Origin of the sequence: Halomonas sp. H10-9-1 (genome assembly GCF_040147005.1) — a bacterium.
GTDB lineage: Bacteria > Pseudomonadota > Gammaproteobacteria > Pseudomonadales > Halomonadaceae > Halomonas.
Window position 1 is genome coordinate 3169457 of the sequence record NZ_JAMSHO010000001.1, and the last position, 453052, is coordinate 3622508.

Consider the following 453052-nt stretch of genomic DNA (forward strand, 5'->3'; position numbering starts at 1 on the left):
GGAGGCCTGGGCGATAACGAAGTCGCCCTCCTCGATGGCCGAGAGATGGACCACATCGTCGGTCACCTTGCGATCCACCACCTTGCGGTACGGCGTCTCGAGGAAGCCATAGCTGTTGGTGTGGCTGTAGGTGGCCAGGGAGTTGATCAGGCCGATGTTCGGACCTTCCGGGGTCTCGATCGGGCACAGGCGACCGTAGTGGGTGACGTGGACGTCACGCACCTCGAAGCCGGCCCGCTCACGCGTCAGGCCGCCCGGGCCAAGCGCGGAGACGCGACGCTTGTGGGTAACCTCGGAGAGCGGGTTGTTCTGGTCCATGAACTGGGAGAGCTGGCTGGAGCCGAAGAACTCCTTGACCGCCGCGGCGACGGGCTTGGCGTTGATCAGGTCCTGGGGCATCAGGCCCTCGCTCTCGGCCATGGAGAGACGCTCCTTGACCGCGCGCTCGACGCGCACCAGGCCGACACGGAACTGGTTCTCGGCCATCTCGCCCACACAGCGGATACGGCGGTTGCCCAGGTGGTCGATGTCGTCCACCTCGCCGTAGCCGTTACGGATGTAGATCAGTTCCTTGAGCACGTCGAGGATATCGCGACGGTCCAGCACGCCGGCGCCGGTATCTTCCTCGCGACGCAGGCGACGGTTGAACTTCATGCGACCGACGCCGGAGAGGTCGTAGCGGTCCTCGCTGAAGAACAGGTTGTTGAACAGGGTCTCGGCGGCCTCCTTGGTGGGCGGCTCGCCGGGACGCATCATGCGGTAGATCTCGACCAGCGCCTCGAGCTGTGACCCGGTGGTATCCAGCTTGAGGGTGTCGGAGACGAAAGGTCCGCAGTCGAGATCGTTGGTGTAGAGGGTCTCGAGGCGGGTGATCCCGGCCTGGCCGAGGCGCTCGAGCAGCTCCGGGGTGATCTCGGTGTTGCAGGGGCAGATCAGTTCGCCGGTGTTGGCGTCGATCTGGTCCTTGGCCAGGGTCTTGCCGAACAGGTATTCCATCGGCACCTCGAGACGCTCGAGGCCGATCTTCTCCAGCTGGCGGATATGCTTCTGGGTGATGCGACGTCCCTCCTCGACGATCATGGCGCCATCGGCGTCCTTGATATCGAAGGTGGCGGTCTCGCCGCGCAGGCGCGACGGCACCAGCTCCACAGAGAAGCCGTTCTTCTCGATGTGGAAGGTGCTGGTCTCGAAGAACTCATCGAGAACTTCCTCGGCGCTCATGCCCAGGGCACGCAGCAGCACCGTGGCCGGCAGCTTGCGGCGCCGGTCGATACGCACGAAGACGTTGTCCTTCGGATCGAACTCGAAGTCGAGCCATGACCCACGGTAGGGGATCACCCGGGCGGAATAGAGCAGCTTGCCGGAGGAGTGGCTCTTGCCCTTGTCATGATCGAAGAACACACCGGGTGAACGATGCAGCTGGGAGACGATGACCCGCTCGGTACCGTTCACCACGAAGGTACCGTTCTCGGTCATCAGGGGGATCTCCCCCATGTAGACTTCCTGCTCCTTGATGTCCTTGATCGCCTTGTTGGATGACTCCTTGTCATAGATGATCAGGCGAACCTTGACGCGCAGGGGAGCCGAGTAGGTGACGCCGCGCAGCTGGCACTCCTTGACGTCGAAGGCCGGAGTACCGAAGCGGTAGCTGACATACTCCAGAGCGGCGCTCCCGGAGAAGCTCTCGATCGGGAACACCGACCGGAAGGCGGCATGCAGGCCGACCTCGAGACGCTCCTCGGGCGCACGGTCCTGCTGGAGGAAGTCGTAGTAGGAATCAAGCTGGATCGCCAGCAGGTAGGGCACATCCATCACTTGGGGCAGTTTGCCGAAATCCTTGCGGATGCGTTTTTTCTCAGTGTATGAGTAAGCCATCTGTATTCCCCAGCTTGTTCACCATGGGTGACCGATGCGTGGTCGGCGCCACCCGACGGGATGCGACTCCGTCAGGCGATGAAGGCAAGCGCCTCGAAAGTCGCTCGCCTTCTGGAATTCGGCTGGCCGGTCTGCCGTGGCAGCGGCCAGTGACAACAGAAAAAGGCCGGCAGCGGGTGTCCCGCCACCAGCCATGGAAGCTTACGCAGCGCGTGAAGCCATGTCGCTCAAGGTCTTACTTGAGCTCCACGCCCGCGCCGGCTTCTTCCAGCTTGGCCTTGGCCGCTTCTGCGTCTTCCTTGGACATGCCTTCCTTGATGGTTGCCGGTGCGCCATCGACGGCACCCTTGGCTTCCTTCAGGCCCAGGCCGGTGATCTCGCGGACAACCTTGATCACGTTGACCTTCTTGTCGCCGGCGCTGGTCAGCACCAGGTCGAACTCGGTCTGCTCTTCGGCAGCGGCTTCACCACCGGCAGCCGGGCCGGCCATGACGGCGGCGGCGGCAGACACGCCGAACTTCTCTTCCATGGCCTCGATCAGCTCGACCACTTCCATGACGGACATGTCGGAGACGGCGTTGATGATGTCTTCTTTGGTCAGTGCCATTGTCACGATTCCTAACTTTGCGGGAGCCACGCTCAAGCGTCGGCTCGGGATTCAATATACGATTCAGCCTACCTGCAGGAGTTCGCCGTTCAGGCGGCTTCTTCCTGCTTCTGGTCGCGCAGGGCGGCCAGGGTACGGACCAGCTTGCCGGCGGATGCCTCTTTCATGACGGACATCAGCTTGGCGATGGCCTCGTCGTAGGTCGGCAGCGTCGCCAGGCGGTCGAGATCGGTGGCCGGGATCAGCTCACCGTCGTAGGCCAGCGCCTTGACCTCGAAGTTCTTCTCCGCTTTGGCAAACTCCTTGAACAGGCGGGCGGCAGCGCCCGGATGCTCGTAGGAGAAGGCCAGCAGGGTCGGACCCGAGAAGCTCTCGTCCAGGATCTCCCACGGAGTTCCGGACAGGGCGCGGCGTGCCAGGGTGTTGCGGACAACACGGATCTGGACGCCATTCTCGCGGGCCTGCTTGCGCAGGTCGGTCATCTTGCTGACCGTAACGCCACGAGAATCGGCAACTACGACAGAGAGTGCATCCTTGGCCGCTTCACTGACCTCGGCAACAATCGCCTTCTTGCCTTCGAGTGCTAGTGGCACGGTGATCACTCCTTCGTGCCGGAACCTCGCGATGAGGGTTCCGGTGGTTACCATCTCTTCCAGCCGCCTGAGGGCGAGCCGGAAGTCCTGGGTGATGGTGCTCACCAGAAGCCTGGCGGCCACACCATCTGCGCAGGCCAGCCCCGAAGGGATGATTAAGCCGCCCTTCCGAAGAGAGGCGGCGCCTGCGGTCTTTGACGGTGCCCCGCCGGCGAGTTGTGACTCGACACGGGGACCGCAAAGTTATTGCTGAATACTCGACCCGCCGACCGGTCAGACCAGGCCAGAGTGATCGATGGTCACACCCGGCCCCATGGTGGTGGAGAGGGTGACCTTCTTGAAATAGACACCCTTGGAGGTGCTCGGCTTGAGCCTCTTCAGGTCGGCGACCAGCGCATCCAGGTTGCCCTGAATGGCAGAAGCGTCGAAGTCGACCTTGCCAAGAGTCGTATGAATGATGCCGTTCTTGTCGGTACGGAAGCGCACCTGGCCAGCCTTGGCGTTCTTGACCGCGGTGGCCACGTCCGGCGTCACGGTGCCGACCTTGGGGTTCGGCATCAGGCCGCGCGGACCGAGGATCTGACCCAGCTGGCCGACGACGCGCATGGCGTCCGGTGAGGCGATCACCACGTCGAAGTCGAGCTGACCCTTCTTGACCTGCTCGGCCAGGTCGTCCATGCCGACGATATCGGCACCGGCTTCCTTGGCGGCGTCCGCGTTGGCACCCTGGGTGAACACGGCGACGCGAACGTCCTTGCCGGTTCCGTTGGGCATCACGGTCGCGCCGCGAACCACCTGGTCGGACTTGCGCGGATCGACGCCCAGATTGATGGCGACGTCCAGGGACTCCTTGAACTTGACCGTGGAGAGCTCGGCGAGCAGGGCCACGGCCTCATCGAGAGAGTAGACCTTGGTGGAGTCGACCTTCTCGCTAATCATCTGTGCGCGCTTGGACAGCTTGGCCATGATCAGAGACCCTCCACGTTCAGGCCCATGCTGCGGGCACTACCGGCAATGGTACGCACCGCGGCATCGAGATCGGCAGCCGTCAGATCCGGCTCCTTGGTCTTGGCGATCTCTTCGAGTTGCTCACGAGTCACGCTACCGACCTTGTTCTTGTTCGGCTCACCGGAGCCGGACTTGATGCCAGCCGCCTTCTTCAGCAGGACCGCCGCGGGCGGGGTCTTGGTGACGAAGGTGAAGCTGCGATCGGAATAGACGGTGATCACCACGGGAGTGGGCAGACCCGCCTCGATCTCCTGGGTCGCGGCGTTGAACGCCTTGCAGAACTCCATGATGTTCACGCCGTGCTGACCCAGCGCGGGGCCCACGGGGGGACTCGGGTTGGCCTTACCGGCTGCAACCTGCAGCTTGATGTAAGCCTGTACTTTCTTGGCCATGATAGGACTCCAGTTGGGTAGTAACGCCTTGCGGCTCCCCGGTATTGCGGCCGCCGTGGCGGCCCTGCCTGCATCGGGTCGAGGCTTACTCTTTCTCGACCTGCGCGAATTCGAGTTCGACAGGTGTCGAGCGACCGAAGATCAGCACACTGACCTGGACGCGACTCTTGTCGTAGTTGACCTCCTCGACGACGCCGTTGAAGTCGGCGAAGGGGCCGTCGATGACCCGCACCGACTGCCCGGGCTCGAACAGGGTCTTGGGCTTCGGCTTGTCGGTCCCATCCTGGACACGCCGCAGGATGGCGTCGGCCTCTTTCTGGGTGATGGGCGCCGGCTTCTCCTTGGTGCCACCGATGAACCCCATCACGCGCGGGGTCTCGTTGACCAGGTGCCAGGTCTCGTCATCCATCTCCATCTCGACCAGCACGTAGCCGGGATAGAACTTGCGCTCGCTCTTGCGGCGCTTGCCGTCACGCATCTCGACGACTTCCTCGGTCGGCACCAGGATCTCGCCGAAGCGATCCTCCATGCCATACATCTTCACGCGCTCCTTGAGGGAGCGCATGACATGCTTCTCGAAGCCGGAGTAGGCGTGAACGACATACCAACGCTTGGACATGGGGGCTCCTAACCGATAACGCCGGACATCGCCCAGCCAAGAAGGGTGTCGATCAGCCACAGCATCAGACCAACCACCAGCACGGCGACCAGCACGATGACCGTGGTCTGGATGGTCTCGGGCCGGGTCGGCCATACCACGCGCTGAATCTCTTTCTTGGCGGCGCGAGCCAGCTCGGCGAGCTCGCGACCCTTGGTGGTGGTGAACGCCACCACGGCAGCCAACGCACTCAGCGCCACGACACCCAGCACGCGGTAGAGCAGGGCCTGATCGGCGAAGTAGGTATTGCCTACCACGGCCAGGACCAGCAGAGTGACGACAACCGCCCACCTGAGCCCGTCGTGGCGCGACTCCTGCACCTCGGCGTTATGTTTCATGAAAACGAGACTCCTCAGGGCACGGCAATCGAAACGTGAAATCTTCTGGGAACGCACCAGCCTGGGGAAGGCTGGCAGGCCAGGAGGGAATCGAACCCCCAACCTGCGGTTTTGGAGACCGCTGCTCTGCCAATTGAGCTACTGGCCTGTATCTGCCTTGCTCCGCCCTTTGCAGGCGGCCATCAACAGCGGGCGCCATCATAGCGAAAGCCGCTTCGCCTGGCAACCCCTCTCGCCACCATGATCGACCCAGTGGCGAGAAAGAGAAAAGGCGAGCCGAGGCTCGCCTTTTCAATGTGGAGCTCATGGACGGATTTGAACCGTCGACCTCACCCTTACCAAGCATTTTCAGGCATGATACAGCAACGTCACGCAGCGTCAAGAAAAGACAAAAAGCGTTTCTAAAACATCAAGCTAGGCCACGTTCCGCCGGCAGCTAATGGACGCGCTTAGGCAGCGTTTGCGCTACAATTTGTTGACCCATTGCTGACCCGGAGAGTCACCCATGGTCAACCGCCAGCCCCCAAACGACGCGGCTCATGCCACCAACAAGGTCAAAATAACCGCTCGCGTGGCTGCCGATTTCCATGCCCAGGCCTCGCCGGGCGACCGAGTGTGGGATGCCCTGCTCGGCGGCTTCCACCTGATCCGTAGGAAAGCCTCGACCAGCTGGCGGTTGATCTATCGCACAGTCGCCGGCAAGCAACGCACCATCACCCTCGGCCGGTACCCAGGCCTGACGGCCGATCAGGCGCGCAAGATGGCGCTCGAGACGCTTGGCACCACCTATCAGGGGGAGGATCCTCTCGCCGCCCGGCAGGCTGAGCGCGATCACGCCCGGGCATTGAGGGAGCAAACGCTCGATGCCTACCTCGACGGGCCGTACGAGCTCTATCAGAGCCGGCGCAAGCGCGGCAAGGCGACCCTGCAGGCAATCCGCCGCGAGTTCGCCGACTACCTCCACCGGCCACTGAGCGGTCTGACTCGCACCGATGTCGAGCGCTGGCAGGCGGCCATGGAGAAGCGCGGCCTGGCCTACTCTACATGCCACCGTGCCTACAGCGCCCTCCACACGCTGTTGAACCACGCAGCGGAGCGCGGGACCATCGACGCCAATCCGTTGAAGGGCATTCGCCTGGAGCGGCCGGCGCTCACCGAGAAGGAGCTGGCCGAGGCGGCCACCGCGCGCCGCTATCTCGAGGATGCGGAGGTGCTGGCGCTGTTCGCCGGCATCGAGGCGTACCAAGTCCAACGCAGAGAAGAGCGGCGCCGCAGCCGCTACCACGGCAAGCCGTGGCTGCCCGACCTTGATCACGTCACCTACGTCGATTACTCCCCGCCACTGATCCTCCTCCTCTACTACACCGGCCTGCGCCCAGGGGATCTCCACGGCCTGCGCTGGGAACACGTCAACCTGACCTTCGCCACCATCCGCAAGGTGGTCGAGAAGATCGCGCATAAGCGCCCTGAGCCGCAGACCTTCCCGCTGGCGCCGGAAGCGGTCGAGGTGCTGAAGGCCTGGCACAAGCAGCACGGCAAGCCAGCCACCGGCTACGTTTTCCCCAACCCCAAGACCGGTGAGCGCTACGACTACAGCGCGATCGGCCGGCACTGGGTGCGCATCAAGGCCCACACTGCAGACCTGGTCAAGCAAGGGCTTCTGGAGCGAGCGCTGCCTGCCGACCTCGAGCTCTACACCCTGCGGCACAACTTCGCCTCGCAGCTGATCATGAAGGGTGCGGACCTGTTGGCGGTAAGCCGGCTGATGGGGCACGCCGACATTCAGACCACCATCGAGCACTATGGTCACCTGGCACCAGACCACAAGCGCGACATCGTGATGCGATTCGCGGCCGACACTAAGGCGCTGCTGGCCAGGGAGGCGACAGCGGGCCCTGGTCAAAGAGAGGATTCGACAGCAGTCGCGTCGCCGCGCGCGGGGGGATGATCCTCTCGGGCGATACCAGAAAATCTGGTAACGGCGTCGCGTCGCCGCGCGCGGGGGGATGATGCCGCTGGCGCTGACGCGCTACACTGACAGCAACCCCATGGTCCGGAGCGAATACCATGACCACGCCACTGGATCCGATCGTCTCTGAGTTCGAGACCAAAGAGCAGGCCGACGCCTATGATCAATGGCTGCGTGCCAAAGTCGAGGCCAGCCTAGCCGAGCCCGGCCCGGGCGTGCCGCACGATGAGGCGATGTCGATGATGGACGCCATCATCGATGAAGCGGAGCGTCGTCAGCGCGGTCGCGCCTGATGCTGCCGATCGTCTGGCTCAACGGTGCTCTCGCAGACCTCACTGACATCGTCAGCTTCATCGCCGAGGAGAACCCTGCCGCGGCAAGGCGGCTGAAGGCCCGCCTGGCCTCGGCACCTCTTCCTCTCTCCGAACACCCCTATCTCTATCCGGCCGGGCGCGTGCCTGGCACCCGCGAGCTCGTCGCGCATCCGAACTACTTGATCGTTTACCGGGTCGCGGCGACCAGGGTGGAGATCATCAACGTGGTCCACACCCGAAGGGAATACCCGCCCCACGAGTAGTCCACGCCTCCCCCTAGGGAGCGTTAACAATTAGGCCAGCCATATGACGGCGGATACAAGGTTGAGTAGCGACTGGTAGTTTCTCGCCAGTCGCTCATAGCGTGTTGCCAGCCGCCTGAACTGCTTGATTTTCTGGAAGAACCTTTCTACCAGATTGCGATCCTTGTAACAGTGCCAATCTATCTCGGGGCATTCCAAGCGATTCTTTCTCGGCGGAATCACCGGCTCGGCGCCCACCGCTCGAATGATGTCCCTCAAAGCGGTGGAATCATACCCCTTGTCGCCAAGCACCGCCGCTGGAGAAAAGCCCGCCAGTAACGCTGGGGCGGCTCCGTACTCAGACGCTTGGCCCGGTGTGAGGATTAGCCGTACCGGGTTGCCGAGGGCATCGACCGCCGCGTGGATCTTGGTGCTCAATCCCCCACGCGATTTCCCCATGGCTTCGGTGCTCTGAGCCGTTTTTTTGCCGCCCCATGCTGATGAACTTTGACGATACTGCCATCTATCATCAGCTGCTCCATGTCGGGATCATCGGCTAATGTGTCGATAACCTGCTGCCAGACCCCCTTCTTAGACCACCGGTTATAGCGCATGTAGACAGTGTGCCAGCGACCGAAGGCGTCGGGCAGATCACGCCAGGGAGCGCCTGTCCGGGCGATCCACAGGACGGCTTCCACGAACAAGCGATTGTCCTTGGCCGTCACCCCGCGATCTGAAGCTTTGCCGGGGAGCATGTGCTCGATGCGCTCCCATTGGTCATCACGTAGCATTAGCCGAGGCATAGATCACCGAAAAATGCTGATATTCTAAATCAGCCCGATCTCCATCAGCAATTGTTAACGCAGCCTAGTCAGTAATTTCACACCCTCCTGCAGGTGATTGCCTACAGCGCCATACCGCTCCCTTTGCCAGAATGCCTACAGGGCCAAGTGCCCGCGACAACAACAAGGGAGCCATCCATGTCCACTGCATCACTCAACCCTCATGGTCAGCCTGTCGCCCGGCGCCTGGCGCTCGCCCGCAACGCCGACCGCGACGCCAACGAGCTGATCGGGCTGACCCGCGGCGTCCTCGCCGATGGCAGCCTCAACCAATCCGAAGCCGAGTATATTCTCCGCTGGCTGGAGGAACGGCCAGAGTCGCTTCATGTCTGGCCATTCAATGTACTTTTCGTGCGGCTACGTGATGCCCTGGAGGACGGCCACCTGGACGCCCAGGAGGAAGCCGACCTGATCGCCCTGCTACTCGACCACACAGGCGGCGGTAGCCTGGCGGACAGTGAAAACACTAGCGCCAGCCGCCAGCCCTCTACCCTGCCGCTCTGCAATCCAGCGCCAGTAGTTGAGTTCGGCGACTGCCACTTCGTGCTCACTGGCAAGTTCATCACCGGTACCCGCGCCGAGTGCGAGGCCGAGATCCTCGAGCGGGGCGGCCTCACGCAGAACAACCCCACTCGCAAGACACGCTTTGTTGTAATCGGCAACCTGGGCAGCACCGATTGGGCCCAGACCAGCTATGGGCGCAAGATCCAGAAAGCCGTGGAGCTGCGCGCCGAAGGGCGAGACATCGCCATTGTCAGCGAGAAGCATTGGGCCAGTCACCTCAGCGACTGACCACCCGCCCCTGCGTACTTGGCATCCGTGGCCGGCTGGGGCATGCTGACGGAACCAGCCGGCTAGCAGTCTGTCGGGTTTTCGATAATGCCGTGAGATACTCTCAGTATGCCGCCACTATTGGAACGTCGCCATGAGTCGCTTCATCCCCGTTGACCGCCAGACCGACTATCTCCTGCCGCCTTCGGTGGATGAGTGGCTGCCCGATGATCACTTGGCGCGGTTCGTGGTGGATGTCGTCGAGCAACTGGATCTCTCGGCATTGACGCGGCGCTACGCCGGCCGTGGGCACAAGGCGCATCACCCGGCGGTGCTGCTGAGCCTGCTGGTCTACGGCTACGCCACCGGGGTGGTCTCCAGCCGCAAGATCGAGCGCGCCACCTATGACTCGGTGGCATTCCGTTACCTGGCCGCCAATACCCATCCCGACCATGACACGCTGGCCACCTTTCGCCGCCGCTTTCTGCCGGAACTGGAGCAGTTGTTCGTGCAGGTGCTGTTGCTGGCACGCGAGATGAAGCTGCTCAAGCTCGGCACCATCGCCCTGGACGGCACCAAGCTCAAGGCCAACGCCAGCAAGCACAAGGCGCTATCGTATGGCCACGCCAAGAAGCTGGAGGCGCAGTTCAGGGCTGAGGTGAAAGCGCTGACGCAGCGGGCCGAGTCGGCGGACAAGGAGGACGCGGCCGATGGCATGGATATCCCCGCCGAGATTGCCCGCCGTGAAGCACGCCTGGCGGCCATCGCCGAGGCGAAGGCCAAGATCGAGGCGCGTGCCGAGGAGCGAGACGCCACCGAGCAAGCCGCCTACCAGGAAAAGGTGGCGCGGCGAGACGCGCAGCGCAAGGCCGGCAAGAAACCTCGTGGGCGTGATCCCGAACCGCCGACTGGCGGCCCGCGTGACAAGGACCAGATCAACTTCACCGACCCGCAGTCTCGCATCATGCCGGTCACCGGCCAGGGGTTTGATCAGTGCTACAACGCCCAGGCCGCCGTCGATACCGAGAGTCTGCTGGTGACCCATGTCCACGTCACTCAGGCGACCAACGACAAGCAGCAAGTCATGCCGTTACTGACGGCCTGGCAAGGTTACCCGGAGACGCTGGGCAAGCCTGACCACCTGCTGGGTGATACCGGCTACTTCAGTGCCGCCAATATCCAGGCCTGCCATGACCATGGTATCGAACCGCTATTGGCGATGAGGCGTGATGTCCATCACCTTCCGGTCTTCGAACGTTTCGCCGCGGACCCGCCCGCACCGGAGAGCGAGGACCCTGTCGAGCACATGGCGTACCGCTTGAAGACGCAGGCGGGCCGAGCGCTCTATGCGCTGCGCAAGCACACGGTGGAGCCGGTCTTCGGGATCATCAAACACGTGATGGGATTCCGGCAGTTCTCGCTACGCGGTCTGGATAAGGTCAGCGGTGAGTGGCGACTGGCCACCCTGGCATGGAATATCAAGCGGATGCATCGCTTGGCAGCAGGCTGAGGGCCGTCCCTTAGCCTGATAGGGCGGCGTCACAAGCGCTCAGGCCACTCCAGGATCGCCGAACGACGCCAGGTTGCTGACATGGCCGGCGCCAATACGAAAATGGAGAGAAGTGGGTGTCGTTACTGTGAGCGACACCCATAATCCGACAGACTGCTAGGGCCGTACACCCGAAATGCGCCTCCCCAGCGCCCCGCCGGCTGTCTCACCAGCATGGGGATCACTCTGGGGAGAGTGACATGGCCCACCACGATGATTTCGGTGACCGAGTCGCCGCACTCGAAAAGCTCGACGAAGCGCTGTCGACGGCAGTCGACCAACTGGCGATCTATCTCGACCTGAACCACGAGCCCGACGAGCGATCATCACCTGGTGACCTGCTGGCCGCGGTTCTTCATCGCTATGCCCAGCGGCATCACCCTCGGTTCGATCTTCCTATGGCAGCCCTCCCTGAAATCATCGACGAAGTGCTTGAGCGACGCGAAGATTTCGACCTGCGACGTGAAGAATACTGCGAGGAGTATGGCAATAGCGCAGGCAACTTGCTGGCCTCAATGCGGGACGCAGCCGAACCGATTTCACCCCGCCTCTATGATCGTGGCGACATTAATCAGGCCGTAGACCGGTATCGATCACGTCTCGATCGCCACTTGGGGGAAGGGGCTGGATTGCCAGCCAAACAAAACCTGAATCCGTGAGACCAGCCCCCAGAAATGCTTCTAACCTACTGAACTGCATGGCAATATAGCGAATATCGCCATTCACCCAGATAGTGCCATGCCCAACGTCAAGTTCCGTGCCAGTCGCCGCACCCTCACCAGCCACGCCGGGCTGTCCATCATCGGGCAGTGCTTCGAGATCGCTGGCGTCGATAGCATCGACGGGCGCTTCCCCACCACGCTGGGCATGCGCACCAGCGATGTGGTCAAAAGCTACCTGGGCCTGCTGTGTCTGGGCATGAGCGACTATGACGCCATCGAAAACTTCCGCCGCGACAAGCCCTTCCAACAGCTGCTGACCCTGCAAAAGGTGCCGAGCACGGCGACGCTGCGACAGCGGCTGGAGAAACTTGCCGCTAACGACCTGCAGGCGCGCACCGCCACCTGGTCCACGACCCTGCTGTCACTGGTCGAGGCACCGATCACCGCCGAGACGACGCACGTCTGCCTGGACATCGACACCTTCGTCATGGACAACAGCAACTCGAAGAAGGAAGGCGTCTCGCGGACTTACCAGAAGGTCGATGGCTACACCCCGATCGCCGCCTATCTGGGCAACGAAGGGTGGTGCCTGGGTCTGGAACTGCGTCCTGGCAAGCAGCACACCATGAAGGAGAGCAACGCCTTCCTGGAGCGGGTACTGCCTCGCGCCCAAGGCCTGACCGAGCAACCGATCCTGTTACGCGAGGACAGCGGCTTCGACAGCCAGGCGCACCTGGCGCTTCTCGAACAGCAGCGCCAGGTCTTTGCCGACGAGGGGCGCCGGCTCGACTATGTCGTCAAATGGAACCCGCGCGGCTCGGCCACGGCCGATCAGGATACCTGGTTGGCTGTGGCGGCGGACTACTGGGAAGAGCTGCGTCCTGGCAAGCGCCAGGCGCTGTGGACGCAGACCGTCTCGATCCACGACGACAACAAGACCGAATACGTCGTCCAACGCGTGATGCGCCTGGTCGAGCGCACCGCCGATCGCGATGGCCAGTTGCTGCTCGAACCGGACTATGAGTTGGAAGGCTGGTGGACCAGCCTGGACGAGGCGCCGGAGGCGGTGATCAAGCGCTATCAGGCGCATGCCACTCACGAGCAATTCCACAGCGAGATCAAGACGGATCTCGACCTGGAGCGGCTGCCGTCGGGCAAGTTCGCCACCAACGATCTGATCCTGCATCTCGCCCAGCTGGCCTACAACATCCTGCGGCTGATGGGGCAGCTGGGCATGACCGGCGAGCTGAGCCCGGTGCGCCATCCCGCCAAGCGGCGGCGGATCCGCACCGTGCTACAAGAGCTGGTGCATCGTGCGGCGCTCGTGATTCACAAGGCGCGGCAGATCATCCTCGACTTCGGGCAGGACATCGGACGCATGACGGTGTTGAACACCTTGCGAAGCCGCCTGCGCTATCCCCGAGGCACGCCATGCTGATCGTCTGTCGGACAAAGGCACCACGCAGAGGGCTGACGGTCACCGGCAGCCAGCATCACCGTACCCGGCGGGTAGCAATGCATGAGCAAACGGGTCATCGTCGCCGGCCGATGCCGCTATGGTTGGCCATGGCAGATATGCATTCGGCGGTTGAGACGGAATCGGAGGTCAAAAAATGCTCGCTGACGGCGATAGGGAAAGTGTCGACGCCGGCATCACGGATTCAGGAAAAGACACCGAAGAACACCTCCACGCTGCCGAAATACGCGGAGGCGATACAAGAGTGCATGATGCTCTACTGGAAGAACCCGGAGCGGTATGTGGTGAACCTGAGCACTGCCGATCCTTGCCGGGAGAGCGTATTCGATCATGTCGCCCCGAAGTATGGCCTTGCTCCGAAGACTCTCTTCAACCGCTACAACGATGAACTCGACAGTGAATTAAAAGCTCGTCTGGCCAAGCGGGGCCGCGAGAGAAGACGCAACCAGTAGCGCCTCTACAATGTTCCCAGCAACCGGCCCTTTCCCGGGAATGTTGTTTCGACTGCAACCGCCCATCCTCCTCCTGAACGTCAACGCCGACACCAGGAGGCAACATGCCCACCGCAGTCCACACCGAAACCGTTCATCCCACCCCTGAAGCGTTCCGCACCGAGCGCGGCCGCGTATTGAGCGAGATCCTTGAAGCCCAGCGCGCAGGCCTGGCGCCGCATCTGATCGAGCTCACCGAGAAGCAGGTGTTTCCCTACCTGATCGCCTGCAGCGTGCGCACCGGGCGAGACGCGCGCCGCTCTGGGATCCTGCTGGGGCACTCTGCGCCGCCGTTCGTTCTCCGCGGACGCAACGTGCGCTATCGGCTCAGCGACGTGCAGGCCTGGCTGGAGAGCGCCGAGGCACATACCTCCACCGCAGCCGCCCAGGCGGCCGCTGGCCAGTAGGAGGGCAGCCCCCATGTCACGACCTACTGTCCTGGAGCGTGCGCTCCACCACCTGCTCGAGGTCGAGGCGACCACTGGCCAATATGCCACGCGCGTGCTGGAGGTCAGCCACTGGAATACCGTGGTGTCCGATCTCAAGGCCCGCTGCGGCATCGAGGTTCGTCGCGAGTGGCGCCGCCTGACCAACCGGCACGGCCAGGAGTACAACTGCAAGACCTATTGGCTGGCGCCGGAGGATCGCGAACCGGCCGCCAGGGCCCTGGCCCAGCTCGAAGCTCGGCGACTGTCACGCGACAGCGGAGGGGCGATCTGATGCTAGCGCTGACCCTCCACAACTATCGCTTGCAACCGGCCTTGACTCACCGGCTCGCCCAGGGCTACGCTTCATGTGCCTCGGCAAAATCCGTGGCCCGGTTTGGCGACCGGAAAGACACGCGGCGCACAAGCGCCCACCGTGAAGCTGGCGCTTTTTTTGCGCCTGGACTTCACGTCTGTGGCGGTCGTGCGTGGGAGCCCTCCGGGGCTGCCGGTTTCCGTGTGTGCCGGTTCGCCAACCCGCGTACGGCCGCCCCCAATCTGTTTGGCGACAGTGGGGACGGCTCCGACAACACACACGGAGCAATAACCATGGCCAAGCTGCGCCTATTCCCCACCCGAGATGCGTCTGCACGCGCCGCCGCTCACCGAGCGATGGCTCGAGCTGCCCTGTTCAGCGACAGCAGCACGCGCACCCGCCTGAAGCGTTACAACCACCACACCGAGAAAGCCCGCGCCTTGGAGGAGCAGGCCGGCCACCCCTTGCACGTCGTCTACCTGGCCCGCTCAGCGACCCGCCTGGAGATCCACGCCCCTACCTGGCAAGACGCCCTTCGCCGGACTGGCCGCGCCGATGCGTGCCTGGTGGAGCAGACCGGCGAACGTGAGTTCGAGGTGACCTTCTCCGGCGAGTCCCCACGAGTCATCGACTACCGCCTTCACTACGGAACTGCCGCCGCTGCGCTCCGCGCTGTCCTGGATTATGTCGTTCATCACCTGGAAGTCGCCGCTGGCGCCCATGGGGTGGAGTCATGAACCGCCTAAACCGCCTATCACTGGCCGCCGCCCACGCCGCCGAGATCCGCGATATTGTCGTCAGCATCTACGCCCTGACCGTCATTCTCGAGAATGATGCCTGCCGAGACGCCAGCGATGATGAGCAGGCGGTGCTCGGCCCCTTCGAGCAGGGTGGTATTAACGGCGCCATCAAGCACCTTGCCACCGCTGCTGAGGGATACGCCGGGGCCATCGAGGATCTGAACCGCAGTGGCGATGGAGGTGAGTCATGACAGCCACCACCGACCTGATCGCCCTGCTGGATGACATCGGCCAGCGAGATGACGGCCTCGGCTGGGTCGCCAGAGGCCATGCCCGCCGATTCCAGCGCCCCGCCCGTTACACCCGCACCCGAGAGGATCAACTTCACAAGCTGGAGGGATTCGCCGAGCTGGTGGGGGCGCTGGCGCTGCTAGACCGGCGCACGACCGACCGCCTGGCCGACCTGATCAATGCCACCTGGCAAGAGGTGTGGCGCGTCGAACGGAAGGAGGCAGCCCGATGAGCAAGGTCGCCAACATCCACGACCACGAGCGGTTCGAGGCGGCTGAGGCGCCGCCTCGGCCCGAGGGGGCGCAGGTGGAAGACCGCTTCGTGCGCATCAGTCACGAGATCTTAACGGCTGCCATGCAGTCGCGCATGACCAGCCGCGAAATGAAGATCTTCCTTGCAGCGGTGCGCGCCACTTTCGGTTGGCACCGGTCAACGGCCCGACTCTCGCAGCAAGCCCTGGCCGAGATGACCGGTCTGCCGGCGAAGCGCTGTAGCGAGGCGCTCAACAGTCTGCTGCGCAAGCGTGTGTTGATCCGCGAGGGCGGAAGCCGTTCCCCGGTCGGCATCAATACCCGCGTCGAGGACTGGAATTTCGAGGCTCAACAAGCGCGAGTGACCCCAAAACGGCAGGCTGCGCCAAAGCAGGGTCACCGACCCCAAGATGGGGTCATTCAGCGTCCCCAAGATGGGGACACATATAAAGAAAGGAAAGATATTACTTCTCCTAACGGAGAAGAGTCGACGGCTGGCGCCGACGACGCGAACCCTGTCGACCAGGATCTCCTCGGCGGGATGCCGACACCCGAGCCGGCCAAGGCCAGGCGCACAGGACTACCACCCTGCCCCCACCAGGCGATCCTCGACCTGTGGGCCGAGGTCATGCCTGACAAGTGGCAACCGGTGCGCAGCCTGTGGCCCAACAGCTCGCGGGCCCGCAACCTCGCCGCCCGCTGGAAGACCGGGTTCGCGATCCTCAACGAGCAGGCCGGCGAACCGTTGTACACCGACGCCGCCACCGGGCTCGCATGGTGGGGTCGGTTCTTCCGATTCCTGCGTCGTTCCGAGTTCCTGATGCGCGACGACTCGAGCTGGTTCGGGCTGGACTGGATCTCGAAGGCCGAGAACTTCGAGAAGATCCTCTCGATGAAATACCACGGGGGTGACGCATGAGCCTGCACAGCCTCGAGACCGAGCAGAGCGTGATCGGCGCCTGCTTGCTGGATAACAACCTCATCGATCGCGCTGCCGAGGTGCTGACCCACCAGGACTTCCACACCCTGGAGCACGCGGTGATCTGGTCCGCCATGGTGCGGCTGCGCAGCGACGGCCAGGCCGTGGACGTGGTGAGTCTCTCCGAGTGCCTGGAGCACGAGCGCAGCAGCGACGACGTGGGCGGACTGGCCTACCTGGCCGAAGTCGCGCAGAGCACCCCAAGCGCTGCCAACGGCGAGACCTACGCCGAGATCGTTGCCGACCTGGCTGGCCGCCGCCGGATGCTCGAGGAGCTGGCCAACCTTGAGGCGCTGGCGCGGGACCGGCAGCAAGCTTTGCCGGCAGTGGTGGATTCCGCTCAGGACCGGCTGCTGCGTCTGCTGCGCCACGATGGCGAGCAGGGTGCCGCCATCGGCGCCGACCTCGGCGACATGCTCGATGAGATCGACCGCCGCTGGAACGGCGACGAAGACCCGATGGGCGTTTCCTTCGGCCTGGCCGACCTGGACGAGCGCACACTCGGCATGCACCCGGGACAGCTGATCCTGGTCGGGGGCCGGCCTGGAGCCGGCAAGACCGCCTTCGCGCTGAACGTGCTGCGCGCCAGCTGCGTCCGCGACCGCCGCCCCGCCGTGGTGTTCTCGATGGAGATGGATCGCCGCGCGCTGCGTAACCGCATAACCGCCGCGGTCTGCGATGTACCGCTTCGTGCAATCCGCGACCCCAAGCAGCACATGACCCCGGAATACTTCGATCGCCTGGCGGGGATCCATCTGCTCAAGGACGCCCCACTGATTATCGACGACCGGGCCGGTATGACGCCTGCACAGATCCGCCGGGCGGCCAAGCGGTGGCGCGACCACTACGGTGGCCTGGGGGTGGTGATGGTCGATTACCTTCAGCTGGCGCGCCCCGACCGTAAGCATGGCAGCCGTGAGCAAGAGGTCTCTGAGCTGTCGCGCGCGATGAAGCTGCTGGCCAAAGAGCTCCATTGCCCGGTGTTGGCGCTCTCCCAGCTCAACCGCGGGCTCGAGGGGCGGCAGGACAAGCGCCCGCACATGGCCGACCTGCGCGAGAGCGGCAGTCTGGAGCAAGACGCCGACCTGATCCTGTTCCTGTATCGCCACGAGGCCTATGAGCCCGACGACGAGCTGACCCAGGGGGTGGCCGAGATCATCCTCGGCAAGCAGCGGGAGGGCGAGACCGGCACGGTCTACGTCACCGCCCGCCTCGCCAACGCCCGCTTCGAAGACCTCGACCGCATCCGCATCGCCCAGCTCATGGATGCCGCCAAGACCAAGAACACGCCGATGCGCAAACCTAAGTCCGCCCTGGAGATGATCTGATGATCGAGCGCTCCGACCTCTACACACGCTGCGGCCTGCCTCCCTACACCGACCTGGACGATGGCGATGGCGTGCCGTGGGACCTCGACGAGCCGCCCGTGATGGACGAGGTGACCCGTTCGCAGCTGCTGGTGCTGATGAGCGAGCTGGTCGAGACACGAGATGTAACCGGTTGCCCTAAGGTGGCCGCCAACGTGAAGGCGCTGGGGCTGATCCTCACGCGCCACGAGCCCAACGGTATCGGCTGAAGCCGGTCCGCCACGACAACAACCTGGAGCCAAATTATGACCATCCGACTCGAAAGCCTGCACAACCTCGATCCGCAACAACTGATGCGGGACATCCACCAGCAGCTGGTCAGCACCTACGGCTTGCTATCCGCCCTGGCCCTCTCCGCGGATGAGCGCCGCGAGGAGGCTGATGCCGAGGGGGCTGTCTACATCACCCCGCTCAATGCCGGCCATGCCGAGGCGGCGGCCGGCTACCTGGCCGAGGAGGTGTTGCTGGCGCTGCGCATCTCGCAGCTGCTGCTGAACACCACACACGGCAACCACGAGCATCCGATCGATGCGAGCGGGCTCTCGGTGCTGGAGGCGCGTCGCCTGGCCTGCCTCACCGGCGAGCACACCGCGCTCGATGTCGGCGAGGCCCTGGGCACCCTGCTCAGTGGAGTGGTCGGCATCATCCGCCGACTCACCTACAACGCCGAGTTCATTGATGCGCTGGATCCGCTGGTGCCAACGCTGATCATCATCACCCATCGGCTCGAGACTATCGACGCCCTCTCCTCCGCTTGGACCTCCATCCTGATGGCAGGCCCAGGAAACCGACGCGCCGCCTGAGCGTGCTTCCCGGGGCGGCGGCTGTCCGCCCCGGCCTTCCTACTCGCACTTCCCGCCTTTGTCTGCCTGTGTCACGACAACCAGCGACACACCCTGTCGCTAAAAAAACACAATATGTGGAATATTTAGACGAATAAGCCACTCTATGTTGTATTAGCTGGATGGATGGACAGTGCTATGCCTTGCAGCAAACAACCAGGCCGCGGCCCGCAAGTTCGCCCCACGCAACGCCGGCGGATCGAGCTCTACCGCCAGCTGGACGAGTTGGCGCGGAAAGGTGATGCCAATGCCGCGGGTTGGCTGCTGCTGCTGAGCGGCGAGCCACCGCGGGCGGCAGCGAACTGATACACGTAGGGGCGCCCGGGGCGGCGCCTCTCTCGTGCTGAGACGATAGGAGAGCCGCATGGCGGACTTGGAAAAGACGGTTGCGATCATCTTCGAGGGCGTCGATCAGATGGGGGCGGGTGTGACCTCAGTCACCAAGCAGGTCGACACCCTGGCGGGATCCGTTCAGCAGGCGGCGCAGCCGATGGCCGACTTGACCCTCGGGGTGCTGAAGTTCGAGGGCGCGCTGCTCGCTGCTGGCGCTGCGGTCACCGCCCTGGCGGTCAAGATGGCCGGCGACTTCGACTCCTCCTTCCGTGAGATCACCACGCTGATCGACATGCCCGCCCAGGCGCTCGACCAGTTCCGTGGTGACGTGCTGGACTACGCCAGCGGCTCGACCCAGGCGATCGGGGACGTGACCGCGGCGCTCTACAGCCTGGTGTCGGCCGGCAACGATACCGAGGAGGCCTTGACCCTACTGGCCAACGCTGAGGAGCTGGCGGTGGGCGGCAAGACCGAGCTTTCCACCGCGGCCAACGGCCTGGCGGGGGTGATGAACGCCTACGGGGCCGAGGCCAGCAACGCGGAGCAGTATACCGACGCGATGTTCGTCGCCATGAAGAACGGCATGACGACCATCGACGAGCTGGCCAGCAGCCTGCCCCAGGTGACCGGCTTGGCGGCGCAGTTGGGGGTGGACTTCGACACCCTGGTATCAGCCGTCTCGGCGCTGACTACCACCGGGCTCTCGACCAGCCAGGCAGTGACCCAGGTGGGCGCCGCGCTCAACTCGATCCTGGGGCCATCCCAGCAAGCCAAGACCCTGGCCGACGAACTCGGGATCGAGTTCAGCGCCACGGCCCTCGAGGCGAAGGGGCTCGACGGCTTCCTGCTCGACCTGGCCGAGGCGACCGGCGGCAACGCGGAGCAGATGAACACCCTGTTCGGCTCCACCGAGGCAACCCGCGCGGTGCTGGCGCTGATCGGCCCGGTGGCGGAGCAGTTCGGCATCAACCTCGACGACATGAGCGAGAAGGCGGGGGCTACGGCCACGGCCTTCGGCAAGATGGCCGATGACATCGGCAACGGGACGACCCGCATCCAGAACGCGATGCTTGGGGTGCTGGTGGGGATCGGCCAGCCGGTGCTCGACGAGTTCTCGGGGATCCAGGAAGCCATCGCCGAGATCTTCAACGCCATCGGCGCATCGATCGACGATGGCCAGCTGAGCCAGTTCACCAGCTTGCTGGAGAGCGTGTTCCAGGACGTCGAGGCGACCCTGCAGGACGTGGCGCAGAACCTACCCGAGGCCCTGGAGCTGGCCGACTGGTCCGGCTTCCTCGACGGGATCGAGGCGATCCGCACTGCCGTCTCGGAGCTGTTCGACGGGGCGGACCTGTCCACGGCCGAGGGGCTGGCGCAGGTGATCACCAAGTTGGGCACCGGCTTCGAGCTGCTGAGCGAGTACACCGCGGGGGCCATCACCGCCATCGGTCCGTTCATCGAACAGCTGGCAAACCTGGCCGGCTGGATCATGGAGGTCGACCCGGCGTGGGTCGCGATGATGGGTACCATCGGTGGGAGTGCGGTCGTGCTGACCACGGTGCTCTCCGCCTTCAGTTCCTTCCTGAACATCCTCAACAGCCTGGCGGGGGCCAAGGGCGCGATCCCGGCGGTGACCGGCGCCTCGAGCAAGCTGGCCACTGCGCTGGGGACCAGCAGCACGGCCGGGCTATGGGGGGCGGCCCTGGGCGCAGCCTACGGGGTGAAGCAGCTGTATGACCGCCTCGCCGCGTTCAACAGCTTCAAGCTGACGTTTTCCGATGAGCTCGAGGAAGAGCTCAACCAGATGAGCGGCGCCCAGAAGGCGGCGACCGAGGTCTCGTTGTTCTCGGTGCAGAAGATCGCCGAGGCCTATGTGGGGCTCTCCGATAAGTTCGGCTGGGGCGACGACGCGGCCGCCGACCTCAAGGTGGTGTCCGAGGAGGCCATTGAAGCGGCTAAGGCGGTGGTCGGCCTGGGCGCCGATGCGAAGGACGCCAGCGGCGCCCTGGGCGACATGGCTGGCGCCGCCAACCCGGCAGCCCAGGAGGTGGCCAAGATCGAGCAGGCGGCCATCGAGGCGGCCAAGGCGGTGGCTGGCCTGGGCGAGGGTGAGGAGGAGATCAAGAAGCTGGACACGGCCGCGGTGGATGCGGCCCTGGCGGTGGCCAGGATCGGCGACAACGAGGCCATCAACGTGCTCTCCGCCGACATCGACGACACCAGCCGGTATGTCATGGGGCTCGACGGCAACTTGATCGACGTCAACAGGACCATCTCGGTGCTCGGCGACGTGACCAAGGGGGTGGGCGACGAAGCTGAGGAGGGCGCCAAGAAGTTCGGCGAGATGGAGCAGGCGGCGATGGAGCTCGCCAGTAACGAGCGCATCGCGGCGATGGAATTCTCGGCGAGCATCGCGGTGGCCGGCCTGGAGGCCGACGCCCAGAAGGCTGAGGCCATCATGGGCTCGCTCGGCACCACCATCGAGAGCACAAGCCAACTGCTAGACGGACTCTATGGCGAGCGCTACGGCAACGATGACCTATCGCGATGGGACCAGGTGGGGCTCGAAAGCTCCATCCGCAAGCAGAAGGAAGCCCAGCAGGCGGCCGCCAAACTCCAGAACGAATATGCCAAGGCCCAGATCGAGAACCTGAAGGCGCGGACCCAGGCCCTACAGAGCGGCGAGGGGCTGATCAAGATCGACTCCACCGGACTGGAGCCGGCGCTTGAAATGATCATGTGGGAGATCATCGAGAAAGTGCAGATGCGCGCCAACGCCGAGGGCGCGGAGTTCCTGCTCGGCCTCAACAGCGGAGGAGCCTGACATGGCGGATAACCTGCCCCTTGAACAGCAATACCAGAACCAGCTTATCGAGCTCGTCGGGGCTGAGCGCCTGCAGAAACTCGCCCACGACCATCGCGAGCAGGTCGCCGAGAGCATGGCGATGCTACTGCACAACCCGCCCGGGATCGCCTCGACAGAGGTGAAGGAGGCGGCGCTTGCTTTCGCGAACACCCAGGGGGAGGCCGCGGCCGATGCCTACGAGCGGCTCCTCCGGACAATGAACAGCTATCGCCTTGCGGCGGCAGCCACCGAGGAGATGGAGAAGCTCAAGGCTTTCGAGAACGGCCTGGCCGCCCTGGTCGGCGCGCGTGGCAAGTGGATCAAGGAGGAGCTCCACTACCAGGGCCGGGCACGGCAGCACCGCGCCGAAGCGTTGCGCATCAAGGCGCTGATCGAAAAAGGTCCCGGGGGGATCCACTGAGATGAACGCGACGATGCTCAAGGAGCTGCGCGAGCGCAAGACAGCCGCCCAGCAACGACGCGACTACCACCACCAGCAGTTCGATGAAGTGCTGGCCGACCTCAAGGCGCTCGGTGCCGAATGTGGCGGAGTGTACTGCCCCAAGGTGAAGGCAGCGGGCGCAACGCTATCGCGCACGACCCGGGGGGAGGTCTACCCGCCCTTCCAGGCCTTCGCCGACGCCCTGCTGGCCTACGCCCGCACCAAGCCCGGCGAAAACCAGGGGGAGGGGGTGACCCGCCTGGCCAATCTCGCCATGCACCTTATGCGCGAAATGGCACACCACATCAAACGCGAAGAGCAAGCGCAGCAGGAGGTCCATTGCTACCAGGCGCTGGCCAGCGGGCTCCGCAAGCCCACCTCGCGGCTAGCCTACCCGGGAGGCCTCCAGGCATGAGTATCGCGCCCGCGGCCCAACTGACGAGCACACTGCACGTGTGCCTTAACTGTCGCCAGGTGCCGGCGGCGAACACGCAGCGAGTCATGCACGCGGCGCCGTGTCTGGCGGAAAATCGCGGGTCCTTCCGGGAGGGGTACCCCCCGTCCACGGGGGCGCAGAGCCCCGGAGTTCGAGAAATTTTCGGCATTCCAGGATGCTCCACCGCAGGTGGCCGCCAGCCCAGTAATGGCACGGGTTGCGACCTGGGCGACTTGAGCAAGGCGGTCCGGGAACCGACCGCCCCGATGTACAGGTGAAGGAGGAGCACGGCGACCGCCGGCACAACCATGGGCGAGGTGATTGGACGTGAGCAGGCCTATCAGTGGTCGATCAGCCGCCTGGCGGAAGCACTGGGGCGAGATCGGCGCACCGTTGCCGCGCTGATCAAGGACGCGGGCGTGCTCCCGGCTGGTACCCGCCGGGGCAATCCGGTCTACCGCCTGGCCGATGTGGTGGACGCCATGACCACCGATCGCCGACCAAGCACCGGCGGCGGCCTCGACATCGACGACCTGATGCCGACCGACCGCAAGGCCTGGTACCAGAGCGAAAACGAGCGAGTGAAGCTCGAGCGCGAGCTCCGCCACCTGGTCCCGGTTGACGAGGTTCAGCGCGAGATGGCGAAGCTGGCCAAGGCGGTGGCATCGAGCCTCGACAGCCTGGCCGACATGCTCGAGCGCGACGCCGGCCTGCCGCCAGAGGCGATCGAGCTGGTGGAAGTCACCACCGACGCCCTGAGGGAGCAGATGTACCGGGCAATCATCGCCGACATAGACGACGACGAAGCCGACACCGCATGACTTCAAGCGCCACCGCACCGCGTGTGGCCAAACCGCCGAAGCCACCGGCACCACCGCGAGAGGCACCACCATGCAAGCAGTGAAGAGCAACACCAAGTCCGTCCCCTGGATCGACTGGAACGAGCAGATCAAGGCCAAGCGCGGCGAGATGGCCGCCATCACCGGCCTGGCTGATGCGCAGGAGCGCCGCGCCCGCGCCCGTCAGGGCCTGATTCATGCCATCGAACGTGCGAACCAGAGCCGATACACGCCGGGTGGGGGCATCACTTTCGCCGGCCAGCCGGCCCCCCAGAACCCCCTTGAGCTGACCAGCGCGCTCCGGGAGACCGATGACGGCATTCTGAAAGTGGCCGCCGCCCTGCTGATCTACCTTGATGGGCTCGCCGAGAAAATGGACGCCGGCGCCCGCCAAGCGGATCCGCAAAAGACACTGTTCGTCAGCGAGACCCGTGCCGCGCTGCGCGAGCACCGCGATGCCCTAGAGGATGCTCGCCACCAGGAAGAGACGCTTCAGGCCGAAAAGGAACGGGTGGCCGGCGAACTCGCCGCCCTCGAGGAGAAGGCACCCAAGGCCAGCTCCTCGACGCTCGGCGCCATGGCCAAGGAGCGTGACCAGGCCGCCGAGGAGCGCGACCGGATCGCCGCCCGGCTCAAGGAGCTGGAGGCCGACGACGGCACCCTAGCAGTCTGTCGGACTTGAGGTTAATGGATGAGCTGAGGCGTGGGTTCTTCACCCCCCCCTGTGTTGGTGTTGGTGTTGGTGCTGTTGTGTGGCTCTTAACCTGCCCCTCAGCTTCTGCAAGGCGGTTCTGACGCCTTGCCTGCTGGCCGGTTGGGCGCGGCGAGCCCTCAGCCCGCCGTCAACCGGTGCATCCGCTTGATATTCCACGCCATGGTGGCCAATCGCCACTCGCCGCTGACCTTATCCAGTCCGCGTAGCGAGAACTGCCGGAACCCCATCACGTGTTTGATGATCCCGAAGACCGGCTCCACGGTATGTTTGCGCAATGCGTAGAGCGCTCGGCCCGCCTGCGTCTTCAAGCGGTGTGCCATCTGTTCGACGGGGTCCTCGCTCTCCGGGGCAGGCGGATCCGCGGCGAAACGTTCAAAGACCGGAAGGTGATGGACGTCTCGCTTCATCGCCAACAGCGGTTCGATACCATGGTCATGGCAGGCCTGGATATTGCTGGCACTGAAGTAGCCGGTATCACCCAGCAGGTGGTCAGGTTTTCCCAGCGTTTCCGGGTAACCTTGCCAGGCCGTCAGTAGCGGCATGACTTGCTGCTTGTCATTGGTCGCCTGCGTGACGTGGACATGGGTCACCAGCAGACTCTCGGTATCAACCGCGGCTTGGGCGTTGTAGCACTGATCAAACCCCTTGCCGGTGACCGGCATGATGCGCGACTGCGGGTCGGTGAAATTGATCTGATCCTTGTCACGCGGGCCACCAGTGGGCGGTTCGGGGTCACGCCCACGGGGCTTCTTGCCGGCCTTGCGCTGCGCCTCCCGCCGCGCCACCTTTTCCTGATAGGCGGCTTGCTCGGTGGCGTCCCGCTCCTCGGCGCGCGCCTCGATCTTGGCCTTCGCCTCAGCGATGGCCGCCAGGCGGGCTTCACGGCGGGCAATCTCGGCGGGGATATCCATGCCGTCGGCCGCGTCCTCCTTGTCCGCCGACTCGGCCCGCTCGGTCAGCGCTTTCACCTCTGCCCTGAACTGTGCCTCCAGCTTCTTGGCATGGCCATACGACAACGCCTTGTGCTTGCTGGCGTTGGCCTTGAGCTTGGTGCCGTCCAGGGCGATGGTGCCAAGCTTGAGCAGCTTCATCTCGCGGGCCAGCAGCAGCACCTGTACGAACAACTGTTCCAGTTCCGGCAGAAAGCGGCGGCGAAAGGTGGCCAGCGTGTCATGGTCGGGATGGGTATTGGCGGCCAGGTAGCGGAACGCCACCGAGTCATAGGTGGCACGCTCGATCTTGCGGCTGGAGACCACCCCGGTGGCGTAGCCGTAGATCAGCAGGCTCAGTAGCACCGCCGGGTGATGTGCCTTGGAACCCCGCCCCATGTAACGCCGGGTCAACGTCGAGAGGTTCAGTTGTTCGACAACATCGACAACGAACCGCGCCAGGTGACCATCGGGCAACCACTCGTCTACCGAAGGCGGCAGCAGGTAATCGGTCTGGCGATCCACAGGGATGAAGCGGCTCATGGCGATCTTCTCAGCTCGGCGATGACGGTGGTCAGTATCTCACGGTGCAACGGAAAGTCCGACAGGCTGCTAGAGAAGGCCAAGCAACACGCCGACGCCGCCCGGGAACAGCTCGAGGAAGCCGAGGCCCTGGCCGTCCTGGGCGAGACCGACCCCGAAGCGGTGAAGGCCTCGAAGGTGGCCGCCGACAAGGGCCAGAAGATACTCGAGGAAGCAGATGCCGCCTACCGGCAACAGCAAGCGGCTCGCCGCGGCCTGGCCCGCAAGCTGGAGGAGGCCACCACCTACCACGACATTCTGGCAAACACCTACAACCAGGCGGTGATTCGTATCCGGAGCGTCGACCTCGCCACGCGGGAGGCCGCCTTGGTCAAGCATGCTGAGGCCTTCCAGGAGCACCTTGCCGACCTCGCCCGCATCTACGCCGACCTGGAGGGCGCCCAGCCCCATGCCAGCTATGGTCGAGCGATCCTCGAGATCCGCATGCCCACCCTTCACCACCACCACGATGCCGACGAGATCAACCGCGCCCGCTTCATCGTGACGCCCACCGGGCGCGAGGAGTGACGACCATGCCCAGTTCAAGCCCATATCGCAGTGCCGCCTATCGCAAGGCAGCGCTCGCCGCGGCCCTCAGACGCATCGAGGCGAAGGAAGAGCGCACGCCTGAGCTGATCGAGGAGGATCTGGCTGCCGCCCGCAAGCGTGTCGAGCAGCTCGAGGAAGAACTCTCCGAGGCCCTGGAAGAGCCAGAGGAAGAAAGCACCGCAGCCCGACTCAACTACGGCAGCATCTACGCTCGCCATAACCAGCGGGGCTAACACCGTGCTTCAGCGCAGACGAGAACCGAGCAACCTTCGCCACCCCCAGGCGCTTGACCGGCAACCACATGTCGACCTCTACACCCACAGTGGGCGCCGCCTGGCCCGACTGTATGGCGAGGATACTGCCGCCCTTCAGGCGCGTGTCGAGAGATGGCGAGCGCACATTTCCCGCCGGCTCGACGCCCGCTGGCCCTAACCCATGATGCCCATGGGCGCCGGGTACTGGTGAACCGCCCGGCTATGGCGCTCCTTCGGGGGCGCCACTTCAGGGGATTAGTCGGTGAGTGCCCCCGCATCGCAAAACCCCGACAGCCGGCAGGCCGTCTCCTCTTCATGCGCGGCCGTGGCCGGCATCTTCATGTCTGAGGAGATGACCATGGCCCGCAAGATGATCGACGCGCCGTTACATGACGGCGACCACTATCGCCGGCAGCGGCTCGAGGAGGAGCGTGAACGCCTGCACCGCCGCCTGGTGTGGGCGACAGCGCGAAAGGACCGCCAGGCGATACGCTGGCTCGAGAAACGGCTGGAGGAGGTAGAGGAAGCGCTCGACGCTGACCTCGAGCCTGGCCGGGAACCGGGGCGCTTCGACAGGCATCGCCGGCGTTGAGCGGCGGTAGACGAGACGCTGCACATATCTGAGCATCGCGGGGGGTGAGGTGATCCAACTTCCCCCAATGGGGGCGCTCGACTTTGACCGATGCAACAAATCTTGCATCGGTGGGTGACCCCGCGCTTGGCTCGGCTCGAGATTTGACCACCAAATGACGGAGAGCCATACCGTGAGGAAGTCCCAGTTCGGCTGGATGAAGCAGCGTAGGCTCGAGCAGCTTATCCGGTTAGCTACGGACCACGCCGACAGCGAGGCCGGTCAGGCAGCCCTGGACTATGCCATCGACGAGCTTCTAGTCGTGGAAGTCGAACACCGCATGGTCACTGCCCAGGTGAGCCCAGGCCACGCACCCACAAGTGCAGTGGCACAGGTTGGGCAAGGCAGCGCCGCTACCACGCCGCGAGCCAGTCAGGTAGAAGTCGCCGCCTCGCGGCTTGGACGCACCAACCCTTGGCGCCCATTGGCCTTGGAGTTGCTGGCGCAGGCGAATGAACGTCAGCAGCGGGCCGCGCTGATCCGCGCCTTCCTGATCCCGTCCGCCGGCAAAGGGCCGCGCGCGCTCCAGATGCTGCCAGCCCAGACGGCGATGGAGCCAGAAAATCAGCGACGTATCTACCAGGTTCTGGGGTGGCCGCCCGAGGGGAAGCTGCTGTTCAGTGACGGCCGCGCGCTAAGAAATGCCGCCAGTGTCGCCAAGAAGAAGATGCGCGCCGCGCTGCTCGATAAGCTGCTGACCGCGGCGATGGCTTGATAGTGGAATTCCGCTATCGACCTGTTCCCGTTTGCTGACCCATTGCTGACCCGACGACCGACCACGAAAAACCGCCACTCGGCATAATCCGTAAGTGGCGGTTTTTCTTCTGCTATTTGGAGCTCATGGACGGATTTGAACCGTCGACCTCACCCTTACCAAGGGTGTGCTCTACCCCTGAGCTACATGAGCCTAACCTTTGCACCCGAAGATGCTGGAGCGGGCAGCGGGGATCGAACCCGCATCATCAGCTTGGAAGGCTGAGGTTCTACCATTGAACTATGCCCGCCTACCCACTCTTTACGGCCGCAATGCCATCCTCACCAATGTCATCGCGCCTGATTCTGGTGGAGGGGGAAGGATTCGAACCTTCGAAGCTTTCGCGGCAGATTTACAGTCTGCTCCCTTTGGCCACTCGGGAACCCCTCCAACTGGCGGCATATCTTATCACCGCTGTCCCGTTTGTCAAGTCGCTGTTTTATCAGCTTCTTCAAGTTGGAAGAAACACCACTTTCGGCGTCGCCCTTCACCTCGGAACGCGGCGCATTGTGTCAAAGCAGCATGGAGAATGCAAGCCCGGCACGAATCTTTTCCAGTGCTACGGGCGTCGGCACACGGGGAGCCCCCGCCATCCGCCCTGCCCGCTCAGCGGCGGTCAGGGGAAAGCTGGCCTCCAGCCCCCCATAGACCATGTCGGGCCAGACAGCATGGGGGACCTGGAGCCCCTGGGAGACAACCCTGGCATCGCCACCGGTCAGCATCAGCGGCAGCGCGACCCCCTCGCTGTCGCAAACCTCGGCATAGACACGATTGATGGCGCTGACCGCCGCCATATAGATGCCATGATTCACCGCCTCCACCGTACGCCGGCCGGGGACTAGCAGCTCCTCCGGCTCGCTGTCGGGATCGATGGCCACATTGCGCGTGCCGAGCTTCAGGCTCTCCTTCATCAAGCGCAGCCCCGGCAGGATATAGCCCCCCAGGTGGCAGCCACCGGGCAGCACGAAATCGATGGTAATGGCACTGCCGCAATCTACCGCACAGCAGCCACCCACCAACTGGTAGCCTGCCAGCACGCCCAGCCAACGATCGACACCTAGCCGCTCGGGCTCCTCGTAGCCATTGGTTACGCCTAGCGCCTCGGGGCTCGAGCGGGCCACATGCACGGCTCCCACACGCTGGCGCAGCAACTGGACCGTCTCCTCGAGCACGGCACGCCGCGCGACGCTGGAGATACGCACCGCCTCGACCACATCGAGGTTGGGAATATCGGCACCCGGCCGCCACTCCTCACGCGTCCACACCGCACCGCGTGAGCGGATCTCGCTGCTGTCGACGTCCTTGAGACGCCACTTGGAGAGGGTATTGCCGATATCGAGATCGAGAATCATGGCCGCACACGCAGGCTGATTTCACCACCCGCCAGACGGCGCCGCCGCCCCTCCTGGACCACCACCAGGTTACCGGAGGCATCGACTCCCTCGGCCACCGCCACCTCCCGCGCAGCACCCCTCAGCACATCCACCTCGCGGCCGGCAAAGGCATGGCGTGCATTCCAGGCATCGCACCAGGGGGCAAAGCCATCACGCTCGAACTCCGCCACCAGCGGCAACAGCGCCTCCAGCAGATCGGTGGCCAGGGCGTTGCGGGACACACCGACCACCTGATCCTCGATGGCAGCGGCCGGCTGCTCCAGGGTGCTGCGGAACTCCTGGGGCAGGGAGACATTGACCCCCATGCCGATCACCACCTCGCAGGGGCCCGAGGCGTCACCACTGACCTCCACCAGAATACCCGCCAGCTTGGCGTATCCTCCGTCGGGCAGCGCCAGGAGGACGTCATTGGGCCACTTGAGCAGCGGGGACACCCCATGGCTCTCCAGCACCCGAGCCAGCACCACCCCTACGGCGAGACTCAGCCCTTCCAGAGCAGCGATGCCGGACTCCACCCGCCACCCCTGGGACAGCATCAGGCTGCGACCCCAGGGCGTGCTCCAGACGCGTCCACGACGGCCACGCCCGGCGCTCTGCTGCTCTACCAGGCAGACCTCGCCGTGCCCCGCCCCCTGGGCGAAGCGCTCGCGCAGGAAAGCATTAGAGGAAGGTAGCGTCTCCTCGACGAAGAGCCGAGCCAGGTGAGTGCGCGCCTGGTGCGAGAGGCCGGCGATGATGCCTGGGCCATCGAGGAGCTCAAGGGGCTCCGCGAGGCGATAGCCCTGCCCCTTGACCGCTTCCATGGCGATCCCCAGGGACTCGAGCTTGCGTAGCTGCTTCCATACTGCAGCACGGGACACGCCCAGCTGCTCACCGAGCTGCTCGCCCGAGTGGAACTCTCCGTCGCCGAGCAGGCGGATGAGGTCACCGATGGTCATTCTTGGAATCCCGGGCCGGAAAAACCTTTATTCTATCGGATGCGGCACGTCCCCGGAAACGTAACGTCCCAGAAACACCGGCCACCGCATGACGGCCCCAGATACACAAATCCCCAAAAGCAAAAAGCCCCGAACTCACAAGGAGCTCGGGGCTTTTTTCAATAAGTGCCTGACGATGACCTACTCTCACATGGGGAGACCCCACACTACCATCGGCGCTGAGCGGTTTCACTGCTGAGTTCGGCATGGGATCAGGTGGTTCACACTCGCTATGGTCGTCAGGCGAAAAACGCGGAATCATGCTGACACGCTACGTCTCGTGCGTATCCGGTGTCGTGGGTCATCACAGACCCCTTGGGTGTTATATGGTCAAGCCTCACGGACAATTAGTATCGGTTAGCTCAACGCCTTGCAGCGCTTCCACATCCGACCTATCAACCAGCTGGTCTCGCTGGGTCCTTCAGGAGGCTCGAGGCCTCGGGGAGATCTCATCTTGAAGGGGGCTTCCCGCTTAGATGCTTTCAGCGGTTATCCTGTCCGCACATAGCTACCCGGCAATGCCACTGGCGTGACAACCGGAACACCAGAGGTGCGTCCACTCCGGTCCTCTCGTACTAGGAGCAGCTCTTCTCAAATCTCCAACGCCCACGGCAGATAGGGACCGAACTGTCTCACGACGTTCTAAACCCAGCTCGCGTACCACTTTAAATGGCGAACAGCCATACCCTTGGGACCGACTTCAGCCCCAGGATGTGATGAGCCGACATCGAGGTGCCAAACACCGCCGTCGATGTGAACTCTTGGGCGGTATCAGCCTGTTATCCCCGGAGTACCTTTTATCCGTTGAGCGATGGCCCTTCCATACAGAACCACCGGATCACTAGAACCTACTTTCGTACCTGCTCGACGTGTCTGTCTCGCAGTCAAGCACCCTTATGCTCTTGCACTCACTGCACGATTTCCAACCGTACTGAGGGTACCTTCGTGCTCCTCCGTTACGCTTTGGGAGGAGACCGCCCCAGTCAAACTACCCACCACACACGGTCCTCGATCCGGATAACGGACCTGAGTTAGAACGCCAATGATGCCAGGCTGGTATTTCAAGGTTGGCTCCACCCGAACTGGCGTCCGGGTTTCCAAGCCTCCCAGCTATCCTACACAAGCAACATCAGCGTCCAGTGTGAAGCTATAGTAAAGGTTCACGGGGTCTTTCCGTCTAGCCGCGGGTACACAGCATCTTCACTGCGATTTCAATTTCACTGAGTCTCGGGTGGAGACAGCGTGGCCATCATTACGCCATTCGTGCAGGTCGGAACTTACCCGACAAGGAATTTCGCTACCTTAGGACCGTTATAGTTACGGCCGCCGTTTACCGGGGCTTCGATCAAGAGCTTCGCTTGCGCTAACACCATCACTTAACCTTCCGGCACCGGGCAGGCGTCATACCCTATACGTCCGCTTACGCGTTTGCAGAGTACTGTGTTTTTAATAAACAGTTGCAGCCACCTGGTATCTTCGACCGCCTCGTGCTCCGGCCGCAGGGCCTTCACACTAACGCGGCGTGCCTTCTCCCGAAGTTACGGCACCATTTTGCCTAGTTCCTTCACCCGAGTTCTCTCAAGCGCCTTGGGATTCTCACCCTGACCACCTGTGTCGGTTTGGGGTACGGTCCCACTGTATCTGAAGCTTAGAGGCTTTTCCTGGAAGCGTGGCATCAATGACTTCCTGACCGTGGTCAGTTCGTCTCGTCTCTCGGCCTTGAGGATCCGGATTTGCCTGAATCCTCAGCCTACTGACTTTCACCAGGACAACCAACGCCTGGCTCACCTAGCCTTCTCCGTCCCCCCATCGCAATACAGTGAGGTACGGGAATATTAACCCGTTTCCCATCGACTACGCCTTTCGGCCTCGCCTTAGGGGCCGACTCACTCTGCTCCGATTAACGTCGAACAGAAACCCTTGGTCTTCCGGCGGGGGAGTTTTTCACTCCCCTTGTCGTTACTCATGTCAGCATTCGCACTCGTGATACCTCCAGCAGACCTCTCGATCTCCCTTCATCGGCTTACACGACGCTCCTCTACCGCTCGTCATTCGACGAACCCGTAGCTTCGGTACCTGGTTTGAGCCCCGTTACATCTTCCGCGCAGGCCGACTCGACTAGTGAGCTATTACGCTTTCTTTAAAGGATGGCTGCTTCTAAGCCAACCTCCTAGCTGTCTGAGCCTTCCCACCTCGTTTCCCACTTAACCAGGATTTCGGGACCTTAGCTGACGGTCTGGGTTGTTTCCCTTTTCACAACGGACGTTAGCACCCGCTGTGTGTCTCCCACGCGTCACTCACCGGTATTCGGAGTTTGCCTCGGGTTGGTAAGTCGGGATGACCCCCTAGCCGAAACAGTGCTCTACCCCCGGCGGTGCTACGTGAGGCGCTACCTAAATAGCTTTCGAGGAGAACCAGCTATCTCCGGGCTTGATTAGCCTTTCACTCCGATCCACAAGTCATCCAAATCTTTTTCAACAGATCCTGGTTCGGTCCTCCAGTTGATGTTACTCAACCTTCAACCTGCTCATGGATAGATCGCCCGGTTTCGGGTCTATTCCCAGCGACTGGTCGCCCAGTTAAGACTCGGTTTCCCTACGCCTCCCCTATTCGGTTAAGCTCGCCACTGAAAATAAGTCGCTGACCCATTATACAAAAGGTACGCGGTCACAGAACGTGTCTGCTCCCACTGCTTGTACGCATACGGTTTCAGGATCTATTTCACTCCCCTCTCCGGGGTTCTTTTCGCCTTTCCCTCACGGTACTGGTTCACTATCGGTCAGCCAGGAGTATTTAGCCTTGGAGGATGGTCCCCCCGTCTTCAGTCAAGGTTTCTCGTGCCCCGACCTACTCGATTTCACATGATCAGATTTTCGACTACGGGGCTATCACCCACTATGGCCGCGCTTCCCAACGCGTTCGTCTAATCCGTCACATGCTTAAGGGCTGGTCCCCGGTCGCTCGCCGCTACTGGGGGAATCTCGGTTGATTTCTTTTCCTCAGGGTACTTAGATGTTTCAGTTCCCCTGGTTCGCCTCCCACCACCTATGGATTCAGTGTGGGATACCCAGCTTATGCTGGGTGGGTTTCCCCATTCAGAGATGCCCGGGTCACAGGTTGTTTGCCACCTCGCCGAGCCTTATCGCAGGCTTCCACGTCTTTCATCGCCTCTGGCTGCCTAGGCATCCACCGTATGCGCTTCATCGCTTGACCATATAACCCCAAAGGGTCTGGTCCGCGATGACACACGACATTGCCGGATACGCTTGAGACGTATCTCGTGCTCTTTCCTTGCGGAAAGAACGTTTGTCAGCATGATTCACATTGTTAAAGAGCAGACTGTCAATCGACAGTCATAAACCTGACATCCGGTGATGCGATGCTGGCTTATGACTGCGGATCCGATCAGCGAAGACTGTGGGGAAGATGGTGGAGCCAAGCGGGATCGAACCGCTGACCTCCTGCGTGCAAGGCAGGCGCTCTCCCAGCTGAGCTATGGCCCCTCTGATTCCCATACGCGACATGGGGAAATTTTATTCAGGACAAGGCGTTTTGCGGCGACGCATAACCTGCCATGCGAGTCACAAAACAACGCGGTACTGGATAAAATCTGGTGGGTCTGGGCAGATTTGAACTGCCGACCTCACCCTTATCAGGGGTGCGCTCTAACCAACTGAGCTACAGACCCAACACCATTTCTCTCGCTGGCTGAGCGAGGCCGGCTTGCCGACCTCACCCTCCTGTCCATAAAGGTCAGGGGGCGCACTCCAACCAACTGAGCGAAAACCCTAGGGTCACGCTGGGCCTATACCCAAACAGTCTTTTGCTCTGGTCGATCAGGTAATTCATTGTGGGCACTTGCCGACAGTCGGCGACATATCGGTAAGGAGGTGATCCAGCCGCAGGTTCCCCTACGGCTACCTTGTTACGACTTCACCCCAGTCATGAACCACACCGTGGTGATCGCCCTCCGAAGTTAGGCTAACCACTTCTGGTGCAGTCCACTCCCATGGTGTGACGGGCGGTGTGTACAAGGCCCGGGAACGTATTCACCGTGACATTCTGATTCACGATTACTAGCGATTCCGACTTCACGGAGTCGAGTTGCAGACTCCGATCCGGACTGAGACCGGCTTTTCGGGATTGGCTCCACCTCGCGGCTTCGCAACCCTTTGTACCGGCCATTGTAGCACGTGTGTAGCCCTACTCGTAAGGGCCATGATGACCTGACGTCGTCCCCACCTTCCTCCGGTTTGTCACCGGCAGTCTCCCTAGAGTTCCCGACCGAATCGCTGGCAAATAGGGACAAGGGTTGCGCTCGTTACGGGACTTAACCCAACATTTCACAACACGAGCTGACGACGGCCATGCAGCACCTGTCTGTGCGTTCCCGAAGGCACCAAGGTATCTCTACCAAGTTCGCACGATGTCAAGAGTAGGTAAGGTTCTTCGCGTTGCATCGAATTAAACCACATGCTCCACCGCTTGTGCGGGCCCCCGTCAATTCATTTGAGTTTTAACCTTGCGGCCGTACTCCCCAGGCGGTCGACTTATCGCGTTAACTGCGCCACAAAGGTCACAAGGACCCCAACGGCTAGTCGACATCGTTTACGGCGTGGACTACCAGGGTATCTAATCCTGTTTGCTACCCACGCTTTCGCACCTCAGCGTCAGTGTCAGTCCAGAAGGCCGCCTTCGCCACTGGTATTCCTCCCGATCTCTACGCATTTCACCGCTACACCGGGAATTCTACCTTCCTCTCCTGCACTCTAGCCTGACAGTTCCGGATGCCGTTCCCAGGTTGAGCCCGGGGCTTTCACAACCGGCTTATCACGCCGCCTACGCGCGCTTTACGCCCAGTAATTCCGATTAACGCTCGCACCCTCCGTATTACCGCGGCTGCTGGCACGGAGTTAGCCGGTGCTTCTTCTGTGGGTGATGTCCTCCCTCGAAGGTATTAACCTCGAGGCTTTCTTCCCCACTGAAAGTGCTTTACAACCCGAAGGCCTTCTTCACACACGCGGCATGGCTGGATCAGGCTTTCGCCCATTGTCCAATATTCCCCACTGCTGCCTCCCGTAGGAGTTCGGGCCGTGTCTCAGTCCCGATGTGGCTGATCATCCTCTCAGACCAGCTACGGATCGCGGCCTTGGTGAGCCACTACCTCACCAACTAGCTAATCCGACATAGGCTCATCCGATAGCGCAAGGTCCGAAGATCCCCTGCTTTCTCCCGTAGGACGTATGCGGTATTAGCCTGAGTTTCCCCAGGTTATCCCCCACTACCGGGCAGATTCCTATGCATTACTCACCCGTCCGCCGCTCGACGCCTGGAAGCAAGCTTCCATCGTTTCCGCTCGACTTGCATGTGTTAGGCCTGCCGCCAGCGTTCAATCTGAGCCATGATCAAACTCTTCAGTTTAAGATCATAAGTGCTTGAAGCAGCACCAAACTTGGCTCAAGGTTCAAACGTTCTCAAATAGACCCGAAGATCTATGACGAGTCGCTTGCCTTGATGGTTCAATGATATGAATCACCGAGCCATCGACAAGCGCCCACATGAATTACCTGATCGATTGTTAAAGAGCGGCTTCGACTCTTTTGAGTGAAGCGTCTCGCTTGCTGCCAACCGAAGCGAACTCCGTGTCGTCAGCGCCCTGCGAGGAAGGCGTATTCTACCGTTTCGCCTGGCGGTGTCAAGCGGTGCTTGGCGAAGCGTGCTTGCCGTAACTGCTGACTGCCCCGCCCCTCGAGGCGGCTGCGAAACCGTGGCGGGCATTCTACCGAATGCGCGGTGATTGTCAATCGGAATGTTTCGAAGCGATGCGACCTGTTTCGAAAAAAAATCCATGCAGAACAATCACTTCTGCCACTTCCACCGCCTGCAACGTTTGCTCGTCGCCGGCAGCGGATGCGTACTTTACGGCTTTCCCGGGGGGTGCGCAAGCCCCGCGGAAAGAAAAATGTCAGAAGCGTGTCACGAGCGTGACCAGGCGATGACCGCCAGAGCACGATCGCCCGCGCAAGGCGGGCGTCGTGGCGGGCGAAGGGTATCGCCCAGGCGGCCTTCATGGCGAGGCCGTCATTGGTAGAGAGCGCCTTCAGCCGTCGATGGCCAAGCGCACACTCCCACCGTTGCTGCCATAGGCGCTGACCTCGACCTCATAGATGCCGGGCTCGAGATAGCGGTGGATCCGTGAGCCGTAACCGAGATCTCCGGCATCGTCGTTCTGCTCGTCGACCCCGTTTCCGGTCAGGCCAAGGACGGTGTCCACACCGCCCGAGGTACTTTCAATGACCACATCCTGGGCCGCCTCGACGACCAGCTGGTAGGTCAGACTACGACCGGGGCTCAGTTGACCGTAAACCACCTCGCCGACCGCCACCTCGCCGCCATTGCTGATGCGCCCCTCGAAGGCACGCTGCTCGGTGCGCAGTCGGTAGACGCCGGTGCCACTGTAGCTCTCGATATCCAGGTGGTACTCGCCGGGCTGGAGCATAGTGGTGACCAGGGAGTTACGACCGCCGCCACCGTCGTCGTCACGAATGTCGATGCCATTGCCGTAGAGTCGCAGCACGGGATCGAAGGCACCGGACTCCAGGGCCAGCTCCACCTCGCTGACCTCGTCGATCGCGAAGCGGTAGGTGTTATTCATGCCGACTCCGACCAGGTTGCCATCGAAGCTCTCGCCGAGCGTCACCTCTCCGCCGCTGCGCAGTTCGCCGTCGAAGGCGCCGAGGGTGACGTCCAGCGCGTACTCGCCGCTCGCCTCGCCGTAGCCACCCACCTCGACACGATACTCACCGGGCATCAGCACGGTCTGCAGCCGCGAATCGGTGCCGGTACCGCCATCGTCGTCGACCAGCTCACTGCCCTCTCCCGTGATGCTCAATACGGTATCGAAGGCCGCTGAGCGCAGCGCCAACGAGGCGTTGCTGGGCTCATCGATTCTCAGGGTGTAGGTGTTGCCGGCCCCCGACTCGAGGGTGCCGGTGATGCGATCGCCGTCACGCAGCGGCCCCGCGTTGCGGCGACCATCGGACAGGTCCTTGCGTTCGACCACGAGACGATGCACGCCGTCGGCGCCCAACAGGCGGGACTCGCACGCCTCGCCCGACACCTCGACACCCCTGCCGCCCTCCTCGACCTCGACGCGATACTCTCCGGCATCGAGGTAAGTATCCAGCTGCAGCTCGCCGGGGGCACAGGCGCTGGCCTGCCGGTTGATGCCGTCGCCAACCAGGCGCATCCCCAGGGCGGCGCCGCCGGAGAGGGAGAGATCGACCCAGGCGGGCGCATCCAGCGTCAGGGAGTAGGCGGCTCGACCCTCCTCGAGCTGCCCCACCAGCGGCCGACCGGTCTCGAGTTCGTTGGCGAAGGACACCGGCTCGGCCTTCAGACGATAGGGCCCGAAGGCGCCGTCGTCCCGCCCGCTGACCGCCACCAGGGTGCACGCCTCCGCAGAGGCCATCAGCACCGGTTGTTCACCGCCGGGCGCGCCGACGATGTTACCCAGCCACTGTCCCTGCTCGTCGAAGGCCGAGAGGCGGGCGGCGAAGGGCGCATCGAGCTGATAGCGCACCAGCGATGCATCATCCGCCTCACCGCAGAGCCAGTGGGCGGCCACCCGCGTGCCGTCGCTGAGATTAATCTCGCTGGATGAGGTGAGTTCGCCGGCGATATCACTGCCCAGAGCGGCCTCGGGGGCCGAGGCGAAGCGCGTCTCCTCCTCGGCGCAGCCGGCCAGCAGGACCAGGCCGGCGGCGCCGACGAGCAGGCGGTGGGGGCGCAGAACCGCATGACCGGACGCCTTCCGGATTACTTGAATTAGCACCCAGTGTCTCCCTACGTTTAAGTATCGCTCCCTGCCGCACCCGTGCGACGAGAGGCATTACCTTAACCGAAAATGCTAAAGAAATGGATGCACCTGAGAGGCGGCGACGTCCTCCGGCGAGTCCTCGCCGGAGGGCGTTGCCGGGGAGGCTTCTAGACGGCGGCGCTGGCCCGGTCGAGCAGCGCCAGGATCGAGCGGTAGGGGATACCGCCGTGCTCGCTCAGGCCGATCTCGCAGGTGCGCGAGTTGGAGTAACCGGCGCTGCAGCCGGCCACCTGCTCGGCCAGCCCCGCCAGCGCGGAGGCGTTCAGCTCCGGCGTAGTGAAGCCCTTGTCGCCGGCGAAGCCGCAGCAGGTGATCTCGGTCGGCACCACCACCTCGCGGGCGCAGGCCCGTGCCAGGGCGACGAACTTGTCGGCCAGCCCCATGTGTGTGCTCGAGCAGGTCACGTGCACGGCGATTCGCTCATCCACCGGCGTCAAGGCGAGCCTCGGCAGAAGATGGTCATGGGCGAAGGCAACGGGTTCGTGCAGCGTCAGGCAAGCGTCCAGGTGCTCCTGCATCTGCAGGGTGCAGGGGCTGGTGTCGCAGAGGATCGGGTGACGACCGTTCTCACTGGCGACGAGCAGCTCGCGGTTGAGCTCGCGCCCCTTGTGGTCCGCCTCGTCGAACTGCCCCTTGGAGCGGAAGGCCATCCCGCAGCAGAGGCCATCGACTCGCTCGGGAATCACCACGGCGAAACCGGCTCGCTCGAGCAGCGCCAGGGTGATCTCCATCACCGAGCGCGATTCGCCGTCATCGCGGCGATCGGGGCCGAACATGCGCGTCGCACAGCTGGGTAGGTAGACCACCCGGGGGCGATCACCCTCCGACTCCGGCGACCGCCTCAGCACACGTACCGGCGCGGCCATGGGCAGTGCCGGGGTCCACAGAGGCAGACGCTCACCGCTCAGGCGGCGCGCGCCCTGGGCCGCACGCGCCATCAGCGTATCGCCCATCAGCCGGTTCACCGCTCCGGCGACCCTCAGGGAACCACGCGCCAGCCGCGTGACGCCATCGAAGTGCTGCCCGATGCGTCGCGCCATCCCGGCATGCCGGCTCAGCCGTCGATGTCGCATATCGCGCACTAGATCACCGGTATTGATGCCGACCGGGCATTGGGTCGCGCAGAGGCCATCCACTGCACAGGTGGCATCCACCGCATGGCCGAGATCGGCCCGCAACGCCGCCAGGCGCGCCGCGTCCACTTCATCTGCGGTATTCCCCAGCGCCTCGAGGCGTGCCACCTCGCGGGTGATCACGATGCGCTGACGCGGGGTCAGGGTCAGGTCCTTCGACGGGCAGACGTGTTCGCAGAAGCCGCACTCGATGCACTTGTCGACGATCTCATGGGCCGCCGGCAGGGGCTTGAGGTTCTCCAGGTGGAGCGTCGGGTTGCGGCTGAGGATCACCTCGGGATTGAGCAGGTTCTCGGGATCGAAGAGCGCCTTGATCTCCCACATCAGGGCGTAGGCATCGGCCCCCCACTCGAGCTCCACATAGGGTGCCATGTTGCGCCCGGTGCCGTGCTCGGCCTTGAGCGAGCCGCCGTACTCGACGCCCACCAGTTGCGCCACCTCGTCCATCAGCGCCTGGTAACGCTCTACCTCCCCGGGCTTCTCGAACCCCTGGGGAAAGACGAAGTGCAGGTTGCCCTCCAGGGCGTGGCCGAAGAGGATCGCCTGCGCATAGCCATGGCGATGGAAGATATCGGTCAGCGCCAGCACACCCTCGTCGAGGCGCTCGATGGGGAAGGCGACGTCCTCGATGATCACCGTGGTGCCGGTCTCGCGCACCGCCCCCACTGCCGGGAAGAGTCCCTTGCGGATCTTCCAGTAGAGGGCATAGGTGTCGGCGGCGTGGGTGAAGGTGACCGGCTCCAGGGTCTGGATCCCCTCCAGCGTCGCCTGCACCCCATCGAGACGCGCCTGGAGCTCCGCCGCATCGTTGCCGCGCACGTCGATGAGCAGCGCCGCCGCTCCTTCCGGCAGCGTTCGCAGCACCTCGGGCATCCCCGCCTCGCGCTCCACTGAGCGCAGCGCGGCACGATCCATCAGTTCCACCGCCGAGACCGGGGAGCGCTTCAGGGCGATGGTGGCGCGACAGGTGGTGGCCATGTCCGGGAAGAAGGCCAGGGCCGCGGCCTTGTGCGACTCATCCACCACGGTCTCATAGGTGATGGCGCTGATGAAGCCAAGGGTGCCCTCGGAGCCGATCATCAGGTGCTTGAGGATCTCGATGCCATCGCTGAAGTCCACCATGCTGTTGAGGGCATAGCCGGTGGTATTCTTGAGCCGGTACTTGTGACGGATCCTCTCCGCCAGCTCGGCGTTCCCGCGGGTCTCGGCGGATAGCCTCTCGAGCCCGGCCAGCAGTGCCCCGTGGGAGCGACGAAAGGCAGCCACGCTGTCGGGGTCGGCGGTATCCAGCAGGGCGCCATCGGCGAGGATCACGCGCAGGTCGCGCAGCGTGCGATAGCTGTTCTGGGCGGTGCCGCAGCACATGCCGGAGGCATTGTTGGCGGCGATGCCGCCGATCATGCAGCTGTTGATGGAGGCCGGGTCGGGGCCAATCTTGCGCCCGAAGGGGGCCAGCAGCTGGTTGGCCCGGGCACCGATCACGCCGGGCTGCAGGCGGATCGTCCGCCCCTCATCGCTAATCTGGTGCCCCCGCCAGCCGCGGCCCAGTTGGATCAGCACCGAGTCGGTGACCGCCTGACCGGAGAGCGAGGTGCCGGCGGCGCGGAAGGTCACCGGCAACCGCCGGGCCCGGCACTCGGCCAGGGTCACGCGCAGTTCCGCCTCGTTCTCAGGGCGCACCACCAGCTGCGGCACCAGGCGATAGAAGCTGGCATCGGTGCCATAGGCCAGGGTGCGCAGCGGATCGTCGATCAGCCGCTCCTCCGGCAGGGACGCGCGCAGGGCGGACTTGAGCTCTCGGTAGACCTCGACATCAACGAGGCTCATCGCGCGACCTCGGGCGGCTCGCCGGCATGACGCACGATGACCACCAGCTCGCGTGGCCCATGCACGCCATAGGCCAGGGTCTGCTCGATATCGGCGGTCTTGCTGGGTCCGGAGATCAGCAGCGCATTGGTGGGCATCCCGCTCGCCCAGCCGTGACGCCCCACCACATCGAAGAAGGTGTCCTCGATGGCGTCGGCGTCGAGCACCGCGATATGCAGCGGTGGTACCAGGCTGAGCAACCGTGGCTCGTCCGGTGTCGGCCACAGCCACAGGCTGCCGGTCTCGGCGATGGCGCCGCGGGTGGAGGTCAGGCCGGCATCGACACTCTCGAACTGCTCGCGCTGCCACTGCTCGATATCGCGATCCGCATCGACCAGCTCCACGCCGGCATCGCCCAGGGCACGACGGGCCTCGGCGGCTACCGGGTGTTGCCTGCCCAGCGCCAGGCGGCGCACATTCTTGTCGGCGAGCACCTTTGCCAGGGCTTCGGTCCAGCGGGCCTCGCCGGTATGGACCACCTCGCCATGCACCGAACCGATCCAGCGCTCGAAGCGTGCCAGGCGCTCCTCCTGACTCCAGCCGCGATTCGTGGCCACGTCGAAGTCGCTCTCAGGGGCGCTCAGTGGCCCATCCAGGCGCTCGCGAAGGCGCTTGAGAATGGCGTTGCGGGCACTCATCGGCGCTCCTCCTCGTGGCTCTTGCCGGCCGGGTCACTCTCACCGGCCGGGTCGCGCTTGCTGGCCTGATGACGCTTGACCAGCGCATGCAGGGTGGTGCCCGCCGGCTTGGGAGCCGTGCGGTAGTCGGTCCAGGCGCCCAGCCTGGCAGGCGTCAGCGCCCTCAGCTTGCCGGCCACAGAGGTACCGGCGCGCCAGGCGGCGGGGTGAGTCGCCAGCCACTGGAAGCCCTTCCAGGCGGCGACCTCCTTGCGGGTGCGCTTGACACCTGCACCGGCCACGTTGCCTCGCCCCTCGCCCACCGACTCGCGACGCAGCCGCACCAGCAGGTCGGGGATCGGGATCTTCACCGGACACACCTCGCCACAGGCCCCGCACAGGCTCGACGCCGTGGGCAGGTCCTTCGTCTCCTCCAGGCCCATCAGGTGGGGAGAGAGGATACTGCCGATGGGCCCGGGATAGGTGGTGCCATAGGTATGGCCACCCACCCGGGTGTAGACGGGGCAGTGGTTCATGCAGGCACCGCAGCGGATGCAGCGCAGGGTGTCGAGCAGCTCGTCGTCCTGATAGATACGGGAGCGGCCGCTGTCGACCAGCACCAGATGGACCTCCTGCGGCCCGTCGCGCTCCCCTTCCTTGCGTGGCGAGCTGATCATGTTGAAGTAGGTGGTGACATGCTGGCCGGTGGCCGAACGGGTCAGCAGCGAATAGAGGGGCGGCACGTCACGCAGATGCTCGACCACCTTCTCGATGCCGGTCACCGCCACGTGCACCGGCGGCACCGTGGTGGTCATGCGGCCGTTGCCCTCGTTCTCCACCAGGCAGAGGGTGCCGGTCTCGGCCACCGCGAAGTTGACCCCCGAGACCCCCACATCGGCGGCCATGAAGCGCTCGCGCAGCTGCTGGCGGGCCGCCGCGGTCATATAGTCGACGTCGCGGGTACGCTCGGTGCCGGTCTTGTCGTGCAGGATCTCGGAGATCTCGTCGGTGTTGAGATGGATCGCCGGCATGATGATATGGGAAGGCGTCTGCTGGTTGAGCTGCACCAGGTATTCGCCGAGATCGGACTCCAGCGCCTCGATACCCGCCGCCTCCAGGTGAGCATTGAGATGCATCTCCTCGGAGACCATCGACTTGCCCTTGATCACCGACTTGGCGTCGTGGGACTCGCAGATCTCGCGAATGATCCGGCAGGCCTGCTCACCATCCTCGGCCCAGTGTACGCGGATGCCGTTGGCCTCGCAGTTGGCCTCCAGCTGCTCGAGCAGGTCGGGCAGCTTCGCCAGTGCCCGCAGGCGGATATTGGCACCCAGCTCGCGCAGGGCCTCGAGGTCCCAGTCGCCGAAGCTTTCGCGCCGCTTGGCCATCAGGCCGTCCATTGCCTTGCGGAAGTTGGCACGGATCTGCGGATTGCCCAGGGCGTCATGGGCCTGGCGATGGAATTCGCGGGGGCTGTACGTTTCTACTCCAGGAGTCTGCGCGCTCATGAGGTCCTCCGCCACAGGTAGCTGGCGATATGCTCGCCTTCGACCGCCTTGTCCTGCTTCTTGAAGCGCCCGCCGATGTTCATCATGCAGCCACAGTCGGAGGTCACGAAGCGCCGTGCCCCGGTGGCCTCGATGGCCTGGGTCTTGTCCTCCACCATGGCCGCGGAGACCTCGGGATGACGCACGGCGAAGGTGCCACCGAAGCCGCAGCACTCGGCGGCACGCGCCTGCTCGACCAGCTCGACCTGGCCCAGCTTCGCCAGCAACGCCGGCCCGGTCTCGGCCAGCCCCATCTCGCGGCGCGCACTACAGGAAGTATGCATGGCGACCTTCTCGGGCTCACCGCGATCCTCGAGCTCTAGATGGCAGACGTGGACCAGGAACTCGGTCAGCTCAAAGATGCGCCCGGCCACCTCACCGGCCTGCGCCTCGCGGTCGGTACCGGCGAAGAGCTGGGGATAGTGGGTGCGCATCATGCCTCCGCAGGAGCCGGAGGGCACCACGATCGGCCAGGGGTCGGGAAAGAGATCCAACTGGGCCGCCGCCACGGCACGCGCCTCCAGCTGATAGCCCGACGTGTAGGCCGGCTGGCCGCAACAGGTCTGGTCCTCGGGGAACAGCACCTCGATGCCCTCGCGCTCGAGCAGCCGGATGGCATCCATTCCGGCCTCGGGATAGAGGAGGTCGATCAGGCAGGTGCCGAAGAAGTAGACCTTGTCTGGTCTCGGCGGATAGAGCTTGACTGCGGTCATCGGCGATTCCTTCAACATCTGGCATATGTTGGCATCCTGGTAAAATGGTAAAACCAATTTACCCATTGGAGTTGGCGAACCTTAAGGAGGCCACGGCTACAGTGTCAAACGAGAGGCGGGTTTTTTCTCGCCATATTGCGCTAGACTTTGGTCTATCGACCGGCAAGGTCATTGCAAGCGCCTGAATTACTGGGGGTAATCGCATTCTCTCCGGAGTGGATTCGGAACAGGATATTGGTAATACCAATATCCTGGCGTAAGATAGCGCCACATAGACCCTCGATTCCCCAAGCACCGCCGGAGCCTCGCCATGGCCTACCCGCCCCTGCGCCAGCCTCGCCTGGCCGACGTGATCACTGAGCGTCTCGAAGCGATGATCCTCGAAGGCAGCCTCCAGCCCGGCCAGAAACTGCCCCCCGAGCGCGAGCTTGCCGAGCGCTTCAACGTCTCGCGCCCCTCGCTGCGCGAAGCCATCCAGAAACTCTCTGCCCGGGGCCTGCTGACCAGCCGCCAGGGGGGTGGCACCTATATCAGCGAAGAGCTCAACAGCGGCTACAGCGACCCGCTGCTGGAGATGCTCTCGCGCCACGGCGAATTCCACCTGGACCTGCTGGAGTTTCGCGATGCCATGGAGGGCATCTCGGCCTACTACGCCGCATTGCGCTCGACCCCTACCGACAAGGCTCTGCTGATCCGCCGCTTCGAGGAGCTGGAGGCGTGCTTCAAGGGGCGTGACCCGGCCGAGGAGGCCAGGGCCGATGCCGCCTTCCACCTGGCCATCGCCGAGTCCGCACACAACGTGCTGCTGCTGCATACCATTCGCGGCATCTTCCACCTGCTGGAGCGTAGCATCGTCGACAACCTCGCTTACCTCTTCGAGAAGCCGGATGCCCGCCCCCAATTGATGGTCCAGCACCGTGCGCTGCTCGATGCCATCCTCGAGGGGCGCGCCGAGGATGCCAGGGCTCGCGCCCATGAACACCTGGTGTTCGTCGAGGAGGGGCTACTCGAGGTGGAACGTGCCGAGACCCGTGCCCAACGCGCCCTGCGACGCGCCCAGGCGATGCCTGCGCCACGCCGTGAAGGAAGCACATGACGGCGCTGGAACACGCGCCGCGGCCACCCAGGCGCTGGCGGCGCTGGCTGTGGTTGCTCGCCCCGCTGGGTCTCGCCCTGGTGACCTGGCAGGCCGCCGAGGTAGCCCGCCAGCAGGCGCTGCAGGAGCTTCGCCAGGATGCCGATAACGAACTGCGCCTCTCGGCCGCCGGGCTGACCGGCCACCTCTCCCGCCACGACTACCTGCCCCGCCTGCTGGCCTCCCGGGAGGCGGTACGCCGCTTCCTCTCCTCCCCGGCAAGCCAGGACCCCATGCCGCTGAACCACCTGCTCGACCGCTTCCGGGCGGCCACCGGGGTGTCCGACATCTATCTGCTCGATCGCCACGCCGATACCCTGGCGGCAAGCAACTGGCACCGCCCCAACACCTTCATCGGCCAGAACTACGCCTTCCGCAGCTACTACAGTGACGCCATCGCCGGCCGCCCGGGGCGCTTCTATGGCCTCGGCGTGCAGTCACTGGAACGTGGCTACTACTTCTCTGCTCCGGTCTGGCTGGACAATACCTCCCCCGACGCCTCCCCGGACGGCGTCATGGTGGTCAAGGTGCTGCTCGACGCCATCGAGGAGAGCTGGGCCGACCAGGAGGCCGAGCTGCTGGTCACCGACGCCGACGACATCATCTTCATGGCCAGCCGCCCGGAGCTGCGCATGGCATCCCTGGCACCGCGCTCCGCCGACGAGAGAAAGGCGCTGCTGGACACCCGCCGCTACGCCGACGAACCCCTCGACCACTCCGGCCTGGATATCCTCGAGCCAATGGATGAGCGCACTCGCCTGATCGGCTTCAGTGCGGGGCCGCTGGCCGGCGAGCGCTTCCTGGGCCTGGAGCGGGCGCTGCCCGAGTTCGGCTGGAAGATGCTGATCCTCAAGCCACTGGACTCGGTGGTCCAGGCACAGTGGGTCTCCGCCCTGCTCGCCGGCGGGCTCTACGGCATCGTGTTGCTGGGCGGCGGCTTCGGCTGGCAGCGCCTGCGACTGCGCCGTGAGCGCGAACTGTTCGCCGAGCGCGAACGCCTCACCCTGGCCAGTGCCCGGGACGAGCTGGAGCGCAACGTGGCCAGCCGCACCCGCGACCTGGTCGAGACCAACCGCCGCCTCTCCGACGAGATAGAGGAGCGCAAGCGCGCCGAGGCGGACCTGCGCCGCACCCGCGACGAGCTGATCCAGGCCGCCAAGCTGGCGGTGCTCGGCCAGTTGGCGGCCGGCATCAACCACGAGCTCAACCAGCCGCTGGCCGCCATCCGCGCCTACGCCGAGAACGCCCGCGCCTTCCTCGCTCGCGAGCGCCTGGAGAGCGTCGACCGCAACCTGGCCGAGATCGTCGAGCTGACCAGTCGCATGGCCGAGATCAGCGCCCAGTTGCGCCAGTTCTCGCGCAAGGGCGACGAGCGGCGCAGTGCGGTGTCGGTCACCGACTGCTTCGAGTATGCCCTGCGCCTCTTCCAGACACGGCTGCAGGAGACCGGCGTGCATGTGGAGCGACGCTTCCCCGCGTCGCCGGCATGGGTCAACGCCGACCCGGTGCGCCTGGAGCAGGTACTGGTCAACCTGATCGGCAACGCCCTGCAGGCCATGGCCGGGCGTGACACCCAGCGGCTGACGCTGCGGGTAGAGGCGGACAGCGCCCAGGTGCAGCTGGCAGTCGAGGACAGCGGACCCGGCATCCCCCCGGAGCAGCTGACGCGGATCTTCGAGCCCTTTTTCACCACCAAGTCCCCGGGCAGCGGCCTGGGGCTTGGGCTCTCCATCTCATCGCGTATCATCGACGACCTGGGCGGCCGCCTCGGTGCCGAGACCCTCCCCGCAGGCGGCGCCCGCTTCACCATTCGGCTGCCCCAGGAGCACCTCGCCTCCGCCCCGCCTTGCCCCGATCAGGAGAGCCTGCCCCATGCATGACGCGATCGATATTCCGGTGATGGTCGTCGACGACGAGCCCCACCTGCGCATCAGCGCCGGCCAGACCCTGGAGCTGGCCGGCTACGCGCCGGCGCCCTACGCCGGTGCCGATGCCGCCCTGGACGCCCTCGAGAGCGACTTCCCCGGCGTCATCGTCAGCGATATCCGCATGCCCGGCATGGACGGCATGGCGCTGCTGCGCGAGGTCCGCCGCCGCGACCCCGACCTGCCGGTGATCCTGATCACCGGGCATGGCGACATCTCCACCGCCGTGGAGGCCATGCGCGAGGGGGCCTGGGACTTCCTGGAGAAGCCCTTCGCCGCCGAGCGGCTGGTGGAGGTGGTGCGCCGCGGCGTGGAGAAGCGTCGACTCAGCCTCGAGAACCGCCGGCTACGCGCCGAACTCGAGGCTCAACAGGCGGCCCCCGGCCCTCGGCTGGTGGGGCGCACCCCGGCCATCCAGCGCCTGGCGAGCATGGTCCAGCGCATCAGCCAGGTGGAGGCGGACGTGCTGCTGTTCGGCGAGACCGGTGCCGGCAAGGACCTGGTCGCGCGCGCCATCCATGAACGCAGTGCACGCTCCGGCCACCCCTTCATGGCCATCAACTGCGGCGCGGTGCCCGAGAGCACCATTGAGTCGGAGTTGTTCGGCCACGAGAAGGGCGCCTTCACTGGCGCCGTGGAGCGACGCATCGGCAAGTTCGAGCACGCCAGCGGCGGCACGGTGTTCCTCGACGAGATCGAGTCGATGCCGCTCTCGCTGCAGGTCAAGCTGCTGCGGGTACTGCAGGAGCGCAGCGTGGAACGCCTCGGCGCCAACGTGCCGATTCCCCTGAACATCCGCGTGATCGCCGCCACCAAGGTGGATCTCAAGGCCGCCGCCGAGGCCGGTGCATTCCGCGAGGACCTCTACTACCGCCTCGACGTGGTCACCCTGCCGATCCCGCCACTGCGCGAGCGGCGCGAGGATATCCCGCTGCTGTTCCAGCACTTCGCGGTGGTGGCCGCCAATCGCAGCGGCCTGGAGGCGCCATCCCTGGACGCCGCCGGCATCTCCGCGCTGCTCGCCCATGACTGGCCTGGCAACGTACGCGAACTGCGCAACCTCGCCGAGCGCTATGTACTGCTGGGGGCCGCCTTCGACTACCGCCTGGAGGCGCTACTGGCCGGCGCCGAGAGCGAGGCGGGCGAACTCCCGCTGCCCCAGCAGGTGGAGCTGTTCGAGAAGAGCCTGCTCGACCAGGCGCTGACCCGCCATCATGGCCGGGTCAGCCAGATCAGCGAGCGGCTCGGCCTGCCGCGCAAGACCCTCTACGACAAGCTCAGGAAGTATGGCCTGCGCGCCGAGGACTATCGCCACAGCGAAGCGCCCTGATCGAGCAGGCTACCCAGCGCGGCCCAGGCCGGTAACCAGGGCAGCAGGTTGGCGCCGGCGGCGAGCATGACGAGGGAATTGCCCGGCGAACGCCAGTCCAGCGGCTTGAGCGCGGTACCGAAGGAGCGCTTGATGCGCGCTCCGGTGAGATCGACGCTGTAGAGCTCATCGAGCAGCAGATGGAGCACGAAGCCCAGCGACAGCGCCAGGCCGTGGCCCCAGGCCAGCACATCGGGCTGTGTCATCAACCGGTGGCTGAGCGCCGTGGTCGCCAGGCCACAGAGGGCCGCCGCCAGCAGCGAATGCCAGACGCCACGATGCACGGTGAGGCGGGCGAACAGCGCCCCGGCGAGGTGGCGCACCCCTAGGTAAAGGGCACCACAGGCCAGCAGCAGGCCGCCGATGGAGAGCCGCCCCTGCAACAGCAAGGCGCCGGCCACCACGGCGGTGACCGCCAACAGGTTGAAGACCAGGCGAATCGCCTTGGAACTGTCGGCATCGATGTCGGGCAGAATCCCGCCGAAGGTCACCAGCGCCAGCATCGGCAAGGCCTGCCAGGCATCCCACAGCCCCGCCTGCCAACCGCCGTGGGCGAGCACGACACCGCCGGCGGCGGCCACGCCAAGGTGGGTGCGGAAATCGGCCATGCGGGGGCGACCCTCGAAAAACTGGATAAATTACCAGATTATCGCTCGCTCCGACATGCACAAACAATGGCTTAGGAAATTATTCCCATCACCGCCAGATACTCACCCTTGGGCCTGAGCCAGGTAGTCATCCTTGAGCCTGACCCAGGTAGTCGTCCTTGAGCTTGACATAGTTGCCGGCGGTATAGGGGAAGAACTCGCGCTCCTTCTCCTTGAGCGGGCGCAGCGCCCTGGCCGGATTGCCGGCATAGACATGGCCGCCCTCCAGGTGCTTGCCCGGAGGCACCACGGCGCCGGCGGCAATGATCACTTCGTCCTCCACCACCGCGCCATCCATGACGATGGCGCCCATGCCCACCAGGATCCGGCTGCCCAGGGTGGCGCCATGCAGGATCGCCTTGTGGCCGATGGTCACGTCGTCGCCCACGGTCAGCGGGTAGCCGCCGGGGTTGAAGTCGCTGGCGTGGGTGATATGCAGTACGCAGCCATCCTGCACGCTGACCCGCGCACCGATGCGGATGCGCTGCATGTCGCCACGGATCACCGCCATGGGCCATACCGAGCAGTCATCGCCCAACGTCACATCGCCGAGCACGAGGCTCGCCGGGTCGATATAGACCCGCTCCCCCAACTGTGGCCGCTTGCCCTTCCAGGCCCGGATGGCTTTCGCTTCGCTCATCATGCTCTCCTCTGGTTCAGCGCCCCGATGGTGCGCCGGAAGTCAGGTCAGTCCGGCCACCAATACTATCAGCGTCAGCGGAATGGCGACCCAGCGGGTCACCGCGCGCCATAGCGCGAAGCCACTCTCGCCTGCGCCCAAGGCGCGACGCGCCGTGGCCTCAGGCACCACCCAGGCGGCGAAGATGGCGATCAGCAGGCCGCCCAGGGGCAGGAAGACCTCCGGCGGGATGGTGCTGACCAGCTCGAAGCCGTTCATGCCCAGCAGCGGCCGCCACTCGGCCAGGCTCGAGAAGGAGAACACCGTCAGCAACCCCAGCAGCCATACCGCCAGGCCCACCAGGGCCGCGGCGACGCCACGCGATAGGCCCAGGCCCTGCAACGTGGAGACCATGGGCTCGGCCAGGTTGATCGACGAGGTCCAGGTCGCCAGCAGCAACAGCAGGAAGAAGAGGCTCAGCCACAGCGCTCCCCAGGGCAGTTCGGCGAAGGCGATGGGCAGGGTGACGAACATCAGCCCGGGGCCCTCACCGGGGTCCATGCCCTGGGAGAACACCACCGAGAAGATCGCGATGCCGGCGAGCAGCGCCACGCTGACATCGAGCACCGCCACGGCCCCCACCGCCCGCGGCAGGCTCTGTTGGTCCGGCATATAGGCGCCGTAGGCCATCAACGCGCAGGCGCCCACCGCCAGGGTGAAGAAGGCATGACCCATGGCATGCATCACCACCAGCGGGGTCACCGCCGAGAGGTCGGGTTGGAAGAGCCAGATCAGGGCGGTGCCGAAGCCATCGGTGGTAGCCGCGTAGCCCGCCAGCAGCAGTAGCAGCAGATAGAGCAGCGGCATCAGCAGGTTGTTGAGGCGCTCCAGCCCCTTGGCCACGCCGGCGGCCACCACCAGCATGGTCATCACCAGGAACAGGGTGTGGTTGAGGGTCATGCGCGCGGGGTCGGCGAGGAAGGCGTCGAAGCCGGCGCCGATCTCGGCGGGAGCGGCGCCGTGGAAGTCGCCGTTGATGGAGGCCACCAGGAACTCGATGGACCAGCCGGAGACCACCGAGTAGAAGGAGAGGATGCAGAACACCGTGACGGCGCCGAACAGCCCCAACCAGCGCCAGTGGCGGCTGGCCCCTGCGGCGGCGGCCAGGTGCCCGAGTGAGCCCACCGGGCTGCGGCGGCCCGCGCGACCCACCATGATCTCGGCCATCATCACCGGCAGCCCCAGCAGCAGCACGAAGGCCACATAGAGCACCAGGAAGGCGGCGCCGCCGTTCTCTCCGGTGATATAAGGGAAGCGCCAGATGTTGCCCAGCCCCACCGCCGCCCCGGTGACCGCCAGGATGAAGGCACGCCGCGTGCTCCAGCGCTCCAGTGTCTCGCTCATCGTCGATTCTCCCACCATGCGGCGTGCGGGGAACCGCACGCATGAAAGCCAGCAAGCCTAGCAGCCCGCCCCCACACGGCAAACCCTGCCACCGATTGAAACTCGTCCCGTGCGCCCTCATCTTGTGGGCATCCACTCCATGATTCGAGGTACGCATGCCCCGCAACCCCCTGCTCGAGACCCACGAGCTCCCCCCCTTCGAGGCCATCCGTCCCGAGCACGTGGTGCCGGCCATCGACGAGATCCTCGTCGACAACCGCCGGGGCATCGAGGCGCTGGTCGAGCGCGCCAAGCAGGCGCCGCCCAGTTGGGAGAGCCTGGCCGCGCCGCTGGAGTCACTGAACGACCGTCTGTCACGCGCCTGGTCGCCGGTCTCCCACCTCAACGGCACCATGAACAATCCCGAGCTTCGCGAGGCCTACCAGGCCTGCCTGGGCAAGCTCTCCGAGTACAGCACCTGGCTGGGTCAGCACGAGGGGCTGTTCCGCGCCTGGCAGGCACTGAAGGAAGGCCCCGCCTGGGAGTCACTGGACGACGCCCAGCGCCGCACCGTGGACAACACCCTGCGCGACTTCCGCCTCGCCGGTGTCGACCTGCCCGCCGACAAGAAGCGCCGCTACGGCGAGATCAAGGCGCGCCTCTCCGAGCTCTCCAACACCTTCTCCAACCAGCTGCTCGATGCCACCCAGGCCTGGCACCTCGACCTGGCCGATGCAACGCGCCTGGCCGGCCTGCCCGAGAGTGGCTTGGCCAGCCTGCGTGCCAACGCCGAGGCCAAGGGGCTGGAGGGCTATCGCATCACCCTCGACTTCCCCAGCTTTTTCCCGGTGGTCACCTACGCCGACGATCGCGAGCTGCGCCGCGAGGTCTACACCGCCTTCGTCACCCGCGCATCGAACCAGGGCCCTGACGCCGGTCGCTTCGACAACGCCCCGCTGATGGAGGAGATCCTCGCCCTGCGTCGCGAGCTGGCCGAACTGCTGGGCTTCACCACCTACGCCGACTACTCGCTTGCGACCAAGATGGCCGACTCCCCGGCCGAAGTGCAGGCCTTCCTGGAGGATCTGGCCCGGCGCGCCGTGCCCCAGGCCCGGGAGGAGTTCGCCGAACTCGAGGCCTTCGCCCACGACACCCTGGGCATGGGCGAGCTGACCCCCTGGGACATCGGCTACGCCAGCGAGAAGCTGCGCGAGGAGCGTCACGCCATCAACGAGGAGCAGCTGCGCCCCTACTTCCCGGCCCCGCGGGTGGTGGAGGGGCTGTTCCAGGTGGTCGAACGACTGTTCGGCATCACCTTCCGCGAGGATGACCAGGCACCGCGCTATCATCCGGACGTGCGCTTCTTCCGCATCCTGGAGCAGGGCGAGCCCATCGCCGGCTTCTATCTCGACCTCTACGCCCGGGAAGGCAAGCGCGGCGGCGCCTGGATGGACGAGTGTCGGGTACGCCGCCACGAGGGCGACGCCCTGCAGTTGCCGGTGGCCTACCTGACCTGCAACTTCACCCGCCCGGTGGGCAACCGGCCGGCCCTGCTCACCCACGACGAGGTGACCACCCTGTTCCACGAGTTCGGCCACGGCCTGCACCATATGCTGACCCTGCAGACCATCGCCGACATCTCTGGCATCAACGGGGTGGCCTGGGACGCCGTGGAGTTGCCCAGCCAGTTCATGGAGAACTACTGCTGGGAGCGCGAGGGGCTCGACCTGATCGCCGGCCACGTCGACAGCGGCGAGCCGCTGCCTGCCGAGCTGCTCGCCAAGCTGCAGGCGGCCCGCAACTTCCAGTCCGCCATGGGCATGGTGCGCCAGCTGGAGTTCTCGCTGTTCGACCTGCGCCTGCACCACGAACTCGAGGCCCCCTCCGCCGACGACATCCAGGCGCTGCTCGACGCGGTGCGCGACGGCGTCTCGGTGGTGCCAAGGGCCGCCTTCAACCGCTTCCAGAACGGCTTCGGGCATATTTTTGCCGGCGGCTACGCGGCGGGCTACTACAGCTACAAGTGGGCCGAGGTGCTCTCCGCCGACGCCTGGAGCGCCTTCGAGGAAGCGGGTATCTTCGACCCCGAGACCGGACGGCGCTTCCGCAGCGAGATCCTCGAGCAGGGCGGCGCCCGCGACGCCGCCGAACTCTTCGAGGCGTTCCGCGGCCGCGCACCCAGCGTCGAGCCGCTGCTGCGCCACAGCGGCATTCGCGCCAGCTGATCCTTCGTCATCCCCCGGCCCGGCCCCGAGCCGGGCCTTACAGGAGTCCCCATGGCCGTCCAGAAACGCTTTATCGCCGGTGCCATCTGCCCCCGCTGCGCCGAGATGGACCGTATCCGCAGCTGGGAGCAGAACGGCATCCGCTACCGCGAGTGCGTCAACTGCGACTTCTTCGAGCAGTTGCCCATCGAGGAGCAGGCCGCCCCGGAGCTTGCCACCCGCGTCAACCGTCCCCACGAGGAGGAGAGCGCCGCAGACTTCCAGACCGTCAGGATCCTCGACCCCAAGGGACGCTGAGGTGGCCCGCCAAGGAGTGGCTCGGGCCCTGCTGATGCTGCCGCGGACTCCACGCCTGGCGTCCTCCCCTGCCGCCGCTGACACTGTGCGGTTTTCCGCACAGTGTCAGCGGAGCTGCGTGCGGAAAACCGCCACCTAGACGCCTGCCGAGATTCGACCAAGGTCTCAATTGACCATTTCAGTTTATTGAAATAATTGACCTTTCTTGCGAATGGTTCGACTCTTGCCATGTAATAGGATGAACATCCTACGTTGAAAACCGTATCCCGCCGTCGACGGCACTCCCGGCCAGAGCTACCAGACTGACAGGGCTCCCGCCGGGCACCAGAGACCCGGGACATCACCAACGCCAACATGCAATGGAGTCACGCCATGCGCCTTCTCTCCACCAAGCTGCTCGCCGGTACCGTCGCCGGCACCCTGCTGGTCGCCGCCTCGGCCTCGGCCCAGGACCGCAGCGACTGGCCCGACAACTTTACCGTGGGCACCGCCAGCCAGGGCGGCACCTACTTCGTCTACGGCTCCGGCTGGGCCAACCTGCTCGCCGACGAACTGGGACTCTCCGGCGGCGGCGAGGTCACCGGCGGCCCCAACCAGAACCTCGCCCTGGTGCACACCGGTGAGCTGGCGCTCGGTCTGACCACCATGGGTCCCGCCGCCGAGGCCCTGGCCGGCGAGAGCCCGCTGGCCCCCGGCATCCCGATGGACAACGTCTGTGCGCTGTTCCCGATGTACGAGACCCCCTTCTCGATCACCGCCCTGTCCGACAGCGGCATCACGTCGATCGCCGACATCCCCGACGGTGCCAGCATCGGCTTCGGCCCGGCGGCCTCCACCTCCGACACTTACTTCCCGGCCATCCTCGAAGAGCTGGGTGTCAATTTCGATCGCCGCAACGGCGGCTGGAACGACCTGGGCGGCCAGCTTCAGGACGGCCTGATCGATGTCATCGCCTTCGCCGCTGGCATCCCGATTCCCGCGGTCAGCCAGCTCGAGGTGCAGACCGACATCAACATCGTCGAGTTCACCGAAGAGGAACAGGCCAAGGTCCTCGAGGCGTTCCCGGTCTCGCCGTTCATGATCCCGGCCAGCACCTACCAGACCCTCGAGGAGGATGCCCGCGCCGTCTCCATGTGGAACTTCACCATCGCCGGCTGTGACCTGCCCGAGGACTTCGTCTACGAGATCACCAAGCTGAGCATGGAGAACAACGACAAGATGCTGGACGTCCACCGCAGCGCCGCGACCAGCATCCCGGAGAACATCCAGTACAACACCGTGCTGCCGTTCCACCCGGGCGCCACGCGCTGGTACGAGGAGAACGGCTATGAGGTCCCCGACGCCCTGAAGCTGTAAGCCGTCCCACCCCGGACGCCGCCTCGGCTCGCCCAGCGATCCGGGGCGGCGTGCTCGTCGTTTCGCCCCACACCCAAGGGTGTTTCCATGTCGCACTCCCCCGATTCCCGAGACGACGTCGCCGCCGACGACGTCATCCAGCCCATCAACGCCGAGGGCGTCGATGAGGTCGCCGCCGAATCCAACCGGCGGCTCTATGGCGGCTGGCAGTGGCTGCTGTTCGGCGCCCTGGCCATTGCCTACTCGCTGTTCCACCTGGTCTCGCTGAACGTCTACCCGCTGGAGACCTGGTCGTTTCGCATCCTGCATATCGCCGGCGCCCTGGTCCTCGGCTTCGGCTTCTATGCCGGCACCCGTTTCGCCGACCAGGAACGCGAACGCTCCGCCACCTGGATGCGTTGGCTGAGCTATGCCCTGCTGATCCCGGCGCTCTATACCCTGGTGCGGGTGGTGATGATGTACCAGGCGATCAACGCAGGCGCCCTGCGCATCGCCCCGGAGATCGAGGCCTGGCACTTCGGCTATCCGCTGATGCTGACCACCGCCGCCGCCATCCTGCTCTCCTGGCGCTACCGCCAGGTGCGCGAGGCTCTCTCCCCCGCCGATCTGGTGCTGATGGTCTGCTCCCTGTCGGTGGCCGGCTACCTGCTGGTGATGTTCAACAGCCCGTTGCGCGCCTCCACCGGCACCCCCTTCGCGCCCGTCGGCATCTCCTATGCGGCCATCGCCGGCTCGCTGCTGATCCTCGAGCTGACCCGCCGGGTCGCGGGCCTGGCACTGGTGGTCATCTCGGCCATCTTCCTGATCTACGTGTTCGCCGGCCCCTACCTACCGGGCTTCCTGGGCTACCCTGGGCTGTCTCTCAACCGCTTCTTCAGCCAGGTCTACACCGACGCCGGCATCCTCGGGCCGACCACCGCGGTCTCCTCCACCTATATCATCCTGTTCATCATCTTCGCGGCCTTCCTGCAGGCCTCCAAGGTCGGCGACTACTTCGTCAACTTCGCCTTCGCCGCCGCCGGCCGCGCCCGTGGTGGCCCCGCCAAGGTGTCGATCTTCGCCTCCGGCCTGATGGGCATGATCAACGGCACCTCGGCCGGCAACGTGGTCTCCACCGGCTCGCTGACCATCCCGCTGATGAAGAAGGTGGGCTACTCGGCACGCAGCGCCGGCGCCATCGAGGCCGCCGCCTCCACCGGTGGGCAGATCATGCCGCCGATCATGGGCGCCGGCGCCTTCATCATGGCCGAAGTCACCGGCATCCCCTACACCGAGATCGCCGTGGCGGCGTTGATTCCCGCCATCCTCTACTTCCTCTCGATCTACTGCATGGTGGACTTCGAGGCGGCCCGCAAGGGCATGCGCGGCATGCGCAAGGAGGAGATTCCGCAGTTCCGCCGCCTGGTCAAGCAGGCCTACCTGTTCACCCCGATCATCATCCTGATCGTCGCCCTGTTCATGGGCTACTCGGTGATCCGCGCCGGCACCCTGGCCACTGCCTCGGCGGCCGTGGTGAGCTGGCTCACTCCCCACCGGATGGGGCTGCGCGCCATCCTCACGGCGCTGCAACTGGCCGGCAGCATGTCGATCCAGATCATCGCCGTGTGCGCCTGCGCCGGTCTGATCGTCGGCGTCATCGCCCTGACCGGGGTCGGCGCACGCTTCTCCTCGCTGCTGCTCGGCCTGGCCGGGGTCAGCCAGTTGCTGGCGCTGTTCTTCGCCATGTGCATCTCGATTCTGCTGGGCATGGGCATGCCGACGACCGCCGCCTATGCGGTGGCGGCCTCGGTGGTCGCCCCGGGCCTGATCGGCATCGGCATCCAGCCGCTGGTGGCGCACTTCTTCGTGTTCTACTTCGCGGTGGTCTCGGCGATCACGCCGCCGGTGGCGCTGGCCTCCTACGCCGCGGCGGGCATCTCCGGCGACAATGCCATGGGCACCTCGGTGGCCTCCTTCAAGATCGGCCTGGCCGCCTTCATCGTGCCCTTCATGTTCTTCTACAGCCCGGCCATGCTGATGGAAGGCTCCTGGCTGCAGATCCTGCGGGTCGGCGTCACCGCCACCCTGGGCATCGTGCTGCTGGCCGCCGTCGTGCAGGCCTGGTTCTTCGGCCCGGTGAAACTCTGGCAGCGGCTGGCGATGCTGGTGGGCGCGCTGTTCATGATCTATGGCGGCATCGTCACCGATATCGCCGGCCTGGCCATCGGCGCGGTGTTGCTGCTGATGCAGCGCCGCCTGCATGGCGGCAACGGCGCCTCCCCCACGGCGACCTCCGGCTAGGTGCCCGCTTCCGGCGCCTGACCGCACCGCCCCAACCGACCCACCTGACGCAGCGAGCCCCGCCAACTGGCGGGGCTCGCTGCATTACGCCGGGTCATCGCGACCGCGTCAGCCGACGATATTATCGATGATCCGCAGGCTGGGCGCGGCCTGGTTGAGGGTGTAGAAGTGCAGGCCCGGCGCGCCGCCATCGAGCAGGCGCTGGCAGAGGCGTGAGATCACCTCCTCGCCGAAGGCAGCGATGGACTCGCTGTCGTCGCCGTAGGCCTCGAGCTGCTTGCGTATCCAGCGCGGGATCTCGGCGCCGCAGGCATCGGAGAAACGCGCCAGCTTGGTGTAGTTGGTGATGGGCATGATGCCCGGCACGATGGGCGCCTCGACGCCCAGGGCACGGGCCCGCTCGACGAAGTGGAAATAGGCGTCGGCATTGAAGAAGTACTGGGTGATGGCGAGGTTGGCACCGGCCTTCACCTTGCGCGCGAAGTTCTCGACATCGTGCCCGAAGCTGGGCGCCTGGGGATGCGACTCGGGATAGGCGGCCACGGCGATCTCGAAGTGGTCGCCGGTCTCCTCACGAATGAACTCCACCAGCTCGTTGGCATAACGAAGCTCGCCGATGCCGCCCATGCCCGAGGGCAGGTCACCGCGCAGGGCCACCAGGCTGTCGATGCCCTCCTCGCGGTAGCGGGCCAGCAGGTCGCGCAGCTGCGCCTTCTCGCTACCGATGCAGGAGAGGTGCGGCGCGGTGGCGATGCCCGCCTCGCGCACCCGACGCACGGTGCTCAGGGTCCGGTCCTGGGTGGAACCACCGGCGCCGTAGGTCACCGAGAAGAAGCGCGGCCCGCGTTCGGCCAGAGCGTCGCGCACCCCGGTCAGCTTCTCGCGGCCGGCCTCGGTGTTGGGCGGGAAGAATTCGAAGCTGATACCCAGCGGGTGCTGTTGCGTGCTCATCGGGCCTCCTCATGAGTCGTTTGCATGATGAAGCCATTGTGGCCGCTCAAAGCCCTCGCCTCCAATGAAAGATTCGCGGAGCAATATCGATTACATTCATGTTGGCGCCCGCCGGCGCCACAGGCATCATGAGCCATCGAGTCATGCAACACGGAGCAGACATGCACACCATCGACCCCGGCGCCCTGATGGGCCCGCTGTGGACCCTCCTGAGCTATGTCGCCCTCGGCTGGCTGGCCGCCCGACGCCTGGCGGTGGATCCCCGCCCCATCGCCACCCTGCTGATCTACCTGGTGGCACCGCTGACCTTCTTCCGCGGCCTGGTGCAGGGTGGCCCCACCCCGGCCTACCTGCTGCTGACCCTGGCGGCCTTCATGGTGGCCAGCCTGCTCGCCCTGCTGGTACATCGCGTGACCCGCCACGACTTCGCCCCCCAGGAGAGCGCCTTGCTGGCCTTCTCGGCAGGCACCGGCAACACCGGCTACTTCGGCCTGCCGGTGGCCCTGGTGCTGCTGCCACCGGACGGGGTCACCCTCTACCTGTTCTGCGTGCTGGGCATCACCCTCTACGAGTTCACAGTGGGCTTCTACCTCAGCGCCCGGGGACAGTTTTCGGTGGCCGAGAGCCTGGCCAAGATCGTGCGCCTGCCGTTGATCTACGCTTTCCTGGCGGCGCTCGTGGTGAGCGGCCTGGGCCTCGTGGTGCCGGCGCCGGCCATGGAGGGGCTGGCGGTATTCCCGGCGACCTATACCCTGCTCGGCATGATGATCATCGGCATGACCCTGGGACGGGTATCGCTGCGGGAGGTCGACGGGCGCTTCATCGGCGCCTGCGTGGCGATCCGCTGCGTGCTCTGGCCGCTGCTGGCGCTGGGCGCGGTGGTGGGGCTGCAGGCCATCGCCCCGCTCTCACGGGAGCTGGCCATGGCGATGCTGCTGCTGGGGGTCGTACCCATGGCCGCCAACGTGGTGGTGGTGGCCATGGAGCTGGGCATCGCCCCGGCCAAGGGGGCGCTGGCGGTACTGATCACCACCCTGGCCGCGCCGCTGCTGATACCGCTCTACCTGACACTGATGATGCGCCTGACCGGGCTCTGACGGGGCGGTGCGTCGAGTCTAAGAGACAAAGCGTAGTGCGGACGCCAGCCCCAGCCCGGCCTCCGCACCCAGGCTCGCCGCGATGAGCAATACGCCGCTGGCCAGTAGCGTCAGCCAGGACCCGGTGCCCAGCATGTGCACCTCGCCTTCCAAGGGCTTGAACATGGTGACCGCGATCACCCTCAGGTAGTAGAACAGCGACAACACGGTATTGACCACGGCTACCACTTCAGCTCGCTCAAGTTCGGCGATGGGCACCGGCTTCTGCAAGGCGCGAAAGAAGACGTCTTCCAGAACAACGGGATAAGGCGCGGCCCGTGCCGCCAGACGAGAGAGCCGGCTCACTGCTACCTGAACACCCCCTCGCGCCAGCCGTAGACGATGCCCACGGAGAGGATGGCCAGGAACATGCCCATCTCCATCACCGCCTTCATGCCCTGCTCGACGAACACCACCGCCCACGGATACATGAACATCATCTCCATCTCGAAGGCGATCAGCAGCAGCGTCATGGGGTAGTAGCGAACGTGGTAGCGGCTCCAGGCGTGGGTCTCGGGCAGCCCCCCGCCCAGAAAGGGCGCGCGCTGGGAGTAGGGCGGCATCGGTTGATGACGCCGCGGCAGCCACTGGACCAATAGCCCCAGGCCGGCAGCGATCAGCACGATGAAAAAGAGTGTGAGCAGCTCCATGCGTATCCCTCGCCTTGCCCGCCCGGTCTTGGTGACCGGCGCACCCCCTTCTTCTGGGGCGATAGCAAGTCATCTTATGGCAGACACCTACAAACTAGATCAAGAAATATCTTACGTAAACGCTAGCCTCCCTCCTCTTTCAGCCTGGATTCAGGAAAGCTTTATAGACTAGGCCTATCCAACCCTAGGGGCTTTTCATGCAACCCAATGTGAGTGGCTTGCCAACCTCTAGCCTGTTGCTACTCGTCGCGACCGGCGCACAAGCCACGATCGAGAAGCGCCCCTCTTCTGACACTCTGACTCGAGGCCGCCTTGGATACCCTGTCTTCCATCGGCCTGCTGGGAGCACTCGCCGGCGGGCTGCTTTCCTTCTTCTCACCCTGCACCCTGCCGCTGCTGCCGGCCTACCTTTCGGTGGTCACTGGAGGCAGCGCCGGCAAGCAGGACAAGCGTCTCGAGGCGCTGATCCTGAGCATGTTCTTCGTGCTTGGCTTCAGCGTAGTGTTTATCCTGCTGGGCCTTGGCGCCAGCAGCATGGGACAGCTACTTCGCGGCTATCGTCAGGAACTTAACTGGATCACCGGCTCGGTGGTCATCGTGCTGGGGTTATTCATGACCGGGGTGCTGCGCATGCCCTTTTTCCAGCGCAGCTTCTTGCAGTTCACGCCCAATTTCCAAGGCGGCTCGCCCCTTGCGGCGACAACCTTCGGCGTTTCCTTCGCCGTCGGCTGGACTCCCTGTATCGGCCCTATTCTCGGGGCCATCCTGATGGCGACCTCTAACGCGGCGAATGCCCAGGCGGGCATGGTCTATCTCAGTGCCTATTCCCTGGGTATGGCGATCCCCTTCCTGGCCAGCACTCTTCTAGTGAATCGTCTGTCACACCATAGTAGGCGACTTGGCAAGTGGAGCGCCCACGTGCGGCCGATTGCTGGCGGTATTTTGATCCTGATGGGCCTGGCCATCGTCAGCGGTACCCTGACGCGACTGGCCAGTGTGCTGGTGGACTGGTTTCCACTCCTTGCCACAATCGGGTGAATTCATTCACTCATTCACTTTTTCGCCTACCAATCTTATTCCCATGCCTCGCAACATACCGATTACCGACCCAATCGATTACTGACCCAGCAAATGAATAATAGGTGATATATGATCCAGTACCCGATGATCGATCCCGTAGCCATCTCCCTGGGCCCCCTACAGATCCATTGGTATGGCCTCATGTATGTCGTTGGCCTTGTCGCCGCCTGGTGGCTGGGTCGGCAGCGTGCCCATCGGGTGGGGGTGACGCACGATGATATCGGCGATCTGCTCTTCTATGGTGCCTTGGGCGTGGTGATCGGGGGGCGCCTCGGCTATGCGCTCTTCTACGGACTCGAGCAATTGCTGGCCGACCCCTTGTGGCTATTCAAGATTTGGGAAGGAGGCATGAGCTTCCATGGGGGGCTGGCAGGGGTATTGCTGGCGGTGGTGGTCTTCGCCCGCAAGCACCGGCTGGCTTTCCTCCAAGTAAGCGACTTTATCGCGCCACTGGTGCCGATCGGTCTCGGTGCCGGCCGTCTCGGCAACTTCATCAATCACGAGTTGCCGGGTCGCGTCAGCGAGCTGCCCTGGGCCATGGCCTTCCCCCACTTGGGGCCGCAGCCACGGCATCCTTCGGCACTCTACGAGTTTGCCCTGGAAGGGGTGGTGCTATTCGCCGTGCTGTGGTGGCTCTCGCAACAGCAGCGCCAGCGTGGCCTGATCTCTGGGCTGTTCCTGCTGCTGTATGGGGTCTTTCGTTTTGCGGTGGAATTCGTGCGCCAGCCCGACCCGCAACTGGGTTTCATCGCCTTCGACTGGTTGACCATGGGGCAGCTGCTGACGCTCCCGATGCTTATCGCCGGTATGGCACTGGTCGTCTGGTCGCGCTATCAGCCTATGGAGGCAACCAAACGAGGCGGCGGGTCAGGCCAGGCGGTTTGACGGCGTCAAGAGGGCACGAGGCACAGACTCGTTCGCGCTCAGTTGGCTAACCTTAAAGTGGACCCCATCGTCAAGACAGAAAACGAACGGGTTTAAGTTATCGTCTCAGCCATGGTTGCAGCTGCACAGCGCTGCCCTGTGTTTTGGTTCTGTGCGGCATCCTTCTGACGACCGAAGTGGTCAGGAATGGAAGCGCCGCCCCCGAGGCCCGACTGATAAACGTCGTCCGGGGTCTGGTTCTCCAGCGACTGGTGAGGGCGCTGGACGTTGTAGAACGCGAAGTAGTCGGATAGACCGAGGGTCAGCTCGCCGAGGCTCGCATAGCCCTTCAGGTACACGTCTTCATACTTGACCGTCCGCCATAGCCGCTCGACGAAGATGTTGTCGAACGCCCGGCCACGGCCGTCCATGCTGATGGTGACGCCCGCGTCCTTGAGCACTCCCGTGAAGGCCTGGCTCGTGAATTGAGAGCCCTGGTCGCTGTTGAAGATCTCCGGCGCGCCATGCAGCCGCAGAGCGCTTTCCAGAGCATCGACGCAGAAGCCGGCGTCCATGGTATTGCTCAGCCGCCAGCTCAACACCTTGCGGCTGTACCAGTCGATGATCGCCACCAGATACACGAAGCCATGTGCCAGCCGAATGTATGTGACATCGGTGCTCCACACCTGATTCGGGCGTGTGACCGATACGCCGCGTAGCAGGTACGGATAGACCTTGTGGTCTGGGTGCGATTGGCTGGTCATAGGGCCTGGCGCCATGCCTGCCAGCCCCATGTGGCGCATTAGACGCTGAACACGCTTGCGGTTGACCCGAAAGCCACGCCGCCCCAGCTCCACCACCATCCGACGGCTGCCATAGAACGGCCAGCGCGTGTAGATCTCATCGAGCGCGTGGCATAGCTCGATATTCAGATCCGCTGGCACCTTCGGCTGTCGCTGAGCATAAACCGTTGATCTGGCGACGTCTGCCAACGCGCACTGTCGAGCCAGGGGCACCTGGTCGGTCGCATCGATCCAGCTGCGGCGGATCATGGCAGGTTGATCCCGGACTTTTTTTTCAGCCAGTCGAGCTCCATCTTCAGGCGGCCGATCTCCCCGTAGAGCTTCTCGTCGGTCTGATATTCAGGCTTGGGCTTGGGACCCCGCTTCTTGTCGAACAAGGTGGCCGAGTCAGCCAGCAGCGCCTTCTTCCACTGGCCGACCTGGACAGGGTGGACCCCGAATTCCTGCGCGATTTCGTTGGCCGTCTTCAAGCCACGGACCGCCTCCAAGGCGACCTTGGCCTTCAGCTCCGGCGAGTGGGTGTTACGTTTCTGCTTCGACATCTCTGGTCCCTTCGAAATCGGCCTCGGCATATCTTAAACCAGTGTCTTGTTTTCAGGGTCCACTATACCTCTCGCCGTTGTTGGTCTCCGGGTCGTCGATACAGCGCTGTGTCTCGACGGTCACGTGCACCAATGACGGGCATCGAGCCTGGATGTGCTGTTTGTAGACGCCAGGCGATTCCGGGTCATGTGACACGATCGAGACGATGGCGGCGTGAATGTTTGGACCAATCGCCCAGAGGTGAAGATCGCTGATTCGCGCATCGTCATGTTCAATGGAGCGTCTGACGTCTTGCGCCAAGTCGTTGCGCTGATGATCGAGCAGCACGCGAGAGGTGTCCTTCAGCAGGTGCCATGACCAGCGGGTGATGAGTACTGCGCCGACGATACCCATGGCTGGGTCCATCCAGTTCCAGCCCGCGTACTTCCCGGCCAGCAAGGCGGCAATCGCCAACAGTGAGGTCAAGGCATCGGCGAGTACGTGGAAGTAGGCGGCTCGCCGGTTGTGATCATGATGCCCGTGATGATGATGGTCATGGGCATCATGACCATGGTCGTGATCCTCTCCGCCCAGTATCCAGGCCGATATGCCGTTGACGACCAGACCGATGACGGCGACGAGAATAGCCCCATTGAACGAGATCGCGACCGGATGGATAAAGCGATCGATGCTTTCGATCACCATGTACAGTGCGAAACCGGCCAGCAGGATGGCGCCGGTAAACCCGCCTAGCGCGTTGACCTTGCCGGTACCAAATGAGAAGCGTGCGTTGCCGGCGTTTTTGCGTGCGTACGCATAGGCGAAAACCGCGATGCCCAGGGCGACCGCATGAGAGCCCATGTGCAGGCCATCGGCCAGTAGGGCCATGGAGCCGTAGAGGATGCCGGCCAGAATCTCCCAAACCATCATGACGAGCGTCAGGCCGACGACGATGAGGGTGCGTGTTTCACCGGAGCGTTTTTGGTCTTGGCCGAAGGTGTGAGCATGCTGCCACTCTTCGAGTCGATGATGGTGCATTACGCAGTGCTCCAGGTTGATAAACTTACCAAGCGGGCCGATGGTCACCTGCGCCGAGGGAGAAGCTGTTTTGCTAGACGAGTTCAAACAGATCGCACGGTACTTGTAGGCGGGAGCCATGAGCGTAAAGAATGCCAGCCTGCATCTTGCTTTTGCGAAGTTTGCGGCTGCTCACGAATTGCTGTCTGGCGATATTCGCATAAGCGATCAACCGCGCTAGCAGTCTGTCGGGTTTTCGATAATGCCGTGAGATACTCTCAGTATGCCGCCACTATTGGAACGTCGCCATGAGTCGCTTCATCCCCGTTGACCGCCAGACCGACTATCTCCTGCCGCCTTCGGTGGATGAGTGGCTGCCCGATGATCACTTGGCGCGGTTCGTGGTGGATGTCGTCGAGCAACTGGATCTCTCGGCATTGACGCGGCGCTACGCCGGCCGTGGGCACAAGGCGCATCACCCGGCGGTGCTGCTGAGCCTGCTGGTCTACGGCTACGCCACCGGGGTGGTCTCCAGCCGCAAGATCGAGCGCGCCACCTATGACTCGGTGGCATTCCGTTACCTGGCCGCCAATACCCATCCCGACCATGACACGCTGGCCACCTTTCGCCGCCGCTTTCTGCCGGAACTGGAGCAGTTGTTCGTGCAGGTGCTGTTGCTGGCACGCGAGATGAAGCTGCTCAAGCTCGGCACCATCGCCCTGGACGGCACCAAGCTCAAGGCCAACGCCAGCAAGCACAAGGCGCTATCGTATGGCCACGCCAAGAAGCTGGAGGCGCAGTTCAGGGCTGAGGTGAAAGCGCTGACGCAGCGGGCCGAGTCGGCGGACAAGGAGGACGCGGCCGATGGCATGGATATCCCCGCCGAGATTGCCCGCCGTGAAGCACGCCTGGCGGCCATCGCCGAGGCGAAGGCCAAGATCGAGGCGCGTGCCGAGGAGCGAGACGCCACCGAGCAAGCCGCCTACCAGGAAAAGGTGGCGCGGCGAGACGCGCAGCGCAAGGCCGGCAAGAAACCTCGTGGGCGTGATCCCGAACCGCCGACTGGCGGCCCGCGTGACAAGGACCAGATCAACTTCACCGACCCGCAGTCTCGCATCATGCCGGTCACCGGCCAGGGGTTTGATCAGTGCTACAACGCCCAGGCCGCCGTCGATACCGAGAGTCTGCTGGTGACCCATGTCCACGTCACTCAGGCGACCAACGACAAGCAGCAAGTCATGCCGTTACTGACGGCCTGGCAGGGTTACCCGGAGACGCTGGGCAAGCCTGACCACCTGCTGGGTGATACCGGCTACTTCAGTACCGCCAATATCCAGGCCTGCCATGACCATGGTATCGAACCGCTATTGGCGATGAAGCGTGACATCCATCACCTGCCGGTCTTCGAACGTTTCGCCGCGGACCCGCCCGCACCGGAGAGCGAGGATCCCGTCGAGCACATGGCGTACCGCTTGAAGACGCAGGCGGGCCGAGCGCTCTATGCGCTGCGCAAGCACACGGTGGAGCCGGTCTTCGGGATCATCAAACACGTGATGGGGTTCCGGCAGTTCTCGCTACGCGGTCTGGATAAGGTCAGCGGTGAGTGGCGACTGGCCACCCTGGCATGGAATATCAAGCGGATGCATCGCTTGGCAGCAGGCTGAGGGCCGTCCCTTAGCCTGATAGGGCGGTGTCACAAGCGCTCAGGCTACTCCAGGATTGCCGAACGACGCCAGGTTGCTGACATGGCCGGCGCCAACACGAAAATGGAGAGAAGTGGGTGTCGTTACTGTGAGCGACACCCATAACCCGACAGACTGCTAGACTCGGCGGGTGTTACTCTATAATGCCAAGAAGTATCCAAAGGAAAAGGATTGCCCATGCACAAGCCCCTGATGACCGCGCTGGCCGTGCTGTTTACGGCGCTGGTGATAACCGGCTGCAGCTATACCCCCGCGCGTATCAAATCCGAGCCGTTGATCGAGATCGATGACGGCCGCCATCACGATGCTGGACACCGGCATGGGGGGAGTTTCTGTCCGCCGGGCCAAGCCAAGAAGGGACGCTGCTAAGCCTGCATAAGCCGTGGCGGCATACCTTGCTTCGGTCAGTCTCCCGCTTTACTCCGCCGCTGCTTCTATCGCGATCTGGTGCCCGATCCCCGCAAGCGGAAGCGTTTCGAGAATATCCAGCGTGAGCTGATCCACCACCCAGAGTTGGGACTGCTCGCTGCTCGATACCAGCAGCTTTCCATCTGCCGGATTGATGGCGAGATGGTAGGGTGCGGGGGCAAGCTCCATCTCTCGAGTCGCTCCATCGGCAAGGTTCACGGCCACCAGACGGTCGTCCCCCTGGCTGGTGGCATACAGGGTGCCGCGATCCGCCGACAGATCGATGCCATGAGGCTTCGTCCCGATAAGGTATCGCGCCACCACGTCGCCGGATTCGAGATCGAGGGCGATCGCTTGGCCTCCGGTCGCGTCGTTGGCGTATAGCAGCCCACGATCGCTGTCCAGCACCATGTGCTCGGGGCTGCCGTCCAGGCGCATGTTCTTGCGCACAAACCAGTTCTCGGGATCGACCTCGCTGATCGTGCCGTTGCCGGAATTGCTGACGTAGAGGGTCCGGTCCTGGGGATTCTGGACCATATAGTTCGGCGCCGGTCCCGTCGCCAGGTTGGCGACCAGCTCGCCACTCTCCAGGGAAACGACGCTGATACCGCCGCCCATGGGGTGGGTCGATACGGCGTAGCGCCCGTCGACGGTCACCAGCACGTGATGCACCGGGCCAGGCACGTCGAATTGACGGACGACCTCCTGGCTTGCGGTGTCAATCAGGTACAGCGTGCCCTGGGCCTGGGGGCTCGACGAGGCGGCCGTATCACCGCCGCCGCCATGGTGCGCTGCGTGATCGTCCGCCGAGACACCCGCCGGCTTCGACGGTGCTTTCCCGCTCTCACGAGGAGACAGGCTACCGGCCACCAGGAACCGGCCATCCGGCGTCAGATCGGACCCGTGGGAGTTGACGACCCCCTGCGCCTGGCCGCTTACCTGATAGCTATCGGTATCGATGACGGCAATGCTGTTCGCGCTGCCCAGGGGAACATAGGCGCGCGATTCATCGGCCATGGCCGGCATCGCCAAGCCTGCAAGGGCAAGGCCGGCAATGGCACGCAGCAGTCGGGTACGTTCGAATCGTTTCATTCCAATATCACTCCCAAGGATCATTACCGAAAACTCGCATTTTGCCTTCCAGGCGCGCTGCATCGATGTTGTTGGATTTGCCGCAGCCGCTGGGAGCGAGGTCAGCCGAATGGATTATTCGACGACCCGATCGATCACCAGCGCCAGCGGCTCATCACGACCCACCGTCACGTCTTCCAGCCGCCCCATCAGGTCGCCGGGTTGCGGCGTGGCCTGGCCACTTTTGGAGACGCGCACCACCAGATGTGCCCGCTCCACCTGAGACAGCCGGGCGCTGGGCGCCATGGCATGGCTGTCGTTGAGCGTCAGCGTCAGCGGCAGCTCGCCCAGGGTGGTGCGCTGGACCGCCAGCGGCGGCAGCTCGCCGGCGGTGTCTCGCGCCACGACAAACACGCTGGCGCCGTCAGGCAGGCGCTCGCTCAGCGACGGGTCGAGGCTGAGCCGCAGCGTCACGCCCGGGCCCATGGCCGCAATCTCCTCGGCGGCATCAGGCGCGATGCCCAGCCGCTGCTGGGCGACGCGAATGCCCTGGCGCAGCGCCTCGGCGGCATCAGGGTTGTCCATGCCGGCGATGGCGCGCCGCCAGTGTTCGATGGCCTGCTCATGGTCGCCGTTCTCGAACGCCTCGATGCCCAGCATGCTCAGCACCTTGGGCTGAGCCGGCTCGCTGGCCAGCACCTCGTCGACCAGCGACTGGACTGCGCCGCTGATGGTGCGCCCTTCGGTGAAGTAGCGCAGTTCGGCGAGCTCGGCCAGCAGCCAGATCTGGCGCCCCTCCAGCTCGATCAGCCGCTCCAGCGCGGCGCGGGCCTCACTGATGCGACCGCTGTCGCGATAGAGTGGATACAGCGAGCGCCACACCTTGAAGTTGCCAGGCTGGCGGCTGGCTTCCTCTTCCAGACGCCCGATCAGCGTATCGACATTGCCGTCGGGGGAATCCAGCACTTCCCGCTGAGCCTGATACAGGGCCAGATCGCCGGAGGCGCCGACGACCTGGTACCAGCCGATGGCAGCCACCACCAGGCCGATCATTGCCACCGGCACCAGCAGCTTGCCGGAGCTCGCCGCCTTGAGCGGCTGGCGCTTGAGCGCGGCGGTGTCATCCAGCAGGTTGCGCTCGAGCTCCAGGCGGTCCTCCTCGAAGCGCGCCGCGTCGATCTCGCCGCGCTCGAGCGCCGCCTCCAACGAGGCCAGCCGGCGCTGGTAGATGGCAACGTTCTGCTCGGCGGTGCGGTCGGTGGCCTCGAACTCGCGCTGGGCGTCGTACAGCGCCGCGGCGCGGCGCAGCGGCGCCACCAGCAGCCAGAGTGCCGGCAGCAGAAGAACGGCAAAGGCTAGCCACATCAGGGTCATGACTCTCTCCCGCGGTTGATCAGGGCATCGAGGCGGGCGCGCTCCTCGGCGGAGAGCGCCCGGGCCGAGGCGTTGCGCCGCGCGCGCACCATCAGCGCCACCAGCACGCCGCCGAGCACCACCAGGCCGGCAGGCAGGCCCCACAGCAGGTAGGTCCGCCCTTCCAGGCGCGGGTTGTAGAGTACGTAGTCACCGAAGCGCTGCACCATGTGGTCACGGATCTCCATGTCGGAGCGACCGTCCTGCAGCATCGCATAGACGCGATCACGCATGTCCCCGGCGATGGGCGAATTGGAATCGTCGATGGCCTGGTTCTCGCACTTGGGGCAGCGCAGGCTGGCGGTCAGTGACCGATAGCGCTGCTCGGTCACGGGGTTGTCGAAATGACGGATCTCGATGCTTTCGGCCTGGGCCGTTACCGCTGTCATGACCGTCACCAGCGGCAGAAGAACAAAAGCGAACAGCAGGTGGCGAATCACTGACGCCATTTCTCGACCTCCGGCAGGATGGTGTCCCGCACGTCTTCCGGCTTGATGTAGCCGGTATGGTGATAGCGGATGATGCCCTCGGCATCGACCAGAAAGCTCTCCGGGGCACCGTAGACGCCGAGATCAAAGCCCAGGCTGCCGTCGGCGTCGAAGGCATTGACCTCAAAAGGGTTGCCGAACTCGCTCAGAAACTGCATCCCCTTGTTCCGAGTGTCCTTGTAATTGATCCCGACCAGACGTACGCCGTTGTCGGCCAGCGTCAGCAACTGGGGCATCTCCAGTTTGCAGGCGGGGCACCACTCGCCCCACACGTTGACCAGGGTCACCTGGCCTTTCAACAGGCTGTTATCCACCCGACGCTCGGGGTCTTCCAGGGTGGGCAGCTCGAATTCGGGAAACTCCCGCGCTATCAGCGCCGAGTCGCGATAGAAGGGGTTCATGCCCAGCCCCAGATAGAGAAACACACCGAACACGACAAAGCCGAGCAGCGGCAGGGCCAGTAGCAGGCGACGCGTCATGCCGTGGCCTCCTTGGTGGCCAGCGCCTCGGCTACCGCTTCCGGATCGCGGGCGGTGACCAGGCGGCGATAGCGCCGGTCGGCCACGGCCAGGATGCCGCCGGCGGCCATCAGCAGGCCGCCCAGCCACAGCCAGCGCACGAAGGGCTTGTACTGGATGCGCATCGCCCAGCTGCCGTCGCCGAGGTCCTCGCCCATGGCCAGATAGAGGTCGCGGAAGAGCCCCGGGCGCAGCGCCACGTTAGTCATCGGTATGCCCCGAGCGATATACAGGCGCTTCTCCGGCGTCATCACGAAGCTGCGCCGGCTGTCGCCGCGGCGCACCTCGATTCGCGCGGCATCGGCGACGAAGTTGGGGCCTCGACGGCTGCCAAGCTCGGTCAGGGTGAAATGGTAGCCGGCCACCGCGGCACTATCGCCGACGGCCATGCGCACATTGCGCTCGATAGCGTAGTTGGACACCACGGCGACGCCGATGATGGTGACTGCCATGCCCAGATGCCCCACTACCATGCCCCAGTAGGCCAGCGACAGGCGACCAAGCCCCGCAAAACGCCCTTTGGAATGGCGGCTCTTGTCCAGCAGGTCGCGCACCAGGGGCAGTACCACCCACAGGGAGATGGCGATACCCAGGCTGACCTGCAGATTCCACTCGCCGTTATACACAAGTGGCGCAAGGCCGGCGATGATCAGCGCCGCCAGGCCGGCAAGCCAGGTGCGCTTGAGCATCTCGCGCGGGTCGCTGCGCTTCCAGCGCGCCAGCGGCCCCAACCCCATGAACAGGCACAGGATCACCGTCAGCGGCACGAACAGCGCATTGAAGTAGGGAGGGCCGACGCTGATCTTGCCCAGGTTCAGGGCGTCGAGCAGTAGCGGATAGACGGTGCCCAGCAGCACCGTGACGGTCATGATCACCAGCACGATGTTGTTGATCAGCAGCAGCGCATCGCGCGACAGCCAGCTGAAGCCGACCCGGTGGCTGACCCGCGGCGCGCGCAGGGCAAAGGCCAGCAGCGACAGCCCCACGGTAAGCCCCAGCAACGCCAGGATGAACAGCCCGCGGGAGGGGTCGTTGGCAAAGGCGTGCACCGAGGTCAGCACCCCCGAGCGCACCAGGAAGGTGCCCAGCAGCGACAGCGAAAAGGTCGAGATCGCCAGCAGCACCGTCCAGCTCTTGAAGGAACCGCGCTTCTCGGTCACCGCCAGGGAGTGAATCAGCGCCGTGCCGGCAAGCCACGGCAGCAGCGAGGCGTTCTCCACCGGATCCCAGAACCACCAGCCGCCCCAGCCCAGCTCGTAGTAGGCCCACCAGCTGCCCAGCGCGATGCCGACGGTGAGAAAGGCCCAGGCCACGTTGGTCCAGGGCCGTGCCCAGCGGGTCCAGGCGGAATCCAGGCGCCCGCCCAGCAGGGCGGCGATGGCAAAGGCGAAGACCACCGAGAAGCCCACATAGCCCATGTAGAGCATCGTCGGATGCATGATCAGGCCGAAATCCTGCAGCAGCGGATTGAGGTCGGCACCGTCGGCCGGCACGTTGGGCAGCACGCGCTCGAAGGGGTTGGACGTCACCAGCACAAACGCCAGGAAGCCCAGGCTCACCAGCCCCATCACGCCCAGCACGCGGGCCAGCATCTCGCGCGGAAGGTCGCGGGAAAACACGCTGACGGCGAAGGTCCAGGCACCCAAAATCAGGCTCCACAGCAGCACCGAGCCTTCATGGTTGCCCCACACGGCGCTGAACTTGTAGTACCAGGGCAGCATGGAGTTGGAGTTGTTGGCCACGTTGGCCACGCTGAAGTCATCCACCAGGTAGCTGAAGGTCAGGCTGGCATAGGCGATGGCCAGAAACACAAACTGGCCGACGGCCATGGGGCGGGCATAGGCCATCCACAGCGGGCGCCGCGTGGCCGCCCCGGCCAGCGGCACCAGCGCCTGGACCGCCGCCATCAGCAGCGCGATGATCAGCGCGAAGTGCCCGAGCTCGGGAATCATCTTGATCAGCATCTCGACTCCGGATCAATTAACGTCTCGCGAGCCTCGAGGCTCATGATCTCGTAAGGCACCCAGGGCACCCCCCGACATACCCTGGATCGCGAATGCTCCTAATCTAACAATCAACCCTGAATCGAAGCTGAATGGCGCAAGTCCTCGGTCAGTCGACCCGCACGCAAGAGCCTAGCCCGGATGTTGCACCGGGTCAGTCAGAAGTCCCCAGATGCCAGGCTCGGTGGGGATAAAAGGGATCTGGGGTGGAGTTTGGCTGCTTTTTGATCAAGTTCCTGTGCTCAGGGCGCACCTCCCCCAACCCCCTTGTGTTTTCTGTGCCGGGGACAGCACGCCGCGGCGCTATCCCGGCACCAGCTTGCTGGCCAGCTTCAGGAAGAGGTCCTGCTCCGGGTACTGGCTGCTCAACATCAGCCGAATCGTGCGCGTGTTGCGGGTGATGACAGCGCCGATCTTCAGCAGCTTCAGGCGGAGGGTGTTGACCTGGGCCTGGGCGAAGGCGGTGCGCTTGAGGTAGATCCGGCGTAGCCGCTCCAGCAGCAGGTAGGCCAACCCCGACAGCAGCAGTCGGTACTGGTTGGGCCACCATTCGTGGCAGCTGGTGCGGTCGGAGAACAGGAACTGCTGCTCCTTGATACGGTTCTCCATCTCGCCTCGGGCACAGTAGCGGTGGTCATAGAGCCACTCGGCGCTGCAGCCGCGCAGGCTGGTGACCACATAGCGGGTGTTGAAGCCACGCCAACTGGTCTCGGATTTGACGACCACCTTTCGTCGGCGCTTCTTCCAGCTCTTGGCGGCGTACTCGATGAAGCCGAAGACTCGCTGCTTCTCACGGGTCTTCTCGAAGCGGATAGCTGACTCGTAGTCGATATCCAGGGCTAGCTTGGCCAGCCGCGGGTTGCCGGCGAGGCCGACGATGTAGTCGACACCGTGGCGCTCGCACCAACTGAGGATCAGCGGGCGGCAGAAGCCGCTGTCGCCGCGGAATACGACCTTTACCTCAGGCCACGCCTGGCGCAGCCGCCGAACCAGCAGGGCAAGAATGGCGCCGGCGTGGTGGGCGGCATCTCGGTAGGCCGGGCGAAGGTAGCTGACCAGCAGCTGATCGCCACAGAACACGAACAGCGGCAGAAAGATGTAGTGGTTGTAGTAGCCGTTGAAGTGCCGCCCGAGCTGCTGGCCGTGCACCCGGTCGTCGGTGGCATCGAAGTCGAGGTAGAGCGGCTTCTTGGGTGGCCGCCGGAACGAGCGGATGAACTGCTCGATCATTTCCTCGTGGATGGTGACCGCCCAGTCCCGATCGGCTTGCTGCTCGAAGCGACACAGCGTGGACTGGCTGGCCAGCACGCCGTCGGTATCGACGGCGGTCTGCAGGGCGATGTCGTGACGCAGCGCCTGGTGGTCGTTGAGATCCTCGTAGCCCAGCGCCAGGCCAAACACGCGCTGCCGAACCAGGGTTTCGGTGCGATGCAGGCAGCGTTGAGGATCGCGGTCATCACTCAGCCGGCGAGCGATAGCGCGGGTCAGGCCCATCTCGCGGTCGAGCTGCCGCAGCAGCAGGATGCCACCGTCAGAGGTGACCTCGCCGCCATCGAAGCTGGCGGTGATCTGACGGCCTTTGCAGCGTGGAAAGGTGGCGGTGGGCGTGGTACATTTTGTCATGGCGGCTGTGTCGGCTAATTCTTGGTTAGGCTCTTGAATTATAACCGATTTTCAGCCGCTTTTTTCATGCCTGGTGCAATATTCGGGCTAGCCTTGCCGACGAAGGGTCAATGACAGCTCCAGGGCTCCTTGGCGGCATTGTCCTTGATGTTCTGGTCGACGAACCGGTAGTGGTCCCTCTTGTAGCGGTTCCACCAGCCCTGGCTGATCCTGATCGAATGCCGGGTCAGGATCTTTTCGATACCCTCGATACAGAGTCGTGAGGCGTCATAGGCCAGATGAAGCATTCGCTTGCGGTCATCGTAAGACACCTTGTCGAGGCCGAAGAGTTGATCGATTTCGGCAATCGCACTTTGTAGATCCTGCTGGTTGCTGGGCTCGAGCTTCAGCTTTCGTATGACCAGGTTGACCTCGCTGACACCGAGACGGTGTTCGCTATTCATGACGAATCTCTTGTCTTTTGCTGATCGATAAACCTTTCTTCAAGTGGCGCCGTTAGCGTTTCCCGACCGGGCCATGCCCAGCCATAGAGGCCGGTGAAGAGCAGCTCGCTGATGCCATCGCGCACCGTGCCGGCCAGTTCCAGAGTCGAGGCGATCGAATCGCTCATCAGCGTCTCCCATTGCCGATAGGGGCTGCTGCTATCGACCGGCGTTGGCATGCTTTCTGCCATCTCGGCCAGCCACTTCACGCCGCTCATCCAGGGCGCGAAGCGCTCCGAGAACATCAGTCGGCTGGTTCGTGCCGGATGCAGTTGACGCAGCATCTCGGCCGACCAGGGAGTGGTGGCCAGTCGCACCCAGGGGCCGACGAAGGTTTCGTAGAGAGCCACGTTGTGCGCGGAAAGGGCTTTTACCTGCTCGAACGCCGGCGTCTGGTCGGGATAATCCAGCTCCTCCACCCGACGCTCCTCGAAACGCACCTGGAACTGGGGCTTGTGGCAATCGGGATCGCCGGTGGGATTATCGATCTTCATCTCGTAGAGCCCGGGGTCAAGATCGTTGAGATCGCCGACGCTCTCGAGGATCGCCCGGTGCTCGAGGCGCGCGACCTTGGCGGAAACAAAGATGCCCAGATGGCCCACGTGTGGGTTGAGCAGATAGACAATGCGCTGGTCGGCGGCCTTGAGCGCCTCGGTGGTCGGGTACACCGCCGGGATCCAGTTGAGCGCCTGGTGGGGTGGGGTGATGTTGTCGCCGCCGGAGGCGAAGATCACCAGGGGATTGCGGATGCGCGTGAGATCGACGGTACAGCCCGGGCAGACCTCGAACTCGCCACGCTCGATCTGGTTGCCGATGAAGAGATTCCCGACGATGGCAACGATCTCTTCCTTGCTCAGGCTATAGAAGCCCGTCCACCAGCGCTCGAATTCCAGGAACCGCTCGCGCTGGCCGTCGATATCCGCGAACAGCTGGTAGTCCTTCTGCCAGAGAGAGTTCGCCGGCTTGAGGCTCTCGAAGTTGGTGGCCAGGTTCGCGCCGTCGAAACGCCCGTCGCCCAGGTCCGCCGATAGATGAGTGAGCCAGGCGCCGCCCAGCAGCCCACCGGCGAGGCGCATGGGGTTGACCCCGGATTCGCCCGACCAGTAGGAGAGCGGCGAGCCGTTGAGCACCGCCGGTCCGACCAACCCTTCGCAGTCGGCGGAGAGCAGGGCGATGGCCCAGCCCGCCTGGCAGTTGCCGTAGAGCACCGGCGGCTTGCCGGGATGGCGCTCGGCCAGCGTCTCGACGAAGCGCCGCAGGACGTGCAGTACGTCTTCCAGCGTCTGCCCGGGCATGGGCTCGGGGAAGAAGATCACGAAGTAGACCGGGTGCCCCTCGTGCAGCGCCATGCCCACTTCGGAGTCCTGTTTGAAGCCGCCGATGCCCGGGCCATGACCGGCGCGCGGGTCGACGATCATCACCGGCGGCCTGGTCTCGTCGAGGCAATCCTCCAGGCACTCCTCGCCGACCCGGGTGATGCGCAGCAGGGCATAGTTGGCGGGGCGTTCCAGACGGCGGCCATCCAGGAGCATCTCGTAGTCGAAGTCGAGCAGGGGTGGCATGCCGGCCTGCTCATGCTCGAGCATGTTATCGGCACGCTGGCGCAGGGTGTCCAGGTAGCGCAGGCCACGCCGCCACAGGTCGGTCTGGTAGGTGAACAATTCCGCCGGCGGAAAAAGCGTCGCATCATTCATGATCAGATCCTTACCCGACGCAGCCGCAGCGCATTCAAGACCACCGACAGGGAGGAGGCGGTCATCGCGAAGGCGGCGAAGATCGGCCCGATCAGGATGCCGAGGAACGGATAGAGAATCCCGGCGGCGATCGGCACGCCGGCTCCGTTATAGATCAGCGCGAAGAACAGGTTCTGCTTGATGTTGCGCATGGTGGCCAGCGACAGCTTGCGGGCGCGCACGATGCCGTCGAGATTGCCTTGGACCAGCGTGAAGCTCGCGCTTTCGATCGCCACGTCGGCGCCGGTGCCCATGGCGATGCCGACATCGGCCTGGGCAAGCGCGGGAGCGTCGTTGACCCCGTCGCCGGCCATCGCCACCCTGTGGCCTTTGGCCTGCAGTTCCTTGATGATGCGGGCCTTGTCCTCGGGCAGCACGTCGGCGCGGATTTCATCGATGCCCAGGCGTGCGGCCACCGCCGTTGCGGTGCGCTCGTTGTCGCCGGTGGCCATGATGATGCGGAAGCCGAGCTTATGCAGTGCCTTCAGGGCCTCGGGGGTGGTCTCCTTCACCGGGTCGGCGACGCTGACCAGCCCGACGATGGCGCCGTCGACCACCACGAACATCACCGTCTCGCCTTCGTCCCGACGGGTGTTGGCGGTGTCCGCCAGCTTGACATCGCGCTCCTCGGCGCCGGCGACGATCGCCTCGGCCAGCGGGTGTTCGGAACCGCGCTCCAGACTGGCCGCGAGGCGCAGCACCTCGGCCTCGTCATGGCCCTCTTCGGGGAGCACGGCGACGAGCTTGGGCTTGCCTTCGGTCAGGGTGCCGGTCTTGTCGACCATCAGCGTATCGACCTTGGCGAAACGCTCCAGCGCCTCGGCGTTCTTGATCAGCACGCCAGCCTGCGCGCCACGCCCGGTGGCCGTCATGATCGACATCGGCGTGGCCAGCCCCAGGGCGCAAGGACAGGCGATGATCAGTACCGCCACCGCCGAGACCAGCCCGTAGGCCAACGCGGGGGTCGGCCCCCAGATCGCCCAGACAACGAAGGAAATGATCGCGATGAGGATCACCGCGGGGACGAACTGGCCCGCCACCTTGTCGGCGAATTTCTGAATCGGCGCCCGCGAGCGTTGTGCCGCGGCTACCATCTCGACGATCTGGCTGAGCATGGTATCGGCACCGACCCGGGTGGCTTCCATGATCAGGCTACCGGTGCCGTTGATGGTGGCCCCGGTCACCTTGTCGTCCTTGACCTTTTCCACCGGGATTGGCTCACCGGAGATCATCGACTCGTCGATGGAGGAGCGGCCCTCGATCACCACGCCGTCCACCGGCACCTTGTCGCCGGGGCGTACCCGCAGATGGTCGCCCACCTGCACGTCCTCCAGCGGAATCTCTTCTTCGGTGCCGTCAGGGCGGATCACCCGGGCGGTCTTGGCGGCCATGTCCAGCAGCGCGCGGATCGCCTTGCCGGTGCCTTCCCGGGCGCGCAGCTCCATGACCTGACCCAGCAGCACCAGGGCGACGATCACCGCCGCGGCCTCGAAATAGACCCCGACGGTGCCATCCTCCCGGCGAAAGCCCTCGGGGAAGACGCCCGGCGCCAGTACCGCAACGATCGAGAAGAGATAGGCCGCCCCGACCCCCATGCTGATCAGGCTGAACATGTTGAGGTTCATGCTGCGAAACGAATTCCAGCCGCGCACAAAGAACGGCCAGCCAGCCCACAGGATCACCGGGGTGCTGAACGCCAGCTCGAGCCACATCGCGTTTCGTTCGCCGAAGAAGTCGCGGATCGCCGTAAGGCCCAGATAGGGCGACATCGCCAGCACCAGCACCGGAATGGTGAGAACGGCCGCGACCCAGAAGCGGCGGGTGAAATCCACCAGTTCGGGATTCGGCCCCTCGTCGTCGACCGCCGCTGATTCCAGCTCCAGTCCCATGCCACACAGCGGGCAGGCACCGTGCTCGACCTGCCGCACCTCGGGGTGCATCGGGCAGGTGTAAACGGCGCCGGCATGCCCGGCGGGCACCTTGTCGTACTTGCCGCCGCGAATCGGCGTGGAGGCCTCATGCCCCTGCCCGCCATGGCAGGAATGCGCCTGTGCGTCGTCGCTGCCCACGGGCACGAGGTGCATGCCGCACTTGGGGCAATCACCGGGTTGATCGGCGACCACTTCCGGGTGCATCGGGCAGGTGTATTGAGCGCCCTCCTGGTTGCCGTGCTGCGACTGTTCCTTTCGCTTTATGGACTGCTGCTGAGTCATGGAATCGTCTCCGTCACTACACAAAACCGTCAATGCATAAGATCGCGCTTGCGTTGCTCGTAGTCCTGCTGGTCGATCTCGCCTCGGGCGTAGCGCTCCTGCAGAAGTTCAAGCGCGGTTGGCCGCCGTTGAGAAATGCCATCGCCTACCTCACCTCGGCCTCGGGTCAGGCCGCGCACCAGAAAAACCGCCAGGCCAATGACGGCGCCCCAGAACAGCACCATCATCAGTCCGCCAAACAGCATGTGGCCCCAGCCGTAATCCCCCATATGCGTCATCATGTTTCCCCACATGACTGGATCTCCTTCTATTTCGTGGTAACCCTATCGACACATCCTGACTCCAGGCTAAGACCTATGGGTTACCCAAGGATCAAGCCAAGACACCCTGGATGCATGCCGCGTTTGATCCCGGTCAACTTTCAGCCTATGCGGTGAAACTGAATCAGCGCTGAACGCCTGCGTTGAGGTGAGCGCTTGAGGGGCATCACAGGTCTTCCATTCGTGCCGTGTCCCGGGCGATACGCATGGCTTCGTGCTCCTCGAGCGCCATAAGCTGCTCGAGCAGCTCGCGGGACGAGGTCACTTCGGCACGCGAATGCAAGTAGCGATATAGGCCAATGATCTTTTCATGCGTGGCGAGCAGGGTGGCGACAACCTGGCGCGTCTCCATATCGCGAAACTCGGCATGACACTCTTCGTGGGGCTTGACCGGGTACTTCTCGAAATAGTCATAACACCAGGTATTGAGTGCCGCCGGGGTGGCATGCTGCTTGGTCAGCGTGAGGACGCGACTGAGTTCCCGTTCATGATGGGCGAGATAATCCAGCAGCATCTTGAGCCGTTCACGCTCGCTGCCCTCGCCGCAATGGGTCAGGCAATCCGCCAGGTTGGTGTGGATCGCTTTCGTCCAATCCAGGACATCGCTCAATGTTTCGACTTGCATCGTTTGTCTCCCTCTTGAATTTCAACGCTCAATTTTTAAAGCCAGATTTCAAACACCTGCCCTACGGAAGCGCCCGTGCCGCTGGCAGAATGTTCCTGGTAACCTGTATAGACGGTTCAGCGGGCTGAGCGTTACAGTGCGTTCGGGTTTTTCTGGGTATTAATTGTGCAAGCGTCAGTGAAACCTCGGTTTATCGCGAGCTATTCGCCAGTTCCCGCCACTGACCCCAGCGAGGAATAAACATCGGCACACGGTGCCGATAGGCGCGGTAGGCGTCGCCGAACCGGGCCAGCATCTGCTTTTCCTCGCGGTGGGCCAGCCAGACATAGGCCAGTACGATCACCGGAAACAGGCCGGCCGAGAAGAGCGTTGGCCAATGCAACACGCCTTCGCCGAACAGGGCGATGAACAAACCGGTGTACTGGGGATGACGTACGAGGGCATACAGGCCGCCGGTCACCAAAAGGCCCTCGCGTCGCGCCTTGTACACCTGCCGCCAGCCCTGGATAAAGATGCCGATGCCGGTAAACGCCAGGCCGTAACCGAGCAGCATGGAGATCAGCATGCCGGTCTCGCCCAGCCCCACCAGCGACGACCAGAGATTGGCGCTGACATACTCGCTATCTAGTCCGATGAAACGCACCAATAGGTAGATGGTCAGTGGAAAGCCGTACATCTCGGCGTAGAGCGCGATGATGAAGGCCTGCACCGCGCCGGCACCGGCCCATTCGCGCCAGCTCTTCGGAGCGAAATAGCGGTAGAAGAACCAGGAGACCAAGACGATGACGATCAGCGCAAGGCCCCAGGCCCCGGTATGATTGATGGATTCGTTCAAGGCTTAGGCTCCGCTATGCCGATTGAGGCGTTTGGCAAAGAGGCGTGTGGCAAAAAAGTTGTAGAGTGGGCCGAAGACCAGGGCCACGTACCAGCCATAGCTAAAGCTTTCCGCCAGGCCCAGAAGGAAGCTGGACCAGCTCAACCAAGTGAAGCCCGGCAGCAGGCGCAGCCAGCTCTTATACATCGCTCGGTCGGGAAACAGCAGGTCGAAGCCGACGCACAAGGAGAAGGTCACGGCTAGAAATAGTCCCAGGCTCATCCCCAGGGCGATCACCGGGATTTGCGGTACGGCTTGGCTCGGCAAGGGCGTGCCATAATGCGGCTTGGGCTTGGGCTTGGGCTTGGGCTTGGGCTTGGGCTTGGGCTTGGTGCTTGAAGCGCTCTCAACGTCAGGCATGTTCGTTCTCCGGCTGGGCGGACAGGCGCCTGGCTTCATCACCGGTGAGATATTGCGCGGGTGCAGCCTCGAAGCGCTCCCGGCAGTCGCGCGAACAGAAGTAATAGACATGGCCGTCGTGGACGCTTGGCTTGGCCGTTTCGGTGCTGACGCTCTTGCCGCACACGGGGTCCACGTCGTCGGTGGGTGGCGTCCAACGCAGGTTTTCGATGGTCTGCTCCTCAGGCGCTCCCTCGCCATGCTTGGCCTTGCTCCGTCCATGGCCCATCACGTGAGCACCGCAGCCAAACCGCATCATCAGGAAGATGATTCCTGCCCAGAGCATGAAGTACACCAGTTCATTCATCATCTCTCTCCTTTTTTGTCATCAACCTCGTGGGGCTTCGGACAGGCGATCGTGGTTCCAGGCTAAAATCTACTGGCAACCCGAGGATCAAGCGAAAAACAAGCGGAGTTCACTTAACTCTCGTCTAGCTTCAGACTAGGCAACCAAGCTGAATTAACGCTGAATGTGGTAGGCGTGCGTATTCCGGGCCATCGTGACCGCCCGTTCCGATCTATCGTGACCGACCATTCCGGGCCAACGTGACCGGCCATTCCATTTCATCGTGACCGATTTCGGCCTCTTTCCCGGAATCCGCGGTCACGATGTCGGAATCCTCGGTCACGTTCCCGGAATCTCACCTAACTCGCTGGAATGATTCGGACTTTTACGGCATACCCCTCCTTTTGTCTTTGCCCTGGAGGTGGACATGCCAGCACCGAGGATTCCCATGCGAACCATCACCGAGGTGTTGCGCCTCAAGTACGACGCCGGCCTCAGCCACGAGAAGATTGCGCGGGCCTGCGGCCTCTCCAAGGGCGTGGTCAGCAAGTACGTCAGCCTGGCCCAGGTGGCCGGCATCCGCTGGCCGTTGCCCGACGGCACCGACGAGGCGGCGCTGGAGGCGCGGCTGTTCCCGGCCAAATCGCCGCCGATGCGCTTCTCGGCGCCGGACTACTTCCAGGTCCACCAGGCGCTCAAGCGCAAGGGCGTCACCCTGCAGCTGCTGTGGGCCGAGTACGTCGAGGTCCACGGCGACAAGGCCTACCGCTACAGTCGGTTCTGCGATCATTACCGCGCCTGGCGGGACCGCCAGCGGCGCAGCATGCGTCAGGTCCACCGCGCCGGCGAGAAGCTGTTCATCGACTACTGCGGCCCGACCGTGCCGATCATCAACCAGGCCACCGGCGAGGAGCGACGGGCCCAGGTGTTCGTTGCCGTGCTGGGCGCCTCCAGCTACACCTACGCCGAGGCCACCTGGAGCCAGGCGCTGCCCGACTGGATCGCCTCTCACCAGCGCGCCTTCCAGTTCCTGGGCGGTGTCCCCGAGCTACTGGTGCCCGACAACCTGAAGAGCGCCGTGACGCGGGCATGTCGCTACGAGAGCCAGCTCAACGCGACCTACGCCGAGATGGCCCAGCACTACCAGGTCGCGGTGCTGCCGGCGCGGCCTTACAAACCCAAGGACAAGGCCAAGGCGGAGGCCGCGGTGCTGTTGGTGGAGCGCTGGATCCTGGCCCGACTGCGCCACCACACCTTCTTCACGCTGGCCTCGCTGAACCAGGCCATCCGCGAGCTGCTGGAGGATCTCAACCGCCGACCCTTCCAGGGCCGCGAGGAGAGCCGGCGCGATTTGTTCGCGGCCATCGACCGGCCGGTGCTGCGCCCGCTGCCGGAGACGCCCTACGAGTACGCCGAGTGGCGCAAGGCCAGGCCCGGCATCGACTACCACCTCGACCTCGACAAACACTTCTACAGCGTCCCTCACAGCCTGGTCGGCCAGGTGCTGGAGGTGCGCCTGACCCACGCCATGGTGGAGGTGTTCCACAAAGGGCAGCGGGTGGCGGCGCACCCGCGCCACGCCCCGGGACGTTTCTCGACCCTGGCCGAGCACATGCCCAAGCGTCACCAGGCCCACCGCGACTGGTCGCCAAGCCGCTTCCTGGACTGGGCGAAGGACATCGGCGTCGCCACCCTGGAAATGACCCAGCGACAGCTGCAGGACCGCCCCCATCCCGAGCATGGCTACCGTGCCTGCCTGGGCCTGTTGCAGCTCAGCCGGCGCTACGGCAAGGCCCGGCTGGAGCAGGCCTGCGCGCATGCCCTGGCGATCCCCACCACCCGCTACAGCAGCATCGCCTCGATCCTCAAGCAGGGGCTAGATCAGCAGCCGATGCTGACGCTCCCCGAGGCGCTCGATGACTTGCCGCCCCACACCAACGTGCGCGGTGCCGAGTACTACCACTGATCCGAGGAGACGACCGATGATGACCCAGCCCCTGCTCGACACCCTGCGCCGCCTCAAGCTGACCGGCATGTATGACGCACTGGCCCACCAGCTCACCCAGCCGGACACCTACGACCTGCCGTTCGAGGATCGCCTGGGCATGCTGCTCGACCGAGAGGTCCTGCATCGCGATAACCGCCGCCTCGACCGGTTGCTGAAGACCGCCAAGCTGCGCGTGACGGCCTGCGTCGAGGACATCGACTACCGCCACCCTCGCGGCCTGGAGCGGGGCCGCATGGCGCCGCTGGCCACCGGCGAGTGGATCGGCCAGTCCCTCAACCTGTGCATCACCGGCCCCACCGGGTGCGGCAAGACCTGGCTGGCCTGCGCGCTGGGCAACCAGGCCTGCCGGCAGGGTTACTCGGTGCGTTACCTGCGGGTGCCGCGCCTGTTCGAGCAGCTGCGCATCGCCCAGGGCGACGGCTCCTACGCCCGGCTGATGGGCCAGCTGCAGAAGACCGACCTGCTGATCCTCGACGACTGGGGCATGCAGAAGATGACCGCCCCGCAGCGCCAGGACCTGATGGAGGTGATCGAGGACCGGCACGGCCGGGGTTCGACGCTGATCGCCAGCCAGCTGCCCATCGAGCACTGGCACGACTACATCGGCGCGGCGACGGTGGCCGACGCCATCCTGGACCGGCTGCTGCACAGCGCCCACCGCCTGACACTCAGAGGAGAATCGATGCGCAAGAGCGCCGCCCCGCAAGCGGCAGAAGTTGACCCATCGTGACCGGTCAGCTTACAAAACCAGAGCCAGCGAGAGAGGAGTGAGCAGATCGGTCACGATCCCCGGAATGACCGGTCACGTTCGTCGGAATACGCAGCTGGTGGATGCGCGAGATCGCCGACCAGCGGGTGCATGGCACCACCGGCGAGCTGCCGGCGGTGCGCTTCATCGCCGAACAGGCCAGCCTGCAACCGCTCAACGATCGGGCGCCCTTCGAGCAGGCCCGGGAGCTGAACCGGCGGGTCCAGCGCGACGCCACCGTGGAGGTCGACACCAACCGCTACAGCGTGCCCTGGCGCCTGGTCGGTGAGCCTGTCCAGGTCAGCGTGACCGACGGCGAACTGCGGGTGCATCACGCCGGCCGTGAGGTGGCCCGCCACCCGGAGCTGGGCGGGCGCCGCCAGGTGCGCTGCCTGCCGGAGCATCTGCAGGGCATCGTCGGCTACCGATCACCCAAGGCGGACACCGAGGAGGTCGTGGCGTCCAGCGAGATCGTGACCACCTTGCCGCCGGCCGCGCTGCAGCGCGACCTGACCGAGTACGAAGCCGTGGTGGGAGGTGGCTGGTGATGACGACGCCGGAGACTGAGCGCCTGGACGCCATGCTGACGCGTCTCAAGCTGACCGCCATCCGCGAGCGGCTCGACACGCTGCTCGACGAAGCCGCACGCCGGGAGCTGACCCTGCGCGAGACGCTGGCCTACCTGTGCGAGCAGGAGGTGGCCCATAAGGAGCAGCGGCGCATCCAGATGGGGCTGAGCATCGCCCGCTTCCCGTTCCTGCGCACTCTGGAAGGGTTCGACTTCAGCGCCCAGCCTGCCGTCGACCCCGGTCAGATCCGTGAGCTGGCCTGCGGGCGCTGGATCGCCAACGGCGACGCCCTGCTGCTGCTCGGCCCGCCGGGCGTGGGCAAAAGCCATCTCGCCGTGGCACTGGGTCGGGAGGCGGTCAAGGCTGGCTACTCGGTGCTGTTCACCACCGCCACGGCACTGATCACCCAGCTGGTCCAGGCCCATGCCAACGGCGCCCTGGAGGAACGGCTGAGGCACTTCGCCAAGCCCAAGCTCTTGATCATCGACGAACTGGGCTACCTGCCGCTGGAGCCGGGGGCGGCCAACCTGTTCTTCCAGTTGGTCACCCGGCGTTACGAACGTGGCAGCCTGCTGGTCACCAGCAACCGGGCGGTCAGCGAGTGGGGTGAGGTGTTCGGTGACGCCGTGGTGGCCACGGCCATTCTCGACCGACTGCTGCACCACAGTCACGTCATCACCATCCGCGGTGACAGTTACCGACTGCGTGCCAAGCGCAAGGCCGGGCTGATCAAGCCCGATACCAACCACCATCACGAGCAGGTCGTCAGGTAAGGGGGTCAGATTTCACTGTCGCCAGGGGGTCAGTTTCTGATGTCGCTTGACAACTACGGCGTCCTTGGCGATAGGAGTGCCTCAACTTCCGAGTGGTTCGCGGCCTCAGCCTGTCTCCTCGGGGTGGTACGGCGGGCGAGTCGCCATCCGCTCTCTGCACTGGCCCACACCCTACGGTCACTGGAAATCCCAATCACTGAGAACCTCTTGCCAGTAGCGGGCTTACCCTTCGAGCTGCTGCCCGTCTCTGAGCGCAGTGCCTTACTCACAGTGGTCCAGCGTATGCTGGATGTTGGTCTTGATGAGGTGTTTGAGGCGTTTCGCAGAAACGAGGTGATGGCGACGGCTCTTCACGATCCACGAAAGCCACCGCCGGCGGTAATCCAGTCGATGATGACTAGCGGACCCACCCACCAAAAAACCTCGCGAAGCGGCCCTCAACTGAGTCAAAAACCGAAATCAGAGCGAGCCGTCAGGGCAGCTTGGGCACGCTTGCAGCGCAGAATGAAGGTGGAGACACCATGACTCAGGGCCATAAAATCTTCTGTGATGAGTGTGGGCGTAAGGTTCACAGACTGACACGCCGGCGCCAGGGGCATGGTTACTGTGCCACCTGTTACGCACGTGTTTTCAAGCGGCTCATGTGCCCAAAGTGCGGTGAGCTGGCTCGCCTGCCACGCAATGACCCAAGCGCGATCTGTCGTCACTGCGAAACTGATAAACCATGTGCCCGATGCGGTAAGTCCGAATATAAAACAGGAAAGATCACATCCTACGGGCCGGTCTGTAAGGCCTGTGCTGTTCACTTTCGAGAACCAGAACCTTGTGAAAACTGCGGAGAACCATCCAAACGCCTGTCCAGGGTGAAACGTCTGGGCCATGGCCGCCGGCTGTGCCCAACCTGTGCGACGGCAGATCACGGCACCTGCTCCGCGTGCCGCCGCCATCGGTTATTGGTCATTACCGAAGAAGAGAAGAAGCTTTGTCACATCTGCAATGAGCACGGCGAAATTATTTGCTCTTCTTGTGGCAACACAATGCCAGCCGGACGGGGCGATGCCTGCGAAGCCTGCTATTGGGAAAAAACATATCGCAAGCGGCTGAAAATCAACCAAGCCGCATTCACTTTACCTGGCATGGGCCAGGTGTTTAGAGAGTTTGGGGAATGGCTAATGTGTGCTTTAGGACCGAAAAAGGCGGCACTCAAGATTAACCACCACCTCGCATTTTTTCTCGATATGGAGGCCACTTGGCGGCAAGTGCCGAGCTACGCGCAACTGCTCAATCACTTCGGGGCCGAGGGGCTGCGTCGAGTTAGACTCCCCATGCGTTGGCTCCATGAGATAAAAGGGGTCGTACCTGACGTGCAAGCCAAGCGCCTACATTCTGACAAGCGGCGCGTCCATGAATGCCTGATTGCATTGCCGCCCACTTCTCGGGTGGGAAAGGCGCTCCACGGCTACTGGGAGCAGCTGGAGTCTCGCATCAGGAATGGCAAGACTTCCTACAGCTCTGCAAGACTTGCGTTACGGGCTGCCGCCTCGTTACTCCGCAACACCGATCCAGAGGGAAATAGGCTACCCACTCAACGCGATGTTGATGGTTATCTTAACGCTACACCTGGACAAGCCGCCACTCTGACCGGCTTCATGAATTTCCTCAACCGGCAGCACGGCACAACTTTGAAGCCTGTTATCGACACCAGTCGGGCCAACAAGCAGCGAAAGGAAAAGCTGGCCCAGTCCATCATGAGAATGGCCAAGCATCCCGAAAAGGATGAGGCCTGGCGGTGGGGATGGGTCACACTGAGCCTTGAATACTTCCATAGTAGGAAGTTCTCGAAAAAAGACATCCAGCAGCAAAAGATAGAGGTCCACAACGACGGCCTCTCAGTCACACTGGAGGGCATGCGGTACTGGCTACCCATGGCAGAACCAGACGGCCAGCTCACGTCGGGCGGCCTTGTCGAACAGGGTGTTGAGCCGCCCACGGATGGCCGTTAATTTGAGGCGTGTGAGCCAAGGGTAGGAGCTCCGCAGTCACCGTCACCACCACACGAGCCGCCGCCGGAAGAGCTGCTGCAGCTGTCTGTGAGCGTGATGGTTGTCGGAATGGGGCCCGAATCGCTGCTGGACGTGGAGGCCCGTGAGCTGGCAGGGCGGCAAAGTTAATCCTCCGCCCCCCTCATCTGCCTACCGTTAGCATGGGTGATGGCCGCTAGAATCGCTGCCATCAGGACGAGGGTTATACCAGCGATCACTGAAACAAGCACCATGTCACCTCCTCCCTGACTGCCGGTCAGTTTAGATCGACACCAGCGTTTCAGAGCATCCAAGGCACCGGCTTCGACCAAAAGTCTAGCTTCGTCTGAGAGGATGCCAGCTCGCCACACTGGATCGGACATAGGTAGCCTTGCCTGAAGTCGGGCCCATGCCCCCTGCTGAGCATCAGCCACAGCTGCGTCTTTGCCTCCATGCAGGCCCTCCATCGTATCGAGTGTATCCTCAACCCAACCTGCGGCATATTCGTATACGGCCTGACGCACAACGAGAACCTTCTGGTATTCGCCGCGCCCCCTCCAGAACGCACATCAGGCTGGTATTGACCAGCAGCAGCTGGCCCCTTGAATAGCGCCTCATACTGAAGTTTTGCGTCTCTCACCCACCTCTGTCGCTCACGCTCGGCTTGTTCAGCGGCAATGGGCTTTTCATCCGCCTGTACTTTGGCTTGCCTGGCGGCTTCCTCTCGTCGCTGCTCGATTTCCTCCAGCGATGTGGCGAGTTTCTCTTCGGCCAGGCGACTGAAGACACTGGCCTTCGCTCTTGTCGCGGTGACTGGCAAGAGCATCAAGTATCTGCTGGGAAGTAGTGTCCAGGGGAGCCTGTAGCTCGAGGTCATAGCGTAAGGCAGGGATGCCGGCATGCCGGAGGGTGTCAACTTCCTGCTGAGTCATCTGATCATGCAGCACTAGCGCAAGACGAGAGCCATTGACTCCCTCAACCACCAGCACGTTCTGGCCCAAATCACCGAGCCCGACCTCTTCCTTCGTCAGAAGGCGCTCCGGAGTGAATTCCTGAGCAGGCTTGGCCACTTCCACCGTGTCTGGCTGTCGAGGGTCGATATTTGGCACTTAGTACGTCTGAGGAAGAAGGTGAAGAGTTCGATAGCTGAGCAGCATCCTGCAAGGTTTGTCGTGCCAGAAGATTGATCACTATCTGGGCAAGGGAAGGTGCCTGGTTACACTCGCCCACAATCCCATGCGAGAAATGTGGGCTACGGTGGCCATGGCCGGGCTTGGCAATAAGGGGCTGGTCACAAGTCGGGCAGGTGCAATTGCATGCCTTGCTGCGGGGCACGTCCGTCACATGCACCAAACGCCCTTCGGCGCTCTTGGCCCAGACCCGCTTGACGTCGGTGCCGATGATCCTCCATAGCCTCCCTAGAAAGGCTTCTGTGGACACTCTGACCCAGTTGGGAGATCGCGGCAAGGGTGACAGGGTGATACCGTGTGAGGCGCTCACTAGGTTGCTACAACGGCAGAGGACATACAGCGTGGGGGGCAGGTAAGATACACAATCAGATGAGTCCATGTAACGCAGGGAAACAGGATCCGATGAGCAAGAAGCATACGGGGCGGCTCGAACTCACCTGGACGGACAAGGACAAGACGCTCCTTTCGACCGGTGACGGGCAGTATGACTACACGTTCGTCCAGCCATCCGACTATAGAGTCTCCGAGGTCAGGCTGCTCCATGAAGTCAATCAGTTCGAGGCCCCCCCCGATGACCGCCCGAAAGGGCTACCGGTGCCCACGACTGATAACCTGCTCATCACTGGCGACGCCATGCACGTCCTCGATGCGCTTGCCAAAGTACCCGAATACGCAGAGAAGTACCTCGGCAAGATCCGACTCGTCTACATTGACCCTCCTTTCAACACCGAGCAAACATTCCTTCACTATGAGGACAACATCGAGCATTCGATCTGGCTTACGATGCTCAGAGACCGGCTTCGACAGATCAAGCCACTTCTCAGTAATGATGGCGTCATTTGGGTCCACCTAGACGATACCGAAGTGCATAGATGTCGTGCGGTAATGGACGAAGAACTGGGAGCCGAGTGCTTCCTCGGGACCGCTATCTGGCAGAAGGCCGATGGACCACGCAACGACCTTCCAAACTTCTCAGTCGATCACGACACTTTGCTTGTCTATGGGAAGTCAACCAACGCCAAGTTAATACGGGGCCAGCGCGATGAATCACTCAATACCATCTACAACTCACCAGACGGTGACCTGGCCCCTTGGTACGATGGGGATCCTACCGCACCCAGCGCACATCGTAATCAAACATGGGTCTATGCCATCCAATCACCAGTGACAGGCGAGCTGTTATACCCAGCCAAGGGGCGTTGTTGGGGATCAAAACAAGAGTCCATTCTTGAAGCGCTATCCTAGTATGCGACTTATGAATGTCGGCTCATTGATGATGACTCCATCCGAGCCGAGATCTGTGGTGTGAATGTGGAAGAAGTACGCAAAGGTATTCCTGCCCTGATGCTGTCATCTAGCCTCGAAGAGGCACAGGCCGGCGTCGAGGCACGAAAAGCTGCAGGGCCATGGCCGGAGTACATCATTCGTCCTAAGGGCACCCTCGGTCGAAAGAGACTACAGCCAAACACCGGATCGAATACCCGAACACTGTGGCTCAATAGTGAAGTGGGCCATAACCGCGAAGCAAAAGCGGAAATCAAGTCGCTTTTTCCAGGGGTTACCCCCTTCTCAACACCAAAGCCGGAGAGGCTTCTTCGTAAAGTTATCGAGGCTTCAACACGACCCGGGGACATAGTTCTGGACTGTTACGGCGGCTCTGGCACAACAGCTGCAGTCGCACACAAGATGGGACGTCGGTGGATAACATCAGAGTTGCTGCCAGAAACCGTCTCGAAATTTACGAAACCGCGCCTGATAAAAGTCATCAAAGGAGATGACTTTGGTGGAATCACCACCACAACAGAGAGAGTTGCCGTTGGTAACCTGCCTTCCGACATGACCGCACTGGAGGCCCAGGACTTTAACCGGATGTTGAATAAGGCTATTTCCTCGGACGATCCCATCGAGATTCCATTGGCGAGCGAGCTCGCTAAAATGGTTCGTGCTACTCAAAAGCAAGGTGAATCGCCTCTGGACGCAGACCAGGCAAAGACTTTACTCAAGCTGCTCAAGGTGTTTGCACCCGATGGAGCTCCGTTCGATGTGCAAAAGCCTGTGAAGACGCAACTGGCACGAAGAACACGGACAAGAGACGAAACCACGACTCAATGGTTCGGTGGTGGCGGCTTCACCCACCTAGAAGTCGGGCCATCCATGTTTGAAGAGGTGGAAGGGTTTATCCTTCTCGCCGACTGGGCGACTCATGGTGCACTGGCCAAGGCGATGTGCGCCCAATTGGAAGTGCGCTATCGTCCAGACGGTATCTTTGCTGCCTTTAGAGGGAAGACCCGCTATGTCGTGATCGATGGCCATGTGGGAGAAACGACTATCCTCTCGATCCTCGAGCAATTGCAAGAGGGACATATCGTTGAAGTCTGGGCCACTCAGTACGACGTGGTGGCCGCTGATCGTCTGCGCAAAGAACGTCCCGGCTCACGACTTGAAGCGATCCCCGACTCTGTATTGGATCGTTATCGCCGAAAGGCCTCCAAGGGAAGCCCATTCAAGAAGGAGATGATCGATGAGTAACCTGATCGTCGATACACATCTGCTCGAAGAAGTCCGGCACCGCCTCGATCTTCGCACACCGAACGCTCAGGCGGTCGAGTCAGTCGCCTACATGATGAGTCAGCACTACGATGTTGAGGGCAAAACAGAGCCGTATGAGTGCATTGTCGATGCTGCCACCGGCGTAGGAAAGACCTATATCATGGCGGCCCTGATCGAGTACTTGGCCGGCATAGACACCCCAGCTCGCAACTTCCTCATCCTCACACCTGGTCGCACCATCCGGGACAAGACCATTCGAAATTTCACCCCTGGTGACAGAAAATCCGTCACCTCGGCCATGCGCTCGTCCCCTATCGTGATTACCGCCGACAATTTCAATTCGCCGGCGATTTCCGCAGCCATGGATGATGCATCACAGACTAAGGTGTATATCTTCACGGTACAGGCCCTTACGTCGAAAACAGGCGACGGCCGGGCCACCCATGAGTATCAAGAATTCCTGGGGGCATCTCTCTACGAATGGCTTGGCCAGCTCGATGATCTGGTCATTCTGGCCGACGAGCACCATTGCTACAGAGGTCCTGCCTTCTCACGGACCATCAAGAAGCTCCATCCCGAGGTCGTTGTTGGGGTAACGGCCACGCCCGCTGCCGCTGATGAGCCTCTCGTGGTGTTCCGCTACCCTCTCGCCCAGGCGATCGAGGATGAGTACGTCAAGATGCCCGTCCTAGTTGCACGAAAAGATGACCGGACCGATGCTCGAACCAAGCTACTCGATGGCGTCACCCTACTGCATCATAAAGAGCGCATGAGTGAGGCCTGGGCAGCCGAGAATGACAGAACCCCCGTCAGACCGGTCATGCTGGTGATCGCGCAAACAATCGACGATGCGAAAGCTTACCGCGACATCCTTGACTCCGAGGCATTTGATGGCGGTGCCTGGATCGGCAAGACACTTCTTGTTCACTCGCAACTATCGGGAGACGAGAAGGAAAAGGCGCTAGCCGACTTGAATGCCGTCGAAGACCCCGAATCCCCTATCCGAATCATCCTGTCCATCGGCATGCTTAAAGAAGGATGGGATGTCAAGAACGTCTATGTGATTGCCTCCATGAGAGCTTCCGTCTCCGAGGTTCTGACCGAACAGACCCTTGGTCGAGGCATGAGGTTGCCCTACGGCACCTATACCGGGGAGCAGATGCTCGATACGGTGGAAGTTCTAGCTCATGAGCGATACGAGGCGCTTCTCGCGAAGCGCAACACGCTGACCGCGCAACTGATCGACCACAGGATCCTGACCGAGGTTCGCATGACAGGCGATGGAAAACAGGTCGCGCGAACGAAGTCCGTCGGAACAGCGAGTCCTTTTCAACTCGCCCCGTCTCCATCAGCGGAAACCCACCCGGGAAATCCCGACAGCCCTCAGGCACTGCAAAAAGAGCTGGAGCCACTAAGGTCCTTGGAAGATCGCCTCAAGGAGACCGGAGAGCGTTCCAGCAGCGTTCCTGACGAGCTGCAGACACATGATCCCCTACCAGACCGTGAAACGATCCAGATCCCCTATATAGAGCGTGTTCACCAGTCTCAGTCCATCTCACTCAGCCAAGTGCACGAGATGCAGCCGTTCGAGAGCTGGGCAAGGCCTTGATGCTAGAGGCAGAGGACACGCTCACCCGTACTGTTCTCAAAGCCAAGGACGGTGTAATTAAGGTGCAGAAAGCCGAAGGATCCGTTCAAGCGCTCTTTCTAGACACACCGCTTGAATCTTCTCGGTCGGCACTGATTGCACATGTCATGAAAACACCAGGGGTCAAACAACAAAGAAATGAGCTGAACGCAGCCGGGGCCATCGTCGATGTTGTTATTAATGCGATGGGAGACGCGGCCGCCGAGAACCTATCGGCCTACCTTGAGCGTGCTGCGAAACGCCTATCAGCAGAGGTATCGGCTCAACTCAAAGAATACGTCTCGAGAAGCGTTACCTTTGGGGAGGAAGTGCGCTTCACCTCTTTGAGCAGATCGCGAAGCGTCAAACGCAAGCACGAGCCAGAGCATGAAGATACATTCCAGCGCGCTTTCGCCTATAACGGGTGGCAGAAAAACGTCTATGAGTATGCATGGTTCGACTCATCCCCTGAGTATAAAGCCGCAGGAGCGATTGATACCGATGCGAATGTCATCGTCTGGGCGCGACTACATCACAACGATATCCCGATCACCTGGACACAAGAGGGGCGCAAGTACAACCCAGACTTTGTCGTGATCGAGGAGATCGGTGGTGAGCGTACCTGCTGGCTCGTAGAGACGAAGATGAACAAAGAAGTGACCTCTGCTGAGGTGCAAGCCAAGAAGAAAGCTGCGCGGACATGGGCGAATACGATTAACCATAGCGGTAAAGCTAACGGTCGGTGGCAGTATCTATTGCTGAGCGAGGATGATGTTAACGACGCGGCCGGCTCCTGGGCGCAGATGAAGGGGTTTGGGCAGTAGCAGTACCCCGGAGATTGTATGCTGCTGATACTGCGGTAGCAGTAGCGAGAACACAGCAAGAGATGGAGAGGTTAGAATCCCTTTGGCCTTTCAGCCCTTTGGGGTTCCCCTCTCACTCCTCCCTGCTTTTCCGAGTAAACCCCTTCCCCTTGTCTTACCCATTCCCTTAACCCATCTGGGCCTTTTTCCACCCCTCACGCCATCATAATTACAATCAATCGTATGCGTCCAGTTAACCTTTCAATTACCCACAAGTCATCGCTCATATCAGCACTCTCTTGAGTATGCGGCCGGTCAACACACATTCAGCTGAGCCCTGACTTCGATAACGGTAGGTGTCCATGAAGTGACCCCCTCCAGAGCTGCACAGGTTATAGTGCAGCGATCAGGAGTGAGTTAAGCGTACTGGAGGCGCCTCGTAAGCGCCGCCGCTTTACAGCTGAGTTCAAGGCCAGGATCGTCGAGGCGTGCCAACAACCCGGCGCCTCGGTGGCCAGCATCGCATTGGAGCATGCCCTGAACGCGAATCTGGTGCACAAGTGGATCCGTGAGGCTCGGCGGTCGGCATCGGTAAGTGATACCCCGGCGTTTGTCCCGGTGACGATGGCAAGCACCGCCACACCTGCAGCGGGCCAGCGTCAGGAAGCCGAGCGTATTCGCCTTTCACTGCCGAGTCCCAAAGGCATGGTGACCATCGAATGGCCGGTGTCCGATGCGCAGGGCTGTCGGGCGCTGCTGCGGGATCTGCTGTCGTGATCCGTATCAACGAGATCTGGCTGGCCACCGAGCCGCTGGACATGCGCGCCAGTCCCGACACGCCGCTGGCACGGGTAGTGAAGGTGTTCGGCTCCACCCGGCCGCACTGCGCCTATCTGTTCGCCAACCGGCGCGGTAACCGCATGAAGGTGTTAGTCCACGATGGCCTGGGGGTCTGGCTCTGCGCGCGCCGCCAACATCATGAGCCTGATCCAGTCTGCCAAGGTGAATGGCCATGAACCGCATGCCTACCTGAGAAATGTGCTGGCTCGCCTGCCGACACAGAAGGCCAGCCAGATCCACGAACTTCTGCCACAGCACTGGCAGCCGAGCGATTAATTACCCGCAACGGGTGATCGCCGCTCGCTTACTTCCTAGCCAACATTGATGTATCCGTAGCCGGACTGTGACTCCACGAGTGCACCGAGCTGGTGGAGACGCACCCACCTTTCTCTGGATCGCTGGCAGGGAGAGGCATCGTGGCTGCCCAGCCCCCAGCCCCTGACTCCTGGCGATTCAGAAGCGGCACTTGTGGTCAATGACCGGCAATGCCATAATAAACTATACCATTATTTACTTTTTGAGTATCAATAAGTTAGGAAGACAATGGACGAAAACGAATACGTTGTCGAGAAATTGATCCAGCTTGCAGCCCTAGGAGCCAAAGGGGACGGGGAGAAAGTCAGAATCCAAGCCCTGAGGTTAATACGATCATTGCAAGCAGAGAATAATCCTCTTGCCAATCGAGTCAAAGGGGCTGTGTTTAGTGAGGACGAACCATCCTCCGGAAAAAGCTACATTAGAAGAGTAAGGGATAATGGCATCAACAGCCCTATTCCCACAGATAAAGAATCTGGGAACGAGCTGCTAAACGTAGAAGACCCAGTAACACTGCCAACTGGATTTATAGGATCCAGCGAGGTTAAAGGACCAATAAATTTAATTATCAATGAGCGCAAGAAATTAAGAGGTATCATCGCTGCCGGCATAACTCCTACCAGCAAGATTTTGTTCACAGGCCCGCCCGGCGTGGGAAAAACGGTGTGCGCAAAGTACATAGCACAAAAGCTAAATAAACCACTCTTTACAATTGATCTTGCAACAATCGTAAGCAGCCTTTTAGGAAAAACAGGAAACAATCTTAAAACGGCATTTTCTTATTCAAGTGAAAGACCATGCGTTTTGTTAATTGATGAAATAGATGCTTTAGCAAAAATGCGAGATGACAACTCTGACATAGGTGAAACAAAAAGACTTGTAACTGTATTTTTGCAAGAAATGGACAAGTGGAATGACAGTAACCTGCTAATAGCAGCAACGAACCACTACCATCTGCTAGACCCAGCAATAAACAGAAGATTTGACCAAATCATAGATTTCAACAGGCCGAACAGCGAGGATCTAAAGAAAGTTGGACTAGCCCTAATAAAAGACAAAGAAGATACACCAAAAGAGTGGATTTTATTTTTATCCCAAGTAATGGAAAACACATCTTACAGCGACTTCCAACGGGAGGTAAACAATCTCAGGAAAAGCTTTTTTTTACATGGGGAAGAAGGGGCGCAAGAATATATAACCTCACTTCTCAAAAGAAGCTCATTGAAAATAGACAAAGAAAAAAGAAAGCAAATTGCCGTTAAATTAGTAAAAGAAAACAAGGTGTCGCAGCGATCAGCAAGTCGAATAGCCTCGATTGCCAGAGGCACACTAAAAAATGCATTGGAGGCAGTATAAATGGCAAATAAACAACGGTTTCTTTTTGGTCGCGGGGAGAAACTTACAGAGCCTGTTCGTTTTAGAGGTGGATATGATGAATCTGACCCTGTTTATGATTTAGGGTTTCAGATCAACCGTTTCAAGAAATACTTCAAAGAGATATCAGAAAAACTTGATGCCATCTCCGATGAAAGCCTAGCTGATGGCAACGCCGTGATCGGAGTGACCTTGCATCCAAAATATATATCTCGTTCTGCATTCCCCGAAGGATTAATAAATCAGCTAAACTTGCGATTTCTCGGAAGCAGATCAACAAAAATAAGACCTGAAAAAGGAAAAGGAAGCGATGAACACGATGGTGCGTTATCAACTTTTCTATTTCGGGTATCCGGATTAAGTGGTTGACGATCCCTTCTGATCCACCAAAACCTTAATCTTCCCAGAAGGTTGATAGATCGACGCCGAAGTTCTTCTCGGGCTCGGGGAGACCCCTGCCGTAGGTCATGGTAGCCTTGCCTAGGAACGGGGACTCCTTGGTCTGCGGCGCCTTCTTCTTGTGCTTGGTGGTATAGAGCATCCGGGCCCGCATCACCTCGAATGAGTAGCCCCGGCCATCGCGGTTCTTGTCCTTGGCCAGCCGGTTGATCGACTCCGTGAAGGCGTTGGTGACCGGGATGTCAGTCTCGAAGTAGGTCAGCATCTCCTCACGCCATTCGCTGACGGCGCTGACAAGATCCTTCCAGACTTCCTTCTGCCCCTGCGGGATGTCGTCAATCCAGGCAGCTAGTGCCTTCTCAGCATCTCGCCGGGTGGCACAGTCCCAGATGTGGTAGAACCGCTCCTTATGCTCGTAGGCTGCCAGGAGCTGAGGGAAGGCCCCCGTCCAAGTCTCCATGATGAGCCGTTCGCGGTCTGAGACATCGTGAGCCCGCTTCAGCAGGATCTTCCGATCACCCTTGAGCGTCCGTCGCTGGTTGGCCGTCAGCTCCTTTCTGAGCCCCTTGCGGACCTTCTCCAAGGCTTCGTTGGCCATACGCACAACATGGAACTTATCGACCACGATGCGGGCCTGTGGCAGCACCGCCTGGACGGCACGGCGGTAGGGCTTCCACATGTCCATGCTGACGATCTCGACCTTGTTGCGGTCGGTCATGTTCATGAGGCGTCTGGTCACGGAGTCCTGCTGACGACCGGGCAACAGGTCCAGCAGGGTACGCTCCTCAAGGTTGGTCAGGATGCAACGGTAGCGGCGGTTCAGGTACAGCTCGTCGATGCCCAGGCAACGGGGTGTCTCGAAACGGTGCCAGGTCGCCAGGAACTCAGCCTTCTTCTTGAAGATCTCTCGAATAGTCTTCTCGTCCAGGCCCGTGGTATCGGCCACATAAGCGTAGGGATGGTTGAAGGCTTCCTTCTCGACATGGCTGTAAAGCCTCCGCGTCATGCGATGAGTGTCAACCATCTCGGGGAGTGGTGGGCGGAATGTCTTTCCGCAGGCTCGGCAAGTGTAGCGGCGTCGTACCACCCATAGGGTGACTCGCTTGCCGTGGATGGGCAGATCTCGGTAAGCCACATCGCGCTTGCCAAACCTGACGAACTCTCCCTCTACGCCGCACTCCTTGCAGGCCACAGGGACCGGAGCTTCGACCTGAAAGTGGAGATCATGCTCTTCCATCTTTGTACCCAGGATGCGGTATTCCGGTAAATGGAGGATGTTGTCAGGCAGAATGGTCATGCAAACGTTCCTTGTGCCTCTTTGTCATGTCACGACGGCGATCTCGTGTGATGGCCATCGATCATAAAGATGTGCCGATGCCTGCCCCTTGGGTGATGGTGGGGATGGCGATGCGGTTCCGGCCCCTCCCAGCCCTCATGCTCATGCTGATGGTGGTCGTCATGATAGTGCAGATGGGTGTGCTCCATAGGAGCATGATCATGCTCGAGCGCCATAGGGTTCCCTGACGGCCAGACACGGATCGCGAGCGCCGTCGACACCAGCGCAATCGCCCCCAGCAGGGCGAAGGTCTCGATCAGGCCCACCTCGGCCCCGACTCAGCCGGCCAACGGATAGGCCACCAGCCATGCGAAAGCGAGAACTGCGCGGCGAACAGCGCCGGACGGTCCTCTGGCTGGCACGACTGTTTGAGCAGGCGTCCGGTGAGGGACATGACCAGCGAGGCGCCGGCGGCCCAGGTTAACCCCAGGGTCGACAGACCCAATTTCCAAGAGTGAAATGTGATCGAACGTGGTTTTCGGCTGCCTCAAGGCGCTACGACGAACCCTGCGCCGTACTCCTAGGCAAGCCTCCTCGACAGCCTTTCTCCCCCTGAACCGTACTGGTTCTCGACGGAAGATAGGGCACTGGACGGTGACAACTCAGGCACCGCTGGCAAGCCTTTCGAGGTCGGCAACCACGGCATCCATGGGGTCGCTGTCCCGGATCAGCAGGCGTACTTCTCCCTGGGCATTGAAGGCGAAGACAGCGCTGGAGTGCGACACATCATAGCTGCCTTCGCTGTCTTCTTCACCATACCCGTAGGTCACCCGATAGCGGCGTGTCAGCTTATCGAGTGCCGCTTTATCCCCAGTGAGGCCGATGAACTGGGGGCCGAAGGCGGCGGTGTAGCTATCCAGCGTCTCGGCGTTATCGCGGCGGGGGTCCACCGAGACGAAAAGCACCTGGATGTCATCGCGAGCCGCTTCATCCATGCGCTGGGTGGCAGCGTCGAGGCGCGCCAGGGTAGTGGGGCAGACATCGGGGCAATGGGTGAAGCCGAAGAACAGCAGCGTCGTCTTGCCGAGGAACTGATCGGCGCTCACCGTATTCCCGTTCTCGTCGATGAGTTCGAACGCCAGGGATGGCATCAGCCCCGAGATATCCTTGGTCTGCCAGTCTGGATCGCTGCAGCCCGCAATCCATAGCGTCACGAATAGTGCCATGATACATCGGCGCATCCTGCTCCCCCTACTGTGCTGTCGGCGCCACGGCGCGGAACGTGACACGCTGTCGCTGATTGCCGGCGAAATGAAGATTCACCTCGACGTCGTCACCTACGACGAGGGGGCGAGCCCGCTTCATGAGCATGAGATGATAGCCACCCGGAGCAAATTCGACCTGTTCCCCCGCCGCCAGCTCCAGCTGGGCAACGGGCTCCATGCGGGTGACGCCATCCTGATTGACACTGCGGTGCATCATGACATTACCGAAAGCGGGGCTATCTGCTCCTGTCAGGGTGACGCCCTTCTCGCTGGTATTGGTGAGGGTGAAGTAGCCTGCCGCGGGCAGGTCCCCGGGCAGGAGCCGCAGACGCGCCTCGCTGACCTCCAGTTCGGCAGCCGCCATCGTGCCGGTCGTCGCGATCAGCAGCAGGAAGGTCGAGCACCAGCGTTTCGCCAGGCGCGGCAGACTAGGGTGTGGCGTGAGAGACATCAGCGGCATCAGCGGCATCCTCCTTGCGGGCATCACGGAACAGAAAGCTGAGAATGATCAGAACCCCGATGGCACTCATCATCGTGGCCGGTACCCAAGTCAACAGGCCACCTAGGAGCTGGTCAGTCAGAGGGTCAAGCGGCCAGGCACGTCCGCACACCTCATAGACATCGAAGATGACACTCCGGCTGAAGACGATATAGGCCCCCAGAACGATCTGCGGCGGAATCACCACCAGCAGGATGGCGATGCGCTTGCCGTAGCCGAGACCGCCCTGCTGCGGCGTGCGGCGATCCAAGATCAACCACCAGAACAGCAACCCATCCAGCGCCATGCTCCAGTTCATCACTTGATACAGGTCGGTACTCAGCATCGCATCGAAGTGGACCTCGGGAACCAACCAGAAGTAGATCAGCCCGACGAACAGTACGGGAGCGATCAGGGGATGCTGCAGCGTCCGGTATGCGGGACGCAGCAGGCGCGCGACCGGACTCCACCCTGAAAAGTGCCTGATTCGGGTCGGCAAGCCGTCTGCCAGTACCGGCAGGGGGGCGGCCAGGGCAATCAGGAAGGGACCGGCATGATGCAGTATCAGGTGCTGTGCCCGATGGGTAAAGAACATGTACTGGGCGAGGTAGTCGTAATGGGTCTGAGTGACGCCATAGATGGTGGCGACACCCAGCAGGTAGGCAAGGACTCGACCTGCGCCGGTGGCCTCGCCTCGCCGTCGGCGCTGCCGGAGGCCACGCAGGTAGAGCATGATGGCCAGCAGGCAGCCCCCCGACCAGGCCAGCGAGAACTCCCACGGCAGCAGGTAGCCCAGAGCGGCTTCGAGGTCGATAGCCCTTCCCTCCCCAGAATCGGCATGCCAACGGTGAGACTAGGAGCCCACCGCGCCATGCGGCAAGGTGGGGCTATAAACGCAGACGAAGCCAGAGCCCGCACCTCGGTGCCTGGGAGGCGAGGAAGGCCGCACCCCAACGCACGGCACTTGTTCAGTGGTTGGGTACACCGCCAACGCACCGCCAGTGGCCATGCAGAGGGCGATAGACCCTGGATAAGCCACGACCGAATGTCAGCGTCACGAGACTGACAAGACTCGCCATGTCGTCGTCGTCATGGCCTATGCAGCGCGAGTTCTGCGTAGATACCCTGGTAGCCAGTGTCGTGCTTTCTATCCGGCTCCGGCTCCGGCTCCGGCTTGGGGTTCAGGGATACCATGCGACCGCTGGGGTCATCCAACAGGCCGCGAAGCTGTTCATAATCGAAGGATATGCCCTCGGCCTTGCGTTGGTTGAGGCGTGTGACGGTGTCTACCAACTCGGACATGCTATGCCCTTCTGCCTCCAGAGGCGGGAATGCCTGAACCAGCGGCTGCCCTTCATCCCAGCCGATCTTGATGGGCTGGTTGACGATTTGGACCCGGGTGCCGGCGGGCACGCGATCGAAAATCGACTCGATGTCCCCAGGGAACATGCGAATACAGCCACGGCTGGCACGCATGCCGATACCATCCGGCTGGTTGGTGCCATGAATCAAGTAGCCGTCGAAACCCAGAATAATGGCATGGTCTCCCAGCGGATTGTCCGGGCCCGGAGGCACCACGCTGGGCGCCTCCTCTCCACGCGCCCTGGCTTCACGCTGGACCGACTCGGGTGGGTACCAGGCAGGGTTCTTGATATTCATGGTGGTTTCGGTCACGCCGAGGGGCGTATCGAACCCCTCGCGACCGATGCCGATGGGATAGGTCTCGACACGTGGCGTTTCACCATCGTCAACCTTCGGATAGTAGTAGAGGCGCAGCTCGGCGATGTTGATGACGATCCCGGTGCGCTCCACATCGGGCAGGATGAAGCGCCCGGGTATGGTCACCTCGGTACCCTCGCCGGGAATCCAGATGCTCACATCCGGATTGGCGCGCACGATCTCCCTGTACCCCAGGTTGTGTCGCCTGGCGATGTCGATCAGGGTATCTTCTCGATCCTCCACCGTTACGCGGTAGGTGTCGCCAATCACATTGCCTTCCTCAGGCAGCGGATAGTGGCCGCGGGGCCATTCGCCCTCCTCTTCGGCCTGAGCAACGCCGATGAGTGCCAGCCAAACGACCAGCACCCCCACCAGTGTGCGTGTTCGGAGCTCCCACAATGGAGCTTTCCTCGCTGTACCAGAGTGAGGTTCCGATAAAGCCATCATTCTCTCCCTTTTCGACTGGACCATTATCATCCAGACCGACGTGTGTTGAGTTGCCATCCAAGCAGCACCAGTAATGCGGCCAACAGCCAGGTCGGCCAGCTACCGGTACGGGTGAACGGCGTGTACCCCGCCATGGGCAGCGCCTCGCCACGAAGGCTCGTAGTCTGGAACTGCGGTGCGAGGGCCGTGACGCGGCCCTGAGGATCGACGATGGCGGTCACGCCATTGCTGGTGGCGCGGATAAGATAGCGGCCGTTCTCCAGGGCGCGCAGGCGGGCCATCTGCAGGTGCTGTTGGGGGCCGATGGAACGGCCGAACCAGGTGTCGTTGGAGACCGTCAGCAGCAGCTCGGCACCGCGCGCCTGCTCGGCGACCCGGTCGGCATAGATGATCTCGTAGCAGATGGCGTTGCCGATGGTGGTGCCGGCGGCGTGGATCGGCCCCTGACCCTCGGGCCCGGGCGTCATGGTCGGCATGGGCAGGTCGAAGAAGGCAATAGTGCCGGCGAGCAGACGTTCAAGCGGCAGGTATTCGCCGAAGGGCACCAGGCGCGCCTTGCGATACTCGCCCTCGGCGGCGCCCAGGCCGATCACGCTGTTGTAGTAGTCGCCGCCGTCGCGCTGCAGGATCCCGGTGAGCAGGGCGGTGTCGGGCGCGAGGTTGGAATGCACCCGCTCCAGGATCGGCCGCGCCTCGCGCTCGAACATCGGCAGGGCCGCCTCGGGCCAGACAACCAGGTCGAGGTCGTTGGACTGTGCAAGGGTCAATACCGTGTAGATGTTGGCCGCCTCACTCTGGCCATCGGGCGTCCACTTGATCGCCTGGTCCAGGTTGCCCTGCAGCAGGGCCACTCGCAGCGGCTCGCCGGACGGAGAGGTCCACTGGGTGGGCAACGCCAGCGGGGCCAGCCAAATGGCAGCAACCAGTGCGGCGGCCCACCAGCGATGGCGCAGCAACTCGATGCTCAGGGTACCGGTCAGTGCGGTGATCAGCGACAGCAGATAGACCCCGCCGATTGGTGCCCAGGCCGCCAGCGGCGACTCCACCTGAGAAGTCCCCAGCAGCAGCCAGGGAAAACCGGTGAATAGCCAGGTACGTAGCCACTCGCTCAGTACCCAGACCCCGGCGAAGCTGAAGAAGGCCAGACGCGGGCCCGTGACGCGCCGATAAACCCAGAAGGGGGCGGCGAAGAACAGCGCCAGGCTGGCTACGAACAGACCGGTGAGGAAGAGCGCCAGGGGCGTCCCCGTATAGCCATAGTCGTGGATCGCAACGAACACCCATGAGACCCCAGAGCCAAACAGCCCTACGCCATAACACCAACCGCGGAGGGCGGCCTGGGCGGGTGTCAGGGCATGGATGCCGAAATAGACCAGGGCCACCGCCACCGGGCCCAGCCACCACAGCGCGAAGGGCGCGGCGCTGAGGGTGGTCAACACGCCGGCGGTGACAGCGAGCCAGTAACCGAGGGCCGGGGAGATCCGGTCCAGAAGCGTCAGATAGCGCATCGACTGGCTGTCTGCGTCCATGACGCTACTCTGATCCGCTGGGAGAGGGGCGTTCACGCAAGGCCGCAATCGCAAAGGCGATGACACCCAGGAACAGGGCGATATCCGCCAGGTTGAAGGCGGGCCAGTGCCACTCACGCCAGTAGACGTCCAGGTAGTCTACGACATACCCTCGTGCCAGGCGGTCGATGCCATTGCCCAGCGCGCCACCCAGCATCAAGCTGTAACCCAGCGCTTCCAGGCGAGGTCTCGGCCTGCTCAGCAGGATCGTCAGTACGATGGTCACCAACCCCGTCAGGCCCAGGAACAGATAGCGCTGCCATCCGCCGGCCTCGGCGAGGAAGCTGAATGCCGCCCCCGTGTTCCACCAGTGGCCCCAGTTGAAGAAAGGGGCTAGCGGGATGGCCTGGCCATACGGCATCAGCGCCTGCACCAGCCCCTTGATGGCCTGGTCGGCCAAGGCGACCACGCTGGCCAGTGCCAACCAGTACCGGCCTTGCGGCGCTATCGCTATCCGCTCTGTCCTCATGACGTGGCTTCCCTGTAGCGCGGGCTTGCCGATCTGCTCGTCGCGGTGCCTGGCGAGAAGCGATAGCCCAGCAGCCGCATGGCGTTCAGGGTCACCAGCACGGTGGCGCCGGTATCCGCCATCACCGCGATCCACATGCCGGTGATGCCAAATGCCGTGGTCACCAGGAAGATGGCCTTCAGGCCCAGCGCCAGGGCGACGTTGGTCTTGACGTTGCGCAGGGTGGCCCGGGACAGGTCGATCAGCTCGGCGATGCCGGTGACGCGGTTCTTGAGCAGGGCCGCATCCGCGGTTTCCAGCGCCACGTCGGTGCCGCCACCCATGGCGATGCCGACATCGGCTGCCGCCAGTGCCGGGGCATCATTGATCCCGTCCCCCACCTTGCCGACAGGCCCGCGTCCGGTGGCCTGCCACTCCTGCACGCGCCGGGCCTTGTCCTCGGGCATCAGCTCGCCATGCGCCTCGATACCCAGAGAGCCACCGATGGCCGCCGCCGTGCGCGCATTGTCGCCACTGAGCATGACCGCCTCGACACCCAGGCGTGACAGGGCGGTGAGCCCCTCGATCGCATCCTCTCGCGGCTCGTCACGAACGGCGATCAGGCCCAGCGGCCGCTCGCCTTCGACCAGCACGGCGAGACTCTTGCCGGCGTATTCCAGCTCGGCGATTCGGGCGCTCAGGCCGTCATCGAGAGCGGCCTGCTCTGTCAGTTGCCGGGGGGAGACCAAGCTCAGCTCACGCCCCTCGACCCGACCGGCGACGCCACGACCCGAAAGGGCGTGGTTGCCGTTCGCCTGGGGGATGGAAAGGCCCAGCTGCTGCGCATGGGCAAGGATCGCCATCGCGATGGGGTGACTGGAGTCACGCTCCATCGCGGCCGCCAGCCTCAGGACCTCGTGCTCGCCTTGGTCGGTGGCCCAGTCCTCCACGTCGGTGACCCGGGGACTGCCGGCGGTGAGGGTGCCGGTCTTGTCCAGTGCCACCGTCCGCAGCTTGCCCAGCTGTTCAAGCACCGCGCCCCCCTTGATCAGCAACCCACGGCGGGCACCCGCCGAGAGGCCGGCGGCAATCGCCGCGGGGGTCGAGATCACCAGGGCACAGGGACAGGCGATCAACAGCAGGGCCAGGGCGCGATAGACCGATTCCGACCAGGCCATGGTCGAGACCAGCGGCGGCACCACCGCCATCAGCAAGGCGAGCCCCACCACCGCCGGCATATAGTAACGAGCGAAGCGGTCGATGAAGCGCGCCACCGGCGCCTTGGCGGCCTGGGCCTCCTCGACCAGCCGGATGACCCGAGCGATGGTATTGTCCTCGGCGCCGCGCGTCACCTCGACTTCCAGGGCGGCATCGAGGTTGACCGTGCCGGCGAAGATGTCATCACCCGGTGCACGCGAGCGGGGCATCGACTCCCCGTTGATCGGTGACTCATCCAGGTCGGATTCGCCGGCCAGAATGCGCCCATCGCAGGGCACGCGGTCGCCCGGTCGCACCAGCACCCGCTGACCGGGCTTGAGCGTGGCGGCCGAAACCTCCCGGGTATCCCCATCCTCCATCAGCCTCGCGGTAGACGGCGTCAGGTCCGCCAGGGCCGAGATGCTGCGTCGTGCCCGTGAGGCGGCCACGCCTTCCAGCAGTTCGCCCACGGCGAATAGGAAGACCACCACCGCCGCCTCGGCAGCGGCATCGATGGCCAGGGCACCCAGGGCGGCGATGCTCATCAGCATCTCAATGGTGAAGGGGTTGCGCATCTTCAGCGCGCCCCAAGCAGATTGCACGATGGGCACCAGGCCCACCAGGGTGGCCGCGACGAAGGGCCAGTTGCCCAGCGCTGGCCAGGTCAAGCGCAAGGCGAAGGCCAGTACCAGCAGCCCTCCGGTGACGAGCACCAGGCGCCCCTTGGCGGTCTGCCACCAGGAGTCCGGCGTGATAGTGGATTCACTTTCCTCATCCTGGCCGACGAGGCGGTAGCCGAGCTCAATGAGCGTCTTCTCGATCGACTCAGGCGAGGGCGTCGAGTGCTCGTGGGGCTGGATCGTGACCGAGCCGGTGACCGAGCTGGCCGACACCTCCTCGATGCCTTCCAGGCGACCCAGGGCGGCCTCGACCTTACGCTCGCAGCCGCCGCAGTCCATGCCCTCGACGCGCAGCTTCAAGGCAGACGAGTCCTCAGAGCGTGTCGATTTCTCCATGGTGTGACTCCGTGGGATGATGTAGTATGCGAAAGCATAAACCCTGTAGCAACTACAGCTTCAAGCCCCATCGGTTACAGCCCGAAGGGCGGTTCTCTGGGAGGGAGGGCACGTTGGAATCCTTGTCGTCCATTGGCTTGCTGGGCGCCTTCGCGGGTGGCCTTGTCTCATTCTTTTCTCCCTGTACTCTGCCCTTGCTCCCGGCATACCTGTCGGTCGTCACGGGAGGAAGCGCCGGGAAAACGGATAAGCGCCTCGAAGCCCTGATACTCAGTTCTTTCTTCATCCTGGGTTTCACCATGGTCTTCATCATGCTGGGCTTGGGGGCCAGCAGCATTGGTCAGCTGCTTCGAGGCTATCGGAACGAGTTCAACTGGATTACCGGAAGCGTGGTCATCCTCCTGGGCGTCTTCATGACCGGTATACTTCGCTTGCCGCTGTTGCAACGAACGCTGCAGTTCTCACCCAATGTCCAGGGTGGCTCACCGCTATCGGCAACCATCTTTGGCGTGTCCTTCGCCATTGGCTGGACACCCTGTATCGGCCCCATCCTGGGAGCCATCCTGATGGCGACTGCCAGTGCCCCCAGCGCCCAGGCCGGCATGGTCTATCTGACGACCTATTCACTTGGTCTGGCACTGCCCTTCCTGGCCAGCACGCTCTTTCTGAACGTCTTGACGCAGCACAGCCGGAAGCTCGGGAGGTGGAGTGCCTATACAAGGCCTGTGGCGGGCACGATTGTGATCGTCATGGGGATTGCGATTGCGACAGGCACCATGACCCAACTTTCAAGTGTCATGGTGGATCTCTTTCCCTCCCTTGCAACTCTGGGGTAGTTCAGACGCTGATGGTTTTTACGGAGATGCCACCATGACCAACTCTGTCGACACGTCCCACGTCCCGGATAGGACTATCGGTATCGGCGAGCTGGCACGGCGTGCCGGCTGCAAGCCTGAAACGGTGAGATATTACGAGCGCATCGGGTTGGTGGGCGATGCATCCCGTACCGAGGGCGGTCAACGCCGCTACGGAGAGGAGGCCGTCAGGCGACTGACCTTCATCCGCCATGCCCGGGACTTCGGCTTCTCGGTGGAAGCGGTGCGTGAACTGCTGGCCATGTCAGACCAGCCCGACATGCCCTGCCAGGAGGTCGATGCTATTGCCAAGCATCACCTGGAGGAGGTCGAGTCGCGGCTCCAAAGGCTCTCCGCACTGCGTGACGAGCTCAAACGGATGGTCAGCCAGTGTGCCGGGGGGAAGGTCGAAAGCTGCCGGATCATCGAAGTGTTGAGCGATCATCAGCTTTGTATCAGCGACCAGGCCCACGGAGGCGCTCACGACCTGGGGTAGGCGCCTGGAAGGGTCGGCAAGCTAGCCCAGCGAGACATCCAGGAACAGCATGAGTACCAACCCCACCGAGAGCCCCAACGTCGCCTTGTTCTGGTGGCCACTTCGGTGGGTCTCGGGAATGATCTCATGGCTGATGACATAGAGCATGGCGCCGGCGGCGAAGGCCAGCCCCCAGGGGAGCAGCACTTGTGACATGCTGACGACTCCCGCACCTAGCAGGCCACCCAGCGGCTCTACCAGCCCGGTGAGGGAGGCAATGGTCCAGGATCGCCAGCGTGAATAGCCTTCACCCAGCAGTGCCACTGCCACCGCCAGGCCTTCCGGCGCATTCTGCAGGCCGATACCGATGGCAAGGGGAAGTCCCCCTTCGCTTCCCCCTGCTCCAAAAGCCACACCAACCGCCAGACCCTCTGGCAGGTTGTGGATCGTGATGGCAATGATGAACAGCCAGATTCGGCGAAGCGATGCTGCCTGTGGCCCTTCACGCCCCTGCTCGAAATGCTCGTGGGGGAGTCGCTCATTCAGCAGGGCGACCAGCCCCATCCCCATCAGTATCGACGCGCAGGCAATGACGGCAGGCAAGACGCTACCGCCATAGCGCAGTCCAGAGGCTTCCAGGGAGGGAATGATCAGTGAAAAGAAGGACGCCGCCAGCATGACACCGGCGGCGAATCCGAGTGCCAGGTCGCGAACGGCACGATCGGGCGCCTTGCTGATCAGGATAGGTAGCGCTCCGATCGCGGTCATCGAACCGGCGGCAAGACTACCCAAAAACCCCAGCGTGACTGGAGAGACACCTTCCATAGACCCTTCCCCTTTGGAGGGTTGGTACTGCAGGGAATGTTGAGTCACACGACGATAGCCATTACATGGCCACCGCTGCGTCTCATACAACAAGCCAGCCTGGCGGCCTATCGATTATCCAAGGCGACCAGACCAGACGTACCGATGGCTTTTTTCAGACGACCACGAGCCTCGAAGAGCGCGCTTCGATAATCCTGGGGTGTCGGTGACTCCCCCAGAATGATGCGCTGCCCCTCCTCCAGGGGATCGACAGGTCGGTCACCCACTCTCACTTCGTAGTGCAGGTTGGGCCCCGTGGTGAGTCCGGAGGCCCCGACTTCACCCAGCGTGTCGCCGGCATTGATGGCGTCCCCGACCGACAGGCCGGAGGCGAAGCGACTGAGATGCGTATAGCGACTGAGAGTGCCCCTCTCGTGCTCTACCTCCACGACACGACCATAACCTCCCCGGCGACCGACGAAGGAGACCCGCCCCGGCGCCGTCGCCATGACTGGGGTGCCGCGAGGGGCGGCAAGGTCGACGCCGTCATGACGACGTACCCCACCGTAAACGGGATGGCGTCGATTGCCGAAGGCGGACGTCAGGCGTGCGCCGAGCACCGGGAACCGCTTCGTCTCCACAAGGCTACCGTCCTTGAAGAGCATCACGGTGGCTCTCTGGTCCGTCGGCCATACCATCTCCAGTCGTGCCGACGGGTCAGCCAATCCCATATAGGTCAGACGGGGAGGCCCGACTCGCGTGCCATCCTCTCGGCGATCCTCTTCCCACAGTAACTGCAGGCGCTCCGCGCCAGAGATATCTCGGGCTGTGTCCATGAGTCCGCCTAGCAGCACCTCGAGGTCCATGGCGAAACGCGTGGGTATCCCCTCTGCCGCCAAGGCGGCATAAAGTGACGTTTCGATGTCCACTTCACGGCCCAGAGTCAGGGTGTCGAGACGAGGCGGGACAATCCGCGTCGACGGCCGCTCCCCCAGTGTAACGACGTATTGAATACCCGAGTCACGCTCGATGGCCACCGACACCGGCTGTCCGGTCGTCAGAGAGGTGACAGTGAGACGGTCTCCAGGCCGCAAGCCTCTTGGGTCGAACCTCCCCGCCAGCGATGTCAACGCTTGGGTGCGCGTCTCGGCATTCACGCCAAGCTGCAACAGCAGTGCGTTCAGGGTATCCCCTGGTGCCACGGTGAGCTCTTGGGCGACGATCTCGGGCGGCTGAACGGCCAAGGGCGCTGAGCCCCTCTGCGCGAGAGCTTGTGCCCTGGCCGATGCCGGTTCGCTCGGTGATAGCAAGGTGTTCTCTTGCCAATGGGCCTCGGCCAGCAGAGGGCCCAGACCCACCAACCCTAGCAGCAACCAGCGCCGTGTCATGACGCATCGTCCTCGCCAGCGACCTCGGTCACCTCACGATTGACGGCGTCGACCAGTTCCTGCATGCCGAAGGGGTCCAACAGCTCACCATTGACGAAAAAGGTCGGCGTCTGGCGGATCTGGTTGGCCTTGACGTCTTCCTTGTCCTGGTCAATGACCGCTTGTACCTCGGGGGAATCAAGTTGTTCCTCTGCTGCAGCCCTGTCCAGACCGGCCTCGCTGGCGATATCCAGAATAGCGGCCTCATCGAAGCTGCCATGAGCCGCCCACTGGCTCTGCCGGGCCAGCAACGCTTCCAGCACCGGCTGGAAGACGTCCTGGCGCCTGGCGACTTCCAGCACGCGAATGGCGGTATCGGACACGTCTCCGTGGAAGGGCGTGTAGCGCACCACCAACCGCACCTGGTCGGGATACTCTTCCTGGATGCGCTTGGTCAGCGGATAGAAGGCACGGCAGGCCTCACAGGCCGGGTCGAAGAACTCCACGATGGTCACCGGCGCTTCTTCCGGCCCCAGAATAGGCGAGTGTGAGCGCACCAGAGAGTTTTCGGCCTGAGCGCCATCCTGGCTGGCCGCCTCGGCGCCCATGCCCAACAACGAGGGTCTCGCTACGATCACGATGAGGGCGGTCAGCATCAACGCGCCAACCAGGATAAACGTCGCTTTTTTGTACATTGACTTCTCCAATTCAAGTGGTTAAGCGGAAAGCAAGACCAGAGAGCTGCTGAGTAGATCTCAACCGCTGTTGGGTGCCTAAGTCGGCGAATAGTGACGTGTCATCCATGCCCATAAAGATTGGCTCTCTGATGCGCATGATCAATATGCTCGAATTCCAAGCTGGAGTGGCCAATGTCAAAGCGCGCTTTTAGCTGAGCCTTGATATCCGCCTTGATCGCCTCAAGCTGCTGCCAGCCGGCTTCCGTGAGCACCACGTGACAGTCAAGCGCGGCAGTGCTTTCCTGCATTTGCCATAGGTGGACATGATGTACATCCTGGACACCCTCGACGTCACGCAGCGCATCAATGACTGATTGGCCGTCGATATCGGGTGGCGATCCCAACATCAGTGTCCGGATAGGGCCACCAATCTCCGTAAAGGCGAGATAAAGAATATAGAGCGCAATGCCGATCGTAATCGCGGGGTCTACCCAGCGCATGTCGTATAGCAGAATCAGCGAGCCCCCAATGATCACGGCGAGGGACGCAAGCGCATCAGATAGGTTGTGCAGAAACAGGGCCCGAATATTGACGCTATGCTTTTGCATCGACCAGGTAAGCAAGGCCGTGAGCGCGTCGACTGCTAAGGCGACGGCACCGATGACAACGATGATCCAGCCCTGAACCGCTGGCGGGTCGATCATGCGCATGGCGCCTTCGTAAATCAGGTAGACGCCGACGAGAATGAGCGTGGTGTAGTTGATCAGCGCCGCCACAATCTCGATTCGTCCATAGCCAAACGTCATCTGTGAGTCTGGCGGTCGTCTTGCTATCTTGCGGGCCGCAAAGGCAATGACGAGCGCCGCCATGTCGGAAAAATTATGCAGCGCATCCGCGATCAGCGAGAGGCTTCCCGCCAGGATACCCCCAACAATCTGAGCAACGGTCAATATCCCGTTGGCCCAGATGGCGATGCTCACCCGACGGTCACCAGAGGTGGGGTCAAGATGGGGATGATCGTGATGATGTTCCATGCGTCGTCCTTGTGGTGTCACCTGATGACGCGACAGTATAAAACCTATACCAACTCGAGCTTCAAGCCCGAATTATAATGAATACCGAGCCAAGGCTAGGCGTGGTGGAACTTTGCATAGTGGGCGCTGTAACAGACATGGTTACCATCTCCCATGCCCCGGAAGGAGCCCATTGTGATACCCAAGCCTCACTCGCACACCTGGCTGATGAGCCTAGCTTTACTCTTGATGCTGGCGACGCCAGTCCTCGCCGAGCCACGGCTGCCAGACTTCACGGCGCTGGTCGACAAGGCCGCGCCGGCCGTCGTCAACATCTCCACCTCACGGGAGGTTGAGAGGTCCATGACGTCCTCTCGGCAGTTTGGGGGGCAGGAGGTGCCGGAGATCTTTCGAGAGTTCTTCGGCGACCGCATCCCGATGCCACCCGGCGGGGCGCCCAATCGCAATGAGGAGCCACGTCAGTCACTGGGATCGGGCTTCATCTTCGATGAAGACGGCTACATCATGACCAACGCCCATGTGGTCAAGGATGCCGACGAGATCCTGGTGCGCCTCAACGACCGCCGTGAACTCGAGGCCGAGCTGGTTGGTGCCGACGAGAAGACCGACGTGGCGGTGCTCAAGGTCGAGGCGGACAACCTGCCCACCCTGGAGCTGGGCGAGTCCTCCGACCTCAAGGTCGGACAGTGGGTCGCCGCCATCGGCTCGCCCTTCGGCTTCGACCATTCCGTGACCGCGGGCATCATCAGCGCCATCAACCGTACCCTGCCCCAGGATGTTTATGTGCCCTTCATCCAGACCGACGTGGCCATAAACCCGGGTAACTCAGGCGGTCCGCTGTTCAACCTGGACGGTGAGGTCGTGGGTATCAACTCCCAGATCCTGACCCGTAGCGGCGGTTATATGGGCCTTTCGTTTGCCATCCCGATCGATGTGGCCATGGATGTGGCCGACCAACTGCGTGATGACGGCTTCGTGAACCGTGGCTGGCTAGGTGTCAGGATCCAGCCGGTCTCCAAGGACCTGGCGGAATCCTTCGGCATGGAACAGGCGGAAGGAGCCTTGATCGCAGATCTGGACCCTCGCGGACCGGCAGCCAAGGGTGGTCTCCAAGCAGGAGACGTTATCCTGAAGGTGAATGGCGAGGAGGTGGATCATTCCACCACGCTTCCCCGACTTGTGGGCGAAGTGACGCCCGGTGAGGAAGTCGAACTCTCGGTGCTGCGCGATGGTGAAAAGCAGCCCATCACCCTGACAGTCGGGGAGTGGCCGGATGTGGTTGCTAACCAGGGTGATAGCGACGGCGGTCCGGTGCGACTGGGTATTACAGTGCAGTCTCTGAGCGAGCTTGAGCGTCGCCAGCTGGGTATCAAGCAGGGCGTGCGTATCGTCAGCGTCGATCCCGCCGGCAGCGCGGCAGCGGCCGGGATCCGGCCAGGGGATGTGCTGATGAGCATCGGCCAGCAGTCGGTGGAGAGTGCGGAGCAACTGGCCGATATGGCCGCCAACTTACCCCAAGAGCAAGTCGTCCCAGTGCTCATCAACCGCGAGGGCCGTTCCTACTTCGTTGCCTTACGCCCGGTGAGTAACTGACCTGTCCGGGACGTCGGCATTCGACTCCCTCAATGGCAAGGGCGTGGTGGGTCAGGGGGCAGACGGCCCGCTCCGCTCAGCAACCGCTTGTTGATGGAACGCGAGCATGTGGAGGGGCAGCCGAACAAAGCGAGGCCGTGCGCCTGCGCGGCGACGGCGCCATGGTAATCTTCGCTGCCGTGGGCGGTCGTTCGGTGGAGCTGCTGGCCATGCCGACCCCATCAAGGAGAAGAATACCACCGGTGGCGTGATCCGGGCGCGGCAGGATGCCGATGTACGGGTGGTGATGTTACCCCGCCTACGCCGAGAACGTCTCGCCGGCGTTCCTGTTCAACGGCATTGGTATTCCGCTGGCCACAACCGGCTTGAGCTACCCGCAGGGGGCAAGCTCTGAGCTCAGAGCTTGGTCAAGGATTTGAAGCCGACACCATGTTGCGTGACGCCTATATTTCATTATTGCATGAAATATAGAGTTCATTTATTATTGAAATATTGACCCAGGACGATGGCGACATCGTCGCCAGACAGCCGATCGAGCTCATCCACTTAGCGCCCGAACCCGAGAGGAACCCATCATGAGCAAGACATCCTCCAGCCCCTCCGGCAAGGCCGTCGCGACGGGCGGCGTGCTGCTCACGGCCTGCGCGGTCTGCTGCGCCCCGCTGGTCGTCCCTTTCCTGGCCGCGTTCTTCGCCGCCGGTGGAGTCGGCCTAGCGCTGGCGGGACAGATCGGGCTCGGCATCGCCGCGCTTGGCGCGGTCGGCGGTTATCTCTACCTGCGCCGTCGCGTCGCATCGAAAAGGGCCGGAAGCTGCGGTTGCGGCCCAATCGGCGGTTGTGCCGATGCGGGCCAAGCGCAGCGCGACCCGAGGGCATGAGTCCATGGCACACGGTTGCGGACGCCAGAACAGCGACGACATCGTCGCCAGAAAACTGACCGCCCTCGCCCATCCCGTTCGCCTGGCGGCGATTCGCCAGTTGGCGGCGGCGGGCCCCACCGGCCTGGCGGCAGGCAGGCTCGCCGAGCGCCTCGACGTGGCGCCGAATGCGCTGACCTTCCACTTGCAGAAGCTGGCCGCCGCCGGCCTGGTCGAATCGCACCGCGAGGGCCAGTTCGTCTATTACCGCGCGGTGTTCGATGCCCTGCTGGCGTTGACGGACCACCTGGTCGGTGCCTGCTGCAGCGAGGCCGAGGAAAGCTGCGGGCCCCGCTGCCCCACGTCTCGCGACCGGTGACCCTCCGCCTCGCCTGAGGGTCCATCCACACCGTTCATCAAAAGGGAGCGCAAGATGATCCAGACAGTCCCCACCAAACCCTCCTGGCCAAGGGCGATCGGCATCGGGATCGCGGTGTCGGTGCTCACCGCCATCGTGATGGTCGCCTTGTTGAAGGCTGGCGTATCCCCCTTCCCGAAGCCCCCTTCTCTGGCCTTCGCCGAGACCTTGCTGGGACGGCCCCTGCCGATGCCGATCGGCCTGCTCTTCCATACGGTCTACGTGACCTTCTGATCGGTGGTGTTCGTGCGCTATTTCCCGCGCAAGACCCTGCCGACCGCGCTGGGCCTGGCCGCCGTGCTGTGGGTCGTGATCCTGGTGGTGTTCTTCCCCGTGGTGGGCTGGGGACTCGCCGGCCTGGCTATCGGTCCCCAACTGATTCCGGCGTCCGCCCTGCCGCACCTGCTGTTCGGCCTGCTGCTGTGGGGGCTGGACCGTTATCTGGGCAGGCACGGCGGGTCATGACACATCCTGAACGAACGTCGGCGGTCGCTACCGCCCAAGTGATAGCAAGAGGAAAAAGACTCGTGATTCGCAAACCACTCTCGGCCCTGACGGGATATGTCGTGTTGCTGTTTTCCCTGATATTGGCACCGGCGGCGATGGCGTTGGACGCCGAGCCGTTCAGCATGGAGCGGTTCGAGACGTTGCAGGAGCAGGGGGAAAGTGTGCTGGTGCACATCAGCGCGCCATGGTGTCCGAACTGCCAGAGGCAAAAGCAGGTTCTCACCGAATACCAGCAGCAGTACCCGGACGCCGGGCTGCATATCCTGAACGTGGACTACGATACCCAGAAGCAATGGGTGACCCATTTCAAGGCCCCACATCAGTCGACGCTGGTGCTGTTCTCGGGCACCGAGCAGGTCTGGTTCGCCGTCGGGGAAACTCGCAAGGAGAAGATTTTCAGCCAACTCAATGCCGTGACCGATGGCTCTTGAACTGACGGCGCTCCCCCTCGCCTTCCTGGCGGGGGTGGTGGGCATCCTCTCGCCCTGCGTCTGGCCCCTGGTACCGGTGGTCATCGCCTCGTCCACCACCACCGGTCGCTTCGGCCCCCTGGCCCTGGCCGGTGGGTTGAGCCTGTCCTTCGCCGTGGCCGGCAGTGTGCTGATGTTTTTCCTGGTCAACCTGGGGCTGGACCCGGAATCGTTCCGTTACCTCGCCGCCGTCATCCTGCTGGCCGCCGGGGCCATGCTGGTGATCAAGCCCCTGGCCAACCGCCTGACATCGGGGCTGTCGTTTGTAACGTCCCGGTGGAATCTCGACGCCAGCGCCGAGCGCTGGTATGGCCAATTCGGCGTGGGCCTGCTGCTGGGCCTCGTCTGGCTTCCCTGTGTGGGCCCCACCCTGGGCGCAGCGATCGGGCTGGCGTCCATGGGCCAGCAGATGGGCCTCGCCTTTCTGGTGATGCTGATGTTCGGCGCGGGCACGGCGGCGGTCCTGCTGGCGGCCGGCCTGTTGTCGAGCCGGGCGATCGCCCGCTGGAATGCCACGGCCATGAAGAGCGCGGACCTCGGTAAACGCCTGCTGGGCTGGACACTACTGCTGTTGGGAGGACTCGTGCTCACCGGCGTCGACAAGGTCCTGCAGACCTGGGCGGTGCAGATGCTTCCCGCTTGGGTGACGGGCCTGTAGGGGATTCCTGCGGGACAGTCCTTGCGCCGGCGTTCAACCGGGAAACCAGGAAGAGAGGCCGGAAAGCCTCGGCGAGGATGGAAGAGGAACATCACGCCAAGCCAGGAGGTACCATGACAACGATCGATACCGCCACCCTACGTGACTGGCAGCGGCGACACCGGGAGTTCACCCTGGTGGATACCCTGCCGGCCGAGACCTTCACCAAGGGACACCTGCCGGGGGCCATCAACATCGTCTCCGACGACATCCTGGACGAGGCGCCCCGCCGGCTACCCGACAGGCAAGCGACCATCGTCGTGTATTGTACCAGTGAAGACTGCAAACGGGCCGGCCGTGCCGCCGAACGACTGGCCCGCCTCGGCTACACCGCGGTCTACCACTATGTGGGTGGAAAGAAGGCCTGGTTGGCCGAAGGCTTGACACTGGAACACTGAGAAGGATCCTCTCCCGTGCGCGACTGGCTGGAACGCCAGCAATCCTGGATCTATCTAATTGGTATCCTGGCAGGCCTGGCCATCGGGCTGGGCCTGCCGGACGTGACCTCACGCCTTGAAGCCGTTCTCTGGCCGCTGCTCGGCGGGCTGCTCTATGCCACCTTTACCCAGGTGCCGCTGACGCGAATCGGCCAGGGCCTCAAGGATTGGCGCTTCCTGGCGGCCCTGCTGCTCGGCAACTTCGTGGTGATCCCCCTAGTCCTAGGCGGGCTGATGACCCTCCTGCCCGTATCAGTCGCCGTGCAAGCCGGCGTGCTGCTGGTGCTGCTCGTCCCCTGTACCGACTGGTTCATCAGCTTCACCCACCTCGGCAAAGGCGATGCCGGCCGAGCCATTGCCGCCACACCGGTGCTCCTGCTCGCGCAGCTGCTGGCCCTGCCCGTCTATCTCTGGCTCTTCCTGGGCGCGGAGTGGCTTCAGACCGCCATCAGCACCCATCTGCTCGGCGCCTTTGCGGGGCTGATCCTCACGCCTCTGGCCCTGGCCTGGATGACCGAGCGCCTGGCCGAGCGCAGCCTCAATACCAGGCGGTGGGTGCATGGCCTGGGCATGCTGCCCGTGCCGCTACTGGCACTGGTAGTCTTCGTCATCGCGGCATCGCAGGTGACGACCGTGGCCGGCCTCACCGGGGTGTTGCTGCAGGTGCTGTTGATCTTCGTCGCCTACTTGATCTTCGCCGCGTTCCTGGGCAAGACCCTCGGCAGACTGTTCCAGCTCCCCACGCGTTCGGCCAGAACCTTGACCTTCAGCTTCGGCACCCGCAACTCCTTTGTGGTGCTGCCCATCGCCTTGGCGCTGCCCGAGGCCTGGCAAGCCGCCGTGGTGGTCATCGTCTTCCAGTCGCTGGTCGAACTGTTCGGCATGGTGGCCTACCTGAGCTGGGTGCCGGGCAAGTTGATCCCAGACCCCTCTCCCTCCTAGCCGCACGGCTCCGTGACGCCACCTCTCGGCGGCGCCTGGCGATCTGCACCATGGCCCCGACCGGAGGGTAGTTCACCGGACGCAACCCTTGAGTAAACCAAGCACCCATCAACCGAGAAATCCGGTGAGGCAGAGAGTAGGGACCTTTTTGCGATAACCAGAAATCAACCAGATATTCCGGATACCCTCTATTTCTTTCAGGGAAAAGAGAAACTATTCAGGCCCTGGGAGATAAAATTTCCGAGATAGAGAACAACACTGCCTTAGCGGAGGATTTTTTAAAGCTTGAAAAAGCTGTACTTCCCGGTCGCAGTCAAAAAATTGCAGGAGAGTTTAGCGAGGCTAGCGAACCTGTTGAAGTGATTCTTCATTTTGATAGTGCCAAGGACATGAAATGGGAACCTTCTTTCATTGAGTTCGCTGAAAAGCACAACATTGATCTTGGAATATCTCGCTCATATCAAAGTAGGGGGCTATTATTTATCCCTGCGCGAGGTGGCCGCTCAGAAGTAGAAGAACTAGCGGATTTTTCTTTTATCCGCATGATTAGACCTATGCCAAAACTACGGACCATCGATGCGCCTACGATGTTAAAGGCTCAACGATTCGAGTCTGTGGCTTCAATTCCTAACAGCAACTCGCTAGACGAAAGTTTTAGGGTTGCTATTTTTGATGGGGGCTTGCCACCCGAACACCCATATGGACGCTGGGTAAACCATATCGATCCGCCTAAGAGCACAAAAATAGGAGCCCCAGTTAAGAATTTTGTTAACCATGGTGCGCTAGTAACTTCAGCTTTTTTATTCGGCCACGTTAGACCAGGAAATCTAGAAAGGCCCTATGCCTCAGTAGATCATTACCGTGTGCTGGGGAATGGGTTAACTTCCTCAAGCTTATACGATGTATTAATCTACGTAGACGAGATTCTCTCACAGACAAATTATCCAATAATCTCTTTTAGCATCGGCCCGCATGAAGTGGCTGGTGATGATGTAACCGCCTGGACTGCTATGTTGGATGATCATCTGGGTAGCGGTAATTGTCTTGGTGGTGTAGCTGTGGGCAATGATGGAGAAAAACCATGGCCGGAATCCAGAATTCAAGTTCCAAGTGATTGTGTTAATGCTTTGTCAGTAGGAGCTACTGATAGCATGATGGAGAGCTGGAAAAGAGCTCCATATAGTTCTATAGGGCCAGGTAGGAACCCTGGCTTAATAAAGCCCGACGTAGTAGCCTTCGGAGGGGTTGAGGGGAATTCTTTTCATTTTATTTCCCCCCAGCTAACCGTTGTAGAAAATCGAGGAACCAGCTTCGCAACACCATATGCAATGCGTATAGCTGCAGGACTGAAAGCCTACCTAGGATCTGATTTAACCCCAACTGCTATCCGTGCACTGATGGTTCATTCTGCATCCTCGAACAGCCAACCTATTGATGAAGTTGGTTGGGGCATGGTATGCGATGTCATTGAAACAATCACCTGCCAAGATGGGGAAATTAAGGTTCTTTACAAGGGTAGGCTTGAGCCAGGGAAAGTTATGCGAGCACCAATTCCATTGCCTGATGATCAATTAAAAGGAAACGTAGAAATTCGCGCCACGTTCTGCTATACCTGTAACACTGACCCACACACCCCTGGAGAATACACTCGTGCAGGTCTAGACATTAGATTTAGGCCACATAAAGATAAGTTCAACAAGACGGAGGCCAGAATTAGAAAAACGGGAAAGGGAAAGATAGACCCCCTCTTTCCTGACACAGAGTCCTTCTTTACAAAACAAGACTTTGCCTCTGAAGCGGATTTACGCTCCGACGCCCACAAATGGGATACTATTAGAAAAAACTCAGTAACCAAAAGAGGGACATCGCTTAATCGTCCTGTATTCGACATACACTATGTTGCGAGAGAACCAGGGAGCAATACTTCCCCTCAAAAGGCAGAAAAAATTCATTTTTCTTTAGTAGTAAGCATTTATAACAAAAACACTCCAGACCTTTATGAGCAGGTGCAAGAGAAATATATAAACACGCTATTACCCATTGAGCCAAAAATCGACATACCTGTAAAAGTCACTACTTAACGAATCGAAGGGTGACGGAAAGCTCTATCACTCTTCGCATTTTCCTACGCATCTATTTATCCAATTCAACCATGAGCAAGTATGATGGTTGCCAACTTACAGCAAGGAGTACGTCTCGCATCTGATATTCTATGTGGAGCCCATGCCCTAACTGTCAACGTAGTTGTCGCTCTTTACTCGTCGACAAAATAATAGAGTTTCATGAGAACTCACCGCACTCGATCTTGCCCAACGCCTCGCAGACCAGCTGCCTCCCTCTGAAGGTGCCGAGCAGTTCCACGGGCCGCGAGCCAGATAGCGCCGGTGCCTCGCAGTGTATCCACTCGCGAGCGATTTCGGCATCCTCGAACACCTTAGCGGCGTAGTCCAGCACAGTCAGGGTATCGAGCTCATCGTCGTCGAATTTGTTAGAAGTTGGTTTTTCCATGCCCGGCCTCCGTAGCGGGAAGGTAATACCTATGGCAACTATAGGTCGTGTCGGCTGGTATTTCGTTGGTCACGCCATAAGAAATAGCTGCGAGCCGATGGAAGCCGGCTGGCTTGGATGAGACGGCAACTACTGAGGAATCCTCAGTAGTTCGCACGCTATCAGAAGAGAGCGCTCGTTTATTTCCAGAGCTCTGTAAGCTGCCAGTTTATTCTAAGGCCAGTGCATGGCGTCCAGCTGAGGGCTGATGAAAGTCCTAGGCTACCAGCATGTGTGGACGTCTCTCCCAATTCGACGCTTACCCGCGGTTCGCCAAGCGCTTTCGAGTCGCCATGAATAAGGGTGTGCCACTGCCACGATATAACATCACGCCCGGCACCTAGATATCTGGCTTCCGACAAACTGCGCATGATCAATCACCTCAGCAGCTTAACTTTTGGTGGGTACCGCCCGAAGTGGGCCAAGGCGCCCCATTGAGCAATGTCGAGCGAAGCGGTACGGGCCATGGAAAATCGAGATTCAATTGAACTGCAGGAAAGTGCGCATGAAAGCGAACCTTCCCACAGCAGTTTCGTAAACGGCTTATTGTAATGACCCGGCAATTGTCTACTGCTAATCAACAATGAACCGGCCAATACGTTGTGATCAAGTTACGTTGCTGTCGAGTTTTAGGTAGACCTACGCAGCCGAAGTGCATTGAACACCACCGAGGCTGAACTCAAGCTCATCGCCAGCGCTGCAAACATCGGTGAGAGAAGAAGCCCGACAAATGGGTACAGGACACCGGCGGCCAACGGTACGCCCAGGGCGTTGTAGATAAACGCAAAGCCAAGGTTTTGCTTCATATTGATGACGGTTTTGTCTGACAGGTGGCGAGCCGTAGAAATACCGCGCAAGTCCCCCTTAACCAGCGTGACTTGGGCGCTGTTCATCGCCACATCGGTCCCCGTGCCCATGGCAATCCCTACATTGGCCTTAGCTAGTGCCGGCGCATCGTTGATGCCATCCCCCGCCATCGCCACAGTCCGTCCTTCGGATTGCAGCTGATTAACCAGATCGAGCTTGTCGCCAGGCGTGACTTCACCATGAACTTCGTCGATACCCAGGCGTTCGGCCACTGCCTTCGCGGTCGATACCCCATCGCCGGTCGCCATGATGACGCGAATCCCTGCAGCTTTAAGGACTTGCACAGCTTCAGGTGTGGTCTGCTTGATGGGATCGGACACCGCCAGCAATCCTGCCAATTTGCCATCCATCGCGAGATACATAACGCTCGCACCCTTGATCCGGAAAGATTCAGCGACGTCACTCAATTCAGCCACATCGACACTTTCCTGCTGCATGAGTGCGGTATTGCCCAAGACCAGTACCTTGCCATCTACTCGACCCCGTACACCAATGCCGCTACCTGATTCGAAGTCGTCCACCGGGCTGAGGCTCAACCCGCGCTCGCGGGCAGCACTGACAATCGCATCGGCAAGAGGGTGTTCGCTACCTTGATCCAGGCTGGCGGCTATACGGAGAACCTCATCAGGGTCCATATCACCAGCGGCGACGGCTTCATCGAAAGCCGGGCGACCCTCAGTGAGAGTGCCTGTCTTATCGACGATGAGCGTATCCACTTTGCGCAGGTTTTCTATCGCTGCCGCATCCCGGAACAGGACACCCTGCGTCGCACCACGACCGGTGGCCACCATCACGGACATTGGCGTAGCAAGGCCCAGGGCGCAAGGGCAGGCGATGATCAACACGGCGACCGCGTTGATCAAGCCGTAGACCCAACTGGGCTGCGGACCATAAATACCCCACACGAACAGAGAGACAACAGCGATCACGACCACTGCCATAACGAAGTAGCCGGCCACCAGATCGGCCATCCGCTGCATCGGGGCCCGCGAGCGCTGGGCTTGCGCCACAAGGGTAACAATTTGCGACAGAACCGTGGCGGAACCGACTTTCTCTGCGCGAATTACCAGTGCACCTGATGTATTCATGGTTGCGCCAATCACCTTATCGCCCGGCCGCTTGCTCACCGGAAGGGATTCCCCCGTCAACATGGATTCATCAAGAGAACTGGCGCCTTCTTCCACGACGCCATCAACAGGCACTTTCTCGCCAGGGCGCACGCGCAGGCGGTCACCTTCATGCACGTGCGTCAACGGCACGTCCTCTTCTGTGCCGTCATCCCTGATGCGGCGGGCCGTTTTGGGTGCCAGACCGAGCAATGATCTGATGGCGGCGGAAGTCTGCGACCGGGCGCGGAGTTCGAGCACCTGACCGAGCAGGGTGAGGGAGATAATCACCACGGCAGCCTCAAAATACACGCCGACACGACCCATGGTTTGGAAGGTCTCAGGGAAAATACCCGGCGCGACCGTGGCGACAGTACTGTAGACAAACGCTGCCCCTGTCCCCAGACCAATCAGCGTCCACATGTTGGGGCTACGGTTGATAACCGAATGCCAACCGCGGACAAAGAATGGCTGTCCCGCCCATAACACCACCGGCAACGACAGCACGAGTTCAATCCATGTTTGTGTAGAAATGTCGAGCCAACCAAGCTGTGGGCCGAACATGGCGAGCACGGTGACGACGATAGTGAACGGTAGCGTCCACCAAAATCGCTGCGAAAAATCTTTCAATTCTGGATTGTCATCATCAAGACTGGGCATCATCGGCTCGAGTGCCATGCCACACTTGGGACAGATCCCCGGGTGATCCTGTTCAATTTCAGGATGCATTGGGCAGGTATAGAGGGTTCCTGGCTCCCCCTGATCGAGATCGGATTCTCTTGTGTATTGGGGGTCCATGAATTTTTCAGGGTCGCTTTCAAAAGCTCGCATGCACTTTGGGCTGCAAAAATAGAAATCACTGCCTTTATGTGTCACGTGATGAGGGGACTCTTCTGTTACCTTCATACCGCACACGATATCTGTGAGTTGCGGGCCAGAGTCCGGCTGCTCTATGTTTTGATTAGGTGAGTGCTCACATTTCTGCTGCGCCATGGCTATAAAGCCCTTTCGAAAGTGATTGATGACTCGCGACTATGCATGTCAAGACGTCGAAATAGCGCCAAATCCATCAACTAACGGTTTCAATCAACCACACGCGGCACATGATGGCAAACCACGTAACGGCATCTTCAAACCCGGCATAACTGGATCAGGCTACCTCCACATGAAACGTCGAAGAACCCCCTTTTAAGTCCTGGCTAGCCACACGATACAGCAGGTAGTCAGCCAAGCGATGCCGCTTCTCAGTAAGTGGAAGCGGCATCGCTAGTGAGGTTCCAGCTTGGATCAGAGTGTCGTAAAGGGCGTGGCTTCTCCGTTGCGGAACTGATAAACGTCCCAGTCACCCTGTTTGGGTCCCGGCATGCCGGGGGTGCCGATGGGCATACCGGCCAATCCGATGCCGCCGGTGTCCGGGCGCTCCTCGAAGAGCTTCTCCACCGCCTCGAAAGGCACATGCCCCTCAATAGCGTAGCCGCCCATCTGGAGGGTGTGACAGGAGCCGAGACCATAGGGCAAGCCAACGCGCTGCTTGATTTTTCCCACCTCGATATCGTCGACGATCTTCACCGTAACCCCGCGGACCTCGAGCTGGCGAGCATACTCGTCACAGCAGCCACACTCGGGGTTCTTGAACATGGTCGCCTCGTCGGGCAGAGCGGCCTGGGCGGTGCCAGCGCCGAGCAGCAAGGCAGCGGAGAGTATAAGAGTGGAGCCGATGCGGTTCATGAGCGTGCCTCCGGAAGGTCACGGGACGTGCGTGGGGAAGTAAACAGGTACTTGGCCAGGGCGGCGATGCCGAGGCCGAGCAGGCTGAGCATGGCAATGGGCATGATCCAGCCGAGCCAGGGCAAGCTGCCCATCAGGGCGGTGCAGTGTGCGATCATTGTCGTAGCTCCTCAGTGGCCAACCCAGGTCACGCCGTTGGGACCTTGGCCGGTGTCATGGCGACTGATGACGGTGCCGATTTCCAAGTCGATGACCGAGAGGCTGTCGTCAAACAGACTGGTGATGAAGGCGAAGCGGCCGGTGTCGTCGACGCTGATGCCATGAGCACCGGCGCCGACCTCGTAGGTGGCCACCACCGTCAGGCTGTCGAGGGCGATCAGCGAGACCCGATTGTCGGGATCGGCTTCGCTGCCCTCGTTGGCGACCAGCATGAAGCGACCATCTGCGGTGGCGTGTACCTGGATCGGCAGTCGACCCACTTCGATGCGCTCAATGACCTCGCGGCTGGCAGTATCGATGACGGCCACGCGGTTCTCGTCGCGCAGCGAGACAAAGACCCGGTCGCCATCCGGGGTGAAGCCCACCTGGACGGGGGCCTGGCCGACTGACAGGCGAGCGACTTCCTCGCGAGCCGCCACGTCGATTACCGAGACGCTGCCGTCCAAAACATTGGCCACATAGAGCTCCCGGCCGTCTGGGCTAAGGCGCAGACCATGGGGATACTCGCCGGTAGCGATGGTGGCTACGCTTTCTCTAGCTTGCAGATCGACGACCGAGACGCTGTCTCCGCCGGCATTGGTGACGAAGGCGAAGCGGCCTTCGAGGTCACTCACCACATGGGCCGGGTGGCTGCCCACCTCGATGCTGGCCACGAGAGCACCGGCTGGATCATTGGCCTGATAGAGCTTGAGTAGACCGGGGGCACTGCCGTGGGCATGCCCGCCGCCGTGGCCATGGCCGTCGGATGCTGCATCGCCCACAGCCATCAGGTAGCGGCCCGAGGCGCTGACCTGGACGTTGTGGGGTGCGATGCCGATGGACTGGGTGGTGGCCTCACCGCTGGCCAGGTTGAGGCGCGTGAGGGAAGCGCCACGCTCGTTGGCAGTAACGACGTCTCCCGCGGGAAGGGTGGCGGCAACAACAGGCGTGATGGAAAGGGCCAGTCCGGCAGCCATCAGCCAGCCGAGGAGCCACAGCTTCCTACTGCTGGGAGTGAAAGGCAGGGGTGCCTGGCGTGCTATGGCGGTCGATGAGAAACGGGTAGTCATGATGAACTCCTGATGAACGTAACGTTTGACGCGAGCAGTGTCGCGATACGACGGGCAATACCGTCTGCGTTCGATCAGGCTTTGGGAGGGCGCCTTGGGGTAAGCGGGATCTGCGGGGAGACGACCATGGCCAGCGAGAAGGCCTGGTGTTGCGGGCCGACCACGAGCAGTTGTGCCTGACCCGTGGTGGCGGAGCAGGTGGCGCAGGATGAGGCGTCATGATCGGCGCTATGGTTGTCACCTGAATGACCGTCAGCCGAAAGGCCGTCATTCGTCATCCATTCCGTAGCGATACCGCAATCGCCGGGGTGGCTTTCCATGACACCGTGGCTCGACAGCGTGACCATCAACAACAGCAACGCCAGCAGGAGGGCCAACAGGCGAGCTCCTGTGCGTTGTGAGGGTGATGTCCGAGTGAGCTGGTGCATGAGATGCTCTCTTGTGTCAGGTCTTCAGCTTGCCTGTTGGTGGCCAGAGGTGCATTGATCCAGGGCAACGTTCCCGGCGAGTTCATGGTGCAAGGATCGGGGCGCCCTGCTCACTCATCACGGTGTTGGCCGTGGCGGTGCAGGAATAGGTGCATGCCGAGACACAATCCCATCGGCAGGAGCAGTAGCCAGCTGCCACCGCCGAAGGGGTTGCCAAGCCACAGTACGATGAACATGGCAGCCCCCATCAACACCAGGCAGGCGGTTATCATCCAGTGGTGGAGTTGGTTCATGTTGACCTCCTTAGACGATGGAGCCCGTTCGGGGCGTTAACTCCAAGTATCGAGGCTATGTGTTGCACATAGGTCTAGGGCTAAATAGGCCCGGTAGGTGGCGGTGAGCATGCGTGCAGGGCACAGGTTGTCGGGGTTCTCGAGGCCATGCGATACTCGTGCTCTCATTGGCTCCCAAGACTGCTTTACCCCATGCCCCGAGTCTCCTACCACTGGCTGTTCTGTCTGACGATGGCCCTTGTGCTGGCCATCGCAACGCCCGTGGCCGCAGGCGGGCATCACGGCGATGCTGCCTGTGTCGGGAACCTCGCCGGGCAGGATTCGGCGGTCGCATGGGAGTCGGCAATGGTCGATTCGGGTGAGCTCGATACCGCAGCGGCCTCGCTCTGCAGCATGCCCTGCGCCCAGTGCCCCGCCTCCATGGCTCGGCTGGCCAATGACGCGGTGGCATCTTCCGATCCCTTGTCCAGGCCTGGCCTGGGCACTCCCTCTGGTCATCCCGCTCCCTTCGAGCGGCCTCCTCGCGCCTGAACCTCTTTCCCAAATGGCACCGCGGGTAATCGATCCGTGGTGAGAGTGTTCATGTTACGAGGACTACCTGATGAATCGTCGCCAATTCCTGAGTTACTCGGCCCTGGGTGGCCTGGTGTTGTCATCGGCCGGCTATATGGCGCTTGCCGCCACCCGCGAGCCTTTCCACGGCCTGACCGCTGCCATGCTTCCTGAAGGTGGCCAGCCGCTTCAACCGCTGCCACGTATCACCAACTTGAGCAGTTCACCCGGCCGCTTTCGCAGCGCACTGACTCCGGCTGCCCATGCGGTGCCTTTGAGTGATGAGCTTAAGGCCAAGCTGTGGCTCTACAACGGCAAGGTGGCACCTCTTATCGAGGTGCGCGAGGGCGATGAGCTGGACATTACCCTCGTCAATGAACTGGAGCAGGAGACCACTGTGCACTGGCATGGTGTGCCCGTTCCCCAGACGCATGATGGTGCCCCCTGGGATGCCGTGGCTCCGGGCGAATCGCGCCGCTATCACTACACTTTCCCCGAGGGCAGCGCCGGCCTGCATTGGTTCCACCCTCACCCTCATCAGGGCACCGCCCGGCAGGTGGCACATGGCCTGGCCGGCGCGTTGCTGGTGCGCCCGCCTCAGGATGTGCTGCCGTCAGACGTGGAGGAGCACCTGTTGGTGGTCAGCGACCTGCGCCTGACCGAACAGGGCAACGTGGCGCCGCAAACTGCCGTGGATTGGATGAATGGCCGTGAGGGCGAGCTGCTACTGGTCAACGGACAGCGCGAGCCGCGCCTCGATGTGGCACCGGGTACCACTCTGCGTCTGCGGCTGATCAACGCCTGTGCCGGTCGCTACCTACGCCTACGGCTGGACGAGCACGAACTGATGCTGATTGGCACCGACGGCGGGCTGATCGAGCGACCGCAACCGATAGAGGAGCTGCTACTTACCCCGGGCGAGCGCGCCGACCTGCTAGTGCGAATAAGCGACAGGCCAGAGGGGCGCTTCTGGCTTGCCAGCCATCCCTACGAGCGTGGCTGGATGGGACCCAAGCCGCCTCATCTGGACGAGGTCGCGCCGTTGCTGGCGATCCACACCCGCAACTCGAGCGTTCATCCCGCTGTTGCGTTGCCCGAACGGTTAGGCCGTGTCGAACCGCTGGGCGAGCCCGCGGTGCAGCGTCGGGTGGAGCTGACTGAGGTGATGCCGGGCCATGGTGCTCACGGCGCTGAGATGGCTCACGGTGAGGGTGGCCACGGCGACCATGGCGGCATGTCTGAGGCAGGGGTGGGTCATGCCGCTCACGGCGGTGCTGGGATGGCCCACGGTGAGGGTGGGCACGGCGACGCTCATGGAATGGAGCATGGCGCACCTCAGGCGGACCAGACAGGGCATGGAGAGGGTCACGGCATGCCCGGGATGCCCGGTCGGCCCGAGGTGGACTTCCTGATTAACGGCCGCGCTTTCGCCATGGACGAGATCCTGTTCGAGGGCCGGGTCGGCGAGGTGGAGGAGTGGGAGGTGTTCAATAATTCCCATATGGACCACCCCTTCCACGTGCACGGCACCCAGTTCCAGGTGATCGCGACTCGCGATGCCGACGGTGAGTGGCGCGAAACCCCCTGGCTGGCCTGGAAGGACACAGTCAACCTGGCGCCCTATCAGCGCATGACGTTACGCATGGTGTTCCGCAAGCCAGGTGACTGGCTATTCCACTGCCACATCATCGAGCACGAGGAACTGGGGATGATGGCGACCATCCGCATGAGCTGACCTTGCCGTCTTGTTGCTCAGCGCCACGCCGCGGATTCGCGTGGCGCTGGTCACACTTGGCATCAGTCGCTGACCCGCGCAGACGGAGGACGCGACGGGTCGCGCTTCGAATAAACCAGGAGGTTCCGCATGCTGCAATATCCTCAGATCGATCCGGTGGCCATTAGCCTCGGCCCGCTCGCAATCCACTGGTATGGCTTGATGTATGTAGTGGGCTTCATCGCCGCCTGGTGGCTGGGACGCCGCCGAGCCCACCACTTGGGCCTGACTCACGATGATATCGGTGACCTGATCTTCTATGGCGCGGTGGGGGTGGTGCTCGGCGGGCGGCTGGGCTATGCGCTCTTCTACGGCAGCGAGCAGTGGCTGGCCGATCCGCTCTGGCTGGTGCGCATCTGGGAAGGGGGCATGAGCTTTCACGGTGGCCTGATCGGGGTGCTGGTGGCGGCACTCTTGTTCGCACGCAAGCACCGCCTGGGCTTCTTCCGGCTGACTGACTTTATCGCCCCGCTGGTGCCAATCGGCCTGGGTGCCGGAAGGATCGGCAACTTCATCAACCACGAGCTGCCGGGCCGGGTCAGCGAGCTCCCCTGGGCCATGCCCTTCCCGCACATGGGCCCGGAGCCGCGGCATCCCACCGCGCTCTATGAATTCGCCCTGGAAGGGGTGGTGCTGTTCGCGGTCCTCTGGTGGCTGTCGCGTTCACCACGGCGCACCGGGCTGATCTCGGGGTTCTTCCTGCTGCTATATGGCGTCTTTCGCTTCACCGTAGAGTTCGTCCGCCTACCCGATCCCCACATCGGCTTCATCGCCTTCGGCTGGGTGACCATGGGTATGCTGCTGACGCTGCCGATGATTTTGGCCGGGGTAGTTCTAATAGGTTGGTCGCGTCGTCAGTCAGTGGCCAAAAATACTTGACCACTACACTTGGGCTCTCAGGATTAAACGCAACGGACGCGGGCCGAAGAATTTAAGGCCATCGCCCGCTTCTTGTAAACGTATATAGGCACCCCTCACTTGAGGAAAGCGCCATGTTCAATGTACTTGCCCATCGCGTCTACCGCCATCTCTTTCTAGCGCAGGTCATTGCGCTGATAGGCACCGGTCTGACCACCGTTGCTCTGGCATTATTGGCTCATGACCTTGCTGAAGGTCAGGCAGGTGTTGTGCTCGGCACAGCGCTGGCAATCAAGATGGTCGCTTACGTGGGCATTGCTCCACTGGTTGGGGCCTACGCATCACGCCTACCTCGGCGCACCTTGTTGGTTAGCCTGGACTTACTGCGTGCAGCCGTGGTCCTTGCGTTGCCTTTCGTTACTGAGGTGTGGCAAATCTATGTGCTGATCTTTCTACTCAATGCCTGTTCAGCAGGTTTTACACCTGTCTTCCAAGCGACAATACCGGACATTCTTGAAGACGAAGCGCAGTACACGCGAGCATTATCCCTGTCACGCCTTGCCTATGATTTAGAGAACCTTCTTAGCCCGATGGCGGCGGCAGCATTGTTGATGGTGATGGGGTTTGATGTCCTGTTTGTACTCAACGGGCTAGCCTTCGTTATCTCTGCCGCTCTGGTTATATCGGTTATCCTGCCCGCGTCTCTTCCCCTAGAGGAAGCCCCCAGCGTGTGGCGTCGCGTTACCCATGGCATGCGGATTTACCTGAAGACGCCACGACTGCGCGGGCTGCTGGCGTTGAACTTAGCGGTTTCTGCCGCCGGAGCCATGCAGATCGTCAATACGGTGGTGCTCGTTCGCTCTGAATTGGGTTTGGGCGAGAAAGAGGTAGCCCTGGCCTTTGCCGCTGCTGGCGGGGGCTCTATGCTGGTGGCCTTACTACTGCCCAAGATACTGGAGCGGGTGTCCGAGCGGCCAATCATGCTGATGGGTGGCGTAATGATGGCACTCAGCCTCTACCTGGGCTGGCTGGGCCCATCGTTTATGGGACTTGTCGGGCTATGGTTACTGCTGGGCGCGGGAGCCTCATTGGTCATGACTCCCACTGGGCGCCTGCTCAAACGCTCATGCCAATCAGAGGATCGTCCAGCGCTGTTTGCTGCCCAGTTTTCGTTGTCACATAGCTGCTGGCTGGTTACCTATCCGTTGGCTGGCTGGTTGGGGGTGAGTCTGGGACTGATGGGAACATTCGCTTTGCTGGGAACGGTTGCCCTGATAGCTACGGGTCTCGCAGCCCTTATCTGGCCTCCCTGAATTCAACCAATAAGCGCATCACCTGCGGTGTCCAGTGCTCTTACTCACCTTGTCCTTGCCCAGTATCCGTGGCAGCTCGGCTTTGAAGAAACTTGACCAATAGGCAACCCCAGGCACTACGCTGATAGCCTTATCAAGGCAGGAATAGGGAGGTTGCCATGGCATCATCAATACAGCAAAGTGCGCGAGTTTACCGGATGAAAACTGCCGAGCATATGTGCCCGTTCGGTTTGAAGACCGTTGATTTACTTAAGCGAAAAGGGTTTACGGTCGACGATCACACGTTAACATCCCGCGATGAGGTCGACACATTCAAGGAAAAGGAAAGGGTCGACTCTACACCTCAAGTGTACATTGGTGATAGCCGCATCGGTGGCTACGAAGAGTTACGCAAACATTTGGGAATGAGTGTTCCCAATGCAAATGAAACCACTTATCGTCCCGTGCTGGCAATTTTTGCCGTCGCATTGCTAATTGGCCTATCGATTAACTGGGCCGTCCAGGGTTCACTACTCACAGCGCGTACCCCTGAATTCGTGTTTTCCACCGCCATGGTACTGCTCGGCCTACAAAAAATTCAAGATGTGGAAAGCTTCAGCAATATGTTTTTGAACTACGACCTGCTGGCCCAGCGCTATGTGCCCTACAGCTACTTTTACCCCTATGCGGAAACGCTGGCTGGCCTGCTCATGCTAGCCGGGGCATTGATCTGGTTGGCCGCGCCCCTTGCCTTATTCGTTGGCACGGTGGGTGCCGCCTCGGTATTTAAAGCGGTGTATATCGACAAGCGCGAACTTAAGTGCGCCTGTGTCGGTGGTAACAGCAATGTACCGCTGGGCTTTGTGTCGCTAACCGAAAACTTGGTCATGATCGCCATGGGGCTGTGGATGCTACTGCGTATATTGCCGGGGTAAGACCCTTTCTCCCATACACTCAAGCAGGGACTGGGTCAGTTAATTGATTGGCCCCTATCAGCTTGCGTTCAACTAGCTCAAACCCATTTGGCGTTGAGCGTATCAAGTGATCACCCAAGGCTCCGACACGGCACGAGTGATAATTTGTCCGGTCGCGTATGAAAGCGTTACGTTAAGCGTCTAACGGATGTCTAGAATACTCGGGGTGATTCAATCGCCATGATCAGGTCCAATGGCGCGGCAAGTACCAACGTGACAAATGGCTGGACGCTATCGTCATGATGACAGAATGCATTGAGCGCCACGCCTAGACTGACCCCGTCGTCAAGCGCCTGATGACCCTACGCAGCGTCGGCATATTGATCGCCAGTCGATCACAAGACGATGGTTTCTTTACGCTCAGGTGTGACGATGAAACGAGAAGACAGAGAGCATATCCCCAGTACCGAGGGGACTACCCAAAGCCCGATGAAGCGTTTGAAGGGCTCGGTACGTGAGTACCATGAGCCATTCGAGCCGGTAAGCCCCAAAGAACGGAAGGCTCACAATCATACTGCCGTCAGCGCAGCGGTCATGCGGACGATGCCGAATATAGCGCGTGAATGGGAGTGTTCCGATGCCGAGATGGCTGCTCTGCTGGGGATGGAGGTGGCAACGTACCGAGCATGGGCAAACAATCCCTCCCGGGTGTCATTGGATGGTGAGCAACGCGAGCGAGCGTCTCTTCTGCTGGGGATCTACACGGCGCTAATGACCCTGTTGCGTATTCCGGGCCATCGTGACCGCCCGTTCCGATCTATCGTGACCGACCATTCCGGGCCAACGTGACCGGCCATTCCATTTCATCGTGACCGATTTCGGCCTCTTTCCCGGAATCCGCGGTCACGATGTCGGAATCCTCGGTCACGTTCCCGGAATCTCACCTAACTCGCTGGAATGATTCGGACTTTTACGGCATACCCCTCCTTTTGTCTTTGCCCTGGAGGTGGACATGCCAGCACCGAGGATTCCCATGCGAACCATCACCGAGGTGTTGCGCCTCAAGTACGACGCCGGCCTCAGCCACGAGAAGATTGCGCGGGCCTGCGGCCTCTCCAAGGGCGTGGTCAGCAAGTACGTCAGCCTGGCCCAGGTGGCCGGCATCCGCTGGCCGTTGCCCGACGGCACCGACGAGGCGGCGCTGGAGGCGCGGCTGTTCCCGGCCAAATCGCCGCCGATGCGCTTCTCGGCGCCGGACTACTTCCAGGTCCACCAGGCGCTCAAGCGCAAGGGCGTCACCCTGCAGCTGCTGTGGGCCGAGTACGTCGAGGTCCACGGCGACAAGGCCTACCGCTACAGTCGGTTCTGCGATCATTACCGCGCCTGGCGGGACCGCCAGCGGCGCAGCATGCGTCAGGTCCACCGCGCCGGCGAGAAGCTGTTCATCGACTACTGCGGCCCGACCGTGCCGATCATCAACCAGGCCACCGGCGAGGAGCGACGGGCCCAGGTGTTCGTTGCCGTGCTGGGCGCCTCCAGCTACACCTACGCCGAGGCCACCTGGAGCCAGGCGCTGCCCGACTGGATCGCCTCTCACCAGCGCGCCTTCCAGTTCCTGGGCGGTGTCCCCGAGCTACTGGTGCCCGACAACCTGAAGAGCGCCGTGACGCGGGCATGTCGCTACGAGAGCCAGCTCAACGCGACCTACGCCGAGATGGCCCAGCACTACCAGGTCGCGGTGCTGCCGGCGCGGCCTTACAAACCCAAGGACAAGGCCAAGGCGGAGGCCGCGGTGCTGTTGGTGGAGCGCTGGATCCTGGCCCGACTGCGCCACCACACCTTCTTCACGCTGGCCTCGCTGAACCAGGCCATCCGCGAGCTGCTGGAGGATCTCAACCGCCGACCCTTCCAGGGCCGCGAGGAGAGCCGGCGCGATTTGTTCGCGGCCATCGACCGGCCGGTGCTGCGCCCGCTGCCGGAGACGCCCTACGAGTACGCCGAGTGGCGCAAGGCCAGGCCCGGCATCGACTACCACCTCGACCTCGACAAACACTTCTACAGCGTCCCTCACAGCCTGGTCGGCCAGGTGCTGGAGGTGCGCCTGACCCACGCCATGGTGGAGGTGTTCCACAAAGGGCAGCGGGTGGCGGCGCACCCGCGCCACGCCCCGGGACGTTTCTCGACCCTGGCCGAGCACATGCCCAAGCGTCACCAGGCCCACCGCGACTGGTCGCCAAGCCGCTTCCTGGACTGGGCGAAGGACATCGGCGTCGCCACCCTGGAAATGACCCAGCGACAGCTGCAGGACCGCCCCCATCCCGAGCATGGCTACCGTGCCTGCCTGGGCCTGTTGCAGCTCAGCCGGCGCTACGGCAAGGCCCGGCTGGAGCAGGCCTGCGCGCATGCCCTGGCGATCCCCACCACCCGCTACAGCAGCATCGCCTCGATCCTCAAGCAGGGGCTAGATCAGCAGCCGATGCTGACGCTCCCCGAGGCGCTCGATGACTTGCCGCCCCACACCAACGTGCGCGGTGCCGAGTACTACCACTGATCCGAGGAGACGACCGATGATGACCCAGCCCCTGCTCGACACCCTGCGCCGCCTCAAGCTGACCGGCATGTATGACGCACTGGCCCACCAGCTCACCCAGCCGGACACCTACGACCTGCCGTTCGAGGATCGCCTGGGCATGCTGCTCGACCGAGAGGTCCTGCATCGCGATAACCGCCGCCTCGACCGGTTGCTGAAGACCGCCAAGCTGCGGGTGACGGCCTGCGTCGAGGACATCGACTACCGCCACCCTCGCGGCCTGGAGCGGGGCCGCATGGCGCCGCTGGCCACCGGCGAGTGGATCGGCCAGTCCCTCAACCTGTGCCTCACCGGCCCCACCGGGTGCGGCAAGACCTGGCTGGCCTGCGCGCTGGGCAACCAGGCCTGCCGGCAGGGTTACTCGGTGCGCTACCTGCGGGTGCCGCGCCTGTTCGAGCAACTGCGCATCGCCCAGGGCGACGGCTCCTACGCCCGGCTGATGGGCCAGCTGCAGAAGACCGACCTGCTGATCCTCGACGACTGGGGGATGCAGAAGATGACCGCCCCGCAGCGCCAGGACCTGATGGAGGTGATCGAGGACCGGCACGGCCGGGGTTCGACGCTGATCGCCAGCCAGCTGCCCATCGAGCACTGGCACGACTACATCGGCGCGGCGACGGTGGCCGACGCCATCCTGGACCGGCTGCTGCACAGCGCCCACCGCCTGACACTCAGAGGAGAATCGATGCGCAAGAGCGCCGCCCCGCAAGCGGCAGAAGTTGACCCATCGTGACCGGTCAGCTTACAAAACCAGAGCCAGCGAGAGAGGAGTGAGCAGATCGGTCACGATCCCCGGAATGACCGGTCACGTTCGTCGGAATACGCACCTCGAGCGCCTCCAGTGCTTCGGCCACCTCGGCCAGGCTGATCTCGGCGGGCGTTCCCTCCATCAGCAGATGAGCGGCGTCGCGCAGGATGCCCCAACTCGCCCAGAGCAGCACCACGCCGAAAGCGATGCCCAGGATCGGGTCGATGAGCAAGAAACCGGTATAGCGGATCACCAGGGCGGTCACGATGATCAGAATGCTACCCACGAAGGTCTGGATGATATGCCACAGCGCACCCCGCACATTCAGATCACTTCGACTCTGCTTCCAGATCAGGCCCAGCGAAATGAATTCGGTCAGCAGGCCGCCGGCGGCGGCCCATAGCATCGGCCCCGTGGGCAAATCGATCGGATCCGTGAGCCGCATGGCACCCATCGCGATCACGACGAGCGCCATGCCGAGCAGGAAACCGCCATTGACCAGCGCACCGATGATCTCGGCGCGATACCAGCCGAAGCTGCGCGCTTCGTCCGCCGGGCGGCGAGCGAGCCGGGCGGCAGTGATGGCCACCAGCACGCCGCCCACAGCCGAGAAGGTATGAAAGGCATCCGAGATCACCGCGACCGACCCGGTCCAGAGACCGATGCCCATCTCGATGAAGAAGTAGACCCCTGTCAGCCAGGCCGATATGGCCATGCCGGGCCCGCTGGTGGGCATGTGTCCCGCGTGGCCATGGCTGCGGCTTTCAGGATCCATAGGACTTTTCCTTATCTTGAAACAGAATTGATAGCGCCGGCACACGCCCACGGAACATTCTTGGCGCTATTCAAGGCATGCAGATAGGTGGTCTCGAGAGGTGGTTCATGCTCCTCTACGCCGGTCGTTACGAGTGGCAAAGAAGTTGTAGAGCGGGCCGAAGACCAGGGCCACGTACCAGCCATAGCCGAAGCTTTCTGCCAGGCCCAGGAAGAAGCTTGGCCAGCTCAACCAGGTGAAGCCCGGAAGCAGGCGCAGCCAGCTCTTATACATCGCCCGGTCGGGAAACAGCAGATCGAAGCCGACACACAAGGAGAAGGTCACGGCCAGAAACAGCCCCAGGCTCATTCCCAGGGCGACCACCGGGATCTTCGGTACGACTTGGCCCGGCAAGGGCGTGCCAGAGTGCGCCTTGGGCTTGGTGCCCGAAGCGCTATCGACGTCAGGCATGCTCGTTCTCCGGCAGAGTGGGCAGGCGCTTGGCATCATCAGCGGCGAGGTATTGCGTGGGGGCGGCCTCGAAGCGCTCCCGGCAGTCGCGGGAGCAGAAGTAATAGACATGGCCATCGTGGACGCTCGGCTTGGCCGTTTCGGTGCTGACGGTCTTGCCGCACACGGGGTCCACGTCGTCGGCGGGTGGCGTCCAACGCAGGCTTTCGGTGCTCTGCTCCTCAGACACTCCCTCACCATGCTTGGCCTTGCCCCGTCCATGGCCCATCATGTGAGCACCGCAGCCAAACCGCATCATCAGAAAGATGATTCCTGCCCAGAGCAGGAAGTACACCAGTTCATTCATCATCTCTCTCCTTTGTCATCAACCTCATGGAGCTTCGTACAGGCGAGCTTGGTTCCAGGCTAAAAATCTGTTGGCAACCCGAGGGTAAAGCGAAAAAAAAGCGAGGATCACTCAGCTCTCGTCAATCTTCAGTCTAGGCAACCAAGCTGAACTTAAGCTGAATGGTGATGTGGGGAGTGGCGTGAACAAGGTGAGCCAAGGAAAGGGTGTCTGAACGGCAGAAAATCGATCGGGAGCTTGGTAACCCAAGCTTGAACAGTGAAGACGCGATGGCATATGCAGAAAGTACATCAATCTGCCGGTAGTTGGTGCAGTATCCAGCCCGGATGAAAGCGGCCCAGTCGCAATGGTGCGACTATGTCAATGTATTCGGCTTCTGCTGGATCCCGGCTCGTACCTGCTTGCTGTAATCACACTGGCAATCCAGATAGCCATGCACGGGGCAGGTTCGACAGGTTTCCTCCAGGCGCTTCCGAAGCGCCTGGCGAGCTCGATGCAGGCGTACCCGTAGATGGCCTACGGTGATATCGAGCGCGGCGGCAATGCTTTCGCGAGACTCACCCACCAGATCCGCGCGCCAGATGATATTTGCGTACTCCGCTTTCAGGGTCGGCAGCAGTTTATAGAGACAGATGCAAATAATGGCATCCAGGTCATCTTCATCAGTGAATATGCTGGATTCACGGTAGGAATAGAATCCTTCGAGGCGGCGTCTTCTGCTTTGCGCTCGATAGTAGTCGATCAGGGTCGTCTCCAACACGCGCTGCATCCAGGCGCGCACCTTTTGCGTATCGCGAATATCGTCGACTCGTGTCAGCACCTTGACATAGAAGTCGTGCAGGACGTCGGCGGCTTCCTCCTGGTTGCCGAGTCGGCGTATCAGAAAATGCAACAGGTGTTGATGAACCTCTACAATCACCGTGTGTACGGCATCATCGGCCGCATTGCTGCCGCTATCCTGGGACATCCTGGATTCCGGTATAAGCACAATGAAACGAGACGAAATACCTGACGTTCAGCGCGAGAGATCCTGCCTACGCTCTTCGTATTCCTGTTTATCTATCTCGCCCCTGGCGTAGCGCTCCTGCAGAAACTCCAGCGGCGTTGGACGCTGCTGAACAGCGGGCACGCCCTCACTCCGAGTCAGTCCACGCACGAAAAAAACGATCAGGGCAATGATGCCGCCCCAGAACACCACCATCATGAGCCCGCCAAAGAGCATATGCCCCCAGCCGTAACCCTCCATATGCGCCATCATATTTCCCCACATGTCTTGGTTCTCCTGGCTATCAGTACAATGTTTCGTTTCAGTAGCAGGTTAAGACCTATGTGCCACCCAAAGGTCAAGGAAAGGTTGAAAGGGATGCCCTGTGTGTCCGCTTGGATCCACACACTGGTTCAGTAGAGTTACACTCAATTTCAGAGCCCAAGCATTCCTCCCTGTATTCGTCATCCGACGACTCGAACGATGGTGACATGGCTGACCCTGGCGTTTCCCCGTCTGCCAACTCTAGGACCTGCATTGATGACATGGCCGGCATGTCGTCACATCACTGATGGCCACGCTGAGTCGTCCCATCTTGTTGCGGCGACAGCTCTGCCATCAGTTGGTTGAGGCTGGTCGCCTCGTCAGTGCCACCAAGCTCGGGGTGCGGACATCGCCTGGATCGCTCCACCCAACTCGCCAGGGTCTGCAGCTCTCGAACGCGCGAGTGGATGAGTGGTAAGCTCTCAGCCAGCCGATCATACCTATCCAGATGCGGAGCGTTATCCTGGTCTGCTCGTATAAGTATTTCTTTGATTTCCTTGAGGCTGAGACCCAGGCAACGTAGACAGTCGATAAGACGAAGCCGCCCCAGCGCCCTTTCGTCATATAGCTGGTATCCGTTATGCGGATCCCGCCACGACGGTAACAAGCCTTCTCGCGTGTAGTGGCGCACCGTTTCGGCGGTGACGCCGCCAGCTCGGGCCAATTCGCTGACGCGCATCGAGTCTACCTCTACTACGTGACTGAGAACAGTCTACAACCTTGGGGTTGCCCAAGAGTCAAGGCCGCTGACAGGACTTCATCGATGAATAGCCCAAGCCGACGCGAAGGCTTGAAAATTCAAGACAATATACGAGTGATCAGGAAATAATATACCACCACCTTTATTTGAGAAAAAACCAACCTACACTATACGACAAAGCTGAATTTATCCTGAACATAATTGAAAATATAAAAATCCAAAAAAGCAAACAAAAAGGCTTTTTAAAACCGCAAGCAAAAGGCGATAATCGTGCTCCTATCAGGCTTGGTACCTGGCAACCAACCATGATATATCACACCCAGCGGGACCGGCTCATGGTGGCTCAAGAAATCGAGGAGCAAAACACGATGCGTATGGCAAGAGCCTCATTAGGCATTCTTTTGGTCGCATTGCTCAGCGGCTGCGGCGAACAGACAGTAGATGGGCGCTGGTACACGCAAGCCCAGGTTGAACGCGGGAAAGCCGTCTTTTCCGAGAACTGCGCAAGCTGTCATGGCGGCAACGCCCAAGGCACCTTCAATTGGAGAAGACCCTTGGAGGATGGCTCCTATCCTCCGCCGCCCCTCAACGGATCCGCTCATGCCTGGCACCATTCATTCGACATGTTGATGCGCACCATCAATCAGGGTGGCGCTCCCATAGGGGGACAAATGCCGGCCTTCCAGGATGAGCTCTCCAAGGACGACAAGAAAGCCACCATCGCCTACTTCCAGAGTAAATGGGACCAGCGGATCTACGATGCATGGCTCGACAGGGGTGGACTCTAAGCCTCTCCGTACAGTCGGACTACGAAACGGAGGGGGGCGGCTGGTAGGCTTGATCCAATCATGACGGCCGTCAAGTTATCATCCGGAATTTTCAGTTTATATTCAGGCATATTGTATAAACTAAGCATGTCTGGTTATAAAGCCAACCAATGCAAAGGAGAGTGTTATGAAAAAGTACGTCTTCACCGCTGTCATGGCGGCCTTTTTGACCTTGCCCCTGGCCTATGCTCAGCAGGAAGCTTCTTCCAACCAGCAAGACGCTGGCAGAAGGATGAACCAAGACATGAGTCGAGGTATGGGCCAAGGCATGGGAATGATGAACCGGGGCGATATACAGCAGCGCATGCAGGCGATGCAAGGCACGATGCAGCAGTTCCACAATACCTAGGATCCGCAGCAGCGTCGGCAATTGATGCAACAGCACATGCAGGAGATGCAACAAGTGCATCAGTCCATGGGTGGCATGATGAATGGCGGCATGGGCCAGAACATGCAGAACATGGACCCCAAACAGCGCCTGGAAATGCTGCAGCAGCGCATGGATATGATGCAGGGCATGCAGCAGCAGATGATGGAGCATATGCAGGCCCAGCAGGCCATGCAAAACGATAGCGAATAACTGTCAATCCACCCACATGGCGCCCCGGTGATCGTTATTCCAGGGCGTTTCTTCGGTCTCTAGTTCCATGAAGACGCCATGCCGACAGCCCATCTACAAGGGCAGCTCGACGCGTACTCCCAGTCCCCCCTCGGTTGATGCAAAAAACGCCACCTCGCCGCGATAGTGCGCAACGATCTGCTTCAGGATCGCCAGCCCGAGGCCATGCCCAGGCGTGCTCTCATCCAGGCGCTTGCCACGTTCGCCGAGCTGCGACAGGGCGGGGGCTGGCACGCCCGGTCCATCGTCCTCGACCTCGAGCACCAGGGCCTGTTCCGGCCCCAGGCCCAGGCGACAGATGACCTGTTCACGCGCCCACTTGCCGGCGTTATCGAGCACAACCCCAAGCATCTCGTTCAGGTCCTGGCGCTCCACCGCAACGCTGTGCTCCGGCGGTAGCAGCACATCGAGTGCGAAACGCTTGTCGGGATAGAGCGTGCGCATCATGTCGATCAATGTGGCGGCTTCCTGGGCCACCACGGCGTGCTGGGCGCTGCCCGGGCCGGCGAAGCGTGCCCGGCGTAGTTCGGAAGTCAGCTGTGTCTGTATTCCTTCCAGACGCTCAAGCATGCGCTGACGACGTCGATCGTCGATCGGTCGTCGACCGCGGAGCACCTGAATCACTGCCGCCAGCGGGGTCTGCAGCGTGTGGGAGAGATTGGCGACCGCCTCCCGGGAGCGCTGCAGGCGACGCTGCAGCTCATCCATGAAATGATTCAACTGGATGAGCAGGCCATCCAGTTCGGAAGGGCAGTCAAGGTCGAGCCGCTCACGCTGACCAGTCTGAAATTCGGCAAGTTGTTTCTGCAAGCGAGCCAAGGGGAGAAGACTGCGATTGACAGCTAACAAGTTCATTAGAATCAGAGAGATAAGAACCAGGCCGGCGATACCTCCCACCCACCAGTGCAGTCTTCTCAGGCCCGCCTCTACCGGAGCGAAGTCGTCGCCAACCAGCAAAACGCTGGGCTCGCCATCGAGTTCGAAGGTATCCCGATAGACGAGCAGGTAATGCCCCTGCCACTCGACGTCGAACAGCTGCTCATCGGCACCGTCAAGATGTGGCTCCAGAGGGGGAAGCCAATTCGGATGCGACGAGGAAACCCGGTCGCCAACCCGCAATACGTAGAGATGATGGAAGATCTCGGTGTCCGGCGAGTCCGCTTCGAACCATTGAACAGATGTCCCTTCCAGCCGCTCCAGCCTGCCGAGGGTATAGCGGGCCTCCTGACGCAGCCTTTCGCCGAGAAACTCCCGGGCCAGGTCATGCAGCAGGATGCCGTGCAGCAGCCAGATCACGCTGACCACCAGCAGCGCCACCACCCCCAAGCGAACCAGCAGGTTGAAACGCAGGCTTCGACTGTCAAAGGGAAGGAAAGACATAGCCCTGCCCGCGGCGTGTCTGGATGACATCCTTGCCCAGCAAGCGTCGCAAGCGTCCCACGTACACCTCGACCAGGTTGGGCGCCGCGGCGTCCTGTTCCAGGGTGTAGAGCTGGTCGAGCAGGCGAGCCTTCGAATGCACCCGGCCGGGATGGCGCATAAGGTAGCGCAGCAGACAGAACTCGGTGGCGGTCAGCGTATGCCAGGTACCATCGATGCCGCAGACTCGCTGGGTGGCTTCATCCAGGGCGATGCCATTCAGCCTCAGGATGTTGTCCACGGCGTTGCTGCCTCGTCGCAGCAGGGCATGCAGCCTGGCCAGCAGTTCGGCCTCGTGGTAGGGCTTGGTCAGATAGTCATCCGCACCGCGATGCAGCCCTGCCACCTTGTCTTCCCAGCTGTCTCGGGCAGTCAAGGCGAGAATAGGCAGAGCATGTCCCGCGCGACGCCAGCGTCCCAGCAGATCGAGCCCCGAGCCATCCGGCAAGCCGAGATCGAGTATCACCAGGCTATACTCCTCGCTGGCCATCAAGGCTTCCGCCTCGCGCACCAGAGCGGCCAAGTCCACCCGATAGCCTTCGTCCTCCAGCACTTCCGATAGGCTGTCGGCTAATAGATCATCGTCCTCGACGAGCAGCAGCCTCATCTTAGTCCTTTATATCCAACTCACCATGCATACTCACCGTTTCCCCTAATCTGACGAGCGATATGCGTCTCAGTGTGCCCGACAAAGCTGAATGCAAGCTGAATCTCCCCAAGCGCGGAGATGGTTGCGATGCCTAGCGGCTTGGACGCTGGACGATAACCCGGCTCGGAGCCGGGTCGGATCACGATGTCATATCCGCGACTAATCCTGGTCTTGCAGGCTCGTGCCTGGGGCGACGAGAGCCTATCGGTCTTCATCAGCGCCTTCTGAGAGCCGCTTGGCACACCCCCGGTGAGCTGCTGCGCCGCCCGGGGGCGTCCCGATCGACGCCGTGATCAGTAACGGTAGTCGTCAGGCTTGTAGGGCCCATCCGCCGGCACGCCGGTGTAGTCGACCTGGGCCTCGGTCATGCGGGTGATCACCCCGCCGAAGCCCTCCACCATATAGCGGGCCACCTCCTCGTCGAGGTGGCGCGGCAGCACGCTCACCGCCAGCGCCTCGGGCCTCTCCTCGGCGGGCAGCTCGGCGAAGCGCCCCTGGTAGAGGTGCATCTGCGCCAGCACCTGGTTGGCGAAGGAGCCGTCCATCACCCGGGAGGGGTGGCCGGTGGCGTTGCCCAGGTTCACCAGGCGCCCCTCGGAGAGCAGGATCAGGTAGTCGCGGCTGGCGGGGTCGAACTCGCCTGGCTTGCTGTCGCGGTAGACCTTGTGCACCTGGGGCTTGACCTCCTCCCAGTGCCAGTGGCGGCGCAGGTAGCCGGTATCGATCTCGCTGTCGAAGTGGCCGATGTTGCACACCACCGCCCCGGGCTTGAGGGTCTGCAGCATGGCGGCGTCGCAGGCGGCGATGTTGCCGGTGGCGGTCACCACCAGGTCGAGGCGCTCGAGCAGGGCGCGGTCGATGCTGTCGAGGCCACGGTTCTCGCCGCCGACATAGGGCGAGACCACCTCGAAGCCGTCCATGCACGCCTGCATGGCACACAGCGGGTCGATCTCGGCGACCTTGACGATCATCCCTTCCTGGCGCAGCGAGGCCGCCGAGCCCTTGCCCACGTCACCGTAACCCACCACCAGCGCCTGCTTGCCGGCCAGCAGGTGGTCGGTGGCGCGCTTGATGGCGTCGTTGAGGGAGTGGCGGCAGCCGTACTTGTTGTCGTTCTTCGACTTGGTCACGGCGTCGTTGACGTTGATAGCGGGCACCCTGAGGGTGCCGGCGCGCAGCATCTCCTGCAGCCGGTGCACCCCGGTGGTGGTCTCTTCGGAGATGCCGTGGATGGCGTCGAGCAGCTCCGGGCGCTTCTCGTGGAGCAGCAGGGTCAAGTCGCCGCCGTCGTCCAGCACCAGGTTGGGGGTCCAGCCGTCCGGACCGGCCACCGTCTGCTCGATGCACCACCAGAACGCCTCCTCGGTCTCGCCCTTCCAGGCGAATACCGGGATGCCGGCGGCAGCAATGGCGGCGGCGGCGTGATCCTGGGTGGAGAAGATATTGCAGGAGGACCAGCGCACGCTGGCGCCCAGGTCGACCAGGGTCTCGATCAGCACCGCGGTCTGGATGGTCATGTGGATGCAGCCGGCGATCCGCGCACCCGCCAGCGGTCGAGCGGCACGGTACTGCTCGCGGATCGTCATCAGCGCCGGCATCTCGGTCTCGGCGATGCGGATCTCGCGGCGCCCCCAGTCGGCGAGCGACAGGTCGGCGACCTTGCAGTCTTGCGTCGCAGTCGGGGTCACGGCGGGCTGGTTCATGGGCTCACCTCGTCGGTTGCGTAGGCATGCCCTTCACTATAGGCAGGGAGCCAAGCCGGCGACAGTCAACGCCCGAAGCCGGCCACCCCGAGGGCCGCCAGTTGCTCGGCCAGGCGCCGGATCTCGGGATCGGCGAAGAAGGCAGCCAGCGCCTCGGCCCGTCCCGGCCCCACGCCCGGCAGGGCCGCCCAGTCGCGACGGGCATGGCCGCTCAGGGTCGCCCAGTCGGCGGGCAAGCCGGCCTGCACCCCGGGCGGCGCGCCCAGCGCCTGCAGCCAGTCGGCAAAGGGGGCCGCCCTCGCCGCCGCGAAGGTGGCCGCCAGCGTCCGCGCGCGGCGCTCGCCGATACCGTGGGCGCGGCGCAAGGCACGCTCGTCCAGTGCCAGCCACTCCAGCAGGCCGGTGACCAGCCCCGCTTCGACCAGGGAGCGCCAGGTGCCAGGCCCCACGCCGGCCAGGTCCAGCGCCTCGCTACCCGAGAGCCAGGCCAGCCGCTCGAAGAACTGCGCCTCGCACCCGGCCATCAGGCGCAGGCAGCTCAGCGCATGATAGGCCTCGGGTTCCGGCATGCGCAGCGGCCGGCGCGGGGTTTCCCGCCAGGCCACCGCCTCCAGGCGCGGGATGGTCAGCCCGGCCAGGGCGACGATCACATGGTCGCCGGGGCGAATATCCAGCTCCCGCCAGCGGGAGAGCGACCCGGCGGTCACCCGCCGCAGCGTTCGCCCCTCCAGCGCGACCGGCACCAGATGCAGCAACGGCGTGACGCGGCCGGTGCGGCCGATGCGAAACTCGACGCCACGCACCTCGGCCAGCGCCTCCCGGGGCGGATGCTTCCAGGCCACCGCCCAGGCCGGGGGGGCGGCCTGCCAGGCCTCGCCGGACGGTCTCGAGGCCTGGCGCAGCACCACGCCATCGGTGGCGAAGGGCAGCGGGGAGCGGAGCCATGCCCGGCGCCGACGCACCGCCTCGGCGGACTCCGCCACCGGATGGGTGTAAGTGGCGGTATCGGCGAACCCCAACGCCGCTAGCCGTCGCAGCCGTGTCGCCATGTCCGCCGGACCATCGGGCCAGTCCCAGACGAAGAGCCCGATCCGCGCCGCCTCGGCGTCGCTCAGGCGCCCGCGGGCCAGCAGGCCGACTACCTCGGCACGCGCACCGCCATCACCGGCCTCGGCCTGGACATGGCCCTCGAGGCGCCGGTAAAGCTCCCCCTGCAGCACCGCATCCAGCGCTTCGGGCAGGCGCTCCGGCACGCTCGGCAGGCGGCGCGCCTGGGCGGTCCAGTCCTGGCCGCGCTCGCCGTCGCCACGGCTGATCGCCGCCACCAGCTCGCCACGACGATAGACCAGGGTCACCGCCACGCCGTCCACCTTGGGCTGGATCCAGGCGTCGTGGCGACGCGAGAGCCAGCGCGCCACCGCCTCCACATCCGTAAGCTTGGCCAACCCCGTCTGGGGAACCGGGTGGTCCACCTCGCCCGCCGGATGGCTCATCACCGTCGCCTCGGGCACCCGTTCGGGGAAGCAGCGATGCCAGCTGGCGAGGCGGGCCCGGGCCTGGTCGTAGATGGCATCGCTGACCCGCGATTCACCGCGCCGATAGTAGGCCTCATCCCACTCGGCCAGGCGCGCCACCAGGGCTTCGACCGCGCTCGATGAAGGCGGCGGCGGGCATGGAGCGGCGGCGGCCGGCGCGGCCGGCGCGGCCAGCGCGGCCAGCGGGAACAGGAACAGAAGCAGGAGCGACAGCCCGCGGCATTGGCGCGTGACCAGAAGGCGATGCAGGCGCATGGGGGCACCGAGGCGGAGGGAATACCCCTCACCCTAGCAACGAGCCCCGCTCGGCGCTGCCGGCGGGGCTCGTCATCATGCGTAAGCCTCGGCCTACAAGATCACCTTGCTCTAGAGCCCGGCGGCCTGGCGCAGGGCGTGGGCGCGGTCGACCTTCTCCCAGGGGAAGGCCGTGAAGGTTTCGGTATGCTCCTGGCCCTGGGTGTCGGTCCAGGTGTAGGAGGTCTCGAAGGGCTCGCGGCCGAAGTGGCCGTAGGCCGCGGTCAGCCGGTACATGGGGTGCAGCAGGTCGAGCATGCGGGTGATGGCATTGGGCCGCAGGTCGAAGTGCTCGCGCACCAGCTCGATGATCCGTGCATCATCTACCTTGCCGGTGCCGAAGGTGTTGACTGAGACCGAGGTGGGTTCGGCCACGCCAATGGCATAGGAGACCTGGATCTCGCACTTGTCGGCAAGCCCCGCGGCGACGATGTTCTTGGCCACATAGCGCCCGGCATAGGCGGCGCTGCGGTCGACCTTGGAGGGATCCTTGCCGGAGAAGGCGCCGCCGCCGTGACGGGCCGTGCCGCCATAGGTGTCGACGATGATCTTGCGCCCGGTCAGGCCGCAGTCTCCCACCGGACCACCGATCACGAACTTGCCGGTCGGGTTGATATGGTACTTGGTCTGCTCGGAGAGCCACTCGGCGGGAATCACCTGCTCGATGATCTCGCGCTTGACCATCTTGCGCAGCTCCTGCTGGTCGATGCCCGGATCATGCTGGGTCGAGAGCACGATGGCATCCACCGCACAGGGCCTGCCCTCGGCGTCGTAGCGGAAGGTGAGCTGGCTCTTGGCATCCGGACGCAGCCAGGGCAGCAGGCCTTGCTTGCGCAGCTGGGCCTGGCGCTCCACCAGGCGGTGGGCGTAATGAATCGGCGCCGGCATGAAGGAGTCGGTCTCGTTGGTGGCGTAGCCGAACATCAGCCCCTGGTCGCCGGCGCCCTGGTCCTCTGGCTTGCTGCGGTCGACACCCTGGGCGATATCCACGCTCTGCTTGCCGATCAGGTTGAGCACGCCACAGGTCTGGCCGTCGAAGCCCACGTCCGAGGAGGTATAGCCGATACCGGTGATCACCTCGCGCACGATGGCCTCGAGATCGACCCAGGCGGAGGTGGTGATCTCACCGGCGACGATGGCCACGCCGGTCTTGACCAGGGTCTCGCAGGCCACTCGTGCCTGCTTGTCGCGGGCGATGATGGCGTCGAGCACCGCATCGGAGATCTGGTCGGCGATCTTGTCCGGGTGCCCCTCGGAGACGGATTCGGAGGTAAACAGGGAGTATTCGCTCATGGCGTCCTCGACCGTGATGTCACGGATGTCACAACAAGTCACAAAAAACAGGCCGCGGCGGGCCTCATATTGGGGCCAAGAGTCTACACGTTGGGCCTGCACCCGGCATCCACGATTTGAAGCGCGACGTCAAGTCGGCGACAATACGCCACCGACTTCGACCGTGCCGCGCCCGTCCCGCGCGGCACCCGATCCAGCCAGACAGCCCGTCCCCGCCGCCCCATGGCGTGGGTCGCACGCATATGATGCCGCAGGCGAGGAGCTACCCCATGCCGTCCCGTTTCGAACTGGCCAATGCCATTCGCGCCCTCACCATGGATGCCGTCCAGAAGGCCAACTCCGGCCACCCCGGCGCGCCCATGGGCATGGCCGATATTGCCGAGGTGCTGTGGAACGACTACCTCAAGCACAACCCGGCCGACCCGAAGTGGGCCGACCGTGACCGCTTCGTGCTCTCCAACGGTCACGGCTCCATGCTGCTCTACTCCCTGCTGCACCTCACCGGCTACGAGCTCGGCCTCGAGGAGTTGCAGAACTTCCGCCAGCTCCACTCCAAGACCGCCGGCCACCCCGAGTACGGCTACGCGCCGGGGATCGAGACCACCACCGGCCCACTGGGCCAGGGCCTGGCCAACGCCGTGGGCATGGCGCTCGCCGAGAAGACCCTAGCGGCCCAGTTCAACCGCCCCGGTCACGATATCGTCGACCATCACACCTACTGCTTCCTGGGTGACGGCTGCCTGATGGAGGGCATCTCCCACGAGGTGAGCTCCCTGGCCGGCACCCAGAAGCTCGGCAAGCTGATCGCCTTCTATGACGACAACGGCATCTCCATCGATGGCGAGGTCGAGGGCTGGTTCACCGACGATACCGCCAAGCGCTTCGAGGCCTACGGCTGGCACGTGGTGCCCAACGTCGACGGCCACAAGCCCGAGGAGATCCGTGCCGCCATCGAGATGGCCCGCAGCCAGGACGAGCGGCCCAGCCTGATCATCTGCAAGACGGTGATCGGCTTCGGCGCCCCCAACAAGCAGGGCAAGGAGGAGTGCCACGGCGCACCCCTGGGCGATGACGAAGTCGCCGCCGCCCGCCAGCAACTCGGCTGGCCCCACGCGCCCTTCCACGTGCCCGAGGAGATCTATCGCGGCTGGGACGCCAGCGAAGCCGGCCAGGCTCGCCAGAGCGACTGGCTGGCACGCTTCGACCGCTACGCCGAGGCCTATCCCGAGCTGGCCGCGGAGTTCGAGCGGCGCATGGCCAGCAAGCTGCCTCAGGAGCTGCCCACCGAGGCGCTGCTGCAGAAGGCGCAGGACGACGGCGAGAGCATCGCCTCGCGCAAGGCCTCGCTGAACTGCCTCAACACCCTGGGGCCGGCGCTACCCGAGCTACTCGGTGGCAGCGCCGACCTGGCCCCCTCCAACCTGACCTTCTGGAACGGTGCCCAGGCCATCACTCCCGAGACCCCGGGAGGCAACTATCTGCATTACGGGGTACGCGAGTTCGGCATGGGCGCGATCATGAATGGCATCGCCCTGCATGGCGGCTTCATCCCCTACGGCGCCACCTTCCTGATCTTCATGGAGTACATGCGCAACGCCGTGCGCATGGCCGCCCTGATGGGCAAGCAGGCCATCTATGTGTTCACCCACGACTCCATCGGCCTGGGTGAGGACGGTCCCACTCACCAGCCGATCGAGCAGCTCACCGCCCTACGCTCGACCCCCAATCTGCTGATCTGGCGCCCCTGCGATGCCGCCGAGACCGCGGCCTCCTGGGGCGCGGCGCTGAAGCGTCAGTCGGGCCCCACCGCCCTGATCCTCTCGCGCCAAGGCCTGCCGCACCAGACCCGCACCAAGCAGCAGTTGGCCAACATCCAGCGTGGCGGCTATGTGCTGAAGGACTGCGAAGGCACCCCCGAGCTGATCCTGATCGCCACCGGCTCCGAGGTCGCCCTGGCCATGGATGCCGCCGCCCAGCTCGCTGAGCAGGGTCGGGCCGTGCGCGTGGTCTCCATGCCCTCCACCTACCGCTTCAACGGCCAGGACGCCGAGTACCGCGAGAGCGTGCTGCCCAGGGCCGTGACCAAGCGCCTGGCCATCGAGGCCAGCCACGCCGACTACTGGCACAAGTTCGTGGGCCTCGACGGCCGGGTGATCGGCCTGAAGAGCTACGGCGAATCCGCCCCGGCCAGCGACCTGTTCAAGCACTTCGGCTTCACCGTGGAGAACGTGGTCAAGCAGGCCAGCGAGCTGCTGGAAGAATAAGTCCCCGTACGACGCCGGTCACCGAGACTGAACCGGTGTAATGCAGAGGGGGCGCGACCGTGGTCGCGCCCCCTTTTGACTTCACTCTTACCCCCTTTTACAAAAGGAACAGCATGTCGACACTGCGCGGTTTCCTCTGGCTGATCGGCTTCCTGCTGCTCGGCGAGATGCTGATCAACCTCACCGGCCTGCCCGTCTCCGCCGGGGTCGTCGGCATGCTCGCGCTTACCGCCTGGCTGGTCCTCCACGGCGGCGGCTTCGACGACATCGCCGCCGCGGCCCGACCGCTGATCGCCGTGCTGGTGCTACTGATCATGCCCGGGGTGGTGGGGATCTTCTTCATGCTCGACGAGCTGGCCGGCCAGCTGGCCGCGATCCTCGCCGCCCTGCTGCTGAGCACCCTGCTCAGCGTCTTCACCACCCTGTGGCTGCTGCGCCGCCTGATGCACGACGAGGACCGGCCCGATGCCTGAGCTGATCGACCACCTGATGGCCAGCCCCCTCGCCGCCGTGGCACTCACGCTGGCCGCCTACTTCACCGGCGACCGGCTATTTCGTGCCCTGCGTGCCCCCGCCTGGTGCCCTCCGCTGCTGGTGGCCGCCCTGCTGCTGGCCACCGCGCTCTGGCTGCTCGGCATCGACTATGCCGACTATCGTACGGGAGCCGGCTGGATGACACTGCTGCTGGGCCCAGCCACGGTGGCGCTGGGCCTGCCGCTCTATCAGCAGATGGGGCATATCCGCGCACTGTGGCGACCGCTGCTGCTGTGCTTACCTATCGCCGCCGGCATGGCCGCCCTCTATGCGGTAGGCATCGCCTGGCTGCTGGGCGCGCCCCCGGAGATCCTCGCCTCGCTGGCTCCCAAGTCGGTCACAGCGCCTATCGCCATCGGCATCACCGAACGCCTCGGCGGCTCGGTGGCGCTGATGATGGGAGGCCTGCTGGTCACCGGCGTGGCGGCAATCGGCGCGGTCGGCCTGGTGGCACGCTGGCTCGGCATTCACGACCAACGCCTGCTGGGCCTGGCACTGGGCATCAACGGCCACGCCCTGGGCACGGTACGCGCCTTCGAGATCGGTCCTACCGCCGGCGCCTTCGCCTCCCTGGGCATGAGTCTCACCGGCATCCTCACCGCCCTGCTGCTGCCGCTGGCCTGGCGCCTGCCGGGACTCATCGGCTGAAATACGCTAGAATCGCCGGTCCTCGATGCCCGCAGAAGAGACTCCCAGCGCCATGGCCCATCGCATCGCCATCAACGGTTACGGCCGCATCGGCCAGTGCGTGCTGCGCGCCCTGATTGAACAGCAAAAAGCCGAACAGCAGAAAGCCGAGCAACAGGGCGCCGCGCAACGGCGGGCAGGGACACCCGGGCACGCACCAGAGCTCGAGATCGTGGCGATCAACGAGCTCTCCGACCTGGCCACCATCGCCTACCTGACCCGCTACGACACCACCCACGGCCGCTTCCCCGGCGAGGTGAGTGCCCGCGACGGCCACCTGGTGATCGACGGCCAGCCGATCCGGGTGCTCAACGAGGCCGACCCCGACCGCCTGCCCTGGGCGGAGCTCGGCATCGACCTGGTGCTGGAGTGTTCCGGCAGTTTCCGGGACCGCGCCACCGCCGCGCGCCACCTGGCCGCCGGCGCCGGCCGCCTGCTGTTCTCCCAACCGGCGGAGGTCGATGTCGACGCCACCATCGTCAGCGGCATCAATGACCACGAACTGGCGCCTGACCGGCGCATCGTCTCGGCGGCCTCCTGCACCACCAACTGCCTGGTACCGGTGCTCACCGTGCTCGACGAGGCACTGGGCATCGAGCATGGCGTCACCACCACGATCCATTCGGCGATGAACGACCAGCCGGTGATCGACGCCTACCACCAGACCGACCTGCGCCTGACCCGCTCGGCGATGCACTCCATCGTGCCGGTGGACACCGGCCTGGCGCGGGGCATCAACCGCCTGATGCCCCATCTGGCCGGGCGCTTCGAGTGCCTGCACGTGAGGGTGCCTACCATCAACGTCTCGGCCATGGACCTGGCCATCACGGTGCGCCGCGACACCACCGCCGCCGAGGTCAACGCCCTGCTCGCCGAGGCCAGCCGCGGGCGCCTGGCCGGGCTCCTCGGCTACACCGAGGAGCCCATGGCCTCGGTCGACTTCAACCACGATCCGCGCTCCGGTATCGTGGACGCCACCCAGACCCGGGTGGCCGGCGGCCGCCTGATCAAGCTGCTGTGCTGGTTCGACAACGAGTGGGGCTTCGCCAATCGTATGCTCGATGTCGCCCGGCATCTGGCCGCCATGCCCCTCGACACTCCCTGCCCCCCTTCCGGCTTCCCCAAGATGAGGAACACGCCCCGATGAACGTGCGCAAGATGACCGACCTCGACCTCAACGGAAAGCGCGTACTGATCCGCGAGGACCTCAACGTACCCGTCAAGCACGGCAAGGTGACCAGCGACGCCCGACTGCGCGCGGCCCTGCCCTCCATCCAGGCCGCCCTGGACGGCGGCGCCCGAGTGCTGCTGATGAGCCACCTGGGACGCCCCACCGAGGGCGAGCCCGCCGCGGCGTTTTCCCTGGCGCCGGTGGCCGAGCGCCTGGGCGAGCTGCTGGGCCGCCCGGTGCGCCTGGTCGAGGAGTATCTCGACGGCACCTTCGCGGTGGACGACGGCGAGGTGGCGCTGCTCGAGAACGTGCGCTTCAACCAGGGCGAAAAGAAGGACGACGAGACGCTCTCGAAGCAGTATGCCGCGCTCTGCGACATCTACGTGATGGACGCCTTCGGCACCGCCCACCGCGCCCAGGCCTCCACCCACGGCGTGGCACGCTTCGCCCCCGTGGCCTGTGCCGGCCCGCTACTGGCTACCGAACTCGACGCCCTGGAGAAGGCGCTGGCCACCCCGGCACGCCCCATGATGGCCATCGTCGGTGGCTCCAAGGTCTCCACCAAGCTGGAGGTCCTCAACGCTCTCTCCGCGAAGTGCGACCAGCTGATCGTCGGCGGCGGCATCGCCAACACCTTCATCGCCGCGGCGGGCCACAATGTCGGCAAGTCGCTGCATGAGGCCGACCTGATCGACCAGGCGAAGGCACTGATGGCAAAGGTCGAGATCCCGCTGCCCTCCGACGTGGTGGTGGCCACCGAGTTCTCCGACGCCGCCGAGGCCATCGTCAAACCGGTGGACCAGGTGGGCGACGACGAGATGATCCTCGATATCGGCCCCGACAGCGCGGCACGCCTGGCGGCCATGCTCAAGGACGCCGGCACCATCCTGTGGAACGGCCCGGTGGGCGTGTTCGAGATCGACCAGTTCGGCCACGGCACCGAGGTGATCGCCCGCGCCATCGCCGAGAGCCCGGCCTTCTCCATCGCCGGTGGCGGCGACACCCTGGCGGCCATCGACAAGTACGCCATCGCAGAAAAGGTCTCCTACATCTCCACCGGCGGCGGCGCCTTCCTCGAGTACGTCGAAGGCAAGACCCTGCCGGCGGTGGCCGCCCTGGAAGCCGCCGCGGCCCAGGCCTGATAGACTAGACACCCCCGATCACGACTCTCCACGCGGCGGCGCCACTCGGTGCCGCCGCCACCACGAACGACAGGTGAGAACATGGCACTGATCAGCATGCGCCAGCTGCTGGACCACGCCGCCGAGCATGGCTACGGCGTGCCGGCCTTCAACGTCAACAACCTCGAGCAGATGCGGGCCATCATGGAAGCCGCGGATCGCACCGACTCTCCGGTGATCGTCCAGGCCTCCGCCGGCGCCCGCAAGTACGCCGGCGCCCCCTTCCTGCGCCACCTGATCCTGGCCGCGGTGGAGGAGTTCCCGCACATCCCGGTGGTCATGCACCAGGACCACGGCACCAGCCCGGCGGTCTGCCAACGCTCCATCCAACTGGGCTTCTCCTCGGTGATGATGGACGGCTCCCTGGGCGAGGACGGCAAGACCCCGACCAGCTACGACTACAACGTCGACGTCACCCGTCGCACCGTGGAGATGGCCCACGCCTGCGGCGTCTCCGTGGAGGGCGAGCTGGGCTGCCTGGGTAGCCTGGAGACCGGCATGGCCGGTGAGGAAGACGGCATCGGCGCCGAGGGCAAGCTCGACATGGAGCAGCTGCTCACCGACCCGGAGGAGGCCGCCGACTTCGTCAAGGCCACCGGCGTGGACGCCCTGGCCATCGCCATCGGCACCAGCCACGGCGCCTACAAGTTCACCCAGCCGCCCACCGGCGACACCCTCTCCATCCAGCGCATCAAGGAGATCCACGCCCGCATCCCCGACACCCACCTGGTGATGCACGGCTCCTCCTCGGTGCCCCAGGAGTGGCTCGAGGTGATCAACGCCCACGGCGGCGAGATCCCCGAAACCTACGGCGTGCCCGTCGCAGAGATCATCGAGGGCATCAAGCACGGCGTACGCAAGGTCAACATCGACACCGACCTGCGCCTGGCCTCCACCGGTGCGGTGCGCCGTTTCCTCGCCGAGAACCCCAGCGAGTTCGACCCGCGCAAGTTCCTCAAGGAGACCGTCACCGCCATGCGCGATCTGTGCATCGATCGCTACGAGGCCTTCGGCACCGCCGGCAACGCCTCCAAGATCAAGCCGATCAACCTGGAGGCGATGTTCGAGCGCTATGCCAGTGGCGAGCTGGATCCCAAGGTGCGCTAAGCATACCTCGCACCTCGCATGATCAACGGGCGGCCTCAGGGCCGCCCGTTTTGGTTTACGTTTGCCGCAGGAGCCGAGTACGGCTAGGATGGGAACGTTCCCATTATCACATCCACTCCCATGCACTCAGCCCCACGTTCCAACTCCACAATCCTCGATGTGGCTCGCGAGGCGCGCGCCTCCAAGACCAGTGTCTCTCGCTACTTCGGCCACGAGCGCGAGCGCCTTTCGCCTGAGCTGCAGGCGCGCATCGCCATGGCGGCTCAACGTCTGGGTTACCGGCCCAACCGGATGGCACGTGGATTAAAGGGGGGAAGCTCGGGGCTTGTCGGCATGCTGGTCGCCGACATTCGCAACCCCTTCTCGGTGGCCGTCATGCATGGCATAGAGCAGGCCTGCCGAGAGCGGGGCCTATCGTTGATGGTGTGCAATACCGACAACGACCCGAGCCAGGAACGCGCTCACCTTGAGCTGCTCGCCTCTTACCGTGTCGAGGGGCTGGTCATCAACGCCGCCGGCAGCCCCGACCAGGAGTTGCAAGCGCTAACCGAACGGGGCATTCCACTCGTGCTTCTCGACCGTGACGTGGGTAGCATCGATGCTGATGTGGTCGGCCTCGACAACCAGATGGCGATTGATATAGCCCTGGACCACCTCCAGGCCCAGGGCTACCGAACGTTGCTCTATATCAGCGAGCCCCCCGCCGAGGCCAGTTCAAGGCAGATACGCCTGAAGCATTTCCAGCGTGGCTGCCAGGTTCGCGGCTTGAACGGCTGGATACATGACCAGAGGCTGGATGAGGGGGCCTGTCTCCATCGTGCGATTAGCAACTTCTTGTCCCACCAGACCGCCTCACCCAGAAGCCTGCTCTGTGCCAACGGCAGGGTGACGCTTGCGGTGACCCGGGTCCTACAGGAGCTCGGCGTGACCCTGGGAGACATCGGTCTTCTCGGCATTGATGAGCTGGATTGGTGTGCCCTGATACCGCCCGGTATCACCACCCTGGCTCAGCCCACCGAAGCGATCGGTCGTGCCGCACTGCAGTGTCTGCTGGCGGAGCCGACATCCGGCAGGACGTCTCTGGCACCACCCTATCTACACCCCCCTACGCTGATGGCCCGCGGCTCCACAAGACGCTGACTCCACGCCACTGCAGCTAACGCCCCCAACAGCCAGCGATACAGCGATCAATGGAAACCTTCCCGAATCAAAAGAGACCCCTCATGAGCCACTCTTCGACACCCAACCCCGAGATCCTCACCTTTGGCGAGGCGATGACCATGTTTATCGCCGAGACCAGCGGTGGACTGGCCGAGGCCGAGCGCTTTCAACGCCGCATTGCCGGTGCCGACACCAACGTCGCCATCGGCCTGGCTCGCCTTGGCTTCCATGTCGGCTGGCTAAGCCGAGTCGGCAATGATGACTTTGGCACCTTCATCCGGCGCACCCTGGAGGCCGAGGGGCTCGACTGTCGTCATCTGAGCGTCGACGCCGACCACCCCACCGGACTGCTGTTCAAGGAGCGGGCCGAGGGCGGTGCCGACCCGAAGGTTGCCTACTTCCGTCGCGGCAGTGCCGCCAGCCAGCTAGCGCCTTCCGATGCAGACGCCATCGATTTCTCGGCGCTGCGCCACCTGCATGCCACCGGCATTCCGCCGGCGCTCTCTTCCAGCGTAAGGGAGCTCTCCCACCACATGCTGGGGCAGGCGCGAGCCGCCGGGGCCACCATCTCCTTCGACCCCAACCTGCGTCCCAGCCTGTGGACGAGCGAGAGCGAGATGCGCGAGACCCTCAATTCACTGGCCGCGCAGAGCGACTGGGTGCTGCCGGGACTTGCGGAGGGACGCCTGCTGACGGGCCTCGACACTCCCGAGGCCATCGCCGACTACTATCTCGAGCGGGGCGCCAAGGCCGTGATCATCAAGCTGGGCCCTCAAGGCAGTTACTATCGCGGCAGCCTCGGCGGAGAGGAGGCCAGCGCCACCATCCCCGGATTCAAGGTGGCAGAGGTGATCGACACCGTGGGTGCCGGCGACGGCTTCGCCGTCGGCGTGGTCAGTGCCCTGCTCGACGGTCGCTCGCCTCAAGAGGCCGCAAGGCGTGGCAACCTGATCGGATCACTGGCGGTACAGGTAGTGGGCGATATGGAGGGCCTGCCGAGCCGCGAACAGCTCACGGCCATGGAGGCCGGCCTTCCCGCGCTATCGTCTCCATAAGCCTCTACCTCAAGGAGAGTGAAGCATGAAGAAACATATCCTGGTCCATGGCCGCCTGACACACGCCCAGCTGGCACAGCTCGCCGAACGCTTCGAGGTTCACGTCTGCCAGGGCGATAGCCCAGCCGAGGATCCCGCCTTCCTTGCCGCCCTGCCCAGGGTCCATGGTCTGATCGGCAGCGGTCTCGCGATCACCCCCGAATGGCTCGATGCCGCACCGAACCTCGAGGCGGTCGCCACCATCTCGGTGGGCTACGACGGCATCCCGGTAGAGGAGCTGACACGGCGCGGCATCCTGCTCTGCAACACGCCCGATGTGCTCACCGAGACCACGGCGGATACCGGCTTCGCGCTGATCCTGGCGGCATCTCGCCGCGTCGTCGAGCTGGCCGACTTCGTCAGACGCGGCGACTGGCAGGCCAGTATCGGCGAGGCACAGTTCGGCAGCGACGTGCACGGCAAGACGCTGGGCATGATCGGTTTCGGCCGCATCGGCGCCGCTGTCGCGCGCCGCGGAGCCCTGGGATTTGGCATGCGCGTGCTCTACTCCAACGCCTCCCCAAAGCCAGCCCTGGAGCAGGAGCTGGGGGCCGAGCGTCGTGAGATGGACGCGCTACTCGAAGAGGCGGATATCATCTGTGTGACCGTCCCCTTGACCGCCGAGACCGAACACCTGATCGGCGCTCGAGAATTCAACCTGATGAAGCCCTCGGCGATCTTCGTCAATATTGCCCGCGGCCGAGTGGTACGAGAGGCGGACCTGATCGCGGCACTGGAGAAGGGCCAGGTGCGTGCCGCCGGGCTCGATGTCTTCGAGCAGGAGCCGCTCTCCCCCGAGTCCCCCCTGCCCCATATGCCCAACGTGGTCGCCCTGCCGCATATCGGCTCCGCGACTCGCGAGACCCGGGATGCCATGGCACAGCGTGCCGTGGACAACATCAGCCGGGCCCTACAGGGGCAGCGTCCCATCAGCCTGGTCAACGAGGATGCCTGGAGGCCCGCATGACCCCACCGCTCTGCCTGCTTTTCGACTCCGACGACACCCTGGTCGACAGTGAGATCCTGCTTGCCCAGGTGATGGGGGAAATCCTGCCGACCTTCGGCCTGCCCTTCTCTGCCCGACAGTATCTGGACGCGTTCCGCGGAGTGCGTTTCCAGACCATCATCGAGGCCCTGGAAGAGCGCCACGGTGCCCTGGACGAAGGCGCCTTTCCGATACTGGAAGGCGAGATGCGCGCTCTGATGGAGCGACGCATGCGTGCCGAGTTGCGGCCTATCGAGGGGATGCCGCGGGCCCTGGAGGCGCTGGTCGATCACCCCAAGGCGGTAGTTTCCAATGGCCCAGAGCGAAAGATCCGCTGTGCCATGGAGAGTAGCGGCCTGGCTCCCCACTTCGGCGACAACCTCTTCAGCGCCTACACCCTGAACGTCTGGAAGCCCGACCCTGGGCTATATCTCAAGGCTGCCGAGTCCATGGGTCATCCCTCCGAGCGCTGCGTGGTGATCGATGACGCCGCGGTGGGGGTAGCGGCGGGCCTCGCGGCCGGCATGCGGGTCATCCACCTCAACCGCTTCCCGACGGAGGAGAGGACGCCGGATGGCGCGCTGGCCATCCAACGCGCCGAGGAGCTGCCGGATATCCTTGAGGTCCTGTCCGGCACTGCTCACCGGCCCCAGGTGGCAGACAGCTGAAGAGCGGATGGCGGGGCCCTGAGCCGCCTAGAAGCAGGTCGCCACGGACTCCGTGACCGTCAACGCCTCGTCCACCAGCAGCAAGTGACGCCACTTGTCGAAGGTCAGGCAGGGGTGGGAGGTACCGAAGGCGATCACATCACCGACCGCGAGCTCGGCATCCTCGGGAATCGTCAGGAAGAGGTGCTGATCCATGATATGCGTGGCGCGCCAGCTCCCGGGCGCAGTCACCGCCCCGCTCCCCGTGGCGAGCGTGTCGCGCGGATAGTGCCGCAACGGCAGCGGCATGTCGGGCTCGTGACCGATATCACGCTTGCCCAGGCCCACGATGGCCAGCCCCGGCTCGGGCAGTGACTGCACATGGGCGAACACCTCCAGCGCCGGCTGCAGCTCGCCCTGGAGGTGCGGGTCGCGCGCCTTCACCTCGGCCATGGCGTCGGCATAGAGCCTGTGGTCATGCACCACATAGCACCCCGGCCGCAGCACCGGTGTGTAGTGTTCCCTCAACTCCGCCTCGTCGAAGGCCTGGGCAATCAGATCGAACCACCGGGAGCCCGCCGCGGTGACGATGGGCGCCTCGCTTGCCAGCACCCCGCTGCCGTGCAGTACCTTGACGGTCTCGACCAGCCGCTCCCCATAGGCACGCACCGCCGCGACCTCGTCGCCGCCGGCGATCAGACCCTCATAGCCCTCTATGCCGACCAGGCGCAGGGCGGGCTGCTCGGCGATCGCCGCCACCAGCGCCTCGACCTGGGCGGTAGTGCGGCAGCCACAGCGCCCGCCGGGCACACCGAGCTCGATCAGCACATTGAGGTGCAGGCCCCGATCGGCGAAGAAGCGCCCCAGCTGGCCCACGTTGTCGCTGCTGTCCACCACGCAGTAGAACTCCGCCCCGGCCTGGATCAGCCCCGCCACCATGGCCATATTGGCCTCTCCCACCAGCTGGTTGGCCATCAGCAGTCGCGTCACCCCATGGGCGAAGGCGGCTCGACACTGGGGTGCGGTGGCCAGGGTAATGCCCCAGGCGCCGGTCTCGAGCTGGCGCCGGAACAGCGTCGGGCTCATGGTGGTCTTGCCGTGGGGTGCCAGTCGGGCACCATGGGCCTCGGCGAAGCGCTGCATCCAGATCAGGTTATGGGCCAGGGGCGCCTCATGAATCACCGCCGCCGGGAGGCTGACGCCCGTCAGCAGCGCCGAGCCGGTCTCGACGAGCCCCTTGTCGCAGCGCAGTTCCATTTCTCTCATTACTGACTCTCTCCTCGTGCCGGTAGGGCACCACCTCGACATGAACACAACGGCCCCGCCGTGGGCTCGGAGGGGCCGTATCTTCCTGATGGGTAACGGTGAAAAATCAAGCCAGGCGACGCACCGCCGCCTCGACACCGCGCAACTCCGCCAGGCCACGCAGTCGACCATAGAGCGGGTAGCCAGGCGCCGTATCACGGTGCTGGTCATCGAGAATATGGTGGCCATGGTCGGGACGCAGCGGCAGGCGCGGCCCACCCTCTCGCTCACGGCGACGCTCCTCCTCGACCAGCGCCTGAATCACCGCCACCATATCCACATCCCCATCGAGGTGCGGCGCCTCATGGAAGGAGCGCGGGTCCTGCTCTCGCTGGGTCGAGCGCAGATGGGTGAAGTAGATCTTCGGCCCGAAACGCCTCGCCATGTCCGCCAGGTCATTGTCTTCACGCACGCCATAGGAGCCGGTACACAGTGTCAGGCCGTTGGCCGGGCTGGGGACGGCGTCGAGGATCCACTGGGCATCGTCGGCGGTGGAGACGACCCGCGGCAATCCCAGCAGAGGCCGAGGCGGATCGTCGGGATGGATGGCCATGCGGATACCCACCTCTTCCGCCACCGGAATCACGGCACGCAGGAAGTATCCCAGGTGCTCACGCAGCCGTTCGGCATCGATCTCGGCATACTCGGCCAGCACGTCACGGAACCGCTCCAGGGTGTAGTGCTCCTCGGCCCCGGGCAGGCCGGCGATCAGGGTATTGACCAGCTTGTCCCGGCCGGGCGCATCCAGTCCATCGAGATAGGCTCGGGCCTCTTTCTTCTCGGCACCGGTGTACTCCGCCTCCGCGCCAGGGCGCTGCAGCAGATAGAGATCGAAGGCGGCAAAGGCCACCTGATCGAAGCGCAGCGCCAGGGCGCCGTCCGGCAGCGCCCAGGTCAGATCCGTACGGGTCCAGTCGAGTACCGGCATGAAGTTGTAGCAGACGGTATCGATGCCGCAGGCGGCCAGGTTGCGCAGGGTCTCACAGTAGGTGGCAATCAGCTCGTCACGCGCCGGCAGGCCCTTCTTGACTGCCTCATGTACGGGCACGCTCTCCACCACCGACCAGCTGAGCCCGGCGGCCTCGATCACCGCCTTACGCTCACGAATCGCCTCGACCGACCACACCTGGTCATTGGGCACCTCATGCAGTGCCGTCACGATGCCGGTGGCCCCGGTCTGGCGAACTTCCTCCAGGCGAATGGGATCCTTCGGCCCGAACCAGCGCCAGGTATGTTCCATGGAATCTCTCCTCGTATTAGCCGCGACTCAGGGCATCGAGCGCCCCGGCCAGGCCATCGTGTGTCAGGGTGTGATAGGCAGCGACGACCGCCTCGGTGAAGTCGGTCCGCATGGCCAGCGCCGGGGGAACCACATCGTCCATGGACAGGAACGCCACCACCAGTGCCTCGGGGTCCGTACCATGCCGCTCATGCAGGGGGGCGAAACGTGGGGCCAGAGGGTCGTCAACGGAGTAATGCTGGCCCTGCAGGTCATGCCCGGCGGTGTAGCGGATCCAGGCGGCCATGCCCAGGGCTGTGCCGGGCACGGCGTGCCCCGCCTCGAGTCGACTCAAGGCGCCCTGGAGCCAGCGCTGAGGCAGCTTCTGGCTGCCGTCCATGGCGATCTGCTGGAGCCGGTGACGCAGGCTGTCGTTGGCGAAGCGCACCAGCAGCTGGTCGGCGTAGGCGGTCAGGTCGATTCCATCGGGCATTGCCAGGGTCGGCGCGGCCTCCTCCAGCATATAGCGGCGCAGCAGCTCCCGCAGATCATCGCGACTCACCGCCTCGAACACCGTCTCGATGCCGGCCAGCGCCCCCAGATAGGCCAGCAACGAGTGGCTGCCGTTGAGCATGCGCAATTTCATGGTCTCGAAGGGCGCCACATCGGCGACCATCTCCACGCCGTCCAGCTCCCAGGCCGGGCGACCCTGGGGAAAGCTGTCCTCGACCACCCACTGGGTGAAGGCCTCGCACACCACCGCATTGGGATCGTCGACACCCAGCGCCTTGAGTCGCGCGAAGTCGGCCTCGGTCATCGCCGGCACGATACGGTCGACCATGCTGCAGGGGAAGGCCACTTCGGCGGCGATCCACTCGGCCAGGGCGGCATCACGCCGTTCGGCCAGCTGAATGACTGCACGCCGGGTGCGCTTGCCGTTGTCGGGCATGTTGTCACAGGAGAGCACCGTGAACGCCGGTACTCCTGCCTCACGCCGTCGGCGCAGCGCCTCCACCAGGATCCCGAGCGCGGTGCGCGGAGCCTCGGGAGCTTCGATATCCGCGGCGATCATCGGGTCGTCGGCGAGCAGCTCACCGCTGGCCGGGCTCAGGAAGTAGCCCTTCTCGGTGACGGTCAGGGTGACGATGCGCGTCTCGGGCGCGGCCAGGCGCGCCAGCAGGGCCTCCAGGTCGCGCCCCCAGCGGCCATCCTCACTCCGGCCACTGAATAGCGTCTCCTCCACCACCCCCACCTCACGCAGGGTGACGGTCTCGCTGTCGGCATACTCGGCCACGTGGTAGCGGTAATCTGCTTCACGCAGGGCGTCGACCAGCCCGACACTCGAGCGCAGGTTGGCGCTGCTAACGCCCCATCCGGCGTCACCGCTGCGCTGGCGGTAGCGCTCCAGGTAGACCGCCTGATGGGCACGATGGAAGGCCCCCAGACCCAGGTGGACGATGGCGACCTTGCCCGCTGCAGCGGCGGACACGCGTGTCGGTTCAGTCATGCCGGTCTCCTTCTGCGGTTATACCGAGATATCGAAGTAGCAGCGCGCATTGTCGAAGCAGATATTGCGCACCATCTCGCCGAGCAGCGCCTCGTCGTTGGGGACTTCCCCCTCGGAAGCCCAACGGCCGATCATCCGGCACAACAGTCGACGGAAGTACTCATGGCGCGTGAAGGAGAGGAAGCTGCGCGAGTCGGTGAGCATACCGACGAAGCGCGACAGCAGGCCGAGCTGGGCCAGCTGGGTCATCTGGCGCTGCATGCCATCGAGCTGGTCATTGAACCACCAGCCAGAGCCGAACTGCACCTTGCCGGGAATGCCGCCACCCTGGAAGTTGCCGGCCATGGTCGCCAGCACCTCGTTGTGGGTAGGGTTGAGGCAGTAGAGCACGGTGCGCGGCAGCCGGCCGTCGCGGTCCTGGGCGTCGAGCAGGCGCGACAGCGGCTCGGCGATGGCGCGATCACCGACCGAGTCGAAGCCGGTATCCGGGCCGAGGCCGCTAAAGCCCCGCGTGCTGTTATTGCGCAGCGCGCCCATGTGGTACTGCTGTGCCCAGTCGCGGCGGTGATACTCGCGCCCCAGATAGACCAGCACGGCGGTGGTGAACTGGGCCTGCTCCATATCGCTGGGTAGCTGGCCCGCCAGGCGCCTCTGCAGGATGGCGTTCAACTCCTGCTCGCTGGCCTCGCCGTAGACCACCTGGTCGAGGCCATGGTCGGCGATCCTGCAGCCGTGAGCGGCGAAGTGGTCCAACCGCTTCTCCAGCGCCCGATAGAGCGAAGCCATATCGGTGATCTCGACGTCGGCGGCACGGCCCAGCTTGTCCAGGTACTCGACATAGCCCTCGGCCTGCAGCTTGAAGGCACGGTCGGGACGGAAGCTAGGCAGCACCTTGACGTCGAAGCTTTCATCGGCGGCGATCGCCGCATGATGGCGCAGGTCGTCGGCGGGATCGTCGGTGGTACCCACCATGCGAACGTTCATCTGCTCGAGAATGCCACGGGCCGAGAACCCGGGCTCGGCCAGCAGGGCGTTGCCCCGCGCCCAGATGTCATCGGCGGTCTCGCTCGACAGCAGGGTATCGGTGATACCGAACGGCCGACGCAACTCAAGGTGCGTCCAGTGGTAAAGCGGGTTGCCCAACGTCTGAGGCACGGTGGCCGCCCAGGCTCTGAATTTGTCAAGGTCGCTGGCATCACCGGTGATCAGACGCTCTGCCACACCATTCCAGCGTAGTGCCCGCCACTTGTAGTGATCACCCTTCAGCCAGACCTCGGTGAGGTTTGCGAAGCGGTGATCATTGGCGATATCGGCCGGTGGCAGATGGCAGTGGTAGTCGAAGATGGGCTGCTCGGCGGCATGGCCATGATAGAGGCGGCGCGCCATCTCGGTATCGAGCAGGAAGTCGTCCGTCAGGAACTGGCTCATGACTTAGCACCTTGGTGTTTCGTGATGGATCACTCACCCGTGACTAACCACTTTCGTCAGGATGGTGGATTATGCTGGCATACTCATTTTGGTCAAACCAGTTGTCAACATCGGTTCACCAAATATAGGCTAAAGTCGTATTTTCACCGATAACTGGTTAGCCCACTTTATGCATCGCTGTCCCTTTCCATGATTTGGGCAGTCCGATTACTCACAGGGGTAGGCCTCCACCTCACGCAGCGGCGGAGCTCTTGCCCAGCCACGACAAGAAACGAGAGAGGAACACATGGCCCAATCATCACGCTTCAAGCAGGCGCTGCTCGCCCTGCCGCTTACGATCGCTGCCGGCCAGGCCCTGGCCGTGGAGTCAGCGAACCTGCGTCTTGCCCATAACCTGGACACCTCTCATGTGGTGCATCGCGCCTTTGCACATATGGCGGAGGAGCTCGAGAAGCTGTCTGACGGCGCCATGACCGTGCGTATCTTCCCCAACAGCCAGATGGGTAGTCAGCGCGAGACCACCGAACTGATGCAGAACGGCGCCCTGGACATGACAAAGGGGTCCGGCAGTGCATTGGAACCCTTCGCTGACGTCTACTCGGTGTTCAACCTACCCTACCTGTTCAACGATCAGGCGCATTTCAACGAGGTGGTCTACGGCGAAATCGGTGATGAGATCATGGCGTCTACCGAGGACAAAGGGTTCGTTGCCATCGGCGCCTATGTAGCGGGCAACCGCAGCTTCTATGCAGACAAGCCGATCGAAAGCCCTGCCGACCTCCAGGGCATGAAAATCCGCGTTCAGGATAGCCCGACCACCATCCGCATGATGGAGCTGCTCGGTGCCTCGGCGACGCCGATTCCTTTCGGCGAGGTCTATACCGCTCTGCAGCAGGGCGTGGTCGACGGGGCCGAGAACAACGTGCCTTCCTATGTGCAGACCCGCCACCTGGAGCAGGCCGGCTACTTCTCGGAAGATGAGCATACCTCGGTGCCCGACTTCCTTTTGATCTCTACCAGCACGCTGGCCAGCCTCGACGAGGAACAGACCGAGCTTCTGATGCAGGCGGTGGCTAGCTCCGAGGCCTACCAACAGAAACTGTGGGACGAGGTGGATGCCGAGGCGCGCTCCCAGGCCGTTGAGATGGGCGCGACATTCGTGGAGGTCGACAAGACCCCCTTCCAGGAGGCCGTCGCGCCGATGCTCGACGACTTCCGTGCGAATACTCAGCACGGAGGCCTGCTCGACCGTATCCTCACCGCCGGTGAATAACCCGAGGATCGCTAGTGACAGGGGCGAGTCTAGACTCGCCCCTGTGTCATTTCTGCCGTCATGAACCCCGAGAGACTCCCAATGAATATCGCATCCTGGAAGCGCCCCCCGGATCTTGCCATCGGTACCTTCTGCATCCTGGTGATGTCCGCTCTGGTGGTCTGTGTCGTCTGGCAAGTCTTTAGCCGGTATGTTCTCAACGCTCCCAGTACCTTTACCAGCGAGGCAGCCCGCTTCCTGATGATGTGGGTCGGACTGCTCGGCGGCGCCTATACGGTAGGCCTGCAGCGCCACCTCTCCATCGACCTGTTCTCAGGAAGTCTCAAGGGTCGCCCACGACATGTGATCGAGATCCTGGTAAATCTTGCCATCCTGATATTCGCCTATGTCGTGGTTCTGCAGGGCGGCATCGAGCTCGTCGACAAGGTATTGATGCGTGGACAGGTATCGGCGGTTATGCGGATACCCATGGGCTATGTCTATCTCGCTTTGCCTATCAGTGGAATCTTCATGATCTACTATAGCGCTCTCTTTATTATCGACAATGCCATAAAGTGCTTCCATTCATCCAATCCAGATGATTCCCGGAAGGAGAGCCTCTGATGGACGCCAATGTCGCTATCGCCCTGTTCGGGAGTTTTCTGCTTCTGGTCTTTCTGGGCATTCCCGTATCCTTTTCTATCGGCATCGCCACGGTCATTTCGATCGCTATGATGATGCCCACCGACATCGCCATCGGCGTTGTCGCCCAGCGGCTCGCTGCCGGTTTGGACAGTTTCTCGCTTCTGGCGATCCCCTTCTTCATTCTGGCAGGCACCCTTATGAGCAATGGCGGAATCGCCATGCGCCTGATCAACCTGGCACTGGTGCTCGGCGGCCGGCTCCCAGGCTCCCTCGGGCATGTGAATGTGCTCTCCAACATGCTGTTCGGGTCGATTTCAGGCTCTGCCGTAGCGTCTGCCGCCGCCGTCGGCGGCACCCTGGCCCCCATACAGAAGAAGGCCGGCTATGACCCAGCCTACTCCACCGCCATCAACGTCTCATCCTGCATATCGGGACTGCTCATCCCTCCTTCCAATGTGTTAATCGTCTACTCACTGAGCGCCGGCGGCGTCTCAGTAGCGGCACTCTTCGTGGCCGGCTATATCCCCGGCATCCTGATGGGGCTGGCGGTCATGGTGACCGCCGGCATCATTGCCAAACGTCGTAATTATCCCGTAGAAACCAAGCCAACGCGGGCTCATGTCCTCAAGGCGGTGCTGGACGCTATTCCGAGCCTAATGATGATCGTCATCGTCATAGGCGGCATTCTAGGGGGCATCTTCACGGCTACCGAAGCCTCGGCCATCGCCGTTGTCTATACTTTCATTTTATCGGTGCTGGTCTATCGTCAAGTCAGCATACGTCAGCTGCCTTCCCTGATTCTGGAATCCGTGGTCACCAGCTCCATTGTGCTGCTGCTTGTCGGCTTCTCCACTGGTATGTCCTGGGCAATGACCAATGCGGGCATCCCATTCGCAATCAGTAATTTTCTACTAGGCATTTCGGAAAACCCGATTATCATTCTGCTGATGATCACCCTGACACTCCTCATTGTGGGGGTGTTTATGGACATGACCCCTGCGGTATTGATTTTTACACCCATTCTGCTGCCAGTCGCCACCGACCTGGGCATAGACCCGGTTCATTTCGGGATCATGATGGTCTTCAATCTGTGCATTGGCCTATGTACTCCGCCGGTAGGCAGTGCTCTGTTCGTAGGCTGCTCCGTATCGGGCGTAAAGATTCAACACCTTATCAAGCCCCTGATGCCCTTCTACCTGGCGCTGATCGCCATGCTTCTGGCTGTCACCTTCCTGCCCTCGCTGAGCCTGCTGCTGCCGAGGATTCTGGGGCTAGCGTGACATCCGAAACGATCGTAATCGACTTGCTATGGACACAGCCATATGGACACAGCCATGATGCCCCCCGAACCCAAACGCCTTTACCAGAAGGTCGGGATCAAGCTCAGGGAGCGTATCCTCGACGGCCAGTACCGTGTCGGAGAACGACTGCCAGCTGAGCGCGACATCGCCGAGGAGCTCGATATCAGCCGCACGGTGGTGCGCGAGGCCCTGATCATGCTGGAACTGGAGGGCCTGGTGGAGGTGCGCAAGGGGTCGGGTATCTATGTCCTCTCTTCTCTGGCCGGAGCGCCTACTTCTCCGGCATCGTCGATTCAGGAAGAAGAGGAAGAGGCGCTGAGTGCCGGCCCCTTCGAGATGCTTCAGGCGCGCCAGGTCATCGAGAGCCAGATCGCCGGCTTCGCCGCCGCCCAGATCACCAAGAACGACATCCTCGAGCTGATGGAGATCAGCCGCCAGGGACGCGCCGAAGGGCGCTACCAAGACTCCGAGTGGGACAGGCAGTTTCACATCCAAATTGCCCGGGCCACCCAGAACGCGGTGCTGGTCTATCTCGTTGAAAAGCTTTGGTACCAGCGCGACAAGAATCCTCTTTGGCAGAAGCTTCATGATCGTATCGACAACCGAGAATCCCTCGATAGCTGGTGTGACGATCACGACGCCATCCTCAAGGCCCTGATCCGTCGCGACTCGATGGGCGCCATGCAGGCGATGTGGCAACACCTGGAGAACATCAAGGAGATGCTCTTTCAGGCCACGACCCTCGAAGACGACGATGCTCTTGACTACTTTCTCTTTCGCGATAGCCAGGCGGTGAAGCCCTGAACTGATCGCTAGCAACCGTTGCTCAAGGCGGGGCGCCTGGGCGGACCTGTGCATGCTCCGCTCCCCCTAGCACCTCGACCCGTGCTACCGCTTCAGCCGGGGCAACACTCCCCCCTTCTTGCCGGCACGAGGCGCCCTGTGCATGACCTCGCGCCCGGCGCGTCTGCCCACCACCCGGGCGACTCCCACCAGCACGCCGGTGGCGGCGCCTCACAGCAGGGCCTGGCGCCACTCCACATCAGGCTCATCGGGGTTTTCGGGTGGGGTTTCGCCAACCTCTTTCTGGTAGGCCTTGTCCGCCGCCTTGCGGGCCATCATGCTGGCCGCCACCGCCGCGGCGGAACCGGCCAGCGACCAGAGGGTGTCCTGCTTCATGCTGTACCTCGCCTGCTGGGTGTGAATCTCACCGGAGGGATCATCGATCAGGAAACGACCGCTCCGGGCCTTGCTTCATGCTAGTCGACACTGACCTGGAAAACGCGCGCCAGGCCAACGCCACCACCTGTGTGAACCATACCGCCCCTGTGCAAGCCTCGGGCGTCATGTTCGAGGGTGCCGGCTGTTCGACGTGTTATCACGGCAACGCTCCCCAAACCTATCGGCAAACCATGTGAACACATAGCCACGCGGTGGATCGACCCCCGTCAGCACATAATGAAGCGTATAGGGATTATGGAGCGTCGCCTGCAGCATGGGCTCCGCCGCCTGGACTCCGCAGAAGAGCAGCTCATCCCCCGCCGCGAGGGGAAAGTCGGCGTCCGGTAGCATGATCGACTGCCCCTCACGGCGAATGGCCAGCATTTCGCACGGTAGCGCTTGTGAGAAGGCGCGCGCATCGCGACACAGGGCCCCGGGCGTGACCACGCCCTCCTCGCTCAGGAGTCGAGTCACGGCCGGCGCCTCGTCCGGGTTCAGTCTGACCGACCACAGGTGTGGGGGTTCGTCACCGACGGCCACCTGCAGTCGAGCCACCAGTGCCTCCGTCTGGTTCGGCTCCCGCTGCGCCAGCCAGTCGATCAACTCCTGGATCAGCGGCGAGATCAGCAGCTTCAGGATACGGCGCGCCGTCGTCAGGCTGTGCTGAAGGACCAGATCGGTCCTGGCGGCATCGAAGACTACCTGATTCTCATGGCTGTTCTGACGCACGATGCGGAATACATCGGGATTGAGCTCATTGACCGACAGCAGCGTACTGAGATTGTCGGCATCGCGATTCATCGCGGCAACGATACCGGCAGCGTCTCCGATCCCGGCCGCCTCCAGCGCCGAGTGGTCGGCCTGGGCCAACACCGGGTCCCCCTCTGTCTCGGTTGCCTCACCCTCCTCGCCTGGGTCGATAACGCGGACGCCGATGCCATGGTCGTGAAGACAACGATGGATTCGGTGGCCCATTCGGCCGAACCCGCACAGGATCCACTCCCCCTGGGGCACCCGCAACGGGCTGCCGAGCGTCACGCCGGGGGCGCCGACGAACCATGCATTGAGGTTATGCAGTTCGGAGCGTGCGATCACCCAGTAGAGAAGCTGCGCGAAGATCGCGAAGGGATCGACCACCGTGACATTGTCCAGCGCTTGTAGCGTGCCGCCATGACGCGTCGATGTGGAACGGCAGATGACCTGAAGCCTCGGGTTCAGGTGCCGTGCCATCACCGCAATCTTGAGATTGGTGTCGTCATCATTGGTCAATGTCACCAGGGCTCGACAGGCGGGGTGCTCGACACCCGCCGCCAGAAGATGCTTGGGTGCACCGGCATCCGCGCAGAGCCCCGGCATCGCCACCGTGTAGTCGCGTACCCCCAGCGCCTTGATGCGCTCCGGGTCGACATCGAGAATCACCGCTCGCATGCGATGGTCGCTCAGCCCCCGGGCAAGCAGGCTGCCGGCATCACCGAAACCGCACAGGATGACGAAAGGCTCCGCGTTACGCCTGACCTTGCGCGCGAACCGGAAGCCATCCATTGACTGGATGAAGTGAGGGTTCTGAACCAGGTTGATCAGCGACCCAATCGCATAGAACCAGGCGATGGCACCGGTATAGAGGCAGAAGATCGTCCACAGGCGCTGTTCATCGCTGAAACCGTTGGGTAGTTCGCCAAAGCCGGTCGTGGTCGCCGTATAGGTAAAGAAGTAGAAGGCGTGGAAGAGGTCCATATGGGTCGTTTCACCATCGACGACCCGCCCCGGCATCAGGACCATGCCGATGATCCCCAACGAATAGACGAAGAGCAGCACGAACAGCGGCCGGCGCATGTAGCGCAGCAGGATCATTCCTACACGGTCGAGATCGGAAGTGGTCGTCATCGGCTCGTTCGCTCAACTAGCGCCGCGATAACAGCGTATCGCCGACCAGGATCGCCGTTGCGATGATATTCGCCACCAGCGCCCCCCTGGCGATCGAGATGATATCGGCCATCGCACCCGCTTCCGGCACGCCCCAGCCACTGGGCACCGTGACGATCCAGATGATACGCGCCGTGATCAGCAAGGCCCCCGCTACCAGCCCGGATGCCAACAGCAAGGCGCCGGTCTCGGAGCGATCCCCCAGCTTCAGGCCGATCGCCACCAGGTTGGCGATGATGGCAAGGGTGAGAATCCACACATTATGATGCGCTGCCGCCTCGAGGCCATGCGCAACGAAGGCGGCATTGAGGCTCAGGGTGAGGATGATGAACAAACCGAAGACGACACGTTCGAAATTCATTGGCTGCTTCCTACCGAGACGCGTCGTCAGTATAGGTGGGTGGCCTCTAAGACCGCGAATACCAGCGCCGTGACCCCGTGGCATCCCGTTTTTCGGAATATTTATGAACAGTGTTCAAAAATCAGCGTAACTGGGCTTTAATAATGGGCAGGTGACCCCGACATCTGTAACAATGGATTTATAACGCCCTGTTTCCTCGTGAGGCCCGGTGATGGCACATCCACTCTGCCTGCTCTTCGACTGCGACGGCACCCTGGTCGATAGCGAGCCGCTGCTCGCCGACGAGATGGCCACGGCGCTGAATGCCGTGGGCCTGCCGTTCCAGGCCACCGACTATATCGGCGAGTTCCGCGGGGCGCGCTTCCGACGCATCGTCGCCGAGCTGGAGAGTCGTCATGGCCGCGTCGATCCCGACGTGCTCGGGCCACTGGAAACCAGCATGCGAGCCAACCTCGACCGGCGTCTGGCGACAGAGCTCATTCCCATCGAAGGGGCCACCGAGGCGCTGGCGGCCCTGTCGACGTTTCCCATGGGCGTGGTCTCCAACGGGCCCGAGAACAAGATCCGCACCTCGCTGGTGGCTACTGGCCTGGATACCCTGTTCGGCGATCACCTGTTCAGTGCCTACACCGCCAACTGCTGGAAACCGGACCCCTGCCTCTATCTGCATGCGGCACAGGGGATGGGCTACTCTCCGCACCACTGCCTGGCCATCGAGGATTCGGTGGTCGGCGTCAAGGCGGCCCTCGATGCCGGCATGTTGGTGGTCCACCTCAACCGTTTCCCCGATGCGGAAATCACCCCCGAGGGTGCCATCATGATCACCAGCATGTTCCAGCTGCCCACGGTGGTGGCGCGCCTTTCACGCGATCTGGAATCACGCACCGCCATGCGCTGAGGGTCATGCAGATCGCAGCCACAGCCTCTATCATCCCCGCCTGAAGCCACCCACCCCGGAAGTCACACCATGTCATCCCTCCAGGACCAGCTGCGCGGCCTCGTCTACTCCACCGAGCATGGCGAGACCTGCCCGGACTGCCGCCAACCCGTCGCCGACTGTCGCTGTGCCGAGCAGGCGGAACAGGCACGCCTCGCCGAGCTCGACGGCATCGTGCGGATTCGCCGCGAGACCAGCGGCCGCAAGGGAAAGGGCGTCACCACGATCAGCGGCGTACCACTGCCCGAGGCCGAGCTCAAGCGTCTAGCCAAGCTGCTGAAGAAACGCTGCGGCACCGGCGGCGCCGTCAAGGAGGGGGTGATCGAGATTCAGGGCGATCACCGCGAGACACTCAAGGCAGAGCTCGAGAGCCGCGGCTACACGGTCAAGCTGGCCGGCGGTTGAGCCTCCCCTCGACAAGCCGGCCTTCCAGCCGCCCGACCAACGCCCCGAGCGAGGCATCTACCGGGGCCGCCACCTTCAGAGTATAGAGGTCGTCGGCGCGGGTACGCCCCAGGTTGAGGCAGGCGATGGGCTTACTCTGCTGTGCCGCGGCCCGCGCGAAGCGAAAGCCCGAATAGACCATCAGCGAGGAGCCCACCACCAGCAGGGCATCGCACTCCTCGATCAGGGCAAAGGCGCGCTCGACCACACCACGCGGCACGCTGTCACCGAAGAACACCACATCGGGCTTCCAGATACCGTCGCCGCAGCGCGAACAGTCGGGCACCCGGAAGGTGGAGAAGTCCGCTTCCAGATCGGCATCCCCGTCCGGCGCTGCGGCCGCGCCGAGGGTCGCCCAGTGCGGATTGAGACTCTCGAGTTCCGCGTGCAGGGCATGACGCATGCGGCTGGAGCCGCATCCCATGCAGCGCACCCGGTCGGCGCGTCCGTGCAGATCGATCACCCGTCGCGAGCCGGCGCGCTGATGCAGGCCATCCACGTTCTGGGTGATCATCCCGCGAACATGTCCCAGGCTCTCGAGTCGCGCCAGGGCCTGGTGAGCCGCATTGGGCCGTGCCTCGTCCAGGGTGCGAAAGCCCACCAGGGCGCGGGCCCAGTAACGCTGTCGGGCGGCATGACTGCCCATGAACTGGCGGTGTTCCATGGGGGGCGAACGCTTCCACTCGCCGGCGGCATCGCGATAATCGGGAATACCGCTGGCGGTGCTGATGCCGGCCCCACCGAGCACCGCCAGCCGTGGATGGCGCTCGACAAACTCGACGAGTGCCGCCAGCTCTGCCTCGCTGGTCTCGGGTTTCACCTGTGCTGCCGTCATCCTGATGCCTCACTGTCTGCGCCAAACAGAGCATGGCCCCGCGCGGGGCAGGTTGTCTAGAATGGGCCTCTCGCCGTTTCCCCTTAGCAAGGAATCCCGATGGCCTGGCTGGAATACCTGCTCCCACTGATCTTCCTGTTCCCCCTCGCCGCCATGGGGGTGATCGTGGTGGCGCTGCGCAACCTGCACGATGCTCGGGTGCGCTCCCCCTTCGACGCCCAGCCGCTGCGCGAGCCCGGCCAGCACCTGCGCGACCGTCTCGACAACGCCTTCGCCGGGCTCTACCTGAACGCTGCCCTGGGCCCCATCATCACCCTGGCTCCGCTGGTCTACGGCATGGGCCGCATGCTCTTCGCCACCGAGCAGCGCTGGGTCGAGTGGTCGCTCTATGGCGCCCTGAGCACCCTGCTGGTGCTGACCTACAGCTTTCGCTTGATGCGTGACTTCCAGCGCATCCGGCGACTCAAGCTAGGCCTGGCCTGCGAGCTGGCGGTGGGTCAGGAGCTCGAGCGGCTGGTGCGCCCCGAGGCCCACCCCTTCTACGTCTTCCACGACGTGCCGGCGGCCGACACGCGCATCGACCACGTGGTGGTCACGCCCTGCGGGGTCTTCGTGGTGGAAACCCGCGCCCGCACCCGCCCCTTCGCGCCTTCCGGGGAAGAGCTTGACCGGCTGGTGGTGGAGGAGGCGCGGTTGCGCTTCCCGGGCTGGAGCGAGCGCAAGCCCCTGGCCAGGACCCGCGAGCTGGCGCGCTGGATGGCCGAGTGGCTGAGCTCACGCACCGGCCGCACGGTGCCGGTGATGGGCGTGCTGACCCTCCCCGGCTGGAAGGTGGAGGCCGACCAGGGGCCGGATGACTTGCTGGTGGACAGCGGCGACGGCCTGGCCAGCCGCCTGGCCGACCTGTGCCCCGGCGAGTTCGATGCCGCCACCCACGACGCCGTCATCGCCACCCTGCTGGAGCATGCCGGCACCGGCCAGGCGCCGGGAGCCTAGCCGCCCGTCACCATCGGCCGTCAGTCGCCGCGCAGGCGGCCGCCCATCTCCTGGGCCAGGTCCACGGCGTAGTGGTCGGTCATGCCGCCGATGAAGTCGAGCATGCGCCGGTAGCTGGCGTAGAGGCTCCAGGAGGGGCGCGGGGTGTTCTCGCCGATCAGCGCCAGCACTCGCTGGTGCTTGAAGGTGGAGTGACCGGTGTGATGCAGCTCGTGGGCCGCGCCGATGAAGGCCTCGAGCAGGATGCCCAGGGTGGTGTAGGCGCCGATCTCCAGCTTGGCCTTGCGCTCGTTCTGGAAGATCCGCTCCCGGGCCAGTTGCTTGGCCGCCTTCACCCCCCAGTCCAGGTCGGGATGACACAGCTCCAGCAGATCCGAGCGCAGGCGGCCACCGAGCAGCTCGGCCTCGTGCTGCACGAAGACGGCCCCCACGTCGTTCACCGCGCGCTCCATGGCTGCCCCCCGCAGGGCGGCGATACGCCGCCGCTGGGAGACCCCCTGGCGCTGCATGGCGACGTAGTCGCCGGGAGCGCCGCCGGCGATCTGGATCAGGATCTCGGCGACCTCGTCATAGCGCAGGATGCCCATCTCCAGGCCATCCTCCAGGTCGAGCAGCGCATAGCAGATGTCGTCGGCAGCCTCCACCAGCCAGGCCAGGGGATGACGACACCAGCGCCCCTCTCCCCTGGGCAGCAGCCCCAGCCGCTCGACCACCTCGACCAGCAGCTCGCGCTCGCTCTGGTAGCAGCCGAACTTGCCCGCCGCGCCGCCGTGCTCCACGGTCCAGGGGTACTTGAGCAGGGTCCCCAGGGTCGCCGTAGTCAAGCGCATGCCGCCGCGGAACTGGTTGTACTCGATCTGGGTGACCACCCGAAAACCCTGGGCGTTGCCCTCATAGGTGAGCAGATCCTCACGCTCCAACGGCGAAAGCCCATCGAGCAGGCCCTTGCCATCGGCCTCGGCACGCGTGAACCAGTCGCGGATGGCGTACTCCCCGGCATGTCCGAAGGGCGGGTTGCCGATGTCGTGGCCCAGGCAGGCGGCCTGCACGATCACTCCCAGGTCGGCCGGGGTAATCCAGTCGGGCAGGCGGCCGCTCAGCCGCTCGCCGACGATCATGCCCAACGAACGCCCTACGCATCCCACCTCCAGGGAGTGGGTCAGGCGGGTATGGATATGATCGTTGTCGGTCAGCGGGTGGACCTGGGTCTTGCGCCCCAGGCGCCGGAAGGAACCGGCGAAGACGATGCGGTCGTGGTCCTTGTGGAAGGGGCTGCGGCCGATCTCACCGCGGCCGCGGGGCTCGCCGCGGCGGTCGTGCAGGCGGCTTGGGTCCAGCAGCCGCTCCCAGCTCATCTGCGTCATGGGCATCTCTCCTTGAGGATCTCATTCTGGCACTGCCTCCCGCTATCTTGCCATCATCGACTTGGGCCACGGCACATGCCAGGTTATCCTGTGCCGATGATGCGCTACCTGGATTTCGACTACCTTCAGCAGCTGCGCCGCGGCCATCCGGCCTGGACGCTGCTGCGTGCCGAAAATGCACCGATGATCATCGGCTTCCTGCACCGTGCCTTCATCGCACCCAATGTGCGCAGCATCGCCGAGCCGCCGCTGGCCGCCCAGCTCGACGACTGGCTCCATCATCTGCGTCAGGAACTCGGCGAGGAGGCCTTCCCTCGCGAGGCCATGGCCTACCTCAACGAGTGGGCCGACGACCGGCACCGCTGGCTGCGCAAGTACTACCCTTCCGCGGGCGACGAACCGCACTTCGACCTTACCCCGGCCGCCGAGCAGGCCATGCACTGGCTTGCTGGTCTCGAGCAACGCCGGTTCATCGGCGCAGAATCGCGCCTCAAGCAGGTCTTCGATCTGCTGCGCGAGATCGACCGCGGTAGCGAAACCGACCCCGAAGCCCGCATCCGGGACCTGGAGCGGCGCCGCGATGCCATCGACGGCGAGATCGCCGAGATCCGCGCCGGGCGCCTCGACCTGATGGCGACGACGGCCCTGCGCGAGCGCTTCCTGCAGATGACCGACACCGCACGGGCACTGCTCGCCGACTTTCGCCAGGTCGAACAGAACTTCCGCAGCCTCGACCGCGAGGTGCGTGAGCGCATCGCCACCTGGGAAGGCAGCAAGGGCGAGCTGCTCGAAGAGGTCTTCGGCGATCACGATGCCATCCGCGACTCCGACCAGGGACGCAGCTTCCACGCCTTCTGGGAGTTCCTGATGTCGCCGGCTCGCCAGGAAGAGCTCACCGAGCTGCTGGAGCGTACCCTGAGCCTGGAGCCGGTCGCCGAACTGGCCCCCGACCCACGCCTGGTGCGCATCCACTATGACTGGCTGTCGGCCGGCGAAGTGGCTCAGCGCACCGTCGCCCGGCTCTCCGAGCAGCTACGACGCTACCTGGACGATCAGGGCTGGCTGGAGAACCGCCGCATCATGGACATCCTGCACAACATCGAACGCCACGCCCTGGCCCTGCGCGAGAACGCCCCCCAGGAGGAGGTGATGGCCCTCGACGAGCCGGTGCCCCGCCTCGAGCTGCCCATGGAGCGTCCGCTGTTCCGTCCGCCCGTCAAGCCGCGCATCACCGCCGCGCGCCTGGCCAGCGGCGACGACCGGGAGATCGCCGCCGAGGCGCTGTTCGACCAGCACCATGTGGACAAGGAGCGCCTGCGCGCCCGGGTGCGGCGCGCGCTGCAGACCCGCGACCAGGTCACCCTCGATGAGCTGCTGGCCAACGAGCCGCTCCAGAAGGGGCTCGCCGAACTGGTGGCCTGGCTGGCCATCGCCACCGAGGGCCGGCACGGGCTGCTCGACGAGGCCCATCCCCAAGAACTCGTCTGGCAGGACGACCAGGGGGGCTGGCGGCGCGCCCGCCTGCCGCGCGTCATCTTCACCCGTCAACCGGTGCCCACCCCATGAGCGACATGCCATCCGACTCGCCGACGCTCTCCAGCGAGCGGCACTTCTCGCTGACCCTGATCGCCCTGATGAAGGGCGTGCTCTATCAGGACCGCGATCCCGGCCAGTGGCAGGACCTACTCGACCACCAGGCGCGACTGCGCGATCACCTGGCCCCGATGGGGCTGTCGCTGATGCTCGACGAGGCCGAAGGTTACGCCTACCTGAGCCAGCGACCGGACGACGACGAAAACCCGCTGCCCCGCCTGGTGCGTCGCCAGCCGCTGAGCTACCCGGTCAGCCTGCTGCTGGCACTGCTGCGCAAGAAGCTTGCCGAGCAGGATGCCGGGGGAGACGAGCTGCGCCTGATCCTGTCCCGCGAGCAGATCCAGGAGATGCTCGCGCTGTTCCTCGCCGACACCAGCAACGAGGCACGCCTGCGCGACCGCCTCGACGGCCATATCAACAAGGTGGTGGAGCTGGGTTTCCTGCGTCGCCTGAAGGGCGATACGCAGCACTACGAGGTGCGCCGCCTGCTCAAGTCCTTCGTCGATGCCCAGTGGCTCGCCGAGTTCGAGCAGCGCCTGGCCGAATACCGTGAACATGCCGAGGAGGAGCGCTGACATGCAGCTCGGTGAACTCGACTTCGGCACGGCACCGGGGCGCGCCGGCTTTCGCCTGCAGCACCTGGAAGTCTACAACTGGGGGACCTTCCACCGGCGCGTGTGGCGACTGGACGCCGGCGGCGACAACGCCCTGCTAACCGGTGACATCGGCTCCGGCAAGTCCACCCTGGTCGACGCCATCACCACCCTGCTGGTGCCCGCCCAGCGCATCACCTACAACAAGGCAGCCGGCGCCGAGGCCAAGGAACGCAGCCTGCGCTCCTACGTGCTCGGCCACTACAAGAGCGAACGCGGCGAAGCGGGGCTCAGCGCCCGGTCTATCGGCCTGCGCGACCACAACAGTTACTCGGTGATCCTCGGCCACTTCTACAACGAGGGGTTCGACACCCACGTGACCCTGGCCCAGGTGTTCTGGATCACCGACACCCAGGGCCAGCCGGAGCGCTTCTACGTGGTGGCCGACCGTGAACTGGCCATTGCCGGCGACTTCGACGACTTCGGCAGCGACCTCAAGCAGCTGCGCAAGCGCCTGCGCGACACGCCCCATGTCGAGCTCCACGACAGCTTCCCGCCCTATGGGGCCGCCTTTCGCCGCCGCTTCGGCCTGGGTGCCACCAACAACCAGGCCATGGAGCTGTTCAACCAGACGGTGTCGATGAAATCGGTGGGCAATCTGACCGACTTCGTGCGCACCCATATGCTCGAGGCGCTGCCCATGGAGGAGCGCATCACCGGCCTGATCCGCCATTTCGACGACCTCGACCGCGCCCACGTCGCCGTGCTCGAGGCGCGGCGCAAGATCGAGGCGCTGGGCCCTCTGGTGGAGAACCTCGACCGGCATGAGGCCCTGGCGACACGGCAGGCCGAGCAGGTCGAAGACCGCGAGGCGCTGAAGAGCTACTTCTCCCACCACAAGGCCGCCCTGCTGGAACGCCGCCTGGAGCGCCTGGACGCGGACCTGGCGCGCCTGGCGACCCGGCTCGACGAGCTGACCGAACAGCGTCGCCGAGAGGCCAGCCAGCGTGACGACCTGCGCCAGGCGATTGCCGACAGCGGCGGCGACCGCCTGGCCCAGCTGGCCCGCGAGATCGAGGCGCTCGGCGAGACACGCGACCGTTGCCGCCGGCGCGCCGACCGCTACCGGGAGCTGGCCGAGGCGGTGGGCCTCGAGGTCGCCGCGGATGCCGAGGCCTTCCAGGCCAACGCCGCGGCCGTCGACCGGGCACTGGCGAGCCTGGACGACGACGAGAACGCCCTGACCGAGCAGCGTACCGAACATGAGCTGACGTTGCGCGGCCTGAAGGACCAGCATGATGCGCTCGACGCCGAGCTGGCCTCGCTGCGCGAACGCCGCTCCAACCTGCCAGCGCGCATGCTCGCCTTGCGCGAGCGGCTCTGTGTGGCCACCGGCCTGGAGGAAGGCACCCTGCCCTTCGCCGGCGAGCTGCTGCAGGTGCGCGAGGAGGCCCGCGACTGGGAAGGCGCCGCCGAACGGGTGTTGCACAACTTCGCCCTCTCGTTGCTGGTGCCCGACGCCCACTATGCCGAGGTCGCCGACTGGGTCGAGCGCACCCAGCTACGCGGCCGCCTGGTCTACTACCGGGTGCGCCGCACCCAGGCCGCCGCGCCCTCGCTGCATCCCGAGTCGCTGGTGCGCAAGCTGGCCATTCGCCCCGACAGCGACCACTACCCCTGGCTGGAGCAGGAGCTCGGCAAGCGCTTCGACTATGCGTGCTGCTGCGACCTCACCCAGTTCCGCCGCGAGCAGCGCGCCCTGACCCGCAACGGCCAGCTCAAGACCGGCGGTGAACGCCACGAGAAGGACGACCGCCACCGCCTCGACGACCGCACCCGCTATGTACTGGGCTGGAGCAACGAGGCCAAGATCGCCGCCCTGGAGGCCGAAGCCGGAACCCTGCAGCGGCGGATCCAGGCAAGCGCCGCCCGGGTGGCCGAGGTCCAGCGCGAGCAGCGCCGGCTCGGCCAGCGACGCGGCGACCTCAGCCACCTGCAGGGCTTCGAGGAGTTCCAGGAACTCGACTGGCGCACCCCGGCGGCACGGCTGGCCAGCCGCGAGGCAGAGCGCCGCAACCTGGAAGAGAGTTCCGACCGGCTCAGGACGCTGCAGGCCCAGCTGCAGGAGCTGGAGGCCGCCAGCGCAGCCACCGAGGCGGCCTGGGGCAAGGCCCAGAGCGAGCAGGGCAGCCTGAAGGCGCGGCGCGAGGCGGCCGACACCCAGCTCGCGGAAGCCCGTTCACTGGTCGAGAGCCTCGCTGCCGAGCGGCGCCAGGTCAGCTTCCCGCGCCTCGATGCCCAGCGCCCCCAGGCCCTGGGCGAGCACCAGCTCAGCATCGAATCCTGCGACAACCGCGAACGGGAAATGCGCGACTGGTTGCAGGCGGCCATCGACGCCTGCCAGAAGCAGCTCGACCGGCTGAGCGAGGCGATCGTCAAGGCCATGCAGCACATCCGTACCGAATGGCCCCAGGACACCGAGGAAGTGGACGCCAGCCTGGCCGCCGGCGACGACTATCGTGCGCTGCTGGCGGCCCTCCAGGCCGATGACCTGCCACGCTTCGAGGCGCGCTTCAAGCAGCTGCTCAACGAGAACACCATCAACGAGATCGCCGGCTTCCAGGCCTTCCTCAACCGCCAACGCGAGGACATCAGAGATCGCGTCGCCACCATCAACGCCTCGCTGCACGACATCGACTACAACCCGGGGCGCTATATCCGCCTGGTCGCCGAACCCAGCCCCGATGCCGAGGTCCGCGACTTCCGCCAGCAGCTGCGCGCCTGCACCGAGAGCACCCTGAGCGGCAGCGACGACGAGCAGTATTCCGAGGCAAAGTTCCTGCAGGTCAAGGCGATCATCGAACGCTTCCGCGGCCGCGAGGGCAGCAGCGAACTCGACAGGCGCTGGACCCGCAAGGTCACCGACGTGCGCCATCACTTCCTGTTCTCGGCCTCGGAGCGCTGGCGCGAGGACGACAGCGAGCACGAGCACTACTCGGATGCCGGCGGCAAGTCGGGCGGCCAGAAGGAGAAGCTCGCCTATACCGTGCTGGCCGCCAGCCTGGCCTACCAGTTCGGCCTGGAGTGGGGCGAGAGCCACTCGCGCTCGTTCCGCTTCGTGGTCATCGACGAGGCCTTCGGCCGCGGCTCCGACGAATCCGCCCGCTATGGGCTCGAGCTGTTCGCCCGGCTCAACCTGCAGCTGCTGATCGTCACCCCGCTGCAGAAGATCCACATCATCGAGCCCTATGTGGCCAGTGTGGGCTTCGTGCACAACGAGGAAGGCCGCCAGTCGATGCTGCGTAACCTGACCATCGAGGAGTACCGCGCGGAGAAGGCCGCCCGGGAACGGGTCGAGGTTCTGTGAGGTGAAGACGCAACCCCGCGCCTGGACCACGCCGGAGGAGATCCGCCGCCAGTTGCAGCGCCACTGGGACAGCGGCGCCATCCTCGCCGCTCGCCTGCCGGCCGACGGCGGCGAGCCGCTGTTTCCGCTGGCACTGCGCCTGCGCCGCCCCACGGCCCGGGACATCACCGAACGCTTCGCCGAGGTGGCCGCCTGGGTCCGGCGGCTGCGTAACGGCAGCCGCGATGCCCTGGGTCATGGCTACGTCATCGAGTTCCGCCGCCAGGGCAACCGGGTGCAGGGCAGCAACGAGCTACCCGCCGCACTGAGCGTTCCCGACGCCGAGGACGCCCTACGGCTGCTAGGCCGGCGGCGTGATGCCGAGCGCTTCGATGCACTGGCCGCGGAGATCCTCGCCCGCCAGCCGCGGCTGGCCCACTGGCTGCGCCGACGGCCCCTCAAGGTACTGGAGCACGAGGCAAGCTGGCCACGGCTGCTCGCCGTGCTCGAGCACTTCCAGCGCCACCCGCGGCCCGGCTGCTATCCGCGCCAGCTGGCGATTCCCGGCGTCGACACCAAGTTCATCGAGGCCCGGCGCGGCCTGCTCGCGACGCTGCTCGACGAGGTCCTGCCGGCCTCGGCCATCGACGCCGAGGCCAGCGGGGTGAGCGGCTTCAACCAGCGCTTCGGGCTGCGCAGCCCCTCGCCGCTGGTTCGTCTGCGCCTGCTCGACCCGGCCCTCCAGGTGCAGGGGCTGAGCGACTTGAGCCTCCCTGCCGAGCAGTTCGCCCGCTTTCGGCCGGCGGTGGAGCGCGTCTTTATCACCGAGAACCAGACCAACGGCCTGGCCTTTCCCGAGGTGCCCCGCTCGTTGGTGGTCTTCGGGCTGGGCTACGGTCTGGAGCACCTGGTTCGCATCCCCTGGCTCCGGGAGGTCGAGGTGCATTACTGGGGCGATATCGACACCCACGGCTTCGGTATCCTCGACCGGGTACGCGCCACGCTGCCCGAGGCCCGCTCGCTGTTGATGGACGAAGCCACGCTGATGGCCCACCGCCCGCTGTGGGGCGAGGAGCCCGCCGACAAGCGCCTTGGCCATACCCCCGGCCGGCTGACCGACGACGAACTCGCCCTGTTCACCGCCCTGCGCGACGATCGCCTGGGCGAGCGGGTGCGACTCGAACAGGAGCGCATCGATTTCGACTGGCTCCGGCAAAGGCTCCCCGGTGCTTGCCGAACGACCGACTAATGACTCAATTTGGAGCAGCCCAGTCGGATCAATGGGGACTCCATGAAATACTCCGATAACCTCAAGCCGATCAGCTACCTCAAGGCTCATGCCGCCGAGATCTCCCGCTCGCGCAACAAGTTGCGCGAGCCGATGGTGATCACACAGAACGGCGAGGCACGGCGGGTCGTGCAAGACCTCAAGAGGCCTCGGTCTTCGGGGGGCTCCGCGAGCTTTACGATTTCATCGCCGAGGAGTCGCCCGAGGCGGCGGCTCGGCTGCTGGGGTAAGCCGGCCCCGCAGCCACTATGGCCGCTGGCGCCGCATCAGCCAGTGGAACAGCAAGCCCCCTACCAACAGGGCGATGGCGAACAGGTAGATCCCCACCGAGATACCACTGTTCCAGATGATGCTCCAGTCGCCCCCGGAGATCGACATGGCGCGGCGCAGGTTGTACTCCATCTGGCCGCCCAGCAGCAGCCCCAGCACCACCGGCACCGTGGGAATCTCCAGCTTGCGCAGCACATAGCCCAGCACGCCGAAGGCCAGCATCAGGTAGAGGTCGAAGGCGCTGTTGCCGAGTGAGTAGACGCCGACGAAGGCGATCATGACCACCATCGGCATCAAGAACCAGCCAGGCGCCCGCAGCACACGGGCGAACAGCCCCACCAGCGGAATATTGAGCGCCAGCAGCATCAGGTTGCCGATGAATAGCGCTGCCACCAGCCCCCACACCAGCTCTGGCTGATTCGTGAACAGCAGCGGGCCCGGGGTGATGTTCATCGACAGCAGCAGCGCCAACAGGATCGCCGTGGTGCCGCTGCCGGGAATGCCCAGCGATAGCATGGGGATCAGCGCCCCCCCGGCGGCGGCGTTGTTGCCCGCCTCGGGGGCGGCCACCCCGCGCGGGTCGCCGTTGCCGAAATCGCCGCGCGCGCCCGCCCAGCGCCGCTCCAGGGTGTAGGCAAGGAAGCTGCCCAGCGCCGCGCCCGCCCCCGGCAGCACGCCGGCGATAAACCCCAGCACCGAGCCGCGACCGATGCTGCCGCGGCAGTGCCAGGCGGTGCGCACCCCGGGCATGGCCGAGCCCAGCTGCATGGTGGGCTTGCGCCCCTGGTGGGAGTCCTCGAGGAACACCAGGCACTCGGAGATGGCGAACAGCCCGACCAGCGCCACGATGAAGTCGATGCCATCGTAGAGCTCGTACCAGCCGAAGGTATAACGGGGCACGCTGCTGACCGCGTCGATGCCCACGGTCCCCAGCAGCAGTCCCAGGCAGGCGGCCAGGAAGCTCTTGGCCAGGTGCCCGCCGGTCACTCCGCCGATGGTGGCGAAGGCCAGCACGAACAGCGCGAAGTACTCGGCCGGGCCGAAGCGAATGGCGAAGCTCACCAGCACCGGGGCAAACAGCACCAGTCCGATCGTGGCCACCAGGGCGCCAATGAAGGACGCCACACCGGTCAGCCCCAGCGCCTCACCGCCGCGCCCCTGCCGGGCCATGGGGAAGCCGTCCAGGGTGGTCATCATCGCCGGCTCGTCGCCGGGGATATTGAGCAGGATGGAGCTGATGCGGCCGCCGTACATGCAGCCGTAGTAGACGCTGACCAGCAGGATCAGCGCAGCCGTGGCCGAGAGGCTGAAGTTGAAGGTCAGCGGAATCATCAGCGCCACCCCGTTGACCGGCCCCAGCCCCGGCAACGCGCCGATCAGCGTGCCCAGGGCACAGCCCACCAGGGCCAGCACCAGGTGCTGCGGCTCGAGCGCCACGGCAAAGCCCTGGGCGAGAAAGGCGAGGAGTTCCATGGCAGCGTTACCAGTCCAGGCCGGGCATGTCAGGCAGCGGCATGCCCAGGGCGAATTCGAAGAGCAGGTAGAGACCCAGGGTCAGCAGCAGTCCGAACGGCAGCGCCTGTCGCCAGCCAGCGCCGAACAGCCGAATCATCAGGGTCACCGTCAGCAGCGCGGTGGGCAGGAAGCCCAGCGGCTGGATCAGCCCCGCATAGGCCATCAGCAGCGCCAGCAGGCAGAGCTGACGGACCAGCGCCGCCCGCTCGGGCCAGCGCTGATTTATTCCCGGTCGCACGATCAGATAGAGCGACAGCAGCCCCAGGGGCACGCTGACCAGGCGCGGGAAGGCGCCCGGCCCTATCGTCTGGCCGAAGCCGCTGGTGAAGCCGTGAGACAGCCACCAGGCGACGACCGCCACCACCAGCAGTACCGCACCGGCGAGGCGATCGCCTATCGTGCCTGCTCGTTCACTCACTCGATGACCCCGATCTCACGGGAGATGCTCTCCACCTGATCGATGGACTCCCGCACGAAGTCGCCGAACGCCTCGCCGCCGCGCCACAGCGGCACCAGGCCGTTCTGCTCGGCCACCCCCTTCCACTCGTCGCTATCGAACAGCACCTTGAGATCGGCCACCATGGCGGCGTAGTCCTCATCCGAGACCTCGCCACCGGTGTAGAAGCCACGCCAGTTGTAGCCGGTCACGTCGTAGCCCTGGCCGGTGGCGGTGGGCAGGTCGTCGAAGGGCGCGGGCAGCGGCTCCTCGGAGAGCACCGCCAGCACCCGCACGTCGCCGGACTCGATGAAGCCGGCGATCTCGCCCAGGTCGGTGGAGACCACGTCGACGTGACCGCCCATCATCTGGGTCACGGCCGGGCCGCCGCCGTCGAACTGCACCCAGCGCAGGCGGCCGATCTGGTCGTCCGGCATGCCCGCCTCCCGGGCCAGCATCAGCGCGCGGATATGGTCCCAGCCGCCGGCGCCGCTGGAGCCGGCGACGGCCAGCGCGCCCGGGTCCTCGACCATGGTGGTCATCAGTTGCTCGAGGTTCTCGTACTCGCTCTCGTCATCGACCAGGATCACGCCCACGTCGGTGCCCAGCATGGCCAGCCAGCGCATGGTGTCGGCGCCGCCGGGGTACTTGCCCTGGGCGATCTGGGTCACGCCCACCGTGCTGGTCGCAACGACCAGGTCGCTGTCGTCGGCGCGATTGCTCTCGACGTTGGCGAAGGCCACCGCCCCCACCCCGCCCGGCATGTTGGTGACCTGCACCGGGCTATCCACCAATTCGAGCTCCAGCAGCAACTTGCCCACCGAGCGACAGGTGAAGTCCCAGCCGCCGCCAGGATCGGCCGGCGCGATGCATTCGTTGATCGGCAGCGCCTGGGCGGGCGCGCTCACCACCACGCTGGCCCCCATCAGGGTCGCGGCGGCAAGGCTGAAGACTCCCTTGGTGACTGATTGCATTGGCATGTTCCTCCGGATTGTTATTGTGGCGAACCTGGTGGGCTCGCCTGGGGTGCACTGCCTGCCGGGATGGCGGCGAGTAAAGCGTAGGCTCAGATCACTCGGCGCGCTCGCAGCGCCGCTCGCTCATCGCCCTCGATGCCAAGCTCCGCCAGCAGCTCATCGCTGTGCTCGCCGAGCCGCGGCACCGGGTAGTAGAGCATGGGCGGCGCCTCGCGCATCTTCACCGGAAAGCCGGTGACCGGCACCCGCCCCGAGACCTGGGTCAGCTCCAGGCACATCTCCTGCGCCTGCACCTGGGGGTCGGCGAAGGTCTCGCGCAGGTCGTGGACGCGACCGCAGGGCACCCCGGCGCGATTGAAGTGCTCGATCCACTCGTCGACCCGGCGCGTCACGGTGATGGCGTTGAGGATCTCGCGCAGCGCTTCGCGGTTGGCCATGCGCCGGGGGTTATCGGCGAAGCGCTCGTCGTCGAGCAGGGGCAGCATGTCCAGTGCGCCGAGGAAGCGCTCGACCATGGTGTCGTTGCTGGGGGCGATGGCCACCTCGCCGTCGCTGGCGGTAAACAGGCCGTAGGGGTAGAGCATCGGGTGGTCGTTGCCGGTGCGGGCGGGCACCCGGTCGGTGGCGAAGTACTCCGCCGCCAGGTACCCCATCATGGCGATCAGGCCGTTGGTCAGCGCCGTCTCGACGATATCGCCCTGCCCGGTGGCGGCGCGCCGCACCAGGGCCGCGCAGATACCGAAGGCCAGGTTCTGGCTGGCCACCATGTCGCTGATCGGCGGCGCGGCGCGCATCGGCTCGCCGTCGGCGCTGCCGTTGACGCCCATGAAACCGCTCATGGCCTGGGCGATGAAGTCGTAGGCGGGACGGTCGCGATAGGGCCCGGTGGAGCCGAAGCCGTTGATACGGCCCACCACCAGGTGCGGGTAGCGCTCACGCAGGGTGTCGTCGTCGAGCCCCATCTTGGCCAACACCCCGGGCCGGAAGTTCTCCACCAGCACGTCGGCGCCCTCGAGCAGGCGATGGAGGATGCGCTTGCCCTCATCACTGCGCAGGTCGAGGGTCAGCGAGCGCTTGTTGCGGTTGAACTGGGCGAAGTACCAGCTCTCGCCGTTGACCATATTGCCCTGATGGCGCACCACGTCGCCCTTGCCGGGCGGCTCGACCTTGATCACATCGGCGCCATGGTCGCCAAGGATCTGGGTGCAGAAGGGGCCCGAGATCACCCGGGTCAGGTCGATCACCCGCACCCCGGAGAGCGAGCCCGCGGCGTTCACGGAAGCAGAAGACGTCGTCATTGGCATCACCCCTGGGCGGTCGGTACGGCGTCGCAGGCGCTCAGCGCCAGGCGCGGGCCGGCCTGGGAAACCTGGGCCGGCAGGCGCCGCCCCATCAGCTCGCTGGCCCGGCGGGCGGCGACGATCAGGCCCTCCAGGTCGAGGCCGGTCTCCAGGCCCATCTCCTCGAGCAGGTAGGCCAGGTCCTCGGTGGCGATATTGCCCGAGGCCCCCGGCGCGAAGGGGCAGCCGCCGAGCCCGCCGATGGAGCTCTCGTAGCGGTCCACGCCCAGCGCCAGCCCCTGCATCACGTTGGCCAGGCCGATGCCGCGGGTGTTGTGGAAGTGCAGCGTCAGCGGCAGCTCGGGCACCGCCTCGCGCAGGCGCGTCACGCGCTCGGTGACCAGCGGCGGCGTCGCCATGCCGGTGGTATCGCCCAGCGACAGGTGCGTCGCTCCCAGGTCGGCGAAGCGGCGAGCGATCTCGACCACCGATTCGACCGGCACGTCGCCCGAGAAGGGACAACCGAAGGCGGTGGCAATGGCCCCCCTGAGCGCCACGCCACTCCCTTCGAGACGACGCGCGATCTGCTCGAACCCTTCCAGGGACTCGGCCACGCTGCGGTTAACGTTCTTGGCGTTGTGGCGCTCCGAGGCGGACACGAACAGCACCATCGAGTCGACGCCCGCCTCCAGGGCACGCTCGGCGCCGCGCAGGTTGGGCACCAGGGCCGACAGGTGCAGCCCCGGCACCTCGCGCAGCGCGGCAACCATCTCGGCGGCATCGGCCAGCGCCGGCACCGCCCGCGGACTGACGAAGGAGCTGACCTCGAACTCGCGCACGCCGGCCACGACCAGCGCGCGGGCCAGGGACAGCTTGTGCTCGGTGCTCAGCACCAGTGGCTCGTTCTGGAGGCCATCGCGCAGCCCCACCTCGGTGATATGGACGCGCTGGGGCAGCGAAGCGGGTGCGGTCATGGGTGCCCTGCTTGAATGAAAGGTTGCTTATGGACGCTAAGCCACCGCCATGCCGGCCAACAATCCGCCTTTCGTCCTATGCCACACCTCCCTGGAGAGCGCCCGCCGGTGTGGCGCAGGGCGGTCTCGATCAGGATGCGCTCGTGAGTTCTGGAGAGCGGCACCGCCTCCTCACTCCCCCTCGGCCAACGCCGGCAGTAGGATCTTGAGCTTTCGCGTCAATGTATTGCGCCCCCAGCCCAGCAGCTCGGCGGCCTCGCCCTTGCGCCCGCCGGTGTGGCGCAGGGCGGTCTCGATCAGGATGCGCTCGAGGTCCGGCACGGCCTCCTCCAGCAGGTGGATATGCCCCGCCGCCAGGGCGCGGTCGGCCCAGTCGCGGAAGGCCACCCGCCAGTCGCCGCCGGTGAGCAGCCCCTCGTCGCTCTCCTGACGCAGCTCCAGCGGCAGGTCCTCGACGAGAACCTCGCGCCCCGAGGCCATCACCGTCAGCCAGCGGCAGGCATTCTCCAGCTGGCGCACGTTGCCAGGCCAGGGCAGCCGGGTCAGGTGTCGCTCCGCCTCCGGGGTGAGCACCTTGACCTCGGTGGCGAGCTCCTTGGCCGCCTCGGCCAGGAAGTGGCGCGTCAGCCGCGGGATATCCTCGCGCCGCTCGGCGAGCCTGGGCAGGTGTACGCGAATCACGTTGAGGCGGTGGAAGAGGTCCTCGCGGAAGCGACCATCCTTGACCAGCCGCTCCAGGTCCTGATGGGTGGCGGCGATGATCCGCACGTCCACCTTCACCGGCGTGTGGCCGCCCACCCGGTAGAACTCGCCATCGGCCAGCACCCGCAGCAAGCGGGTCTGGGTCTCCGCCGGCATGTCGCCGATCTCATCGAGGAACAGGGTACCGCCGTTGGCCTGCTCGAAGCGCCCCTGACGGCTTGTCGTAGCGCCGGTGAAGGCGCCCTTCTCGTGGCCGAACAGCTCCGACTCGATCAGGTCCCTGGGAATCGCCGCCATGTTCAGCGCGATGAAAGGCTTGTTGGCCCGCGGGCTGTGCTGGTGCAGGGCCCGGGCGACTCGCTCCTTGCCGGTGCCCGACTCACCGTTGATCAACACCGTGATATGCGAGTGGGAGAGGCGGCCGATGGCGCGGAACACCTCCTGCATGGCCGGCGCCTCACCGATGATCTCGGCACCCAGCCCCTCGGGCACGCTGATCGGCCTGCGACGCTCCCGGGCGTGGGCCACCGCGCGGCGCACCAGGGTCAGCGCCTCGTCGACGTCGAAGGGCTTGGGCAGGTACTCGAAGGCGCCCCCCTGGTAGGACGCCACGGCGCTATCCAGGTCGGAGTGGGCGGTCATCACGATCACCGGCAGCTCCGGATGGGCCTCGCGCACCCTAGCCATCAGGTCGAGGCCGTCGATGCCCGGCATGCGGATATCGGTGACCAGCACGTCGGGCGGGTCGGCCAGCAGCCGTTCGAGGGCGGTGTCGGCGCGCTCGATGCACTCCACCTCGAGGTCGGGCTGGGCCAGGGCGCGCTCCAGCACCCAGCGAATGGCACGATCGTCGTCGACGACCGCCACGCGTGCAACGTCAGTCATGGCGCGTCTCCAGAGGAATCAGCAGTCGGAATTCGGTATGGCCCGGCACAGAGTCGCACTCGATCAACCCCTGGTGCTGGTGCAGGATGCCCTGGGCGATGGAGAGCCCCAGGCCGCTGCCGTTGGCGCGTCCCGAGACCATGGGGTAGAAAAGCGTCTCCTGCAGCGCCTCGGGGATGCCCGGGCCGTTGTCGAGGAGCGCCACCTCGCACACCAGGCGGTGGCGCTCGGCGCCCAGGGTGAACTGGCGCCGCGCCCGGGTACGCAGCACCAGGCGCGGCTCGGGCGTGGCCGCCTCGTGCATCGCCTCCACGGCGTTACGCGCCACATTGAGCACCGCCTGGATCAGCTGCGCCTCGTCGCCGGCGAGGTCCGGCAGGCTGGGGTCGTAGTCACGCTCGATGCGCACCCCGGGGTGCTCGGCGAGCACCAGGGTGCGCACCCGCTCCAGCACCTTGTGGACATTGAGCGGCTGTTGGCGCGTCACCCGGTTGGGGCCCAGCATGGAATCCACCAGGTCGCGCAGGCGATCCACCTCCTCGATGATGATGCGGGTGAATTCGCGATGCTCCGGGTTCTCCAGGTCGCGCTCCAGCAGCTGGGCCGCGCCGCGGATGCCGCCCAGCGGGTTCTTGACCTCGTGGGCCAGGCCCCGGGTCAGCACCTTGACGGTCTCCTGCCGAGTCATCAGCGCCTCTTCTCGGGAGATGCGAATCAGCCGGTCGCGGGGCTCCACCTCCAGCAGCAATTCATCATGGGAGAGCGGAGTGGCGGTATAGTCCACGGTCAGCGGCTCACCGCCCAGCATCATCAGGCGCGCCTCGCGGCGGGTGAAGGGATGGCAGGCCTCCAGCGCCTTGGTAAGTACCGCGGCCATTCCGTCTTCCTGTTCCATCAGCGTGCGCAGTGCCACCCCCTGCACGCGGCCCAGGCTCACCGAGAGCAACGCCTCGGCGGCGGGATTCATCCACGCCACCCTGAGCTCGCCATCCAGCAGCAGCACGGCGGTGGAGAGGTGTTCCATCAGGCGTTGGTACATCGAAGCAGCCATATCGGGTCCGGGTATACTTGCTCTGGAGAGGGAAGCTGCAAGAAACGGGCCAGGACGCCGAAGCCCATGACAGCACGCCCTGCAACGTATGACGGTGCAATACATGCACCAAAATAGTGCATAAGGGAGACACCTGCACCATCTCCGGACTCGAACCGGATCAAGGCGCCGGACGCGTTTGCCGTTCGGCCCGGCGGCGCTGCACCGGCTCATCCTCGGGCAGGCGTCGAGAGGGAGCGTCAGACGGAGGCGGCTGGTAGGGCGGATACTCGGAATGAGGAGGCCAGTGCCCGCCATGTGGTGGGCGACAGGGCCTGGGGCTGCCGTCCGGGCACCACGGCCAGGGTGCCCAGCGAGGGGGAAGCTAACCGGCTGGCTGGCGATTCACGTTGGCACGCAGCACATAGATGGTCACCGGCGAGGTGCGATGGCGCACCTCGCCGCCGGCATCCAGCAGCTCGGCCTGCAGCACATGCTCCCCGGGGTTCATGTTGGGCACCATGAAGGCCGTGGTATGCATCGCCGACTGGCTGACCCGGCCATCCACCAGCAGCCTGACGCGATGGTCCTCGCGCAGGCCGGGTTCGACCCCCAGGTCCACGGCGATGTTGCCGGCCGCCCCCACCGGGAAGGCCTGTTCGTGGGTCGGCGAGACGATGCGAAAGCTGTCGTAGGGCATGAACGGCTGGCCCGGCGAGGCCGCCGCCGGGGCACTCTCGAGGCGCGGCGCGGCCTGACCGGTGCGCACCTCGCCACTGGACGGCACTACCGTGACCGGCGCCAGCTCCACCTGCTCGCCACCACGGTCGGGGTTGTCGGTGAACACCACGTTGCCCTGGGCATCCGTGGTGCGGTAGATATTCTGCGCCTCGGCGGCCACGCCGAAGGTCATGACCAGCACCAACGTCAGCACTGCCTTGTTCATGGAGAGCCCCCTGCTTGTCGGCTGCGCGAGCCTGGATGGTTCCGCAGCACCACTCTGCGTTGGATATAGTGTAGAGAAGAAAGGGGTTCCGCCGGTAGCGGAACCCCTTTTCTGGTTCAACGAGTGCTGGTTCAACGTGACGCGCCGCCCCGCCGGGGCGACGACGATCATCAGCAGCTGTAGTACATGTCGAACTCGACCGGATGCGTGGCCATGCGCAGGCGGTCCACGTCTTCCATCTTCAGCTCGATGTAGGCGTCGATCATGTCATCGGTGAACACGCCACCCTCGGTCAGGAAGGCACGATCCTTGTCCAGTGCCTCCAGGGCCTGGTCGAGGCTATGCGCCACGGTCGGCACCTTCTTGCCCTCTTCCGGCGGCAGGTCATAGAGGTTCTTGTCCATGGCATCGCCGGGGTGGATCTTGTTCTTGATGCCGTCGATGCCGGCCATCAGCATCGCCGCGAAGCACAGGTAGGGGTTGGCGGTCGGGTCGGGGAAACGCAGCTCGACGCGCTTGCCCTTGGGGCTCGCGGTGTAGGGGATACGGATGGAGGCCGAACGGTTGCGAGCCGAGTAGGCCAGCATCACCGGCGCCTCGAAGCCCGGCACCAGACGCTTGTAGGAGTTGGTGGAGGCGTTGGCGAAGGCGTTCAGGGCACGCGCGTGCTTGATGATGCCGCCAATATAGTAGATGGCCATCTCGGAGAGGCCCGCGTACTCATCGCCCGCAAACTGGTTGGCGCCCTCTTTCCAGAAGGACTGGTGCACGTGCATGCCGCTGCCGTTGTCGCCCACCACCGGCTTGGGCATGAAGGTAGCGGTCTTGCCGTAGGCGTGAGCCACGTTGTGGATCACGTACTTCATCTCCTGGACCTCGTCGGCCTTCTTGACCAGGGTGTTGAACTTGACCCCGATCTCATTCTGGCCGGCGTTGGCCACCTCATGGTGGTGTACTTCGACGCTCTGGCCGATCGCCTCCAGGGTGTTGCACATGGCGCCGCGCATATCATGGAAGCTGTCCACCGGAGGCACCGGGAAGTAGCCCCCCTTGACCCGCGGCCGGTGGGCCAGGTTGCCGCCCTCGACCTGGCGATCGGTGGCCCAGGCCCCCTCCTCGGAGGTGATCCGGTACATCGCGCCTTCGGGATCCGCCTTCCAGTGCACTTCGTCGAAGATGAAGAACTCCGGCTCCGGACCGAAGAAGGCGGTGTCGCCCAGGCCGGTGGACTGCAGGTAGGCCTCGGCACGCTTGGCGATCGAGCGCGGATCACGCTCATAGCCCTGCATGGTGGCCGGCTCGATAACGTCGCAACGCAGCACCAGGGTCGAGTCTTCGGTGAAGGGGTCGAGGAAGGCGGTGCCATCTTCGGGGCGCAGGATCATGTCGGACTCGTTGATCCCCTTCCAGCCAGACATCGAAGAACCGTCGAACATCTGCCCATTCTCGAAAAACTCCTCATCCACTTCCCGGGCGGGAATGGTGACATGCTGCTCCTTGCCGATGGTATCGGTGAAGCGCAGGTCGACCCACTTGACGTCATGTTCTTCGATCAGGGCGAGCGTCTTGGCAGACATGGTGTCCTCCGGTTGAGCATGGCTCGATGGTTGAGGTGATTCAGGCATCACGATGCTGGAACCCCAGCAAGCTGTTGTAGCACGCGGCAGGCACGCTGCCCACGACGGCCCGGCATTCCAGGCGCTGGCCATAACAATGCAGGCAGCGTGCCAATCTTGCACCCATTGCCCGCACAACTTCTTTAACTCATTGAATAACTAGTATTTTACCAAAAATATCGGCTGCACCCCAATGAAGCAGTGACTCGGCGCAGGAGTTGGCTCGAGGAAAGCCGCACCATAGTGGTGCAAAGGCCGAATGCCACGCACCATCGGGCACCACCCGGTCACCCTAAATAAGCCTTTGATACATTCAATAACCTCGTACTACACTTTATTACAAACCTGCTCGCCGGTCGCGACTCTGGCCGCCATCAGGAACCTTCTCTGCTTGGCCCCCGGAGTTCACATGGCCTTTACATCCGGCACTCTATTGATCGATGCCCGCAGTGCCGGTGCCAGGCTGCCCCGTGAGCTGGCGCTGGCGGCATCGCTCGTCGCCGACCAGGCCTTCGAACTGATCGTGGTCGACGATACCCGCGACCCACGCGTCGCCGCCATCGCCCGCCGCCATGGGGCCCGCCACCTGCGCCTGCCCGGTACCCTCCTGGGCGAGAGGCTCGCCACTGCCATCCCGAAAACCACCGGGGCGGTGCTGATGTTTCCCGTGCTTGGCTGTCTCACCGCCACCCGTACCCTGATCCAGCTGGCACGACGTGTCGGCGCCGGCGAGGTCGACGCCGTCGTCCTGCCCAGCAGCACCCCGGGCCTGTTCACCCGCCTGCTCGGGCGCAGAAAGCCCGATACCGCGGCCGGCATCTGCCTGGCCCGCCACTGGTACGAACGCATCGGCGGCTGCGACCCTGGCCTCGACCACGATGCGCTCGCCGACCTGCTGGAGCGCCTGCGCCACTGCGGGGCTCACCTGGAGCATGCCAGCCCGCCTCGATGAGCGAGCGAAGGCGCACCACGCCGAAGCCGTGACGGCGAAGCACCGACGACTCCCCTGTTGGGTCGGCGAACTTGCTACTCCTGGGCGCCGGTAGTCTGTACAATGCGCGTCCCACACCCCTGCCCCGCGCCTAGGGTACTTACCAGAACGTGTACATAGGTGCGTCCATATCAGCGAGTCACACCTTATGAGCGCGACCGTAAGTCCTTCAAATATCGAAAGTCTTAGAAACATTGCGATTATCGCCCACGTTGACCACGGCAAGACCACCCTGGTCGACAAGCTTCTCCAGCAATCCGGCACCCTCGATCGCAAGGCCGAGGGACAAGAGCGCGTCATGGACTCCAACGACCAGGAGAGGGAACGCGGCATCACCATCCTGGCCAAGAACACCGCGATCCGCTGGCAGTCACCGGACGGCCAGGCCTATCACATCAACATCGTCGACACCCCCGGACACGCCGACTTCGGTGGCGAGGTCGAGCGCGTCATGTCCATGGTCGACTCGGTACTGCTGTTGGTCGATGCGGTCGACGGCCCCATGCCGCAGACCCGCTTCGTGACCCAGAAGGCCTTCGACCAGGGCCTCAAGCCGATCGTGGTGGTCAACAAGATCGACCGTCCCGGCGCCCGCCCCGACTGGGTGATCGACCAGATCTTCGACCTGTTCGACAACCTTGGCGCCTCCGACGAGCAGCTCGACTTCCCGATCATCTACTGCTCGGCGCTCAACGGCATCGCCGGCCCCGACCCCGACGAGCTGGCCGAGGACATGACCCCCATGTTCCAGTCCATCGTCGACATCGTGGAACCGCCCAAGGTCGAGATCGACGGCCCCCTCCAGATGCAGATCTCGGCACTGGACTACTCCAGCTACGTCGGCGTCATCGGCCTGGGTCGCATCACCCGCGGCTCGGTCAAGCCCAACCAGCAGGTCGTGGTGGTCAGCAAGGAAGGCAAGGAGCGCCGCGGCAAGGTCGGCCAGGTGATGACCCACCTGGGCCTGGAGCGCGTGCAGACCGATGAAGCCACCGCTGGCGACATCGTCTGCATCACCGGCATCGACGCCCTGGCGATCTCCGACACCCTGTGCGACCCGGCCGCCGTCGAGGCACTGCCGCCGCTCTCCGTGGACGAGCCCACCGTCTCCATGACCTTCCAGGTCAACGACTCGCCCTTCGCCGGCAAGGACGGCAAGTTCGTCACCAGCCGCAATATCAAGGATCGCCTCGACCAGGAGCTGATCCACAACGTGGCGCTGCGCGTCGAGCAGGGCGACAGCCCCGAGAAGTTCATCGTCTCCGGCCGCGGCGAGCTGCATCTCTCGGTGCTGATCGAGACCATGCGCCGCGAGGGCTTCGAGCTCGCCGTGGGCCGCCCCGAGGTGATCATCCGCGAGATCGACGGCGAGAAGCAGGAGCCGTACGAAGAGGTGATCATCGACTGCGAGGAGCAGCACCAGGGCGCCATCATGGAGGAGCTCGGCTACCGCAAGGGCGAGCTCAAGAACATGAACCCCGACGGCAAGGGCCGGGTGCGCCTGGACTTCATCATCCCCGCGCGCGGGCTGATCGGCTTCCGCGGCCAGTTCATGACCCTGACCTCCGGCACCGGCATCCTCACCAGCCGCTTCGACCACTACGGCCCGCTCAAGCCCGACGCCGCCATCGAGCGTCGCAACGGCGTGCTGGTCTCCATGGTGCCCGGCAAGGCGCTGGCCTATGCCCTCTACGCCCTGCAGGAGCGCGGCAAGCTGATCATCGACCACGGCACCGAGGTCTACGAGGGCATGCTGGTAGGCATCAACAACCGCGCCAACGACATGGTGGTCAACCCCACCAAGGGCAAGAAGCTCGACAACATGCGCGCCTCGGGCAACGACGAGAACATCGTGCTGACTCCCCCGGTCCGGTTCAGTCTCGAGCAGGCCATCGAGTTCCTCGATGGCGACGAGCTGGTGGAGATTACCCCCAACCATATCCGCCTGCGCAAGAAGCACCTCACCGAGAACGAGCGCAAGCGCGCCAGCAAGCAGTAAGTGCAGCCGTATCGCCCTGCCAAGCCCGCCATCCGGCGGGCTTTTTCATGGCCGCTCGCCGACTGTTCAGCGCATTACGCAGATGGCACCACCCCTCAAGGCTGTTCCGGCACCTGTCACCCCGGTAACTGTGTTAACCCTGCTCGGCCATGCCTTTCCCTGGGCTGCCGCAACCTTCTATGCTGGAGTGACCCACGACGGGCGCGGCCTGCCGCCCCGACAGCCACTCGAGCAGGAGAATCAGCATGCACAAGCATGTGGAGTGGGACGACCCCGGCGCCGACAGCGTGATGCGCCACTTCCAGCAGGAGCCCAGCGGCTATGCGAATCCCGGCCCCGGCGACATCCTGTCGGCCCGCCATGAAGGCGCCGTGGTGCGGGTGAAGGTGGAGGCCTACGTGGAAGGCACCAGCATCGGTGAGGTGGCGGCGATCATCTCCGTGGACAACGGTCGTCGGCTCAAGTCCCACGGCAAGCTCGCCCTGGGCGACACCGTGCGCCTGCCCGACGAGTTCCGGGCCCTGGAGCCGACCCTCGGCGACCCCGACGACAGAGGAGACGTTAACCTGGCGTAGACGCCGCCCGCTGGCTCCCGCCTCTCTTTTGCCGCACAGTGTTTGTCGCACAGTAGCAGCCGGGCTCACAGGGCCAATAAACGCGAGCGCGGGAGCATCGATGAGCACGCATAACATCTGGATCCACAAGGGCACCTTCCTGCTGGCGGCCGTCGGCTCGGCGGTGGGGCTGGGGAACCTGTGGCGCTTCCCTTACCTGGCCGGCGAGAACGGCGGCGGCGCCTTCTTCCTGGTCTACGCCCTGACCATCTTCGCTGTGGGCATCCCGATCCTGATCGCCGAGACCATGCTGGGCCGTGCCAGCCGGCGCAGCCCGATCATGGGCATGCGCTTCCTCGCCCATACCCACCATACCGCGCGGGCCTGGACCTCCATCGGCTGGCTGGGGGGCCTCTCAGCCTTCCTGATACTGAGCTTCTATTCGGTGATCGCCGGCTGGGCCATCCACTACACTTGGCAGATGCTCACCGGCACCCTGGCCGGGGCCGACGCCGAGACCACCGCCGCCGGCTTCGACGCCCTGCTCGCCTCGCCCACGCTGCTCACCCTCTATCACACCCTGTTCATCATCGCCTCGGGACTGGTCGTCGGGCTCGGCGTCCACCAGGGCATCGAGCGCGGGCTGCGGGTGATCATGCCGGCACTCTTCGTGATCCTGCTGGTGGTGCTCGCCTATGGCGTGACCCACGGTGACTTCACCGCCGCCACCGACTTCCTGTTCACCTTCAATATCGCCGACCTCAGCCTGGCCGGCTGGCTCGAGGCCATGGGCCAGTCATTCTTCACCCTGAGCCTCGGTATGGGCGCCATCATGGCCTACGGCGCCTATATGTCCGGTGAGGTCTCGCTAACCCGCACCGCCATCGCCATCGCCGTGATCGACACCGCCGTGGCCATGGTGGCCGGCCTGGCGATCTTCTCGCTGGTGTTCGGCGCCGGCCTCGATGCCGGCCAGGGCCCCGGGCTGATGTTCGTCACCCTGCCGCTGGCCTTCGCCGAGATGCCCGGCGGCTCACTGATCGGCGGCGTGTTCTTCGTACTGGTGCTGGGCGCCGCCCTCAGCTCCTCCATCTCACTGATCGAGCCGGTGGCGGCCTACCTGGTCGAGCGCTTCGACCTGACCCGGCCCCAGGCCGTCTTCATCATGGTGGTGGCGACCTGGGCGCTGGGCCTGCTGACAGTGGTGAGCTTCAACCTGTGGGCCGAGAACAGCCTGTTCCACGAGCTGTTCGGGCGCAGCGCCTTCGCCCTGTTCGAGCTGCTCACCAACATCCTCATGCCGCTAGGGGGCCTGTTGATCGCGCTGTTCGCCGGCTGGGTGCTGACCCACTCCGAGGTAATGAAGGAGATGCGCACCAACACCACCTGGTTCGCCCTGTGGCGTTTCCTGGTGCGCTTCGTGGCCCCGGCGGCGGTGGCCTTCGTGTTCCTGCGCGCGATCCCGCAGATCGACGGCTACCTGATTCCGGCCATCGGCGCGGTGGTGATCGTCGGCGCCTTCGCCGCCGGTCGTACCTTCCTGACGGATGATAACCAGGCACCGTGATCGCTGCCGCCGGCTTGCCGCGGCGGCACGCCAAGACACCAGGACGGGAGACGCCACGACGTCGCAACACGCCAGAACGACAACGAGTCAACACAACAACGAGTCAACACAACAACGAGTCAACACAACAACGACGAGACATTGCGCATGGCATCCATGATCGAGGTGCAACACGTCAACAAGGCCTTCGGCGGCCTCAAGGTGATCAACGACTGCTCGCTCGCGGTGGAGTCGGGCTCGATCACCGGCCTGATCGGCCCCAACGGCGCCGGCAAGTCGACCCTGTTCAACATCATCGCCGGCGCCCTGCCCCTGGACAGCGGCCGGGTGCTGCTCGATGGCGAGGACATCACCAACCGACCGGCCAACGAGCTGTTCCACAAGGGGCTGCTGCGCACCTTCCAGATCGCCCACGAGTTCTCCCTCATGACCGCGCTGGAGAACCTGATGATGGTGCCGCCGGCCCAGGCCGGCGAGAGCTTGTTCAATGCCTGGCTGAAGCCTGGCCGAGTGCGCCACGAGGAGGCCGACGTGCGCCGCCGCGCCCTGGAGGTGATCGACTTCATTGGCCTGCATCACGTGCGCAACGAGCTGGCCGGCAACCTCTCCGGCGGCCAGAAGAAGCTCCTCGAGCTCGGCCGCACCATGATGACCGACGCCCGGGTGGTACTGCTCGACGAGATCGCCGCCGGGGTCAACCGCACCCTGCTCGGCGACCTGGTGGGTAACATCGAGCGGCTCAACCGCGAGATGGGCTACACCTTCCTGGTCATCGAGCACGACATGGACATGATCGCCCGGCTCTGCGATCCGGTGATCGTGCTCGCCCAGGGCAGCGTGATGGTCGAAGGCTCCATCGAGGAGATCCAGAACAACCCCGAGGTCATCGAGGCCTACTTCGGAGCGACTCACGATGCCACTGCTTGAAGCACGCGACGTCTATGGCGGCTACGGCGGCATGAACATCCTCAACGGGGTGAACATGACCCTCGAGGCCGACCAGATCGGCGTCATCGTCGGCCCCAACGGCGCCGGCAAGTCCACCATGCTCAAGGCCATCTTCGGCCTGCTTGCCGTCACCCAGGGCGAGATCCTGCTACGCGGCAAGCCCATCCACAACCTGCCACCTAACAAGCTGGTGCAGCAGGGCATGGGCTTCGTGCCCCAGGAGCACAACGTCTTCCCGAGCCTGACGGTGAAGGAGAACCTGCAGATGGGCGCCTTCCTCAAGCCGGGCAACGTCAAGCGCATGCTCAAGCAGATCTATGACTTCTTCCCGCCGCTCTACGACAAGCGCCACCAGCCCGCCGGCGAGCTCTCCGGCGGCCAGCGCCAGATGGTCGCCATGGGTCGTGCGCTGATGGCCGAGCCCAGCGTGCTGCTGCTGGACGAGCCCACCGCCGGCCTCTCGCCACTCTACATGAACGAGATCTTCGAACAGGTGAAGCAGGTCAACAGCGCCGGCGTCGGCATCCTGATGGTGGAGCAGAACGCCAAGCAGGCGCTGGCCATCGCCGACAAGGGCTTCGTGCTGGCCGCCGGCCAGAACCGTTTCACCGATTCCGGCGCCGCCCTGCTGGCGGACCCGGAAGTGGCCAGGAGCTTCCTGGGCGGCTGAGCCTCGGAGCAGGGAGAACCAACCTCGTGAACGAACTCGTCTTCTTCATCAACTATGTGGTCGTCGCCGGCAGCGTCACCGGCTCGATCTACGCCATCGGCGCAGTGGGCGTCACCCTGGTGTTCAGCATCATGCGCTTTGCCCACTTCGCCCACGCCGACATGATGACCTTCGGCGCCTTCACGGTACTGCTGCTGACCACCGCCTTCCCGGGGGCCGGCGCCGCCCTGGGGCTGCCCACGGCGGTGGTGATGCTGCCGCTGGCCATGCTGCTGACCGCGGCCCTGGCGGTCGGCATCGACAAGGTCTTCTACAAGCCGCTGCGCGCCCACGGCGTCAAGCCCATCGTCATGGTGATCGCCTCGCTGGGCGTCACCCTGATGCTGCAGGGACTGATCCGGCTATTCGCCGGCACCAGCGGCCAGAGCCTCTACGTCGACGACCGCAAGGAGATCTTCCGCCTCGCCCTGCCCTTCGAGGGCGCCCGGGCGCCCATCGTGGTCACCGAACCCCAGGTGATTCTCTTCGTGCTGACCATCGTCTGCGTGGTGGGGCTGCACCTGTTCCTGTCGCGCTCGCGGCTGGGCAAGGCGATGCGGGCGATGTCCGACAACCCCGACCTGGCCCGCGCCTCTGGCATCAACACCAACCTGATCGTGGCGGTGACCTGGGTGATCGTCGGCGCCCTGGCGGCCATCGCCGGTACCCTGCTGTCGCTGGACGTCACCTTCAAGCCTGACCTCAGCTTCTTCCTGCTGCTGCCGATCTTCGCCGCGGCCATCGTGGGAGGGGTTGGCCACCCCTACGGTGCCATCGCCGGCGGCTTCGTGGTGGGCTTCGCCGAGACCCTGGCGGTGTTCAACTGGGGCGTACTGCTGCGGCCCTTCCGCGACAGCCTGCCGGAGTGGCTGGCCAGCGCCGACAGCCTCGCCTTCGTCAGCACGGAGTACAAGATCGTGGTGCCCTTCGTCCTCCTGGTCGCCATCCTGGTGTGGCGACCCACCGGCATCTTCAAGGGGAAGGTGATCTGATGAGCACACAACAACATCGAGAAGACCTGGTCGCCGCCCCGTCGCGTTTCCCGCTGCGCGAGGTGGCGCTGTTCGCCCTCCTGATGGCCGCCATTCTCGGCGTCTATGCCACCATGGGAGCCGCCTACAGCACGCGCATGCTGGTGGAGGCGGCCTGCTACGCCATCCTGGCCCTGGGCCTGACCATCCAATGGGGCTATGCCGGCCAGTTCAACGCCGGGGTGATGGGCTTCGTGGCGCTGGGGGGCTACAGCGCCATGGCCTTCAGCATGCCGGTCAACGGTGAGTTCTGGGCAAGTCCCCTCTCGGGCGAGCTCGGCATGGTGATGCTGATGGCCCTGGGCGGCGTGATGGTGGTGGTAGGCGCCAGCCGCCTGCACCACCTGGGCGTGCCCCGGCGCCTACGTACCGGCCTGGCGGTGGCCCTGGCGCTGCTCTTCTACCTGCTGGTCTCGGCCCGCATGGGCGTCGTCACCGAGCAGATCGAGTCGCAGTTCGGCTATATCGGCGGCCTCGGCCTGCCCCCCTGGCTGGGCTGGATCATCGGCGGCGCGCTGGCCGGGGTGGTCGGCTACTTCATCGGCAAGGTATGCCTGGGCCTGCGCAGCGATTACCTGGCCATCGCCACCCTGGGTATCGCCGAGATCATCAAGGCGGTGCTCAAGAACGCCGACTGGCTGACCCGCGGCACCGCCACCGTCTCGCCGCTGCCCTGGCCGGTGCCTGGCCCCGCCGAGGTCGGCTTCACCCTGGCCAGGGCGCTCTACTTCTCGGTCACTGCCTTGATGATCGTGGCGATCTTCTTCCTGCTGACCCGTGCCTACCACGCCCCCTGGGGACGCATGATCCGTGCCATCCGCGACAACGAAACCTCCGCCGCCGCCATGGGCAAGGACATCAACCACCGGCGCCTGGAGATCTTCGTGCTGGGCTGCATCCTGATGGGCATCGGCGGCGCCGCCCTCGGCAGCTTCAACGGCCTCTTCGACCCCCAGGGCTACCTGCCCCTCAACCACACCTTCCTGGTGCTGGTGATGGTGATCCTCGGTGGCCCGGGCAACAACCTCGGCACCCTCTTCGGTGCCTTCGCGGTGTATCTCATCTGGGTGATGTCCGAGCCCCTGGCGTTGGCGGTACTCGAGTTGGCGATCACCTTCGGCGAAGGCAGCTTCGGCTGGGACGCTCCCACCAACCTGGACAGCCGCGCGCTGCAAGCCCGGGTGTTCGTGATCGGCCTGCTGATCACCCTGGTGCTGCGCTTCGCGCCCAAGGGGCTGCTGCCCGAGAAGGTGAAGCACCACGGATAGAGTGCGCCGATTTATTGCTGCGCTCTCTACGTCATAGATTGAAACACAGAGGCTCCGGCGGGAAACCGCCGCCGGCCTCTGTGTTTCAGGGGGTGGAAGTCAACGCGTGGAGAGCGGGCTTACTGGTCCAGGAAGCCCTTGCTGACGAACGCACCGCCCTCGACCGCCATCTCCTCGACGATGCCCGGCACGTCGCCGTTGGCGTCGAATTCATGGCTGCCGGAGGCGCCCTCGTAGTTGATCTCCTCGCCGGCGGCGATCAGCCCCAGGGCCTTCTCCCACTCGCCGGGCAGGATCACTTCGCCCGGGGCAGAGGAGACGCTGCGTAGCGCCGCGGAGAGACCCTCGCGCTCGGCACTGCCGTTCTGCTCGATGGCCAACGCCAGCAGGAAGGCGGCGTCGTAGCCCTGGCCGGCAAATACCGCCTCGTGGGAGATGCCGCCCGCCTCGGCCAGCTCGACGAAGCGTTCGGTGCCGGGGCTGTCCGGGTTGCCCGGTCGCGTGGCGATGAAGTTGTCGTTCAGCACCTCTTCGCCCACCCCATCGAGCAGCCCCGAGATCACCATGCCGTCGGCACCGATATAGCGCGTGAACATGCCGCTCTCGTAGGCCTGGCGCACCACCGTCTGCCCGGAGGTATCGCCATAGGCCAGCACCACCAGGTCGGGAACGCCGGTCGCCGAGAGGGTGCCCAGCTCGGAACGATAGTCGGCGCGGTTGTCCTCGTGGGCCAGATTCTCGGCCACGCTGCCGCCCTCGGCCTCGTAGGTGGCCACAAAGGCGTCGGCCAGGCCACGGCCGTAGTCGTTGTTCACGTAGGTGACCGCTACCTCGTCGATGCCCTTCTCCAGCAGCATCTTGGCCAGCGCCTCGCCCTGGAAGGCGTCGGAGGGCACGGTGCGGAACACCAGGTCGTTGTCCTCGAGCTCGGAGACCGCCGGCGCCGTGGAGGCCGGCGAGACCATCACCACGCCCCCCGGAATGGCGGCGTTGTTGGCCGCGGCGATGGTCGCCCCGGTGCACAGCGCACCGACGATCGCCGTGACCTGCTCGCTGTTGACCAGGCGGTCGGCGGCGTTGGAAGCCGCCGAGGCGTCGGAACAGGTGGTATCGCCGCTGGGCATGGCAAGCTGCTCGCCCCCCAGCACTCCGCCCTGCTCGTTGACGTGCCGCATGGCCAGCTGCGCCGCATCGTAGACCGGCGGTGTCAAGGTCTCGATGGGTCCGGTGAAGCCACCCAGGAAGCCGATCTTGACCTCGGCCTGAGCCGCTCCTACGGCCAGGGTGGACGCCGCTACTGCCATCGCTACTAGACTCTTCTTCATATTGTTCGTCTCGCTCGGGTTGCAGGTGTGACACACCCCCTAAATCTGGAAGGGCAAAGGAAAAAACTCAAGTCGACGCTGCCAACGCAGCGCTGAGGCCGAACGCTCCCTGAGCGCCTTCTTCGGGCTGCTGGCAGAGGTGCTAGAGTAGGCGTCATACCCTGCCTGCGGAGATCACCATGCGACTCACCCACCTCAGCGGCAGCCGGCGCCAGATCGGCCTCGAGCACGGTCGCACCCATGCACCGCTGATCCACGCCAGCATCAGCGTCTACGACCGCCTCTTTCGGGACTTCGTCGGCCTCGACTGGGGTCAGGCAAGGACAAAGGCCGCACGCTTCGGCGCCATGATCGAGCAACGCTTCCCCGCCATCCTCGAGGAGATGGCCGGCATCGCCGAGGGCGCCGGGCTCGAGCTCGCCGATATCCTCACCCTCAACTGCCGCAGCGAGATCTCGCTGACCCAGGCCAGCGGTGGCTGCTCCGCTTTCGCCCTGCAGTGCAACGAGAACCAGTGGTTGGCCCAGAACTGGGACTGGCGCGCCGACCAGCTCGACAACGTGGTGGCCCTGCATATCGAGGGCGACGATGCCGCGCCGCTGGTCAGCATCGGCGAGGCCGGCATGGTGGCCAAGATCGGCATGAATGCCCACGGCGTCGGGGTCTGCCTCAACGCCATCCGCTCGCAGACCTGCGGCGAGGGCCTGCCGATCCACGTGGCGCTGCGCAAGATCCTCGAGAGCCCCGACCCGGCCAGCGCCCACGCGGTGGCCACCCTCGATCGCGTATGCTCCCCGGCGCACTTCCTGGTGGCCAATGCCGCCGGCCAGGCCACGGGCCTGGAGGTACATCCCGGCGAGCCCGGCATGCTCTCGCCGCGGGGTGGCGTGGTGACCCACACCAACCACCTCTATGCCGCTGCCGTGACCTGCCAATTGGAGGACTTCCCGCGCCCCGACTCCCGCCCACGCCTGGCCAGGCTCGACGCCCTGCTGAGCGAGCTGCCGGAGGGCGCCCCGGTGGACGAGGAGCGGCTGTTCGGGATCCTCAGCGATCACCACGGCCACCCGCTGTCGATCTGTCGCCACTTCAACCCGGACCAGCCCGCCGAGGAGCGCATGGAGACCCTGTTCGGCGTGGTGATGAACCTCACCGAACGGCGCCTGACCCTGCGACATGGCAAGCCCTGCGAGAGCGAGACGACCCTCGAAGTGACACTACCGGCGGCCTGACAGCAGCGCATATGACGAAGATCAAAAGAGACTCAAACGCAAACAATAACATTTGTCATTGAGCGCAAATGCGACTAAGGTTCTCGCTGTAAACGATTCTCATCAACAGCGAGGACACCCCATGAAGAAACTGCTGCTCACCGCCATGTGCTTCGGCCTGCTGGGCACCACCGCCAACGCCGACGACCACGAGCGCGCCGACCACTTCGAGGGCGAGGCCGCCGAGAGCCTGGAGCAGGCGGTGACCCACTTCACCGAGACCAACCGCGAGCTGGCCAAACTGCTGGCCCAGGACGAGCTCAGCAACGCCGACCTCGGCACCATCCATGAGCTCTCCTATACCCTCGAGAATGCCCTGGCGAAGATCGACGAAGAGCTCGACACCATGGCCGTGGACCTCGAGGAGCTGCACCTGGGCTCCGAGACCCTCGAGCACGAGCGCGTGCGCACCCACGGCGTCGCCTATCTCGAGGCCGCCCGCACCCTGACCGAGTAGCGCCACGGCCCCCGAGCGCACGATGGGCGTGCCATCCGCACTGGCTCGCCCGTCGCCGCGCCTGGCCTCAGGCTGTGGGGCTACCCCGCCAGCGCCTCCTCCACCAGGGCGCGCGCTTCGGCCGTCATCGGCAGCCCCAGTGCCAGCTCATGGGCCCGCGGCGACATCTTCTTCCAGGTCATCTGCACGATGCGAATCAGGTGGTCATGGTCGACCTGCTTGGAGAAATCGCCGAAATAGTTCTCCAGGAACACCAGGCAGGCGCAATCCTCCACCGCCTGGGTACCCGCCTCTCGCCCCAGCCCCTGCTTGCGGATCATCCGTGAGACCGCCTCGGCCTCCTCATCACCGTAGCCCGCCTCGCGCATCAGCCGCGCGGTGGTCTCACCGGCACGCTGGCCCTGATCACGGCGCCAGGTCAGGTAGCCCACCCGGCCCTCGGGATAGTCACTGCGCGGCACCGTCCAGCGCTGTAGATGCTGGCCGCGCACCGCCAGCTGGATCAGTGCATCAGGGTGCTCATGCAAGCGCTCCAGCCAGGCGCTCATGCGTCCGGCATGCCACAGCTCCTTGGGCACGCTCTCGCCCTGCAGGCTGATGCAGCGGGGATCCTCCGCATGCAGCGCATCCAGGGCGGCCAGGGTCTGGTCGAAGGGGGAAGAGGGCATCGCTCGAGGCTCCTTGCTGATCAAGCAGAACGGCCCGGCGGCCATCACGCCACCGGGCCCAGATATCAGCCTGTTCTGAAGCAAAACCCGATGTGGGTCAACCCTGCTCGCCCCTATCGGCAACCGTTCGGGGAAGCGCGAGACGCACGGCGTCATACCACAGGTTGTCGTAGATGCAGGTAGAGGAGCAGCGTCAGGCCGGAAACGCCGGGCGGCGCAAAGCCACTGCCGACATCGCCCCGGGGACATGGCGTATGCTCAGGAAGACCCCATCCCCCACTACCGGGAGGTGCCGCATGAAGTACATCTTCGAAGTGCATATTCGCGACGGCTACACCGCCGAGGATTACGCCGACGCCTGGGTGCGCGCCAGCGAGCTGATCCAGCAGGCCCCGGGCGCGCGAGGCACCGAGTTGCACCGCAAGATCGATGATCCCACCACCCTCATCGCCATCGCCCACTGGGACAGCAAGGCCAGCCGCGACGCCATGGAGGCCCAGCCAGCGCCCCGAGTGAAGGCGATCATCAGGAGCGCCGCGCCCTTCTGCGAGATCCGCGTGATCGGCGAGTTCGAGGAGCCCGAGTGGGTGGTGATGCCTTCCCCGGCTCGGCACCCCAGCCAACCGGATTCAAGGCAGATATGAAGAGCTTAGGTAAACGTGATCCGCCCCGCGAGGGATGCCTCGCGGTAAAGGAAAGTATGACTAACCACCATTCTGCGGTGCAGCCGATAACATGAGCTCGATGGCATCGTGCCGCCAGAGCTCATCATCGCAATCGATGGCCCGCCCGTTCTGGTCGTAGTTGATGCGCGTCACGCGTTGTGCGGGGCCGCTTGATGCGGCGCGTAGAGCATCGGCGGCTCGCTCATCCAGCACCGTGGAGCAGAGCTCGAAGCTCACGCGACTGACGCGGATGCTGTACTGGCTGCGATACAGCTCGGTCAGCGAACGGGTCCCGAGGTCGTGGTCGAGAATCCCCGGGAAGCAGTCCGTACGCAGATGATGCTCCACATACAGCACGGGGCGACCATCGACGTGACGGACTCTGACGATATGGAAGATCGGTGTGCCCTCCATGATCCCCAGGCGGGCAGCGATTCTGGTAGACGCTGGGCGCTGGGTTGCCTCCAGTACGTAGGTGTCGGCCCGGCGCTGCTGAGACTCCACCATTTCCCGGAAGGGCAGGCAGGCGAGCAGGTCGTAGCGCAGGCGGGGCGGCGAGACGAACCAGCCACGACGACTCTCCCGGTAGATGCGCCCTTCGGCTTCCAGCTGTGTCAGCGCCTCGCGCAGGGTAATGCGTGTTGTGGCAAGGCTCGCCATCATCTGCCGTTCCGAGGGGAGTCGTTTCCCGTGACCGACGGCCTTGTCGACCAGCATATCGAGCAGCGCATGGCGCAGTCGATTCGCCGGTGGCGTCAGGCTGGATCGGGGGTGGCTGGGTGCTGACGTCGGAGAAGGCGGTGGCATCGCGGTCAAGGGTGTCTCGTATCTGGTCTAGTTCAGTTGTCGTTCCGTTATAAACGGCATGCTGCGTGTCAGCCTAGCGAAATTTCCATGTCGTCACGATGACAGCAGTTCCATGGAATACCAGTGATGCCAATGTTTGTCGAGAACGGCGGCAAGCAATCCATTTGCCATGTTACCGACACGCCACTGTCACCTTGTCGGCCTAGTGTGCCTCCTGTCAGCCGCTTCTGAACTAGACCAGATGGCGGTTTCATCCTGACCACCTGCATGGAGCCACACCGTGAATCCGACACGTTCGACGCTGCTTCGCCTCACTCTGACCGCTGCCCTGGGCACCACGCTGTTCGCCGGCCAGGCGCAAGCATCCTCCGATCTGTCAGATCTGATCGCTGCCGCCCAGGAGGAGGGCCGTGTCGACAGCGTCGGCATGCCGGATACCTGGGCCAACTGGAAGGACACCTGGGCGGACCTCAAGGAGCATTACGGCTTGGAGCACATGGATACGGACATGAGCTCCGCTGAGGAGATCGCCAAGTTCAAGGCGGAAGGCGAGAACGCGACCGCCGACATCGGTGACGTGGGCATCAGCTTCGGCCCGATCGCGGTGGCGGAGGGCGTCACCCAACCCTACAAGTCGAGCACCTGGGACGAGATTCCGGACTGGGCCAAGGACGACGACGGCCACTGGGTGCTCGGCTATACCGGCACCATCGCCTTCATGACCAACAAGCAGCTGGTGCCGGAAGAGGAGCGTCCGCGCAGCTTCGCCGACCTGGCCGAGGGGGAGTACAGCGTGTCATTAGGCGCCGTGGGCCAGGCGGCTCAGGCCAACAGTGCCGTGCTGGCGGCGGCCTTTGCCAACGGTGGGAATGAAAGCGACCTGGCCCCGGGGCTGGAGCTGTTTGCCGAACTGGCTCGCCAGGGGCGTCTTTCGCTGGCGGACCCCAGCATCGCCAACCTCGAGAAGGGTGAGGTCGAGGTGGCGCTGCTGTGGGACTTCAATGCCCTGAACTACCGTGACCAGATCGATCGTGACGCCTTCGAGGTGGTGATTCCCTCCGATGCCTCGGTCACCTCGGGTTATGCCACCATCATCAACAAGCACGCCCCGCACCCCAACGCCGCCAAGCTGGCACGCGAGTTCATCCTCTCCGATGAGGGCCAGTTCAACCTGGCCGAGGGCTATGCGCGGCCGATTCGCGCCCAGCACCTGACTCTCCCCGAGGAGATCGCCGCCAAGCTGCTGCCCAACGAGCAATATGCCCACGCCCGGCCGGTGGAAGACTTCGAGGCCTGGGAGCAGAGTGCCCGCCAGCTGCCGCGCCAGTGGCAATCCCAAGTGCTGATTCACCAGCAGTAACCCTTCCATTCGCACAACCATTGCCGCCTCCCCCGTGAGGCGGCAAGGAGGTTTGCATGTCTCATCGCGTCATCCTCGTGGTGCTTGATGGCCTCAACCATGCCGTGGGTCAGCACGCCATGGGCCACCTGCATGCGCTGTGTGAGGCGGGCCGTGGCAGTTACCACACGCTGGATTGTGAACTGCCCGCCATGTCGCGCCCGCTCTACGAGTGCCTGCTGACGGGTGACCGTCCGGTGGACTCCGGTGTGGTGCATAACCAGGTGGTGCGCCGTTCGACCGGTACCAGCCTGTTCGACCTGGCGGTTCGCCAGGGGCGACGTACCGCCGCGGCGGCCTATCACTGGGTCAGCGAGCTCTATCTGGAAGCGCCCTTCGTGCCGGCACGCCACCGCTTCCATCAGGATCCCGAGAGTGCCATCCAGGCCGGGCTGTTCTACTGGCAGGATCACTACCCCGACGATCATCTCTTCAGTGATGCCGAGGCGCTACGCCGCCTCAGCGACCCTGACTTCCTGCTGGTGCACAGCATGAATATCGATGATGCCGGCCACCGCCATGGCGGGGAGTCTTCCCAGTACCGCAATGCCGCGCGGCGAGCCGATATCGCCCTGGCCGACTACCTGCCGACCTGGCTGGCCGAGGGCTACCAGGTCATGGTCACCGCCGACCATGGGATGAATGCCGACGGCTCCCACTCGGGCCTGCTGGAAGAGGAACGCCGGGTGCCACTGTGGCTGTTCGGCAAGGCGTTTGCCCACGACGCAGCGCTCACTCTCCAGCAGCCGCGGCTGTGCGGCACGCTTGCCAGCCTGCTGGGCCTGCAGCACGACAAGCCCTCTCATCCCGAGCTGTTGGTTGAGGGGAGGGACGTGTCGTGAAGCGCCTGCTGCCTGCCTGGCTGTGGCTGATGCCATTCGCGCTGGTCTTCGCCGCCTTCCAGATGGCGCCTCTGGGCTGGATCGCCGTCAGCGCCTTCCAGGTCGAGGGCAGCTGGGGGCTGGGGCACTTTCAGGAGATCGCCACATCGCCCTTCTTCCGCCAGGCGATCTGGCGCAGCCTCGAGATCTCACTGGTCTCGAGCCTGCTGGGACTGATCATCGCCACTCTGGCGTGCCATAGCCTGACCCGTACCAGTGGCCCGCTGCGTCGCTGGATGATCGCCTTCACCAACATGACCAGCAACTTTGCCGGGGTGCCGCTGGCCTTCGCGTTCATCATCCTGATGGGGGCCAACGGGGTGCTTACCCTGGCTCTGCAGCGTGTGGGGCTGATCGATGACTTCTCGCTCTACTCACGCACCGGCCTGATCGTCATCTACACCTGGTTCCAGATTCCGCTGGGCATGCTGCTGCTGTTCCCTGCCTTCGCGGGGCTGCGCGCCGACTGGCGAGACGCCGCCAGCCTGCTGGGCGCCGGACGAGTCGCCTACTGGCGCCACATCTGCCTGCCGGTGCTCCGGCCAGCGCTGGCGGGAACCCTCACGATCCTGATCGCCAATGCCATGGGCGCCTATGCCACCGTCTATGCCCTGGTCAACACCAGCTACAACCTCATGACCATTCGTATCGCCAACCTGGTGTCGGGCGACCTGTTCCTGCAGCCCAACCTGGCCAGCGCCCTGGCCCTGATCCTGGTGGGCCTGCTGGCCATGGTCACCCTGATTCAGCAGTGGCTGTTACGCAGGAGCCATCATGTCGCAGAACGCTGATCTCACCCTGTCGCGGCCCAAGGCACCGGCCCTGCCGACGCTCCGCTTACCGCGTCCATCTATTCATGCCCTGGTGGTGGGGGGCGTCTTTACCCTGCTGGCACTGCCTCTGGTGGCGACCCTGGGGTATGCGCTGGCCACCAGCTGGGGCGCCACGCTGCTGCCAGACGGGCTGACCCTCAAGTGGTTTCTTGAGCTGTGGAGCACGCCGCGCTTCCAGCTGGCGTTCGCTCGCTCCATGCTAGTGACCCTCGGAGCTCTCGTGCTGAGCCTGGTACTGGTAGTACCGGTGGCCTTCCTGGCCCATACCCGCTACCCGCGGCTGGATGCCTGGATGAACGGGCTGGTGCTGGTGCCCTTCGCCGTGCCGCCGGTGGTCTCGTCGGTGGGGCTGCTGCAGCTTTATGCCGGTGGCCCGCTGCCGCTGGTGGGCTCCCCCTGGATCCTTATCTTCACCTACGTGACGATCGCGCTTCCCTTCGTCTACCGGTCCGTTGCCAACAGCTTGCGTACCATCGATGTGAAATCGCTGATGGACGCCGCTCAGCTGCTTGGCGCGACGCCGTTCAGGGCTTTCTTCCTGGTGATCCTGCCCAATATTCGCATCGGCGTTCAGGTCGCCGTCTTCCTCTCCTTCTCCTTCCTGGTGGGCGAGTTCGTCTTCGCCAACATGCTGGTGGGGACCCGCTTCGAGACCCTGCAGGTCTATCTCAACAACATGCGTGGGGCCAGCGGCCACTTCACCAGCGCGCTGGTGATCACACTCTTCCTGTTCACCCTGCTGCTGACCTGGCTGGGGAACCGCCAGGCTGGCCACGCCATCGCCAAGGATGCCAACGCATGACAACCTTGACCGCTGCTCCCTATCGCCTCGACACCGTGGCCGATGCGCCGGCAAGGCCGCATGGCACCATAGCCGCTGCGTCGCCCGACTACCTGCGCCTCGAGAGCCTGGCCAAGCGCTTCGGCGAGACCCAGGTGTTTTCCCAGATCGATGCCGAGATCGCCAAGGGCGAGTTCGTCACGCTGCTGGGGCCCTCCGGCTGCGGGAAATCGACCCTGCTGCGGGCCATCGCCGGGCTGAACTCGCTCGATGAAGGCCGCATCGTGGTGGATGGCGAGGAGATCACATCACTCCCTCCCCAGCGGCGCGGCGTCGGCATGGTGTTCCAGCACTATGCGCTGTTTCCCAATATGCGGGTCACCGATAACGTCGCCTTCGGGCTTCGCATGCAGAAGGTGCCCCAGGAGGAGCGCCGTCGCCGTGTGGACGAGGTGCTGCGCCTGGTCGAGCTGCGTGAGCATGCCGACAAGTTTCCGCATCAACTCTCCGGCGGGCAGTGCCAGCGGGTGGCGCTGGCACGCGCGCTGGTCGTGGAGCCCCGTATCCTGCTGATGGATGAGCCGCTGTCGGCGCTGGATGCGCGCATCCGCCGTCACCTGCGTCAGCAGCTGCGCGACATTCAGAAGACGCTGGGCCTGACGACGCTGTTCGTGACCCACGACCAGGAGGAGGCGCTGATGATGTCCGACCGCATCTTCCTGATGCATGACGGGCGCATATTGCAGCAAGGGGATGCCGAAGCACTGTACACACGGCCCCGCAGCCATCAGGCCGCTGGCTTCATGGGCCACTACAACGTGCTGTCGGGGGAGCAGGCGCATGCGCTGCTCGGCGAGGCAAGCAGGGCGGCACGCGTGGCGTTGAGGCCCGAGGCCATCTACCTGCAGCCGGTGTCTGAGGCCTCGCCAGGCGGTGAATCACCAACCCACGCAGGCCCTGGTTGCCGAGGCGTGATCCGCCGTCGCCAGTTGCTGGGCAACATCGTACGCTATGCGGTGGAGTGTGCCGGGATTGAGCTCTCTGTCGATGCCCTCAACCGAGGCAGCCGCCATCTGCTGGCGGAAGAGAGCGAGGTGCTGGTGCTTGTCGACCTCGATGAGGTTCAGGAGCTCGAGGAGTGAGAATGTCTCGCAAGATAATGCGCCTGGCGCTGTTCGATCTGGATGACACCCTGCTGGATGGGGATATCACCGGGTACTGGAATGAGTGGCTGATCGAACAAGGATGGATTCCGGATGCGACCGGGTATCGCCGCACCTGGGCTCGCCATATGGCCGACTACGCCGCAGGCACCCTGGATATGGAAGCGCATCTGGCCTTTCTCCTCGCTCCCTTGGCAGGGCGCCGGGTCCAGGAAGTGGCGGAGCAGGTCGAGGTGTTCCTCGATAGCCGCATCATGCCGCGACTCTTCCCGGGAGGCCTGGCACAGGTGGCATGGCATCGTGAACAGGGGCACACCACCGTCGTCATCTCCGCCTCGACCGCCCAGCTGGTGGTGCCGCTCGCCAGGCGGCTAGGCTGCGATGCGGCACTGGCAACGCAGCTCGAGCAGCAAGCCGGTCATTATACCGGCCAGGCGCAAGGTACCCGCACCTTCAAGGAAGGCAAGCTTCACGCACTCCGGGAATGGCTGGGAGATGCGCAGCCGGCGGAAACCTGGGGCTACTCCGACTCACGCAACGACCTTCCCCTTCTCGAGGCGGTGGAGAGGCCGCACGCCATCCATCCGGACCCGGTGCTCGCCGGTATTGCGCGTGAGCGGGGCTGGGCGATGCCTTCGTGGCGGTGAGGGCGCGCAATGATGTAGCACCCTGCGCCGCGACATGACCAAGACCGGCATCTTCCGCGATATCGAGCCGTTCAAGCTGGTGTAGCCATCACCCTAAGCCGCCTTGATCATTGTGCCGGCGCGGGGGACAGTAAGTAGCTGGTCCTATCGCAACCAGGCAGGGGAACAGGGATGACCACTGAGCGCATCACGGACTACCACGCCAAGTACTTCGCCTATGAGTTGACCCGCCAGCGCAGGGGCGGTGACGTGGATCGGCTGGCCACTTCGCTGTTCGATGCTTCGGTCGATCTCAACCCGCATCAGATCGATGCGGCCCTGTTCGCCCTGCAGAACCCGTTGACCAAGGGGGTACTGCTCGCTGATGAGGTGGGGCTGGGTAAGACCATCGAAGCGGCGCTGGTGATTTGCCAGTACTGGGCAGAGCGTCGGCGTCGCTTGCTGGTGATTGCACCTGCCGCCCTGCGCAAGCAATGGGCGACCGAGCTGGCCGAGAAGTTCCACTTGCCTACCCAGGTGCTGGATGCCCGCACCTACAAGCAGCAGCGTGATCAGGGGATTTACGATCCGCTGGATCAAGACGCCATTAGCGTGATGTCCTACCACTTCGCGGCCAAGCTGGAACCTCAGCTGCGCACCATCCCGTGGGATCTAGTGGTGATCGACGAGGCGCACAAGCTGCGTAATGCCCATCGTGAAAGCCACCGCACCGGTCAGGCGATCAAGCGCACCTTCGCCGGCAGCCGCAAGCTGCTGCTGACGGCGACGCCGTTGCAGAACTCATTGCTGGAGCTCTACGGCCTCTCCACAGTGATCGATGATCAGCTGTTTGGGAACGCGATCAGCTTCCGCCGCCAGTTTATGCGCGGTGGCAATGACATCGAGGGGCTGCGACGCCGGCTGGAGGAGTTTGCCAAACGCACCCTGCGCCGCCAGGTGCTGGAGTATGTGCAGTATACCGAGCGCAAGGCGCTGACGATCCCCTTCACCCCTTCCCAGGATGAACAGCGGCTCTACCATCTGGTCTCCGGCTATCTGGAGCGCGAAGACAGCTATGGCGTGCCCACTCGTCAACGCCACCTGGTGTCTCTGGTCATCCGCAAGCTGCTGGCGTCGTCCACCACCGCCATCATCCAGACGCTGGAGACGCTCAAGCAGCGGCTGGAGTCGCTGCATGACCGGCATCAAGTCGAGCAGGACTGGCTGGAGCGGCTATTGGCCGATGAATCGCTTGATGAAGAGCTGCTGGAAGCCGCGGAAGCTGATCAGATGGAGGAGGCCGACGCCCAGTACCAGGTCGAGCAGGAGATCAACCCAACTCGGCTGCAGGGCGAAATCGCCGAAATCGAGCAGTATCTGGGTCTTGCTCGTGGCATCCATGAAGATGCCAAGTCCCATGCACTGGTCACCGCGCTGGAAACCGGCTTCGCCCGCATGGATGAGATGGGCGCACCGCGCAAGGCGGTGGTGTTCACCGAGTCGCGGCGCACCCTGGAGTATCTCAGCCGCTTCCTGGAGCGTCACGGCTTTGCCGATCAGGTCGTGACCTTCAGTGGCACCAACAACAGCCCGGGAGTCACGGGCATCTACCAGCGCTGGCTGTCAGAGCATGCCGGAAGCGACCGAGTGACAGGCAGCCCCGCCATCGACCGCCGTACTGCCATCATTGACCATTTCCGAGACAAGGCGCAGATCCTGGTAGCCACCGAGGCGGCTGCCGAAGGGGTCAACCTGCAGTTCTGCAACCTGGTGGTGAACTATGACCTACCCTGGAACCCTCAGCGTGTGGAGCAGCGCATCGGCCGCTGTCACCGCTATGGCCAGCAGTTCGACGTGGTGGTGGTCAACTTCCTCAATCAGCGCAATGAGGCCGACAAGCGCGTCTTGGAGCTATTGAGCGAGAAGTTCCAGCTGTTCGATGGGCTTTTCGGGGCCTCCGATGAAATTCTCGGACGCCTGGAATCGGGCGTGGATGTCGAGAAGCGCATCGCCGATATTTATGCCACCTGCCGCACGCCGAACGCCATCGAGGCGGCCTTCGCCGAGCTGCGTGAGCAGCTGGAGGCCGATATCGATGCCCGCATGAAGGAGACGGAGAGCAAGCTGCTCGAACATTTCGACGAACAGATCCACGACCTGCTGCGCGTTCAGCGTGACAAGGCCGAGGCCCAGCTCGACCGCACCGGTAAGCTGTTCTGGAAGTTGACCCGGCACTGCCTGGCGGAGCAGGCCAAGTTCAACGACAGCAGCCTGACCTTTCACTTGGAAGCCTCTCCGGTAGAGAGTGTGCCTGCCGGAGACTACTGGCTCATTCGTAAGGGGAAGGGTATCCAGCCGCCCGAGCATGCCCACGTCTATCGGCTGACCCATCCTCTGGGCGAGCATGTTCTCGATAGCGGCCGCCGCCGGGAAACGCCGGTCGCCACCCTGCGCTTCCAGCTGTCCGATCACCCGCTGCGAATCTCGGTACTCGAACAGCTCACCACCCGCAGTGGATGGCTGGAGCTGAATCTGCTAGAGCTGGACAGCTTTCAGCACGAGGAGCACCTGGTCTTCACTGCCCTGGCTGACGATGGTACGCACCTCGATCAGGAGGCCTGTGAGCGCCTCTTCAATGTGACAGCGGAGATAGTATCGGATAGTGCCCCTGAGCCTTCCCAGGAGCTCCCAGCGTTGGCCAAGCGGCAGCTGGATGCCACCCTCAGCCGTGTGCTTGAGGAGAATCACAGCTACTTCCAGCGTGAGCGCGACAAGCTGGAGGCCTGGGCCGATGATCAGGTGGCTTCCAGTGAAGCGAAACTGGAGGATACGCGGGCCAAGATCAAGGATGCCAAGCGTCGCTCACGCACCGCCGAGACCCTTGAGGAGCAGAAGGCCGCGCTGGAATCGCTCAAGACGCTTGAGCGTCAGCAGCGCCGCGACCGTCAGGCGATCTTCGACGTGCAAGACGAGATCGAGGAGAAGCGCGACGCACTCATCGATGCCCTGGAGCGGCAGATGCATCGCAAGAGCCAGTCCCATCGGCTGTTTCGGATCCGCTGGGAGCTGGCGTGAAGTCCATGCTAGCCCATGGTCGTTACTGTGCAGGTCGACGTGGCAGGTTGACCCGCCCGGTTCTGCTGCTTACGCTCACCTCCAACAACACCCCCCACGCTTTCCGTCAGATCAGCGCACCATGGGGGGTTACTCGTTTGTAGACAAACGAATGCGTGGGCTTTCGTTCTGGCCGCCCGGCATACCCTCCCGGTATCATCAGCACCATATAAATTTCCACCGGCCAGGCCTCGTTGCCTGGTCGCTCTGTCTTTTAATTGCCTGAATTGGCGGGGCTTTCCCGCCAGTTACACGAGCTGATGAGAACCGATCAATGGCTGTAGCAACCGCGGACGACCGCAAGCAACGTTTCATCGACCTCCTGCGCGAGCTGTTCCAGCTCGACAAGCCGGAGCTGGATTTCGGGCTGTACCGCATCATGCACGCCAAGAGCGACCAGCTCTCCCGATTCATCCGTGAAGACCTGGCCCAGGCCATTGAGGAAGCGTTTGCCGAGCAGGGTGAGCAGCAGCTGGCAGCAATGCGTGAGGAGATCGAGGAGAAGCGTCGGCAGGCCGAAGAGCTGGGTGCCCCGGATCCGGATGGTGCCCCAGCGGTGAAGCAGGCGCGCGCCGCCTACGATGTCGCCAAGCGGGAGCAGAACGCCTCGGCGGATATCTACGACCACCTCTACCGCTTCTTCTCCCGCTACTACGACAAAGGCGACTTCATGAGTCGCCGCCACCACGTCGCCGAGAATGACAGCCGGGCCGCCCCCTATGCGGTGCCCTACGATGGGCGAGAGGTCTACCTCCACTGGGCCAACAAGGACCAGTACTACGTCAAATCCTCCGAGACGCTGGCCAACTTCACCTTCAACCTCAACGAGGCCCTGAAGAAGCTACAGGGTTCCGCCGCACAGGTTGGCCTGGGCTTCGATTCAGTGGACGCCGCGCTCAAGGTGCACTGCCGTGTGGTCGATGCTACCGAGGGTGAGCACAACGATGTGAAGGAGAGCACCGAGCGCTTCTTCATCATCCACCATGACGAGCCGGTGCGCCTGGAGGGCGCCGACCTCGTGCTGCAGTTCGAGTACCGGCCCGACCCGGAAAAGACGGGCCAGAGCGGCACCTGGCAGAAAAAGCGCCTTGAGGAGGCTGAAGAGATCATAATGGCGGCGCTGCGTCTCACCGATGGCGTAGCCGCCTATCGGGATGGGCTGGCAACCCGGGCTCCAACGGACAAGCAAAAAGAGCGCACCCTGCTGGGCAAGTATCTGCAGCAGTGTACCGCCCGCAACACCATGGATTATTTTATCCACAAGGACCTGGACGGGTTTCTCTCTCGTGAGCTGGATTTCTATATCAAGAACGAGATCCTGCGCCTGGATGATATCGATAATGCTGAAGTGCTGATCGTCGAGCAGCAACTTAAGAAAATCCAGGTCCTGCGAAAAATCGCCAAGCAGATCATTGCCTTTCTGGCGCAGCTGGAGAATTTTCAGAAAAAGCTGTGGAATAAAAAAAAGTTTGTTGTAGACGCTGAATATTGCATGACCTTGGATATTCTGGAGGGAAATGAAGAACTCTTAGATGCTGTTTTTAGAAATAGCTTGCAGAGAAACCAGTGGAGTGATGTCTATTCGCTAGATGCTGGACTCATTGAGAATGAGTTGTCAAAATTTTCCGCTTCTGAGTTGGTGAAGAGGTCTGAGTATAGATATTTAATGATAGATACTTCTCTTTATCGTAAAGAGGTAAGAGATGAGATCATTTCGGTGTTGGATGGCGAGGTTCAGGGGGAGGTTTTTTTCTCAGATAACTTCCATGCTCTCAAGCTTTCTGAGAAGAAGTATAAGTCTTCAGTAGGGTTTTTATTTATAGATCCGCCGTACAACACTGGTGGCGGGGATTTTATTTATAAAGATAGCTACAAAGATTCTTCTTGGTTATCAATGATAAAGGAGAGGCTGTCACTTGCCATGGCTCATGCAGATAGATTGGGCCATATTTGGGTAACTTTAGATGAGTCTGAGGCTTTTAGTTTTCATCGCGTATTGTCGGATCTGGTTGGGGAAGGTAATGTTAAAACCCCTGTTGCATGGCAGCATAGTATTCAAGGAAAAGGTTATAGTGGTGGTATAACACCACACCACAATTATCTTTTTTGTGGTTCATTTTCCGAAGAGGCTAAGCTGGGGGTGCTAGAGAGGCAGGAGGAGCATAATAAAGCATATTCTAATACGGATAATGACCCTCGTGGTGCTTGGAGAACTGGTGATGTCAGAAACGCCCTTTATCGTCCAAATTTACGTTATAAAATAACAACCCCCTCTGGTCGAGTTATTGAGCCGCCAGAGAAAGGATGGAGGTGGAGTAAAGATACATTAGATAAGAAGATTGAGTCTGGAGAGATTTTTTTCTCTGATGATGAATCTAGAATAATTAGAAAAATTTATCTCTGCGATCAAGAGGGAAGGGTCCCGGAGAGCATTTGGTTTGGAAAAGAAGTAGGCACTTCAAGGTCTGCGAACTCTGAACTAAAGTCTATGTTTGGCTATGGCTTCGATTGGGGAACCCCTAAGCCTACTGGCTTGGTGAAAAGAGCTATGGAGGTTTCAAAGTTCGAAGTGGCAATGGATTTTTTTGCTGGTTCAGGAACTACTGGGCACTCTGCTATTGACTTAATAAGGAGGGGTGAGCGGGTTAAGTACCTTCTTGCTGAGGTCGGAGAAGTTTTTTGGACAACATTGGTTCCAAGGCTGAAAAAAGCTGTTTACGCTTCCTCTTGGAAAGGTGGGGTTCCTGATCCTAATGCTTTGGGTGGGGTTTCTCATTGCTTTAAATATCTCTGCCTTGAGAGCTACGATGATACTCTGAACAACCTCGAGCTGGACGATAACCCCCAGCGCGACGCGCTGATGGAGCAGAACCCTGAGCTGCGGCGCGACTACACCCTCAAATACCTGCTCGACGTGGAAACCCGCGGCTCGGCCAGCCTGCTCAATACCGAGTGGTTCCATGACCCCGAAGGCTACACCCTGAAGGTCAAGCAGCCCGGCAGCGACGAGACCCGCGAAACGAACGTCGACCTGGTCGAGACCTTCAATTGGCTGATCGGTCTGCATGTCACCCACCTCGACAAGCCGCGTACCTATATCGCCCGCTTCAAGCGCGAGGAAGACCCCGAGCTGCCGGAGGACCAGAACACGCGTCTCAAAGCAGAAGGCCTGCGAGAGAACGAAGACGGTGCCTACTGGATTCGTCAGGTGGAAGGGCACGTGCGCCGTATCCCGGGCAGCGACGAGGACCTGGCCAAGGTGCTGGTGGTGTGGCGCAAGCTGACCGACGATCCCGAGAAGGATGCCGCGGTGCTGGAGGCGCTGCTGGAAAAGTACAAGATCGGCACCACCGACAGTGAGTTCGATGCCATCTACATCAACGGCCCGCACGGCTTGAACCTTACCGGCAGTGCGCGTAGCCGAGTGCACAGCCTGGAAGAGACTTTCCATGCCCGCATGTGGGAGGGATGTGACGATGAGTAAAATAGGTTACTTAACTCACCTGGAGGTTCGTGGCTTTCGCTCTATTGCAGACATGTCTCTGGAGCTAGAACCTCTTAATATTCTTATCGGGCCTAATGGTGCGGGAAAATCAAACTTCATTAATTTTTTCCGCTTCATGAACAAGCTGTTGCAGAAGGACTTGCAGCTCTATGTTGCCGAACAGGGGGGCGCTGATGCACTGCTGCACTTTGGTCGTAAAAAAACGCCAGAGCTGTGCACTTATTTTCGCTTTGATCCAAACAGTTACGGCGCCACCCTAGTTCCTACTCATGATGGGCGTTTGGTCTTCAAAGAAGAGTTTTGTGAGTTTTTTGCCGACAAGATTGGCTATGATGGAGGGAAGAAGCGTAAGTCTCTTGCTAAGCCGGGTGCGGATGAGTCAGGCCTTCCTAACCCGGGGCGAGTTTCCATTGAAAGCAATGTTTCGAGGTACATTGCAGATTGGAAGGTCTATCATTTTCATGATACCAGTAGCACTGCGCCGATGAAGCAGGCGGGTGAGCTATTAGATAGTGACCGTCTCCGGGAGCAAGGTGAGAATCTTGCCGCTTTTCTTTATGACATCCAGCAGCATTGGCCTGATGCTTATACACGAATCGTCACTACCGTGCAGCGGGTGGCACCATTTTTTCATGACTTTATTTTGGAGCCGGATCGGAATAATAGCAGCAAGATTCGCTTAAGGTGGAAGCACAAGGGTAATGATGCATTTTTTGATGCGCATGCACTTTCTGACGGTACCTTGCGATTTGTCTGCATGGCAACGCTGTTATTACAGCCTCATCTCCCATCTGTTATTTTGCTGGATGAGCCGGAATTAGGTCTGCATCCCTATGCTATTCAACTGCTAGGCTCGATGCTGCGCTCAGCAAGCCAGTCCACACAGATAATAGCATCAACTCAGTCGGTAACGCTGGCCAATGAGTTTAAGTCTGAAAACATGGTCATCGTGGAGCATCACGATAACAGATCCACCTTCAAGCGGCTGAATGCCAAGGCTTTGGAGTCATGGCTTGAAGATTATCGTCTTGGGGATCTGTGGGAGAAGAATTTGCTGGGAGGCACGCCTTGATGGTTCGGCTAGGCATTAGCGTAGAAGGTGCTACTGAGCGTGAGTTTGTGAGCCGGGTTCTTGCGCCTGAATTAGCGAGGTACCAGGTTTATGCTAGCCCCATTGATATGCGAGGGCGTGTATCGCTGCAGCGAATAAGTCGTGAGATCAATAGCCTTTTGGCAATGTTTGATTTCGTGACGACTTTTTATGACTTCTATGGATTTCAAAAGAGGCCTCAAGGTGATGTGGAATACTTGGAGGCTGCTATTTCTGAGCTTGTATCGCCGGAGCAGAAGCATCGATTCATGCCTTATGTTCAGCAATATGAGTTTGAGGCCCTGGTCTTGGCAGCGCATGAGCAAGCGGAAGTCGTCATGGCTATCGAGTCTCTTGGCAGCCGTTTGCATAAAATAGTTGCGGCCAGTGGTGGCGCCGAGAACGTGAATGATGGTTACGAAACCTGTCCTTCGCGGCGTATCAAAGCGCTTGCCCCACAATATGAAAAAAAGTTTCACGGCCCTGTGATTCTTGAAGAGGGCTTGGCGGCTGCCCGCGCGGGGTGCCCACGCTTTGATGCATGGCTAACGCAGCTATCACAACTCGCTGTACAGGGTGAGGTATGATGATTTTAGACATCAGCTTCACTTTCTGCTGGAGACGTTCTGGCATCCCAAATGTCGATAAATCGGTATTTGAATTGAATGCTCTCGACGATCGCCACTACAACCTACTTGTCAAGGAGGCACGGCCATGACTCAGTTGGCACCGGACACTCAGGAGATGCTCGATAGCCTCCGCACCGCAGTCGCTGACACCCTGGAGCGTAAGCGTCGCCTCGGCCAGTACGCCGTAATCTGGCAGGATGGCAAGCCCGTGCTGGTGGGTGAGGATGCGCCGACAAAGCCGATAGAGGAGCAGGACGAGCAGGGCCGGGAGTCGCACTGATGGCACGGAGGCCACGTCAAACCAAGATCAAGCAGCTCAGTGCCAAGAGCGATTTTCTCAAGAAGCTGGTGCTCAATCAGTGGGTGCTGACGCGCTTCGGTATCGACCCGTTGGAGCAATACCGGGACGGCGGCAGCCGGGTGCGTCCGATTTCCCTGCTCAGCAAGACGCTCAAGGAAAGCAGCCCGGGGCTGAATGGTGACCGACACCATGATTACCTGCATGCCTTGCTAAGGGGTTATCAGCCCACCTGGCAGTACAGTGAGGAGGATCTGAAGCGCTTCGACGCCAACATCGTGGAACACACCGATGCCCTCAACCAGCAGCGTGAGACCGAGGTCGATTGGAAATACTTCCAGTGGCTGACCCTGCTGTTCGTCGAGATCTACCTCCACGAGTACTTCCGCGACCGCGAAGCGCTCAAGGCCAGCCTCAACCGCCAAGTCGAGCGGTTCAATAGCTACTGGCAGGGACAGGGCTACCAGACCGGCATCGGGCCCTATGAGGACGATGACCTCAATAAGCTGTGCCTGCAGAACGCCACGGGCTCCGGCAAGACGCTGCTGATGCACACCAACGTGCGTCAGTTCCGCCATTATGCCCGTAAGCACCATCGGATTGCCGACTACGGCCAGATCATCCTGATCACGCCCAACGAGCGCCTCAGTGAGCAGCACCTGCTGGAGTGCCGTGACTCCAGCCTGGAGGCGGAGCGCCTGAGCCAGGACGGTGGTGACCTGTTCAGCGGCGAGCGGAAATCGCTGAGCCGCGTGGCGGTGACCGAAATAACCAAGCTCGGCATCGAGCAGGGTAAGAAGACCATGGCGGTGGACAGCTTCGGCGATGGCAACCTGCTGCTGGTCGATGAAGGGCACCGCGGGCTGGGCTCGGCGAGCGCAGAGAAGGGGTGGCTGTCGCATCGCAACAAGTTGGCCGGGCGTGGCTTTACCTTCGAGTACTCGGCCACCTTCAAGGAAGCCGTGGTGGCCGCCAAGGATGCTGCGGTGGAGGAGACCTACGCCAAGAGCATCCTGTTCGATTACGGCTACCGCTACTTCTACGAAGATGGGTATGGCAAGGATTACCGAATCTTCAACCTGCCGGAGAAGGAGACACAGCAGCGCTACACCTACCTCACGGCGGCACTGCTGGCCTTCTACCAGCAGCAGCGCTATTACCAGGAAGAACACGGCCAGCTGACCCAGTGGAACCTGGCCGCACCGCTGTGGGTGTTCGTCGGGGCCAGCGTGGTCAAGGATGACGGCAGCAAGGAGACCGCCAAGAACTACAAGGAACGCGCTTCCGATATCGCCCAGGTCTTGGGCTTTCTGGCCTGGTTCCTCGGGGAGAAGGATGAAGCCCGCCGGGCGCTAAGCGCAGTCTACGAAGGTGACGCGGCAACTACCGGGCTGATCGACAAGCAAGGCAACGAGATCTTCTCGGGCAGCTTCCCCTGGCTCAAGGCGCAGGGTCCTTCCATCGATGAGCTCTACCGCGACATTCTCACTCATACCTTCCATGCCCCGGGCGGCGGTACGCTGAATGTCGACCGAATCACCGGTGACTCTGGCGAGCTTCTGCTGAAGGTGGGGGAGGCAGAGAAGCCCTTTGGCCTGATCAATGTGGGCGATGCGCTGGGGTTGGCCGAGCACCTCGAGGGTCGGAAGATCCAACACCTTCAAGTACGCAAGTCTGAGCTGGCCAATCCTATCTTCGCCGAGGTCACCCGCGAGAGCTCTCCGGTCAACCTGCTGATCGGCTCCAAGAAGTTCATCGAGGGCTGGAACTGCTGGCGTGTCTCCAGTATGGGACTGATGAACACCGGCAAGAAGGAAGGATCGCAGATCATCCAGCTGTTCGGTCGCGGCGTACGCTTGAAAGGCCGCGACATGAGCCTGATGCGCTCCAGCCGGCTCGATCCAGTGTTGGCGCCCAAGCACCTCTATCTGCTGGAAACCCTCAACGTGTTCGGCGTTGGCGCCGACTTCATGGCGACCTTCCGGGATTTCCTGGAGGACGAAGGCCTGCCGGGCAACGACCAGCCCGAGATCCATACGCTCAAGCTGAACGTGATGGAGGACGTGGGTAAGTCGCTGAAGATGCTGCGTCCCAAGGTCCGCCAGGATACCAAGCAGGCCTATAGCTTTCACCGCGATGGCCCACTGGTGCGGTTCGGGCATCCTGTGACTGCCGTCAGCAGCGGTTTCCATCATGAGCTGGGTCTGACGCCAGATATCGTGCTCAAGGAGCGCAAGGTCGAGCTCGACCGCTACCCGAGGGTGGAAAGCCTGCAGGCTTCTGGCGTGAAGGACGTGATGGCCACGCCCGGCCAGGCCACGCAGCATGAGCGCCACTTCGATGACGAACGCCTGCTGTTCCTGGACATGGCGGCGCTGGAACGCGACCTGGAGCGCTACCGCCGGTCCCGCGGCTATGCCAACCTGCTAATCGATTCTAGCCGATTCCCGGCGCTGCTAAAGAGCCAGGTGTGGTACAGGCTGCTGGTCCCCGAGGACCAGTGGGAGCTCCATGCTGATAACTTCCAGCGCTACCAGAGCATGGCGCTGGAACTCTTGTCGCTGCTGATGGACCGGGTTTTCAACTACCACCGCCGAGCCTACCTGGAGCCACGCATGGAGCTGGTCGCGCTCGAGGATGCCCGGGGCAACCTGCCGGATACCAAGGAGTATCAGCTGATCGTCGACGGCAGCGAGTCAGCGTTGATCGACGACATCAAGCAGATGAAGGAAGCCATCGAGAAGCAGCGTCAGGGTATGTATCGGTCGTCCAAGGCCAACGGCGTCAGTGCCGTGCAGATCGGGGCGCACCTATACAACCCGCTGCTGCACCTGGGCAAGGACAGCCGCATCCGCGTTGAACCGGTCGCCCTCAACGACAGCGAGTTCAGCTTTGTGGAAGGTCTGAAAGGGTGGCTTGAACGGAACCAGCAGGCCATGGCCGAGCGAGGTGAGCAACTCTACTTACTGAGGAACCTGGTAAAGCAGGGGATCGGGTTCTTCGAAGCGGGTGGATTTTACCCCGACTTTATCCTTTGGCATGTGCAGGACGACCGGCAGCGCATCGTCTTTGTCGACCCCCATGGGCTACGCCATACCGGGCCCAAGGATGAGAAGATCGAGTTCGGAGAGCGCATCAAGGATGTGGAGCGGCGCCTGAAGACTGACCACGTAGAGCTGGAAAGCGTCATCCTCGCACCTTCCAGCACCACGCGGGAGTGGATCACCAGCCACTGGGGCATGACCGCTGAGGAGCTGCGTGCCAAGCACGTGCTGTTCATGTCGGACTCGGACTACCTGGATAACCTGATGCGGGTGGTGGTAGGCCAGCCGGCCGAACAAGCGGCTTTGCAGCCATGACTTCCTCTACCTATCGGAGCCACTCCTGCTTCACCCACCGCTAAGCTCGCTTGACGGTGAAGATGATGGGCCTGTCCAAGAAACCTGACAGTCATCGTCCGGCGGCCAGTCGAACTTGCCCAGGTTGGTGGCCAGGAAGAAGGCATACAGCAGCAGATCATCGGGGCGCTCCTGCACCACCAGCACCACGACTGATGTCGCGATTAATGTCGCGACTGATGCCGCGAACAGGTCGCTTGGGTTCTGTTGCTGCGCCAAGGCGCTACAGTGGAGAGTATGGCTTCCTTTCCCCCCTGGCGACCCCGCCGGCGCGCCCTGGCAGCGCTAAGCGGCGATATTTCCGGCGCCTTCGGCGACCTGGGCACCCTGCTGCCCTATGTGATCGGCGCGACGGCCCTGGGCGTGCTGTCACCGCGACCGATGTTTCTTGGCTTCGCTGCCGGCTATCTGCTGGTGGCCCTGGTCTACCGCGCGCCCATCGCCGTGCAGCCGATGAAGGCACTGGGGGCGATGATCCTCGTCGGCGGCCTGACCACGGCCGAGACCGCCCTGGCCGGCGCCACACTTGGCCTGGTGCTGCTGGCGCTGGCCGCCACCCCCTATCTTGGCCGTGCGGCCCGGGCGCTGCCCCAGTCCGTGACGGTCGGCCTGCAGGCCGGCCTGGGGCTGATGCTCGCTTCGCTGGCGCTGGAGATGATGGCCGCAGGCTGGTGGCTGGCATTGCCGGCCATGGCACTGCTCGCCCTCTCCTGGGTCTGGCCCCGGGGGCCCTGGGCGTTGGTCGTGGTCATCGCCGCCATCTGGCTGGTGCCGGTGGATATGCTGCCCAAGGCCGTGCATTCGACGCCAGTGGGCGAAGGCATCTCGCTCTCATCAGTGGCGGGTGGGACCCTGGCCCAGCTCCCGCTGACCCTGCTCAATGCCGTGGTGGTAGCCACGGCCGTGTCGCGGTCGCTGTTTCCGGCCGCCTCGTCACGCGTCAGCGAGCGCCGCCTGGCGGCCTCCAGCGGCGTGCTCAACCTGGCGCTGGCGCCGCTGGGTGCCATGCCGATGTGCCATGGTGCCGGCGGCATGGCTGCCCATTACCGCTTCGGCGCGCGCAGCCTGGTGGCGCCCCTGACCATGGCCGCGGCCTGCGCCCTGGGAGCACTTCAGGGCGAGGCGGTGATCGTCTGGCTGGCGGCGATTCCAACGCCAGTGGTCGGCGCCCTGCTGGCCTTCGCCGGGTTAGAGCTGACGCTAAGCCGAAGGCTGTTCGATGCGCGCCCCGACTGCCGTCCGGTGATCGCCGCTACCGCCGTGACCACGCTGCTTAGCGGAGCACTCGTTGGACTGGCGGCGGGGCTTGCCAGCGAGCGCCTGCGCCGGCATCTTGTGCGCAGGCGCGCCAGCAGCGCGCCGCCCCCTCAGGGCTAGCGCCCTTAGCCTTTTCTACCTGCCATCCTCAGGAGACCATGATGAAGATAAGCGCACGCAACGTGATCAAGGGTAACGTACTGGAAGTCAAGGAAGGGCCGGTGAACAGCCAGGTCCGCGTCGATATTGGCGGCGGCAACGTGATCAAGTCGATGATCACCAGCGATGCCGTCGAAGAGCTCGGCATCGCCGTGGGCAGCGAGGTCCAGGTGGTCATCAAGGCCTCGGACGTGATGCTCGGCATCGATTGAGTACTTCCCCGCCGGCAGCTGCCTGGGCAGCGAGCCGGCCCATTTCATTAGCCGCCTTTGTTTTCTCGCTTCCTGCACCCTCGCTGCATCTTTTCCATCGATAGTCCCCACACAACAGAACAGGCCTCCCCCCTCCCCGACGTCACCGTGACCGTCATCCAAGGAGGCAAGACATGAAGGTACTGAAACCCTGGCACGCCGTGGGCCTCACGGTCGCCGCCAGTTTCCTGCTCGTGCTGTGGGAATTGCCCGTCTCGACCTGGGCCACCTCGGCCACCCTGAGCCTGGCGTCGGGGGTGGCGGCCTTGGCGCTGATGGCCACCTCGGCCATCCTGGCCAGCCGCTGGGCATGGGTCGAACGACTGCTTGGCGGGCTGGATCGCGTCTATCTCGCCCACAAGTGGATGGGCGTATGGGCGCTGGGCCTGGCCTCGTACCATCTGGTGTTCAAGGCCGGCCTCGACGCCTGGGAGGTGGCACCGATCCTCGAGATCAGCTCGTACTGGACCCGCCTGCTGCGCCAGCTCAGCTTCGTGGCGCTGATGTTCATCATCCTGCTGGCGCTCAACCGCAAGATCCCCTATCACCTGTGGCGGAGCTGGCACAAGCTCTCCGGCCCGCTGTTCGTGGTGGTCATCCTGCACTGGTTGACCTTCAAGTCACCCATCGCCCTGGGCGAGCCCGCCGGTCTCTGGCTGGGCACCCTGTCGCTACTCGGCGTCGCGGCGGCAGCCTGGAAACTGCTGCTCTATCCGCGCCTCGCCCACCATGGCGAGTACCAGGTGGTGGAAGTCGCGCCCGGTGCCGGGGCGGTTCGCCTGCGGCTCGCTCCGGTGGGCGGTGGCGTGACCTTCCAGCCTGGCCAATTCGGCTTCCTGCGCCTGAAGGAGGAAGGGCTGCGTGAGCCACACCCCTTCACCATCGCCTCGGCCAACCGAGAGAGCGGCGCGGTGGAGTTCTTCATCCGTGGACTGGGGGACTTCACCCACAAGCTGATCAGCGAGAGCCGGGTGGGCATGCGCGCCGATATCTATGCACCCCACGGGCACTTCACGCGCCCCGAGCGGGCTGGTCATGAGGTATGGGTTGCCGGCGGGGTGGGGATCTCCCCGTTCATCGCCTGGTTACAGGATCCCAAGGCCAAGGCGCTGGAGCGGGTCACGCTCTTCTACTGCTATACCCCGGGTCGTGAGTTCCCCAGCGTCGAGACCCTACAGGCCCAGGCCGAGGCGCGCGGCGTGGAGCTGGTGCCGGTGCCCGCCGGCCCCGACAGCGCCGCCTTCCGCGAACGCCTGGCCGAGATCGCCCGCGAGGTGCCGGCCGATAGCGTGGAGATCCGCTTCTGCGGTCCCCGGGGGCTGAGGGAGGCGGTAAGCCAGCAGATGGTGCCCCTGGGCATTCCGCACCGCAACCTGGCCTACGAGCACTTCGATTTTCGATAGCCTGGCCAGCATCGGGCGCATCATCGAGGGGCCCCGCACGCTATCCCGTCGGGGCCGCCTTGGCCTCGGCGTCCAGCCGCTGGGCGGTGTGATCCACGCCGCGCAGCCAGGCCAGCAGCACCGCGCCCAGGGCGACGAAGCCGCCGGCCAGCCACAGGCCGATGTCGTAGTGGCCGCTGGCCTCGGCGAGCATGCCGGTAAGCGCCGGGGCGATGATCTGGGCGGCGCCGTAGGCCAGGGTCATGCGCCCCATCATTCGCGCTGGGCTCTGCGGATAGAGCCGGCCGGCCATGGTCAATACCAGGCTGACGCAGCCCAGGAAGGTGCCGCCATAAAGCACGGCGCTTACCAGCACGCCGGCCAGGCTGTCGGTGAGCGCCGGCAGCACGATCCCCACCACCTGCAGCGCCATGGCGGCAATCAGTGCACCGAGATAGCCGACCCAGCGCGCCACCAGGTCCCACAACATCACCGCGGGGGCGGCGGCCAGCCCCACCAGGGCGAAGGTCCAGTTGCCGGCGCCGGCCAGCAGCGGCTCGCGCTCGACGATGGCGACGATGAAGGTGGCGCTGATCACGTAGCCGTAGCCGGCGCAGAAGTAGGCCGCCAGCATCAGCCGCATAAAGGTGCGGCTAGGCGGCTGGGCCTGGCGTTGCCCGCCTCCGGCACCCATGATCGGCTTGGCGGGGCGCGGCAGCCAGGCCCAGGCGGGAATCAACAGCACCACGGCCAGGACGGTGAAGCCCCACCACTGGGTCTGCCAGTCCAGCGCGAGGCGCAGCATCAGTTCTACCGCCAGGGCGGCCAGCAGGATGCCCAGCCCCAGGCCCGCGAAGTGGATACCCAGCTCGCCACGCTGGCGATGCTGGATCAGCCAGTGCAGGATCAGCCCCGAGGCCAGCAGCATGGCGCCACTGCTGGAGAAGCCCGCCACGAAGCGCATGGCCGCCCACAGCCAGAAGCTGTCGGCCAGCGCCATGCCGGCGGTGGAAGCGAGCGCCAGCACCAGGGTGAGGCGGTAGAGGGTGTCCTTGAAGCGGATGCTATGGATCGAGGCAGCGGTGAGTGCGCCCAGCATGTAGCCAGCATAGTTGAGGGCGGCCAGCCAGCCGCCCTGGGCATCATTCAGCCAGGTCTGCTGCTGCATCACCGGCAGCAGCGGCGTGTAGGCAAAACGTGCCACGCCCACGCACAGCAGCTGGCTGAAGAGCCCCGCCAGCAGCACGCGGTAACGCGGGGAGAGAGGAAGGGGCTTGGCCATGCCTGGCGCTCCATGATCCTTGGAAGGTGGCGCCACCGGACGCCTGTCACGGACTACCCTACCGCATGCTCGGGCAGGAGATTGCGGCGTTCGACCAAATGGGCAGGCGTGACGCAAAAGGGGCCCGCCCCCACCGTAGTGGGGAGCGGACCCAACGGACAGGCCGGCAGTTGAAGGACGTGCGCCGAACCGACCCCTCAGCGCCCGGCGCCGTGCCGCGGCAACATGCGCACCAGCACATCCTCGCCCGCCATGCGGCGGTGCAGGATCGCCATGCCAACGTGGCCGACGATCAGTGCCAGCAGCACCCAGCCCAGCAGGCCATGAAAGATGCTGCCGATAGCCGTCATCCACTCGATCTCACCCTCGAAGCCCGGCATCAGCGGGATGCCGAAGGGGGCGAAGGCGCGCCCCGAACCGTACTGGCGCAGCAGGGCGACCAGCGGCACCACCGCCATCAGGACATACAGTGCCAGATGGCCGAGTCTGGCGGCCAGGTTGACCGAGGCCGGTCGCCGGGCCCGATCCACCACCGCCCAGACCAGGCGTAGCACGATCAATGCCATCAACAGCGCCCCCAGCGGCTTGTGGGCGCCCCATACGGCTTCCTCCAGGGCGGTATCCGGAAAGGCGAAGCGGGTGATGGCGGTGATGAACTGGACGGCGAAGAGCGCCGCCATGCCCCAGTGGAGCAGGCGGCTGAAGCGACCGTAGTATGTGATGCGAGACGACATGGTGAGATTCCTGGGCGATGAGAATACCTCGCATGCTACCGTCCCTTCGCGCAGGAATTGTGAAGCTCGCATGCAGCTACTCGTCACATGCGGGATGCAGGATAGGCCAACAGCACCCCGGAACTTGGTACTCTCGGGGTTGGTTTCATGACAATGCGAGGAGGCCACATGTGGGATGAGCGCTACAGCACGGACGACTACGTCTATGGCACCGAACCCAACGACTTCCTGCGCGAGCAGGCGGCGCTGATCGGCGAGGCGCCCAAGCGGGTGCTCTGCCTGGCGGATGGCGAGGGGCGCAACGGGGTCTACCTGGCCAGCCTCGGCCACTGGGTGACCTCGGTGGATGCCTCCTCGGTGGGCCTGCGCAAGGCCACCCGACTCGCCGAACACAAGGGTGTCGCGTTGACCACCCTGAACGCCGACCTCACCGAACACGAGTTCATGCCCGCCTCCTGGTATGGATTGACCCGTCAAGGGGTCGGTTGACTCTGTTACATGTGATTGTCCTCAATGCCTACGGCTCAGGAAGCGAGGGGCTATCAGCGACGGTGGATCTCTCTGGTATTCGTGGGTTGGGTACCGACCTGTCATCACTTCGTCGCGGAGCTACCCTGGTCTACGAGCGAGGGTCACCCCACCCCGGAGGGCGGAGGCCTCATAGGAGGGTCAGGGGTTCTCCCACCGGCCCGACGCTCCCTGAGCCGTAGGCACTGGGTTGCACTGTTCATGCGGTAGCTCGGCTGCCATGCGGCTTGCCCATGACCTCACAGGCAATCGCCCACAGGAAGCCAGCCAACTCACGCGCCACCGCCGTGGTGACCTGCTGCTTGGCCTTGCCCATGGCGGCGAGACGACGGTAACGCCCACACAGGCGCTTCTGCGCTTCCCAAGCGATCGCCTGCACCGTCGGCGAGGTCTTCTCGGCGCGCTGCTCAATGATCCGAGTCTTGCGAGCCGGGAAGCGGTAGCTCCAGGCGGCTTCCACCAACACCCGTCGCACGTGGCCATTGCCGGTCTTGGTGATACCGCCCTGCCGTCGGCTACCACCGCTCGAGTGCTCGCTGGGCACCAGCCCCAGGTAAGCCATCAACTGGCGTGGTGAGTCGAAGCGCGTGATGTCACCAAGCTCTGCCAGCACCGTCATGGCGGTGATCAGGCTGACGCCGCGCATCGCCTGAACCGACTCGACCACCGGGGCCAGTGACCAGGCGGGCAAGGCGGCTCTCATCTGCTTCTCCAGACCGGCAACACGACGCTGGGCCTCCCTCACCGACTCGATATATTCCTGCAGCACGATCTGCTGAACCGGGGTGTCGAAGCGAACCGTCTCCAGCCAGCGGAAGTGTGCCGGTATCCACTTGCTCTTGCCGGGGTAGATCTTGCTGTGTCGCAACAAGAAGGCGTTGAGTCGCTGCCGAGCGCGGAGTTCAGCGGCTTTCATGTCCTCCCGAGCGCGGGTCAGGTCACGAATCGCCTCTTGTTCCGGCGTGGGCACCCACACCGGCGTCAACTCCCCAGAGCGTGACAGGCGCGCCAGCATCTTGGCATCGCGACGGTCGGTCTTGATGCGGTCCCCGGCACGCTGGGGAATCAGGGTCGGAGCGACAACCTCGCAGTCATGGCCGCTGGCCTGGACCTGGTGATAAACCCCATAACCACAGGGGCCGGCCTCGTAACTGAACAGCAGGGGCTGCCCAGCGAAGCGCTCGCTCAGCTGGCGAACCAGCGTGTCGATGGCCTTGGGTTCATTGGGAATCTCACCGCGGAACTCGGGCGCTTGGCGCCCGGTCTCGGCGATGGCCACCGAGATGCTGACCTTGTGTACGTCCAGGCCAATATAAGCGGCATGGACGTTGCCGGCGGCGCTGACACGCTGCGCAGTGGCCCGCTCGACAACAGCTTGCTGAGTTGCGTTAGACTGTTTCATGACCTGCCTCCCTCAATAGTGGCTCTGCATTTTGGTCCCTACCTCAACGTAACCCACGACGTTGAGGAGGGGCAGGTCAATCCATGATGTCTACGATGCCGTGGTATCGATCTTCTGCCACGTGTCGGCGGCGGGCCGCCCCCACCTCCACCGCCAGGTGATCCGCGTCCTCAAGCCCGGCGGCGTGCTGATACTGGAGGCCTACACGCCGGCCCAGGTGCATCGCAATACCGGCGGCCCGGACACCCCGGACCGCACCCCCACCGCCGCGGAGCTCGAGGCGGCCTTCGCCGAGATGGATATCGCGCTCAGTCGGGAGTGCGAGCGCGAGGTGATCGAGGGCCGCGGCCACACCGGCCCGGGGTGCGTGGTGCAGTTCATCGCCCATAAATCCTGACGCATGAAAGGAACCGCCATGAATTCCGTGACCGCTCGCCTGAAGGCCGTCGCCTCTCCCGGCATCGGCCTGGGCTGCATGAACCTCTCCCACGGCTACGGCCAGCCGGTTCCCGAGGCCGCGGGGCTGCGCGCGCTGGAAGAGGCCTTCGAGATGGGCTATCGCCATTTCGATACCGCCACCCTGTATGGCGCCACCGCCAACGAACGGCTGGTGGGCAAGGCGCTCGCCGCCAAGCGCCACGAGATCCTGCTGGCCAGCAAGTGTGGCATGGCCGTGGACCCGGAACAGGGCCGGAAGGTGATCGACGGCCGCCCGGCCACCCTGCGCCGCCAGTGCGAGGAGAGCCTCGCGCGCCTGCAGACCGACCACCTGGACCTCTACTACCTGCATCGCTGGGACAAGGGCGTACCCATCGAGGAGAGCGTGGGCGAATTGGCCCGACTTGTAGAGGAAGGCAAGATCGGCGCCATCGGCCTCTCCGAGGTCTCGGCGGCCACCCTGCGCCAGGCGCGGGCCGAGCATCCCATCGCTGCGGTGCAGACGGAGTACTCGCTGTGGACCCGCAACCCCGAGATCGCGGTGCTCGAGGCATGCCGCGAGGCGGACACCCTGTTCGTCGCCTTCAGCCCGCTGGGACGCGGCTTCCTGGCCGGCGCGGTACGCACGAGCGAAGGCCTGGTCGAGGGCGACGTACGCGTCGGCATGCCGCGCTTTGGCCCCGCCAACCTGGCGCAGAACCTGGCCTTGCTGGCCGAGCTCGAGGCGATGGCCGGCGAGCTCGAGATCACCAGCGGGCAGTTGGCGCTGGCCTGGCTGCGCGCCAGGGGCGACGACATCATCCCGATCCCCGGCACCCGTTCCATCGCCCATATGTGCGAGAACCTGGCCGCCGATGCCGTGAAGGTGGACGCCGCCAGCGTGGAGCGCCTCGACGCTCTCTTCACTCCCGAACGCATCGCCGGTGCTCGCTACGGCGAGGCACTCCAGGCTGAGGTCGACACCGAGGAGTTCGCCTGACGGTGACCCCGTGTTCGCCTCTCGGGTCGTCGAGTTTCGGTATCCTAGGCGGTAGCGACCGCGACCCGGCAGGGGTGCGCGCGGCGCCTGATAACCGCCCGTTGGAGATGGTCACTTAAAGATGGCCACTTGGAGAGGGGCCTGGTGGAGAGGGGCATGGTGGAGAGAGGCATGGTGCAAAGAGGCATGGACGAGACCCTGGATGCGGTCATCGTCGGCGGCGGCATGGTCGGTGCGGCGGTGGCGGCGGCACTGGGCCAGGCCGGCATGAGCGTGGCGCTGGTGGAGGGCGGCGGCCCGCCGGCGGCGATCCCCATTGAGGCCCCCTTCGACCTGCGGGTGTCATCGCTCAACCTGGCCTCCCAGCGGCTGCTGGAGGCGGTGGGCGCCTGGACATTCATTCCCGCGGCACGGCGCTGCCCCTTCCGCCGTATCGAGGCCAGCGACACGGCCGAGAAGCGCCATATCCGCTTCAACGCCGCCGAGCTCGAGCTGCCGGACTTCGGCCACTTCGTCGAGAACCGGGTGATCCGCCGCGCCCTGTGGCAGCGCCTGGCCGAGCTGCCGGGGGTGACCACGCTCTGCCATGCCGGGCCGGTGGCCTGGGTCCCCGGCGGCCACCGCAGCCTGCTGGAGCTCGACGACGGCCGGATGCTGGCGGCGCGGCTGGTGGTGGGCGCCGACGGCGCCGGCTCGCACACCCGTGCACTTGCCAGCATCGCCACTCGCGACGAGGACTACGGCCAGCGCGCGCTGATCACCAACGTGCGTACCCAGCTACCCCAGCAGGACGTCAGTTGGCAGCGCTTCACCCCCCGCGGCCCCCAGGCGATGCTGCCGCTGCCCGGCCACTACGCCTCGTTGATCTGGTACGACAGCGCCGAGGCCACCCTGGCCCGGGAAGCACTGGATGACGAGTCTCTGCGCCAGGCCATCGAGCGCGAGTTTCCCGCTCGGCTGGGTGGCATCGAGACGGTGCTCGGCCGTGCCAGCTTCCCCATCCGGCGTCGCCACGCCGAACGCTATGTGCGCCCGCGCCTGGCGCTGGTGGGCGATGCCGCCCATGTGATCCATCCGCTGGCCGGCCAGGGGCTCAACCTGGGGCTGCAGGACGCCGAGGCGCTGAGCCGGCGGGCGATCGCCGCCTTCCATGCCGGCCGCGACCCGGGTGGCCGCCCGGTTCTGGCCGGCTACGCCCGCGAAAGGCGCCCCCAGACCCTGGCGATGATCGCCGCCATGGAGACCTTCCATCACGTCTTCACCGGGGCCGCGCCGCTGCGCCACGCCGGCGCCGCCGGTCTGGCGCTGGCCGAGCGGCTGGAGGGCGCCAAGCGCCAAGTGATGCGTCACGCCCTGGGGCTCTAGCGCGAATCCGCCGATTCGCGCGTCGTCTCGTCCGGCGCACCCGCGGCGGGGCATACAGCGAGGTGGCCGACACAGGCGCTGGTCAGCCGGCATTTTGTTATGTTATAACTTTCGCTGATTTCCGCAGGATACCGCTCAGAGGCCCCCATGGCACACCGCAGACACCGGCACCGCCCTGAAGGGCCCTGCCACTTCTCGCTGATGTCGCTCTCCGCGACCCGCCGCCTATTGCTGGCGGCGCTGCCGCTGGCGGCACTCTGGCTGGCGGTGGCCTGGGCCACCGGCTGGGGGGCGTGATGTCGCGTCTGCAGCTGGAGGACCTGTCCCTGGCTCGCGGCGGCCGCACCGTGCTGGAGCACCTCGAGGGGCGCTTCCAGGACGGCGCCATCACCGCCCTGATGGGCACCAACGGTGCCGGCAAGAGCACCCTGATCAGCGCCATGATGGGCATGCTGCGGCCGCTTTCCGGGCGTGTGGTCTGCCAGGTACCCAAGGAGCGCCGCGCCTGGCTGCCCCAGCAGCTGGCCCTGGATCTCACCTTCCCGATGAGCGTGGAAGAGCTGATCATGACCGGCACCTGGCCCAGCCACGGCGCCACGCGGGGCTACTGCGCGGCCCACTACCGCCGCGGCCGCGAGATCATGGCCCGCCTGGGCATCTCCCACCTCGCCCATCGCCAGTTGGGCGAGCTCTCCGGCGGCCAGCGCCAGCGCGCGCTGATCGGCCGCACCCTGATGCAGGAGGCCGAACTGCTGCTGCTCGACGAGCCCTTCGCCAACGTCGACATCGAGACGGTGGATGTGCTCATGGACGTGCTGCGCGACATGGCCCGAGACGGCGCCACCATCGTGGTGGTGCTCCACGACCTGGAGCAGCTCTCGCGCCTGGCCGACGACGTGCTGATTCTGGCCGGCGGCCACGGCCGCTGGGCGAGCCCCGAATCGCTACTCGAGCGCTATGCCGGGCAGCCGCCCCGCGCACCGCGCCTGCCTCTCACCTTCCCGGATACCCTCGATGCTGGAACTGCTTGACGCCTGGCTGCTCGCCCCCCTCGACTACGGCTTCATGAAGCGCGCCCTGGTGGCCAGCCTGGCGCTATCGCTGGCCGCACCGCCGCTGGGGGTCTTCCTGATGCTGCGCGGCATGAGCCTGATCGGCGACGCCATGGCCCATGCCATCCTCCCCGGGGTGGCGCTAGGCTTCCTCGCCGCCGGCTTCTCGCTGCCGATCATGAGCCTTGGCGGCATCCTCTCGGGGCTGCTGGTGGCGGTACTGGCCGGCAGCGTGTCGCAGATGACCGGCCATCGCGAGGACTCCGCCATGGCCAGCTTCTTCCTGATCTCGCTGGCCGCCGGCGTCATGCTGGTATCGCTGGGCGGCAGCAGCGTCGACCTCACCCATGTGCTGTTCGGCTCTATCCTCGCCGTCGACACCACCGCCCTGCTGCTGATCGCCGCCATCAGCAGCCTGATCGTGGTGATCCTGGCGGTGATCTTCCGCGCCCTGGTGGTGGAGTGCCTGGATCCGCTGTTCCTGCGCGGCCAGGGCAGCCCGGTGGGGCTGGTCCACGGCCTCTTCCTGGGCCTGGTGGTACTCAACCTCACCGCCGGCTTCCAGACCCTGGGCACCCTGATGGCGGTGGGCCTGATGATGCTGCCGGCCACCACCGCGCGCTTCTGGAGCCAGCGCCTAGAGGGGCTGATCGGCATCGCCATCCTGGTGGCCCTGGTAGCCAGCAGCGGTGGGCTGTTGCTCTCCTACCACCTCAACCTGCCCTCGGGCCCCTCGATCATCCTGCTGGCCGGGGGCGGTTACCTGCTCTCGGCCCTGGTGGGTCGCCACCACAGCCTGCTCGCCCGGCTACGCCGCCGCGCCACGCCGCTGGGCGCCCCGGAACACGACTGACCCCACGGAGACCCCATTCCATGCGTCCGCCGCTCCCCGCCTCCATCGCCCTGGGCCTGGCCGCCCTGCTCACCCTGCCCAGCACCCATGCCGATGAGCGTATGCAGGTGCTGGCCAGCTTCAGCATCCTCGCCGACATGGTCGAGAACATCGGTGGCGAGCATGTCGCGGTCACCGCCCTGGTGGGCCCCGACAGCGACGCCCACGTGTACTCGCCGCGCCCCACCGACGCCCGCGCCCTGGCCGAGGCCGACCTGGTGGTCTTCAACGGCCTGCAGTTCGAGGGCTGGATGGAGCGCCTGATCGACGCCAGCGACTACGCCGGCCCCCTGGTGACCACCACCGACGGCATCCGCCAACTGGACTATCACGGCCAGGACGATCACGACGCCCACGGCCATGACGATCATGACGACCACGGCCATGACGATCACGGCCATGACGATCACGGCCACGACGATCACGACCACGACGATCACGACCACGGCGACCTGGACCCCCACGGCTGGCAGGACCTGAATGCCGGCAAGGTCTACGTGGCCAATATCCGCGACGGCCTGATCCAGGCCGACCCGGGCAACGCCGACGCCTACAGCGCCAACGCCGAGCGCTTCCTCGACGAGATCGCCGCCACCGACGCCGAAATCCGCGCGCTGATCGACGAGATCCCTTCCTCCACCAGCGTGATCACCGGCCACGACTCCTTCGGCCACTTCGCCCATGCCTACGGACTACGCTTCCTGGCCCCCCAGGGGCTCTCCACCGAGGCCGACCCCAGCGCCGCCGACATGGCCGCGCTGATCGAGGTGATCCGCGAGCAGGAGGTGCGCGCCCTGTTCCACGAGAACATGACCAGCCCCGCCCTGCTCGAGCAACTCGCCGAGGAGACCGGCCTGCCCATCGCCGGCACCCTCTACGCCGATGCCCTGGCCAGCGAAGGCGAGGCCAGCACCTGGCTGGGCATGCTGCGCCACAACGCCAATACCCTCCACGACGCCCTGGCCGAGCCGGACAACCACGACGCGGCCGACATGGGCGACTCCGGGGATCATGGTCACGAGCATTGAGCTCACGGGGGGACTCGCCAAGGGGCCTTTCGCTACTCGACAGGTGCTAGACTGGCTAAGCGGGCATTGCCAACCAGCGAGGCGGGAGACAGCCACCATGCGACTCACCCGATCCCAGCGAGACATCATCCTTGCCGATGTGCAGGCGCACCTCGGCAAGGAGGTCGAGGTACGCCTCTTCGGCTCACGCCTTGACGACACCCGCCGAGGTGGTGACCTCGACCTGCTGCTGGTCTCGAATCACCCCATCTCCCGCCTTCAGCGAGCCGAGCTGAAGCAGGCCCTCGAAGCTCGGCTGCAACTGCCTGTGGATATCGTGACTTATGCACAGGGAGATGAGCCAACACCCTTCCAGGCCATCGCCTTGAAACAGGCCAGCCCGATCGATGCCGAGGATGCGGCATGAGCCAGGATCTCCTCCACGAGCAGCAGCACTACCTGGCGCAGTTGCTGGAGGCCATCCAGCGCTGTGCCTGGTTCCTTCATCGGTCCGATGCCAAGATCAACTGGCCCATCGATCCCGAGTGGCTGTCAGAACACAAGAAGGATGTCGATCTCTTCGAGACGCTGGCAGCCATCAACGAACGATTTGCCAAGCTGCAGGATTCACTGGCCTCGGCCATGCGCCACAGTGCCCTGTTGGCAGGAGAGTCATCCGACAGCTTTCTCAAGGTGCTGGCCTTCTTCGAGAAGCAAGGCGTCATCGATGCCACCAGCGACTGGCAACGCTGCCGTGCGGTACGCAACATGGCGGCCCATGACTACGCCACCCACTACGCGGAGATCGCGGAGCACTTCAACCTGCTGCACGAACTCGCCGATGTACTCTTCCATGCTGCCCGCCGACTGATCGCCTGGAGTGACGAACAGCTCGGCATCTCGCCTGCCAGTCAGGACTTCTCGCCGGAGTTCGACCGCATCTTCGTCTGATACATGCCTCACACGACCACCACGGGAGGCGCCTTCGGGCGCCTCTTTACGTTGAGGGAAGCTTCTCTACTACCTTGGCCGTATATGTCGCCCAGTCGCTTTATTCGTTCGCACGCTTGGCAAATCTGCCGCCAAGGTTGGCACGAAATGCAAAGATCCTGGCCCGATAGGTCAACCCTGCCCTCGCCTTTGCTCCTACCATGAAGCCCGGCGCTCCCGTGGCGCTACCCAATGGACAACAACAACGCAAGGGCACACTCATGACCCAACCCCGTCAGTTCGCTCTGGGCACGCTCGCTGCCTCCCTGCTGCTCGCCTCCCAGGCCGCCACCGCCGAGATCACCGACAACGAGATCCGCATCGGCTACCTCGCCGACATGACCGGCGCCTACCGCGACCCCATCGGCCCGCTGGGCGAGGATGCCATCCGGATGGCCATCGAGGAGATGGGCGGCAGCGTGGCCGGCGCCGAGGTAGTGCTGTTCAGTGCCGATGACCGCAACAGTCCCGACGTCGGCTCCAGCGTGGTACGCGAGTGGATCGATGAGCGCAATGTCGACATGGTCACCGGCCTGGTGGCCTCCTCGGTGACCCTCGCCTCGGTCAAGCTGCTGGAGGAGGAAAACCGTCTCGGGCTGGTCAACGGTGCCGTTTCCTCCGGCGTGACCAACGAGAGCTGCTCGCCGAACCATATTCATTGGGTCTATGACACCTGGGCCATGTCCAACGGCACCGCCAGCGCCATCACCCAGGAAGGCAACACCGACTGGTACCTGCTCAGCGCCGACTACTCCTTCGGTCATGCCCTGGAGCACGACGTGACCCGCGTGGTGGAAGAGAACGGCGGCAACATCGTCGGCAGCACCCGCCACCCCTTCCCCAGCAGCGACTTCTCGTCGTTCATGCTCCAGGCCCAGGCCTCCAACGCCGATGTGATCGCGCTGAACAACGCCGGCTCCGACACCATCAATGCGATTCGCACCGCCGGACAGTTCGGCATCACCCAGGCCGGGCAGATCCTCGCCGGCATGGTGCTGTTCAGCACCGACATTCGCAGCCTGGGACAGGAGATCGCCCAGGGTCTGCAGTTCACTACTGCCTGGTTCTATGACCTGGACGAGGAGGCGCGCGCCTGGGCCGAACGCTTCCGCGAACGCACCGGCAGCATGCCCACCCAGGTCCACGCCGGCCTCTACTCCAGCACCCTGCATTACCTGCAAGCCATCGATGCCATCGGCAACGACGAGGCGCAGGCGGTTCGCCAGCAGATGGCGGCAACCCCGATCGACGACATGTTCGCCAGCGGCGGCTATATCCGCGAGGACGGCCGCATGGTCCACGACATGTACCTGGTGGAGGTGAAATCCCCCGAGGAAGCCGTCGACGAGGACGACCTCTTCCGCCTGGTGCGCACTATCCCCGCCGCTGAGGCCTTTCGCCCACTGGCCGAGAGCCAATGCCGCCTGGTCAATCAGAGCAGTTGAGCCGTATCGGGAGCCAAGCCCATGACGATGGCGACACCCCCTATTCCCTCCGACACCAATACCTCACTGCTCTGGGTGCTCTGCCCCGAAGAGTTCGAGACAGACCCACACCCACTGCGGGGGGAAGAAAACAGGTCGGAGCCCGTTGCCAAGCCTTCGCCACAGCGTCGCAAAGGGCAGCACGCTCCTTCGATCCACGCCCGTATGGCCCCATGAGGTAGCAAAATAATGACAAGCACAACGACACGCATCCAGCAGCACACCATCGGCGCGGCCCTGGCGCGCAGCGCCCGCAAGAACGCCAGCCGCCCGGCCCTGACCTTCGCTGATCGCCGGTGGACCTATGCCGAGCTCGACCGCGCGGTGAACCGGGTCGCCCACGCCCTGATCGACGCCGGCCTCACCCCCGGCGATCGCCTCGCGGTCTACGGCAAGAACTCCGATGCCTACGTGATCGCCTGGCTGGCCGCCACCCGGGCCGGCCTGGTCCATGTGCCGATCAACTTCGCCCTGAGCAGCGAGGAGCTCAGCTACATCCTCGAGCAATCCGGCGCCAGCGGCCTGCTCAGCGACCTCAGCCTGGCCGACAAGGTGGAGGCTGCCAGCGGTGCGGCCGGCCTGGCGCTCTCGGGCACCCTGCATGCCCCCCAGAACGGCGGCTTCGACGTGCTGAAGGCGGCCCTCGCCGAGGGCGACGACACCGAGCCGGCGGTGGAGCTCGATGGCCAGAGCCTGGCCCAGCTGCTCTATACCTCGGGCACCACCGCCGCGCCCAAGGCGGCGATGATGACCCACCAGGCCCTGCTCGCCGAGTACATGGCCTGCATGGTGGAGCTCGACATCAAGGCCGACGAGCCGATGCTGGCCGCGCTGCCCCTCTACCATTCGGCCCAGATGCACGTCTTCCTGATGCCGGCCCTGCTGCTGGGGGCACCGGTGCACCTGCGCGAGGCGCCCGCCGCCGACGACTGCCTGGAACAGATCGAACGCCACGGCATCGCCTCCTTCTTTGCCCCGCCCACGGTGTGGATCGGCCTGCTGCGCCACCCCGAGTTCGACCGCCGCGACCTGAGCCGGCTGAAGAAGGCCTACTACGGCGCCTCCATCATGCCGGTGCCGGTGCTCGAGGAGCTGCGCCGGCGCATCCCCGGCGTGGGGCCCTACAACTGCTACGGCCAGAGCGAGATCGCCCCGCTGGCCACGGTGCTGCGACCCGAGGAGCACGATGCCCGGCCGGCCTCGGCGGGCCGCCCCATCCTCACCGTGGAGACGCGCATCGTCGACGCCGAGATGAACGACGTCCCGCCGGGCGAGCATGGCGAGATCATCCACCGCTCGCCTCAGCTGCTCACCGGCTACTGGGACAAGCCGGAGATGACCGAGGAGGCCTTCCTGGGCGGCTGGTTCCACTCCGGCGATGTGGGCTACATCGATGAGGAGGGCTACCTCTTCATCGTCGACCGCATCAAGGATGTCATCAACACCGGCGGCGTGCTGGTGGCCAGTCGCGAGGTGGAGGAGGTGCTGTTCCAGCACGCCGCCGTCTCCGAAGTGGCCGTGATCGGCCTGCCCGACGAGAAGTGGATCGAGGCGATTACCGCCGTGGTGGTGCTCAAGGAGGGCGAAGAGGTCAGCGAGGCGGCACTGATCGAGCACGTTCGCGAGCACATGGCCCCCTACAAGGTGCCCAAGCAGATCCATTTCAGCGATGCCCTGCCCAAGAGCACCGCCGGCAAGATTCTCAAGCGACACCTACGCAAGGAGCTGCAAGCGTGACTTCGACGCCGCCACAGGACGAGCTGACCCCGCTGTTTCACGACATGATCTGCCGCTTCCTCGACCAGGAGGTGGCGCCCCACTACGACGCCTGGGAGGAGGCCGGCGAGGTGCCCCGCGAGCTGTGGCGGCGCATGGGCGAGGCGGGGCTGCTGGGCATCGACATGCCGGAGCCGCTGGGCGGTGCCGGCGCCGACTTCGCCATCACCCAGCGGGTCATCGAGGAGATCTCGCGGCGTGGCTTCGGCGGCCTGGCCAGCGCCTACAACATCCACGCCAATATCGTCATGCCCTACCTGCTGCATATCGCCACCCCGGCGCAGCAGCAACGCTGGCTGCCGGCCATGGCCAGCGGCGAGGCGATCGGCGCCATCGCCATGACCGAGCCCGGTGCCGGCAGCGACCTGGCCGGCATGCAGAGCCGCGCCCGACGCACCGAGAGCGGCTGGCGACTGGACGGCGGCAAGATTTTCATCACCAACGGCCAGGTGGCCGACATGGTGATCGTCTGCGCCAAGACCGACCCCGAGGCCGGCGCCAGGGGGGTCTCGCTGTTCCTGGTCGACACCGCCCTGCCCGGCTTCTCGCGCGGCCAGCCGATCAAGAAGATCGGCCAGCATGCCAGCGACACCGCCGAGCTGTTCTTCGACGGCATCGAGCTGCCACGGGAGGCCCTGCTCGGCGAGGAGGGCCGCGGCTTCGCCTATCTGATGCAGGAACTGCCCCGGGAGCGCCTCGGCGTCGGCACCCAGGCCCTGGGTGCCATGGAGGGGGCCCTGGCGCTGACCCTGGAATACGTCAGGGAGCGCCGCGCCTTCGGCCAGCGGGTGGGCGACTTCCAGAACACCCGCTTCACCCTGGCCGGCGTGCAGGCCGACATCGCGATGGCGCGCGCCTACCTGGAGAAGTGCATGGCGCAGTACCGCCAGGGCAGCATGGGCCCCACCGAGGCCGCCATCCTCAAGCTGCGCCTCACCGAAATGCAGTGCGCCACCGCCGATACCTGCCTGCAGCTGTTCGGCGGCTACGGCTACACCCGCGAATATCCCATCTCGCGCTTCTATCTGGATGCCCGGGTGCAGACCATCTATGCCGGCACTTCCGAGATCATGAAGGAGGTCGTTGCCCGCTCGATGCTGGGCAAGGCCTGACACTGGAGAATTCCCATGCACCTTGATTCCGTCGTCATCCTGGGGGGAGCCCGCACCGCCATCGGCGGCTTCGGCGGCAGCCTCTCGGGCCTCGCCCCCCATGAGCTCGGCACCGTCACCGCCCGGGAGGCGCTTGCGCGTGCCGGCGTCGAGGCCGCGGCCATCGACCACGCCGTCTACGGCCATATCATCACCACCGGCCCCCAGGACGCCTACCTGGCCCGGCATATCGCCCGGGCGGCCGGCGTGCACGACGAGGCCGGCGCCTTCAACGTCAACCGCTTGTGCGGCTCCGGGGTGCAGGCCCTGCTCTCCGCCGCCCAGCAGATCGCCCTGGGCGACAGCCGCCTGGCCCTGGCCGGTGGCGCCGAGTCCATGAGCCGCGGCGCCTACCTGCTGCCTCCCCAGGCGCGTAGCGGCCTGCGCATGGGCCACGCCAGCGTCACCGACCTGACCCTGGGCATCCTCAGCGACCCCTTCGACAGCGGCCATATGGGCTGCACCGCCGAGAACATCGCCAGCCGCTACGGCCTGAGTCGCGAGGCGGTGGACCGCTTCGCCATGCAGAGCCACCACAAGGCGGCCCGAGCCATCGCCGAGGGGCGCTTCGCGGCGCAGATCGTGCCGGTAACCGTGCGCGAGGGGAAGCAGGAGCGCGTCTTCGACCGCGACGAGCACGTGCGCGACGGCGTCACCCTGGAGGACCTGGCCCGGCTCAGGCCCGCCTTCCAGAAGGAGGGGCTGGTCACCGCCGGCAACGCCTCGGGCCTCAACGACGGGGCGGCCAGCCTGGTGCTGGCCAGCGCCGAGGAGGCCGAGCGCCGTGGTCTGACGCCCCGGGCGCGGCTGATCACCGGCACCGTCGCCGGGGTCGAGCCGCACCTGATGGGGCTGGGGCCGATTCCCGCCGTGCGCCGCTGCCTGGAGCAGGCCGGCCTGACCATCGGCGATATCGATGTCATCGAGTCCAACGAGGCCTTCGCCGCCCAGGCCATGGCGGTGGCCGAGGAGCTGGCGTTTCCGGCAGAGAAGCTCAACCCCAACGGCGGCGCCGTGGGCCTTGGCCACCCGGTGGGCGCCACCGGCGCCATCCTGGTGATCAAGGCGCTGGCCGAGCTCGAGCGCACCGGCGGCCGCTACGGCCTGATCACCCTGTGCATCGGCGGCGGCCAGGGCATCGCCCTGCTCATCGAGCGCTGTTGATCGGCGACCTGTTGGAGAGCGGCGTGCGCCTGGTCGACGAGATCCCCAAGACCAGCGTCAGACCAGCGTCGACAAGCTCGACAAGCAGCGCATCCGTCAGGAGATATAGGCCAGGCTCCCCCGCCGATAGGCGGCGGGGGTATCCCCGGTCCAGCCACGGAAGGCGCGGCTGAAGCAGGCCTGGTCCTCGAAGCCGAGCCGTTCGGCGATGCCGGTCAGCGGCTGGTCACTGCGGGTCAGTGCCTGGATGGCGACATCCCGCCGACACTCATCCTTGACCGCCTGGAAGCGAGTGCCCTCCGCGGCCAGGCGCCGCGACAGGGTGCGCACCGACATATGCAGCGCCGCGGCCACCTCCGCCACGCTGGCCGCATAGGCGCCGTGGCGGGTCAGGTGCTCGCGCACCCGGTGGGAGAGCAGGCGCTCCTCGAAGGAAACATAGAACCAGTCCGCCGGGGCGCGCTGCAGGAAGGCGCCCAGGTGTCGCTTGGTCTGGCGGATTGGCTCGTCGAGGATCGCCCGATCGAAGTAGATGGCGGTCTGGGGGCGGTCGAAGCGCAGTCGACCGGGATAGAAGTAACGGTAGTCGGCGCTGTGCTCGGGCTCGGCATAGGCGCACTCCAGGGTGATCGGCGGAATCTTGCGGGCGATCATCCAGGAGGCGATGCCGTGCAGCAGCTTGAGCATCAGCTCATGCACCAGGATGCGGCTGCCCGCCGGTGGCCGGTGCTCTACCAGGCCGATACGCACCAGATCATCGCCATGACTGACCTCGTAGCCGAAGTCGTCGAGCAGAATGCGAAAGAACAGCCGATAACGGTGCAGCGCTACCTTGAGGGTAGGAGCCTCCAGCAGGCTCAGGCACAACAGCTTGAGGGTGCCGCCGCGCAGCGGGCGAGCGAAGAAGCCTGGCGTCTCATCGTCACAGGCGTTGACCAGCAGCCGATAGAGGGTGGCAAACTGCCCCACGGTGACCCGTCCGTGGGGCGATTCCAGCAGCCGCGGCGAGATGCCGGCGCGACGCAACAGGCTAGCCCGCTCGGCGGTCAGTCCCGGCACGCCCTGGAACAGCTCGCCGACGAAGTGCCGCGACACCGTCACCGTCATGCGCTCCCTCGCCCCCCGTCGTTCACCGAATACAGCTATCGGTTATACCCGAACACGACGCCGCCGACACTCCTCCCTCCGTCGCCTGTGGCTGGCCCGCGTTCTGTGTCACCATCCCGAGTTGATCCATGTCAGCTCATTCCAGCGCCTGGGAGGCCGCCATGCTCGAGTTCCGCCAGGTCCACAAGGCCTATGCCACGCCCCAGGGTCCCCTCGAGGTGCTCGCCGGGGTCGACCTGAGCCTGGCGGCGGGCCAGAGCGTGGCGCTGATGGGGGAGTCGGGCAGCGGCAAGTCGACCCTGCTGCACCTGGCCGCGGGGCTCGACCTGCCGGACGCCGGCGAGGTGCGCGTAGGCGGCTGGGCGATCTCCCGCCTCGCCGAACCCGAGCGGGCGCGGCTGCGGCGGGAGGCGCTGGGCCTGGTGTTCCAGCAGTTCCACCTGGTGCCGAGTCTCTCGGTGCGCGACAACCTGCGCCTGCAGGCGCGGCTCGCCGGACGCGAGGATCGCGCCTGGTCGGCCGAGCTGATCAGCCGCCTGGGCCTGGCCGGGCTGGAGGGTCGCTACCCGGAGCAGCTCTCCGGCGGCCAGCAGCAGCGCCTGGCCATCGGCCGCGCCCTGGCACCGCGTCCGGCGCTGCTGCTGGCCGACGAGCCCACCGGCAACCTGGACGAGGCCACCGCCGGCGAGGTGCTGGCGCTGCTGCTGGCGCTGGTGGAGGAGACCGGCTGCGCGCTGCTGATGGTGACCCACAGTCCACGCATCGCGGCCCCGCTGGACCGCCGCCTGCGGCTCTCCCGCGGCACCCTGGCACCGCTGGCCGCCGTGGAGGCGAGCTGATGGCGACACTGCTGGCCACCCTGCTCTCCCACTACCGCCGCCATCCCGCCCAACTGGCCATGCTGCTGCTGGGGCTATGGGTGGCCAGCGCCCTGTGGAGCGGCGTCCAGGCGATCAACGCCTCGGCGAAGGAGAGCTACGCCCGTGCCGAGGCGCTGTTCACCACCGGGCTCGATCGCCTGGAGCGCCTCGATGGCGAAGTGCTGACCCGCGTCGACTTCCTCGCCCTGCGTCGCCAGGGGCTGCCGGTCTCGCCGCTGCTGGAGGGCGAGCTCACCGCCCCCGACGGCACCCGGCTGACGCTGATCGGCATCGATCCGCTCACCCTGCCCGGCGACAGCGCCTTCGCCACCGCCGGAGGCCTATCTTCAGGCCCAGGCGATCTCACTGGTTTCCTGACGCCGCCCTGGCAGACCCGCCTCGCCCCGGACACCCTGCCCAGCCTGGACCTCGACGCCGACTCCGCCCCGGGGGCGACCCCACGCCTGGCGGCGGGCCGGCTACCGCCGCTGAGCCTCGCGCCATCGCTGCCGCCGCACACCCTGGTGATGGATATCGCCGCGGCCGCGGCGCTGCTCGACAGCGGGGAACACATCACCCGGCTGGTGACCGCTCCGGGAACCCTGGCGGCCGCACCACCGGGCCTGGCCCTGACCCGCGCCACCTCCCTGGTCTCGCCGGGCCAACTGACCCAGAGCTTCCACCTCAACCTGACGGCACTCGCGCTGCTGGCGCTGATCGTCGGCCTGTTCATCGTCCAGGCGGCGCTGGGCCTGGCCCTGGAGCAGCGCCTCGAGATGCTGCGCACCCTGCGCGCCCTGGGGGTCTCGGGCCGCGCCCTGGTGGCCGGCCTGGCCCTGGAGCTGGTGCTGCTCGGCAGCATTGGCGCCCTGGCCGGAATCGCCGGCGGAGTGTGGCTGGCCCGGGCGCTGCTGCCCGACGTGGCCGCCACCCTGGGCAGCCTCTACGGCGCCGGAGTGGGCGTGGAGCTGCGCCTGCCCTGGCACTACTGGTTCGGCGGACTGGCGGTGACCCTGGGTGGGCTACTGCTGGCAGGCGCCGGGGTGCTGTGGCGAGCCGCGCGCCTGTCGGTGCTCGACCTGGGCCGCGCCCAGGCGTGGCGCGGCGGCTACCAGCGCCAGCTCATGCGCATGACCCTGGCCGGCGCGGTGGTCGCGGCGGCCGGCCTGGCACTCTGGGCGTGGCTTGCGCGCCAGCCCGCCGGCGAGGGGCTGGCGGCGGGCTTCGCGCTGATGGCGGCGCTGCTGCTGGTGGGGGCACTATGGCTGCCGCCGCTGCTGGCCGGCGCCCTGGCGGGCCTTGGGCGGCTGGCTCGGCGGCGCCCGCTGGCCCAGTGGGCCCTGGCCGACCTCGAGCTGCAGCTGCCGCGTCTATCGCTGGCACTGATGGCGCTGCTCATCGCGCTCTCGGCGAGCCTCGGGGTCAACAGCATGGTGGGGGGCTTTCGCCTGACCTTCCTGGAGTGGCTCGACCAGCGGCTGGTGGCCGACCTCTACCTGGACCCACCGGTGGAGCGCTTCGCGGCGGTGCACGCCTGGCTGGGCGAGCGCCCCGAGGTGGCCGAGCGCCTGGTCACGCGACACGGCGAGAGCACCCTGCTGGCGGTCGAGGCCGAAGGGGCCTCGCGTCTGCTCTCCCGACCGCTAGCGCTGTTCGGCCTCACCCCGGGCCAGCGGCTGACACCGAGCTGGCCGCTGCTGGAGACCCGCAACGGACGGCAAGACGCCTGGCGCGCCCTCGGGGAGGGCGAGGCCTTTATCAACGAGCAACTGGCCGTCGCCGAGGACATCGCCCCGGGGGATCGCCTGACCCTGGCCGCCCCGGGCGGCCGGGTGACCCTCGCCGTGGCGGCGATCTACCCCGACTACGGCAACCCGCGCGGCGAGGTGCTGATGGCCGCTCCGGCGCTGGGCGCTCGCTTCGCGGCCCCACCGGACTCGCTCGGCATCGTGCTGGCCCCGGGGGCCGACGGCGAGGCCCTGGGCGCAGCGCTGGCCAGCGAGTTCGCCTTGGGCCGAGATGCCCTGCGTGACCAGGGCGCGGTCAAGCGCATCGCCACCGGCATCTTCGAGCGCACCTTCGCCATCACCCGGGCGCTCAACGCCCTGACCCTGGCGGTGGCGGCGCTGGCACTGCTGGCCAGCCTGCTGGCCCAGGCCCGTGAGCGCCGCCGACGGCTGGCACCGCTGTGGGCTCTGGGGGTACCGAGAGGCCAGCTGCTGGGCGTCCAGCTCGCGCAGCTGGGGGGCGCCGCCCTGGCGGTGGGCCTGGTCGCCGTGCCGCTAGGCATCGCCATCACCTGGGGGCTGGTGGCGGTGATCAACGTGGCGGCCTTCGGCTGGCGCCTGCCGCTGCATCTGTTCCCGGGGGAGGTCGCCCTGACCCTGGCCACCGCCGTGGCGGTGGCTCTCACCGCCGCGGCGCTACCGGCGCTGCGCCTGTGGCGCACCCCGCCCCGGGCGCTGCTCGCCGAGGAGCCAGGATGATGCCACAACCGACCCACCCTGCCGCTCGCTTCCCGTGGCGGGTCCTGCTGCTCGGCTGGACGCTCGCAACCCTCCTGGTCCTCGCCGGCTGCGACGAGGCGTCCACCGAGCCCTCCGGCACCGGCTTCGCCGGGCTCGGCGAGAGCGGCGCCGGCTTCATGCAGGCCAGCGCGGAGACCCGGCTGCGCTTCCCCGCGGATCACGGCGCCCACCCCGACTACCGCATCGAGTGGTGGTATCTCACCGCCAACCTGGAGGACGCGGCCGGCGAGCCGCTGGGACTGCAGTGGACCCTGTTCCGCCAGGCGCTGGCACCGCCGAGTGCACGCCCGGCCCCCACCCCCTGGGCCACCGACCAGCTATGGATGGCACATATGGCGGTGTCCCGCGGCGAGCAGCACGCCGTGGCGGAGCGCTTCGCCCGCAGCCACTCGACGGCCCCTTCCCGGCCGATGAACCACCAGGCCGGCGCGCTGGCGTTCCCCTTCCGCGCCTGGCTCGATGACTGGGAACTGGCCAGCGCCGTGACGGAGCCCGGAGGCGACACCTTCGAGCGGCTCACCCTCACCGCCTTCGACGGCGGGGGCGATAAGCGTTTCGGCTATCGCCTGATGCTGACCGCCGAGGGCCCACTGGTGCGCCACGGCCGCCAAGGGTTCAGCCAGAAGTCGGCCGACGGTCAAGGCTCGCACTACTACAGCCAGCCGTTCTGGCGCATCGAGGGCGAGGTGACCCTGGCCGGCGAGAATCATGCGGTGAGCGGCCGGGGCTGGCTCGACCGCGAGTGGAGCAGCCAACTGCTCAGTCCCGACCAGGCGGGCTGGGACTGGTTCTCGCTGCACCTGGACGACGGCCACCGGCTGATGGCCTTCCGGCTGCGCGGCGGCGGGGCCGACGGCGGCGACTACCGCTCCGGCAGCTGGATCGCCCCGGACGGCACCACCCGCCCGCTGGACTCGCGGGAACTGGCGCTAACAGCGCTGGCCACCTCCCCCGTGGCGGGGCGCGAAATGCCTACCCGTTGGCGACTGGAAGTGCCCGAGCAGGGCCTCGACCTGCTCGTCGAGGCGCCCCACACCGAGCGCTGGATGGACACCACGGTGCCCTACTGGGAGGGCGAGGTGGTGGCCCGCGACCATGATGGCGGCGAAAGGCTGGGGGTGGGCTATCTGGAGATGACCGGCTATTGATGGACGATAATCCTATAAGCCTGCTATCGAGATGGCCGGCCCGACGCGCTACCCTGAAGGCATTCCCACGCCCTGGAGCTCGCCATGCTGCCTAGCCTGTTCATCTCCCACGGCTCGCCGATGCTGGCCCTGACCGAGACCCCGGCCCACGCCTTCCTGCGTGACCTGGGCCGCGACTACCGCCCCCGCGCCGTGGTGGTGGTGTCGGCCCACTGGGCCAGCCGCCAGCTGCTGGTCAGTACCAGTGAGCGCCCCGAGACCATCCACGACTTCGGCGGCTTCCCCCGCGAGCTCTTCGAGGTGCAGTACCCGGCCCCCGGCGAGCCCGAACTGGCCAGGCGTCTGGCCCGGGAGCTCAACGCCGTGCCCACCGAACGCGGCCTGGATCACGGCGCCTGGGTGCCACTGTCGCTGATGTTCCCCACCGCCGAGGTGCCGGTGGTCTCGCTGTCGCTGCCGATGCAGTGGTCCAACGCCGAGCTGCTGGCCCTGGGCGAGAGACTCCAGGCACTATGCGAGGAGGATATCCTGGTGATCGGCTCCGGCAGCCTGACCCACAACCTCTACGAGATGCTGCCGCTGGACGCCGAGATGCCGCCCTGGGTCGGCGAGTTCGCCGACTGGGTCGAGGCCTGCCTGGTGGCGGACGACCGTGAGGCGCTGCTGGCCTGGGAGCAGGGCCCCAAGGCCCGCGAGAACCACCCCACACCGGAGCACTTCCAGCCGCTGCTGGTGGCACTGGGTGCCGGCGGGCCGGGCCGACGCCTGCACCACAGCGTGGAGCACGGCGTGCTGGCCATGGACGTCTACGCCTTCGACTGACGCCGCCGACACTCCCCTGAAAGCACGAGGCCGCCCCGTTGTCGGGGCGGCCTCGTCTCGTTGCGTACCAATGTCGCGGAATCAGGCGTCGGGGATTTCCAGCGCCTGCTGCACCACCGGCCAGGCCGGCTCGCCGTCGCGGGTAGTCACACCCTCGAGGAAGGCCTCGACCCGCTCGGGGTTGTCGCGCAGCCACTGCAGGGCGACCTCCTCGGGCTCGCGCTCCTCGTAGCTGAAGCCACGGATCATGGCGCTCTGGTCGTCGGCGCTGAACACCAGCTGGTCCAGCAGCCGGGTGGCGTTGGGGTTGGACTCGGAGAAGTCCGTGGTCACCAGCGTCTTGACGTCGCTTCGCCCGCCGTCGGGGCCCCACATGTCCTGGGTGTCATCGAGGTAGCGGATATCGTATTCGATGTTCATCCAGTGCGGCGTCCAGCCGGCGAAGACGATCCACTCCTCGCGAGCGATGGCGGCATCCGCGGCGCTGAGCATGCCCGGGGTGGAGGTCTCGGAGAGATCCCAGTCACCGAGGCCGTAGGTATCGTTCTCGACCGCCTCGTTGAGGGTGTCGCTCATGCCGGAGCCCACCTCGATGGAGTAGACGGTGCGCCCCAGCTTCTCGGCGACTTCCTCGTCGGCCAGGTCCTCGGCGGAGGTCACGCCTGCCTCGTACACGTAGGTCGGCACCGCGAAGCCCAGGCGGGCGCCGTCGACGTTGTTGCCCAGGTCGACGATCAACCCCTTATCCAGGGTGGTCTCGTACATGCCCTGCTGGGCGGGCAGCCAGGCGGCGAGGAAGGCGTCCAGCTCGCCCTGGGTGAGGGCCTCGTAGGTGATAGTGGAGCCGAGCTCCTGCTGGCGCACCTCGTAGCCCAGGGTCTCGAGCAGCCGGGACGCCAGGGCGGTCTTGACGGTGACGCCCGGCCAGGCGGGCACGGAGAAGCGCACCTGGGCCGGCTCCTCGGCGAGGGCCGCGCTGCTCCAAGTCAGCGGGGCGGCCAGCAGGGCGCCAGCCAGCGCCAGGGTAAGGGGACGACGGGACAGGTTCATCGGGTCTCCTTGGCAGGTCATGCCATGAATGGATACGGGCATGACCTTAGCGCCCCCCTGCGTGAATAACAAAATGCGGTATCGACACTCAGTCAGGCCAACCTGGAGACCACCTCTCCTGACCGGCCACAAACATTGCATCAGGCGGTTTGTGGCCGACATTCGGCCTGGGCCTCGAGGACACCATGGCCGATGTGGATCAGCTTCCGCATCGCCGCCCCAGGGATGGTATCTAGGACAGCGCCGGATCCGGGGAAGGCAACAGCAGCGTGCAGCGAGAGTGCCGAGCGTCAGACCTCTGCTGGTCATGCAGCAGGTCGAGCGCCAGGGTGCTGGCTTCCACGCAGACGATGCTGGCCCGATAGCAGAGATCGGAGGTCAAGGCCTCCCAGTGCATCACCGCATTCACACCCCCCCTCAGCACCAGTGCCAACCACAGCAGCAGCCCCCTCATGCTGAAGAGCGGGCACACCAGGGAGAAGGTCGGCATCACCGGCGCTCGGTAGCCCTCTAGGTGGTCCTTGAGCGGTATCGTGGCGCCGCTCGAGCGACCAGGGTTAATGTAGGGGGGTATCCACCGCAAGGAGCGATTCGCATGGCGGTACGTGACCTGAGCCGGGGGTGGCTGCTGATGGTCGCCCTTACCCTGCTCGCCGGCTGTGCCGGCAAGGAGCTGGCGGTGGAGGACCCGCCGCCCCACGAGAGCCTCTCCATCGACCGCGTGCTGATCCTGGCCGCGGCCGAGCGCGCCCTGGGAACGCCCTATCGCTTCGGCGGCAACACCCCTGCCGGCCTCGACTGCTCGGGGCTGGTGCAACTGGCCTACCAGGCCGCCGGTATCCCCGTGCCGCGCACCGCCGATGACCAGTTCCGGGCCCTGCCGGAAGTGGATCGCGCCCGCCCCGGCGACCTGCTGTTCTTCGATACCAGCGGGGGTGGCAAGGCCAGCCACGTAGGCATCTACCGCGGCGACGGCCAGATGATCCACGCCCCCGGCCGTGGCCGTCGGGTGGAGACCTCGCCGGTGGAGATCGCCTACTGGCAGGAACGCTTCCTGGGCGCCGCCGCCCCGGCGCCCTGACCCCGGAAAACGCTTAAGTCTGCGTTAAGCTCGCGGCGCCAGAGTCTCGGTGACACGTCACGGAGACGCCCTGATGCCCGATTCGAGCCACCTTCCCTGCCCGCTTCCCGCGCCCGACGGCGCCCCGCTCGAGTGGCAGGAAGCCCTTCACTGGTGCCGCCGCCGGCGCCTGGAGCATCTGATACGTCGGCGTTTCGCCGAGGAGCACGGCGCCGCGATCCGCCACCTGCTGCCGCGCCTCTTTGGCCTGTGGCAGGGCGCTACGCCACTGGCCGCGGTCGGCGTGCACCAAGCCCACGCCGGCCCGCTGTTCCAGGAGCAGTACCTGGATGTCAGCGCCGAACGCTGCCTGGCCGAATGCTTCGCTCGCCCCGTGGCCCGCCACCAGGTCGCCGAGATCGGCAACCTGGCCAGCCTCCGACCTGGACTGCAGCGCCGGTTGTTCCTGCACCTGGTGGCGCAGCTCGGCCGCGAGGGCATCGCCTGGCTGCTGTTCACCGCGACACCCGAGGTAGCCAACGGCATTCGCCGCCTGGGCCTGACCCTGGCGCCGCTGACCGCCGCCGATCCGGCGCGTCTCGGCGACGAGCGGGCCGACTGGGGACGCTACTACCAGCGCCGCCCCTGGGTGATGGCCGGCGATCTTTCCCGAGCCTACCGCGAGCTCGAGGCGCGGGGCCTGCTGCCCTCGCCCCTGCCCCATGCGGCGGAGCTGTCCCATGCACACCTCGCCTGAAGCCTTCCGCGCGCGGCTGGCCCGCCATGCCGAAGCGCTAGCGACCCACGTCGCGCTGGTGGAGGGCGCGCGGCGGGTCACCTTCGCGCACGGCCATCCGGTCGGCTTCTTCGGCATGGTGCAGGTGCTGGAGGGCACCAGCACGGCGCTGGCCACCCAGGCTGCCGAACGGCTGCAGGCGAGCCTCGAGCTGCCCGACGAGGCGCTGCGCTACCTGACCTCCCACGGCAGCCTGGACATCGGCCACCTGGCCTTCTTCGAGGGGCTGGTGAACCGCCTGGAGGCCGACGACCTGGCGGCGGTGATCGACACCGCGAGGCTGGTCTATCGCCTCTACGGCGCCATGTTCCGCGGCGTCGAGGCGCGCTGCAGCGGCGGTAGTGCCGCCCGGGAGCTCGCCGATGCGCTGGCCTGACCCCCTCGCCCGTCGCCCACGCCTGCCGGAAGGCGGCTGGCCCGCCCAGCGGGTGCTGATCACCGGGGCCAGCGGTGGCATCGGCCAGGCGCTGGTGGACGAGCTGGCCGCCGCCGGGGCGCAGTTGCTGATCAGCGGCCGCCGCGCCGAGGCGCTCGAGGCCGCGGTGGCTCGCCACCCCGGCCGGGTCACCGCGTTGCCCGCCGACCTGACCCGCGCCGAGCAGCGCGCCCGACTGGTGGCCGCGGCGGAACAAGCGGGCATCAGCATGCTGATCAACGCCGCCGGGGTGAACCGGGTGGCGCTGTTCAGCGAGGGCTCGGATGCCGAAATCGAGCGCCTCATTGCCCTCAACCTCACCGCCACCCTGCAGCTCACGCGCGCCCTGCTGCCCCAGCTGATGGCGGCCCGCCAGGGCTGGGTGATCACCCTGGGTTCCACCTTCGGCACCCTGGGCTACCCCGGCCAGGTCAGCTACTGCGCCACCAAGTTCGCCCTGCGCGGCTTCAGCCAGGCCCTGCGCCGCGAGCTCGCCGACACCCGGGTGCGGGTGCTGCATGTCTCGCCCCGGGCCACCCGCACCGCCATGAACGCCCCCGAGGTGGAGGCCATGAACGCGGCCCTGGGCAACGCCATGGACAGCCCCGCCCGGGTCGCCCAGGCGCTGCGCCACGCCGTGGAGCGCGGCCGCCGGGAGGCACAGTTGGGCAGGCCCGAACGCCTCTTCGTGCGCCTCAATGCCCTGCTGCCGGGGGTGGTCGACCACGCCCTGGCACGCCAGCTCCCCGTCATCCGCCGCTTTCTCGATACCCAGGAGACCACGCCATGAACGCTCGACGACTCTCGCACCGCCCCCTCCTGCGCCTCGCCGCCGCGCTGCTGGTCGCCGGCCTCGGCGGCTTGTTCGCCATTGTGGCCCTGGCCGCGAGCGATGGCAGTGGTGTCGATCCGAGCGTGGCTCGACTGCAGGCACGCTGGGCCGAGATCCGCTATGCGCTGCCCGAGGCGCAGCAGGCGAAGGCCCTGGCCGAGCTGGGAGATGAAGCGGAACGGCTGCTGGCCGAGCGGCCCGACGCCGCCGAGCGGCTGATCTGGGCCGGTATCGTGCGCGCAAGCCAGGCCGGCGCCGAGGGCGGGCTGGGGGCGCTGGGCCTGGTCAAGCAGGCACGCGGCTACCTGGAGGCCGCCCTCGAGCAGGACCCACTGGCACTGAGCGGCTCCGCCTATACCAGCCTGGGGGCGCTCTACTACCAGGTGCCGGGCTGGCCGCTCGGCTTCGGCGACGACGACAAGGCCGCATGGCACCTCGAGCGAGCGCTGGCCATCGACCCGGACGGACTCGACACCCTCTACTTCTGGGGCGACTATCTGCATGAACAGGGGCGTGACACCGAGGCCCGCCAGGCCCTGGAGAAGGCCCTGCAGGCAGCGCCACGCCCCGGCCGCGAGCTCGCCGATGCCGGCCGCCGCGAGGAGATCCACCATCTGCTGTCGCAACTGGAGAAGTGAGCCCGATGCGCATCCTGCTGGTCGAGGACGACCCGAGCCTGGCCTCGGGCATCCGCCTGGCCCTCAAGCCCGAGCACTACACCGTGGACCACCTCGCCGATGGCGCCACGGCGCTCATCGCCCTGCAGGGCGATGAGCCCTTCGACGCGGTGATCCTCGACCTCGGCCTGCCGGGACTCGACGGCATGCGGGTGCTGGAGGCCGTGCGGCGCGGCGGCAACCGGATTCCGGTGCTGGTGCTGACCGCCCGGGATGCCGTGGACGATCGCATCGCCGGGCTGGATGCCGGCGCCGACGACTACCTGGTCAAGCCCTTCGAGGTGGCCGAGCTCAAGGCGCGGCTGCGCGCCCTGCTGCGCCGCAGCCAGGGCCATGCCAGCCCACTGCTGGAGTGCCGCGGCATCCGCCTCGACCCAGCCAGCCGCCGGATCAGCTACCACGACGAGGAGGTCACCCTGTCGCGCCGCGAGTTCACCTTGTTGCAGGAGTTCATGGGTCACCCTGGGCGGGTCTTCACCCGTGACACCCTGACCCGGCTGGTCTACGGCTGGGAGGAGGACGTGGAGAGCAATGCCATCGAGGTTCACGTGCACCACCTGCGCCGCAAGCTCTTCCCCGAGTTGATCCGCACGGTGCGCGGCATCGGCTACGTGATGGACCGCGCCCCCCAGGAGGCCGAGGCGTGACCTCGATCCGCCGTCGCACCCTGGGGCTGGTACTGCTGGTGTTCGGCCTCAGCATGCTGGCGATCGGCCTGGTCAGCTACCGCTATGCCGCCCACGAGATCGAGGAGCTCTACGACGCCAGCCTGGCCCAGAACGCCCGCCTGCTGGAGGGGCTGATCCAGGCGCCGCTGCCGGACGACCAGCGCGAGGCGCTGCTGACCAGCCTGGAGAGCGCCCTCGAGCGCGCCGAGCAGTCGGACAAGCGCCTGGCCGGCCACCGTTACGAGAGCAAGCTGGCCTTCCAGCTGTGGGAGCAGGACCGGCTGCTGCTGCGCTCCGCCAGCGCCCCTACCCAGCCCTTCACCGCGGCGCCACCCGGCTACGCCAGCAGCCAGGTGGCGGGCCACGCCTGGCGGGTCTATGTCCTCGACCTGCCCACGTCGGCACGGCGGGTGATGGTCACCGAGCGCGACGACGTGCGCGGCGAGCTGACCCGCGCCGTGGCTCTGCGTACCCTGCTGCCGGACCTGATCGGCCTGCCGCTGCTGGCACTGCTGCTGTGGTGGGCCACCGGCCATGGACTGCGCCCCCTGTCGCGGCTGGCGGCGGCGATCCGCCAGCGTGACTCCCACAACCTGCAGCCGCTGGCGATGCACCCACTGCCCCGGGAGCTGGACACCATCGTCGGCGCCTTGAATCGGCTGCTGGAGCGCATCCGCCGGCTGCGAGTGCGCGAGAAGCGCTTCATCGCCGACGCCGCCCATGAGCTGCGCACCCCCCTGGCGGTGCTCGACCTGCACGCCCAGAACGCCCTGGCCACCGAGGACCCCGCCGACCGTCGCGAGGCGCTGGAGGAGCTGCGCAACGGCGTGGCCCGGGCCACCCGGCTGGTCACCCAGCTGCTGACCCTGGCGCGCCTGGAGCCCGAGGACGAGAAACAGGAGGCGAGCGCGCGGGTCGCCAGCGACCTGCTGGCCGAGGTACGCGAGGCGCTGGCCGAGCTCTTGCCGCTGGCGGTGGAGCGCGCTCAGGAACTGGACCTTGTCGCCGACGAAGGCAGCGACTGGCGGCTGGCAGCCGAGCCAGGCGCCATCGCGACCCTGGTACAGAACCTGGCCGGCAACGCCCTGCGTTACACCCCGGACGGCGGCCGGGTGACGGTGGCCCTGGCCGCCGATGACGCTTGGCTGACGCTGCGGGTGGACGACCAGGGCCCGGGGATCTCCGTCGCGGAACGCGAGCATGTTATCGAGCGCTTTCATCGCGTCGGCCCCGGGGCCGGCGCCGGCCTCGGGCTCTCCATCGTCGAGCGCCTGCTGGCCCGCCATGGCGGCACGCTCCACCTGGAGGAGGCACCCGGTGGCGGCCTGCGCGCCGTGGCAACGCTGCCGCGGGCCATCCTGGCCTTGCAGAGCTGACGCATGTCGCCGGCCTGGGCATAAGGGTTCGTTAAGACATAGCCCTCAGCATGGCGGCGTTGCCATTCAGGACGCTGCCCATGCCACCCACCACCCACGCCCTCTCAAGCTCCCGTGATGCCGTCCCGTCGACCGCATCACGGCCACTGCGCCGCCTGGCGCTGGCCTGGGCCGGCTTCCTGCTGCTGATGCTGGCGATCGACCGACTGGGGCTCGACTTCCGCCTCGCCGATGCTCTCTATCGCCTTCAGGGCGACGGCTGGACGCTGAAGCAGCATGTGCTACTCGAGACCTGGCTGCATCGCGGCGGGCGCAACTTCAGCCAATGGATGGGCGGCGGCGTGGTACTGCTGCTGCTGGTCAGCTTGGTCGCCCAGCCGCTGCACCACTGGCGCCGTCCCCTGCTGTATCTGTTCCTGGCGGTGGCCGGCTCGACGCTTGCGGTCTCGAGCGTGAAGCACCTGGTCCCCATGGAGTGTCCCTGGGACCTGGCCCGCTATGGCGGCGACTGGTCCTTCGTCGGCCTGCTCACGCGGCGCCCCGCCGGGATGCCGGATACCGCCTGCTTCCCCGCCGGCCACGCCAGCGCCGGCTATGCCTGGATCGCCCTCTACTTCTGCCTGCGCCAGGTGCGGCCTCGGCTGCGCTGGCTGGGCCTGGCCGTCGGCCTGGGGTTGGGCGTGCTCTTCGGCGCCACCCAGCAACTGCGCGGCGCCCACTTCCTCTCCCACGATCTATGGACGCTGATGCTCTGCTGGACCATCAGCGCCGTGCTGGCGAGCCGTCTGCTGCAGACATCGACGCCCGACATCACGGTCACCCCCCATGTCACCGAGAACGTTCCCAATGCCTGACACCACCACCTCACGTGTCGATGCTCGGCGTCGATTCCACTGGCGGCTGCCGGCCCTCTCCCCCCAGGCCCTGACCCTGCTGGCCTGCCTGAGCTTCACGCTCTTCTACAACCAGCGCTTCTGGGCGTCGGTGATCGAGGCCATGCCGACTACCGGGCTGGCCGGCTGGGGCCAGTTGCTCGGCTACGGCGTGCTGGTGACCGGCCTGCACTTGGTGGTCTTCCTGCCTTTCGTCAACCGGACCACCGCCAAACCATTGCTGACAGGTCTGGTGCTGATCGCCGCCTCGGTCAGCTACTTCACCGGCCACTACGGCACCTACTTCGATACCCACATGATAGATAACGTGCTGCAGACCGATACCCGCGAGGCCGGCGAGCTGCTTACCCCGGGACTGGCGCTCTATCTGCTGCTGTTTGCCGGGTTACCGAGCGCGCTGCTGTGGCGCTGGCCGCTGCGCCGCCGCAGCTGGCGGCGCGGCCTAGGAGCCGGCGCCCTCTGGTGGCTGGGCAGCGTGGCGACACTCGCCATGGCGCTACTGTTCTCCTTCCAGAGCCTCTCCTCGCTGATGCGCAACCATCACGAGCTGCGCTACCTGGTGACGCCGGGCAATGCCATCGTCTCCACCGGGCAGGTGATGGCGGCGCCGCCACCGCTGCCCGAGGAACGCCTGCCCATTGGCGAGGATGCACGACGTCTGGCGAGCACCGACGGCACCCCACGGTTGCTGGTGCTGGTGGTCGGCGAGACGGTACGCGCCGCCGACTGGGGACTGTCCGGCTACGCACGGCAGACGACTCCTCGGCTGGCCGAGCGTGACGTCATCAACTTCCGTGACGTGGCCAGCTGCGGCACCAGCACTGCCGTCTCGCTACCCTGCATGTTTTCCCCGCAAGGGCACAGCGACTACGACGAACGCTTCACCCGCAGCCACGAGACACTACTCGACGTAGTGCAGCGTGCCGGCTACCGCGTGGTATGGATCGACAACCAGTCGGGCTGCAAGGGAGTCTGCGATGGCGTGGAGCGGGTCTCACTATCGCCGCACGCCTACCCCGAACTATGCGGAGAGGAGGGTTGTCTCGATGGCGTGCTGATCGAGGCGTTGAAAGGTCAGGTTGCGTCGATCAGCGGCGATACGGTGGTCGTGCTGCATATGCTGGGCAATCATGGTCCCAGCTACTTCCAGCGCTACCCGGAAGACTTCCGGGTCTTCACCCCCACGTGCGACACGGCCGACCTGGCCCAGTGTGACCGGGAGGCGATCGTGAACAGCTACGACAACGCCATCCTCTATACCGACAGCGTGCTGGACGGGATCATCGGCGTGCTGGAGGAGGGCCAGTCCCTGGCCACGGCGATGCTGTATGTCTCCGACCACGGCGAGTCGCTGGGCGAGAAGGGCATCTACCTGCACGGCCTGCCCTACGCCATCGCTCCCCGGGAGCAGACTCGCGTGCCGATGGTGTGGTGGGCCGACGAGGACTTCGCCAGGCGCAGCGGCCTCGCCGCTGGCTGCCTGTCCGCCCAGCGCGACCGCGCCTTGCGCCATGACCACCTGTTCCATTCCCTGCTGGGATTGCTCGGGGTGGAGAGCCGGGTCCGCCAGGATGCCCTGGACCTGACCGCCGGCTGCCGGGCCCCGGCGGTGGCCACGACCGGGGCGCGGTCATAGCCTGGCGGTCAAGCCGCCCGGCTCACAGCTCGTGGCCGGTCACCACCCGGCAGATGTCGGCGAAGCTTTGCGCCAGGGGTGTCGCCTTGTCGCCGGCGCCTACCGCGCGACGGATGTCGGTGGCCGAGACCAGCCCGCGTATCCACTCCTGACCCTGGTCGTCGCACTGGGTGACCAGCAGGTGCTGATCGGTCATCGACTCCAGCGACAGCAGCAGGTCCTCGACGGTCAGCGAGGCGAGCTGCTCCAGCGGCATGGCCGCGAGCCTGCGCCAGGGAGTCATGATCATGCCCACCGTCACCTCGTCACTCGGCAGGCCATGCTGTTGCATGGCGAGGGTAGTGCGCCGGCCGCCGATCACCTCGCGGGCCGCCAGCACGCCGATGCAGCGCTGCTGCTCGTCGAGGACCAGCAGCAGGCGAACGCCTCCATAACGCATCATCAGGTGTGCCTCCTCGACGCCCACATTGGCATGGATAGTGCGCGGTGGGATCCTCGAGAAGTCGGTCAGTACCTCCAGGGCGGGACTCGAGGCGCTCAGCCGGGGGCGGGGTGGTGTGACCAGCCGTGGCGGCGCCAGCAACTGGGGAAGTGGCTTGTAGGAAAGGTGCAGGGTGTTCATGGGGGAACTCCTTGTCAGGGTCATGGGGTGCCAGCGGCACCTCTCTCCTTCACGGTTTCAGAGCTCTCTTAAGACAACCTTAAGGCGACGCGGCCTACCCTGTCGCTCCCCCTTCTCCGACGACCCACCAACACCATGACAGCTCCCATGCTTTTTCCACTCCGACCGCTCTTCCGCCTCGGCACTCTCCTGCTGGGCGCGAGTTGCCTGATGCTCCCCTCGCTCGCCCTTGCCAGTGTCGGCCCCCTCGATCTCACCGGCTCCGGTATCGGCACGCTGTCGGTGGCACTGTTCGTGCTTGCCTATGCCCTGGTGATGTCCGAAGAGCTGCTGCACATGCGCAAGTCGAAGCCGGTGCTGGTCGCCGCCGGCCTGATCTGGGCGCTGGCGGCCTGGGCCTATACCGGCGCCGGCATGCCCGAGCAGGCCGAGACGGCCTTCCGCGAGACGCTACTGGAGTACAGCGAACTGCTGCTCTTCCTGCTGGTCGCGATGACCTACATCAACGCGCTGGAGGAGCGCCGTGTCTTCGACGCCCTGCGCGCCTAGCTGGTGCGCAAGGGCTTCAGCTACCGCAGCCTGTTCTGGATTACCGGTTTCCTGGCTTTCGGGATCTCGGCGATTGCCAACAACATGACCACCGCCATGCTGATGTGCGCGGTGGTGCTCAAGGTCGCCGAGGGCGACGACCGCTTCATCCGGTTGTGCTGCATCAACACGGTGGTGGCCGCCAATGCGGGAGGCGCCTTCAGCCCCTTCGGTGATATCACCACGCTGATGGTATGGCAGGCCGGCCAGCTACCCTTCGGCGCCTTCTTCCAGCTGCTGGCGCCCTCGCTGGTGAACTTCCTGGTGCCGGCCCTGTTGATGAACCTGTTCATCCGCAATCGAAAGCCGCCGAATCTCACCGAGGAGGTCTGGCTCAAGCGTGGCGCCCGACGCATCATCCTGTTATTCCTGCTCACCGTGGCCCTCTCGGTGCTATGCCACTCGGTGCTTGGCCTGCCCCCGGCCATGGGCATGATGTTCGGCCTGGGTCTGCTGCAGTTCTTCGGCTATTTCCTGCGCCGTAGCCTGCCGCGCTCGCTGGCCCGCAAGCACACCCGCTACGCCCAGCGGGGCGACTGGAAGAAGCTCGAACAGCTGGGCGGTGTGGTGCCCTTCGATATCTTCAGCCGCATCGCCCGCGCCGAGTGGGACACCCTGCTGTTCTTCTATGGCGTGGTGATGTGCGTGGGAGGCCTCGGCTTCATGGGCTATCTGGCCCTGCTCTCGGAGAGCCTCTACGGCAGCTGGGACCCTGTCTGGGCCAACGTCATGCTGGGGCTCGTCTCGGCGGTGGTCGATAACATCCCGGTGATGTTCGCGGTGCTCTCCATGGCGCCGGACATGTCCAGCGGCAACTGGCTGCTGATCACGCTGACCGCCGGGGTCGGCGGCAGCCTGCTGGCCATGGGCTCCGCCGCCGGCGTGGCGCTGATGGGGCAGGCCCGCGGGATCTACACCTTCGCCGGGCACCTGCGCTGGGCCCCGGCCATTGCCCTGGGCTACGCAGCGAGCGTGGCTACCCACCTGCTGATCAATCGCGCCCTGTTCTGACGCCGACGCCGCGGCGCCATCCGGCCGAGAGGCTCGCCGGGTGGCGCCACGGCCTGGCTCACGCCATGCGCTTGAGGGTATGGTCACGCAGCCAGAACTGGTGGGCCAGGCTGGCCGCCACGTGGCCGCCGATCAGCAGCCAGAGTAGATTGGCCAGCACCTCGTGGGTCTCCTCGGCGGCCTCCTCCAGCCACTCGATCTCGGCACCGGGAGCGATCAGTGGCAGGCCGAAGACCTCCACGCCGTGGCCGCTGCCCAGGGCGACGAGCAGGCCGCTCACCGGGATCACCAGCATCGCCCCATAGAGCGCCAGATGGCCCAGCCGGGCCGCCCACTGCCAGTGGGCATGCGCCTCGAGCCTGCCGTGGTTCATACCGCGCCACAGCAGCCGGGCCACCAGCAGCCCCAGCAGCAGCACCCCGACGCTCTTGTGCAGCGCCATGGCCTCGCGCTCGCTCATGCCGATGAGCTCCGCCAGCCACTCGGTGCCGAGCATCAGGATCAATAGCGTGGCCATGCTCCAGTGAAGCGCCCGTGAGACGGCGCCGTAACGGTGTTGGGAATCCAGCCAGTTCATGTCGTCATCCTCCTCGGACGATGGACGACGACCGTTTTACGCCAGGGCGGCTTACAGGAGCCTTAACGCCGCGTTCATGGGGCGTTCATCATCGGTAGAAACGCGACAGCGCCTGCAGTACCTCGCCGGCCACCTCGGGCGAGGGTCGCACCGTCTCGAGCTCGTTCATGCGGTAGTCGTAGGCCTCGAAGGCGCCGGTCGGATGCACGGCGATCTGGTATTCCGGCAACAGGATGCCGTAGCCCATGTAGCTACCGGAGAGCAGCCAGTCGCGTGGGGCGCCGGGGGCGAGCAGGCTGCGCCCCAGGGTATAGCGCTCGGGGGCGGCCTCGCAGCCGAGCAGTTCCTCGAGCAGTGTCGGGGCGATATCGGCATGCTGGGTGCGCCCCTCGAGCACACCGCCGGGGCGCCCCGGCAGGTGCATCACCAGCGGTACCTGGACCTGCTCCGGGGTGTAGTTGCTGCCGTGTCCCCAGTAGTTCCGCCCATGCTCGTTGAACGACTCGCCGTGGTCCGAGGTGATCACCACGGCGGTATCGTCGAGCCTGCCGCGTCGCTCGAGGTCGTCAAGCACTCGCCCGAGCTGCGCATCCACGTAGCGCGCCGCGGTACGGTAGCGATTCCAGTAGGGCTCGGGGTCGAAGTCGGGACCCAGCGCCATATGGTTGATCTGCTCCCAGTAGGGAGTGAAGCGGGGGAAGTCGGGGGGATGGCTGTAGCCATGCACAGCGTCGTAGAAGAGGAAGCCGAAGAAGGGCGCGGCGTCGGGTGCCTCTGCCGAGGCCTCCCTCCAGGCCAGCCAGTCATCGGTGATCTGCCGATCGCGCTCCCAGGGCTCGCCCTCAGCCGGCGTCAGCGAGACGTCCTCCAGGCCGGCGAAGACGTTGCGGTCGAAGGCGGGGCTCACCAGGGTCGCCGAGGAGAGCACCTGGAAACGATAGTCGGCGGCCTCGAGCTTCTCCATCAGCACCGGCGGCGTCTGGCCACCGGTAAAGGCATCCCAGTAGGTGACCGGCAGGCCGTAGAAGAGGCTGAATACCCCCGCCTTGGTGGAGTTGCCCCCACTGAAGTGCTCGGCGGCCCGGTACCAGCCGGGGCAGTTGGCGTAGCGACTCAGGTTGGGCATCACCTCGGGATTCAGCAGGTCATGCCGCGCGCTGTCCAGCACCACCAGCAGCAGGTTGTGGGACGCGGCCGCCGGCGAGCAGCTCAGCGGCGCCGAGGGATAGGCCAGGTCATGGGCCTTTCCCTGTGCCGCCTCCAGCTCCACCCGATCGCGCACCGCCTGGGGGTCGACCCAGCCCCGCTTGACGAACAGGCGCTTGGCGGTGGCGGGATAGAACAGCGGCACATGACGGGTCATGCCGGTGATGTCGCGGTCGTAGTGGGCGTCGGCCCAGGCGTGCCAGCCGTGCACCCCGAGCAGGGCCAACAGGCCGAGGGAGAGTGCCGGCAGCACCGGCCGCGACAGTGGACGCCGCTTGAGCCATAACCCCAGGGCCCCCTGCAGCGCCAGCATCGCCAGCACACCGCCGATGGCCAGGGCCCAGGCCAGCCAGGAGAAACTGAAGACGTCGCCGCCAGCGTTGACCAGCAGATCGAGGATGAAACCGCTCAGGTGGAAGCGGTACTGGGCGTAGACGAAGGTGTCGAGCAGCAGCACCAGCTGCAACAGGCCGGCCCACAGGGTGGTGACCAGCCACAGCCAGGGCGCCCGAAGCAGCGGGGCCAGCAGCAGCAGCGGCAAGGCCCCCAGCCACACCAGCAGCCCGATATGGCCGAGGAACACCAGCAGCAGGTAGCCCCACTGCTCGGCGCCCTCGGGAGCCATGTAGGGGAGATAACGCAGACTGATCAGCCAGGCGAGCAGCAGGTTGGCCAGGGTCCAGGCGCCCAACCAGCGCCAGCGATGGAGAAGGGATGCAAGCATGTGATGGCCACGATCATGAAAGGGCCCGACACGAAGCCGCGATACTCGGCCTGCCGGGTGGTGGAAAGATACCGGGATCGGCGCCGTCACACTCTGGTCATGCCACCTTAAGCAATCCTTAAGGAAGGCGCGCCACAGTCATGGTGCATGCTGATACCGCCGCAACCCGAGGCAACACCATGACCCGGAGTCCGATAATAACACTCGCAGACACCCTCGTCGCCGAGAATCGCGCCATCGTGCCGCTGCTGCTCATCGGCCTGGCGTTGCTGGCCCTGGGCGTGCTGGCCGCCGGCTGGGAACCCATCGAGCTGCCGCTGGGGCTTGCTGCTCTGGGCACCCTGGCGCTCGTCCTGCTCACCCCCGAGCGCTGGCAAGACGAGGAAGCACGGGACACCGTCAACAGCCTGGTACTGGCCAGCCTGATCACCCTGGCGGGCTTCCATGTGATGGCGTGACCCCCGCGCCTCGAGCGTCTCGCCAGAGGCGTTGCCCGGCCTTTACAGCCCTCCCCGGGACGTGGATAGTGTGGCTCGATGACAGGGGCGCCGCGGCACTCGCCGTGGCTGAGACGCACCCTTGGAACCTGACCCGGATCATGCCGGCGCCGGAAGTCGTGCAGCCCGCCCCGCCGCCTGCACCTCCCGCGCCCGGGAGGAATAATGACCACCACCACCCGCGGCCCGATCGACCCCGCCGCCCACCTGACTCGCCTGCGCCAGCGCGCGCCGCTGATTCACAACATCACCAATCTGGTGGCCATGAACCCCATGGCCAACGTGCTGCTGGCCCTGGGCGCCTCGCCGGCCATGGTGCACGCCCGCGAGGAGGCCGCCGAGTTCGCCGCCCTCGCCGATGCCCTGACGGTGAATATCGGCACCCTCTCCCCCCTCTGGGTCGAGGCCATGGAGGAGGCCGCCGCGGCCGCACGGCATGCGGGCAAGCCCTGGGTACTGGACCCGGTGGCGGTGGGCGCCACTGGCTACCGCCGCGCGACAGGCAGGCGCTTGCTGGAGCAACGACCCACGGTGATCCGCGGCAACGCCTCGGAGATCCTCGCCCTGGAGCACCGGGGCAGCGGCGGGCGCGGCGTGGACAGCAGCGACCCCATCGAGGCCGCCACACAGGCTGCCGTGGCCCTGGCTCGCCGCCTCGATGCCGTGGTGGCGGTGACCGGCGAGATCGACCTCGTCACCGACGGGCGGCGCCTGGCGCGGGTTCCCGGCGGCCATGCGCTGATGCCGAAGGTGACGACCCTGGGCTGCGCGCTCACCGGCGTGGTGGCGGCCTTCCTGGTCGGTGCCGAGGATCCCTTCATCGCCACTGTGGCGGCCCTGGCCTGCTACGGCGAGGCCGGCCGTCGGGCCGGCGTCGGCGTAGCAGGCCCCGGCAGCTTCGCCGTGGCCTTTATCGATGCCCTCTATGCCCTCGATGACGAGCAACTCTTCGCCCTGCCCACCCTGGAGGTGACCGATGCGCCTTGACCTCTCCCTGTACCTGATTACCGATCCGGCCCTGTGCGCCGGCCACGGCCTGGTGGAGACCGCACTCGCCGCCGTGCGCGGTGGCGCCACGCTGATACAGCTGCGCGACAAGCACGCCGGCGACGGCGAGCTGATCGACCAGGCGCGCAGGCTCAAGGCGGCTCTTGCCGGCAGCGGGGTACCGCTGATCATCAACGACCGCCTGGCCGTGGCGGTGGAGAGTGGTGCCGACGGCCTGCATATCGGCCAGGACGACGGCGAGGTGGCCGCGGCTCGGGCGGCGCTGGGGGAACAGGCGATACTGGGCCTCTCGGTGCAGACCCTGGACCAGTTGGCACGCATCGATGCCGAGCGCCTCGACTACCTGGGGCTTGGCCCGGTGTTCGCCACCCCCAGCAAGCACGACCACGCCGAGCCGCTGGGCTTCGCGGGGCTCGCCAGCCTGGTGGCGGCGAGCCCCCTGCCCAGCGTGGCCATCGGCGGACTCAAGGCGGAACACGTGGCGGCGACCCACCAGGCCGGCGCCCAGGGCCTGGCGGTCATCTCGGCGATCTGCGGCATGCCGGACCCCGAAGCCGCGGCACGGGCATTCTGGCGCTGATCCTCCTCACGCCGCGGGGCGCCGCGCCAGCGAGGTTCGCCGTTCGTGATAGGCGATGGCCAGGCCGCTGACGATGATCAGGCTGCCGCCGACGAAGACCCAGATGTCCGGCACCTCGCCCCAGAACCACCAGCCCAACAGCACCGCCCACAGCAGCGCGGTGTAATCGAAGGGCGCCACCAGTGCGGCCGGTGCGTAGCGAAAGGCCAGGGTCAGGCCGGTCATGGCGCCCACGCCAAGAAAGCCCGCCACCAGGAAGGCCGGCCAGTGCAGCGGCGCCGGCGCCTGCCACACCCACGGCAGCGTCATGGCGGAGATCAGCAGCGGCACCAGGGTGGTGTAGAAGACCAGTGCCCAGAGGTGCTCGCGGCTGCCGTAGCGCCGCGCGGTGATCATGGTCAGCGCATAGAACACCGCCGCGCCGACCACCACCAGGGCCCCCATCTGGAAGCTCTCACCACCAGGGCGCACCACCACCAGCACGCCGACAAAGCCCAGCGTGGTAGCCAGCAGTGTCGGTCGGTCGACCCGCTCACCCAGCAGCGGCACCGAGAGCAGGGTGACGAACAGCGGTGCGGCGAAGGCGATGGCGGTGGTCTCGGCCAGGGGCAGCAGGGTCAGCCCCCACATGAAGCAGATCATGGTGCCGGTGAAGATCAGGCCGCGCAGCAAATGCACACCGGGACGCCGGGTAGCCAGGGTCCGCAGGCCACCATTGAAGCGCGCGATCAGCGCGATCAGCGGCAGCGACACCAGGGTGCGAAAGAAGATGATCTGCAACGGCGAGTGCACTTCACCCAACCACTTGGTGATGGCATCCCCCAGCGCCAGGCAGAGCACGCCCAGGCACATGAAGCCGATTCCCTTGAACGACTCAGACATCGCGACTCCTCTTCCCGATCATCCCGCGTGACAAAAGCACCACCCCGCCGATCAGGGATCAACGGGGTGGTATCGTGGTCAGGCTAGAAGGTTCGCAGACGAACGGCAAGAACTAGAGGGTGGCGTTGACCACCATGCAGTCGATGCCATCGCGGGCCAGGCTACGACAGGCGCGGTAGGCCTGGTTCTCGTCGAGGTTGACCAGGCGAGCGCGGAACAGTGATTGCGGCCCTGGCACCTCATGGACATCCACGCGGGCATTGGCCAGGTCGCTGGCCAAGCGGTCGGCGGCACGGCCGGCGAGGCTGCGGGCGTTGTCGGGATTGCTGAAGGCGCCCACCTGGACCCCCCAGCCGCCGCTGCGTCCCAGCGGCTCGAGGCGCTGGCTGGTGCGGCTGGCCGGCTCGTGGGCCTGGGAGATCAGCTCGCGGATCGGGTCGTTGGCCGAGCCCTGGGCGGTCTCCGGCAGGGCTGATGCCGTGCGGGGCAGCGGCTCGGGGACTTCCAGGCTAGCCAGCCGAGCCGTCGGCGCGGGCGCAGGCGCGACAGGGCGGCTAGCCAGTTGAACCGGCTCCGGCGCGGGTGCAGGAACCACAGGGCGGCGCGCCGGCTGCACGGCAGGGCCGGGCCGCGCGACGCCAGCCGCGGCGGGTATCAGGCGTTCTCCGGAGAAGTCGGCTGAGGCGACCCAGTCACCGCGGCCGAACAGCGAGGCGCGCACGAAGCCTCGGTCCAGCAGGTCGGCCATATGGGCGTCCCGAGAGGCCGCGGTGAAACCGCCCATCACCACCGATACCAGCCTGCGGCCATTGCGCACCGCCGAGGTCGCCACGTTGAAGCCCGAGGCGCGGATAAAGCCGGTCTTCAGGCCATCTGCCCCGGGGTAGTTGTCGAGCAGCCGGTTATGCCCGGTGATGGTCTTGCCCCTCCAGTTGAAGCTGGTGCGCGAGAAGTAGTGATAATACTGCGGGAAGTCCTGCATCAGCCGCAGCGACAGGGTGGCCATGTCACGGGCGGTGGTGGTCTGGCCGGCGTCGGGCAGGCCGTTGGCATTGCGGAAGGTGGTGCTCGTCATGCCCAGGTCGTGCGCCTTGTCGGTCATCATGCGCGCGAAGTGGGTCTCGCTACCGCCCAGGGCCTCGGCCACCACCACGGCTACGTCGTTGGCCGACTTGATGATCAGCGCCTGGAGGGCGGTCTCCACCGGAATCGTCGAGCCGGCCTTCACATAGAGCTTGGAGGCCGGCTTTCCTGCCGCATAGGCAGAGACCGGCAGCGCCTGATGGAGGCTCAGGCTACGACCCTCGAGGGCCTCGAACAGCAGGTAGAGCGTCATCATCTTGGTCAACGACGCCGGATAGCGGGTCTCCTCGGCATTGGCGGCGTGGAGGATTTCGCCGCTCTCCACATCGACGACGATGGCGGCATAGCGCGGGTTGGCCTGTGCCACTCCGGCCAACAGCATCGCCAGGCTCACCAGCAGCCCGAACGCCAACAGCCGTGGGCGGCCCATGGCCCTGATCGCGGTCACCATACTCTTGCTCCCTCGAATGTCCGATAACGCGCCTTTTGCGGCTTCTGAACCCATTATGGCCGGCATGCCACCACTGTACAGCGCGATTCGGCAAAAAAGTGCGACCTCCACAATCCTTAGCCCAGCAGCCGGCCTCCCCCCAGCCAGATAAGCCGCAGCGCCAGCAAGGTCAGGGCCCACTTGAACAGCGTATCGAAGCGGTGCTCGGAGAGCCGGCTGAGCAGGCGCAGGCCCAGCCAGGTACCGAGGAACCCCGAGGCGATCATGGCCAGCATCAGCCCCAGCCAGTCGCGAAAGACGAAGCCGGCGATGCCGAACACGAAGGCCTTGGTCAGGTGCTGGGCGCTCATGCACGCCGAGAAGGTCGCGACCTTGGCCAGCCGGTCGCCTTGCCCCTGCTTGATGAAGGCCGCCACCATGGGCCCACTGGCACCCACCAGACTGGAAAGCAGGGTGGTCAGGGCGCCGGCCAGCAGCACCCCGACGCGCCCCAGGGCGCGCCTGGGCAGTCCCGGCCCCCAGCAGCTATAGAGCACGAAAGCGGCAATCGAGAGTTCCAGCAACCCGGCGGGCAGGCGCACCAGCAGCCAGGCCGCCGCCAGGGCACCCAGCACCACCCCGGGCAGGAAGGCGGCGATCACCTTGCGGTCGACATGGCGCCAGGTCAGCGCTACCCGTCCGACATTGGAGCCCGTCTGCACCATGCCGTGCACTGGGATCAGCGCCGCCGCCGGCATCACCTGGGCCAGCGCCATGATCATCAGCAGTCCGCCGCCGACACCTACCGCCGCGGTGAAGGCGGAGGTAAACACGGAGATCACGATCAGCAACAGGTTGATGCCGGCGGAGAGCGGCGAAAGCAGATCAAGCAGCAGCATTGGGGCTCCCGGGGAGGATTTATTACGGCGCCCAAGGGTAGCGAGAAAGCGCTCCGTAAGCCCCTATTGATTGAGTGTACTCCGTGTCGGGCCCCAAAGATGCCGCATTTAGTCAATCAAATGTTGCTTAACGCCAACAATGTGTATCTATGGCTGGCCACACTATGCGGGTCAAATCCTCCAACACAGGGAGCGGAGCATGAACCGCAACGTTATTCTGACCTGCGCCGTCACCGGTGCCGGCGCCAGCATTGCGCATATCCACGTGCGCGACCCGGAGACCGGCGGCATCAGCCACTCCCTGGACCACTTCCGTGAAGTAATGGAGCGCGTTCGCGAGGCGGACGTCGACATCGTCATGAACATCACCGCCGGCGGCGGTGGCGATTGGATCCCCGATGTCGAGGACCCGACCCGCGGCGGCCCGGGCACCGATATCCAGACGCCCGCCCAGCGCCACGAGCCGGTGGGCGAACTGCTGCCCGAGCTGTGCACCCTGGACTGCGGCAGCCTCAACTTCGGCGACATGGTCTATATCAACACCGCCGACTGGCTGCGCGAGCACGCCCGCCTGGTGCAGGCCGCCGGCCGGCCGGTCGCCGAACTCGATCGCCGTCGCGATGACTTCCTGGTCGAGCTGCTCGACCTGGTGCAGAAGTACTGGCCCGAGGCCGAAGGCCTCGAGGGACGCATCTGATGGTGATCCTGGAGAGCCGTGTCGCATCGGAGTGGGTCGACTACAACGGCCACATGAACGACGCCGAGTATGCCCGGGTGTTCTCCCTGGCGCTGGAGGCGCTGATGGATCATATCGGCCTGGACGCCGCAGGACGCGAGCGCCACGGCTATACGATCTACACCCTGGAGACCCACCTCTGCTATCGCCGCGAGGCCCACGAGGGGCAGCCACTGAGCGTCGCCGTGACCCTGCTGGATCGTGACGCCAAGCGTCTGCATGCCTTCCTGGAGATGCACGACATGGAGGGCAACCTGCTGGCCACCAGCGAGCAGATGCTGATGGGCATGAACCAGGCGAGCGGCCGACCGTCGCCCTTCCCGCCGGAGGTCGTGGAGGCCATCGCCACCCTGCCCCAGGCAGAGGCTTCGGCCTGGCCGGCCCTTGCAGGCCGCACCATCGGCATTCGGCGCTAACACTCGCTGCTGTTCGACGACGGTGCCGCCCCTGGGCGGCACCGCGGGATCGCCGGCCCGTGGCCCGGTTAAAGAGGATAAGATCATCGCTAATCACACTCCCCCATTCGTCCCTCATCCCCGTCCGAGGATGCGTCCCCCTATGTAGAGCTCGACACCGACTACATGGTCACCGAGCTGGCCCAGGGTGGCTTCTTCCAGGGCATGCATCGCGGCATGACCATTACCTCCGCCTTGCTGGTGCTGGCCTTTGTGCTGTTCACCGGCTTCGGCTCGGAGACCGCCGGCATGCTGTTCGGCGCCACCCGCGCCTGGATCGAAAGCACCTTCAGCGGCTACTACCTGATCACGGTGATGCTGCTGTTGACGGTATGCGCGTTTATTGTTCTGAGTCGCTATGGCAGCGTACGGCTGGGCCCCGATGACAGCCGCCCGGAATTCAGCAACTTCGCCTGGTTCTCGATGCTGCTTTCCGCCGGTATCGGCATCGGCATCCTGTTCTTCGGCGTCGCCGAACCGATCTTCTATCTCGACGATACCGGCGGCTTCGGCTACCCCAACAACCCCCACGCCGACATGGCCGGGGCCACCGCCATCGGCCATGAGCGTGCCATCGACGCCCTGCGCGTCACGGTCTTTCACTGGGGGCTGCACGGCTGGGCCATCTACGTGATCGTCGGCATGTCGCTGGCCTACTTCGCCTATCGCAAGGGGTTACCCCTGGCGCTACGCTCGGCACTCTACCCCTTTATCGGTGAGCGGATCTTCGGCCCACTGGGGCATCTGTTCGATATCCTCGGCGTGCTGGGCTGCGTATTCGGCGTCGCGACCTCCCTGGGCCTGGGCGTCAGCCAGATGGCCGTGGGCCTGGAGCGCCTGGTGGGTATCGGCTCGGGCCTGCCGACGCAGCTGATCCTGATCGCCCTTATCTCGGTGATCTCGATCCTCTCCGCCGTTACCGGGGTACGCCGCGGCATCCGCATCATCTCGGAGATGAACATCTGGACCTCGCTGTTCGTGGTCGGCGTCTTCCTGATCGGCGGCCCTACGCTGTGGCTGATCACCGCCTTCGGCGAGACCCTGCTCGACTATGCGATCAACTTCATTCCCATGGGACTGTGGTTCGCGGACGAGCCGGCGACGGAGACGTGGCAGCAGGGCTGGACCATCTTCTACTGGGGCTGGTGGCTGGCCTGGGCGCCCTTCGTCGGGCTGTTCATCGCACGTATCTCCAAGGGCCGTACCCTGCGCGAGTTCGTGCTGGGAGTCCTGCTGGTCCCCACCCTGATCATCTTCGTCTGGCTGATCATCTTCGGCGGCAACGCCATGTATCAGGAGCTCAATGCCAGCGGTGGCCCCGGTAGCGCCGGCATCATCGAGCTGGTCAACGCGCCGAGCCAGGCAGGCGATCACGCAGAGCTGACCCCTCGGGGCACAAGGCATCCAGCCCCAAAGACAAGGCCCGCCCCGGAACGCCCGGGGCGGGCCTTGTCATTTATAGATTATTTATAGAAGAGTGCCCGCTGTTTAGCGGGCACTCTTATTTATCTCTCACAACTTACTCCAACACAACTCTCAATCTAACTCTTAAACCTGCTCTCGGCCTAGCTCTTCAGCTACCCCTTCAACTAAAATCAAAAAACTATTTAACTGAAACCAAAAAACTCTTGGCCTTACCTCCACTTTCCGCCAGCACCTTATAAATCTTTCTCATTAAACAATACAAGCAAGAAAGACGCCCCCTTGCATAATTAAAACAAAAGTCAGCAGAGCTTCACAAGAATTGATTTTTACTGAATTTCAATGATACGCACCTCTTTTTCAAACCCCATCATCACCACTTTCACGACCTCTCCCACCTTCGAGGAGAGCAGCGCCGCGCCGAGAGGCGAGAATATCGACACCAGTCCCCGTCTCGGATTCGACTTGCCGGGCTCTGTCAAGGTATAGGTGCGCCGCTCGCCTGTCGACAGGTCGACGATACGTATCATCCTGTCAATCGATGCCACGCTCGGATCCCCTCCCGCACCAGCCGCCAGTTTTTCGATCTTCTCCTCGACAGAGGCGTAATCGACTGGCCGTCCTCGAAAGAAGAAGGGGTGACACATACCCTTGGAGAAAACCTTGCCGACCGAACGATTTGCATAAATCACTCTAGACCTCAAAGCCACTGTCACGCCTCAAGATAGATAGCTTGCCATACCAGCCGTATGGTATATGGGATCACTACTTCCAAACCGCACAACCATACTCGGTATAAAACAAAAGGCAAGCCAAGAGGTTTATATATTAAATATAGCCAAAAACGCTATTTAAAAATGATAGCCAGGAAGAATCGCCAAAAATATCGAGAAAGTAGTATCATTTACTCTGCGCGCACCCTTGCAGCAAGGTACTGAAGAAAAACGTCCGGCAACAGGCCACCACCTCGGCGCCCCTGATCATGAGAATCCAGCCCCCCGATACCCGCCCAGAACGCATCGGCTTCCTGCTACTACCGCGATTCGCCATGGTGGCCTTCTTCTCGGCGATCGAGCCGCTGCGCATCGCCAACCGCATCAACGGGGAGAGGCTATTCGAGTGGGACCTGATCAGCCGCGATGGTGAGCCGGTAATCGCCTCCAACGGCATGACCCTGAACGTCGGCTACTCGCTTTACGAGGCACCGCTGCTGCCCAGCCTGACGGTATGCGCCAGCTTCGAGCCTCAGAGCACCATCGATGACGAGCTGATTGCCTGGCTTCGCGAGCGCGCGGCGACAGGCTGTGTGCTGGGGGGCATGGATACCGGTTGCTACATCCTGGCCGCCGCCGGCCTGCTCGACGACCAGACGGTGACTCTGCACTGGGAGTGCTTGCCCGACTTCCGCTCCCGCTATCCCCGGGTCGATGCGGTCGAGTCGATCTATGAGGTGACCCCCGAGGGCTTCTCATGCGCCGGTGGCAGTGCCGCGATCGACATGAGCCTCGACCTGATCCGACGCCGGCACGGCGAGGAGCTGGCTACCCGGGTGCGTGACCAGTTGGTTCACGACCAGGGCCGTCGCCCTGCCAGCCGCCAGCGCGATCCCGTGATTCCCCAGGAGCCGCTGCTGCAGCGCGCCATCGCGCTGATGGAGGCCAATCTGGAAACGCCACTCGGCATCGGCGAGCTGGCCGATGAACTCGATATCTCCTGGCGCCCCCGAGTTCGACACTTTCAGCCCGGTTTTGGCCTGAAACCGGCCCCTGTGGTCTGAGAATTCAGTGACTTATCGAATCGGGGCCAACATTCTTGTAGTGACACGTTTTTCTCGTGGCACCTTGCCAATAGCTGAGTAGGCTGTCTATGGTGGTGACATGTTCGTCAAAGTCACCAAATCCGGGCCGCGCCGCTACGTGAAGCTCGTCGAGTCTTACCGCGACGAAGCCGGCAAATCGCGCCAACGCGTGATCGCGACGCTGGGACGCCTGGAAGCCGTCACGGCGGGGGAATCCAGCGCGCTGATCAATGGCCTGCTGCGCGTCTCCGGCCAGCCGACGCTTGAAGAAGGCACCGGCGAGACCGACTTTGCGCCGGCGCGATCCGTTGGCGATACCTGGCTGCTGACGTCGCTCTGGAAAGAGCTCGGATTGGATGACGCCTTCCGGCGGGTGCTACGCACCAAGCGGCAGTTCGATGCCGAGCGGCTACTGCGGGTCATGGTGTTCAATCGGCTATGCGATCCCGAATCGAAGCTCGGTGTGCTGCGCTGGCTAGAAGATGTGCTGGTGCCCGACGTCGACACAGCCTCGATCAGCCATCAGCACCTGCTGCGCACCATGGACACGCTGTCGAACTGCAGCGAAGCCCTCAATGACGTGCTGGCACAGCAACTCAAGCCGCTGATCGATCAAGAGCTGTCGATCGTCTTCTATGACCTCACCACGATCCGGGCAGAAGGCAGTACCTCACTCGATGGTGATGTCCGCCATTATGGTCCCTCGAAGGAGGGCGGGATCGCCCGACAGTTCATGCTGGGCGTCGTGCAGACGGCGGAAGGCCTGCCCATCCACCATGAGGTATTCGATGGCAACGTCGCGGAAACCAAGACGCTGCTGCCGACCATCGAGACCGTGGTCATGCGCTTCAACGTCCGCCGTGTCGTGCTGGTGGCCGACCGTGGGCTGCTCTCCCTCGATAACCTGGAGGCCTTGTCAGCCGTGCGTGTCGAGGGACGCCCCCTCGAGTTCATCCTGGCGGTTCCTGGTCGCCGCTACAGCGAGTTTGATGATCTGCTGAAGGTGTTTCATCAGACCCACTGCCAGGACGCCGACACCGAAGCCTATGGCGAGATGGCATGGCAGGATCACCGGTTGATCGTGGCGCACCGGCCGGAGGTCGCCAAGGTGCAGACGGCGGCGCGCGATCAAAAGCTCGAGGCACTGCAAGCTGATGCTCGCCAGTGGTTCGAGAAGCTGGATAACCAGGATGCCGGGCGTCGCTATCGCGGCAGAAAGCTCTCTGATGCCGGCGTGACGGCCAGGTTCTACAAGGCCGTCACTGATGCTCACCTCGGGCATATCCTGAAGGTCGACCTGACGGCCGAGACGTTTAACTACGTGCTGGATCAGCGAGCGCTCGATCGCGCCAGGATGCTGGATGGCAAGCTGCTGCTGGTCACCAATATGGCTGATCATGAGCCACAACAGATCGTGGAGCGCTACCGGGCGCTGGCTGACATCGAGCGCGGCTTCCGAGTGCTGAAGAGCGACATTGAGATCGCGCCGGTCTACCACCGGCTACCGGATCGCATCCGCGCTCATGCGCTGATCTGCTTCCTCGCCTTGGTGCTCTACCGGGTGCTCAGGATGCGACTGAAGGCGAGCAGTCATCCGCTGTCGCCGACACGGGCACTGGAGATTGCCCGCAAGATCCAGTTCCACCAGGTCCTGCTCCACCGTCGCGAGACGGCGAGCGGCCTGACCAAATTGAAGCCTGAACAGCGCGACCTTTTCGAGGCGATTGGCCTGCCGGCACCTGCTGCATCACGCTTGTAGTGCCAATTTTGAAAACGCGTTTCCAGGCTAATCAGTAGTTTACGCTCCTAACTGTCGAACTCGGGGGGCCCAGCTCTCGCTGCTCGACACGCCGGAAAGCCAGGCACGGCGGGAGCGCAGCGACCACCTGATGGCGACGCTGGATGCACTCAACCACAGGATGGGGCGAGGTACCGTCACGTTCGGGCGCGCCTCGCCCAAGGCCGCCTGGCAGCTGCGTTGCGCCAACCGCACGCCGCGCTGGACCACACGCTGGGACGAGCTGCCGCGACTGCGCTGACATCCTGTCAGCCAAACACCATCGTGTTTTTCCGACATCGCTCACACCACGTCGCCGTCGCCTGGCCCACAGTCTCTTTAATGGACACCAGCAGGGTGGGACATAGCATGGAGACCATCATACTGACCTGGTTGGATGACGGCGGCTGTGCGCTGATATGTGGCTGCGGCCAGAGTCAGCGGCTGACCCACAAACCCAGGACTTGGAACCGCTTCGAATTCCTATGGCTCTCGAGCAGGCGCTTCAGGATTCGCTGTCGCGCCTGTCACGCTCACATAGAGCGCTTCGTCAGCCACCCCCGCACCTGGCGCCGCGGCCGGCCTCACAGTGGGGGTAGCGGCGCTATCAGGCTGTCATCATCGTGAGTGGACGCGTTGACGCGGGTACTCACCGGCCAATGGGTGATCTGGCGAGGATCGAGGTGATGGACGGTCTGCCGCATGGTTTCCCGGTCGGTCAGATGCGGATCAAGCCACGGCGCAAGGCTTTCGGCATCCAGAGCCAATGGCATGCGGTCATGGATCTGCTTGGCCACACCTCGCGCCGGTTCAGTTAGGATGGCGCACCCTGGCTTGCCGTCAGGCCGCTCCGACCAGATACCCGCCAACCAGAGCGGCTGACCATCATCTCGTGTCAGGAAGTGGGGCTGCTTCTTACCATCGACTGGCGTCCACTCGAACCAGCCATTGGCAGGCACCAGGCAGCGGTGGTGGGCAAAGGCACCGCGGAAGTACCTTGAGGTCGCGACCTTCTCAACCCGTGCGTTGATGGGTTCAGGGGCTCCCTTGCCTGCCCAATGAGGGTGATAGCCCCACCACACCGCATCCAGTACCAGAGGCCCCTCATCGTCCAACCGGCGCACGGCGCTGATCCAGGTGCCCGGCGCCACGTTGTAACGCGGCACCAGGTCAGCCTCTGTGGCCTCCAGCGGCAGGCGCAGCGACGCTGCCAGGCTCGGATAGGGACTGTAGAGGGCAAAACGGCCGCACATGATCAGCGTTTAGCAAGAATCACGCAGTGATGCCGCTGCCCGGCCAAGCGAGTCCCGCAGCAGGCACAAGGACTCGCTGAGAACTCATCGTCCATGTCGCTATCTCCAACCGCAATCTGACCCTCGGTGCGTTGGATCTCAGCGATGGCCTCGCGAATTTCCCGCTCGCGCTCGGCTGCCCCCTCCTCGCTCAGTGAGTAGTCCAGCCCAGTGGCATCGTCATTGGCGATGATCATCAGGCAGTCAGTGCAGACCATGAACTGGTCATCTATGACCTCGATCGACATGCTCGCTTCCTCTGCAGCGGATATGGGTGGCGCTGCTATGAAGACAAGCAGGCCAGAAATTGTCACATGCTACCCCAGCCCCCACGCCCTTCACGAATGTTCGGCCGGAGCCACCCCCACCGTCTTCGCTGCCCCCACCTCGTAACCGCTGACCAGCACGTAGCGGCTGCCGCGGCGGTGGTCGGCCCACTTGCCGCGGTAGAAGCGCTCGTCGCGCAGCTGCCGCCAGTAGGGCGATACCGAGCGCGGGGCGGTCATCGCCAGGGTCAGCTCACGATCCTCGCGGTCAATGCCGACCTGGGAGAACGGAACGCCCTTCTTCCCCTCGGGGTGCTTATTCTTCATCCAGGCCGGCACCCCGTTCGACTGTGCCTCCGGGTAGGCGGAGAGGTACATGCCCAGGGAGAGCACGTAGCGCACCACCTCGCGCAGGATCATGCCCTCCTCGTCCGCCAGCGGCTGGGCGCGACCGCCGGCATGGTCGATCGCCTCGCGGTTAATGAAATCGGTAATCTGACTCGGCTTGAAGGCACCTCGCAGCATGGTGGGGTTGAGGCTCGGCTGGGTGTCCAGCGGGTTGTGGATCGCCACGATCAGCCACGGATCCCCGAGCCCCACCATGTCCACGCCGTGCGGGTTGTGGTGAGCTCGCAGGAAAGCCTCGTAGCGGCTGGGCAGCGTGGTGGAATCCACCCAAGCGACCAGGGCACCGTCCACCGAATGGCCATGGAAGGTCTGGCTGGTCGGAAACGACAGGGTGCTGAACGCCCAGGGCCACGACCAGGCGTCACCCTGCACCTTGCTCAGCTGCACCGTCTGCAGCCAGCTCGACAATGACGGCTCCGGTACCACCACCCTGCCCTCGCGGCCATGGTGCCACTCGAGCATCAGCACCTCGCCGTTGATGGAGTGCACCACCTGCTCATCGAGCACCATCTGGCCGAAGACCTCGGCCTCAAGCCTGGGCTTCTTGGGCAGTCCCATCATCTTCATCACCGAGCGGACGTAGCGGCGGGTGAAGCTGGGGTAGTGTCGATAGGAAGTTTGTAGCATTAACACCTCATTGAGCCGTGAGACCCAACCACTCAGGACATACTGGCAGCCGACTCTCTCAACCTCTTCGCGACCTCATGCCCAGTGCGACTGTCCTTCTTCATATCGCCCAGTTGCCGCAAGATCAGATCTCGCGTGGCAGTGAGCAGCAGAGGGTCGGAATCGACCTGTAGACCGGCAGCCTTCTCACGAACGGGCCAGAGCAACGTGTCCTTCAAGGCAAGCATGCCATTACGATCAGGAGCATCAAACTTGAGGTGCACTCGTTGGCCATGGCGCTGGCTAACGTCGGCTCGGAAGCGGTCGAGCTCCGCAATCTGATTGTTGGGCGTATCCGGGGTGGGTTTGAGCTTCTGCTCGGCCAGGCTGGCGGCCGCGGCATCGAGCATCACCTTCTGCTGTCGGCCAACACGATCATCCTGACGCCCCGGCAGCCGCTGCCCCCGAGGCACCAGCTCGATCTCCCCACCCTCAGACAGCTCACTTTCCAGAAGGTCATCCGTGGTCGCCCAGCGTTGGCCACCGAGCTGCAGTGCCGAGAGTGGCTTGCGCGCATGCCATGCCGCCAGCACGGCCTCGTAGGGCTGCAACATGTAGTCGAGCAACTTCTCGAAAACGGGGTCACCGTAGGTGGCGAAATGCAGGCGTCGCCGGTCCTCGGCACCCAGCCCATGCTCGAATAGTTCACGAGAAGTAGTCAGCAGCGTGTCGCGCGGTACGCCTGGAACGTCCACGAGGCGGAAGGCATCACCGTGGGCGAAGCTCTCGATGCCGCCTCCCAGTGCCTTCAGGTAGGCACTCTCGCTGATGATTCGCCAGATACTTTCCAGTGAAGCCGGCAGCGGCTCACGGCGCTGCTGTGCCTCCAGATGCTCGTAGGCGGCCTTCTGCTCCTCGGCCTTGAACTCGGTGAGCTGTTGTCGCTCCTGGATCCGATTCGCGTGCTCCTGCGCCCGGCGAATCAGCTCCTCCTCGTCGATCTTGCCCTCTTCCCCCTCGGCCTTGGCGTAGTCCTCGAAGTCCTCGGGCTGGATGGGCAGAAGCGAGAATTGCAGCTCCCCGGAAACGGTCAACGCCTCGCGGAAGCGTTTTACCAAGCGTGAGTAGACCACCTCCTCAACGCTGCCCTGATAGAGATAGTTCAGCACGTGGATCTGAGTGTGGTGCTGGCCGATGCGGTCAATACGACCGATACGCTGCTCCAGCATCATGGGGTTCCAGGGAAGGTCGAAGTTGATCAGCAGGTCGGCGCTCTGCAGGTTGAGGCCCTCGGCAGCAGCGTCGGTGCACAGCAGGATATCAATGTTGCCCGCCACGAAGCGCTGCTTGATGGTGGTACGGTCCATCCGTTCCGGCTGGAATTCCCCGGCTCGCCGGAGTGTGCCACCGGCGCCGGAGAAGGTACCGATCGGACAACCCGGCAGCCGCCGGCGCAGCTCCCCATGCAGGTACTCCATGGTGTCGGTGTAGCGCGTGAACAGCACCAGCTGACGGACCCGGTCGCTGCTATTGATGCGCCGCTGGTCGATATGCTCCAGCAGCTGACGCATCTTGCGTGGCGTGGAGGGTAGCTTGTCCATGGTGGCAATCAGCCTCGACACGGCGCCCTGCTCCCAGGTGAGGTCACTCTCTGTGCGGTGCTTGAGCACCAACCCTTCCACCTCATCGTCTCTCAGCTCTTCGAGTTCTTCACGTGAGCCATCCGAGGTCGCGACCTGCTGCGCCTTGTGGTCGAGCGTCTGCTGGATCTTGTCCAGGCGTCGCTTCAGTGAGCAGTGCAGCGCATGGAAGGACGAGGCGAAGCGTAGCCGCAAGAAGCTCAGGTAGAAGCCGATGGCGGCGCGCTGCCGGCCCTCCTCCATGTTGGCAGCCATATGACTTGCCAGGTCGGCGCAGTACTCCTGCAGCTGGTCATAGACCTCCCGCTCGACGCCGCCAAGCGGAATGATGCTGGGGGCAACCTCACGCCAGGCAAGGTTGGCGTTAAGCAGCCCCTCACGCTGATAGGCACGCAGCAGCGAGCGCGTGTGCCGCAGCATACTGCGCCCCAGCGGTGCCAACAGACTCAGCGCCGGCTGCACCTCGTCCCAGATCATCGGCTCCAATGAACGATCAGTGAAGTCCTCCAGTCCAGTTTTACCGAACGGGCTCAGCACATGCTCATTGACGAAGTGCCACTGTTCCGGAGAAGAGCTCCGCACATTGTTCAGGTAGCGACACAGCCATTCGCCTTCATAATGAGCCATCGGCTCCTGGTGGAGCAGCTTGTCGCGCACCCGGTAGAAGATTTCACACAGATCCTCGGAGAACTGGACAGCCCCGGCGGAAGGCATCAGCTTCAGCAGGTCGAAGGCCTCTACACGGTTGAGCTGCATCGGCGTGGCGGTGGCCAGCAGCAGAGTTCGCGACTTTCCATATAGCGCACCCTGCAGCTCTTGGTAGAGCTTGTTGAAGCGCGGCATGGTGGTCTGATTATCAGGCGTCTGGCGCCGGGCCTTGTGGGCCTCGTCCACCAGCACCAGGTCAGTCTCGGGAAGGTTCGCCAGCAGCCTGCCGCCGTGGCGGTTGATCACCAGTCCCGTCGAGATGATCTCCAGCGGTGCATCGAACATCTGGCCCTGCCCCTGCATCGGCTCGCCATCCAGCAGGTCGATACGCTCCCAGCGCCCCTTGCGGCTGGTACGCCTGACGAAGGGCAGATAGAACTTCTCGGCCATCTCCACCAGCCACTGCGAGGTCAGCGAGGCCGGCGCAAATACCCGAATCGTGCTGGCACGGCCACTCAGCCACAGAGCCCGGAAGGCCAGCCCAGCTTCGATGGTCTTGCCAAGGCCTACCTCGTCACACAGCAGATGGTTGCGGGGGTAGGTCTCCAGCAGGCGATTGGCCACAAAGCGCTGATGCGGCCAGGGCTCGATGGGCGTGGTTTCGATGGCGACACGCTCCCCGCCCGGCAGCAGGGGCGCGAGTCGCAGCATGGCAAAGCGTAGCCGCTCGGCGAAGCTCGGTGTGAGCTCATCCTTCTCTCTCACCTGCTTCGTGTGTGTGGCCATCGGCGTACCGTCGATCTCGCGCAGGCTACCGGCGTTGCGGGCAATCTTGACCAGTTCGGCCTCGACAGCCTCAGGCAGCGAGAATGTTCTGATCGCCGGGTGGTTGCCCTGCCACAGCGCCTTGAAGTTACGGTGCTTCTGAGGGATCGCCTTTCTCCCCCAGTCTTCCCATGACGGATGCACATTAATGTTCTCGGCATTGATAGCCAGCGCCGTCTGCGACTCGTTGAGCGAGCCGGAAATGTAAAGCTCATCCTGGCCATCGCCGAGGATCGCCCACTTCTCATGGAGGTAGCCATCCTGGGCGTAGTCCAGTGGCTGTGGTGACCCATCCTTGGCATGCACCCGCAGGCCAACGCGAAGGCTGAGGTAGCCATTGGCCACCATCCACGCCAGCAGCTCGACACCATGCCGCATGGCAGAAGGCCACTGTTGAGTCGATGCCAGCTCCGCCAGCATGGCCTGGCTGGCACGCTGCTCATCGCCCTGCAGGATCGCGGCGGCATCGTCGGGATCGAGCTGCATCCCGACAACGAAGCGCGCCTCTCCGCCATTCTCGATGAAACGCGAAAACCCCTGAGATGCTGCCGCCAGCGACGAAGAGCTGAAGTAGCCGGCGACACGGTCGTAGCGCGTCGCCCGGCTCAGCGCCGGAATGTAGAAGTCGTGCAGCACATCCACCAGCTTGCCATCTTCCCGGATATCGGAGGTGGCGTAGCTCGGTTCCCAGGGATAGTCGCGTAATGGCATGGTGGCCTCCTTGCGTAATGAGCCTGATCCTATGAGTTGGTTAGCGATGCCAGGGCATTCCACTCCAGCGCCCGGGACCGCCAGTGCTCCTCGATCTGCTGTACGAAGTCAGGATGGACCAGCTTCGCGCGACGCTCGCACCACTCGGGGCCATCCTGTCGGATCACGATGCCTTCCAGCTTGCCATCCCGGTAACCGCTACGGCCGGTGCGCACCAGCGCTTCCAGCTCCCTGGCAGTAAAGCGCCCGCTCTTCAACAGGGGCACGGTGGCCAGGCCGAGCCGCGCGACCAGATCATTGCGCCGCTCCCGGTTCCAGAAGCGCTGGGCCTGGCGATCGTAGACATCGAAGACCAGGAACCAGTCCGGCAGGCTGGCGTAGTCGAGGGAGTGGCGTGCGGCACACCACTCGCCGAAGAGGATGACATGCTCTGGAAGGTGGGCCTGGAAACTGGCCAGGTGCTGCATCAGCCACTGGTTGAGTCGCGAGAACTGCCCGCGAAACGGCGGCTCCAGGTAGGCACCCCGGTTCTGGGCACGTAGTTGGCCGTTCTCGCCCCAGGAGATGCCCAGGTTCGCGCCATCCAGCTTCTCCTCCACCAGCACCTCACCCGCTAGCAGCGCCTCCACCTCGGGAGGGTCCAACAGCTTGTCGTCACGGGGCTCACCCTCGCCCAGCCAGGCAAGGTGCGGGGTGTGGGGAAAACGGAAGAAGTCACTCATCAGGCGGGAACTCGGGCATGGTCTGGTTGGGAAACTTCTGCGCGTAGAAGCGCCCCACGTCATCGGGGCAGACGAAGCGAAAGTGCACGCCTGCCTGAGACAGCGGCTGCCACCAGTTGAGCCATTTGCAGTCAGCGGCCTGGAGGATAGGCGGGTTCTCGGCGTCGGCAGCCGCCACGGCGATAAACTTGCGATCCGGCGGGTCGAATTCGCGCTGGAGCGCGTGGTCGGGAAATTCCTCGAACCAGTCATCGGCGCTCGCGGTAACCGACACCTCGGCGACGTGTTTGGGATTAGCCTGCTGCCGGAGCAGATGTTTGAGAAAGACATCGCCTGGCCCCGGCTGGCCACGGTTCGGGTTCAGCTTGTGATGGTACTCGCTCAGGATGTGCCACTCGTCATCGATCACCGTGACCCCACCCTGTCGCAGGCTGTCGAGCGCCTCGATGCAGGTGATCACGCACTCCTCGGAGATATCCGCATGGTCACGGTTTGCTACCAACAGCACGTTGGTATCGACCACGGCTCGCCTCATGTATTAGCCTCCTGCGCCTTCCTTGCCTTGCGCTTGCGTGCCGCAGCCAGCGCCCGCTGGGTGATGTCCTCCATGTCATCGCCGAAGAAGCCATCCGGCCAGTTCTCGATATCGCCATACTCGTTGAGCCGCAGCGGCTCCAGGTGCGCACCGTTGCGACGGCGCGTCACGAAGTAGACCGCCACCTCATCGGGTGTCACCTCGCCTTCGGCGATGCGCCGCTGCAGGCGGTTGAGGAAGTGCTCGGAGTGGCTTTCGATGATCAGCTGGGTGTTACGGTTCTCGCCGTTCTCTCGCGCATGGATTGCGCTGATGAAAGCATCCGCCAGATTGGCCTGAACGCGCGGATGGAGGTGGATTTCCGGCTGCTCCATCCACAGCACCGAGTGTGGGGGGGCATAGAAGGCCTGCACCAGGGCCGGCAAGATCTGCGAGACGCCGAAACCGACATCGGTCAGCTTCACCCAGGGCGCACCGGCATGGGCCTGGATCAGCACCTCATACTCCTTGCGCCCTTTCGCAATGGGCTCGACCTTGAACTCATGGATGATGCCCAGGTTCTTCAGCCAGCCGGCGATAAAGGCATCGAAGGGTTGATACTTCTGCTTGGGCCCGCGGTTGAGCTGCCGCCCCTGTTGGGTAGCGGCCAGTATCGCCGGAATGGTCAGCTCACCTTCAGCCCCAACATCGGGCGGGGTATCACCCGACCAAGGATAGACGCGTTTGGGCGGGCTGCGCAGCGGGCCGAGGTGGTAGAAGTTCTCCAGCAGCTGCTCGGCTTCCAGCACGAACTCGGTAAGGAAGTGGGCATTCTGGTAGCGCGACAGCGTCTTGTCCGAGAAGCGGTAGAACTTCTCCGGCGCCTCGACACCCCAGTTCCGTCCCTGGGCATGCACCAGCCGCAGCGGCTCGCACTTGAGTAATGCCTTGCCGTCACGGCGCCCATGCCGGACCTTGAGCACCTCGTCATCACCTTGATGCAGGGTATAGGAGAACTGTCGCGTCTCGGGCTGCTGCGCCTTGCTGGCAGCGATCTCTGCCTCCAGGGTGAGCTCATCGCCACAAAAGGTCTGGTCAGGATTGAGGATGTCGCTCAGCTCAAGTGGAGTGCGGCTCTTCCAGCTAAGCGAGAAACCCAGCGCCTGGTTCAGATCGTGGTCATGCAGGCAGTCCTCGAAGGTGCCCAGATCGATTAGCGAGTTGTCGTCGCCCAGGTGCAGGGAGCGCTTGCGATCAGTCAGCAGCGCTGTCTGCTTGAGTGCCAACAGGAGATGGCCCAGGCTCGATTTCCCTGAGCTGTTGGTGCCGAAGATCACCGTCAACGGCGCCAGGCGCATCGGCCCGGTGTCCCGCCAGGCCTTGAAATTCTGCAGTCGCAGCTCAGTGAGCATGGGCCTCTCTCCTTACAGCTCGTAGTCGATCAGTTGAGCTTCGCGCTTGAGCTCGTCGTCGCGGCACTCCTTGGCCCACACCTTGAGCAGGCCGCGCAGGGCGTCGCTGTCGCGTTTGCCATGCTCGCTGAGGTAGTTACGCGCGGCGACGATGCCACCTTCACGATGCGTCATGATCAGCCCACCAAGAACGTCCCACAGCGTCTGGGGGTTCTCCAGGCGGGCGGATGCGCGTTCCTCTGGCTTGAGCAGGCGCAGCTTGTTGCCCTTGATGGCCAGCGGGGCGGCGCGCTCGTCTTCGCCGACGTTGGCATAGGCCACCATGTCATCGCTGACGCGGTAGTTGCCGTTGCGGTTCTGCAGCCGGAAGTTGAGCGAACGGCTCATCTGCAGGGCGTCGTCGAAGGCGAAGTCGCCGAGGCCGTTGATGCCGAGCGCAATGACCGCCAGGCGAGACTCGGCATCCAGGTCATCGACGGTGACCAGGCCACCGGAGAGGCGGCTGACCTCTTCTTCTGCCACCACGCGGGCCGCTTCCTGCATCGCGCGGGTAGGCGGCACCTCGTCATCGCCATCCTGCACCGGCCAGTGGGCGGAGTAGACGCGCAGTGCACGGCCCCAGGAGGCGATCATCCGGTCTACGGGGTTGAGCTTGAGGCGCTCGAACTCGCCCAGACCTTCACGCACCGCAGCTTCCAGCTTGCCCTTGACCTCGTAGGCCCAGCTGGAGGGTTCGCGATTCCCACGATCCGCCGGGCGGCAGGCGATAAAGATAGTCGAGGCAGCAGCAGCGAGGTTCAGCTGGTGGGTAGACGCGCCGAACTCGGAATCGACAGGGTAAGTCGCCGTGATGTCCCAGCCAGACTGAATCAGGGAGTTGGTCAGAGTTTCCCAGGCATCTGAGCTCTTATGAGTAAACATCAGCGTCATGATGCCGTCCGGCTTGAGCACCCGTTTGCTCTCGGCAAATATGCCCTGCATCAGCTCTTCATAGCGAGCCTTGGCACCTTTGGCTGAGCCATCGCGGGCCGGGTTGGCAACAGCCTCCAGTGCTTTATCGGTCACTTCGTGATCGAACCAACCAGGGTAAAGGTCACCCAGCGTCTTTTTCTGCCAGACGTAGTAGAAGTCGGAAAGCTCACTGTATTGGACGTTGTCGTAGTAAGGAGGATCCATCACCACGGCATCGACGCTATTATCGGCCACATCGGGCATCTCAGTCGCCGAGCCTTGTGTTTGGGTAATATCATTCTCTTTCAAGTCCAGCTTTCCGCGCTCTTCTACAAGCTCCTCTATGCCTTTGTAGGCCGCCATTGCCTGAGAAAGTCCCCAACGGAAACCTGAAGAAGGACCAGCATAGACCATTTCACCAAAGGTCCATTTCAGAGAGAAGTCATGCCGACTAAATGTGCCGGAAATAGTTCCGCGCTGGGAAATCCAACGAGTCTGTCGGCTGTTATAGTCCACAATCTTATCGATCGCGAACTGAAGGTAGGTAATCAGTGCACGCCCCTTGTCTTCTCCAAACTCAGAGAGAATTTCAGGTTTCGCCTCCTGAAGTGCCTCCATCACGCTAAGATGGCCCAGCAGTTGACGTGGCGTAAACAGGTCTTCCCAACAGTTCATACCATAGCGAAGGGGCTCACTGGTTTTACTTCCAGGTGGAATTAACCCATTTGGCATCAGCCCTTTCATCTCAAACTCAAGGCGACGCTCCTCCAGCTCCTGCTCTGCCGCATGCAGCGCTTCCAAATCTTTCTGATTCGCCGCACGGAAGTAGCGCACCTTGCCTGTCTTGATCTCTCCCTTCCGCTCACCTGAGGCAAAGCGCTGCACCTTGCCATGCTTGTCCAGCTTGGGCTCGATGCGAATGCCGACCACGCAGTAGAGCACGTCCTTCCATTTGCCCAGCTCGGACTCGCCACGAGCCTGGCTTTTGATCTCATCGCCCGAAATCGCCTGATGACAGTGCACACATTGACCAACAGCGTTGGTGACAGTACCAGCATCCAGATCTTCACCGTTGGGACCGCGGTTACCAGCAGTGATCTCGAAAGGCTCGAAGTGCACGGTCTTATCCGGCTGTGGCTTGATCGCTACACCCCATTTATTCCCCTCTTTGGAAAGCCACAGGGAGTTGAGTAGTGGCGCATCGCCGGCGCAGTGAGGGCAAGTCACCTGGCGACAGTAGAGAAAATCGACAATGTCTTCACTATTGCACTTAGCCATCTCTTCTTGAGAAAGCTGGCCTGGCAGGTTTATCTCATGTTGACCGATGTCATTAACAAGTTGACCCAAAGCAAAATATGGAGCCAGCCTATACTCTACTTTGCAAAGAATCTTTTCCGCATAAAATTCTAAATCCCCCAGGAGACTTTTCCCAAATTTACAAGGGTAGTCAATCGTTGCTTTCAAGATCACACTAGCAACAGGGTTAAGCTCATTAGCAATAACTTTATGACCTAGCCTGAGAGCCTCAAATGGTATAGACCCGCCTCCAGATGTTGGATCAAGGATAACCTTCTGATCATTTTTATCAACAGGTACAACTGGCTGAGAAAATGCACGGGGATAGTTGTAAGCATCACCAGAAAAACGAATTCCGTGCTGCTTAGTAAAGGCCATCTTTTCTTTTGCCCATGCAGGATCCCCCATAGCCTCTGAGACATCTAAAATCTCACCTTCTCTCACACTAGGCAGCTCGATAGATTCATTTTTCCAAGCCACTATTACAGGATCATCATTTAATGTGGCATCTTTATCAATCAACGTGCCAATTTGTTTTCTATTTTCTTCGCGAATATTCTGCTCGCGCTCGTAGGCACGGAGTACAACGGCATCTACCTCGAGCTTGAGGCTTCCACCGATATTTACTATTCGTTTGCGAATCTTATCTTCGCCTAGTACCCAGTAGCCGTCATGAACATTGGCAACTAGAATACGAACCCCTAGCCCTTTTACAAACTGTTCAGGATCGGCATCGGCTGGCAGAAGCGAGGCCAAAATCGCTGCACGACTGGGTGTCAACGGCCGACGTGCCCACCATACGTGCAGGTAGTAGAGCGGCGGCAGCGCCGAGCTGGCTCCACGTTCACGCTGTGTTTCTGCCCCCACCTGATGACAGGGAAAGCCGGCTTCGATCAAGCGCTGGTCGTTGCTGAAATCCATGGTGCTGCGTCCTTGTAAAGCGACAGCCAGGCGGCGGGCCTGGCTGATGATGTCTGCGGCGCTTGGCGGCCGGTTACCTTGCGTGCCTGGCGGTACCCGCCTGGCAGCTTATGTATCTTTGCTCAGCCGCGAGCACGCACCTTCTCCAGGATGCGCGGCACGCGCTTGTCGCCGGCCTCACCGCACAGCAACATGCGCAGCCCGCTGGTGGCCCAACTGCGCAGCGCGGGGTCGGCGGTGGTGACGTTGGCCAGCCAGTAGACGGCCTCCTCCCGGGAGAACATCGCTACCCGGCGGCCGATCAACTCGATGCGGTCGACGTCCTTCACCTTGCTCTGCAGGCGGAAGAACAGCGCCAGGCGGGCGCCGGCGGCCTCATCCAGGGGGAAGTTGAGATCACTCCGCTTGAGCCCTTGGGTGGACATATAGCTCTCCAGGCCAAGGGGAATGCCCTGCTCGTCCTTCACCTCTTCCAGTATGCGCTTGAGCACCGGCAGGCAGGCTCGCACGCTGTCGCCATGCAGGGTGCCACGCTCCACATGCTTGGCGCGCGGGTTGGTGAGCCCCTCGATGTCGTCACGGTCCTCAGGGGCGATGCGCTCCTTGATGATCAGCACCGGCGGCGGCAGGTCCTTGTGGCGCGTCAGGCGCAGCGCATAGGGCGAGCGTTTGGCCAATTTGGCCAGCTGAGCCTCATCGGCCTGGTGACTCTTGCGGCGCGCGCGGGGGGCCGCCTTCTTTGCGGTAGTGGCCATCGACGGTGATTATCCTTCCAGTTGCTCTAGCATCTTGGTGAACTTGCAGTTCGGGTCCAGCTCACCCAGAGTCAGGCGTACCTGATGTTGCTCGGTGGTGAACTTCAGGCGGCTGTTCAACGCCGAAAACAGTGCCCGACTCTCGACCAGGGCGCCGACCGTGCTCGGACCCAGCATCAGCTGGAAACGGCCCTTGTCAGGAGTTTCCGCGCCGATCTGCAGCGCCTGCACCTCGGTCTGCGATTGGGCCAGCCCGGTACCGGAGAGCAGGTTGAAGAGCTGCTTGATCTTTTCGGGCGTACGCAGCACGAAGGAGCGGTTCTCCACCTTGGGCTTGGTGATCCATCCTCGGGCCTGGGCCGTCTGATAGGGCACCACGATGCCACTGGTGATGCCACCTACCGGCACGCTGTCGCCGGTCATCGCCTGCTCGGGGTCAGCATCCCCGCCGTCACCGAAGGCGTCCTGCGGGTAGGCCACCAGCTGCCGCTGGGCGAAGAGGTTCTCCAGCTGCTGCTGGTAAACGTGGGCATCGACCTTGTCGTGCTCCTGCTCGATGATCTTCGGCAGCTGGCCAAGGTCGACCTGGTCGCGGCTCTCGATGGTCTGGCGAATCCAGGCACCCACGGTGTTGGGATCGCGCACGATGCTTTCCAACCAGCCCAGCTGCTTGGCGTGCTCCTTGGTGCAGAGAATCCAGCCTTCGCCGCCGTTCTCCAGGGGCTCCACCGTGAGCGGAGGCGGGTTGTCCTTGTGGTAGAGGGCATCGGGCTTGTGGCTGGACTTGTCGGGCATATGGCCCAGGCACCAGCTGCTGCGCTTGGCGCCCTCCACCAGCACCGTGGCCAGCAGCGCCGGGCGTTGAAGGATCGGCCAGTTCCGGCGGGTGGCGAAACGCTCGACCAGGTCGCTGACGTTGACCTGCTTGAGGCTATCGAAGAACAGCTTGCCGAGCAGGGTGATAGCCTCCGCGGTGGAGGCACGCTCGTCGGTGATCAGCTCGCCCTCCTCGGCCAACTGCTTGAGGATGGCATCCTCCAGGTGCAGGCCACCGGAGCCGCCCGCGGTGGGGCCGGCGCCACGTTTGCCCAGGTCCCGGACCACCACGCGGCCGCCTTCACGCCCCGGGTAGATCAGGAAGCGATAGGCCTCGTCGATGGCGGTTCGCAACTCGGCCGGGCTCTTGGCTGCGCGCTCCTTGAACTCGCCCTTCTGCAGCTGGTCGTGGCTGACGCCCCAGTTCTCGGGGTTTTCCTTGAGTCGCTCCAGGGAGATCGCCTTGCGCGCCAGGGTGAGGATGTTCTGCCGGGCGCGGTGCTCCTGGTGGGTGCGCGACTCGGTCCAGGTGGTGCTGGCGATGTGGGTGGTGCTGGGAGCCAGCAGGAACACCTGGTTCTGATACTGACGCACCGCGTCACCGCGCCGCTCGATAAAGCGCGCCGGGTCCATCTCTTCCACCTCGAAGGCGAGGATACCCAGCTGCGGCTTGGGGGTCTTGTCAGGGATGCCTTCGCTGTCATCGATGTTGGGGTGAACATCGAACACAGAGGAGCCCTTGATCAGGCTGCGCACCACCTGCTCGACCCGCGTCATCGCTTCGGCATGAGCGACGTTGCCCTCGATGCGGCGCAGAATGTTGTTGAGAGTCGGCACGGTATCGGCGTAGAGGCGCCCATTGCGCTCACGCAGGTAGTTGGCCTCTCGCTCAATGGTTTCCAGCGCCGAGCGCACGGTAGCGGGCTTGATGGCCGGCGAGGCCATCTCGTAGACCGCCGAGGTGATGTCGATACCGAACTTCTCGTCCTGCAGGCCTCCTCCACGGCCGATCAAGCTGTGCAGGAAAACTGCACGCCACGCCCACTCATGCACCGGGTAGCCATCCGGATGAGGGTTGGCGGCATCCAGCTCGCCAGCCACGGTGCGGCTGGTGGCCTGGGTGCCAGAAGCCTTGCTGATATCGGAATCCAGCACCGGAACGAGGTCGCTGTTCTCGGTCTTACCCAGCAGCTCATTGCGGATGGTGGTGTCCGAGAGATCGATATGACCAGTCTGGATCAGCGGAATCGCCAGCTTCGCCTCCCAGATACGGCGCACGGCGCGCGCCAGGGTACGCAGCAGGCCGCGGGTGCCCTGGAAGCTCTCCACCTGGGCCAGCTCCTCTGAGAGAAACTCGATCAGGGTGGGGTGGAACGGATAGTGCGCCACCAGACGATCGTGCAGCTGCGGGTCATTGGCACCGGCAGGAAGATCGGTACCAGCCTGGCGGTAGGTCTCGATAAATGCCGAGGCCACTACACTGGCTGCCGCATGATCCACGGAGACGAACAAGCGCTTGGCCATGATGCGAGAGAGATCCCCCTCCTGCACCGGGGTGGTGGCCTCCGAGGTTCGGTTGACCACATCCAGCACGCCACGCTGTGCCTCGCGCACCACAGCCTCGGCCTCGGCCGAGCTCATGCTGTGGGTGGACTGCAGCTTGCGGATCAGCTTGTTGAAGTCGCCGAAGGCATTGGTGGCCGAGGCCAGACTCAGCACCACCGAGACATTGGCCCTGCCTGCCGCATAGGTGGAAAGCGACATCAGGAAGGCCGCCGACTGCTCGGCGCCTACACCGGGGAAGGCCGCCTCCATGCGCGAAAGGTACTGGGCAATCTCGTCGATTATGATCAGCGTCGGTCGGTCCCCGAACAGCGTATCGAAGAACTCATCCGAAGCCGGCGCGGAGGCGTCATCAAGACGCGACTGGATGGAGGCCTGCTGCTCGGTGGAAAGCGTCTGCTGGGCGATCATCCACCACAGGGTATTTGGCTTTGGCGCGGCGCCACCGGCGGTTTCACGCAGCGTATCCACGGTGTCACCAATGATGCCAACCACCTGCACCTGGCCCGGCGCCGGCAAGCGCTCGGGCGCGAGGATGCCGGTCATATGCTCGGCCAGCGGCTGCCCCTGCATGGCAGCATGGGCCAGGGCGATCAGGGTGTGAGTCTTGCCGCCCCCGAAGGCAGTATCGAGACGCTGCATGGCCGGACGCGACAGGTCACCGTTGGTCAGCCGCGCCAGGGCGTTGTCCAGGATGGTACACAGCCCCTGGGTCGGGTGCGTGGCATCGCGGAAAAAGGCCACCGGATCAGAGTAGAGCGAAGCGGCTCCCTCGCGAGCTTCACCCTTGCGATAGTCACCCAGCACCTTGCTCAGGCTGGCGGTGAAGATCTCGGGGTTGAAGGTGCCCGCCAGGATCTCTGGGCGTGGCTGACAGGTGGATAAAACGTCGCGCATCGGTTGCTCCCTGCAGTGGCGCCAGAGCTGCCTCCACGAGGCCTGGAGCCCTGGCCAGCTCGTTTATGGCTCTTTGCACGTCATGTTACGCCAGCCGCGTCGGATGGGTAAGGGGATCTGAGGGTCGGGGTGCTACACCAGCTTGAACGGCTCGATATCGCGGAAGATGCCGGTCTTGGTCATGTCGCGGCGCAGGGTGAAAGCCTCCATAGCCGCTACCGGGTCCACCTGGTCCAGCCTGTCGAAGTGGATCCTGCTCCACTGCTCGCGAGTGACCTTGACGCTGAACAGGTACTGGTCGCGCTCGCCGCCGGTAGCCTGGTCGGTGATCTGGCGATAGCCGGAAATCTTCGCCTCCTGCACGGCGGGCAGGCGGGCGAACACCGCACCCAGCACGCGAAAAGCGATGCCGTGGGCGTGGTCCCGATAGAGCTCGCGCTGCCGGGTGTCGCTGAGCCGGCGAGGCGTCAGCCTGATCTGCTTGGCGGGCATGGTCCAGTAGCGGTCGGGCATCTCGTCTTCACAGGGGAGGTCGATATCCACGGCAATGGTGCTGACGTCGCTGCCGAGGTCGAAGTCGATGGCGGTTTCACGGGGCCAGTCGATCTCCTCCAGGCGTTCGCGCAGCGTCTGCTCCATGGCGTCCGGGTCGTGCAGCACACCCTCCCCCTCGCGAAGATGGCGCGAGAACTCGGCCTGGTCGTGCGTCGCCTTGCGCCACTCCCAGTCGCGATAGGCCTGATCAAAGGCTGCCTGCCGGCGCCGGTTCTCCTCCTCGACGCGCCGCCTGGCGGGCGGCCATAGCCGATGCCACCAGGCGGGCTGACGCAGCGCCGGTGGCGCCGGCGGCGCCTCGGCGAAGTCTCGGCGAAGTCTCGGGTGACGTAGCCGGTGATATCCGGGTGGGGCGTCTCCTCGTGTAGCCGCCCAGGCGATCCAAGTCGGCGTTGAGGCGCTCGCAGTGCTGAGCCAGCTGCTCGCGCAGAGAGTCTCCGGCATGACGCCGCAGCACCCGGGCCTCGTCGTCGCTCATCGGCGTGCCGTCACCGTGGGCATAGTGGATGCCGCCATCACCGTCGATATCCAGCCGGATGGGCAGCGACTCGCCCTGAGCCAGCAGCGCCTCCAGGCTCCCCGCGGGGCTTGCGCGGCCGGCGCCGCTGCTTCCCCGCCCAGCCGAACGGCTCCGGGCGTTGAGCTTCTGGCGATAGGCGAGCCCGGTGCCGGGAATGCCCGCGTGGCCGTGCACGCCCCTTGGCCCCACGCTGAGGCTCGCGCCCCGCGGGCCCACCGAAAGCCCGAGGCCCCGCTTGCTCAGATTGAGGCGGATACCCGGCGCGAGGGTGATACGGCGCTGGAAGCGAAATCCCACGGCGACCTCCTTGTCGGTAGATGCAGACAGCGCTGCATTCTGCACAAGTGCGCCGACGCCTGGGAAGCGCATACTGCAAAAACCGCATAATCAGTGATTTAGGTAGGAGGCTTTCTGCAAAAGCTGCGGTTTCTTTCTGCAGCGCCGCTTCAAGCAGGCGGCGCCGCGACCGGTTGAGAAACAACCAGCGCCGGCAGCAACCCTTTGCCCTTTCCCTTTGCTGTACTCGCTCTACTCAGCCTTTCAGGGCAAGCCCCTTCCCCTTGAGCCCCCTTCCCTTCCAGTCTTTGGGCTTTTCAACCTTTGTCCTCGCCCCTTTGTGGGCTCCACCCGGTGGAGGCTCGCCCAGCAAGCGTCTATGCTAAAAGGCTGATGTACCCAGGGAGGGACGCCCATGGCGCTGAAATCACTACTGATGCGAGCCGCCAGCGCTGGCCGCCTGGCAGCTCGGAAGACTCTCGACGGTGGGCGGCAGGAAGGCTGGTCCGACGGCTGGCACACCCAGGCGAGCACGACAGACTCGCTTCGCCTGCTGCGCGATTCCGCCGTGGGCGTGGCCAAGTCCACTGCCCAAACGGCCACCACCCAGGAGGGGTGGCAGCGCATCGCCCGGGGAGCCGGCAAGGTAGCCGGGGGAGCGGCTGTAGTGGCTGGTGGTGTGGCTCAGGGCATCGTGAGCTCTGCTTCAGAGGCAGAGGGCTCCAATATAAACGATCCATGGAATGCAGATATTAGCGATCCCCGCACTAACCGCAGTGTAGGGGTCTACTTCGACCATACTGGGGCCCCAATCGATAGTCTCGGCAACCCTCTGCAAGAAGGGTAGCCATCTATTCTCACCTTGCGGGTACTCGCCCTGGTATAACGGACCCAGCCACACAGCTAGCTGTGATCTCTCGGTAGGTTGTTCATTCGGAACCCTACATCTGCCCTAGTTGTATGATTAGAAGATAGACAGCCCCATGCGGCCCGCCAGCTCGGTGATCATCGAGAGCCCTCGGGTGGAGTTGCCATGACTGTTGAGGGGCGGGCTCCAGGCGGTGATAACGCCGTGGCCTGGCACAATTGCCACGATGCCGCCGCCGACGCCGCTCTTGGCAGGCAGGCCCACAGAAAAGGCGAACTGGCCGGACTGGTCGTACATACCGCTAGTGGAAAGGATGGCATTGACGCGATGGGCGTCGCGCGGCGAGGTTACCTTTTCGCCGGTGATCGGATGCATACCTTGGTTGGCGAGGAACAGTAGGCTAGTGGCCAGCTCCTTGCAGCTCATCTCCACCGAGCACTGGAAGAAGTAGTGGGCCAGCACCTCGTCCACCTCGGCCTCGAGGTTGCCGAAGCTCTTCATCAGGTAAGCCAGGGCGGCGTTGCGGCTGCCGTGGCGGGTTTCCGAGGCCAGCACCTCGTCATTCACGTCGCAGTACTCGCTGCCTGCCAGGCGTCTCACGAAGCTGAGAAAGGCCTGGCGAGAGGACGAAAAATGCGAGACCAGGGTATCGGCCACCAGAATGGCGCCGGCGTTGATGAAGGGATTACGGGGAATACCGTGCTCCCACTCCAGTTGGACGATGGAGTTGAACGGCTGACCGGATGGCTCCATGCCGACCCGGCGCCACAGACCGTCGCCCATCCGCTGCATCGCCAACACCAATCCGAACACCTTGGAGATGCTCTGGATCGAGAAGGGAAGGTCGGCATCGCCGGCGGCATGGACCTCCCCATCCAGGGTGGCGAAGGCGATTCCGCAACGAGTAGCGTCAACCGTGGCCAGGGCCGGGATGTAGTCGGCTACCCGGCCCTCGATGGGCTGCTCCACGGCCAGCCGGTGAATATCCCGAAGGGCCTGGGGAAGCGAGAGGTCGGCGTCGGCGAGAAATTGCATGGCCTCAGTAACCGATGTAGTGAGCCACGACCAGAGCAATCCAGCACATAGCGTAGAGTGGCACCATGATCGGCAGGATCACGGGCAGCCACTGGGCATAGGAAACACGGCCCAGGGCCAGCATGGCCAGGATGCCACCGGCGGTAGGAGTGAACAGGTTAGTCAGCCCGTCGCCCACCTGGAATGCAGTAATCATCAGCTGCCGGCTCATGCCGACGAGGTCGGCCAGCGGGATCAGGATCGGCATGGTCACCAGCGCCTGGGCCGAGCCACTGGGGATGAACAGGTTGATCACACCCTGGATGACGCTGGCCACCACCGCGGCCAGTGCCACCGGCATGTCCCCCACGATGGCGCTCAGCGAGTGAACAATAGTGTCGATGATGTGGGCATCGCTGAGGATGACCTGGATCGAAGCGGCAAGGCCAATCACCAGCGCCCCGGCGGTCACGGAGGAGGCGCCCTCCATCATCCGCTGTACCAATTGATTGGCGCTGAGACCGCTGGCCAGCCCGATCAGGATGGCCATGAGCAGGAAGTTGCCGGCGATCTCCTTGATGTACCAGCCGCGGGTGAAGACGCCGAAGAGCATGATCACCAGGCCGGCCAGGAAGATGCCGAGGACGGCAAGGTTGTTGCGCGACAGGGCGTAGTCCTTGAGCTTCCGGCTCATCTCCACCGGTTCGTCGTCCTTGAACTCGATGTTGACCACGCGCAGGCAGATATAGGCGGCAAGCGTCGCCAGGCAGGTCACCATCATCAGGGTGCGCAGCCACCAGCCGGAAAACAGCGGCAGTTCGCCAATGCTCTGTGCCACCCCCACGGTGTAGGGGTTGATGGGCGAGAGCGCAAAGCCGATGGCGATACCGCCCACGGCCATGGTCACACCCACCAGGCGCGAGCAGCCGATGGCCGCGGCGATCAGCACACCGACGGGCACCAGGGCAATGTTGTTCTCGGCGCCTACGGCCATGCCAAAGAAGCCATAGATGAAGGTGCCCGCGGTGATAATCAGGTTGCGGCTTTTGATGCTGTTGCCCGCGCCCATCCTGTAGGCAGCAATGCCTATGGCGTTTTCCAGCGCCCCCGTGCCCTTGAGGATGTGGAAGAGTCCGCCGGCGATGAACACGATGAACAGGAACTGGGCGGCGTTGATCATGCCCTCGGGAATGGCCACGAAGACACGGAAGAAGTGCAAATTGGCAATATCGGATAGGTACTCGAAGGAGCCTGGAATTACCCTGCTCCGGCCATTCACCACTTCCCGCGCGAATTCGCCGGCGGGCACGAAGAAGGTCATCGCATAGACGACCACCAGCACCATGAAGATCAGGACCATGGGGTCTGGAAACTCTCGGAACCACTGACGTTTCCGGGAAGCGGCAGGCTTGCGGTCATCGGACTGTTGTTGGCTCATGGTCACCCTTTGGGTCGCTGTGCGACCTCGTTGGAGTTGTCGTGGGTTGTGGATCACTCGGAGCGGGAAGTTCCCTGCGAGAAGTAGCGGGACACCAGGCCCATCAGGAAGGTGGCGGCGGGTCCCATGCAGTCATCGTTGAAGTCGTAGTGCGGGTTGTGCACGCTGCATGGTCCCAGGGGCAACCCTTCGTCGTGGCCGTTATCGCCGTTGCCGACGATGAAGTAGCAGCCAGGCACCTGCTCGAGAAAGTAGGCGCAGTCCTCGCTGCCGGTAAGAGGCGCGGTGGGTGCTTCGACTCGCTCGTCGCCGAACATTTCTCGGGCGGTGTCGATGGCAAGCTGGGTCTCGGCCGGGGCGTTAATCAACACCGGATAACCGCGCACGTAGTCGATCTCGCAGCGGCAGTCGAAGGACTCTGCCTGGGACTCGGCCAGGGTGCGAATGCGGCGCTCGAGGGTATCGCGCACCTCGGGGTCCAGGGTACGCACGCTGAGCTCTAGCTCAGCGCTGTTGGGAATGATGTTGGCGCTGGTGCCGGCCTGCATCCGACCTACGCTGATCACAGAGACGAGGTTGGGATCGACGTTGCGCCCGACGATGCTCTGCAGTGCCAGCACGGTGGCAGCCGCTGGCAGAGTGGGGTCGGCGGCCAGCTGCGGCAGGGCCCCGTGGCCGCCCTTGCCAATGAAGGTCAGCGTGACCGTGTCCGAGGAAGCCATGAAGGCACCCTCCCGGAAACACAGGTGGCCCACGGGCTTGCCGGGGAAGTTGTGTAGCGCAAAGAGGGCGTCGCAGGGGAAGCGCTCGAAGAGGCCGTCTTCGATCATGCACTTGGCGCCGCCGCCGCCACCCAGCTCCTCAGCGGGCTGGAAGATCAGGTTCAGGGTGCCGCTGCCGGGCAGCCCCTGCTCGCGATGCTGGCGGGCCAGGGCCTCGGCAGCACCCAGTAGGATGGCGGTGTGGCCGTCATGGCCGCAGGCGTGCATCTTGCCGGGTACCTGGCTGGCCCAGGGCAAGCCCGTCTCCTCCTGGATGGGCAGGGCATCCATGTCGGCGCGCAGGCCGAGTCGCGGGCCCGAATTGTCGCCCCAGCGCAGCACTCCGACCACGCCGGTAGTGGCGATGCCGGTGTGAACCTCATAGCCCCACTCCTCCAGCCGCTCTGCCACTAGCTGGCTGGTGGCAAACTCCTCGAAACCGAGCTCAGGGTGCTGATGGATATGGCGGCGGCAGGCCTGCATCTGGTCGATATCTGGCGTGATCGTCGAATGGGCTGTCATTGGCTTCGCCTCTTAGCATTGGAATTTGCGTCAAGAAAACCGATGTTGTCAGTGGTGACTGATATCGAAAAGACGATAAAATCTACTTGATGACACGCATAGGTGTTCACTTGAGATGAAAAACCACCATTTGAGGGCCCTGCTGAAGGTGGCCGAAGAAGGGTCGATTCGAGGGGCCGCCAGGGCGCTGCATCTGAGTCAGAGCGCCCTGACCCGCGCGCTGCGCGAACTGGAGGCCGACCTTGGATCGGAGCTGCTGATACGCAGCTACCGCGGCGTCGAGTTCACACCGTCGGGCAAGGTGCTACTGAAACGGGCGCGCCTGGCGTTCTCCACCCTGGACAAGGCCAGGGATGAAATACGTTGGCTGCGCGGCGACTCGGGCGTGCAGGTCACGGTGGCGGTGACCACCGCAATCGCGACCACGTCTCTGCCCGCCGTGCTTCGAGAGTTCGAGCGCGAGCAGCCTGATGCCAGCCTCAGCCTGGAGGAAGGCATGATGAGCACGGTGCTACCGGGCCTGATGGAGGGACGCATCGACTTCGCCATCGCCGTGGCCGAGGCGGATCAGCTACCCCACGAGATCACCTTCGAACCGCTGACCGAGCTGCTCTCGGAACCCATGGCGCGTGAAGGTCACGCATTGCTGGGTGCCACCGACTGGTCGCAGATGGCTGAGGCGCGCTGGGTGCTGAACCTGGAGGTCGGCAGCTCGGCACAGCGGCTGATCGACTGGCTCGAGGCTCAAGACATCTCGATCTCGCAGCGAGTGGTGAAGTGCGATTCTCCAATCATGATGGTCGAGCTGATGCGACGCACTGATCTGATCGGCTTCGGCCCGCGGTTCTTTGTCGACGATCCGCTTTCCGGCCGTGGGTTGGCCTGCTTCGACACCCTGGCCACCTTTCCTGCCTATACTATCGGCCTGCTCAAGCTGCGCGGCGTGCCCCTCCACCCCGGTGCCGAGCGGCTCGCGACCCTGTTCAGATGCCATATCTCCTCGCTGAATCTATCGCGCCGGCCATCGAGTCAATGAGTGAGTTCAGTACCGGACTCTCCATGTTCTATGAACCCTCTTGAGGCGTATCCGACAAACTCAGTGACCGCAAGCTGCCAAAGCCGTAGTCCCCCCTCAACTATTCCTACCTCAGTTTTCCACCAGAGCCGCTCGATTGGGTTTGGCTCCCCCCCTTCTGCCCGGCACTTTGAGAGGGTGCTGTGGATTGAGTAACGCTACGCCCCAAGGAGTCACCCACCCTCATCCCTGCCCACCCCAGTACCGCCACCCAGAGCCCGGGCAGCACCAGGAACATCATCCCCTCCACGAACTGCAGCACCATGCGGTCGTAGAGGTTGTTGGCGGCGGAGAGCCAGCTGAGCTTGGCGGCGTCGCTGCGGTAGAGCAGATCCACCAGGTTGGCGTTGATCCAGCGGGCGAGCTCCCACCAGAAGGTCAGGAACCACATGGCGAAGAGCCCGAAGGTGGCCATGCCGGCGACCTTGAAGCTGTAGCCGGAGATGACCATGACAAACGGCAGGCAGATGATGATGGCCATCACCAAGATGCCCTGCACCATCGGCAGCGCCTGCTTGAGCATGTCCATGCCGGCCTGGAACGGCAGGATCGACAGGGTGCCGCCTATGGCCGAACCGGCGGTGACGGTGGCATCCCAGAAGCTGCTACCACCATCCAGCCCCCGAAAGCCCACCACCGCCTGATCCAGGTTGCCGCTGGCGGCACCCGAGCGGGGGCTGACCAGGCGCCGAATCACATAGTCCTCGGCGTCGCTGCCGGTGAAGACGCTGCGGAAGTCATCCCAGAACCCCGTGCTCACCTCATCATGCAGCCGGGCCCTCAGGCCAACACTCTCGGCTGACCACCACTCCTGGCAGGAGGGGTAGCCGGGCATGCCGGGGCCGGTGTTGGGGCGGGAGACATCCCGGCTGGCCTCGTAGGGGAAGCCGGCGATGGGCCGCCCGGCGTAGAAGCTGTCGTAGTAGCCGGCCGTGGTCTGAAAGTAGTTCGAGCCGATCCAGTCCACGTCCATGGCGCGGGTCGCCTCGATGGTGCCGCCCTCCTGCAGCAGCCGATTACGCGCCGGGCCGAAGCACTGGCGCTGAAACTCGCCGACCTCCTGTTGCAGCCCCGGGTCTTCGACGCTGTGCAGGTCCAGCTCCATGCGGATGGACTCGAAGTCCGTGGAGCAGGGAATGGCGTGGATCGCCGCGGCGGTCAGCCCGTGGGATACCGCATGCACCCCCGCCCACCACAGCGGAATCCTCGCTTGCTGGCCACCGATCGAACTCTCGGTCGCACCGAACGCCCCCTCGGACCAGCCGCCCGCGGCGAACTGTCGAGTGCCGCACTCCAGCGAGCGGCTCTCGTCGATATCGGCGGTGGCCAACTGAACCTGCAGCAGCGGCAGGCAGGTGAAGGCGTAGGCCAGGATCATGGCGTAGAGCCGGGTCTCGATGCGGTTGACCGTGAGGATGCCCTTGGTCCCCGCCTCGTCGCCCTCCTGCCGGGCCTTGAACCACTCGGAGAGAACCAGGGTGATGAACGGCACCGCGGCGATGCCGGTGCCCACCATGACGTTCCAGATGGCGTTGTTGATGATCCAGCCCAGCAGCGTCATGGCGTTGGCGAAGTAGTCGAACACCACCAGCGGCGCAGTAAGCAGGCCCCCCATCAGGCACCTCCCAACTGGTTGATCAGGTTAGTGACCTCCAGCAGGACGAGGATGCCCAGAGCCATCAGCTCGAGCCGCCGCAGCTTGGCGAGCGCCTGCTGCCCATCGTCGCGATCCCGGCGCAGCCGCGCCACCGCCAGGGGGCGCATCTTACGCCACCAGACCAGGTACAGCGCGGCGTAGAGGCTCAGCCGCCAGGCCAGCAGCCACGGCCAGGCGGCCTGCCAGGCGCTATGGTGGGCCTCGATCCCACCCAGCAGCCGCACGCTGATGGCCAGAATGGCACCGCTCAGCAGGAACATGACAACCAGCACCGCCATGGCGACCAGCAGCGACGGCCAGCGGGCCGGATTCATCCAGGAGAAAACACGTGGGGCCATCAGTCACCGCCCTCCTCGCCGACTGGGCGTCCGCGGCCGTCCAGGGCCGCATCCGGCCGGAAGGTCTCGCCCTGCGAGGCGCCCTGGCTGCGCCGGGCGGCCCGCTCCAGGGCGATGCCGGCCGCGCTGTTGCCCAGCGCCTGGCGGATCTCCATCTCAGAGCGCAGCGACTCGATATCCCGATCCAGGGCCACCAGCTTGCGATCCAGCGCCGACATGCCCTGCTCGTTGTCGGCGATGCCCGGGTCACTGCTGCCGGCCAGCAACAGCCGGCGCGCCCACAGCGCCTTGGTCAGGGTTCTGGCCAGGGCCATCTCACCGCTCAGACGATGGATCAGCAGCGAGGCCTCGGGATCGCTGCGCAGCGACTCGATCACCCCGCGGGAGACGGTCAGGCCGTCGCCGGCGGAGACCTGGCGCAGGTTCTCCGGGGTCAGCGGCTCGCTGCCGTCGACCAGCCCCTGCAGCAGCCCGTAGACCTCCTGCTGCTCACGCTCCAGCTCGCGGACCAGGCCACTGCCGGCCTGGGTCTCGCTGCGCTCGCAGCCGTCGCAGGTGCGAATCGACTGCTCACCGATCACCGTCTGGGTCCACTCGGCGGCCTCCTCGGGACTCTGCCAGACCGTGCACATGCCGCCCAGGCAGCTCCCTGCTCCGCTGCCTGACCCCGAGCCACCACCGCTCCCATCAGAAGCACCGCCCAGCCCACCGCCGCCGATCCAGGTGCCCTCGTTGGTGGCCACCGATCCCCAGCCGCCACCGCCACCCGCGATAGGGGCCGTGCTGGTGGTGTCGTCACGGCCGTGCAGCAGGTTGTAGCCGGCGCGGGCGGTGTCCTCTACCACACGAATTGGCGCTTGACCCTGGCCACCGCGGTGCTGACCACCTACCCAGGTCACGCCCTGATTGCCGCCGGACTGGTCGACCTGCTCCTGAGCTGAGACCACATCGGCGTTGGATTGCGCGGCACTCTGCCAACTCTCGGCCATGGCCATCTGTTGCCACCCTTGGCCGGAGACCATATCCGCCATCTGCTCCGACATCTTGCGGCACGACAGGGAGGCACGATCGAAGTCGATCCGCCCCTGGAGTACCCCGTTGCTCAGCAGGTCGTAGAGCCCGGGGTTGGCTCGCTGAATGATCATGGCGGGCAGCGAGGCCACAGCACTTTGAGCGTTCTGGACCACCGTCCCCATCAGGTTCTGGAAGCCATTGGTGATGCCGTTGAGCTGGTTGGAGACCGTCGCGCCGATGTCGAAGTTGCCGCAGGAGGCGTTCATGTTCCAGCTGATGCCGATGCCGCGGCTGTTGGGGTTGTAGCCCCGGCCGGCGGAGACGCTGAAGGGGGAAGCACCACCAATCTGGTAATAGAGCGCATCGGCGGACTGCGCCTGGGCTTGGGTAGACAGCAGCCCCACCACCAAGGCGCCTGCCAGTGGCGTAAGGGCGACGCGTTGCATGCGAGATCCTTTCATCGTGCCTCTCTCCTTCAGGGGACTGCGTAGAGCAGGGTCTGGCCGCGACGCTTGCAGCAGCGATAGGGGCGCCACAGCGACCAGGCGTAGTCACCGCCCGCGTCCAGGCGGTCGGCGTAGGTGTCGGTGACGCCGCGGTCCGGCCACACCCGGCAGGCGTTGCTTATGTTGGGCGTGAGGCGCTGCCAGCGATGGGTCGAGGCATCACCCTCCTTGACCGGCCCGGGCGGCCAGTAGCCGTCGCGGCTGGCGGCCACCAGCGGCGTGTAGACGTGGGGCTGCCCGCTGCGGGTGACGACATCGGCAGAGCGCTGGGCGGTGGTCGCCGCGGTCTTGTAGTCGTGCACCTGGGTCAGGAAGCCGCTGCGCGGGTAGATGTTGCCCCACAGGTCGCCGGGCTGGCCTAGCTCACGCATGCCGGGCGTGAGTGCCTCGGGGTAGAGCGATTCGGGAATGCCGCTGCGCCACGCGAGGGCATCCAGGGTCGAGAGGTGGTAGGGCTGGAAGGGCGTCGCTGCCCCAGCGCACGACATGCCGAAGGCGCTGGCGAAGCTGCTGAAGGCACCGCCGGCGGGGTGGCCGATGGCATCCACGTTCTTGAAGCGCAGGTGCTCATGTCGCGCCCGGTTGGCATCCGAGGTGCTCTGCCCGCCTGCCAAGGCCTCACCCAAGGGTGGCGAGAGGGTGGCCACCTCCCACCAGGGGTTGTCACCGGTGTTCTCGTAGCTGGAGACCACCAGCTCGGGGATATAGTGGCGTACCTGCACCGAGGTGCGGATCGAGCAGCCCGACCAGGAGCAGTTGAGCCAGACACAGACACCGATGACCTGGTAGTCCAGACACTGAGTGGAGAGTGCCGAGGCGACGATCTGCGGCGTCGTCAGGGCCTGGGCAGGCCGCTCCACCACCCCCAGGTTCAACAGCGCACCGCCCAGCACAACCCCCGCCGTCTTGAAGAGCCTCATCGGCGGCCCTCCTTCCCCACTATCTGCTCGGCTTCTCTCAGCGCCTTGGCCACGTCCGGCTGGCCGTAGATCACATGGCGGCCATCGATCACCACGGCGGGGACCTTCTCAACGCCCAACTGCCAGGCCCTGACCAGCCCGAGATAGCTATCGGCATAGCGGTCGGCCATCTCCTGCCACTCAGGCGTCGCCATGCGCTCACGCATCATGGCCTCCGCGAGTTCGGGATCAGCAGGAAGATCTTGCGACAGCTCGGCATCCAGGCGACCGGAGGCATCGAGTTCGATCACCGCCACGCCCGAGGGCACATTGACGGCCGGCTCCCCGGCGATGGTAAAGACTTCGATAGCTGGCCCAGCGAGTGCAGGGCCTGCCAGGCAGGCAGATAGCCCGAAAACGACCAGCCAGCGGCGTGGGTGGTGTCTCTCCATGCTTGCCACTCCAGTAGAACAAGGAACTGGCACAGCATTACGGAGTCAACTTTGAGCTGCAGCAGAGAATGTTAACTCTGCCGCAGGGTGTTTTCTGGATCAGCAGCCATCCACATCCCAGCGCACCCATCATCATGCTGGCAACTGTCACAGCCCCGGTTAATTGAAGAGAGACATTGATTCAAATAACAGCAGCCACCATACTTGTCTCCAACACTCACCCAACGCAAGGAAACGCATGTCCATTCTCAACACCTACATGCAGAAGGAACAGCAGCTCAAGCAGCTCCAGGAAGAGCTCGACAAGCTGAAGAACGACGACCGCCTCAAGGCCGAGCTGGAATTAAAGGACAAGCTCGAAGCTCTGATGCGCGAGTTCGACAAGTCAGCCGCTGACGTCATCAAGCTGCTGGACCCGAAGCCGGCCACCGCCAAGGCCGCCAGCACCACGTGCACTGGCCGCGCCAAGCGCAAGCTGAAGATCTATAAGAACCCGAACACCGGTGAAGTCGTCGAAACCCGCGGCGGCAACCAGAAGACGCTGAAGGCATGGAAAGAGGAGTACGGCCCCGAGACCGTTGAGGGGTGGCTGGTGAAAAATGAGGATTAAATCAAGGTCTACCTTGATGACTCTTAACCCACGAAGCAGGCTGCCTTCTACATGTAACCCATCGACCCATCACTCATTATTTCAGGTTAAATAACTGCACAAGGTTGTGCCGTCGCCGGCCGTGAGGCCGGCGAGAATCTATGCCACTGCAGCAGATAAAAATATCTGAGATAGTTTGGCACAGTACCGGCGATAATCACTTTGACCAAAATGGTCTAAACAGTTGCCGGATTAACATGCTCATAGAAGGCAAAAATATCGCCATCCTAGAGTTCTCAAGACGGCTTCCCAAATTGTATGCCAAGCAGCTTGCTTTCCGCATCGTCACCTTTCAGCTTAAGAACCACCGAGTTAGACAAGCCATCTATCCCTTCACCATCTAAATATGGAATCATTGAGCTATAATTCTCTGTATTCAATGTGGCAATATACTGTTTACCATTATCTCTCAGGGCCTGATTCACAAATTTAAACCAACTCGCTCTTGCCCCCGGATCAATGTCAGCGAACAACCTATTGTCATGCCATAGCATATCTACTGCATGGTTTGCCCCGTGCGCATAAATCAACCAATCAAAGCATAGAATTCGAGCTGCATTTATTCCATCAGAATCATCTCCCTCAATTTGCACAGCTAGGTCATAGCGAACTTGATTGTCGCCCATATTTGCTTCTGCCACTATTCCTGAAGGAGCTCTTGGGTACATTTTTTCCGCCAAGCGCGAAAACTCAACATCATACTCATGCAAGGGGTCTGAGGCAATATAGGAGGCAGCAAGCCGATCTTCCTCGACACGCTTTTCTCGAATCTTTTGAGCTTTTTCCTGCAGCTCATCTGTGAAATTCAAAAACTTATGAAGACGCTCTCTCTCCTCCTCATAAATTGCTACTTGCTTTGCAATAGCAGCATATTCATCCAAGGCTCTCTTGCCTTGTAAGTATTTGAGCTTCTCATCTCTCTCATCTGACAAAACCTCTCTTTTACGCTCCAACTCTCTCTTCTGGCTTATTATTTTTAACTTATCATTCTCAAGACGCCTACGCCGATTTATTGACAGCGTGTTATGAAAATTTTCGACTGCATCGAAATGCGCAAGCGCCTCTGGCTTGAATATTTCCTTAAGTCCATCATAAAGATCCATCAAATCTTTCTTAGAAATATCAGGATGTTGAGCTATCGACTTCTCAATGTTATTAACCTGAAAATCAAACAAATCTATTTTTTTCCCCAGGCCTCTAATTTCCTTGGTAAGCTCACCAGCTTCCAACTCTAAAGCTCTATAATCTTCAGCCACCTGAAATCTATCAAGATCAGCCTTCAGCCTAGGTATTTCTCTATCGAGCCATTCGGAACGTACTTTTGGTTGAGCTCCAGCCCTGAACATGTCTTTCAGGACAGAATCTTGCTGCCAACTCTTCACGGCTTTATTTATATCATCAAGCTCAAGTTTATGCTTTCTCTTGTTTACGATCAATGAGCAATCCAGGCCAAGCAAATAGAAAGTCCGAAGCCTAGCATCGAAATCTGACTCTCTATTTGTTTTTATAGGGTCTAGACAGTCTTCTCTCGAGTAACGCGCAAACCTCTTAAACAACGACCTAAATGATATAAAAGGAACATCGCCATCTATTTTAAAAACCCCGACCGAATCCAGCCACTCTCTATATTTTCTTAACTTTATAGGGGAGTCATTAATAGTTATTTTCTTTCCATCACCAGTCCTGGAGACCCTGTACTCCTTCCCCTTAAATGAAAACAAAAGGCTAAACCACCAGTCAGGAACTGCTGACACAAGCCTCGGATCAGCGTTGGCTCCTAAACAGTGGTGGACAAGTCCCAAAGCGAGTGTCTTACCTACCCCGTTGCTGCTGCCTTCTTGCTCGTGCGAACTATCCCCAATAATTAGAGTAATACCAGATCTGTTAAAATACACTGGCTTAAAAGTAGGGCGGTCACAAGTCAAACTAATTAAGCGCATTAGCCACTACCTTTGTCTTCAGATTTCATTGAGACTCGACTATGATCAGCAACATAAACTCTACCGTCTGGGGTTGCCTCAGCCACCTGAATTGCAAACAAAACATCAACAGCCAGAACAAGCTGAGTAAAACTAGGCTTTATCATGCTTCCATTTCGATCACTTGACATTACTGCCCACAACTCGTCAACACTCTTCGGCTCAACCAAATAACCACGGATATAACCAGCAATAGCCACTAGGGAGCTGGAAAAACGCACATGCTTATGAGGCAATAACATTGTCTGGATTTTCATATGCATCACAAGTCTCAAAGTATTTCGCCAACACAATCTCAGCGGCCATTCTAAACCCAGACATTTGCTGAGGGTGGCTTTTAACTTCTGGAGGAATAAGGCTATCCACCATCCAAAAATAGCGCATATCTGAAAAACTTTCAATACTATCAGGAATTACCAGCTTGCTTTCTTCGTAGATATCCCTTACTTCTTTCGATATAGACTGCTTGTAATCTTCACCGATCGACTCCAAAAAATCATCTATTAAAAACACTTGATATGAATTTGATTCAAGCCTTACTCCAACGCGCTTACTCAACCCATTAAAGTCAATTTTAACATCAAAATCCGGCGCATCTTCATTCAGAAAATCAAGATTCGAAACTGACTTTTCAGCCAAAAAACTTAGCAACTCCCCTACAGCTCGAGAGTCAATAAAATCTGGGGCTTCAGGTGGGATATATCCAACAATATCTTGGCGCTGATCATCGACCAGCCCCATAAAAAGCCTCATCAACTCATCCCCTCCCATAGCAGCCGAATGGAGAAGAGACTTATCCTGTTTTAATTTTAACAGCGCAGCACCAACAGGTGCTGGGATTCCCTGAAACCGGTCATTCATCACAAATGAGTACTTTTGAACACTTCCCCATTTCTCTATCAACTTATCGAAGTCCTCTACGGCCTTCCTCACCACTTCAAATTCTTTTATATTACTATTAGGCTTCGGACCAAAAACTTGATAATAATGGAGCTCACTTTCCACCCAGCCGTCATTCCCACCGTCCCCCCAATTACCCCATGGAGACACTGCTTGAAAGCCAGGCTTTGCATAAGCCATCAATCTAGAAAAAAGTGCCTGAAATCCATCACCACTGGACTCATGAAGCTTGAGCTTAAAAAACACTCTATACAAGTAATCTTGCTGCGATGTGCTCAACCTTTTTTCTCCTAACACAGTTTAAATATTACAATGATTTTCCATCTAAAAAAATAAAAGACCTCATTACTTTACTGGCATGGCCAGAAATTAGCGTTGCTGAAAATTTGAACATTTTGACAAAACAATGGGGGAGGTGTCACCTGCTCGGCTCATTTTTATTGAAAAAAACCTCGCTTCTCATCCAGCCGCTGGGTGATATGCAGCACCGCCTCGAGCTCCGAGCAGCCCTGCTCGCGCATCACCCGCATGCGCTCGGCCTTCTCCTCGCCCTCGGTGCCGGCGAGGGCCAGGTAGAGGCTGGGGGGCACCACCCGGAACAGCGCCTCCAAGCGCCCTGACAACACCACCCCCTCGGTGTACTTCTTCGAGACCTTGGTGGCAGAGGCCATCAGTTTGCGCTGGGTGGCGGTGAGCTCCTTGAAGCGGCTGACCTGCTCGATCTCGTCCGGCGGCATGTAGAGGCACAGCCAGAACTCGATCATGTTGAGTAGCTTGCGGGCGGCGTCCGGGAAGTCCTCGAGGTTCTGGGTGGCCATCCAGATCCAGTGGGAGAGCTTGCGACCCATCTTGCCCACCTTGACCAGGTAGGGGCTGAGTAGCGGGTTGACGGTGAGCAGGTGGCACTCGTCGATGACCTGGACGATGGGCCGCCCGCTGTACTGGTCGCGCTCGGCCAGGTTAGTGATCATGTTGGTGACACTGATTACCGCCAGGGCGAGCTGTGCCTCGTAGCCCTCCCGGGCGAAGTGGGCCAGGTCAATGATGGTCACGTCGCACTCGGGCCAGGCGGTACCGGGGCGGTTGAACACCTCGCCGTCGAAGCCGTCGCAGAAAAGCCCCATGGCCTCGCCCATGTCATAGGCGCGGCGTTGCCGCTCCTCAGGGATCGCCGTGTCGCGTGAGATTGCATAGAGTGCCTCGCGCACGTCCTGGGTCATGCAGTCGCGGCCCTCTTCCCGACAGCGCTCCGCCGCCCGGTAGATGGCGTCGCGCACCATGCGCCGGTCGGCGCGGCGAAACTCCCGTTCCTCCTTGGGATCCCCGCCGGTGATCATCAGCCGGGCGGTGATCTCCATCTCGCCCAGCAGGTCGCGCTCCTCATCGGGCTGCTCCTCGTCCTCCTCCAGGGGCGCCTCTTCGAAGGGGTTGGCGTCCTCGGCGTCTCGGGCGAGGCGCCTCTCCTCCACCTCGTTCTCCAGCAGCCGCGTGGCCGCCGCGAACGGCGGCAGCCTGGCCCCGCAGCCCGGCGAGAGCTTGACCTGGTTGACGCTCATCCCCTTGCGCTCGAAATACTGGCCCAGCAACCCGAAGCTGTTGCCCATCTCGATGATGAAGAGCCGCGGGCGGTGCATGGCCATGACCTGGCTCAACACGCCGTTCAGGGTGGCCGACTTGCCGGCCCCGGTGGGGCCGAACACCAGCATGTGGGCGTTGGCCGAGCGGTCCTCGAGGTTCAGCGGGTCGAAGCTGAAGGTCTCGCCGCCACGGTTGAAGAAGGTCATCCCCGGCCGGCCGGTACCGCGGCCGCGCCCGAATACCGGCGCCAGATTTGCCAAGTGGTGGACGTAGTTAAACTGGGTGTACCAGCGGTTCTTGCGATCCTGCTCCGGGTCGAAGTTCATTGGCAGCCAGCGCAGGTAGGTGTTCAGGCCGGCGACTTCATCTTCAGGATCCACCGGCGAGAGGTTCACCTGCAGCAGCTGAGTGGCCAGCTCCATGCTGCGCTGCTGGAGATCCTGCTCATCCTCACCCATCAGGAAGAAAGCCAGGGTACTCTGGTAGAGCTTGTGGTTCTGGCCCAGGTAGCGGCGGGCGGTGTCGCAGTCCTCGCGCACCTGGCGGGCCAGCACGCTGTCGCCCACCGCCTTGCTGTGCAGGCGATTGATATGGTCCTCCAGGGGCTCCTGGGGCGTCGCCACGATGGTCAGCACCGCCTCGGTGCCCTCGGGCAGCTTGTCCATCAGGGCGTTGCTGGCCTGGCCGTCGGAGCGGCGCACCTCGCCGGTGAGGTGGCCCACCACCGGCGCCCGGCGCATCTCCTCCACCACCACGCAGCACTGGGGCAGCCCATCGAACCACCAGAGCCCGGTCTCTACATCGCCCCGGGGCGAGTTGAAGAGCATTCCCTCGGCCAGGTCGTAGTTCCAGGCCACGTCACCGGCGTCCTCGGGGTAGTCGCACAGGGCGTAGAAGCGCGCCGGGTCATCGGGGGCCAGCCGCGGCCGCGGGTTGAAGCGCGGCAGCAGCCAGCGGTGAAAGGCGCGCCCGTCATAGCGCTTCAGGCGCAGGCCCGCGCCGTGCAGCGCGGCGGCCAGCCGCTCGTAGACCTGATTGGCGGCCTGCTCGGGGGAGAGTCCCCGCTGGCGTTCCCCCGCCTGGCGCTTCTTGCCGAGCCAGCGGTAGAGCACCAGGCGCGTGCGGCGGGTCTGGCCCCGCCAGCGGGTCTGGGTCACGCCGTCATCCTGGAACAGCCCGCCCGGTTTGGAAATGGCCTTGAGGTGAGCGCCCATGCTCGCCAGCCAGTCCTGGGTGAACTCGGTCTCCCGGGCCCGCGGCCGCACATAGTCGCGCATGCGCTCCAGGTCGGGGCGAGCGTCGACCTCATCCTTGACGAAGAGCTGCACCACCCAGGGGTGCTGCTCATACTCCGGCAGGCTGTCCTGGAAGGCAGCCTCGATCTGGTCACGAATCGCCTCCAGGGACTCCGGGGCGCGGCCCTCGGTGGCAATGGGAAAGATCTCGGCCACCACGCCCACCGAGGCCCCGTCCTCGAGGAGGAAGCAGCCCGATCCGGGCAGGTACTCCACCCAGGGCAGGTAGTTGCTGAACGAGGGCGCCCGGCGGAAGTGCGAGCGCAGCTCGGCAACGGAAGGTGCCTTGCCCCGAGGCAGAGCCAGCGGCCGGCCCTGCACGTCGCTGCTGAGCGCGACCAACCCCTCTGGCTCGGCCGCCTGAGTCTTGTGCTCTTCGGACTCATCCCGGTCTGATAGCACGGCATCCAGCACCTGGCCTTGATCGCCCTCACCCGCCTTGGCGCTGCCAAACAGCCGGTTCATCAGGTCGTCGAACTGCGACATCAGAGAGCCCTCCCGTCGACCCAGTCCGCAGTGGCTCGCGCACTCTCACCGGGCATGGCGTACTGAACGCGTTGATAGAGGGGAAACACCGTCGAGTAGCCGGGTACCGGCACCTGCTCAGTTCCTGCCAGGTGGGGAAAGACGTACATCACCAGGTCCGGGTTGGGTAGGCGGCGGAACTGGCTGTAGATCTCGTTGCCTACATCGCGGCTGTAGCGCAGGTGCTCCGTTACCATGTCATCACTCTTCAGCGGACGGCGAAGCTCGCTGCGCACATCCAGCGGGCGGCGCTCACCAGTACTTTGGCCGGCCTGGTTCTGCCAAATCTCCATCATGGTGGTATCGCCCACCGGCATCAGCTCTTCCTGGGAGGTGGCGCAGCCCGCCACCAGTAGGGTGGCCATCAGAGCCGCCAACGGCCTGACGGCGCTTCTGGCGGCATGATTTGTAGAACTACGGCAGATCGAGGACATCCGCGCCCGTGCGGTCATATCGCACCCTCCTTCCTTGTGTCTCGTAGTCGATGGGCAGTTCCCGCTCGATATGGATGGCCACCGGCTGGCCGGGCGGCACGTACACGGCATCGAAGGTCTGGCCGAAGCGCTCCTGCACCCACTGGCGCACGTCGGACACGCCGCCAGCCAGGGCCTGGCTGGCGGCATAGCGACCCGAGTCACCAGTCAGGCCGCTGACCACTCCACCGCTGTCCACACTGGTGGTGACTTCGTTCATCGCCATGGCATCGGCGCCGGCCTCGGCGGCGCCCAGGATGAAGCTGGTGAGCAGGAACTGCTGAGCATTGGTCTTGCGATCCCCGGGGATGCAGGGCAAGCCCCGCGGGTCTGAGAGCCAGCCGAGGGTGGTGCGGCCCGAGCCGTCTCCCGAGTTGACGTCATCGGGAGCCGGCAGGGTGCGCACGGTTCCATCCTCGAAGACGAAGGTCATCGAGTTGACCTGGCCACGCACGCAGGAGAGCGTCCAATCGCCGGTGGCGGTGCCGCTGACGATGGCACTCTCCACCTCAGGCAGGGTGACGCCGTTGGCGGTAAGGTTCTCGCGGCCGATCACCACCTTGAACGGATAGGGGTCGTTGACGGTGCCATCGATGGGCACCCTGCCCAGTAGCGCCGTCATGGCCACCGAGCCCATCAGTGTGGAGTTCTCTGGCAGCGTATAGACGGGCTCCACGCTGGATTCATCGGGACGTCCGGTCACCCGGCTCTCTACCGCACTCGAAGTGCTCCGGGCCGCCTCGCCCAGTTCATCGGCGGCCTCACGGAAGCCGGTCGGGAAGGTAGTCTCGCCGCGCCCACGCTCATCCTCTTGGGCGTCCAGGGGCTCGACCCAGGTCAGCGCATGCTCCGAGCCAGGGCCCGAGTAGGATGTCCCATCAGGGCCACCACCTCCCTCAAGGCCCAGGCCAATGGGCAGGTCATCATCACGTTGCCCATCCACCTGGCGGCGCAGCTGATCCAGCTGACGCTGCAAGGTCCCCAGCATGGAGCTGTCCGGCTTGGACCGCGCGATCTCCTGACGTAGCCGTTCGCGCTCACGGCGCAGCGCCTCGTCGATGGCACCGTCCACATCCTGGTGGCGGCTCATCAGCTGCTCGTTCTGGTCACGCAGCGCCTGGGTTTCCGCCTGGGCCTGCTCCAGATCGCGACGCATGGCCTGCACGTGGCCCACCAGGGTGGCTACGGTGTCCCGCGGGGTATCGCCCTCGATGCCCAGCGCCTGCAGCTCGTCATCGGTCAGGCTTAGCGTCGGGTCAGTCTCGGCTGTCCCAGAATCCGTGCCGGCATTATCGCTGCTCAGGCCACGCACCAGAATCAGCAGCACGATCACCAACAGCCCAGGCACCAGAATCTTCAGCAGGGTGTTGCTACGCAGCGTCATGAGGCCCCCTCCTCGGCATCATCCGCCTCTTCCAGGGGAATCAGCGCCCTGTCCAGACCACCGCGGCGGGTAACCAGGAATACCGTGGTGGTGTCCTCCACGGAGCCCCGCGGGGCCAGGTAGGGGTGCATGAAGGTCGCAGAGTAAAAGTCTCCCTGCAGCCAGCGCGGGTCGAGCTCGAAGGCACGCCGCCGATCGTTGTTCTCGAGCTTCACCGCGGTGACCATCCAGCCATCGAGCCGCCAGGCGCCCAGGGGCGTGGCGGTCACCGGCAGTGACGGCAGCAGGGTACTCAGCGACTCGGGCAGCCGCATGGGGACGCGAGAGACGCCGCGCAGGGGCTCGATGGTGCGCTGCGGCGCATAGAGGGACTGGGCGGCATGCCGGGTCAGCAGCACGGGCACCGGCGTGGCGGTGGCTTGCTGCGCCTCACCGCTTGACGCTTGAGCCGCCGGCCGGGACGCCTCTGACGCCTGCGCCCCGCGGCTTCCCGTGGACGAACCCGTCGAAGCACTTGCCCTGGCCGGCGACACCTCGCGGCTGTCCACCACCAGGATCTCCTCGCTGCTGGCTCCCTCCCGGGCCAAGAGGTCCAGCAGCAGCACGTCCCCGCTCTCCACGTCTTGCACGCGAACACGCTGGGTGTCGAAGGAGTCGAAGGCCTTGAGATAGAGCACGCCTCCGGCGCTCTGGACGCGCAGTACCTCGGGATTGGCCAATGCCGGTGGCAGGCCCACGCGAACGTTGCGGTCCAGGGTGACAATCCGCTCCTCATCCACCGGCAGCGGTATCGCCAGCGGTCGACGTTCCCAGTGCATGACCTCCACCGCCAGCGCCTCACCGGCGAACACGGCGGTGACCAACCAGGCCAGCATCACACGCTTCATGAGGAGCCTCCTTGCTTCTCTGCATCTGGTACCGACAGCCGCTGTGGAATGCCATCGAAGCAGTCCACCTGCAGGCCCCAGGGGTTGCGCTGAGGGTCTACGTCGGCCCTCACCACCCGCAGCGGGTAGCGAATGAACAGATCGCGAACCGGCGTGCCGGCGTACTGTTCGTCGATGGCCATATCCAGGGTAACCACCCAAGCATCACGACTAAGGATCTCCACGGAATCGGTGCGATAACCTCGCCCGGGAATTTCGTAGATGCCGCGTACCCGGCCGGAAAGCTCCTGGCGGCGATCGCGGTCCTCGTAGTCCTTGGCCAAGTAGCGCTGACAGGAGGGGGTAAGAAAGGGTGAATAGGCCCTCAGGTTGCGGCGGTAATCGGCTTGACCATCCGCGGGCCAGCGATTGATCTGCTGCCAGACGTAAAACCCGAAGGCGTAGACGCTCGACGGGTCGACCTCCCACCAGGCGCGGGTGCTGCCGGAGCGCAGGTCGGGCGGGTTGTGGATGGTCAGGTTCTCCGGGGCCGACTTCCAGCCCCACCACAGGCCGGCGCTCAGCAGGGCCAGCACCGCGATGACCAGGCGCAGGGTGGTGATATGGGCATCCCGTGCGCTAAGGGCGTGACGAAAGCGGCTCATGGGCGTCCTCCCGGTTGGTAGCGCATCCGCCGCCGTGAGAAGGGACCGGAACGGGTGATCAAGGCGTCGGCTCCCCTGAGACGGATGCCCTGCCGAGCGAGACGAAACTGCAGGCTGCGGTAGAGCCAGGAGGCGGGACGGCCGCGACGTAGCCGCCGCATCACGGCGCCACCGACGTAGAGCGCCATGCCGGCACAGGCAAACGCCACGGTCGGCACCATGGCGATGGCTCCCAGCAGCCAGGCGCCGATCGCGCCCGGAAGCAAGCCCGCGGCTACTCCGCCCAGAGCCATCATCCCAACCTCGTGCCCGGTCATGCCCCGAAACACCACCGGTGCGGCATTCAGACGGGTCGGCAGAAAGTCGAGACGATTGACCATCAGAGGATCTCCGCGGCCTTGGTCGCCAGCCAGATGATGGCCACGATCAGCACTACCCCCACGACGACCACTACGCCGAACTTCGACCACTCCCCGCGAACCCGTGCCTCGTTGAAGGTGGCGATGGATGCGATGGCGACGATGATGAATGCCACCGTGGCCAGGATGAGACCGCCCAGGGCGCCGAAGTCGAACAGGTAATTCTGCAGGGTGGTGAGCAGGCCCTCCCCCTCCCCTCGCGACGGCGCCTCCATGGTGGGCAGCCCCTGCCCCATGGCCTGCGGCACTAGCCCCACCGCTGCCAAGGCGGCGAGTCCCCGTGTACGAGTACGAGAGAAGAGTGAACGCACGGTAGTCATAACGAGCTCCTTCTTGAGTAACGAATTGCTGAATGACGCAGGGTTCGAGGCCGGTGACCTCAGAGGAAAATCCAGAACATCACCACGACCAGAAAGACGGCGCGCAGCGCGGCAAAGCCGAAGTCATCGCCGCTGACGCGCCCCTTGGCGTAGCCTCGATAGGAGGAGATGGCGCTCCAACACGCCCAGAGCAGCACCACGGTGCAGCCCGCCCCGGCAATAAGGACTCCCAGGGGTGGCGCCTCGAAGCCGGCACCGGCGGCGAAGGCCTCCATTAGCGCAACTCCCGCAGGTAGTCCCCGGCGAGGGGCACCGGCTGGCGGGGCGGCAATCGAGGCGGTTCGAGTACGTCATCGATGCCCTTGTCCACGGCTTGGATATCCCGGCGCAGGCGCGGCACATCCAGGAAGACACGAGTGGTCTCAGGGTCGAACTCCCCAACGCGGCTCTCGAGCCGATCCACAATGCGCTGGATCTGGGCCAGCTGATCCTGGATCAGGGCCAGGTCCTGGCGGGCGATCTCATCGCGCACGCCGTCGTGGTCGTTGGCATAGACGGAGTAGGTAGCGCCGAACTGAGCGGTCAGCAGCATCAGAAGCAGGGGCGACAGGGCCCGTGGCAAGCGGCGAAACGTCATGGCAAGACAGTCCATCCGTTGGCTGGCATTGTCCTCATCCTGTCGCCCGCCAGGGTGCAGCGCAGCAGGAAACCATAAGCGCCGCACACGACGTTTATCTTCGCCTGCTCAATACCCTAGGCACGCAAGCACCGGAGCCCGCACCGGCTCCGGACGATAGCGGCGAGGCCGCGGAAGGCCTGCGATGTGGAGTTTCAGAGGTACTTCTTGAAGCTTCCCGTGGCGATGCTGACCAGCAAGCCAAATAGGGCCGCGCAGGGCAGCAGGAAGGCGTTGGGATGAATAGCGAAGGGCACGCTCAGGTAGAACAGCCAGCCCACCACGAAGACCGGCGTGATGGCCCGCTTGGCATGGTGGTAGATGAAAGCGGACTCGCGCCCCGCACCGAAGCGGCGCAGATCACGGCGCACCAAGCCGTCGACGAAACCAACCAGGGCCGCCAGAGCAAAGAGCGGCGAGGTCAGCAGCAGAATGACCACACGGGTCAGGGTCATCAGCGTGACGTAGAGCGCCGCCTGCACGTAGACATGCAGGGTGCCGAGCCAACCCCCGTGATGGGCGCTGTTCTCAAGCCAGTCCGCTATCCCGCTCCTCACGAACAGCCACTCGTGGGCGCTGGTGACGGCTCGGGTCGCCAGGGCGACCGGGTCCGAGACCAGCAGCGAGCGCGTGAAGTGGGTATCCAGTCGGGCCACTTCGGTTTCCAGGGTCTCCAGCGCATGCTGGGCCCCGGGCTGGCTCCACCACTGCCAGTGGATTCCCGCCCACTCGACCAGCACCGACATCAGCAGCGACACGACCAGCACCGCCATAATCTGAAATGGAAGCCCGAACAGCGTGGAGAACCAGCCGCGTCGAGTTTCCTGGGCACGTTCCGCCGTGGCCATCTCAGTGCACCCTGACTGGCGTCAGCGAGCAGAGCAGCGACCAGCGGCGATCGTGGTAGTGCAGGATCAGCCGCCCCTCATGAGGGTGCTCACCCTGCTCCCATACTGGCGAAAGCCCCTTGCGATAGGCGTGCTGGGTCAGTTCGACGCGGTCGATCCCGATGACCACGTAGTCGAGTAGCCCGAACAGGGCCTGAGGCAGCTCACTCAGGGAGCCGCTCTCCAAGGCAACACTGGAGACGATGGCGGTTGCCGCGGTATCAGGCGTCATGGGCGTTGTCTCGATGTTCATCACGGTTCTCCATCTCTTGGGCCAGCAGCCACTCGTTGAGCAGCTGATCCTCAGCCTCCTCCCCCTGCCGGCGCGCCTTGGCCTCGTCTTTGTCCCGCGCCTCCGCTCGAGCTTCTGCCCGCGCAGGGGACGGCTCCTGGGCATCGCGGGCCCGCATCGGGAGTTCAGCCCCTAGCTCGCCCAGCTCCAGGTTCACCGGCGGTGGCATCACCGCGGTCCACCACTGCTCGCCGGTGGTGTAGTCGCGCTTCATGCGCTCGGCGAGCTCGGCGATGCTGCCGGGGATGTCCTCGTGCCTGTCGGGCAGCGGCAAGGGCATGCGCACCTTCCAGAGCTGGCCGCCCTCGAGCAGGGCGAAGGCCTGCCCCTTGGGCAGCGAGACCACGTCCGCCGGCTCGATCATCGGCACCTGTACGGTGCTGATGCGGTCGCCGCCGGAGCTGGTGAAGTCGATATCGTTGGCAATGTCGCTGGAATCGGAGGCCATGCTGACCAGCATGCGGGTAGCCACGTTGACCTGGCGCAGCTGTCGGGTCAGCAGCTCGGCGGTCTTCTCCTCGCGTACCCGCAGCATCACCAGGTTGTTGAAGTTGCCGACCACCTGACCGGCCTTGGCGGCGTTGCCGATGCGTGCCTCGATGTCGGAGAGGGTCTGGGTATAGGCGGTGACCTGGATGCCGGCGCCGCCCCCCTTGTTGATGAGCGGGATGAACTCGTCGCCCATCAGCTCGTTGAACTCGTCGCAGTGCAGGTTGATCGGTACCTTGCCCATGCGCTTGCCGTTCACCGCCGGCAGGCCGTCATCGATGCCGTGCTTGTAGATATGGCCGGCCACCGAGACCAGGTCGGCGAACATCGAATTGCCCACCGCCTGGGCCACCTCGAAATCGCTCATGGCATCCAGACCCACGTAGACGATGCCGCGCTTACGGATGATCTGCTGCCAGTCTATGATCGGCCGCGGGTCTTCGATGTCGTCATAGTCCGGCGAAAGCAGCTCGGCGATGCGCCCGGTGGTCAGCTTCTCCAGCAGCGGCAGCAGGCTCGCCACGATCTTGTCGAAGTAGGTCTTGTCGTAGCGCACGGCGCTGCGCAGCCCCTCGAGTACGGCGTCCACCACCTTGATCTGCTGCAGATACTGCTCGATGGCCACCACCCGCTTGTCGCGGCCCTGAAACTGGCGGGGGATGTTCTTGTCGTTGAGCTTGCCCTCGATGGTGGTGATACGCTCCCAGGCGTGCTGGTCGTGGCGGGTCAGGGTCTGCTGGGCATACTCGATCATCAGGCCGTCGATGTTCACCACGTCCGAGAGGATCTGCTCGTAAGTGGGGCGCTGCCCCAGGGCATGACGGGCCCGGGCCACGATGTTGACGAAGCGCCAGGCGAACTCGCGGAAGGCGGCACTGTTGCCCTCTCCTGAGAGCTGGCCGGCGAGCCGGGTCGCCACCTCGGAGATGCGCCCGAAGCGCCCCACGGCGTTATAGCGCGCCGAGATATCCGGCCAGCCCAGGTGGAAGACGTAGAACTCGTCGCCGCGACCTGCGCGCTGTGCCTCGGCATACATGCGGATCATCAGGTCGGCGTCGCCCTTGGGGTCGAAGGCGATCACCACGTCGCCGCGATGGATGTCCTGGGTGATCAGGATCTCGGCGAGCCGGGTCTTGCCGACCCGGGTGGTGCCCTCCACCAGGGTGTGACCCACCCGCTCCCCCAAGGGCAGGTAGACATCGCGCTCCCTCCACTCCACGGCATGCAGTGCCGCCATACCGCCCACCGGCGGCAGCGGGCGCACCGGGTTCCAGGGCACGTCCGCGGCGAGCAGCTTCACCAGTGGCCGGCCGACAGCATGGCGCTCCAGCCGGTTCTCCAGCCCTCGGGCCACGCGGTAGGCCGGTCCCGGTCGCAGATAGCGCTGCACATGGGGCTGCTGGCTCTCATGCAACCGCTGGGTGTGGCGCGCCTCCCACTTGAAGCCCTTGCCCATCCATAGCAGCCGCTGACTGACCGGAATCTGCCGGCTGCGCAACGCAAAGCGCGGCAGGCGCTTCATGTTGCGGCGGTAGCGCAGCACCACCCAGGCCTGTCGGGCACGCCACACCCCGAAGGCAGCAAAACCCGCCGCCATGCCGTAGCCCACGCTGGGTGACAAGGCCAGTGACCAGGGCGCCATAATGCAGAGCACCGCACAGGCTACACAGACCAAGGCAGTGTTGAGCTCTACCGCAGGGCGCAGCAGCGCTTCCAGAGGGTGTGACTGGCTCATCGCTCGCTCCTACTGCTCCAGCCCCTGAGCCGTCACCAGCACCGGGTAGTGGGCAAGGCCCAGCCGACCGGCCAGGTCGTCCCCCGGTGTGGGGCGCAGCTCGAGCCCCGGCACCGCCTCGCGCAGGCGCTCAAGCCCCTCGGGTGTGGCCACCTCGACGACCAGCCCCACGGCGTTAAGCTCGCGCAGGATCTCTCCGCGGGCCTCCAGCCAGCGCAGCGATAGCGGGTCGTCCCCGACCAGGAAGAAGGGCGTCATGCGGCCCGGGAGCTCGAGCGGGCGAAAGTGCACCTCGCCGGGCGACAGCCGCTCACTGGTCACCGGCAGCATATCCGCCTCGCTGAATGCCACCGGTGCGCGCGAATCAGGCGCATAGCCCTGCTCCTCCGCCACGCCGGCCATCCCGATGGCGACGAAGTAGGGGCGTGCCGGCTCTCCACCATGATCGGCGAGCACTTCCAGAGCAGGCCGATCGGTGAGTGGCATTCGGGGCAGCGTCTCGGCCTGGACACTCCCGGCAAGCCCCCCGACGAGCCCGACCAGGGCGGCTAACGCCCTGCGGCAGTGATCACACGTCACCATCAGCGTCCCCTCCAAACGCATCCTCATAGCACTCCTCTAGGTACTCCTCCCGGGAGCCATGGGCATCACCATGGCAGTAGTCCATCGGGGGCTCGATCTCGCGGGGCTCTCTCCATGCCGGTGCCCCGCAGTAAGGGCAGCGATAGGGGGCAGAGTGAATCATCGGTGGAACCTCCCTTAGTTGGCCGCCAGCTGCCGCTGGCGAGACGCCTTCAACCGCTCGAGCTCGGCGGCCACGAGGCGGCGATAGCGGGCCGCCGGCTCACCCCCGGCGGGACGGTGATAGCGTCCGGCCGCCTGCACCCAGTCGCCGGCGGCATCAAAGTGGCCACGCAGCAGGCGTGCCGCCTCCTCCAGGTTGGCGTAGGGATTCAAGGCATCGCAGGGTTGCGCGAAGCGTTTACCAGCACCGAACAGCTGCGGCTGCCAGCGAACATTGAGCTGGGCGATGCCCACGTCCACGAGGCGGGTCTCCTCAAGAGCCAGCAGCAAGGCGTCGCAGGCCGCCTGGCGGGTCGCGAAGTGGAAGCCCTCCCCTGCCACGTTCAGGGTCCAGGGCCAAGGCCGGTGCCCCACCTTCAGGCTGACCGCCGACTCGGCCGTGGCTACCGCATAGAGCACTTCTGGTGGGACCTGGTGCAGGCTTGCGGCGTCGAAGTAGGCCGGCGGTACTACGGTGGCATTCGCCAGCGATGACAACGCCGCCAGGCTGCATCCGACGGCACAGCCCATCACCAGGCGCCGATACGCTTTCAGCCCCATATCGTCGCCCTCATCTCGGGTAGACCTGAGGCAGCGACCCCACGGCGATGCCACGCTCGGGGTCCGACTGGCCGTGATTCAGGGTAATGTCTCGTGCGCGCACGCGGTCGGCCGGCACCCCCACACGTCGCGCCCAGTCACGTATCACCGAATCGTCTCCGTCACTGTCGAGCACGAAGATGTCCATCTGGGTGCCCTGGGCCAACAGCTCGCGGACGGTGCTGTCACAACGCTCGCAGCCGTTCACTGCCACGTGCACCGTCAAGCGCGCCTGCAGCGCGCCCTCGTCGGTGAAATGGAAGGCATTGCGTGGCCTAAGCGTGAACTCATCCACCGGCATCTCGTTGGGGTAGAGGCGCTGCCAGGCCGCGTCATAGGCCCGCTGGAACGCCAGCTCACGCTCGGTGCGGGCGCGCTCCACCTCCACCAGCAATTCAGCATAGCGGCGACGCTCCTCGGCGGTGCGCGCCTCGACGCCAAGGGCGGTGATCGGGTCGAGGTTGGGCGACCAGATCCCTCGTGGCCCCTCCATCAGGGACTCATAGCGCTCCCAGTCGCGCTCGGTCAGTTGCCAGGCCTCGGCCTGCTCGGTGCGCGTGCGGGTGCGCTCGCTCTCGAGCCGCTGCAGGGCCTCTTGAATCACGGATGAGGCATCGGGGCGGTGCTCCGGGCTGGGCTGGGCAGCGGCCTGGCTGGCCAGCAGCGCCACGGCAACGGCCATCGCAGGCAGCACAGCAGGTTTCCGGTTTTTCATCGCAGGATCTCCGGTGGGCTCAGGGAATCTGGACGTCGACCGAGCGGCCGTTACGGCTGAAGACGGCGTGGGTGCCGCGGATCCTCGTCAGCTCCCAGCCATCCTGGCGATCCCCGACACCCAGCAGCCGGATATCGCGCAGGCTCGATAGGCCGTTGGGCGAAACGCCAACGTAGGGGCGCCCGCCCCGGGACTCGATGCCGGAGACCTGAAACGGTGGCGACGACGGGGCCGCTGGCCGCGGCGTCTGGCGAGCAGGTGCAGGGCGTGACGCCGCCTGCCGGCTCTGCTCGAGGCGCTCCTCCAGCGTCTGGATCTGCTCGTTCTGGGCGGTGACGCGCAGGTTGAGCTCGCTATCCAGGCGGCTCAGCGTCTTGGCAAGCTCGGACAGGCGCGGCTCGAGCGGATCCAGCTGCTCCAGCTGAGCCTGTGCGGCGGTGATGCCGGCGGCATTCACCTCCCCTCGCCGCTCGGCCCGCTCGAGACGCTGGCCCAGCTCCTCCAGTCGCTGCTCCAGCGCCGCCTGCTGCGATGCCACTCGGGTGAGTGCCTCCTCCAGCGGTACCACCGCCTGCTGCACCTGGGACTGCACCAGGGATTCCATCGGCACCTCCTCGGGCACCGGCCTCAACAGCAGCGCCCCCGACACCACGGCGCCGGCCAGGCTGACCGCCAGCAGGCCGTAGAGGGCCTTCCTGCCGCCCTTCCCTGCCCCGCGCTTGCGGCGATGCTGCGGCTCTGCCTGCTTCTGGTCGGGCGACAGCTCGGTGGGCTCACGCATCGCTCACCTCCTCCACCGCAGCAGCGCTCTCGTCACGACTGTCGTCGCCGTGCCCCGGCACATAGCGGATATCCCGCACCTGGTAGCAAACCTCTCTGGCGACGGGGTCGACCTCTAGCTCCCAGGCGTCACCGCCCAGCACCTGGAGGGCTTCGCGCAGCGGCATCGGACCCAGCCGGTAGTGGGCCGCCGGCAGCGGCTTGCGGTAGAGGGTGCGTTGGGCGGGACCGGGTGCGGGGCAGAGCGAATAGCCGGTATGGCGCAGGGTGTGATGCAGCGCGTCCTCCACGGTGGTGGTCATGGATGCCGGAATGCGCACATCGATGGTCTGCTCCAGGAGGTAGCGCTGACCCAGCGAGGCCTGAGTGGCCACCAACTGGTAACGCCCAGTGCGAATCACCTCGACGGAGGGCAGCTCGTCGCTGTAGATGTCCGGGGTCACGGCCTCGGTCGTCGGCGGATTGGGGCCGGTGACCACGGCCCGATGCCGCTCGCCGTCTACGTCGAAGTACGGCAGCGATAGCACCAGAGAGTCTGCATTCGAGGGCTCGGGAGTCTGTGGAGGCTGATGGGCACAGCCCGCCAGCAGCGTGGTGGCGATCAGCGCAGCGGTCGAGAGGATGGAAAGGTTGAGCATGGGTTGCCTCAAGGGAGTCCATTCAATGGCGTTGAGGCAGGAGGTTCTCGGGTTTGCGGGGGCGGGTCGATTGGAAAGCGTAATCAGGCGGGGAAAGGAAAAACGCCCCGGGGTGGGGCGCTCTTCGTGGGTTGGGAATCATCAGTGCCTCGGCATGACGCTGAGCGCCTCGAGCTCTCGGCGCACATAGGGTCGATAGTAGTGGTCCAGAGCCAGCTGCAGCCGCAGGCCTGCCGCCTGCTCACGAAGCCAGCGCGCTGCGCTGACGTTGTCTGCCAGGGCAATCTCCTCCCTGGCCCGCTGCTCCAGTGCCTGCTCGCGCTCGCGTAGCGCAGACGCTTCCTGAACGGTGGGCGGCATGAGCCACGCGAAGGCACCCGTCGTAAAGCGTGCTGCTGCCACAAGGCGCCCATACCGGTCTCGCACCTCGGCATGAGACAGCATGACCTCCGGGCCGATATGCGCCAGAAGGTCGGGCTCTGCATGAACGATCTCGGTGACCGTCGCAAAGCTGCCAGCGTCGATAACCGTCGTCACCTCGAACCAGGGATCCGAGGGCTCGGTGTCGTCATGCTCCCAGCGCGTGCCGTGTACCGTGAGACGAAACTGCTCGCGCAGCACCGCCTCCCGAATCAGTGCACCTTCGACCGCATAGGGGTTGGGGACAAAGTGTTCCATCATGGTTCTCCCGTTCATGGCAACGCCGGGGAGAACCTTCCCAGCGGGGAGGCGTTTCCCCGGCTGGGTGGTTGAATGGAAACGCTGTGGATCAGTGCATGGCCGGCGAATCGAAGGAGCCGGCCGCTTCTCCCGAGAGGGCAGCGGCGTAGCCATTGCCGGCCTCAGACTGCTCCGCTGAGGCAGCGGATCTGTCGTTACCGGCACCCTGCTCGTCGCGGCGGTGCGCCTGGTAAACCATCTCGCCATTCACCTTGATCCAGCTGATGAACAGCAGGCGCGCCTTGAGACTGACGCCGGTCTGGCCGGCCTTGTCCCCCTTGGAGTAGACGAAGGTGTCCGTCCAGAGGTCGCCCAGCTTGAAGCCCACCAGCACCTTGCGGCCCTGGTACACCGCCTGACGGCAGCGTTTGACGAGCGCTTCGGCATCGCGGCCGCTGATCCGGCAGTCGAAGCGGGTGTAGCCCACATCGTCTGCGGGGCCATTCAGGGCCGCGATATCGCAGGCCCAGAACGCGTCTCCGCGCTTCGGCTTCACCTCACGGATTCGATTGAGGTAGCCAAGGCCGGTGATATGCAGGTCGAAGAAGCCAGTATTGGCACTCGGGTGAGTGGTGACCGTCATAGCGTGTCTCCTCGGTGGGTTGCAGTTTGCACCCGGGAGACACTCGCCCCCTGCGGGAAGTCGAGTGGTTTCCCGGGTGGGCAAAGGGTGGATTCAGACGCTGGCTCAGCCCATCAGCACGCAGTGGTGCCGAGCGCCCGCCAGGTGGGTGTGGCAGCAGTCGCAGGATGATGTCGAGAATGCTTCGTCGTGCTCGCTATCGCCGACGACGAGGGTGTTCCCGTCACGCTGCACTGCGTAGATGGACTCACGCACCTCCCTTTCGCGGGCGGCAGCGCTCTCCTCATCCAGGAAGTGATCCAGCCCGGTAGCATCGTCATTGGCGATGATCATCAGGCAGTCCTCACAGACCATGACATGGTCGTCGACAATCGTGGCCATGGGGCATTCCTCCAGGTTCCAGGGGGTCCGCCCCCTGGGGAGGCATCTCCCCGAATGGGTGGTAACAGTGGCATCCAGCCCTGATGGGCGGCCTCGTCTCGGGATGCGCGAGGCCTTGGGAGGCGGCATACCGCCAAGCGACGCACCCTTGAAACGCCTGGGTGCCTGGGGTGTCTCGGTTGGAGCCGGTCGAGACCACCGGGCCGCCAGCGGCGGCACTTGCCCACTGGGAGGCTGCTCACTCCTTCGGCAGCGTCTCCTCGATATCCCCACTCGCAAGACGCGGCACGCCACGTCTTGGGATTGAAGACCATAGAGGGCATCAACAGGGTCGTCGCCGTATCGACAAGTACCAGGATGTCCGCCATGCAATTGGAGCCAAGGCATGTCCCTCGTTGCCATGCTTCGCTCACGGTGGCACCCGAATCTCTTCGCGGACGCATTCGGTCGATCAAGCACAGATCCCTGTACAAAGGGCTCCCGTTGGTGATGCGGCGGGCTCCGCAGAAGGGCAGGCGTTTCCAGTCCGGAAACGTCAACCGGCCTGCCGGCTACCCTGGGTCAAGGTAGCCGGCAGGCCGGTCGTCGTATGAGACAGGTGGCCAACCAACCAAGCTGGCCTGGGACTAATGAACCTCGAACCCCGACTGTTGATGATGCAGTGTGAGCCGTATAGGCGGGATGGGGCGTATTCGTCTCGCGAGGTGCGAATACTTTGGGGGATTGAGCGTTGGCGCTCAAAGGGCGTTGCGTGATGACCGTCAGCAACCAACGGGGTACGGCTCTCATTATTGAGCCTGCCCCTCCTAGGGTCAAGATGATGGCGCCTTGCGCCGGCTGCCGGCACCTTTTCCTGGCGTCTTGCTCTTCGACTGAGGCATCGTCACCGTGGACTCCCGCGCATGCTGCACCAGCTTCTCTACCATCCCGGCCTGACGTGCCATAAAGTCATGCAGTTCCAGCCGCCCTGCCGCAACATCATCCAACGCCTGCTCCCAGAGCGCTGTCATGCCGGGATTGGTGATGACAGAAGGAAGCACATCGATTAGCTGCTGGCCGGTCGGCGTCGAGACCAGGGCGCGCTTCTGCCGCTTGATGAAGCCCCGCTTCAGCAGCGTCTCGATGATGCCGGCCCGGGTTGCCTCGGTACCGATCCCGGCCGTCTCCTTGAGGCGAGCCTTCAGGCGCTCGTCTGTCACGAACCGGGCGGCATGCTTCATGGCGGCGATCAGGGTGCCCTCGGTGAAGGGCTTGGGGGGTGTCGTTTGTTTGGCCAGCACTTCAAGCTGCTTAGCCTGGCAGGATTCGCCCTCGCTTAGCGGCGGTAGCGGAGTCGCTTCCCACTCCTCCTCGTCGCCCTCTCCAGCCGCCGCCCGGGGAAAGAGTGCGCGCCACCCTTCCTCACGCACCTGCCGCCCTGAGGCCACGAACGCTTCGCCCTCCAGGTCCACTCGCAGATCGGTCCGATCATACTCGTGATCCGGCAGAAACTGGGCCAGGTAGTGGCGACGAATCAGGTCGTAGACGTTGCGCTCAGCATCATTCAGCTTGGTCAGGTCGCAGGCTGACGTCGGGATGATGCCGTGGTGTGCGGTAATCTTGCTGTCGCTCCAGACACGGCTCTTGCGGCTCGTGTCCAGGCGCTGGCGAAGCGCCGACAGCGCCTCGTCCGAGTGCAGAAGCAACGTCACGATGCGCTCGGCATCCTCGTACTGCGCCTCCGGCAGATACCGGCAGTCGGTTCGCGGGTAGCTGGTCGCCTTGTGGACTTCGTAGAGCGCCTGGGCGATATCCAGTACCTGCTGGGCACCGTAACCAAAGCGGCGCGAAGCCTCCTGCTGCAGCGATGACAGGTCCATTACCAGTGGCGCCGCCTCCTGCTTGCGGCTCGTCTCGAGGTGGCTGACACGCCCCTGCTGCCCGGTGACATGCTGAGCCAGCGACCGGGCGGCTTCCTCGCTGATGCAGCGCCCCACGGCGTCCTGGATCGAGGCATCACTCGGCCGCCACTTCGCCTGAAAGGTCCCGCTCGACGCCTGCAGATGCGCCACGACTTCCCAGAAGGGCTGGGGAACGAAGTTGGCAATCTCCCGGTCGCGATCCACAACCAGGCGCAGTGCAGGCGTCTGCACACGTCCCACCGAGAGTACTCCCTGATGGCCCTGTCGCTGGGCCAGTACCGTATAGGCCCGGGTCAGGTTCATCCCGACCAGCCAATCGGCCCGGCTACGCCCAAGGCCAGCCAGATATAGCGGGTAAGTCGCCTCGCCGGGCCTGATGCCGGCCAGGGCCTTGCGGATCGAGGCATCATCCAGGGCCGAGAGCCACAGGCGGGTGACCTTCCCCCGATAGCCGCAGTGATCCAAGATTTCGCGCGCGATGGTTTCCCCTTCCCGGTCGGCATCGGTGGCCACTACCACCTCGGTCGCCTGGCCCAGCAGCTTCTTCACCACCCCGAACTGCTTGCGGCCGCTCTTCTTGATCTCCATCTTCCAAGTCGAAGGCAGAATCGGCAGCGCCTCCAGCGACCAGCGCTTGAGCGCCGGGTCGTACTGCTCCGGCGGGGCCTGCTCGAGCAGATGCCCGAACCCCCAGGTCACGACACACCCCTCGCCCGTCAGAAAGCCCTCGCTGCGCTGGCCGGCACCGATCACGCGGGCAATATCTCGGGCCTGCGAAGGCTTCTCGCACAGGAATAGACGCATTGGCACACCTCCCTCATAAGCGTGGAGGGCAGCATGGCAAGGCAGTGGGAGGGAGCGAAGCAAGAAAGGGAACGACAGCGAAACGGCTTTGCACCGACGCCTTCAAGAGCTGGCCATCAGCTCGGCGACGTCCATCACGTCGCCCAGGAGGAACAGCATCTGGGTGCCGTTAGAGCCGGCACCTCTGACAATGGGCTGGGGCGGTGCATGGCCGCGAAGATCGCGGCCATACCGAAGGGCATCCTTGAGCTCGGTCACACGAACGCCCAGCAGCTGCGCCGCGTGGCCAATGCCGATCCGCTCTTTTCTCAGCGCTGGCGATGTCACCGAGAGCCCTCCTGTCTGCGCTAACGGAGCGCCATGCGGAAACGCTACTAGGCGTAGCCTTTAGGCGTAGCCTTCCTGGCTGGCTCCCGGGCCGCTGGCATACTGCTCAGCCGGCTGCTGATGGCTATGGGGTGTATCCATGATTACCTGAGCCACCCGGTGAGGTAAGATAGCGACCCGGTCTGCCTGTACCTTGAACGCCGTACGCGTCTCACCGTTCTGCTCCCAGCTGTCCTGAACCATCTTGCCCACTACTACAATCCGCATGCCCCGCTGGTACAGTCGCGACCAGCGCTCGGCATCACGGTGCCACCACTCCACATCGGCCCAGAAGCCACCACGATCCACGATCTCTCCGTCCTTGGGGACCAGGTTATCGAATCGCACATTGAGCCTGAGCAGCGTGCGGGGCGGCTGGTTCTCACGCACGGGGAAGGTCCGCACCTCCGGATCGCTGCCGATATTCCCCTCACCGTAGAAGCGTGTGCCCATAAGTCTCCTCCTTGGTCGTTATCGCTGAAATGAGACGGCATGCTCGATATCGGCCAGCGCCTTGCCGATTCGCTTGATCGACCAGTTGATCGTGGCCGCCTTGGCATTGAACACGCAGCGCTGCACCTCGAGATCGATGACGGACTGCCGTATCGCCTCTGATATGTCGTCGCGAGCCAGGAACGTTTCCAGCAGCCAAAGCCCCATGCTTCTCTGCCTGTTATCGCGCCACTGCAGTGTTCTGGCAGGGACGCCTGATTTACCCCATGGGGTCAGCCAGAGGTCGGTCGACTTCAGCAAGCCCCCATTCGCCTGCGAGGCTATATCGATCGCCTCTTGCCGCGCCGCTCTTGCCGACTCCTCCAGCTCGTCACGGAGCCTAATCAGCTCCCCCTTACCCTTAAAGGGTTTTAAAAAACCCTTTGCTTAGCTCTTGAATGCGTCGTTGCCATAGCTATTAGATGCGGTATCCAAGCTGCCCCCTCACGCACTTGCCGTGATGCCACTGGCATCACCTCGAAGTCCTCTTCGACATCGCCGCCCAATTGATGCCACTGGCATCACCTCGAAGTCCTCTTCGACATCGCCGCCCAAGTGATGCCACTGGCATCACCTCGAAATCCTCTCCGGCATCGCCGCCCAAGTGATGCCACTGGCATCACCTCGAAGACCTCCTCGGCATCGCCGCCCAAGTGATGCCACTGGCATCACCCCAGAGGACTCCTCGGCACCGCTGCCCAGGTGATTCCAGTGGAATCACGTCGAGGGAGCGTCTCCTGGCTCCCCAGCGGAAGGCGGTGAGTCTCCTTTCGACTCGCCTTCGCCACTGGCCACCCGGGAATCCGCCGGCTTGGCAATCGGCGGTGCAAACTCGCTGCGCCGTTTGCCGGAGAGCACATCGTCAGGCAGTGCACCGAACTTCTCGATGGCATTTCGGGCCTTGGCATTGTTGGCGGCAAAGTCGTCCCTGGTGGCGCCGCTGACGCCGGGGTACTTCTGGGTGCTCGCGCAAAGGCTGCGCAGGAGGTGACCACCCACCCGGACGTACTCCTCCATCTGTCGACGGCCAATCAGGGCAATATGGTGGGCGAGCATGACGCGCCTGACGAACCGGTCGAAGTCGATCAGCAGGCGCAGGGCGAGCCAGCCGTGCTGGCCGCCGGTATAGACGGGAATCTTGAGGGGCTGCTGGTTGAGGTTCTCTTCCACGTCCAGCTCTGGCGGCAGCTGAGCCAGCAGGCTATCCAACTCCTGGAGGCGCTGGTCCAGCTGAGTTCGCGTCTCGGCAAGCTTGGCATCCAGCTGCAGCAGCCAGTGATCCGCGTATGGGTCATCCTTGGCGGCGTTCTGCTTGATCGCGCCGCAGATCAGCAGGAACTGCCGCATACCGATTATCTGCGGACGTCCTGTCTCGACGCCTCGTCCCTTCCAGATCCGTGCGGCGTGGTGGGTATGAAGCGTCAGCTCGATCTTGCTGCGCAGTGCTCCCAAGCGATCAACGGCCATGTCGCGTTGCCCTCATGCTGATGTGTGTCCGCGGTACGGCAGGCACTGTCAATCAGTTGATGCGGGGAAGACAGGGGAATCGTTAATGGCCGCTGAGTGGGTTTTTCCCGGCCGATGGCCACAACCCCAGCGAGCGCAGACACTGCTCTCGGGCGGCTTGGGCTTCCTCGGGCGAGGTGGTGCTCGGCTCGGCAATCGACGGCTCCGCTGTCCGGGGGGAGGACGGCGGTACGCTTCGAGCTGCCGGCCGCTCGGCGGCGGCGGAAGCCCCCTGTGGCGCCCTCCCCACCCGGCGCTTCGCCTGAGCCTGGGCATAGCCGGTCGCCACGAACTCGCCGCCGATGGCTCGCTTGATCAGCCCTCGCAGGAAGCCCTTGGGGTTTCGCACCGAGCCACCGCTCACGCGCCCTGCCGCCTCGTCGAGAATCGCCTGCTGGGTGTCGCCGGCCAGGTCCGCCATGAGGAGCTGAGTGGCCTGACGCTCGCTCTCATCCATCGCGAGACATGCCGGCCAGTGCAGGTTCACGGCTGGGTTACCTGTAGGTTTTACACAGTGTGAAGTACGTACTGTACGGGAAGAACTGCCCGAGTTTTCATCGAGAACCGCCTCGACAGCCCGGTAAGCCTTTGATTCCATACTTAGTTCTCTCTGGAAACCAGGGCAGTTCTCTCGGCTCACTCGGCCGGGTTCTCGCTGAGAACTCGGCTGCCTGCCCTGGTTTTTGCCCTGGTTCTTCTGCTCAATCGCGGCGGAGAACTGGGCAGAATCATGCCTGGCAGGCGACCGGCGCTGGGCCTGCCTGGACCGAGAGGCCATGGTATCGAGACGCGTCGGCAGCTCATGCAGGGCCCCGGCTTCCTGGAGCTCCTCGAGCACCATGGTAGCGACGGCCTTAACCACCTTGTTCTGATGATCCAGGCAACGACACACGTACTCCACGTAGTCTGCATCCAGCACCGAAGCTTCTGCGGGCGAGAGCGGCTCGTCGTGCAAGATATAGACGTTGCCGATAATGCGGCCGTTCTGCGCGTTGCGCGCCCGGTGACCGAGACTGACCCAGCGGGTCAGACGAAGCACAGCGATAACGCGGGCGACCGTGGCCCTCGACGCCTTCTGGCCCGGCGCCCCCCGCAGCAAGGGCTGCAGTTCGTCGTAGGTCGGCACCGCGGTGGTTCGGTCCGGATTGACCAGCATGCGCATCATCTGCCAGCCAAGCTTGTCGACGTGCCCGAGGCGCGGATCCAGCAGCAGAGACCGCGGCACGGTCTCATGGGGGTTCCCGAAAAACAGCAATCCATCAAGGTCCGAATGTGCGGCCTCGCCGTTCTCAACGGCAGGCGCCGGGGGGTCACCCCGGCGCTGGGTCATCTCGGAAGCCGCCTGGCCAATCAAGCGATCCAGCCCCTGCCGCGTGGCATCGCGCAGCTGCACCATCACCGCTCTCCTTCAGGTGACGCCCACTCTTCGACCGGTGGCGCCGTGCGCGGCTGGCCGGGGTCGACCCACTGCTTGACCAGGTGCCACACCACCGCCAACGGAATGTCGGTTTCCTCGGCGAGGGTAACCATGCCCTGCAGGTCGTCGGTTGCCTTGGGGTCCAGGGCGATATGCTGCCAGCGCTCCCAGGCATCATGCTCTGCCTGCTCCGACGGCATCGCCAGCCGCCCCTGGCGCGGTGCAATGCCCAGCAGCTGACGGCGCGTCGAGCAGTCGTTGCCGGTCAGGCCGAAGAACGCTCCCATCATGCTGACGCTGGCCCCCAACCTCAGGCAGCGATCGATCAGGGTCTCGCGATCCTGGTCACGATCGATGCGCGCCAGAACGCCGCGTAGTGCGGCGTGATCCACCGAGAAACGCGCTACCACTGGCCCTGCACAGGCCAGCGAGTCGATATCGCTCGCTCTCAGCCGCCGCAGGGTACGCAGCTCATCCTCACTGAAGCCGAGAGCCAGCGCACGGCGCATGTTGCCCTCACGAAGAAACCCCATGACCTGGCTGAGCAGCGCCTGATTCAGGTTGGCGGAAGAAGAGCTCATGACTGGGCCTCCTGTTGTCCCTGCAGGTGTTCACGAAGGCGGCGAATCAGCCGCACCAGACGGAAAAAACGAAGCAGTACCGCATCGTCCCAGGCACTCTCAGTGCCCTCTTCCCGATGGGTGCCCAGCAGCGCTCCCCACAGGGTGGCATCGGCGGGGTACTCGGGATTGAGCTCGCCGCGCAGGCTGGCCAGCGCCTGCCAGGCGAAGCGGGCACGGCGGTCGGACGCCTCGGGCAGCGGGTTGAGGTCGAAACCGATGCCGTTGTCATCGGCGATCACCACGTCGCTGCCGCCGAAGCCGCCCCAGCGGGCGATGACCTGCACCAGTTCCCGGATACGAATACGCAGTGAGCGAGGCTCATCCTCGACGCCTTCGATAAACCAGACGTCGGCAATGGGCGGGGTGGTCTCACCGGAGAGCACCGGTGCTGCCAGGGGGGCCAGCTGCTCGAAGTCGAAGCTGGGCACGCCGAGCTCGCTGGCCAGATGGTGACGGTAGCCGCGCTTCCCTGGAGTCTCTTCCCAGCGGGACTGGGTCAGCCCTTCAAGGCGGGCAGCACGCTCGGCCTCCGTCCGCGCTGCGCCCTCTGGCCAGTCACCCTCCTCTTCTGCGGGTGCAACCATGGGCTCTGGACCCGCCTCAGATGCCGACTCGCTGAATACCGGCACCGAGGGAGACGGTGACTCGCTCAGCTGCTGCTTTTCGCGCTCCAGCGCGGCAACCTGCTCACGTAGCCGAAGCAGCTCGGCGCTCTCTGCTCTCTCATCGTCGGTAGGCGCGTCTCTGCTGAGGGTCCGAGGCGATGGCAGCTGCTCGGCCTGGGGGGCGGATTGAGGCTGAGATTGAGGTTCACGGCCAGGATCTGTAGCGGGCACCTTCGCCACCGGCGCGCCGCCCGTAGCGGGCTCGGGCAACGGCGGATAAAGCGAGGGCGGCTGGGCGTCAGGGTCGCGCATCTGCTGCAGCTCCACGTCCAGGGCCTCGAAGGCCTGGTGCTCTTCCAGGTCCCAGCGTCGCTTGCGGTAGGTGACGATGTTATCGAGGGTCAGCTCGCAGACGTTGAAGTGCACGCCGGTGTGGTCCGCCAGCATGCCGCACAGCCGATCCACCACCATGCTCCAGTTCATCTCGGTCTGCCCCTCATCATCGAACCAGGCCATGGTCTGGTGCCAGGCCTCGCCAAAGCCCTCGGGAGTGACCTCCTCGGTGCAGCGTTCCCAGAGCAGCCGGCAGGCTTCTCGGTAGCTGATCAGCTTCTCGACCTGAGAGCGGCCCAGTCCGCTGTAGAGGCTGTTGGGCAGGGTGGGCAGCAGGTGCTCGACGGTATAGAGCATCCTGCTGATATGGCTCTGGGCGACCTGGTAGCCATCCTCGGCCAGGCGCTTGACCAGCTCGCGCTGCGAGAGCGTGTTGCCGCTCTCCTCTTCATACATTGCCCTGGCGTCCACCACACCCTTGGCGCGCTCGATCCAGAGCAGCTGGCCGCGGTTGTCGTTCTCGCTGAGGTGTCCCGTCAGCATCTTCACTTCCGACTGCCAGGGTCGGTACAGGGCATAGAAGGCATGGAAGCGCGACTCACCGGTCTCTTCATAGAGCTCGCGCAGGATCTGCAGGCGGGTATTGCCACCGTCGCAGATGGTGTAGTGCTTCTCGCCCGGCCGTTGGGTGACCGGGGGCTTGTGCTTGAGGCCCGCGGCACGGATCGACGCCTTGATCTCCTCGTATTTGGGGTTCTGGACCTGCCGGGGGTTGTGCTCGTAGGGCTTGAGCATGTCCAGGGTGACCCAGACGGCCATCTCCTGGTCGGGCGGGGTCACAGCATCTACGGGCCGCCCCTGACGCTTGGGGCCGGGCTGCATCAGGCGCTCGCGAAGCTGCTGGTCGGTCGGGCGTTTCATCGGCGGTATTCCTCGGTGACGAAGCGGGCAGAGAGAGCGCCGGCTAGCGGCGCCTGGGTGCTGATGACAGTGGCATCACTCGTCATTGCGGAACCTCTGCTGCCACTCCGCGCGGCGCAGCTGGGCGCGTGCATTGAGCTCGGCGCGGCGGTCCTTGGTGGTGAATGAGGTGAAGACCGGCGCACAGCCGGGCTTACTGAACCTCAGGTGCCCGCCGCTGGTTCGCTGCACCTCCCACCCCCGGGTGGCGGCATAGCGCACCAGGCGCTGCATCCCCTTGCACCCTCGTGCTGCCGACAGCGACTTACTCATCGTTGGCCTCCTCGATCTCCCAGAAGCGTGTCAGCAAGGCATCACCACCCTCGATGAAGGTGTGGATCTCGTGGCCGCTATAGGTGGCCATCTGGATCACCGCGAGAGCATCCGCTTGTAGCGACGCGTCGAGCCCTCGCAGCCGCTGCATCTCGAAGGGCCAGCGGTAGCCGTTGTAGAGCGCGAGGAGGAGGCGGCGCAGGTGGTGGGACTGGCCGCTGTGGCCCTGTGCCACACGGATCAGATGCTCGAGGGATGAGAGCCCCTGCTGCTCAGCCTCAAGCTGACGCTGGCGAGTCTCGTTCATGACCTGAGCCAGCGCCTTTGAAAGTCGGGAGCGGGGCTCGGGTGTGCGCACGCGATACTGGCTCATGGGGTCACCTCCTGATGCTGCCAGGCCAACGGCTTGAAGCGCGCCGACGCTCCCTGGAACGCCAGGTGCACGGTGCCAGTGGGCCCATTGCGCTGCTTGCCCAGAATCAGCTCGGCCAGGCCGTGGCTATCTTCGTTATCGGGGTGATACACCTCGTCGCGGTAGATGAAGGCGATGAGGTCGGCATCCTGTTCCAGCGCGCCGCTGTCGCGCAGATCAGCCATGCAGGGACGCTTGTTGGGGCGGGTCTCCAGGGAGCGGTTGAGCTGCGACAGCGCAATCACTGGGGTGCGCAACTCCTTGGCGGTCTCCTTGAGGATGCGGCTGACCTTGCCCACCTCGAGGGTGCGGTTCTCGCTGCCCGGCTCCTGCAGCAGCTGCAGGTAGTCCACCAGGATCATTGAGGGGCGGCCGAAGCGGCGGGTCATGCGGCGAGCGCGGGCCTTCAGGCTGGAAGCGGTGATGCCCGAGGCATCATCGATCAAGAGCTTCCCGTCCAGCTGGGTGAGTCGACTGACCGCGGCGGTTACCTTGGGCCAATCCTCGTCTTCCATCTTTCCGGTGCGCAGCTTCTGCAGGGAGACATTGCCCAGGCTGGCGATCAGCCGCAGCATCAGCTGCGACTCGGGCATCTCCAGGGAGAAGATAAAGACCGGATCGGTAGCCTCCTCTGCCATCAGGGCATGCTCCGCGAAGCCGAGCCCCATGGCGGTCTTGCCCATGGAGGGGCGGCCGGCCAGGATGATGAGGTCTCCGGGCTGCCAGCCCGCGGTCATGGCGTCCAGCTCGCTCAGGCCACTCGGGACCCCTGTCACCCCACCCTGTGCATTGAAGGCCTGATCGATGACGTTGATGGCCTCCCCCAGCATCTCCTTCATAGAGCTCAGCCGGTCGTGGCGTTCCTCCGTCAGGGCGAAGAGCTTCTGCTCGGCCTCCTCGATCAGCTCGGCGGCCGTGCGGCCCTGGGCGTTCAGGGCCTGCTGGTTCAGCGTGAAGCAGGTGTGGATCAGCTGCCGCAGTGCATGGCGGTCCTTCACGATCTCGGCATAGGCCGCCACATTGGCCGCGCTGGGCGTATTGCGAGCCAGCTCGGCCAGGAAAGCGAGCCCTCCCGCCTGCTCCAGCTGGTGGGCTTCCTCCAGTGCTTCGGAGACGGTCACCACATCCATCGGCTGGTCGCGCTCGGCCAGCGCCTTGATCGCCTGAAACACCAGGCGATGGCCCTGCTGGTAGAACATCGCCGGCGCCAGGCGGTCGGCGACCTCGTCCCACATGGCGTTATCCAGCAAGAGACCGCCCAGCACCGACTGCTCCGCCTCCAGGCTGTGCGGCGGCAGATAGCCGGCTTCCGGGCGCTCCTCGGCCACCCGGAGCTCGACCAGGTTCTCAATGACACTCATCGTGGCAGCCTCCCTGCATGGCGGTGGTACTGACCATGGCGTCGATCAGCGGCTGCCACTCGGGGTTGAGCTCACGGGCCATCGCCTTGACCTGGTCGGCAGCAGAAGGAGACTTGCGGCCGGCAGGCTTGCGCGGCTCGAACTGGTGAGCCGGCAGTCCGGCGCTGGCCGCCTGTCGGAAGGCGACACCGGCGCGGATGGTGCTCTGCATGACGGTGACGCCCTGCTCGCCGGCAGCGAACATCTCTGCCAGGGTCTGGTGGATGCCCCGCGCATCGGCGGTTTCATCCAGGCGGTTCACGAGTACGGAAACGGGGGGAACAGAGAGGTGCGTGAACTGGCTAAGCGCCTCAAGGTCGCGCAGCAGGCCAACGGTGCCGCGCACGAACTCACGGGCTGAGAGCAGCTCGGGGGTGATGGGAGAGAGAGCGTAATCGGAGGCGAGGACCGCCATCTCCAGGGTGATGGAGCGCGCCCCCTGGGTGTCGATCAGGATTAGGTCATAGTCCGACAGGTTGGAGAGCAGCTGGGCAAGCCGGAAGCGGCCGTCCGGGGCATTGAGCAGCAACTGAGGGAGCTGGCCGGCGTGATCGTTGGAGATCACCACATCCAGATTGGGATGGGCCGTCTGCGATATGACGCGATCGGGCGCCGTGTCGCTGAGCGCGATCAGCTCATAGGTGCCGCCAGGGGCTTCGGTGCGAAGGGGGTAGTAGCTGGAGAGGGTCGGCTGGCTGTCCAGATCAATGAACAGGACCCTGAGGCCCGCATCGGCCAGGAGGCCGCCCAGATTGGCAGTGACGGTGGTCTTGCCGACCCCGCCCTTGGTCGAAATAACAGATACAACGCGCATAACCTCACCTCGGTTCCAGATGGAAACAAGTGTGAGGCTGATGATCTGTCTCTATTTCACGAAGCTGTCAGGTCTACTGACACGCCAGGTGGGGATTCCACTCTTGCTCGTAAGTAGCTGATTTTGCACTGCTTGAGATGGTGCCGGCACCAGGAGTCGAACCCGGGACCTACTGATTACAAGTCAGTTGCTCTACCAACTGAGCTATGCCGGCAACGGCCGCACTTGCTACGGCATGGAGGACGCGGTCCTCTCAGCGAGAAAGACCGTGAACTCGAGTCCACGGTCTTTCGAAAACGAGGTTGGCGATGGCTGGGGTACCAGGATTCGAACCTGGGAATGCCGATACCAAAAACCGGTGCCTTACCACTTGGCGATACCCCAGCAGCGTGGTGGCCAGAGACGGAATCGAACCGCCGACACGGGGATTTTCAATCCCCTGCTCTACCAACTGAGCTATCTGGCCCTTGCCAACGGTGCGTATTAAACCTTAACCGCCCTTTCTCGTCAACCCCTTTCTTTTCATCAAGATGAGGGTGGCACATAGCCCTCGGCACGGTCGGTCTCGCGGTTGTCCAGGAAGCGCTCCATCTGCTCCATCAGATACTCCCGGGAAGCCGGGTCGAGCATGTTGAGGTGCTTCTCGTTGATCAGCCGGGTCTGCAGCGCCTGCCACTCCTCCCAGGCCTTTCGCGACACGCTGGCCTGGATCTCCTGCCCCTTCTTGCCGGGCAGCGGGGGGAACGGCAGGGCCTCGAGCTCCTGCTGGTACTTGCGACAGAACACGGTCTGGCTCATGGGGCGACTCCTTGGCAAGGGCGGACTCAGGGTCCCGGCGGCGTGTCCAGGGTGAAGGGTGCCAGGCTCGCCAGCAGCGCCTTCACCGGGGCCGCCAGGCCCACGGCATCGGGGTTATCGGGATCGTACCAGCGGCGCGTCTCGCCTATCGAATCGAGGCGCTTGACCCGCGCCGGCTGGAGGGTGATCTCCAGCCGGAAGTGGCTGAAGACATGGGTGAAGGGGGGCCAAGTGGGCGCGAGCTCGCTGCCCGGCGCATGGACATCCAGCCAGGCCTCGAGGCCCGAGGCGTCATCGAACTGAGGTAGGCTCCAGAGCCCGCCCCACAGGCCGCTGGGCGGACGCTGCTCCAGCAGCACTCGACCACTGGCATCACGCAGCAGCAGCATGCGGGTGGTGCGGGTGGGCAGCGCCTTCCTGGGTTTCGGCTCCGGGAAACGGCGCTCCTCGCCATGCGCATGGGCCAGGCAGACATCGTTGAAGGGGCAACGACCACACTCTGGAGTGCCGCGCCGGCAGAGGGTCGCGCCCAGGTCCATCATCGCCTGGGTATAGTCGGCCAGGCGTTCGTGGGGGGTGTAGTGCTCCGCCAGCTGCCATAGCCGACGCTCCACCGCCGGTCGCCCCGGCCAGCCTGGCACGGCGTGCAGACGACTGAGGCTGCGCTTGACGTTGCCATCGAGAATCACCGCGCGGCGGCCCTGGCTCTGGGCGACGATGGCCCCGGCGGTGGAGCGCCCGATGCCGGGCAGGGCCGCCATCTCTTCCAGGCTATGGAGCGGAAACTCCCCGCCATGCTCGTCGACCACCACCCGGGCGGCCTTGTGGAGGTTGCGCCCACGAGCGTAGTAGCCCAGCCCGGTCCACAGGTGCAGCACCTCGTCCTGGTCTGCCGCCGCCAGGCTCCGCACGTCGGGGAAGCGCACCATGAAGCGTTCGAAGTAGGGGATGACGGTAGCCACCTGGGTCTGCTGCAGCATGATCTCAGAGACCCACACCCGGTAGGGCGTGCGCCCGCGCTGCCAAGGCAGGTCGTGGCGGCCGTGCTCATCGAACCAGTCGAGCAGGCGCCGCTGGAAGGTCGCGGGGGCGAGTACGGGAGTCGGCGTATCGGTCATTGCGGCTCAAAAAAAGGCGCCGGCACGGGGCCGACGCAGGGACTGACTTTGCTCATTCGAAGAGACCCTTCAGGGCGTCGCGAAGTTCCCGGCCGGCATCCTCGCCGACGCGCTCCTCGAGTTTTTCCAGGGCGCCTTCCAGGCGCTGCTCCACCTTGTCACCGGCACGGCTGCCCAGCTCTTCACTCAGCGCCTCACCGATGGCATCCCGGAAGCCTTCGCGGTCAAAGCGGCACCATTCGGCGCTGTCGCCGCCGAGGCTGCCTTCGCAGCGGACCGGCAGGGGCAGGCGCTCGAGATGGCGGTTGACCTCGCAGGCCAGGTCGGCGGTATCCACCATCCGCGCCGCGGCGCGTAGGTCGAAACGCTCGCTGGTTAGATCGAGGCTGCCCTCGCCGCTCACCTCGATGCCCGGCAAGGTGATGATGATGTCATCGCTCTCCGCCACACCGTCACGCACCGTCAGGGTGGCCTCGGCACGCTCGAAGCGGGTATCTGCCTCCCACTCGCGCTGGGTCTGCTCCCCCTGCAGGCTCGCCACCGCGCTGCACAACTCCCGGGAAACGTTGACATCGAGGATGGCACCGTCGTCCAGGCGCATCGCGAGGCGCCCGTCGAGGCCGCGCTTCATCGCCGGCCAGGCATTGCCCCGGCTGGTCAGCTCGCCCTCGACGAAGGCACGGCCACGCAGGGGAGCCGACCCCTCGCCCTCGTCCAGCGCCTCCAGCAGGGCATCGACGCGCACCCGCTCCAGGCGCGGCGCCAGCCGCCAGGCGATGGGCTCGCGGGTGAGGTCCAGCTCACCATCAGCGGCCAGGCTACCCTCGTAGAAGGCCGACTCCAGCGACACCAGCCGCTGCTGGCCGTCACTTCCCTCGAGTCGCAACGCCACGTCGCGGAAGTCCAGGCCGGCAAGTCGCAGGCTGCTCAGGTTCAGGCTCGCATCCAGCGCCAGCTCGCGGAGCCACTCGACAGGCAGCAGTGCCTCCTCCGCCTGGGCCTGGGCATGGGCACGGCCGACACCGGGCAGCCCCAGGCCGGCGGCGTCCGGCACCTGTGCCGGGGATGCCGGCAGATAGGCGTCCAGGTCCAGGCTGTCCCCCTGCAGCTCGGCGTCCAGGCGATGGCCGTCGAGGCCCGCCACCAGGCGCCCGGTGAAAGTGCTGCCGTCGAGCACCAGGGTCATGCCGGTAAGGTCCACCTGCTCGAGGTCACCCACCAGGGGGGTGGTCAATGCCACGTCGCTGAGCGCCTCGGGGTCGGCCGTGGCCGGCAGGCTGTCGAAGCGCTCGAGCCAGGGCCGTAGCGAGAGCGGCGCCAGGCGCAGTTGGCCATCGTAACGGGGTGTCTCGTAGAGGCCGGCGAGGTTGAGGTTGCCGCTGAGGCGCAGGCCATCGTCACCGCTCAGCGTCAGGTCCCGCAGCCGGGCGCTGCCGGTGGCCAGGTCGGACTCCAGGGCGAAATCCATGGACAGGGTGAGAGGCGCGCCACCCAGCGAGGGGTGTGCCAGGGTGGCCTTCAGCGTGCCCGGCTCCAGGAGCAGCTGGCGCTCGGCCATGTCGACCACCAGCCGTTGGCCACTCAGCTCCAGCAGCTGCGGATTCCCGGTGCCGGCCAGCTGGTTGCGGGTGGCGAGGGACAGGTCCTCGAGGGTATAGCGGCGCTGGTCGGGAGCCAGGGCAAGACGCCCCTTCATGGTGACCTCGCTGGCCAGCCGCGGCACGGTGTCATCCACGCCCGCCGGAGTATCATGGCCAAGCAGTTGGAAGTCTGCCGTGAAGGGGAAGGGGCGGCGTGGGTTGACGTTGCGTCCGGTAACGGAGAGCCCCTTGAGGCGCAGCGAGTGCCCGACGGCCCGGTCGGCATAGCTCACTTCGCCGTCATTGACCTCCACGCGTGCGATATTGAAGGCCACGGAGGGCCCATTGCCAGCGCCGGGAACCGGCGCCGCGGAGGCGCTGGCCGGCGACAACGGGGCGCCTCCGGCAGCGAAGTGCTCCATCAGCACCTCCCAGTTGCCGCGACCATCCTCGTCGCGGGCCAGGTTGAGGCGCAGGCCATCCAGGGCCATGCCGTCGATGGCCACCTCGCCGCGCAGCAGCGAAGCGAAGGCCAGGCTGACCTCGGCGCGGCGAAAGGCCATGAAGGCGGGATCCTCGCCGGCCGACTGCTCGGGCAGCCAGGCCTCGGCCTGCTCCACGCTGACCCCCAGCCGCGGGTAGAACGACCAGGTGATGGGGCCTTCGAGGGCAAGAGTCAGGCCGACCTTCTCCTGCACCACCTCCTCCAGCCGCGGCTTGAGGTCTTCGGGGTCGAGGAAGGTGGTGACATATATCACCGCCGCCACCGCCAGCACGGCGAGGATGCCGATGGCGGCCAGCAAGGTGCTCAGCAAACGCTTCATCGCGGCAACTCCTTGACGTGGCAACCGGGCAGGATGAGCTCATAGTGATCGGTGCTACGGTCGAGCCGATAGCCGAGCCGCGAGAGCATCAGCTGGTCGGCCATCTGCAGCTGGACCACCTCCACGCGCAGCGGCTTGCCCGCGGCACTGGCGGCCTCGCCGACCAGCGTCAGCAGGCGTGAGCCGACGCCTCGGCGCCGAGTCGGCTTGCGCACGCAGAAATGCGACAGCCACCACGCCTGACCATCATCGCGCAGCGCCATGGCGCCGATCAGGCGATCATTGAAGCGTGCACACAGGAAGGCCCCTCCCGCCGCCAGGTGGTCCTCGACAAAGGCATCCGCGGGGGCGGGCAGGCGCTCGGCGGGAGCGTCGGCATAGATTCGGGCAAGGTCGATTTGTGCCTGGGCGTCCACTTCCCAGGCGCCCCGATCGACGGGGTGCAGAGTCACCGGCATAGATGGGTCTCCTGGGCCGGGGCAGCGTGTGTCGCCACCGCGCGATGGGGGCATTGTAGCGGATGGGGTCGGCGATTCACTATAATGGCAGTTTTCCGACCGTGGGCGAGCCCCGCTGTCACCCTCGTTACTGCGGATCGCTGCTCCAGCGGTCCGCCTCGATATGCGCCCAGGCGCTGGAGAAGCCTCAATGTCCGAGCGTATTGCCACGGTCAGCCGCGACACCCAGGAGACCCGGATCAGCGTCACCGTCAACCTCGATGGCAGCGGCAGGCTTAACTGCGAGACCGGCGTGCCCTTCCTCGACCACATGCTCGACCAGGTGGCCCGCCACGGCCTGATCGACCTCGACATCAAGGCCGAGGGCGACCTGCATATCGACGATCACCACACCGTCGAGGACCTCGGCATCACCCTCGGCCAGGCCTTCGCCAGGGCCATCGGCGACAAGCGCGGCATCCGTCGCTATGGCCACGCCTATGTGCCCCTCGACGAGGCCCTCTCCCGTGTGGTGATCGACTTCTCCGGCCGCGCTGGCCTGTTCATGGACGTGGAGTTCACCCGCGCCACCGTGGGCCGCCTGGACACCCAGCTGTTCTGGGAGTTCTTCCAGGGCTTCGTCAACCACGCCATGGTCACCCTGCATATCGACAACCTGAAGGGCTTCAACGCCCACCATCAGGCGGAGACCATCTTCAAGGCCTTCGGTCGTGCCCTGCGCATGGCCATGGAGCCCGATCCGCGCATGGCCGGCCAGATGCCTTCCACCAAGGGTAGCCTGTGAGGCCCACGCACCCCCCCACGAGGAGCGTTCCATGACCATTGCCGTCATCGATTACGGGATGGGCAACCTGCATTCCGTCGCCAAGGCACTGGAGCACGTCACCCACGAGAACGTGGTGGTCACCCGCGATCCGCGCCGCATCCTCGGCGCCACCCGCCTGGTGCTGCCTGGCCAGGGCGCCATTCGCGACTGCCTCGGCGAGCTGGAGAAGACCGAGCTGCGCGGCCTGGTGGAGGAGCTGCTGGCCAGCCAGGAGAAGCCCCTGCTGGGCATCTGCGTGGGCCAACAGATGCTGCTCGACCACAGCGAGGAGAACGGCGGGATCGACTGCCTGGGCTTCCTCGGCGGCGAAGTGAAGCGTTTCCCCGCCGACATGCGCGACGACCTGAACCAGCGCCTGAAGGTCCCGCACATGGGCTGGAACCTGGTGCACCAGCAGCGCGAGCACCCGCTGTGGGAAAGCATCGACCAGGACGAGCACTTCTACTTCGTGCACAGCTACTACGTGGCAGCCAGCGATGATGCCACGGTATTCGGCACCACCGACTACGGGCGCGTCCAGGCCCACGTGGCGATCGGCCGCGACGCCACCTTTGCCGTGCAGTTCCACCCCGAGAAGAGCTCGCGGGCCGGCCTCAAGCTGCTCGAGAACTTTGTCAACTGGGCGCCCTAAGCCGCGCCCGGGTCAACTGGGCGCCCTAGGCCACCCCCGGGGCAACTGGGCGTCCCATCTCGCGCCGCCCAACCACGGATCAACAGGATACTGACATGCTGGTAATTCCCGCTATCGACCTCAAGGATGGCCAGTGCGTGCGCCTCAAGCAGGGTCGCATGGACGATGCCACCACCTACGGTGACGATCCGGTGGCCATGGCCGAGCGCTGGGTCGCCGCCGGCGCTCGCCGCCTGCACCTGGTAGACCTCAACGGCGCCTTCGAGGGCAAGCCGGTCAATGGCGAGGCGGTCACCGCCATCGCCCGCCGCTACCCCGACCTGCCGATCCAGATCGGCGGCGGCATCCGCTCCGCCGAGACCATCGAGCACTACCTCACGGCCGGGGTCAGCTACGTGATCATCGGCACCAAGGCGGTCAAGGAGCCCGATTTCGTGGGCGAGATGTGTCGCGCCTTCCCGGGGCACGTGATCGTCGGCCTCGACGCCCGCGACGGCTTCGTGGCCACCGACGGCTGGGCCGAGGTCTCCGAGGTCAAGGCGGTGGACCTGGCGAAGCGCTTCGCCGACGACGGCGTCTCGAGCATCGTCTACACCGACATCGCCCGGGACGGCATGCTGAACGGCGTCAACGTCGAGGCCACCGCGGCACTGGCCCGCGACGGCGGCCTGCCGGTGATCGCCTCCGGCGGGGTGACCAACCTCGACGACCTGCGTGCCCTGGTAGCCGCCGAGGAGCCGGGCATCCTGGGCGCCATCACCGGCCGCGCCATCTACGAGGACAGCCTGGATCTGGCCGAGGGCCAGCGGCTGTGCGATGAACTGACTGCAGGGCTCGACCGAGCCGGGAGCTGACCATGGGACTCGCCAAACGCATCATCCCCTGCCTCGACGTCGACGCCGGCCGCGTGGTCAAGGGCGTCAACTTCATCGGCATCCGTGACGCCGGCGACCCGGTGGAGATCGCCCAGCGCTACAACCAGCAGGGCGCCGACGAGATCACCTTCCTCGACATCACGGCCAGCCACGAGGACCGTGACACTACCGTGGAGATGGTCGAGCGCATCGCCGGCGAGGTGTTCATCCCGCTGACCGTGGGCGGCGGCATCCGCACCTGCGACGATATCCGCACCATGCTCAACGCCGGTGCCGACAAGGTCTCCATCAACACCGCCGCGGTGACCAATCCCGAATTCGTGCGCGAGGCCAGCGAACGCTTCGGCAGCCAGTGCATCGTGGTGGCCATCGATGCCAAGCGGGTCTCCGCCGAGGGAGAGGCCCCGCGCTGGGAGATCTTCACCCACGGCGGGCGCCGCGCCACCGGCCTGGATGCCGTAGAGTGGGCCAGGAAGATGGTGGAGTATGGTGCCGGCGAGCTGCTGCTCACCAGCATGGACCGCGACGGCACCAAGGCCGGCTTCGACCTCGGCGTGACCCGCGCCATCGCCGACGCCGTGCCCGTACCGGTGATCGCCTCCGGCGGGGTCGGCAACCTCGACCACCTGGTGGAGGGCGTGATCGAGGGCGGCGCCGATGCGGTACTCGCCGCCAGCATCTTCCACTTCGGCGAGTACACCATCCCCGAGGCCAAGCGCTACATGGCCGAGCGGGGAATCGAGATGCGGCTCTAGAAAAACGAAGGGCTCACCACTAGGTGAGCCCTTTGCGTTCCGGTCGATTTGCGGGCGCGGCTACTCCTCGACGGAGAGGCCCAGGTTGCTGACGCCGTCGTTGCGACCCAGGCGGCGCAGCGCCTTGAGCGCCTCGCGATCGAGCTCGCCCTCCACGGCCTCGAGCACCGCGTCCTGGAAGTCGTTCTCGTCCGCCATCAGCGGATGCTCGCGCACCAGCACGGCGAGACGCTCGGCGTCCTCCTCCCCCTCGGTCAGCTCGATGAAGGCGCGTACCCCCCCTCGCGACGCGCGACTGACCTCCAGCACCGCCTCCGGCGCCTCGCCCTGCAGGGTATCGAGCAGTGCCGAGAGCGCCGCCACCGCCTCGGTGGCGCGTCGCGCACCAAAGCTGTCGTCACCCTCCGGCGGCGCCAGTTCGGCCAGCTTCTCGGCCTGGCGCTCGAAGTCGATGCGCGCCCCCGCAATCACCAGCCGCTCCCACACCAGGTCGAGGATGGCGCGCAGCCCCGCCGGGTTACCCTGGCCGGCCGTCTGGGCATAGAGCGCCTGATAGTAAAAGAGATAGTTGGGCAGCAGGCGCTCGCACAGCGCCGCCATGAAGGCCTGCTGGCGGCGCGGCTCGAGGCCCTGTAGACGCTGAAAGAAACCGCTCATGGACTCTCCTTGGGCTCACATTGTCAAAATCTCGCTGAAGCGCGAGGGGCGTCGGGGACAGGTCGTAGGGGAGGTCCTACGGTAGCGCCCAAGGAGGGGTTCACAGCGCCTTCCCGCAGGCCTGTCCCCGAGAAAGCCCCGGTTAGGCGTTATGGTTCACGGCCACATCCGCTCCGCCGGCGCCCGGCCGCGGGCATCCAGCAGCACCCCCTCGGCGGCCAGGCGCTGGCGCTGTTCCGCGGCGCCGGGGTGGTCCGCCAGGCGGCGCGAGGCGGTAATGATGCGAAACCACGGCAGGCCGTGGCCTTCGGGCAGCTCGCGCAGGGCGCGGGCCACCAGCCGTGGCGTGGCGCCCTCGGCCATGGCAGCGATGCGGCCGTAGGTGGTCACCCGCCCGGGCGGGATCTCGGCGATCACGGTCAGGACCTGCACCCTCCAGCCGGCCTTCATGTCCCCTTGCCCCCTGTCCGCTGCATTCTCTGGAGAGGTTTCCCCATGCAGGTTATCTGCTCCAGCCCCTCCTCACCGGGGGCCGGTACGCCTGGTCGATGCCTGCTCCTCCGACCACTGCCGGGCCACCGCCAGGCAGCTCTCCCAATCACCCACGTGGAGAAAGTGGCCCGAGGGGCGCTTCTCCAGCTGATAGCGATACATGGGGTCGTAGTACTCGGTCAACAGCGGCGCCAGCCACGCCTCGTGGGCCTGGGGGTTGCCGCGCTCATGCTCGCGGAAGGCCAGCGCCTGGAGCCGCTGTAGCCGGGCCAGGCGTGCGCTGCCCAGGCGCTTGCGCAGCTTGGCCAGGGACTCCTCCAGCTGCTTGCGCATCAGGGCCCAGCCCAGCCACTCGCCGAACTGCTGGCGATAGACCGCCCACAGCGCCTCGATATAGTCCCGGTGGATCTGTGCCAGGCGCCAGTCCAGGGGCATCTCCACGCGTAATCGCGGGGCGTGCTGCATCGCCTCCCAGAAGGTCTGGGGCAGGTTGGCGCCACCGATGTGGCGCGACTCATCCTCCACCACCACCGGGCCTGGCAACCCCAGCAGGCGCAGGCCCATGGCATGCTCGAAGTCGATCTGGCCAGGCGCCTGCAGCGGATGGCGGCCGAAGGCGGAGCCCTTGTGGCGGGCACACCCCTCCAGGTCCAGGCCGGTGTCCAGGGCCAGCACCAGGTCGGTCTTGGCGCAGCCGGTGAGTCCGCCCACCACCAGCAACGGCTGCTCGGCGGCGGCATCGATGCGCGCGCAGAGCGCCTGGCGCATCGCCTTCCAGCCGCCGCGGATGCGCGGCCGGCTGATGCCCGCCTCGCGGATCCAGCGCTGGGCGATCTGCGAGCGCAGCCCGCCGCGGAAGCAGTAGACGATGGCGTCCGGATAACGCTCGAGCTCCGCCTGCCAGGCCGCCACCCGCGCCGCCTTGACCTCACCGCTGACCAGCCGCTCGCCCAGGGCGATCGCCGCGGCCTGGCCGCGCTGCTTGTACTCGATGCCGACCCGGCGGCGCTCCTCGTTATCCATCAACGGCAGGTTCACCGCACCGGGCAGCGCCCCCTGGGCAAACTCCACCGGGGCACGCACGTCGATGAGGCGCCGCCCCTCGCGCAACAGCGCCGGGTCGGGGTCGACCAGCGGCAGCTCACTCATCCATGCACCTCGATACGCACCGGGCCACTGGCCTCAACGACCTCGCCGAAGGGTTCCAGGGTCAGGCCATGCTGGCGGCCGATGCGCTCGACGTCATCCTCCCAGGCCGGATCGACGGCCAGCAACAGGCCGCCGGAGGTCTGGGGATCGCATAGCCACTGCCAGTGGGCCTCATCCATGTCAGGCAGGCTCTCCCCCAGGGCCTGGCGATTGCGCAGGGTACCCCCGGGCACCGCGCCCTGGCGGCGATAGGCCTCCGCCTCGGCCAGCCGCGGCAGGCGACGGAAGTCGATACGCGCGGCGACCTCGCTGGCCGCACACACCTCGGCCAGGTGGCCACCGAGCCCGAAGCCGGTGACATCGGTCATGGCATGCACGCCCGCGACCCTTGCCAGCTCCACGCCGATGCGGTTGGAGCGCAACATGGTCTCCCGCGCCAGACCCTGGTGGCCGGGCTCCAGCAGCCCCTTCTTCTCGGCGGTGGTCAGCATGCCCACCCCCAGCGGCTTGGTCAGGAACAGCAGGTCGCCGGGCCTGGCGCCCTTGTTGAGCTTGAGGTGCTCGAGCTCGACAAGGCCGTTGACCGCCAGGCCGAAGATCGGCTCCGGAGCGTCGATGGAGTGGCCACCGGCCAGTGCCAGGCCCAACTCGCAACACACTGCCTGGGCGCCGGCCATCACGTCGCCGGCCACCTCGGCGGGCAGCTTGTCCAGCGGCCAGCCGAGGATGCCCAGGGCTAGGACCGGGGTACCGCCCATGGCGTAGATATCGCTGATGGCGTTGGTGGCGGCGATGCGTCCAAAGTCGAAGGGGTCGTCGACGATGGGCATGAAGAAATCAGTGGTGGCGATCATCCCGCGGCCGTCACCCAGGTCGTAGACGGCGGCGTCCTCGCGGCCCTGATTGCCGACGATCAACCGCGAATGGCTCGCCCCGGGGCCGGCCTTGGCCAGGATGCCGTCGAGCACGTCGGGGGCGATCTTGCAGCCACAACCGGCACCGTGGCTGTACTGGGTCAGGCGGATGGCGCTCATCGAAGTCTCCTCAGGTTCGTTACCGGTCATTCTACACCAGGGGCATCGCCGAACGTCTCAGGTGGAAACACCGCTCAAGGCTTCCCCGGTGACAGGCCTTCGCTATCACAACATGATCAACGCGATAGCCACACACATCGCTACAGCGCCTCCAGGGCGTCGGCGAGCTTGTCCACGGCGACCACCTCCATGCCCTCGGGGCTGCGCTTGGGGGCGTTGCCCCGCGGCACGATGGCGCGGGTGAAGCCGTGCTTGGCCGCCTCGACGATGCGCTCCTGGCCACTCGGCACCGGGCGGATCTCGCCGGAGAGGCCCACCTCGCCGAACACCACCAGCTCGCGGGGCAGCGGACGGCTCTGCAGGCTGGAGACCACCGCCAGCAGCACCGCCAGGTCGGCGCTGGTCTCCAGCACCTTGACGCCGCCCACCACGTTGAGGAAGACGTCCTGGTCGCCGGTGAAGAGCCCACCGTGGCGGTGCAGCACGGCCAGCAGCATGGCCAGGCGGTTGGCGTCCAGGCCCACCGCCACCCGCCGCGGGTTGCCCAGAGGCGAATCGTCGAGCAGCGCCTGCACCTCCACCAGGATCGGCCGGGTGCCCTCCCACACCACCATCACCAGGCTGCCCGGCGACTGCTCCTCGGTGCGTGACAGGAAGATGGCGCTGGGGTTCTTCACCTCCTTGAGGCCGTGCTCGAGCATGGCGAAGACCCCCAGCTCGTTGACCGCGCCGAAGCGGTTCTTCTGGCCGCGCAGGGTGCGGAAGCGCGAATCGGCGCCGCCTTCCAGCAGCAGCGAGGCGTCGATCATGTGCTCCAGCACCTTGGGTCCGGCGAGGCTGCCATCCTTGGTCACGTGCCCCACCAGCAGCAGCACGGTGTTGCTCTGCTTGGCGAAACGGGTCAGCGCCGCGGCCGATTCTCGCACCTGGGCCACGCCCCCGGGGGCCGAGGCGATATCCTCCAGGTGCATGGTCTGGATGGAGTCGATGACCAGGATCTCCGGGCGCTCACGCTCGGCCACGGCGAGGATCGTCTCCACGCTGGTCTCGGCCAGCATCTTCAGCCCCTGGGTGGGCAGCTGCAGGCGATGGGCACGCATCGCCACCTGGGAGAGCGACTCCTCGCCGGTGACGTAGAGCACGCCCCGGCCCTGGGCCAGCTTGCAGGCAGTCTGCAGCAGCAGGGTCGACTTGCCGGCACCAGGATGGCCACCCAGCAGCACCGCCGAGCCCGGCACCAGGCCACCGCCCAGCACCCGGTCGAACTCGGCGAAGGTGGAGGAGAGCCTGGGCACCTCGCTGAGGTCGACGTTGGCCAGGTCGACCACCTCGCGGCTCAGGGCACCGGCGTAGCCGCCGCGTGCCGCACCCGAGGCCGGCGCCGCGCCCCCGGCGCCCGGTCGCGCCGGGGCGAGGCGCACCTCGCTCAAGGTGTTCCATTCTCGGCAGCTTGTGCACTGCCCCTGCCACTTGCGGTATTCGGCACCACATTCGGTGCAGACGAAGGCGCTCTTTGCCTTGGCCATGGCGTATCTCGTGGTGGATGGATCGTGAAGGGTCGCGAGTTGGGTGGCGCCATGCGGCCAGCCACAACGGCAAGGGGCGGCCCGAAGGCCGCCCCCACCGGATCACCCGGGGTTATCCGCGAGCGATCACTGGCGCTTGAGCTGCAGCATCTCGCCGTTCTGGAAGCGACGACGCTCGGGATCGATCAGTTCCAGGGTCTGGGGGTCGAGGCGCAGGAAGTAATAGATCTGTCCCTCGCCGTCCGGCGTGAGCTCGTAGACGGTGGCGTCGGGCTCGTTGGCGGTACCCTCCAGCACTTCCCAGTTACCGGCGTAGGTCTCGTCCGGGGGGCTCTGCGGATGGCCGCGATAAGCGGCACTGAGCTCGAAGGTGCGCTCTGCGGCAGCGGCCTGCTCATCGCCACGCATCAGCACATCGAGGTCGATACCATCGCAGTTACGGCACGGCAAGGTGCCCTGGTAACGCTCCTCGTCGGGCTCCACAGCGGCACCCGCTGGGCCATCGGTGGGGCCGGCGGCACAGCCGGCCAGCAGCGCAAGCATCGCCGATCCGGCAAGCAAGGTCCTGATTTGCATATGTGTCCTCCTGGGCAGTGGGCGTTGCACCGTTATCTACGGCGGCCTGAGTCACAGCATAACCGCTGATAAGGCCGACGCACAGTTTCGTGGCCCCTCATCCACCGATACCGGCATGCACGTGGGCAAAAACCAGCGCCAGCACCACCGGCATCACCACCAGTGAACCGAGGTTGCCGATCAGCACCAGCGAGGCGACCTTGTGTGGCTCCTGGCGATACTGCTCGGCCACCAGATAGTTGAGTACCGCCGGCGGCAGCGCGGCGAACACCCACAGCGCCGCGGCCTGCAGGCCGGAGAGCCCCAGCAGCCAGACCAGCGGCGCGGCCAGCACCAGGCCGGAGAGCGGGCAGAGCACGGCGCCCAGCAGACCGGTCTTCCAGTCCGAGAAGTCGATGTCGAGCATGCGCACACCCAGGGCGAAGAGCAGCAGCGGAATGCACACCCCGCCCAGCATATGCAACGCCTCCAGCAGCCAGCCAGGCAGCGCCACCCCCAGCAGGTTGACCGCCAGGCCGGCGAAGGTGGCCAGCACGATGGGCAAGCGCAGGATCCGCAGCAACGAGGAGCCGGGGCTCAGCATCCACAGCCCCACCGTGAAGTGCAGCAGCATCTCGACGATGAACAGCACCACCGCGGCGGGCAGCGCCGCCTCGCCGAAGGCCAGCAGCAGCAGCGGGATGCCCATGTTACCGGAATTGTTGAACATCATCGGCGGCAGGAAGGTCTTCACCTCCAGCCCCAACCACTTCACCAATGGCCACAGCACCAGCCCCGAGCCCAGCACCACCACCGTGCCACCCAGCGCCAGCCCCGCATACTCCTCCAGCGGGGCCTGGCCGTCGGCCAGCACGGCAAACACCAGCATGGGCACGAAGAGCTCCATGTTGAGCGTGTTGAGGGTGGCGATATCGGGGTTGCGCAGGCGGCCGTAAAGGGTGCCGCATCCGGCGATCAGGAATACCGGCAGCAGGGTGGCAAGGATCTGGGCGGTCATCGCGAAGTCATTGTGATCGGGGTCAGGGGGCACCAGCCTAGCACGGCTTGCGCGGCTCGGCCGCGCGGGTCACCATGCCTGCTATCCCTCACTGTCCCGAGCGAGAGCCATGAGCAAGTTCTGGAGCCCCGAGGTCCGCGAGCTGACGCCCTATGTTCCCGGCGAGCAGCCCCGCGAGCGCCTGATCAAGCTGAACACCAACGAGAACCCCTACCCCCCGGCCCCGGGAGTCGGCGCCGTGCTGCGCGAATTCCCCAGCGACCACCTGCGCCGCTATCCGGACCCCGAGTCCCGGGCGCTGCGCGAGGCGCTGGCCGCGGAGTTCGGCGTCGAGGTCGGGCAGGTGTTCGTGGGCAATGGCTCCGACGAGGTACTGGCACTGGCCTTCCAGGCCTTCTTCCGCCAGGCAGCGGCGCTGCAGATGCCGGCGATCACCTACAGTTTCTACCCCGTCTACTGCCGGCTCTACGACATCGAGCGCCAGGCCCTGCCGCTGGCCGCCGACTGGTCGGTGGACCTGGCGGCCTTCGACGCCTCGGCGGGCGGGGTGGTGCTCGCCAACCCCAACGCTCCCACCGGCCACGGCCACACGCGCGCGGCGATCACCGCCCTGCTCGAGAGGGTCACCGAGTCGGTGGTGCTGATCGACGAAGCCTACGTGGACTTCGGCGGCGAGAGCGCGGTGCCGCTGGTGGAGCGCTTCCCCAACCTGCTGATCACCGGCACCTTCTCCAAGTCGCGCAGCCTGGCCGGCCTGCGGCTGGGCTATGCGGTGGGCTCCAGGGAGCTGATCGAGGGACTGGAACGGGTCAAGGACTCCTTCAACTCCTACCCGGTGGACAGCCTGGCCAGTGCCGTGGCCATCGCCTCCCTGGCCGACCAGGAGCACTTCGCGGCGTGCCGCGAACGGGTGATCACTACTCGCGAGCAAACCCGCAGCGCCCTGGAGAGACTGGGCTTCGACGTGCTGCCCTCCCAGACCAACTTCCTGCTGGTACGCCACCCCGGGCAGGACGCCGCACAGCTCTTCGTGGGACTGCGCGAGCGGGGGGTGCTGGTGCGCCACTTCAACACCGAGGCGCTGCGCGACCACCTGCGCATCAGCATCGGCACCGATGACGAGATGGAGAACCTCATCGAGACGCTGACGCTGCTCTGCCAGGCGCCGGCCTGAGCCCCAGCCTCCCTCCCTCCAAACACACGAAAGCCCCGCGGCACTTGCGCGCCGCGGGGCTTTCTCTTGGGCTCGGGCCAGGCTCGCCGCGGACTCAGAAGTGCGGCTTGAGCTGCTGTACCAGCGCCTTGTAGAGGCGCGGGCCGGCGGCCATCAGCAGGCCATCCGCATCCACCCTGGGCTGGCCGTCCGGGGTCCCCATCAGCGCGCCGGACTCCTTGAGCAGCAGGCCGCCGACGTGGAGGTCCTGCTCCTCCAGGCCCAGCACGAAGGCGGCATCGGCACGCCCCGAGGCCAGCTCGGCGAGATCGAGCAAGCCGCTACCGCTGGCCCGCTGCCCCCCGATAAGCGGGCCGAGCTGCTGAATCAGGGTCAGGTAGGTGGGCAGGTAGCGATTGCGCAGCGAGCTGTCGGGCAGCCCCATGGCGATGCGCGTACCGGCCACGGCATGATGGCCGGGGACACGGATGCGCTTGCCGTTGTGCTGGGCACCACGGCCACGGCTGGCCAGGTACTCGTCGTCACTGAAGGGACAGATCACCACCGCATGCTCCGCACGGCCCTTGACCAGGCATACCAGTGACAGCGCGAAGCCAGGGGCGGCGACTTCGAGGTTCGAATAGCCGTGGAAGGGCTCAATGCGCCACAGCACATCGCGCCCCTCGCCTTCACCCTCGCGGTGGGGAGTGAAACGGCCGACGACGCCGTGCTGGGGGTAACCGCGGGAGAGCTGACGCACGATGAGTGTCTCGGCGTTGCGCGCGGCGTCTTCCAGCAGGCGGTCGAGGTTGTGCTCTTGGCGGGAGTTCTCGATGCGCTCGCGAATGCGCAGGAACTGCTCGCCGGCGCTGCGCGCGGCGCGCAGCGCGTATTGGACCATCGGATGCATGATCGGGCCTTGGGGAGTCGGTGGTGTTAAAGAACGGGGCGTTCTCTCGAAACGCTGGCGCGAATCCTAACAGAAGCGCTCGGCGCGCGCCATCCACAGCGACGCTCGCATGCTAGACTGCGCCCCTCAACTTCCCGCAGCACCGGACCCTGACCCATGCTCGAGCGCATCCGAATCGTCCTGATCGGCACCAGCCACCCCGGCAATATCGGCGCCACCGCCCGCGCCATGCACAACATGGCCCTGAGCGACCTGACCCTGGTGGCGCCGCGCTGCGAGCCGATCAACGCCGACAGCGTGTCGCGGGCCTCCGGCGCCGACCATCTGGTGCACGGCGCCCGAGTCGTCGACACCCTGGAGGCGGCCGTGGCCGACTGCACCCTGGTGGTGGGCGCCAGCGCCCGCTCACGCACCCTGCCCTGGCCGATGCTCTCACCGCGCGAGCTGGGCGAGCGCCTCCCCCAGGAGCTGGCCGCCCCGGACGCCCGGGTGGCGCTGGTGTTCGGCCGCGAGGACAGCGGCCTGACCAATGCCGAGCTGCAACGCTGCCATGCCCACGTGCACATTCCCACCAACCCGGACTTCAGCTCGCTGAACCTCGCCGCGGCGGTGCAGGTGCTGGCCTACGAGTGCCGCCAGGCCTGGCTGGCGGGCGAGCCGGCCGACCCCGTGGAGGCCGACCAGGCCCTGGCCACCCATGCCGAGCTGGAACACTACTTCGCCCACCTGGAGCGCACTCTCGTCGCCATCGGTTTCCATGACCCGGCCACCCCTCGCCAGCTGATGGCCCGGCTGCGCCGCTTCACCCTGCGCGCCCGCCCCGAGCGCATGGAACTCAATATCCTGCGCGGCATCCTCACGGAGACCGAGAAGCTCGCCCCGCCGCGGGATGAGTGATGGCCAACGCCCGGCGGAAAGGGGCAGGCTCGCCTTGAAGCTCCCCACCGCCGCCCCCACACTGAGATGATCATCCGCGGCGGTTGCCGCCCTGCCCATCCAAGCCCAAGGACCGCTGCATGTTTCAACGCCTGCGTGAGGACATCAACAGCGTTTTCGACCGCGACCCGGCGGCACGCAACTTTCTTGAAGTGCTGACCAACTACCCGGGCCTGCACGCCCTGCTGCTCCACCGCCTGAGCCATCGCCTGTGGCGCGCCAACCTGCGCTGGCTGGCGCGCAGCCTCTCCACCTTCTCGCGTTGGCTGACCGGCATCGAGATCCATCCCGGGGCCACCATCGGCCGGCGTTTCTTCATCGACCACGGCATGGGCGTGGTGATCGGCGAGACCGCCGAGGTGGGTGACGACGTCACCCTCTACCAGGGCGTGACCCTGGGCGGTACCAGCTGGAACAAGGGCAAGCGTCACCCCACCCTGGAGAACGGCGTGATCGTCGGTGCCGGCGCCAAGATCCTCGGCCCCTTCAGCGTGGGCGTCGGCGCCAAGATCGGCTCCAACGCCGTGGTGACCAAGGAGGTGCCCGCCGGCGCCACCGTGGTGGGCATCCCCGGCAAGATCGTCAAGCGCGAGGAGCCGGATGCCGCCGACACCCTGGACGTCGACCCGGGTCGCCGCGAGGCGATTCGCCGCAAGTTCGGCTTCGACGCCTACGGGGTCAGCGAGGACATGCCCGACCCGGTGGCGCGCTCCATCCAGGCGATGCTCGATCATATGCACGCCGTGGATGAGCGCCTCGAGCGCATGTGCCAGACCCTGCGCAAGGTCGACGCCAGCTACCGCGCCGGGGAGATGCCCGAGCTGCGTGACGAGGACTTCGCCGAAGTACTCGATGACGCCTGCAAGATGCCGGAGAAGGCACCGGCACCGGACGACCCAAAAGGTTGACCGCGGCACTCGGTCTTTCCCATAATGCCTCCTCGATCCGTGCGCTCCCAGCGGAGCCAACGATTACCGAACGCCGCCCCGGCGGCGCCGAGGACGCCATGCGCCTGACCACCAAGGGTCGCTACGCCGTCACCGCCATGCTCGACCTGGCGATGAACGCCCGCAGCGGGCCGATCTGCCTGGCCGACATCTCGCGACGTCAGGAAATCTCGCTCTCCTACCTCGAGCAGCTGTTCGCCCGCCTGCGCCGTGCCGGCCTGGTGGAGAGCGTGCGCGGCCCGGGCGGGGGCTACCTGCTGGCCCAGGCGCCCGAGGCCATCTCCGTGGCCCGGGTGATCGACGCCGTGGATGAATCCGTGGATGCCACGCGCTGCGGTGGCCTCTCCGACTGCCAGCAGGGCGACACCTGCCTCACCCACTACCTGTGGTGCGAGCTGTCGGAACATATCCAGGGCTTCCTCGAAGGCGTCACCCTGGGCCAGCTCGCCGAGCGCCAGGAGATCCAGCAGATCGCCGGCCGTCAGCGTCGTCGCCTCGCTGGCGACGGCGGCATCCTCGCCTCGGCGCCCTGACCGCCAGGCCGAACCCGAGACTTCCCGAGGCCATGACCACACCCGTCTATCTAGACTATGCCGCCACCACTCCCGTCGACCCCAGGGTCGCCGAGCTGATGGCGCGCCACCTGACCCTCGACGGCATCTTCGCCAACCCCGCCTCACGCAGCCATATGCTGGGTTGGCAGGCCGAGCAGGCGGTGGAGAACGCCCGCCGCCAGGTCGCCGACCTGATCGGCGCCGACCCACGCGAGATCGTCTGGACCAGCGGCGCCACCGAGGCCAACAACCTGGCCCTGACCGGCTTCCTGCGCGCCAATCGCCACCGCGGCCGCCACCTGGTCACCTCGGTGGTCGAGCACAAGGCGGTGGTCGATACCGCCGGGGCGCTCGAGAACGAAGGCTTCGAGGTCACCTGGCTGACCCCCGACCGCGAGGGCCGCATCACGCCCGAGCAGCTGCGCGAGGCACTGCGCGAGGATACCGTGCTGGTGTCGCTGATGGCGGTGAACAACGAGCTGGGCGCGATCCACGACCTGGCGGGGCTGGCCGAGGCGGCCCACGCCGGCGGCGCCGCCTTCCACGTCGACGCCGCCCAGGCGGTGGGTCGACTCGACCTCGACGTGAACCGGCTGGGGATCGACCTGATGTCGCTCTCCGGCCACAAGGCCTACGGTCCCAAGGGGGTCGGTGCGCTCTACGTCAGGCGCCACCCCGATATCCGCCTCGAGGCGCTGATCCACGGCGGCGGCCACGAGCGCGGCATGCGCTCCGGCACCCTGCCCACCCACCAGATCGTGGGCATGGGCGAGGCCTTCGCCCTGGCCGGCGCCGAGGGAGCCGCCGACCAGGCACGCATCGCGACGCTGCGCGACCGCCTGCTCGACGGCCTGGCCGACCTCGACGGCATCCATCGCAATACCGCGCTGGAGGTGGCCGTCCCCAACATCCTCAACCTGGCCTTCGCGGGCGTGGAGGGCGAGTCGCTGCTGATGGCGCTGCGCGATATCGCCCTCTCCACCGGCTCGGCCTGCAACTCGGCCAGCGTCGAGCCATCCTATGTATTGAAGGGCATCGGCCTGCCCCGGGCGCTGGCACTGGCCTCGCTGCGGTTCAGCTTCGGACGCTTCACCACCGAGGCCGACATCGACCGGGCCATCGACGCCCTGCGCCACGCCCTGAGCGGCCTGCGCCGCCAGGCCCACTGACGCGTTGCAACAGACGCACCCCCTGCAACAGCCAGCTACCCACAGGAGAGAGACCATGGCGCATCTCACCATTACCGACGCCGCCGCCGAGCAGATCCGCCGGGTACTCGACGAGCGCGGCCAGGGCCTTGGCCTGCGCGTCTCGGTCAAGCCCAGCGGCTGCTCCGGCTACAGCTACGTGCTCGACTTCGCCGACGAGGCGGCCAACGACGACACCTGCTTTGAGGAGCGCGGGGTCAAGGTCTTCGTCGCGCCCGACGCCCTGGAGATGCTCGACGGCAGCGAGGTCGACTACGTCAACGAGGGACTCAACCGCTACTTCCGCTTCAACAACCCCAACGTCAAGGATGAGTGCGGCTGCGGTGAGAGCTTCACCGTCTAGGCCTGCCGCGGAAACGGCCTCGGCCGACGGCGACCGTCCATACACGGCGACGATTGTTCAACGCCGCCCCGGGACGCTATAATCCCCGCCCAGTCGGCGTACCGCCGAACCATCGGACGCCGAGCCGCATTACCCGATTCGCCGCGTCGCCCCGGCTTCCCGCAAGCTCGAGGGCGGCGCGGCGCACTCCTTCAACACCCCATCATCCCTTACTGGAGACACGCCCATGGCTACCCAGCGCACCCTGTCCATCATCAAGCCCGATGCCGTCGCCAAGAACGCCATCGGCGAGATCATCTCCCGCTTCGAGAAGGCCGGCCTCCAGGTCGTCGCCGCCAAGATGCTCAAGCTGGACGACGACAAGGCCGGCGGCTTCTACGCCGAGCACAAGGAACGCCCCTTCTTCAAGGACCTGGTCGGCTTCATGACCTCCGGCCCGGTGGTCGTGCAGGTGCTCGAGGGCGAGGACGCCATCGCCAAGAACCGTGAGCTGATGGGCGCCACCAACCCCAAGGAAGCCGCGCCGGGCACCATCCGCGCCGACTTCGCCGAGACCATCGACGCCAATGCCGTGCACGGCTCCGACTCCGCCGAGTCCGCCGCGCGCGAGATCGCCTACTTCTTCGAGAGCAGCGAGCTTTGCCCACGCTGATTTCGGCCCGCGCTGATTTCGGCCCGCGCTGATTTCGGCCCGCGCTGATCGAGGCTCCTGGCGGGGCCCTGTCCCCGCCTCCCCTCCTCCCTTCCCCGACCCGCTGACCGCCATGACCGCTGACACCGCACCCCAGAAGACCAACCTGCTCGGCATGTCTCGCCAGGAGATGGAAGCCTTCTTCCTCTCCATCGGCGAGAAGAAATTCCGTGCCGCCCAGGTGATGAAGTGGATTCACCACGAGGGCTGTGACGACTTCGCGGCCATGACCAACCTCGCCAAGGCGCTGCGCGCCAGGCTCGCCGAAGTGGCCGAGATTCGCGGCCCCAGCGTGGTCTATGAGGGCTCGTCGAGCGACGGCACCCGCAAGTGGGTGCTCGAGGTGGAAGACGGCAGCTACGTGGAGACGGTGCTGATCCCCGCCGACAACGGCAAGCGGCGCACCCTGTGCGTCTCTTCCCAGGTGGGCTGCTCGCTGGACTGCAGCTTCTGCTCCACCGGCAAGCAGGGCTTCCAGCGCAATCTCACCGCCGCCGAGATCATCGGCCAGGTGTGGGTCGCCCAGCGCAGCGTGGGGCCACGCCGCGACACCGCCAACCGCCCGGTCACCAACGTGGTGATGATGGGCATGGGCGAGCCGCTGCTGAACTACGACAACGTCGTGCCGGCCATGAAGCTGATGCTCGACGACGACGGTTACGGCCTCTCCAAGCGCCGCGTCACGCTCTCCACCTCCGGCGTGGTACCGATGCTCGACAAGCTCGGCGACGAGCTCGACGTGAGCCTGGCCATCTCGCTGCATGCCGCCAACGACGAGCTGCGCAACGAGCTGGTGCCGCTCAACCGCAAGTACAACATCCGCTGCCTGCTGGATGCCTGCCAGCGCTATCTGGCCAAGTGCGACGACACCCGCATGGTCACCATCGAATACACGGTGATCAAGGGCGTCAACGACCAGCAGGAGCACGCCCGTCAACTCGCCGAGCTGCTGCGCGAGCTGCCGTGCAAGATCAACCTGATCCCCTTCAACCCCTTCCCCCACTCGGGCTACGAGACCCCGTCACGCAACCAGGTGGTGCGCTTCCAGCAGTGGCTCTATGAGCTGGGCTACACCGCGCCGATCCGCTCTCCCCGGGGCGATGATATCGACGCCGCCTGTGGCCAGCTGGTCGGCCGGGTGAAGGACCGTACCCGCCGGCACGAGCGCTATATCAAGTCGATCCAGATCGATGCCGACTGAAGGGAGCCCACCTTGACTTCAACCGGGCACAACGCTTTGATGGGCAAGCCCTGCCTCCCCTCGGCTTCCGTCAGCCCGCGGCACGCCGCAGGGAGCCCGTCGACCCTCGGGAGGAGTTCATGACACGCCGCTCACGTCTGCCCGCAAGCTCGCTGCTGCCCATGGCCGCCCTGCTGGGCAGCATGTGGCTGGCCGGCTGTGCCACCCAGCCCCAGGACATCGCCGGCGGCGGCAACGAGGCCGGCCCGGCCGACGCCTACACCCAGCTCGGCGTTGCCTACCTGGAGCGCAACAACCTGCGCCGCGCCATGGGCGCCCTGGACCGGGCCCTGGAGATCGCCCCCGACGACCCCGAGGCGCTGCAGGCCATGGCCATGGTCTACCAGCGCCAGGGGGAGGATAGCCTGGCCGACGAGACCTTCCGCCGGGCACTGGCGGCGGACGCCGACTTCACCCGAGCGCGCAACAACTATGCGGCCTTTCTCTACGCCCGGGGTCGCGTGCGCGAGGCCTGCGAGCAGCTCGAACGGGCCTCGACGGATGCCCAGTACCCCAATCGTGCCCAGCTGTTCGCCAACCTCGGCCAGTGCCATCGCGAGCTGGGGGAGGTGCAGGAGGCACGCCGCAATCTGCAGCGCGCCCAGGAGATCGATCCGCGTGCGCCGCGCAGCTACTTCACCCTGGCCGAGCTGGAGTACGCCGACAACAACCTGGCCCAGGCGCGAGCACAGGTCGAGGCCTTCATGCGCCTGGCCGGGCCCCAGCCGGAGGCCCTGAGGCTGGCCGGCGACATCGCCAGGGCCCAGGGCGACAGCGCCACTGCCGCCTTCTACACCCAACAGCTGGAGGGGCGTGGCACCACGCCCTGACCCGAGAACACCACCGAAGGATGCGCCGCCATGAGCGACACCCACGAACCGGACCTGCACGCCGATGCCATGGCCTCGCCCGGCGAGCAGCTGAGGCTTGAACGCGAGAATCAGGGCCTCTCCGTCTCCGAGGTGGCCGGCGCGCTCAACCTGAGGCCGGCGGTGGTCCGCGGCCTGGAGGAGGACAGCTACGAGGAGGTGCCGATCGCCACCTACCGGCGTGGCTACCTGCGCGCCTATGCGCACCTGCTGGGCATCGACGACACCCCGGTGTTGGCGGCCTATCGCGCCCGCTTCGGCAGCCAGGATGCCGCCCAGCGCAAGGTCACGCCGGTCCAGATCAGCAAACCACCCTCGAGCCTGGGCGCCTGGCTGTTCCGCCTGGTGTCGCTGCTGGTGCTGGCCGGCCTGATCGGCCTGACCCTGATGTGGTGGCAGAGCCGCGGCGGCGGCGAGCCACCGAGCATCGGCGAGAGCGACCCGGTCTCCGTCGACCATCTCGATGGCTCCGCCAGCGTGACCGAGCCCGCCCCCGCCACCGTCAGTGACGAGCCGGAGAGCCTGCCACCGCTGCCCGAGGAGGTGACCGAGCCGGCGGTCGCCGAGGCCGCAGAGGAAGGCAGCGATGCGCTCGACGCCGACCTCGCCGAGGATAATCCCGCGGAGGGCGTTACCGCCGGGCAGAGTGGCGAGGCCACCGACGCCGAGCAGCAGGCCCGCAACGAGGCTCCCGCGGCCACCGAGCCGGCCGCGGCGCAGGATGCCGCCGGCCGCCTGGCATTTACCTTCAATGAACAGTCATGGACCGAGGTCTTCGACGCCAGCAACCAGCGTGTCTTCGTCGGCCTGCAGGAACCCGGCACCACGGCCAGCGTCGAAGGTGAGCCGCCCTTCCGCCTGACCGTGGGCAACGCCACCGGCGTCGAGCTGCTCTGGCAAGGCGAGCCCGTGGACCTCCCGGCGCGCGCCGGGGCCAACAACGTCGCCCGCTTCACCCTGGGAGAATGATTCCGCCATCATGCACGCACAATCCCCCATCGTTCGTCGCAAGTCGCGCCAGATCCACGTCGGCAGGGTAGCCGTCGGGGGCGACGCCCCCATCTCGGTGCAGAGCATGACCAACACCGACACCCTGGACGTGGCCGCCACCGTGGCGCAGATCCGCCAGCTCGAGGCCGCCGGCGCCGATATCGTTCGTGTCTCTGTCCCCGACATGGAGGCCGCCGAGGCCTTCGGCCGCATCAAGCGCCAGGTCGAGGTGCCGCTGGTCGCCGATATCCACTTCGACTACAAGATCGCCCTGCGCGTCGCCGAGCTCGGCGTCGACTGCCTGCGCATCAACCCCGGCAATATCGGCAAGGAAGAGCGCGTGCGCGCGGTGGTCTCCGCCGCCCGTGACAACGGCATCCCGATCCGCATCGGCGTCAACGCCGGCTCGCTGGAGAAGGACCTGCAGAAGAAGTACGGCGAGCCCACCCCGGCGGCCCTGGTGGAGTCGGCCATGCGCCATATCGACCACCTCGACCGCCTCGACTTCCCCGACTTCAAGGTCAGCGTCAAGGCCTCCGACGTGTTCATGGCGGTGGCCGCCTATCGCGACCTGGCCACGCGCATCGAGCAGCCGCTGCACCTCGGCATCACCGAGGCGGGCGGGCTGCGCTCGGGCACCGTCAAGTCCTCGATTGGCCTGGGCATGCTGCTGATGGACGGCATCGGCGACACCATCCGCGTATCGCTGGCCGCCGACCCCGTCGAGGAGATCAAGGTCGGCTTCGACATGCTCAAGAGCCTGCGCCTGCGCGCCAAGGGCATCAACTTCATCGCCTGCCCCAGCTGCTCGCGCCAGAATTTCGATGTCATCGGCACCATGAATGTCCTGGAGGAGCGCCTCGAGGACATCATGACGCCACTCGATGTCTCGGTGATCGGCTGCGTGGTCAACGGACCCGGCGAAGCCAAGGAGACCGATATCGGCCTCACCGGCGGCTCCCCGGCCAACCTCGTCTACATCGATGGCAAGCCGGCCTCCAAGCTACGCAACGACCACCTGGTCGACGACCTCGAGCGGTTGATCCGCGACAAGGTGCGTGAGAAGGAGCAGGCCGAACAGGACGTGATCGCCCGCGACGCCTGAGTCGCCGGTACCCATCAAGGAGCCACCGTTGAGCAAGCCCCAAGCAAGTCAGAAAGCACCCGGCAAGAAGATCCAGGCCATCCGCGGCATGAACGACCTGCTGCCGGAGCAGTCGCCCCTGTGGCAGTACTTCGAGGGCAAGGTCCGCAGCCTGATGGCCCGCTACGGCTACGCCGAGATCCGCACCCCCATCGTCGAGCAGACCGCACTGTTCGCCCGCTCCATCGGCGAGGTCACCGATATCGTCGAGAAGGAGATGTATACCTTCGAGGACCGCAACGGGGACAGCCTGACCCTGCGCCCCGAGGGTACGGCGAGCTGCGTACGCGCCGCCATGGAGCACGGCCTGCTGCACAACCAGACCCAGCGCCTCTGGTACCAGGGCCCGATGTTCCGCCACGAGCGTCCCCAGAAGGGCCGCTACCGCCAGTTCCACCAGGTGGGCGTTGAGAGCTTCGGCCTCGAGGGGCCGGATATCGACGCCGAGGTGATCCTGCTCTCGGCCCGCCTGTGGCGCGAACTGGGGCTGATGGAGCACGTCACCCTGGAGCTCAACTCCCTGGGCTCATCCGCGGCGCGGGCCGCCTATCGCGACACCCTGGTGGCCTACTTCGAGCAGCATCACGAGTTGCTGGATGAAGACTCCCGGCGCCGCCTCACCAGCAACCCGCTGCGCATCCTCGACTCCAAGAACCCCGAGATGGCCGAGATGCTGGCCGGCGCACCGCGCCTGCTCGACCACCTGGACGATGACTCCCGGGAGCACTTCGAGGCACTCTGCGCGCTGCTCGATGCCGCCGGCATCGACTACGTGATCAACCCCCGCCTGGTGCGCGGCCTGGACTACTACGGCCGCACCGTCTTCGAATGGACCACCACGGCGCTGGGCAGCCAGGGCACGGTGTGTGCCGGCGGCCGCTACGACGGCCTGGTGGAGCAACTGGGCGGCAAGCCGACCCCGGCGGTGGGCTTCGCCATGGGCATCGAGCGCCTGGTGCTGCTGCTCGAGACCCTGGAGCTGATCCCCGATACGGCCCGCGGCGAGCTCGACCTCTATGTACTGCCCATGGACGACGCTTCCGCCGGCACTGCCCTGCAGCTGGTCGAGTGGCTGCGCGGCGAGTTGCCCGAGCTGCGCGCCCAGCTGCACTGTGGCGGCGGCAGCTTCAAGAGCCGCATCAAGAAGGCCGACCGCAGCGGCGCCCGCCTGGCCCTGCTGCTGGGCGAGGACGAGCTCGCGCGCGGCACCGCAACCCTGAAGTTCCTGCGTGAAGAGCGTGACCAGCGCAGCCTGGCTCGGGACGCACTGGTCGACGAGCTGCACGAACTGCTGGCCTGAAGGCCCACACGAGACACACAAGGAGACCGCCCGTGGCGGAGCTGAGAACCGAGGAAGAACAGGTCGAGGCGCTCAAGCGCTGGTGGAAGGAGAACGGCCTCTCGCTGATCGCCGGCGTGGTCATCGCCGGAGCCGGCGTCCTGGGCTGGAACGCCTGGCAGAGCTACCAGGAGAACCAGGCCACCGCCGCCTCGATGCGCTACCAGCAGCTGATCAACCTGACCGCCGGCAACGCCCTCGATGAGGCGCAGCTGCCCGAGGCCCGTGCCCTGGTGGACGAAATCGTCGACGCGCACGGCAAGACCCTATACGCCGACCTGGCACGCCTGGTGGATGCCCGCCTGGCGGTCGCCCAGGGCGACCTCGCCGGGGCGCGAGAGCGCCTGCAGTCCCTGGCTGACGCCGGTGCGGACGACTATGTCGCCGGCCTGGCGCGGCTGCGCCTGGCCCGCCTGCTGGTCGCCGACGGCGACGCCGAGGCGGCACTGACCGCCCTGGAGAGCGGCGTCCCCGAGGCACTGGCCGCCCAGCGCGCCGAGGTGCGCGGTGATGCCTATCACGCCCTCGAGCGGCGCGAAGAGGCCGCCACGGCCTGGCGTGAGGCGCTGGCTCTGGCCGAGGCCAACGACCAGCCGCTGTATGGCGTTCAGCTCAAGCTCGACAGCTCGGGCCTTGAAAGCTCGGAGCTCGAAAATTCAGGCATTGCCAACCGGGGACTGGACTCATGAAACCGACCCTCCTGATCGCCGCCCTGGCGGGCCTGACCCTGATCGCAGGCTGCGCCGGAAACAAGGTGGAGCCCCAGTATCCGCCCACCGAGCTCGCTGACTTCGCGGCGAGCGCCGAACTCGCCAGCGCCTGGCGCGAGGGTGCCGGCGACGGCCTGGGACGCGCCGTCTATCCCATCGCCCCGACCCGCGACGGCGGAGCCCTGTTCGCCGCCGACCACCGCGGCGAGCTGTTCGCCTTCGACGCGGACGATGGCGACACCCGCTGGGAGGTGGACCTCGCGGTGCCGGTCTCCAGCGCCCTCACCGCGGTGGCCGGGGACATCTACCTCGGCACCCGTAACGGCGAGGTGCTGGCGGTGAGCCAGCGCGATGGCAGCGTGCGCTGGCGTGCCCGGGTGCCCAGCGAGGTGCTGGCCGCCCCCCAGCCCAACCAGCAGCTGCTGATCGTGCAGAGCGTCGACGGCACCATCTCCGCCCTGGACCGCGCCAGCGGCGCTGAGCGCTGGAGCTATCAGGCCAGCCTCCCCTCGCTGACCCTGCGCGGCACCGGCACCCCCATGACCATCGACCCGGTGACCTTCGCCGGCTTCGCCAACGGCCGCCTGGTAGCCCTGGACAATCGCAGCGGCCAGCCGCTGTGGGAGCGACGCATCGCCGTGGCCCAGGGGCGCAGCGATATCGAGCGCCTGGTGGACCTCGCCGGCCAGCCGCTACTGACCCCCGACGGTCGCCTCTTCGTGACCAGCTACAACGGCCGCCTGGTGGCCCTGGAAGCGCTCCGCGGCGAGCCCCTGTGGGCCCGCGAACTCTCCAGCTACCACACGCCCCTGATGGTGGGTGACGCCCTGTTCGTGGTCGAGGAGTCGGGGCGCATCCTGGCCCTGGCCGCCGACAGCGGCGACGAGGTATGGCGCAACAGCGACCTGGAAGGCCGCCGGCCTACCTCGCCGGCCTTCGCCGACGGCAAGCTGGTGTTCGGCGACTTCGAGGGCTACCTGCACCTGATCGACGCGCGCAGCGGCGAGATGGTCGGTCGCGAGCACATCGACGGCTCCGGGATCGGCGTGCGCCCGGTCACCGATGGCAACCGCATTCATGTGCTGGCCAATGACGGCACCCTCGAGACCCTGGATATCCGATGACACCCGTGATCGCCCTGGTCGGCCGCCCCAATGTGGGCAAGTCGACCCTGTTCAACCGCCTGACTCGCACCCGCGATGCCCTGGTGGCCGACTTCCCGGGCCTGACCCGTGACCGCAAGTACGGCAACGGCATGCTCGGCGGCAAGGCCTACACGGTGATCGACACCGGCGGCATCAGCGGTGACGAGGCGGGCATCGATGCCGCCATGGCCGAACAGTCGCTGGCCGCCATCGACGAGGCCGACATCGTGCTGTTCCTGGTCGACGCCCGGGCCGGCCTCAACGTCGCCGACGAGGCCATCGCCAACCACCTGCGGGTCAACCAGAAGAAGACCTGGCTCGTCGTCAACAAGACCGATGGGCTCGATGAGGACAGCGCCACCGCCGAATTCTGGGAGCTGGGGCTGGGCGCACCACACCCCATCGCCGCCGCCCATGGCCGCAACGTCACCACGCTGATCGACGAGGTGCTCGCCCCCTTCCCGGAGCGCGACGAGAGCATCCCGGCGGACACCGGCACCAAGGGCATCCGCATCGGCGTCATCGGCCGCCCCAACGTCGGCAAGTCGACCCTGGTCAACCGCCTGCTCGGCGAGGAGCGCGTGGTGGTCTTCGACGAGGCGGGCACCACCCGTGACGCCATCGAGATTCCCTTCGAGCGCCGCGGCAAGCCCTACGTACTGGTGGATACCGCCGGGGTACGGCGCCGCAAGAGCGTGCGAGAGTCTTACGAGAAGTTCTCGATCATCAAGACCCTGGAGGCGATCAAGGAGTGCCATGTCGCCATCATGGTGCTGGATGCCCGCACTGGGCTGGTGGAGCAGGACCTGCATCTGCTCGACTACGTGCTGACCACCGGCCGCGCCCTGGTGCTGGCGGTGAACAAGTGGGATGGCCTGGAGAGCGAGGCCAAGGAGAAGATGCGCGCCGAGATCAAGCGCCGCCTGGGCTTCGCCGACTACGCCGACCTGCACTTCATCTCGGCGCTGCATGGCACCGGGGTGGGCGACCTCTACCCCTCGCTGGAGCGCGCCTTCGCCTCGGCCAACGCCCATTGGTCCACCAACCGCCTGACCAGCATCCTCCAGGACGCGGTGGAATCGCACCAGCCGCCCCTGGTGCGCGGACGCCGCATCAAGCTGCGCATGGCCCACCAGGGCGGCAGCAACCCGCCGATCATCGTGGTCCACGGCAACCAGACCGCCGCGCTGCCCGAGGCCTATCACCGCTACCTGACCAACACCTTCCGCAAGGTGCTCAAGGTACGCGGCACGCCGATACGCTTCGAGTTCCGCTCCGGCAAGAACCCCTTCGACCCCATGGCCGACGCCAGCGACCGCGAGAAGGCCAAGAAGCGCGAGCTCTCGCGCACCAAGGAGGCGCGCAAGAGCCGCCGCTGATCCTACTGCACCCGGCACGGCCGACAGCGCCCGACCCGCCTCGGTATCCCCGGGGCGGCGTCGTTTCGGCTCTCCTAGCGCCCGTGCAGGCGCCGGCGGCCCACCCACTGGGTGGCGAACTGCCAGGCGCCACGGCCGCTGCGGCCACCGCGCAGGGTGGCGAAGCGGATCGCCGCGGCGCGGGCCTCGGCGCTCCAGTCCTCGCGGCGCCCCAGCTGGGTGACCCAGTGGCAGCAGGCCTCCAGGTAGACGTCCTGGCTGAAGGGGTGGAAGCCCAGCCACAGCCCGAAGCGGTCGGAGAGCGAGATCTTCTCCTCCACGGCATCGCCGTGGTGGAGCTCATCGCCCACCAGCCGCGAGCCCTCGTTGTCGCTCATCGACTCCGGCAGCAGGTGGCGGCGGTTGGAGGTGGCATAGAGCAGCACGTTGGGCGGCGGGCCGGTCAGGGCGCCGTCGAGCACGCTCTTCAGCGCCTTGTAGGCGTCGTCGTGGCCCTCGAAGGAGAGGTCGTCGCAGTAGACCACGAAGCGCTGGTCGTGGTGGCGCAGCTGCTCCACCAGCACCGGCAGGCCCGAGAGGTCGTGGCGATCCACCTGCACCAGGCGCAGGCCCTCGCCGGCCAGGCTGTTGAGCAGGGCGCGGATCAGCGACGACTTGCCGCTGCCCCGGGAGCCCCACAGCAGGGCGTGATTGGCGGGCAGCCCCTGCAGGAAGGCCCGGGTGTTGTCGACCAGCGCCAGCTTCTGGCGCTCGATGCCCAGCAGGTCGTCAAGGCTCAAGGCATCCCGCGGTGGCACCGGCAGCAGACGGCCGCCCAGGGCGTGGCGCTGCCACAGGGCGGCAATATCCCGCGACCAGTCCACCTCCACCGGGGCCGGCGGTAGCCAGTGTTCGACGCTATCCAGCAGGTGCAGCAGGCGACGCGTCAGCTCGGCGTCCATGTTCATCTCCTTCTCCATGTCGATGGCGGCGCACTCACCGCATGGGGCGCCGGGGACAGGTCGTAGAGGGGGTCCTATGCCAGGGATGGCATCGGTAGCAATGGGATGGAGTCCTCCCCACCCTATATCGGCGTCGTTGCGCCACACTGGTGGGCGAGAACACCAACCAGCCTGAGGGTGAGGAGAACTCGTCATGAACATTACCCGTGTCGGCGTCGATATCGCAAAGTCTGTTTTTCATGTCCACGGCGTCGATCGCCATGATCAGGTGCAGTGGCAAGGTAAGTACACCCGCGAAAAATGGTTCATCGCATTTTGCCGGGAAACGCGGCACGGATCTTCAGGAAGAAGTACGCCGTGTCGCGGTACCCGTAGGCCATCCGCTTGATGACCTTGATTCGGTTGTTCATACCTTCCAGCACGCTGGTGTTTAGCCGGTGGCGAGCACTGGATACGATGCCATCCAAGTAGGGCTCCAGCTTCTTGGTGAAGCGCACCAAGGCGTCGATACCGCTGCTCAACGCCATACCGGCCCACTCTTGCCAACCGCTGCGTGCCGTCGCCTCGTCCTCGGCAAACCACAGTGTCTTGAGCTGGTCTTTGAGCAGATACACCTTGGTCAGTGAGGCATTGGCGGCCAGCAGTTCCTCCAGCTTCACCGCTTGCTCAGGCTTGAGGTTGTCTTGATTGCGCAGCAGCAGCCAGCGGCTGCCCTTGATCACCTTGCGGGCCGCCTTGTCGTCGCGCAGCTGATTGGCCTGATCGACGCGCACCCGGTCCATCACTTCACGCCCGTACTTGGCCACGACATGGAAGCGGTCGTAGACCACCTCGGCGTTAGGGCACTGGTCCTTCACTTCGAGATCGAAAGACGCGTTCATGTCCATGGCGACGGCCTCGATCTGCTGTCGCGCATCACCCAACCATTCGAAGAACGGGCGGATCGCCTCCCGGGAGCGACCTTCGCCGATCCACACCACCTGCTGGGTGTCGGCACACGCAATCACCGTGGCGTAGCGGTGCCCCTTGTGGAGGGCGAACTCGTCCATCATCAGGCGACGCAGCCGCGTCGGGTCCGGCGCCGGCAGGTCACGCTGTAGGCGCTGCTTATCGATGGCCTTGACGGTATGCCAGTGCAGGCCGACCAAGTCGGCGACATGCCGGATCGGCAGCAACTCGACCAGACGCTCCACCCACTGGCGCAGCGTGGTGGTCACCGGTGAACGACCCGGCAACCAGTCAATGCGCTCGCGTGTCGGGCCGCAGACGGGGCAGCGCAGGCGACGTACCGGCACCTCCAGCTCCACCCGGTAGATCAGCAACGGCGCCTCTCGGACGCGACGGTGATGCACGTCATGGACGAGAAAGCAGGCATGGTCACAGCCGCTGCAGACTGGCGGGATCAGGTCATCAGGCGCCAACTGGAGCCGTAGTGTTTGCTCATCCAGGAATTCGTGATGGGCGACGGTGAAACCTTTCCAGAACAGGCAGAGCGGGGTAGCATCCATGGCAACGGCGGTATCCGTAGGCTGGGGTTTGTGGTGAACATCAGTTTACTCGGATTTACCGCCGTTTCTCTATCCCGCCTCTGCCTAAGGTTGCTTCGCTTTCACGCCAGTCTGCGAAGAACCCGAAAAATGGCTGAATGCGGTCAGCAAGCGGGTGCCGGCGGGAGCCGAGATCGGCATGGAAGCCTGTGCCTCGTCTCACTTCTGGGCGCGGGCCCTGCAGGCGCGGGGCTATCGCGTCAAGTTGATCGCCGCACAGTTCGTGACGCCCTACGTGAAGAGCAACAAGAATGACCGGGTCGACGCCGAAGCGATCTGTGAAGCCATGGGGCGGCCCAGTATGCGCTTCGTGGCCGTCAAGAGCGTCGCTCAGCAGGATACCCAGGCGGCACACCGCATTCGTGAAGAGCTGGTACGGCAGCGCACGGCCAAGGCCAACCAGATACGCGGGCTGGTGGGGGAGTATGGCCTGGTCGCTCCGGTGGGTATCGGTCAGTTGCGTGCCGCCCTGCCTCGCTGGCTGGAAGCGGCAGACAACGGGCTGACGGATGCCTTTCGTGTCCTGCTTGCCGGCCTTGCCGAGGATCTGCGCCACCTGGATGAGCGCATCGCGACGGTCACGGCAAGCCTCGAGCGACAGGCCAAGACCGACCCCGTGGCCAAGCGGCTGATGACGCTGCAGGGTATCGGTCCACTGACCGCCACCGCGCTGGCCGGCGCCCTCGGCGATGGCAAGAGCTTTCGGCGCGGGCGAGATTTTGCCGCCTCGCTCGGCTTGACGCCGCGACAGCACAGCACCGGGGGGCGAGACCGCCTGCTGGGCATCAGCAAACGCGGCGACAGTTACCTGCGCAAGCTACTGGTGCATGGCGCGCGCTCGGTGCTCCGGCATGTGGGCACCAAGGACGACGGCCTGAGCCAGTGGGTCAGGCACCTGGCCGAGCACAAGCATGCCAATGTGGCGGTCGTCGCACTGGCCAACAAGACGGCACGGATCGCCTGGGCGGTAACCCGCCATGAGACGGCCTATGATGCGTCGCTGGCGTCGCGGCTGTCGGCATGAAAAACGATTGGATTTAGCACGTTAGTGTAATATTGAGCATCGTCCACCACGATTGCTGAGCATGCTGCAGGATGGCGAACAGGTCGAACCGACGTCAGACAACCCCTTCTGGACGCTGAGCCTTTTGAGCTCGAGGTAGCGATTGGGAGCTGACGTGCGGATAGCCCATCAAGGTCCGATGCTCATCAGAGCATCATTAACGAGACCGGATATACGTGTGCAGTCGTACCTACCGACCATCGTGCCTCGTGCTTGCAAACGGGGAGGACTCCATATACGCCCAGGGAGGGGTTCACAGCGCCCCCTCGAAGGCCTGTCGCCGGGTAAGCCTCATGCCATCGGGCACACCGTGTCAGTGGTTGACCTCACAGGCGTTCCGAGTATCTTGTGGCGAACCCGGACGCCCGTCCAGCGTCTTACGTTGGCTGGATGCCACACCCCACCAAGGAGTCCCACTATGCGCTGGATCACACCTTTCGCCATCGGCGCCCTCAGCCTCGCCCTGGCCGCCTGTACCACCTCGCCCACCGGCCGCCAGCAGCTGACCCTGGTGTCGGACGCACAGCTCGACCAGATGGGCGCCCAGGCCTTCGAGCAGTATCAGCAGGAGCGCCCCACCGTGGGCGGCGCTACCCACCGCTATGTGCAGTGTGTGGCCAGTACGCTGGTAAACGCCCTGCCGCCTCAACAGCGCCAGTCCCAGAACTGGCAGATCCGCGTCTTCAAGGCGGAAGACGCCAACGCCTTCGCCCTGCCCGGGGGCTACATGGGGGTCAACACCGGCCTGCTGAAGGTGGCCAGGAACCAGGATCAGCTGGCCGCAGTGATCGGCCACGAGATCACTCACGTGCTGGCCCGCCACGCCAACGAACGGGTCTCCACCCAGACCGCCACCCAGTTGGGCCTGTCGGTGCTCTCCTCGGCCGCAGGCCTGGAGGGGGCAGGTGGCCAGCAGATCATGGGGGCCCTGGGCATGGGGGCCCAGTACGGCATCCTGATGCCCTTCTCGCGGCGCCACGAGAGCGAGGCGGACGAGCTGGGCCTCTACCTGATGGCCGATGCCGGCTTCGACCCCCGGGCCAGCCTGGCACTGTGGGAGAACATGAGTGCTCAGGGCGGGGCCCGGCCGCCGGTCTGGCTCTCCAGCCACCCCAGCCACGGCCAGCGCACTCAGGACCTGCAGGCGCGCATGCACGAGGCCCAGGGACGCTACGAGCGCGCCCGTCAGGCCGGACGCATCCCCAACTGCCCGAGGCCCTGAAATGCTGAGACTCGGGCTGCTGTTGCTGATCGTCCCCATGCTGGCACTGATGGGCGTCTACTTCTGGGAGTACTCGAGCGTGCGTGAATGCACGCTCGCGGGGGGCCACTGGGACTATCTGGAGGGGCTGTGCCGCGACACGCCCCAGCCCTTCGTCTCCTGGCTGCAGCGTTATCCCTGGCTGGTCAACGGCGGCATGCTGCTGTCGCTGGTCGGTCTTGTGCTGTGCATGGTGGGGCTCTATACCAAGCGGCGCTGAAGGGCGCCTGGCGGTCTATAGCGCCTGGCGGAGTCGCTCCAGCACCGGCGCGGTGGCGGGGCGCACGCCGTGCCACTGGAAGAAGGACTCCGCGGCCTGCTCCACCAGCATGCCGAGTCCATCCACGGTGCGGGCACCGTGGGCCTCGGCCCAGCGCAGGAAGACGGTGGGCTCGGCGCCATACATCATGTCGTGGGCAGTGGCCCCCGGGGCGAAGAGGTCGTCGGGCAGCGGCGGCAGGTCCCCGGCGAGGCTCGCGCTGGTGCCGTTGATCACCAGGTCGAAGGGTCCGCTCACGGCGTCGAAGCCGCCGCCTTCGATCTCGCCCAGGTCGGCAAAATCGGCAGCCAGGGCGCAGGCCTTGACCGCCGTGCGGTTGGCCACGCACAGGCTCTTCGGCCCCGCCGCCAGCAGCGGCTCCAGAATGCCACGCACCGCACCGCCGGCGCCGAGCACCAGGATGCGCGCGCCGGCCAATGCCACGCCATGGCGCTGGAGGTCGCGCACCAGGCCGATGCCATCGGTGGTGTCGCCGTATGTCAGGCCGTTGTCGCCCAGGGCCAAGGTATTGACCGCCCCGGCCCGCCGGGCACGCTGGCTCAAAGTGTCGCAAAGGCGGAAGGCCTCCTCCTTGAAGGGCACGGTGACGTTGGCGCCGCGTCCTCCCTCCGCAGTGAAGCGCCGCCAGGCCCCGGCGAAGCCATCCAGCGGCGCCTCGATGGCGGTGTACTCGATCGCCTCCCCAGTCTGCTCGGCGAAGGCGGCATGAATGGCCGGCGACTTCGAATGGGCCACCGGGTGGCCGAAGACACAATAGCGGTCGGTCATGGTCGCTCCTTGATCAGTCATCGAGACCCGCCTCGCCCAGCCAGTCCCGGGGCCGCAGGTAGTTTGCATAGAGCTCCGCCTCCGGGCTGCCCTCCTCGGGCGTCCAAGCATACTCCCAGCTCGCCAGCGGCGGCATCGACATCAGGATCGACTCGGTGCGCCCGCCGCTCTGCAGCCCGAACAGGGTGCCACGGTCCCAGACCAGGTTGAACTCCACGTAGCGCCCGCGGCGATAGAGCTGGAAGTCGCGCTCACGCTCGCTCCAGGGCGTATCGGCGCGGCGATTCACGATGGGCAGGTAGGCGTCCAGGAAGGCGTCGCCCACGGCACGCTGGAAGGCGAAACTGCGCTCGAACCCCCAGTCGTTCAGGTCATCGAAGAAGAGTCCACCCACCCCACGGGTCTCGTCGCGATGCTTCAGATAGAAGTAATCGTCGCACCAGGCCTTGAAGCGCGGGTAGACCTCCTCGCCGAAGGGTGCGCAGGCATCCCGGGCGACCCGGTGCCAGTGCACCACGTCATCGAATACCGGGTAGAACGGGGTCAGGTCGAAACCGCCGCCGAACCACCATACCGGCGCCTCGCCGGGCTTCTCGGCGATCAGGAAGCGGACGTTGCCATGGCTCGTCGGCACATGGGGGTTCTCGGGATGCAGCACCCAGGAGACCCCCAGCGCATGGAAGCTGCGCCCGGCGAGCTCAGGCCGCGCCGCCGTCGCCGAGGGGGGCAGTCGTTCGCCATATACGTGCGAAAAGTTGACGCCCCCCTTCTCGAACACTCGTCCCTTCTCGATCACACGGGAGCGGCCTCCACCCCCCCCCGGGCGCTGCCAGGCATCCTCATGGAACACCGCGTCGCCATCCACGGCGGCCAGGGCGGTACAGAGCCGCTCCTGGAGGTCGAGCAGGTAGGTCTTGACGTCATCGAGTCGCGTGTGGGCCAACGGAGCCTCCGGATGGGGTGAAGTCACGGGAAGGGGTCAGGAACGCAGCACCCGGCCGGTGACCAGGTCGCGAATGGTACTGGGTCGCCCGAGGCCGCCGAGCTCGCCCTCGACGATGGCATCGAGCCCATCGCCGAAGATGGCACGCACCTCGTCGGCACTCAGCGCCGGCGGTTCGCTGGCCACATTGGCCGAGGTAGAGACGATGGGCCCGCCGAAGGCCTCGCACAGTGCGGCCACCAGCGGGTGCGCGCTGACCCGCAGGGCCACCCGGTCATGCTCGCCGTGCACCAGGGCGTGGCTGCGTCCGTTGTCGGGCACCAGCCAGGTGTTGGGCCCCGGCCAGCTGGCCGCCAACGTCACCCGCTGGGCAGGCGGCAGCCCCTTGAGCCAGGCATTGAACTGCTGGAGGCGAGCGGCCACCAGGATCACTCCCTTGGCGGGGTCGCGCGCCTTGAGGCGCAGCAAGCGCGCCAGCGCCTCATCGTTGTCGGGGTCGCAGCCCAGGCCCCATACGGCCTCGGTGGGATAGGCGATCACCCCGCCCCGACGCAGGGCGGCAACAGCGTGCTCGATCTGACGGGCCTGGCGCATGGCGATCCTCGCTCGGCTGGGGCGCGAATGGGCGAGGATTCTATCACGGTGCCGAGAGGCGTACCCAGCCGCCGGCGACCCGCGCCGCGACCCCCTCGAGCTCCAGCATCAGCAGGCGCCGCTGGCACTCGGCAATGTCGAGCCCGGTCAGCCCCACCAGCACATCGGCCGGGGTCGGGCTGCCGCTCAGCCAGCGCAGCAGGGGGTCATCATCCCGTCCCGTGGCCTCGCCGCGAGGCGCGACAGGCAGCGCCGGGGCCTGCCACTGGGTGAGTTCGACCAGGATGTCATCGACCCCGCGCACCAGCACGGCGCCCTCGCGGATCAGTCGCAGGCACCCCCGCACCTGGGGGTTGTGTAGCGAGCCGGGCAGGGCGAACACCTCACGCCCCTGCTCCCCGGCCAACCGTGCGCTGACCAGCGAACCGCTCTGCTCGGCCGCCTCGACCACCAGCACCCCGCAACTGAGCCCCGTGACGATGCGATTGCGGCGGGGGAAGAAGCCGGCCCTGGCCGGGGTGCCGGGCGGGTGCTCGGAGAGCAGCAGGCCCCCCGCCTCACGCAGGCGGGCGTGCAAGCGATGGTGGCGCGGCGGATAGACCACCTCGACACCGCAGCCGAGCACCGCCACGCTGGTGCCACCGGCATCCAGGGCGGCCTGCTGGGCGGCGGCATCGATGCCCAGCGCCATGCCGCTGACCACGCACCAGCCCCGCTCGGCGAGTTCACGGGCGAAGCCGGCGGCATTGGTCAGTCCCTCGCGGGTGGCACGACGCGATCCCACCATGGCCAGCTTGGGGGGCGCCAGGGCCGCGAGGTCACCCCAGGCCCACAGCAGCGGTGGCGGGTCGGCGATCTCGGCGAGCAGGTCGGGCCAGGCGGGATGCCCGGCGTACAGCAGATGACGGTCGACGTCCCCCTCGACCCATTCCAGGGCCGCATCCACCGGGGTGGAAAGCGGGCTGCGCGCGGGATGGTCGAGCCATAGCCTCAGCGCGGTGGCGGCTTCCCGCGGCAGCACTGTCAGCCAGCCGCCGGGCCACTCCGGTCGGCGGGCGGCCAGCTTGGCCAGCGCACCCGCCCCGAGCCCCGGCAGGCTTGCCAGGGCCAGCCACTCACGGGCACCGAGGGCCGGCGACAGCATGCCAAACTCAGCGCAGGGCGGCGCTGACCGCCCGCCGCGGGTTATGGACGCGGTCTCCCACGCCCAGGGTGCGGCTGGCCTCCATGACCAGGCCATAGCTCATCTTGTGGTAGGTCTTGACGACCATCACCAGGCCGGCATCTTCCCCCGGCAGGCGCAACTGCTCGCCAGTGCGCGGATCGCTGACCCGCTCGCCGCGCTGCTCGACCACCAGCACATGGCCGGGCTCGAGCCCATCGCGCTGGCCGCGGTCCAGCGCCACCACCTGCAGGCGACCGATGAACTGCACGCCTCCGGGGACAGACAGGATGGTACCCTCCAGCTCGCGGTCGGGAGCCCGCGGAATGAACTCGGTCACCAGGCCACGATCCTCCAGGGGCAGCACGATGTCACCGTTGCGCACCTCCTGGCGCGACGAGCTCACCTCCAGCACCACTATGTCGCCCTCCTGGCGCTCGCGACGCGCCTGGCCGACGTTCTCCAGCTCCAGGCCCAGCAGCTCGCCACTGGCCGGATCGAGGAAACGCTCGCCCACGCGATAGAAGCCTACGCGGCCGCCCGCAGGCACCTCGCCCCGGGCGTAGAGGCGATCGCCCACGCCGCTCATCAGCCGGCGATCGTCGCCGCCCACCACATAGGCCAGCTCCTCGAGGGCCTCGGGGTCATCGATGATGCGGTGTTCGCGCAGGAAGTGGCGGATATCTTCCAGCGGGATGGGCAGGATCGCCTCGCGATGCGGAATGGTGCGCATCTCGGGCGACAGCCTCACCTCTCCCTGGCCACGCTCCAGCCCCAGGCAGGGGCGGCCACCGCAGTCGTAGAGGTAGATGACATCGCCCGGATAGATCAGGTGCGGGTTGCGGATCTGCGGGTTGACCTGCCACACCTCGGGCCACTGCCAGGGGTGGCGAAGGAAGCGCCCGGAGATATCCCACAGGGTGTCGCCGCGCACCACGGTATAGCGGTCTGGGGCGTCGCCGCGCAGGCCATCCTCCCAGCTCAGCCCCTGGCCCTGGACACCAGCGGCCAGGGCCATGCCCAGCGCCGCCACCAGGCCCAGCCAGCCGCGCCGCACCTTGCCGTCACTTCTGTGCCTCATCCCTGCTCTCCCCGGGTGTCGCCGGCCGATGCCATGGAACGCTACCGGCATGTTATAGTCTGAGGTTATCGACGCGTTGCGGCACCGGCCCTGTCGTTGCCGTGCGCACCACATCTAGAATAGTGTCATTGTGTAAATGACAGCATAACGGTGAATCCAACGCCATGGCCAAATTACCTATCCTCGAATACCCCGACGAACGCCTGCGCACCAGGGCAGTGCCGGTGGAAGTGGTCGACGATGAGGTGCGCCGGTTGGTCGACGATATGCTGGAGACCATGTACGACGCCCGTGGCATCGGCCTGGCCGCCACCCAGGTGGACGTGCATCGCCGGGTGATCGTCATGGACGTCAGCGACGACCGCAGTGCCCCGCTGGTGCTGATCAATCCCGAGGTCACGCCCATCGGCGAGGTGCGCGAGCCGATGCAGGAGGGCTGCCTGTCGATCCCCGAGTACTACGCCGAAGTGCCGCGCGCCCTGCGCGTCCACCTCACGGCCCTGGATCGCAACGGCGAGCCCTACGAACTGGAGGCCGATGGCCTGCTGGCCCACTGCATCCAGCACGAGCACGACCACCTCGAGGGCGTGCTGTTCGTCGACTACCTCTCGCCGCTCAAGCGCGACCGGGTCCTGAAGAAGATGCAGAAGCGCCATAAGTTGATGCAGGACGCCTGAATCCATCGCGCCTCTCGAGCGAAGGCCGACGCAGCATGCGTCGGCCTTCGTCGTTTGCGGCCCGCTCCGTTATCATTAAGGACATTCACTCCCGGCCAGGCCCTCACCATGTCCCGACCCCACGACTCTCACTCGCTCAGCGTCATCTTCGCCGGCACGCCCGACTTCGCTGCCGAGAGCCTCGCGGCGCTGCTGGCCAGCCGCCACCGCGTGATCGCCGTCTATACCCAGCCCGACCGCCCGTCCGGTCGCGGCCGCAAGCTGACACCCAGCCCGGTCAAGGCGCTGGCCCTCGAGCACGACCTGCCGGTCTACCAGCCCGAGAGCCTCAAGGATCCCGCGGCCCAGGCAGAGCTCGCCGCCCTCGACGCCGACATCATGGTAGTGGTGGCCTACGGCCTGATCCTGCCCGGGGCGGTGCTCGAGGCACCGCGGCGAGGCTGTCTCAACATTCACGCCTCCCTGCTGCCACGCTGGCGCGGCGCCGCGCCCATCCAGCGGGCCATCGAGGCCGGCGATGCCGAGAGCGGGGTGACCATCATGCAGATGGACGAGGGGCTGGACACCGGCGACATGCTGCTGGTGCGGCACACGCCGATCACCACCACGACCACCGGCGGCGAACTCCACGATACTCTGGCCTCCCTCGGCGGCGAGGCGATCGTCGAGGCGCTGGACGCCCTGGCCGGCGAGGGCCTCGCGGCCACGCCGCAGCCCGAGGCAGGCGTGACTTACGCCGCCAAGCTCTCCAAGGCCGAGGCCGAACTGGACTTCCGCTTGCCCGCCGCGGAGATCGCCGCCCGGGTGCGTGCCTTCAACCCCTGGCCGGTGACCTGGTGCGCGTTCGACGGCGACCGCCTGCGCCTGCTGCTGGCCGAGGCACACGACCTCGCCGAGGGCGAAGCCCCCGCCGCCCCGGGCACTCTGCTTGCCCATGACGGTGCGGCGCTGCGCATCGCCTGCGGCCCTGCCGGAGACCAGGTACTGCGGGTGATCCACGCCCAGTTGCCCGGCGGCAAGGCGTTGCCCGTCGGCGAGCTGCTGCGTGCCCGCGCCGACCGCTTTCCCCCTGGCCTGCGCCTGGGCCACCACGACGAGGAGACTCCGGCATGAGCGATGCCCCCGGCAAGCCCCGCCGTCCCGCCTCGCGGGGCATCGAGAACGACGGCGGCCTGGCGGTTCGCGCCGCCGCCGCCCGCGCCCTGGTACCGGTAATCACCGGCAAGGGCTCGCTTACCGGCCTCGATGACCACCAGGTGGTGGCCCGCGACCGCGCCCTGTTCAAGGCGCTCTGCTACGGGGTCTGCCGTACCCTGCCGCGCCTCGAGGCGCTGGCCGGGAAGCTGCTGGTCAAGCCCTTCAAGGCCCGCGATGCCGATGTCCAGGCGCTGCTGCTGCTGGGCATCCACCAGCTGCTCTACTTGCGCGTGCCCGCCCACGCCGCCGTAGGCGAGACCGCAGGCGCCGCTCGCCTGATCGGCAAGGAGTGGGCCACTCGCGTGCTCAACGGCTGCCTGCGCCGCCTGCAGCGCGAATCCGCCGCCCTGCAGGCGGAGGTGGACCAGGACCCGGCGGTGGCGCTGCTCCACCCCGGCTGGCTGCTCAAGGCACTGCGCCACGCCTGGCCCGACGATTGGCGGGCCGTGGCCAAGGCCAACAACGAGCCCGGGCCCATGACGCTGCGGGTCAACCGCCGCCAAGGCGACCGCGAGGCCTACCTGGAGCGCCTGAGCGCGGCGGGCCTCGAGGGTCGGCTCTGCGCCCACGCCCCGGATGGCATCACCCTGGAGGCACCCTGCGACGTCCATGACCTACCCGGTTTCGATCACGGCCACGTCAGCGTCCAGGACGAGGCCGCCCAACTGACCACGGAGCTGCTCGGCCCTGCCCTGGCGCCGCGCCCTGGCGCCCGAGTGCTGGACGCCTGCTGCGCCCCCGGCGGCAAGACCGCCCACCTGCTGGAGGTCTTCGATGTCGACATGTACGCCGTGGACAGCGACGCCGAGCGCCTGGCCCGGGTCGAGGACGCCCTGGAGCGCCTCGGCCTCGAAGCGCACCTGGCCCACGGCGATGCCACCGCCCGCGACTGGTGGGACGGCACTCGCTTCGAGGCGATCCTGCTCGACGCGCCCTGCTCCGGCAGCGGCGTGATCCGCCGCCATCCCGACATCAAGCGCCTGCGCCGCCCCTCGGACATCAAGGCGCTGGCCGCGCTGCAGGCGCGCCTGCTCGACAACCTCTGGCCGTTGCTGCGCCCCGGTGGCACCCTGCTTTACGCCACCTGCTCGGTGCTGCCCGAGGAGAACAGCGAGCAGATCGCCGCCTTCCTGTCGCACACCCCGGATGCCGAGGCGACCACCCCGCGGGACCTGGCCTGGGGCCGCCCAGCCGGCGCCGGGCAGCAGCTGCTGCCGGAAGTCGACAGCCACGACGGCTTCTTCTATGCCAGACTCAGGAAGGGCTGAGGCCGACAAGCAGCAGGCCTGAGTGACCGATCATTGACATGCGCTGGAGGCAACATGAGTAATCACGTCTACAAACATATCGAACTCACCGGCTCCTCCGAGGAGGGCATCCAGCAGGCCATCGAGAGCGCCATCACCAAGGCCAGCGATAGCCTGCACGGCATGCGCTGGTTCGAGGTCATCGACACTCGCGGCCATGTCGAGCATGGCCGGATACTGCACTGGCAGGTCACGATCAAGGTAGGTTTCACCCTGGACTGACTCGCGGTCTGTCCTTCCCGTGGCGGCTGGTTTAGGCTAGCTGCCACGTGCTGCGGCGCAGCAGCAGGTGCCGCCCCCCGACCCAGCGGAACCCCTATGCGATGAAGATCATCATTCTCGGCGCCGGCCAGGTCGGCGGCACCCTGGCCGAACACCTGGCCCGCGAGGAGAACGACATCACCGTCGTCGACACCGACGGCAACAAGCTGCGCGAGCTGCATACCAAGCTCGATATCCGGACTGTGGTGGGGCCCGGCTCCTACCCCATGGTGCTGCGCCAGGCGGGCTGCGAGGACGCCGACATGCTGATCGCGGTGACCAGCCAGGACGAGGTCAACATGATCGCCTGCCAGGTCGCCCATACCCTGTTCCGTACCCCCACCAAGATCGCCCGGGTGCGCGCCACCGCCTACCTCACCCGCCGCGGCCTGTTCGCCCACGAGGCGGTGCCCATCGACGTGCTGATCAGCCCCGAGCAGGTGGTCACCGACCATATCCGCCGCCTGATCGAGCACCCCGGCGCCCTGCAGGTACTGGAGTTCGCCGGCGGCCTGGTGCAACTGGTCGCGGTGAAGGCGATCTACGGCGGCCCCCTGGTGGGCCAGGATCTCGCCTTCCTGCGCCGGCACATGCCTAGCGTCGACACCCGGGCGGCGGCGATCTACCGCCGCAACCGGCCCATCATCCCCCGCGGCGACACCGTGATCGAGGCCGACGACGAGGTGTTCTTCATCGCCGCCCGGCGCGATATCCGCGCGGTGATGAGCGAGCTGCGCCGCCTCGACCGTGACTTCCGGCGGGTGATGATCGCCGGCGGCGGCAACATCGGCGAGCGCCTCGCCGAGCACCTCGAGCACAGCCACCAGGTGAAGATCATCGAACACAGCCTGGAGCGCTGCACGGTGCTCTCCGAGCGCCTCGACCGCACCGTGGTGCTGCACGGCAGCGCCACCAGCAAGCGGCTGCTGGAGGAGGAGAACATCGAAGAGTGCGACATCTTCTGTGCCCTGACCAACGATGACGAGGTCAACATCATGTCGTCGATGCTGGCCAAGCGCATGGGGGCCAAGAAGGTGCTGACGCTGATCAACAACGCCGCCTACGTCGACCTGGTGCAGGGCGGCGAGATCGACATCGCCATCTCGCCACAGCAGGCCACCATCGGCAGCCTGCTCACCCACGTGCGCCGTGGCGATATCGTCAACGTGCACTCGTTGCGCCGCGGCGCCGCCGAGGCCATCGAGGCGATCGCCCACGGCGATACCCAGTCCTCCAAGGTAGTAGGGCGCGCCATCGGCGAGATCGACCTCCCCCGAGGCACCACCATCGGCGCCATCGTGCGCGGCAAGGAGGTGATGATCGCCCACGACGATGTGGTGGTGGAGTCCGGCGACCACGTCATCCTGTTCGTGATCGACAAGCGCCGTATCCGCGACGTGGAGCGGCTGTTCCAGGTCGGGCTGACCTTCTTCTGACAGGGAGTCACCGATGAGCCTGCGCATGATCCTGCGCATCCTGGGGCTGCTGCTGATGCTCTTCAGCCTGACCATGATGCCGCCGATCCTGATCTCGCTGCTGTTCGCCGACGGCCAGTGGAACGCCTTCGCCGCGGCCATCGCCATCACCGTGATCACCGGGGCGCTGATGTTTTTCCCCAACCGCCGTGCGCGCAAGGAGCTGCGCACCCGGGACGGTTTCCTGATCGCCGCGCTGTTCTGGAGCGTACTGGCACTGTTCGGCTCGCTGCCGCTGATGCTGACCGGCGAGGCGGCGCTCTCCCTGACCGATGCGGTGTTCGAGTCGTTCTCGGGACTGACCACCACCGGCGCCACGGTGATCACCGGCATCGACTACTTGCCCGAGTCGATCCTCTACTATCGTCAGCAGTTGCAGTGGCTCGGCGGCATGGGGATCGTGGTGCTGGCGGTCGCCATCCTGCCAACCCTGGGAGTCGGCGGCATGGCCCTGTATCGCACCGAGATTCCCGGCCCGCTCAAGGACTCCAAGCTGACGCCGCGCATCACCGAGACCGCCAAGGCGCTGTGGTATATCTATGCCTCGCTGACCATCGCCTGCATGCTGGCCTACATGGCCGCCGGCATGGACTGGTTCGACGCCCTGGGACACAGCTTCTCCACCATCGCCATCGGCGGCTTCTCGACCTACGACGCCAGCATCGGTCATTTCGACAGCGCCGCTATCGAGCTGATCTGCGTCTTCTTCCTGGTGGTCTCGGCGGTGAGCTTCAGCCTACACTTCACCGCCTGGCGCGAACGCAGCATCCTGCACTACTTCGAGGACCCCGAGGCGCGCTTCCTGCTGCTGTTCCTGACCGGCCTGGTCGCCATCACCGCCGTCTCGCTGTGGTTGACCGGCACCTACGAGACCGAGCTTGGACTACGCCACGCGCTGTTCGAGGTGGTCTCGGTGGCCACCACCGCCGGCTTTGCGGTGGCCGACTTCTCGCTGTGGCCCGGCGCCCTGCCCTTCCTGCTGTTCATGGCCGCCTTCGTCGGCGGCTGCTCGGGCTCCACCGGCGGCGGCATGAAGGTGATCCGCATCATCCTGATCCTCAAGCAGGGCATGCGCGAGGTGATGCGCCTGATCCATCCCAGCGCGGTGATCACGGTCAAGATCGGCAGGGTCAGCGTGCCCGAGGGCATCACCCAGGCGGTATGGGGCTTCTTCTCGGTCTATGTCATGCTGTTCTTCCTGATGCTGGTGGGCGTCATGGCCACCGGCGTCGACCAGGTCACCGCCTGGTCGACGGTGGGCTCGGCCCTCAACAACCTGGGGCCGGCCCTGGGCGAGGCCTCCGCCCACTACGGCGACCTGCCCAGCCTGGCCAAGTGGATTCTGGTGCTGGCCATGCTGCTGGGCCGGCTGGAGATCTTCACCGTACTGGTGCTGTTCACCCCGGCCTTCTGGCGGCGCTGACACCTTCCCCGGGTTTGGCCGAGGGCTGGCGTTCGTGGATAATCGACGCTTCACTCCCTCGAAGCGAGCCTCCATGACCGAGACCCAGGCCCCGACCCGCCCGGACGATGCCACCAGCGGCCCGCAGCGGGTTCTGCAGATCGGCGAGACCCGCTACACCCTGCTCGGCACCGCCCACGTCTCCGCCGAGAGCGCCGAGGACGTGCGTCGGCTGATCCGCTCCGGCGAGTTCGACGCCGTGGCCATCGAGCTGTGCGACTCGCGCCACCATAGCCTCACCAACCCCGACGCCCTGGGCGAACAGGATCTGTTCCAGGTCTTCCGCCAGGGTAAGGCCGGCGTGGTGGCGGCGAGCCTGGCCCTGGGCGCCTTCCAGCAACGCCTGGCGGAGCAGTCCGGCATCGAGCCCGGCGCCGAGATGCGCGCCGCCCTGGAGGAATCTCGGCAGGCCAAGCTGCCGCTGCTGCTGATCGACCGCGACGTGGGGGTCACCCTCAAGCGCATCTATCACAATGTGCCCTGGTGGCAGCGTTTCTCGCTGTTCTCGGGGCTACTGGGCAGCGTGCTGTCGCGCCAGGAGGTCTCCGCCGAGGAGATCGAGCGGCTCAAGGAGGGGGACGTGCTGGAGTCCACCTTCAGCGAATTCGCCGCGGAGTCCGAGAGCCTCTATACGCCGCTGATCAGCGAGCGCGACCGCTACATGGTCCTGCGCCTGGCCGAGGAGGCGCCGCCGGGGCGCTACCGCAACGTGCTGGTGGTGATCGGCGCCGGCCACATGAAGGGCATGGCCGAACACTTCGCCGCACCGCTTCCCGAGACGCCGCGCCCGGAGCGCGAGGCACTCGAGGCCACACCGCCGCCGTCGAAGATCTGGAAGGCGCTGCCCTGGCTGATCACCGCCCTGGTACTGACCGGCTTCGCCATCGGCTTCTCGCGCAATACCAGCCTGGGCTGGCAACTGGTGGCGGAGTGGTTCCTGATCAATGGCGTGCTCTCCGCGGGGGCCACGCTGGTGGCCCTGGCCCATCCGTTTACGGTCATCGCCACCTTCTTCGCCGCCCCGCTCACCTCGCTCAACCCCACGATCGGCGCCGGCTTCGTCGCGGCCGGGGTGGAACTGTGGCTACGCAAGCCCAAGGTGCGCGACTTCTCCACGCTGCGCCACGACGTGACCCACCTCAAGGGGTGGTGGCACAACCGGGTGTCACGCACCCTGCTGGTGTTCCTGACCGCCACCCTGGGCTCCGCCGCCGGCACCTGGATCGCCGGCTTCCGCATCGCCGGCACCCTGTTCGGCGGCTCGCCTTGATCAATCCAGGAGCCCCCAGCGCCCGGGGCTGACCTGGCGACAAGCCTACCTCCTCTACGGCTTGCCCCCAGCGCCCCTGTCGTTGCGTTATAGCGCTATCCCTTTCGCGCCAGCAGGCGTCGCATCGCCGCCGTCGGTGCCTCGATCTTCTCGAAGCGCCGGCTGGCGGCGTAGCTGTCGTTGAAGGCATCGAAGTAGTCGTCCAGGGCCTGGGCGGCATCCTCGTCCCCACCCTGACGCAGCAGCTCGGCGGCGACCTCGGCGGTACACAGGTGCGCGGAGGAAGCCGGCTTGCGCAGCCGATAGCGGGTCAGGCGCTCGGTATGCAGTGGCAGCACCGGCAGGGGCTCCAGGTAGGGACTCTTGCGGAAGATGCGCCGGGCCTGGCGCCAGGTACCATCGAGCAGCAGGTAGACTGGCGTGCGCCCCGCGGCCTTCGCCTCGGCCACGGCGTCGATGCCCACCACGCGGTCGGCATAGTCGGGCTGGTCATCGGGGAAGACCACGAAGGGAGCGAAGCGCGCATCCTCCAGCAGCGCCAGCAGGCGCTCGTCCGGCGTGGTGCGATACCAGGTGAAGACCTCGGTGTCGGGCAACACGTCGCGGATCAGGCGGCCGGTATTGGTGGGCTTGAGGTGCTCCATGGGGTGGGTCAGCAACCACACCCGCGCCGCGCTCTCGGCGCCGACCGCATAGGGGCAGAGGCAGTTGAGCATGGGCAGGTTGCACCCTGGACAGCGCACAACGAAGCTGCCGCGGGCCTTGAATTCGCGGCGCGGCGGTCGAGGATGACCGGTTCCGGGATCACGGCCGTCTTGAGGGAGAGTGTCGTCCTGCATGGTGGCCTGATGGGCTAAAAAAGGAGGCGCAGTCTAGCACGCCGCGGGGCGTCGATGGCTCTGCCACCATCACGGCGCCCACAGTGTCTCCGGCAGCCATAGCCGCCCCTCGCGCCGCCAGTGACGCACCAGCGCCGGCACTCCCTCGCCCGCGGACTGGCTGAGGCACGCCACCCCCGGCGGGGCCAGTGCCTCGGCCTCGGGATCGACCAGTACGCAGGGCGCCTCGAGGGGGGCGTGCTGCAGCAGCGAGGCGGCCGGCATCACGGCCAGCGATGTGCCGACCACCAGCACCAGGTCGGCGCTGCCGACGATCTCGCAGGCTTCACCGAAGTGGGGCACCTCCTCGCCGAACCACACCACGTCGGGGCGCAGCTGGCTGCCCTTGTCGCAGATGTCGCCCAGCTCGATGCCGCCCCGGGGCAGCGGATAGTGCATGCGCCGATCCACCGAGGAGCGCGCCTTGAGGATCTCGCCGTGCAGGTGGAGCACGTGGCGAGAGCCGGCCCGCTCGTGCAGGTCATCGATATTCTGGGTGATGATGCTGACCCGGAAGCCCTGCTGCTCCAGCGCTGCCAGGGCCCTGTGGGCGAGGTTGGGCCGGGCCCGGCGCACCTGGTCGCGACGCGCATTGTAGAAGGCCAGCACCCGCGCCGGGTCACGCCGCCAGGCGCCGGGGGTGGCCACCTCCTCGACGGGATGATCGGCCCACAGCCCATCCGCCGCGCGGAAGGTCTGGATACCACTCTCGGCGCTGATGCCCGCGCCGCTCAACACCACCAGGTGCGGGGCCTGTCGCTCAGTCATCACCGCTGTCTCCGCTCATGGCGCTGGATCGCTCTCCCCCAGACGGTACCATCAGCGGCCCGAATACGGCCACAGCACAGGCGTGTCTGTCGCTATGCCAGCGCGACCCGCGTCGGCGGCTCGAGCGCATCCCGCCAGTCCAGCCGCTCCCAGCCCTCGAGCCGGGCGACCTCCGCCAGCACAGGGTCGGGGTTCACCACCACCGGGCGGTCCACCCGGTTGAGAAGGGGCAGGTCATTCTGGGAGTCGGAGTAGAAGCTCAGGTGGCTGGCGCTGGCGTTGTGCTCGGCAAGCCAGGCCTCCAGCCGGGTGACCTTGCCGCCTCGATAGGAGAGCACGCCGGTGGTGGCGCCGGTGAAGCGCCCGGCCGCGAGCGCCGGCTCCACGGCGATCACCTGCTCGATGCCCAGTTGCCTGGCGACCGGGACCACCAGGTGCCGCGACGAGGCGGAGATCAGCAACAGCCGGTCTCCCGCGCGCCGGTGGCGGGCTATCAGCTCGCGCCCCTGGGGAAACACCCGCGGCACGATGCGCTGGGCAACGAAGGCCTCCACCTCGAGGGTGACCTCCTCCTCATGACGGCCCACCAGCGGCGACAGGGTGACGGCCAGGTACTGCTCCAGCCAGAGCCGCCCGGCGCGGTAGGCCGCATTCATGGCCAGGGTGCGCGCCAGGTACTCACCTGGAGAGGCGACCCAGCCGCGCTCCACCATCCAGTCGTTCCATAACGCACTGCAGTCGCCATCCAGCAGGGTGTCGTCGAGGTCGAAGAGGGCAAGGCGCATGACGGTCTCCAGGGGCCAATGATCAGCGGGGCATAGCCTGCCAACCACAGGTGACGGCGGCATGACACCACGCAGACGTGGGCCCATTGGAGCCGGCGGGCTCCTGGCCGGTGGCCACGGCGAAGGCGTTCATGAAAGCGTCACCCTCCGGCGCCAGCATGAGCGTAATCATCGCTGGAGCCCCCCTGGCATGTCTCGACGCCCGAGCAAACCACTCAGTGAAGTGGCGATCGACCGACTGATCCGGTTGGCGCGGGGTAACGCCATCGCCCGCCACCTCGGCGCCCAACGCGCGGCGCGTTATGCCACCATGCGAAGGCCCACCCGCGGGCCCGGGGGCTCGGAGCCGGGCGCCTTGAAGATCCTGATGATCTCGGACGTCTACTTTCCACGGGTCAACGGGGTATCCACCTCAATCGCCAGCTTCCGGGATGCCCTGGCACGGGCGGGCCACTCGGTGACGCTGGTCTGCCCCGACTACCCGGTGGGTCAGATGGACGAGCCCGGCGTGATACGGATTCTCTCGCACGGCGTGCCGGGCGACCCGGAGGACCGCATGATGCGTTACCGGGACGCCCTTGCTCTCGCGCCGCGGCTCGCCGGGCAGGCCTTCGACCTGATCCATGTGCACACCCCCTTCGTTGCCCACTACGCCGGCATTCGCCTGGGTCGTCGCCTGGGCATTCCGGTGGTAGCCACCTACCACACCCTCTTCGAGGCGTACCTGCACCACTATGTGCGCTGGATGCCAGGCCGCTGGCTGCGCTTCGCCGCGCGCCGCGTCTCGGTGCGCCAGTGCCATCAGGTCAGCGCGCTGGTAGCACCATCGCATGCCATGCGCGAGGCACTGGCGCGCTACGGGGCCACCACGTCCATGGCCGTGATACCCACCGGGCTGGCGCTGGAGGCGTTCTCTCGCCCGCCGCAGGGAGGCGACTTCCGCGCCCGCTACGGCCTTCCCCCGGAGGCCCGCCTGCTGCTCTATGTGGGGCGTGCCGCCTTCGAGAAGAACATCGGCTTTCTGATCGGAATGCTACCCCGGGTGTTGGCCGAACACCCCTCGGCGAGACTGGTCATCACCGGCGAGGGCCCGGCCCAGGCCGCCCTCGCCCATCAGGCCCGGGAGGCCGGCCTGGCCGAGGCCGTGCTGTTCCTGGGCTACCTGGACCGCGACGGCCCCCTGCAGGCGGCCTACCGCGCCGCCGACGTGTTCGTGTTCGCCTCGCGTACCGAAACCCAGGGGCTGGTGCTGCTCGAGGCCATGGCCCTGGGCACACCGGTGGTCTCCAGCGCGGTGATGGGTACTCGGGAGGTGCTGGTCGACGGTGAGGGCTGCCTGATCGCCGAGGAGGATCCCGACGACTTCGCCGGGAAGGTCAATCGGCTGCTGGTCGACGAGGACCTGCGCCGCGCCCTGGGCGTGCGGGGCTGCGCCTATGCGGCAAACTGGCATGAAGACGCCCGGGCCGGCGAGCTGATCGAGCTATACCGGCGCTGCACCGGCACCTGACGCCCCGGACCAGGTCCGGCTGGCGGTGGGGCAGTGACTCGCCGCCGCTGGGCCGACGGGGACGAACGGCTCGAGGTCAGGCGCCGTGATAGCCATCCTCTTCGGGGCTCTCGTGGGCGCCTCTGGGCAGCTCGGCGGCCCAGGCCATGGCGGTGGCGTGATCACCCTTGGGGAAGGTGCGAATCTCCACGGACTTGAACAGCTGCTCCTCCAGGTGAGCGATGTGCTTGACCCACTCCTGGTCGGTCACCACGGCGGCCCGGTGGTAGTGCTTGAGATCGCCGAGCTGGGTCAGGCCGTAGCCGAGGTCCTTGAGCAGGGCGCTCAGGGTCAGCCAGCGCAGGCCGTCGATCTCGACCACCAGGCTGACCCGGGGGTGGGCCTGTTTGGCGGCTTCTACAGCATCGATGGCGCGCTGCAGCTCAGATCCCGTAACGACGCCTCCCGCCTTCATCGCCACGACATGCTCCGCCGAATGGGTAATCAGGTCCAACATGGCGTTCTCCTTGGGGTTGAGAGCGGCAAGATGCCTCCTCGCCTTCAGCATAGCGTGCCGTGCTGCGGTTAGTGGACCAGACCGTTATCTGCGTCGCCGCTGAAGCGCTGCTTGTTGCGATAGGGGTAGACGTCGATGACCCGGCCATCGAGGATCGCCTGCTGCAGCCCTTTCCAGTAGTCGGCGTCGAACAGCTCGGGGTGGATCTGGTAGAAGAGCTTGCGCAGACGGATGTCGGCAAACAGGAAGGGGCCGAACTCCTCGGGGAAGATGTCATTGGGCCCCACCGAGTACCAGGGCTCGTCGGCGAGCTCCTGCTCGGGGTAGAGCGGCTCGGGGATATGGCGGAAGTGGCACTCGGTGAGGTAGCAGACCTCGTCGTAGTCGTAGAACACCACCCGGCCATGGCGGGTCACCCCGAAGTTCTTGAGCAGCATGTCGCCGGGAAAGATGTTGGCGGCGGCCATCTGCTTGATGGCGTTGCCGTAGTCCTTGAGCACCGCCCGGGTCTCCTGCTCGTCGCACTGCTCGAGGTAGAGATTGAGCGGGGTCATCATGCGCTCGGTGTAGCAGTGCTTGATGATCACCTTGTCGCCGCGCAGATAGACGGTGGAGGGGGCCACCTCCAGCAGGTGCGCCAGGCAGTCGGGGTCGAAGTGGTCCTGGCGGGCGATGAAGTTGGAGAACTCCTGGGTATCGGCCATGCGCCCCACCCGGTCGTGGCGCTTGACCAGCCGGTACTTGTCGCGGACGTTATCGCGGCTCATCGCCTTGCCGGGGTCGAAACGGTCCTTGATGATCTTGAACACCGTGCGAAACGAGGGCAGCACGAACACCGCCATGACCATGCCGCGTACCCCAGGGGCGATGATGAACTGGTCCTCGCGCCGTGCCACCTGGTGGTTGAGCGCCCGGAAGAACTCGGTCTTGCCGTGCTTGAAGAAGCCGATGGCGGCGTACAGCTCGCCCTGGGGCTTGTCGGGCATCAGCTCCTGGAGGTAATGGACGAACTCGCTGGGCACCACGACCTTGACCTGGAAGTAGGCGCGGGTGAAGGAGAAGATGATCGACACCTCATCCGGCTCGATCAGCACGGTATCCAGAAAGAGGCCTTCCCCTTCCCCGTGAAGCACCGGCAGCACCAGCGGCACCTGCCTGCCGCCGCCCAGCACACGGCCGACCAGGTAGGCGCCCTTGTTGCGATAGAAGACGCTCTTGATCAGCTCGATCTCGGCCTCGGGATCATCGCGAAGGGCCTCCGGCAACAGCCGCTGGAGGGCCTCTCCCCCCTGTCCGGCATCCCGCTCCAGGTCGATGAAGGACGTCGTGAAGCGCGCCTCGCCCAGCGCCCAGCGCAGCCCGGCCACCCAGTCCCCCGCGACCCGGTGATGCCGACACAGGGTCAGCCCGGAATGGTGCGCCGCCTGCTCCCGGGAGCTGTAGACGAACATCCAGTCGTTACGGATGTGGCGATGGTGGAAGAGCGAGCAGAACATCGAGTTGAAGTAGGTCTCGGCCAGCTCGTAGTCGAGCCGCTGGCCGATCAGCGCGGCGTAGTGGATACGTGCCTCGCGCCAGCACTCGACGTCGGTGAGGACATCATCGGCGCAGCTGCGGCGCAGCCGGTGCAGGGTCGCCTGGACCTTCTCCTCGTAGAGGTTGATGCGCTCCGCCGACGCCTGCTGCGCCTCACGCCATGCCGCCTCGGCGAAACGCCGGCTGGCATCCGCGGTGATCGCCTTGAAGCGCGAACGGTATTCGTCGAAACCATGCAGAATGGTGGCGGCGAGTCGGTAGCTGGGCGAGAGTGGCATGATCGGCTCCGGAGGGCATCGGGCGAGCCTACAGCATGAACAGGACTCGCGACCACGACGAGCCGACCATGGTGGCAGCCACCCCAGGCCAATCACAGTTAGCTATGCTTCGATAGCGAAAGGCACCGGGGAAGCCTTGAACGGTGCCGCCATCTGCGATGGCCCTGGCAGCCGGCGCCTTGCGCAAATCAGGACCTATTCGGTACCATTTGAGCGCTGCCGCAGATGCGGCTCCTCCAGGGAAGCGTCCCAGGATCGACCATGCAGACCAATCCCGAGAAACATCAGGCCACCTTTCGTGTCACCCTCCTGTCGGTCGCGGTGAACTGCGTGCTGGGCGTGGCCAAGATCTTCGTGGGCTGGATTGTCGGCTCGGCCGCGCTGGTGGCGGATGGCGTGCACTCCTTCTCCGACCTGGTGACCGACGGCTTCGTGCTCGCCGCCTCCCACTATGGCCACCAGGGCCCCGACCACGACCACCACTACGGCCATGGACGAATCGAGACCCTGGCCACGCTGTTCCTGGGCAGTGTGCTGATCTTCGTCGCCGGTGCCATCGCCTGGTCGAGCGTGGAACGGCTGTTCTCCACCGCCGAGATCCCGCCCCCCGGACTCTGGGCGATTCTGCTCACCGCCCTGGCGCTGCTCGCCAAGGAGTGGCTGTTCCATATCACCCGCCGGGTGGCGCGACGCATCGGCTCGAAGATGCTCGAGGCCAACGCCTGGCACCACCGCAGCGACGTGCTCTCCACCGGGGTGGTCATGGTGGCCCTGATCGGCAGCCAGTTCGGTGTCGCCTGGATCGATACCGTGGCGGCGGTGATCGTCGGGCTGCTGGTCGGCAAGGTCGGCTGGGACCTGCTGTGGGAATCGGGCCGCGAGCTGGTGGATACCGCCCTGCCCGTGGCCACCCAGGAGGAGATGCGCCGGATGGCGATGAGCGTGCCCGGGGTGCACGGCATCCACGACCTGCGCACCCGCCAGTCGGCGGGACGTACCATGCTCGACCTGCACGTGGTGGTGCCGCCTCGGATCAGCGTCTCCGAGGGCCACGAGATCGGCAACGAGGTGAGCCGCCGACTGCGCAACGGCTTCCCCGCCCTCACCGACCTGACCTTCCATATCGATCCCGAGGACGACGCCGGCGAGGGCGACCCCAGCCGCTTCCCGGGGCTGCCGCTGCGCCCCGAGGTGGAGACCGCCCTGGCCAGGCGCTGGTCCTCGCTTGCGGTCTGGCCGGAGATCCGCGAGATGGAACTGCACTACCTGGAGGGCAGGGTCACCGTGGTCATCTGCCTGGACGAGGCGTGCCCACGGGAGAGCCTGGCGGTGGCGAAGGATCTGGAAGCGCACGCCGACGACATCGACTGGCTCTCCCGCGTCGAGGTGCGCCGCCTGGCCGGCACCCCCTATCTGCCGGCCACCGCCTGATACGCTCCGGGGCTCGGCAAGGGAGGGATGACATCACGCCGACTGAAGGCGACAATGGCCGCCCTTCCTGAATCGGACCCGGGCCATGGCGGACGAGCTGCGCCTCCTCTATCGCGACGAGCACCTGGTGGTCGTGCACAAGCCCGCCGGGCTGCTGGTGCATCGCACCGCCCTGGCCCGGGGCGAGCGCGAGTTCCTGCTGCAGCGCCTGCGTGACCGGCTGGGCCAGCGGGTCTATCCGATCCACCGCCTCGACCGCCCCACCTCCGGGGCCATGGTGTTCGCCCTCTCCCCCGGGATCGCCTCCCGCCTGGGCGAGGCCTTCGCCGGACGCGAGGTGGCCAAGCGCTACCTGGCGGTGGTGCGCGGCATTGGCCCCGCGGCCGAACGCCTCGACTATGCGCTGCGCGAGGAGGATGGCAGTCGCCCCAAGGCGGAGATGCCGGCCATGGAGGCCATCACCGAGGTGCGCCGCCTGGACAGCGTGGAGCTGCCGGTGCGGGTGGACCGCTATCCCCGGAGCCGCTACTCGTTGATGGAGGCCTGCCCCCTGACCGGGCGCCGCCACCAGATCCGTCGCCACCTATCACGGCGCGGCTATCCGATCATTGGCGACGCCAAGCACGGCAAGGGCAACCACAACCGCTTCTTCGCCGAACACCTGGGAGCACCCCGGCTGCTGCTGGCCGCGACGGGGCTGGCCTTCGAGCATCCCGCCACGGGGCAGCGGCTGCGCGTCGAGTGCGCGCCGGATAGTGCCATGGCCGCCCTGCTCGCGCGTTTCGGCTGGGCCGGCCACCTGCCGGCAGACAGCGTGCGCGCGCTCGCCCCCGCCGAGGCTCCCTGGCCCGGGGCCCCGACGCCATCCACCGCCCCACTCACGACCCCATGAGACCATGAGCGATCCCATTACCCCCTCCCCCGCCGGCTTCGCCGAGGACGACTACGCGCTGCGCTTCGGCGGCATCCGGCGCCTCTATGGCGCCCGTGCCTTCGCCCACTTTCGCACCGCTCATGTGGTGGTCGTCGGCGTGGGCGGCGTGGGTAGCTGGGCCGTGGAGGCCCTGGCACGCTCGGGTATCGGCAGGCTGACGCTGATCGACCTGGACGACGTCTGCGTCTCCAACGTCAACCGCCAGCTGCATGCCCTGGACGGTAGCGTGGGCCAACCCAAGGTGGAGGTACTGGCCGAGCGCTGCCGGGCGATCCAGCCCGGCATCGAGGTGCTGGCGGACGCCGCCTTCGTGACGCCCAGCAATCTGGCCGAGCGCATTCCCGAGGACGCCGACCATGTGATCGACGCCATCGACAGCGTGGCGGCCAAGGCGGCACTGATCGCCTGGTGCCGGCGGCGCAAGCTGCCGATCACGGTGACCGGCGCGGCGGGTGGCCAGACCGACCCCACCCGCATTCGGGTGGCCGACCTGACCCGCACCGAGCACGACCCGCTGCTGGCCAAGGTGCGCTCGCGGCTGCGCCGCGACTTCGGCTTCTCGCGCAATCCGAAGCGGCGCTTCTCGGTGGAGTGCGTCTATTCCGACGAGCAGCTGGTCTACCCGAGCAGCGACGGCGAGGTGTGCCTGCAGAAGCCGGGCAGCGGCGCGGCCACCCGCCTGGACTGCGCCTCGGGCTTCGGCGCCGCCACCTTCGTCACCGGCAGCTTCGGCTTCGTTGCTGCCTCCCGCGTGCTCGCCCGCCTGAGCCGCAGTGCCCAGGCTTCCCCCTGACCAACCCACCCTCTCCAGGAGTCTTCGCCATGCCCCGCCCGCATCCCGTCCCCGGCATCTACGTCCACTACAAGGGCAACCGTTACGAGGTCCACGGCGTCGCCCACCACAGCGAGAGCGAGGAACCCCTGGTGGTCTATCGCGCCCTCTACGGCGACTACGGGCTGTGGGTGCGGCCGCTTTCGATGTTCACCGAACTGGTGGAGGTGCAGGGCGAGCCGGTGCCGCGCTTCGACCTGGAGAAGGCCTTCTGAGGCGGACCTGCTTCGCGGCCTCCAGGGGCGGGAACGAACAACGGCGCCACGCGGGCGCCGTTGTCGGTAGGGGCAGGGGCGGCGAGGCGCTTACTCGTCGCCGGCCTCCTGCATCTGCTTGAGCAGGTAGTTCTCGATGCCGACCTTGTCGATCAGGCCAAGCTCGGTCTCGATATGGTCGATATGACCTTCCTCGTCGGCCAGTAGGTCACGGAACAGGTCGCGGGTCACGTAATCCTTCACCTGCTCGCAGTAGCCGATGGCCTCGATATAGTCGTTGCGCCCCTCGTGCTCGATCTTGAGGTCGCTCTCGAGCATCTCGCGCACGTTCTCGCCGATATGCAGCTTGCCGAGGTCCTGCAGGTTGGGAATGCCCTCGAGGAACAGGATGCGCTCGATCAACTTGTCGGCGTGCTGCATCTCCTCGATGGACTCATCGTACTCCCACTTGGCCAGCTTCTGCAGGCCCCAGTCCTTGTACATCTTGGCATGCAGGAAGTACTGGTTAATGGCCACCAGCTCGTTGCCCAGGGCACGGTTGAGGTACTCGATGACCTTGCTATCGCCTTTCATGGATCTGCCTCTCATGACGTCGGGAGTCGCCCCTAAGCTTGGCATGCCGGGAAGGCAATTGCCAAACTCCGAGGAGGCGGCGGCACGGCTGCCGTTACACGGCGTAGGCAAGATCCCCGTCGGAGATCATCAGCGCCTCCCTGACCGCCTCCCGGGTCAGGCTCTTGCCTTCACTGGCGCACTTGCCGCACTGGGTGCCACACCCGGTCTCGGCCTGGACCTCGCGCCAGCTGCGCGCGCCCGCCTCGACGACCCGGTGGATTCGATGATCAGAGACTCCCTTGCAGATGCAGACGTACATGCGAATACCTCGCGTTGGATAGCGAGATTAAATGTAAATGATTCGCATAAGGTATTGCAAGCGGGACTCGACCAAGGTCTGATCCCGGTCAACTCCCCCGGCTAGCGGGCCGGCTTCGGCAGCACGACGACCCGGGTGCCGGAGGCGATATCCGGCCAGCTGCGACGCTCGGCATCGAACAGCACCCACAGGTAGCCCAACCCCAGGGCGGCCACGGAGAGCCAGGCCACCAGGTAGCGAACCATGGCCTGGCGCAGGGAGATGGCGTGGCCCTCCCGGGTCTGCACCCGCAGCCGCCAGGCCTGCATCCCCAGCGTCATGCCGCCACGGCACCAGAAGAAGGCGAAGAAGGAGAAGGCCGACACCAGCATGATCAGCCGCAGGGAGGCGACCTGCACAAGGCCCACCCCGACCCGATCGGCAGGCAGGCCGGCCAGGTGACGCACCGCCAGCAGGTGCAGGCCGGCCATCAGCAGCCAGATGGCCGCCACCAGGAAGGCGTCGTAGAGCATGGCGCCCAGCCGGCGGCCGAGGCCGGCGGGCCAGACATCGTCGAGGTGGGGGAAGCGTCGGGGCATGGGCTCTCCTGGTCTCAGCCGCTGCGGCGCAGCAGGAGGACTCCCACCGCGGCACAGATCATGGTCGGCGCCAGCACTGCCCAGGCGGGCGAGAAGCCAAACACCGTGGAGGCCGGCGCCAGCAGGTCCTGCAGGTACTTGAACGCCAGGCCGGTAATCACGCCGTAGAACACCCGGGTGCCGGCGGCCACGCTGCGCAGCGGGCCGAACACGAAGGAGGCGGCCACCAGCACCAGCGAGCCCATGGTCAGCGGCAGCAGCATCTTCTGCCAGAAGTAGAGCAGCGGCTGGGTGGCCTGCTGGCCCTGGTCGCGCAAGTAGCGGGCGTAGGCCCACAACTCGCTCGGCGACTGGCTTTCGACGTCACGCAACAGGCGCGAGAGCTGCTCCGGCGTCAACTCGGTATCCCACTCCCGAGTCGCGAGGTGGTGCGCCGCGGTGCCCTGCTCGGTGAACCGGGTCAGCGAGACATCCTCCAGCACCCAGTGTCCCTCTCGCCAGATGGCCCGCGCGGCGCTCAGCGCCTCGACCAGGCGCTGGCCCTCGAAGCGGTAGCGAGTGAGGTCGAGCACGGTATCGTCGGCACGGATGGCACCGAAGCGATAGAAGCTATCGCCCTCGCGCTGCCAGCCCCCACGCTCGGTGACAAGGGCACCGGCCCCCTGGATCTTCTCGACCCGCCAGGCGCTGGCAAATTGCTCGGTGCGCGGGGAGACGTACTCGGCGATGCACAGCACCACGATCACCACCAGGATGATCGGCTTCATGGCGCCCCACAGGATCCGCGCCAGGGAACGCCCGGCGGCCCTCATCACGGTGAGCTCGTTGCTCGAGGCCATGCTGCCCAGGCCGATCAGCGCGCCGATCAGCACCGCCACCGGCGCATACTGGTAGAGCCGCCAGGGCAGGCGCATCAACAGGTAGAGAAGCACCTGGAAGGCGCCGTAGCCACCCTCCACATCACCCAGGTCGTTGATGTAGGTGATCATCAGGTCGAGGCCCAGCAGCACCACCTGGACGATGACGATGGCCCCCAGCACATTCCGCGCCAGGTAGCGATCGAAGCGATCGGCAATCATCCGCTCATCCCCTTGCGCTGGGCGCGCACCATCATCCATAACCCCAGCGCCAGGAAGGCGCCATGGATCGGCCACATGCCCACTGCGGCCGGCAGCTTGCCACGACCGATGGCGTCCAGCGCCGCCAGCAGCAGGCTCAGGTAGGCCACATGCAGGAAGATCGCCGGCAACAGCTTGGCGAAGCGGCCCTGACGTGGATTGACCCGCGCCAGCGGCATGGCGAGCAGGGTCAGGATGAACACCATCAGCGGCATGCTCAGCCGCCACTGCAGCTGGGCACGCGCCTCGGGCGACTCGTCACCGAACAGCTCGCGGGTGGGAGTGAGCTCCGGAGAGTCGAGCTCGCGCAGCGACTCGGCGCGCGACAGGCGGACCGCATAGGTATCGAACTCGAGCCGCTCGGCCTGATGCCTGCCCGGCTCGACGCTGTAGCGTTCACCGTCGGTCAGCACCAGGAAGCGGCTGCCGGTGCCGTCGTCCACCGCCTGGTGGCCGGCCTCGGCGCGGGTCACCACGCTCTCGGGGGTGCCGTCGCTGCGCCGCTGCCGTTCGCTGATGAAGATGCCACGCATCTCGTCACCATCCTCGCTGAAGCCCTCGGTATAGGCGGTACGCCCGCTGCCGAACTCCTGGAAGCGCCCGGGCCCCAGGGTGGAGAAGTCGACTCGGCTGCGCTGATCCTCGAGCAGCGTCTCGGTCTCGAGTGCCCCGACCGGCGTCAGCCACAGGCTGCACATCCCCACCAGCAGAGACACCAGGGCGGCCGGCACCAGGCTTACCTGCAGTAATCTGCTGGGGCTGGTACCGCAGGCCACCAGCACGGTGATCTCGCTGTTGAGGTAGAGCTGGCCGTAGGCGAGCAGGATACCCAGGAAGAACGCCAGCGGCAGGATCAGCTCCAGGAACCCCGGCAGATGCAGCAGCATCAGGGTGCCGAGGATGTCGGCGGGTATCTCGCCCTCGGCGGCGTTGCTGAAGTAGCGAATGAAGCGACTGCCCATGATCACCAGCAGCAGCACGCCGGCAACGGCGGCCATGGTCAGCAGGATCTCGCGGGTCAGGTAGCGGAAGATGATCATGCGGCGTCTGCCATGCAATGGGGCCATGCCTTGGGTACACTGGAGCGACACGGCAACGTGCCGGCATTATCCAGATTCCCTCTACGCTTGTAACCCCAATTGCCAGTAACCCCAATGCTTGTCTTGTGGAGACGCCATGGAATTCCCAGTCAGGACGGGTAACCCCGCCAAGGTCGAGAGCGCCTGTATCGTCATCCCGGTCTTCAAGGAGGAGGCGCTGCTGCCCACCGCCTCGCGCCTGGACGACGCCAGCGAACGGCTGCTGGCTCAGCTGCTCGAGCGCGGCGACTTCGACGCCAGGCTGGGCAACGTTCAGCTGATCCCCTTCGCACCGGGCCTCTCCAGCGAGCGCCTGCTGCTGGTCGGGCTGGGCAAGCGTGAAGCATGCCAGGAGACGGCCTTCCGCAAGGCGCTGGACGCCGCCTTCACCGCCCTGGCGGGACTGCCGGTGGACGAGGCGGCCGTGGCCTTCACCGAGGTGCCCCTGGCGGATCGCGATACCGCATGGAAGGCACGCATGGTCGCCGAGGCCGCCCAGCGTGCCCTCTATCGCTTCGACGAGTTCAAGTCCGAGAAGGCCCCCGCGTCGCGCCTGGCCTCGGTGACCCTGCTGGTCAACGACAGCGACGACGCCGCGGCGGCCCGAGAGGGCGCCCGCATCGGCGACGCCGTGGGCCGGGGCATCAACGCCGCCCGTACCCTGGGCAACCTGCCGGGCAACGTCTGCACCCCAAGCTACCTGGCCGAACGGGCCGAGGCGCTGGGCGAGGCCTCCGGCGGCGCACTCCAGGTGGAGGTCCTCGACGAGGAGGCCCTGGAGGCCCTCGGCGCCCACAGCCTGCTCTCGGTGGGCCGCGGCAGCGAGCAGCCCTCGCGGCTGATCGTCATGACGTACCAGGGAGCGGAGGATGCCGACGAGGCCCCCCATGTGCTGGTGGGCAAGGGCATCACCTTCGATACCGGCGGCATCTCGCTCAAGCCCGGCGAGGCCATGGACGAGATGAAATTCGACATGTGCGGTGCGGCCAGCGTGTTCGGCACCGTCGAGGCGGTGCTCGGCATTCGCCCGAAGGTCAACCTGGTGGCGATCGTTGCCGCCGCCGAGAACATGCCCGACGGCCGTGCCACCCGGCCCGGCGATATCATCAGGACACTGAAGGGCCTGTCGGTGGAGGTGCTCAACACCGACGCCGAGGGTCGCCTGGTGCTGTGCGACGCCCTGACCTATGCCGAGCGCTTTACGCCTGCCAGCGTGGTGGACATCGCCACCCTGACCGGAGCCTGCATCATCGCCCTCGGCCACCACGCCACCGGCCTGCTCGCCAACGACGACGACCTGGCCCTGGACCTGCTCGACGCCGGCGAGGCGGCCTGGGACCGCGCCTGGCACCTGCCGCTGTGGGACGAGTACCAGGAGCAGCTCGACTCCAACTTCGCCGACCTGGCCAACATCGGTGGCAGGCCTGCGGGCACCATCACCGCCGCCTGTTTCCTTGCGCGCTTCGCGGACAGCTTCCCCTGGGCGCACCTGGACATCGCCGGCACCGCCTGGAGCTCCGGCAAGCAGAAGGGTGCCAGCGGCCGCCCGGTGGGGCTGCTGACCCAGTACCTGCTGGACCGCGAGGCCGACGCCGTGGTGGAAACCGAAGCGGAATAGCACCTCGCTCTTGCGTTTTTTCCGCGTCGCCTTTCTCATGTGGGACAGACGATGAATCCACGCCCCGGGCGCTTGATGGCCCGAGCTACCTTTACCGGCCCGGGGCCACGACCCCGGGCATGACGGAGACCTCTTGCCGTGTCGAATGCCAGCTTCGAACTCCTGCCCAACTCCACTCCCACGGCCGACTCGCTCCGTGAGGGCATCCTCGCCAAGCCAGGCTTCGGCCAGTATTTCACCGATCACATGGCCCATGTGCGCTGGACCCTGGACGGCGGCTGGCATGGCCGCGAGGTCCGCCCCTATGGACCGCTGACCCTGGACCCGGCGGCGGCGGTGCTGCACTACGCCCAGGAGATCTTCGAGGGTATCAAGGCCTATCGTCACGCCGACGGCTCCATCTGGACCTTCCGGCCCGAGAAGAACGCCGAGCGCTTTCGCCGCAGCGCCCGCCGCCTGGCGCTGCCGGAGCTATCCGATGATGACTTCATCGGCTCGCTCAAGGCGCTACTGGCCCAGGATCATGCCTGGGTGCCGACGCCCCGCAGCGAGGCCGACGAGTGCAGCCTCTACCTGCGCCCCTTCATGATCGCCAGCGAGAAGTTCCTCGGCGTACGCCCTGCCCAGGAGGTCGACTACTACGTCATCGCCTCGCCAGCGGCGGCCTACTTCAAGGGCGGCATCGAGCCGGTCTCGATCTGGCTCTCCCAGCACTACAAGCGCGCGGCCCCCGGCGGCACCGGCTTCGCCAAGTGCGGCGGCAACTATGCCGCCTCCCTGGCGGCCCAGAAGGAGGCCAGCGCCAATGGCTGCGGCCAGGTTGCCTTCCTCGATGCCGCCGAGAACAAGTGGGTCGAGGAACTGGGCGGCATGAACCTGTTCTTCGTGTTCAAGGACGGGCGCATTGCCACCCCGCGCCTGACCGACACCATCCTCGAGGGGGTGACCCGCGACTCGGTACTGATCCTGGCCCAGGACGAGGGGCTGACCCCCGAGGAACGCCCGATCAGCATCGACGAGTGGCGCGAGGGAGCCGCCAGCGGCGAGATCACCGAAGTCTTCGCCTGTGGCACCGCCGCGGTGATCACCCCAGTGGGCGAGCTGGTCAGCGAACAGGAGCGCATCCGCCTGACGGGCGACAACGGCAACCCCATCGCCAAGCGCCTGCGCACCAAGCTGCTCGACCTGCAGTATGGCCGCGCCGAGGACACCCACGGCTGGCTGACGCGGCTGGTGTAGGGCGTGACCCAGGTCGACTTCTACATCCTGCCCGATACCACCCTGGAGGCACGCCTCGGCTTCGCCTGCCGGCTGGCCGAGACCATCCAGCGCAAGGGCTATCGGCTGCACCTGCATGCCGAGGACGAAGCCATGGCCCGCGAGCTCGACGAGGCACTGTGGACCTTCCGGGCCGACGCCTATGTGCCCCACGCCCTGGCCAACGCCCCCCTGGCCAGCGAGGTGCCGGTCACCATCGGCTGGGCCGAGCCGCCGCCACCCGAGCGCGCGGCGCAGGCCCTGCTCAACCTCGCGCCGGGCATCCCCGAGTGGTTCTCGCGCTTCGCGCGGGTCGCCGAGATCATCAACCAGCACCAAGCGGTCCTGACCGCCAAGCGCGAGTGCTGGCAGACCTATCGGAAGCGCGGCTATCCGGTCAAGGCGCATCAGCTGCGCGGCCAGTCAGGCTGACGCCAGCCACCCCGCCGGGCTATAATCAAGCCCATTTTTCGTCGTCATTCCTGCCGTCCGGCCACCTGGCCGGCGGTGATCATTTCTGGACCCGGAACGCCTATGGACAAGACCTACCAACCCGCGCAGATCGAATCCCGCTGGTACCAGCGCTGGGAGGCCGATGGCCGCTTCGCCCCCACAGGCGAAGGCGAGCCCTACTCCATCATGATCCCGCCGCCCAACGTCACCGGCAGCCTGCATATGGGCCACGCCTTCCAGGACACCATCATGGACACCCTGATCCGCTGGCGGCGGATGCAGGGACGCAACACCCTGTGGCAGGTGGGTACCGACCACGCCGGCATCGCCACCCAGATGCTGGTGGAGCGCAAGGTCGCCGCGGAAGAGGGCAAGAGCCGCCATGACCTGGGCCGCGAGGCCTTCACCGACAAGATCTGGGAGTGGAAGCAGGAGTCCGGCGGGCATATCACCCGCCAGCTGCGCCGCATGGGGGCCAGCGTCGACTGGTCGCGCGAGCGCTTCACCATGGATGACGGCTTCTACAAGGCCGTGCAGGAAGTCTTCGTGCGCCTGCATGAAGAGAACCTCATCTATCGCGGCAAGCGGCTGGTCAACTGGGACCCCACCCTGCACACCGCCATCTCCGACCTCGAGGTCGAGAACCGCGACCAGCAGGGCAGCTTCTGGCACTTCCGCTACCCGCTGGCCGACGGCGTCACCACCGACGACGGCAAGGATCACCTGGTCGTCGCCACCACCCGCCCCGAGACCCTGCTCGGCGACAGCGCCGTGGCGGTCAACCCGGAGGATCCGCGCTATGCCTCGCTGGTCGGCAAGTTCGTCGAACTGCCGCTGGTCGGGCGGCGCATCCCGGTGGTGGCCGATGAACACGCCGACATGGAGAAGGGCTCGGGCTGCGTGAAGATCACCCCGGCCCACGACTTCAACGACTACGAGGTCGGCAAGCGCTGTGGCCTGCCACTGATCAACGTCTTCACCCAGGACGCCTCTATCCTGGCCCGCGCCGAGGCCTTCGACATCCAGGGCAGGCCGCTGGCCGAGATCGACACCAGCCTGCCCGAGGCCTATGCCGGCCTGGAACGCTTCGAGGCACGTGCGCGCATCGTTGCCGACATGGAGGCCGCCGGCCTGCTCGAGCAGGTCGAGACGGTCAGCAACACCCTCCCCTATGGCGATCGCTCCGGCGATGTCATCGAGCCGCTGCTCACCGACCAATGGTTCGTGGCCGTGGAGAGCCTGGCAAGGCCCGCCATCGAGGCCGTGGAGAACGGCGACATCCAGTTCGTGCCCAAGAACTACGAGAACATGTACTTCGCCTGGATGCGCGACCTTCAGGACTGGTGCATCTCCCGCCAGCTGTGGTGGGGCCACCGCATCCCGGCCTGGTACGACAGCGAAGGCAACGTCTACGTGGCGAGAAGCGAGGCCGAGGCCCGCGAGAAGCACGGCCTGCCCGCCGATCTCGCCCTCACCCAGGACGAGGACGTGCTGGACACCTGGTTCAGCTCGGGGCTGTGGACCTTCGGCACCCTGGGCTGGCCCGAGCAGACCCCGGAACTGGCCACCTTCCACCCGACGAGCGTACTGGTCACCGGCTTCGACATCATCTTCTTCTGGGTCGCGCGGATGATCATGTTGACACTCAAGTTCACCGGCGAGGTGCCCTTCAAGCAGGTCTACGTGCACGGCCTGGTGCGCGACGGCCAGGGCCAGAAGATGTCCAAGTCCAAGGGCAACGTGCTCGACCCCATCGACCTGATCGACGGCATCGCGCTGGACACCCTGGTGGAGAAGCGCACCGGCAACATGCTGCAGCCGCAGAAGGCCAAGGCGATCGCCAAGGCCACCCGCAGCGAGTTCCCCGAGGGCATCGAACCCCACGGTACCGATGCGCTGCGCTACACCTTCCTCTCCCAGGCCACCACCGGACGCGATATCAAGTTCGACATGGGCCGCCTGGATGGCTACCGCAACTTCTGCAACAAGCTGTGGAACGCCTCGCGCTATGTGCTGATGAACGCCGAAGGCGAGGATACCGGCCTGGCGGGCGAAGCGGTCGAGCTGTCGCTGGCCGATCGCTGGATCCTCTCGCGCCTGCAGCAGTCCGCGACCCAGGTCACCAAGGCCATGGAGGAGTTCCGCTTCGACCACGCCTCCCAGGCGCTCTACGAGTTCGTCTGGAACGAATACTGCGACTGGTACCTGGAGCTCTCCAAGCCGGTACTCTGGGACGACAACGCCAGCCTCGAAGCCAAGCGCGGCACCCGCCGGACCCTGGTCTGCGTGCTGGAAGCCATCCTGCGCCTGGCCCACCCGATGATGCCCTACATCTCCGAGGAGATCTGGCAGCGCGTAGCACCGCTGGCCGGCACCTTCCAGGGCGAGGGCGACTCCATCATGGCCCAATCCTGGCCGGCCGCCGACGCGGCGCTGCTCGACGAGGGTGCCACCCGGGATATCGAGTGGCTCAAGGGGGTGATCGTCGCGGTACGCAATATCCGCGCCGAGATGAACATCGCTCCCGGCAAGCCGCTGGACGTACTGCTGACCAAGGGTAGCAATGGCGACCGCCAGCGCCTGGACGCCAACCGGCCTTTCCTCGCCAAGCTCGCCAAGCTCGACAGCATCACCTGGCTCGACGACCCGGCCGAGGCACCGCTCTCGGCCACCCAACTCGTCGGCGAGATGGAGGTGCTGGTGCCCATGGCCGATCTGATCGACAAGCAGGCAGAACTCGCCCGCCTCGACAAGGAGATCGACAAGCAGGACAAGCTGATCGGCGGAATCGAGAAGAAGCTGTCCAACGAGGGGTTCGTGGCCAAGGCGCCGGCCGCGGTGGTGGAGAAGGAGCGCGCCAAGCTCGCCGACTTCGAGGCCGCGCGCCGGCTGCTGGTCGAACAGCGCGACAAGATCGCCGCCCTCTGAGCAGCCGGCCCTTTGGCCACCTGCCTCCAGCCCGGCCACCGGTCGGGCTTTTTACTGCCTGCCGGTCGTGGCGACTATCGAGTCACAGCCCTTATCGAGTCACAGCCCTCCGCATGGCGGCCTCATATACAAGAATCCCCAAAAGCAAAAAGCCCCGAACTCACAAGGAGCTCGGGGCTTTTTTCAATAAGTGCCTGACAATGACCTACTCTCACATGGGGAGACCCCACACTACCATCGGCGCTGAGCGGTTTCACTGCTGAGTTCGGCATGGGATCAGGTGGTTCACACTCGCTATGGTCGTCAGGCGAAAAACGCGGAATCATGCTGACACGCTACGTCTCGTGCGTATCCGGTGTCGTGGGTCATCACAGACCCCTTGGGTGTTATATGGTCAAGCCTCACGGACAATTAGTATCGGTTAGCTCAACGCCTTGCAGCGCTTCCACATCCGACCTATCAACCAGCTGGTCTCGCTGGGTCCTTCAGGAGGCTCGAGGCCTCGGGGAGATCTCATCTTGAAGGGGGCTTCCCGCTTAGATGCTTTCAGCGGTTATCCTGTCCGCACATAGCTACCCGGCAATGCCACTGGCGTGACAACCGGAACACCAGAGGTGCGTCCACTCCGGTCCTCTCGTACTAGGAGCAGCTCTTCTCAAATCTCCAACGCCCACGGCAGATAGGGACCGAACTGTCTCACGACGTTCTAAACCCAGCTCGCGTACCACTTTAAATGGCGAACAGCCATACCCTTGGGACCGACTTCAGCCCCAGGATGTGATGAGCCGACATCGAGGTGCCAAACACCGCCGTCGATGTGAACTCTTGGGCGGTATCAGCCTGTTATCCCCGGAGTACCTTTTATCCGTTGAGCGATGGCCCTTCCATACAGAACCACCGGATCACTAGAACCTACTTTCGTACCTGCTCGACGTGTCTGTCTCGCAGTCAAGCACCCTTATGCTCTTGCACTCACTGCACGATTTCCAACCGTACTGAGGGTACCTTCGTGCTCCTCCGTTACGCTTTGGGAGGAGACCGCCCCAGTCAAACTACCCACCACACACGGTCCTCGATCCGGATAACGGACCTGAGTTAGAACGCCAATGATGCCAGGCTGGTATTTCAAGGTTGGCTCCACCCGAACTGGCGTCCGGGTTTCCAAGCCTCCCAGCTATCCTACACAAGCAACATCAGCGTCCAGTGTGAAGCTATAGTAAAGGTTCACGGGGTCTTTCCGTCTAGCCGCGGGTACACAGCATCTTCACTGCGATTTCAATTTCACTGAGTCTCGGGTGGAGACAGCGTGGCCATCATTACGCCATTCGTGCAGGTCGGAACTTACCCGACAAGGAATTTCGCTACCTTAGGACCGTTATAGTTACGGCCGCCGTTTACCGGGGCTTCGATCAAGAGCTTCGCTTGCGCTAACACCATCACTTAACCTTCCGGCACCGGGCAGGCGTCATACCCTATACGTCCGCTTACGCGTTTGCAGAGTACTGTGTTTTTAATAAACAGTTGCAGCCACCTGGTATCTTCGACCGCCTCGTGCTCCGGCCGCAGGGCCTTCACACTAACGCGGCGTGCCTTCTCCCGAAGTTACGGCACCATTTTGCCTAGTTCCTTCACCCGAGTTCTCTCAAGCGCCTTGGGATTCTCACCCTGACCACCTGTGTCGGTTTGGGGTACGGTCCCACTGTATCTGAAGCTTAGAGGCTTTTCCTGGAAGCGTGGCATCAATGACTTCCTGACCGTGGTCAGTTCGTCTCGTCTCTCGGCCTTGAGGATCCGGATTTGCCTGAATCCTCAGCCTACTGACTTTCACCAGGACAACCAACGCCTGGCTCACCTAGCCTTCTCCGTCCCCCCATCGCAATACAGTGAGGTACGGGAATATTAACCCGTTTCCCATCGACTACGCCTTTCGGCCTCGCCTTAGGGGCCGACTCACTCTGCTCCGATTAACGTCGAACAGAAACCCTTGGTCTTCCGGCGGGGGAGTTTTTCACTCCCCTTGTCGTTACTCATGTCAGCATTCGCACTCGTGATACCTCCAGCAGACCTCTCGATCTCCCTTCATCGGCTTACACGACGCTCCTCTACCGCGTGCCTGCATCCTTAAGTCTACTCATCGTTCCCGACTCAACGTTCGGGAGGGCTTGGGCGTCGCTGCGCTCCGCCAAGCGAATAGTCTTAAGTGATGCAGGCACACCCGTAGCTTCGGTACCTGGTTTGAGCCCCGTTACATCTTCCGCGCAGGCCGACTCGACTAGTGAGCTATTACGCTTTCTTTAAAGGATGGCTGCTTCTAAGCCAACCTCCTAGCTGTCTGAGCCTTCCCACCTCGTTTCCCACTTAACCAGGATTTCGGGACCTTAGCTGACGGTCTGGGTTGTTTCCCTTTTCACAACGGACGTTAGCACCCGCTGTGTGTCTCCCACGCGTCACTCACCGGTATTCGGAGTTTGCCTCGGGTTGGTAAGTCGGGATGACCCCCTAGCCGAAACAGTGCTCTACCCCCGGCGGTGCTACGTGAGGCGCTACCTAAATAGCTTTCGAGGAGAACCAGCTATCTCCGGGCTTGATTAGCCTTTCACTCCGATCCACAAGTCATCCAAATCTTTTTCAACAGATCCTGGTTCGGTCCTCCAGTTGATGTTACTCAACCTTCAACCTGCTCATGGATAGATCGCCCGGTTTCGGGTCTATTCCCAGCGACTGGTCGCCCAGTTAAGACTCGGTTTCCCTACGCCTCCCCTATTCGGTTAAGCTCGCCACTGAAAATAAGTCGCTGACCCATTATACAAAAGGTACGCGGTCACAGAACGTGTCTGCTCCCACTGCTTGTACGCATACGGTTTCAGGATCTATTTCACTCCCCTCTCCGGGGTTCTTTTCGCCTTTCCCTCACGGTACTGGTTCACTATCGGTCAGCCAGGAGTATTTAGCCTTGGAGGATGGTCCCCCCGTCTTCAGTCAAGGTTTCTCGTGCCCCGACCTACTCGATTTCACATGATCAGATTTTCGACTACGGGGCTATCACCCACTATGGCCGCGCTTCCCAACGCGTTCGTCTAATCCGTCACATGCTTAAGGGCTGGTCCCCGGTCGCTCGCCGCTACTGGGGGAATCTCGGTTGATTTCTTTTCCTCAGGGTACTTAGATGTTTCAGTTCCCCTGGTTCGCCTCCCACCACCTATGGATTCAGTGTGGGATACCCAGCTTATGCTGGGTGGGTTTCCCCATTCAGAGATGCCCGGGTCACAGGTTGTTTGCCACCTCGCCGAGCCTTATCGCAGGCTTCCACGTCTTTCATCGCCTCTGGCTGCCTAGGCATCCACCGTATGCGCTTCATCGCTTGACCATATAACCCCAAAGGGTCTGGTCCGCGATGACACACGACATTGCCGGATACGCTTGAGACGTATCTCGTGCTCTTTCCTTGCGGAAAGAACGTTTGTCAGCATGATTCACATTGTTAAAGAGCAGACTGTCAATCGACAGTCATAAACCTGACATCCGGTGATGCGATGCTGGCTTATGACTGCGGATCCGATCAGCGAAGACTGTGGGGAAGATGGTGGAGCCAAGCGGGATCGAACCGCTGACCTCCTGCGTGCAAGGCAGGCGCTCTCCCAGCTGAGCTATGGCCCCTCTGATTCCCATACGCGACATGGGGAAATTTTATTCAGGACAAGGCGTTTTGCGGCGACGCATAACCTGCCATGCGAGTCACAAAACAACGCGGTACTGGATAAAATCTGGTGGGTCTGGGCAGATTTGAACTGCCGACCTCACCCTTATCAGGGGTGCGCTCTAACCAACTGAGCTACAGACCCAACACCATTTCTCTCGCTGGCTGAGCGAGGCCGGCTTGCCGACCTCACCCTCCTGTCCATAAAGGTCAGGGGGCGCACTCCAACCAACTGAGCGAAAACCCTAGGGTCACGCTGGGCCTATACCCAAACAGTCTTTTGCTCTGGTCGATCAGGTAATTCATTGTGGGCACTTGCCGACAGTCGGCGACATATCGGTAAGGAGGTGATCCAGCCGCAGGTTCCCCTACGGCTACCTTGTTACGACTTCACCCCAGTCATGAACCACACCGTGGTGATCGCCCTCCGAAGTTAGGCTAACCACTTCTGGTGCAGTCCACTCCCATGGTGTGACGGGCGGTGTGTACAAGGCCCGGGAACGTATTCACCGTGACATTCTGATTCACGATTACTAGCGATTCCGACTTCACGGAGTCGAGTTGCAGACTCCGATCCGGACTGAGACCGGCTTTTCGGGATTGGCTCCACCTCGCGGCTTCGCAACCCTTTGTACCGGCCATTGTAGCACGTGTGTAGCCCTACTCGTAAGGGCCATGATGACCTGACGTCGTCCCCACCTTCCTCCGGTTTGTCACCGGCAGTCTCCCTAGAGTTCCCGACCGAATCGCTGGCAAATAGGGACAAGGGTTGCGCTCGTTACGGGACTTAACCCAACATTTCACAACACGAGCTGACGACGGCCATGCAGCACCTGTCTGTGCGTTCCCGAAGGCACCAAGGTATCTCTACCAAGTTCGCACGATGTCAAGAGTAGGTAAGGTTCTTCGCGTTGCATCGAATTAAACCACATGCTCCACCGCTTGTGCGGGCCCCCGTCAATTCATTTGAGTTTTAACCTTGCGGCCGTACTCCCCAGGCGGTCGACTTATCGCGTTAACTGCGCCACAAAGGTCACAAGGACCCCAACGGCTAGTCGACATCGTTTACGGCGTGGACTACCAGGGTATCTAATCCTGTTTGCTACCCACGCTTTCGCACCTCAGCGTCAGTGTCAGTCCAGAAGGCCGCCTTCGCCACTGGTATTCCTCCCGATCTCTACGCATTTCACCGCTACACCGGGAATTCTACCTTCCTCTCCTGCACTCTAGCCTGACAGTTCCGGATGCCGTTCCCAGGTTGAGCCCGGGGCTTTCACAACCGGCTTATCACGCCGCCTACGCGCGCTTTACGCCCAGTAATTCCGATTAACGCTCGCACCCTCCGTATTACCGCGGCTGCTGGCACGGAGTTAGCCGGTGCTTCTTCTGTGGGTGATGTCCTCCCTCGAAGGTATTAACCTCGAGGCTTTCTTCCCCACTGAAAGTGCTTTACAACCCGAAGGCCTTCTTCACACACGCGGCATGGCTGGATCAGGCTTTCGCCCATTGTCCAATATTCCCCACTGCTGCCTCCCGTAGGAGTTCGGGCCGTGTCTCAGTCCCGATGTGGCTGATCATCCTCTCAGACCAGCTACGGATCGCGGCCTTGGTGAGCCACTACCTCACCAACTAGCTAATCCGACATAGGCTCATCCGATAGCGCAAGGTCCGAAGATCCCCTGCTTTCTCCCGTAGGACGTATGCGGTATTAGCCTGAGTTTCCCCAGGTTATCCCCCACTACCGGGCAGATTCCTATGCATTACTCACCCGTCCGCCGCTCGACGCCTGGAAGCAAGCTTCCATCGTTTCCGCTCGACTTGCATGTGTTAGGCCTGCCGCCAGCGTTCAATCTGAGCCATGATCAAACTCTTCAGTTTAAGATCATAAGTGCTTGAAGCAGCACCAAACTTGGCTCAAGGTTCAAACGTTCTCAAATAGACCCGAAGATCTATGACGAGTCGCTTGCCTTGATGGTTCAATGATATGAATCACCGAGCCATCGACAAGCGCCCACATGAATTACCTGATCGATTGTTAAAGAGCGGCTTCGACTCTTTTGAGTGAAGCGTCTCGCTTGCTGCCAACCGAAGCGAACTCCGTGTCGTCAGCGCCCTGCGAGGAAGGCGTATTCTACCGTTTCGCCTGGCGGTGTCAAGCGCTGTTTGGCGAAGCGTGCTTGCCGTGACTGCTGACTGCCCCGCCCCTCGAGGCGGCTGCGAAACCGTGGCGGGCATTCTACCGAATGCGCGGTGATTGTCAATCGGAATGTTTCGAAGCGATGCGACCTGTTTCGAAAAATAATCCATGCAGAACAATCACTTCTGCCACTTCCACCGCCTGCAACGCTTGCTCGTCGCCGGCAGCGGATGCGTATTTTACGGCTTTCTCGGGCGGGGTGCAAGACCTTCGGATAAAAAGTTTCGAGAGCTTGAAGCCCTACTGACTTGTTACTTGAGCACGACCCGGGCGTAGCGCTTCTTGCCCGCCTGGATCACATAGCTCCGGCCGGTATCCAGCATGTGGTCACGCGCCACCGCCTCGCCATCGACCTTGACCCGGCCGTTGCCGAGCATATCCTTGGCCTGGGCACTGTTCTTGGTCAGCCCGGAGCGGTTGAGCACGGCAGCGATCGGTGCCTGGGCGCCGCCCTCGCAGTCCACCTCGATCTCCGGGAGATCCTCGGGGAGCTCGCCCTCGGCCAGCTGGTTGCCGGCGGAGCGATGGGCATTGGCCGCGGCTTCCTCGCCGTGGTAGCGACCGATCAGCTCACGGGCCAGCACCATCTTGATGTCACGCGGGTTGGCGCCCGCCTCCACGTCGCGCTTGAGCGCCTCGATCTCTTCATTGGGCTTGAGGGAGAGCAGCTCGAAGTAGCGCCACATCAGGCTGTCGGGCATCGAGACCAGCTTGTTGAACATCGCCCCCGGCGCCTCGTCGACGCCCACGTAGTTGCCCAGCGACTTGGACATCTTCTGCACGCCGTCGAGCCCCTCCAGCAGCGGCATGGTGATCACCACCTGGGGCTGCATGCCGAAGTGCTTCTGGATTTCGCGCCCCATCAGCAGGTTGAACTTCTGATCGGTGCCACCCAGTTCGACATCCGCCTTCAGGGCCACGGAGTCGTAGCCCTGGACCAGCGGATAGAGGAACTCGTGAATCGAGATCGACTGCCCGCCCCTGTAGCGCTTCTCGAAGTCGTCACGCTCGAGCATGCGAGCCACCGTGCTCTGCCCGGCCAGCTCAATCATGTCGGCGGCGCTCATGGCGGTAAACCACTCGGAGTTGAAGCGTACCTCGGTCTTCTCGGGGTCGAGGATCTTGAACACCTGCTCCTTGTAGGTCTGGGCGTTGGCCCTGACCTCCTCCACGGTGAGGGGCTTGCGAGTGACATTCTTGCCGGAGGGGTCGCCGATACGGCCGGTGAAGTCGCCGATCAGGAAGACGATCTCATGCCCCAGGTCCTGGAACTGGCGCATCTTGGTCAACAGCACGCTGTGGCCCAGGTGCAGGTCGGGGGCGGTGGGGTCGAAGCCCGCCTTGATGCGCAGCTTGCGCCCGGACGCCAGCTTCTTGACCAGCTCCTCCTCCAGCAGGATCTCCTGGGTTCCCCGCTTCAGCAGCGCCAGCGCGCTCGCCACATCGCTCATCGTCTCCTACTCCACGTATGTCAGGTTGCCCGGCCCCGGCGGGACCATCGAGTGGGTCAGGATGGTAGCATGAGTCGATGCGTCGCGCTGACGCCACTCTGCTCCGGGAGACCGCCATGCCTCTTTATATCGGCCTTATGTCCGGCACCAGCCTGGACGGCATCGATGCCGCCCTGGTAGAGATCGATGACACGCCGGCCGGCGAGCATCCCCGCCTGCTTGCCAGCCACGCCGAGCCGATGCCGGCAACCCTGCGAGCGCTGCTCTGGGAGCTGTGCCACGCCCAGCGCGCCAGCTTCGCCGACCTGGCGGCGGCCGAGGAGGCCTTCTGTCGGCTCCAGGCCCAGGCCGTGGCCGCACTGTTGGCCGCCGCTGAAACACCGCGGGAGGCAATAGCGGCAATCGGCAGCCATGGCCAGACCATCGAGCACGCTCCCTATGGACATGCAAATGGGGGCCATGCCAGCGGGCCCGCCTACACCCTGCAGCTCGACAACCCCAGCCGGCTGGCCGAGCTCACCAGGATCGCCGTGGTGGCCGACTTCCGCCGCCGCGACCTGGCGGCCGGCGGCCAGGCCGCCCCTCTGGCGCCGGCCTTCCACCAGGCGCTGTTCCGGGCCCCCCACGAATGGCGGCTGGTGCTCAACCTCGGCGGCTTCGCCAACCTGACCCTGCTGCCGCCGCATGAGGAGCCGCTGGCGCCGCTGGGCTTCGACTCGGGACCGGCCAACGCCCTGCTGGACGCCTGGCATGCACGCCACCGCGGCGCTGCCTTCGATGCCGACGGCGCCTGGGCCGCCTCGGGGCGAGTCGATGAGGCACTGCTGGCCCGCCTGCTGGAGGAGCCCTTCTTCCATCTGCCGCCACCGCGCAGCACCGGTCGCGAGCTCTTCCATCTCGACTGGCTGGAGAAACGGCTGAGCGGCGATGAAAGGCCCGAGGACGTGCAGGCAACCCTGGCAGAGCTGACGGCGACGAGCGTCGCCCTGGCGGTGGGGATGGCGCGGGAACGGCTCGCGGCTCCTCCCCCCGAGCGCCTGATCCCCTGCGGCGGCGGCGCCCACAATCGCGACCTGCTGGGGCGGCTGGCCCGCCGCCTGCCCGAGGCACGCCTGGCCGATGCCGCCGAATGGGGGTGGCCCGCCGACTGGCTGGAGGCAGGCGCCTTTGCCTGGCTGGCCCAGCGAAGACTGGCCGGGCTCCCGGGCAACCTGCAAAGCGTCACCGGCGCCGCCGGCCCCCGGGTGCTGGGAGGGGTCTACGCCGCCTGATCGCCGCCCTTCGGCAGCGGTTCAGAAGTCGTCGTCACGCCTCAGCGACAGCTGACTGGCGGCTTCCTTGGCCTGGCCTATCCCTTCGCTCTCTACCCCACCGCCATACTTGATCATCATGCGCAGGTCGTTGGCCGAGTCGGCATGCACCAGCGCCACCTCCTCGGAGATCTTGCCCGCCGAGAACAGGTCATAGAGGGCCTGATCGAAGGTCTGCATGCCGAGGTCCCGCGAACGGGACATGACGTTCTTGATCTCCGAGACCTCCCCCTTGCGCACCAGATCCCCGATCAGCGGCGACTTGAGCATGATCTCGATGGCCGGGCAGCGCCCGCCATCCAGGGTGGGCAGCAGCTGCTGAGCGACGATGGCGCGCAGGTTGAGCGACAGGTCGAGCCACACCTGGGCATGCCGTTCGATGGGAAAGAAGTTGATGATACGATCCAGCGCCTGGTTGGCATTGTTGGCGTGCAGCGTGGCCAGGCAGAGGTGACCAGTCTCGGCGAAGGTCAGCGCATGCTCCATGGTCTCGCGAGTACGCACCTCGCCGATCAGGATCACGTCCGGCGCCTGGCGCAGGGTGTTCTTCAGCGCCACCTCGAAGGATTCGGTGTCGATACCCACCTCGCGCTGGTTGATGATCGCCTTCTTGTGCGGATGCACGTACTCGATGGGGTCCTCGACGCTGATGATATGCCCCCCCAGGGTCTCGTTGCGCTGCTGGATCATCGACGCCAGGGTGGTCGACTTGCCGGTGCCGGTGCCGCCCACCACGAACACCAGGCCGCGCTTGTTGTTGGCCAGGTCGCCGAGCGTGGAGGGCAGCGACAGCTCCTCCAGATGGGGAATCTCGAAGCCGATGCGCCGGATCACCATGGCCTTCTGGTTGCGCTGCTGGAAGGCGCTGACACGAAAGCGCCCCTTGTTCTTGAGGCTAAGCGCGAAGTTGGCCTCGTGCTCGGCCTCGAAGCGCGCCATCGTCATCTCCGGAATGGTGGCGTTGACCAGTTCGTTGACCTGCTGAACGCTGAGCCCCTGCTCGCCCATGGGGATGAGCTTGCCGGCCATCTTGATGGTCGGCGGCGCCCCCACGGAGATCAACAGATCCGAGGCGTCCTTCTGCACCATGATGTCCAGCAGCTGGTTGAGCCACTCTTGAGCCGTCATGTCCCTGCTCCCTCTGTCTGTAGTGTCGTGCTGTCTCGCCCCGACTCGCTCAGATCATGCCCTTGGCCTTGGCCTGGGCCTCGTCACGTGCCACCACGTTGTCCGCCACCAGCTTGGCCAGGGCGGCATCGAGGGTCTGCATGCCCAGATTACCGCCGGTCTGAATGGCCGAGTAGATCTGAGCGACCTTGTCCTCGCGAATCAGGTTACGCACCGCCGCCGTGGCGACGAGGATCTCGTGGGCCGCCACCCGACCACCGCCCATGCGCTTGAGCAGGGTCTGGGAGATCACCGCCTGCAGCGACTCCGAGAGCATCGAGCGCACCATGGACTTCTCATCGCCGGGGAAGACGTCGATGATCCGATCGATGGTCTTGGCGGCGGAGGTGGTGTGCAGGGTGCCGAACACCAGGTGGCCGGTCTCGGCCGCGGTGAGCGCCAGGCGGATGGTCTCCAGGTCACGCAGCTCACCGACCAGGATGATATCCGGGTCCTCGCGTAGGGCACTGCGCAGCGCCGGGGCGAAGCCATGGGTATCGCGGTGTACCTCGCGCTGGTTGACCAGGCAGCGCTTGCTGCGGTGAACGAACTCCACCGGATCCTCGATGGTCAGGATATGCTCGTAGCGGTTGTCGTTGATGTAATCGATCATCGCCGCCAGGGTAGTGCTCTTGCCCGAGCCGGTAGGGCCGGTGACCAGCACCAGCCCACGTGGCAGCATGGAAAGTTGGCGGAATGTCTGCCCCATCCCCAGGTCCTCGAGAGTCAGCACCTCCGTGGGGATGGTCCGGAACACCGCCCCCGCGCCACGGGCCTGGTTGAAGACGTTGACACGGAAGCGCGAGATACCCGGCACCTCGAAGGAGAAGTCGGTCTCGAAGAACTCCTCGTAGTCGCGGCGCTGACGATCCGCCATGATGTCGTAGATCAGCTTACGGACCTCGCGATCCTCCATGGCCGGCACATTGAGCCGACGGATATCGCCATCCACGCGGATCATTGGCGGCAGGCCCGCCGAGAGATGGAGATCCGAGGCCTTCTGCTTTGCCGAGAACGCCAGCAGTTCGGTAATATCCATGCGTTTTCCCTGCTCCCGATGTGGTGCGTCTTGTGAGGTCCAGTATGACAGAGCTTGAGACATGACGGAGCCGGTGATCTCCGAATCCCTTGCCGCTGCCCGACAGCGCCTGGCCGATGCCCTGCAACAGGCTGGCCGCCCGGCGGCCGATGCGCGCCTGCTGGCGGTGAGCAAGACCAAGCCCGCAGCGATGATCCGCGAGGCATGGCACCTGGGCCAGCGTGACTTCGGCGAGAACTACGTCCAGGAGGCGCTGGACAAGCAAGCGGCACTGGCCGATCTCGAGGGTATCGTGTGGCATTTCATCGGCCCGCTGCAATCCAACAAGACCCGTGACGCCGCCGAGCACTTCGCCTGGGTACACAGCGTAGACCGCGTGAAGATTGCCCAGCGCCTCAACGATCAACGCCCCGAGGCGCTGCCCCCCCTGGAGGTCTGCCTGCAGGTCAATATCAGCGGGGAGGCATCGAAGTCGGGAGCGAGCCTCGACAGGCTGCCGGCCCTGGCCGCGGCGGTACTGGAGATGCCGCGCCTGCGCTTGCGTGGACTGATGGCGATCCCCGCCCCGGCCGAGGGGCTGGACGCCCAGCGCGCGCCTCTCGCCCGGCTGCGCCAGGCCCTCGAGGGGCTTCGCGAGCGCTTCCCCGAAGCGCCGCTGGACACCCTCTCCATGGGCATGAGCGACGACCTGGAGGCCGCCGTGCTGGAGGGTGCCACCCTGGTACGCCTGGGCACCGCCATCTTCGGGGCAAGACAGCGACACGCGTGACCCAACACCGCGGCCGCCAGCGGCGGCCGCCTTTTGCGAGTGACACAGGACATCCCCATGGCAAACCGAGTCACCTTCATCGGCGCCGGCAACATGGCCGGCGCCATCATCGGCGGCATGATCGACAGCGGTTTCGCCGCCGATGCCATCACCGCCACCTCCCCCGATGACGGCATGCTGGCCCCGCTGCGCGAGCGGCTGGGCATCCATACCAGCACCGACAATGCGGCGGCGGTGGCCGACGCCGACGTGGTGGTACTGGCGGTCAAGCCGCAGATCATGCACCAGGTGTGCGAGGACATGCGCGACGCCGTGCAGGCGCACCGGCCGCTGATCGTCTCGGTGGCCGCCGGCCTGTCCGCCGAGACCCTCGAGCGCTGGCTGGGCGGCGAGCTGGCGCTGGTGCGCTGCATGCCCAACACCCCCGCCCTGGTCGGCGCCGGGGCCGCCGGCCTCCATGCCAATACCCGGGTCAGCGAGGCGCAGCGCCGCCTGGCCAGCGAGCTGATGGAGGCCGTGGGACTGGTCGAGTGGGTCGACGACGAGGCCCTGCTCGATGCGGTCACCGCCGTCTCCGGCAGCGCCCCGGCCTATTTCTTCCTGATGCTCGAGGCCATGGAGGAGGCCGGCGCCAGCCTGGGGCTACCCGCCGATACCGCGCGTCGCCTGGCCATGCAGACCGCCTTCGGGGCGGCGAAGATGGCCATGGCCAGCGACAAGCCGCCGGCAGAACTCAAGCGCAACGTGATGTCGCCCGGCGGCACCACCGAACGCGCCATCGCGCATCTCGAGCAGGCCGGACTGCGCACCACCCTGGCCGAGGCCATGGAGGCTTGTGCGGCGCGTGCTCGTGAGATGGCCGACGAACTGGGCAAGAACTGAGCGATAGCGCACCCACGCGCCTCGCAACTTCACGCGAATTCTGAGGAGGGCCCTTATGGGCAGCCAACTGGGCAGCGCCGGCCTGATGCTGGTCAACACCCTGATCAATATCTATATCTTCCTGCTGATGCTGCGCTTCCTGCTGCAGGCATCCCGGGCCGACTACTTCAACCCCATCAGCCAGTCGGTGGTCAGGGTCACCCAGCCCGCGGTGCGCCCCTTCCAGAGCTTCCTGGGGCCGGTGATGGGCCGCTTCGACCTGGCCACCCTGGCCACCGGCCTGGTGATCAAGGCAGTCAGCATCGTACTCATCCTGCAGGTCGCCGGTTTCGGCATGCCCTCCATCACGGGCGTCGCCATCGCTGCCGTGGCGGCGCTGGCCAACGCCATTCTCAAGATCTACTTCTTCGCCCTGATCGTGATGATCATCCTCAGTTGGGTGGCCCCCAACGCCAGCCACCCGGGGGCGCTGCTGGTCATGCAGCTGCTGGAGCCGATCATGGCTCCGGTGCGCAAGGTGATCCCGCCGCTGGGCATGATCGACCTGTCGCCGATCTTCGTCTTCATCGCCATCAGCCTGATCGATGGTATCGTGGTGGCCTCGCTGACCCGCGCCGCCGGGGTCGCCGGGGCCCTGGTCGGGCTCTGATGGCAGTGGCGAATCACCCCCGCAACGACTGGACACGGAAGGACTGATGCCCAAGATCGCACGCGACTCGGTTGGCCTGGTGACGCCCCAGACGGCGCACTTCGACGACCCCCTGGACCTGGCCTGCGGCATGACGCTGCCGGCCTACGACCTCGTCTACGAGACCTACGGCACCCTCAACACCCAGCGCTCCAACGCCGTGCTGATCTGCCATGCGCTCTCCGGGCACCACCACGCCGCCGGCTATCACACCGCCGAGGAGCACAAGCCGGGCTGGTGGGATGCCCATATCGGCCCGGGCAAGTCCATCGACACCGAGCGCTTCTTCGTGGTCTCGCTCAACAACCTCGGCGGCTGCCACGGCAGCACCGGCCCGGCCAGCGTCAACCCGGAGACCGGGCGCCAGTGGGGCCCCGAGTTCCCGATGATGACCGTGGTCGACTGGGTCCACAGCCAGGCGCGCCTGGCCGACCGCCTGGGAATAGAGCGCTTCGCCGCGGTGATCGGCGGCAGCCTGGGCGGCATGCAGGCCCTGCAATGGACCCTGAGCTACCCGGAGCGAGTCGCCAGCGCCGCGGTCATCGCCGCCACCCCCAAGCTCTCGGCCCAGAACATTGCCTTCAACGAGGTCGCCCGCCAGGCGATCCGCTCCGACTCCGAGTTCCATGACGGCTGGTACGCCGAGCACGACGCCATCCCCCGGCGCGGCCTCAAGCTGGCGCGTATGGTGGGGCATATCACCTACCTCTCCGAAGACGCCATGGGCCACAAGTTCGGCCGCGACCTGCGCAGCGACGACCTCAATTTCGGCTTCGACGTGGAGTTCCAGGTGGAGTCCTACCTGCGCTACCAGGGCGACACCTTCTCCACCTCCTTCGACGCCAACACCTACTTGCTGATGACCAAGGCGCTGGACTACTTCGACCCGGCATCCCCTCATGGCGGCGACCTGGCCCGCGCCCTGGCCCCGGCGCAGTGCCCCTTCCTGGTGGTCAGCTTCACCACCGACTGGCGCTTCCCGCCCTCGCGCTCCCGCGAGCTGGTCGACGCCCTGACCCGCGCCGGCAAGCCGGTCAGCTATGCCAACATCGACTCGAGCCACGGCCACGACGCCTTCCTGATGCCCGAGCCTCGCTACCAGGCGGTGTTTGCCGCCTTCATGTCGCGGGTCGCTCGGGACCTGGGCCTGGAGGAACGCCCATGAACCGCCCCGACTTCAAGCGGATCCACGAGTGGGTGCCGGCCGGCGCCCATATCCTCGACCTGGCCTGCGGCGACGGCACCCTGCTGGCCGCCCTGGCCCGCGACAAGGGGGTCACCGGCTACGGCCTGGAGATCGACTCCGCCGGCATCACCGCCTGCATCGCCCGCGGCGTCAATGTCATCGAGCAGAACCTCGACGACGGGCTGGCTAACTTCGACGACGGCGCCTACGACCTGGTGGTGATGACCCAGGCTCTGCAGGCCCTGCGCCGTCCCGACCTCGCCCTGGACGAGATGCTGCGGGTCGCCGAGGAGGCGATCATCACCTTTCCCAACTTCGCCTACTGGCGTCATCGAGTCCACCTCGGCATCCGCGGCTACATGCCGGTCTCCAAGTCGCTGCCCCACGCCTGGTACGACACCCCCAACATCCACCTGTCGACCTTCAACGACTTTGAACAACTCTGCCGCGACAAGGGTCTGATCATCGTCGATCGGGCGGTGGGTGTCGGCGATCACGAGGGGCACTGGACCTCGCGGCTGTGGCCCAACCTGTTCGGCGAGATCGCGATCTTCCGGGTCACCCGCGGCTGATTCAGAAGCGGCCGGAGATTGACGCGGTGATTGACCGTATAGAGAGGAAAGACGATGAAGCGAGGCATCCTGAGCGCCCTGCTGGCGGGCGCACTGACGCTGCTGGCGGGACAGGCCACCGCCCAGCAGTTCGAGCAGGTAGGCGACGTCCAGATCCACTACAGCGCGGTGACCACCAGCTTCCTGCCCGAGGCGGTGGCTCACGAATACCAGATCCAGCGCAGTCCGGCGCTGGCGCTACTCAATGTCAGCGTGCTCGAGGAGCGCGAGGACGGCACCACCCGCAGCATACCCGCCCGGGTCGATGGCCGGGTCGGCAGCATGGCCGAGGATGACGATGGCACGCCGCTGAGCTTCCGCACCCTGCGCATCGGCGACACTCCCTCCCAGGTGGCGGTGTTCCGCATCGACGACGAGCCGATGCGCTTCGACCTGGAGGTGTACCACGACCGCAACGCCGAGCCGGCCCGCGTGCGCTTCATCCAGCGCTTCTATATCGACCGCTAGGGAGCGTTAACAATTAGGCCAGCCATATGACGGCGGATACAAGGTTGAGTAGCGACTGGTAGTTTCTCGCCAGTCGCTCATAGCGTGTTGCCAGCCGCCTGAACTGCTTGATTTTCTGGAAGAACCTTTCTACCAGATTGCGATCCTTGTAACAGTGCCAATCTATCTCGGGGCATTCCAAGCGATTCTTTCTCGGCGGAATCACCGGCTCGGCGCCCACCGCTCGAATGATGTCCCTCAAAGCGGTGGAATCATACCCCTTGTCGCCAAGCACCGCCGCTGGAGAAAAGCCCGCCAGTAACGCTGGGGCGGCTCCGTACTCAGACGCTTGGCCCGGTGTGAGGATTAGCCGTACCGGGTTGCCGAGGGCATCGACCGCCGCGTGGATCTTGGTGCTCAATCCCCCACGCGATTTCCCCATGGCTTCGGTGCTCTGAGCCGTTTTTTTGCCGCCCCATGCTGATGAACTTTGACGATACTGCCATCTATCATCAGCTGCTCCATGTCGGGATCATCGGCTAATGTGTCGATAACCTGCTGCCAGACCCCCTTCTTAGACCACCGGTTATAGCGCATGTAGACAGTGTGCCAGCGACCGAAGGCGTCGGGCAGATCACGCCAGGGAGCGCCTGTCCGGGCGATCCACAGGACGGCTTCCACGAACAAGCGATTGTCCTTGGCCGTCACCCCGCGATCTGAAGCTTTGCCGGGGAGCATGTGCTCGATGCGCTCCCATTGGTCATCACGTAGCATTAGCCGAGGCATAGATCACCGAAAAATGCTGATATTCTAAATCAGCCCGATCTCCATCAGCAATTGTTAACGCAGCCTAGCAGTCTGTCGGGTTTTCGATAATGCCGTGAGATACTCTCAGCATGCCGCCACTACTGGAACGTCGCCATGAGTCGCTTCATCCCCGTTGACCGCCAGACCGACTATCTCCTGCCGCCTTCGGTGGATGAGTGGCTGCCCGATGGCCACCTGGCACGGTTCGTGGTGGATGTTGTCGAGCAGCTGGACCTCTCGGCATTAACGCGGCGCTACGCCGGCCGCGGGCACAAGGCGCATCACCCGGCGGTACTGCTGAGCCTGCTGGTCTACGGCTACGCCACCGGGGTGGTCTCCAGCCGCAAGATCGAGCGCGCCACCTATGACTCGGTGGCGTTCCGTTACCTGGCCGCCAATACCCATCCCGACCATGACACGCTGGCCACCTTTCGCCGCCGCTTTCTGCCGGAACTGGAACAGTTGTTCGTGCAGGTGCTGTTGCTGGCCCGCGAGATGAAGCTGCTCAAGCTCGGCACCATCGCCCTGGACGGCACCAAGCTCAAGGCCAACGCCAGCAAGCACAAGGCGCTATCGTATGGCCACGCCAAGAAGCTGGAGGCGCAGTTCAGGGCTGAGGTGAAAGCGCTGACGCAGCGGGCCGAGTCGGCGGACAAGGAGGATGCGGCCGATGGCATGGATATCCCCGCCGAGATTGCCCGCCGTGAAGCACGCCTGGCGGCCATCGCCGAGGCGAAGGCCAAGATCGAGGCGCGTGCCGAGGAGCGGGACGCCACCGAGCAAGCCGCCTACCAGGAAAAGGTGGCGCGACGAGACGCACAGCGCAAGGCCGGCAAGAAGCCCCGTGGGCGTGATCCCGAACCGCCGACTGGCGGCCCGCGTGACAAGGACCAGATCAACTTCACCGACCCGCAGTCTCGCATCATGCCGGTCACCGGCAAGGGGTTTGATCAGTGCTACAACGCCCAGGCCGCCGTCGATACCGAGAGTCTGCTGGTGACCCATGTCCACGTCACTCAGGCGACCAACGACAAGCAGCAAGTCATGCCGTTACTGACGGCCTGGCAGGGTTACCCGGAGACGCTGGGCAAGCCTGACCACCTGCTGGGTGATACCGGCTACTTCAGTACCGCCAATATCCAGGCCTGCCATGACCATGGTATCGAACCGCTATTGGCGATGAAGCGTGACATCCATCACCTGCCGGTCTTCGAACGTTTCGCCGCGGACCCGCCCGCACCGGAGAGCGAGGATCCCGTCGAGCACATGGCGTACCGCTTGAAGACGCAGGCGGGCCGAGCGCTCTATGCGCTGCGCAAGCACACGGTGGAGCCGGTCTTCGGGATCATCAAACACGTGATGGGGTTCCGGCAGTTCTCGCTACGCGGTCTGGATAAGGTCAGCGGTGAGTGGCGACTGGCCACCCTGGCATGGAATATCAAGCGGATGCATCGCTTGGCAGCAGGCTGAGGGCCGTCCCTTAGCCTGATAGGGCGGCGTCACAAGCGCTCAGGCCACTCCAGGATCGCCGAACGACGCCAGGTTGCTGACATGGCCGGCGCCAATACGAAAATGGAGAGAAGTGGGTGTCGTTACTGTGAGCGACACCCATAACCCGACAGACTGCTAGGCGAGCACTACTTCAGCCGGTGAAGCGGCGCTCGAGGTCAACCGCAAGCCGTTGCCCCAGACAGATCGCCACCGGCCGCCCGGCCTGGCGCAGGATATCGCAGCGCTGCGCCAGCACCTCCACCCCGCGTGACGCCGCCTCACGCAGGGCGGCGGCATAGGCGGGATCCAGATGCTCCGCGGGGGCCACATCGGCGATGCCCTCGTGGGCCACGCAGAACAGCAGCACCGCACGCTGCCCCGCCTCGACCAGGGCCATCAGCGCCTCCAGGTGCTTCCTGCCGCGATCGCTCACCGCGTCGGGAAAGTAGCCGTGCCCATCGGCCTCCCTGAGCGTCACCTGCTTGACCTCCACGAAGGCCGTGCCCCGTGCGGGGTCGTCGAGGCGAAAGTCGAGTCGCGAGGCCTTCTCCCCCACGCGGGCCACCGGCGCCTCGCGCCGCAGCTCGGCATACCCGGTCAACGACGGCACCCGGTCGGCACGCAGCGCCTCCTCGACGATGCGGTTGGCCCGCCCGGTCTGCACCGAGGCCATGGCCAGGCGGCCGTCGGGCTGGGGAAGCTCGATCAGCTCCCAGGTCCAGGCCAGCTTGCGCTTCGGGTTATCGCTGGGCGACAGCCATACCCGACAGCCCGGCACGTTCACTCCTCGCATGGAGCCGGTATTGGGGCAATGGGCTACCACTTCGCGGCCATCGTCGAGGCGCACATCGGCCAGGAAGCGCTTGTAGCGCCGCAGCAGCGTGCCGGGCACCAGCTCGGGATAGTCCATGCCGCTCCCTACTGGCGGGCCAGAAAGCGTTCGAGGCGGCTCACCGCCTCTTCCAGCCGCTCGACCCCGGTGGTGAAGGCGATGCGCACATGATGCTCACCGCCCTGCAGGGCGAAGTCGATTCCGGGGGTGATGGCGACGTTCTCCTCCTCCAGCAGACGCCGGCAGAAAGCCTCGCTGTCAGCGCTGTAGCGGGAGATATCGAGCCACAGGTAAAAGGCGCCCTGGGGCGGCAGCGAGGGTGCCAGGCCGAGTCTCGCCAGCCCGGCCAGCAGGGCATCGCGGCGCTGGCCCAGCTCGGCCCGGCGCGCTTCGAGGATGCCCCGGGTCTCCGGGGTGAAGGCGGCCAGGGCGGCGTGCTGGGCCGGAGTGGGGGCGGCCAGGAAGACGTTCTGGGCCAGCCGCGTCAGCGGCTCCACCGCCTCTTCCGGCGCCAGCAGCCAGCCCAGACGCCAGCCGGTCATGCCGAAATACTTGGAGAAGCTGTTGACCACGAAGGCGTCCGGCGTGATCGCCGCCACCGAGAGCGGCTCGAGGTCATAGCAGAGCCCCTGGTAGATCTCATCCACCAGCAGGTGGCCGCCTCGCCCCGCCACCGTCTCCGCCACCGCTGCCAGTTGCCCCGCCTCCAGCATATGGCCGGTAGGGTTGGAGGGCGTGGCGAGCATCGCCAGGCGAGTCGTATCGTGCCAGTGGGAATCGACCAGCGCGGCATCCAACTGCCAGCCGCTCTCCGCCCCCACCGGCACGGCATCCACCTCGGCCCCGGCCAGGGCCATGAAGTGGCGGTTGCAGGGGTAGTTGGGGTCGGCCATCAGCACCCGGTCGCCGGGGCCCGCCAGCAGCTGGCTGGCGAGCAGCAGCGCCCCGGAGGCGCCGGGCGTGACCAGGATACGGTGCGGGTCGACCTCGGCGCCGAAGTGCAGCGCATAGTGCTCGGCGATGGCCTCGCGTAGCGCCGGCAGCCCCGCCGCCGGCGTGTAGCGGGTATGCCCCGCCGCCAGAGCCGCCTGGCCCGCGGCCACTACCGGCTCGGGAGTCGCGAAGTCCGGCTCCCCCACCTCCAGGTGGATCACGTCATGGCCGGCCGCCTCGCGGGCCTGGGCGGTTTCCAGCAGGCTCATCACCCGGAAGGGGGCAACCTGGTCGATGCGCGGGCTCCACGCCATGTCAGGACTCCTGTCGGTAGGCCAGTACGCCGGGGAGCCAGTGCCCCACGGCGTGGTCAAAGGATGATGTCATGGAAGGTCCTAGTGTAGCGACTTTGGTGGCAAGATCGCAGCCTATGGCGTGGCCGAGGTTGCAACCTAGCGACTTTTCGGCTAAACAAGCAGGCCTTTGGCGTGAGATACCTTGCATCGCGGCAGGTATTGATCAGCAGTCACTCAAGTAATGAGGCAGTCCCATGCCAGTAGTCGACAAGAAACCGGAAGCGCCCAAGAAGTTCACCCCCTACGAGCCGGCGGCGGGTGAGGAGTACATGAACGAGGCGCAGCTAGAGCACTTCCGACAGATCCTGCTGGGCTGGAAGCAGGAGCTCATGGAAGAGGTGGACCGCACCGTGCGCCATCTGCAGGAAGAGGCGAACAACTACGCCGACCCGGCCGACCGCGCCACCCAGGAGGAGGGCTTCAGCCTGGAGCTGCGCACCCGGGATCGCGAGCGCAAGCTGCTCAAGAAGATCAACGAGACCCTCGAGATGATCGACGAGGACGACTACGGCTTCTGCGAGGCCTGCGGCGTCGAGATCGGCATTCGTCGGCTCGAGGCCCGTCCCACAGCCACCCTGTGCGTGGACTGCAAGACGCTGGCCGAGCTCAAGGAAAAGCAGCTGGGCGGCTGATCCGGACATGCCGATGTCCTGGCCGATCCTCCGTGACGGGCACCCTTGGGTGCCCGTCCGCGTATCCGACGCCCGGAGCCGCCCATGAGCGACTACCGCGGACGCTTCGCCCCCACCCCATCCGGGCCGCTGCACTTCGGCTCCCTGGTGGCGGCCCTGGCCAGCTTCCTGGATGCCCGCCGCGCCGGCGGCGAGTGGCTACTACGTATCGAGGACATTGATCTACCGCGCTGCCCCGCCGGCGCCGCCGACGAGATCCTCCGTCAGCTGGAGGCCTTCGGCCTGCACTGGGATGGCCCGGCGCGCTGGCAGCACGCCCGCGACGATGCCTACCAGGCCGCCCTCGAGCGGCTGACCGAGCTGGGCCTCGCCTACCCCTGCAGTTGCTCGCGCAAGCAGTGGCGCGACCATCCCGTCTACCCCGGCTGGTGCCGCGCTGGCGTGCGCGAGCCCGACCAGCCGGTGGCCTGGCGGCTGCGCAGCGACCTGGGGCTACGCCCGGTGTCATGGCAGGACCGCCTGTTCGGCGAGCAGCGCTTCGACCCGGCCGCGCTCGGCGACGTGGTACTCAAGCGCAAGGATAGCCTCTGGGCCTACCAGCTCGCCGTGGTGGTCGACGACGCCGACCAGGGCATCAGCGACGTGGTGCGCGGCTTCGACCTGCTCGACAATACCCCCTGGCAGCGCCAGCTGCAGCACGCCCTGGGCGCTCCCGAGCCGCGCTACCTGCACCTGCCACTGATCACGGGAGAGGACGGCCAGAAGCTCTCCAAGCAGAACCTGGCACCGGCCCTGCCCACCGGTGATGCCGCGGTACGCCCGCTGCTGCACGCCGCCCTGGCGGCACTGGACCAGGCGCCGCCGGAAGCCCTGGCCACTGCCCCGGTGACCGAGCAGCTCGCCTGGGCCGTGGCGGCCTGGTCGGTGGCACGCATCCGCCCGCTGGCCGAACGCCCGCGCGCCGACACGCCGGGGTAATGGCGCGGTAAAAGGAGAAGGAGGCCCCATGTACGTCTATCGGCTGATGCTGTTCCTGGTGTTCGGCGGCTACCTGCTCTCGCCGCTGATCATGAGCGGCTGGGCCACTCCCGGCGTCGCCTGGTACCGTCCCTTCGTCATCTGGGGCGTGCTGATCGCCCTGACCGTGTGGCTTGAGCAGAAGAGGAAGCTCGATGAACGCTAGCTCGCCGAGTACCGCCTCTCCTGGCGTCATCCGAGGCGTGCCGGTCGCCCCGACCCCGTGGCTGATGCAGAAGAGTAAGCAGAATGAACGCTAGCCTGGCGACCATGCTCGGCGTGGGGGCCGGCTTCCTGCTGCTGCTCTGGCTCTGCGCCCTGGCCGTGGATCGTGGCTGGATCCCCACGCGGGTCACCCGCCACCCGCTGGTCTACGCCCTGGCGCTGGGAGTCTACGCCAGTGCCTGGGCGATCTACGGCAGCCTGGAGCTGGCTGCCACCTCCGGCTACGGCTACCTGACCTACTACCTGGGCGTGGCCGGTGCCTTCCTGCTGGCGCCGGTGCTGCTGGTACCGATCCAGCGCATGGTGCGCACCCATCAGCTGGCCTCCCTGGCCGACCTCTTCGCCTTCCGCTACCGTTCACGCTGGGTCGGCACCCTGATCACCCTCGTCAGCCTGCTGGCGGTACTGCCGCTGCTGGCGCTGCAGGTGCAGACCATGGGCAATGCCATCTACCTGATGACCGGTGCCGCCTCGCCGGCCACGCTGGCACTGCTCTTCTGCGTGCTGCTGGCGCTGTTCGACATGACCTTCGTGGGGCGAAGGCGAATCGACGGCCACCATGACAGCCTGCTGGCGGTGATGGCGCTCTCCTCTCTGATCAAGCTTGGCGCCATGCTGTGCCTGGGTGGCTTCGCCCTGTTCGTCGTGTTCGATGGCCCCGCCGACGTCCAGGCCTGGCTCGAGGGCCCGGGCCAGGCCTTCCAGGCCAGCGTGGTCCAGACCGACCCGGCCCACTGGCGCTCGCTGCTGCTGCTGTTCTTCGCCGGCCTGCTGATGCCCCATATTTTCCACCTGGTGTTCACCGAGACCCCCTCGCGCCACACCCTGCTGCAGGCCAGCTGGGGGCTGCCCCTGTTCCTGTTGCTGATGGCGCTGCCGGTGCCACTGATCCTGTGGGCAGGCCAGCGCCTGGGCACCGATGCCCCCCTGGACACGGCCTACCTGGCGTTCGGCCTCTCCGAGTCGGTAACGCTCCAGGCGCTGGCCTTCCTCGCCGGCCTGGCCGCCACCAGCGCCACCACACTGCTGATTGCCCTGGCGCTGTCGGGCATGCTGGTCAATCACGTCTTCCTGGTGGCGCACCCTCCCGGGGCCCACCACGACCTCTACCGCTGGCTGCGCTGGCTGCGCCGCGGCCTGGTCGCGGCCGTGGTGTTCGGCGGCTGGCTCTTCTACCGCATCGTCGGCATGCACCATGACCTGACCAGCCTGGGGCTGGCCGCCTTCGTGGGTATGGCGCAGTGCCTGCCCGGCCTGCTGGCCCTGCTCTACTGGCCGGGCGCTAATCGGCGAGGCATGCTGGCCGGGCTGACCATCGGCATCCTGGTGTGGCTCGCCGGGCTTTGGCCGCCACTGCTGAGCGGACTGCCCGCCCTGGTGCTGATCCCTCCCGGGCTCGAGGCGCTGGCCGACGAGCCCGCCTGGTATGCGGTGACCCTGGTCTCCCTGGCGAGCAACGCCCTGGTCTTCATCGTGGTCTCCCTGGCCACCCCGACCTCCGAGGGAGAGCGCGCCGCCGCCGAGGCCTGCTCGGTGGACGCGGTGATCCGCCCCAAGCGCCTGCCGCTGGAAGCTGCCAACGGCGAGGCATTCAAGGCGCCCCTGGCCCAGGCCCTGGGGGAACCGGCGGCGGCACGCGAGGTGGATCGCGCCCTGGACGACCTGGGGCTGTCGCCGCAGGATGGCCGGCCCTATGCGCTGCGCCGGCTGCGCGACCGCCTGCAGGCCAACCTCTCCGGGCTTATGGGCCCCTCGGTGGCCCAGGACATCGTCGACCGCTACCTGCCCTACCGCCAGGATGGCCCCGGCGCCACCGAAGACATCCACTTCGTGGAGAGCCGCCTGGAGGCCTATCGCTCGCGGCTCACCGGCCTGGCCCGTGAACTCGACGGCCTGCGCCGCTACCACCGCCGCACCCTGACCCGGCTGCCGGTGGGGCTATGCGCCTTCGGCGAGGATGGTGAGCTGCTGATGTGGAACGACGCCCTGGCCCGGCTCTCGGGCATCGAGGGCACCAGCGTGATCGGCTCCCGGCGCGAGAGCCTGCCCGCCCCCTGGGGCGAACTGCTGGGGCGCAGCATCGCCGAGCCCGACAGCCACCTCTACAAGCAGCCGGTCAGCCTGGACGGCGCCACCCGCTACCTGAGCCTGCACAAGGCCGCCCTGGAGGGCAGCGACAGCGAACCCGGCGGCACGGTGATCCTGGTCGAGGATCACAGCGAGATGAAGTGGCTGGAGGACGAACTGGTCCACGCTGCCCGCCTGGCCTCCATCGGTCAGCTGGCCGCCGGCGTGGCCCACGAGATCGGCAACCCCATCACCGGCATCTCCTCGTTGGCCCAGAACCTGCGCTACGAGACCGACGACCCCGAGGTGCTGGAGACCACCGAGCAGATCCAGCAGCTCACCGATCGCGTCTCGCGCATCGTCTCCTCGCTGGTGGGCTTCGCCCATGGCGGACGTCACCTGGCCGGCCGCACGCTCGCCCCGGTTGGCATCGCCGAAGTGGTCGACGAGGCCATTCACTTGATCCACCTCGCCCGCTCGGGGGAGGATGTGCGCTTCGACAATCGCTGCCCGGCGACGGAGCGGGTCGAGGGCGACGCCCAGCGCCTGCTGCAGGTGATGGTCAACCTGCTCGGCAACGCCCGCGACGCCAGCGGGCCGGGGGATGGCGTGACCATCGAGGCCATCCCCAAGGACGCGGGGCTGAGGATCAGCATCACCGACGAGGGGGCCGGCATCGACCCGAGCGTGCGCGACCACCTCTTCGAGCCCTTCACCACCACCAAGCCCCCCGGCGAGGGCACCGGCCTCGGCCTGCCGCTGGTCTACAGCATCGTCGCCGAGCACCACGGCACCCTGGAGGTCGAGTCGCCACCGCCGGGGAGCGCGCGTGGCACCCGCATCAGCCTGTGGCTGCCGCGCCACCAGAAGGAGGGTGAGACACCCCAATGAGCCGGATCCTGATCGTAGAAGACGAAGCCATCATCCGCAGCGCGCTGCGCCGGCTGCTCGAGCGCCACGACTATCGGGTCGACGAGGCCGGATCGGTCTCCGATGCCATGGCCCTGGATCCGCAGCGCTTCGACCTGGTGATCAGCGACCTGCGCCTGCCGGGCGAACCCGGCACCGAGCTGATCGCCCGCGCCGCCCCGGTGCCGGTGCTGATCATGACCAGCTATGCCAGCATGCGCTCCGCCGTGGACGCCCTCAAGCTGGGTGCCGTGGACTATGTGGCCAAGCCCTTCGACCACGATGAACTGCTCGAGACCGTGGCCCGGGTGCTCCACCAGCAGGGCAGCCTGCGTGCCGAGCCCCCCGGCATCGCCGAACCCGATGGCCAGGAACGGCCGATGATCGGCCACTGCGAGGCGATGCAGCGGGTCTACGCGCGGATCCGCAAGACGGCCCCGGCCGATGTCACCGTGCTGGTCCAGGGAGAGTCCGGCACCGGCAAGGAACTGGTGGCCCGCGCCCTGCACCAGCAGAGCCGGCGTGCCCAGGCGCCACTGATCTGCGTCAACTGCGCGGCGATTCCCGAGACACTGATCGAGTCGGAGCTATTCGGCCACGAGAAGGGGGCCTTCACCGGGGCCAGTGCCGCACGCACCGGGCTGGTGGAGGCCGCCGACGGCGGCACCCTGTTCCTCGACGAGATCGGCGAGCTGCCCCTGGACGCCCAGGCGCGGCTGTTGCGCGTGCTGCAGGAGGGCGAGATCCGCAAGATCGGCTCGGTGGAGACCCGTCACGTCGATGTGCGCCTGATCGCCGCCACCCACCGTGACCTCCAGTCGCTGTCGAAGACCGGCGAATTTCGCCTCGACCTCTACTATCGCCTCAACGTGATGCAGATCGACCTGCCGCCCCTGCGCGAGCGCGAGGAGGATGTGCTGCTGATCGCCGACGCCCTGCTGGAGAAGGCCTGCCGGCGCCATGAGCGCGAGGGGCTGCGCCTCTCCCGGGCCGCACGCGACGAGATTCGCCACTACCCCTGGCCCGGCAATGTGCGTGAGCTGGAGAACGCCCTGGAGCGCGGCGTGATCCTCGCCGAGGGCCATCTGATCCACCCCGATGACCTGGGCCTCTCCGCGGCCGGCGGGGCCCCGGCGGTGGCCCGACGCCCTACCCCACCCCCGGAGGCACCCGCGGACGACAAGGAGGAGAGCCCTCCCGAGGGTGACCTGTCCCTGGAGGACTACTTCCAGCACTTCGTGCTGGAGCATCAGGATCTCATGAGCGAGACCGAACTGGCCCAGAAGCTCGGCATCAGCCGCAAGTCGCTATGGGAACGCCGCCAGCGCCTCGGCATCCCCCGCAAGAAGAGCACGCGGCGCCGAGCAGAGTGAGCCGGCCGGTGTCCATGCGACCATAGCCCATGCGACCATGGTGCTAGACGCCTTTCCTCTCCCTCGACAGGCGCTGCAGGCGGCGTTACCGCCCCCAACGGGCCTATTTGTTACCGTCCCACACAGCCGCCCCCCATCCGGACGCCCTGCGGGTAACACTTCTCCTCGCAGGTATTGCCCTCCCGTTACGCCGAAACAATAAGCTCATGTAATAAAAGGATTTAATCCTATGTGGCACGCTGCCTGCTATCTTACAGGGTAAGAAAAACAAGTTCCGGCGTTACCCGCTGCGCACCACAACAACAACGCAAACAACGTAGCCCGGGTGACACAGGTCCGCCGCCACAACAATAATTCTGGCGGGCCGCGCCAAGACGGCACCGAGTCTAACAACAACAGCATTGAGTGCCCGGCCCCTCGGTCCATAACAACAACAACAACAACAACAGCAACAATTCGAGGCACCGGAAGAGATAGGACGCGACGCGCCAGCCACGCCCATAACAAGAACAGCGGGCAAGCGAGGCGCACCCCCGGAAACAACACCAATACGCCGGGGGAAGGCAAATTCATTGCCGTCGTGGTTGGATTATTGTTTTGAATACGAGGCGGTCACCACCAGGAGCGCCAACAAGGATAACAACACTGCTTGCCTGAACCACTCCTTGGTGACTGTGGTGCGTATTCAAGGCGATGTGCCATCACGAAGAAGAACCAGCAGCACGGACGCTGCATCGTTGCTTAGGGGGGAGGCCAGCGGCCTCCCCCTTTTACGTGTGGCCGCCTGACAGGTCCCGGCGCTATGCAAGCCTACGGGGGTCCGCTACACTCAACGCTTTTACGCGCTTTCCAAGCGCCTTTTCCGCCTTGCGAGTCGATATCGCCGCATGTTCAAAGGATTTACCCGTTTTCTGCAGAGCCCCGGCGAGAGCCTGAAGTCGCTGTTCGGCACCGAGGTCGCCGCTGGCGTGCCCGAGGTCCGCGTCATTCCCCGCCAGGAGCACCCGGTATCGCGCCAGCACTTCAGCGATGCCGCCCTCAAGGTCCTCTATCGACTCCACAACGCCGGTTTCGAGGCCTACCTGGTCGGTGGCTGCATCCGTGACTCTCTGCTGGGGCGCATGCCCAAGGACTTCGATGTGGCCACCGACGCCACGCCGGAGGAAGTGAAGGAGCTATTCCGCAACTCGCGAATCATCGGCCGCCGCTTCCGCATCGTCCACGTGCGCTTCGGCCGCGAGGTGATCGAGGTCACCACCTTCCGCGGCAAGCCCGGTGACGATCACGCCGACCATATCGCCCAGCAGTCCGACGACGGCCTACTGCTGCGTGACAACGTCTGGGGCAACATCCAGGAAGACGCCCTGCGCCGCGACTTCACCATCAACGCCCTCTATTACAACATCGCCGACTTCTCGATCCACGACTTCGCCAATGGCGTTCGCGACATCGAGGCGCGCACCCTGCGGCTGATCGGCGACCCGGCGACCCGCTATCGCGAGGACCCGGTGCGCATGCTGCGTGCCGTGCGCTTTGCTGCCAAGCTCGACTTCCAGTTGGCCCCGTCCAGCGAGTACCCGATCCGCGAACTCGCCCCCCTGATGCTGCAGATTCCCCCGGCGCGCCTGTTCGACGAGGTGCTCAAGCTGTTCATGGCCGGTCACGGCGTCGAGACATTTCGCCTGCTGCGCCACTACGGCCTGTTCGAGATGCTCTTCCCCGAGGCCGCCGAGGCCATGGACGAGTTGCCCTGGGCCGAGCGCCTGGTCGAGGAGGCGCTGGCCAGCACCGACCGCCGCATCCAGGAGGAGCGCCCGGTGACCCCGGCCTTCCTGTTCGCCGCCATGCTGTGGGCGCCGGTGGTGCAGCGCCAGGCCGAGCAGGAGGCCGCTGGCCTCCCGCCGATCCCGGCCCTGCAGGCTGCCTCCCAGCAGGTGGTCTCACGCCAGCTCCAGCACGTGTCGATTCCCAAACGCTTCAGCCTGCCCATGCGCGACATCTGGGACCTCCAGCAGCGCCTGCCACTACGCCGCGGGCGGCGGGTGTTCCAGACCCGGGAGCATCCGCGCTTCCGCGCCGCCTATGACCTGCTGCTGCTGCGCGAAGCGGCCGGCGAACTCACCCCCGGACTCGGCGACTGGTGGACCGACTTCCAGAATGCCGGCGAGCATGAACAGGCCCGTCTGCTCGACAAGGCCGGCGCCAATCCCGCCGGCAGCGGCAAGCCCGGCCGCAAGAAGCGCCGCCGCCGGCGCAAGCCGCACCGCGACAACGGTGGCGGCAGCCCCGAGGCATGAGCATGCACCGCGCCTGGGTCGGCCTGGGCAGCAATCTCGAGGATCCCGAGACGCAGGTCGCCCGAGCCCTCGACGCCCTCGACCGACTGCCGCTGACGCGGCGCCTCGCCGCCTCCAAGTTGTATGCCAGCCGCCCTGTCGGCCCCAGGGACCAGCCCGACTTCATCAATGCCGTGGCCTGCCTGGAGACCCGCCTCTCGCCGCTGGCGCTGCTCGACCAGTTGCAGGCCCTGGAACAGCGCCACCGCCGCGTTCGGGCGCGCCGCTGGGGGCCCCGCACCCTCGACCTGGATCTGCTACTGTTTGATGACAGCACTCTGCACCTGCCGCGGCTGACGGTGCCACATCCGGAGATGACCCGGCGCGCCTTCGTGCTGGTACCACTACTGGCAGTGGATCCGCGGATGCGGCTGCCCGATGGCCGGCGGCTGGCCGACCTGGACGCCGCGCATGCCGACGCAGCGACACTGCGAGTGTTACCCATCGACACAACGCGGCCATTCAGGTAACAATCGTGGGTTACACGGGCCGGCAACCCGCGCCGCGACCCGACGTCACAAATGAGAGAGCACGCCATGAAACCCATCACCCTGAGCACGCTGCAGGCCTACAAGCGCGCCGGTGACACCTTCAGCTCCCTGACCGCCTACGACGCCTCCTTCGCCAGGGCCGCCAGCGATGCCGGCATCGAGGTGCTACTCGTGGGCGACTCCCTGGGCATGGTCCTGCAAGGCCACGCCAGCACCCTGCCAGTCACCCTGGAGGAGATCTGCTACCACACCCGCTGCGTGGCACGAGGCAAGGGCGCCAGCCTGCTGATGGTCGACCTGCCCTTCATGGGCAATCCCAGTACCGAACGCCTGCTGGAGAACGCCGGCGAGCTGATGCGTGCCGGGGCCGAGCTGGTCAAGGTGGAGGGCGAGGCGTGGATGGCCGACGGCATCCGTGAGCTGACTCGCCGCGGCGTGCCGGTGTGCGCTCACCTGGGCCTGACGCCGCAGACCGTCTACCAGTTGGGCGGCTACAAGATACAGGGACGCGATGCCGATCACGCCAGCCGGATCCTCGAGGACGCCCGCACCCTGGTCGAGGCCGGCGCCTCGGTGATCCTGCTCGAGTGCGTGCCAGCGAGCCTGGGTCGCGCCGTCAGCGAGGCCCTCGACGTGCCGGTGATCGGCATCGGGGCCGGACCCGGCACCGACGGCCAGATCCTCGTCATGCACGACATACTCGACGTCACCCCAGGGCGCAAGCCGCGCTTCGTCAAGAACTTCATGGCCGAGGCCGAGAGCATCCAGGGCGCCTTCCGTCGCTACCATGAGGACGTCAAGGCACGGCGCTTCCCCGCCGAGGAGCACTGCTTCTAACTGCGATTGCTGACTGCGTGCTTGAACTGCATGTTTTTCGCTATGGAGCTCTTAAGCACGGTGTTAAATACCGCCTCTAGCCGGAACGTTGCCATGCGAACCCTGAGAGAGATATCCGCCCTGCGCGAGGCGCTGGGCGACGCCCGTCGCCGCGGCGAGCGCATCGCCCTGGTGCCCACCATGGGCAACCTCCACGATGGCCACCTGGCCCTGGTCGCCGCCGCCCGCGAGCGAGCCGAGGTAGTGATCGCCACCATCTTCGTCAACCCGCTGCAGTTCGGCGCAGGCGAGGACCTCGACGCCTACCCGCGCACCCTGCAGGCGGACCAGGCACGCCTCGAGACGGCCGGCTGCGACCTGCTGTTCGCCCCCGACGCCGCCACTGTGTATCCCCGTGGCCTCGCGGCTCAGACCCGCATCGTGGTTCCCGAGGTCACCGAGGGGCTATGCGGTGCCTCGCGCCCCGGCCACTTCGATGGCGTCTCCACGGTGGTCGGCATGCTCTTCAATCTGGTGCAACCCGACCTCGCCTGCTTCGGCGAGAAGGACTACCAGCAGCTGGCGGTGATCCGGCGCATGGTCGCCGACCTGCACTTCCCCATCGAGATCGTCGGCGTGCCCATCGTGCGCGCCGAGGATGGCCTGGCCCTCTCCTCGCGCAACGGCTACCTGAACCCCGAGCAGCGTGCCATCGCCCCGCGCCTCTACGCCACCCTAGGCGAGCTGCGCGAGGGCCTGGAGTCCGGTGGCGCCCCGTCCGCGCTCCTCGAGCACGGCCGGACACGCCTGAAGGAGGCCGGCTTCGAGCCCGACTACCTCGAGCTACGCGCTGCCGACCTCGGGCCTGTCACCGCCGCCACCCGCGAGGCGGCACTGCTCGCCGCCGCCCGGCTGGGCACCACCCGACTGATCGACAACCTGACCCTGACCCTGCCCCGTTGAGGCAGCCCCCTGGAGGACCCTATTTCCATGTACACCATCATGCTCAAGGCCAAGCTGCACATGGCCCGCGTCACCCATGCCGTGCTCAACTACGAGGGCTCCTGCGCCATCGACGGCGAGCTGCTCGACATGGCCGGCATCCGCGAGAACGAGCAGATCCAGATCTATAACGTCGAGAATGGCCAGCGCTTCACCACCTACGCCATCCGTGCCGAAGAGGGCTCGAAGGTGATCTCGGTGAACGGTGCCGCCGCCCACCTGGCCAGCGAAGGCCAGCGAGTGATCATCTGCAGCTACGCCCACTACGGCGATGCCGAGCTCGAGACCCACCAGCCCGCCCTGGTCTACCTCCAGGAAGGCAACCACGTCAGCCACACCAGCCGCGCCATCCCCGTCCAGATGGCCTGAACCCGAGGGTGCTAATCGGGCAATGCCTGCTCGGTTAGCACCCGCCTCCTGCCCGGGACGCTCGCCTACCACCAAATTACCGCCACGCAAACATTGCGGCACCGCACAAGACTCCCCTATGCTGAATAGACCGGTCGTGTCCGGCTGTCGCGACAAGGCCGTAAGCCCGTCTTTCCAGCAAGGAGAGTGCTCACATGCAAGAAGTGGTTATCGTTGCCGCTCGCCGTACCGCCGTTGGTTCCTTCGGAGGCTCCCTGGCCAGCATCCCCGCCAGCGACCTGGGTGCCATGGTCATCAAGGACATCCTGGCTTCCACCGGCGTGGCCGGTGACCAGGTGGACGAGGTGCTGCTCGGCCAGGTACTCACCGCCGGGGTCGGCCAGAACCCTGCCCGCCAGGCGGCCATCAAGGCCGGCCTGCCCGAGACCGTGCCGGCCATGACCATCAACAAGGTCTGTGGCTCCGGTCTCAAGGCCCTGCACCTGGCCACCCAGGCGATCCGCTGCGGCGACGCCGAGCTGATCATCGCCGGCGGCCAGGAGAACATGTCTGCCTCACCCCACGTGCTGCCCAACTCACGCAACGGCCAGCGCATGGGCGACTGGAAGGCAGTGGACAGCATGGTCCACGACGGCCTGTGGGACGCCTTCAACAACTACCACATGGGTATCACCGCCGAGAACCTGGCCGAGAAGTACGGCATCACCCGCGAGCAGATGGACGAGTTCGCCGCCGGCTCCCAGCAGAAGGCCGCCGCCGCCATCAGCGCGGGCAAGTTCAAGGGGCAGATCGTCCCGGTCGAGATTCCCCAGCGCAAGGGCGACCCGGTGATCTTCGACACCGATGAGGGCCCGCGCAACGTGACCGCCGAGAAGCTCGCCGGCATGCGCCCGGCGTTCAAGAAGGATGGCACCATCACCGCCGGCAACGCCTCCTCCATCAACGATGGCGCCGCCGTGGTCATGCTCTGCTCCGCCGAGAAGGCCAAGGCGCTGGGCCTCGAGCCGCTAGCGCGCATCACGGCCTACGCCAACGCCGGCGTCGACCCGACGATCATGGGCATCGGCCCGGCCCCGGCGACCCGTCGCTGCCTGGAGAAGGCCGGCTGGAGCCTGGACGACCTGGACCTGGTCGAGGCCAACGAGGCCTTCGCCGCCCAGGCGCTCTCCGTCAACAAGGAGCTGGGCTGGGATGCCAGCAAGATCAACGTCAACGGCGGTGCCATCGCCATCGGTCACCCCATCGGTGCCTCCGGCTGCCGCATCCTGGTGACGCTGGTCCACGAGATGATCGCCCGCGACGCCAAGAAGGGCCTGGCGACCCTGTGCATCGGCGGCGGCCAGGGCGTGGCACTCGCCATCGAACGGTAACGCGCTGCGCGCGAGCTGTAAGCTGTAAGCTGTAAGCTGTAAGCTGTAAGCTGTAAGCTGTAAGCACAATGAAATAAGCCCTTGCGGACGAGTTCCACAAGGGCTTTTCTTTCGTTTGCTACCCCATTGAAAAACCCTCCACGGTTGGACCATGGAGGGTTTTCTTACGGCTTACAGCTTAAGGCTTCAAGCTTTATAGCTCGGGCTCGGCGACCGCTTCGGCCTCGAACGCCGCCTTCTCCTCCGGAGTGATCTCCTTGATGGTGAGCTTCACCCGGTTGCGGTTGTCGATATCGAGCACCTTGACGATGGGCTCATCGCCCTCGTTGAGGAAGTCGCGCACGTCGTTGACCCGTTCCGGCACGATCTGGGAGATATGCACCAGCCCGTCGGTACCCGGCATGATGTTGACGAAGGCGCCGAAGTCGGCGATGCGCACCACCTTGCCGCGGTAGAGCTTGCCGATCTCGGGCTCGGCGGTGATCGCCAGCACGGTGTCGATGGCCGCCTTGGCCGCCGACTTGTCCTCGGCGTAGATGCGCACGGTGCCGTCGTCGTCCAGGTCGATGGAGGCGCCGGTGTCCTCGCAGATCTTGCGGATGGTGGCGCCGCCCTTGCCGATGACATCGCGGATCTTGTCCGGGGCGATCTTGATGGTCGCCATGGCGGGGGCGTTCTCGGAGACCTCGGCGCGGCTCTGGGCGATCACCGCATTCATCTGCTCGAGGATCTGCTGGCGGGCGTCGTAGGCCTGCTGCAACGCCTGCTCCATGATCTCCTCGTTGATGCCCTCGATCTTGATGTCCATCTGCAGGGCGGTGACACCCTCGGTGCTGCCGGCCACCTTGAAGTCCATGTCGCCGAGGTGATCCTCGTCGCCGAGGATATCGGTGAGCACGGCGAAGCCGTCGGCATCCTTGACCAGGCCCATGGCGATGCCCGCCACCGGGGCCTTCATCGGCACGCCGGCATCCATCAGGGCCAGCGAGGAGCCACACACGGACGCCATGGAGCTGGAGCCGTTGGACTCGGTGATCTCGGAGACCACGCGGATGGTGTAGGGGAAGTCCGCCTCGTCGGGCAGCATCGCCTGCACACCGCGACGTGCCAGGCGTCCGTGACCGATCTCGCGACGCTTGGGCCCGCCCATGAAGCCGGCCTCGCCCACGCTGTAGGGAGGAAAGTTGTAGTGCAGCAGGAAGCGATCCTTGCGCTCGCCCTCCAGCGACTCGATCAGCTGGGAGTCGCGCAGGGTGCCCAGGGTCGCCACCACGATGGCCTGGGTCTCGCCGCGGGTGAAGATCGCCGAACCGTGGGTCTTGGGCAGGCTGCCAACCTCGATATCCAGCGGGCGCACGGTCTTGTGGTCGCGGCCGTCGATGCGCGGCTCACCCTTGACCACGCGCGCACGCACCACACGCTTCTCCAGGCCCGAGAAGGCGCCCTTCACCTCATCGCTGTCGAACTTGCCCTCGCCCTCGCCGGCGAGCTGCTCGACCGCCTCGGCCTTGAGGGCGGAGAGGGCGTCCTGGCGCTGCATCTTGTCGGTGATGCGATAGGCCTCGCCCACGCGGGCCTCAAAAGCCTCGGCCACGGCGGCCTTGAGCGCGGCATTCTCCGCCGGCGGCTGCCAGCCCCACTTCGGCTTGCCCGCCTCGGCGACCAGCTCGTTGATCGCCTGGATCGCGACCTGCATCTCCATATGGCCGTAGAGCACCGCGCCGAGCATCTCGTCCTCGAGCAGCTCATCAGCCTCGGACTCCACCATCAGCACCGCCTTCTCGGTACCGGCAACGACCATATCAAGCTCGGAGGTGGCGAGCTCCTCGACAGTGGGGTTGAGGAAGTAGCCCTTCTCTTCGTCGAAGCCGACGCGGGCCGCCCCGATGGGACCGTTGAAGGGTACGCCGGAGATGGCCAGGGCCGCAGAGGTACCCAGCAGCGCCGCGATATCCGGGTCATGGTTGCGGTCGGTAGAGAGCACGGTACAGACGACCTGCACCTCGTTCATGAAGCCCTTGGGGAAGAGCGGGCGGATCGGGCGGTCGATCAGCCGCGAGGTCAGGGTCTCCTTCTCGGTGGGACGCCCCTCGCGCTTGAAGAAGCCGCCGGGAATCTTGCCGACCGCGTAGGTCTTCTCCTGATAGTGGACGGAGAGCGGGAAGAACGGCTGGGCCGGATTGGCCTCCTTCCTGGCAACCACGGTGCACAGCACCACGGTATCGTCCATGGTGACCATCACGGCACCGGTGGCCTGGCGGGCGATACGCCCGGTTTCCAGGGTGACGGTGCTGCGACCGTACTGAAATGTCTTCTTGACCGGATTCACGGCGACTTCCTTCATATCTACTTTTCTGTGTTTGGGTCGTTTCGACTCGCCGACCATTTTAGGGGTTGACGCGCCCCGCGGCCACCGGATAGCAAGATTTCCGCCCTATACACGCAAAACGGGCAGCCCGAAGGCTGCCCGTTTTGACGTCTGCGTCAGAAAGAAAAGGAGGAATTCGCGTCACGAGCGACGAGAGGCTGGTCGCCGCCGGAGCGCAGGAACCGGAATGTAGCCTGCTACATGAGGATTCCGAGCACCGCCGGCGGCCAGGATATCGAGCGCAGTAGCGAATTACCCTTTTCTTTAGCGACGCAGGCCGAGACGCTGAATCAGTGCCTGATAGCGCTCGAAGTCCTTGCGCTTCAGGTAGTCCAGCAGCTTGCGGCGCTGGTTGACCATGCGGATCAGACCACGACGGGAGTGGTGATCCTGCTTGTTGGTCTTGAAGTGGTCCTGCAGGCCATCGATGTTGGCGCTCAGCAGGGCAACCTGCACTTCGGGGGAACCGGTATCGTTGTCGCCACGACCGAATTCGTTGACGATTGAGGCCTTCTGTTCGGCGGTAAGTGCCATCTGTCTCTCCAGTAAGCAATATGCCTGAATGATGAATGTAGGAGACCACGCATATTTGCAGTCTCGGCGTTGCTCCCTAGTCGGCCGCAGTACTCAGCAGCCGTTTCGGCGCCACCTCCTGTGGCGTCGTTACCGCGCCGAGGCCCAGGAAGGCCCCGTCGCAGTAGAGTCTTGCCGTCTCGCCGGCGGCGATGCCGCTGGCATCCACCCGGGCCGACTGACCCTGGGTCAGCCGCCGGGCCGCCGCGGCCTCGACCTCGAGGCGGGGCAGATGCGCTGCCAGGATGTCCACCGGTAGCAGCGTCGCTTCCCGGGCGGCCTGGTCGGGCAGTGCCGCCAACGCCTCGAGGGTCAGCATGCCCTCGGCGCCGAAGGGGCCGGTGGCCAGGCGACGCAGCACACTGATATGCGCGCCAGTGCCCAGGGCGCGGCCGATATCCTCGGCCAGGGTGCGCACGTAGGTTCCCTTGCTGACCGCCACTTCCAGCTCGAAGGCACTGCCCTCGAAGGCAATGAGCCGCGCATCATACACCGTCACGCGCCGTGCTGCACGCTCGACCGACTTGCCCTCCCGCGCCAGTTCGTAGAGCTTGCGGCCCTGGTGCTTGAGCGCCGAATACATCGGCGGCACCTGCTCGATCTCGCCATGGAATCCCGCGAGAACCGCCTCCACATCGGCGACGGTCAACGCCGGCACTTCCCGCCGCTCGACCACCTCACCCTCGGCGTCGCCGGTATCGGTCACCACCCCCAGTTCCACCCGGGTGCGGTAGACCTTGTCGGACGCCAGCAGGTGGGCAGAAAACTTGGTCGCCTCGCCGAAGCACACCGGCAACAGCCCGGTGGCCATGGGGTCCAGGGTGCCGGTGTGGCCCGCCTTCTGGGCCTGGAACAGCCGCCGTGCCCGTTGCAGCGCATGATTGCTGGACATGCCCGCGGGCTTGTCCAGCAGCAACACCCCGTTGACCGGCAGGCCGCGACGTCGACGCGCCATCAGTCGCGCTCACCCTCGTCTTCGGCAGACGACGGCGCCTCGCCGTGACGGGCGCGGTCACGCTCCACCGCCTCGTCAATCAGCGAGGAGAGGCGCTGGCCGCGCACCACGCTCTCATCGTAGTGGAAGCGTAGCTCCGGCACGTGGCGCAGCTTGATGCGCCGGGCGATCTGCCCGCGCAGGAAGCCGGCGGCCTGCTTGAGAACCTTGAGGTTCTCCTTGATGCGCTCCGGGGTATCCTCGCCCAGCAGGGTCACATGAACATCGGCATAGCCGAGGTCACGGCTGACCTCGACGCCGCTGACGGTGACCATGCCCAGGCGCGGGTCCTTGACCTCGCGCTGGATGAGTACCGCCAGCTCCTTCTGGAGCTGGTCGGCCACCCGGTCGGTACGCTTGAACTCGCGCATGCTTGGCTCCTGGCGCCTAGAGCGTCCGCTCGACCTTGACCTGATCGAAGACCTCGATCTTGTCGCCGACCTGGACATCGTTGTAGTTCTTCACGCCGATGCCGCACTCCATGCCGTTGCGCATTTCCTGGACATCGTCCTTGAAGCGGCGCAGCGACTCGAGCTCACCCTCGTAGATGACCACGTCGTCGCGCAGCACACGGATCTTCTTGTTGCGGTGCACGCTGCCCTCGATGACCATGCACCCGGCGATGGCACCGATCTTGGGCGCACGGAAGACGTCACGGACCTCGGCTACACCGACGATCTCTTCCTTCCACTCCGGCGCCAGCATGCCGGTCATCGCCTGCTTGACCTCATCGATCAGGTGGTAGATGACGCTGTAGTAGCGCAGGTCGAGGCCTTCGCGCTCGATGATCTCGCGGGCCGCAACATCGGCACGCACATTGAAGCCGATCACGATGGCCTCGGAGGCCAGCGCCAGGTTGGCATCGGTGCCGGTGATGCCGCCGACGCCAGAGGAGACCACGGCCACTTCCACCTCGTCGGTGGAGAGCTCTTCGAGCGCCCCCTTGATCGCCTCCAGGGAGCCCTGGACGTCGGCCTTGAGCACGATGGTCAGCTTGGCGGCCACGTCCTGGCCCATCTGGCTGAACATGTTCTCCAGCTTGGCCTTCTGCTGGCGCGCCAGGCGCACCTCACGGTACTTGCCCTGACGGAAGTTGGCGACCTCGCGGGCCTTCTTCTCATCGGCCACCACCATGAAGTCGTCACCCGCCTCGGGAGTGCCGTCGAGACCCTGGATCTCCACCGGCATCGCCGGCCCGACCTCGTCGACCTGCTTGCCGAGCTCGTTGGTCAGGGCACGCACGCGGCCGTAGTGCAGGCCGGCCAGCACGATATCACCCTTCTTCAGGGTGCCGTTCTGGACCAGCACCGTGGCCACCGGACCGCGACCCCTGTCCAGGCGCGACTCGACCACCACGCCCTTGCCGGGCGCCTCGGGCACGGCCTTGAGCTCGAGCACCTCGGAGACCAGCAGCACCGCCTCCAGCAGCTCGTCGATGCCCTCGCCGGTCTTGGCGGAGACGTGCACGAACTGGGTGTCGCCGCCCCACTCCTCGGAAATGACACCGTGCTGGGAGAGCTCGTTCTTGACCCGATCCGGGTCGGCGGTCGGCTTGTCGATCTTGTTGACGGCGACCACCATGGGAACGCCGGCGGCCTTGGAGTGCTCCACGGCCTCGATGGTCTGGGGCATCACGCCGTCGTCGGCGGCCACCACCAGGATGACCACGTCGGTGGCCTTGGCACCGCGGGCACGCATGGCGGTGAAGGCCGCGTGTCCGGGCGTATCCAGGAAGGTCACACCGTGAGAGCCGTTCACCTTCTCGGCGGCGACGTGATAGGCGCCGATATGCTGGGTGATGCCGCCGGCCTCGCCGGTGGCCACCTTGGCCTGGCGGATGTAGTCGAGCAGTGAGGTCTTGCCGTGGTCGACGTGACCCATGACGGTGACCACCGGGTCGCGAGTGAGCTCCTCACCCTCGTAGGAGATGCTCTCCAGCACTTCCTCTTCCAGCGCATCGTCCTTGACCAGCCTGGGCGTGTGGCCCATCTCCTCGACCACGATGGCCGCGGTGTCCTGATCGATGATCTGGTTGATGGTCACCGCCGCACCCATGGTGAACATGGTCTTGATGACTTCGTTGGCCTTGATCGACATCTTGTCGGCCAGGTCGGCGACGCTGATCGACTCGGGGATCGAGACCTCGCGGATGATCGGCTGGGTCGGCTTCTGGAAGCCATGCTTGCCGCCGCCCTGGCTGCTGCCACCACGGCGACCGCCGCGGCGCTCGGCGCGCTTGACCTTCTTGCCACCGCCACGCCGCCGCTCCTCGCGATCGTCGTCGTCGCGCTCGTGGCGACCCTTCTTGGCCGCGGCCTTCTTGGACGGCGCGGTACGGCGATCCGAACGCCCCTCCTTGGGGGGAGCCGGCGGCTCGTCGGAGGGTGCCGGGGCCTCGAGGTCGGGCACCGGAATGTCAGGCACCTCGGCGGCCTTCTGGGCCTCGAGCTTGGCGGCGGCCTCCTGGGCGGCCTGTTCCGCGGCCCGCGCCTTGGCCTCCTCGGCCTCCCGAGCCTCCTTGGCGGCCTGGGCCTGCTGGGAGTCGGCCATGTCGCCGACCAGCTGGCGCGGACCGGTGTCCTCCACCGGCTCCGGCTTGCTCTCCTCCTCGGCGCGCTTGACGTAGGTGCGCTTCTTGCGCACCTGCACCTCGATGGTCTTGCCACGCTCGCCGGTCTTGATGCGACTGCGCGTCTTGCGTGTCAGGGTGATGCGGTTCTTCGGCGCGGCCTTCTCGGTATCACCGCCATGGCTCTTGGTCAGGTAGTCGAGCAGCTGACGCTTGTCCTCCTCGGACACGGCATCGCCCTCGGACTTGTGCTTGAGCCCGGCTTCTTTCATCTGCTCCAGCAGGCGGGGAACGTCGCGCCCCACCTTCGCTGCAAAATCCTTAACGGTCATGTCTGACATGTAGACCCTCCTGAGCCCGTGACCCCAATTCTGTTCGCTTCGAATACTGCCGGTCCGAGCGCGGGGCATCGGACCCTTGTCTGCACGCTATTCGCCTTCGAGCGGTTCGTATGCGAGCTACTCGCTCTCAAACCAGGGCGCACGGGCAGTCATGATCAGTGACGCGGCACGCTCCTCGTCAATGCCCTCGATATCCAGCAGATCATCGACGGACTGCTCGGCCAGATCCTCCATGCTGACGATCCCGCGGCTGGCCAGGATGAAGGCCAGGTGACGCTCCATGCCTTCCATCTCCAGCAGGTCGTCGGCCGGCTGGGCACCGTCCAGCTCCTCCTCGGAGGCGATGGCGAGGTTGAGCAGCTCATCCTTGGCGCGAGCGCGCAGCTCCTCGATGATCTCCTCGTCGAACTCCTCGATCTCGAGCATCTCCTCGACCGGCACGTAGGCGATCTCCTCCAGGGTGGTGAAGCCCTCCTCCACCAGCAGGCGCGCCACGTCGTCGTCGATGTCGAGGTGCTGCACGAAGTGCTCCACCAGGCTGTCGATCTCCTGATCACGCTTGTCCTCCGCCTCGGCCTCGGTCATGACGTTGATCCGCCAGCCGGTCAGCTCGGAGGCCAGGCGCACGTTCTGGCCGCTGCGGCCGATGGCTTGTGCCAGGTTGTCCTCGGCGACAGCCACATCCATGGCGTGGGCATCTTCGTCGACCAGGATCGAGGCGACGTCCGCCGGCGCCATGGCGTTGATCACCAGCTGGGCCGGGTTGTCGTCCCACAGCACGATATCCACGCGCTCGTTCTGCAGCTCCGAGGAGACCGCCTGGACCCGCGAGCCACGCATGCCCACGCAGGCGCCCACCGGGTCGATGCGACGGTCGTTGGTCTTCACGGCGATCTTGGCACGCGAGCCCGGGTCCCGGGCGGCGCCCTTGATCTCGATGAGCTGCTCGGCGATCTCGGGAACCTCGATGCTGAACAGTTCGATGATCAACTCGGGGCAGGTACGCGACAGGATCAGCTGCGCACCGCGGGCCTCGGCATCGACCTTGATCAGCAGGGCACGAACCCGCTCGTTCATGCGATAACGCTCGCCGGGAATCATCTCGCCGCGCGGCAGGAACGCCTCGGCGTTGTCGCCCAGGTCGATGACCAGGCCGTCGCGGGTGGTCTTCTTGACGATACCCGAGACCAGTTCGCCCTCGCGATCGGCGTAGAGGCGCACTACCTCGGCCCGCTCGGCCTCACGAACCTTCTGCACGATGACCTGCTTGGCGGTCTGGGCGGCGATGCGGCCGAAGTCGGCGTTCTCGATGCGCTCCTCGACCACGTCGCCCAGGCCCAGGGGCGGGTCGCGGCGCTCGGCGAAGGTGAGCTTGATCTGGTGGTCGGGGCCGTCGAAGTCATCATCCTCGACCACTTCCCAACGGCGGAAGGTCTCGTAGTCGCCGGTACTGCGATCGATATGCACCCGTACGCTGGCTTCCTCGTCCTCGAAGCGCTTGCGCGACGCGCTGGCCAGGGCCGCCTCGACGGCCTCGAAAATCACCTCGCGGGGAACTCCCTTCTCGTTGGAGATCGCATCGACGACCGCCAGAATCTCTTTACTCATGCCTTTGCCTCGCCAGAAAACCTGTTCTCGAGCTGTTGCTCAACACGCCTCCCGGGGGAGGCCGAATCCTTGAACCGCGGGCTAGTCCTCGAAACGGGGCACCACGCGGGCTTGATCGATGCCATCGACGGGGAAGCAGTACTCCTCTCCATCGACCTGCAGCAGCACCTCGTCGCCCTCCACGCCGGCCAGCAGGCCCTGGAACTTGCGACGCCCCTCGAAGGACGCGCGCAGCTTCAGCGCCACCTCATGGCCGCGATAGCGGGAAAAATGATCGAGGGTAAACAGCGGGCGATCCATCCCCGGGGAGGAGACCTCGAGGCGATACTCGCCATGGATCGGATCCTCCACATCGAGCAGCGCGCTCACCTGGCGGCTGATATCCGCGCAGTCGTCGACGCTGACGCCGTCGGCATGGTCGATATAGATCACCAGACGCGAGTGCTTGCCTTGGGAGAGATGATCGATGCCCCACAACTCGAAGCCCATGGCGGTGACCACGGGGTCGATCAATGCGTATAGCGCTGCATCCTTGGTAGCCACGGAATAGACTCCTACAGCCGTTGCATCAGGCACCTGGCCGGGAGTGAACTGGGAAGTCAGGTGGCTGATTGGCATTGCCCGGAACAGTGCCCTGGCGCCTGGCGCTCTGGGCAAACTGCTAACAAAAAGCCCCTTCACAGGAAGGGGCTTTTACATAAAACCTGTAGACCACTCCGGCTATCTGGCTGCCCCTTCATGCGAACATGACCATGTCACTATTCGCCAGGCACCTGCCGGAAGATGGTAGCGGGGACCGGATTTGAACCGATGACCTTCGGGTTATGAGCCCGACGAGCTACCAGACTGCTCCACCCCGCATCAATCTAGGTCGGTGATGTTACACGCAACTGACGAATCCGTCAAGGGGCGTACACCGCATTGCCAATCCTGCTTCTGAAGGATCGTCGACAACCTGCATAGGCGTCGCGATGAATCAGATGGTGCCGAAGGCGGGACTTGAACCCGCACGACCGTAAGGTCACTACCCCCTCAAGATAGCGTGTCTACCAATTCCACCACTTCGGCATCAGGGGAGGCTGGAAACTGCGCAGCGAGCTACTCGTCGCTGCCCTCCAGCACTGGCGCAGCATTATCCATGCTCGACCCCTCGTCGTCAAGGGTCGGCACGCTGTTCTGCTGCTCGATCAGCCGCGCGTCGGGAATTCCGGCCTCGGGGGCAGCGCCGCTCTGGCTGGCAAACCAGGCCAGGGTCAGGGAGGTGGCGAAGAAGGCCGCCGCCAGCAAGGCGGTGAACTTCGCCAGGAAGCCGCCGCTGCCGCGGGAGCCGAACACGGTCTGGGAGGCACCGCCACCGAAGGCGGCACCGGCCTCGGCACCCTTACCCTGCTGCAGCAGGATCAGGGCGACCAGGGCGATGGCGATCGCCACGTGGATCATGAGAATGGCAACTTGCATGGAATCAACCTGCTGACTGACAGATGGCTAGGAAATCGTCGACCTTGAGCGAGGCACCGCCCACCAGGCCGCCGTCGATATCGGGCTGGGCAAGCAGCTCCGCTGCATTGCCCGCGTTCATGCTGCCGCCGTAGAGCAGCCGCAGCCTGGCCGCCAGGTCGCGATCGAAGCCGGCCAGGTATTCGCGAATGCCGGCCATCACCTCCTGGGCCTGCCCCGGCGTCGCGGTACGGCCGGTACCGATGGCCCATACCGGCTCATAGGCGATGATCACGCGCTCGCGCTGTTCCGGCGCCAACCGCTCCATCACGAAGCCGACCTGACGCAACACCACTTGCATGGTGTGGCCGGCATCGCGCTCCGCGAGGGTCTCGCCGACGCAGAGCAGCGGCGTGATGTCGACGCCGAGGGCGGCCAGCAGGCGGTCGTGCACCTGCTCGTCGCTCTCGCGGTAGAGCTGGCGCCGCTCGGAGTGGCCCACCAGCACATATCGGACGCCGAACTCGCACAGCATGCTCCCGCTCACCTCGCCGGTATGGGCGCCCGAAGGGTGCGGGTTGAGCGTCTGGGCGCCGAGCTGCAGCGGGGTCCCGTCGAAGGCGCGCCGTGCCGCCTCCAGATAGGGGTAGGGCGGAAAGATCGCCGTATCCAGCGAGCTCGGCAACGCGGCACTGGAGAAGGCCCGCCCGAAGGCCTCGACCAGCTCGGTCGAGCCGTTCATCTTCCAGTTGCCGGCGATCAGCGGCGTGCGCATCGACTGTCCTCTTTCAAGGTGGAGCGAAATGGTATAGGAGAGGCCCTGTCAAGACAACCGGCGCCGTGGGCGCTCAGGCGTCGAGCAGCGCCTCGACCCGCTCGGCGAGGCGCCGCGCCAGACCATCCACGTCGAGGTGCGGGCGCCCCTCGACCATCACCCGGATCAGCGGCTCGGTGCCGGAAGGCCGCAACAACACCCGCCCCTCATCGCCCAGCTCACCCTCGACCTCGCTCACCGCCTCCTGAAGGGCCGGCATGGCCATCACCGCCCGGGCATTACTGCCCGGCGTGAGGCGCACGTTGACCAGCGCCTGGGGCGCCTTCTCGAGACCGTCGAGCAGGCGGCTCAGCGGCTTATCCTCACGCACCATGAACGCCAGCACCTGCAGCGCCGAGACGATGCCGTCACCGGTCGTCTGCACATGGCCGCAGACGATATGCCCGGAGGACTCGCCGCCCAGTTGCCAGCCATTGGCAGCGAGGCGTTCCATCACGTAGCGGTCGCCCACCTTGGCACGCTCGAAGGGCACGCCCATGGCCTCCAGCGCCGCGGCAAGGCCGAAGTTGGTCATCAGGGTGCCGACCACGCCGCCGCCCAGCTCGCCGCGGGCGTGGCGGTCGCGGGCGATCAGGTAGAGGATATCGTCGCCGTCGATCTCGCAGCCGTCGCTGTCCACCAACAGCACCCGGTCGCCGTCGCCGTCGAAGGCCACCCCCAGGTCAGCGCCCTGCTGGATCACCGCCGCGCGCAGCGCTGCCGGATGGGTGGAGCCCACCTCGCGGTTGATGTTCAGGCCGTCCGGGCTCGCGCCGATCAGGCTGACCTCGGCGCCGAGCTCGCGGAACACGCTGGGGGCGATATGGTAGGTGGCGCCGTGGGCGCAGTCGAGCACTACCCTGAGGCCGCCGAGGCTGACCCGATCGGGAATGGTCGACTTGCAGAACTCGATGTAGCGGCCGTCGGCGTCGTCGATGCGAGTGGCCTTGCCGAGACGGTCCGCAGGCACCGTGACCAGGGGCTCCTCAAGCATCGCCTCGATCTCCTCCTCGACGTCGTCACCCAGCTTGGCTCCTGCGGCGGAGAAAAACTTGATGCCGTTATCGGCGAAGGGGTTATGCGACGCCGAGATGACGATGCCGGCATCGGCGCGAAAGGTGCGCGTCAGGTAGGCGATACCCGGGGTCGGCATGGGGCCCAGCAGCGACACGTCGATGCCGGCGGCGGAGAGCCCAGCCTCCAGCGCCGACTCGAACATGTAGCCGGAGATGCGGGTGTCCTTGCCGATCAGCACCCGGTGGCGACGCTTCGGGTTGCGCGCCGCCAACACCCGGCCGGTGGCCCAGCCCAGCTTGAGCATGAAGTCGGCGGTGATCGGCGGCTCACCCACCGTGCCGCGAATCCCATCGGTTCCGAAGTAGCGTCGCGCCATCAGCATCCCTCCTTGAGTACGGCCCAGGTCATGTTCACCGCATCCACGCTGGGGGCCACGTCGTGGACGCGCAGGATGCGGGCGCCACGCTCCACCGCCAACGCCGTCAGTGCCAGGCCACCCGACAGGCGCTCCTCCACCGGACGCTCCAGCACCTTGCCAATCATGCTCTTGCGCGACATGCCCACCAGCAGCGGCAGCTCGAGGTCGGCGAGATGCGCCATGCGGTTGAGCAGGCGCAGGTTATGCTCAACGGTCTTGCCGAAGCCGAAACCCGGATCGAGCAGCAGACGTTCACGGTGCAGGCCTGCGGCCTCACACTCGGCGACGCGGGCGGCAAGATAGCCGGCCACCGCCTCCTCGATGGGTACATCATAGCGGGGCGCCTGCTGCATGTCGCGGGGCTCGCCCTGGCGGTGCATCAGGCATACAGGCAGTCCGCTGCCGATGGCCGCGGCCAGCGCCCCCTCGCGCTCCAGGGAACGCACGTCGTTGATCATCCCCGCGCCCAGGGCAGCGCTCGCGCGCATCACCTCGGGGCAGCTGGTATCCACCGAGACCAGGGCGTCGAGTTCGCGAACCAGCGCCTCCACCACCGGCGCCACACGATCGAGCTCTTCCTGGGGCGAGACCGAGTCGGCCCCGGGGCGGGTCGACTCGCCGCCGACATCGATCAGCGCCGCACCTTCGGCCAGCATCCGCTCGGCGTGGCGCAGGGCGTCGTCCAGGGCCACATGGCGACCGCCATCGGAGAAGGAGTCGGGGGTGACGTTGAGGATCCCCATGACGCGGGGGTAGGAGAGGTCGAGCCGGTGTCGGCCGCAGATCAGGGAGGCGTGATTCGGATTCATCTTCGCTCGGCAGGTATGGAGAAAGGGAGTAAACCAGAAAGACAAAGGCGCCCCCGCGGGGGCGCCTGACAGGGAGTCGTGCGGCGGCCTCAGGAGCCAGCAGGCCCGCCCAACGGGTCGGAGGGCCGCCGACGCGGCTCCTCGTCGCCATCCTCGTCGCCGTCGACCTGCTCCGGTTCGTCCGGGGCAGCCTCGGCCCCGGAGGTCTCGGTCACCGGGGCTCCGGGGCCGGAAGAGTCGCCGTCCTCCCAGTCCTTGGGCGGACGCGGCGTGCGCCCATCCATGATGTCCTTGAGCTGGTCGGCGTCGATGGTCTCGTACTTCATCAGCGCATCGGCCATGGCGTCGAGCTTGTCGCGATTCTTCTCGAGAATGCGCTTGGCCTCGGCATAGCACTCGTCGATGACCTTGCGCACTTCCTTGTCGAGCCGCGAGATGGTCTCGCCGGACTTGAGCTTGCCGCCGCCCTGGCCCGGGGCGCCGAGGAACTGGTGGGACTCGTCCTCGTCGTACATGATCGGGCCCATCTCCTCGGAGAGGCCCCACTTGGCGACCATGTTGTGGGCCAGTTCGGTGGCGCGCTTGATGTCGTTGGAGGCACCGGTGGTGACACCGTTCGGCCCGAGCGTCATCTCCTCGGCGATGCGGCCGCCGAACAGCGAGCAGATCTGGCTGATGATCTGCTGCCGCGACAGGCTATAGCGGTCCTGCTCGGGCAGGAACATGGTCACGCCCAGGGCGCGGCCGCGCGGGATGATGGTCACCTTGTAGACCGGATCATGCTCCGGCATCACCAGGCCGATGATGGCGTGGCCCGACTCGTGGTAGGCGGTATTGAGCTTCTCCTTCTCGGTCATGACCATGGAGCGGCGCTCGGCGCCCATCATGATCTTGTCCTTGGCGAGTTCGAGCTCCTCCATCCCCACCAGGCGCTTGTTGCGGCGCGCCGAGAACAGCGCCGCCTCGTTGACCAGGTTGGCCAGGTCGGCACCGGAGAAACCGGGGGTGCCGCGGGCGATCAGCGACGGCTTGACGTCGTCGGCCAGCGGAACCTTGCGCAGGTGCACATTGAGGATATGCTCGCGGCCGCGGATATCGGGCAGCGGCACCACCACCTGGCGGTCGAAGCGACCCGGGCGCATCAGCGCTGGGTCCAGCACGTCGGGGCGGTTGGTAGCGGCGATGACGATGATGCCCTCGTTGGCCTCGAAGCCGTCCATCTCTACCAACAGCTGGTTGAGGGTCTGCTCACGCTCGTCGTTGCCGCCGCCCATGCCGACACCACGGGAGCGACCCACGGCATCGATCTCGTCGATGAAGATGATGCAGGGCGCCTGCTTCTTGGCCTGCTCGAACATGTCGCGCACGCGGGAGGCACCCACGCCGACGAACATCTCGACGAAGTCGGAGCCGGAAATGGAGAAGAACGGCACCTTGGCTTCACCGGCGATGGACTTGGCGAGCAGGGTCTTGCCGGTACCCGGCGGGCCCACCATCAGCACGCCGCGAGGAATGGTACCGCCCAGGCGCTGGAACTTGGTGGGGTCGCGCAGGAAGTCGACCAGCTCCTCGACCTCCTCCTTGGCCTCGTCGCAACCGGCCACGTCGGCGAAGGTGGTCTTGATCTGGTCCTGGGAGAGCAGCTTGGCCTTGGACTTGCCGAAGCTCATGGGCCCGCCCTTGCCGGCGCCCCCGCCCTGCATCTGACGCATGAAGAACATGAAGATGGCCAGGATCAGCAGGATCGGGAAACTGGCGACCAGCAGCCGCATCCACAGGCTCTGCTGCTCGGGCTCCTTGCCCACCACGGTCACATTGCTGGAGAGCAGGTCATCCATCAGCTTGGGATCCTCCGCCGCGGGGCGGATGGTCCGGAACTGCGAGCCGTCGGTACGCTCACCGTTGATGGTGTAGCCATCGATGGTCACACTGCGCACCTGCTCGTTCTGCACCTGCTGGACGAACTGCGAGTAGTTCATCGCCTGGGGTGCACTATCGACACTGAAGTTGTTGAACACCGTCAGCAGCACCGCCGCGATGACCAACCACAGGATCAGGTTCTTCGCCATATCGTTCAAGGGACTACCCTCAATATCTGAAATCTGTCGGCCGCAGGGACCTGGCACCTTGGACACTACAGGAGCCGGCCGTGTTCGGCCACCGCCCGCCAGGCGGTCCACCGCAGCAGGCACTGTGACACACTTTGTTGTGCTCTGTCCGGCAATTTCCCCGATAGGCCGGGACTATCGCGGCACTCCATCCCACCAGGCTCAACCGCGAAAGCCCTGCGCCAGCAGGTAGACCTCACGGGAGCGCGCACGCGATGCGTCGGGCTTGCGGGTCACCACCCGCGTGAAGGCGCCACGCAGCGCCTTCAGGTAGTCATCGAAGCCCTCGCCCTGGAACACCTTGGCCAGGAAGGTGCCGCCGGGGCGCAGGGTCTGGCCGGCCAGGTCCAGCGCCAGCTCCACCAGATACATCGCCTGGGGCTGGTCGATGGCGGCCATGCCACTCATATTGGGGGCCATGTCGGACATCACAAGGTCCACCGGGCGGCTGCCCAGGGTGGCGAGAATCGCCTCGAGGACCACCTCCTCGGTGAAGTCGCCCTGGATGAAGTCGACACCGGCCAGGGCATCCATCTCCAAGATATCGGAGGCAATCACCACTCCCTCGGGCCCCACCTTCTCGGCCGCCACCTGGCTCCAGCCACCGGGCGCCGCCCCCAGATCGATCACCGTCATGCCCGGCGCGAGGAGCCGATCCTTCGCGTCGAGCTCGAACAGCTTGTAGCTGGCCCGCGAGCGATAGCCCTCCTGCCAGGAACGCTGCACGTACTGGTCGTCGAAGTGCTCCTTCAGCCAGCCCTTGCTGGTCTTGCTTGCAGAGTGCTTGCCGGAGGCGGGGGATGGGGTGCGGGGACGAGCCACGGCATCACCTGGAACGTTGCGGGGATGTGACTGGCGCGGGGCAGAATACGCGACTGGGGCGCCGAGAAATGGCCGGTCAGCCCGGCGCTTTTGCCGAAGACGTTTTCGGCGTGACGAATTGCGCGTACCATGACTGGCTGCGCGCAACCGAGAAGACGCAAGATACCATGAGCTTGTCACAGGCACAAAAGAAAGCATTTCGTAGCATCGGTCACCACCTGAACCCGGTGGTAATGGTCTCCGAGAACGGCATCTCCGACGGGGTGCTGGCGGAGCTCGACCGAGCCCTCAACGACCACGAGCTGATCAAGGTGAAGATCGCCCTGGCGGAGCGCGACGAACGGGCCGCCATGCTCGACGAGCTGGTCGCGGCCAGTGGCGCCGAGCTGATCCAGAAGATCGGCAAGATGGCGCTGCTCTATCGACGCAACCCCCAGGCCAACCCCAAGCTCTCCAACACCAAGCGCTTCGAGAACCATCACGGGCGGCACTGACCGCGCTTCGCGCAAGCTGGAGGGAGACTCCGTCTCGCGACGGAGGCCGAAGGCCTCCCGAACAGACCACCCCGAGCCACCCGACACTGCCGGGCGCCTGCGGCGCCAGTCGCGATGCGCAGCATCCCTCCTACCACGGCGCCATACAGCAAAAGCCCCGCAGGCATTCGCCTGCGGGGCTTTCTTGTAGCTTGATCCTTGCAGCTTGTCGCTGCCCGAAGGGCTACAGGTGCTCGACGCTCGTGATCTCGTACTCGACGTCACCACCGGGGGTCTTGACCACCACCACGTCGCTCTCCTCCTTGCCGATCAGGGCGCGGGCGATGGGTGAGGTCACCGAGATCAGGCTCTGCTTGATATCGGCCTCGTCCTCACCGACGATGCGGTAGCTCACCTCCTCGTCGGTATCGAGGTTGAGCAACCCCACGGTGACGCCGAAGATCACCTTGCCGGTCTTGGGCAACCGGGTGACGTCGATCACCTGGGCGCTCCCGAGCTTGCCCTCGATCTCCTGGATCCGCCCCTCGATGAAGCCCTGCTGCTCGCGGGCCGCATGGTACTCGGCGTTCTCCTTGAGATCGCCGTGCTCACGGGCCTCCGCGATGGCGGCGATCACCTTCGGCCGCGCCTCACTCTTGAGGTGATCGAGCTCCTTGCGCAAGCGCGACTCCCCGGCGACGGTCATCGGGACCTTGTTCATTGTACGGCTCCTGCATGCAGTTCCTGTAGCCGCCGCACCGTGATCTCATTGCCGTACTCGAGCGCCAGGCAAACGGCACTGGCCCCCGCCAGCGTGGTGGCGTAGGGAACCTTACGAGCCAGCGCGGTGCGACGGATCACCGAGGAGTCGTTGATCGCCTGGCGACCCTCGGTGGTATTGACGATATAGGCGATCTCGTCGTTCTTGAGCAGATCGACGATATGCGGGCGGCCTTCGAAGACCTTGTTCACGACCTCGACATCGACACCGGCGGCCTCGAGGGCCGCGGCGGTACCGCGGGTCGCACATAGCGTGAAGCCCAAGGTTACCAGAGAGCGCGCCACCTCGATAACACCCGCCTTGTCCGGCTCGCGCACCGAAAGGAACGCCTTGCGCGGCCCGGAAAGCGGCGGAATCGCCTCGCCGGCGCCGAGCTGCGCCTTGTAGAAGGCCTCGGCGAAGGTGTTGCCACTCCCCATCACCTCGCCGGTGGACTTCATCTCCGGCGACAGGATCGGATCGACGCCCGGGAACTTGTTGAACGGGAACACCGCCTCCTTGACGCTGTGGAAGTGCGGCACGATCTCGGCCTCGAAGCCCTGCTCGGCCAGGGTGGTGCCGGCCATGCAGCGCGCGGCGACCTGGGCCAGCGAGGTGCCGATGCACTTGGAGACGAAGGGCACGGTGCGCGAGGCACGGGGGTTGACCTCGATGATGTAGATCTCGCCGTCCTGCCAGGCCAGCTGCACGTTCATCAGGCCCTTGACGCCGAGCTCCATGGCCATCTGCCGCACCTGCTCACGCATCGCGTCCTGCACCTCGGCGGGCAGCGAGTAGGGCGGCAGCGCGCAGGCGGAGTCGCCGGAGTGCACGCCGGCCTGCTCGATATGCTGCATGATGCCGCCGATCACCACCTGCTGACCGTCGCTGACCGCGTCGATGTCGATCTCGATGGCCGCATTGAGGAAGTGGTCGAGCAGCACCGGAGAGTCGTTGGAGACCTTGACCGCGTGGGTCATGTAGTTCTCGAGCTCGGAGGCGTCGTACACGATCTCCATGGCGCGGCCGCCGAGCACGTAGCTGGGACGCACTACCAGCGGGTAGCCGATGGCCCCGGCCTTGGCGAAGGCCTCTTCGAAACTGCGCGCGGTGGCGTTGGGCGGCTGCTTGAGGCCCAGCTTGTCGATCATCTGCTGGAAGCGCTCGCGATCCTCGGCACGGTCGATGGCGTCCGGGGTGGTGCCGATGATCGGCACGCCGGCGGCCTCGAGTTCCCGGGCCAGCTTGAGCGGGGTTTGGCCGCCGAACTGCACGATCACGCCGACGGGCTGCTCCTTGTCGGCGATCTCCAGCACGTCCTCCAGGGTCACCGGCTCGAAGTAGAGACGATCGCTGGTGTCGTAGTCGGTGGAGACGGTCTCGGGGTTGCAGTTGACCATGATGGTTTCAAAGCCGTCGTCATGCATGGCGAAGGCGGCGTGGACGCAGCAGTAGTCGAACTCGATGCCCTGGCCGATGCGGTTGGGTCCGCCGCCCAGCACCATGATCTTCTGCCTGTCGCTCACCTCGGCCTCGCACTCCTCCTCGTAGGTGGAGTACATGTAGGCGGTGTCGGAGGCGAACTCCGCGGCACAGGTGTCGACACGCTTGTAGACCGGGCGGATGCCGGCCTGCTGGCGCGTCTTGCGGAACTCCTTCTCGGAGACCCCGAGCAGCGCGGCCAGGCGGGCATCGGAGAAGCCCTTGCGCTTGAGGCGGAACAGCTCACGCGTATCGAGCTCGGAAAGCGAGCGCGTGGCCACCTCGGCCTCGGTGGCGACCAGGTCCTCGAGCTGAACCAGGAACCAGGGATCGATCTTGGTCAGCGCGAAGATCTCGTCGCGGCTCATGCCGGCGCGCATGGCATCGGCGATAAAGAAGATGCGCTCAGCGCCGGCGGCCTGCAGCTCACCCTTGATATGCGCCATCCCGTCGGCATCGAAGCGAGTGATCTTGGGGTCGAGGCCGTCGTTGCCGGTCTCCAGGCCGCGCAGCGCCTTCTGCAGGGACTCCTGGAAGGTACGCCCGATCGCCATCACCTCGCCCACCGACTTCATCTGGGTGGTCAGGCGGTCGTTGGCCTGGGGGAACTTCTCGAAGGTGAAGCGCGGGATCTTGGTGACCACGTAGTCGATGGCCGGCTCGAACGACGCCGGGGTGCGCCCGCCGGTGATGTCGTTCTGCAGTTCGTCCAGGGTATAGCCCACCGCCAGCTTGGCGGCGATCTTGGCGATCGGGAAGCCGGTGGCCTTGGAGGCCAGCGCCGAGGAGCGCGACACCCGCGGGTTCATCTCGATGACCACCATGCGCCCGGTCTTCGGATCCGTGCCGAACTGGACGTTGGAGCCGCCGGTCTCGACGCCGATCTCGCGCAGCACCGCCAGCGAGGCGTTGCGCATGATCTGGTATTCCTTGTCGGTCAGCGTCTGGGC

General features: G+C 64.8%; 425 protein-coding genes, 13 tRNA genes, 6 rRNA genes and 5 pseudogenes (2 of these 449 cut by a window edge). 220 read left to right on the forward strand and 229 right to left on the reverse strand.

The window, feature by feature from the left end; genetic code table 11:
- The 8 genes from rpoB to NFH66_RS14665 form a co-directional block, all read right to left on the reverse strand.
- Window positions 1–1875: the start of a DNA-directed RNA polymerase subunit beta gene (gene rpoB / locus NFH66_RS14630; protein WP_349610918.1), read on the reverse strand. Its footprint begins 2205 nt before the window's first position; 1875 of the gene's 4080 nt are visible here — the first part of the coding sequence; the start codon lies at window positions 1873–1875; the stop codon falls past the left edge of the window.
- Between the two features lie 235 nt (window positions 1876–2110).
- Window positions 2111–2482 carry a 50S ribosomal protein L7/L12 gene (rplL, locus tag NFH66_RS14635; RefSeq protein ID WP_349610919.1) on the reverse strand — a complete coding sequence of 124 codons (372 nt, stop codon included), beginning with the start codon at window positions 2480–2482 and terminating at the stop codon, window positions 2111–2113.
- Window positions 2483–2571: 89 nt separating this feature from the next.
- Window positions 2572–3075: a 50S ribosomal protein L10 gene (gene rplJ / locus NFH66_RS14640; protein WP_349611748.1), complete on the reverse strand. Its 504-nt coding sequence runs from the start codon at window positions 3073–3075 to the stop codon at window positions 2572–2574.
- Between the two features lie 273 nt (window positions 3076–3348).
- Window positions 3349–4041 (reverse strand): 50S ribosomal protein L1, encoded by a 693-nt coding sequence (rplA, locus tag NFH66_RS14645; protein WP_349610920.1) that lies wholly within the window; start codon window positions 4039–4041, stop codon window positions 3349–3351.
- Window positions 4042–4043: 2 nt separating this feature from the next.
- A complete protein-coding gene (gene rplK / locus NFH66_RS14650) occupies window positions 4044–4475 on the reverse strand; it encodes a 50S ribosomal protein L11 (RefSeq protein ID WP_349610921.1) in 432 nt (143 codons plus the stop codon).
- An 85-nt stretch (window positions 4476–4560) separates the two neighbouring features.
- Entirely contained in the window at window positions 4561–5094 is a 534-nt protein-coding gene (nusG, locus tag NFH66_RS14655) for a transcription termination/antitermination protein NusG (RefSeq protein ID WP_161430167.1), read from the reverse strand.
- An 8-nt stretch (window positions 5095–5102) separates the two neighbouring features.
- Complete coding sequence (gene secE, locus NFH66_RS14660; RefSeq protein ID WP_349610922.1) at window positions 5103–5471, reverse strand: preprotein translocase subunit SecE; 369 nt, start codon at window positions 5469–5471, stop codon at window positions 5103–5105.
- Window positions 5472–5543: 72 nt separating this feature from the next.
- A tRNA-Trp gene (locus tag NFH66_RS14665) sits at window positions 5544–5619 on the reverse strand.
- Between the two features lie 357 nt (window positions 5620–5976).
- On the opposite strand from NFH66_RS14665, the gene NFH66_RS14670 reads away from it, so the two are divergent.
- From NFH66_RS14670 to NFH66_RS14680, 3 genes are all read left to right on the forward strand, one after another.
- The gene (locus NFH66_RS14670; RefSeq protein ID WP_349610923.1) at window positions 5977–7419 is read left to right on the forward strand and encodes a site-specific integrase; all 1443 of its coding nucleotides are present in this window, start codon (window positions 5977–5979) and stop codon (window positions 7417–7419) included.
- A 119-nt stretch (window positions 7420–7538) separates the two neighbouring features.
- Window positions 7539–7733: a type II toxin-antitoxin system RelB family antitoxin gene (gene relB / locus NFH66_RS14675; RefSeq protein ID WP_349610924.1), complete on the forward strand. Its 195-nt coding sequence runs from the start codon at window positions 7539–7541 to the stop codon at window positions 7731–7733.
- Window positions 7733–8017: a type II toxin-antitoxin system RelE/ParE family toxin gene (locus NFH66_RS14680; protein WP_349610925.1), complete on the forward strand. Its 285-nt coding sequence runs from the start codon at window positions 7733–7735 to the stop codon at window positions 8015–8017. The genes relB and NFH66_RS14680 overlap by 1 nt, the downstream gene beginning before the upstream one ends.
- Before the next feature lie 30 nt (window positions 8018–8047).
- On the opposite strand, the gene NFH66_RS14685 is transcribed toward NFH66_RS14680, so the two are convergent.
- Window positions 8048–8799, reverse strand: a protein-coding gene (locus NFH66_RS14685) for an IS5 family transposase (RefSeq protein WP_371317400.1) whose coding sequence is annotated in 2 segments (ribosomal slippage) — window positions 8048–8473 and window positions 8476–8799 — 750 coding nt in all. Because the reading frame shifts where the segments join, the coding sequence is not laid out codon by codon here.
- A gap of 177 nt (window positions 8800–8976) precedes the next feature.
- On the opposite strand from NFH66_RS14685, the gene NFH66_RS14690 reads away from it, so the two are divergent.
- The 20 genes from NFH66_RS14690 (at window position 8977) to NFH66_RS14785 (ending at window position 24576) form a co-directional block, all read left to right on the forward strand.
- A complete protein-coding gene (locus tag NFH66_RS14690; protein WP_349610926.1) occupies window positions 8977–9630 on the forward strand; it encodes a BRCT domain-containing protein in 654 nt (217 codons plus the stop codon).
- Between the two features lie 133 nt (window positions 9631–9763).
- Window positions 9764–11119 (forward strand): IS1182 family transposase, encoded by a 1356-nt coding sequence (locus NFH66_RS14695; RefSeq protein ID WP_349608386.1) that lies wholly within the window; start codon window positions 9764–9766, stop codon window positions 11117–11119.
- 239 nt (window positions 11120–11358) lie between these two features.
- Window positions 11359–11817, forward strand: a complete 459-nt coding sequence (locus NFH66_RS14700) for a hypothetical protein (protein WP_349610927.1) — start codon at window positions 11359–11361, stop codon at window positions 11815–11817.
- Window positions 11818–11896: 79 nt separating this feature from the next.
- The gene (locus NFH66_RS14705) at window positions 11897–13258 is read left to right on the forward strand and encodes an IS1380 family transposase (RefSeq protein WP_349609054.1); all 1362 of its coding nucleotides are present in this window, start codon (window positions 11897–11899) and stop codon (window positions 13256–13258) included.
- Window positions 13252–13749 carry a hypothetical protein gene (locus NFH66_RS14710; RefSeq protein ID WP_349610928.1) on the forward strand — a complete coding sequence of 166 codons (498 nt, stop codon included), beginning with the start codon at window positions 13252–13254 and terminating at the stop codon, window positions 13747–13749. The genes NFH66_RS14705 and NFH66_RS14710 overlap by 7 nt, the downstream gene beginning before the upstream one ends.
- 104 nt (window positions 13750–13853) lie before the next feature.
- Entirely contained in the window at window positions 13854–14195 is a 342-nt protein-coding gene (locus NFH66_RS14715) for a hypothetical protein (RefSeq protein ID WP_349610929.1), read from the forward strand.
- Window positions 14196–14208: 13 nt separating this feature from the next.
- Entirely contained in the window at window positions 14209–14508 is a 300-nt protein-coding gene (locus tag NFH66_RS14720; RefSeq protein ID WP_349610930.1) for a hypothetical protein, read from the forward strand.
- 314 nt (window positions 14509–14822) lie between these two features.
- Window positions 14823–15266 (forward strand): hypothetical protein, encoded by a 444-nt coding sequence (locus NFH66_RS14725; RefSeq protein WP_349610931.1) that lies wholly within the window; start codon window positions 14823–14825, stop codon window positions 15264–15266.
- Entirely contained in the window at window positions 15263–15520 is a 258-nt protein-coding gene (locus tag NFH66_RS14730; RefSeq protein WP_349610932.1) for a hypothetical protein, read from the forward strand. The genes NFH66_RS14725 and NFH66_RS14730 overlap by 4 nt, the downstream gene beginning before the upstream one ends.
- Window positions 15517–15792: a hypothetical protein gene (locus NFH66_RS14735; protein ID WP_349610933.1), complete on the forward strand. Its 276-nt coding sequence runs from the start codon at window positions 15517–15519 to the stop codon at window positions 15790–15792. Before NFH66_RS14730 ends, NFH66_RS14735 begins: the two co-directional genes overlap by 4 nt.
- Window positions 15789–16730 carry a replication protein gene (locus NFH66_RS14740; protein ID WP_349610934.1) on the forward strand — a complete coding sequence of 314 codons (942 nt, stop codon included), beginning with the start codon at window positions 15789–15791 and terminating at the stop codon, window positions 16728–16730. The genes NFH66_RS14735 and NFH66_RS14740 overlap by 4 nt, the downstream gene beginning before the upstream one ends.
- On the forward strand, window positions 16727–18118 hold the full coding sequence (gene dnaB, locus NFH66_RS14745; RefSeq protein ID WP_349610935.1) for a replicative DNA helicase: 1392 nt from the start codon (window positions 16727–16729) through the stop codon (window positions 18116–18118). Before NFH66_RS14740 ends, dnaB (NFH66_RS14745) begins: the two co-directional genes overlap by 4 nt.
- Complete coding sequence (locus tag NFH66_RS14750; RefSeq protein WP_349610936.1) at window positions 18118–18366, forward strand: hypothetical protein; 249 nt, start codon at window positions 18118–18120, stop codon at window positions 18364–18366. Before dnaB (NFH66_RS14745) ends, NFH66_RS14750 begins: the two co-directional genes overlap by 1 nt.
- Before the next feature lie 36 nt (window positions 18367–18402).
- Window positions 18403–18960 (forward strand): hypothetical protein, encoded by a 558-nt coding sequence (locus NFH66_RS14755; RefSeq protein ID WP_349610937.1) that lies wholly within the window; start codon window positions 18403–18405, stop codon window positions 18958–18960.
- 177 nt (window positions 18961–19137) lie between these two features.
- Entirely contained in the window at window positions 19138–19305 is a 168-nt protein-coding gene (locus NFH66_RS14760) for a hypothetical protein (RefSeq protein ID WP_349610938.1), read from the forward strand.
- 58 nt (window positions 19306–19363) lie between these two features.
- A complete protein-coding gene (locus NFH66_RS14765; RefSeq protein WP_349610939.1) occupies window positions 19364–22156 on the forward strand; it encodes a phage tail tape measure protein in 2793 nt (930 codons plus the stop codon).
- 1 nt (window position 22157) lies between these two features.
- Entirely contained in the window at window positions 22158–22598 is a 441-nt protein-coding gene (locus NFH66_RS14770; RefSeq protein WP_349610940.1) for a hypothetical protein, read from the forward strand.
- A 1-nt stretch (window position 22599) separates the two neighbouring features.
- Window positions 22600–23034 (forward strand): hypothetical protein, encoded by a 435-nt coding sequence (locus NFH66_RS14775; protein ID WP_349610941.1) that lies wholly within the window; start codon window positions 22600–22602, stop codon window positions 23032–23034.
- Between the two features lie 329 nt (window positions 23035–23363).
- Window positions 23364–23876, forward strand: a complete 513-nt coding sequence (locus NFH66_RS14780) for a DUF1441 family protein (protein ID WP_349610942.1) — start codon at window positions 23364–23366, stop codon at window positions 23874–23876.
- 70 nt (window positions 23877–23946) lie between these two features.
- Window positions 23947–24576: a hypothetical protein gene (locus NFH66_RS14785; protein WP_349610943.1), complete on the forward strand. Its 630-nt coding sequence runs from the start codon at window positions 23947–23949 to the stop codon at window positions 24574–24576.
- 149 nt (window positions 24577–24725) lie between these two features.
- Here NFH66_RS14785 and NFH66_RS14790 read toward each other — a convergent pair whose 3' ends face one another.
- Entirely contained in the window at window positions 24726–26081 is a 1356-nt protein-coding gene (locus NFH66_RS14790; protein WP_349607825.1) for an IS1182 family transposase, read from the reverse strand.
- Window positions 26082–26102: 21 nt separating this feature from the next.
- Between NFH66_RS14790 and NFH66_RS14795 the strand changes: the two genes are divergently transcribed.
- The 4 genes from NFH66_RS14795 to NFH66_RS14810 all read left to right on the forward strand — a co-directional run bounded on the left by NFH66_RS14795 (window position 26103) and on the right by NFH66_RS14810 (window position 28269).
- Window positions 26103–26648 (forward strand): hypothetical protein, encoded by a 546-nt coding sequence (locus NFH66_RS14795; RefSeq protein ID WP_349610944.1) that lies wholly within the window; start codon window positions 26103–26105, stop codon window positions 26646–26648.
- A gap of 5 nt (window positions 26649–26653) precedes the next feature.
- Window positions 26654–26902 (forward strand): hypothetical protein, encoded by a 249-nt coding sequence (locus NFH66_RS14800; protein WP_349610945.1) that lies wholly within the window; start codon window positions 26654–26656, stop codon window positions 26900–26902.
- Between the two features lie 379 nt (window positions 26903–27281).
- Window positions 27282–27515, forward strand: a complete 234-nt coding sequence (locus NFH66_RS14805; RefSeq protein WP_349610946.1) for a hypothetical protein — start codon at window positions 27282–27284, stop codon at window positions 27513–27515.
- 172 nt (window positions 27516–27687) lie between these two features.
- A complete protein-coding gene (locus tag NFH66_RS14810) occupies window positions 27688–28269 on the forward strand; it encodes a hypothetical protein (protein WP_349610947.1) in 582 nt (193 codons plus the stop codon).
- Between the two features lie 117 nt (window positions 28270–28386).
- On the opposite strand, the gene NFH66_RS14815 is transcribed toward NFH66_RS14810, so the two are convergent.
- The 15 genes from NFH66_RS14815 to NFH66_RS14885 form a co-directional block, all read right to left on the reverse strand.
- Window positions 28387–28461: transfer RNA gene (locus NFH66_RS14815), tRNA-Thr, on the reverse strand.
- Window positions 28462–28484: 23 nt separating this feature from the next.
- Window positions 28485–28558 (reverse strand) — tRNA-Gly (locus tag NFH66_RS14820).
- Window positions 28559–28614: 56 nt separating this feature from the next.
- Window positions 28615–28698: transfer RNA gene (locus tag NFH66_RS14825), tRNA-Tyr, on the reverse strand.
- A 122-nt stretch (window positions 28699–28820) separates the two neighbouring features.
- Window positions 28821–29660, reverse strand: a complete 840-nt coding sequence (locus NFH66_RS14830; RefSeq protein ID WP_349610948.1) for a type III pantothenate kinase — start codon at window positions 29658–29660, stop codon at window positions 28821–28823.
- Entirely contained in the window at window positions 29657–30640 is a 984-nt protein-coding gene (locus tag NFH66_RS14835) for a biotin--[acetyl-CoA-carboxylase] ligase (protein ID WP_349610949.1), read from the reverse strand. Before NFH66_RS14835 ends, NFH66_RS14830 begins: the two co-directional genes overlap by 4 nt.
- 167 nt (window positions 30641–30807) lie before the next feature.
- Window positions 30808–30923: ribosomal RNA gene (gene rrf / locus NFH66_RS14840) — 5S ribosomal RNA — on the reverse strand.
- 82 nt (window positions 30924–31005) lie between these two features.
- Window positions 31006–33892: ribosomal RNA gene (locus tag NFH66_RS14845) — 23S ribosomal RNA — on the reverse strand.
- A gap of 214 nt (window positions 33893–34106) precedes the next feature.
- Window positions 34107–34182: transfer RNA gene (locus tag NFH66_RS14850), tRNA-Ala, on the reverse strand.
- Between the two features lie 108 nt (window positions 34183–34290).
- Window positions 34291–34367: transfer RNA gene (locus NFH66_RS14855), tRNA-Ile, on the reverse strand.
- A 195-nt stretch (window positions 34368–34562) separates the two neighbouring features.
- Window positions 34563–36100: ribosomal RNA gene (locus tag NFH66_RS14860) — 16S ribosomal RNA — on the reverse strand.
- Together the 16S, 23S and 5S rRNA genes with 2 tRNA genes alongside form the textbook arrangement of a ribosomal RNA operon.
- A 679-nt stretch (window positions 36101–36779) precedes the next feature.
- Window positions 36780–38513: a hypothetical protein gene (locus NFH66_RS14865; RefSeq protein ID WP_349610950.1), complete on the reverse strand. Its 1734-nt coding sequence runs from the start codon at window positions 38511–38513 to the stop codon at window positions 36780–36782.
- A 152-nt stretch (window positions 38514–38665) separates the two neighbouring features.
- Entirely contained in the window at window positions 38666–41518 is a 2853-nt protein-coding gene (locus tag NFH66_RS14870; RefSeq protein ID WP_349610952.1) for an FAD-binding and (Fe-S)-binding domain-containing protein, read from the reverse strand.
- Window positions 41515–42195, reverse strand: a complete 681-nt coding sequence (locus NFH66_RS14875; RefSeq protein WP_349610953.1) for a LutC/YkgG family protein — start codon at window positions 42193–42195, stop codon at window positions 41515–41517. The genes NFH66_RS14870 and NFH66_RS14875 overlap by 4 nt, the downstream gene beginning before the upstream one ends.
- Window positions 42192–43682: a LutB/LldF family L-lactate oxidation iron-sulfur protein gene (locus tag NFH66_RS14880; protein WP_349610954.1), complete on the reverse strand. Its 1491-nt coding sequence runs from the start codon at window positions 43680–43682 to the stop codon at window positions 42192–42194. Before NFH66_RS14880 ends, NFH66_RS14875 begins: the two co-directional genes overlap by 4 nt.
- Window positions 43679–44434: a (Fe-S)-binding protein gene (locus tag NFH66_RS14885; RefSeq protein ID WP_349610955.1), complete on the reverse strand. Its 756-nt coding sequence runs from the start codon at window positions 44432–44434 to the stop codon at window positions 43679–43681. The genes NFH66_RS14880 and NFH66_RS14885 overlap by 4 nt, the downstream gene beginning before the upstream one ends.
- Before the next feature lie 310 nt (window positions 44435–44744).
- Between NFH66_RS14885 and NFH66_RS14890 the strand changes: the two genes are divergently transcribed.
- Genes NFH66_RS14890 through NFH66_RS14900 form a run of 3 tightly spaced genes read left to right on the forward strand, consistent with a single transcriptional unit; the run spans window position 44745 to window position 48824 of the window.
- The gene (locus tag NFH66_RS14890; RefSeq protein WP_349610956.1) at window positions 44745–45530 is read left to right on the forward strand and encodes a GntR family transcriptional regulator; all 786 of its coding nucleotides are present in this window, start codon (window positions 44745–44747) and stop codon (window positions 45528–45530) included.
- The gene (locus NFH66_RS14895; RefSeq protein ID WP_349610957.1) at window positions 45527–47449 is read left to right on the forward strand and encodes a sensor histidine kinase; all 1923 of its coding nucleotides are present in this window, start codon (window positions 45527–45529) and stop codon (window positions 47447–47449) included. Before NFH66_RS14890 ends, NFH66_RS14895 begins: the two co-directional genes overlap by 4 nt.
- Window positions 47442–48824, forward strand: a complete 1383-nt coding sequence (locus NFH66_RS14900) for a sigma-54-dependent transcriptional regulator (RefSeq protein ID WP_349610958.1) — start codon at window positions 47442–47444, stop codon at window positions 48822–48824. Before NFH66_RS14895 ends, NFH66_RS14900 begins: the two co-directional genes overlap by 8 nt.
- Here the strand turns inward: NFH66_RS14900 and NFH66_RS14905 are convergent.
- The 3 genes from NFH66_RS14905 to NFH66_RS14915 form a co-directional block, all read right to left on the reverse strand.
- A complete protein-coding gene (locus tag NFH66_RS14905) occupies window positions 48800–49471 on the reverse strand; it encodes a metal-dependent hydrolase (RefSeq protein WP_349610959.1) in 672 nt (223 codons plus the stop codon). The genes NFH66_RS14900 and NFH66_RS14905 overlap by 25 nt on opposite strands.
- 127 nt (window positions 49472–49598) lie before the next feature.
- A complete protein-coding gene (locus tag NFH66_RS14910; RefSeq protein WP_349610960.1) occupies window positions 49599–50150 on the reverse strand; it encodes a gamma carbonic anhydrase family protein in 552 nt (183 codons plus the stop codon).
- Window positions 50151–50192: 42 nt separating this feature from the next.
- Window positions 50193–51533: a sodium-dependent transporter gene (locus NFH66_RS14915; RefSeq protein ID WP_349610961.1), complete on the reverse strand. Its 1341-nt coding sequence runs from the start codon at window positions 51531–51533 to the stop codon at window positions 50193–50195.
- Window positions 51534–51688: 155 nt separating this feature from the next.
- Here NFH66_RS14915 and prlC point away from each other — a divergent pair, with 155 nt between their 5' ends.
- The 4 genes from prlC to NFH66_RS14935 all read left to right on the forward strand — a co-directional run bounded on the left by prlC (window position 51689) and on the right by NFH66_RS14935 (window position 57670).
- Window positions 51689–53737, forward strand: a complete 2049-nt coding sequence (gene prlC, locus NFH66_RS14920) for an oligopeptidase A (RefSeq protein WP_349610962.1) — start codon at window positions 51689–51691, stop codon at window positions 53735–53737.
- 51 nt (window positions 53738–53788) lie between these two features.
- Window positions 53789–54034: a YheV family putative zinc ribbon protein gene (locus NFH66_RS14925; RefSeq protein WP_349610964.1), complete on the forward strand. Its 246-nt coding sequence runs from the start codon at window positions 53789–53791 to the stop codon at window positions 54032–54034.
- A 372-nt stretch (window positions 54035–54406) separates the two neighbouring features.
- Window positions 54407–55390, forward strand: coding sequence for a TAXI family TRAP transporter solute-binding subunit (locus NFH66_RS14930; RefSeq protein WP_349610965.1), 984 nt, complete (start codon window positions 54407–54409; stop codon window positions 55388–55390).
- Between the two features lie 87 nt (window positions 55391–55477).
- Window positions 55478–57670, forward strand: a complete 2193-nt coding sequence (locus NFH66_RS14935; RefSeq protein WP_349610966.1) for a TRAP transporter permease — start codon at window positions 55478–55480, stop codon at window positions 57668–57670.
- A gap of 108 nt (window positions 57671–57778) precedes the next feature.
- On the opposite strand, the gene metF is transcribed toward NFH66_RS14935, so the two are convergent.
- A complete protein-coding gene (gene metF / locus NFH66_RS14940) occupies window positions 57779–58621 on the reverse strand; it encodes a methylenetetrahydrofolate reductase [NAD(P)H] (protein ID WP_349610967.1) in 843 nt (280 codons plus the stop codon).
- A 161-nt stretch (window positions 58622–58782) separates the two neighbouring features.
- On the opposite strand from metF, the gene NFH66_RS14945 reads away from it, so the two are divergent.
- A complete protein-coding gene (locus NFH66_RS14945; protein ID WP_349610968.1) occupies window positions 58783–59718 on the forward strand; it encodes an AEC family transporter in 936 nt (311 codons plus the stop codon).
- An 18-nt stretch (window positions 59719–59736) separates the two neighbouring features.
- Here the strand turns inward: NFH66_RS14945 and NFH66_RS14950 are convergent, their stop codons facing one another.
- Both NFH66_RS14950 and NFH66_RS14955 read right to left on the reverse strand, forming a co-directional pair.
- Window positions 59737–60063, reverse strand: coding sequence for a hypothetical protein (locus NFH66_RS14950; RefSeq protein ID WP_349610969.1), 327 nt, complete (start codon window positions 60061–60063; stop codon window positions 59737–59739).
- Between the two features lie 2 nt (window positions 60064–60065).
- Window positions 60066–60407 (reverse strand): NADH-quinone oxidoreductase subunit A, encoded by a 342-nt coding sequence (locus NFH66_RS14955; RefSeq protein WP_349610970.1) that lies wholly within the window; start codon window positions 60405–60407, stop codon window positions 60066–60068.
- A 312-nt stretch (window positions 60408–60719) separates the two neighbouring features.
- Here NFH66_RS14955 and NFH66_RS14960 point away from each other — a divergent pair, with 312 nt between their 5' ends.
- A complete protein-coding gene (locus tag NFH66_RS14960; RefSeq protein WP_349610971.1) occupies window positions 60720–61445 on the forward strand; it encodes a cytochrome c biogenesis CcdA family protein in 726 nt (241 codons plus the stop codon).
- Window positions 61446–61556: 111 nt separating this feature from the next.
- Window positions 61557–62372 carry a prolipoprotein diacylglyceryl transferase gene (lgt, locus tag NFH66_RS14965; RefSeq protein WP_349610972.1) on the forward strand — a complete coding sequence of 272 codons (816 nt, stop codon included), beginning with the start codon at window positions 61557–61559 and terminating at the stop codon, window positions 62370–62372.
- Window positions 62373–62464: 92 nt separating this feature from the next.
- Here lgt (NFH66_RS14965) and NFH66_RS14970 read toward each other — a convergent pair.
- Together NFH66_RS14970 and dmeF are read right to left on the reverse strand one after the other, a co-directional pair.
- Window positions 62465–63696 (reverse strand): IS3 family transposase gene (locus tag NFH66_RS14970; RefSeq protein ID WP_502878658.1). Its coding sequence is split into 2 segments (ribosomal slippage): window positions 62465–63429 and window positions 63429–63696, totalling 1233 coding nucleotides; the frame shifts between segments, so codons are not numbered across the junction.
- A 52-nt stretch (window positions 63697–63748) separates the two neighbouring features.
- A complete protein-coding gene (gene dmeF, locus NFH66_RS14975; protein WP_349610973.1) occupies window positions 63749–64834 on the reverse strand; it encodes a CDF family Co(II)/Ni(II) efflux transporter DmeF in 1086 nt (361 codons plus the stop codon).
- Window positions 64835–65001: 167 nt separating this feature from the next.
- Here dmeF and NFH66_RS14980 point away from each other — a divergent pair, with 167 nt between their 5' ends.
- Together NFH66_RS14980 and NFH66_RS14985 are read left to right on the forward strand one after the other, a co-directional pair.
- Window positions 65002–66357 (forward strand): IS1182 family transposase, encoded by a 1356-nt coding sequence (locus tag NFH66_RS14980; protein ID WP_349610974.1) that lies wholly within the window; start codon window positions 65002–65004, stop codon window positions 66355–66357.
- A gap of 216 nt (window positions 66358–66573) precedes the next feature.
- Complete coding sequence (locus NFH66_RS14985; protein ID WP_349610975.1) at window positions 66574–66765, forward strand: hypothetical protein; 192 nt, start codon at window positions 66574–66576, stop codon at window positions 66763–66765.
- A 48-nt stretch (window positions 66766–66813) separates the two neighbouring features.
- Here NFH66_RS14985 and NFH66_RS14990 read toward each other — a convergent pair whose 3' ends face one another.
- The 14 genes from NFH66_RS14990 to NFH66_RS15055 form a co-directional block, all read right to left on the reverse strand.
- Entirely contained in the window at window positions 66814–67896 is a 1083-nt protein-coding gene (locus NFH66_RS14990) for a YncE family protein (RefSeq protein ID WP_349610976.1), read from the reverse strand.
- 114 nt (window positions 67897–68010) lie between these two features.
- Window positions 68011–69249: a c-type cytochrome biogenesis protein CcmI gene (gene ccmI / locus NFH66_RS14995; protein WP_349610977.1), complete on the reverse strand. Its 1239-nt coding sequence runs from the start codon at window positions 69247–69249 to the stop codon at window positions 68011–68013.
- The gene (locus NFH66_RS15000; protein WP_349611749.1) at window positions 69246–69677 is read right to left on the reverse strand and encodes a cytochrome c-type biogenesis protein; all 432 of its coding nucleotides are present in this window, start codon (window positions 69675–69677) and stop codon (window positions 69246–69248) included. Before NFH66_RS15000 ends, ccmI begins: the two co-directional genes overlap by 4 nt.
- 47 nt (window positions 69678–69724) lie before the next feature.
- Window positions 69725–70255 (reverse strand): DsbE family thiol:disulfide interchange protein, encoded by a 531-nt coding sequence (locus NFH66_RS15005; RefSeq protein ID WP_349610978.1) that lies wholly within the window; start codon window positions 70253–70255, stop codon window positions 69725–69727.
- Window positions 70252–72258: a heme lyase CcmF/NrfE family subunit gene (locus NFH66_RS15010; RefSeq protein ID WP_349610979.1), complete on the reverse strand. Its 2007-nt coding sequence runs from the start codon at window positions 72256–72258 to the stop codon at window positions 70252–70254. The genes NFH66_RS15005 and NFH66_RS15010 overlap by 4 nt, the downstream gene beginning before the upstream one ends.
- 342 nt (window positions 72259–72600) lie before the next feature.
- Window positions 72601–73920: an IS1380 family transposase gene (locus NFH66_RS15015; RefSeq protein WP_349608585.1), complete on the reverse strand. Its 1320-nt coding sequence runs from the start codon at window positions 73918–73920 to the stop codon at window positions 72601–72603.
- Window positions 73921–74027: 107 nt separating this feature from the next.
- Entirely contained in the window at window positions 74028–74363 is a 336-nt protein-coding gene (locus NFH66_RS15020) for a cation transporter (protein WP_349610980.1), read from the reverse strand.
- Entirely contained in the window at window positions 74360–76096 is a 1737-nt protein-coding gene (locus NFH66_RS15025) for a DUF3141 domain-containing protein (RefSeq protein ID WP_349610981.1), read from the reverse strand. Before NFH66_RS15025 ends, NFH66_RS15020 begins: the two co-directional genes overlap by 4 nt.
- A gap of 2 nt (window positions 76097–76098) precedes the next feature.
- Window positions 76099–78348 (reverse strand): copper-transporting P-type ATPase, encoded by a 2250-nt coding sequence (locus NFH66_RS15030; protein ID WP_349610982.1) that lies wholly within the window; start codon window positions 78346–78348, stop codon window positions 76099–76101.
- A 29-nt stretch (window positions 78349–78377) separates the two neighbouring features.
- The gene (locus NFH66_RS15035; protein WP_349610983.1) at window positions 78378–78641 is read right to left on the reverse strand and encodes an SHOCT domain-containing protein; all 264 of its coding nucleotides are present in this window, start codon (window positions 78639–78641) and stop codon (window positions 78378–78380) included.
- Window positions 78642–78834: 193 nt separating this feature from the next.
- Window positions 78835–79293, reverse strand: a complete 459-nt coding sequence (locus NFH66_RS15040; protein WP_349610984.1) for a hypothetical protein — start codon at window positions 79291–79293, stop codon at window positions 78835–78837.
- 190 nt (window positions 79294–79483) lie between these two features.
- Entirely contained in the window at window positions 79484–80128 is a 645-nt protein-coding gene (locus tag NFH66_RS15045) for a methyltransferase family protein (protein ID WP_349610985.1), read from the reverse strand.
- Window positions 80129–80131: 3 nt separating this feature from the next.
- A complete protein-coding gene (locus NFH66_RS15050) occupies window positions 80132–80527 on the reverse strand; it encodes a DUF5676 family membrane protein (protein WP_349610986.1) in 396 nt (131 codons plus the stop codon).
- A complete protein-coding gene (locus tag NFH66_RS15055) occupies window positions 80520–80873 on the reverse strand; it encodes a YHS domain-containing protein (RefSeq protein ID WP_349610987.1) in 354 nt (117 codons plus the stop codon). The genes NFH66_RS15050 and NFH66_RS15055 overlap by 8 nt, the downstream gene beginning before the upstream one ends.
- A 406-nt stretch (window positions 80874–81279) precedes the next feature.
- Here NFH66_RS15055 and istA (NFH66_RS15060) point away from each other — a divergent pair, with 406 nt between their 5' ends.
- The 5 genes from istA (NFH66_RS15060) to NFH66_RS15080 all read left to right on the forward strand — a co-directional run bounded on the left by istA (NFH66_RS15060) (window position 81280) and on the right by NFH66_RS15080 (window position 86953).
- Window positions 81280–82818 (forward strand): IS21 family transposase, encoded by a 1539-nt coding sequence (istA, locus tag NFH66_RS15060; RefSeq protein ID WP_349609651.1) that lies wholly within the window; start codon window positions 81280–81282, stop codon window positions 82816–82818.
- 16 nt (window positions 82819–82834) lie between these two features.
- The gene (gene istB / locus NFH66_RS15065) at window positions 82835–83590 is read left to right on the forward strand and encodes an IS21-like element helper ATPase IstB (RefSeq protein WP_349608073.1); all 756 of its coding nucleotides are present in this window, start codon (window positions 82835–82837) and stop codon (window positions 83588–83590) included.
- Between the two features lie 101 nt (window positions 83591–83691).
- Window positions 83692–84156, forward strand: coding sequence for a Mu transposase domain-containing protein (locus tag NFH66_RS15070; protein ID WP_349610988.1), 465 nt, complete (start codon window positions 83692–83694; stop codon window positions 84154–84156).
- Complete coding sequence (gene istB / locus NFH66_RS15075) at window positions 84156–84950, forward strand: IS21-like element helper ATPase IstB (RefSeq protein ID WP_349610989.1); 795 nt, start codon at window positions 84156–84158, stop codon at window positions 84948–84950. Before NFH66_RS15070 ends, istB (NFH66_RS15075) begins: the two co-directional genes overlap by 1 nt.
- A gap of 953 nt (window positions 84951–85903) precedes the next feature.
- Window positions 85904–86953 carry a hypothetical protein gene (locus tag NFH66_RS15080; RefSeq protein WP_349610990.1) on the forward strand — a complete coding sequence of 350 codons (1050 nt, stop codon included), beginning with the start codon at window positions 85904–85906 and terminating at the stop codon, window positions 86951–86953.
- 1020 nt (window positions 86954–87973) lie between these two features.
- Here the strand turns inward: NFH66_RS15080 and NFH66_RS17760 are convergent.
- Window positions 87974–88540 carry a DUF7828 domain-containing protein gene (locus NFH66_RS17760; RefSeq protein WP_502878654.1) on the reverse strand — a complete coding sequence of 189 codons (567 nt, stop codon included), beginning with the start codon at window positions 88538–88540 and terminating at the stop codon, window positions 87974–87976.
- Between the two features lie 23 nt (window positions 88541–88563).
- Between NFH66_RS17760 and NFH66_RS15085 the strand changes: the two genes are divergently transcribed.
- The 9 genes and pseudogenes from NFH66_RS15085 to NFH66_RS15125 all read left to right on the forward strand — a co-directional run bounded on the left by NFH66_RS15085 (window position 88564) and on the right by NFH66_RS15125 (window position 96039).
- A complete protein-coding gene (locus NFH66_RS15085) occupies window positions 88564–89406 on the forward strand; it encodes a DNA methyltransferase (protein WP_349610991.1) in 843 nt (280 codons plus the stop codon).
- 60 nt (window positions 89407–89466) lie between these two features.
- Complete coding sequence (locus tag NFH66_RS15090; protein ID WP_349610992.1) at window positions 89467–90690, forward strand: DNA methyltransferase; 1224 nt, start codon at window positions 89467–89469, stop codon at window positions 90688–90690.
- Window positions 90683–92320, forward strand: coding sequence for a DEAD/DEAH box helicase (locus tag NFH66_RS15095; protein WP_349610993.1), 1638 nt, complete (start codon window positions 90683–90685; stop codon window positions 92318–92320). The genes NFH66_RS15090 and NFH66_RS15095 overlap by 8 nt, the downstream gene beginning before the upstream one ends.
- Entirely contained in the window at window positions 92320–93162 is an 843-nt protein-coding gene (locus tag NFH66_RS15100; RefSeq protein ID WP_349610994.1) for a restriction endonuclease, read from the forward strand. Before NFH66_RS15095 ends, NFH66_RS15100 begins: the two co-directional genes overlap by 1 nt.
- A gap of 405 nt (window positions 93163–93567) precedes the next feature.
- Entirely contained in the window at window positions 93568–93918 is a 351-nt protein-coding gene (gene tnpA, locus NFH66_RS15105) for an IS66-like element accessory protein TnpA (RefSeq protein WP_349611750.1), read from the forward strand.
- Between the two features lie 41 nt (window positions 93919–93959).
- On the forward strand, window positions 93960–94157 hold the full coding sequence (gene tnpB / locus NFH66_RS15110) for an IS66 family insertion sequence element accessory protein TnpB (protein ID WP_349611752.1): 198 nt from the start codon (window positions 93960–93962) through the stop codon (window positions 94155–94157).
- Window positions 94105–94257 (forward strand): annotated as a pseudogene (locus NFH66_RS15115) (transposase domain-containing protein); the annotation flags it as partial. The gene tnpB and the pseudogene NFH66_RS15115, both read left to right, overlap by 53 nt.
- 267 nt (window positions 94258–94524) lie before the next feature.
- Window positions 94525–95652, forward strand: a complete 1128-nt coding sequence (locus NFH66_RS15120; protein ID WP_349610995.1) for an AAA family ATPase — start codon at window positions 94525–94527, stop codon at window positions 95650–95652.
- Window positions 95653–96039 carry a hypothetical protein gene (locus NFH66_RS15125; protein WP_349610996.1) on the forward strand — a complete coding sequence of 129 codons (387 nt, stop codon included), beginning with the start codon at window positions 95653–95655 and terminating at the stop codon, window positions 96037–96039.
- Window positions 96040–96064: 25 nt separating this feature from the next.
- On the opposite strand, the gene NFH66_RS15130 is transcribed toward NFH66_RS15125, so the two are convergent.
- From NFH66_RS15130 to NFH66_RS15165, 8 genes are all read right to left on the reverse strand, one after another.
- Window positions 96065–97366 (reverse strand): ISL3 family transposase, encoded by a 1302-nt coding sequence (locus NFH66_RS15130; RefSeq protein WP_161431020.1) that lies wholly within the window; start codon window positions 97364–97366, stop codon window positions 96065–96067.
- A gap of 641 nt (window positions 97367–98007) precedes the next feature.
- The gene (locus tag NFH66_RS15135) at window positions 98008–98586 is read right to left on the reverse strand and encodes an SCO family protein (RefSeq protein WP_161431018.1); all 579 of its coding nucleotides are present in this window, start codon (window positions 98584–98586) and stop codon (window positions 98008–98010) included.
- A 10-nt stretch (window positions 98587–98596) separates the two neighbouring features.
- Entirely contained in the window at window positions 98597–99070 is a 474-nt protein-coding gene (locus tag NFH66_RS15140; RefSeq protein WP_349610997.1) for a copper chaperone PCu(A)C, read from the reverse strand.
- A complete protein-coding gene (locus tag NFH66_RS15145) occupies window positions 99039–99821 on the reverse strand; it encodes a cytochrome c oxidase assembly protein (protein WP_349610998.1) in 783 nt (260 codons plus the stop codon). Before NFH66_RS15145 ends, NFH66_RS15140 begins: the two co-directional genes overlap by 32 nt.
- Window positions 99822–100177: 356 nt before the next feature.
- Window positions 100178–101206 carry a L,D-transpeptidase family protein gene (locus NFH66_RS15150; protein WP_349610999.1) on the reverse strand — a complete coding sequence of 343 codons (1029 nt, stop codon included), beginning with the start codon at window positions 101204–101206 and terminating at the stop codon, window positions 100178–100180.
- Between the two features lie 74 nt (window positions 101207–101280).
- Window positions 101281–102762, reverse strand: a complete 1482-nt coding sequence (gene lnt, locus NFH66_RS15155; RefSeq protein WP_349611753.1) for an apolipoprotein N-acyltransferase — start codon at window positions 102760–102762, stop codon at window positions 101281–101283.
- A gap of 25 nt (window positions 102763–102787) precedes the next feature.
- Window positions 102788–103291: a signal peptidase II gene (gene lspA / locus NFH66_RS15160; RefSeq protein WP_349611000.1), complete on the reverse strand. Its 504-nt coding sequence runs from the start codon at window positions 103289–103291 to the stop codon at window positions 102788–102790.
- A complete protein-coding gene (locus NFH66_RS15165) occupies window positions 103288–105483 on the reverse strand; it encodes a heavy metal translocating P-type ATPase (protein WP_349611001.1) in 2196 nt (731 codons plus the stop codon). The genes lspA and NFH66_RS15165 overlap by 4 nt, the downstream gene beginning before the upstream one ends.
- 113 nt (window positions 105484–105596) lie before the next feature.
- Here NFH66_RS15165 and NFH66_RS15170 point away from each other — a divergent pair, with 113 nt between their 5' ends.
- Together NFH66_RS15170 and NFH66_RS15175 are read left to right on the forward strand one after the other, a co-directional pair.
- Window positions 105597–106319, forward strand: coding sequence for a cytochrome c biogenesis CcdA family protein (locus NFH66_RS15170; protein WP_134845723.1), 723 nt, complete (start codon window positions 105597–105599; stop codon window positions 106317–106319).
- 34 nt (window positions 106320–106353) lie between these two features.
- A complete protein-coding gene (locus NFH66_RS15175; protein WP_349611002.1) occupies window positions 106354–106833 on the forward strand; it encodes a MerR family transcriptional regulator in 480 nt (159 codons plus the stop codon).
- 21 nt (window positions 106834–106854) lie between these two features.
- Here NFH66_RS15175 and NFH66_RS15180 read toward each other — a convergent pair whose 3' ends face one another.
- The 4 genes from NFH66_RS15180 to NFH66_RS15195 form a co-directional block, all read right to left on the reverse strand.
- Complete coding sequence (locus tag NFH66_RS15180) at window positions 106855–107637, reverse strand: ZIP family metal transporter (RefSeq protein WP_023007116.1); 783 nt, start codon at window positions 107635–107637, stop codon at window positions 106855–106857.
- Window positions 107638–107744: 107 nt separating this feature from the next.
- Window positions 107745–109004 (reverse strand): M23 family metallopeptidase, encoded by a 1260-nt coding sequence (locus tag NFH66_RS15185; RefSeq protein ID WP_089685294.1) that lies wholly within the window; start codon window positions 109002–109004, stop codon window positions 107745–107747.
- The gene (locus NFH66_RS15190; protein ID WP_349611003.1) at window positions 109001–109639 is read right to left on the reverse strand and encodes a DsbA family protein; all 639 of its coding nucleotides are present in this window, start codon (window positions 109637–109639) and stop codon (window positions 109001–109003) included. The genes NFH66_RS15185 and NFH66_RS15190 overlap by 4 nt, the downstream gene beginning before the upstream one ends.
- Window positions 109640–109779: 140 nt before the next feature.
- Window positions 109780–110694 carry a cation diffusion facilitator family transporter gene (locus NFH66_RS15195; RefSeq protein WP_349611004.1) on the reverse strand — a complete coding sequence of 305 codons (915 nt, stop codon included), beginning with the start codon at window positions 110692–110694 and terminating at the stop codon, window positions 109780–109782.
- A 207-nt stretch (window positions 110695–110901) separates the two neighbouring features.
- Here NFH66_RS15195 and NFH66_RS15200 point away from each other — a divergent pair, with 207 nt between their 5' ends.
- The 10 genes from NFH66_RS15200 to NFH66_RS15245 all read left to right on the forward strand — a co-directional run bounded on the left by NFH66_RS15200 (window position 110902) and on the right by NFH66_RS15245 (window position 118696).
- Window positions 110902–112287 carry a DegQ family serine endoprotease gene (locus NFH66_RS15200; RefSeq protein WP_349611755.1) on the forward strand — a complete coding sequence of 462 codons (1386 nt, stop codon included), beginning with the start codon at window positions 110902–110904 and terminating at the stop codon, window positions 112285–112287.
- Window positions 112288–112862: 575 nt separating this feature from the next.
- On the forward strand, window positions 112863–113165 hold the full coding sequence (locus NFH66_RS15205) for a hypothetical protein (RefSeq protein ID WP_161431009.1): 303 nt from the start codon (window positions 112863–112865) through the stop codon (window positions 113163–113165).
- A gap of 4 nt (window positions 113166–113169) precedes the next feature.
- The gene (locus tag NFH66_RS15210; protein WP_161431007.1) at window positions 113170–113523 is read left to right on the forward strand and encodes an ArsR/SmtB family transcription factor; all 354 of its coding nucleotides are present in this window, start codon (window positions 113170–113172) and stop codon (window positions 113521–113523) included.
- A gap of 54 nt (window positions 113524–113577) precedes the next feature.
- Complete coding sequence (locus NFH66_RS15215) at window positions 113578–113796, forward strand: hypothetical protein (RefSeq protein ID WP_349611005.1); 219 nt, start codon at window positions 113578–113580, stop codon at window positions 113794–113796.
- 12 nt (window positions 113797–113808) lie between these two features.
- Window positions 113809–114027, forward strand: a complete 219-nt coding sequence (locus NFH66_RS15220) for a hypothetical protein (RefSeq protein ID WP_349611007.1) — start codon at window positions 113809–113811, stop codon at window positions 114025–114027.
- 62 nt (window positions 114028–114089) lie between these two features.
- Complete coding sequence (locus tag NFH66_RS15225) at window positions 114090–114500, forward strand: thioredoxin family protein (RefSeq protein WP_205743493.1); 411 nt, start codon at window positions 114090–114092, stop codon at window positions 114498–114500.
- Complete coding sequence (locus tag NFH66_RS15230; RefSeq protein WP_161431001.1) at window positions 114490–115197, forward strand: cytochrome c biogenesis CcdA family protein; 708 nt, start codon at window positions 114490–114492, stop codon at window positions 115195–115197. Before NFH66_RS15225 ends, NFH66_RS15230 begins: the two co-directional genes overlap by 11 nt.
- A 113-nt stretch (window positions 115198–115310) precedes the next feature.
- Complete coding sequence (locus tag NFH66_RS15235; RefSeq protein WP_161430999.1) at window positions 115311–115634, forward strand: rhodanese-like domain-containing protein; 324 nt, start codon at window positions 115311–115313, stop codon at window positions 115632–115634.
- A gap of 15 nt (window positions 115635–115649) precedes the next feature.
- Complete coding sequence (locus NFH66_RS15240; protein ID WP_161430997.1) at window positions 115650–116615, forward strand: arsenic resistance protein; 966 nt, start codon at window positions 115650–115652, stop codon at window positions 116613–116615.
- 389 nt (window positions 116616–117004) lie between these two features.
- Window positions 117005–118696, forward strand: coding sequence for a S8 family peptidase (locus tag NFH66_RS15245; RefSeq protein ID WP_349611008.1), 1692 nt, complete (start codon window positions 117005–117007; stop codon window positions 118694–118696).
- 199 nt (window positions 118697–118895) lie between these two features.
- On the opposite strand, the gene NFH66_RS15250 is transcribed toward NFH66_RS15245, so the two are convergent.
- From NFH66_RS15250 to NFH66_RS15280, 7 genes are all read right to left on the reverse strand, one after another.
- Window positions 118896–119123: an antitoxin Xre/MbcA/ParS toxin-binding domain-containing protein gene (locus NFH66_RS15250; RefSeq protein ID WP_349611009.1), complete on the reverse strand. Its 228-nt coding sequence runs from the start codon at window positions 119121–119123 to the stop codon at window positions 118896–118898.
- A 668-nt stretch (window positions 119124–119791) separates the two neighbouring features.
- Entirely contained in the window at window positions 119792–122128 is a 2337-nt protein-coding gene (locus tag NFH66_RS15255; protein WP_349611010.1) for a heavy metal translocating P-type ATPase, read from the reverse strand.
- Window positions 122129–122422: 294 nt separating this feature from the next.
- Entirely contained in the window at window positions 122423–122863 is a 441-nt protein-coding gene (locus NFH66_RS15260; RefSeq protein ID WP_349611011.1) for a DUF411 domain-containing protein, read from the reverse strand.
- Entirely contained in the window at window positions 122860–123021 is a 162-nt protein-coding gene (locus NFH66_RS15265) for a hypothetical protein (RefSeq protein WP_349611012.1), read from the reverse strand. The genes NFH66_RS15260 and NFH66_RS15265 overlap by 4 nt, the downstream gene beginning before the upstream one ends.
- A 12-nt stretch (window positions 123022–123033) precedes the next feature.
- Window positions 123034–124131 (reverse strand): YncE family protein, encoded by a 1098-nt coding sequence (locus NFH66_RS15270; RefSeq protein ID WP_349611013.1) that lies wholly within the window; start codon window positions 124129–124131, stop codon window positions 123034–123036.
- A gap of 74 nt (window positions 124132–124205) precedes the next feature.
- Window positions 124206–124508: a hypothetical protein gene (locus tag NFH66_RS15275; RefSeq protein WP_349611014.1), complete on the reverse strand. Its 303-nt coding sequence runs from the start codon at window positions 124506–124508 to the stop codon at window positions 124206–124208.
- 161 nt (window positions 124509–124669) lie between these two features.
- On the reverse strand, window positions 124670–124852 hold the full coding sequence (locus NFH66_RS15280; protein ID WP_349611015.1) for a hypothetical protein: 183 nt from the start codon (window positions 124850–124852) through the stop codon (window positions 124670–124672).
- A gap of 601 nt (window positions 124853–125453) precedes the next feature.
- On the opposite strand from NFH66_RS15280, the gene NFH66_RS15285 reads away from it, so the two are divergent.
- From NFH66_RS15285 to istB (NFH66_RS15315), 7 genes are all read left to right on the forward strand, one after another.
- Window positions 125454–127139: a multicopper oxidase family protein gene (locus tag NFH66_RS15285; protein WP_349611016.1), complete on the forward strand. Its 1686-nt coding sequence runs from the start codon at window positions 125454–125456 to the stop codon at window positions 127137–127139.
- A gap of 129 nt (window positions 127140–127268) precedes the next feature.
- A complete protein-coding gene (gene lgt, locus NFH66_RS15290) occupies window positions 127269–128057 on the forward strand; it encodes a prolipoprotein diacylglyceryl transferase (protein WP_349611018.1) in 789 nt (262 codons plus the stop codon).
- A 113-nt stretch (window positions 128058–128170) separates the two neighbouring features.
- Entirely contained in the window at window positions 128171–129349 is a 1179-nt protein-coding gene (locus NFH66_RS15295) for an MFS transporter (RefSeq protein WP_349611020.1), read from the forward strand.
- 158 nt (window positions 129350–129507) lie between these two features.
- Window positions 129508–130263: a MauE/DoxX family redox-associated membrane protein gene (locus tag NFH66_RS15300; protein WP_349611021.1), complete on the forward strand. Its 756-nt coding sequence runs from the start codon at window positions 129508–129510 to the stop codon at window positions 130261–130263.
- A 411-nt stretch (window positions 130264–130674) separates the two neighbouring features.
- Window positions 130675–131091, forward strand: coding sequence for an antitoxin Xre-like helix-turn-helix domain-containing protein (locus tag NFH66_RS15305; RefSeq protein WP_349611022.1), 417 nt, complete (start codon window positions 130675–130677; stop codon window positions 131089–131091).
- Between the two features lie 163 nt (window positions 131092–131254).
- The gene (gene istA / locus NFH66_RS15310) at window positions 131255–132793 is read left to right on the forward strand and encodes an IS21 family transposase (protein ID WP_349609651.1); all 1539 of its coding nucleotides are present in this window, start codon (window positions 131255–131257) and stop codon (window positions 132791–132793) included.
- Window positions 132794–132809: 16 nt separating this feature from the next.
- Window positions 132810–133565 (forward strand): IS21-like element helper ATPase IstB, encoded by a 756-nt coding sequence (istB, locus tag NFH66_RS15315; protein ID WP_349611024.1) that lies wholly within the window; start codon window positions 132810–132812, stop codon window positions 133563–133565.
- A gap of 4 nt (window positions 133566–133569) precedes the next feature.
- Here istB (NFH66_RS15315) and NFH66_RS15320 read toward each other — a convergent pair whose 3' ends face one another.
- The 6 genes from NFH66_RS15320 to NFH66_RS15345 form a co-directional block, all read right to left on the reverse strand.
- A complete protein-coding gene (locus tag NFH66_RS15320; protein WP_349611026.1) occupies window positions 133570–134355 on the reverse strand; it encodes a cation diffusion facilitator family transporter in 786 nt (261 codons plus the stop codon).
- Window positions 134356–134460: 105 nt separating this feature from the next.
- Window positions 134461–134805: a DUF5676 family membrane protein gene (locus NFH66_RS15325; protein WP_349611027.1), complete on the reverse strand. Its 345-nt coding sequence runs from the start codon at window positions 134803–134805 to the stop codon at window positions 134461–134463.
- The gene (locus tag NFH66_RS15330; protein ID WP_349611029.1) at window positions 134798–135151 is read right to left on the reverse strand and encodes a YHS domain-containing protein; all 354 of its coding nucleotides are present in this window, start codon (window positions 135149–135151) and stop codon (window positions 134798–134800) included. The genes NFH66_RS15325 and NFH66_RS15330 overlap by 8 nt, the downstream gene beginning before the upstream one ends.
- Window positions 135152–135506: 355 nt before the next feature.
- On the reverse strand, window positions 135507–136118 hold the full coding sequence (locus NFH66_RS15335; protein ID WP_349611030.1) for an RNA polymerase sigma factor: 612 nt from the start codon (window positions 136116–136118) through the stop codon (window positions 135507–135509).
- Between the two features lie 48 nt (window positions 136119–136166).
- Window positions 136167–136421 carry an SHOCT domain-containing protein gene (locus NFH66_RS15340; protein WP_349611031.1) on the reverse strand — a complete coding sequence of 85 codons (255 nt, stop codon included), beginning with the start codon at window positions 136419–136421 and terminating at the stop codon, window positions 136167–136169.
- A gap of 280 nt (window positions 136422–136701) precedes the next feature.
- Entirely contained in the window at window positions 136702–137139 is a 438-nt protein-coding gene (locus NFH66_RS15345; RefSeq protein WP_349611032.1) for a MerR family transcriptional regulator, read from the reverse strand.
- A gap of 167 nt (window positions 137140–137306) precedes the next feature.
- Between NFH66_RS15345 and NFH66_RS15350 the strand changes: the two genes are divergently transcribed.
- From NFH66_RS15350 to NFH66_RS15360, 3 genes are all read left to right on the forward strand, one after another.
- The gene (locus tag NFH66_RS15350) at window positions 137307–137948 is read left to right on the forward strand and encodes a c-type cytochrome (protein ID WP_349611033.1); all 642 of its coding nucleotides are present in this window, start codon (window positions 137307–137309) and stop codon (window positions 137946–137948) included.
- 166 nt (window positions 137949–138114) lie between these two features.
- Window positions 138115–138336 carry a hypothetical protein gene (locus tag NFH66_RS15355; RefSeq protein WP_349611035.1) on the forward strand — a complete coding sequence of 74 codons (222 nt, stop codon included), beginning with the start codon at window positions 138115–138117 and terminating at the stop codon, window positions 138334–138336.
- A 24-nt stretch (window positions 138337–138360) separates the two neighbouring features.
- The gene (locus NFH66_RS15360) at window positions 138361–138567 is read left to right on the forward strand and encodes a hypothetical protein (RefSeq protein WP_349611036.1); all 207 of its coding nucleotides are present in this window, start codon (window positions 138361–138363) and stop codon (window positions 138565–138567) included.
- A 93-nt stretch (window positions 138568–138660) separates the two neighbouring features.
- On the opposite strand, the gene NFH66_RS15365 is transcribed toward NFH66_RS15360, so the two are convergent.
- From NFH66_RS15365 to metK, 5 genes are all read right to left on the reverse strand, one after another.
- Window positions 138661–139986 carry an ATP-binding protein gene (locus tag NFH66_RS15365; protein WP_349611037.1) on the reverse strand — a complete coding sequence of 442 codons (1326 nt, stop codon included), beginning with the start codon at window positions 139984–139986 and terminating at the stop codon, window positions 138661–138663.
- Window positions 139967–140632, reverse strand: a complete 666-nt coding sequence (locus NFH66_RS15370; protein ID WP_349611039.1) for a response regulator — start codon at window positions 140630–140632, stop codon at window positions 139967–139969. The genes NFH66_RS15365 and NFH66_RS15370 overlap by 20 nt, the downstream gene beginning before the upstream one ends.
- Before the next feature lie 335 nt (window positions 140633–140967).
- The gene (gene ahcY / locus NFH66_RS15375; RefSeq protein ID WP_349611040.1) at window positions 140968–142377 is read right to left on the reverse strand and encodes an adenosylhomocysteinase; all 1410 of its coding nucleotides are present in this window, start codon (window positions 142375–142377) and stop codon (window positions 140968–140970) included.
- Window positions 142378–142442: 65 nt separating this feature from the next.
- Window positions 142443–144167: an NAD-dependent DNA ligase LigB gene (gene ligB / locus NFH66_RS15380; RefSeq protein ID WP_349611042.1), complete on the reverse strand. Its 1725-nt coding sequence runs from the start codon at window positions 144165–144167 to the stop codon at window positions 142443–142445.
- Between the two features lie 111 nt (window positions 144168–144278).
- Window positions 144279–145499: a methionine adenosyltransferase gene (metK, locus tag NFH66_RS15385; protein ID WP_349611044.1), complete on the reverse strand. Its 1221-nt coding sequence runs from the start codon at window positions 145497–145499 to the stop codon at window positions 144279–144281.
- Window positions 145500–145768: 269 nt separating this feature from the next.
- Between metK and tkt the strand changes: the two genes are divergently transcribed.
- From tkt to NFH66_RS15435, 10 genes are all read left to right on the forward strand, one after another.
- Window positions 145769–147763 (forward strand): transketolase, encoded by a 1995-nt coding sequence (gene tkt, locus NFH66_RS15390; protein WP_349611046.1) that lies wholly within the window; start codon window positions 145769–145771, stop codon window positions 147761–147763.
- Window positions 147764–147876: 113 nt separating this feature from the next.
- Entirely contained in the window at window positions 147877–148236 is a 360-nt protein-coding gene (locus NFH66_RS15395; RefSeq protein WP_349611047.1) for a CidA/LrgA family protein, read from the forward strand.
- Window positions 148229–148945, forward strand: a complete 717-nt coding sequence (locus NFH66_RS15400; protein ID WP_349611049.1) for an LrgB family protein — start codon at window positions 148229–148231, stop codon at window positions 148943–148945. Before NFH66_RS15395 ends, NFH66_RS15400 begins: the two co-directional genes overlap by 8 nt.
- 52 nt (window positions 148946–148997) lie before the next feature.
- Entirely contained in the window at window positions 148998–150131 is a 1134-nt protein-coding gene (locus NFH66_RS15405) for a type I glyceraldehyde-3-phosphate dehydrogenase (protein ID WP_349611050.1), read from the forward strand.
- Window positions 150128–151297 carry a phosphoglycerate kinase gene (locus tag NFH66_RS15410; protein WP_349611051.1) on the forward strand — a complete coding sequence of 390 codons (1170 nt, stop codon included), beginning with the start codon at window positions 150128–150130 and terminating at the stop codon, window positions 151295–151297. The genes NFH66_RS15405 and NFH66_RS15410 overlap by 4 nt, the downstream gene beginning before the upstream one ends.
- 81 nt (window positions 151298–151378) lie before the next feature.
- Window positions 151379–152443, forward strand: coding sequence for a class II fructose-bisphosphate aldolase (gene fba, locus NFH66_RS15415; protein WP_349611052.1), 1065 nt, complete (start codon window positions 151379–151381; stop codon window positions 152441–152443).
- Window positions 152444–152563: 120 nt separating this feature from the next.
- Window positions 152564–153583, forward strand: a complete 1020-nt coding sequence (locus tag NFH66_RS15420) for a LacI family DNA-binding transcriptional regulator (RefSeq protein WP_349611054.1) — start codon at window positions 152564–152566, stop codon at window positions 153581–153583.
- 83 nt (window positions 153584–153666) lie between these two features.
- Window positions 153667–154659: a sugar kinase gene (locus NFH66_RS15425; RefSeq protein ID WP_349611055.1), complete on the forward strand. Its 993-nt coding sequence runs from the start codon at window positions 153667–153669 to the stop codon at window positions 154657–154659.
- 25 nt (window positions 154660–154684) lie between these two features.
- Window positions 154685–155665, forward strand: a complete 981-nt coding sequence (locus NFH66_RS15430; RefSeq protein ID WP_349611057.1) for a 2-hydroxyacid dehydrogenase — start codon at window positions 154685–154687, stop codon at window positions 155663–155665.
- On the forward strand, window positions 155662–156351 hold the full coding sequence (locus NFH66_RS15435) for an HAD-IA family hydrolase (RefSeq protein WP_349611059.1): 690 nt from the start codon (window positions 155662–155664) through the stop codon (window positions 156349–156351). Before NFH66_RS15430 ends, NFH66_RS15435 begins: the two co-directional genes overlap by 4 nt.
- A 27-nt stretch (window positions 156352–156378) precedes the next feature.
- On the opposite strand, the gene NFH66_RS15440 is transcribed toward NFH66_RS15435, so the two are convergent.
- The 4 genes from NFH66_RS15440 to uxaC form a co-directional block, all read right to left on the reverse strand.
- Window positions 156379–157596 (reverse strand): amino acid deaminase, encoded by a 1218-nt coding sequence (locus NFH66_RS15440; protein ID WP_349611060.1) that lies wholly within the window; start codon window positions 157594–157596, stop codon window positions 156379–156381.
- Between the two features lie 106 nt (window positions 157597–157702).
- On the reverse strand, window positions 157703–158875 hold the full coding sequence (gene uxuA, locus NFH66_RS15445) for a mannonate dehydratase (protein WP_349611061.1): 1173 nt from the start codon (window positions 158873–158875) through the stop codon (window positions 157703–157705).
- 16 nt (window positions 158876–158891) lie between these two features.
- Entirely contained in the window at window positions 158892–160361 is a 1470-nt protein-coding gene (locus tag NFH66_RS15450; protein WP_349611064.1) for a mannitol dehydrogenase family protein, read from the reverse strand.
- Window positions 160362–160379: 18 nt separating this feature from the next.
- A complete protein-coding gene (uxaC, locus tag NFH66_RS15455; RefSeq protein ID WP_349611067.1) occupies window positions 160380–161789 on the reverse strand; it encodes a glucuronate isomerase in 1410 nt (469 codons plus the stop codon).
- Window positions 161790–162075: 286 nt separating this feature from the next.
- Here uxaC and NFH66_RS15460 point away from each other — a divergent pair, with 286 nt between their 5' ends.
- The 4 genes from NFH66_RS15460 (at window position 162076) to NFH66_RS15475 (ending at window position 165791) form a co-directional block, all read left to right on the forward strand.
- Window positions 162076–163062, forward strand: a complete 987-nt coding sequence (locus tag NFH66_RS15460) for a TRAP transporter substrate-binding protein (protein WP_349611069.1) — start codon at window positions 162076–162078, stop codon at window positions 163060–163062.
- A gap of 81 nt (window positions 163063–163143) precedes the next feature.
- Entirely contained in the window at window positions 163144–163665 is a 522-nt protein-coding gene (locus NFH66_RS15465; protein WP_349611070.1) for a TRAP transporter small permease, read from the forward strand.
- The gene (locus NFH66_RS15470) at window positions 163665–164966 is read left to right on the forward strand and encodes a TRAP transporter large permease (protein WP_349611071.1); all 1302 of its coding nucleotides are present in this window, start codon (window positions 163665–163667) and stop codon (window positions 164964–164966) included. Before NFH66_RS15465 ends, NFH66_RS15470 begins: the two co-directional genes overlap by 1 nt.
- A gap of 54 nt (window positions 164967–165020) precedes the next feature.
- Complete coding sequence (locus NFH66_RS15475; protein ID WP_349611073.1) at window positions 165021–165791, forward strand: GntR family transcriptional regulator; 771 nt, start codon at window positions 165021–165023, stop codon at window positions 165789–165791.
- Between the two features lie 210 nt (window positions 165792–166001).
- Here NFH66_RS15475 and NFH66_RS15480 read toward each other — a convergent pair whose 3' ends face one another.
- The 3 genes from NFH66_RS15480 to NFH66_RS15490 all read right to left on the reverse strand — a co-directional run bounded on the left by NFH66_RS15480 (window position 166002) and on the right by NFH66_RS15490 (window position 168492).
- Window positions 166002–166166 carry a DUF4235 domain-containing protein gene (locus NFH66_RS15480; protein ID WP_349611075.1) on the reverse strand — a complete coding sequence of 55 codons (165 nt, stop codon included), beginning with the start codon at window positions 166164–166166 and terminating at the stop codon, window positions 166002–166004.
- 165 nt (window positions 166167–166331) lie between these two features.
- Window positions 166332–168092 (reverse strand): potassium channel family protein, encoded by a 1761-nt coding sequence (locus NFH66_RS15485; RefSeq protein WP_349611077.1) that lies wholly within the window; start codon window positions 168090–168092, stop codon window positions 166332–166334.
- 16 nt (window positions 168093–168108) lie between these two features.
- Complete coding sequence (locus NFH66_RS15490; RefSeq protein ID WP_349611079.1) at window positions 168109–168492, reverse strand: DUF6394 family protein; 384 nt, start codon at window positions 168490–168492, stop codon at window positions 168109–168111.
- A gap of 211 nt (window positions 168493–168703) precedes the next feature.
- On the opposite strand from NFH66_RS15490, the gene NFH66_RS15495 reads away from it, so the two are divergent.
- Window positions 168704–169390: an HAD-IA family hydrolase gene (locus NFH66_RS15495; protein ID WP_132041588.1), complete on the forward strand. Its 687-nt coding sequence runs from the start codon at window positions 168704–168706 to the stop codon at window positions 169388–169390.
- A 69-nt stretch (window positions 169391–169459) separates the two neighbouring features.
- On the forward strand, window positions 169460–169834 hold the full coding sequence (locus tag NFH66_RS15500) for a translation initiation factor Sui1 (protein ID WP_132041589.1): 375 nt from the start codon (window positions 169460–169462) through the stop codon (window positions 169832–169834).
- Here NFH66_RS15500 and NFH66_RS15505 read toward each other — a convergent pair.
- Window positions 169815–170708 (reverse strand): NAD-dependent protein deacetylase, encoded by an 894-nt coding sequence (locus tag NFH66_RS15505; protein WP_349611081.1) that lies wholly within the window; start codon window positions 170706–170708, stop codon window positions 169815–169817. The two genes, NFH66_RS15500 and NFH66_RS15505, sit on opposite strands and share 20 nt — an antisense overlap.
- 99 nt (window positions 170709–170807) lie before the next feature.
- Between NFH66_RS15505 and NFH66_RS15510 the strand changes: the two genes are divergently transcribed.
- A complete protein-coding gene (locus tag NFH66_RS15510; protein ID WP_349611083.1) occupies window positions 170808–171704 on the forward strand; it encodes a nuclease-related domain-containing protein in 897 nt (298 codons plus the stop codon).
- Window positions 171705–171724: 20 nt separating this feature from the next.
- Here the strand turns inward: NFH66_RS15510 and NFH66_RS15515 are convergent, their stop codons facing one another.
- On the reverse strand, window positions 171725–173068 hold the full coding sequence (locus NFH66_RS15515; protein ID WP_349611085.1) for a deoxyguanosinetriphosphate triphosphohydrolase: 1344 nt from the start codon (window positions 173066–173068) through the stop codon (window positions 171725–171727).
- Between the two features lie 75 nt (window positions 173069–173143).
- On the opposite strand from NFH66_RS15515, the gene NFH66_RS15520 reads away from it, so the two are divergent.
- The 4 genes from NFH66_RS15520 to NFH66_RS15535 are packed head-to-tail and all read left to right on the forward strand — an operon-like array spanning window position 173144 to window position 179849.
- Window positions 173144–174634, forward strand: coding sequence for a DUF3375 domain-containing protein (locus tag NFH66_RS15520; protein WP_349611087.1), 1491 nt, complete (start codon window positions 173144–173146; stop codon window positions 174632–174634).
- Window positions 174631–175236 carry a DUF4194 domain-containing protein gene (locus tag NFH66_RS15525; protein ID WP_349611089.1) on the forward strand — a complete coding sequence of 202 codons (606 nt, stop codon included), beginning with the start codon at window positions 174631–174633 and terminating at the stop codon, window positions 175234–175236. Before NFH66_RS15520 ends, NFH66_RS15525 begins: the two co-directional genes overlap by 4 nt.
- A 1-nt stretch (window position 175237) precedes the next feature.
- Window positions 175238–178621 carry an ATP-binding protein gene (locus NFH66_RS15530; RefSeq protein ID WP_349611090.1) on the forward strand — a complete coding sequence of 1128 codons (3384 nt, stop codon included), beginning with the start codon at window positions 175238–175240 and terminating at the stop codon, window positions 178619–178621.
- A 1-nt stretch (window position 178622) separates the two neighbouring features.
- Window positions 178623–179849 carry a Wadjet anti-phage system protein JetD domain-containing protein gene (locus NFH66_RS15535; RefSeq protein WP_349611091.1) on the forward strand — a complete coding sequence of 409 codons (1227 nt, stop codon included), beginning with the start codon at window positions 178623–178625 and terminating at the stop codon, window positions 179847–179849.
- A gap of 285 nt (window positions 179850–180134) precedes the next feature.
- Here NFH66_RS15535 and NFH66_RS15540 read toward each other — a convergent pair whose 3' ends face one another.
- The 9 genes from NFH66_RS15540 to glnA form a co-directional block, all read right to left on the reverse strand.
- A complete protein-coding gene (locus NFH66_RS15540; RefSeq protein WP_349611093.1) occupies window positions 180135–181631 on the reverse strand; it encodes a tripartite tricarboxylate transporter permease in 1497 nt (498 codons plus the stop codon).
- 7 nt (window positions 181632–181638) lie between these two features.
- Window positions 181639–182091, reverse strand: coding sequence for a tripartite tricarboxylate transporter TctB family protein (locus NFH66_RS15545; protein WP_349611095.1), 453 nt, complete (start codon window positions 182089–182091; stop codon window positions 181639–181641).
- Entirely contained in the window at window positions 182088–183083 is a 996-nt protein-coding gene (locus NFH66_RS15550; RefSeq protein WP_349611096.1) for a Bug family tripartite tricarboxylate transporter substrate binding protein, read from the reverse strand. Before NFH66_RS15550 ends, NFH66_RS15545 begins: the two co-directional genes overlap by 4 nt.
- A gap of 92 nt (window positions 183084–183175) precedes the next feature.
- Window positions 183176–184384, reverse strand: a complete 1209-nt coding sequence (locus tag NFH66_RS15555) for a CaiB/BaiF CoA transferase family protein (RefSeq protein ID WP_349611097.1) — start codon at window positions 184382–184384, stop codon at window positions 183176–183178.
- 5 nt (window positions 184385–184389) lie between these two features.
- Complete coding sequence (locus tag NFH66_RS15560) at window positions 184390–185340, reverse strand: hydroxymethylglutaryl-CoA lyase (RefSeq protein ID WP_349611099.1); 951 nt, start codon at window positions 185338–185340, stop codon at window positions 184390–184392.
- A gap of 171 nt (window positions 185341–185511) precedes the next feature.
- Entirely contained in the window at window positions 185512–186927 is a 1416-nt protein-coding gene (gene glnG / locus NFH66_RS15565) for a nitrogen regulation protein NR(I) (protein WP_349611101.1), read from the reverse strand.
- Window positions 186920–187966: a nitrogen regulation protein NR(II) gene (gene glnL, locus NFH66_RS15570; RefSeq protein WP_349611756.1), complete on the reverse strand. Its 1047-nt coding sequence runs from the start codon at window positions 187964–187966 to the stop codon at window positions 186920–186922. The genes glnG and glnL overlap by 8 nt, the downstream gene beginning before the upstream one ends.
- 376 nt (window positions 187967–188342) lie before the next feature.
- Window positions 188343–188903 carry a DUF4124 domain-containing protein gene (locus NFH66_RS15575; RefSeq protein ID WP_349611103.1) on the reverse strand — a complete coding sequence of 187 codons (561 nt, stop codon included), beginning with the start codon at window positions 188901–188903 and terminating at the stop codon, window positions 188343–188345.
- Between the two features lie 170 nt (window positions 188904–189073).
- On the reverse strand, window positions 189074–190480 hold the full coding sequence (gene glnA / locus NFH66_RS15580; protein ID WP_349611105.1) for a glutamate--ammonia ligase: 1407 nt from the start codon (window positions 190478–190480) through the stop codon (window positions 189074–189076).
- A 448-nt stretch (window positions 190481–190928) separates the two neighbouring features.
- Between glnA and NFH66_RS15585 the strand changes: the two genes are divergently transcribed.
- The 8 genes from NFH66_RS15585 (at window position 190929) to NFH66_RS15620 (ending at window position 199586) form a co-directional block, all read left to right on the forward strand.
- Window positions 190929–191471: a hypothetical protein gene (locus NFH66_RS15585; RefSeq protein WP_349611107.1), complete on the forward strand. Its 543-nt coding sequence runs from the start codon at window positions 190929–190931 to the stop codon at window positions 191469–191471.
- 187 nt (window positions 191472–191658) lie between these two features.
- Window positions 191659–193509: a translational GTPase TypA gene (typA, locus tag NFH66_RS15590; RefSeq protein ID WP_349611109.1), complete on the forward strand. Its 1851-nt coding sequence runs from the start codon at window positions 191659–191661 to the stop codon at window positions 193507–193509.
- Between the two features lie 245 nt (window positions 193510–193754).
- Window positions 193755–194084: a hypothetical protein gene (locus NFH66_RS15595; RefSeq protein ID WP_349611111.1), complete on the forward strand. Its 330-nt coding sequence runs from the start codon at window positions 193755–193757 to the stop codon at window positions 194082–194084.
- Window positions 194085–194184: 100 nt separating this feature from the next.
- Window positions 194185–195630 carry a sodium-dependent transporter gene (locus tag NFH66_RS15600; protein WP_349611113.1) on the forward strand — a complete coding sequence of 482 codons (1446 nt, stop codon included), beginning with the start codon at window positions 194185–194187 and terminating at the stop codon, window positions 195628–195630.
- 147 nt (window positions 195631–195777) lie between these two features.
- The gene (locus NFH66_RS15605) at window positions 195778–196557 is read left to right on the forward strand and encodes an ABC transporter ATP-binding protein (protein WP_349611115.1); all 780 of its coding nucleotides are present in this window, start codon (window positions 195778–195780) and stop codon (window positions 196555–196557) included.
- The gene (locus NFH66_RS15610; protein WP_349611117.1) at window positions 196544–197248 is read left to right on the forward strand and encodes an ABC transporter ATP-binding protein; all 705 of its coding nucleotides are present in this window, start codon (window positions 196544–196546) and stop codon (window positions 197246–197248) included. The genes NFH66_RS15605 and NFH66_RS15610 overlap by 14 nt, the downstream gene beginning before the upstream one ends.
- Before the next feature lie 26 nt (window positions 197249–197274).
- A complete protein-coding gene (locus tag NFH66_RS15615; RefSeq protein ID WP_349611118.1) occupies window positions 197275–198279 on the forward strand; it encodes a branched-chain amino acid ABC transporter permease in 1005 nt (334 codons plus the stop codon).
- Window positions 198279–199586, forward strand: coding sequence for a branched-chain amino acid ABC transporter permease (locus NFH66_RS15620; protein WP_349611119.1), 1308 nt, complete (start codon window positions 198279–198281; stop codon window positions 199584–199586). Before NFH66_RS15615 ends, NFH66_RS15620 begins: the two co-directional genes overlap by 1 nt.
- Window positions 199587–199705: 119 nt before the next feature.
- On the opposite strand, the gene NFH66_RS15625 is transcribed toward NFH66_RS15620, so the two are convergent.
- The gene (locus tag NFH66_RS15625; protein ID WP_349611121.1) at window positions 199706–200911 is read right to left on the reverse strand and encodes an ABC transporter substrate-binding protein; all 1206 of its coding nucleotides are present in this window, start codon (window positions 200909–200911) and stop codon (window positions 199706–199708) included.
- A 179-nt stretch (window positions 200912–201090) separates the two neighbouring features.
- Between NFH66_RS15625 and NFH66_RS15630 the strand changes: the two genes are divergently transcribed.
- Entirely contained in the window at window positions 201091–202143 is a 1053-nt protein-coding gene (locus tag NFH66_RS15630) for a C45 family autoproteolytic acyltransferase/hydrolase (protein WP_349611122.1), read from the forward strand.
- 121 nt (window positions 202144–202264) lie between these two features.
- A complete protein-coding gene (locus NFH66_RS15635) occupies window positions 202265–202639 on the forward strand; it encodes a DUF6746 family protein (RefSeq protein ID WP_349611123.1) in 375 nt (124 codons plus the stop codon).
- An 80-nt stretch (window positions 202640–202719) separates the two neighbouring features.
- On the opposite strand, the gene NFH66_RS15640 is transcribed toward NFH66_RS15635, so the two are convergent.
- Window positions 202720–203307, reverse strand: a complete 588-nt coding sequence (locus NFH66_RS15640; protein WP_349611124.1) for a DUF4202 domain-containing protein — start codon at window positions 203305–203307, stop codon at window positions 202720–202722.
- Between the two features lie 296 nt (window positions 203308–203603).
- On the opposite strand from NFH66_RS15640, the gene NFH66_RS15645 reads away from it, so the two are divergent.
- Complete coding sequence (locus NFH66_RS15645; RefSeq protein ID WP_349611126.1) at window positions 203604–203951, forward strand: antibiotic biosynthesis monooxygenase family protein; 348 nt, start codon at window positions 203604–203606, stop codon at window positions 203949–203951.
- A gap of 60 nt (window positions 203952–204011) precedes the next feature.
- On the opposite strand, the gene NFH66_RS15650 is transcribed toward NFH66_RS15645, so the two are convergent.
- On the reverse strand, window positions 204012–204779 hold the full coding sequence (locus NFH66_RS15650; protein WP_349611757.1) for a UTRA domain-containing protein: 768 nt from the start codon (window positions 204777–204779) through the stop codon (window positions 204012–204014).
- Window positions 204780–205059: 280 nt separating this feature from the next.
- Between NFH66_RS15650 and NFH66_RS15655 the strand changes: the two genes are divergently transcribed.
- The 12 genes from NFH66_RS15655 to NFH66_RS15710 all read left to right on the forward strand — a co-directional run bounded on the left by NFH66_RS15655 (window position 205060) and on the right by NFH66_RS15710 (window position 222457).
- On the forward strand, window positions 205060–206139 hold the full coding sequence (locus NFH66_RS15655) for an ABC transporter substrate-binding protein (protein WP_349611127.1): 1080 nt from the start codon (window positions 205060–205062) through the stop codon (window positions 206137–206139).
- Between the two features lie 56 nt (window positions 206140–206195).
- A complete protein-coding gene (locus NFH66_RS15660; protein ID WP_349611129.1) occupies window positions 206196–207020 on the forward strand; it encodes an alkaline phosphatase family protein in 825 nt (274 codons plus the stop codon).
- Complete coding sequence (locus tag NFH66_RS15665) at window positions 207017–207850, forward strand: ABC transporter permease (RefSeq protein WP_349611130.1); 834 nt, start codon at window positions 207017–207019, stop codon at window positions 207848–207850. Before NFH66_RS15660 ends, NFH66_RS15665 begins: the two co-directional genes overlap by 4 nt.
- Entirely contained in the window at window positions 207834–208694 is an 861-nt protein-coding gene (locus NFH66_RS15670; protein WP_349611131.1) for an ABC transporter permease, read from the forward strand. Before NFH66_RS15665 ends, NFH66_RS15670 begins: the two co-directional genes overlap by 17 nt.
- Window positions 208691–209815: an ABC transporter ATP-binding protein gene (locus NFH66_RS15675; protein ID WP_349611133.1), complete on the forward strand. Its 1125-nt coding sequence runs from the start codon at window positions 208691–208693 to the stop codon at window positions 209813–209815. Before NFH66_RS15670 ends, NFH66_RS15675 begins: the two co-directional genes overlap by 4 nt.
- Window positions 209816–209817: 2 nt before the next feature.
- On the forward strand, window positions 209818–210483 hold the full coding sequence (locus NFH66_RS15680; RefSeq protein WP_349611135.1) for an HAD family hydrolase: 666 nt from the start codon (window positions 209818–209820) through the stop codon (window positions 210481–210483).
- 171 nt (window positions 210484–210654) lie between these two features.
- Window positions 210655–213537 (forward strand): SNF2-related protein, encoded by a 2883-nt coding sequence (locus NFH66_RS15685; protein ID WP_349611136.1) that lies wholly within the window; start codon window positions 210655–210657, stop codon window positions 213535–213537.
- A gap of 313 nt (window positions 213538–213850) precedes the next feature.
- A complete protein-coding gene (locus NFH66_RS15690) occupies window positions 213851–217060 on the forward strand; it encodes a site-specific DNA-methyltransferase (RefSeq protein WP_349611137.1) in 3210 nt (1069 codons plus the stop codon).
- The gene (locus tag NFH66_RS15695; RefSeq protein ID WP_349611138.1) at window positions 217053–218153 is read left to right on the forward strand and encodes an AAA family ATPase; all 1101 of its coding nucleotides are present in this window, start codon (window positions 217053–217055) and stop codon (window positions 218151–218153) included. Before NFH66_RS15690 ends, NFH66_RS15695 begins: the two co-directional genes overlap by 8 nt.
- Window positions 218153–218758 (forward strand): DUF4276 family protein, encoded by a 606-nt coding sequence (locus NFH66_RS15700; protein ID WP_349611758.1) that lies wholly within the window; start codon window positions 218153–218155, stop codon window positions 218756–218758. The genes NFH66_RS15695 and NFH66_RS15700 overlap by 1 nt, the downstream gene beginning before the upstream one ends.
- Before the next feature lie 127 nt (window positions 218759–218885).
- Window positions 218886–219080, forward strand: coding sequence for a hypothetical protein (locus NFH66_RS15705; RefSeq protein ID WP_349611140.1), 195 nt, complete (start codon window positions 218886–218888; stop codon window positions 219078–219080).
- Window positions 219080–222457 carry a DEAD/DEAH box helicase family protein gene (locus tag NFH66_RS15710; RefSeq protein WP_349611142.1) on the forward strand — a complete coding sequence of 1126 codons (3378 nt, stop codon included), beginning with the start codon at window positions 219080–219082 and terminating at the stop codon, window positions 222455–222457. The genes NFH66_RS15705 and NFH66_RS15710 overlap by 1 nt, the downstream gene beginning before the upstream one ends.
- Before the next feature lie 30 nt (window positions 222458–222487).
- Here NFH66_RS15710 and NFH66_RS15715 read toward each other — a convergent pair whose 3' ends face one another.
- Window positions 222488–222715 (reverse strand): hypothetical protein, encoded by a 228-nt coding sequence (locus NFH66_RS15715; RefSeq protein WP_349611773.1) that lies wholly within the window; start codon window positions 222713–222715, stop codon window positions 222488–222490.
- A gap of 18 nt (window positions 222716–222733) precedes the next feature.
- On the opposite strand from NFH66_RS15715, the gene NFH66_RS15720 reads away from it, so the two are divergent.
- The 3 genes from NFH66_RS15720 to NFH66_RS15730 all read left to right on the forward strand — a co-directional run bounded on the left by NFH66_RS15720 (window position 222734) and on the right by NFH66_RS15730 (window position 225566).
- The gene (locus NFH66_RS15720) at window positions 222734–223873 is read left to right on the forward strand and encodes a putative sulfate/molybdate transporter (protein ID WP_349611144.1); all 1140 of its coding nucleotides are present in this window, start codon (window positions 222734–222736) and stop codon (window positions 223871–223873) included.
- A 38-nt stretch (window positions 223874–223911) separates the two neighbouring features.
- Entirely contained in the window at window positions 223912–224124 is a 213-nt protein-coding gene (locus NFH66_RS15725) for a TOBE domain-containing protein (RefSeq protein WP_349611145.1), read from the forward strand.
- Between the two features lie 173 nt (window positions 224125–224297).
- Window positions 224298–225566 carry a ferredoxin reductase family protein gene (locus tag NFH66_RS15730; protein WP_349611146.1) on the forward strand — a complete coding sequence of 423 codons (1269 nt, stop codon included), beginning with the start codon at window positions 224298–224300 and terminating at the stop codon, window positions 225564–225566.
- Window positions 225567–225606: 40 nt separating this feature from the next.
- Here NFH66_RS15730 and NFH66_RS15735 read toward each other — a convergent pair whose 3' ends face one another.
- Window positions 225607–226827, reverse strand: coding sequence for a YbfB/YjiJ family MFS transporter (locus NFH66_RS15735; RefSeq protein ID WP_349611147.1), 1221 nt, complete (start codon window positions 226825–226827; stop codon window positions 225607–225609).
- A gap of 197 nt (window positions 226828–227024) precedes the next feature.
- On the reverse strand, window positions 227025–227561 hold the full coding sequence (locus NFH66_RS15740) for a cytochrome b (RefSeq protein ID WP_349611148.1): 537 nt from the start codon (window positions 227559–227561) through the stop codon (window positions 227025–227027).
- Window positions 227562–227729: 168 nt separating this feature from the next.
- On the opposite strand from NFH66_RS15740, the gene NFH66_RS15745 reads away from it, so the two are divergent.
- Window positions 227730–228050, forward strand: coding sequence for a class I SAM-dependent methyltransferase (locus NFH66_RS15745; protein ID WP_349611150.1), 321 nt, complete (start codon window positions 227730–227732; stop codon window positions 228048–228050).
- Window positions 228051–228288: 238 nt separating this feature from the next.
- Here NFH66_RS15745 and NFH66_RS15750 read toward each other — a convergent pair whose 3' ends face one another.
- Window positions 228289–229491 (reverse strand): IS110 family RNA-guided transposase, encoded by a 1203-nt coding sequence (locus NFH66_RS15750; RefSeq protein ID WP_349611151.1) that lies wholly within the window; start codon window positions 229489–229491, stop codon window positions 228289–228291.
- A gap of 100 nt (window positions 229492–229591) precedes the next feature.
- Between NFH66_RS15750 and NFH66_RS15755 the strand changes: the two genes are divergently transcribed.
- From NFH66_RS15755 to bktB, 13 genes are all read left to right on the forward strand, one after another.
- A complete protein-coding gene (locus NFH66_RS15755; RefSeq protein WP_349611153.1) occupies window positions 229592–229888 on the forward strand; it encodes a class I SAM-dependent methyltransferase in 297 nt (98 codons plus the stop codon).
- An 18-nt stretch (window positions 229889–229906) separates the two neighbouring features.
- A complete protein-coding gene (locus tag NFH66_RS15760) occupies window positions 229907–230908 on the forward strand; it encodes an aldo/keto reductase (protein ID WP_349611154.1) in 1002 nt (333 codons plus the stop codon).
- Between the two features lie 171 nt (window positions 230909–231079).
- A complete protein-coding gene (locus NFH66_RS15765) occupies window positions 231080–232273 on the forward strand; it encodes an FAD-dependent monooxygenase (RefSeq protein WP_349611156.1) in 1194 nt (397 codons plus the stop codon).
- Between the two features lie 147 nt (window positions 232274–232420).
- Window positions 232421–232570, forward strand: coding sequence for a hypothetical protein (locus NFH66_RS15770; RefSeq protein WP_170293774.1), 150 nt, complete (start codon window positions 232421–232423; stop codon window positions 232568–232570).
- A complete protein-coding gene (locus NFH66_RS15775; RefSeq protein WP_349611158.1) occupies window positions 232570–233304 on the forward strand; it encodes a metal ABC transporter ATP-binding protein in 735 nt (244 codons plus the stop codon). Before NFH66_RS15770 ends, NFH66_RS15775 begins: the two co-directional genes overlap by 1 nt.
- Window positions 233288–234178, forward strand: a complete 891-nt coding sequence (locus NFH66_RS15780) for a metal ABC transporter permease (protein ID WP_349611160.1) — start codon at window positions 233288–233290, stop codon at window positions 234176–234178. Before NFH66_RS15775 ends, NFH66_RS15780 begins: the two co-directional genes overlap by 17 nt.
- Window positions 234179–234198: 20 nt before the next feature.
- Window positions 234199–235245, forward strand: a complete 1047-nt coding sequence (locus tag NFH66_RS15785; RefSeq protein WP_349611161.1) for a metal ABC transporter substrate-binding protein — start codon at window positions 234199–234201, stop codon at window positions 235243–235245.
- Between the two features lie 97 nt (window positions 235246–235342).
- Window positions 235343–235651 (forward strand): nucleotidyltransferase domain-containing protein, encoded by a 309-nt coding sequence (locus tag NFH66_RS15790; RefSeq protein ID WP_300270364.1) that lies wholly within the window; start codon window positions 235343–235345, stop codon window positions 235649–235651.
- On the forward strand, window positions 235648–236175 hold the full coding sequence (locus NFH66_RS15795) for a hypothetical protein (protein WP_349611163.1): 528 nt from the start codon (window positions 235648–235650) through the stop codon (window positions 236173–236175). The genes NFH66_RS15790 and NFH66_RS15795 overlap by 4 nt, the downstream gene beginning before the upstream one ends.
- Window positions 236176–236435: 260 nt before the next feature.
- A complete protein-coding gene (locus NFH66_RS15800) occupies window positions 236436–237659 on the forward strand; it encodes an ABC transporter substrate-binding protein (RefSeq protein WP_349611165.1) in 1224 nt (407 codons plus the stop codon).
- 228 nt (window positions 237660–237887) lie between these two features.
- A complete protein-coding gene (locus NFH66_RS15805) occupies window positions 237888–239435 on the forward strand; it encodes an acyl-CoA synthetase (RefSeq protein ID WP_349611166.1) in 1548 nt (515 codons plus the stop codon).
- 44 nt (window positions 239436–239479) lie between these two features.
- On the forward strand, window positions 239480–240586 hold the full coding sequence (locus tag NFH66_RS15810) for an acyl-CoA dehydrogenase family protein (protein ID WP_349611760.1): 1107 nt from the start codon (window positions 239480–239482) through the stop codon (window positions 240584–240586).
- Window positions 240587–240601: 15 nt separating this feature from the next.
- Window positions 240602–241789 carry a beta-ketothiolase BktB gene (bktB, locus tag NFH66_RS15815; RefSeq protein ID WP_349611167.1) on the forward strand — a complete coding sequence of 396 codons (1188 nt, stop codon included), beginning with the start codon at window positions 240602–240604 and terminating at the stop codon, window positions 241787–241789.
- Between the two features lie 96 nt (window positions 241790–241885).
- On the opposite strand, the gene NFH66_RS15820 is transcribed toward bktB, so the two are convergent.
- On the reverse strand, window positions 241886–242896 hold the full coding sequence (locus NFH66_RS15820; protein ID WP_349611169.1) for an AraC family transcriptional regulator: 1011 nt from the start codon (window positions 242894–242896) through the stop codon (window positions 241886–241888).
- 161 nt (window positions 242897–243057) lie between these two features.
- On the opposite strand from NFH66_RS15820, the gene NFH66_RS15825 reads away from it, so the two are divergent.
- From NFH66_RS15825 to NFH66_RS15840, 4 genes are all read left to right on the forward strand, one after another.
- Window positions 243058–243735, forward strand: coding sequence for an ABC transporter ATP-binding protein (locus NFH66_RS15825; RefSeq protein ID WP_349611761.1), 678 nt, complete (start codon window positions 243058–243060; stop codon window positions 243733–243735).
- The gene (locus NFH66_RS15830) at window positions 243735–246242 is read left to right on the forward strand and encodes an FtsX-like permease family protein (protein ID WP_349611170.1); all 2508 of its coding nucleotides are present in this window, start codon (window positions 243735–243737) and stop codon (window positions 246240–246242) included. Before NFH66_RS15825 ends, NFH66_RS15830 begins: the two co-directional genes overlap by 1 nt.
- Window positions 246242–247432 carry a lipocalin-like domain-containing protein gene (locus tag NFH66_RS15835; RefSeq protein ID WP_349611171.1) on the forward strand — a complete coding sequence of 397 codons (1191 nt, stop codon included), beginning with the start codon at window positions 246242–246244 and terminating at the stop codon, window positions 247430–247432. Before NFH66_RS15830 ends, NFH66_RS15835 begins: the two co-directional genes overlap by 1 nt.
- 84 nt (window positions 247433–247516) lie before the next feature.
- Window positions 247517–248254 carry a dioxygenase family protein gene (locus tag NFH66_RS15840; protein ID WP_349611172.1) on the forward strand — a complete coding sequence of 246 codons (738 nt, stop codon included), beginning with the start codon at window positions 247517–247519 and terminating at the stop codon, window positions 248252–248254.
- Between the two features lie 81 nt (window positions 248255–248335).
- Here NFH66_RS15840 and NFH66_RS15845 read toward each other — a convergent pair whose 3' ends face one another.
- Both NFH66_RS15845 and NFH66_RS15850 read right to left on the reverse strand, forming a co-directional pair.
- Window positions 248336–249304, reverse strand: coding sequence for an ABC transporter substrate-binding protein (locus NFH66_RS15845; RefSeq protein WP_349611173.1), 969 nt, complete (start codon window positions 249302–249304; stop codon window positions 248336–248338).
- Between the two features lie 232 nt (window positions 249305–249536).
- Window positions 249537–249794 carry a hypothetical protein gene (locus NFH66_RS15850; protein ID WP_349611174.1) on the reverse strand — a complete coding sequence of 86 codons (258 nt, stop codon included), beginning with the start codon at window positions 249792–249794 and terminating at the stop codon, window positions 249537–249539.
- Window positions 249795–249899: 105 nt separating this feature from the next.
- Here NFH66_RS15850 and NFH66_RS15855 point away from each other — a divergent pair, with 105 nt between their 5' ends.
- The 9 genes from NFH66_RS15855 to NFH66_RS15895 all read left to right on the forward strand — a co-directional run bounded on the left by NFH66_RS15855 (window position 249900) and on the right by NFH66_RS15895 (window position 257657).
- Window positions 249900–250385 carry a C40 family peptidase gene (locus NFH66_RS15855; protein WP_349611175.1) on the forward strand — a complete coding sequence of 162 codons (486 nt, stop codon included), beginning with the start codon at window positions 249900–249902 and terminating at the stop codon, window positions 250383–250385.
- A gap of 73 nt (window positions 250386–250458) precedes the next feature.
- Window positions 250459–251121 (forward strand): thermostable hemolysin, encoded by a 663-nt coding sequence (locus NFH66_RS15860; RefSeq protein ID WP_349611176.1) that lies wholly within the window; start codon window positions 250459–250461, stop codon window positions 251119–251121.
- Complete coding sequence (locus NFH66_RS15865; protein WP_349611178.1) at window positions 251105–251536, forward strand: iron-containing redox enzyme family protein; 432 nt, start codon at window positions 251105–251107, stop codon at window positions 251534–251536. The genes NFH66_RS15860 and NFH66_RS15865 overlap by 17 nt, the downstream gene beginning before the upstream one ends.
- Window positions 251523–252365: an SDR family oxidoreductase gene (locus tag NFH66_RS15870; RefSeq protein ID WP_349611179.1), complete on the forward strand. Its 843-nt coding sequence runs from the start codon at window positions 251523–251525 to the stop codon at window positions 252363–252365. The genes NFH66_RS15865 and NFH66_RS15870 overlap by 14 nt, the downstream gene beginning before the upstream one ends.
- The gene (locus NFH66_RS15875) at window positions 252362–253045 is read left to right on the forward strand and encodes a tetratricopeptide repeat protein (protein WP_349611180.1); all 684 of its coding nucleotides are present in this window, start codon (window positions 252362–252364) and stop codon (window positions 253043–253045) included. The genes NFH66_RS15870 and NFH66_RS15875 overlap by 4 nt, the downstream gene beginning before the upstream one ends.
- 5 nt (window positions 253046–253050) lie before the next feature.
- A complete protein-coding gene (locus NFH66_RS15880; RefSeq protein WP_349611181.1) occupies window positions 253051–253731 on the forward strand; it encodes a response regulator in 681 nt (226 codons plus the stop codon).
- On the forward strand, window positions 253728–255128 hold the full coding sequence (locus tag NFH66_RS15885) for an ATP-binding protein (protein WP_349611182.1): 1401 nt from the start codon (window positions 253728–253730) through the stop codon (window positions 255126–255128). The genes NFH66_RS15880 and NFH66_RS15885 overlap by 4 nt, the downstream gene beginning before the upstream one ends.
- 80 nt (window positions 255129–255208) lie before the next feature.
- Window positions 255209–255982 (forward strand): phosphatase PAP2 family protein, encoded by a 774-nt coding sequence (locus tag NFH66_RS15890; protein WP_349611184.1) that lies wholly within the window; start codon window positions 255209–255211, stop codon window positions 255980–255982.
- On the forward strand, window positions 255975–257657 hold the full coding sequence (locus NFH66_RS15895) for a phosphoethanolamine transferase (protein WP_349611186.1): 1683 nt from the start codon (window positions 255975–255977) through the stop codon (window positions 257655–257657). The genes NFH66_RS15890 and NFH66_RS15895 overlap by 8 nt, the downstream gene beginning before the upstream one ends.
- A gap of 22 nt (window positions 257658–257679) precedes the next feature.
- Here NFH66_RS15895 and NFH66_RS15900 read toward each other — a convergent pair whose 3' ends face one another.
- A complete protein-coding gene (locus NFH66_RS15900) occupies window positions 257680–258279 on the reverse strand; it encodes a CBS domain-containing protein (protein WP_349611188.1) in 600 nt (199 codons plus the stop codon).
- Between the two features lie 135 nt (window positions 258280–258414).
- On the opposite strand from NFH66_RS15900, the pseudogene nhaD reads away from it, so the two are divergent.
- Window positions 258415–259878, forward strand: a pseudogene (gene nhaD, locus NFH66_RS15905) (sodium:proton antiporter NhaD).
- 58 nt (window positions 259879–259936) lie between these two features.
- Here nhaD and NFH66_RS15910 read toward each other — a convergent pair.
- Window positions 259937–260455: a cytochrome b gene (locus NFH66_RS15910; protein ID WP_349611189.1), complete on the reverse strand. Its 519-nt coding sequence runs from the start codon at window positions 260453–260455 to the stop codon at window positions 259937–259939.
- Between the two features lie 88 nt (window positions 260456–260543).
- Entirely contained in the window at window positions 260544–262385 is a 1842-nt protein-coding gene (locus NFH66_RS15915) for a DUF3413 domain-containing protein (RefSeq protein WP_349611190.1), read from the reverse strand.
- A gap of 179 nt (window positions 262386–262564) precedes the next feature.
- Here NFH66_RS15915 and NFH66_RS15920 point away from each other — a divergent pair, with 179 nt between their 5' ends.
- The 3 genes from NFH66_RS15920 (at window position 262565) to thiE (ending at window position 264470) form a co-directional block, all read left to right on the forward strand.
- Entirely contained in the window at window positions 262565–262843 is a 279-nt protein-coding gene (locus NFH66_RS15920; RefSeq protein ID WP_349611192.1) for a hypothetical protein, read from the forward strand.
- Between the two features lie 204 nt (window positions 262844–263047).
- On the forward strand, window positions 263048–263869 hold the full coding sequence (gene thiM / locus NFH66_RS15925) for a hydroxyethylthiazole kinase (RefSeq protein WP_349611194.1): 822 nt from the start codon (window positions 263048–263050) through the stop codon (window positions 263867–263869).
- On the forward strand, window positions 263859–264470 hold the full coding sequence (gene thiE, locus NFH66_RS15930) for a thiamine phosphate synthase (RefSeq protein WP_349611196.1): 612 nt from the start codon (window positions 263859–263861) through the stop codon (window positions 264468–264470). The genes thiM and thiE overlap by 11 nt, the downstream gene beginning before the upstream one ends.
- A 6-nt stretch (window positions 264471–264476) precedes the next feature.
- Here the strand turns inward: thiE and NFH66_RS15935 are convergent, their stop codons facing one another.
- From NFH66_RS15935 to NFH66_RS15945, 3 genes are all read right to left on the reverse strand, one after another.
- Window positions 264477–265352: a DMT family transporter gene (locus tag NFH66_RS15935; protein WP_349611198.1), complete on the reverse strand. Its 876-nt coding sequence runs from the start codon at window positions 265350–265352 to the stop codon at window positions 264477–264479.
- Between the two features lie 112 nt (window positions 265353–265464).
- Window positions 265465–266886, reverse strand: coding sequence for a serine hydrolase (locus NFH66_RS15940; RefSeq protein ID WP_349611199.1), 1422 nt, complete (start codon window positions 266884–266886; stop codon window positions 265465–265467).
- A gap of 116 nt (window positions 266887–267002) precedes the next feature.
- The gene (locus NFH66_RS15945) at window positions 267003–267764 is read right to left on the reverse strand and encodes a TSUP family transporter (RefSeq protein WP_349611200.1); all 762 of its coding nucleotides are present in this window, start codon (window positions 267762–267764) and stop codon (window positions 267003–267005) included.
- A 199-nt stretch (window positions 267765–267963) separates the two neighbouring features.
- On the opposite strand from NFH66_RS15945, the pseudogene NFH66_RS15950 reads away from it, so the two are divergent.
- From NFH66_RS15950 to NFH66_RS15965, 4 genes and pseudogenes are all read left to right on the forward strand, one after another.
- Window positions 267964–268353, forward strand: a pseudogene (locus NFH66_RS15950) (3-keto-5-aminohexanoate cleavage protein); the annotation flags it as partial.
- A pseudogene (locus NFH66_RS15955) lies at window positions 268342–268461 on the forward strand (L-carnitine dehydrogenase); the annotation flags it as partial. The pseudogenes NFH66_RS15950 and NFH66_RS15955, both read left to right, overlap by 12 nt.
- Entirely contained in the window at window positions 268461–268916 is a 456-nt protein-coding gene (locus NFH66_RS15960; protein ID WP_349611202.1) for a thioesterase family protein, read from the forward strand. The pseudogene NFH66_RS15955 and the gene NFH66_RS15960, both read left to right, overlap by 1 nt.
- A gap of 165 nt (window positions 268917–269081) precedes the next feature.
- Entirely contained in the window at window positions 269082–270428 is a 1347-nt protein-coding gene (locus tag NFH66_RS15965; RefSeq protein ID WP_349611203.1) for a BCCT family transporter, read from the forward strand.
- 278 nt (window positions 270429–270706) lie between these two features.
- Here the strand turns inward: NFH66_RS15965 and NFH66_RS15970 are convergent, their stop codons facing one another.
- Window positions 270707–271069 (reverse strand): GreA/GreB family elongation factor, encoded by a 363-nt coding sequence (locus NFH66_RS15970; RefSeq protein ID WP_349611205.1) that lies wholly within the window; start codon window positions 271067–271069, stop codon window positions 270707–270709.
- Between the two features lie 290 nt (window positions 271070–271359).
- Between NFH66_RS15970 and NFH66_RS15975 the strand changes: the two genes are divergently transcribed.
- The 3 genes from NFH66_RS15975 to NFH66_RS15985 all read left to right on the forward strand — a co-directional run bounded on the left by NFH66_RS15975 (window position 271360) and on the right by NFH66_RS15985 (window position 274214).
- Window positions 271360–272154, forward strand: coding sequence for an AraC family transcriptional regulator (locus NFH66_RS15975; RefSeq protein ID WP_349611206.1), 795 nt, complete (start codon window positions 271360–271362; stop codon window positions 272152–272154).
- A 100-nt stretch (window positions 272155–272254) separates the two neighbouring features.
- Window positions 272255–273934: an IS1634 family transposase gene (locus tag NFH66_RS15980; RefSeq protein WP_349611208.1), complete on the forward strand. Its 1680-nt coding sequence runs from the start codon at window positions 272255–272257 to the stop codon at window positions 273932–273934.
- Window positions 273935–274064: 130 nt separating this feature from the next.
- Window positions 274065–274214: a DUF4113 domain-containing protein gene (locus NFH66_RS15985; RefSeq protein ID WP_349611209.1), complete on the forward strand. Its 150-nt coding sequence runs from the start codon at window positions 274065–274067 to the stop codon at window positions 274212–274214.
- A gap of 322 nt (window positions 274215–274536) precedes the next feature.
- On the opposite strand, the gene NFH66_RS15990 is transcribed toward NFH66_RS15985, so the two are convergent.
- From NFH66_RS15990 to NFH66_RS16060, 15 genes are all read right to left on the reverse strand, one after another.
- Complete coding sequence (locus NFH66_RS15990) at window positions 274537–275205, reverse strand: SOS response-associated peptidase (protein WP_349611210.1); 669 nt, start codon at window positions 275203–275205, stop codon at window positions 274537–274539.
- A gap of 2 nt (window positions 275206–275207) precedes the next feature.
- Window positions 275208–275492 (reverse strand): hypothetical protein, encoded by a 285-nt coding sequence (locus NFH66_RS15995; protein WP_349611212.1) that lies wholly within the window; start codon window positions 275490–275492, stop codon window positions 275208–275210.
- A gap of 90 nt (window positions 275493–275582) precedes the next feature.
- Window positions 275583–276545: a hypothetical protein gene (locus NFH66_RS16000; RefSeq protein WP_349611213.1), complete on the reverse strand. Its 963-nt coding sequence runs from the start codon at window positions 276543–276545 to the stop codon at window positions 275583–275585.
- A gap of 32 nt (window positions 276546–276577) precedes the next feature.
- Window positions 276578–280348 carry a helicase-related protein gene (locus tag NFH66_RS16005; protein WP_349611214.1) on the reverse strand — a complete coding sequence of 1257 codons (3771 nt, stop codon included), beginning with the start codon at window positions 280346–280348 and terminating at the stop codon, window positions 276578–276580.
- A 29-nt stretch (window positions 280349–280377) separates the two neighbouring features.
- Window positions 280378–281070 carry an RNA ligase family protein gene (locus NFH66_RS16010; protein ID WP_349611215.1) on the reverse strand — a complete coding sequence of 231 codons (693 nt, stop codon included), beginning with the start codon at window positions 281068–281070 and terminating at the stop codon, window positions 280378–280380.
- Window positions 281063–281605, reverse strand: coding sequence for a hypothetical protein (locus tag NFH66_RS16015; RefSeq protein WP_349611217.1), 543 nt, complete (start codon window positions 281603–281605; stop codon window positions 281063–281065). Before NFH66_RS16015 ends, NFH66_RS16010 begins: the two co-directional genes overlap by 8 nt.
- Window positions 281602–282996 (reverse strand): DUF3696 domain-containing protein, encoded by a 1395-nt coding sequence (locus tag NFH66_RS16020; protein ID WP_349611218.1) that lies wholly within the window; start codon window positions 282994–282996, stop codon window positions 281602–281604. The genes NFH66_RS16015 and NFH66_RS16020 overlap by 4 nt, the downstream gene beginning before the upstream one ends.
- 12 nt (window positions 282997–283008) lie before the next feature.
- Window positions 283009–286164 carry a DUF1156 domain-containing protein gene (locus NFH66_RS16025; RefSeq protein WP_349611219.1) on the reverse strand — a complete coding sequence of 1052 codons (3156 nt, stop codon included), beginning with the start codon at window positions 286162–286164 and terminating at the stop codon, window positions 283009–283011.
- Window positions 286165–286286: 122 nt separating this feature from the next.
- The gene (locus tag NFH66_RS16030; protein WP_349611220.1) at window positions 286287–286919 is read right to left on the reverse strand and encodes a DUF7680 family protein; all 633 of its coding nucleotides are present in this window, start codon (window positions 286917–286919) and stop codon (window positions 286287–286289) included.
- 9 nt (window positions 286920–286928) lie between these two features.
- On the reverse strand, window positions 286929–290195 hold the full coding sequence (locus tag NFH66_RS16035; RefSeq protein ID WP_349611222.1) for a DUF499 family protein: 3267 nt from the start codon (window positions 290193–290195) through the stop codon (window positions 286929–286931).
- Window positions 290196–290327: 132 nt separating this feature from the next.
- Entirely contained in the window at window positions 290328–290855 is a 528-nt protein-coding gene (locus tag NFH66_RS16040) for a hypothetical protein (RefSeq protein ID WP_349611224.1), read from the reverse strand.
- An 82-nt stretch (window positions 290856–290937) separates the two neighbouring features.
- Complete coding sequence (locus NFH66_RS16045) at window positions 290938–291567, reverse strand: DUF4236 domain-containing protein (protein WP_349611225.1); 630 nt, start codon at window positions 291565–291567, stop codon at window positions 290938–290940.
- Window positions 291568–292510: 943 nt separating this feature from the next.
- Window positions 292511–293449, reverse strand: coding sequence for a glutaminase (locus NFH66_RS16050; RefSeq protein ID WP_349611227.1), 939 nt, complete (start codon window positions 293447–293449; stop codon window positions 292511–292513).
- 4 nt (window positions 293450–293453) lie between these two features.
- Window positions 293454–294866 carry a YfcC family protein gene (locus tag NFH66_RS16055; RefSeq protein WP_349611228.1) on the reverse strand — a complete coding sequence of 471 codons (1413 nt, stop codon included), beginning with the start codon at window positions 294864–294866 and terminating at the stop codon, window positions 293454–293456.
- A gap of 53 nt (window positions 294867–294919) precedes the next feature.
- On the reverse strand, window positions 294920–296149 hold the full coding sequence (locus NFH66_RS16060; protein ID WP_349611229.1) for a M20 aminoacylase family protein: 1230 nt from the start codon (window positions 296147–296149) through the stop codon (window positions 294920–294922).
- Between the two features lie 115 nt (window positions 296150–296264).
- Between NFH66_RS16060 and NFH66_RS16065 the strand changes: the two genes are divergently transcribed.
- Entirely contained in the window at window positions 296265–297185 is a 921-nt protein-coding gene (locus NFH66_RS16065) for a LysR substrate-binding domain-containing protein (protein ID WP_349611230.1), read from the forward strand.
- Window positions 297186–297291: 106 nt separating this feature from the next.
- Here NFH66_RS16065 and NFH66_RS16070 read toward each other — a convergent pair whose 3' ends face one another.
- Genes NFH66_RS16070 through NFH66_RS16090 form a run of 5 tightly spaced genes read right to left on the reverse strand, consistent with a single transcriptional unit; the run spans window position 297292 to window position 302090 of the window.
- Window positions 297292–298839: a conjugal transfer protein TraG N-terminal domain-containing protein gene (locus NFH66_RS16070; RefSeq protein ID WP_349611231.1), complete on the reverse strand. Its 1548-nt coding sequence runs from the start codon at window positions 298837–298839 to the stop codon at window positions 297292–297294.
- Complete coding sequence (locus NFH66_RS16075) at window positions 298839–299219, reverse strand: hypothetical protein (RefSeq protein ID WP_349611232.1); 381 nt, start codon at window positions 299217–299219, stop codon at window positions 298839–298841. The genes NFH66_RS16070 and NFH66_RS16075 overlap by 1 nt, the downstream gene beginning before the upstream one ends.
- On the reverse strand, window positions 299219–300679 hold the full coding sequence (locus NFH66_RS16080) for an integrating conjugative element protein (RefSeq protein WP_349611234.1): 1461 nt from the start codon (window positions 300677–300679) through the stop codon (window positions 299219–299221). Before NFH66_RS16080 ends, NFH66_RS16075 begins: the two co-directional genes overlap by 1 nt.
- Window positions 300680–300708: 29 nt before the next feature.
- Entirely contained in the window at window positions 300709–301659 is a 951-nt protein-coding gene (locus NFH66_RS16085) for a TIGR03756 family integrating conjugative element protein (protein ID WP_349611235.1), read from the reverse strand.
- Window positions 301656–302090, reverse strand: a complete 435-nt coding sequence (locus NFH66_RS16090; protein ID WP_349611237.1) for a TIGR03757 family integrating conjugative element protein — start codon at window positions 302088–302090, stop codon at window positions 301656–301658. The genes NFH66_RS16085 and NFH66_RS16090 overlap by 4 nt, the downstream gene beginning before the upstream one ends.
- Before the next feature lie 238 nt (window positions 302091–302328).
- On the opposite strand from NFH66_RS16090, the gene NFH66_RS16095 reads away from it, so the two are divergent.
- Window positions 302329–302700, forward strand: coding sequence for a histone-like nucleoid-structuring protein, MvaT/MvaU family (locus NFH66_RS16095; RefSeq protein WP_349611239.1), 372 nt, complete (start codon window positions 302329–302331; stop codon window positions 302698–302700).
- Window positions 302701–302975: 275 nt separating this feature from the next.
- On the opposite strand, the gene NFH66_RS16100 is transcribed toward NFH66_RS16095, so the two are convergent.
- The 43 genes and pseudogenes from NFH66_RS16100 to NFH66_RS16310 form a co-directional block, all read right to left on the reverse strand.
- Window positions 302976–304679: a DUF2326 domain-containing protein gene (locus NFH66_RS16100; protein ID WP_349611241.1), complete on the reverse strand. Its 1704-nt coding sequence runs from the start codon at window positions 304677–304679 to the stop codon at window positions 302976–302978.
- On the reverse strand, window positions 304679–304975 hold the full coding sequence (locus NFH66_RS16105) for an ABC-three component system middle component 6 (protein ID WP_349611243.1): 297 nt from the start codon (window positions 304973–304975) through the stop codon (window positions 304679–304681). The genes NFH66_RS16100 and NFH66_RS16105 overlap by 1 nt, the downstream gene beginning before the upstream one ends.
- A complete protein-coding gene (locus NFH66_RS16110; RefSeq protein ID WP_349611244.1) occupies window positions 304944–305897 on the reverse strand; it encodes an ABC-three component system protein in 954 nt (317 codons plus the stop codon). The genes NFH66_RS16105 and NFH66_RS16110 overlap by 32 nt, the downstream gene beginning before the upstream one ends.
- Window positions 305898–306055: 158 nt before the next feature.
- Entirely contained in the window at window positions 306056–308977 is a 2922-nt protein-coding gene (locus NFH66_RS16115) for a conjugative transfer ATPase (RefSeq protein ID WP_349611245.1), read from the reverse strand.
- Window positions 308977–309381: a TIGR03751 family conjugal transfer lipoprotein gene (locus tag NFH66_RS16120; RefSeq protein ID WP_349611246.1), complete on the reverse strand. Its 405-nt coding sequence runs from the start codon at window positions 309379–309381 to the stop codon at window positions 308977–308979. The genes NFH66_RS16115 and NFH66_RS16120 overlap by 1 nt, the downstream gene beginning before the upstream one ends.
- Before the next feature lie 49 nt (window positions 309382–309430).
- Window positions 309431–310873, reverse strand: a complete 1443-nt coding sequence (locus NFH66_RS16125; RefSeq protein ID WP_349611247.1) for a TIGR03752 family integrating conjugative element protein — start codon at window positions 310871–310873, stop codon at window positions 309431–309433.
- A complete protein-coding gene (locus NFH66_RS16130) occupies window positions 310870–311760 on the reverse strand; it encodes a TIGR03749 family integrating conjugative element protein (protein WP_349611249.1) in 891 nt (296 codons plus the stop codon). The genes NFH66_RS16125 and NFH66_RS16130 overlap by 4 nt, the downstream gene beginning before the upstream one ends.
- Window positions 311757–312404 (reverse strand): PFL_4703 family integrating conjugative element protein, encoded by a 648-nt coding sequence (locus NFH66_RS16135; RefSeq protein ID WP_349611251.1) that lies wholly within the window; start codon window positions 312402–312404, stop codon window positions 311757–311759. Before NFH66_RS16135 ends, NFH66_RS16130 begins: the two co-directional genes overlap by 4 nt.
- A complete protein-coding gene (locus NFH66_RS16140; protein WP_095623367.1) occupies window positions 312401–312784 on the reverse strand; it encodes a TIGR03750 family conjugal transfer protein in 384 nt (127 codons plus the stop codon). The genes NFH66_RS16135 and NFH66_RS16140 overlap by 4 nt, the downstream gene beginning before the upstream one ends.
- Entirely contained in the window at window positions 312784–313143 is a 360-nt protein-coding gene (locus NFH66_RS16145; RefSeq protein WP_349611253.1) for a TIGR03745 family integrating conjugative element membrane protein, read from the reverse strand. Before NFH66_RS16145 ends, NFH66_RS16140 begins: the two co-directional genes overlap by 1 nt.
- 59 nt (window positions 313144–313202) lie before the next feature.
- Window positions 313203–313418, reverse strand: coding sequence for a TIGR03758 family integrating conjugative element protein (locus NFH66_RS16150; protein WP_349611254.1), 216 nt, complete (start codon window positions 313416–313418; stop codon window positions 313203–313205).
- Complete coding sequence (locus NFH66_RS16155; protein ID WP_349611256.1) at window positions 313418–313780, reverse strand: integrative conjugative element protein, RAQPRD family; 363 nt, start codon at window positions 313778–313780, stop codon at window positions 313418–313420. The genes NFH66_RS16150 and NFH66_RS16155 overlap by 1 nt, the downstream gene beginning before the upstream one ends.
- A gap of 194 nt (window positions 313781–313974) precedes the next feature.
- Window positions 313975–314667, reverse strand: coding sequence for a TIGR03747 family integrating conjugative element membrane protein (locus NFH66_RS16160; RefSeq protein ID WP_089689193.1), 693 nt, complete (start codon window positions 314665–314667; stop codon window positions 313975–313977).
- 1 nt (window position 314668) lies between these two features.
- Window positions 314669–314959, reverse strand: a complete 291-nt coding sequence (locus NFH66_RS16165) for a hypothetical protein (protein ID WP_089689194.1) — start codon at window positions 314957–314959, stop codon at window positions 314669–314671.
- Window positions 314928–317222 carry a type IV conjugative transfer system coupling protein TraD gene (gene traD / locus NFH66_RS16170; protein WP_502878655.1) on the reverse strand — a complete coding sequence of 765 codons (2295 nt, stop codon included), beginning with the start codon at window positions 317220–317222 and terminating at the stop codon, window positions 314928–314930. The genes NFH66_RS16165 and traD overlap by 32 nt, the downstream gene beginning before the upstream one ends.
- Window positions 317223–317231: 9 nt before the next feature.
- Window positions 317232–317708 carry an integrating conjugative element protein gene (locus NFH66_RS16175; RefSeq protein ID WP_045994689.1) on the reverse strand — a complete coding sequence of 159 codons (477 nt, stop codon included), beginning with the start codon at window positions 317706–317708 and terminating at the stop codon, window positions 317232–317234.
- Window positions 317709–317790: 82 nt separating this feature from the next.
- On the reverse strand, window positions 317791–317967 hold the full coding sequence (locus tag NFH66_RS16180; protein WP_349611258.1) for a hypothetical protein: 177 nt from the start codon (window positions 317965–317967) through the stop codon (window positions 317791–317793).
- Between the two features lie 14 nt (window positions 317968–317981).
- Entirely contained in the window at window positions 317982–318566 is a 585-nt protein-coding gene (locus tag NFH66_RS16185; RefSeq protein ID WP_349611259.1) for a transglycosylase SLT domain-containing protein, read from the reverse strand.
- 10 nt (window positions 318567–318576) lie between these two features.
- Window positions 318577–319299: a TIGR03759 family integrating conjugative element protein gene (locus tag NFH66_RS16190; protein ID WP_349611261.1), complete on the reverse strand. Its 723-nt coding sequence runs from the start codon at window positions 319297–319299 to the stop codon at window positions 318577–318579.
- Between the two features lie 40 nt (window positions 319300–319339).
- Window positions 319340–320101 (reverse strand): hypothetical protein, encoded by a 762-nt coding sequence (locus tag NFH66_RS16195; protein WP_349611263.1) that lies wholly within the window; start codon window positions 320099–320101, stop codon window positions 319340–319342.
- Window positions 320094–320738 carry a PFGI-1 class ICE element type IV pilus protein PilL2 gene (pilL2, locus tag NFH66_RS16200; protein ID WP_349611265.1) on the reverse strand — a complete coding sequence of 215 codons (645 nt, stop codon included), beginning with the start codon at window positions 320736–320738 and terminating at the stop codon, window positions 320094–320096. Before pilL2 ends, NFH66_RS16195 begins: the two co-directional genes overlap by 8 nt.
- 141 nt (window positions 320739–320879) lie before the next feature.
- Window positions 320880–321416, reverse strand: coding sequence for a hypothetical protein (locus tag NFH66_RS16205; protein WP_349611266.1), 537 nt, complete (start codon window positions 321414–321416; stop codon window positions 320880–320882).
- Between the two features lie 91 nt (window positions 321417–321507).
- On the reverse strand, window positions 321508–322041 hold the full coding sequence (locus NFH66_RS16210) for an STY4534 family ICE replication protein (RefSeq protein WP_349611267.1): 534 nt from the start codon (window positions 322039–322041) through the stop codon (window positions 321508–321510).
- A 105-nt stretch (window positions 322042–322146) separates the two neighbouring features.
- Window positions 322147–322422, reverse strand: coding sequence for a hypothetical protein (locus NFH66_RS16215; RefSeq protein WP_045994684.1), 276 nt, complete (start codon window positions 322420–322422; stop codon window positions 322147–322149).
- Window positions 322423–323234: 812 nt separating this feature from the next.
- Window positions 323235–325127 (reverse strand): DNA topoisomerase III, encoded by a 1893-nt coding sequence (locus NFH66_RS16220; RefSeq protein ID WP_349611268.1) that lies wholly within the window; start codon window positions 325125–325127, stop codon window positions 323235–323237.
- Between the two features lie 102 nt (window positions 325128–325229).
- Window positions 325230–325454 carry a hypothetical protein gene (locus NFH66_RS16225; protein WP_349611269.1) on the reverse strand — a complete coding sequence of 75 codons (225 nt, stop codon included), beginning with the start codon at window positions 325452–325454 and terminating at the stop codon, window positions 325230–325232.
- 60 nt (window positions 325455–325514) lie between these two features.
- Entirely contained in the window at window positions 325515–325946 is a 432-nt protein-coding gene (locus tag NFH66_RS16230) for a single-stranded DNA-binding protein (RefSeq protein ID WP_349611271.1), read from the reverse strand.
- A gap of 18 nt (window positions 325947–325964) precedes the next feature.
- Window positions 325965–326357, reverse strand: a pseudogene (locus NFH66_RS16235) (hypothetical protein); the annotation flags it as partial.
- A gap of 345 nt (window positions 326358–326702) precedes the next feature.
- The gene (locus tag NFH66_RS16240) at window positions 326703–327452 is read right to left on the reverse strand and encodes a PFL_4669 family integrating conjugative element protein (protein WP_349611273.1); all 750 of its coding nucleotides are present in this window, start codon (window positions 327450–327452) and stop codon (window positions 326703–326705) included.
- Window positions 327453–327534: 82 nt separating this feature from the next.
- On the reverse strand, window positions 327535–328887 hold the full coding sequence (locus NFH66_RS16245) for an STY4528 family pathogenicity island replication protein (RefSeq protein ID WP_349611274.1): 1353 nt from the start codon (window positions 328885–328887) through the stop codon (window positions 327535–327537).
- Window positions 328887–329489, reverse strand: a complete 603-nt coding sequence (locus NFH66_RS16250; RefSeq protein WP_349611276.1) for a DUF2857 domain-containing protein — start codon at window positions 329487–329489, stop codon at window positions 328887–328889. The genes NFH66_RS16245 and NFH66_RS16250 overlap by 1 nt, the downstream gene beginning before the upstream one ends.
- Window positions 329486–331390, reverse strand: a complete 1905-nt coding sequence (locus tag NFH66_RS16255) for a ParB family protein (RefSeq protein WP_349611278.1) — start codon at window positions 331388–331390, stop codon at window positions 329486–329488. Before NFH66_RS16255 ends, NFH66_RS16250 begins: the two co-directional genes overlap by 4 nt.
- A gap of 75 nt (window positions 331391–331465) precedes the next feature.
- On the reverse strand, window positions 331466–331702 hold the full coding sequence (locus NFH66_RS16260) for a type II toxin-antitoxin system HicA family toxin (protein WP_349611279.1): 237 nt from the start codon (window positions 331700–331702) through the stop codon (window positions 331466–331468).
- Entirely contained in the window at window positions 331695–332075 is a 381-nt protein-coding gene (locus tag NFH66_RS16265) for a DUF7673 family protein (protein ID WP_318725935.1), read from the reverse strand. Before NFH66_RS16265 ends, NFH66_RS16260 begins: the two co-directional genes overlap by 8 nt.
- Entirely contained in the window at window positions 332072–333475 is a 1404-nt protein-coding gene (gene dnaB / locus NFH66_RS16270; protein WP_349611281.1) for a replicative DNA helicase, read from the reverse strand. Before dnaB (NFH66_RS16270) ends, NFH66_RS16265 begins: the two co-directional genes overlap by 4 nt.
- Window positions 333462–334328 carry a ParA family protein gene (locus NFH66_RS16275; protein WP_089689060.1) on the reverse strand — a complete coding sequence of 289 codons (867 nt, stop codon included), beginning with the start codon at window positions 334326–334328 and terminating at the stop codon, window positions 333462–333464. The genes dnaB (NFH66_RS16270) and NFH66_RS16275 overlap by 14 nt, the downstream gene beginning before the upstream one ends.
- A gap of 138 nt (window positions 334329–334466) precedes the next feature.
- Window positions 334467–334542: transfer RNA gene (locus tag NFH66_RS16280), tRNA-Thr, on the reverse strand.
- Window positions 334543–334637: 95 nt separating this feature from the next.
- Window positions 334638–334712 (reverse strand) — tRNA-Gln (locus NFH66_RS16285).
- A 6-nt stretch (window positions 334713–334718) separates the two neighbouring features.
- Window positions 334719–334794 (reverse strand) — tRNA-Phe (locus tag NFH66_RS16290).
- Between the two features lie 59 nt (window positions 334795–334853).
- Entirely contained in the window at window positions 334854–335126 is a 273-nt protein-coding gene (locus tag NFH66_RS16295) for an oxidative damage protection protein (protein WP_349611284.1), read from the reverse strand.
- 26 nt (window positions 335127–335152) lie between these two features.
- Window positions 335153–336244 (reverse strand): A/G-specific adenine glycosylase, encoded by a 1092-nt coding sequence (gene mutY, locus NFH66_RS16300; protein ID WP_349611285.1) that lies wholly within the window; start codon window positions 336242–336244, stop codon window positions 335153–335155.
- Window positions 336245–336296: 52 nt separating this feature from the next.
- Window positions 336297–338648 (reverse strand): AsmA family protein, encoded by a 2352-nt coding sequence (locus NFH66_RS16305; RefSeq protein WP_349611286.1) that lies wholly within the window; start codon window positions 338646–338648, stop codon window positions 336297–336299.
- Window positions 338645–339106: an acetyl-CoA sensor PanZ family protein gene (locus tag NFH66_RS16310; protein WP_349611287.1), complete on the reverse strand. Its 462-nt coding sequence runs from the start codon at window positions 339104–339106 to the stop codon at window positions 338645–338647. Before NFH66_RS16310 ends, NFH66_RS16305 begins: the two co-directional genes overlap by 4 nt.
- Before the next feature lie 190 nt (window positions 339107–339296).
- On the opposite strand from NFH66_RS16310, the gene hisB reads away from it, so the two are divergent.
- The 4 genes from hisB to hisF all read left to right on the forward strand — a co-directional run bounded on the left by hisB (window position 339297) and on the right by hisF (window position 342193).
- Window positions 339297–339890 carry an imidazoleglycerol-phosphate dehydratase HisB gene (gene hisB / locus NFH66_RS16315; RefSeq protein WP_349611289.1) on the forward strand — a complete coding sequence of 198 codons (594 nt, stop codon included), beginning with the start codon at window positions 339297–339299 and terminating at the stop codon, window positions 339888–339890.
- 31 nt (window positions 339891–339921) lie between these two features.
- Entirely contained in the window at window positions 339922–340563 is a 642-nt protein-coding gene (gene hisH / locus NFH66_RS16320) for an imidazole glycerol phosphate synthase subunit HisH (RefSeq protein ID WP_349611290.1), read from the forward strand.
- Between the two features lie 95 nt (window positions 340564–340658).
- The gene (gene hisA / locus NFH66_RS16325; RefSeq protein WP_349611291.1) at window positions 340659–341417 is read left to right on the forward strand and encodes a 1-(5-phosphoribosyl)-5-[(5-phosphoribosylamino)methylideneamino]imidazole-4-carboxamide isomerase; all 759 of its coding nucleotides are present in this window, start codon (window positions 340659–340661) and stop codon (window positions 341415–341417) included.
- Between the two features lie 2 nt (window positions 341418–341419).
- Entirely contained in the window at window positions 341420–342193 is a 774-nt protein-coding gene (gene hisF, locus NFH66_RS16330) for an imidazole glycerol phosphate synthase subunit HisF (RefSeq protein ID WP_349611292.1), read from the forward strand.
- 60 nt (window positions 342194–342253) lie between these two features.
- On the opposite strand, the gene NFH66_RS16335 is transcribed toward hisF, so the two are convergent.
- From NFH66_RS16335 to NFH66_RS16365, 7 genes are all read right to left on the reverse strand, one after another.
- The gene (locus NFH66_RS16335) at window positions 342254–342850 is read right to left on the reverse strand and encodes a YjaG family protein (protein WP_349611294.1); all 597 of its coding nucleotides are present in this window, start codon (window positions 342848–342850) and stop codon (window positions 342254–342256) included.
- A 156-nt stretch (window positions 342851–343006) separates the two neighbouring features.
- Complete coding sequence (locus NFH66_RS16340) at window positions 343007–343300, reverse strand: MGMT family protein (protein WP_349611295.1); 294 nt, start codon at window positions 343298–343300, stop codon at window positions 343007–343009.
- A 72-nt stretch (window positions 343301–343372) separates the two neighbouring features.
- Window positions 343373–344491: a tRNA 2-selenouridine(34) synthase MnmH gene (gene mnmH / locus NFH66_RS16345; protein WP_349611296.1), complete on the reverse strand. Its 1119-nt coding sequence runs from the start codon at window positions 344489–344491 to the stop codon at window positions 343373–343375.
- Window positions 344488–345525: a selenide, water dikinase SelD gene (gene selD / locus NFH66_RS16350; RefSeq protein ID WP_349611298.1), complete on the reverse strand. Its 1038-nt coding sequence runs from the start codon at window positions 345523–345525 to the stop codon at window positions 344488–344490. The genes mnmH and selD overlap by 4 nt, the downstream gene beginning before the upstream one ends.
- Window positions 345526–345665: 140 nt before the next feature.
- Window positions 345666–347051 (reverse strand): DNA repair protein RadA, encoded by a 1386-nt coding sequence (gene radA / locus NFH66_RS16355; protein ID WP_349611299.1) that lies wholly within the window; start codon window positions 347049–347051, stop codon window positions 345666–345668.
- 126 nt (window positions 347052–347177) lie between these two features.
- On the reverse strand, window positions 347178–347627 hold the full coding sequence (locus NFH66_RS16360; protein WP_349611301.1) for a copper resistance protein NlpE N-terminal domain-containing protein: 450 nt from the start codon (window positions 347625–347627) through the stop codon (window positions 347178–347180).
- 97 nt (window positions 347628–347724) lie between these two features.
- On the reverse strand, window positions 347725–348624 hold the full coding sequence (locus tag NFH66_RS16365; RefSeq protein WP_349611302.1) for an AEC family transporter: 900 nt from the start codon (window positions 348622–348624) through the stop codon (window positions 347725–347727).
- 109 nt (window positions 348625–348733) lie between these two features.
- On the opposite strand from NFH66_RS16365, the gene hisC reads away from it, so the two are divergent.
- A complete protein-coding gene (hisC, locus tag NFH66_RS16370) occupies window positions 348734–349798 on the forward strand; it encodes a histidinol-phosphate transaminase (RefSeq protein ID WP_349611303.1) in 1065 nt (354 codons plus the stop codon).
- Window positions 349799–349892: 94 nt separating this feature from the next.
- Here hisC and NFH66_RS16375 read toward each other — a convergent pair whose 3' ends face one another.
- Window positions 349893–350687 carry an inositol monophosphatase family protein gene (locus tag NFH66_RS16375; protein ID WP_349611304.1) on the reverse strand — a complete coding sequence of 265 codons (795 nt, stop codon included), beginning with the start codon at window positions 350685–350687 and terminating at the stop codon, window positions 349893–349895.
- 156 nt (window positions 350688–350843) lie between these two features.
- Between NFH66_RS16375 and trmJ the strand changes: the two genes are divergently transcribed.
- The 14 genes from trmJ to der all read left to right on the forward strand — a co-directional run bounded on the left by trmJ (window position 350844) and on the right by der (window position 364182).
- Complete coding sequence (gene trmJ / locus NFH66_RS16380) at window positions 350844–351584, forward strand: tRNA (cytosine(32)/uridine(32)-2'-O)-methyltransferase TrmJ (protein WP_349611305.1); 741 nt, start codon at window positions 350844–350846, stop codon at window positions 351582–351584.
- Window positions 351585–351703: 119 nt separating this feature from the next.
- Window positions 351704–352531: a serine O-acetyltransferase gene (gene cysE / locus NFH66_RS16385; protein ID WP_349611306.1), complete on the forward strand. Its 828-nt coding sequence runs from the start codon at window positions 351704–351706 to the stop codon at window positions 352529–352531.
- A gap of 98 nt (window positions 352532–352629) precedes the next feature.
- Complete coding sequence (gene iscR, locus NFH66_RS16390) at window positions 352630–353103, forward strand: Fe-S cluster assembly transcriptional regulator IscR (RefSeq protein WP_349611307.1); 474 nt, start codon at window positions 352630–352632, stop codon at window positions 353101–353103.
- Window positions 353104–353135: 32 nt separating this feature from the next.
- On the forward strand, window positions 353136–354293 hold the full coding sequence (locus tag NFH66_RS16395; protein ID WP_349611308.1) for an IscS subfamily cysteine desulfurase: 1158 nt from the start codon (window positions 353136–353138) through the stop codon (window positions 354291–354293).
- A gap of 55 nt (window positions 354294–354348) precedes the next feature.
- Window positions 354349–354675: a HesB/IscA family protein gene (locus NFH66_RS16400; protein ID WP_349611309.1), complete on the forward strand. Its 327-nt coding sequence runs from the start codon at window positions 354349–354351 to the stop codon at window positions 354673–354675.
- A 226-nt stretch (window positions 354676–354901) separates the two neighbouring features.
- Entirely contained in the window at window positions 354902–355327 is a 426-nt protein-coding gene (gene ndk / locus NFH66_RS16405; protein ID WP_349611310.1) for a nucleoside-diphosphate kinase, read from the forward strand.
- 112 nt (window positions 355328–355439) lie between these two features.
- On the forward strand, window positions 355440–356567 hold the full coding sequence (rlmN, locus tag NFH66_RS16410; RefSeq protein WP_349611311.1) for a dual-specificity RNA methyltransferase RlmN: 1128 nt from the start codon (window positions 355440–355442) through the stop codon (window positions 356565–356567).
- A gap of 119 nt (window positions 356568–356686) precedes the next feature.
- Window positions 356687–357436, forward strand: coding sequence for a type IV pilus biogenesis/stability protein PilW (gene pilW, locus NFH66_RS16415; RefSeq protein WP_349611312.1), 750 nt, complete (start codon window positions 356687–356689; stop codon window positions 357434–357436).
- Window positions 357437–357466: 30 nt separating this feature from the next.
- The gene (locus tag NFH66_RS16420) at window positions 357467–358444 is read left to right on the forward strand and encodes a RodZ domain-containing protein (RefSeq protein WP_349611314.1); all 978 of its coding nucleotides are present in this window, start codon (window positions 357467–357469) and stop codon (window positions 358442–358444) included.
- A gap of 10 nt (window positions 358445–358454) precedes the next feature.
- Window positions 358455–359570: a flavodoxin-dependent (E)-4-hydroxy-3-methylbut-2-enyl-diphosphate synthase gene (gene ispG, locus NFH66_RS16425; protein WP_349611315.1), complete on the forward strand. Its 1116-nt coding sequence runs from the start codon at window positions 358455–358457 to the stop codon at window positions 359568–359570.
- An 88-nt stretch (window positions 359571–359658) separates the two neighbouring features.
- Window positions 359659–360909 carry a histidine--tRNA ligase gene (gene hisS / locus NFH66_RS16430; protein WP_502878681.1) on the forward strand — a complete coding sequence of 417 codons (1251 nt, stop codon included), beginning with the start codon at window positions 359659–359661 and terminating at the stop codon, window positions 360907–360909.
- Between the two features lie 32 nt (window positions 360910–360941).
- Window positions 360942–361637: a YfgM family protein gene (locus NFH66_RS16435; RefSeq protein ID WP_349611317.1), complete on the forward strand. Its 696-nt coding sequence runs from the start codon at window positions 360942–360944 to the stop codon at window positions 361635–361637.
- The gene (bamB, locus tag NFH66_RS16440) at window positions 361634–362782 is read left to right on the forward strand and encodes an outer membrane protein assembly factor BamB (protein ID WP_349611318.1); all 1149 of its coding nucleotides are present in this window, start codon (window positions 361634–361636) and stop codon (window positions 362780–362782) included. The genes NFH66_RS16435 and bamB overlap by 4 nt, the downstream gene beginning before the upstream one ends.
- Complete coding sequence (der, locus tag NFH66_RS16445; protein ID WP_349611320.1) at window positions 362779–364182, forward strand: ribosome biogenesis GTPase Der; 1404 nt, start codon at window positions 362779–362781, stop codon at window positions 364180–364182. Before bamB ends, der begins: the two co-directional genes overlap by 4 nt.
- Window positions 364183–364256: 74 nt before the next feature.
- Here der and NFH66_RS16450 read toward each other — a convergent pair whose 3' ends face one another.
- Window positions 364257–365123 carry an ATP-binding protein gene (locus NFH66_RS16450; protein ID WP_349611321.1) on the reverse strand — a complete coding sequence of 289 codons (867 nt, stop codon included), beginning with the start codon at window positions 365121–365123 and terminating at the stop codon, window positions 364257–364259.
- 305 nt (window positions 365124–365428) lie between these two features.
- Complete coding sequence (locus NFH66_RS16455; RefSeq protein ID WP_349607353.1) at window positions 365429–366631, reverse strand: ISL3 family transposase; 1203 nt, start codon at window positions 366629–366631, stop codon at window positions 365429–365431.
- Between the two features lie 133 nt (window positions 366632–366764).
- Between NFH66_RS16455 and NFH66_RS16460 the strand changes: the two genes are divergently transcribed.
- The 3 genes from NFH66_RS16460 to NFH66_RS16470 all read left to right on the forward strand — a co-directional run bounded on the left by NFH66_RS16460 (window position 366765) and on the right by NFH66_RS16470 (window position 369214).
- A complete protein-coding gene (locus tag NFH66_RS16460) occupies window positions 366765–367694 on the forward strand; it encodes an IS110 family RNA-guided transposase (RefSeq protein ID WP_349611763.1) in 930 nt (309 codons plus the stop codon).
- A gap of 457 nt (window positions 367695–368151) precedes the next feature.
- Window positions 368152–368955 carry a M48 family metallopeptidase gene (locus NFH66_RS16465; protein WP_349611322.1) on the forward strand — a complete coding sequence of 268 codons (804 nt, stop codon included), beginning with the start codon at window positions 368152–368154 and terminating at the stop codon, window positions 368953–368955.
- Window position 368956: 1 nt separating this feature from the next.
- Window positions 368957–369214 carry a hypothetical protein gene (locus NFH66_RS16470; protein ID WP_349611323.1) on the forward strand — a complete coding sequence of 86 codons (258 nt, stop codon included), beginning with the start codon at window positions 368957–368959 and terminating at the stop codon, window positions 369212–369214.
- Between the two features lie 15 nt (window positions 369215–369229).
- On the opposite strand, the gene aroE is transcribed toward NFH66_RS16470, so the two are convergent.
- From aroE to NFH66_RS16495, 5 genes are read right to left on the reverse strand one after another with little or no spacing between them, the layout of a single operon-like run.
- Entirely contained in the window at window positions 369230–370042 is an 813-nt protein-coding gene (aroE, locus tag NFH66_RS16475; protein ID WP_349611325.1) for a shikimate dehydrogenase, read from the reverse strand.
- Window positions 370043–370055: 13 nt separating this feature from the next.
- Window positions 370056–370985, reverse strand: coding sequence for an oxygen-dependent coproporphyrinogen oxidase (gene hemF, locus NFH66_RS16480; protein WP_349611326.1), 930 nt, complete (start codon window positions 370983–370985; stop codon window positions 370056–370058).
- Window positions 370986–371021: 36 nt separating this feature from the next.
- Window positions 371022–371579, reverse strand: coding sequence for an L-threonylcarbamoyladenylate synthase type 1 TsaC (tsaC, locus tag NFH66_RS16485; RefSeq protein ID WP_349611327.1), 558 nt, complete (start codon window positions 371577–371579; stop codon window positions 371022–371024).
- A gap of 43 nt (window positions 371580–371622) precedes the next feature.
- Entirely contained in the window at window positions 371623–372723 is a 1101-nt protein-coding gene (gene dprA / locus NFH66_RS16490; protein WP_349611329.1) for a DNA-processing protein DprA, read from the reverse strand.
- Window positions 372724–372730: 7 nt separating this feature from the next.
- Window positions 372731–373759, reverse strand: coding sequence for a LysM peptidoglycan-binding domain-containing protein (locus tag NFH66_RS16495; protein WP_502878682.1), 1029 nt, complete (start codon window positions 373757–373759; stop codon window positions 372731–372733).
- Between the two features lie 227 nt (window positions 373760–373986).
- Here NFH66_RS16495 and def point away from each other — a divergent pair, with 227 nt between their 5' ends.
- The 7 genes from def to NFH66_RS16530 all read left to right on the forward strand — a co-directional run bounded on the left by def (window position 373987) and on the right by NFH66_RS16530 (window position 381471).
- Window positions 373987–374499 carry a peptide deformylase gene (gene def, locus NFH66_RS16500; protein WP_349611332.1) on the forward strand — a complete coding sequence of 171 codons (513 nt, stop codon included), beginning with the start codon at window positions 373987–373989 and terminating at the stop codon, window positions 374497–374499.
- 108 nt (window positions 374500–374607) lie between these two features.
- On the forward strand, window positions 374608–375612 hold the full coding sequence (gene fmt / locus NFH66_RS16505) for a methionyl-tRNA formyltransferase (RefSeq protein ID WP_349611334.1): 1005 nt from the start codon (window positions 374608–374610) through the stop codon (window positions 375610–375612).
- A complete protein-coding gene (rsmB, locus tag NFH66_RS16510) occupies window positions 375609–376964 on the forward strand; it encodes a 16S rRNA (cytosine(967)-C(5))-methyltransferase RsmB (RefSeq protein ID WP_349611335.1) in 1356 nt (451 codons plus the stop codon). Before fmt ends, rsmB begins: the two co-directional genes overlap by 4 nt.
- Window positions 376965–377018: 54 nt before the next feature.
- Complete coding sequence (locus tag NFH66_RS16515; RefSeq protein WP_349611337.1) at window positions 377019–377225, forward strand: dodecin; 207 nt, start codon at window positions 377019–377021, stop codon at window positions 377223–377225.
- A gap of 101 nt (window positions 377226–377326) precedes the next feature.
- The gene (gene trkA, locus NFH66_RS16520) at window positions 377327–378700 is read left to right on the forward strand and encodes a Trk system potassium transporter TrkA (protein ID WP_349611338.1); all 1374 of its coding nucleotides are present in this window, start codon (window positions 377327–377329) and stop codon (window positions 378698–378700) included.
- A gap of 13 nt (window positions 378701–378713) precedes the next feature.
- Entirely contained in the window at window positions 378714–380162 is a 1449-nt protein-coding gene (locus NFH66_RS16525) for a TrkH family potassium uptake protein (RefSeq protein ID WP_349611340.1), read from the forward strand.
- 73 nt (window positions 380163–380235) lie between these two features.
- Complete coding sequence (locus NFH66_RS16530; protein ID WP_349611342.1) at window positions 380236–381471, forward strand: TraB/GumN family protein; 1236 nt, start codon at window positions 380236–380238, stop codon at window positions 381469–381471.
- A gap of 95 nt (window positions 381472–381566) precedes the next feature.
- Here the strand turns inward: NFH66_RS16530 and NFH66_RS16535 are convergent, their stop codons facing one another.
- The 3 genes from NFH66_RS16535 to NFH66_RS16545 all read right to left on the reverse strand — a co-directional run bounded on the left by NFH66_RS16535 (window position 381567) and on the right by NFH66_RS16545 (window position 383902).
- Window positions 381567–382310: a tRNA-uridine aminocarboxypropyltransferase gene (locus NFH66_RS16535; RefSeq protein WP_349611343.1), complete on the reverse strand. Its 744-nt coding sequence runs from the start codon at window positions 382308–382310 to the stop codon at window positions 381567–381569.
- Between the two features lie 69 nt (window positions 382311–382379).
- Window positions 382380–383117, reverse strand: a complete 738-nt coding sequence (locus tag NFH66_RS16540; RefSeq protein WP_349611344.1) for an SIR2 family NAD-dependent protein deacylase — start codon at window positions 383115–383117, stop codon at window positions 382380–382382.
- A 92-nt stretch (window positions 383118–383209) separates the two neighbouring features.
- Window positions 383210–383902 (reverse strand): HAD family hydrolase, encoded by a 693-nt coding sequence (locus NFH66_RS16545; RefSeq protein ID WP_349611345.1) that lies wholly within the window; start codon window positions 383900–383902, stop codon window positions 383210–383212.
- A gap of 190 nt (window positions 383903–384092) precedes the next feature.
- Between NFH66_RS16545 and NFH66_RS16550 the strand changes: the two genes are divergently transcribed.
- Window positions 384093–385412, forward strand: coding sequence for a glycosyltransferase (locus NFH66_RS16550; RefSeq protein ID WP_349611346.1), 1320 nt, complete (start codon window positions 384093–384095; stop codon window positions 385410–385412).
- Between the two features lie 76 nt (window positions 385413–385488).
- Here NFH66_RS16550 and NFH66_RS16555 read toward each other — a convergent pair whose 3' ends face one another.
- Together NFH66_RS16555 and aceK are read right to left on the reverse strand one after the other, a co-directional pair.
- Window positions 385489–385908 carry a SpoIIAA family protein gene (locus tag NFH66_RS16555; RefSeq protein WP_349611347.1) on the reverse strand — a complete coding sequence of 140 codons (420 nt, stop codon included), beginning with the start codon at window positions 385906–385908 and terminating at the stop codon, window positions 385489–385491.
- A 68-nt stretch (window positions 385909–385976) separates the two neighbouring features.
- Complete coding sequence (aceK, locus tag NFH66_RS16560) at window positions 385977–387722, reverse strand: bifunctional isocitrate dehydrogenase kinase/phosphatase (protein WP_349611348.1); 1746 nt, start codon at window positions 387720–387722, stop codon at window positions 385977–385979.
- Between the two features lie 261 nt (window positions 387723–387983).
- On the opposite strand from aceK, the gene NFH66_RS16565 reads away from it, so the two are divergent.
- From NFH66_RS16565 to NFH66_RS16580, 4 genes are all read left to right on the forward strand, one after another.
- Window positions 387984–389153, forward strand: a complete 1170-nt coding sequence (locus NFH66_RS16565) for a cation diffusion facilitator family transporter (protein WP_349611350.1) — start codon at window positions 387984–387986, stop codon at window positions 389151–389153.
- Window positions 389154–389238: 85 nt separating this feature from the next.
- Window positions 389239–390045, forward strand: coding sequence for a pseudouridine synthase (locus tag NFH66_RS16570; RefSeq protein WP_349611351.1), 807 nt, complete (start codon window positions 389239–389241; stop codon window positions 390043–390045).
- Window positions 390046–390049: 4 nt separating this feature from the next.
- Window positions 390050–390880, forward strand: a complete 831-nt coding sequence (gene tcdA / locus NFH66_RS16575) for a tRNA cyclic N6-threonylcarbamoyladenosine(37) synthase TcdA (protein WP_349611352.1) — start codon at window positions 390050–390052, stop codon at window positions 390878–390880.
- Between the two features lie 29 nt (window positions 390881–390909).
- Window positions 390910–391134: a DUF1653 domain-containing protein gene (locus tag NFH66_RS16580; protein ID WP_349611354.1), complete on the forward strand. Its 225-nt coding sequence runs from the start codon at window positions 390910–390912 to the stop codon at window positions 391132–391134.
- A gap of 90 nt (window positions 391135–391224) precedes the next feature.
- Here NFH66_RS16580 and bfr read toward each other — a convergent pair whose 3' ends face one another.
- The 5 genes from bfr to lptF form a co-directional block, all read right to left on the reverse strand.
- Window positions 391225–391707 (reverse strand): bacterioferritin, encoded by a 483-nt coding sequence (gene bfr, locus NFH66_RS16585; protein ID WP_232913363.1) that lies wholly within the window; start codon window positions 391705–391707, stop codon window positions 391225–391227.
- A 94-nt stretch (window positions 391708–391801) separates the two neighbouring features.
- Window positions 391802–392008, reverse strand: coding sequence for a (2Fe-2S)-binding protein (locus NFH66_RS16590; RefSeq protein ID WP_349611355.1), 207 nt, complete (start codon window positions 392006–392008; stop codon window positions 391802–391804).
- Between the two features lie 101 nt (window positions 392009–392109).
- The gene (locus NFH66_RS16595) at window positions 392110–392586 is read right to left on the reverse strand and encodes an RDD family protein (protein WP_349611356.1); all 477 of its coding nucleotides are present in this window, start codon (window positions 392584–392586) and stop codon (window positions 392110–392112) included.
- 14 nt (window positions 392587–392600) lie between these two features.
- Entirely contained in the window at window positions 392601–393665 is a 1065-nt protein-coding gene (gene lptG, locus NFH66_RS16600; protein ID WP_349611357.1) for an LPS export ABC transporter permease LptG, read from the reverse strand.
- Window positions 393662–394744 carry an LPS export ABC transporter permease LptF gene (lptF, locus tag NFH66_RS16605; protein ID WP_349611359.1) on the reverse strand — a complete coding sequence of 361 codons (1083 nt, stop codon included), beginning with the start codon at window positions 394742–394744 and terminating at the stop codon, window positions 393662–393664. The genes lptG and lptF overlap by 4 nt, the downstream gene beginning before the upstream one ends.
- Window positions 394745–394880: 136 nt before the next feature.
- Here lptF and NFH66_RS16610 point away from each other — a divergent pair, with 136 nt between their 5' ends.
- The 4 genes from NFH66_RS16610 to NFH66_RS16625 all read left to right on the forward strand — a co-directional run bounded on the left by NFH66_RS16610 (window position 394881) and on the right by NFH66_RS16625 (window position 401039).
- A complete protein-coding gene (locus NFH66_RS16610; protein WP_349611361.1) occupies window positions 394881–396401 on the forward strand; it encodes a leucyl aminopeptidase in 1521 nt (506 codons plus the stop codon).
- A 138-nt stretch (window positions 396402–396539) separates the two neighbouring features.
- A complete protein-coding gene (locus tag NFH66_RS16615; RefSeq protein WP_349611362.1) occupies window positions 396540–397640 on the forward strand; it encodes a branched-chain amino acid aminotransferase in 1101 nt (366 codons plus the stop codon).
- A 3-nt stretch (window positions 397641–397643) separates the two neighbouring features.
- Complete coding sequence (locus NFH66_RS16620; protein ID WP_349611364.1) at window positions 397644–398090, forward strand: DNA polymerase III subunit chi; 447 nt, start codon at window positions 397644–397646, stop codon at window positions 398088–398090.
- A gap of 102 nt (window positions 398091–398192) precedes the next feature.
- Window positions 398193–401039, forward strand: coding sequence for a valine--tRNA ligase (locus NFH66_RS16625; RefSeq protein ID WP_349611365.1), 2847 nt, complete (start codon window positions 398193–398195; stop codon window positions 401037–401039).
- 192 nt (window positions 401040–401231) lie between these two features.
- On the opposite strand, the gene rrf (NFH66_RS16630) is transcribed toward NFH66_RS16625, so the two are convergent.
- From rrf (NFH66_RS16630) to tyrS, 6 genes are all read right to left on the reverse strand, one after another.
- Window positions 401232–401347 (reverse strand): 5S ribosomal RNA (gene rrf / locus NFH66_RS16630).
- Window positions 401348–401429: 82 nt separating this feature from the next.
- Window positions 401430–404406 (reverse strand): 23S ribosomal RNA (locus NFH66_RS16635).
- 214 nt (window positions 404407–404620) lie between these two features.
- Window positions 404621–404696, reverse strand: a tRNA-Ala gene (locus tag NFH66_RS16640).
- Between the two features lie 108 nt (window positions 404697–404804).
- Window positions 404805–404881, reverse strand: a tRNA-Ile gene (locus tag NFH66_RS16645).
- A gap of 195 nt (window positions 404882–405076) precedes the next feature.
- Window positions 405077–406614, reverse strand: a 16S ribosomal RNA gene (locus tag NFH66_RS16650).
- A 570-nt stretch (window positions 406615–407184) separates the two neighbouring features.
- Entirely contained in the window at window positions 407185–408384 is a 1200-nt protein-coding gene (tyrS, locus tag NFH66_RS16655; RefSeq protein ID WP_349611367.1) for a tyrosine--tRNA ligase, read from the reverse strand.
- A gap of 116 nt (window positions 408385–408500) precedes the next feature.
- On the opposite strand from tyrS, the gene NFH66_RS16660 reads away from it, so the two are divergent.
- Entirely contained in the window at window positions 408501–409655 is a 1155-nt protein-coding gene (locus NFH66_RS16660) for an anhydro-N-acetylmuramic acid kinase (RefSeq protein WP_349611368.1), read from the forward strand.
- Between the two features lie 21 nt (window positions 409656–409676).
- Here NFH66_RS16660 and NFH66_RS16665 read toward each other — a convergent pair whose 3' ends face one another.
- Both NFH66_RS16665 and NFH66_RS16670 read right to left on the reverse strand, forming a co-directional pair.
- Window positions 409677–410822: a PilT/PilU family type 4a pilus ATPase gene (locus tag NFH66_RS16665; RefSeq protein WP_349611370.1), complete on the reverse strand. Its 1146-nt coding sequence runs from the start codon at window positions 410820–410822 to the stop codon at window positions 409677–409679.
- 49 nt (window positions 410823–410871) lie between these two features.
- Window positions 410872–411900, reverse strand: a complete 1029-nt coding sequence (locus NFH66_RS16670; RefSeq protein ID WP_349611371.1) for a type IV pilus twitching motility protein PilT — start codon at window positions 411898–411900, stop codon at window positions 410872–410874.
- A 61-nt stretch (window positions 411901–411961) separates the two neighbouring features.
- Here NFH66_RS16670 and NFH66_RS16675 point away from each other — a divergent pair, with 61 nt between their 5' ends.
- The 6 genes from NFH66_RS16675 to NFH66_RS16700 are packed head-to-tail and all read left to right on the forward strand — an operon-like array spanning window position 411962 to window position 416504.
- Window positions 411962–412669, forward strand: coding sequence for a YggS family pyridoxal phosphate-dependent enzyme (locus tag NFH66_RS16675; RefSeq protein ID WP_349611372.1), 708 nt, complete (start codon window positions 411962–411964; stop codon window positions 412667–412669).
- 57 nt (window positions 412670–412726) lie between these two features.
- On the forward strand, window positions 412727–413551 hold the full coding sequence (gene proC / locus NFH66_RS16680) for a pyrroline-5-carboxylate reductase (RefSeq protein WP_349611374.1): 825 nt from the start codon (window positions 412727–412729) through the stop codon (window positions 413549–413551).
- Window positions 413552–413606: 55 nt separating this feature from the next.
- Window positions 413607–414200 (forward strand): YggT family protein, encoded by a 594-nt coding sequence (locus NFH66_RS16685; protein ID WP_349611376.1) that lies wholly within the window; start codon window positions 413607–413609, stop codon window positions 414198–414200.
- Window positions 414201–414246: 46 nt separating this feature from the next.
- Window positions 414247–415404, forward strand: a complete 1158-nt coding sequence (gene metX / locus NFH66_RS16690; RefSeq protein ID WP_349611377.1) for a homoserine O-succinyltransferase MetX — start codon at window positions 414247–414249, stop codon at window positions 415402–415404.
- The gene (metW, locus tag NFH66_RS16695) at window positions 415401–415997 is read left to right on the forward strand and encodes a methionine biosynthesis protein MetW (protein ID WP_349611378.1); all 597 of its coding nucleotides are present in this window, start codon (window positions 415401–415403) and stop codon (window positions 415995–415997) included. Before metX ends, metW begins: the two co-directional genes overlap by 4 nt.
- 54 nt (window positions 415998–416051) lie before the next feature.
- The gene (locus tag NFH66_RS16700; RefSeq protein WP_349611379.1) at window positions 416052–416504 is read left to right on the forward strand and encodes a DUF4426 domain-containing protein; all 453 of its coding nucleotides are present in this window, start codon (window positions 416052–416054) and stop codon (window positions 416502–416504) included.
- Between the two features lie 13 nt (window positions 416505–416517).
- On the opposite strand, the gene NFH66_RS16705 is transcribed toward NFH66_RS16700, so the two are convergent.
- Window positions 416518–417269 (reverse strand): IS5 family transposase gene (locus tag NFH66_RS16705; protein ID WP_371317400.1). Its coding sequence is split into 2 segments (ribosomal slippage): window positions 416518–416943 and window positions 416946–417269, totalling 750 coding nucleotides; the frame shifts between segments, so codons are not numbered across the junction.
- 135 nt (window positions 417270–417404) lie between these two features.
- Between NFH66_RS16705 and NFH66_RS16710 the strand changes: the two genes are divergently transcribed.
- Window positions 417405–418760, forward strand: coding sequence for an IS1182 family transposase (locus NFH66_RS16710; RefSeq protein ID WP_349609226.1), 1356 nt, complete (start codon window positions 417405–417407; stop codon window positions 418758–418760).
- A gap of 172 nt (window positions 418761–418932) precedes the next feature.
- Here NFH66_RS16710 and sfsA read toward each other — a convergent pair whose 3' ends face one another.
- Both sfsA and NFH66_RS16720 read right to left on the reverse strand, forming a co-directional pair.
- The gene (gene sfsA / locus NFH66_RS16715) at window positions 418933–419691 is read right to left on the reverse strand and encodes a DNA/RNA nuclease SfsA (RefSeq protein WP_349611380.1); all 759 of its coding nucleotides are present in this window, start codon (window positions 419689–419691) and stop codon (window positions 418933–418935) included.
- Window positions 419692–419699: 8 nt separating this feature from the next.
- Complete coding sequence (locus tag NFH66_RS16720) at window positions 419700–420860, reverse strand: pyridoxal phosphate-dependent aminotransferase (RefSeq protein ID WP_349611381.1); 1161 nt, start codon at window positions 420858–420860, stop codon at window positions 419700–419702.
- Window positions 420861–421096: 236 nt separating this feature from the next.
- Between NFH66_RS16720 and dksA the strand changes: the two genes are divergently transcribed.
- From dksA to NFH66_RS16775, 11 genes are all read left to right on the forward strand, one after another.
- Window positions 421097–421534 carry an RNA polymerase-binding protein DksA gene (gene dksA, locus NFH66_RS16725; RefSeq protein ID WP_349611383.1) on the forward strand — a complete coding sequence of 146 codons (438 nt, stop codon included), beginning with the start codon at window positions 421097–421099 and terminating at the stop codon, window positions 421532–421534.
- Between the two features lie 84 nt (window positions 421535–421618).
- Window positions 421619–422512: a tRNA glutamyl-Q(34) synthetase GluQRS gene (gene gluQRS, locus NFH66_RS16730; protein WP_349611385.1), complete on the forward strand. Its 894-nt coding sequence runs from the start codon at window positions 421619–421621 to the stop codon at window positions 422510–422512.
- A 28-nt stretch (window positions 422513–422540) separates the two neighbouring features.
- Window positions 422541–422717 (forward strand): hypothetical protein, encoded by a 177-nt coding sequence (locus NFH66_RS16735; protein ID WP_349611386.1) that lies wholly within the window; start codon window positions 422541–422543, stop codon window positions 422715–422717.
- A gap of 83 nt (window positions 422718–422800) precedes the next feature.
- Window positions 422801–425734, forward strand: coding sequence for an ATP-binding protein (locus tag NFH66_RS16740; protein ID WP_349611388.1), 2934 nt, complete (start codon window positions 422801–422803; stop codon window positions 425732–425734).
- Window positions 425731–427125, forward strand: coding sequence for a sigma-54-dependent transcriptional regulator (locus NFH66_RS16745; protein WP_349611389.1), 1395 nt, complete (start codon window positions 425731–425733; stop codon window positions 427123–427125). The genes NFH66_RS16740 and NFH66_RS16745 overlap by 4 nt, the downstream gene beginning before the upstream one ends.
- 887 nt (window positions 427126–428012) lie before the next feature.
- Entirely contained in the window at window positions 428013–429422 is a 1410-nt protein-coding gene (pcnB, locus tag NFH66_RS16750; RefSeq protein WP_349611391.1) for a polynucleotide adenylyltransferase PcnB, read from the forward strand.
- 2 nt (window positions 429423–429424) lie between these two features.
- A complete protein-coding gene (gene folK, locus NFH66_RS16755) occupies window positions 429425–429931 on the forward strand; it encodes a 2-amino-4-hydroxy-6-hydroxymethyldihydropteridine diphosphokinase (RefSeq protein ID WP_349611765.1) in 507 nt (168 codons plus the stop codon).
- 66 nt (window positions 429932–429997) lie between these two features.
- Entirely contained in the window at window positions 429998–430789 is a 792-nt protein-coding gene (gene panB, locus NFH66_RS16760) for a 3-methyl-2-oxobutanoate hydroxymethyltransferase (protein WP_349611392.1), read from the forward strand.
- Window positions 430790–430882: 93 nt separating this feature from the next.
- A complete protein-coding gene (gene panC / locus NFH66_RS16765; protein ID WP_349611394.1) occupies window positions 430883–431731 on the forward strand; it encodes a pantoate--beta-alanine ligase in 849 nt (282 codons plus the stop codon).
- 27 nt (window positions 431732–431758) lie between these two features.
- A complete protein-coding gene (panD, locus tag NFH66_RS16770) occupies window positions 431759–432139 on the forward strand; it encodes an aspartate 1-decarboxylase (protein ID WP_349611395.1) in 381 nt (126 codons plus the stop codon).
- 194 nt (window positions 432140–432333) lie between these two features.
- The gene (locus tag NFH66_RS16775; protein WP_349611397.1) at window positions 432334–433509 is read left to right on the forward strand and encodes an acetyl-CoA C-acetyltransferase; all 1176 of its coding nucleotides are present in this window, start codon (window positions 432334–432336) and stop codon (window positions 433507–433509) included.
- A 193-nt stretch (window positions 433510–433702) separates the two neighbouring features.
- Here NFH66_RS16775 and pnp read toward each other — a convergent pair whose 3' ends face one another.
- From pnp to rlmE, 15 genes are all read right to left on the reverse strand, one after another.
- Window positions 433703–435838 (reverse strand): polyribonucleotide nucleotidyltransferase, encoded by a 2136-nt coding sequence (pnp, locus tag NFH66_RS16780; protein WP_349611399.1) that lies wholly within the window; start codon window positions 435836–435838, stop codon window positions 433703–433705.
- Between the two features lie 303 nt (window positions 435839–436141).
- A complete protein-coding gene (gene rpsO / locus NFH66_RS16785) occupies window positions 436142–436411 on the reverse strand; it encodes a 30S ribosomal protein S15 (RefSeq protein ID WP_161430138.1) in 270 nt (89 codons plus the stop codon).
- Between the two features lie 76 nt (window positions 436412–436487).
- Complete coding sequence (truB, locus tag NFH66_RS16790; protein WP_349611401.1) at window positions 436488–437405, reverse strand: tRNA pseudouridine(55) synthase TruB; 918 nt, start codon at window positions 437403–437405, stop codon at window positions 436488–436490.
- The gene (gene rbfA / locus NFH66_RS16795) at window positions 437405–437815 is read right to left on the reverse strand and encodes a 30S ribosome-binding factor RbfA (RefSeq protein WP_349611402.1); all 411 of its coding nucleotides are present in this window, start codon (window positions 437813–437815) and stop codon (window positions 437405–437407) included. Before rbfA ends, truB begins: the two co-directional genes overlap by 1 nt.
- 16 nt (window positions 437816–437831) lie before the next feature.
- Window positions 437832–440354 (reverse strand): translation initiation factor IF-2, encoded by a 2523-nt coding sequence (infB, locus tag NFH66_RS16800; protein ID WP_349611403.1) that lies wholly within the window; start codon window positions 440352–440354, stop codon window positions 437832–437834.
- A 117-nt stretch (window positions 440355–440471) separates the two neighbouring features.
- On the reverse strand, window positions 440472–441962 hold the full coding sequence (nusA, locus tag NFH66_RS16805; RefSeq protein WP_349611405.1) for a transcription termination factor NusA: 1491 nt from the start codon (window positions 441960–441962) through the stop codon (window positions 440472–440474).
- Window positions 441963–442043: 81 nt separating this feature from the next.
- Entirely contained in the window at window positions 442044–442505 is a 462-nt protein-coding gene (gene rimP, locus NFH66_RS16810; protein WP_349611407.1) for a ribosome maturation factor RimP, read from the reverse strand.
- A 241-nt stretch (window positions 442506–442746) separates the two neighbouring features.
- Window positions 442747–442823, reverse strand: a tRNA-Met gene (locus NFH66_RS16815).
- 120 nt (window positions 442824–442943) lie between these two features.
- A tRNA-Leu gene (locus NFH66_RS16820) sits at window positions 442944–443030 on the reverse strand.
- Window positions 443031–443060: 30 nt separating this feature from the next.
- Window positions 443061–443420, reverse strand: a complete 360-nt coding sequence (gene secG, locus NFH66_RS16825; RefSeq protein WP_349611408.1) for a preprotein translocase subunit SecG — start codon at window positions 443418–443420, stop codon at window positions 443061–443063.
- Window positions 443421–443424: 4 nt separating this feature from the next.
- Window positions 443425–444174 (reverse strand): triose-phosphate isomerase, encoded by a 750-nt coding sequence (gene tpiA / locus NFH66_RS16830; RefSeq protein ID WP_349611409.1) that lies wholly within the window; start codon window positions 444172–444174, stop codon window positions 443425–443427.
- A gap of 73 nt (window positions 444175–444247) precedes the next feature.
- Window positions 444248–445606, reverse strand: a complete 1359-nt coding sequence (gene glmM, locus NFH66_RS16835) for a phosphoglucosamine mutase (protein WP_349611410.1) — start codon at window positions 445604–445606, stop codon at window positions 444248–444250.
- Window positions 445606–446457: a dihydropteroate synthase gene (folP, locus tag NFH66_RS16840; RefSeq protein ID WP_502878656.1), complete on the reverse strand. Its 852-nt coding sequence runs from the start codon at window positions 446455–446457 to the stop codon at window positions 445606–445608. The genes glmM and folP overlap by 1 nt, the downstream gene beginning before the upstream one ends.
- 89 nt (window positions 446458–446546) lie before the next feature.
- Window positions 446547–448535, reverse strand: a complete 1989-nt coding sequence (gene ftsH, locus NFH66_RS16845; RefSeq protein ID WP_349611412.1) for an ATP-dependent zinc metalloprotease FtsH — start codon at window positions 448533–448535, stop codon at window positions 446547–446549.
- 192 nt (window positions 448536–448727) lie between these two features.
- The gene (gene rlmE, locus NFH66_RS16850; protein WP_349611413.1) at window positions 448728–449387 is read right to left on the reverse strand and encodes a 23S rRNA (uridine(2552)-2'-O)-methyltransferase RlmE; all 660 of its coding nucleotides are present in this window, start codon (window positions 449385–449387) and stop codon (window positions 448728–448730) included.
- 167 nt (window positions 449388–449554) lie between these two features.
- On the opposite strand from rlmE, the gene yhbY reads away from it, so the two are divergent.
- Window positions 449555–449881, forward strand: coding sequence for a ribosome assembly RNA-binding protein YhbY (gene yhbY, locus NFH66_RS16855; RefSeq protein WP_349611414.1), 327 nt, complete (start codon window positions 449555–449557; stop codon window positions 449879–449881).
- A 223-nt stretch (window positions 449882–450104) separates the two neighbouring features.
- Here yhbY and greA read toward each other — a convergent pair whose 3' ends face one another.
- The gene (greA, locus tag NFH66_RS16860; RefSeq protein ID WP_349611416.1) at window positions 450105–450581 is read right to left on the reverse strand and encodes a transcription elongation factor GreA; all 477 of its coding nucleotides are present in this window, start codon (window positions 450579–450581) and stop codon (window positions 450105–450107) included.
- Window positions 450578–453052, reverse strand: the 3' portion of a protein-coding gene (carB, locus tag NFH66_RS16865) for a carbamoyl-phosphate synthase large subunit (protein ID WP_349611417.1). It continues 756 nt past the right edge of the window; the window shows 2475 of its 3231 coding nt (coding positions 757–3231); its start codon lies off the right edge, out of view; its stop codon occupies window positions 450578–450580. Before carB ends, greA begins: the two co-directional genes overlap by 4 nt.

Excerpts from the sequence above, each read along its gene's own strand:
- rplL (WP_349610919.1), bottom strand. The coding sequence starts at position 2,482 with ATGGCACTGACCAAAGAAGACATCATCAACGCCGTCTCCGACATGTCC.
- rplA (WP_349610920.1), bottom strand. The coding sequence starts at position 4,041 with ATGGCCAAGCTGTCCAAGCGCGCACAGATGATTAGCGAGAAGGTCGAC.
- rplK (WP_349610921.1), bottom strand. The coding sequence starts at position 4,475 with ATGGCCAAGAAAGTACAGGCTTACATCAAGCTGCAGGTTGCAGCCGGT.
- nusG (WP_161430167.1), bottom strand. The coding sequence starts at position 5,094 with ATGTCCAAGCGTTGGTATGTCGTTCACGCCTACTCCGGCTTCGAGAAG.
- secE (WP_349610922.1), bottom strand. The coding sequence starts at position 5,471 with ATGAAACATAACGCCGAGGTGCAGGAGTCGCGCCACGACGGGCTCAGG.
- NFH66_RS14670 (WP_349610923.1), top strand. The coding sequence starts at position 5,977 with ATGGTCAACCGCCAGCCCCCAAACGACGCGGCTCATGCCACCAACAAG.
- relB (WP_349610924.1), top strand. The coding sequence starts at position 7,539 with ATGACCACGCCACTGGATCCGATCGTCTCTGAGTTCGAGACCAAAGAG.
- NFH66_RS14680 (WP_349610925.1), top strand. The coding sequence starts at position 7,733 with ATGCTGCCGATCGTCTGGCTCAACGGTGCTCTCGCAGACCTCACTGAC.
- NFH66_RS14690 (WP_349610926.1), top strand. The coding sequence starts at position 8,977 with ATGTCCACTGCATCACTCAACCCTCATGGTCAGCCTGTCGCCCGGCGC.
- NFH66_RS14695 (WP_349608386.1), top strand. The coding sequence starts at position 9,764 with ATGAGTCGCTTCATCCCCGTTGACCGCCAGACCGACTATCTCCTGCCG.
- NFH66_RS14700 (WP_349610927.1), top strand. The coding sequence starts at position 11,359 with ATGGCCCACCACGATGATTTCGGTGACCGAGTCGCCGCACTCGAAAAG.
- NFH66_RS14705 (WP_349609054.1), top strand. The coding sequence starts at position 11,897 with ATGCCCAACGTCAAGTTCCGTGCCAGTCGCCGCACCCTCACCAGCCAC.
- NFH66_RS14710 (WP_349610928.1), top strand. The coding sequence starts at position 13,252 with ATGCTGATCGTCTGTCGGACAAAGGCACCACGCAGAGGGCTGACGGTC.
- NFH66_RS14715 (WP_349610929.1), top strand. The coding sequence starts at position 13,854 with ATGCCCACCGCAGTCCACACCGAAACCGTTCATCCCACCCCTGAAGCG.
- NFH66_RS14720 (WP_349610930.1), top strand. The coding sequence starts at position 14,209 with ATGTCACGACCTACTGTCCTGGAGCGTGCGCTCCACCACCTGCTCGAG.
- NFH66_RS14725 (WP_349610931.1), top strand. The coding sequence starts at position 14,823 with ATGGCCAAGCTGCGCCTATTCCCCACCCGAGATGCGTCTGCACGCGCC.
- NFH66_RS14730 (WP_349610932.1), top strand. The coding sequence starts at position 15,263 with ATGAACCGCCTAAACCGCCTATCACTGGCCGCCGCCCACGCCGCCGAG.
- NFH66_RS14735 (WP_349610933.1), top strand. The coding sequence starts at position 15,517 with ATGACAGCCACCACCGACCTGATCGCCCTGCTGGATGACATCGGCCAG.
- NFH66_RS14740 (WP_349610934.1), top strand. The coding sequence starts at position 15,789 with ATGAGCAAGGTCGCCAACATCCACGACCACGAGCGGTTCGAGGCGGCT.
- dnaB (WP_349610935.1), top strand. The coding sequence starts at position 16,727 with ATGAGCCTGCACAGCCTCGAGACCGAGCAGAGCGTGATCGGCGCCTGC.
- NFH66_RS14750 (WP_349610936.1), top strand. The coding sequence starts at position 18,118 with ATGATCGAGCGCTCCGACCTCTACACACGCTGCGGCCTGCCTCCCTAC.
- NFH66_RS14755 (WP_349610937.1), top strand. The coding sequence starts at position 18,403 with ATGACCATCCGACTCGAAAGCCTGCACAACCTCGATCCGCAACAACTG.
- NFH66_RS14760 (WP_349610938.1), top strand. The coding sequence starts at position 19,138 with ATGCCTTGCAGCAAACAACCAGGCCGCGGCCCGCAAGTTCGCCCCACG.
- NFH66_RS14765 (WP_349610939.1), top strand. The coding sequence starts at position 19,364 with ATGGCGGACTTGGAAAAGACGGTTGCGATCATCTTCGAGGGCGTCGAT.
- NFH66_RS14770 (WP_349610940.1), top strand. The coding sequence starts at position 22,158 with ATGGCGGATAACCTGCCCCTTGAACAGCAATACCAGAACCAGCTTATC.
- NFH66_RS14775 (WP_349610941.1), top strand. The coding sequence starts at position 22,600 with ATGAACGCGACGATGCTCAAGGAGCTGCGCGAGCGCAAGACAGCCGCC.
- NFH66_RS14780 (WP_349610942.1), top strand. The coding sequence starts at position 23,364 with ATGGGCGAGGTGATTGGACGTGAGCAGGCCTATCAGTGGTCGATCAGC.
- NFH66_RS14785 (WP_349610943.1), top strand. The coding sequence starts at position 23,947 with ATGCAAGCAGTGAAGAGCAACACCAAGTCCGTCCCCTGGATCGACTGG.
- NFH66_RS14790 (WP_349607825.1), bottom strand. The coding sequence starts at position 26,081 with ATGAGCCGCTTCATCCCTGTGGATCGCCAGACCGATTACCTGCTGCCG.
- NFH66_RS14795 (WP_349610944.1), top strand. The coding sequence starts at position 26,103 with ATGACGGTGGTCAGTATCTCACGGTGCAACGGAAAGTCCGACAGGCTG.
- NFH66_RS14800 (WP_349610945.1), top strand. The coding sequence starts at position 26,654 with ATGCCCAGTTCAAGCCCATATCGCAGTGCCGCCTATCGCAAGGCAGCG.
- NFH66_RS14805 (WP_349610946.1), top strand. The coding sequence starts at position 27,282 with ATGGCCCGCAAGATGATCGACGCGCCGTTACATGACGGCGACCACTAT.
- NFH66_RS14830 (WP_349610948.1), bottom strand. The coding sequence starts at position 29,660 with ATGATTCTCGATCTCGATATCGGCAATACCCTCTCCAAGTGGCGTCTC.
- NFH66_RS14835 (WP_349610949.1), bottom strand. The coding sequence starts at position 30,640 with ATGACCATCGGTGACCTCATCCGCCTGCTCGGCGACGGAGAGTTCCAC.
- NFH66_RS14870 (WP_349610952.1), bottom strand. The coding sequence starts at position 41,518 with ATGAGCCTCGTTGATGTCGAGGTCTACCGAGAGCTCAAGTCCGCCCTG.
- NFH66_RS14875 (WP_349610953.1), bottom strand. The coding sequence starts at position 42,195 with ATGAGTGCCCGCAACGCCATTCTCAAGCGCCTTCGCGAGCGCCTGGAT.
- NFH66_RS14880 (WP_349610954.1), bottom strand. The coding sequence starts at position 43,682 with ATGAGCGCGCAGACTCCTGGAGTAGAAACGTACAGCCCCCGCGAATTC.
- NFH66_RS14885 (WP_349610955.1), bottom strand. The coding sequence starts at position 44,434 with ATGACCGCAGTCAAGCTCTATCCGCCGAGACCAGACAAGGTCTACTTC.
- NFH66_RS14890 (WP_349610956.1), top strand. The coding sequence starts at position 44,745 with ATGGCCTACCCGCCCCTGCGCCAGCCTCGCCTGGCCGACGTGATCACT.
- NFH66_RS14895 (WP_349610957.1), top strand. The coding sequence starts at position 45,527 with ATGACGGCGCTGGAACACGCGCCGCGGCCACCCAGGCGCTGGCGGCGC.
- NFH66_RS14900 (WP_349610958.1), top strand. The coding sequence starts at position 47,442 with ATGCATGACGCGATCGATATTCCGGTGATGGTCGTCGACGACGAGCCC.
- NFH66_RS14905 (WP_349610959.1), bottom strand. The coding sequence starts at position 49,471 with ATGGCCGATTTCCGCACCCACCTTGGCGTGGCCGCCGCCGGCGGTGTC.
- NFH66_RS14910 (WP_349610960.1), bottom strand. The coding sequence starts at position 50,150 with ATGAGCGAAGCGAAAGCCATCCGGGCCTGGAAGGGCAAGCGGCCACAG.
- NFH66_RS14915 (WP_349610961.1), bottom strand. The coding sequence starts at position 51,533 with ATGAGCGAGACACTGGAGCGCTGGAGCACGCGGCGTGCCTTCATCCTG.
- prlC (WP_349610962.1), top strand. The coding sequence starts at position 51,689 with ATGCCCCGCAACCCCCTGCTCGAGACCCACGAGCTCCCCCCCTTCGAG.
- NFH66_RS14925 (WP_349610964.1), top strand. The coding sequence starts at position 53,789 with ATGGCCGTCCAGAAACGCTTTATCGCCGGTGCCATCTGCCCCCGCTGC.
- NFH66_RS14930 (WP_349610965.1), top strand. The coding sequence starts at position 54,407 with ATGCGCCTTCTCTCCACCAAGCTGCTCGCCGGTACCGTCGCCGGCACC.
- NFH66_RS14935 (WP_349610966.1), top strand. The coding sequence starts at position 55,478 with ATGTCGCACTCCCCCGATTCCCGAGACGACGTCGCCGCCGACGACGTC.
- metF (WP_349610967.1), bottom strand. The coding sequence starts at position 58,621 with ATGAGCACGCAACAGCACCCGCTGGGTATCAGCTTCGAATTCTTCCCG.
- NFH66_RS14945 (WP_349610968.1), top strand. The coding sequence starts at position 58,783 with ATGCACACCATCGACCCCGGCGCCCTGATGGGCCCGCTGTGGACCCTC.
- NFH66_RS14955 (WP_349610970.1), bottom strand. The coding sequence starts at position 60,407 with ATGGAGCTGCTCACACTCTTTTTCATCGTGCTGATCGCTGCCGGCCTG.
- lgt (WP_349610972.1), top strand. The coding sequence starts at position 61,557 with ATGATCCAGTACCCGATGATCGATCCCGTAGCCATCTCCCTGGGCCCC.
- dmeF (WP_349610973.1), bottom strand. The coding sequence starts at position 64,834 with ATGGCTCCCGCCTACAAGTACCGTGCGATCTGTTTGAACTCGTCTAGC.
- NFH66_RS14980 (WP_349610974.1), top strand. The coding sequence starts at position 65,002 with ATGAGTCGCTTCATCCCCGTTGACCGCCAGACCGACTATCTCCTGCCG.
- NFH66_RS14985 (WP_349610975.1), top strand. The coding sequence starts at position 66,574 with ATGCACAAGCCCCTGATGACCGCGCTGGCCGTGCTGTTTACGGCGCTG.
- NFH66_RS14990 (WP_349610976.1), bottom strand. The coding sequence starts at position 67,896 with ATGAAACGATTCGAACGTACCCGACTGCTGCGTGCCATTGCCGGCCTT.
- ccmI (WP_349610977.1), bottom strand. The coding sequence starts at position 69,249 with ATGACCCTGATGTGGCTAGCCTTTGCCGTTCTTCTGCTGCCGGCACTC.
- NFH66_RS15000 (WP_349611749.1), bottom strand. The coding sequence starts at position 69,677 with ATGACAGCGGTAACGGCCCAGGCCGAAAGCATCGAGATCCGTCATTTC.
- NFH66_RS15005 (WP_349610978.1), bottom strand. The coding sequence starts at position 70,255 with ATGACGCGTCGCCTGCTACTGGCCCTGCCGCTGCTCGGCTTTGTCGTG.
- NFH66_RS15010 (WP_349610979.1), bottom strand. The coding sequence starts at position 72,258 with ATGCTGATCAAGATGATTCCCGAGCTCGGGCACTTCGCGCTGATCATC.
- NFH66_RS15015 (WP_349608585.1), bottom strand. The coding sequence starts at position 73,920 with ATGACAAAATGTACCACGCCCACCGCCACCTTTCCACGCTGCAAAGGC.
- NFH66_RS15020 (WP_349610980.1), bottom strand. The coding sequence starts at position 74,363 with ATGAATAGCGAACACCGTCTCGGTGTCAGCGAGGTCAACCTGGTCATA.
- NFH66_RS15025 (WP_349610981.1), bottom strand. The coding sequence starts at position 76,096 with ATGAATGATGCGACGCTTTTTCCGCCGGCGGAATTGTTCACCTACCAG.
- NFH66_RS15030 (WP_349610982.1), bottom strand. The coding sequence starts at position 78,348 with ATGACTCAGCAGCAGTCCATAAAGCGAAAGGAACAGTCGCAGCACGGC.
- NFH66_RS15035 (WP_349610983.1), bottom strand. The coding sequence starts at position 78,641 with ATGTGGGGAAACATGATGACGCATATGGGGGATTACGGCTGGGGCCAC.
- NFH66_RS15040 (WP_349610984.1), bottom strand. The coding sequence starts at position 79,293 with ATGCAAGTCGAAACATTGAGCGATGTCCTGGATTGGACGAAAGCGATC.
- NFH66_RS15050 (WP_349610986.1), bottom strand. The coding sequence starts at position 80,527 with ATGCCTGACGTTGAGAGCGCTTCAAGCACCAAGCCCAAGCCCAAGCCC.
- NFH66_RS15055 (WP_349610987.1), bottom strand. The coding sequence starts at position 80,873 with ATGAATGAACTGGTGTACTTCATGCTCTGGGCAGGAATCATCTTCCTG.
- istA (WP_349609651.1), top strand. The coding sequence starts at position 81,280 with ATGCCAGCACCGAGGATTCCCATGCGAACCATCACCGAGGTGTTGCGC.
- istB (WP_349608073.1), top strand. The coding sequence starts at position 82,835 with ATGATGACCCAGCCCCTGCTCGACACCCTGCGCCGCCTCAAGCTGACC.
- NFH66_RS15070 (WP_349610988.1), top strand. The coding sequence starts at position 83,692 with ATGCGCGAGATCGCCGACCAGCGGGTGCATGGCACCACCGGCGAGCTG.
- istB (WP_349610989.1), top strand. The coding sequence starts at position 84,156 with ATGACGACGCCGGAGACTGAGCGCCTGGACGCCATGCTGACGCGTCTC.
- NFH66_RS17760 (WP_502878654.1), bottom strand. The coding sequence starts at position 88,540 with ATGGACTCATCTGATTGTGTATCTTACCTGCCCCCCACGCTGTATGTC.
- NFH66_RS15085 (WP_349610991.1), top strand. The coding sequence starts at position 88,564 with ATGAGCAAGAAGCATACGGGGCGGCTCGAACTCACCTGGACGGACAAG.
- NFH66_RS15095 (WP_349610993.1), top strand. The coding sequence starts at position 90,683 with ATGAGTAACCTGATCGTCGATACACATCTGCTCGAAGAAGTCCGGCAC.
- NFH66_RS15100 (WP_349610994.1), top strand. The coding sequence starts at position 92,320 with ATGCTAGAGGCAGAGGACACGCTCACCCGTACTGTTCTCAAAGCCAAG.
- tnpB (WP_349611752.1), top strand. The coding sequence starts at position 93,960 with ATGCGCGCCAGTCCCGACACGCCGCTGGCACGGGTAGTGAAGGTGTTC.
- NFH66_RS15120 (WP_349610995.1), top strand. The coding sequence starts at position 94,525 with ATGGACGAAAACGAATACGTTGTCGAGAAATTGATCCAGCTTGCAGCC.
- NFH66_RS15125 (WP_349610996.1), top strand. The coding sequence starts at position 95,653 with ATGGCAAATAAACAACGGTTTCTTTTTGGTCGCGGGGAGAAACTTACA.
- NFH66_RS15130 (WP_161431020.1), bottom strand. The coding sequence starts at position 97,366 with ATGACCATTCTGCCTGACAACATCCTCCATTTACCGGAATACCGCATC.
- NFH66_RS15135 (WP_161431018.1), bottom strand. The coding sequence starts at position 98,586 with ATGCGCCGATGTATCATGGCACTATTCGTGACGCTATGGATTGCGGGC.
- NFH66_RS15140 (WP_349610997.1), bottom strand. The coding sequence starts at position 99,070 with ATGCCGCTGATGTCTCTCACGCCACACCCTAGTCTGCCGCGCCTGGCG.
- NFH66_RS15145 (WP_349610998.1), bottom strand. The coding sequence starts at position 99,821 with ATGCTCTACCTGCGTGGCCTCCGGCAGCGCCGACGGCGAGGCGAGGCC.
- lnt (WP_349611753.1), bottom strand. The coding sequence starts at position 102,762 with ATGCGCTATCTGACGCTTCTGGACCGGATCTCCCCGGCCCTCGGTTAC.
- lspA (WP_349611000.1), bottom strand. The coding sequence starts at position 103,291 with ATGAGGACAGAGCGGATAGCGATAGCGCCGCAAGGCCGGTACTGGTTG.
- NFH66_RS15165 (WP_349611001.1), bottom strand. The coding sequence starts at position 105,483 with ATGGAGAAATCGACACGCTCTGAGGACTCGTCTGCCTTGAAGCTGCGC.
- NFH66_RS15175 (WP_349611002.1), top strand. The coding sequence starts at position 106,354 with ATGACCAACTCTGTCGACACGTCCCACGTCCCGGATAGGACTATCGGT.
- NFH66_RS15180 (WP_023007116.1), bottom strand. The coding sequence starts at position 107,637 with ATGGAAGGTGTCTCTCCAGTCACGCTGGGGTTTTTGGGTAGTCTTGCC.
- NFH66_RS15185 (WP_089685294.1), bottom strand. The coding sequence starts at position 109,004 with ATGACACGGCGCTGGTTGCTGCTAGGGTTGGTGGGTCTGGGCCCTCTG.
- NFH66_RS15190 (WP_349611003.1), bottom strand. The coding sequence starts at position 109,639 with ATGCTGACCGCCCTCATCGTGATCGTAGCGAGACCCTCGTTGTTGGGC.
- NFH66_RS15195 (WP_349611004.1), bottom strand. The coding sequence starts at position 110,694 with ATGGAACATCATCACGATCATCCCCATCTTGACCCCACCTCTGGTGAC.
- NFH66_RS15200 (WP_349611755.1), top strand. The coding sequence starts at position 110,902 with ATGAGCCTAGCTTTACTCTTGATGCTGGCGACGCCAGTCCTCGCCGAG.
- NFH66_RS15205 (WP_161431009.1), top strand. The coding sequence starts at position 112,863 with ATGAGCAAGACATCCTCCAGCCCCTCCGGCAAGGCCGTCGCGACGGGC.
- NFH66_RS15210 (WP_161431007.1), top strand. The coding sequence starts at position 113,170 with ATGGCACACGGTTGCGGACGCCAGAACAGCGACGACATCGTCGCCAGA.
- NFH66_RS15215 (WP_349611005.1), top strand. The coding sequence starts at position 113,578 with ATGATCCAGACAGTCCCCACCAAACCCTCCTGGCCAAGGGCGATCGGC.
- NFH66_RS15230 (WP_161431001.1), top strand. The coding sequence starts at position 114,490 with ATGGCTCTTGAACTGACGGCGCTCCCCCTCGCCTTCCTGGCGGGGGTG.
- NFH66_RS15235 (WP_161430999.1), top strand. The coding sequence starts at position 115,311 with ATGACAACGATCGATACCGCCACCCTACGTGACTGGCAGCGGCGACAC.
- NFH66_RS15245 (WP_349611008.1), top strand. The coding sequence starts at position 117,005 with ATGAAATGGGAACCTTCTTTCATTGAGTTCGCTGAAAAGCACAACATT.
- NFH66_RS15250 (WP_349611009.1), bottom strand. The coding sequence starts at position 119,123 with ATGGAAAAACCAACTTCTAACAAATTCGACGACGATGAGCTCGATACC.
- NFH66_RS15255 (WP_349611010.1), bottom strand. The coding sequence starts at position 122,128 with ATGGCGCAGCAGAAATGTGAGCACTCACCTAATCAAAACATAGAGCAG.
- NFH66_RS15260 (WP_349611011.1), bottom strand. The coding sequence starts at position 122,863 with ATGAACCGCATCGGCTCCACTCTTATACTCTCCGCTGCCTTGCTGCTC.
- NFH66_RS15265 (WP_349611012.1), bottom strand. The coding sequence starts at position 123,021 with ATGATCGCACACTGCACCGCCCTGATGGGCAGCTTGCCCTGGCTCGGC.
- NFH66_RS15270 (WP_349611013.1), bottom strand. The coding sequence starts at position 124,131 with ATGACTACCCGTTTCTCATCGACCGCCATAGCACGCCAGGCACCCCTG.
- NFH66_RS15280 (WP_349611015.1), bottom strand. The coding sequence starts at position 124,852 with ATGAACCAACTCCACCACTGGATGATAACCGCCTGCCTGGTGTTGATG.
- NFH66_RS15285 (WP_349611016.1), top strand. The coding sequence starts at position 125,454 with ATGAATCGTCGCCAATTCCTGAGTTACTCGGCCCTGGGTGGCCTGGTG.
- lgt (WP_349611018.1), top strand. The coding sequence starts at position 127,269 with ATGCTGCAATATCCTCAGATCGATCCGGTGGCCATTAGCCTCGGCCCG.
- NFH66_RS15295 (WP_349611020.1), top strand. The coding sequence starts at position 128,171 with ATGTTCAATGTACTTGCCCATCGCGTCTACCGCCATCTCTTTCTAGCG.
- NFH66_RS15300 (WP_349611021.1), top strand. The coding sequence starts at position 129,508 with ATGGCATCATCAATACAGCAAAGTGCGCGAGTTTACCGGATGAAAACT.
- NFH66_RS15305 (WP_349611022.1), top strand. The coding sequence starts at position 130,675 with ATGAAACGAGAAGACAGAGAGCATATCCCCAGTACCGAGGGGACTACC.
- istA (WP_349609651.1), top strand. The coding sequence starts at position 131,255 with ATGCCAGCACCGAGGATTCCCATGCGAACCATCACCGAGGTGTTGCGC.
- istB (WP_349611024.1), top strand. The coding sequence starts at position 132,810 with ATGATGACCCAGCCCCTGCTCGACACCCTGCGCCGCCTCAAGCTGACC.
- NFH66_RS15320 (WP_349611026.1), bottom strand. The coding sequence starts at position 134,355 with ATGGATCCTGAAAGCCGCAGCCATGGCCACGCGGGACACATGCCCACC.
- NFH66_RS15325 (WP_349611027.1), bottom strand. The coding sequence starts at position 134,805 with ATGCCTGACGTCGATAGCGCTTCGGGCACCAAGCCCAAGGCGCACTCT.
- NFH66_RS15330 (WP_349611029.1), bottom strand. The coding sequence starts at position 135,151 with ATGAATGAACTGGTGTACTTCCTGCTCTGGGCAGGAATCATCTTTCTG.
- NFH66_RS15335 (WP_349611030.1), bottom strand. The coding sequence starts at position 136,118 with ATGTCCCAGGATAGCGGCAGCAATGCGGCCGATGATGCCGTACACACG.
- NFH66_RS15340 (WP_349611031.1), bottom strand. The coding sequence starts at position 136,421 with ATGTGGGGAAATATGATGGCGCATATGGAGGGTTACGGCTGGGGGCAT.
- NFH66_RS15345 (WP_349611032.1), bottom strand. The coding sequence starts at position 137,139 with ATGCGCGTCAGCGAATTGGCCCGAGCTGGCGGCGTCACCGCCGAAACG.
- NFH66_RS15355 (WP_349611035.1), top strand. The coding sequence starts at position 138,115 with ATGAAAAAGTACGTCTTCACCGCTGTCATGGCGGCCTTTTTGACCTTG.
- NFH66_RS15360 (WP_349611036.1), top strand. The coding sequence starts at position 138,361 with ATGCAACAGCACATGCAGGAGATGCAACAAGTGCATCAGTCCATGGGT.
- NFH66_RS15365 (WP_349611037.1), bottom strand. The coding sequence starts at position 139,986 with ATGTCTTTCCTTCCCTTTGACAGTCGAAGCCTGCGTTTCAACCTGCTG.
- NFH66_RS15370 (WP_349611039.1), bottom strand. The coding sequence starts at position 140,632 with ATGAGGCTGCTGCTCGTCGAGGACGATGATCTATTAGCCGACAGCCTA.
- ahcY (WP_349611040.1), bottom strand. The coding sequence starts at position 142,377 with ATGAACCAGCCCGCCGTGACCCCGACTGCGACGCAAGACTGCAAGGTC.
- ligB (WP_349611042.1), bottom strand. The coding sequence starts at position 144,167 with ATGCGCCTGCATCGCCTTCTGGTCACGCGCCAATGCCGCGGGCTGTCG.
- metK (WP_349611044.1), bottom strand. The coding sequence starts at position 145,499 with ATGAGCGAATACTCCCTGTTTACCTCCGAATCCGTCTCCGAGGGGCAC.
- tkt (WP_349611046.1), top strand. The coding sequence starts at position 145,769 with ATGCCGTCCCGTTTCGAACTGGCCAATGCCATTCGCGCCCTCACCATG.
- NFH66_RS15395 (WP_349611047.1), top strand. The coding sequence starts at position 147,877 with ATGTCGACACTGCGCGGTTTCCTCTGGCTGATCGGCTTCCTGCTGCTC.
- NFH66_RS15400 (WP_349611049.1), top strand. The coding sequence starts at position 148,229 with ATGCCTGAGCTGATCGACCACCTGATGGCCAGCCCCCTCGCCGCCGTG.
- NFH66_RS15405 (WP_349611050.1), top strand. The coding sequence starts at position 148,998 with ATGGCCCATCGCATCGCCATCAACGGTTACGGCCGCATCGGCCAGTGC.
- NFH66_RS15410 (WP_349611051.1), top strand. The coding sequence starts at position 150,128 with ATGAACGTGCGCAAGATGACCGACCTCGACCTCAACGGAAAGCGCGTA.
- fba (WP_349611052.1), top strand. The coding sequence starts at position 151,379 with ATGGCACTGATCAGCATGCGCCAGCTGCTGGACCACGCCGCCGAGCAT.
- NFH66_RS15420 (WP_349611054.1), top strand. The coding sequence starts at position 152,564 with ATGCACTCAGCCCCACGTTCCAACTCCACAATCCTCGATGTGGCTCGC.
- NFH66_RS15425 (WP_349611055.1), top strand. The coding sequence starts at position 153,667 with ATGAGCCACTCTTCGACACCCAACCCCGAGATCCTCACCTTTGGCGAG.
- NFH66_RS15430 (WP_349611057.1), top strand. The coding sequence starts at position 154,685 with ATGAAGAAACATATCCTGGTCCATGGCCGCCTGACACACGCCCAGCTG.
- NFH66_RS15435 (WP_349611059.1), top strand. The coding sequence starts at position 155,662 with ATGACCCCACCGCTCTGCCTGCTTTTCGACTCCGACGACACCCTGGTC.
- NFH66_RS15440 (WP_349611060.1), bottom strand. The coding sequence starts at position 157,596 with ATGAGAGAAATGGAACTGCGCTGCGACAAGGGGCTCGTCGAGACCGGC.
- uxuA (WP_349611061.1), bottom strand. The coding sequence starts at position 158,875 with ATGGAACATACCTGGCGCTGGTTCGGGCCGAAGGATCCCATTCGCCTG.
- NFH66_RS15450 (WP_349611064.1), bottom strand. The coding sequence starts at position 160,361 with ATGACTGAACCGACACGCGTGTCCGCCGCTGCAGCGGGCAAGGTCGCC.
- uxaC (WP_349611067.1), bottom strand. The coding sequence starts at position 161,789 with ATGAGCCAGTTCCTGACGGACGACTTCCTGCTCGATACCGAGATGGCG.
- NFH66_RS15460 (WP_349611069.1), top strand. The coding sequence starts at position 162,076 with ATGGCCCAATCATCACGCTTCAAGCAGGCGCTGCTCGCCCTGCCGCTT.
- NFH66_RS15465 (WP_349611070.1), top strand. The coding sequence starts at position 163,144 with ATGAATATCGCATCCTGGAAGCGCCCCCCGGATCTTGCCATCGGTACC.
- NFH66_RS15470 (WP_349611071.1), top strand. The coding sequence starts at position 163,665 with ATGGACGCCAATGTCGCTATCGCCCTGTTCGGGAGTTTTCTGCTTCTG.
- NFH66_RS15475 (WP_349611073.1), top strand. The coding sequence starts at position 165,021 with ATGATGCCCCCCGAACCCAAACGCCTTTACCAGAAGGTCGGGATCAAG.
- NFH66_RS15480 (WP_349611075.1), bottom strand. The coding sequence starts at position 166,166 with ATGAAGCAGGACACCCTCTGGTCGCTGGCCGGTTCCGCCGCGGCGGTG.
- NFH66_RS15485 (WP_349611077.1), bottom strand. The coding sequence starts at position 168,092 with ATGACGACCACTTCCGATCTCGACCGTGTAGGAATGATCCTGCTGCGC.
- NFH66_RS15490 (WP_349611079.1), bottom strand. The coding sequence starts at position 168,492 with ATGAATTTCGAACGTGTCGTCTTCGGTTTGTTCATCATCCTCACCCTG.
- NFH66_RS15495 (WP_132041588.1), top strand. The coding sequence starts at position 168,704 with ATGGCACATCCACTCTGCCTGCTCTTCGACTGCGACGGCACCCTGGTC.
- NFH66_RS15500 (WP_132041589.1), top strand. The coding sequence starts at position 169,460 with ATGTCATCCCTCCAGGACCAGCTGCGCGGCCTCGTCTACTCCACCGAG.
- NFH66_RS15505 (WP_349611081.1), bottom strand. The coding sequence starts at position 170,708 with ATGACGGCAGCACAGGTGAAACCCGAGACCAGCGAGGCAGAGCTGGCG.
- NFH66_RS15510 (WP_349611083.1), top strand. The coding sequence starts at position 170,808 with ATGGCCTGGCTGGAATACCTGCTCCCACTGATCTTCCTGTTCCCCCTC.
- NFH66_RS15515 (WP_349611085.1), bottom strand. The coding sequence starts at position 173,068 with ATGACGCAGATGAGCTGGGAGCGGCTGCTGGACCCAAGCCGCCTGCAC.
- NFH66_RS15520 (WP_349611087.1), top strand. The coding sequence starts at position 173,144 with ATGCCAGGTTATCCTGTGCCGATGATGCGCTACCTGGATTTCGACTAC.
- NFH66_RS15525 (WP_349611089.1), top strand. The coding sequence starts at position 174,631 with ATGAGCGACATGCCATCCGACTCGCCGACGCTCTCCAGCGAGCGGCAC.
- NFH66_RS15530 (WP_349611090.1), top strand. The coding sequence starts at position 175,238 with ATGCAGCTCGGTGAACTCGACTTCGGCACGGCACCGGGGCGCGCCGGC.
- NFH66_RS15540 (WP_349611093.1), bottom strand. The coding sequence starts at position 181,631 with ATGGAACTCCTCGCCTTTCTCGCCCAGGGCTTTGCCGTGGCGCTCGAG.
- NFH66_RS15550 (WP_349611096.1), bottom strand. The coding sequence starts at position 183,083 with ATGCAATCAGTCACCAAGGGAGTCTTCAGCCTTGCCGCCGCGACCCTG.
- NFH66_RS15555 (WP_349611097.1), bottom strand. The coding sequence starts at position 184,384 with ATGACGACGTCTTCTGCTTCCGTGAACGCCGCGGGCTCGCTCTCCGGG.
- NFH66_RS15560 (WP_349611099.1), bottom strand. The coding sequence starts at position 185,340 with ATGACCGCACCCGCTTCGCTGCCCCAGCGCGTCCATATCACCGAGGTG.
- glnG (WP_349611101.1), bottom strand. The coding sequence starts at position 186,927 with ATGACTGACGTTGCACGCGTGGCGGTCGTCGACGACGATCGTGCCATT.
- glnL (WP_349611756.1), bottom strand. The coding sequence starts at position 187,966 with ATGTACCAACGCCTGATGGAACACCTCTCCACCGCCGTGCTGCTGCTG.
- NFH66_RS15575 (WP_349611103.1), bottom strand. The coding sequence starts at position 188,903 with ATGAACAAGGCAGTGCTGACGTTGGTGCTGGTCATGACCTTCGGCGTG.
- glnA (WP_349611105.1), bottom strand. The coding sequence starts at position 190,480 with ATGTCTGCCAAGACGCTCGCCCTGATCGAAGAACATGACGTCAAGTGG.
- NFH66_RS15585 (WP_349611107.1), top strand. The coding sequence starts at position 190,929 with ATGGCCTTTACATCCGGCACTCTATTGATCGATGCCCGCAGTGCCGGT.
- typA (WP_349611109.1), top strand. The coding sequence starts at position 191,659 with ATGAGCGCGACCGTAAGTCCTTCAAATATCGAAAGTCTTAGAAACATT.
- NFH66_RS15595 (WP_349611111.1), top strand. The coding sequence starts at position 193,755 with ATGCACAAGCATGTGGAGTGGGACGACCCCGGCGCCGACAGCGTGATG.
- NFH66_RS15600 (WP_349611113.1), top strand. The coding sequence starts at position 194,185 with ATGAGCACGCATAACATCTGGATCCACAAGGGCACCTTCCTGCTGGCG.
- NFH66_RS15605 (WP_349611115.1), top strand. The coding sequence starts at position 195,778 with ATGGCATCCATGATCGAGGTGCAACACGTCAACAAGGCCTTCGGCGGC.
- NFH66_RS15610 (WP_349611117.1), top strand. The coding sequence starts at position 196,544 with ATGCCACTGCTTGAAGCACGCGACGTCTATGGCGGCTACGGCGGCATG.
- NFH66_RS15620 (WP_349611119.1), top strand. The coding sequence starts at position 198,279 with ATGAGCACACAACAACATCGAGAAGACCTGGTCGCCGCCCCGTCGCGT.
- NFH66_RS15625 (WP_349611121.1), bottom strand. The coding sequence starts at position 200,911 with ATGAAGAAGAGTCTAGTAGCGATGGCAGTAGCGGCGTCCACCCTGGCC.
- NFH66_RS15630 (WP_349611122.1), top strand. The coding sequence starts at position 201,091 with ATGCGACTCACCCACCTCAGCGGCAGCCGGCGCCAGATCGGCCTCGAG.
- NFH66_RS15635 (WP_349611123.1), top strand. The coding sequence starts at position 202,265 with ATGAAGAAACTGCTGCTCACCGCCATGTGCTTCGGCCTGCTGGGCACC.
- NFH66_RS15640 (WP_349611124.1), bottom strand. The coding sequence starts at position 203,307 with ATGCCCTCTTCCCCCTTCGACCAGACCCTGGCCGCCCTGGATGCGCTG.
- NFH66_RS15645 (WP_349611126.1), top strand. The coding sequence starts at position 203,604 with ATGAAGTACATCTTCGAAGTGCATATTCGCGACGGCTACACCGCCGAG.
- NFH66_RS15650 (WP_349611757.1), bottom strand. The coding sequence starts at position 204,779 with ATGCCACCGCCTTCTCCGACGTCAGCACCCAGCCACCCCCGATCCAGC.
- NFH66_RS15660 (WP_349611129.1), top strand. The coding sequence starts at position 206,196 with ATGTCTCATCGCGTCATCCTCGTGGTGCTTGATGGCCTCAACCATGCC.
- NFH66_RS15670 (WP_349611131.1), top strand. The coding sequence starts at position 207,834 with ATGTCGCAGAACGCTGATCTCACCCTGTCGCGGCCCAAGGCACCGGCC.
- NFH66_RS15675 (WP_349611133.1), top strand. The coding sequence starts at position 208,691 with ATGACAACCTTGACCGCTGCTCCCTATCGCCTCGACACCGTGGCCGAT.
- NFH66_RS15680 (WP_349611135.1), top strand. The coding sequence starts at position 209,818 with ATGTCTCGCAAGATAATGCGCCTGGCGCTGTTCGATCTGGATGACACC.
- NFH66_RS15685 (WP_349611136.1), top strand. The coding sequence starts at position 210,655 with ATGACCACTGAGCGCATCACGGACTACCACGCCAAGTACTTCGCCTAT.
- NFH66_RS15690 (WP_349611137.1), top strand. The coding sequence starts at position 213,851 with ATGGCTGTAGCAACCGCGGACGACCGCAAGCAACGTTTCATCGACCTC.
- NFH66_RS15695 (WP_349611138.1), top strand. The coding sequence starts at position 217,053 with ATGAGTAAAATAGGTTACTTAACTCACCTGGAGGTTCGTGGCTTTCGC.
- NFH66_RS15700 (WP_349611758.1), top strand. The coding sequence starts at position 218,153 with ATGGTTCGGCTAGGCATTAGCGTAGAAGGTGCTACTGAGCGTGAGTTT.
- NFH66_RS15705 (WP_349611140.1), top strand. The coding sequence starts at position 218,886 with ATGACTCAGTTGGCACCGGACACTCAGGAGATGCTCGATAGCCTCCGC.
- NFH66_RS15710 (WP_349611142.1), top strand. The coding sequence starts at position 219,080 with ATGGCACGGAGGCCACGTCAAACCAAGATCAAGCAGCTCAGTGCCAAG.
- NFH66_RS15720 (WP_349611144.1), top strand. The coding sequence starts at position 222,734 with ATGGCTTCCTTTCCCCCCTGGCGACCCCGCCGGCGCGCCCTGGCAGCG.
- NFH66_RS15725 (WP_349611145.1), top strand. The coding sequence starts at position 223,912 with ATGATGAAGATAAGCGCACGCAACGTGATCAAGGGTAACGTACTGGAA.
- NFH66_RS15730 (WP_349611146.1), top strand. The coding sequence starts at position 224,298 with ATGAAGGTACTGAAACCCTGGCACGCCGTGGGCCTCACGGTCGCCGCC.
- NFH66_RS15735 (WP_349611147.1), bottom strand. The coding sequence starts at position 226,827 with ATGGCCAAGCCCCTTCCTCTCTCCCCGCGTTACCGCGTGCTGCTGGCG.
- NFH66_RS15740 (WP_349611148.1), bottom strand. The coding sequence starts at position 227,561 with ATGTCGTCTCGCATCACATACTACGGTCGCTTCAGCCGCCTGCTCCAC.
- NFH66_RS15745 (WP_349611150.1), top strand. The coding sequence starts at position 227,730 with ATGTGGGATGAGCGCTACAGCACGGACGACTACGTCTATGGCACCGAA.
- NFH66_RS15750 (WP_349611151.1), bottom strand. The coding sequence starts at position 229,491 with ATGAAACAGTCTAACGCAACTCAGCAAGCTGTTGTCGAGCGGGCCACT.
- NFH66_RS15760 (WP_349611154.1), top strand. The coding sequence starts at position 229,907 with ATGAATTCCGTGACCGCTCGCCTGAAGGCCGTCGCCTCTCCCGGCATC.
- NFH66_RS15765 (WP_349611156.1), top strand. The coding sequence starts at position 231,080 with ATGGTGCAAAGAGGCATGGACGAGACCCTGGATGCGGTCATCGTCGGC.
- NFH66_RS15770 (WP_170293774.1), top strand. The coding sequence starts at position 232,421 with ATGGCACACCGCAGACACCGGCACCGCCCTGAAGGGCCCTGCCACTTC.
- NFH66_RS15775 (WP_349611158.1), top strand. The coding sequence starts at position 232,570 with ATGTCGCGTCTGCAGCTGGAGGACCTGTCCCTGGCTCGCGGCGGCCGC.
- NFH66_RS15780 (WP_349611160.1), top strand. The coding sequence starts at position 233,288 with ATGCTGGAACTGCTTGACGCCTGGCTGCTCGCCCCCCTCGACTACGGC.
- NFH66_RS15785 (WP_349611161.1), top strand. The coding sequence starts at position 234,199 with ATGCGTCCGCCGCTCCCCGCCTCCATCGCCCTGGGCCTGGCCGCCCTG.
- NFH66_RS15790 (WP_300270364.1), top strand. The coding sequence starts at position 235,343 with ATGCGACTCACCCGATCCCAGCGAGACATCATCCTTGCCGATGTGCAG.
- NFH66_RS15795 (WP_349611163.1), top strand. The coding sequence starts at position 235,648 with ATGAGCCAGGATCTCCTCCACGAGCAGCAGCACTACCTGGCGCAGTTG.
- NFH66_RS15800 (WP_349611165.1), top strand. The coding sequence starts at position 236,436 with ATGACCCAACCCCGTCAGTTCGCTCTGGGCACGCTCGCTGCCTCCCTG.
- NFH66_RS15805 (WP_349611166.1), top strand. The coding sequence starts at position 237,888 with ATGACAAGCACAACGACACGCATCCAGCAGCACACCATCGGCGCGGCC.
- NFH66_RS15810 (WP_349611760.1), top strand. The coding sequence starts at position 239,480 with ATGATCTGCCGCTTCCTCGACCAGGAGGTGGCGCCCCACTACGACGCC.
- bktB (WP_349611167.1), top strand. The coding sequence starts at position 240,602 with ATGCACCTTGATTCCGTCGTCATCCTGGGGGGAGCCCGCACCGCCATC.
- NFH66_RS15820 (WP_349611169.1), bottom strand. The coding sequence starts at position 242,896 with ATGACGGTGACGGTGTCGCGGCACTTCGTCGGCGAGCTGTTCCAGGGC.
- NFH66_RS15825 (WP_349611761.1), top strand. The coding sequence starts at position 243,058 with ATGCTCGAGTTCCGCCAGGTCCACAAGGCCTATGCCACGCCCCAGGGT.
- NFH66_RS15830 (WP_349611170.1), top strand. The coding sequence starts at position 243,735 with ATGGCGACACTGCTGGCCACCCTGCTCTCCCACTACCGCCGCCATCCC.
- NFH66_RS15835 (WP_349611171.1), top strand. The coding sequence starts at position 246,242 with ATGCCACAACCGACCCACCCTGCCGCTCGCTTCCCGTGGCGGGTCCTG.
- NFH66_RS15840 (WP_349611172.1), top strand. The coding sequence starts at position 247,517 with ATGCTGCCTAGCCTGTTCATCTCCCACGGCTCGCCGATGCTGGCCCTG.
- NFH66_RS15845 (WP_349611173.1), bottom strand. The coding sequence starts at position 249,304 with ATGAACCTGTCCCGTCGTCCCCTTACCCTGGCGCTGGCTGGCGCCCTG.
- NFH66_RS15850 (WP_349611174.1), bottom strand. The coding sequence starts at position 249,794 with ATGCCGACCTTCTCCCTGGTGTGCCCGCTCTTCAGCATGAGGGGGCTG.
- NFH66_RS15855 (WP_349611175.1), top strand. The coding sequence starts at position 249,900 with ATGGCGGTACGTGACCTGAGCCGGGGGTGGCTGCTGATGGTCGCCCTT.
- NFH66_RS15860 (WP_349611176.1), top strand. The coding sequence starts at position 250,459 with ATGCCCGATTCGAGCCACCTTCCCTGCCCGCTTCCCGCGCCCGACGGC.
- NFH66_RS15865 (WP_349611178.1), top strand. The coding sequence starts at position 251,105 with ATGCACACCTCGCCTGAAGCCTTCCGCGCGCGGCTGGCCCGCCATGCC.
- NFH66_RS15870 (WP_349611179.1), top strand. The coding sequence starts at position 251,523 with ATGCGCTGGCCTGACCCCCTCGCCCGTCGCCCACGCCTGCCGGAAGGC.
- NFH66_RS15875 (WP_349611180.1), top strand. The coding sequence starts at position 252,362 with ATGAACGCTCGACGACTCTCGCACCGCCCCCTCCTGCGCCTCGCCGCC.
- NFH66_RS15880 (WP_349611181.1), top strand. The coding sequence starts at position 253,051 with ATGCGCATCCTGCTGGTCGAGGACGACCCGAGCCTGGCCTCGGGCATC.
- NFH66_RS15890 (WP_349611184.1), top strand. The coding sequence starts at position 255,209 with ATGCCACCCACCACCCACGCCCTCTCAAGCTCCCGTGATGCCGTCCCG.
- NFH66_RS15895 (WP_349611186.1), top strand. The coding sequence starts at position 255,975 with ATGCCTGACACCACCACCTCACGTGTCGATGCTCGGCGTCGATTCCAC.
- NFH66_RS15900 (WP_349611188.1), bottom strand. The coding sequence starts at position 258,279 with ATGAACACCCTGCACCTTTCCTACAAGCCACTTCCCCAGTTGCTGGCG.
- NFH66_RS15910 (WP_349611189.1), bottom strand. The coding sequence starts at position 260,455 with ATGAACTGGCTGGATTCCCAACACCGTTACGGCGCCGTCTCACGGGCG.
- NFH66_RS15915 (WP_349611190.1), bottom strand. The coding sequence starts at position 262,385 with ATGCTTGCATCCCTTCTCCATCGCTGGCGCTGGTTGGGCGCCTGGACC.
- NFH66_RS15920 (WP_349611192.1), top strand. The coding sequence starts at position 262,565 with ATGACCCGGAGTCCGATAATAACACTCGCAGACACCCTCGTCGCCGAG.
- thiM (WP_349611194.1), top strand. The coding sequence starts at position 263,048 with ATGACCACCACCACCCGCGGCCCGATCGACCCCGCCGCCCACCTGACT.
- thiE (WP_349611196.1), top strand. The coding sequence starts at position 263,859 with ATGCGCCTTGACCTCTCCCTGTACCTGATTACCGATCCGGCCCTGTGC.
- NFH66_RS15935 (WP_349611198.1), bottom strand. The coding sequence starts at position 265,352 with ATGTCTGAGTCGTTCAAGGGAATCGGCTTCATGTGCCTGGGCGTGCTC.
- NFH66_RS15940 (WP_349611199.1), bottom strand. The coding sequence starts at position 266,886 with ATGGTGACCGCGATCAGGGCCATGGGCCGCCCACGGCTGTTGGCGTTC.
- NFH66_RS15945 (WP_349611200.1), bottom strand. The coding sequence starts at position 267,764 with ATGCTGCTGCTTGATCTGCTTTCGCCGCTCTCCGCCGGCATCAACCTG.
- NFH66_RS15960 (WP_349611202.1), top strand. The coding sequence starts at position 268,461 with ATGGTGATCCTGGAGAGCCGTGTCGCATCGGAGTGGGTCGACTACAAC.
- NFH66_RS15965 (WP_349611203.1), top strand. The coding sequence starts at position 269,082 with ATGGTCACCGAGCTGGCCCAGGGTGGCTTCTTCCAGGGCATGCATCGC.
- NFH66_RS15975 (WP_349611206.1), top strand. The coding sequence starts at position 271,360 with ATGAGAATCCAGCCCCCCGATACCCGCCCAGAACGCATCGGCTTCCTG.
- NFH66_RS15980 (WP_349611208.1), top strand. The coding sequence starts at position 272,255 with ATGTTCGTCAAAGTCACCAAATCCGGGCCGCGCCGCTACGTGAAGCTC.
- NFH66_RS15985 (WP_349611209.1), top strand. The coding sequence starts at position 274,065 with ATGGCGACGCTGGATGCACTCAACCACAGGATGGGGCGAGGTACCGTC.
- NFH66_RS15990 (WP_349611210.1), bottom strand. The coding sequence starts at position 275,205 with ATGTGCGGCCGTTTTGCCCTCTACAGTCCCTATCCGAGCCTGGCAGCG.
- NFH66_RS15995 (WP_349611212.1), bottom strand. The coding sequence starts at position 275,492 with ATGTCGATCGAGGTCATAGATGACCAGTTCATGGTCTGCACTGACTGC.
- NFH66_RS16000 (WP_349611213.1), bottom strand. The coding sequence starts at position 276,545 with ATGCTACAAACTTCCTATCGACACTACCCCAGCTTCACCCGCCGCTAC.
- NFH66_RS16005 (WP_349611214.1), bottom strand. The coding sequence starts at position 280,348 with ATGCCATTACGCGACTATCCCTGGGAACCGAGCTACGCCACCTCCGAT.
- NFH66_RS16010 (WP_349611215.1), bottom strand. The coding sequence starts at position 281,070 with ATGAGTGACTTCTTCCGTTTTCCCCACACCCCGCACCTTGCCTGGCTG.
- NFH66_RS16015 (WP_349611217.1), bottom strand. The coding sequence starts at position 281,605 with ATGAGGCGAGCCGTGGTCGATACCAACGTGCTGTTGGTAGCAAACCGT.
- NFH66_RS16020 (WP_349611218.1), bottom strand. The coding sequence starts at position 282,996 with ATGCTCACTGAGCTGCGACTGCAGAATTTCAAGGCCTGGCGGGACACC.
- NFH66_RS16025 (WP_349611219.1), bottom strand. The coding sequence starts at position 286,164 with ATGGATTTCAGCAACGACCAGCGCTTGATCGAAGCCGGCTTTCCCTGT.
- NFH66_RS16030 (WP_349611220.1), bottom strand. The coding sequence starts at position 286,919 with ATGGCCACTACCGCAAAGAAGGCGGCCCCCCGCGCGCGCCGCAAGAGT.
- NFH66_RS16035 (WP_349611222.1), bottom strand. The coding sequence starts at position 290,195 with ATGCGCGACGTTTTATCCACCTGTCAGCCACGCCCAGAGATCCTGGCG.
- NFH66_RS16050 (WP_349611227.1), bottom strand. The coding sequence starts at position 293,449 with ATGCAATTTCTCGCCGACGCCGACCTCTCGCTTCCCCAGGCCCTTCGG.
- NFH66_RS16055 (WP_349611228.1), bottom strand. The coding sequence starts at position 294,866 with ATGAGCCAACAACAGTCCGATGACCGCAAGCCTGCCGCTTCCCGGAAA.
- NFH66_RS16060 (WP_349611229.1), bottom strand. The coding sequence starts at position 296,149 with ATGACAGCCCATTCGACGATCACGCCAGATATCGACCAGATGCAGGCC.
- NFH66_RS16065 (WP_349611230.1), top strand. The coding sequence starts at position 296,265 with ATGAAAAACCACCATTTGAGGGCCCTGCTGAAGGTGGCCGAAGAAGGG.
- NFH66_RS16070 (WP_349611231.1), bottom strand. The coding sequence starts at position 298,839 with ATGGGGGGCCTGCTTACTGCGCCGCTGGTGGTGTTCGACTACTTCGCC.
- NFH66_RS16075 (WP_349611232.1), bottom strand. The coding sequence starts at position 299,219 with ATGGCCCCACGTGTTTTCTCCTGGATGAATCCGGCCCGCTGGCCGTCG.
- NFH66_RS16080 (WP_349611234.1), bottom strand. The coding sequence starts at position 300,679 with ATGCAACGCGTCGCCCTTACGCCACTGGCAGGCGCCTTGGTGGTGGGG.
- NFH66_RS16085 (WP_349611235.1), bottom strand. The coding sequence starts at position 301,659 with ATGAGGCTCTTCAAGACGGCGGGGGTTGTGCTGGGCGGTGCGCTGTTG.
- NFH66_RS16090 (WP_349611237.1), bottom strand. The coding sequence starts at position 302,090 with ATGGAGAGACACCACCCACGCCGCTGGCTGGTCGTTTTCGGGCTATCT.
- NFH66_RS16095 (WP_349611239.1), top strand. The coding sequence starts at position 302,329 with ATGTCCATTCTCAACACCTACATGCAGAAGGAACAGCAGCTCAAGCAG.
- NFH66_RS16100 (WP_349611241.1), bottom strand. The coding sequence starts at position 304,679 with ATGCGCTTAATTAGTTTGACTTGTGACCGCCCTACTTTTAAGCCAGTG.
- NFH66_RS16105 (WP_349611243.1), bottom strand. The coding sequence starts at position 304,975 with ATGAAAATCCAGACAATGTTATTGCCTCATAAGCATGTGCGTTTTTCC.
- NFH66_RS16115 (WP_349611245.1), bottom strand. The coding sequence starts at position 308,977 with ATGTCGCAGTTCGACGACCTGATGAACCGGCTGTTTGGCAGCGCCAAG.
- NFH66_RS16120 (WP_349611246.1), bottom strand. The coding sequence starts at position 309,381 with ATGGCCACCCTACTGGTGGCGGGCTGCGCCACCTCCCAGGAAGAGCTG.
- NFH66_RS16125 (WP_349611247.1), bottom strand. The coding sequence starts at position 310,873 with ATGACGCTGCGTAGCAACACCCTGCTGAAGATTCTGGTGCCTGGGCTG.
- NFH66_RS16130 (WP_349611249.1), bottom strand. The coding sequence starts at position 311,760 with ATGAAGCGTGTGATGCTGGCCTGGTTGGTCACCGCCGTGTTCGCCGGT.
- NFH66_RS16135 (WP_349611251.1), bottom strand. The coding sequence starts at position 312,404 with ATGAGCCGCTTTCGTCACGCCCTTAGCGCACGGGATGCCCATATCACC.
- NFH66_RS16140 (WP_095623367.1), bottom strand. The coding sequence starts at position 312,784 with ATGGTCAATCGTCTCGACTTTCTGCCGACCCGTCTGAATGCCGCACCG.
- NFH66_RS16145 (WP_349611253.1), bottom strand. The coding sequence starts at position 313,143 with ATGACTACCGTGCGTTCACTCTTCTCTCGTACTCGTACACGGGGACTC.
- NFH66_RS16150 (WP_349611254.1), bottom strand. The coding sequence starts at position 313,418 with ATGGAGGCCTTCGCCGCCGGTGCCGGCTTCGAGGCGCCACCCCTGGGA.
- NFH66_RS16155 (WP_349611256.1), bottom strand. The coding sequence starts at position 313,780 with ATGACGTTTCGCCGCTTGCCACGGGCCCTGTCGCCCCTGCTTCTGATG.
- NFH66_RS16160 (WP_089689193.1), bottom strand. The coding sequence starts at position 314,667 with ATGGCCACGGCGGAACGTGCCCAGGAAACTCGACGCGGCTGGTTCTCC.
- NFH66_RS16165 (WP_089689194.1), bottom strand. The coding sequence starts at position 314,959 with ATGAACATCGAGACAACGCCCATGACGCCTGATACCGCGGCAACCGCC.
- traD (WP_502878655.1), bottom strand. The coding sequence starts at position 317,222 with ATGAGCCAGTCACACCCTCTGGAAGCGCTGCTGCGCCCTGCGGTAGAG.
- NFH66_RS16175 (WP_045994689.1), bottom strand. The coding sequence starts at position 317,708 with ATGCCACTCACCGATCGGCCTGCTCTGGAAGTGCTCGCCGATCATGGT.
- NFH66_RS16180 (WP_349611258.1), bottom strand. The coding sequence starts at position 317,967 with ATGATTCACTCTGCCCCCTATCGCTGCCCTTACTGCGGGGCACCGGCA.
- NFH66_RS16185 (WP_349611259.1), bottom strand. The coding sequence starts at position 318,566 with ATGGGGCTGAAAGCGTATCGGCGCCTGGTGATGGGCTGTGCCGTCGGA.
- NFH66_RS16195 (WP_349611263.1), bottom strand. The coding sequence starts at position 320,101 with ATGCGTGAGCCCACCGAGCTGTCGCCCGACCAGAAGCAGGCAGAGCCG.
- pilL2 (WP_349611265.1), bottom strand. The coding sequence starts at position 320,738 with ATGCTCAACCTTTCCATCCTCTCGACCGCTGCGCTGATCGCCACCACG.
- NFH66_RS16205 (WP_349611266.1), bottom strand. The coding sequence starts at position 321,416 with ATGGAACACTTTGTCCCCAACCCCTATGCGGTCGAAGGTGCACTGATT.
- NFH66_RS16210 (WP_349611267.1), bottom strand. The coding sequence starts at position 322,041 with ATGACGGTCACCACTCACCCGAGTGCCAATACTGGCTTCTTCGACCTG.
- NFH66_RS16215 (WP_045994684.1), bottom strand. The coding sequence starts at position 322,422 with ATGGCCACGATTGTCGACGACCATGTCATGGTCTGTGAGGACTGCCTG.
- NFH66_RS16220 (WP_349611268.1), bottom strand. The coding sequence starts at position 325,127 with ATGCGTCTATTCCTGTGCGAGAAGCCTTCGCAGGCCCGAGATATTGCC.
- NFH66_RS16230 (WP_349611271.1), bottom strand. The coding sequence starts at position 325,946 with ATGGGCACACGCTTCTACGGTGAGGGGAATATCGGCAGCGATCCGGAG.
- NFH66_RS16240 (WP_349611273.1), bottom strand. The coding sequence starts at position 327,452 with ATGGCCGTTGATCGCTTGGGAGCACTGCGCAGCAAGATCGAGCTGACG.
- NFH66_RS16245 (WP_349611274.1), bottom strand. The coding sequence starts at position 328,887 with ATGGTGCAGCTGCGCGATGCCACGCGGCAGGGGCTGGATCGCTTGATT.
- NFH66_RS16250 (WP_349611276.1), bottom strand. The coding sequence starts at position 329,489 with ATGAGCTCTTCTTCCGCCAACCTGAATCAGGCGCTGCTCAGCCAGGTC.
- NFH66_RS16255 (WP_349611278.1), bottom strand. The coding sequence starts at position 331,390 with ATGAAACGCCCGACCGACCAGCAGCTTCGCGAGCGCCTGATGCAGCCC.
- NFH66_RS16260 (WP_349611279.1), bottom strand. The coding sequence starts at position 331,702 with ATGAGTAAGTCGCTGTCGGCAGCACGAGGGTGCAAGGGGATGCAGCGC.
- NFH66_RS16265 (WP_318725935.1), bottom strand. The coding sequence starts at position 332,075 with ATGAGCCAGTATCGCGTGCGCACACCCGAGCCCCGCTCCCGACTTTCA.
- dnaB (WP_349611281.1), bottom strand. The coding sequence starts at position 333,475 with ATGAGTGTCATTGAGAACCTGGTCGAGCTCCGGGTGGCCGAGGAGCGC.
- NFH66_RS16275 (WP_089689060.1), bottom strand. The coding sequence starts at position 334,328 with ATGCGCGTTGTATCTGTTATTTCGACCAAGGGCGGGGTCGGCAAGACC.
- NFH66_RS16295 (WP_349611284.1), bottom strand. The coding sequence starts at position 335,126 with ATGAGCCAGACCGTGTTCTGTCGCAAGTACCAGCAGGAGCTCGAGGCC.
- mutY (WP_349611285.1), bottom strand. The coding sequence starts at position 336,244 with ATGACCGATACGCCGACTCCCGTACTCGCCCCCGCGACCTTCCAGCGG.
- NFH66_RS16305 (WP_349611286.1), bottom strand. The coding sequence starts at position 338,648 with ATGAAGCGTTTGCTGAGCACCTTGCTGGCCGCCATCGGCATCCTCGCC.
- NFH66_RS16310 (WP_349611287.1), bottom strand. The coding sequence starts at position 339,106 with ATGCCGGTGACTCTGCACCCCGTCGATCGGGGCGCCTGGGAAGTGGAC.
- hisB (WP_349611289.1), top strand. The coding sequence starts at position 339,297 with ATGTCCGAGCGTATTGCCACGGTCAGCCGCGACACCCAGGAGACCCGG.
- hisH (WP_349611290.1), top strand. The coding sequence starts at position 339,922 with ATGACCATTGCCGTCATCGATTACGGGATGGGCAACCTGCATTCCGTC.
- hisA (WP_349611291.1), top strand. The coding sequence starts at position 340,659 with ATGCTGGTAATTCCCGCTATCGACCTCAAGGATGGCCAGTGCGTGCGC.
- hisF (WP_349611292.1), top strand. The coding sequence starts at position 341,420 with ATGGGACTCGCCAAACGCATCATCCCCTGCCTCGACGTCGACGCCGGC.
- NFH66_RS16335 (WP_349611294.1), bottom strand. The coding sequence starts at position 342,850 with ATGAGCGGTTTCTTTCAGCGTCTACAGGGCCTCGAGCCGCGCCGCCAG.
- NFH66_RS16340 (WP_349611295.1), bottom strand. The coding sequence starts at position 343,300 with ATGAAGGCCGGCTGGAGGGTGCAGGTCCTGACCGTGATCGCCGAGATC.
- mnmH (WP_349611296.1), bottom strand. The coding sequence starts at position 344,491 with ATGAGTGAGCTGCCGCTGGTCGACCCCGACCCGGCGCTGTTGCGCGAG.
- selD (WP_349611298.1), bottom strand. The coding sequence starts at position 345,525 with ATGAGCGCCATCCGCCTGACCCAGTACAGCCACGGTGCCGGTTGTGGC.
- radA (WP_349611299.1), bottom strand. The coding sequence starts at position 347,051 with ATGGCCAAGGCAAAGAGCGCCTTCGTCTGCACCGAATGTGGTGCCGAA.
- NFH66_RS16360 (WP_349611301.1), bottom strand. The coding sequence starts at position 347,627 with ATGCAAATCAGGACCTTGCTTGCCGGATCGGCGATGCTTGCGCTGCTG.
- NFH66_RS16365 (WP_349611302.1), bottom strand. The coding sequence starts at position 348,624 with ATGACCGCCCAGATCCTTGCCACCCTGCTGCCGGTATTCCTGATCGCC.
- hisC (WP_349611303.1), top strand. The coding sequence starts at position 348,734 with ATGAGCAAGTTCTGGAGCCCCGAGGTCCGCGAGCTGACGCCCTATGTT.
- NFH66_RS16375 (WP_349611304.1), bottom strand. The coding sequence starts at position 350,687 with ATGCATCCGATGGTCCAATACGCGCTGCGCGCCGCGCGCAGCGCCGGC.
- trmJ (WP_349611305.1), top strand. The coding sequence starts at position 350,844 with ATGCTCGAGCGCATCCGAATCGTCCTGATCGGCACCAGCCACCCCGGC.
- cysE (WP_349611306.1), top strand. The coding sequence starts at position 351,704 with ATGTTTCAACGCCTGCGTGAGGACATCAACAGCGTTTTCGACCGCGAC.
- iscR (WP_349611307.1), top strand. The coding sequence starts at position 352,630 with ATGCGCCTGACCACCAAGGGTCGCTACGCCGTCACCGCCATGCTCGAC.
- NFH66_RS16395 (WP_349611308.1), top strand. The coding sequence starts at position 353,136 with ATGACCACACCCGTCTATCTAGACTATGCCGCCACCACTCCCGTCGAC.
- NFH66_RS16400 (WP_349611309.1), top strand. The coding sequence starts at position 354,349 with ATGGCGCATCTCACCATTACCGACGCCGCCGCCGAGCAGATCCGCCGG.
- ndk (WP_349611310.1), top strand. The coding sequence starts at position 354,902 with ATGGCTACCCAGCGCACCCTGTCCATCATCAAGCCCGATGCCGTCGCC.
- rlmN (WP_349611311.1), top strand. The coding sequence starts at position 355,440 with ATGACCGCTGACACCGCACCCCAGAAGACCAACCTGCTCGGCATGTCT.
- pilW (WP_349611312.1), top strand. The coding sequence starts at position 356,687 with ATGACACGCCGCTCACGTCTGCCCGCAAGCTCGCTGCTGCCCATGGCC.
- NFH66_RS16420 (WP_349611314.1), top strand. The coding sequence starts at position 357,467 with ATGAGCGACACCCACGAACCGGACCTGCACGCCGATGCCATGGCCTCG.
- ispG (WP_349611315.1), top strand. The coding sequence starts at position 358,455 with ATGCACGCACAATCCCCCATCGTTCGTCGCAAGTCGCGCCAGATCCAC.
- hisS (WP_502878681.1), top strand. The coding sequence starts at position 359,659 with ATGAACGACCTGCTGCCGGAGCAGTCGCCCCTGTGGCAGTACTTCGAG.
- bamB (WP_349611318.1), top strand. The coding sequence starts at position 361,634 with ATGAAACCGACCCTCCTGATCGCCGCCCTGGCGGGCCTGACCCTGATC.
- der (WP_349611320.1), top strand. The coding sequence starts at position 362,779 with ATGACACCCGTGATCGCCCTGGTCGGCCGCCCCAATGTGGGCAAGTCG.
- NFH66_RS16450 (WP_349611321.1), bottom strand. The coding sequence starts at position 365,123 with ATGGACGCCGAGCTGACGCGTCGCCTGCTGCACCTGCTGGATAGCGTC.
- NFH66_RS16455 (WP_349607353.1), bottom strand. The coding sequence starts at position 366,631 with ATGGATGCTACCCCGCTCTGCCTGTTCTGGAAAGGTTTCACCGTCGCC.
- NFH66_RS16465 (WP_349611322.1), top strand. The coding sequence starts at position 368,152 with ATGCGCTGGATCACACCTTTCGCCATCGGCGCCCTCAGCCTCGCCCTG.
- NFH66_RS16470 (WP_349611323.1), top strand. The coding sequence starts at position 368,957 with ATGCTGAGACTCGGGCTGCTGTTGCTGATCGTCCCCATGCTGGCACTG.
- aroE (WP_349611325.1), bottom strand. The coding sequence starts at position 370,042 with ATGACCGACCGCTATTGTGTCTTCGGCCACCCGGTGGCCCATTCGAAG.
- tsaC (WP_349611327.1), bottom strand. The coding sequence starts at position 371,579 with ATGCGCCAGGCCCGTCAGATCGAGCACGCTGTTGCCGCCCTGCGTCGG.
- dprA (WP_349611329.1), bottom strand. The coding sequence starts at position 372,723 with ATGCTGTCGCCGGCCCTCGGTGCCCGTGAGTGGCTGGCCCTGGCAAGC.
- NFH66_RS16495 (WP_502878682.1), bottom strand. The coding sequence starts at position 373,759 with ATGGCCCTGGCCGCTGGTGTCCAGGGCCAGGGGCTGAGCTGGGAGGAT.
- def (WP_349611332.1), top strand. The coding sequence starts at position 373,987 with ATGGCCAAATTACCTATCCTCGAATACCCCGACGAACGCCTGCGCACC.
- fmt (WP_349611334.1), top strand. The coding sequence starts at position 374,608 with ATGTCCCGACCCCACGACTCTCACTCGCTCAGCGTCATCTTCGCCGGC.
- rsmB (WP_349611335.1), top strand. The coding sequence starts at position 375,609 with ATGAGCGATGCCCCCGGCAAGCCCCGCCGTCCCGCCTCGCGGGGCATC.
- NFH66_RS16515 (WP_349611337.1), top strand. The coding sequence starts at position 377,019 with ATGAGTAATCACGTCTACAAACATATCGAACTCACCGGCTCCTCCGAG.
- trkA (WP_349611338.1), top strand. The coding sequence starts at position 377,327 with ATGAAGATCATCATTCTCGGCGCCGGCCAGGTCGGCGGCACCCTGGCC.
- NFH66_RS16525 (WP_349611340.1), top strand. The coding sequence starts at position 378,714 with ATGAGCCTGCGCATGATCCTGCGCATCCTGGGGCTGCTGCTGATGCTC.
- NFH66_RS16530 (WP_349611342.1), top strand. The coding sequence starts at position 380,236 with ATGACCGAGACCCAGGCCCCGACCCGCCCGGACGATGCCACCAGCGGC.
- NFH66_RS16535 (WP_349611343.1), bottom strand. The coding sequence starts at position 382,310 with ATGCAGGACGACACTCTCCCTCAAGACGGCCGTGATCCCGGAACCGGT.
- NFH66_RS16540 (WP_349611344.1), bottom strand. The coding sequence starts at position 383,117 with ATGACTGAGCGACAGGCCCCGCACCTGGTGGTGTTGAGCGGCGCGGGC.
- NFH66_RS16545 (WP_349611345.1), bottom strand. The coding sequence starts at position 383,902 with ATGCGCCTTGCCCTCTTCGACCTCGACGACACCCTGCTGGATGGCGAC.
- NFH66_RS16550 (WP_349611346.1), top strand. The coding sequence starts at position 384,093 with ATGTCTCGACGCCCGAGCAAACCACTCAGTGAAGTGGCGATCGACCGA.
- NFH66_RS16555 (WP_349611347.1), bottom strand. The coding sequence starts at position 385,908 with ATGTTGGACCTGATTACCCATTCGGCGGAGCATGTCGTGGCGATGAAG.
- aceK (WP_349611348.1), bottom strand. The coding sequence starts at position 387,722 with ATGCCACTCTCGCCCAGCTACCGACTCGCCGCCACCATTCTGCATGGT.
- NFH66_RS16565 (WP_349611350.1), top strand. The coding sequence starts at position 387,984 with ATGCAGACCAATCCCGAGAAACATCAGGCCACCTTTCGTGTCACCCTC.
- NFH66_RS16570 (WP_349611351.1), top strand. The coding sequence starts at position 389,239 with ATGGCGGACGAGCTGCGCCTCCTCTATCGCGACGAGCACCTGGTGGTC.
- tcdA (WP_349611352.1), top strand. The coding sequence starts at position 390,050 with ATGAGCGATCCCATTACCCCCTCCCCCGCCGGCTTCGCCGAGGACGAC.
- NFH66_RS16580 (WP_349611354.1), top strand. The coding sequence starts at position 390,910 with ATGCCCCGCCCGCATCCCGTCCCCGGCATCTACGTCCACTACAAGGGC.
- bfr (WP_232913363.1), bottom strand. The coding sequence starts at position 391,707 with ATGAAAGGCGATAGCAAGGTCATCGAGTACCTCAACCGTGCCCTGGGC.
- NFH66_RS16590 (WP_349611355.1), bottom strand. The coding sequence starts at position 392,008 with ATGTACGTCTGCATCTGCAAGGGAGTCTCTGATCATCGAATCCACCGG.
- NFH66_RS16595 (WP_349611356.1), bottom strand. The coding sequence starts at position 392,586 with ATGCCCCGACGCTTCCCCCACCTCGACGATGTCTGGCCCGCCGGCCTC.
- lptG (WP_349611357.1), bottom strand. The coding sequence starts at position 393,665 with ATGATTGCCGATCGCTTCGATCGCTACCTGGCGCGGAATGTGCTGGGG.
- lptF (WP_349611359.1), bottom strand. The coding sequence starts at position 394,744 with ATGATCATCTTCCGCTACCTGACCCGCGAGATCCTGCTGACCATGGCC.
- NFH66_RS16610 (WP_349611361.1), top strand. The coding sequence starts at position 394,881 with ATGGAATTCCCAGTCAGGACGGGTAACCCCGCCAAGGTCGAGAGCGCC.
- NFH66_RS16625 (WP_349611365.1), top strand. The coding sequence starts at position 398,193 with ATGGACAAGACCTACCAACCCGCGCAGATCGAATCCCGCTGGTACCAG.
- tyrS (WP_349611367.1), bottom strand. The coding sequence starts at position 408,384 with ATGAGCGATGTGGCGAGCGCGCTGGCGCTGCTGAAGCGGGGAACCCAG.
- NFH66_RS16660 (WP_349611368.1), top strand. The coding sequence starts at position 408,501 with ATGCCTCTTTATATCGGCCTTATGTCCGGCACCAGCCTGGACGGCATC.
- NFH66_RS16665 (WP_349611370.1), bottom strand. The coding sequence starts at position 410,822 with ATGACGGCTCAAGAGTGGCTCAACCAGCTGCTGGACATCATGGTGCAG.
- NFH66_RS16670 (WP_349611371.1), bottom strand. The coding sequence starts at position 411,900 with ATGGATATTACCGAACTGCTGGCGTTCTCGGCAAAGCAGAAGGCCTCG.
- NFH66_RS16675 (WP_349611372.1), top strand. The coding sequence starts at position 411,962 with ATGACGGAGCCGGTGATCTCCGAATCCCTTGCCGCTGCCCGACAGCGC.
- proC (WP_349611374.1), top strand. The coding sequence starts at position 412,727 with ATGGCAAACCGAGTCACCTTCATCGGCGCCGGCAACATGGCCGGCGCC.
- NFH66_RS16685 (WP_349611376.1), top strand. The coding sequence starts at position 413,607 with ATGGGCAGCCAACTGGGCAGCGCCGGCCTGATGCTGGTCAACACCCTG.
- metX (WP_349611377.1), top strand. The coding sequence starts at position 414,247 with ATGCCCAAGATCGCACGCGACTCGGTTGGCCTGGTGACGCCCCAGACG.
- metW (WP_349611378.1), top strand. The coding sequence starts at position 415,401 with ATGAACCGCCCCGACTTCAAGCGGATCCACGAGTGGGTGCCGGCCGGC.
- NFH66_RS16700 (WP_349611379.1), top strand. The coding sequence starts at position 416,052 with ATGAAGCGAGGCATCCTGAGCGCCCTGCTGGCGGGCGCACTGACGCTG.
- NFH66_RS16710 (WP_349609226.1), top strand. The coding sequence starts at position 417,405 with ATGAGTCGCTTCATCCCCGTTGACCGCCAGACCGACTATCTCCTGCCG.
- sfsA (WP_349611380.1), bottom strand. The coding sequence starts at position 419,691 with ATGGACTATCCCGAGCTGGTGCCCGGCACGCTGCTGCGGCGCTACAAG.
- NFH66_RS16720 (WP_349611381.1), bottom strand. The coding sequence starts at position 420,860 with ATGGCGTGGAGCCCGCGCATCGACCAGGTTGCCCCCTTCCGGGTGATG.
- dksA (WP_349611383.1), top strand. The coding sequence starts at position 421,097 with ATGCCAGTAGTCGACAAGAAACCGGAAGCGCCCAAGAAGTTCACCCCC.
- gluQRS (WP_349611385.1), top strand. The coding sequence starts at position 421,619 with ATGAGCGACTACCGCGGACGCTTCGCCCCCACCCCATCCGGGCCGCTG.
- NFH66_RS16735 (WP_349611386.1), top strand. The coding sequence starts at position 422,541 with ATGTACGTCTATCGGCTGATGCTGTTCCTGGTGTTCGGCGGCTACCTG.
- NFH66_RS16740 (WP_349611388.1), top strand. The coding sequence starts at position 422,801 with ATGAACGCTAGCCTGGCGACCATGCTCGGCGTGGGGGCCGGCTTCCTG.
- NFH66_RS16745 (WP_349611389.1), top strand. The coding sequence starts at position 425,731 with ATGAGCCGGATCCTGATCGTAGAAGACGAAGCCATCATCCGCAGCGCG.
- pcnB (WP_349611391.1), top strand. The coding sequence starts at position 428,013 with ATGTTCAAAGGATTTACCCGTTTTCTGCAGAGCCCCGGCGAGAGCCTG.
- folK (WP_349611765.1), top strand. The coding sequence starts at position 429,425 with ATGCACCGCGCCTGGGTCGGCCTGGGCAGCAATCTCGAGGATCCCGAG.
- panB (WP_349611392.1), top strand. The coding sequence starts at position 429,998 with ATGAAACCCATCACCCTGAGCACGCTGCAGGCCTACAAGCGCGCCGGT.
- panC (WP_349611394.1), top strand. The coding sequence starts at position 430,883 with ATGCGAACCCTGAGAGAGATATCCGCCCTGCGCGAGGCGCTGGGCGAC.
- panD (WP_349611395.1), top strand. The coding sequence starts at position 431,759 with ATGTACACCATCATGCTCAAGGCCAAGCTGCACATGGCCCGCGTCACC.
- NFH66_RS16775 (WP_349611397.1), top strand. The coding sequence starts at position 432,334 with ATGCAAGAAGTGGTTATCGTTGCCGCTCGCCGTACCGCCGTTGGTTCC.
- rpsO (WP_161430138.1), bottom strand. The coding sequence starts at position 436,411 with ATGGCACTTACCGCCGAACAGAAGGCCTCAATCGTCAACGAATTCGGT.
- truB (WP_349611401.1), bottom strand. The coding sequence starts at position 437,405 with ATGGCGCGTCGACGTCGCGGCCTGCCGGTCAACGGGGTGTTGCTGCTG.
- rbfA (WP_349611402.1), bottom strand. The coding sequence starts at position 437,815 with ATGCGCGAGTTCAAGCGTACCGACCGGGTGGCCGACCAGCTCCAGAAG.
- infB (WP_349611403.1), bottom strand. The coding sequence starts at position 440,354 with ATGTCAGACATGACCGTTAAGGATTTTGCAGCGAAGGTGGGGCGCGAC.
- nusA (WP_349611405.1), bottom strand. The coding sequence starts at position 441,962 with ATGAGTAAAGAGATTCTGGCGGTCGTCGATGCGATCTCCAACGAGAAG.
- secG (WP_349611408.1), bottom strand. The coding sequence starts at position 443,420 with ATGCAAGTTGCCATTCTCATGATCCACGTGGCGATCGCCATCGCCCTG.
- tpiA (WP_349611409.1), bottom strand. The coding sequence starts at position 444,174 with ATGCGCACGCCGCTGATCGCCGGCAACTGGAAGATGAACGGCTCGACC.
- glmM (WP_349611410.1), bottom strand. The coding sequence starts at position 445,606 with ATGGCGCGACGCTACTTCGGAACCGATGGGATTCGCGGCACGGTGGGT.
- folP (WP_502878656.1), bottom strand. The coding sequence starts at position 446,457 with ATGAATCCGAATCACGCCTCCCTGATCTGCGGCCGACACCGGCTCGAC.
- yhbY (WP_349611414.1), top strand. The coding sequence starts at position 449,555 with ATGAGCTTGTCACAGGCACAAAAGAAAGCATTTCGTAGCATCGGTCAC.
- greA (WP_349611416.1), bottom strand. The coding sequence starts at position 450,581 with ATGAACAAGGTCCCGATGACCGTCGCCGGGGAGTCGCGCTTGCGCAAG.